At 57.4% G+C, this 457,901-nt stretch carries 435 protein-coding genes, 8 tRNA genes, 1 pseudogene and 1 riboswitch (1 of these 445 running past the window's edge); of the genes and pseudogenes, 206 read left to right on the top strand and 238 right to left on the bottom strand.

Features of this window, described 5'->3' with window-relative positions; genetic code table 11:
* From GOV87_RS02205 to pyrH, 3 genes are all read right to left on the bottom strand, one after another.
* Window positions 1–859, bottom strand: partial view of a deoxyribodipyrimidine photo-lyase gene (locus GOV87_RS02205; protein WP_171210667.1) — the 5' portion only. It extends 566 nt beyond the left edge of the window; 859 of the gene's 1,425 nt are visible here — the first part of the coding sequence; the start codon lies at window positions 857–859; the stop codon falls past the left edge of the window.
* Between the two features lie 45 nt (window positions 860–904).
* Window positions 905–2,131 carry an aminotransferase class V-fold PLP-dependent enzyme gene (locus GOV87_RS02200; RefSeq protein ID WP_171210666.1) on the bottom strand — a complete coding sequence of 409 codons (1,227 nt, stop codon included), beginning with the start codon at window positions 2,129–2,131 and terminating at the stop codon, window positions 905–907.
* Window positions 2,132–2,371: 240 nt separating this feature from the next.
* Window positions 2,372–3,124 (bottom strand): UMP kinase, encoded by a 753-nt coding sequence (gene pyrH, locus GOV87_RS02195; protein ID WP_171121215.1) that lies wholly within the window; start codon window positions 3,122–3,124, stop codon window positions 2,372–2,374.
* Between the two features lie 81 nt (window positions 3,125–3,205).
* Between pyrH and miaA the strand changes: the two genes are divergently transcribed.
* The 5 genes from miaA (at window position 3,206) to GOV87_RS02170 (ending at window position 10,940) form a co-directional block, all read left to right on the top strand.
* Window positions 3,206–4,114 carry a tRNA (adenosine(37)-N6)-dimethylallyltransferase MiaA gene (gene miaA / locus GOV87_RS02190; protein ID WP_371813450.1) on the top strand — a complete coding sequence of 303 codons (909 nt, stop codon included), beginning with the start codon at window positions 3,206–3,208 and terminating at the stop codon, window positions 4,112–4,114.
* Window positions 4,115–4,441: 327 nt separating this feature from the next.
* Window positions 4,442–6,112 carry an ABC transporter substrate-binding protein gene (locus GOV87_RS02185; protein WP_171121213.1) on the top strand — a complete coding sequence of 557 codons (1,671 nt, stop codon included), beginning with the start codon at window positions 4,442–4,444 and terminating at the stop codon, window positions 6,110–6,112.
* 122 nt (window positions 6,113–6,234) lie between these two features.
* Window positions 6,235–7,281, top strand: a complete 1,047-nt coding sequence (locus tag GOV87_RS02180) for an ABC transporter permease (RefSeq protein WP_171121212.1) — start codon at window positions 6,235–6,237, stop codon at window positions 7,279–7,281.
* Window positions 7,282–7,294: 13 nt separating this feature from the next.
* The gene (locus tag GOV87_RS02175) at window positions 7,295–8,758 is read left to right on the top strand and encodes an ABC transporter permease (RefSeq protein ID WP_171210665.1); all 1,464 of its coding nucleotides are present in this window, start codon (window positions 7,295–7,297) and stop codon (window positions 8,756–8,758) included.
* 94 nt (window positions 8,759–8,852) lie between these two features.
* Window positions 8,853–10,940 carry an ABC transporter ATP-binding protein gene (locus tag GOV87_RS02170; protein ID WP_171210664.1) on the top strand — a complete coding sequence of 696 codons (2,088 nt, stop codon included), beginning with the start codon at window positions 8,853–8,855 and terminating at the stop codon, window positions 10,938–10,940.
* A 59-nt stretch (window positions 10,941–10,999) separates the two neighbouring features.
* On the opposite strand, the gene GOV87_RS02165 is transcribed toward GOV87_RS02170, so the two are convergent.
* Window positions 11,000–11,584, bottom strand: a complete 585-nt coding sequence (locus GOV87_RS02165) for a lytic transglycosylase domain-containing protein (protein ID WP_171123046.1) — start codon at window positions 11,582–11,584, stop codon at window positions 11,000–11,002.
* 209 nt (window positions 11,585–11,793) lie between these two features.
* Between GOV87_RS02165 and ssb the strand changes: the two genes are divergently transcribed.
* Window positions 11,794–12,303: a single-stranded DNA-binding protein gene (gene ssb, locus GOV87_RS02160; protein ID WP_171123044.1), complete on the top strand. Its 510-nt coding sequence runs from the start codon at window positions 11,794–11,796 to the stop codon at window positions 12,301–12,303.
* Window positions 12,304–12,321: 18 nt separating this feature from the next.
* Window positions 12,322–13,392 (top strand): site-2 protease family protein, encoded by a 1,071-nt coding sequence (locus GOV87_RS02155; RefSeq protein ID WP_171210663.1) that lies wholly within the window; start codon window positions 12,322–12,324, stop codon window positions 13,390–13,392.
* On the opposite strand, the gene aroB is transcribed toward GOV87_RS02155, so the two are convergent.
* Together aroB and GOV87_RS02145 are read right to left on the bottom strand one after the other, a co-directional pair.
* A complete protein-coding gene (aroB, locus tag GOV87_RS02150) occupies window positions 13,393–14,505 on the bottom strand; it encodes a 3-dehydroquinate synthase (protein WP_171210662.1) in 1,113 nt (370 codons plus the stop codon).
* Window positions 14,505–15,092, bottom strand: coding sequence for a shikimate kinase (locus GOV87_RS02145; RefSeq protein WP_171210661.1), 588 nt, complete (start codon window positions 15,090–15,092; stop codon window positions 14,505–14,507). Before GOV87_RS02145 ends, aroB begins: the two co-directional genes overlap by 1 nt.
* 79 nt (window positions 15,093–15,171) lie before the next feature.
* Between GOV87_RS02145 and GOV87_RS02140 the strand changes: the two genes are divergently transcribed.
* From GOV87_RS02140 to GOV87_RS02100, 9 genes are all read left to right on the top strand, one after another.
* Window positions 15,172–15,321, top strand: coding sequence for a hypothetical protein (locus tag GOV87_RS02140; protein WP_171121204.1), 150 nt, complete (start codon window positions 15,172–15,174; stop codon window positions 15,319–15,321).
* Window positions 15,311–16,834, top strand: coding sequence for a hypothetical protein (locus tag GOV87_RS02135; protein WP_171123037.1), 1,524 nt, complete (start codon window positions 15,311–15,313; stop codon window positions 16,832–16,834). Before GOV87_RS02140 ends, GOV87_RS02135 begins: the two co-directional genes overlap by 11 nt.
* A 2-nt stretch (window positions 16,835–16,836) precedes the next feature.
* Window positions 16,837–17,790: a site-specific tyrosine recombinase XerD gene (locus GOV87_RS02130; RefSeq protein WP_171210660.1), complete on the top strand. Its 954-nt coding sequence runs from the start codon at window positions 16,837–16,839 to the stop codon at window positions 17,788–17,790.
* Between the two features lie 63 nt (window positions 17,791–17,853).
* Window positions 17,854–19,161 carry an HlyC/CorC family transporter gene (locus tag GOV87_RS02125; RefSeq protein ID WP_171210659.1) on the top strand — a complete coding sequence of 436 codons (1,308 nt, stop codon included), beginning with the start codon at window positions 17,854–17,856 and terminating at the stop codon, window positions 19,159–19,161.
* 92 nt (window positions 19,162–19,253) lie between these two features.
* On the top strand, window positions 19,254–21,671 hold the full coding sequence (locus GOV87_RS02120) for an FAD-dependent oxidoreductase (RefSeq protein ID WP_171210658.1): 2,418 nt from the start codon (window positions 19,254–19,256) through the stop codon (window positions 21,669–21,671).
* 31 nt (window positions 21,672–21,702) lie between these two features.
* On the top strand, window positions 21,703–22,302 hold the full coding sequence (locus tag GOV87_RS02115; RefSeq protein ID WP_171210657.1) for an NTP transferase domain-containing protein: 600 nt from the start codon (window positions 21,703–21,705) through the stop codon (window positions 22,300–22,302).
* Between the two features lie 751 nt (window positions 22,303–23,053).
* A complete protein-coding gene (locus tag GOV87_RS02110; protein ID WP_171210656.1) occupies window positions 23,054–24,490 on the top strand; it encodes a Do family serine endopeptidase in 1,437 nt (478 codons plus the stop codon).
* A gap of 183 nt (window positions 24,491–24,673) precedes the next feature.
* Window positions 24,674–25,354, top strand: a complete 681-nt coding sequence (locus GOV87_RS02105; protein WP_171121197.1) for a response regulator transcription factor — start codon at window positions 24,674–24,676, stop codon at window positions 25,352–25,354.
* Window positions 25,355–25,403: 49 nt separating this feature from the next.
* On the top strand, window positions 25,404–26,714 hold the full coding sequence (locus GOV87_RS02100) for a HAMP domain-containing sensor histidine kinase (RefSeq protein ID WP_254447294.1): 1,311 nt from the start codon (window positions 25,404–25,406) through the stop codon (window positions 26,712–26,714).
* On the opposite strand, the gene GOV87_RS02095 is transcribed toward GOV87_RS02100, so the two are convergent.
* The 3 genes from GOV87_RS02095 to GOV87_RS02085 are packed head-to-tail and all read right to left on the bottom strand — an operon-like array spanning window position 26,695 to window position 29,435.
* The gene (locus GOV87_RS02095; RefSeq protein ID WP_171210654.1) at window positions 26,695–27,162 is read right to left on the bottom strand and encodes a CYTH domain-containing protein; all 468 of its coding nucleotides are present in this window, start codon (window positions 27,160–27,162) and stop codon (window positions 26,695–26,697) included. The two genes, GOV87_RS02100 and GOV87_RS02095, sit on opposite strands and share 20 nt — an antisense overlap.
* Complete coding sequence (locus tag GOV87_RS02090) at window positions 27,159–27,914, bottom strand: ParA family protein (protein ID WP_171123023.1); 756 nt, start codon at window positions 27,912–27,914, stop codon at window positions 27,159–27,161. The genes GOV87_RS02095 and GOV87_RS02090 overlap by 4 nt, the downstream gene beginning before the upstream one ends.
* 3 nt (window positions 27,915–27,917) lie before the next feature.
* On the bottom strand, window positions 27,918–29,435 hold the full coding sequence (locus GOV87_RS02085; protein WP_171210653.1) for a CHAD domain-containing protein: 1,518 nt from the start codon (window positions 29,433–29,435) through the stop codon (window positions 27,918–27,920).
* Between the two features lie 322 nt (window positions 29,436–29,757).
* Here GOV87_RS02085 and GOV87_RS02080 point away from each other — a divergent pair, with 322 nt between their 5' ends.
* Window positions 29,758–30,105, top strand: a complete 348-nt coding sequence (locus tag GOV87_RS02080; RefSeq protein WP_171210652.1) for a TfoX/Sxy family protein — start codon at window positions 29,758–29,760, stop codon at window positions 30,103–30,105.
* 54 nt (window positions 30,106–30,159) lie between these two features.
* On the opposite strand, the gene ndk is transcribed toward GOV87_RS02080, so the two are convergent.
* Window positions 30,160–30,582 (bottom strand): nucleoside-diphosphate kinase, encoded by a 423-nt coding sequence (ndk, locus tag GOV87_RS02075; protein WP_170352964.1) that lies wholly within the window; start codon window positions 30,580–30,582, stop codon window positions 30,160–30,162.
* A gap of 99 nt (window positions 30,583–30,681) precedes the next feature.
* The gene (locus tag GOV87_RS02070; RefSeq protein WP_171210651.1) at window positions 30,682–31,884 is read right to left on the bottom strand and encodes a multidrug effflux MFS transporter; all 1,203 of its coding nucleotides are present in this window, start codon (window positions 31,882–31,884) and stop codon (window positions 30,682–30,684) included.
* A 109-nt stretch (window positions 31,885–31,993) separates the two neighbouring features.
* Here GOV87_RS02070 and GOV87_RS02065 point away from each other — a divergent pair, with 109 nt between their 5' ends.
* From GOV87_RS02065 to GOV87_RS02020, 10 genes are all read left to right on the top strand, one after another.
* Window positions 31,994–33,847 carry an ABC-F family ATP-binding cassette domain-containing protein gene (locus GOV87_RS02065; RefSeq protein ID WP_171123015.1) on the top strand — a complete coding sequence of 618 codons (1,854 nt, stop codon included), beginning with the start codon at window positions 31,994–31,996 and terminating at the stop codon, window positions 33,845–33,847.
* Complete coding sequence (locus GOV87_RS02060; RefSeq protein ID WP_171210650.1) at window positions 33,844–34,464, top strand: MarC family protein; 621 nt, start codon at window positions 33,844–33,846, stop codon at window positions 34,462–34,464. The genes GOV87_RS02065 and GOV87_RS02060 overlap by 4 nt, the downstream gene beginning before the upstream one ends.
* Before the next feature lie 41 nt (window positions 34,465–34,505).
* Window positions 34,506–35,087 (top strand): TIGR02281 family clan AA aspartic protease, encoded by a 582-nt coding sequence (locus GOV87_RS02055; RefSeq protein WP_171210649.1) that lies wholly within the window; start codon window positions 34,506–34,508, stop codon window positions 35,085–35,087.
* 48 nt (window positions 35,088–35,135) lie between these two features.
* Window positions 35,136–35,756 (top strand): ImuA family protein, encoded by a 621-nt coding sequence (locus GOV87_RS02050; RefSeq protein ID WP_171210648.1) that lies wholly within the window; start codon window positions 35,136–35,138, stop codon window positions 35,754–35,756.
* Window positions 35,757–35,820: 64 nt separating this feature from the next.
* Window positions 35,821–37,035 carry an MFS transporter gene (locus GOV87_RS02045; RefSeq protein WP_171210647.1) on the top strand — a complete coding sequence of 405 codons (1,215 nt, stop codon included), beginning with the start codon at window positions 35,821–35,823 and terminating at the stop codon, window positions 37,033–37,035.
* Window positions 37,032–37,628, top strand: coding sequence for a YceI family protein (locus GOV87_RS02040; protein ID WP_171210646.1), 597 nt, complete (start codon window positions 37,032–37,034; stop codon window positions 37,626–37,628). The genes GOV87_RS02045 and GOV87_RS02040 overlap by 4 nt, the downstream gene beginning before the upstream one ends.
* Before the next feature lie 70 nt (window positions 37,629–37,698).
* Window positions 37,699–38,934 carry an MFS transporter gene (locus GOV87_RS02035; protein ID WP_171121184.1) on the top strand — a complete coding sequence of 412 codons (1,236 nt, stop codon included), beginning with the start codon at window positions 37,699–37,701 and terminating at the stop codon, window positions 38,932–38,934.
* Between the two features lie 105 nt (window positions 38,935–39,039).
* Complete coding sequence (metG, locus tag GOV87_RS02030; RefSeq protein ID WP_171210645.1) at window positions 39,040–40,758, top strand: methionine--tRNA ligase; 1,719 nt, start codon at window positions 39,040–39,042, stop codon at window positions 40,756–40,758.
* 284 nt (window positions 40,759–41,042) lie between these two features.
* Window positions 41,043–42,221 (top strand): efflux RND transporter periplasmic adaptor subunit, encoded by a 1,179-nt coding sequence (locus GOV87_RS02025; protein ID WP_171123002.1) that lies wholly within the window; start codon window positions 41,043–41,045, stop codon window positions 42,219–42,221.
* Window positions 42,222–42,224: 3 nt separating this feature from the next.
* Window positions 42,225–45,362 carry an efflux RND transporter permease subunit gene (locus GOV87_RS02020; RefSeq protein ID WP_171121181.1) on the top strand — a complete coding sequence of 1,046 codons (3,138 nt, stop codon included), beginning with the start codon at window positions 42,225–42,227 and terminating at the stop codon, window positions 45,360–45,362.
* Between the two features lie 52 nt (window positions 45,363–45,414).
* Here the strand turns inward: GOV87_RS02020 and glpD are convergent, their stop codons facing one another.
* Window positions 45,415–46,998, bottom strand: a complete 1,584-nt coding sequence (glpD, locus tag GOV87_RS02015; protein ID WP_171210726.1) for a glycerol-3-phosphate dehydrogenase — start codon at window positions 46,996–46,998, stop codon at window positions 45,415–45,417.
* A gap of 205 nt (window positions 46,999–47,203) precedes the next feature.
* Here glpD and GOV87_RS02010 point away from each other — a divergent pair, with 205 nt between their 5' ends.
* From GOV87_RS02010 to GOV87_RS01985, 6 genes are all read left to right on the top strand, one after another.
* Window positions 47,204–47,965: a DeoR/GlpR family DNA-binding transcription regulator gene (locus tag GOV87_RS02010; protein ID WP_171121179.1), complete on the top strand. Its 762-nt coding sequence runs from the start codon at window positions 47,204–47,206 to the stop codon at window positions 47,963–47,965.
* 115 nt (window positions 47,966–48,080) lie between these two features.
* Window positions 48,081–48,236 carry a DUF5993 family protein gene (locus GOV87_RS02005; RefSeq protein ID WP_171121178.1) on the top strand — a complete coding sequence of 52 codons (156 nt, stop codon included), beginning with the start codon at window positions 48,081–48,083 and terminating at the stop codon, window positions 48,234–48,236.
* Between the two features lie 9 nt (window positions 48,237–48,245).
* Window positions 48,246–48,815: a disulfide bond formation protein B gene (locus GOV87_RS02000; protein WP_171210644.1), complete on the top strand. Its 570-nt coding sequence runs from the start codon at window positions 48,246–48,248 to the stop codon at window positions 48,813–48,815.
* Window positions 48,816–48,849: 34 nt separating this feature from the next.
* Window positions 48,850–49,212, top strand: coding sequence for a DUF3302 domain-containing protein (locus tag GOV87_RS01995; RefSeq protein ID WP_171210643.1), 363 nt, complete (start codon window positions 48,850–48,852; stop codon window positions 49,210–49,212).
* A gap of 20 nt (window positions 49,213–49,232) precedes the next feature.
* Complete coding sequence (locus GOV87_RS01990) at window positions 49,233–50,378, top strand: HlyD family secretion protein (RefSeq protein ID WP_171210642.1); 1,146 nt, start codon at window positions 49,233–49,235, stop codon at window positions 50,376–50,378.
* An 11-nt stretch (window positions 50,379–50,389) separates the two neighbouring features.
* Entirely contained in the window at window positions 50,390–51,952 is a 1,563-nt protein-coding gene (locus GOV87_RS01985; RefSeq protein WP_171210641.1) for an efflux transporter outer membrane subunit, read from the top strand.
* 3 nt (window positions 51,953–51,955) lie between these two features.
* Here the strand turns inward: GOV87_RS01985 and mprF are convergent, their stop codons facing one another.
* Window positions 51,956–54,565: a bifunctional lysylphosphatidylglycerol flippase/synthetase MprF gene (gene mprF / locus GOV87_RS01980; RefSeq protein WP_171210640.1), complete on the bottom strand. Its 2,610-nt coding sequence runs from the start codon at window positions 54,563–54,565 to the stop codon at window positions 51,956–51,958.
* A 100-nt stretch (window positions 54,566–54,665) separates the two neighbouring features.
* The gene (locus tag GOV87_RS01975; RefSeq protein ID WP_171121173.1) at window positions 54,666–55,094 is read right to left on the bottom strand and encodes an Lrp/AsnC family transcriptional regulator; all 429 of its coding nucleotides are present in this window, start codon (window positions 55,092–55,094) and stop codon (window positions 54,666–54,668) included.
* Between the two features lie 86 nt (window positions 55,095–55,180).
* Here GOV87_RS01975 and rocF point away from each other — a divergent pair, with 86 nt between their 5' ends.
* Both rocF and GOV87_RS01965 read left to right on the top strand, forming a co-directional pair.
* Window positions 55,181–56,101, top strand: coding sequence for an arginase (rocF, locus tag GOV87_RS01970; RefSeq protein WP_171210639.1), 921 nt, complete (start codon window positions 55,181–55,183; stop codon window positions 56,099–56,101).
* Complete coding sequence (locus GOV87_RS01965) at window positions 56,101–57,144, top strand: ornithine cyclodeaminase (RefSeq protein ID WP_171210638.1); 1,044 nt, start codon at window positions 56,101–56,103, stop codon at window positions 57,142–57,144. Before rocF ends, GOV87_RS01965 begins: the two co-directional genes overlap by 1 nt.
* 135 nt (window positions 57,145–57,279) lie before the next feature.
* Here GOV87_RS01965 and GOV87_RS01960 read toward each other — a convergent pair whose 3' ends face one another.
* The 3 genes from GOV87_RS01960 to dctP all read right to left on the bottom strand — a co-directional run bounded on the left by GOV87_RS01960 (window position 57,280) and on the right by dctP (window position 60,397).
* On the bottom strand, window positions 57,280–58,683 hold the full coding sequence (locus GOV87_RS01960; protein ID WP_171121170.1) for a TRAP transporter large permease: 1,404 nt from the start codon (window positions 58,681–58,683) through the stop codon (window positions 57,280–57,282).
* Window positions 58,684–59,316: a TRAP transporter small permease subunit gene (locus tag GOV87_RS01955; RefSeq protein WP_171210637.1), complete on the bottom strand. Its 633-nt coding sequence runs from the start codon at window positions 59,314–59,316 to the stop codon at window positions 58,684–58,686. It abuts the gene before it with no gap.
* A gap of 64 nt (window positions 59,317–59,380) precedes the next feature.
* Window positions 59,381–60,397 (bottom strand): TRAP transporter substrate-binding protein DctP, encoded by a 1,017-nt coding sequence (gene dctP, locus GOV87_RS01950; RefSeq protein WP_171123582.1) that lies wholly within the window; start codon window positions 60,395–60,397, stop codon window positions 59,381–59,383.
* A gap of 428 nt (window positions 60,398–60,825) precedes the next feature.
* Here dctP and acs point away from each other — a divergent pair, with 428 nt between their 5' ends.
* From acs to GOV87_RS01910, 8 genes are all read left to right on the top strand, one after another.
* A complete protein-coding gene (gene acs, locus GOV87_RS01945) occupies window positions 60,826–62,790 on the top strand; it encodes an acetate--CoA ligase (protein ID WP_171121167.1) in 1,965 nt (654 codons plus the stop codon).
* A gap of 7 nt (window positions 62,791–62,797) precedes the next feature.
* A complete protein-coding gene (locus GOV87_RS01940) occupies window positions 62,798–63,481 on the top strand; it encodes an adenylate kinase (RefSeq protein ID WP_171210636.1) in 684 nt (227 codons plus the stop codon).
* A 183-nt stretch (window positions 63,482–63,664) separates the two neighbouring features.
* The gene (locus GOV87_RS01935) at window positions 63,665–63,949 is read left to right on the top strand and encodes a DUF4212 domain-containing protein (RefSeq protein WP_171121165.1); all 285 of its coding nucleotides are present in this window, start codon (window positions 63,665–63,667) and stop codon (window positions 63,947–63,949) included.
* A 5-nt stretch (window positions 63,950–63,954) separates the two neighbouring features.
* Window positions 63,955–65,739 (top strand): sodium:solute symporter family protein, encoded by a 1,785-nt coding sequence (locus GOV87_RS01930; RefSeq protein WP_171121164.1) that lies wholly within the window; start codon window positions 63,955–63,957, stop codon window positions 65,737–65,739.
* A 112-nt stretch (window positions 65,740–65,851) separates the two neighbouring features.
* Window positions 65,852–67,675: a DUF294 nucleotidyltransferase-like domain-containing protein gene (locus GOV87_RS01925; protein ID WP_171210635.1), complete on the top strand. Its 1,824-nt coding sequence runs from the start codon at window positions 65,852–65,854 to the stop codon at window positions 67,673–67,675.
* 25 nt (window positions 67,676–67,700) lie between these two features.
* Window positions 67,701–68,219: a hypothetical protein gene (locus GOV87_RS01920; protein WP_171121162.1), complete on the top strand. Its 519-nt coding sequence runs from the start codon at window positions 67,701–67,703 to the stop codon at window positions 68,217–68,219.
* A gap of 1 nt (window position 68,220) precedes the next feature.
* The gene (locus tag GOV87_RS01915; protein ID WP_171210634.1) at window positions 68,221–69,633 is read left to right on the top strand and encodes a 3'-5' exonuclease; all 1,413 of its coding nucleotides are present in this window, start codon (window positions 68,221–68,223) and stop codon (window positions 69,631–69,633) included.
* 88 nt (window positions 69,634–69,721) lie between these two features.
* Window positions 69,722–70,222 carry a flavin reductase family protein gene (locus GOV87_RS01910; RefSeq protein WP_171210633.1) on the top strand — a complete coding sequence of 167 codons (501 nt, stop codon included), beginning with the start codon at window positions 69,722–69,724 and terminating at the stop codon, window positions 70,220–70,222.
* Between the two features lie 3 nt (window positions 70,223–70,225).
* Here GOV87_RS01910 and GOV87_RS01905 read toward each other — a convergent pair whose 3' ends face one another.
* Genes GOV87_RS01905 through GOV87_RS01895 form a run of 3 tightly spaced genes read right to left on the bottom strand, consistent with a single transcriptional unit; the run spans window position 70,226 to window position 72,458 of the window.
* Window positions 70,226–70,705, bottom strand: a complete 480-nt coding sequence (locus tag GOV87_RS01905; protein ID WP_171210632.1) for a DUF6505 family protein — start codon at window positions 70,703–70,705, stop codon at window positions 70,226–70,228.
* Window positions 70,705–71,400, bottom strand: coding sequence for a biotin/lipoate--protein ligase family protein (locus GOV87_RS01900; RefSeq protein ID WP_171210631.1), 696 nt, complete (start codon window positions 71,398–71,400; stop codon window positions 70,705–70,707). The genes GOV87_RS01905 and GOV87_RS01900 overlap by 1 nt, the downstream gene beginning before the upstream one ends.
* The gene (locus GOV87_RS01895; RefSeq protein ID WP_171210630.1) at window positions 71,397–72,458 is read right to left on the bottom strand and encodes an Mrp/NBP35 family ATP-binding protein; all 1,062 of its coding nucleotides are present in this window, start codon (window positions 72,456–72,458) and stop codon (window positions 71,397–71,399) included. Before GOV87_RS01895 ends, GOV87_RS01900 begins: the two co-directional genes overlap by 4 nt.
* A gap of 89 nt (window positions 72,459–72,547) precedes the next feature.
* On the opposite strand from GOV87_RS01895, the gene GOV87_RS01890 reads away from it, so the two are divergent.
* On the top strand, window positions 72,548–73,276 hold the full coding sequence (locus tag GOV87_RS01890; protein ID WP_171121157.1) for a cytochrome c: 729 nt from the start codon (window positions 72,548–72,550) through the stop codon (window positions 73,274–73,276).
* Here GOV87_RS01890 and GOV87_RS01885 read toward each other — a convergent pair.
* A complete protein-coding gene (locus tag GOV87_RS01885) occupies window positions 73,270–75,222 on the bottom strand; it encodes a 4Fe-4S binding protein (RefSeq protein ID WP_171210629.1) in 1,953 nt (650 codons plus the stop codon). The genes GOV87_RS01890 and GOV87_RS01885 overlap by 7 nt on opposite strands.
* A gap of 263 nt (window positions 75,223–75,485) precedes the next feature.
* Here GOV87_RS01885 and GOV87_RS01880 point away from each other — a divergent pair, with 263 nt between their 5' ends.
* From GOV87_RS01880 to GOV87_RS01835, 11 genes are all read left to right on the top strand, one after another.
* Entirely contained in the window at window positions 75,486–76,040 is a 555-nt protein-coding gene (locus GOV87_RS01880) for a DUF3305 domain-containing protein (RefSeq protein WP_171210628.1), read from the top strand.
* Window positions 76,037–76,621: a DUF3306 domain-containing protein gene (locus GOV87_RS01875; RefSeq protein WP_171210627.1), complete on the top strand. Its 585-nt coding sequence runs from the start codon at window positions 76,037–76,039 to the stop codon at window positions 76,619–76,621. Before GOV87_RS01880 ends, GOV87_RS01875 begins: the two co-directional genes overlap by 4 nt.
* Before the next feature lie 4 nt (window positions 76,622–76,625).
* Window positions 76,626–77,234, top strand: a complete 609-nt coding sequence (locus GOV87_RS01870; RefSeq protein ID WP_171210626.1) for a molecular chaperone — start codon at window positions 76,626–76,628, stop codon at window positions 77,232–77,234.
* Window positions 77,235–77,291: 57 nt separating this feature from the next.
* A complete protein-coding gene (locus GOV87_RS01865) occupies window positions 77,292–77,480 on the top strand; it encodes a ubiquinol-cytochrome c reductase iron-sulfur subunit N-terminal domain-containing protein (protein WP_171210625.1) in 189 nt (62 codons plus the stop codon).
* A 104-nt stretch (window positions 77,481–77,584) separates the two neighbouring features.
* On the top strand, window positions 77,585–80,479 hold the full coding sequence (locus GOV87_RS01860) for a formate dehydrogenase subunit alpha (RefSeq protein ID WP_171210624.1): 2,895 nt from the start codon (window positions 77,585–77,587) through the stop codon (window positions 80,477–80,479).
* Window positions 80,480–80,491: 12 nt separating this feature from the next.
* Window positions 80,492–81,085 (top strand): formate dehydrogenase FDH3 subunit beta, encoded by a 594-nt coding sequence (fdh3B, locus tag GOV87_RS01855; protein WP_037307340.1) that lies wholly within the window; start codon window positions 80,492–80,494, stop codon window positions 81,083–81,085.
* Window positions 81,086–81,195: 110 nt separating this feature from the next.
* Complete coding sequence (locus GOV87_RS01850; RefSeq protein ID WP_171210623.1) at window positions 81,196–81,546, top strand: putative quinol monooxygenase; 351 nt, start codon at window positions 81,196–81,198, stop codon at window positions 81,544–81,546.
* A 27-nt stretch (window positions 81,547–81,573) separates the two neighbouring features.
* Window positions 81,574–82,770: a formate dehydrogenase subunit gamma gene (locus GOV87_RS01845; RefSeq protein WP_171210622.1), complete on the top strand. Its 1,197-nt coding sequence runs from the start codon at window positions 81,574–81,576 to the stop codon at window positions 82,768–82,770.
* Window positions 82,771–84,033 (top strand): c-type cytochrome, encoded by a 1,263-nt coding sequence (locus GOV87_RS01840; protein WP_171210621.1) that lies wholly within the window; start codon window positions 82,771–82,773, stop codon window positions 84,031–84,033. It abuts the gene before it with no gap.
* A 13-nt stretch (window positions 84,034–84,046) separates the two neighbouring features.
* A complete protein-coding gene (locus GOV87_RS20525; protein WP_256367661.1) occupies window positions 84,047–84,172 on the top strand; it encodes a hypothetical protein in 126 nt (41 codons plus the stop codon).
* Entirely contained in the window at window positions 84,173–85,045 is an 873-nt protein-coding gene (locus GOV87_RS01835) for a helix-turn-helix transcriptional regulator (RefSeq protein WP_171210620.1), read from the top strand.
* A gap of 2 nt (window positions 85,046–85,047) precedes the next feature.
* Here GOV87_RS01835 and GOV87_RS01830 read toward each other — a convergent pair whose 3' ends face one another.
* From GOV87_RS01830 to GOV87_RS01790, 9 genes are all read right to left on the bottom strand, one after another.
* Window positions 85,048–85,863 (bottom strand): extracellular solute-binding protein, encoded by an 816-nt coding sequence (locus GOV87_RS01830; protein ID WP_171210619.1) that lies wholly within the window; start codon window positions 85,861–85,863, stop codon window positions 85,048–85,050.
* Window positions 85,864–85,882: 19 nt separating this feature from the next.
* Window positions 85,883–86,617 (bottom strand): ATP-binding cassette domain-containing protein, encoded by a 735-nt coding sequence (locus GOV87_RS01825; RefSeq protein ID WP_171210618.1) that lies wholly within the window; start codon window positions 86,615–86,617, stop codon window positions 85,883–85,885.
* Window positions 86,610–87,323 (bottom strand): ABC transporter permease, encoded by a 714-nt coding sequence (locus tag GOV87_RS01820; RefSeq protein WP_171210617.1) that lies wholly within the window; start codon window positions 87,321–87,323, stop codon window positions 86,610–86,612. Before GOV87_RS01820 ends, GOV87_RS01825 begins: the two co-directional genes overlap by 8 nt.
* Before the next feature lie 152 nt (window positions 87,324–87,475).
* Entirely contained in the window at window positions 87,476–88,465 is a 990-nt protein-coding gene (locus GOV87_RS01815) for an ABC transporter substrate-binding protein (RefSeq protein WP_171121144.1), read from the bottom strand.
* A 59-nt stretch (window positions 88,466–88,524) separates the two neighbouring features.
* The gene (locus GOV87_RS01810) at window positions 88,525–89,370 is read right to left on the bottom strand and encodes an ABC transporter permease (RefSeq protein ID WP_171122945.1); all 846 of its coding nucleotides are present in this window, start codon (window positions 89,368–89,370) and stop codon (window positions 88,525–88,527) included.
* Window positions 89,367–90,299: an ABC transporter permease gene (locus tag GOV87_RS01805; RefSeq protein ID WP_171210616.1), complete on the bottom strand. Its 933-nt coding sequence runs from the start codon at window positions 90,297–90,299 to the stop codon at window positions 89,367–89,369. Before GOV87_RS01805 ends, GOV87_RS01810 begins: the two co-directional genes overlap by 4 nt.
* Entirely contained in the window at window positions 90,292–91,089 is a 798-nt protein-coding gene (locus GOV87_RS01800) for an ABC transporter ATP-binding protein (protein WP_254447293.1), read from the bottom strand. Before GOV87_RS01800 ends, GOV87_RS01805 begins: the two co-directional genes overlap by 8 nt.
* 460 nt (window positions 91,090–91,549) lie before the next feature.
* Window positions 91,550–93,004: a dihydropyrimidinase gene (gene hydA / locus GOV87_RS01795; RefSeq protein WP_171210615.1), complete on the bottom strand. Its 1,455-nt coding sequence runs from the start codon at window positions 93,002–93,004 to the stop codon at window positions 91,550–91,552.
* Between the two features lie 91 nt (window positions 93,005–93,095).
* On the bottom strand, window positions 93,096–94,346 hold the full coding sequence (locus GOV87_RS01790) for a Zn-dependent hydrolase (protein WP_171210614.1): 1,251 nt from the start codon (window positions 94,344–94,346) through the stop codon (window positions 93,096–93,098).
* A 171-nt stretch (window positions 94,347–94,517) separates the two neighbouring features.
* On the opposite strand from GOV87_RS01790, the gene GOV87_RS01785 reads away from it, so the two are divergent.
* Entirely contained in the window at window positions 94,518–95,126 is a 609-nt protein-coding gene (locus tag GOV87_RS01785; RefSeq protein WP_171122934.1) for a TetR family transcriptional regulator C-terminal domain-containing protein, read from the top strand.
* Window positions 95,127–95,156: 30 nt separating this feature from the next.
* Here the strand turns inward: GOV87_RS01785 and preA are convergent, their stop codons facing one another.
* From preA to GOV87_RS01770, 3 genes are all read right to left on the bottom strand, one after another.
* Entirely contained in the window at window positions 95,157–96,461 is a 1,305-nt protein-coding gene (gene preA / locus GOV87_RS01780) for an NAD-dependent dihydropyrimidine dehydrogenase subunit PreA (RefSeq protein ID WP_171134774.1), read from the bottom strand.
* 45 nt (window positions 96,462–96,506) lie between these two features.
* Complete coding sequence (locus GOV87_RS01775) at window positions 96,507–97,841, bottom strand: NAD(P)-dependent oxidoreductase (RefSeq protein WP_171210613.1); 1,335 nt, start codon at window positions 97,839–97,841, stop codon at window positions 96,507–96,509.
* A gap of 160 nt (window positions 97,842–98,001) precedes the next feature.
* Window positions 98,002–98,634 (bottom strand): cupin domain-containing protein, encoded by a 633-nt coding sequence (locus tag GOV87_RS01770; protein WP_171210612.1) that lies wholly within the window; start codon window positions 98,632–98,634, stop codon window positions 98,002–98,004.
* Window positions 98,635–98,803: 169 nt separating this feature from the next.
* Here GOV87_RS01770 and GOV87_RS01765 point away from each other — a divergent pair, with 169 nt between their 5' ends.
* The 3 genes from GOV87_RS01765 to GOV87_RS01755 all read left to right on the top strand — a co-directional run bounded on the left by GOV87_RS01765 (window position 98,804) and on the right by GOV87_RS01755 (window position 101,878).
* Window positions 98,804–99,799 (top strand): hypothetical protein, encoded by a 996-nt coding sequence (locus GOV87_RS01765; protein ID WP_171210611.1) that lies wholly within the window; start codon window positions 98,804–98,806, stop codon window positions 99,797–99,799.
* A 72-nt stretch (window positions 99,800–99,871) separates the two neighbouring features.
* Window positions 99,872–101,164, top strand: coding sequence for an O-acetylhomoserine aminocarboxypropyltransferase/cysteine synthase family protein (locus GOV87_RS01760; RefSeq protein ID WP_171210610.1), 1,293 nt, complete (start codon window positions 99,872–99,874; stop codon window positions 101,162–101,164).
* 3 nt (window positions 101,165–101,167) lie between these two features.
* Window positions 101,168–101,878 (top strand): GNAT family N-acetyltransferase, encoded by a 711-nt coding sequence (locus GOV87_RS01755; RefSeq protein ID WP_171210609.1) that lies wholly within the window; start codon window positions 101,168–101,170, stop codon window positions 101,876–101,878.
* 2 nt (window positions 101,879–101,880) lie between these two features.
* On the opposite strand, the gene GOV87_RS01750 is transcribed toward GOV87_RS01755, so the two are convergent.
* Complete coding sequence (locus tag GOV87_RS01750) at window positions 101,881–102,576, bottom strand: SIMPL domain-containing protein (protein ID WP_171210608.1); 696 nt, start codon at window positions 102,574–102,576, stop codon at window positions 101,881–101,883.
* A 164-nt stretch (window positions 102,577–102,740) separates the two neighbouring features.
* Here GOV87_RS01750 and GOV87_RS01745 point away from each other — a divergent pair, with 164 nt between their 5' ends.
* A complete protein-coding gene (locus GOV87_RS01745) occupies window positions 102,741–104,666 on the top strand; it encodes a hypothetical protein (protein ID WP_171210607.1) in 1,926 nt (641 codons plus the stop codon).
* 55 nt (window positions 104,667–104,721) lie between these two features.
* On the opposite strand, the gene hppD is transcribed toward GOV87_RS01745, so the two are convergent.
* Window positions 104,722–105,819 carry a 4-hydroxyphenylpyruvate dioxygenase gene (gene hppD / locus GOV87_RS01740; protein WP_171210606.1) on the bottom strand — a complete coding sequence of 366 codons (1,098 nt, stop codon included), beginning with the start codon at window positions 105,817–105,819 and terminating at the stop codon, window positions 104,722–104,724.
* Window positions 105,820–105,966: 147 nt separating this feature from the next.
* Between hppD and GOV87_RS01735 the strand changes: the two genes are divergently transcribed.
* Together GOV87_RS01735 and GOV87_RS01730 are read left to right on the top strand one after the other, a co-directional pair.
* Complete coding sequence (locus tag GOV87_RS01735; RefSeq protein ID WP_171121128.1) at window positions 105,967–106,422, top strand: Lrp/AsnC family transcriptional regulator; 456 nt, start codon at window positions 105,967–105,969, stop codon at window positions 106,420–106,422.
* 19 nt (window positions 106,423–106,441) lie between these two features.
* Window positions 106,442–108,322, top strand: a complete 1,881-nt coding sequence (locus tag GOV87_RS01730; RefSeq protein ID WP_171210605.1) for a monovalent cation:proton antiporter-2 (CPA2) family protein — start codon at window positions 106,442–106,444, stop codon at window positions 108,320–108,322.
* 25 nt (window positions 108,323–108,347) lie between these two features.
* Here GOV87_RS01730 and cobT (GOV87_RS01725) read toward each other — a convergent pair whose 3' ends face one another.
* Window positions 108,348–109,361, bottom strand: coding sequence for a nicotinate-nucleotide--dimethylbenzimidazole phosphoribosyltransferase (cobT, locus tag GOV87_RS01725; RefSeq protein WP_171210604.1), 1,014 nt, complete (start codon window positions 109,359–109,361; stop codon window positions 108,348–108,350).
* Window positions 109,362–109,434: 73 nt separating this feature from the next.
* Between cobT (GOV87_RS01725) and cobS (GOV87_RS01720) the strand changes: the two genes are divergently transcribed.
* Entirely contained in the window at window positions 109,435–110,205 is a 771-nt protein-coding gene (cobS, locus tag GOV87_RS01720) for an adenosylcobinamide-GDP ribazoletransferase (protein ID WP_171210603.1), read from the top strand.
* Here cobS (GOV87_RS01720) and GOV87_RS01715 read toward each other — a convergent pair.
* The 6 genes from GOV87_RS01715 to GOV87_RS01690 form a co-directional block, all read right to left on the bottom strand.
* Window positions 110,202–110,972, bottom strand: coding sequence for an ion channel (locus GOV87_RS01715; protein WP_171210602.1), 771 nt, complete (start codon window positions 110,970–110,972; stop codon window positions 110,202–110,204). The genes cobS (GOV87_RS01720) and GOV87_RS01715 overlap by 4 nt on opposite strands.
* A gap of 114 nt (window positions 110,973–111,086) precedes the next feature.
* On the bottom strand, window positions 111,087–111,602 hold the full coding sequence (locus GOV87_RS01710; RefSeq protein WP_170348382.1) for a CarD family transcriptional regulator: 516 nt from the start codon (window positions 111,600–111,602) through the stop codon (window positions 111,087–111,089).
* Between the two features lie 283 nt (window positions 111,603–111,885).
* Window positions 111,886–112,224, bottom strand: coding sequence for a ferredoxin FdxA (gene fdxA, locus GOV87_RS01705; RefSeq protein ID WP_171121124.1), 339 nt, complete (start codon window positions 112,222–112,224; stop codon window positions 111,886–111,888).
* Between the two features lie 66 nt (window positions 112,225–112,290).
* Window positions 112,291–112,656: an RNA-binding S4 domain-containing protein gene (locus GOV87_RS01700; RefSeq protein WP_171121123.1), complete on the bottom strand. Its 366-nt coding sequence runs from the start codon at window positions 112,654–112,656 to the stop codon at window positions 112,291–112,293.
* Between the two features lie 6 nt (window positions 112,657–112,662).
* Window positions 112,663–115,476, bottom strand: coding sequence for a helicase-related protein (locus tag GOV87_RS01695; protein ID WP_171210601.1), 2,814 nt, complete (start codon window positions 115,474–115,476; stop codon window positions 112,663–112,665).
* Window positions 115,477–115,492: 16 nt separating this feature from the next.
* The gene (locus tag GOV87_RS01690) at window positions 115,493–116,101 is read right to left on the bottom strand and encodes a tetratricopeptide repeat protein (RefSeq protein WP_171121121.1); all 609 of its coding nucleotides are present in this window, start codon (window positions 116,099–116,101) and stop codon (window positions 115,493–115,495) included.
* A 31-nt stretch (window positions 116,102–116,132) separates the two neighbouring features.
* On the opposite strand from GOV87_RS01690, the gene GOV87_RS01685 reads away from it, so the two are divergent.
* From GOV87_RS01685 to GOV87_RS01675, 3 genes are all read left to right on the top strand, one after another.
* Window positions 116,133–116,423, top strand: coding sequence for an SCP2 sterol-binding domain-containing protein (locus tag GOV87_RS01685; RefSeq protein ID WP_171121120.1), 291 nt, complete (start codon window positions 116,133–116,135; stop codon window positions 116,421–116,423).
* Window positions 116,423–117,400, top strand: a complete 978-nt coding sequence (locus tag GOV87_RS01680) for an alpha/beta fold hydrolase (RefSeq protein WP_171210600.1) — start codon at window positions 116,423–116,425, stop codon at window positions 117,398–117,400. Before GOV87_RS01685 ends, GOV87_RS01680 begins: the two co-directional genes overlap by 1 nt.
* A gap of 66 nt (window positions 117,401–117,466) precedes the next feature.
* Complete coding sequence (locus GOV87_RS01675) at window positions 117,467–119,287, top strand: M3 family oligoendopeptidase (RefSeq protein WP_171210599.1); 1,821 nt, start codon at window positions 117,467–117,469, stop codon at window positions 119,285–119,287.
* Here GOV87_RS01675 and GOV87_RS01670 read toward each other — a convergent pair whose 3' ends face one another.
* From GOV87_RS01670 to GOV87_RS01660, 3 genes are read right to left on the bottom strand one after another with little or no spacing between them, the layout of a single operon-like run.
* Window positions 119,288–120,175 carry a DMT family transporter gene (locus GOV87_RS01670; protein ID WP_171210598.1) on the bottom strand — a complete coding sequence of 296 codons (888 nt, stop codon included), beginning with the start codon at window positions 120,173–120,175 and terminating at the stop codon, window positions 119,288–119,290.
* A gap of 15 nt (window positions 120,176–120,190) precedes the next feature.
* Window positions 120,191–120,460: a DksA/TraR family C4-type zinc finger protein gene (locus GOV87_RS01665; protein WP_171210597.1), complete on the bottom strand. Its 270-nt coding sequence runs from the start codon at window positions 120,458–120,460 to the stop codon at window positions 120,191–120,193.
* Between the two features lie 58 nt (window positions 120,461–120,518).
* Window positions 120,519–121,493: a Gfo/Idh/MocA family protein gene (locus tag GOV87_RS01660; protein WP_171210596.1), complete on the bottom strand. Its 975-nt coding sequence runs from the start codon at window positions 121,491–121,493 to the stop codon at window positions 120,519–120,521.
* Between the two features lie 131 nt (window positions 121,494–121,624).
* Here GOV87_RS01660 and GOV87_RS01655 point away from each other — a divergent pair, with 131 nt between their 5' ends.
* Window positions 121,625–122,806 carry a dipeptidase gene (locus GOV87_RS01655; RefSeq protein WP_171122896.1) on the top strand — a complete coding sequence of 394 codons (1,182 nt, stop codon included), beginning with the start codon at window positions 121,625–121,627 and terminating at the stop codon, window positions 122,804–122,806.
* 48 nt (window positions 122,807–122,854) lie between these two features.
* Here the strand turns inward: GOV87_RS01655 and rpoH are convergent, their stop codons facing one another.
* Complete coding sequence (gene rpoH / locus GOV87_RS01650) at window positions 122,855–123,751, bottom strand: RNA polymerase sigma factor RpoH (protein WP_170383778.1); 897 nt, start codon at window positions 123,749–123,751, stop codon at window positions 122,855–122,857.
* 146 nt (window positions 123,752–123,897) lie between these two features.
* Complete coding sequence (locus tag GOV87_RS01645) at window positions 123,898–124,932, bottom strand: RluA family pseudouridine synthase (protein ID WP_171122894.1); 1,035 nt, start codon at window positions 124,930–124,932, stop codon at window positions 123,898–123,900.
* On the opposite strand from GOV87_RS01645, the gene GOV87_RS01640 reads away from it, so the two are divergent.
* The 3 genes from GOV87_RS01640 to GOV87_RS01630 all read left to right on the top strand — a co-directional run bounded on the left by GOV87_RS01640 (window position 124,931) and on the right by GOV87_RS01630 (window position 127,987).
* A complete protein-coding gene (locus GOV87_RS01640) occupies window positions 124,931–125,233 on the top strand; it encodes a DUF6476 family protein (protein WP_171122892.1) in 303 nt (100 codons plus the stop codon). The two genes, GOV87_RS01645 and GOV87_RS01640, sit on opposite strands and share 2 nt — an antisense overlap.
* 281 nt (window positions 125,234–125,514) lie before the next feature.
* A complete protein-coding gene (locus tag GOV87_RS01635) occupies window positions 125,515–126,978 on the top strand; it encodes a glycosyltransferase family 2 protein (protein ID WP_254447292.1) in 1,464 nt (487 codons plus the stop codon).
* Window positions 126,968–127,987, top strand: coding sequence for a glycosyltransferase family 2 protein (locus GOV87_RS01630; protein WP_171122890.1), 1,020 nt, complete (start codon window positions 126,968–126,970; stop codon window positions 127,985–127,987). Before GOV87_RS01635 ends, GOV87_RS01630 begins: the two co-directional genes overlap by 11 nt.
* Before the next feature lie 108 nt (window positions 127,988–128,095).
* Here GOV87_RS01630 and GOV87_RS01625 read toward each other — a convergent pair whose 3' ends face one another.
* Both GOV87_RS01625 and GOV87_RS01620 read right to left on the bottom strand, forming a co-directional pair.
* A complete protein-coding gene (locus tag GOV87_RS01625) occupies window positions 128,096–128,893 on the bottom strand; it encodes a sulfotransferase domain-containing protein (RefSeq protein ID WP_171210595.1) in 798 nt (265 codons plus the stop codon).
* 290 nt (window positions 128,894–129,183) lie between these two features.
* Window positions 129,184–129,270, bottom strand: a tRNA-Leu gene (locus GOV87_RS01620).
* 142 nt (window positions 129,271–129,412) lie between these two features.
* On the opposite strand from GOV87_RS01620, the gene GOV87_RS01615 reads away from it, so the two are divergent.
* Window positions 129,413–130,072: a DsbA family oxidoreductase gene (locus tag GOV87_RS01615; protein WP_171210594.1), complete on the top strand. Its 660-nt coding sequence runs from the start codon at window positions 129,413–129,415 to the stop codon at window positions 130,070–130,072.
* 38 nt (window positions 130,073–130,110) lie between these two features.
* Window positions 130,111–130,767: a lipoyl(octanoyl) transferase LipB gene (lipB, locus tag GOV87_RS01610; protein WP_171210593.1), complete on the top strand. Its 657-nt coding sequence runs from the start codon at window positions 130,111–130,113 to the stop codon at window positions 130,765–130,767.
* 417 nt (window positions 130,768–131,184) lie between these two features.
* Here the strand turns inward: lipB and GOV87_RS01605 are convergent, their stop codons facing one another.
* Window positions 131,185–131,604: an HIT family protein gene (locus GOV87_RS01605; protein ID WP_171122878.1), complete on the bottom strand. Its 420-nt coding sequence runs from the start codon at window positions 131,602–131,604 to the stop codon at window positions 131,185–131,187.
* Between the two features lie 287 nt (window positions 131,605–131,891).
* Here GOV87_RS01605 and ctaD point away from each other — a divergent pair, with 287 nt between their 5' ends.
* The 3 genes from ctaD to GOV87_RS01590 all read left to right on the top strand — a co-directional run bounded on the left by ctaD (window position 131,892) and on the right by GOV87_RS01590 (window position 135,024).
* On the top strand, window positions 131,892–133,550 hold the full coding sequence (gene ctaD, locus GOV87_RS01600; RefSeq protein ID WP_171121106.1) for a cytochrome c oxidase subunit I: 1,659 nt from the start codon (window positions 131,892–131,894) through the stop codon (window positions 133,548–133,550).
* A 338-nt stretch (window positions 133,551–133,888) separates the two neighbouring features.
* Window positions 133,889–134,488 (top strand): 2-hydroxychromene-2-carboxylate isomerase, encoded by a 600-nt coding sequence (locus GOV87_RS01595; RefSeq protein WP_171210592.1) that lies wholly within the window; start codon window positions 133,889–133,891, stop codon window positions 134,486–134,488.
* Between the two features lie 44 nt (window positions 134,489–134,532).
* The gene (locus GOV87_RS01590) at window positions 134,533–135,024 is read left to right on the top strand and encodes a DUF2244 domain-containing protein (RefSeq protein WP_171210591.1); all 492 of its coding nucleotides are present in this window, start codon (window positions 134,533–134,535) and stop codon (window positions 135,022–135,024) included.
* A gap of 23 nt (window positions 135,025–135,047) precedes the next feature.
* Here GOV87_RS01590 and GOV87_RS01585 read toward each other — a convergent pair whose 3' ends face one another.
* Complete coding sequence (locus GOV87_RS01585) at window positions 135,048–135,533, bottom strand: GatB/YqeY domain-containing protein (protein ID WP_171121103.1); 486 nt, start codon at window positions 135,531–135,533, stop codon at window positions 135,048–135,050.
* 183 nt (window positions 135,534–135,716) lie between these two features.
* Here GOV87_RS01585 and carA point away from each other — a divergent pair, with 183 nt between their 5' ends.
* Complete coding sequence (gene carA / locus GOV87_RS01580) at window positions 135,717–136,883, top strand: glutamine-hydrolyzing carbamoyl-phosphate synthase small subunit (RefSeq protein WP_171210590.1); 1,167 nt, start codon at window positions 135,717–135,719, stop codon at window positions 136,881–136,883.
* Between the two features lie 80 nt (window positions 136,884–136,963).
* Window positions 136,964–138,835 (top strand): glycosyltransferase, encoded by a 1,872-nt coding sequence (locus tag GOV87_RS01575; protein ID WP_171210589.1) that lies wholly within the window; start codon window positions 136,964–136,966, stop codon window positions 138,833–138,835.
* A gap of 3 nt (window positions 138,836–138,838) precedes the next feature.
* On the opposite strand, the gene GOV87_RS01570 is transcribed toward GOV87_RS01575, so the two are convergent.
* Window positions 138,839–139,486 (bottom strand): GntR family transcriptional regulator, encoded by a 648-nt coding sequence (locus GOV87_RS01570; RefSeq protein WP_171121100.1) that lies wholly within the window; start codon window positions 139,484–139,486, stop codon window positions 138,839–138,841.
* Between the two features lie 100 nt (window positions 139,487–139,586).
* On the opposite strand from GOV87_RS01570, the gene GOV87_RS01565 reads away from it, so the two are divergent.
* The 3 genes from GOV87_RS01565 to GOV87_RS01555 all read left to right on the top strand — a co-directional run bounded on the left by GOV87_RS01565 (window position 139,587) and on the right by GOV87_RS01555 (window position 141,840).
* Entirely contained in the window at window positions 139,587–140,231 is a 645-nt protein-coding gene (locus tag GOV87_RS01565) for a pyrimidine 5'-nucleotidase (RefSeq protein ID WP_171210588.1), read from the top strand.
* 87 nt (window positions 140,232–140,318) lie between these two features.
* Window positions 140,319–140,567, top strand: a complete 249-nt coding sequence (locus GOV87_RS01560; RefSeq protein WP_171121098.1) for a hypothetical protein — start codon at window positions 140,319–140,321, stop codon at window positions 140,565–140,567.
* A 76-nt stretch (window positions 140,568–140,643) separates the two neighbouring features.
* Window positions 140,644–141,840, top strand: coding sequence for a UbiH/UbiF family hydroxylase (locus GOV87_RS01555; RefSeq protein ID WP_171210587.1), 1,197 nt, complete (start codon window positions 140,644–140,646; stop codon window positions 141,838–141,840).
* A 10-nt stretch (window positions 141,841–141,850) separates the two neighbouring features.
* Here GOV87_RS01555 and GOV87_RS01550 read toward each other — a convergent pair whose 3' ends face one another.
* On the bottom strand, window positions 141,851–142,978 hold the full coding sequence (locus GOV87_RS01550) for an aminotransferase class V-fold PLP-dependent enzyme (protein WP_171210586.1): 1,128 nt from the start codon (window positions 142,976–142,978) through the stop codon (window positions 141,851–141,853).
* A 316-nt stretch (window positions 142,979–143,294) separates the two neighbouring features.
* Between GOV87_RS01550 and GOV87_RS01545 the strand changes: the two genes are divergently transcribed.
* Window positions 143,295–143,909 carry a GntR family transcriptional regulator gene (locus GOV87_RS01545; RefSeq protein ID WP_371808559.1) on the top strand — a complete coding sequence of 205 codons (615 nt, stop codon included), beginning with the start codon at window positions 143,295–143,297 and terminating at the stop codon, window positions 143,907–143,909.
* Window position 143,910: 1 nt separating this feature from the next.
* On the opposite strand, the gene GOV87_RS01540 is transcribed toward GOV87_RS01545, so the two are convergent.
* Together GOV87_RS01540 and GOV87_RS01535 are read right to left on the bottom strand one after the other, a co-directional pair.
* A complete protein-coding gene (locus tag GOV87_RS01540; RefSeq protein WP_171122861.1) occupies window positions 143,911–144,369 on the bottom strand; it encodes an Lrp/AsnC family transcriptional regulator in 459 nt (152 codons plus the stop codon).
* Window positions 144,366–144,821 carry an Lrp/AsnC family transcriptional regulator gene (locus tag GOV87_RS01535; RefSeq protein WP_171121093.1) on the bottom strand — a complete coding sequence of 152 codons (456 nt, stop codon included), beginning with the start codon at window positions 144,819–144,821 and terminating at the stop codon, window positions 144,366–144,368. Before GOV87_RS01535 ends, GOV87_RS01540 begins: the two co-directional genes overlap by 4 nt.
* A gap of 132 nt (window positions 144,822–144,953) precedes the next feature.
* On the opposite strand from GOV87_RS01535, the gene ilvC reads away from it, so the two are divergent.
* The gene (ilvC, locus tag GOV87_RS01530; RefSeq protein WP_171121092.1) at window positions 144,954–145,976 is read left to right on the top strand and encodes a ketol-acid reductoisomerase; all 1,023 of its coding nucleotides are present in this window, start codon (window positions 144,954–144,956) and stop codon (window positions 145,974–145,976) included.
* A gap of 66 nt (window positions 145,977–146,042) precedes the next feature.
* On the top strand, window positions 146,043–146,945 hold the full coding sequence (locus GOV87_RS01525; protein ID WP_171121091.1) for a DMT family transporter: 903 nt from the start codon (window positions 146,043–146,045) through the stop codon (window positions 146,943–146,945).
* Here GOV87_RS01525 and glmM read toward each other — a convergent pair.
* The 9 genes from glmM to GOV87_RS01480 all read right to left on the bottom strand — a co-directional run bounded on the left by glmM (window position 146,942) and on the right by GOV87_RS01480 (window position 159,166).
* Complete coding sequence (glmM, locus tag GOV87_RS01520) at window positions 146,942–148,285, bottom strand: phosphoglucosamine mutase (RefSeq protein WP_171210585.1); 1,344 nt, start codon at window positions 148,283–148,285, stop codon at window positions 146,942–146,944. The genes GOV87_RS01525 and glmM overlap by 4 nt on opposite strands.
* Window positions 148,286–148,320: 35 nt before the next feature.
* On the bottom strand, window positions 148,321–149,319 hold the full coding sequence (gene folP, locus GOV87_RS01515) for a dihydropteroate synthase (RefSeq protein WP_171210584.1): 999 nt from the start codon (window positions 149,317–149,319) through the stop codon (window positions 148,321–148,323).
* Window positions 149,316–150,236, bottom strand: a complete 921-nt coding sequence (locus tag GOV87_RS01510) for a dihydroneopterin aldolase (protein ID WP_171210583.1) — start codon at window positions 150,234–150,236, stop codon at window positions 149,316–149,318. The genes folP and GOV87_RS01510 overlap by 4 nt, the downstream gene beginning before the upstream one ends.
* A gap of 102 nt (window positions 150,237–150,338) precedes the next feature.
* A complete protein-coding gene (locus GOV87_RS01505) occupies window positions 150,339–151,709 on the bottom strand; it encodes a multicopper oxidase family protein (protein WP_171210582.1) in 1,371 nt (456 codons plus the stop codon).
* 73 nt (window positions 151,710–151,782) lie between these two features.
* A complete protein-coding gene (locus GOV87_RS01500) occupies window positions 151,783–152,424 on the bottom strand; it encodes a cell wall hydrolase (protein WP_171210581.1) in 642 nt (213 codons plus the stop codon).
* A 186-nt stretch (window positions 152,425–152,610) separates the two neighbouring features.
* Entirely contained in the window at window positions 152,611–155,172 is a 2,562-nt protein-coding gene (locus GOV87_RS01495) for a pyruvate, phosphate dikinase (protein WP_171210580.1), read from the bottom strand.
* 43 nt (window positions 155,173–155,215) lie between these two features.
* Window positions 155,216–157,414, bottom strand: a complete 2,199-nt coding sequence (gene glyS, locus GOV87_RS01490; RefSeq protein ID WP_171210579.1) for a glycine--tRNA ligase subunit beta — start codon at window positions 157,412–157,414, stop codon at window positions 155,216–155,218.
* 9 nt (window positions 157,415–157,423) lie between these two features.
* Window positions 157,424–158,638, bottom strand: a complete 1,215-nt coding sequence (gene gltS, locus GOV87_RS01485) for a sodium/glutamate symporter (RefSeq protein ID WP_171122845.1) — start codon at window positions 158,636–158,638, stop codon at window positions 157,424–157,426.
* Window positions 158,639–158,644: 6 nt separating this feature from the next.
* A complete protein-coding gene (locus GOV87_RS01480) occupies window positions 158,645–159,166 on the bottom strand; it encodes a DUF6446 family protein (RefSeq protein ID WP_171210578.1) in 522 nt (173 codons plus the stop codon).
* Window positions 159,167–159,257: 91 nt separating this feature from the next.
* On the opposite strand from GOV87_RS01480, the gene GOV87_RS01475 reads away from it, so the two are divergent.
* Entirely contained in the window at window positions 159,258–159,890 is a 633-nt protein-coding gene (locus tag GOV87_RS01475) for a MarC family protein (protein WP_171210577.1), read from the top strand.
* Between the two features lie 8 nt (window positions 159,891–159,898).
* Here the strand turns inward: GOV87_RS01475 and GOV87_RS01470 are convergent, their stop codons facing one another.
* Window positions 159,899–160,828 (bottom strand): glycine--tRNA ligase subunit alpha, encoded by a 930-nt coding sequence (locus GOV87_RS01470; RefSeq protein ID WP_171210576.1) that lies wholly within the window; start codon window positions 160,826–160,828, stop codon window positions 159,899–159,901.
* 205 nt (window positions 160,829–161,033) lie between these two features.
* On the opposite strand from GOV87_RS01470, the gene GOV87_RS01465 reads away from it, so the two are divergent.
* On the top strand, window positions 161,034–162,767 hold the full coding sequence (locus GOV87_RS01465) for a serine protease (RefSeq protein WP_171210575.1): 1,734 nt from the start codon (window positions 161,034–161,036) through the stop codon (window positions 162,765–162,767).
* A 47-nt stretch (window positions 162,768–162,814) separates the two neighbouring features.
* Here the strand turns inward: GOV87_RS01465 and GOV87_RS01460 are convergent, their stop codons facing one another.
* Window positions 162,815–164,389, bottom strand: coding sequence for a thiamine pyrophosphate-binding protein (locus tag GOV87_RS01460; RefSeq protein ID WP_171210574.1), 1,575 nt, complete (start codon window positions 164,387–164,389; stop codon window positions 162,815–162,817).
* Window positions 164,389–165,837 carry a TrkH family potassium uptake protein gene (locus GOV87_RS01455; protein ID WP_171210573.1) on the bottom strand — a complete coding sequence of 483 codons (1,449 nt, stop codon included), beginning with the start codon at window positions 165,835–165,837 and terminating at the stop codon, window positions 164,389–164,391. The genes GOV87_RS01460 and GOV87_RS01455 overlap by 1 nt, the downstream gene beginning before the upstream one ends.
* On the opposite strand from GOV87_RS01455, the gene GOV87_RS20605 reads away from it, so the two are divergent.
* The gene (locus GOV87_RS20605; RefSeq protein ID WP_171210572.1) at window positions 165,836–166,375 is read left to right on the top strand and encodes a hypothetical protein; all 540 of its coding nucleotides are present in this window, start codon (window positions 165,836–165,838) and stop codon (window positions 166,373–166,375) included. The two genes, GOV87_RS01455 and GOV87_RS20605, sit on opposite strands and share 2 nt — an antisense overlap.
* 566 nt (window positions 166,376–166,941) lie before the next feature.
* On the opposite strand, the gene folE2 is transcribed toward GOV87_RS20605, so the two are convergent.
* Both folE2 and metZ read right to left on the bottom strand, forming a co-directional pair.
* Complete coding sequence (gene folE2, locus GOV87_RS01445) at window positions 166,942–168,045, bottom strand: GTP cyclohydrolase FolE2 (RefSeq protein WP_171210571.1); 1,104 nt, start codon at window positions 168,043–168,045, stop codon at window positions 166,942–166,944.
* A 172-nt stretch (window positions 168,046–168,217) separates the two neighbouring features.
* Window positions 168,218–169,408, bottom strand: coding sequence for an O-succinylhomoserine sulfhydrylase (gene metZ, locus GOV87_RS01440; protein WP_171210570.1), 1,191 nt, complete (start codon window positions 169,406–169,408; stop codon window positions 168,218–168,220).
* A gap of 65 nt (window positions 169,409–169,473) precedes the next feature.
* A riboswitch (SAM riboswitch) is annotated at window positions 169,474–169,551 on the bottom strand.
* Window positions 169,552–169,775: 224 nt separating this feature from the next.
* On the opposite strand from metZ, the gene GOV87_RS01435 reads away from it, so the two are divergent.
* On the top strand, window positions 169,776–170,465 hold the full coding sequence (locus GOV87_RS01435; protein ID WP_171210569.1) for a glutathione S-transferase N-terminal domain-containing protein: 690 nt from the start codon (window positions 169,776–169,778) through the stop codon (window positions 170,463–170,465).
* Window positions 170,466–170,503: 38 nt separating this feature from the next.
* Here GOV87_RS01435 and GOV87_RS01430 read toward each other — a convergent pair whose 3' ends face one another.
* Together GOV87_RS01430 and GOV87_RS01425 are read right to left on the bottom strand one after the other, a co-directional pair.
* Entirely contained in the window at window positions 170,504–171,268 is a 765-nt protein-coding gene (locus GOV87_RS01430; RefSeq protein ID WP_171210568.1) for a hypothetical protein, read from the bottom strand.
* Between the two features lie 215 nt (window positions 171,269–171,483).
* Window positions 171,484–171,924, bottom strand: coding sequence for an OB-fold nucleic acid binding domain-containing protein (locus GOV87_RS01425; protein WP_171210567.1), 441 nt, complete (start codon window positions 171,922–171,924; stop codon window positions 171,484–171,486).
* A gap of 127 nt (window positions 171,925–172,051) precedes the next feature.
* On the opposite strand from GOV87_RS01425, the gene GOV87_RS01420 reads away from it, so the two are divergent.
* Both GOV87_RS01420 and GOV87_RS01415 read left to right on the top strand, forming a co-directional pair.
* Entirely contained in the window at window positions 172,052–172,375 is a 324-nt protein-coding gene (locus GOV87_RS01420; protein ID WP_171121070.1) for a 2Fe-2S iron-sulfur cluster-binding protein, read from the top strand.
* Window positions 172,375–173,151 (top strand): VCBS repeat-containing protein, encoded by a 777-nt coding sequence (locus tag GOV87_RS01415; protein WP_254447291.1) that lies wholly within the window; start codon window positions 172,375–172,377, stop codon window positions 173,149–173,151. Before GOV87_RS01420 ends, GOV87_RS01415 begins: the two co-directional genes overlap by 1 nt.
* 82 nt (window positions 173,152–173,233) lie before the next feature.
* On the opposite strand, the gene purD is transcribed toward GOV87_RS01415, so the two are convergent.
* Window positions 173,234–174,496, bottom strand: coding sequence for a phosphoribosylamine--glycine ligase (gene purD, locus GOV87_RS01410; protein WP_171210566.1), 1,263 nt, complete (start codon window positions 174,494–174,496; stop codon window positions 173,234–173,236).
* A gap of 75 nt (window positions 174,497–174,571) precedes the next feature.
* Here purD and xseA point away from each other — a divergent pair, with 75 nt between their 5' ends.
* Window positions 174,572–176,065 carry an exodeoxyribonuclease VII large subunit gene (gene xseA / locus GOV87_RS01405; protein ID WP_171210565.1) on the top strand — a complete coding sequence of 498 codons (1,494 nt, stop codon included), beginning with the start codon at window positions 174,572–174,574 and terminating at the stop codon, window positions 176,063–176,065.
* Window positions 176,066–176,073: 8 nt separating this feature from the next.
* Here the strand turns inward: xseA and GOV87_RS01400 are convergent, their stop codons facing one another.
* Window positions 176,074–176,469, bottom strand: a complete 396-nt coding sequence (locus GOV87_RS01400; RefSeq protein ID WP_254429106.1) for a hypothetical protein — start codon at window positions 176,467–176,469, stop codon at window positions 176,074–176,076.
* A 136-nt stretch (window positions 176,470–176,605) separates the two neighbouring features.
* On the opposite strand from GOV87_RS01400, the gene GOV87_RS01395 reads away from it, so the two are divergent.
* The 5 genes from GOV87_RS01395 to GOV87_RS01375 all read left to right on the top strand — a co-directional run bounded on the left by GOV87_RS01395 (window position 176,606) and on the right by GOV87_RS01375 (window position 180,865).
* Window positions 176,606–177,241 carry a lysoplasmalogenase gene (locus GOV87_RS01395; RefSeq protein WP_171121064.1) on the top strand — a complete coding sequence of 212 codons (636 nt, stop codon included), beginning with the start codon at window positions 176,606–176,608 and terminating at the stop codon, window positions 177,239–177,241.
* Between the two features lie 58 nt (window positions 177,242–177,299).
* Window positions 177,300–178,442: a signal recognition particle-docking protein FtsY gene (gene ftsY / locus GOV87_RS01390; RefSeq protein WP_171210564.1), complete on the top strand. Its 1,143-nt coding sequence runs from the start codon at window positions 177,300–177,302 to the stop codon at window positions 178,440–178,442.
* Window positions 178,443–178,533: 91 nt separating this feature from the next.
* Window positions 178,534–179,436, top strand: coding sequence for an EamA family transporter (locus GOV87_RS01385; protein WP_171121060.1), 903 nt, complete (start codon window positions 178,534–178,536; stop codon window positions 179,434–179,436).
* 16 nt (window positions 179,437–179,452) lie between these two features.
* A complete protein-coding gene (locus GOV87_RS01380; RefSeq protein WP_171122810.1) occupies window positions 179,453–180,058 on the top strand; it encodes an inner membrane-spanning protein YciB in 606 nt (201 codons plus the stop codon).
* Window positions 180,059–180,196: 138 nt separating this feature from the next.
* A complete protein-coding gene (locus GOV87_RS01375) occupies window positions 180,197–180,865 on the top strand; it encodes a Crp/Fnr family transcriptional regulator (protein ID WP_171210563.1) in 669 nt (222 codons plus the stop codon).
* 215 nt (window positions 180,866–181,080) lie between these two features.
* On the opposite strand, the gene GOV87_RS01370 is transcribed toward GOV87_RS01375, so the two are convergent.
* The 6 genes from GOV87_RS01370 to rpiA form a co-directional block, all read right to left on the bottom strand.
* Window positions 181,081–182,610 carry a Do family serine endopeptidase gene (locus GOV87_RS01370; RefSeq protein WP_171210562.1) on the bottom strand — a complete coding sequence of 510 codons (1,530 nt, stop codon included), beginning with the start codon at window positions 182,608–182,610 and terminating at the stop codon, window positions 181,081–181,083.
* Between the two features lie 92 nt (window positions 182,611–182,702).
* Entirely contained in the window at window positions 182,703–182,897 is a 195-nt protein-coding gene (locus GOV87_RS01365; protein ID WP_170482677.1) for a DUF2065 domain-containing protein, read from the bottom strand.
* Window positions 182,897–183,775 (bottom strand): protease modulator HflC, encoded by an 879-nt coding sequence (gene hflC, locus GOV87_RS01360; protein ID WP_170482680.1) that lies wholly within the window; start codon window positions 183,773–183,775, stop codon window positions 182,897–182,899. Before hflC ends, GOV87_RS01365 begins: the two co-directional genes overlap by 1 nt.
* Window positions 183,775–184,920, bottom strand: coding sequence for an FtsH protease activity modulator HflK (gene hflK, locus GOV87_RS01355; RefSeq protein ID WP_171122806.1), 1,146 nt, complete (start codon window positions 184,918–184,920; stop codon window positions 183,775–183,777). Before hflK ends, hflC begins: the two co-directional genes overlap by 1 nt.
* Window positions 184,921–184,992: 72 nt before the next feature.
* The gene (gene gor, locus GOV87_RS01350; RefSeq protein WP_171210561.1) at window positions 184,993–186,351 is read right to left on the bottom strand and encodes a glutathione-disulfide reductase; all 1,359 of its coding nucleotides are present in this window, start codon (window positions 186,349–186,351) and stop codon (window positions 184,993–184,995) included.
* A gap of 133 nt (window positions 186,352–186,484) precedes the next feature.
* The gene (rpiA, locus tag GOV87_RS01345; protein ID WP_171121048.1) at window positions 186,485–187,270 is read right to left on the bottom strand and encodes a ribose-5-phosphate isomerase RpiA; all 786 of its coding nucleotides are present in this window, start codon (window positions 187,268–187,270) and stop codon (window positions 186,485–186,487) included.
* A 167-nt stretch (window positions 187,271–187,437) separates the two neighbouring features.
* Here rpiA and GOV87_RS01340 point away from each other — a divergent pair, with 167 nt between their 5' ends.
* The 4 genes from GOV87_RS01340 to GOV87_RS01325 are packed head-to-tail and all read left to right on the top strand — an operon-like array spanning window position 187,438 to window position 190,889.
* Window positions 187,438–188,139: a glutathione S-transferase family protein gene (locus GOV87_RS01340; RefSeq protein WP_171122800.1), complete on the top strand. Its 702-nt coding sequence runs from the start codon at window positions 187,438–187,440 to the stop codon at window positions 188,137–188,139.
* Window position 188,140: 1 nt separating this feature from the next.
* The gene (locus GOV87_RS01335; RefSeq protein WP_171121044.1) at window positions 188,141–189,514 is read left to right on the top strand and encodes an L-serine ammonia-lyase; all 1,374 of its coding nucleotides are present in this window, start codon (window positions 188,141–188,143) and stop codon (window positions 189,512–189,514) included.
* Window positions 189,515–189,535: 21 nt separating this feature from the next.
* Window positions 189,536–189,964, top strand: coding sequence for a GFA family protein (locus GOV87_RS01330; protein ID WP_171210560.1), 429 nt, complete (start codon window positions 189,536–189,538; stop codon window positions 189,962–189,964).
* A gap of 10 nt (window positions 189,965–189,974) precedes the next feature.
* A complete protein-coding gene (locus tag GOV87_RS01325; RefSeq protein WP_171210559.1) occupies window positions 189,975–190,889 on the top strand; it encodes a DMT family transporter in 915 nt (304 codons plus the stop codon).
* Here GOV87_RS01325 and GOV87_RS01320 read toward each other — a convergent pair.
* A complete protein-coding gene (locus tag GOV87_RS01320; protein WP_254447289.1) occupies window positions 190,834–191,520 on the bottom strand; it encodes a thiamine diphosphokinase in 687 nt (228 codons plus the stop codon). The genes GOV87_RS01325 and GOV87_RS01320 overlap by 56 nt on opposite strands.
* Before the next feature lie 144 nt (window positions 191,521–191,664).
* Between GOV87_RS01320 and GOV87_RS01315 the strand changes: the two genes are divergently transcribed.
* A complete protein-coding gene (locus GOV87_RS01315) occupies window positions 191,665–193,341 on the top strand; it encodes a hypothetical protein (protein ID WP_171210557.1) in 1,677 nt (558 codons plus the stop codon).
* 180 nt (window positions 193,342–193,521) lie between these two features.
* The gene (locus tag GOV87_RS01310) at window positions 193,522–194,085 is read left to right on the top strand and encodes a GNAT family N-acetyltransferase (RefSeq protein WP_171210556.1); all 564 of its coding nucleotides are present in this window, start codon (window positions 193,522–193,524) and stop codon (window positions 194,083–194,085) included.
* A 7-nt stretch (window positions 194,086–194,092) separates the two neighbouring features.
* Here the strand turns inward: GOV87_RS01310 and GOV87_RS01305 are convergent, their stop codons facing one another.
* The 5 genes from GOV87_RS01305 to nthA all read right to left on the bottom strand — a co-directional run bounded on the left by GOV87_RS01305 (window position 194,093) and on the right by nthA (window position 197,379).
* Entirely contained in the window at window positions 194,093–194,335 is a 243-nt protein-coding gene (locus tag GOV87_RS01305) for a DUF2842 domain-containing protein (protein WP_171121034.1), read from the bottom strand.
* On the bottom strand, window positions 194,335–195,630 hold the full coding sequence (locus tag GOV87_RS01300) for an adenylosuccinate synthase (RefSeq protein ID WP_171122790.1): 1,296 nt from the start codon (window positions 195,628–195,630) through the stop codon (window positions 194,335–194,337). Before GOV87_RS01300 ends, GOV87_RS01305 begins: the two co-directional genes overlap by 1 nt.
* A gap of 128 nt (window positions 195,631–195,758) precedes the next feature.
* Complete coding sequence (locus GOV87_RS01295) at window positions 195,759–196,094, bottom strand: nitrile hydratase accessory protein (protein ID WP_171210555.1); 336 nt, start codon at window positions 196,092–196,094, stop codon at window positions 195,759–195,761.
* Window positions 196,091–196,768 (bottom strand): nitrile hydratase subunit beta, encoded by a 678-nt coding sequence (gene nthB / locus GOV87_RS01290; RefSeq protein WP_171210554.1) that lies wholly within the window; start codon window positions 196,766–196,768, stop codon window positions 196,091–196,093. The genes GOV87_RS01295 and nthB overlap by 4 nt, the downstream gene beginning before the upstream one ends.
* Window positions 196,765–197,379 carry a nitrile hydratase subunit alpha gene (nthA, locus tag GOV87_RS01285; protein WP_171210722.1) on the bottom strand — a complete coding sequence of 205 codons (615 nt, stop codon included), beginning with the start codon at window positions 197,377–197,379 and terminating at the stop codon, window positions 196,765–196,767. The genes nthB and nthA overlap by 4 nt, the downstream gene beginning before the upstream one ends.
* Before the next feature lie 150 nt (window positions 197,380–197,529).
* Between nthA and secG the strand changes: the two genes are divergently transcribed.
* The 17 genes from secG to GOV87_RS01200 all read left to right on the top strand — a co-directional run bounded on the left by secG (window position 197,530) and on the right by GOV87_RS01200 (window position 212,177).
* A complete protein-coding gene (secG, locus tag GOV87_RS01280) occupies window positions 197,530–197,895 on the top strand; it encodes a preprotein translocase subunit SecG (protein WP_171121693.1) in 366 nt (121 codons plus the stop codon).
* A gap of 160 nt (window positions 197,896–198,055) precedes the next feature.
* Entirely contained in the window at window positions 198,056–199,699 is a 1,644-nt protein-coding gene (locus tag GOV87_RS01275) for a CTP synthase (RefSeq protein WP_171122785.1), read from the top strand.
* A gap of 103 nt (window positions 199,700–199,802) precedes the next feature.
* Window positions 199,803–200,570, top strand: coding sequence for an isocitrate lyase/phosphoenolpyruvate mutase family protein (locus tag GOV87_RS01270; RefSeq protein ID WP_171210553.1), 768 nt, complete (start codon window positions 199,803–199,805; stop codon window positions 200,568–200,570).
* 112 nt (window positions 200,571–200,682) lie between these two features.
* A complete protein-coding gene (locus GOV87_RS01265; protein ID WP_171210552.1) occupies window positions 200,683–201,132 on the top strand; it encodes a TerB family tellurite resistance protein in 450 nt (149 codons plus the stop codon).
* Between the two features lie 20 nt (window positions 201,133–201,152).
* Window positions 201,153–201,590, top strand: a complete 438-nt coding sequence (locus tag GOV87_RS01260; RefSeq protein WP_171121021.1) for a TerB family tellurite resistance protein — start codon at window positions 201,153–201,155, stop codon at window positions 201,588–201,590.
* Window positions 201,587–202,339, top strand: a complete 753-nt coding sequence (locus GOV87_RS01255) for a PhnD/SsuA/transferrin family substrate-binding protein (RefSeq protein ID WP_171210551.1) — start codon at window positions 201,587–201,589, stop codon at window positions 202,337–202,339. Before GOV87_RS01260 ends, GOV87_RS01255 begins: the two co-directional genes overlap by 4 nt.
* A 125-nt stretch (window positions 202,340–202,464) precedes the next feature.
* Window positions 202,465–203,241 carry an ABC transporter ATP-binding protein gene (locus GOV87_RS01250; protein WP_171122779.1) on the top strand — a complete coding sequence of 259 codons (777 nt, stop codon included), beginning with the start codon at window positions 202,465–202,467 and terminating at the stop codon, window positions 203,239–203,241.
* 32 nt (window positions 203,242–203,273) lie between these two features.
* Entirely contained in the window at window positions 203,274–203,987 is a 714-nt protein-coding gene (locus tag GOV87_RS01245) for a transporter substrate-binding domain-containing protein (protein WP_171122777.1), read from the top strand.
* A gap of 72 nt (window positions 203,988–204,059) precedes the next feature.
* Window positions 204,060–204,947 (top strand): ABC transporter permease subunit, encoded by an 888-nt coding sequence (locus GOV87_RS01240; RefSeq protein ID WP_171123568.1) that lies wholly within the window; start codon window positions 204,060–204,062, stop codon window positions 204,945–204,947.
* Window positions 204,944–205,750: an ABC transporter permease gene (locus GOV87_RS01235; RefSeq protein WP_171210550.1), complete on the top strand. Its 807-nt coding sequence runs from the start codon at window positions 204,944–204,946 to the stop codon at window positions 205,748–205,750. The genes GOV87_RS01240 and GOV87_RS01235 overlap by 4 nt, the downstream gene beginning before the upstream one ends.
* 360 nt (window positions 205,751–206,110) lie before the next feature.
* Complete coding sequence (locus tag GOV87_RS01230) at window positions 206,111–207,433, top strand: tyrosine-type recombinase/integrase (RefSeq protein WP_171210549.1); 1,323 nt, start codon at window positions 206,111–206,113, stop codon at window positions 207,431–207,433.
* Complete coding sequence (locus tag GOV87_RS01225) at window positions 207,430–207,870, top strand: hypothetical protein (protein WP_171210548.1); 441 nt, start codon at window positions 207,430–207,432, stop codon at window positions 207,868–207,870. Before GOV87_RS01230 ends, GOV87_RS01225 begins: the two co-directional genes overlap by 4 nt.
* Window positions 207,871–207,955: 85 nt before the next feature.
* Window positions 207,956–208,171, top strand: a complete 216-nt coding sequence (locus GOV87_RS01220; RefSeq protein ID WP_171210547.1) for a hypothetical protein — start codon at window positions 207,956–207,958, stop codon at window positions 208,169–208,171.
* Window positions 208,172–208,181: 10 nt separating this feature from the next.
* Window positions 208,182–208,550, top strand: a complete 369-nt coding sequence (locus tag GOV87_RS01215) for a hypothetical protein (protein ID WP_171210546.1) — start codon at window positions 208,182–208,184, stop codon at window positions 208,548–208,550.
* Window positions 208,551–208,681: 131 nt separating this feature from the next.
* A complete protein-coding gene (locus tag GOV87_RS01210; RefSeq protein ID WP_171210545.1) occupies window positions 208,682–209,185 on the top strand; it encodes a hypothetical protein in 504 nt (167 codons plus the stop codon).
* Window positions 209,185–210,111, top strand: coding sequence for a bifunctional DNA primase/polymerase (locus tag GOV87_RS01205; protein WP_171210544.1), 927 nt, complete (start codon window positions 209,185–209,187; stop codon window positions 210,109–210,111). The genes GOV87_RS01210 and GOV87_RS01205 overlap by 1 nt, the downstream gene beginning before the upstream one ends.
* Before the next feature lie 11 nt (window positions 210,112–210,122).
* Entirely contained in the window at window positions 210,123–212,177 is a 2,055-nt protein-coding gene (locus GOV87_RS01200) for a DUF3631 domain-containing protein (RefSeq protein ID WP_171210543.1), read from the top strand.
* A gap of 447 nt (window positions 212,178–212,624) precedes the next feature.
* On the opposite strand, the gene GOV87_RS01195 is transcribed toward GOV87_RS01200, so the two are convergent.
* The 13 genes from GOV87_RS01195 to GOV87_RS01135 form a co-directional block, all read right to left on the bottom strand.
* Window positions 212,625–213,379 (bottom strand): IS5 family transposase gene (locus tag GOV87_RS01195; RefSeq protein ID WP_371813448.1). Its coding sequence is split into 2 segments (ribosomal slippage): window positions 212,625–213,041 and window positions 213,044–213,379, totalling 753 coding nucleotides; the frame shifts between segments, so codons are not numbered across the junction.
* A 281-nt stretch (window positions 213,380–213,660) separates the two neighbouring features.
* Window positions 213,661–215,331, bottom strand: coding sequence for an amidohydrolase (locus GOV87_RS01190; RefSeq protein ID WP_170418123.1), 1,671 nt, complete (start codon window positions 215,329–215,331; stop codon window positions 213,661–213,663).
* A 29-nt stretch (window positions 215,332–215,360) separates the two neighbouring features.
* Window positions 215,361–216,581, bottom strand: a complete 1,221-nt coding sequence (locus GOV87_RS01185; protein WP_171210542.1) for a serine hydrolase — start codon at window positions 216,579–216,581, stop codon at window positions 215,361–215,363.
* Window positions 216,582–216,690: 109 nt separating this feature from the next.
* Complete coding sequence (locus GOV87_RS01180) at window positions 216,691–217,722, bottom strand: extracellular solute-binding protein (RefSeq protein WP_170418119.1); 1,032 nt, start codon at window positions 217,720–217,722, stop codon at window positions 216,691–216,693.
* Window positions 217,723–217,772: 50 nt separating this feature from the next.
* Window positions 217,773–218,603 (bottom strand): ABC transporter permease, encoded by an 831-nt coding sequence (locus GOV87_RS01175; RefSeq protein WP_170389182.1) that lies wholly within the window; start codon window positions 218,601–218,603, stop codon window positions 217,773–217,775.
* A complete protein-coding gene (locus GOV87_RS01170) occupies window positions 218,596–219,552 on the bottom strand; it encodes an ABC transporter permease (protein WP_170389181.1) in 957 nt (318 codons plus the stop codon). Before GOV87_RS01170 ends, GOV87_RS01175 begins: the two co-directional genes overlap by 8 nt.
* Window positions 219,552–220,613, bottom strand: coding sequence for an ABC transporter ATP-binding protein (locus GOV87_RS01165; protein ID WP_170418116.1), 1,062 nt, complete (start codon window positions 220,611–220,613; stop codon window positions 219,552–219,554). Before GOV87_RS01165 ends, GOV87_RS01170 begins: the two co-directional genes overlap by 1 nt.
* A gap of 114 nt (window positions 220,614–220,727) precedes the next feature.
* Window positions 220,728–221,504 (bottom strand): helix-turn-helix transcriptional regulator, encoded by a 777-nt coding sequence (locus GOV87_RS01160; protein ID WP_170645299.1) that lies wholly within the window; start codon window positions 221,502–221,504, stop codon window positions 220,728–220,730.
* Window positions 221,505–222,226: 722 nt separating this feature from the next.
* Entirely contained in the window at window positions 222,227–223,096 is an 870-nt protein-coding gene (locus GOV87_RS01155) for an ion transporter (RefSeq protein ID WP_171210541.1), read from the bottom strand.
* Between the two features lie 97 nt (window positions 223,097–223,193).
* On the bottom strand, window positions 223,194–224,384 hold the full coding sequence (locus GOV87_RS01150; RefSeq protein ID WP_170576730.1) for a low temperature requirement protein A: 1,191 nt from the start codon (window positions 224,382–224,384) through the stop codon (window positions 223,194–223,196).
* A 198-nt stretch (window positions 224,385–224,582) separates the two neighbouring features.
* A complete protein-coding gene (locus GOV87_RS01145) occupies window positions 224,583–225,236 on the bottom strand; it encodes a DsbA family oxidoreductase (protein ID WP_371813446.1) in 654 nt (217 codons plus the stop codon).
* Between the two features lie 3 nt (window positions 225,237–225,239).
* Complete coding sequence (locus GOV87_RS01140; RefSeq protein WP_170559353.1) at window positions 225,240–225,959, bottom strand: glutathione S-transferase family protein; 720 nt, start codon at window positions 225,957–225,959, stop codon at window positions 225,240–225,242.
* Window positions 225,946–226,554 (bottom strand): NAD(P)H-dependent oxidoreductase, encoded by a 609-nt coding sequence (locus GOV87_RS01135; protein ID WP_170559355.1) that lies wholly within the window; start codon window positions 226,552–226,554, stop codon window positions 225,946–225,948. Before GOV87_RS01135 ends, GOV87_RS01140 begins: the two co-directional genes overlap by 14 nt.
* Before the next feature lie 213 nt (window positions 226,555–226,767).
* Here GOV87_RS01135 and GOV87_RS01130 point away from each other — a divergent pair, with 213 nt between their 5' ends.
* Both GOV87_RS01130 and GOV87_RS01125 read left to right on the top strand, forming a co-directional pair.
* Window positions 226,768–227,049: a helix-turn-helix domain-containing protein gene (locus tag GOV87_RS01130; protein WP_254447288.1), complete on the top strand. Its 282-nt coding sequence runs from the start codon at window positions 226,768–226,770 to the stop codon at window positions 227,047–227,049.
* Between the two features lie 559 nt (window positions 227,050–227,608).
* Window positions 227,609–228,199: a ProQ/FINO family protein gene (locus GOV87_RS01125; RefSeq protein ID WP_171210540.1), complete on the top strand. Its 591-nt coding sequence runs from the start codon at window positions 227,609–227,611 to the stop codon at window positions 228,197–228,199.
* Between the two features lie 34 nt (window positions 228,200–228,233).
* Here the strand turns inward: GOV87_RS01125 and GOV87_RS01120 are convergent, their stop codons facing one another.
* From GOV87_RS01120 to GOV87_RS01110, 3 genes are all read right to left on the bottom strand, one after another.
* Complete coding sequence (locus GOV87_RS01120; RefSeq protein ID WP_171210539.1) at window positions 228,234–229,088, bottom strand: hypothetical protein; 855 nt, start codon at window positions 229,086–229,088, stop codon at window positions 228,234–228,236.
* A gap of 888 nt (window positions 229,089–229,976) precedes the next feature.
* Window positions 229,977–230,053: transfer RNA gene (locus tag GOV87_RS01115), tRNA-His, on the bottom strand.
* Window positions 230,054–230,100: 47 nt separating this feature from the next.
* A complete protein-coding gene (locus GOV87_RS01110) occupies window positions 230,101–230,583 on the bottom strand; it encodes a GNAT family N-acetyltransferase (protein ID WP_171210538.1) in 483 nt (160 codons plus the stop codon).
* Window positions 230,584–230,660: 77 nt separating this feature from the next.
* On the opposite strand from GOV87_RS01110, the gene GOV87_RS01105 reads away from it, so the two are divergent.
* Complete coding sequence (locus GOV87_RS01105) at window positions 230,661–230,849, top strand: DUF6324 family protein (protein ID WP_171122772.1); 189 nt, start codon at window positions 230,661–230,663, stop codon at window positions 230,847–230,849.
* Window positions 230,850–230,853: 4 nt separating this feature from the next.
* Here the strand turns inward: GOV87_RS01105 and GOV87_RS01100 are convergent, their stop codons facing one another.
* From GOV87_RS01100 to GOV87_RS01075, 6 genes are all read right to left on the bottom strand, one after another.
* Window positions 230,854–231,285, bottom strand: coding sequence for an MmcB family DNA repair protein (locus GOV87_RS01100; RefSeq protein WP_171122770.1), 432 nt, complete (start codon window positions 231,283–231,285; stop codon window positions 230,854–230,856).
* A gap of 258 nt (window positions 231,286–231,543) precedes the next feature.
* A complete protein-coding gene (locus GOV87_RS01095) occupies window positions 231,544–231,849 on the bottom strand; it encodes a hypothetical protein (protein WP_171121004.1) in 306 nt (101 codons plus the stop codon).
* A 59-nt stretch (window positions 231,850–231,908) separates the two neighbouring features.
* Window positions 231,909–232,391 carry a transcription antitermination factor NusB gene (nusB, locus tag GOV87_RS01090; protein ID WP_171121002.1) on the bottom strand — a complete coding sequence of 161 codons (483 nt, stop codon included), beginning with the start codon at window positions 232,389–232,391 and terminating at the stop codon, window positions 231,909–231,911.
* Entirely contained in the window at window positions 232,388–232,939 is a 552-nt protein-coding gene (locus GOV87_RS01085) for a 6,7-dimethyl-8-ribityllumazine synthase (RefSeq protein WP_171210537.1), read from the bottom strand. The genes nusB and GOV87_RS01085 overlap by 4 nt, the downstream gene beginning before the upstream one ends.
* Window positions 232,940–232,941: 2 nt before the next feature.
* On the bottom strand, window positions 232,942–234,063 hold the full coding sequence (gene ribB, locus GOV87_RS01080) for a 3,4-dihydroxy-2-butanone-4-phosphate synthase (protein WP_171210536.1): 1,122 nt from the start codon (window positions 234,061–234,063) through the stop codon (window positions 232,942–232,944).
* A 102-nt stretch (window positions 234,064–234,165) separates the two neighbouring features.
* Window positions 234,166–234,753, bottom strand: coding sequence for a riboflavin synthase (locus tag GOV87_RS01075; RefSeq protein ID WP_171210535.1), 588 nt, complete (start codon window positions 234,751–234,753; stop codon window positions 234,166–234,168).
* 140 nt (window positions 234,754–234,893) lie between these two features.
* Between GOV87_RS01075 and GOV87_RS01070 the strand changes: the two genes are divergently transcribed.
* From GOV87_RS01070 to GOV87_RS01060, 3 genes are read left to right on the top strand one after another with little or no spacing between them, the layout of a single operon-like run.
* Window positions 234,894–236,240 (top strand): capsule biosynthesis protein, encoded by a 1,347-nt coding sequence (locus GOV87_RS01070; RefSeq protein ID WP_171210534.1) that lies wholly within the window; start codon window positions 234,894–234,896, stop codon window positions 236,238–236,240.
* 31 nt (window positions 236,241–236,271) lie between these two features.
* Window positions 236,272–237,405 carry a polysaccharide biosynthesis/export family protein gene (locus tag GOV87_RS01065; RefSeq protein ID WP_171122758.1) on the top strand — a complete coding sequence of 378 codons (1,134 nt, stop codon included), beginning with the start codon at window positions 236,272–236,274 and terminating at the stop codon, window positions 237,403–237,405.
* Window positions 237,405–239,405 (top strand): capsular polysaccharide biosynthesis protein, encoded by a 2,001-nt coding sequence (locus tag GOV87_RS01060; RefSeq protein ID WP_171210533.1) that lies wholly within the window; start codon window positions 237,405–237,407, stop codon window positions 239,403–239,405. The genes GOV87_RS01065 and GOV87_RS01060 overlap by 1 nt, the downstream gene beginning before the upstream one ends.
* On the opposite strand, the gene ribD is transcribed toward GOV87_RS01060, so the two are convergent.
* The 4 genes from ribD to GOV87_RS01040 all read right to left on the bottom strand — a co-directional run bounded on the left by ribD (window position 239,402) and on the right by GOV87_RS01040 (window position 241,924).
* Window positions 239,402–240,499, bottom strand: coding sequence for a bifunctional diaminohydroxyphosphoribosylaminopyrimidine deaminase/5-amino-6-(5-phosphoribosylamino)uracil reductase RibD (gene ribD / locus GOV87_RS01055; protein ID WP_371808571.1), 1,098 nt, complete (start codon window positions 240,497–240,499; stop codon window positions 239,402–239,404). The genes GOV87_RS01060 and ribD overlap by 4 nt on opposite strands.
* Window positions 240,499–240,969 (bottom strand): transcriptional regulator NrdR, encoded by a 471-nt coding sequence (nrdR, locus tag GOV87_RS01050; RefSeq protein WP_171120987.1) that lies wholly within the window; start codon window positions 240,967–240,969, stop codon window positions 240,499–240,501. The genes ribD and nrdR overlap by 1 nt, the downstream gene beginning before the upstream one ends.
* A gap of 121 nt (window positions 240,970–241,090) precedes the next feature.
* Entirely contained in the window at window positions 241,091–241,504 is a 414-nt protein-coding gene (locus GOV87_RS01045) for a secondary thiamine-phosphate synthase enzyme YjbQ (RefSeq protein ID WP_171120985.1), read from the bottom strand.
* Between the two features lie 18 nt (window positions 241,505–241,522).
* A complete protein-coding gene (locus GOV87_RS01040; protein WP_171210532.1) occupies window positions 241,523–241,924 on the bottom strand; it encodes a hypothetical protein in 402 nt (133 codons plus the stop codon).
* 459 nt (window positions 241,925–242,383) lie between these two features.
* On the opposite strand from GOV87_RS01040, the gene GOV87_RS01035 reads away from it, so the two are divergent.
* On the top strand, window positions 242,384–243,358 hold the full coding sequence (locus GOV87_RS01035) for an AraC family transcriptional regulator (RefSeq protein WP_254428676.1): 975 nt from the start codon (window positions 242,384–242,386) through the stop codon (window positions 243,356–243,358).
* A 181-nt stretch (window positions 243,359–243,539) separates the two neighbouring features.
* Here the strand turns inward: GOV87_RS01035 and rpoD are convergent, their stop codons facing one another.
* The 4 genes from rpoD to GOV87_RS01015 all read right to left on the bottom strand — a co-directional run bounded on the left by rpoD (window position 243,540) and on the right by GOV87_RS01015 (window position 249,544).
* Complete coding sequence (gene rpoD / locus GOV87_RS01030; protein WP_171210531.1) at window positions 243,540–245,531, bottom strand: RNA polymerase sigma factor RpoD; 1,992 nt, start codon at window positions 245,529–245,531, stop codon at window positions 243,540–243,542.
* A gap of 114 nt (window positions 245,532–245,645) precedes the next feature.
* Window positions 245,646–247,592 carry a DNA primase gene (dnaG, locus tag GOV87_RS01025; RefSeq protein ID WP_171210530.1) on the bottom strand — a complete coding sequence of 649 codons (1,947 nt, stop codon included), beginning with the start codon at window positions 247,590–247,592 and terminating at the stop codon, window positions 245,646–245,648.
* 80 nt (window positions 247,593–247,672) lie between these two features.
* The gene (locus GOV87_RS01020) at window positions 247,673–247,969 is read right to left on the bottom strand and encodes a hypothetical protein (protein WP_171210529.1); all 297 of its coding nucleotides are present in this window, start codon (window positions 247,967–247,969) and stop codon (window positions 247,673–247,675) included.
* 144 nt (window positions 247,970–248,113) lie between these two features.
* Window positions 248,114–249,544: a Glu/Leu/Phe/Val dehydrogenase gene (locus GOV87_RS01015; protein WP_171122746.1), complete on the bottom strand. Its 1,431-nt coding sequence runs from the start codon at window positions 249,542–249,544 to the stop codon at window positions 248,114–248,116.
* 327 nt (window positions 249,545–249,871) lie between these two features.
* Here GOV87_RS01015 and GOV87_RS01010 point away from each other — a divergent pair, with 327 nt between their 5' ends.
* From GOV87_RS01010 to GOV87_RS01000, 3 genes are read left to right on the top strand one after another with little or no spacing between them, the layout of a single operon-like run.
* A complete protein-coding gene (locus tag GOV87_RS01010) occupies window positions 249,872–251,554 on the top strand; it encodes a TadE/TadG family type IV pilus assembly protein (RefSeq protein ID WP_171210528.1) in 1,683 nt (560 codons plus the stop codon).
* Window positions 251,551–252,081, top strand: a complete 531-nt coding sequence (locus tag GOV87_RS01005) for a TadE/TadG family type IV pilus assembly protein (protein WP_171122742.1) — start codon at window positions 251,551–251,553, stop codon at window positions 252,079–252,081. Before GOV87_RS01010 ends, GOV87_RS01005 begins: the two co-directional genes overlap by 4 nt.
* Before the next feature lie 7 nt (window positions 252,082–252,088).
* A complete protein-coding gene (locus GOV87_RS01000) occupies window positions 252,089–252,649 on the top strand; it encodes a TadE/TadG family type IV pilus assembly protein (RefSeq protein WP_171122740.1) in 561 nt (186 codons plus the stop codon).
* Between the two features lies 1 nt (window position 252,650).
* On the opposite strand, the gene GOV87_RS00995 is transcribed toward GOV87_RS01000, so the two are convergent.
* Window positions 252,651–253,121 (bottom strand): hypothetical protein, encoded by a 471-nt coding sequence (locus GOV87_RS00995; protein ID WP_171210527.1) that lies wholly within the window; start codon window positions 253,119–253,121, stop codon window positions 252,651–252,653.
* A 158-nt stretch (window positions 253,122–253,279) separates the two neighbouring features.
* On the opposite strand from GOV87_RS00995, the gene GOV87_RS00990 reads away from it, so the two are divergent.
* On the top strand, window positions 253,280–254,191 hold the full coding sequence (locus GOV87_RS00990; RefSeq protein WP_171210526.1) for a pirin family protein: 912 nt from the start codon (window positions 253,280–253,282) through the stop codon (window positions 254,189–254,191).
* Here the strand turns inward: GOV87_RS00990 and GOV87_RS00985 are convergent, their stop codons facing one another.
* Window positions 254,192–254,779 carry a TetR/AcrR family transcriptional regulator gene (locus tag GOV87_RS00985; protein ID WP_171120961.1) on the bottom strand — a complete coding sequence of 196 codons (588 nt, stop codon included), beginning with the start codon at window positions 254,777–254,779 and terminating at the stop codon, window positions 254,192–254,194.
* A gap of 97 nt (window positions 254,780–254,876) precedes the next feature.
* Between GOV87_RS00985 and GOV87_RS00980 the strand changes: the two genes are divergently transcribed.
* The 6 genes from GOV87_RS00980 to GOV87_RS00955 all read left to right on the top strand — a co-directional run bounded on the left by GOV87_RS00980 (window position 254,877) and on the right by GOV87_RS00955 (window position 259,671).
* Entirely contained in the window at window positions 254,877–255,125 is a 249-nt protein-coding gene (locus tag GOV87_RS00980; RefSeq protein ID WP_171122734.1) for a hypothetical protein, read from the top strand.
* A gap of 114 nt (window positions 255,126–255,239) precedes the next feature.
* Complete coding sequence (locus GOV87_RS00975; RefSeq protein ID WP_171120958.1) at window positions 255,240–256,526, top strand: homoserine dehydrogenase; 1,287 nt, start codon at window positions 255,240–255,242, stop codon at window positions 256,524–256,526.
* 70 nt (window positions 256,527–256,596) lie between these two features.
* Window positions 256,597–257,580, top strand: a complete 984-nt coding sequence (glpX, locus tag GOV87_RS00970; protein WP_171120956.1) for a class II fructose-bisphosphatase — start codon at window positions 256,597–256,599, stop codon at window positions 257,578–257,580.
* Window positions 257,581–257,658: 78 nt separating this feature from the next.
* On the top strand, window positions 257,659–259,401 hold the full coding sequence (gene recJ, locus GOV87_RS00965) for a single-stranded-DNA-specific exonuclease RecJ (RefSeq protein WP_171210525.1): 1,743 nt from the start codon (window positions 257,659–257,661) through the stop codon (window positions 259,399–259,401).
* Between the two features lie 98 nt (window positions 259,402–259,499).
* A tRNA-Glu gene (locus GOV87_RS00960) sits at window positions 259,500–259,574 on the top strand.
* Window positions 259,575–259,596: 22 nt separating this feature from the next.
* Window positions 259,597–259,671: transfer RNA gene (locus GOV87_RS00955), tRNA-Glu, on the top strand.
* Window positions 259,672–259,677: 6 nt separating this feature from the next.
* Here the strand turns inward: GOV87_RS00955 and GOV87_RS00950 are convergent.
* Genes GOV87_RS00950 through GOV87_RS00920 form a run of 7 tightly spaced genes read right to left on the bottom strand, consistent with a single transcriptional unit; the run spans window position 259,678 to window position 267,064 of the window.
* Window positions 259,678–261,519, bottom strand: coding sequence for a V-type ATP synthase subunit A (locus GOV87_RS00950; RefSeq protein ID WP_171210524.1), 1,842 nt, complete (start codon window positions 261,517–261,519; stop codon window positions 259,678–259,680).
* Window positions 261,516–262,208: a hypothetical protein gene (locus GOV87_RS00945; RefSeq protein ID WP_171210523.1), complete on the bottom strand. Its 693-nt coding sequence runs from the start codon at window positions 262,206–262,208 to the stop codon at window positions 261,516–261,518. Before GOV87_RS00945 ends, GOV87_RS00950 begins: the two co-directional genes overlap by 4 nt.
* A gap of 1 nt (window position 262,209) precedes the next feature.
* Window positions 262,210–262,887 carry a hypothetical protein gene (locus GOV87_RS00940; protein WP_171210522.1) on the bottom strand — a complete coding sequence of 226 codons (678 nt, stop codon included), beginning with the start codon at window positions 262,885–262,887 and terminating at the stop codon, window positions 262,210–262,212.
* A complete protein-coding gene (locus GOV87_RS00935) occupies window positions 262,887–263,330 on the bottom strand; it encodes an ATP synthase subunit C (protein ID WP_170422131.1) in 444 nt (147 codons plus the stop codon). The genes GOV87_RS00940 and GOV87_RS00935 overlap by 1 nt, the downstream gene beginning before the upstream one ends.
* Complete coding sequence (locus GOV87_RS00930; protein ID WP_171210521.1) at window positions 263,327–265,123, bottom strand: V-type ATP synthase subunit I; 1,797 nt, start codon at window positions 265,121–265,123, stop codon at window positions 263,327–263,329. Before GOV87_RS00930 ends, GOV87_RS00935 begins: the two co-directional genes overlap by 4 nt.
* Window positions 265,120–265,725: a V-type ATP synthase subunit D gene (locus tag GOV87_RS00925; RefSeq protein WP_171210520.1), complete on the bottom strand. Its 606-nt coding sequence runs from the start codon at window positions 265,723–265,725 to the stop codon at window positions 265,120–265,122. The genes GOV87_RS00930 and GOV87_RS00925 overlap by 4 nt, the downstream gene beginning before the upstream one ends.
* Window positions 265,703–267,064, bottom strand: coding sequence for a V-type ATP synthase subunit B (locus GOV87_RS00920; RefSeq protein WP_171210519.1), 1,362 nt, complete (start codon window positions 267,062–267,064; stop codon window positions 265,703–265,705). Before GOV87_RS00920 ends, GOV87_RS00925 begins: the two co-directional genes overlap by 23 nt.
* Window positions 267,065–267,380: 316 nt before the next feature.
* Between GOV87_RS00920 and GOV87_RS00915 the strand changes: the two genes are divergently transcribed.
* From GOV87_RS00915 to GOV87_RS00880, 8 genes are all read left to right on the top strand, one after another.
* Window positions 267,381–269,120 (top strand): ABC transporter substrate-binding protein, encoded by a 1,740-nt coding sequence (locus tag GOV87_RS00915; protein ID WP_171210518.1) that lies wholly within the window; start codon window positions 267,381–267,383, stop codon window positions 269,118–269,120.
* Between the two features lie 81 nt (window positions 269,121–269,201).
* Entirely contained in the window at window positions 269,202–270,251 is a 1,050-nt protein-coding gene (locus GOV87_RS00910) for an ABC transporter ATP-binding protein (protein ID WP_171120941.1), read from the top strand.
* Entirely contained in the window at window positions 270,251–271,327 is a 1,077-nt protein-coding gene (locus GOV87_RS00905) for an ABC transporter ATP-binding protein (RefSeq protein ID WP_171210517.1), read from the top strand. Before GOV87_RS00910 ends, GOV87_RS00905 begins: the two co-directional genes overlap by 1 nt.
* Window positions 271,324–272,187 (top strand): carbohydrate ABC transporter permease, encoded by an 864-nt coding sequence (locus GOV87_RS00900; protein WP_170383538.1) that lies wholly within the window; start codon window positions 271,324–271,326, stop codon window positions 272,185–272,187. The genes GOV87_RS00905 and GOV87_RS00900 overlap by 4 nt, the downstream gene beginning before the upstream one ends.
* Window positions 272,184–272,981: a carbohydrate ABC transporter permease gene (locus GOV87_RS00895; protein ID WP_170410573.1), complete on the top strand. Its 798-nt coding sequence runs from the start codon at window positions 272,184–272,186 to the stop codon at window positions 272,979–272,981. Before GOV87_RS00900 ends, GOV87_RS00895 begins: the two co-directional genes overlap by 4 nt.
* Window positions 272,982–272,989: 8 nt before the next feature.
* On the top strand, window positions 272,990–273,394 hold the full coding sequence (locus GOV87_RS00890; protein WP_171210516.1) for a DUF2160 domain-containing protein: 405 nt from the start codon (window positions 272,990–272,992) through the stop codon (window positions 273,392–273,394).
* A gap of 66 nt (window positions 273,395–273,460) precedes the next feature.
* Window positions 273,461–273,856 carry a BlaI/MecI/CopY family transcriptional regulator gene (locus GOV87_RS00885; protein WP_171120934.1) on the top strand — a complete coding sequence of 132 codons (396 nt, stop codon included), beginning with the start codon at window positions 273,461–273,463 and terminating at the stop codon, window positions 273,854–273,856.
* Window positions 273,843–274,943, top strand: coding sequence for a M56 family metallopeptidase (locus tag GOV87_RS00880; protein ID WP_171210515.1), 1,101 nt, complete (start codon window positions 273,843–273,845; stop codon window positions 274,941–274,943). Before GOV87_RS00885 ends, GOV87_RS00880 begins: the two co-directional genes overlap by 14 nt.
* A gap of 6 nt (window positions 274,944–274,949) precedes the next feature.
* Here GOV87_RS00880 and GOV87_RS00875 read toward each other — a convergent pair whose 3' ends face one another.
* The 3 genes from GOV87_RS00875 to GOV87_RS00865 form a co-directional block, all read right to left on the bottom strand.
* Window positions 274,950–276,353 (bottom strand): MATE family efflux transporter, encoded by a 1,404-nt coding sequence (locus tag GOV87_RS00875; RefSeq protein WP_254447287.1) that lies wholly within the window; start codon window positions 276,351–276,353, stop codon window positions 274,950–274,952.
* Between the two features lie 102 nt (window positions 276,354–276,455).
* Entirely contained in the window at window positions 276,456–277,952 is a 1,497-nt protein-coding gene (locus GOV87_RS00870; RefSeq protein ID WP_171210514.1) for a GMC oxidoreductase, read from the bottom strand.
* On the bottom strand, window positions 277,949–278,149 hold the full coding sequence (locus GOV87_RS00865; RefSeq protein WP_171120929.1) for a hypothetical protein: 201 nt from the start codon (window positions 278,147–278,149) through the stop codon (window positions 277,949–277,951). Before GOV87_RS00865 ends, GOV87_RS00870 begins: the two co-directional genes overlap by 4 nt.
* Window positions 278,150–278,517: 368 nt before the next feature.
* On the opposite strand from GOV87_RS00865, the gene GOV87_RS00860 reads away from it, so the two are divergent.
* Window positions 278,518–279,288 (top strand): DUF3299 domain-containing protein, encoded by a 771-nt coding sequence (locus GOV87_RS00860; RefSeq protein ID WP_254447286.1) that lies wholly within the window; start codon window positions 278,518–278,520, stop codon window positions 279,286–279,288.
* A gap of 21 nt (window positions 279,289–279,309) precedes the next feature.
* Here GOV87_RS00860 and GOV87_RS00855 read toward each other — a convergent pair whose 3' ends face one another.
* The 7 genes from GOV87_RS00855 to GOV87_RS00825 form a co-directional block, all read right to left on the bottom strand.
* Window positions 279,310–280,236 carry a 3-hydroxyacyl-CoA dehydrogenase NAD-binding domain-containing protein gene (locus tag GOV87_RS00855; RefSeq protein WP_171210512.1) on the bottom strand — a complete coding sequence of 309 codons (927 nt, stop codon included), beginning with the start codon at window positions 280,234–280,236 and terminating at the stop codon, window positions 279,310–279,312.
* Window positions 280,236–280,949 carry an SDR family NAD(P)-dependent oxidoreductase gene (locus GOV87_RS00850; protein WP_371813451.1) on the bottom strand — a complete coding sequence of 238 codons (714 nt, stop codon included), beginning with the start codon at window positions 280,947–280,949 and terminating at the stop codon, window positions 280,236–280,238. Before GOV87_RS00850 ends, GOV87_RS00855 begins: the two co-directional genes overlap by 1 nt.
* A gap of 141 nt (window positions 280,950–281,090) precedes the next feature.
* The gene (locus GOV87_RS00845) at window positions 281,091–281,882 is read right to left on the bottom strand and encodes an SDR family NAD(P)-dependent oxidoreductase (RefSeq protein WP_171210510.1); all 792 of its coding nucleotides are present in this window, start codon (window positions 281,880–281,882) and stop codon (window positions 281,091–281,093) included.
* On the bottom strand, window positions 281,879–283,414 hold the full coding sequence (betC, locus tag GOV87_RS00840) for a choline-sulfatase (protein WP_171210509.1): 1,536 nt from the start codon (window positions 283,412–283,414) through the stop codon (window positions 281,879–281,881). The genes GOV87_RS00845 and betC overlap by 4 nt, the downstream gene beginning before the upstream one ends.
* Entirely contained in the window at window positions 283,411–284,550 is a 1,140-nt protein-coding gene (locus tag GOV87_RS00835; protein ID WP_171210508.1) for an SRPBCC family protein, read from the bottom strand. Before GOV87_RS00835 ends, betC begins: the two co-directional genes overlap by 4 nt.
* Before the next feature lie 134 nt (window positions 284,551–284,684).
* Window positions 284,685–285,704 (bottom strand): GlxA family transcriptional regulator, encoded by a 1,020-nt coding sequence (locus GOV87_RS00830; protein ID WP_171210507.1) that lies wholly within the window; start codon window positions 285,702–285,704, stop codon window positions 284,685–284,687.
* A 215-nt stretch (window positions 285,705–285,919) separates the two neighbouring features.
* Window positions 285,920–287,332 carry a cell wall metabolism sensor histidine kinase WalK gene (locus GOV87_RS00825; RefSeq protein WP_171120918.1) on the bottom strand — a complete coding sequence of 471 codons (1,413 nt, stop codon included), beginning with the start codon at window positions 287,330–287,332 and terminating at the stop codon, window positions 285,920–285,922.
* Between the two features lie 296 nt (window positions 287,333–287,628).
* Between GOV87_RS00825 and GOV87_RS00820 the strand changes: the two genes are divergently transcribed.
* Entirely contained in the window at window positions 287,629–288,975 is a 1,347-nt protein-coding gene (locus GOV87_RS00820) for a cytochrome P450 (RefSeq protein ID WP_171210506.1), read from the top strand.
* A 20-nt stretch (window positions 288,976–288,995) separates the two neighbouring features.
* Here the strand turns inward: GOV87_RS00820 and GOV87_RS00815 are convergent, their stop codons facing one another.
* Entirely contained in the window at window positions 288,996–290,129 is a 1,134-nt protein-coding gene (locus GOV87_RS00815; protein ID WP_171210505.1) for a PleD family two-component system response regulator, read from the bottom strand.
* A 316-nt stretch (window positions 290,130–290,445) separates the two neighbouring features.
* Window positions 290,446–291,195, bottom strand: a complete 750-nt coding sequence (locus GOV87_RS00810; protein ID WP_254447285.1) for an acyl-homoserine-lactone synthase — start codon at window positions 291,193–291,195, stop codon at window positions 290,446–290,448.
* Window positions 291,196–291,756: 561 nt separating this feature from the next.
* Here GOV87_RS00810 and GOV87_RS00805 point away from each other — a divergent pair.
* The 5 genes from GOV87_RS00805 to GOV87_RS00785 all read left to right on the top strand — a co-directional run bounded on the left by GOV87_RS00805 (window position 291,757) and on the right by GOV87_RS00785 (window position 299,520).
* Window positions 291,757–292,698, top strand: a complete 942-nt coding sequence (locus tag GOV87_RS00805) for a PleD family two-component system response regulator (RefSeq protein ID WP_171210504.1) — start codon at window positions 291,757–291,759, stop codon at window positions 292,696–292,698.
* Window positions 292,699–292,911: 213 nt separating this feature from the next.
* Window positions 292,912–294,834 (top strand): DUF3604 domain-containing protein, encoded by a 1,923-nt coding sequence (locus GOV87_RS00800; protein WP_171120910.1) that lies wholly within the window; start codon window positions 292,912–292,914, stop codon window positions 294,832–294,834.
* Between the two features lie 101 nt (window positions 294,835–294,935).
* Complete coding sequence (locus GOV87_RS00795) at window positions 294,936–295,766, top strand: peptidylprolyl isomerase (protein WP_171210503.1); 831 nt, start codon at window positions 294,936–294,938, stop codon at window positions 295,764–295,766.
* A complete protein-coding gene (locus GOV87_RS00790) occupies window positions 295,763–296,764 on the top strand; it encodes a HupE/UreJ family protein (protein ID WP_171210502.1) in 1,002 nt (333 codons plus the stop codon). The genes GOV87_RS00795 and GOV87_RS00790 overlap by 4 nt, the downstream gene beginning before the upstream one ends.
* Before the next feature lie 113 nt (window positions 296,765–296,877).
* Window positions 296,878–299,520: an AsmA family protein gene (locus GOV87_RS00785; RefSeq protein ID WP_171210501.1), complete on the top strand. Its 2,643-nt coding sequence runs from the start codon at window positions 296,878–296,880 to the stop codon at window positions 299,518–299,520.
* A 34-nt stretch (window positions 299,521–299,554) separates the two neighbouring features.
* Here GOV87_RS00785 and GOV87_RS00780 read toward each other — a convergent pair whose 3' ends face one another.
* The 6 genes from GOV87_RS00780 to GOV87_RS00755 all read right to left on the bottom strand — a co-directional run bounded on the left by GOV87_RS00780 (window position 299,555) and on the right by GOV87_RS00755 (window position 305,808).
* On the bottom strand, window positions 299,555–300,475 hold the full coding sequence (locus tag GOV87_RS00780; protein ID WP_171210500.1) for a hypothetical protein: 921 nt from the start codon (window positions 300,473–300,475) through the stop codon (window positions 299,555–299,557).
* Between the two features lie 6 nt (window positions 300,476–300,481).
* Complete coding sequence (locus tag GOV87_RS00775; RefSeq protein ID WP_171210499.1) at window positions 300,482–301,795, bottom strand: TRAP transporter large permease; 1,314 nt, start codon at window positions 301,793–301,795, stop codon at window positions 300,482–300,484.
* Between the two features lie 4 nt (window positions 301,796–301,799).
* On the bottom strand, window positions 301,800–302,333 hold the full coding sequence (locus tag GOV87_RS00770) for a TRAP transporter small permease (protein ID WP_171120898.1): 534 nt from the start codon (window positions 302,331–302,333) through the stop codon (window positions 301,800–301,802).
* A gap of 69 nt (window positions 302,334–302,402) precedes the next feature.
* Window positions 302,403–303,377: a TRAP transporter substrate-binding protein gene (locus tag GOV87_RS00765; protein WP_171120896.1), complete on the bottom strand. Its 975-nt coding sequence runs from the start codon at window positions 303,375–303,377 to the stop codon at window positions 302,403–302,405.
* 47 nt (window positions 303,378–303,424) lie between these two features.
* On the bottom strand, window positions 303,425–304,678 hold the full coding sequence (locus GOV87_RS00760; protein ID WP_171210498.1) for an FAD-binding oxidoreductase: 1,254 nt from the start codon (window positions 304,676–304,678) through the stop codon (window positions 303,425–303,427).
* The gene (locus GOV87_RS00755; protein ID WP_171210497.1) at window positions 304,675–305,808 is read right to left on the bottom strand and encodes an enolase C-terminal domain-like protein; all 1,134 of its coding nucleotides are present in this window, start codon (window positions 305,806–305,808) and stop codon (window positions 304,675–304,677) included. The genes GOV87_RS00760 and GOV87_RS00755 overlap by 4 nt, the downstream gene beginning before the upstream one ends.
* Before the next feature lie 98 nt (window positions 305,809–305,906).
* On the opposite strand from GOV87_RS00755, the gene GOV87_RS00750 reads away from it, so the two are divergent.
* On the top strand, window positions 305,907–306,827 hold the full coding sequence (locus GOV87_RS00750; protein WP_171210496.1) for a LysR family transcriptional regulator: 921 nt from the start codon (window positions 305,907–305,909) through the stop codon (window positions 306,825–306,827).
* Here the strand turns inward: GOV87_RS00750 and GOV87_RS00745 are convergent.
* Window positions 306,788–308,482, bottom strand: a complete 1,695-nt coding sequence (locus GOV87_RS00745; protein WP_171210495.1) for a thiamine pyrophosphate-binding protein — start codon at window positions 308,480–308,482, stop codon at window positions 306,788–306,790. The two genes, GOV87_RS00750 and GOV87_RS00745, sit on opposite strands and share 40 nt — an antisense overlap.
* Window positions 308,483–308,589: 107 nt before the next feature.
* Here GOV87_RS00745 and GOV87_RS00740 point away from each other — a divergent pair, with 107 nt between their 5' ends.
* The 6 genes from GOV87_RS00740 to GOV87_RS00715 all read left to right on the top strand — a co-directional run bounded on the left by GOV87_RS00740 (window position 308,590) and on the right by GOV87_RS00715 (window position 315,761).
* Window positions 308,590–309,288 (top strand): GntR family transcriptional regulator, encoded by a 699-nt coding sequence (locus tag GOV87_RS00740; RefSeq protein WP_171210494.1) that lies wholly within the window; start codon window positions 308,590–308,592, stop codon window positions 309,286–309,288.
* A 3-nt stretch (window positions 309,289–309,291) separates the two neighbouring features.
* On the top strand, window positions 309,292–310,002 hold the full coding sequence (locus tag GOV87_RS00735) for an aspartate/glutamate racemase family protein (protein ID WP_171210493.1): 711 nt from the start codon (window positions 309,292–309,294) through the stop codon (window positions 310,000–310,002).
* A 224-nt stretch (window positions 310,003–310,226) separates the two neighbouring features.
* Window positions 310,227–312,317 (top strand): hydantoinase/oxoprolinase family protein, encoded by a 2,091-nt coding sequence (locus GOV87_RS00730; protein ID WP_171210492.1) that lies wholly within the window; start codon window positions 310,227–310,229, stop codon window positions 312,315–312,317.
* On the top strand, window positions 312,317–313,963 hold the full coding sequence (locus GOV87_RS00725) for a hydantoinase B/oxoprolinase family protein (RefSeq protein WP_171210491.1): 1,647 nt from the start codon (window positions 312,317–312,319) through the stop codon (window positions 313,961–313,963). Before GOV87_RS00730 ends, GOV87_RS00725 begins: the two co-directional genes overlap by 1 nt.
* The gene (locus GOV87_RS00720) at window positions 313,960–315,027 is read left to right on the top strand and encodes a histidinol-phosphate transaminase (RefSeq protein ID WP_171210490.1); all 1,068 of its coding nucleotides are present in this window, start codon (window positions 313,960–313,962) and stop codon (window positions 315,025–315,027) included. Before GOV87_RS00725 ends, GOV87_RS00720 begins: the two co-directional genes overlap by 4 nt.
* Entirely contained in the window at window positions 315,024–315,761 is a 738-nt protein-coding gene (locus GOV87_RS00715; RefSeq protein ID WP_171210489.1) for an Asp/Glu racemase, read from the top strand. The genes GOV87_RS00720 and GOV87_RS00715 overlap by 4 nt, the downstream gene beginning before the upstream one ends.
* 29 nt (window positions 315,762–315,790) lie before the next feature.
* Here GOV87_RS00715 and GOV87_RS00710 read toward each other — a convergent pair whose 3' ends face one another.
* Window positions 315,791–316,510: a hypothetical protein gene (locus GOV87_RS00710; RefSeq protein ID WP_171210488.1), complete on the bottom strand. Its 720-nt coding sequence runs from the start codon at window positions 316,508–316,510 to the stop codon at window positions 315,791–315,793.
* 227 nt (window positions 316,511–316,737) lie between these two features.
* Window positions 316,738–316,827: transfer RNA gene (locus GOV87_RS00705), tRNA-Ser, on the bottom strand.
* A 199-nt stretch (window positions 316,828–317,026) separates the two neighbouring features.
* Here GOV87_RS00705 and GOV87_RS00700 point away from each other — a divergent pair.
* The 8 genes from GOV87_RS00700 to GOV87_RS00665 all read left to right on the top strand — a co-directional run bounded on the left by GOV87_RS00700 (window position 317,027) and on the right by GOV87_RS00665 (window position 324,496).
* Complete coding sequence (locus tag GOV87_RS00700; protein ID WP_171210487.1) at window positions 317,027–318,190, top strand: SPOR domain-containing protein; 1,164 nt, start codon at window positions 317,027–317,029, stop codon at window positions 318,188–318,190.
* 16 nt (window positions 318,191–318,206) lie between these two features.
* Entirely contained in the window at window positions 318,207–319,382 is a 1,176-nt protein-coding gene (locus GOV87_RS00695; protein WP_171210486.1) for a D-alanyl-D-alanine carboxypeptidase family protein, read from the top strand.
* Window positions 319,379–320,005, top strand: a complete 627-nt coding sequence (gene tmk, locus GOV87_RS00690) for a dTMP kinase (RefSeq protein ID WP_171210485.1) — start codon at window positions 319,379–319,381, stop codon at window positions 320,003–320,005. Before GOV87_RS00695 ends, tmk begins: the two co-directional genes overlap by 4 nt.
* Before the next feature lie 7 nt (window positions 320,006–320,012).
* The gene (locus GOV87_RS00685; protein ID WP_171210484.1) at window positions 320,013–321,134 is read left to right on the top strand and encodes a DNA polymerase III subunit delta'; all 1,122 of its coding nucleotides are present in this window, start codon (window positions 320,013–320,015) and stop codon (window positions 321,132–321,134) included.
* Window positions 321,131–321,937 carry a TatD family hydrolase gene (locus GOV87_RS00680; RefSeq protein WP_171210483.1) on the top strand — a complete coding sequence of 269 codons (807 nt, stop codon included), beginning with the start codon at window positions 321,131–321,133 and terminating at the stop codon, window positions 321,935–321,937. Before GOV87_RS00685 ends, GOV87_RS00680 begins: the two co-directional genes overlap by 4 nt.
* A complete protein-coding gene (locus GOV87_RS00675) occupies window positions 321,934–322,731 on the top strand; it encodes an MBL fold metallo-hydrolase (protein WP_171210482.1) in 798 nt (265 codons plus the stop codon). The genes GOV87_RS00680 and GOV87_RS00675 overlap by 4 nt, the downstream gene beginning before the upstream one ends.
* 61 nt (window positions 322,732–322,792) lie before the next feature.
* A complete protein-coding gene (locus GOV87_RS00670) occupies window positions 322,793–323,725 on the top strand; it encodes an AEC family transporter (RefSeq protein ID WP_171210481.1) in 933 nt (310 codons plus the stop codon).
* A gap of 72 nt (window positions 323,726–323,797) precedes the next feature.
* Window positions 323,798–324,496, top strand: coding sequence for a CbiX/SirB N-terminal domain-containing protein (locus GOV87_RS00665; RefSeq protein WP_171210480.1), 699 nt, complete (start codon window positions 323,798–323,800; stop codon window positions 324,494–324,496).
* Window positions 324,497–324,498: 2 nt separating this feature from the next.
* On the opposite strand, the gene GOV87_RS00660 is transcribed toward GOV87_RS00665, so the two are convergent.
* From GOV87_RS00660 to GOV87_RS00640, 5 genes are all read right to left on the bottom strand, one after another.
* Window positions 324,499–325,545 carry a GGDEF domain-containing protein gene (locus GOV87_RS00660; protein ID WP_171210479.1) on the bottom strand — a complete coding sequence of 349 codons (1,047 nt, stop codon included), beginning with the start codon at window positions 325,543–325,545 and terminating at the stop codon, window positions 324,499–324,501.
* Window positions 325,545–326,129, bottom strand: a complete 585-nt coding sequence (locus tag GOV87_RS00655; RefSeq protein WP_171210478.1) for a heme NO-binding domain-containing protein — start codon at window positions 326,127–326,129, stop codon at window positions 325,545–325,547. The genes GOV87_RS00660 and GOV87_RS00655 overlap by 1 nt, the downstream gene beginning before the upstream one ends.
* 120 nt (window positions 326,130–326,249) lie before the next feature.
* A complete protein-coding gene (locus tag GOV87_RS00650) occupies window positions 326,250–327,809 on the bottom strand; it encodes a trimethylamine methyltransferase family protein (protein WP_171210477.1) in 1,560 nt (519 codons plus the stop codon).
* Between the two features lie 121 nt (window positions 327,810–327,930).
* Window positions 327,931–328,623: an HAD family hydrolase gene (locus GOV87_RS00645; protein ID WP_171210476.1), complete on the bottom strand. Its 693-nt coding sequence runs from the start codon at window positions 328,621–328,623 to the stop codon at window positions 327,931–327,933.
* 25 nt (window positions 328,624–328,648) lie between these two features.
* On the bottom strand, window positions 328,649–328,933 hold the full coding sequence (locus GOV87_RS00640) for a DUF3572 domain-containing protein (protein ID WP_171210475.1): 285 nt from the start codon (window positions 328,931–328,933) through the stop codon (window positions 328,649–328,651).
* 87 nt (window positions 328,934–329,020) lie between these two features.
* Between GOV87_RS00640 and GOV87_RS00635 the strand changes: the two genes are divergently transcribed.
* Entirely contained in the window at window positions 329,021–330,403 is a 1,383-nt protein-coding gene (locus GOV87_RS00635; protein ID WP_171210474.1) for a diguanylate cyclase, read from the top strand.
* 5 nt (window positions 330,404–330,408) lie between these two features.
* Here the strand turns inward: GOV87_RS00635 and GOV87_RS00630 are convergent, their stop codons facing one another.
* The 4 genes from GOV87_RS00630 to GOV87_RS00615 are packed head-to-tail and all read right to left on the bottom strand — an operon-like array spanning window position 330,409 to window position 332,307.
* Window positions 330,409–330,882, bottom strand: a complete 474-nt coding sequence (locus GOV87_RS00630; RefSeq protein WP_171210473.1) for a periplasmic heavy metal sensor — start codon at window positions 330,880–330,882, stop codon at window positions 330,409–330,411.
* A complete protein-coding gene (locus GOV87_RS00625; RefSeq protein ID WP_254428672.1) occupies window positions 330,879–331,226 on the bottom strand; it encodes a hypothetical protein in 348 nt (115 codons plus the stop codon). Before GOV87_RS00625 ends, GOV87_RS00630 begins: the two co-directional genes overlap by 4 nt.
* Window positions 331,219–331,833: an RNA polymerase sigma factor gene (locus tag GOV87_RS00620; protein WP_171210472.1), complete on the bottom strand. Its 615-nt coding sequence runs from the start codon at window positions 331,831–331,833 to the stop codon at window positions 331,219–331,221. Before GOV87_RS00620 ends, GOV87_RS00625 begins: the two co-directional genes overlap by 8 nt.
* A gap of 6 nt (window positions 331,834–331,839) precedes the next feature.
* On the bottom strand, window positions 331,840–332,307 hold the full coding sequence (locus tag GOV87_RS00615) for an EF-hand domain-containing protein (protein ID WP_171210471.1): 468 nt from the start codon (window positions 332,305–332,307) through the stop codon (window positions 331,840–331,842).
* Window positions 332,308–332,499: 192 nt separating this feature from the next.
* Here GOV87_RS00615 and GOV87_RS00610 point away from each other — a divergent pair, with 192 nt between their 5' ends.
* Together GOV87_RS00610 and GOV87_RS00605 are read left to right on the top strand one after the other, a co-directional pair.
* Complete coding sequence (locus GOV87_RS00610; protein WP_171210470.1) at window positions 332,500–332,898, top strand: DUF983 domain-containing protein; 399 nt, start codon at window positions 332,500–332,502, stop codon at window positions 332,896–332,898.
* A gap of 25 nt (window positions 332,899–332,923) precedes the next feature.
* Complete coding sequence (locus tag GOV87_RS00605; protein WP_171210469.1) at window positions 332,924–333,625, top strand: NUDIX hydrolase; 702 nt, start codon at window positions 332,924–332,926, stop codon at window positions 333,623–333,625.
* 7 nt (window positions 333,626–333,632) lie between these two features.
* Here GOV87_RS00605 and GOV87_RS00600 read toward each other — a convergent pair whose 3' ends face one another.
* The 30 genes from GOV87_RS00600 to GOV87_RS00460 form a co-directional block, all read right to left on the bottom strand.
* Window positions 333,633–335,300, bottom strand: coding sequence for a ribonuclease J (locus tag GOV87_RS00600; protein ID WP_171210468.1), 1,668 nt, complete (start codon window positions 335,298–335,300; stop codon window positions 333,633–333,635).
* A complete protein-coding gene (locus tag GOV87_RS00595) occupies window positions 335,297–336,076 on the bottom strand; it encodes a type III pantothenate kinase (RefSeq protein ID WP_171120805.1) in 780 nt (259 codons plus the stop codon). Before GOV87_RS00595 ends, GOV87_RS00600 begins: the two co-directional genes overlap by 4 nt.
* Before the next feature lie 11 nt (window positions 336,077–336,087).
* A complete protein-coding gene (locus tag GOV87_RS00590) occupies window positions 336,088–336,837 on the bottom strand; it encodes a biotin--[acetyl-CoA-carboxylase] ligase (protein ID WP_171210467.1) in 750 nt (249 codons plus the stop codon).
* Window positions 336,838–336,891: 54 nt separating this feature from the next.
* Window positions 336,892–338,334 carry an NADH-quinone oxidoreductase subunit NuoN gene (gene nuoN, locus GOV87_RS00585; RefSeq protein WP_171120801.1) on the bottom strand — a complete coding sequence of 481 codons (1,443 nt, stop codon included), beginning with the start codon at window positions 338,332–338,334 and terminating at the stop codon, window positions 336,892–336,894.
* 15 nt (window positions 338,335–338,349) lie between these two features.
* Complete coding sequence (locus GOV87_RS00580) at window positions 338,350–339,894, bottom strand: NADH-quinone oxidoreductase subunit M (protein ID WP_171210466.1); 1,545 nt, start codon at window positions 339,892–339,894, stop codon at window positions 338,350–338,352.
* Window positions 339,894–342,035 carry an NADH-quinone oxidoreductase subunit L gene (nuoL, locus tag GOV87_RS00575; RefSeq protein WP_171210465.1) on the bottom strand — a complete coding sequence of 714 codons (2,142 nt, stop codon included), beginning with the start codon at window positions 342,033–342,035 and terminating at the stop codon, window positions 339,894–339,896. The genes GOV87_RS00580 and nuoL overlap by 1 nt, the downstream gene beginning before the upstream one ends.
* Before the next feature lie 6 nt (window positions 342,036–342,041).
* Entirely contained in the window at window positions 342,042–342,347 is a 306-nt protein-coding gene (gene nuoK, locus GOV87_RS00570; RefSeq protein WP_050602759.1) for an NADH-quinone oxidoreductase subunit NuoK, read from the bottom strand.
* A 4-nt stretch (window positions 342,348–342,351) separates the two neighbouring features.
* Window positions 342,352–342,954: an NADH-quinone oxidoreductase subunit J gene (locus GOV87_RS00565; RefSeq protein ID WP_171120795.1), complete on the bottom strand. Its 603-nt coding sequence runs from the start codon at window positions 342,952–342,954 to the stop codon at window positions 342,352–342,354.
* Window positions 342,951–343,361 (bottom strand): carboxymuconolactone decarboxylase family protein, encoded by a 411-nt coding sequence (locus GOV87_RS00560; protein WP_171210464.1) that lies wholly within the window; start codon window positions 343,359–343,361, stop codon window positions 342,951–342,953. Before GOV87_RS00560 ends, GOV87_RS00565 begins: the two co-directional genes overlap by 4 nt.
* A complete protein-coding gene (nuoI, locus tag GOV87_RS00555; protein WP_170331439.1) occupies window positions 343,358–343,852 on the bottom strand; it encodes an NADH-quinone oxidoreductase subunit NuoI in 495 nt (164 codons plus the stop codon). Before nuoI ends, GOV87_RS00560 begins: the two co-directional genes overlap by 4 nt.
* A 1-nt stretch (window position 343,853) precedes the next feature.
* Window positions 343,854–344,891, bottom strand: coding sequence for an NADH-quinone oxidoreductase subunit NuoH (gene nuoH / locus GOV87_RS00550; RefSeq protein ID WP_171120790.1), 1,038 nt, complete (start codon window positions 344,889–344,891; stop codon window positions 343,854–343,856).
* Between the two features lie 45 nt (window positions 344,892–344,936).
* Window positions 344,937–346,958: an NADH-quinone oxidoreductase subunit NuoG gene (gene nuoG, locus GOV87_RS00545; protein ID WP_171210463.1), complete on the bottom strand. Its 2,022-nt coding sequence runs from the start codon at window positions 346,956–346,958 to the stop codon at window positions 344,937–344,939.
* 3 nt (window positions 346,959–346,961) lie between these two features.
* Window positions 346,962–347,411 (bottom strand): DUF5333 domain-containing protein, encoded by a 450-nt coding sequence (locus GOV87_RS00540; RefSeq protein WP_171210719.1) that lies wholly within the window; start codon window positions 347,409–347,411, stop codon window positions 346,962–346,964.
* A gap of 26 nt (window positions 347,412–347,437) precedes the next feature.
* Window positions 347,438–347,878, bottom strand: a complete 441-nt coding sequence (locus tag GOV87_RS00535; protein WP_371808558.1) for a hypothetical protein — start codon at window positions 347,876–347,878, stop codon at window positions 347,438–347,440.
* Entirely contained in the window at window positions 347,833–348,249 is a 417-nt protein-coding gene (locus GOV87_RS00530; protein ID WP_171120786.1) for an MAPEG family protein, read from the bottom strand. The genes GOV87_RS00535 and GOV87_RS00530 overlap by 46 nt, the downstream gene beginning before the upstream one ends.
* Window positions 348,250–348,254: 5 nt before the next feature.
* Complete coding sequence (nuoF, locus tag GOV87_RS00525) at window positions 348,255–349,553, bottom strand: NADH-quinone oxidoreductase subunit NuoF (RefSeq protein WP_171210718.1); 1,299 nt, start codon at window positions 349,551–349,553, stop codon at window positions 348,255–348,257.
* Window positions 349,554–349,565: 12 nt separating this feature from the next.
* Window positions 349,566–349,784, bottom strand: a complete 219-nt coding sequence (locus GOV87_RS00520) for a DUF5337 domain-containing protein (RefSeq protein ID WP_170784212.1) — start codon at window positions 349,782–349,784, stop codon at window positions 349,566–349,568.
* 31 nt (window positions 349,785–349,815) lie between these two features.
* Window positions 349,816–350,865, bottom strand: a complete 1,050-nt coding sequence (nuoE, locus tag GOV87_RS00515; RefSeq protein WP_171210462.1) for an NADH-quinone oxidoreductase subunit NuoE — start codon at window positions 350,863–350,865, stop codon at window positions 349,816–349,818.
* On the bottom strand, window positions 350,865–352,088 hold the full coding sequence (locus tag GOV87_RS00510; protein ID WP_171120779.1) for an NADH-quinone oxidoreductase subunit D: 1,224 nt from the start codon (window positions 352,086–352,088) through the stop codon (window positions 350,865–350,867). The genes nuoE and GOV87_RS00510 overlap by 1 nt, the downstream gene beginning before the upstream one ends.
* Entirely contained in the window at window positions 352,088–352,210 is a 123-nt protein-coding gene (locus tag GOV87_RS20520) for a hypothetical protein (protein ID WP_256369258.1), read from the bottom strand. Before GOV87_RS20520 ends, GOV87_RS00510 begins: the two co-directional genes overlap by 1 nt.
* Window position 352,211: 1 nt before the next feature.
* Complete coding sequence (locus tag GOV87_RS00505; RefSeq protein WP_171120778.1) at window positions 352,212–352,388, bottom strand: hypothetical protein; 177 nt, start codon at window positions 352,386–352,388, stop codon at window positions 352,212–352,214.
* 5 nt (window positions 352,389–352,393) lie between these two features.
* Entirely contained in the window at window positions 352,394–352,993 is a 600-nt protein-coding gene (locus GOV87_RS00500; protein WP_171120776.1) for an NADH-quinone oxidoreductase subunit C, read from the bottom strand.
* Between the two features lie 12 nt (window positions 352,994–353,005).
* Window positions 353,006–353,539 carry an NADH-quinone oxidoreductase subunit B family protein gene (locus tag GOV87_RS00495; protein WP_037307875.1) on the bottom strand — a complete coding sequence of 178 codons (534 nt, stop codon included), beginning with the start codon at window positions 353,537–353,539 and terminating at the stop codon, window positions 353,006–353,008.
* A complete protein-coding gene (locus GOV87_RS00490) occupies window positions 353,530–353,895 on the bottom strand; it encodes an NADH-quinone oxidoreductase subunit A (protein WP_050602775.1) in 366 nt (121 codons plus the stop codon). Before GOV87_RS00490 ends, GOV87_RS00495 begins: the two co-directional genes overlap by 10 nt.
* Window positions 353,896–354,082: 187 nt before the next feature.
* Complete coding sequence (locus GOV87_RS00485) at window positions 354,083–354,871, bottom strand: crotonase/enoyl-CoA hydratase family protein (protein WP_171120774.1); 789 nt, start codon at window positions 354,869–354,871, stop codon at window positions 354,083–354,085.
* An 8-nt stretch (window positions 354,872–354,879) separates the two neighbouring features.
* Window positions 354,880–355,734 carry a hydroxymethylglutaryl-CoA lyase gene (locus tag GOV87_RS00480; protein WP_171122609.1) on the bottom strand — a complete coding sequence of 285 codons (855 nt, stop codon included), beginning with the start codon at window positions 355,732–355,734 and terminating at the stop codon, window positions 354,880–354,882.
* 66 nt (window positions 355,735–355,800) lie between these two features.
* Entirely contained in the window at window positions 355,801–357,729 is a 1,929-nt protein-coding gene (locus GOV87_RS00475; RefSeq protein ID WP_171210461.1) for an acetyl/propionyl/methylcrotonyl-CoA carboxylase subunit alpha, read from the bottom strand.
* A gap of 5 nt (window positions 357,730–357,734) precedes the next feature.
* A complete protein-coding gene (locus GOV87_RS00470; RefSeq protein ID WP_171120768.1) occupies window positions 357,735–358,154 on the bottom strand; it encodes an ASCH domain-containing protein in 420 nt (139 codons plus the stop codon).
* A gap of 5 nt (window positions 358,155–358,159) precedes the next feature.
* Window positions 358,160–359,767: a carboxyl transferase domain-containing protein gene (locus GOV87_RS00465; protein WP_171210460.1), complete on the bottom strand. Its 1,608-nt coding sequence runs from the start codon at window positions 359,765–359,767 to the stop codon at window positions 358,160–358,162.
* Window positions 359,768–361,297 (bottom strand): AMP-binding protein, encoded by a 1,530-nt coding sequence (locus GOV87_RS00460; RefSeq protein WP_171210459.1) that lies wholly within the window; start codon window positions 361,295–361,297, stop codon window positions 359,768–359,770.
* A gap of 136 nt (window positions 361,298–361,433) precedes the next feature.
* Here GOV87_RS00460 and GOV87_RS00455 point away from each other — a divergent pair, with 136 nt between their 5' ends.
* Window positions 361,434–362,042, top strand: a complete 609-nt coding sequence (locus GOV87_RS00455; RefSeq protein ID WP_171210458.1) for an OmpW family protein — start codon at window positions 361,434–361,436, stop codon at window positions 362,040–362,042.
* 50 nt (window positions 362,043–362,092) lie between these two features.
* Here the strand turns inward: GOV87_RS00455 and GOV87_RS00450 are convergent, their stop codons facing one another.
* The 3 genes from GOV87_RS00450 to GOV87_RS00440 all read right to left on the bottom strand — a co-directional run bounded on the left by GOV87_RS00450 (window position 362,093) and on the right by GOV87_RS00440 (window position 365,313).
* A complete protein-coding gene (locus GOV87_RS00450) occupies window positions 362,093–363,256 on the bottom strand; it encodes an isovaleryl-CoA dehydrogenase (RefSeq protein WP_171210457.1) in 1,164 nt (387 codons plus the stop codon).
* 155 nt (window positions 363,257–363,411) lie between these two features.
* Entirely contained in the window at window positions 363,412–364,602 is a 1,191-nt protein-coding gene (locus tag GOV87_RS00445; protein ID WP_171210456.1) for a DegT/DnrJ/EryC1/StrS aminotransferase family protein, read from the bottom strand.
* 39 nt (window positions 364,603–364,641) lie between these two features.
* Window positions 364,642–365,313 carry an HAD-IA family hydrolase gene (locus GOV87_RS00440; protein WP_171210455.1) on the bottom strand — a complete coding sequence of 224 codons (672 nt, stop codon included), beginning with the start codon at window positions 365,311–365,313 and terminating at the stop codon, window positions 364,642–364,644.
* Window positions 365,314–365,447: 134 nt separating this feature from the next.
* Between GOV87_RS00440 and glmU the strand changes: the two genes are divergently transcribed.
* From glmU to GOV87_RS00425, 3 genes are read left to right on the top strand one after another with little or no spacing between them, the layout of a single operon-like run.
* Window positions 365,448–366,800, top strand: coding sequence for a bifunctional UDP-N-acetylglucosamine diphosphorylase/glucosamine-1-phosphate N-acetyltransferase GlmU (gene glmU, locus GOV87_RS00435; RefSeq protein WP_171210454.1), 1,353 nt, complete (start codon window positions 365,448–365,450; stop codon window positions 366,798–366,800).
* Window positions 366,801–366,803: 3 nt separating this feature from the next.
* Window positions 366,804–368,624 carry a glutamine--fructose-6-phosphate transaminase (isomerizing) gene (gene glmS / locus GOV87_RS00430; RefSeq protein WP_171210453.1) on the top strand — a complete coding sequence of 607 codons (1,821 nt, stop codon included), beginning with the start codon at window positions 366,804–366,806 and terminating at the stop codon, window positions 368,622–368,624.
* 6 nt (window positions 368,625–368,630) lie between these two features.
* Window positions 368,631–369,314, top strand: a complete 684-nt coding sequence (locus GOV87_RS00425) for a DNA alkylation repair protein (RefSeq protein WP_171122589.1) — start codon at window positions 368,631–368,633, stop codon at window positions 369,312–369,314.
* Here the strand turns inward: GOV87_RS00425 and GOV87_RS00420 are convergent.
* Window positions 369,302–369,724 (bottom strand): hypothetical protein, encoded by a 423-nt coding sequence (locus GOV87_RS00420; RefSeq protein ID WP_171210452.1) that lies wholly within the window; start codon window positions 369,722–369,724, stop codon window positions 369,302–369,304. The genes GOV87_RS00425 and GOV87_RS00420 overlap by 13 nt on opposite strands.
* A 90-nt stretch (window positions 369,725–369,814) precedes the next feature.
* Here GOV87_RS00420 and moaA point away from each other — a divergent pair, with 90 nt between their 5' ends.
* On the top strand, window positions 369,815–370,825 hold the full coding sequence (moaA, locus tag GOV87_RS00415; protein ID WP_171122585.1) for a GTP 3',8-cyclase MoaA: 1,011 nt from the start codon (window positions 369,815–369,817) through the stop codon (window positions 370,823–370,825).
* 1 nt (window position 370,826) lies between these two features.
* On the top strand, window positions 370,827–372,149 hold the full coding sequence (locus GOV87_RS00410; protein WP_171210451.1) for a 3-deoxy-D-manno-octulosonic acid transferase: 1,323 nt from the start codon (window positions 370,827–370,829) through the stop codon (window positions 372,147–372,149).
* 46 nt (window positions 372,150–372,195) lie between these two features.
* Here the strand turns inward: GOV87_RS00410 and GOV87_RS00405 are convergent.
* From GOV87_RS00405 to GOV87_RS00375, 7 genes and pseudogenes are all read right to left on the bottom strand, one after another.
* A pseudogene (locus GOV87_RS00405) lies at window positions 372,196–373,359 on the bottom strand (M20 aminoacylase family protein).
* Window positions 373,360–373,399: 40 nt separating this feature from the next.
* Window positions 373,400–374,542 carry an MFS transporter gene (locus GOV87_RS00400; RefSeq protein WP_371813442.1) on the bottom strand — a complete coding sequence of 381 codons (1,143 nt, stop codon included), beginning with the start codon at window positions 374,540–374,542 and terminating at the stop codon, window positions 373,400–373,402.
* A 69-nt stretch (window positions 374,543–374,611) separates the two neighbouring features.
* Window positions 374,612–375,889, bottom strand: a complete 1,278-nt coding sequence (locus GOV87_RS00395) for a DUF3422 family protein (protein WP_171210450.1) — start codon at window positions 375,887–375,889, stop codon at window positions 374,612–374,614.
* Window positions 375,890–375,997: 108 nt separating this feature from the next.
* Window positions 375,998–376,354 carry a VOC family protein gene (locus tag GOV87_RS00390; protein WP_171120739.1) on the bottom strand — a complete coding sequence of 119 codons (357 nt, stop codon included), beginning with the start codon at window positions 376,352–376,354 and terminating at the stop codon, window positions 375,998–376,000.
* A 161-nt stretch (window positions 376,355–376,515) separates the two neighbouring features.
* Window positions 376,516–377,967 carry an NAD(P)(+) transhydrogenase (Re/Si-specific) subunit beta gene (locus tag GOV87_RS00385; RefSeq protein WP_171122574.1) on the bottom strand — a complete coding sequence of 484 codons (1,452 nt, stop codon included), beginning with the start codon at window positions 377,965–377,967 and terminating at the stop codon, window positions 376,516–376,518.
* A 13-nt stretch (window positions 377,968–377,980) separates the two neighbouring features.
* Window positions 377,981–379,552 carry a Re/Si-specific NAD(P)(+) transhydrogenase subunit alpha gene (locus tag GOV87_RS00380; RefSeq protein WP_171123554.1) on the bottom strand — a complete coding sequence of 524 codons (1,572 nt, stop codon included), beginning with the start codon at window positions 379,550–379,552 and terminating at the stop codon, window positions 377,981–377,983.
* 131 nt (window positions 379,553–379,683) lie between these two features.
* Entirely contained in the window at window positions 379,684–380,133 is a 450-nt protein-coding gene (locus GOV87_RS00375; RefSeq protein ID WP_171210449.1) for an isoprenylcysteine carboxylmethyltransferase family protein, read from the bottom strand.
* Window positions 380,134–380,328: 195 nt separating this feature from the next.
* Here GOV87_RS00375 and kynU point away from each other — a divergent pair, with 195 nt between their 5' ends.
* Window positions 380,329–381,522 (top strand): kynureninase, encoded by a 1,194-nt coding sequence (gene kynU / locus GOV87_RS00370; protein ID WP_171210448.1) that lies wholly within the window; start codon window positions 380,329–380,331, stop codon window positions 381,520–381,522.
* Here the strand turns inward: kynU and GOV87_RS00365 are convergent.
* Window positions 381,515–382,108, bottom strand: coding sequence for a TetR/AcrR family transcriptional regulator (locus tag GOV87_RS00365; RefSeq protein WP_254447284.1), 594 nt, complete (start codon window positions 382,106–382,108; stop codon window positions 381,515–381,517). The genes kynU and GOV87_RS00365 overlap by 8 nt on opposite strands.
* A gap of 82 nt (window positions 382,109–382,190) precedes the next feature.
* On the opposite strand from GOV87_RS00365, the gene GOV87_RS00360 reads away from it, so the two are divergent.
* Window positions 382,191–382,655: a (2Fe-2S)-binding protein gene (locus GOV87_RS00360; protein WP_171210447.1), complete on the top strand. Its 465-nt coding sequence runs from the start codon at window positions 382,191–382,193 to the stop codon at window positions 382,653–382,655.
* Between the two features lie 3 nt (window positions 382,656–382,658).
* Window positions 382,659–384,899: a molybdopterin cofactor-binding domain-containing protein gene (locus GOV87_RS00355; RefSeq protein WP_171210446.1), complete on the top strand. Its 2,241-nt coding sequence runs from the start codon at window positions 382,659–382,661 to the stop codon at window positions 384,897–384,899.
* Window positions 384,900–384,945: 46 nt separating this feature from the next.
* Here GOV87_RS00355 and GOV87_RS00350 read toward each other — a convergent pair whose 3' ends face one another.
* The 3 genes from GOV87_RS00350 to GOV87_RS00340 all read right to left on the bottom strand — a co-directional run bounded on the left by GOV87_RS00350 (window position 384,946) and on the right by GOV87_RS00340 (window position 388,573).
* The gene (locus GOV87_RS00350) at window positions 384,946–385,725 is read right to left on the bottom strand and encodes a gamma-glutamyl-gamma-aminobutyrate hydrolase family protein (RefSeq protein WP_171210445.1); all 780 of its coding nucleotides are present in this window, start codon (window positions 385,723–385,725) and stop codon (window positions 384,946–384,948) included.
* A 204-nt stretch (window positions 385,726–385,929) separates the two neighbouring features.
* Window positions 385,930–386,355, bottom strand: coding sequence for a heme-binding protein (locus tag GOV87_RS00345; protein WP_171120723.1), 426 nt, complete (start codon window positions 386,353–386,355; stop codon window positions 385,930–385,932).
* An 82-nt stretch (window positions 386,356–386,437) separates the two neighbouring features.
* Window positions 386,438–388,573 carry a malate synthase G gene (locus tag GOV87_RS00340; RefSeq protein ID WP_171210444.1) on the bottom strand — a complete coding sequence of 712 codons (2,136 nt, stop codon included), beginning with the start codon at window positions 388,571–388,573 and terminating at the stop codon, window positions 386,438–386,440.
* 204 nt (window positions 388,574–388,777) lie between these two features.
* Here GOV87_RS00340 and pepN point away from each other — a divergent pair, with 204 nt between their 5' ends.
* The 5 genes from pepN to GOV87_RS00315 all read left to right on the top strand — a co-directional run bounded on the left by pepN (window position 388,778) and on the right by GOV87_RS00315 (window position 395,292).
* Window positions 388,778–391,330, top strand: a complete 2,553-nt coding sequence (pepN, locus tag GOV87_RS00335) for an aminopeptidase N (RefSeq protein ID WP_171210443.1) — start codon at window positions 388,778–388,780, stop codon at window positions 391,328–391,330.
* Window positions 391,327–391,755, top strand: a complete 429-nt coding sequence (locus GOV87_RS00330; RefSeq protein ID WP_171210442.1) for a hypothetical protein — start codon at window positions 391,327–391,329, stop codon at window positions 391,753–391,755. The genes pepN and GOV87_RS00330 overlap by 4 nt, the downstream gene beginning before the upstream one ends.
* Before the next feature lie 131 nt (window positions 391,756–391,886).
* The gene (locus tag GOV87_RS00325) at window positions 391,887–393,143 is read left to right on the top strand and encodes a hypothetical protein (protein WP_171210441.1); all 1,257 of its coding nucleotides are present in this window, start codon (window positions 391,887–391,889) and stop codon (window positions 393,141–393,143) included.
* 71 nt (window positions 393,144–393,214) lie between these two features.
* Entirely contained in the window at window positions 393,215–394,726 is a 1,512-nt protein-coding gene (gene gatB, locus GOV87_RS00320) for an Asp-tRNA(Asn)/Glu-tRNA(Gln) amidotransferase subunit GatB (protein ID WP_171210440.1), read from the top strand.
* 158 nt (window positions 394,727–394,884) lie between these two features.
* Window positions 394,885–395,292 carry a DUF4177 domain-containing protein gene (locus GOV87_RS00315; RefSeq protein WP_171120710.1) on the top strand — a complete coding sequence of 136 codons (408 nt, stop codon included), beginning with the start codon at window positions 394,885–394,887 and terminating at the stop codon, window positions 395,290–395,292.
* Window positions 395,293–395,304: 12 nt separating this feature from the next.
* Here the strand turns inward: GOV87_RS00315 and GOV87_RS20380 are convergent, their stop codons facing one another.
* Both GOV87_RS20380 and GOV87_RS00310 read right to left on the bottom strand, forming a co-directional pair.
* A complete protein-coding gene (locus GOV87_RS20380) occupies window positions 395,305–395,529 on the bottom strand; it encodes a GDCCVxC domain-containing (seleno)protein (RefSeq protein WP_254428668.1) in 225 nt (74 codons plus the stop codon).
* Window positions 395,530–395,560: 31 nt separating this feature from the next.
* Window positions 395,561–395,815 carry a BolA family transcriptional regulator gene (locus GOV87_RS00310; RefSeq protein WP_171210439.1) on the bottom strand — a complete coding sequence of 85 codons (255 nt, stop codon included), beginning with the start codon at window positions 395,813–395,815 and terminating at the stop codon, window positions 395,561–395,563.
* 107 nt (window positions 395,816–395,922) lie between these two features.
* Between GOV87_RS00310 and GOV87_RS00305 the strand changes: the two genes are divergently transcribed.
* Window positions 395,923–396,549, top strand: coding sequence for a J domain-containing protein (locus GOV87_RS00305; protein ID WP_171122553.1), 627 nt, complete (start codon window positions 395,923–395,925; stop codon window positions 396,547–396,549).
* A 12-nt stretch (window positions 396,550–396,561) separates the two neighbouring features.
* Here GOV87_RS00305 and GOV87_RS00300 read toward each other — a convergent pair whose 3' ends face one another.
* Window positions 396,562–397,443 (bottom strand): Hint domain-containing protein, encoded by an 882-nt coding sequence (locus GOV87_RS00300; RefSeq protein ID WP_171210438.1) that lies wholly within the window; start codon window positions 397,441–397,443, stop codon window positions 396,562–396,564.
* 493 nt (window positions 397,444–397,936) lie between these two features.
* Here GOV87_RS00300 and cobS (GOV87_RS00295) point away from each other — a divergent pair, with 493 nt between their 5' ends.
* From cobS (GOV87_RS00295) to GOV87_RS00270, 6 genes are all read left to right on the top strand, one after another.
* On the top strand, window positions 397,937–398,920 hold the full coding sequence (cobS, locus tag GOV87_RS00295) for a cobaltochelatase subunit CobS (RefSeq protein ID WP_171122549.1): 984 nt from the start codon (window positions 397,937–397,939) through the stop codon (window positions 398,918–398,920).
* Between the two features lie 7 nt (window positions 398,921–398,927).
* Window positions 398,928–400,412 (top strand): glycosyltransferase family 25 protein, encoded by a 1,485-nt coding sequence (locus GOV87_RS00290; RefSeq protein ID WP_171210437.1) that lies wholly within the window; start codon window positions 398,928–398,930, stop codon window positions 400,410–400,412.
* 274 nt (window positions 400,413–400,686) lie between these two features.
* Window positions 400,687–400,959: a hypothetical protein gene (locus GOV87_RS00285; RefSeq protein WP_171210436.1), complete on the top strand. Its 273-nt coding sequence runs from the start codon at window positions 400,687–400,689 to the stop codon at window positions 400,957–400,959.
* A 92-nt stretch (window positions 400,960–401,051) separates the two neighbouring features.
* Entirely contained in the window at window positions 401,052–402,929 is a 1,878-nt protein-coding gene (cobT, locus tag GOV87_RS00280) for a cobaltochelatase subunit CobT (RefSeq protein ID WP_171210435.1), read from the top strand.
* A gap of 54 nt (window positions 402,930–402,983) precedes the next feature.
* Complete coding sequence (locus GOV87_RS00275) at window positions 402,984–404,765, top strand: aminopeptidase P family protein (protein WP_171210434.1); 1,782 nt, start codon at window positions 402,984–402,986, stop codon at window positions 404,763–404,765.
* 60 nt (window positions 404,766–404,825) lie between these two features.
* Window positions 404,826–405,167 (top strand): DUF427 domain-containing protein, encoded by a 342-nt coding sequence (locus tag GOV87_RS00270; protein WP_171210433.1) that lies wholly within the window; start codon window positions 404,826–404,828, stop codon window positions 405,165–405,167.
* Here GOV87_RS00270 and GOV87_RS00265 read toward each other — a convergent pair.
* Both GOV87_RS00265 and GOV87_RS00260 read right to left on the bottom strand, forming a co-directional pair.
* Complete coding sequence (locus GOV87_RS00265) at window positions 405,164–406,489, bottom strand: hypothetical protein (protein ID WP_171210432.1); 1,326 nt, start codon at window positions 406,487–406,489, stop codon at window positions 405,164–405,166. The two genes, GOV87_RS00270 and GOV87_RS00265, sit on opposite strands and share 4 nt — an antisense overlap.
* Window positions 406,490–407,088: 599 nt before the next feature.
* Window positions 407,089–408,714 carry a PQQ-dependent sugar dehydrogenase gene (locus GOV87_RS00260; RefSeq protein WP_171210431.1) on the bottom strand — a complete coding sequence of 542 codons (1,626 nt, stop codon included), beginning with the start codon at window positions 408,712–408,714 and terminating at the stop codon, window positions 407,089–407,091.
* Between the two features lie 239 nt (window positions 408,715–408,953).
* Here GOV87_RS00260 and GOV87_RS00255 point away from each other — a divergent pair, with 239 nt between their 5' ends.
* Complete coding sequence (locus GOV87_RS00255; protein ID WP_171210430.1) at window positions 408,954–410,321, top strand: DUF3179 domain-containing protein; 1,368 nt, start codon at window positions 408,954–408,956, stop codon at window positions 410,319–410,321.
* On the opposite strand, the gene GOV87_RS00250 is transcribed toward GOV87_RS00255, so the two are convergent.
* The 17 genes from GOV87_RS00250 to GOV87_RS00170 form a co-directional block, all read right to left on the bottom strand.
* A complete protein-coding gene (locus GOV87_RS00250) occupies window positions 410,318–412,003 on the bottom strand; it encodes a chloride channel protein (RefSeq protein ID WP_171210429.1) in 1,686 nt (561 codons plus the stop codon). The genes GOV87_RS00255 and GOV87_RS00250 overlap by 4 nt on opposite strands.
* Window positions 412,004–412,083: 80 nt before the next feature.
* Complete coding sequence (gene recN, locus GOV87_RS00245; protein WP_171210428.1) at window positions 412,084–413,733, bottom strand: DNA repair protein RecN; 1,650 nt, start codon at window positions 413,731–413,733, stop codon at window positions 412,084–412,086.
* Between the two features lie 35 nt (window positions 413,734–413,768).
* Window positions 413,769–414,611: an outer membrane protein assembly factor BamD gene (locus GOV87_RS00240; RefSeq protein ID WP_171210427.1), complete on the bottom strand. Its 843-nt coding sequence runs from the start codon at window positions 414,609–414,611 to the stop codon at window positions 413,769–413,771.
* A 127-nt stretch (window positions 414,612–414,738) separates the two neighbouring features.
* The gene (gene lpxC / locus GOV87_RS00235) at window positions 414,739–415,659 is read right to left on the bottom strand and encodes a UDP-3-O-acyl-N-acetylglucosamine deacetylase (RefSeq protein WP_171210426.1); all 921 of its coding nucleotides are present in this window, start codon (window positions 415,657–415,659) and stop codon (window positions 414,739–414,741) included.
* Between the two features lie 213 nt (window positions 415,660–415,872).
* Window positions 415,873–417,495, bottom strand: coding sequence for a cell division protein FtsZ (gene ftsZ / locus GOV87_RS00230; protein WP_171210425.1), 1,623 nt, complete (start codon window positions 417,493–417,495; stop codon window positions 415,873–415,875).
* A gap of 48 nt (window positions 417,496–417,543) precedes the next feature.
* On the bottom strand, window positions 417,544–417,741 hold the full coding sequence (locus tag GOV87_RS00225) for a hypothetical protein (RefSeq protein ID WP_171210424.1): 198 nt from the start codon (window positions 417,739–417,741) through the stop codon (window positions 417,544–417,546).
* A gap of 101 nt (window positions 417,742–417,842) precedes the next feature.
* Window positions 417,843–418,256: a hypothetical protein gene (locus GOV87_RS00220; protein WP_171210423.1), complete on the bottom strand. Its 414-nt coding sequence runs from the start codon at window positions 418,254–418,256 to the stop codon at window positions 417,843–417,845.
* On the bottom strand, window positions 418,243–419,577 hold the full coding sequence (gene ftsA / locus GOV87_RS00215; protein WP_171210715.1) for a cell division protein FtsA: 1,335 nt from the start codon (window positions 419,575–419,577) through the stop codon (window positions 418,243–418,245). The genes GOV87_RS00220 and ftsA overlap by 14 nt, the downstream gene beginning before the upstream one ends.
* 8 nt (window positions 419,578–419,585) lie before the next feature.
* Complete coding sequence (locus tag GOV87_RS00210; RefSeq protein WP_171210422.1) at window positions 419,586–420,587, bottom strand: cell division protein FtsQ/DivIB; 1,002 nt, start codon at window positions 420,585–420,587, stop codon at window positions 419,586–419,588.
* Window positions 420,575–421,498, bottom strand: coding sequence for a D-alanine--D-alanine ligase (locus GOV87_RS00205; protein WP_171210421.1), 924 nt, complete (start codon window positions 421,496–421,498; stop codon window positions 420,575–420,577). Before GOV87_RS00205 ends, GOV87_RS00210 begins: the two co-directional genes overlap by 13 nt.
* A gap of 101 nt (window positions 421,499–421,599) precedes the next feature.
* Window positions 421,600–422,526, bottom strand: a complete 927-nt coding sequence (gene murB / locus GOV87_RS00200) for a UDP-N-acetylmuramate dehydrogenase (protein ID WP_171122509.1) — start codon at window positions 422,524–422,526, stop codon at window positions 421,600–421,602.
* A gap of 45 nt (window positions 422,527–422,571) precedes the next feature.
* Window positions 422,572–422,826 carry a DUF2484 family protein gene (locus GOV87_RS00195; RefSeq protein ID WP_171120664.1) on the bottom strand — a complete coding sequence of 85 codons (255 nt, stop codon included), beginning with the start codon at window positions 422,824–422,826 and terminating at the stop codon, window positions 422,572–422,574.
* Window positions 422,823–423,071 (bottom strand): DUF2484 family protein, encoded by a 249-nt coding sequence (locus tag GOV87_RS00190; protein ID WP_171210420.1) that lies wholly within the window; start codon window positions 423,069–423,071, stop codon window positions 422,823–422,825. The genes GOV87_RS00195 and GOV87_RS00190 overlap by 4 nt, the downstream gene beginning before the upstream one ends.
* A 74-nt stretch (window positions 423,072–423,145) precedes the next feature.
* Entirely contained in the window at window positions 423,146–424,555 is a 1,410-nt protein-coding gene (gene murC, locus GOV87_RS00185; protein ID WP_171122504.1) for a UDP-N-acetylmuramate--L-alanine ligase, read from the bottom strand.
* Window positions 424,552–425,649, bottom strand: coding sequence for a UDP-N-acetylglucosamine--N-acetylmuramyl-(pentapeptide) pyrophosphoryl-undecaprenol N-acetylglucosamine transferase (locus GOV87_RS00180; protein ID WP_171210419.1), 1,098 nt, complete (start codon window positions 425,647–425,649; stop codon window positions 424,552–424,554). The genes murC and GOV87_RS00180 overlap by 4 nt, the downstream gene beginning before the upstream one ends.
* Window positions 425,649–426,812, bottom strand: a complete 1,164-nt coding sequence (gene ftsW / locus GOV87_RS00175) for a putative lipid II flippase FtsW (RefSeq protein ID WP_171210418.1) — start codon at window positions 426,810–426,812, stop codon at window positions 425,649–425,651. The genes GOV87_RS00180 and ftsW overlap by 1 nt, the downstream gene beginning before the upstream one ends.
* 173 nt (window positions 426,813–426,985) lie before the next feature.
* Window positions 426,986–427,384: a rhodanese-like domain-containing protein gene (locus GOV87_RS00170; protein ID WP_171210417.1), complete on the bottom strand. Its 399-nt coding sequence runs from the start codon at window positions 427,382–427,384 to the stop codon at window positions 426,986–426,988.
* Between the two features lie 139 nt (window positions 427,385–427,523).
* Here GOV87_RS00170 and GOV87_RS00165 point away from each other — a divergent pair, with 139 nt between their 5' ends.
* On the top strand, window positions 427,524–428,702 hold the full coding sequence (locus GOV87_RS00165) for an NAD(P)/FAD-dependent oxidoreductase (protein WP_171210416.1): 1,179 nt from the start codon (window positions 427,524–427,526) through the stop codon (window positions 428,700–428,702).
* Here GOV87_RS00165 and GOV87_RS00160 read toward each other — a convergent pair.
* The 9 genes from GOV87_RS00160 to mraZ form a co-directional block, all read right to left on the bottom strand.
* Complete coding sequence (locus GOV87_RS00160) at window positions 428,699–429,073, bottom strand: glycine zipper family protein (protein WP_254428667.1); 375 nt, start codon at window positions 429,071–429,073, stop codon at window positions 428,699–428,701. The two genes, GOV87_RS00165 and GOV87_RS00160, sit on opposite strands and share 4 nt — an antisense overlap.
* 105 nt (window positions 429,074–429,178) lie before the next feature.
* The gene (gene murD, locus GOV87_RS00155) at window positions 429,179–430,579 is read right to left on the bottom strand and encodes a UDP-N-acetylmuramoyl-L-alanine--D-glutamate ligase (RefSeq protein ID WP_171210415.1); all 1,401 of its coding nucleotides are present in this window, start codon (window positions 430,577–430,579) and stop codon (window positions 429,179–429,181) included.
* A 150-nt stretch (window positions 430,580–430,729) separates the two neighbouring features.
* The gene (mraY, locus tag GOV87_RS00150; RefSeq protein WP_171120644.1) at window positions 430,730–431,812 is read right to left on the bottom strand and encodes a phospho-N-acetylmuramoyl-pentapeptide-transferase; all 1,083 of its coding nucleotides are present in this window, start codon (window positions 431,810–431,812) and stop codon (window positions 430,730–430,732) included.
* 24 nt (window positions 431,813–431,836) lie between these two features.
* Window positions 431,837–433,231, bottom strand: a complete 1,395-nt coding sequence (gene murF / locus GOV87_RS00145; protein ID WP_171210414.1) for a UDP-N-acetylmuramoyl-tripeptide--D-alanyl-D-alanine ligase — start codon at window positions 433,229–433,231, stop codon at window positions 431,837–431,839.
* Complete coding sequence (locus tag GOV87_RS00140) at window positions 433,228–434,709, bottom strand: UDP-N-acetylmuramoyl-L-alanyl-D-glutamate--2,6-diaminopimelate ligase (protein WP_171210413.1); 1,482 nt, start codon at window positions 434,707–434,709, stop codon at window positions 433,228–433,230. Before GOV87_RS00140 ends, murF begins: the two co-directional genes overlap by 4 nt.
* 22 nt (window positions 434,710–434,731) lie before the next feature.
* Window positions 434,732–436,519: a penicillin-binding protein 2 gene (locus tag GOV87_RS00135; protein WP_171210412.1), complete on the bottom strand. Its 1,788-nt coding sequence runs from the start codon at window positions 436,517–436,519 to the stop codon at window positions 434,732–434,734.
* Entirely contained in the window at window positions 436,516–436,884 is a 369-nt protein-coding gene (locus GOV87_RS00130) for a cell division protein FtsL (RefSeq protein WP_171120635.1), read from the bottom strand. Before GOV87_RS00130 ends, GOV87_RS00135 begins: the two co-directional genes overlap by 4 nt.
* Window positions 436,881–437,873: a 16S rRNA (cytosine(1402)-N(4))-methyltransferase RsmH gene (gene rsmH, locus GOV87_RS00125; protein ID WP_171210411.1), complete on the bottom strand. Its 993-nt coding sequence runs from the start codon at window positions 437,871–437,873 to the stop codon at window positions 436,881–436,883. Before rsmH ends, GOV87_RS00130 begins: the two co-directional genes overlap by 4 nt.
* 4 nt (window positions 437,874–437,877) lie before the next feature.
* Entirely contained in the window at window positions 437,878–438,381 is a 504-nt protein-coding gene (mraZ, locus tag GOV87_RS00120) for a division/cell wall cluster transcriptional repressor MraZ (protein WP_170384396.1), read from the bottom strand.
* Between the two features lie 913 nt (window positions 438,382–439,294).
* Here mraZ and GOV87_RS00115 point away from each other — a divergent pair.
* Window positions 439,295–439,519 carry a DUF1127 domain-containing protein gene (locus tag GOV87_RS00115; protein ID WP_171210410.1) on the top strand — a complete coding sequence of 75 codons (225 nt, stop codon included), beginning with the start codon at window positions 439,295–439,297 and terminating at the stop codon, window positions 439,517–439,519.
* 524 nt (window positions 439,520–440,043) lie between these two features.
* Here GOV87_RS00115 and GOV87_RS00110 read toward each other — a convergent pair.
* Window positions 440,044–442,437: an ATP-dependent helicase gene (locus GOV87_RS00110; RefSeq protein WP_171210409.1), complete on the bottom strand. Its 2,394-nt coding sequence runs from the start codon at window positions 442,435–442,437 to the stop codon at window positions 440,044–440,046.
* Window positions 442,438–442,683: 246 nt separating this feature from the next.
* Here GOV87_RS00110 and GOV87_RS00105 point away from each other — a divergent pair, with 246 nt between their 5' ends.
* From GOV87_RS00105 to GOV87_RS00075, 7 genes are all read left to right on the top strand, one after another.
* On the top strand, window positions 442,684–443,820 hold the full coding sequence (locus tag GOV87_RS00105; protein ID WP_171210408.1) for an alpha-hydroxy acid oxidase: 1,137 nt from the start codon (window positions 442,684–442,686) through the stop codon (window positions 443,818–443,820).
* 146 nt (window positions 443,821–443,966) lie between these two features.
* The gene (locus tag GOV87_RS00100; protein WP_171210407.1) at window positions 443,967–447,404 is read left to right on the top strand and encodes a pyruvate carboxylase; all 3,438 of its coding nucleotides are present in this window, start codon (window positions 443,967–443,969) and stop codon (window positions 447,402–447,404) included.
* A gap of 77 nt (window positions 447,405–447,481) precedes the next feature.
* Window positions 447,482–447,865, top strand: a complete 384-nt coding sequence (locus GOV87_RS00095; protein WP_171120624.1) for an MAPEG family protein — start codon at window positions 447,482–447,484, stop codon at window positions 447,863–447,865.
* A gap of 332 nt (window positions 447,866–448,197) precedes the next feature.
* Window positions 448,198–448,272 (top strand) — tRNA-Gly (locus tag GOV87_RS00090).
* Between the two features lie 37 nt (window positions 448,273–448,309).
* Window positions 448,310–448,384: transfer RNA gene (locus tag GOV87_RS00085), tRNA-Gly, on the top strand.
* Window positions 448,385–448,468: 84 nt separating this feature from the next.
* Window positions 448,469–449,335 carry a GNAT family N-acetyltransferase gene (locus tag GOV87_RS00080; RefSeq protein ID WP_171210406.1) on the top strand — a complete coding sequence of 289 codons (867 nt, stop codon included), beginning with the start codon at window positions 448,469–448,471 and terminating at the stop codon, window positions 449,333–449,335.
* A gap of 56 nt (window positions 449,336–449,391) precedes the next feature.
* Window positions 449,392–449,994: a hypothetical protein gene (locus GOV87_RS00075; protein WP_171210405.1), complete on the top strand. Its 603-nt coding sequence runs from the start codon at window positions 449,392–449,394 to the stop codon at window positions 449,992–449,994.
* A gap of 1 nt (window position 449,995) precedes the next feature.
* Here the strand turns inward: GOV87_RS00075 and GOV87_RS00070 are convergent, their stop codons facing one another.
* Entirely contained in the window at window positions 449,996–450,235 is a 240-nt protein-coding gene (locus GOV87_RS00070) for an Lrp/AsnC family transcriptional regulator (protein ID WP_050602861.1), read from the bottom strand.
* Window positions 450,236–450,390: 155 nt separating this feature from the next.
* Here GOV87_RS00070 and hisB point away from each other — a divergent pair, with 155 nt between their 5' ends.
* Window positions 450,391–450,978: an imidazoleglycerol-phosphate dehydratase HisB gene (gene hisB, locus GOV87_RS00065; protein ID WP_171120619.1), complete on the top strand. Its 588-nt coding sequence runs from the start codon at window positions 450,391–450,393 to the stop codon at window positions 450,976–450,978.
* Window positions 450,979–451,617 (top strand): imidazole glycerol phosphate synthase subunit HisH, encoded by a 639-nt coding sequence (hisH, locus tag GOV87_RS00060; RefSeq protein WP_171210404.1) that lies wholly within the window; start codon window positions 450,979–450,981, stop codon window positions 451,615–451,617.
* Window positions 451,618–451,621: 4 nt separating this feature from the next.
* On the opposite strand, the gene GOV87_RS00055 is transcribed toward hisH, so the two are convergent.
* Window positions 451,622–452,023: a DUF2147 domain-containing protein gene (locus tag GOV87_RS00055; RefSeq protein ID WP_171120614.1), complete on the bottom strand. Its 402-nt coding sequence runs from the start codon at window positions 452,021–452,023 to the stop codon at window positions 451,622–451,624.
* Window positions 452,024–452,157: 134 nt separating this feature from the next.
* On the opposite strand from GOV87_RS00055, the gene hisA reads away from it, so the two are divergent.
* The gene (gene hisA / locus GOV87_RS00050; protein ID WP_171120610.1) at window positions 452,158–452,877 is read left to right on the top strand and encodes a 1-(5-phosphoribosyl)-5-[(5-phosphoribosylamino)methylideneamino]imidazole-4-carboxamide isomerase; all 720 of its coding nucleotides are present in this window, start codon (window positions 452,158–452,160) and stop codon (window positions 452,875–452,877) included.
* Window position 452,878: 1 nt separating this feature from the next.
* Here hisA and GOV87_RS00045 read toward each other — a convergent pair whose 3' ends face one another.
* Window positions 452,879–453,325, bottom strand: a complete 447-nt coding sequence (locus tag GOV87_RS00045) for a DUF302 domain-containing protein (RefSeq protein ID WP_254447283.1) — start codon at window positions 453,323–453,325, stop codon at window positions 452,879–452,881.
* A 118-nt stretch (window positions 453,326–453,443) separates the two neighbouring features.
* On the opposite strand from GOV87_RS00045, the gene hisF reads away from it, so the two are divergent.
* From hisF to GOV87_RS00030, 3 genes are read left to right on the top strand one after another with little or no spacing between them, the layout of a single operon-like run.
* On the top strand, window positions 453,444–454,205 hold the full coding sequence (hisF, locus tag GOV87_RS00040; RefSeq protein ID WP_170384425.1) for an imidazole glycerol phosphate synthase subunit HisF: 762 nt from the start codon (window positions 453,444–453,446) through the stop codon (window positions 454,203–454,205).
* Window positions 454,202–454,519 carry a phosphoribosyl-ATP diphosphatase gene (locus tag GOV87_RS00035; RefSeq protein ID WP_171120606.1) on the top strand — a complete coding sequence of 106 codons (318 nt, stop codon included), beginning with the start codon at window positions 454,202–454,204 and terminating at the stop codon, window positions 454,517–454,519. The genes hisF and GOV87_RS00035 overlap by 4 nt, the downstream gene beginning before the upstream one ends.
* 60 nt (window positions 454,520–454,579) lie before the next feature.
* A complete protein-coding gene (locus GOV87_RS00030) occupies window positions 454,580–455,146 on the top strand; it encodes a hypothetical protein (protein WP_171210403.1) in 567 nt (188 codons plus the stop codon).
* Window positions 455,147–455,150: 4 nt separating this feature from the next.
* Here GOV87_RS00030 and GOV87_RS00025 read toward each other — a convergent pair whose 3' ends face one another.
* The 4 genes from GOV87_RS00025 to rlmB all read right to left on the bottom strand — a co-directional run bounded on the left by GOV87_RS00025 (window position 455,151) and on the right by rlmB (window position 457,447).
* Window positions 455,151–455,621, bottom strand: coding sequence for a CoA-binding protein (locus GOV87_RS00025; RefSeq protein WP_171210402.1), 471 nt, complete (start codon window positions 455,619–455,621; stop codon window positions 455,151–455,153).
* Between the two features lie 199 nt (window positions 455,622–455,820).
* Window positions 455,821–456,270 carry a YHS domain-containing (seleno)protein gene (locus GOV87_RS00020; RefSeq protein WP_254428665.1) on the bottom strand — a complete coding sequence of 150 codons (450 nt, stop codon included), beginning with the start codon at window positions 456,268–456,270 and terminating at the stop codon, window positions 455,821–455,823.
* 108 nt (window positions 456,271–456,378) lie between these two features.
* Window positions 456,379–456,693 (bottom strand): hypothetical protein, encoded by a 315-nt coding sequence (locus GOV87_RS00015; RefSeq protein WP_171210713.1) that lies wholly within the window; start codon window positions 456,691–456,693, stop codon window positions 456,379–456,381.
* Window positions 456,674–457,447, bottom strand: a complete 774-nt coding sequence (gene rlmB / locus GOV87_RS00010) for a 23S rRNA (guanosine(2251)-2'-O)-methyltransferase RlmB (protein ID WP_171120598.1) — start codon at window positions 457,445–457,447, stop codon at window positions 456,674–456,676. Before rlmB ends, GOV87_RS00015 begins: the two co-directional genes overlap by 20 nt.
* Before the next feature lie 116 nt (window positions 457,448–457,563).
* Between rlmB and GOV87_RS00005 the strand changes: the two genes are divergently transcribed.
* A tRNA-Tyr gene (locus tag GOV87_RS00005) sits at window positions 457,564–457,647 on the top strand.
* The last annotated feature ends 254 nt before the right edge of the window (window positions 457,648–457,901 follow it).

The raw sequence follows: 457,901 nt of genomic DNA, 5'->3' as shown, positions 1-457,901 counted from the left end.
GGAACATCAGGTGGTAAGCGAACTCTCTCCACACAAGCTGGCGCAAGAAGGCATCGGTCCCTGACACTCCAGTCATCGCCGCGTTTTGAACGGCGTGCCAAACGGAGCGCGGGCTTATTTCCCCCAAAGACAGATATTCAGACAGATTGGACGTTGCATCACGATCCAGCCGATCCCTGTTTTCAGAATAATGCGCAATCCGGTCCAGAAAGCCTTGAAGCGCTTCGAACGCTGCGGCTTCGCCTGCCTGCACATAAGGGGCCACGATTGTCGCCCCACGGTTCATACCTTGGGCCAAATTCCACTCTGACAGATCGTCTGAATCCGGCCAACTCTGCGGACCCCGCAACGTTGCAGGCGCAGGTTCAGGCGGCGCGACGTCCCGAACCCGTACTGCCCGCCACATTGGTGTGAAAACGCGGAACGGCTGACCCGCTTTGGTCGCAACGGTCCAAGGCTCGAACAGCAGATGACCGGTGAAAGACTTTGCCTCGATGCCCTGCTCTGACAATCGCGACTTTACATCCGAGTCCCGAGTAATTGCATCGGGATCATATGCCCTCGTCCAGTGTACGGCTGTTGCCCTTGTCTGCGCGATAATATCTTGCAGAACCGCAAGAGCGCGCCCGCGACGCAGAACCAAACGACTGCCCAAATTGTTCAGCGCTCGCGCCAGCGTATCTACGCCCAATCCCAAACGCCATTTGGGTGCAGCCCCGAGTGCTTCGGCTTGGTCGTCCAGAATAAATAAGGGAATAACGGGCCGTCCCGAGGCGACCGCAGCCGTCAGCGCGGGATGGTCCGACAGGCGCAAATCCCGTCGGAACCAAACAATAATCGGTGGCCGCTCGTTTTCCATTTTTGCCCTGTTTTCTTCGATCTACGAAACAGGGCTGAAAGTGGATCACAAAACAGCGTCAAGTGCATTCAATAATTGATCAATTTCCTGTTGAGAGGTGTAGTGCGTAAAGCTGACGCGCAGCACGCCTTGGGTTAGATCAACCCCCATCGCCTTCAATGGCCGCACTGCATAGAAGTCGCCCCCGCCTGCCATGATACCGTATTTCACGAGATCAGCCGCCACCGACTCTGCGTTGCGCGTAAGAGCCAGTGCCACCGTCGGCGCGCGCCGAGTGGCATCGGAGGTTCCGATCAGCCGAACGGCATTCCGATCCTTGACTGCGTCCAGAACCGGCTGAAGCAAGGCCACTTCCTGCCCGCGCATAAGGTCATGTACAAAGGCACCGCGTTCAGTGGCGTCGCCATCCGGCCCGTTGTGATGGTCACACAGAAGGTCGACATAATCCGCCATACCTGCGCTCGCCGCGATTTGCGCATGGTCGGGGCCAGCGGGTGTAAATCGTTTATACAGCACATCCGCGTTGAAATAATGCGCCTGATTGGGCAGCAGTTCTCCGAGAGATTTCCGGATCACCATGCAGCCCTGATGCGGTCCATAGGTTTTGTAGGCGGAAAACAGGTAAATATCCGGCCCAAGGTCTCCGACATTCGGAAACCCGTGCGGCGCGTATGAAACACCGTCGACGCAAACAAAAGCGCCCGCCGCATGTGCGATGGCCGTGATTTCGGTGACAGGGTTGATCTCACCGATCACGTTCGAACAGTGGGGGAAACAAACCAGACGCACCTTTTCATCCAGCAAGTGTTCAAGATCGTGCGGGTTCAGCGACCCGGTCTCGGGGTCGATCTGCCATTCGCGGACCTCAATGCCTTCATCCGCAAGCCGCCGCCAAGGACCTGAATTCGCCTCGTGATCCTGATTGGTCACGACAATGGCGTCGCCCGGCTTCATCCACTGGCGAAATGCCTGTGCCAGAACATAGGTGTTTTGAGTGGTCGACGGGCCAAAACTGAGTTCATCAGTTTCAACGCCCAGTATGGTCGCCATCCGGCTTCGGGCCTCGTCCATTTCTTCCCCCGCCAATCGGCTGGCTTCATAGGGACCATAAGGTTGAACCTTGCGTTGGGTATAATATCGGCTCAGCCTGTCGAGAACCGGTTTGCAGGTGTAAGAACCGCCTGCATTCTCAAAAAACGCCTGCCCCTGCAGGCCAGGTTCGGAAAACGCCGGAAACTGTGACCGAACAAAGTTGATATCCAGAGTGCTCATGGCACGGGCCTCCTTGATCATGCACTTAAATCCATGAGGAGCCCGCGCATGATTTCGGTCCCCTCGAAAATCATGGCAGGTCTTCCAGCCCAGCCTGTGCTTTGGAAACACCGGCAGCCCTTGCGGATCACAAGGACGGGGCCAAATTGCCCAGAACACCGTTAATCGTCAAGCGGGCCCTCCTTCACGACAAAAAAAGCCGGGCGTTTAGACCCGGCTTTGCAACGTGAATTGGATAAATTAGCCCTGAACCTTGGTGTAGGTCCCCTCGCCCGCAAGAATACCGCGAAAGCCGCCCGGCTCATCCAAACCAAAAACGATCAGCGGCAAGTTGTTATCCCGTGCAAGCGCGATGGCCGATGCATCCATAACCCGCAGTCGCTTGGCCAGTACATCGTCATAGGTCACCGTGTCATAGCGCACGGCATCTGAGTGTTCTTTGGGGTCTTTGTCATACACGCCATCGACACCGTTTTTGCCCATGAAGATCGCCTCGCACGCCATTTCGTTGGCGCGTAGCGTCGCGGCGGTGTCGGTGGTGAAATAAGGGTTTCCGGTTCCGGCCGCAAAAATACAAACCCGCTTTTTCTCAAGGTGACGCACGGCGCGGCGGCGGATGTAGGGCTCACAGACCTCATCCATCCGAATGGCCGAGATAACGCGGGTAAATACGCCGACTTCTTCCAAGGCGGACTGCATCCCAAGCGCGTTCATCACGGTCGCTAGCATTCCCATATAATCAGCGGTAGTGCGTTCCATCCCCTGTGCCGAACCGCTTAGGCCGCGGAAAATGTTGCCGCCGCCAATGACCATGCAGATTTCGACGCCTAGATCGTGAACCGATTTCACCTCTTGCGCGATACGCTGAACGGTCGGTGGATGCAGGCCAAAGCCTTGATCCCCCATCAGTGCCTCGCCGGATATTTTCAGCATCACGCGCTTGTACTTTGTTTTCGGGGGTTCAACTGTGTTGGTTGTCGGGGAATGGCTCATGTTGCGCTCCGGGCTGGCACGGGTTTAATTCCGGCGCAAAATGAAGCAAAACCTCGGCAGGTTCAATGCGGATGGTAAGGAATGAGGCGTGCCGGGATGACCAATGGCAAAACTCTGCAGACCCTGGGTCGCCTGCCCAAGATTCCGGATGGTGTTCCGGTACTGATCGCAGGCCCGACGGCGTCTGGAAAATCCGCCCTTGCGTTAGAGATCGCCGAACAGTTCGGCGGCGTCATCGTCAATGCGGATGCCAGTCAGGTATATGACTGCTGGCGCGTTATCTCGGCCCGTCCCTCAGTCGAAGAGGAGGCGCGCGCACCGCACGTGTTATACGGCCATGTCGCATTCGATCAGGACTATTCAACGGGTCACTGGCTGCGTGACGTCAAACCGATATTGGCGGGCGGTCAACGCCCGATCGTCGTAGGTGGGACCGGGTTGTATTTCTCGGCCCTCACCGAAGGTATGGCAGATATTCCAGCCACGCCCGCCGATGTGCGGGCCGAGGCGGACAGGCTGGACTTGTCCACTCTTATGGATGGTGTCGACGCAGAAACTTTGGCGGGCATCGACACGCAAAACCGTGCCCGTGTTCAACGTGCCTGGGAAGTGCAGCGGTCCACAGGCCGAAGCCTGCGCGACTGGCAGGCCGACACCCCGCCCCCGATACTACGGCTACACGACACCGTACCCATCGTCTTTGACGTGGACAAACAATGGCTTCTGGACAGGATAACGCGGCGTTTTGACATGATGCTGGACACTGGCGCGCTTGAGGAAGTGGAAGCGATGCGCGACAAGTACGATCCCACGCTTCCAGCCTGTAAAGCCATCGGCGTACCCGAGCTTATGGCCTACCTTGAAGGTCATATGTCGTTGCAGGATGCCCGTAAGCGCGCAACTATCTCGACCCGGCAGTTTGCCAAGCGGCAGCGGACGTGGTTTCGCGCAAGAATGAAAAACTGGAATCGGGTAGATTTCTCAAAGTGATACCTTATGCAGGCTGAACTCCAAGATCTGCGTTTCCAACGGCCCCTCAAATTTCCCCGAATCTCCGCTGCTGACGCAGCCAAAGAGGTACAACGGCGCACGTTAACCGGACATTGTTGCTTACAAACTCTGGCCACCGATGTCGCTTTTGTACCTCGAATGACGATTTCGAACATTGACCTGATTTAAATTCTGGTGCCGAATGTCCCCATGGGGGTGTTCAAATTCCGAAAAACAAGAACCCGAGAACCTGCTGCCCGACGTGTTCGGGTCTGAGCTGTTCGAAACTCTATCAATAAAAATACTATGTCACAGGGAGAGACATAAATGGAAAACCAAACAATCACCGGAGCACCGATGCACTGGGCGGCAGAAATGCATGCGCAAGAGTATCGGGACGGTAAACTTAGTCGGCGCGAATTCATGGCGCGCGCAACTGCATTGGGTGTCGCCGTTCCAGCCGCTTATGGCATGATCGGCCTGCAGTCACCTGCGGCAGCCCAAGAACCCCAGCGTGGCGGCACCATTCGCTATCAGATGGAAGTGCGCGCCCTGAAAGACCCGCGCACCTATGACTGGACCCAGATTGCCACCTTTACCGCAGGCTGGCTGGAATATCTGGTCGAATACAACAATGACGGCTCGTTCAAGCCCATGCTGCTGGAAAGCTGGGAAGCAAACGATGACGCAACCGAATACACCCTGAATGTCCGCAAGGGTGTCAAGTGGAATAACGGTGACGACTTCACCGCCGAAGACGTTGCGCGCAACATCGAAGGCTGGTGTGATGCAGGGCTCGAGGGTAACTCGATGGCGTCACGCATGGCATCGCTTGTAGATGAGAGCACCCAGAAAGCCGCAGACGGGGCCATCACTGTTGTCGACACTCATACCGTTAAGCTGAAATGCAGCGCCCCGGACATCACGATCATTCCGGGCATGGCCGACTATCCGGCGGCTATCGTGCACAGCAGCTTTGACGCAAATAACATGCTGGCCAACCCTGTCGGCACGGGCTTCATGATCCCAGAAAGCCACGAAGTTGGCGTCAAAGGTGTTCTTGTACGCAACGAAGAATTCGAATGGTGGGGCTATGAGGCCGGCAAAGGCGGCTACATCGACCGGATCGAGTTCATCGACTACGGCACCGACCCTGCGGCATTCCTGGCTGCTTATGAGGCCGAAGAGATCGACATGAACTGGGAGTCGGTCGGCGAGTTTGTCGATATCTTTGACAGCATCGGTCTTGTGCGTTCGGAAATCCCGTCGGGCTTTACCATCGTCATTCGCCCCAACCAGTTGGCCGAGGATGAGAACGGCAACAAGATCTATGGCGACAAGCGTGTCCGTCAGGCTCTGGCCATGGCGGTCGATAACGAAGTCTGTCTGGAACTTGGGATGTCAGGTTACGGCATTCCCGCCGACAACTGCCACGTTGGCCCGATGCACCCCGAGCACGACTCGGCTGTAACCCGCATCCCGTATGATCCTGCAGCGGCGAAAGCCCTGATGGACGAAGCGGGCATGGGCGACTTTGAGCATGAAGTTCAGTCCATTGACGATGACTGGCGTCGCAACACCACAGCGGCCGTCGTCGCGCAGCTTAACGACGCGGGCATCAAAGCCAAGCATACGATCCTGCCCGGCTCGACCTTCTGGAACGACTGGACCAAGTACCCCTACTCGTCGACCAACTGGAACCACCGTCCACTCGGCACGCAGGTTCTGGCTTTGGCTTACAAGTCCGGGGTGGCCTGGAACGAGTCCGGCTTTGCCAATGACGAGTTCGATACGCTGCTGGCCGAGGCAAACTCGATCGCGGATGTCGACCAGCGCCGCGAAGTGATGGCCAAGCTGCAAGCGATCATGATCGACGAAGGCGTCGTCATCCAGCCATACTGGAGGACCGCAATGCGCCACCACCGTGACAACATGGTGGGCGTCGAAAAGCACATCGCGGATCTGCCGCAGCTGTATAAGTTCGGCATCGTTTCCTAAGCCAAAAAAACACAAGGCCGCGCCTACCGGGGGCGGCCTTTTCGTCCTGACCACGGCGACCAGAAAAACAGCGATGCGTGCGGTAAAACCACCGACACGCTAGCCTACCAACAGGGGCTACCATGGGACTTTTCATACTAAGGCGCGTCGGCATTATGCTGTTGACCGCACTGTGCCTTACCTTCCTGGTCTTCTTTCTGACCAACCTCTACCCGAACCTTGAAAAGCTTGCGAAAACGCAGGGCAATTTCAGGATGTCGGACGAGCAAGTCGAAAGCTTTCTGGAAAAAGGCGGATACCTTCAGCCAACGCCCATAAAGTACGGCGAATGGCTGGGTGTTTTGCCTTCTTACAGACACACGAATGAAGACGGCACGGTGCAAGGCAGATGTATCCTGCCCGGCAAAACAGCCGAAGAATCTCCGAATTTCTGCGGGATTTTGCAGGGGTATTGGGGATATTCGACGGTCTTCAAGGAAGAAGTCTCAACTGTTGTTGGTAACCGGCTTGCGCTTACGGGACGTCTGATGTTCTGGGTCATGCTGTTGATGGTTCCATCCGCTTTGATCCTTGGAATTCTGGCGGGCATGAAAGAAGGGTCAGCCACCGACCGGACCCTTTCTACCTTTGCGATCACCACCACGGCAACGCCGGAATATGTGTCTGGTGTTATCTTCATCGCGATCTTCACCTCGTCTGCCGTCGGGCTGAAATGGTTCAAAGGGACCGCCACGCAAGCGATGGAAAATCCAACGTTCGAGAACTTTTTCCTGCCGGTGTTGACCATTGCCCTATACGGGATGGGTTACATTGCCCGCATGACCCGCGCCTCGATGACCGAGGTGATGACGGCGCAATACATCCGAACCGCGCGCCTGAAAGGTGTCTCGTTCCCGAACATCGTTATGAAACACGCACTGCGTAACGCGCTTATCGCGCCGTTCACCGTCATCATGCTGCAGTTCCCATGGCTGCTGAATGGCGTGGTAATCGTCGAGACCCTGTTCAACTACAAGGGCTTTGGCTGGGCGCTGGTGCAGGCGGCGGGGAATAACGACATCCAGCTCTTGCTGGCGATATCGGTCGTGTCGGTCTTTGTGGTGCTGGTGACGCAGCTGATCTCGGATATCGGCTATGTCTACCTCAACCCGCGCATCCGCATTTCGTAAGGAGGGATAGATCATGGAACCACTTACCTGGACCGGCTCTATCGCCTTCCTGAACCCGTTACTGGCCATAGCCTTGGCGCTGATGGTTATTTCGATCTTGGCCTGGATACTGGCCAGCATCATCCTGCCGGAACCCCAGATGACCGTGAACCCAGATGGGACGCTGACGTCTGGATCGGGTGTGAGAAACCTCATTCAAACCGTGCTGCGCTTTAGCTTTCTGGCAAGCGTCGGGCTGGGCGTTGCCTATATCGTTCTGGGCGTCCTCATGGGAACAAGCGCCGGTATCATCGGGGCCATGGCCCAACAATTCCTGCCTGTCTGGTTGTCGCTGGTCCTTCTCTACGCCATGTCGATTGCATTCAAACGTAAGCTGGGTCTGTACGGCAAACTGTTTGACAGCCCGATTGGTATGATCGGCTTTGGGCTTGTGATGTTCTGGGTGTTTACCGGCATCTTTGGCGCGCTTGACCTGATCGTGACACACGACCCGCTCTCGCAGGTTTCGGGGATGAAAAACAAAGTACCCGGGACACCTCTGCCCAGCATAGAAGACGGGGAGTACGCCTGGTATCTGCTAGGGGGCGACAATCTTGCCCGGGACGTGTTCAGCCGTATGGTCAAAGGGGCGTGGATCGTTGTTCAGATTGCCCCGCTGGCAACGATGTTTGCCTTCATGGTCGGGATCACGCTGGGCCTGCCTGCCGGTTACTACGGTGGTCGTCTGGACACACTGCTGTCGTTCCTGGCGAACCTGATTCTGGCCTTCCCGGTGATCCTGCTGTTCTACCTGCTTGTGACGCCCGAGATCGTGGCAACAGGTGTGCCGAACTATATGGCCGCTATCCTGTTCATCTTCCCGATCATCTTCCTTAGTGTGCTTCTGAACTCGCGCTATTACACAAGGCCGACGTTCCGCACACCGCTATTGATTGGTGTTCTGGGTGTTGCGCTGTGGCTGTATCTGTCGCTGATCTCAACGAATGGCTACATCGTAAACACGGACAACTACAGCATTTGGGGACTGCCCACCTATCTGGACCTTTTTGATGTGCCCGGAGGGATTTTAGTCGTCTTTGTGTCGGTGGTTTTTGTAAACTCACCAACCGTGTTCCGTATCGTGCGCGGTTTGGCGATGGACATCAAAACCCGCGACTATGTCGCTGCGGCTCAGACACGCGGTGAAGGGCCGTGGTATATCATGCTATGGGAAATCCTGCCCAACGCGCGGGGTCCGCTGATCGTCGATTTCTGTCTGCGGATTGGTTATACCACCATCCTTTTGGGGACATTGGGTTTCTTTGGGCTGGGATTGCCGCCGGAAAGCCCGGATTGGGGATCAACGATCAACGAAGGGCGTAAGCTGTTGTCGATCTATCTGCACCCCGCCCTGCCGCCTGCCTTGGCCCTGTTGTCTTTGGTTCTGGGACTGAACCTGTTGGCGGATGGTTTGCGCGAAGAAAGTCTGAAGGACTGATTGTGATCGAAGGCCGGGGGCTTTGCCCCCGGACCCACAGGATATTTTTAGCCAGATGAAGGGGATCCCCTGACTCTCGCGAGGAGTAAGCAAGATGAACAAACTGGCGGATTATGACGGGCCAATTCTTGAGATCGACAAGCTGTCGATTTCGTTTTTTACCCGTTTGCGGGAAATTCCGGCCGTTATGGATTTTTCGGTCAGCGTCCAGCCCGGGGAGGCTGTCGGACTGGTCGGTGAATCCGGCTGTGGCAAGTCCACTGTCGCGCTGGGGGTCATGCAGGACCTTGGCAAGAACGGGCGCATTGTCGGCGGTACCATCAAGTTCAAAGGGCGCGATCTAGCCGAGATGACGTCGGACGAGCTACGCGATATTCGCGGCAATGAGATCGCGATGATCTATCAGGAGCCGATGGCATCGCTGAACCCGGCTATGAAGATTGGCAAGCAGTTAATGGAAGTGCCGATGATCCATGAAGGCGTCGGTGCGGAAGAAGCCTATGCGCGCGCTCTGGAGGTGGTTACAGATGTACGCCTGCCTGACCCTGAGCGGATGCTGAACTCATTCCCACATCAGTTGTCGGGGGGGCAGCAGCAGCGGATTGTGATCGCTATGGCGCTGATGTCGAAGCCCGCGCTTTTGATACTGGACGAGCCGACAACGGCGCTGGATGTGACGGTCGAGGCTGCCGTGGTCGAGCTGGTCAAGGACTTGGGCAAGAAATACGGCACTTCGATGCTGTTCATCTCGCACAATCTGGGGCTGGTGCTAGAGACCTGCGACCGGCTTTGCGTGATGTATTCCGGTGAGGCTGTTGAGCGTGGTTCGATCCATGACGTGTTCGACGAAATGCAGCACCCTTACACGCAGGCGCTGTTCCGCTCGATCCCCCTGCCTGGGGCTGACAAGAACGCGCGGCCTCTGGTGGCAATTCCGGGGAACTTTCCTTTGCCGCACGAACGCCCGCCGGGGTGTAATTTCGGGCCGCGTTGTGACTATTTCGAGGAAGGCCGGTGTGACGCGCAGAACATTCTGATGGAGGCGGTGCCGGGCAACGACCGCCACCATACGCGGTGCCTGAAATTCAAGGAAATCGACTGGAACGCACCGATCACTGTGTCTGAGCAGAAGGAAAAAGCGGAAATCGGCCGTACTGTTCTGAAGATGGACAACCTCAAGAAATACTATGAGGTGGCCGCAAATGCCCTATTCGGTGGCGGTGAAAAGAAAGTTGTAAAGGCCAATGAAACCCTGAGTTTTGAGGCTCATGAGTCTGAGACCTTGGCCATCGTGGGTGAGTCTGGCTGTGGCAAATCCACATTTGCCAAGGTTCTGATGGGGCTGGAAACAGCGACCGATGGTCAGATTTTGCTGGATAACCGCAACATCGAAGCTGTGCCGATCGAGGAGCGCGACGCCAAGACCGTGGGTGAAGTGCAAATGGTATTCCAGAACCCGTTTGACACGCTGAACCCATCCATGACCGTCGGCCGTCAGATCATTCGGGCGCTGGAGATCTTCGGCCTTGGGAACTCTGAGGCTGAACGCAAAAAGCGGATGCTGGAGCTTTTGGACCTGGTGAAGCTTCCACGCGCCTTTGCCGATCGAATGCCGCGGCAATTGTCAGGTGGGCAGAAGCAGCGTGTCGGTATCGCCCGCGCCTTTGCCGGAGACGCGCGGATCGTGGTTGCGGACGAACCGGTCTCAGCGCTGGATGTATCGGTGCAGGCAGCGGTCACGGATCTGCTGATGGAGATTCAACGAGAACACAAAACCACGCTTTTGTTCATCAGCCATGACCTGTCTATTGTGCGATACCTGAGTGACCGAGTGATGGTGATGTATCTGGGTCATGTGGTCGAGTTGGGGACGACGGACCAGGTGTTCTCACCTCCGTATCACCCATATACCGAGGCCTTACTGAGTGCTGTTCCAATTGCTGATACGTCGATCGAAAAACAGCATATCGTTCTTGAAGGCGACATTCCGTCCGCAATGAGCCCGCCACCCGGCTGCCCTTTCCAGACGCGTTGCCGCTGGAAATCCGAGGTGCCGGACGGACGGTGTGAGCATGACGTGCCGCCCGTCAAAGCCCTTGCCGACGGCCATCAGATAAAATGCCATTTGGCTGATGATATTTTGGCGCGGATGGAGCCCGTCATCAAAATTGCGGCGGAATAAACGATCATAGCGAAAGAACCGGTCGTCGTGCCGGGTCTTTTGTCCCCGGATCGTTTGAATTACCCGCCCCAGATGACCTTTACGTAGTTCTGGGTTTCTTTGTACGGCGGAACACCGCCGTGCTTTTCAACCGCCTTTGGCCCCGCGTTATAAGCCGCCAAAGCCAAGCGCCACGATTTGAACTTGCGGTACTGCCACGACAGGTAACGCGCACCACCTTCCAGGTTCTGTTTGGGATCATGCGGATTCACACCCAAAAGCTGCGCAGTACCGGGCATCAACTGCGCAAGACCCAGCGCGCCCTTGTGCGATACGGCATGGGGGTTCCAGCCACTTTCCTGCTGAACAAGTCGAAGAAATAGATCTTCAGGCACATTGTGCTTGCGGGCCGCTTGGCGTGCCAAGGACAAGTATTGGCCGCGGTACTTACCGTTATAGCGCTTGTTGAACGTCCCCGAAGCTGTTTTTCGCTTGGGCTTCAGCCGTTCGGAATCGCGATACTGGGTTGCCGCACGGGTATCCAATATCTTGGCCTGTTTGAGAAAAATGTCCTTGCGACTTTTGGTAGACAATGTCTGAGCCGCAGCCGGAACTGAAACCAGCGCAAGGCAAAACCCTAAAAACCAACCAACCAGAAAACGCATTAATGCCAATCCCGCTCGTCCACGAACCCGACCGAGTATAGATATTTCAGTAAAAAATGAAAGCTTGGTAAAAATTTTCTGAGTGATTTGCTGCTCGGTGCGGTCTTCATCAACTATGTTTTAACCGCGCCGCAGGCCGTATAGGGTCGGCAGCAGAACACAAGCGCCAGATTCGGGCGCGATCCAGTCAGACAAGAACGAGGACATACATGGCGGGTTCAGTAAACAAGGTCATTCTGGTCGGAAATCTGGGCGCAGACCCCGAGGTCCGGTCGTTTCAGAACGGCGGCAAGGTGTGCAACCTGCGCCTTGCCACGTCGGAAACGTGGAAGGACCGCAACACCGGCGAACGGCGTGACCGGACACAGTGGCACTCGGTCGCGATCTTTTCAGAACCTCTGGCCCGCATTGCTGAACAGTATCTGCGCAAAGGCAGCAAGGTTTATATCGAAGGCCAGTTGGAAACACGCAAATGGCAGGACCAGTCCGGCCAAGACCGATATACGACAGAAGTTGTTTTGCGCCCCTATCGCGGCGAACTGACATTGCTGGATAGTCGTGGCGACGGCGGCGGACAGTCCGGCGGTTACGGCGGAGGCCAGTCTGGCGGCTATGGCGGCGGTCAGGCAGGCGGCGGTTACGGCGACCCCTACGGCGCGCCCTCTGGATCTCCTGCCCCTGCATCCGGTGGAATCGACGACGACGAGATTCCGTTCTAAGCAAAACGGAGATTGGTGATGACATGGTCCTTCTCACTCGGCCGATTATTTGGGTCGGAACTGAGGGTCCATGTCACCTTTTTCCTATTGCTGGCCTGGGTTGGGTTCGCGGCCTATTCCAGCGGCGGTGTATCGGCGGCCGTCCAAAACCTGATCTTCGTACTCGCCCTGTTTGCCTGTGTAGTGGCGCATGAATTCGGCCATGCGCTGATGGCTCGGCGTTACGGGATCAAGACCCCTGACATTACCCTTTTGCCAATTGGCGGGCTGGCTCGGCTGGAACGAATGCCGGAGAAGCCAATGCAGGAAGTCTGGGTCGCCCTTGCGGGCCCTGCGGTAAACATCGTCATCTGGATCATTCTGATTGCGTTCGGGGCCGGAATGCCTTGGGAAACGATGACGCAAATCGACAGCACGGCCCCCGGCCTTTTGAACCGGTTGGCCTATGTCAATCTGCTGTTGGCCGCCTTCAACATGATACCGGCCTTTCCAATGGACGGCGGACGGGTCTTTCGCGCCTTGCTTTGCCTTAAAATGGATCGCGTCAAGGCAACGCGGGTCGCGGCGCTTGCCGGACAAGCGGTCGCTGTGGGCTTTGGCTTTCTTGGTCTCAGCACGGGCAATCCACTGCTGGTTCTGATCGCTGTGTTTGTCTTCGTTGCAGCCAACGCAGAGAGTCAGGACGTGGCCATGCGATCTGTCGCGCGGCGGGTTATGGCGCGCGATGCGATGATCACCGAATACCAATCGCTGTCGCCGTCAGACACTCTGGCGACGGCCGCCCAAGCCGTTATTCATACCACACAGCATGAATTCCCAGTGTTGGACGCAGACGGAACGCTAAAGGGATTCGTGACCCGCAACCGCCTGTTTGCGGCTCTGGCTGCGGAAACTCCGCGATCAGACCTCGCCACTTCCATAATGGAAGCCGATATTCCGCAGGTAGAACTCACCAGCGGGTTGGAGACAGTTCTGGAACGTCTGCACAAAGGCGCGCCAGCCATAGCGGTTTGTACCAAGGCCGGTCACATGGTGGGCTACATTACGCGCGAAAACATCGGTGAGTTGATGGTCGTCCGGGGACGCTGATCAAGCGGCGGCCAGAGCGTCCTCGAGCACCGAAAAGACAGCTTCGCGCGGGACATCCGACGTTACGAATGCCTGACCGATTCCTCGCGCCAGAATGAAGCGCAACTGCCCGTCGATAACCTTTTTGTCCTGCGCCATCAGATCGACCAATGCCTCTGCCCCCGGAAGATCGCCCGGAATGTCGGCAAGGTCCGTCTTCATTCCCATCTGACGCAGGTGCGCGCGAACGCGGCTGGGGTCTTCTTGCGCGCACAAACCAAGGCGCGACGACAGCTCAAACGCAAGCGCGCAGCCAATGGCTACACCCTCGCCATGCAGCAAGCGGTCCGAATAGCCGGTTGCGGCCTCCAACGCATGACAGAAGGTGTGGCCAAGGTTCAGCAACGCGCGATCGCCCTGTTCGGTTTCATCGCGCGCGACGATATCGGCCTTCATCTGAACCGATCGCGTCACGGCCCGGACGCGCGCTGCCATGTCGCCGCCCGATACATCGGTGCCGTTGGCCTCGAGCCACTCAAAGAACGCGGCATCGCCCAGCAGACCGTATTTTACGACCTCACCATAGCCTGACAGAAAATCCCTCTGGGTCATTGTACCCAATACCGAGGTATCAGCCAGAACCAGCGAGGGTTGGTGAAAAGCCCCAATCAGGTTTTTCCCCTGTGGCGCGTTGATCCCGGTTTTTCCCCCAACCGAACTGTCCACTTGTGCCAGCAAAGAGGTCGGGATTTGCACGAACCGAACGCCGCGCCGCAAAACGGCGGCGGCAAAGCCTGCAAGATCGCCAATGACGCCGCCCCCAAGGGCCACGACAACATCGCGGCGTTCGACTTTTTCGGCTAGCAGCCATTCGACCGCGCGCTCAAAATGCTGCCAGCTTTTGGTGGCTTCTCCGGCAGGTAGAGCCCGCGCCGACATCTCAATTCCTGCGGTGGCAAGACCTTCGCGCAGCGCATCCAGATGCAAAGCTGCTACGTTTTCGTCCGTCAGAACCGCAACTTTGGGACGGTTGAGCAAAGGTGCGATCATCTTCCCCGACTGGCCCAGCAAATCAGGCCCGATCTCTACATCGTAGGATCGCTCACCCAGCTCTACATGTACGGTTTGGTGCATTAATTCCGTTCCAAAACATCCGGGCGCGTCATCAAGGCATCGACGACCCTGTCCACCATAGTTTCTATCGACGTCTCTCCGTCAGAAGTCACCGAGAGGTCGGCTTGCGAATAGACCGGCACACGTTCCTCATACAAGGCGCGCAACGTCGCATGAGGATCCGCTGTGCGCAGCAAGGGCCGCGTATCCTTGTGCTTGACCCGATTCCACAGCACGTTCAAATCGGCCTTTAACCAGACAGAAACCCCGCGATCGGTAATCATCTGGCGATTCTGACTGGCCAAAAACGCCCCGCCGCCGGTGGACAAAACACCTTTTTCTTCGTCCAGAAGCCGCCCAATGACCTGACTTTCCTTCGCGCGAAAAAACGGCTCACCGTCGCGTTCAAAGATTTCCGGGATAGTCATATTGGCCGCCGATTCGATCTCGGCATCGCTATCGAGGAACGGAACACCAAGCCTTGCAGCCAAAGCACGGCCAACGGCTGTTTTACCAGCCCCCATCATACCTACCAAAACCACTGTTTTATGCAGTATGAAGCTGTGATCGTGTTCGGACGTCACGGTGTTATGCTTAATTTCGCTCATTTCACCGTGAATGACGTGATCTTAAGAAAAATGCCAGTTATAACTTGGACAAAACACAAAATTGAGGCAGCGTTGAGCAATGGGTCGTCTGATCAAGTTCCTGATATATCTGGTTTGCCTGTGTTTCATCGGGCTGGTGGGCTACGCCTATCTAGGCCCTCTCTTCGGCGTGGATTTTTCCTCCCCGCAGCAAGAGATACGAGAACCGGTAATCCTGAATGTCGAATAAGGCCGCAGTTGCTGCGCTGTTTCTCGCCACTTCGGTCCACGCGCAGCAGGAACCACTTTCTGTTATTGAGTGGCTGAGCGAGCCACCCGAAAACCTGCCGGGTACTGTCTTGCTGGAACCCCCGGTTACGCAAACAGGTCTCGGACCCGAGGTCGAGGTCACGCGTCTGGAGGCGCTGTCGCAACCCTTGGGTCTTGTTTCATCGAACGTAACTGGCCTGCCCATCGGTCTTTGGCAGAACAGCGAAACGGATCGTCTGGCAGAACTGATCGCCCGAGTCCCGGTCAAGTACAACCCGGCCATGCAACGCCTGCTGTTTACCTTGCTGTTGTCCGAGGCGCGCGCGCCGTCCGGACCCGAGGCCGAAGAAACACTATTGCTGGCACGTCTGGACAGGCTGATGCAGCTAGGGGCGGCTGATCCGGCGCAATCTCTCGTTCAGCTTGCCGGCCCGACCAACAGCCGCGAGCGTTTCAAACGCTGGTTCGACGCGACCTTGCTGACCGGTGACGAAGACCGAAGCTGCACCGCATTGATTGCCCAGCCCCACTTGTCACAGGACTATGCCGCGCAGATTTTCTGCAAAGCCCGCCGGGGGGATTGGCCCTCTGCTGCGCTCACCCTGGAAGCCGCGCACGCGCTAGAGGTCTTGTCCCCCGAGGATCTTGATGTCCTTGACCGGTTTCTCAGCCCGGAACTGTTCGAAGACGCAGAATACTTGCCGCAGCCGGAAAACCCTGATCCGCTGAGCTTCCGCCTGTACGAAGCCATTGGCGAGCGTTTACCCTCTGCCCCTCTGCCCCGGGTCTTTGCGAACGCCGATCTGCGCGACGTTGCAGGCTGGAAGGCACAGATCGAAGCGGCTGAGCGTCTGACTCGTGTGGGCGCCCTGACACCGAACCAATTACTTGGGCTCTATACGGAACGATCCCCGGCGGCCTCAGGTGCCGTGTGGGACAGGGTCACAGCGGTTCAACAATTTGAAACCGCGTTGAACTCGGGCGACCCGACCGCCATCACAGAGGCATTGCCCATCGTATGGGAGCAAATGCGCAGCGTCGGGCTAGAGGTGCCATTTTCGGAACTGTTCGCAGGTCAGTTGTCTCACGTCACATTGGACGACCCGGCGGTCGAGCAATTGCGGTGGCGGATTATGCTGTTGTCTGACCTTTACGAAACTGCGGCCCTTTCCGCCCCCGATCAGTCAGAGGAAAGTCAGTTTCTGGCGGCGCTGGCGCAAGGTGATCCCGGGCGCGCCCCGTCCCCCTCTCCGTTGGCGGATGCGGTGGCAGAAGGGTTTGCATGGGCCGCGCCAGTGCCTTCGGACATCAATGCCCTGCTGTCCAATGACCAGTTGGGCGAAGCGATCCTTGAGACGATGGAGCTTTTCGCGCATGGCTCGCGCGGGAACCTTGTTGATCTGACGGCGGCTATTGCCACGTTGCGCCGCGTGGGTCTTGAGGACACCGCGCGACGCGCTGCACTGAACCTGTTGATCCTGCAGGGCACCTGATCATGACCGCCCCCGCCACTCAGGAGCTTTGGATTTCCACGTTTCTACAGGCACAAGCGGCCGAATTAGGTGCAGCCACGAATACGCTGCTGGCATATGGCAGGGATCTGAAGGACTTTGCCGAATGGTTGGATCGGCGAAAAACCGGTTTTCCAAAAGCAAGCCGCGACCAGATCGAGAGCTACCTGATCTACTGTGACGCGCAGGGGCTTTCACAATCCACCCGTGCGCGCAGGCTTTCAGCTATCAAACAGATTTACCGATTTGCGTTTGAAGAAGGCTGGCGTGAGGCCAACCCCGCAATTCAGATCAAAGGACCGGGCCGTCAAAAGCGCCTGCCAAAAACGCTGGACGTGCCCGAAGTCGACCGGTTGTTGCAAGCAGCGCGCGAAACCGGGCGTACCAAGGAAGATCGTGTGCGCAACACCTGCCTGATGGAACTGCTATACGCCACCGGAATGCGCGTGACCGAACTGGTTTCTTTGCCTGTGTCATCGGCACGGGGCGATCCACGCATGCTGCTGGTTCTTGGCAAGGGCGGCAAAGAGCGGATGGTCCCGTTGTCTCCACCCGCACGAGAGGCGCTTGCCGCGTGGTTGAGTGTGCGGGATGAGACCGAGGATCAAAAAGTTTCAGATGGCGCTCAGCGCTCAAAATTCCTGTTTCCCTCGCGTGGTAAATCCGGGCATCTGACGCGGCATATGTTCTTTCAACTGATCAAGGACCTTGCGGTTCAAGGGGGCGTTTCGCCCGAAAAAGTCACGCCACACACGTTGCGCCATGCCTTTGCAACACATTTGCTGGCCAACGGCGCAGATTTGCGTTCGATCCAGACCTTACTTGGCCACGCTGATGTTGCGACCACGGAAATTTACACGCATGTACTAGACGAACGGCTTGCCGAACTGGTGTACGAGCATCACCCGCTTGCCAAAGACCCCGTCGACAAGGGCTAACCCCTTGATCTGCAGGGGCAGCGCCCCCATAACCATTGCAGCAACACGAACAACCAAGGACCGATGGAACCCTCTTCTTCTCTGATCGACGGCGCATTCTGGTTTACGACCGGCGCCATTCTGTTTTTGCTCGTCCTTTCGGGCTTTTTCTCGGGTTCTGAAACAGCGTTGACCGCCTCGTCGCGCGGCAAGCTACGGGCGCAGGCCGACAAAGGGTCACGCGGGGCGCAAAAGGCGCTGGACATCACCGATGACAACGAACGCCTGATCGGCTCGGTCCTGCTGGGCAACAATTTGGTGAACATCCTCGCGGCGTCTTTGGCCACCGCTTTGTTCACGCGTCTCTTTGGGGAAAGCGGCGTCGCTTTGGCGACACTGGTCATGACCCTTCTGGTTCTGATCTTTGCCGAAGTTCTGCCCAAGACCTACGCCATCACCAACGCAGAAAAAGCGGCCTCGGCCGTGGCCCCATTGATCAGCGTAGTGGTGACCGTGTTTTCCCCGGTCGTTTCCGCGGTGCGCTTGCTGGTGCGCGGCGTTTTGCGCCTGTTTGGGGTGCAGATCGACCCCGACAGTAACATCCTTGCGGTACGAGAAGAGATCGCAGGCGCGCTGCAACTGGGCCATTCCGAAGGGGTTGTTGAAAAAGAAGATCGCGACCGCATTCTGGGTGCTTTGGATCTGGGTGATCGAACGGTGGAAGAAATCATGCTTCACCGCTCGAACATTGAAATGATCGATGCAGAGGATACGCCCGAGATTATCCTACAGCAGTGCCTGAAAAGCCCCCATACCCGCCTGCCCGTTTTCCGGGATGAACCCGAAAACATCGTGGGTGTCGTTCATGCCAAGGACCTGTTCCGCGCCATGTATGCGCATGCAGGCAGCAGCGAAGGGGATGCAAACCGGCTGAAAGAGTTTGATATCTCGAAGGTTGCCAACGACCCGTATTTCGTCCCGGAAACAACGACTTTGGACGACCAGATGCGAGAATTCCTGCGGATGCACAGCCATTTTGCGCTGGTCGTGGATGAATATGGTTCTCTGCGCGGTCTGATCACACTGGAAGATATCCTTGAAGAAATCGTGGGTGAAATTGCCGACGAATTCGATCTTGAAGAGGACGTCCCCGTTACGCGAACCGAGGACGGTCAGTTTTTGGTCGAAGGAGCGATGACAATCCGCGACGTGAACCGTGCGATGGAATGGTCCCTGCCCGACGAAGAAGCCAACACCGTCGCAGGTCTGGTTATTCACGAGGCGCAGATGATCCCGGTAACGGGCCAGGTTTTCTCGTTCCACGGCTTCCGCTTCGAAGTCACGGCGCGCGAGGGCAACCGGATAACCGAGTTGAAAATACGCCCTCTCTGACGCGCGACCAGCGACACAGCATGTCGGGAACGGAACAGTAAACCCAAGCCTGCGCTTGCAGGCTCGGGCCGAAACCGGATGGAGGCAGCAACGTGAAGACGACAACGCAGGTGGCAGTCATTGGGGGTGGTGTTGTCGGGTGCTCTGTCCTGTACCACCTGACCAAACTCGGCTGGTCGGACGTGATGCTGCTGGAGCGGTCCGAACTGACCAGCGGCTCCACATGGCATGCGGCAGGCGGTTTTCACACGCTCAACGGCGACACCAACATGGCCGCCCTGCAAGGCTATACCATCCGTCTTTACAAGGAACTGGAGGAGATCACCGGCATGTCCTGCGGCCTGCATCATGTGGGCGGTGTTACGCTGGCCGACAATCAGGATCGGTTCGACATGCTGCTGGCCGAGCGTGCCAAGCACCGCTTTATGGGCCTTGAGACCGAAATTGTGGGCCCCGAAGAGATCAAGAAAATTGCGCCTATCACCAACACGGATGGGATAATCGGCGCGCTTTATGATCCGCTGGATGGCCACTTGGACCCGTCCGGCACAACTCATGCCTATGCCAAGGCTGCCCGCATGGGCGGTGCAACCATCGAAACACATTGCATGGTGCATGAAACGCTTCAACGGCGGGACGGAACTTGGGATGTCGTCACCGACAAAGGCACGATTCATGCCGAACATGTGGTCAATGCCGGTGGTCTTTGGGCGCGCGAGGTCGGCGCCATGGCAGGTGTGTATTTCCCGCTACACCCGATGGAGCATCAGTATTTGGTCACCGACTCGATTCCTCAGATCGAAGCCATCATTGATGCAGGGGGTGAACACCCGCATGTGATGGACCCCGCAGGCGAAAGCTATCTGCGGCAGGAAGGTCGGGGCTTGTGCATTGGGTTTTATGAACAACCCTGCAAACCTTGGGCCGTCGATGGGACCCCGTGGGAGTTTGGGCACGAACTCCTGCCGGACGACTTTGACAAGATCACCGACAGTATCGAATTCGCCTATCGCCGCTTTCCTGTTCTGGCCGAGGCCGGTGTGAAATCTGTGATCCATGGGCCGTTTACCTTTGCGCCAGACGGCAACCCTTTGGTCGGACCTGTGCCGGGTCTGCGGAATTACTGGTCGGCCTGCGGTGTGATGGCCGGGTTCAGTCAGGGCGGTGGCGTTGGACTGACGCTGGCCCAATGGATGATCGAAGGCGAACCCGAACGCGATGTCTTTGCCATGGACGTGGCACGTTTCGGCGACTGGATCGGCCCCGGCTACACTCGCCCCAAGGTGATCGAAAACTACCAGAAGCGTTTCAGCGTCGCCTACCCGAACGAGGAACTACCCGCCGCCCGCCCGAACCGAACGACGCCGATGTACGACATCTTCAGTGATCTGGGCGCGGTCTGGGGCCAGCAATACGGGCTGGAGGTGCCCAACTATTTCGCCCAAGGCGATGAGCCGGACTATGAAACCCCCTCGTTCCGACGCTCGGATGCATTCTCGGCGACGAGCCGCGAGGTCAACGCTGTCCGCAACGGCGTCGGTATCAACGAGGTGCACAACTTCGGCAAATACCGCATCTCTGGCGCCAATGCGCGGGCATGGTTGGATCGGATCATGGCGGGGCGAATTCCACAACCGGGACGATTGTCACTGACCCCCATGCTGTCGTCTAAGGGCAAGTTGATTGGCGACTTCACCATATCCTGCCTTGGCGACGAAGAATTTCAGCTCACCGCCTCTTATGGCAGCCAAGCGTTCCACATGAGGTGGTTCCTGCAAAATCAAACCGACGGCGTGATCATCGAAAACGTCAGCGATCGTTTGAACGGGTTTCAGATCGCCGGTCCCAAGGCCGCCGACGTGTTATCAGCCTGCACGCGAGACGACGTCGCAACCCTCCGCTTTCTGGATGTGCGGCGCATGACAATCGGTATGACGGACTGCATCGTTCAACGGGTCAGTTATACCGGCGACTTGGGGTTTGAAATCTATTGCGATCCCATGGCGCAGAGGCAACTCTGGTGGACTTTGTGGCAGGCTGGGCAGCCTCATGGCATGGTGCCCTTTGGGATGCGCGCCATGATGAGCCTGCGTCTGGACAAGTTCTTTGGGTCCTGGATGCGCGAATACTCACCAGATTACACCGCAGCAGAAACAGGGCTGGACCGCTTCATTGCGTTTTCGAAAAACGTTGACTTCATCGGCCGTGCGGCGACCGAATTGGAACGTGCCGAAGGCCCGGCACGCCGACTTGTGGCCTTTGAAGTTGACGCGGACGACACAGATGTAAACGCATATGAGCCGATCTGGCTGAGTGGCCAGGTCGTCGGATTCTGTACATCTGGCGGATATTCGCACTATGCCAGAAAATCGGTGGCGATGGGGTTCCTGCCAGTCGAAGAAATCAGCGACGGGCTTGAGGTCGAGATCGAAATTCTCGGCCAGTTGAGGAAGGCTCGCGTGATTTCGGAACCACTATTTGACGCGGATGGCGCACGCATGCGGGGATGACATACGTCCCCGGCAGCGGCATTCTAGCCACATGATTCCGTTACCCATTATCCTTTTGGCCGCCGGACTGTCACGTCGTATGGGTGGCAAGGACAAGCTATTGCAAGCTGTTGACCGTATGCCTTTGTTGCGTCGCTCACTCGAAACGGCGCTGCAGGCCGGGCCGACCATCGTCGCCCTTCCTCCAAAGCCGCACCCGCGTTACGACGTGATCAAAGGTCTGGACGCGCAGATGGTAGAAATTCCAGATGCTGTCGAAGGAATGAATGCCAGCCTGCGCGGAGCGATGCGGCACGTCCCACCTGAAGCCACCGCCGTCATGGTATTGTTGGCAGACTTACCCGATATCACGCCCGGTGACCTGAAAGCAGTGATCGACACGGTTCAACACCATCCGGACCACCTGGTTTGGCGCGGCGCGACGGCTAACGGAAAACCCGGCCATCCGGTTGTTTTCCACCGATCACTATTTGATGACCTTGCAAGACTGACGGGCGATGAAGGCGCACAGGCCGTTGTCCGGGCACATGCTGACCGCGTGTGCCTTGTTCCCCTACCGGATCAAAACGCGTTGTTGGACTTGGACACCCCGGAAGACTGGGATGCGTGGCACCAAAAAAGAAACGTCTGAAAAGAACACGGCCCGGTCTTTTCAGACCGGGCCGGTGCCCAAAACAGGACTACCACTTTTCATCAATCCTGAAAGCGCGGCCATTTGTGCCATGTAGCACGCTGGCTATTCCGCCGCTGAACCTAAACAAGACCCCCTCGTTAACATGCCGCTCAGCGCTTCCAGTGACTGTGACGGCCGTTGGCACCCCCTAGTGCCTTCGGCTCCCCTCGCTTGGGCCTGATCATCGTCACCCATCGCGCCGGATCAGACAACGGGAAACTGGAAAGAACGGTAAATTTTCGACGTATCAGAATGGTTTTTGCGCAACATCCTGCCGAAGAAAAAACAATCATTGAGGGAACCGGAATTTGTGCTAATGGCGCTAAAATCGCCATTATGAGCGCTCTTATTCAACTAAAGACCAGTCACTTTTAGGCTTGTTGAAGCCAGTAAAGACTAAACCCCATACCTGGTCACAACCAAAACACGAGCGATTGCCAAAGGATCTGTGGATCCGTTCCTTTGTTAACCAAACTGTTTCAATTCAGCCCTTTTCAGGCATTGCCCGCATGTGCGTCAACAATCCAGTGATTCGAGCCGTTGATTCGCCTGGGCGCACGAAGTCTTACCGCCCAACCCGCGTATAAGACGGGCCCAATGTGGCGAAATTAAGATTTCTTAATCTTTCAAACAGGAAACACAAAGACTGATACGTCATCTGCTGATTTAACGCGCGGCCGCAACCGCGTGATACAAACAGGAGACCAATATGAGCATCCGTAAATCCTCTCTTCTTACGCCACGCACGTCCAATTGGGTGGGTGTCACCGCACTGAGCACCGCTCTGCTTGCGACGACTGCCTTGCCCTCGAAAGCGGACGAAGCACTGGCCGATCTGGTTGAGAGCGTGTCACCATCCGTCGTGACAATTATCGCTGAACAGGACGCCACCGCGGTTCCGGCCAGAGGACAGGACTTTGATTTGGAAGGCCACCCGTTCGGTGAATTTTTCAAGCGGTTTGGTACGCCAGAAGGGTTCAACGCCCCGCAACGCGGCCCGGCACAAGGTCTGGGATCAGGTTTTGTTCTGGATGAGGCAGGATACATCGTCACCAATCACCACGTTGTCGACAACGCGTCCAACGTCACCGTTCGCCTGAGCGACGATCGCACCTTTGACGCCGAGGTTGTCGGGACCGACCCGCTGACGGACATCGCAGTTCTGAAGATCGACGCGGGTGAGTCCCTTCAGGCCGTTGAGTTGGGCGACAGCGACGTGATCCGCGTGGGCGAAGACGTTGTGGCAATCGGCAATCCCTTCGGCCTGAGCTCGACCGTGACAACGGGCATCGTTTCGGCCAAGGGTCGTAACATTTCTCAAGGACCATATGCCGAGTTCATCCAGACCGATGCGGCAATTAACAAGGGCAATTCAGGCGGACCGCTCTTCAACATGGAAGGCGAAGTTGTCGGCGTGAACTCGGCTATTTATTCGCCCAGCGGCGGGTCTGTTGGCCTGGGCTTTGCGGTAACCTCGAACATCGTGGAACATATCGCAGCCGACCTGCGTGATGACGGTCAGGTCAGCCGTGGCTGGTTGGGTGTTTCGATCCAGAATGTCAGCCCTGAAATTGCCGCAGCGATGGGAATTGATGCCTCAAAAGGTGCTCTGGTCTCCGAAGTGGTCGATGGAAGCCCGGCCCAGGGAATCCTGGAACAGGGCGACGTCATTCTGACCTTCAACAATGAATCCGTCGACTCCAGCAGCGACCTGCCCTTGTTGGTCGGCACGACGAAGGTGGGGACTGACAGCACTTTGACAGTTCTGCGCGACGGCAAGGAACAACAGCTTGAGCTAACCATCGGCCAGCATCAAAGCGCCTCGGCAGACATCGACAAATCCGTTGATGAATCCATCTCGGGGACCGCATTGGGTGTAACCGTCGCACCGCTGACCGATACGACCCGTGCCGAGATGGGAGTGGGTGAAAATGTCAACGGCGTCGTCGTGACCGACCTTACGCCCGAAAGCCCGGCGGCCAAGGCTGGCCTGCAACGCGGCGACGTGATCGTGAAACTTGGCGGGCAGGAAACCGTTTCGCCGGATGCGCTGAAGGCCGCGCTGGACAGCGAAAAGACCGATCCTGCGCTGGTTTTGATCAATCGTGGCGGCAACCAGATTTTCGTCGCGGTTGAAATCGCCTGATCAGACACCCGCGCGCGCCACGTGATGGGGAATATCTGGCGTGCGCCTCCCCGGCGGATTGAATTGTCCGCTATCTGCCGGGACTGCCGGGTGCGCAACGACGCGCCCGGCACGTTCTTTCCCTAAAACCAGTGCTTTACCCGAAATTTTGTGTTTAAATACCGGTAGAAAGGAGTTCGGACCATGAGCCGTCGCCTGCTGATCGTTGAAGACGATGAAGACACCCGCGAGTTCATCGCCAAAGGGTTTGGCGAAGAGGGCTATGTGGTCGAACAGGCCGCTGATGGCCGTGAAGGTCTGTATCATGCCACCGACGGCGGGTTTGACGCCATTGTGCTGGACCGGATGCTGCCGGGGCTGGACGGGTTGTCGCTGATCCGATCCCTTCGGGCTGCGGGTCTGAAGACCCCCGTCCTGATGCTCACCGCGATGAGCGCAGTTGATGAGCGGGTTAAGGGGCTGCGCTCGGGCGCGGATGACTACCTTGTAAAACCGTTCTCTTTCCAAGAGCTGCACGCGCGGATCGAAGCGTTGTTGCGGCGCCCTCAGGAGGCCGAAGAAAACGCGACCTTGACCTGCCGCGACCTTGAGATGGACCTGCTGACCCGCAAGGTCACGCGCGACGGGCACGAGGTTTCGCTGACCCCGCGAGAGTTCCAGATCCTTGAGTATTTTCTGCGCAGAAAGAACCGCGTGGTGTCGCGCACGATGCTGCTTGAGGGTGTCTGGGATTACCACTTCGACCCGAATACGAACGTGGTTGACGTTCATATCTCAAAACTGCGGCGTCAGTTGGATGAAGGTGGCGGACCGCCTTTGATTGAAACCGTCCGGGGTGCCGGCTACATGATCTCTGATGGATAACCTTCAACTTTCCTTCAATAATTCCCGAACGAGATTGGTTTTCGCCAGCATGGTCCTCAGCACCTTGCTGACAGCGACGGTCCTGGCTTTGGTCTATGTCACGGCCAACCGCAGTATCGAAGGTGAAACACGATCGGTTGTATCCGCCGAACTGACCGGGTTGGCCGATGAATACGAAAGGCGCGGCCTTATAGGTCTGTTGACGGCCATCGAACGCCGCTTGCCCTCAGCGTCCGAGAGGGATGCGCTGTACCTGTTAACCGATCGCTTTGGCGCGAAGCTTGCAGGCAATCTCAAACAATGGCCTGCGGACGTCACCGCCGGCAGCGGATGGGTCGATCTTGAGCTTCGGCGCGCCGACAATGATGAACTGGTCCCCATTTCCGCCGCCTCGATCCGCTTACCGGGTGGTGAACGTCTGCTGGTCGGACGGGACGCCCTGGCGCGGCAGCAGTTTGACAGGGTTCTGTTACGCTCGGTTGGCATAGCACTGGCGATTGCCCTTGCGCTCAGTGTCTTAACAGGGTGGTTGTTTACACGACTGGTGTTCTCTCGCCTGTCAGACATAGCCAGCACCGCCGAGAATATCGTATCCGGAGACTTGTCCCGGCGTATGCCCCTACGCGGGACAGGTGATGAGTTTGATCAGGTGGCCCGCACGCTCAACACCATGCTGGACAAAAACGAGGAACTGATCAGCAATCTGCGCACGACCTCAAACTCGATCGCGCACGACCTCAGATCCCCTCTGTCGCGCCTGCGCCAGAGAATTGAAACCCTGTCCGACCCAAGCAAAACTGATCTGGACCGCGAGATTGATGTGGCACGGGCCACAGCGGAAATTGATCATGTTCTCAGAGTGCTGGGCCAGCTTACTGACATCTCGCGTGCCGAGGCTGGTGTGGGACGCGAGCAATTTGAAACTGTCGACCTGCAACAACTGGTTGGCGATGTTGTTGAACTTTATGAACCCGTGGCCTCGGATCAAGGAGTTCAGATCACCGTCAATGGAACGGCAAACCCAATTCAGGGTCACCGACCTTTGCTGTCGCAGGCCCTGTCAAACCTGCTGGAAAATGCAATGCGCTATGCGCCTGAAGATACATCCATCGACATAACAATTTCCGCGGATGGCCCGTTCACGTGCATGAGTGTCCGCGATCACGGCGCCGGCGTTCCAGACGAAGACCTGCCCCGCCTTCAAGTGCCGTTCGTCACGCTGGATCCCGCACGTACCGAACGAAACGCGGGGCTTGGGTTGGCACTGGTTGCCGCGATCTCGCACATGCATGGCGGTGCTTTCATGGCCTCAAACAGCAACCCCGGCCTGCAAGCGACCATCAAGCTGGGACGCCATTAGTCGCCATTGTCTTATTCTTGTACCGGTTGTCCGACGTCACGTCTGCGCCGAACCAATCCGGGGGCGTAAAGGCCACCGCCTCGGCCTCAGTCGAAAACTCGACCTCGACAAGTTGCAGTGGGGCAAGGTCCCCTTGAAACACATCCAGTTCAAACACACGCCCACCCGAGAGACTGCCGGTATACCGCTCTTTCTCGACCCGGCGTCCTGCGGTTTCAGGCCAAAAGGTTTCGAACTGCTCGGCTGAAATTTCCGCCTCACGCTCGACCCGAACCATCGCGCCACCGCCCTTGAGGGTCAGGTAGTAGTGATCGTTCTTCTGCCGAAGGCGCAATTCGGCCGAATCGTTAGGAGATGTCAGATAGCCCTGCCGCACGATGGCCTTATCCGCACGGCTTAAATCCGGCAGGTCAGCCACAAGGAATTTGCGTTCGATTTCGGTACTCATTTGTCTGAAACCACTCCGTTTTCCAACTCATCATAAAGCGCGCGATACGCGGCACTGGCCGCGCTGCGTCCCGCATAGACGCTGACGGGCGCCCTATTCTGCCCCATCCGCTCGACATCCGCGGCAAACGGGACCGACGCCTGCAAGAACCGTTTTCGATACAGTTTTCGCATCACCATCATCGTTTCCACATGCAACGTCTTTCGGCGTTGGACCATCGAAAAGAAGGCGCGTAATTTTTTCTTTGGCAGCCCCTTCTGATCAAAGAAATTCACCAGTTGGTCGAAGGTCCGTTCGGACAGTGTCGTCGGTATGACGGGTACAACAATCTGGTCTGCGGCTTTGAATATGTTCTCGGACAAGGTCGAAAAATTCGGCGGGCAGTCCAAAACGATCACGTCATAGTCGCTGCCTGCCGCAACCAGAGCTTTCTTCAACCGCGATCTCTTGTTGCGCATCCGAGACAGAAACACATCAAAGTCGCGAAAGGTCATATTCGCCGGCAGAACGTCCAGCCCTTCGAAATCGCTGGCACGGATAGATTTGGTAAAACGCTCTACATCCTCGAAAAAACGGGCATCCGTCAGTTTCTTTGAAGGTTTGACACGCAGATAAAATCCTGACGCCCCTTGCGGATCGAGATCACACAGAAGAACAGTTTTCCCTGCCTTCGCATAGGCATAGGCCAGATTGACCGCAGTCGCAGTTTTTCCAACGCCGCCCTTGTTGCTGTAACAGGCTATGATCTTCAATCCCTAGTCCTCCTTGTGGTGAAACAGACTGCGAAACAGGTGTCGGATGTTCGGGCCGTCGAAATGCTGAAAATTGGCAATGACGCGCGCTCGCTCTGATTTCTGCCGCCGATACAGCATGGCAACCAACCCGCCGACAGACATAGCAAGTTGAGCGTTTGCACGATTTTGAGAGTTACTTTGCAGTGCAACAAATTCCAAAAGCGCCTCTTGCTGGACCGAGCAGTCATTGAACAATCCAAGGTTATCTTGCAGCTTTTTCAACGGCTTGATGATTGTTTTGAAATCCCCTGCGTCGAACAAAGGCCCAAAGAACTCCATCAGATATCGCAGCTTCTTGCAGTCGATCCGTAAATCATGAACCAATTCGTCTGGGGTTTCGGGGGTGATCTGCCGCGCCAGTTTGCAAACCTTTCTGTAGCGTTTCCAAATCAGGGCGCAGGCATACCCATAGGCTCCTCGACTTGCGTTGGGTCCGGGCTCAAGGTTTCCAACATCTGAAAAGAGTGCGGTCAGATCATTCAACTGACGATCATATTCAGCAGATTTGAACCGTCGCGAAAGAGTGCCAAGGGCTTGCAAACGCTCTTTTTCAAACTGCGCGAACATGGCCTCGGCGCCTAAGTGAAGGCCGGAGGGTAATAATTTGAAATATCTATCTTTATCCAGCAAATACACATCAAGATCACGAACCCGTCCCGTCGGGGCCATCAACTCTGAGAACGCGTGTTTCAGCTCGATTGTCTGCTCAGTTGAAAACACACCTTTAAACAGGCTCAACACCGACCTGACACGACGCAGGGACACTCGGTAATCATGCAGATACTCGGTGTCGATATCTGCAATTACACCTGCCTCATTTTGGCGCGCTACGGCTAGGAAAGTTCGAATGATGTCCGTTGCCACCTCGATGGACGGCTCTTCCTTGCTCAATGTGATATCCGGTTTTGCGCGGTACGGAACCGCGTCTGGAAAGAGCGTCCCGAACAAAGCGTCTGCTCCGTTTGTCTTCGCTGCCAGTCCTTTCAACCTTGTGCAAACGGCGCTGAATGCACTGTCGTATCCTTTCAGCCGCTGAACGAACACGATACTTATTTTACCAACCTCAGAGTCCAAGGCATATACGCATCCACGGACCTGAGTTTTTTGTAGGCCATCCAGAACCGAAAACTCGTGAACTCGGAGCGTTCCTGTTCCAATGCTGGTCAACGCGCGTAATTTGGGAAAGCCCTGCAAAGCCGACTTTACGGCTCCGTCTGGAAGATCTTGAACAAACGCGCCGTTCCCCCGGGCGTTCTGCGCCAATACCTCACCACTGAATTGAAAAAGCAACAGCGACCCGGACGTTTCAACCAAGGCGTCTCCGGACATCCTGATTGACTGATCAAAGCAGTCCAGTATCTGAAATTTCTGAGCGGCCTTTGCGGGCTCAACCCGCAAGCAAAGTTTCTTTAGCGGCTTCGCAAGCAAAGAAGGTTCAAACCCGCCATGAATAACGAACAAAGCGTCCGCCCTTGTCATAGCGTGCGCTCCTTCCGTGGCGCTGCAAGGTGCTCGCTCACAAGGACTTCCACGAAGTTCTGCGCGCTTTCACCTTCTTCAATCGCGCGAAGCTTGAGTGGGTTCCCATCCAGCGGCAAAGATTTTTTCTTTTTGCCTTGGCTTCGTTCTTTGCGGATTCCTTGTTCTTGGACATCGGCACCTCGCTTGACAGGATGTTGTCATGCAATCGCATACGTCTGTCAAAAGCAAGCCTGCCAAACCTCACCTGATCTGGCTGACCTTACATACGCGGTCGGAACAAGTGGATGACAGCAGCAACTGGCATCGCTAAGACGCATGTATGACTGACCCGGTTTCATCCATCCGCAACCTTGGCCCCGCGTTTGAACAGGCCTGCGCGCGTGCGGGCATACACTCGGCTCAGGACCTGCGCGAGATGGGTGCAGATGCTGCGTATACCAAGTTGCTACAGTCCGGATCACGCCCGCATTTCATCGGCTATTACGTGCTGGTTATGGGGCTGCAGGGTCGCCCTTGGAACGATTGCAAGGGTGATGAGAAAAAGGCGCTGCGCAAACGGTTTGACGCAATCAAAGCAAGTGTCGGAACAGCGCCTGAGGCGCAAATGATTTCCGACCTTGATGCGATCGGCGTGCGGGTGTCACCGGACGATTTGAAACCCGCATAGAAAAAGCCGCCCTCAAGTTTTGAGGACGGCTTTTCAACTTGTTCCGGCAACGATTTAGCCGACCAGTTCAATGCCCGAGAAGAAGTAAGCGATCTCAACCGCTGCAGTTTCAGGTGCGTCCGAACCGTGGACCGAGTTTTCGCCAACCGATTCAGCAAACTCGGCACGGATGGTGCCGGCGGCCGCGTCTGCGGGATTGGTTGCGCCCATGACTTCACGGTTCTTTGCAATGGCGCCTTCGCCTTCCAGAACCTGAACAACGACCGGAGCCGACGACATGAATTCGCACAGTTCATCATAGAAAGGACGCTCGGCATGGACTTCGTAGAACTTGCCAGCCTGTTCTTTGGTCATGTGGATGCGCTTTTGCGCGACGATGCGCAGGCCCGCGTCTTCGAACTTGGCGTTGATCTTGCCAGTCAGGTTGCGGCGGGTTGCATCGGGTTTGATGATCGAGAATGTGCGTTCCAGTGCCATGTCGGCCTCTCCTTCGTGTTTGGCGCGCTGCGCCGAAATCCATCGCGCGCCGCCTAGCACGGTATTTGACCCAAGAAAAGCGTTATGATGACCTGACCGTCAGATCGCGTCGGGCAACGGCTCTACCCGGTCGACCCAGCGCACGTACAAAATGGCCAACAGCCCTGCAAAACTGCACGCGCTCATCATGCCCAGCACCAGGTAAGGACCGTTTTCGGGGCTGACCAGCGCCCCGGTCATTGATGTCAGCACCGCCCCTAAAGCGACAATCATCGCGCCAGATAAACCCGCCGCGCTGCCCGCCAGTTTCGGCCGAACCGACATTACTCCGGCTGATGCATTTGCGTTGGTCAAACCGTTCCCAAAGCCAACACAAATCGCCGATCCGAAGAAGACCCAGACAGACCCCAAGTCTGCCAAGAATAACAGCAGTCCGCAGAATGGACCGGTCGATGCCACGACCCGCCCGATCAGGATCATCGTCGTTAGGCGTGTTCGGGCCGCGATCCGCCCGGTGATGAAATTCCCCACCATGAATCCGCCCGTGATAATACCAATGCCCAGCCCCAACGACGCCGGGCTAAGGTCGAACCAAGCGGCGGCCACAAGGGGCGCTCCGGTGATAAAGGTAAAGAACCCACCGATCGAAAATGCCGCGCACAAAGCGTATCCCCAGAATCGGCGGGCCCGAAACAGATGCGGGTATTCGCGCAGTTGGGCCGCAAACGTTGCTGATGGGGTGCTGTTCGTCTCGCCCATATCCAGCCAAAGCAGCGCAAACATCCCTGCCCCCAGCATGGTGTACAATGTGAATCCGGCCTTCCAACCGAACAGCATATCCAAGGCCCCACCCAGCATCGGACCCAGCATTGGCGCCAAGGCCATCGCCATGGCGACGTATCCCAGTTTGCTGGCAGCTTCATTCGGGGCGTATCTGTCACGGATCGACGCGCTTGATAAAACCGGGCCAGCAACCACGGCCGCCTGCAGCAATCGAAAACCCAGAAAGACCCAGATCGACTCGGCCAAAACGCACCCCAGCGAGGCGATTGCGAATATCCCTAACCCGATCAACATTATAGGTCGGCGCCCGAACCGGTCCGACAAGGGGCCCACGATAAGTTGCAATATCGCTGAAACCGCCAGGTAACCGGCGACCGAGAAGTTAACCAGTGCGTAGTCGACCTGAAAATCCTCGGCCATGCGTGCCAGTGACGGCAGGAACATGTTTAGCGACAGCACCGACAGTGCCGTCGCAAAGATCAAGGTGACCAAGGAAGGGGGCGTCTGGGCCGCTCGCATGGGTCAAGAAACCGTCTGAAATCCAATCGGACCAGCGCTATCACATCGTGTCCGGGAAGAACATGCCAAGCCGCTGGCGGCGGCAACACGGCTCTGCTAAGAGCGGCTCATGTTACGGATCGAAGACATCAACTATGCCGTCGAAGGCCGCCCCCTGTTCGATGGGGCCAGTGCGACAATTCCCGATGGACACAAGGTGGGCCTTGTGGGGCGCAATGGCACCGGCAAGACCACCCTTTTCCGCCTGATCCGAGGGGAACTTGCGCTGGAATCGGGCAATATCGTACTGCCGAAACGCGCGCGGATCGGTGGCGTGGCGCAAGAGGTGCCCTCGTCCGATGTCTCACTGATCAACACGGTGCTAGCCGCCGATACCGAACGCAGCGCCTTGATGGCCGAGGCCGACAGTGCCACAGACCCCTCGCGCATTGCCGAGATTCAGACCCGTCTGGCCGATATCGACGCATGGTCGGCCGAGGCGCGCGCGGCCTCCATCCTCAAAGGTCTGGGGTTTGATGATGAGGATCAACTGAAACCCTGCTCGGATTTCTCGGGCGGCTGGCGGATGCGCGTCGCTCTGGCGGCGGTGTTGTTTTCTCAACCCGATCTGTTGCTGCTGGACGAACCGACCAACTATCTGGACCTTGAAGGTGCGCTGTGGCTGGAAAGCTATCTGGCCAAATACCCGCATACGGTCATCATCATCAGCCACGACCGCGGACTGTTGAACCGCGCGGTGGGCTCGATCCTGCATCTGGAAGACCGCAAGCTGACCTATTACGCGGTGCCTTACGATAAATTCGCCGAACGCCGCGCGGAACGCATTGCGCAGGCGGAATCGGAAAACGCCAAGGCCAAGGCCCGCATCGCCCATCTTCAAAGTTTCGTGGACCGGTTCCGCGCCAAGGCCACCAAGGCCGTGCAAGCCCAGTCGCGCCTGAAAATGATCGAACGCATCCAACTGGTCTCGACCCCGCAAGAGGCCGCCCTGCGCGCGTTCTCTTTCCCCGAGCCAGAAGAACTGTCGCCCCCGATCATCCATCTTGAAGGCGGGATCACAGGCTATGGCGACACAGAGGTGCTGCGCCGTTTGAACCTGCGCATTGATCAGGATGACCGCATCGCCCTGCTGGGCAAGAACGGTCAGGGTAAATCGACCCTGTCCAAGCTGCTGTCCGATCGCCTGCCCCTGATGGCGGGCAAGATGACCCGCAGTTCCAAGCTGCGCATCGGCTATTTCGCGCAGCATCAGGTGGATGAACTGTATGTGGACGAAACCCCTCTGGACCATCTGCGCCGTTTGCGCCCGGATGAGGCACCGGGCAAATGGCGATCCCGTCTGGCCGGTTTTGGGCTGAACGCCGATCAGGCAGAAACGCAGGTCGGTCGTCTGTCAGGCGGTCAGAAAGCCCGTCTGTCGCTGCTGATCGCGACAATCGACGCGCCGCATATGCTGATCCTTGATGAACCGACCAACCACTTGGATATCGAAAGTCGCGAGGCGCTGGTCGAGGCGCTGACCGCCTATTCCGGCGCAGTGGTTCTGGTCAGTCACGACATGCATCTTCTGTCACTGGTGGCGGATCGGCTGTGGCTGGTTTCGGAAGGGACGGTCAAGCCGTTCGAGGGTGATCTGGAGGCATATCGTGCCATGCTGCTGGCCCGTGACAAACCGGTGAAGGAAAAGCCAGCAATCGCCAAGCCCAAACGCCCGTCACGTGACACCATGCTGGCCCTGCGTGCCGATCTGCGCAAATGCGAGGACCGGATTGAAAAGCTGACAGACATGCATGAAAAGCTGTCCGCGAAACTGGCGGACCCGGCGCTGTATGAAGATGACCGGATCAGCGATCTGGAATCGTGGAACCGCAAATTCGCTGAGGTGGTCGAAGCCATGCAAAAAGCCGAAGCGTTGTGGGTCGCAGCCGCCGAACGCCTGGAACAAGCAGAGGGCGCGGCATGATTGATCTGGCCTTTTTCGTAACCGCATTCACCACCCTGTTCGTGGTCATCGACCCATTCGGCACCACGCCCATCTTCGTTGCGCTAACGCAGGACATGGACGCCGCAACCCGTCGCAAAACTGCGATCCGCAGTTGCCTGACCGCCGTCTTCATCCTGATTGCCTTCGCCGCCTTTGGCGAGGCCGTGCTGGGCTTTGTCGGCATCTCAATGCCCGCCTTCCGCGTGGCGGGTGGAGCGCTGCTGTTCCTGACCGCGCTCGATATGCTGTTTGACCGCCGCACCAAACGGCGCGAGGACCGGGCCGAAGAGGAAGAACACCCCGACCCGTCGGTCTTTCCACTGGCCATTCCCCTGATCGCTGGGCCGGGGTCGATTGCAACGATCATTCTGCTGGCCGGTCAACACCCCGGCGTTCTGGGAATTGTCGAGGCTTGTGTGGTCATGTTGGCCGTTATGGCCGTTGTTTTCGCCTTTTTTCTGTCTGGGGGCGTTATCGCGCGCATTCTGGGCAAGACCGGCCTGAACGTCCTGACACGCCTGCTGGGAATGCTGCTGGCCGCCCTGTCCGTACAGTTCATTCTGGACGGCCTCAAAGCCTTTGGATTTGCGTCCTGACTCCCCATGTATCACTCAAGCTCATGGTTTAAGGTGAAAGTATGGATGGCGACAGCATAGCTCGCATTGCGTATCTGGGACTGCTTGGCGCGGCTGTCGTGGCCTGGTTTATTTCGCAGAACAGGCAGACGCTGAACAAGACGCTGCAACAGGCGATGGCCTGGGTGTTCATTTTTATCGGCGTGATTGCCGTTGTGGGTCTGTGGGAAGACATTCGCACGACCGTCGGCCCTGCCCCGCAGATGACTGTGACGGACGAAACGATCGAAGTCCCCCGCGCCCATGATGGCCACTATTATTTGCCCGTTGTGGTGAACGGAGAGCCGATTACCTTCCTTGTCGACACCGGTGCCAGTCAGATTGTGCTGAGCGCACAGGACGCCTCCCGCGTTGGTATTGATCCCGATCAGTTGAACTATTTCGGCCGCGCGGCCACTGCGAACGGTGAGGTCCGGACAGCACCCGTTCGGCTTGAAACCTTTACAGTTGGTCCGATCACCGACCAGAATGTCTCGGCCTGGATCAATGAGGGTGAGCTGCACAAGTCCCTTCTGGGGATGGACTACCTGCACAGGTTCTCGAACATTCAGTTTGCCGACGGTAGAATGATTTTGTCCCGCTGAGGGCATTTCCAAATTGAGAACAAAATGAGAACATGCTAGATTGAAAGCATGTCTACTCATCTTCTTGGCCGCAAACCCGCGCGTGAAGCGCCGGGCATAAATCTTGATCCGCAAGTCGCCCTGCAACTGGGTCGCGTGCACGAAGCCTGCGGCCCCGCCCGGCGCAGCTTTGCCATGTGGCTGGCGGGTCAGGCGCAGGGACCGGTGCTGTGGATTTCCCCCGCGTGGGAGCTCGGTCAACTAAACCCCGACGGGATGATGCCCTTTGCGGATCCGGCCCGGTTCATCTTTGTCCACCCGACCCGTGCCGAAGACGTACTGTGGTGCCTTGAAGAGGCGCTGCGCAGCGGGGCCATTCCGCTGGTGATCGGTGACCTGCCCGGTGCCCCCGGCCTGACACCCGTGCGCCGGATGCATCTGGCCGCCGAACAGGGTGGCGCGATGGGGCGGGCTCCGCTGGGGTTGCTGCTGACCCCCGGCGATGGCGGTGCGCAGGGCGTCGAAACGCGCTGGCATATGGCAGCCGATCATGCGGGGGAAGTCCGCCGCTGGACCCTGACCCGCAGCCGTGCCCGCGCCCTGCCCCCGGTCAGTTGGCACGCCACTCAGACCAAACCGCGCGCGGGGCTGAACCTGCGCCAGATGAAAACCGAAGACGCCCGCGTGTGACACTGGCGGAAGATCACGCAAGATGTGACTAGCCAAAACCAAACCTGCGCCCTAGCGTGCCGGGATGAGCCACGCGATCCACGACAGCCGCTATTCCTGGCTTCGCCTCTTGATCACGCTCGCCATTGCGACGGTGGCGAATGTAGGCATGTGGGCCGTGATCGTGGTGATGCCCGCAATCGAGGCGCAGTTCGACGCTGGCCGGGCCGAGGCATCGTTCCCGTATGTCCTGTCCATGATCGGCTTTGCGCTGGGCAACATGTGGCTGGGCCAACTGGTGGATCGGCTGGGTGTGACCAAGGCGCTGATCGGGGCCGCGGCACTGAGCGCAATCAGCTACCTGCTTGCAACTTGGGCACCGAACATGGCGCTACTGTCTGCGGCTCATCTGTTGCTGGGTCTGGGAACCTCGATCGGATTTGGTCCGCTGATCGCCGATATCTCGCACTGGTTCATGAAGCGGCGCGGCATCGCCGTGGCGCTGGTGGCCAGCGGGAACTATCTATCTGGCGCAATCTGGCCGACCCTGCTGTCTGGCATTCTGGCGCGCGAGGGATGGCAGCAGGTCTATCTGACATTGGCGATTATCACACTGGTCGTCGTGATCCCCCTGTCCCTGCTACTGCGCCGTCAGGTTCCGGTCGAAGCCCATCAAACCGCAGCCGCAAACGCGCAAATCAACGCGCGTAGTGTCGGCATATCCCCACGAACACTGCAGTACATTCTGGGTCTAGCCGGGATCGGCTGTTGCGTGGCGATGTCGATGCCACAGGTTCATATCGTTTCGTACTGCGTGGGGCTGGGTTATGGCCCTGCTGTCGGGGCCGAAATGCTGTCTCTGATGCTTCTTGGCGGTGTGGTCAGCCGGGTTGTCTCGGGGATGGTCGCGGATAAGCTGGGCGGTCTGTACACATTGCTGATCGGCTCGGTCCTGCAATGCATCGCCCTGTTCCTGTTCCTTCCGTATGACGGGATGGTTTCCCTGTATGTCATCAGCCTTATGTTCGGGCTGGCGCAAGGTGGGATCGTACCCAGCTATGCTTTGGTCGTGCGCGAATACATGCCTCCGCAAGAGGCCGGAGCGCGGGTCGGCTTTGTCATGATGATGACAATCATGGGCATGGCCCTAGGCGGGTGGATGTCCGGGTGGATTTACGACTTTACCGGAAACTACCAACTGGCATTTATCAACGGCATTCTCTGGAATGGTCTGAACATCGTCATTCTTTTGACCCTGCTCAACCGATCACGCCCGCGCAGGCAAGAGGTACCCGCATGACCGTACTGTCACGGCGTACCTTACTGGCCGGGCTTGTCACCCTACCGATGGTCCGCCCTGCACTGGCCGCGCTACAGCCTTACGAACTGCTGCAGGACGGAACATCAGTTGACTTTACCTTTGCGCTATCTGGCATCACACAATCCGGCACGATGCCGATCCAAAGCGCCGATATTCAGATCGACCTTCGCGACCTGCCAAACAGCCGCGTTGCAGTCGTCCTGAGCGTTGCCGAAGCACGCACCAAAGTCCCTTTTGCCCGCAAACCGATGCTAAGCGAAAGCGTTCTGGACGCCGGCGCCTTCCCGACCATCCAATTCGAGTCGACCAGCATTCTGTTAGGCGAAGGCGGGCGTATCTCTCGCGGGGCGATGGTTATCGGTGATCTGACTTTGCGCGGCGTTACCCGCCCTATCGCGCTCCAGGCGAACCTGTTTCGGGAACGCGGCAGCGCCACCGACAATCTTGATGATCTTTCAATCAACTTGACCGGAGCACTAAACAGGCACGACTTCGGCGCGTCCGGTTATGCTGATCTGGTGCAGGATACAGTCGGGCTGGACATTCAGGCCCGCATCAAACGCATCGGATAGGTGAAAAACGACGTGACAAAGTCGATAAGCTGCGCGCGTCCCGCTCAGGATGCGCCAATCTGAGGCCATTATGCGCACCATCATTTCTTTTGCCGCCCTGTTCCTCTCGGTCATACTGTTGCAGCTATCAACAGGTGGCGTCGGCCCGCTGGATGCCATCTCGGGCCTGACGCTTGAGTTCACGACCGAGCAGATCGGTCTTTTGGGCTCGGCGCATTTCATCGGGTTCTTTATCGGTTGCTGGTGGGCGCCGCGCCTGATGGGAAGCGTGGGTCACTCGCGCGCTTTTGCGGTCTGTACTGCCTTGGGTGCAATGGGTCTGTTGGGGCATACGTTGACGGAAAATCCGTATGTTTGGGCGGTGCTTCGTATCGCATCGGGCACATGCGTCGCTGGGTGTTACACTGTGATCGAGGCTTGGCTTAACGCCAAGGTAACCAACGAAACACGCGGGCGCGCGATGGGCACTTACCGGATCGCGGATATGGGCGCGTCCTTATGTGCCCAGTTGATCATCGCCGTTTTGCCGCCTGCCTCTTATGTCTCGTACAATCTGTTGGCGATATTGTGTTGCGCGTCCCTGTTGCCCTTGACCCTGACACGGGCAAGCCAGCCGAAAACCCCTGACGCGCCGCGATTGCGACCCAAGCTTGCCTGGCGCAGCTCCCCCTTGGCGGTGGCGGGCGTGATCGTGGCTGCGTTAAGCTCGGCATCGTTTCGGATGGTCGGGCCGGTTTACGGGCAAGAAGTTGGCTTGGACGTAGATCAGATCGCTTTCTTCCTAGCGTCCTTTGTCTTGGGTGGGGCGCTGGCACAGTATCCTTTGGGCTGGCTGGCGGACAAATATGACCGCCGCTGGGTGTTGATCTGGCTGTCGGTCGCCGCTGTACTAAGCTGTGGTGTGACCATGGCAGCTAGCGGTGCCGGGACGTTCGGCGTGATGCTGGCCGCAGGACTATTTGGCCTGACAACCTTTCCGATCTTTTCGGTCTCGTCCGCCCACGCCAACGACTTTGCCACAACTGAACAGCGGGTCGAACTCTCTGCTGCATTGATGTTCTGGTACGCGCTCGGGGCGATCGCCTCACCATTCATCTCATCAACTCTGATTCAGCAATTCGGACCGGGTGCGCTGTTTGCATTTGTGGCGGTTGGTCATGTCGGGCTGATCGTCTTTGGTCTGGCCCGGATGCAATCGCGCCCAACACCAGAAGAGCGCACGAATTATGTCTATGCACCGCGCACCTCTTTCACAATCGGGCGGCTACTGAAGAAGTCACGGGAAGAGCATAAGTCCGGCCCCTGAACTCTGGATTTTCACGTCCAAACTGGCAGGTAAGCAAAAGCTGGGGTTTTGCTGGCCGGTCACATCATGTAGACGGGCGCGCAGACAGTTACGTGGAAGCACAAAATGGCTCGGATTCTCATCACCTCGGCGATCCCTTACATCAACGGGATCAAGCACCTCGGCAACCTGATCGGCTCACAATTGCCCGCCGATCTGTACGCACGCTATCAGCGTGGCCGCGGGAATGAGGTCATGTTCCTGTGTGCCACCGATGAGCACGGTACTCCGGCGGAACTGGCCGCCGCCAAGGCGGGCAAGCCAGTAGGAGAGTATTGTGCCGAGATGCACGGCGTGCAGGCCGATATCGCCGACCGGTTTGGCCTAAGCTTCGATCACTTTGGCCGGTCCTCCAGCGACCAGAACAAGCACCTGACGCAGCATTTCGCGGGCAAGCTGGACGATGCGGGCCTGATCCGCGAGGTCAGCGAGAAACAGGTCTATTCCAACGCTGATGGTCGTTTCTTGCCCGACCGCTATATCGAGGGCACCTGCCCCAATTGCGGGTACGACCGTGCCCGTGGGGATCAGTGCGAGAACTGTACCAAACAGTTAGACCCCACTGACCTGATTGAGCCACGCAGCGCGATCAGTGGCTCGACCGATCTTGAGGTGCGCGAGACCAAGCACCTGTATCTGCGTCAATCCGCGATGAAGGATCAACTAGATGCGTGGATCGACAGCAAAACCGACTGGCCGATCCTGACCACTTCGATTGCCAAGAAATGGCTGCATGACGGCGACGGGTTGCAGGATCGTGGCATCACCCGCGATCTGGACTGGGGTGTTCCGGTCAAAAAAGGCGATAAGGACTGGCCCGGCATGGAGGGCAAGGTTTTCTATGTCTGGTTCGACGCGCCCATCGAATATATCGCCTGCGCCAAGGAATGGGCCGATGCCAGCGGCAAACCGGATTCCGAATGGGAACGCTGGTGGCGCACCGACAAAGGCGCGGATGATGTTCGTTATGTGCAGTTCATGGGCAAGGACAACGTGCCCTTCCATACGCTCAGTTTCCCTGCCACCATTCTGGGTTCGGGCGAGCCGTGGAAGATGGTCGATCACCTGAAATCCTTCAACTACCTGAACTATGACGGCGGCCAGTTCTCGACCTCTCAGGGCCGTGGCGTGTTCATGGATCAGGCGCTGGACATCCTGCCTGCCGATTTCTGGCGCTGGTGGCTGCTAAGCCATGCGCCCGAAAGCAGCGATAGTGAGTTCACGTGGGAGAATTTCCAGCAATCGGTGAACAAGGATTTGGCCGACGTGTTGGGTAACTTTGTCAGCCGGATCACCAAGTTCTGCCGTTCGAAATTCGGTGAAGCGGTTCCCGAAGGCGGCGCATTTGGCGAGCGTGAACAAGAACTTATCGCGGAACTTACCCGGCGCGTCCGCGCCTATGAAGAGTTCATGGAGGCGATGGAAGTTCGCAAATCGGCACAGGAGCTGCGCGCGATCTGGGTGGCGGGCAACGAGTATCTTCAATCTGCAGCCCCTTGGTCGACCTTCAAGGAAGACCCCGAACAGGCCGCTGCGCAGGTCCGCTTGGGTCTGAACCTGATCCGCCTTTACGCGGTCCTGAGCGCGCCGTTCATCCCCGAAACCTCGGCCAAGATGCTGAGCGCGATGAACACGCTGGACACAAGCTGGCCTGACGACGTGGCCGAGGCGCTGAACGCATTACAAGCGGGGCATGAATTTTCTGTTCCCGACGTTCTGTTCGCCAAAATCACCGACGAACAGCGCGAAGATTGGCAAACCCGTTTTGCCGGTACACGCGACTAAAGCCACGCGACAGCATTGAACACGAAGGGGGCATTTTGCCCCCTTTTTGTTGTCAGGTTCGTGCTCAGACTCGTCCTTTAACCTGCCCGGCGCGCGATCTTTCGCGCAAGCGCGCTCGTAACCCCGTACGCTACCGCAAGAAATTCCGCCAGCGATCCGGCGGAAACGCGTCAACATGCTTGAGAAAAAAAAACAAAACCGCCATCCTGCCTAAAAGTTCACTCGACTCGGATCGCGGCCGGCAATCCGGGTTGCGTACAGTTTAATTTAATGAGGCAATTGCCATGTCCCTTGCATCGACTTTGTTGAAACTTGGCCAAAGCAAAGCGGAACCCAGTTTTCTGAGGCACGCCGTGGCTTTGACCGTAATCGGACTGGCACATCCTGCCATTGCTCAGGATCAGGGCGACGCAGCGCCGCCCAAAGTGTCCATCGCCGCGGCCTACACGCAGGAAATCACCGAGGAAGCCGCGTTCATCGGACGGGCCGAGGCGCTGAATAAAGCCGATATCGTTGCACGCGTTAGCGGGTTTCTGGAATCTCAGAACGTGGAAGATGGGGCTCTGGTGAAACAGGGCGATCTGTTGTTCACCATTGAACCCGATCTGTATCAGGCGACACTAGACGCCCGTAACGCCGATCTCGACCGGGCCGAAGCCAATCTGGAGCTTGCCAAGGTCGAGCTGACAAGAAAGCAAGAGCTATATGAGCGGGATGCCACGCCGGAATCGGAACGCGACATTGCGCGGGCCAATGAGTTGGTTGCCGAAGCTGAGGTCAAAGCCTCGAAAGCTGCTATTCAACAGGCCCAACTGGACCTGAGCTATACTGAAATCCACGCACCCTTTGACGGTCGAATTGGCCGCGTCGGAATAAGCGTTGGGGATGTGGTTGGTCCGACCAATCCACCCTTGGTCAATATCGTCAGCGAAGCGCCGATTTACGTGAATTTTTCGGTAAACGAAAAGCAATTTACCTCGGTTTTGGAAACTGTTGGCGAAAATCCTGCGTCCCTTGCAGAAAGCGACAAAAGCCCGAATGTTCACATCGACCTTCCGAATGGAACGAAACTGGATGAGACTGGCAAGATCGTGTTCGTCGACAACCGGATCGACCCATTGACCGGCGCGATTTCGATGCGGGCCGAGTTTGCGAATGCCAAACGGCTGATCGTCGATGGGGCATTTTTGAACGTCAGGATCGAAGCCCTGCAACCCACGCTCGAAGTGCTGATCCCGCAAGCCGCGCTGCAACGTGATCAACGGGGTGAGTTCGTTCTGGTCGTCAACGATCAGCAAATGGTCGAACAGCGCTATATCACGACTGGCAACAACGAAGGCACCGCCGTGATCGTCAAGGACGGGTTGCGTGAAGGAGAAAGCGTCATCGTCGAGGGCCTGCAACGGGTCCGCCCCGGCGTCGCGGTCGACGCTGTCGTGGCGTCTGAGCAGCCGGGAGAATAACCCATGTTCTCAGCCCTGTTCATCAGCCGGCCAAAGCTGGCCCTTGTTATTTCGCTTGTCCTCACAATTATGGGCGCCATTGGCTATATGGTCCTGCCGGTCGCCCAGTTCCCCGACATCACGCCCCCAGTGGTCAGTGTGACGACAACCTACACCGGGGCCAATGCCGAGACTGTTGAAAATACCGTAGCCGCCCCGATCGAGGCGCAGGTAAACGGCGTGGACGACATGATTTACATGACGTCGACCTCCTCGGACAACGGAAGCTATTCGCTGAATATTACCTTCGAAGTCGGAACCGACCCGGATATCGCCTCCGTGAACGTGCAAAACCGCGTTGCGCAGGCCATGTCGTCGCTGCCGGCCGAGGTGACATCATCGGGGGTGGTTACGCAAAAAGCGTCGACGAACATGCTGTTGCTGGTCACGCTGACTTCGCCCGAAGGTACATATGACAGCGTGTTCCTGTCGAACTATGCCTCTATCAATCTGAAAGACGCGCTGGCACGGGTTCAGGGGGTTGGTAAGGCCGATGTTCTGACCAATCTGGAATACGCTATGCGGATCTGGATGGACCCGGATCAGATGGCTGCGCTGTCTATCACACCCGGCGATGTGATCAGCGCCATCCGCGAACAAAACGTCGAGGTGTCTGCGGGTTCGATCGGCGCCCCGCCGGTACCGAAGGGACAGACATTCCAATATACGATCAAAACCAAGGGTCGACTAACATCGGCGGAAGAGTTTGGTGACATTGTCATTCGGACCGGGGAAGCGGGCTCGATCGTCCGCGTCAAAGATATCGCTCGGGTCGAGTTGGGGGCTGAATACTACGCCGCCTCAGGTTATTTCCAAAGCGTCCCCGCGACCGTTATCGGCATTTATCAGGCCCCCGGCGCGAACGCACTTGCCGTATCCGAGCGGGTTGAGGCGGAACTGCAGCGCCTGTCCCGCTCGTTCCCGACGGATGTGGAATATCAGGTTCCGTTCAACACCACCGACTTTGTAGAGCAATCTCTGAAGGACGTTGTCTCAACCTTGATCCTGACCTTCATTCTGGTGATCTCGGTCGTGTTCGTGTTTCTGGGCAGTTGGCGCGCAACTATTATTCCTGCCGTTGCGATCCCTGTCTCGCTGATCGGGACCTTCGCGTTTCTGCTGGCCTTTGGAATGTCGCTAAATACGATCTCATTGTTCGCCTTGGTGCTTGCGATCGGGATTGTGGTCGACGACGCCATTGTTGTCGTGGAAAACGTAGAACGCATTATCGCGGATGAGGGGTTGCCCCCGGCAGAAGCGACCCGCAAGGCCATGGGGCAAATCACCGGGCCGGTGATTGCAACCACGCTGGTTCTGCTGGCGGTGTTTGTACCTGTGACCTTCATGCCCGGAATTTCAGGGCGGCTGTACTCTCAGTTCGCCGTGACGATTTCGACGGCTGTGGTCATCTCATCGATCAACGCCCTTACGTTGTCGCCGGCTTTGTGCGGACTTGTTCTGCGCGCCCGCTCTGGCCCGCCCAAGGGGTTGCTGGCCCTGTTCGAAAAGTTCATTGGCACGGTTCGGTCCGGCTATGTCGCGATCGTGCGCAAGCTGCTGATCCTGCCGGTCATCGCCTTGGGGATCGTTGTTGCCCTTGCGATGGGAACAGGAACAATCATGTCAAAAACTTCGAGCGGCTTTATCCCGCTTGAAGACAACGGCTACCTGTTCGTTGACATCCAGTTGCCCGACGCCGCAACGCTTGAACGCACCGAGGCGGTCTCGAGCCGCGTGGACGACCAAATTCGCCAAATCCCGGGCGTCGCAAGCACGGTTCTGATCAATGGCTTCTCGCTGCTGAATGGAACGATTACCAACGGTGCCGCAATCTTTGTGAACCTGGACAACTGGGATGAGCGTCAGGAAGACGACCTGAGCGCCAATGCGATTTTGGGCAAGGTACTTGCCATCGCAAATGGCGAATCCGCAGCCTCGATCGTGGCCTTCAACCCACCGCCTATTCAAGGTTTGGGCATGTCGGCGGGCGTCGAGATGGAAGTCCAGCAAACCGGCGGCGGCTCACCTCAGGATCTGGCATCTGCCGTGGGCTCTTTTGTGTACTCAGCCAACCAACGGCCCGAGATCGCACAGGCCTACACCACCTTCCGGGCAAACGTGCCTCAATTGTTTGTTGATCTGGACCGTGAGAAAGCCAAGACGCTGCAAGTGTCGGTGGCCGAAGTCTTCCAGACCATGCAGGCGCAATTGGGGTCGTATTACGTGAATGACTTCAACCTGTTTGGGCGGGTCTACCGCGTGATGATCCAGGCCGACGGAAGCTATCGCGATAACGTCGAGGATATTTCGAACCTCTATGTGCGCTCCACCAAGGGCGAGATGGTGCCGCTTGGAACACTGGTTGATGTTGAGAACGTGCTTGGGCCGGTTCTGCTGAAACGCCACAACCTGTTCCGGTCTGCGACAGTTACGGCGGTTCCTGCCGCAGGGCTATCAACCGGGGACGCAATCAATACGATGACCGAAGAGTCCGCGACTGCCCTGCCCCCTGGATATGCCTTCGAATGGACCGGCACAGCGCAGCAACAGCTTGCGTCTGGCGGGTTGGTCATCGTGATCTTGGGACTGGCAATTCTGTTTGGGTATCTGTTTCTTGTCGGGCAATACGAAAGCTGGACGCTGCCGGTCTCTATCCTGTTATCCGTGGTGGTTGCTCTGTTCGGGGCCGTTGCTGCGGTGGCTATCGTGGGCAGCGACATCAACCTGTATACGCAGATTGGGATGATCATGCTTGTGGGGCTTGCATCCAAGAACGGTATTCTGATCGTTGAATTCGCGATGGAACAGCGCGCAAACGGTCTGCCGATCAAAGAAGCCGCAGCCGAAGCTGCGTTTCAGCGCTTCCGCGCGGTCATGATGACCGCCCTGTCTTTCCTGCTGGGTGTTGTGCCCCTTTTGGCCGCAAACGGAGCGGGTGCAGCCAGTCAGAAGGCAATCGGTGTCGCGGTGTTTGGCGGGATGCTGGCAGCGACATTGGTCGGGGTGATTGTTGTTCCGGTCCTCTACGCGCTGCTGCAAGGGTTGCGAGAGTGGCTGAAAGGCACCAAGAACGATCCCGGGCCGTCTGAAAAAACAGCCTGAACATTGAAAAAGGGCCCCGCTGAAACAGCGGGGCTTTTTAGAGTGTAGAGGATCATAAAGCTGATCTTTGCCGCTTGTCCAACCATCGCCCGATCTGGTCGATTTGGTCCGTGGTCAGCTTCAACCCAAGCTTATTGCGCCGCCACACAACGTCTTCGGCGGTTCTTGCGTATTCTTTATCGGCCAGCCACTCCAGCTCGCGCTCGGTCAGTGTCGCACCAAACTCTTGGCCTAAGTCACTGGCGCTTTTGGCGTCTGCAAGAATGCCCCGAGCATCGGTGCCATAAGCGCGAACCAGCCGCTCTGCCCACTCCCTTTTCAGGAAGGAATAATCGGCTTCCAACCCGGCAATCAGTTCCTGCACACCGTCAACCGGAAAGTCACCGCCGGGAAGTGCGACGCCAGCCGTCCAAGGGCCCGGCAGGTGCGGAAAATGCTCAGCAACCTTTTCAAGCGCGCTTTCGGCCAAGCGGCGATAGGTGGTGATCTTTCCACCAAACACATTCAATACTGGCGCACCACCCTGCGCATCCACCTTCAACGTATAGTCCCGCGTGGCGGCCGTGGCGCTGCTGGCCCCGTCATCATAAAGCGGGCGCACGCCGGAATAAGTCCAAACGACGTCGTCCCGCGTAACAGGCGTTTTGAAATATTTCGACGCAAAGGCGCACAAATAATCCTGCTCGGCCTCGGTGCATACCGGCGGCTCAGAGGGGTTCGGATGATCCTGATCTGTGGTGCCAATCAGGGTAAATTCACGCTCGTAAGGGATAGCGAAGATGATGCGACCATCTTCGCCCTGAAAGAAATAGCACTTATCATGGTCGAACAATTTGCGGGTCACGATATGGCTGCCGCGAACCAGCCGCACGCCCTCGCGCGAGTTCACACGGATTTTGGTCTGGATGATGTCGCCAACCCATGGACCTCCAGCGTTGATCAGCATCTTCGCCTGTATCATCCGAGTGTCGCCGCTGATTTCGTCGAGGATTGTGACATTCCACAGGTCATCTACCCGTTCGGCCGACATCACTTTGGTCCGAACCAAAATCTGCGCACCGCGGGCCTCGGCATCGCGGGCGTTCAGGACGACCAACCGCGAGTCTTCGATCCAACAATCCGAATACTCGTAAGCCGTTTCAAATCTGTCCTGAAGAGGGCCGCCTTCTGCCGCTGTCCGAAGATTCAACGAGGTCGTGCCCGGAAGAATTTTCCGCCCGCCAAGGTGGTCATACATGAACAGGCCCAAGCGGATCAGCCACGCCGGTCGCCTTCCGCGCATCCACGGCATGACAGTACTTAGCAAGCGTGACGTCGGCGTATCCGATTCAAACCGCATATCCTCGTGATAGGGCAGCACAAATCGCATCGGCCAGCTAATGTGCGGCATGGCTCGCAACAGGGTTTCGCGCTCGACCAATGCTTCGCGGACCAGCCGGAATTCAAAATACTCAAGATACCGCAAGCCGCCATGAAACAGCTTGGTCGAGGCCGAAGATGTAGCCGAAGCCAGATCGTTCATCTCGGCCAACACAACAGACAATCCACGCCCTGCCGCATCCCTGGCGATACCACATCCGTTGATCCCCCCACCGATGATAAAAAGATCGGTAACCTCTTCGCTGCGCCCAGCCATATCCAGTCGATTCCCCTTGCCGGCATATTCGCCGCCATTAACCCGGCAGACGCTCGGCTCGTCAACGTTGATTTTCGTTTTTGTTCGCATTTGACACGCCAAACGCCATAAATAACTGTAAAACAGAATGCAAATCCTACTCCAATCCCTTGCATTTTCACCAAAAGCGAACAAAAACGAATACGCCATACAGTTGGAGATGCCCGTGTCACTTTCATTCCGCCAGTCTGACATCCTGAAAATTGCCAAGCAGGACGGGCGCGTCATGGTTGAGGAACTGGCCGAAACCTTCAATGTCACCGTGCAAACCATTCGCAGAGACCTGTCAGAGCTTGCAGATATGGGAAAGCTGGACCGCGTGCATGGCGGGGCTGTGTTGCGGTCAGGTGTTTCGAACATTGGGTATGAAGACCGCCGTGCGCTGAATGCGGATACAAAGACCCGCATCGCGCAAACCTGCGCAAAAGACATCCCTGATGGCGCATCCCTTTTCATGAACATCGGCACCTCGACCGAAGCGGTTGCGCGCCAATTGCTGAACCATAAGGACCTGATGGTTGTGACGAACAACATGAACGTTGCGAATATCCTTGTCGAAAACACGGATTGCGAGATCGTGGTCGCCGGGGGCGTCCTGCGTAGGTCAGATGGGGGCTTGGTCGGAAACCTGACGATATCGACAATTGAACAGTTCAAATTCGACTATGCGGTGATTGGGTGTTCCGCCCTTGATGCAGAAGGCGATCTGCTGGATTTTGACTTTCAGGAAGTTCGGGTCAGCCAGACAATCATCGCCCAAGCAAGACAGACATTGCTGGTAGCGGACCATTCCAAGTTCCAAAGAACCGCTCCGGCAAGGATAGCTTCACTCGCTGAGGTTGATGTTTTCTATACAGATTTACCGGTGACTGGTGATCTTCAGCACAAGTGTGCGGAATGGCAGACACGGCTGAATATAGGTCAGTAAGGCGCTGCATTCCCGTATTTGGGGCTTATTTTAAAACCCGTTCTTGTCAGGTGCGACTTAGCCTGACACTATCACAACATATCGCAATCGTTGCACGGCAGGGAGGGTCCGGGCCATGATCGCGCTTTTGTTTGCGTTGCTTACTGCCACCATGGGGCTGAATTACTTTCGATTGACCACAGCGGCCAATGTGCTGTTTTTCATCACCCTTGCGATGAGTGTCTACTGGTTCAAGTTCCATGCAACCAGCCAATTGACGATTCAACTATAGGGGGCTGCGATGACACCTGATCTGTCCCGAAACCTGAACGCCCTTGGCACTCTGGCCGTCAGTCTGGTTTTGCTTCTGGCCTACATCTATCAGTTAACCCTCTACGAACTACCCTGCCCCCTTTGCTTGTTGCAACGCGTTGGCTTTGTCGCCGTTGGGGTTGGGCTGGGTTTGAACCTTTTGTACGGCGCGCGGCCCAGACATTATGCGCTGATGCTGATTGCCGCGCTCTTTGGTATCAGCGTTTCGGTCAGGCAAATCCTGCTGCATATCGTGCCGGGTACGGGGCATTATGGCTCACCCGTACTGGGTTACCACTACTACACTTGGGCGGCGATCTGCTTTTTCCTGATCTTGCTGGGAACTGCCATCATGCTGATGTTCGACCGGCAATATACTGACGACACATCCGATCAGCCTCGGTTCGGTGGCAGCACATTGGCGAAGGCTGCATTCTTCATAATGCTGGGCTTGGCCGCCTTGAACGCAATCTCGACCCTGCTGGAATGCGGCCCCGGCATCTGCGCTGACCCGCCGACGGACTACAAACTGATTGACGAACTGGGGACCAACAACTGAGGATGGGTCAACCGTCCCTCAAGGAGGCACGAGCATGGGACTATTGGGGCAGCCGCTGGGCTACTATGACTACCTGACATTTATTGCACTGATATTGCTGCTTGCTGCGGTTATGGGATTGTTCCTGTTCCTGATGGGGCTGCCCGGCCGTATCGCGATCAAGCGAAACCATCCTCATGCCGAGGCGGTCAAGATCATGGGCTGGATGGGGTTCTTGGCGATCGTGCCTTGGGTTCACGCCTTTATCTGGGCCTTCCACGATGGAACAACCGTCGATATTCGCCGTATGCCAGACGATGAACGGGACGCCGTGCGCAAAGAAATCAAGCGGTTGGGCGGAACACTGACCGACGAATACCGCGATCCGCTTGACCCTGACGAGACGCAGAAAAGCTAAGCCAAAGGAACTGAAACACCATGTTTGTCGCCCTCGGCATTACGCTTTTCTACATCATTTTCGTCTGGTTCATTTTCTTCAAAATGCAATGGCTGCGCTTCAACATCGCCTGGGGCATCGTGTCCTTTTGGGTGGGCGCACACCTGCTGCTGATCTTCCTTGTTGCTTTGCGGTTCTTTCAACCGTTTTCCATCGACAGCCATGTTGTCCGCTCGACCATCCAGATCGTCCCCCGCCTGACCGAGCCGACGATCCTGACGGAGGTTTTGGTTGAACCCAACACCGAGGTCAAAAAAGGGGACCCGCTTTATCGTTTCGATGACACCGTATTCTCTTTAGAGGTCAAGGAAGCCAACGCGCAACTGGTTGCCGCGCAGCAAAACGCGAAGATCCTTGAACAGGACGTCATCGTTGCCGCAGAAGCCGTCGAACGCGCGAACGCCAAGCTTGCCTATTCGCTGACGCAACAAACGCGGTACGAAAACCTTGTTCCCGCAGGCGGCGCACGACAGGATGAGTTGGATCGCTGGAACGAACAAGTCACCGAAGACCAGGCGTCGATCAAAGAGGCCGAAGCGAACCTTGAAAAGGCGGAACTTGCTCTGAATTCTCAGATCGACGGGGTGAATACCGGCATCCTGCAAGCGCAGGCACAGTTGGAAAAGGCCGAGTACTTCCTTGAGAACACCACGATATACGCCCCTGAAGACGGGATGATCGTGTCGCAACAGGCGCGCCCCGGTCTTGTTGTCGGGGATATTCGTTTAGGTGCGATCGCCAGCTTTGTGACCAAGGATAACCCCTATCTTCTTGCGACTTATCGTCAGCAGAACCTCAAATTTGTTGAGCCCGGTCAAGAGGTCGAGGTCGCGTTGGATCTGTATCCGGGCGAAATCCTTACCGGCAAGGTCGAGGCGATCTGGTGGGCCACACGCCAAGGTCAATACCTGCCATCCGGCCGCCTGCCGGGTTTTGAACTGCCCAAATTGCCGGGTCGCATTGCGGTGCAGATCACGGTCGATCTTCCCGACGGCCACACTTTGCCTGCCGGTGGGCACGCAGCCGTGGCGATCTACACAGGCCAGGGCAAAAGCTTTGAGTTCCTGCGACGCATCAATATCCGGCTTTATTCCTTCGCCAACTTCATCCGACCACTGGACATCTGAGGACGCACGCCATGAACCGGGCCAACTTCCGCAGCAGGATCATCGGTACAGCTCTAAGCGCAGCTTTGCTTGTGGCGTGCACACCAGTTGGCCCCGATTTCGTGCGGCCGAACTCTCCGGTCGTGAAGGAATGGATCGAGGTGAACAGCCCCAGCACAGGGCCCAGTGGCTTGACCTCGCGCAGCGCCCCCGTGGTCCGCTGGTGGGAGACATTCAACGACCCCACCTTGAACAAGCTGATCGCAGAAGCCTATGCCCAGAACCTTGACCTGCAAGTGGCAGGTGCCCGCGTTTTGCAGGCCCGCGCGCAGTTGGGTATCGCGTTTGGCGAGCTTTATCCGCAATCACAGGCTATCGGCGGCTCTATCGAACGGCGCCAAATCAGCGAAAATCTCGGGCCGATTTCGGACATCAACCGGATCATCCCTTTGGATACCGAATTTTCGACCTCGCAAGTCGGCTTTGATGCACAATGGGAGCTGGATGTCTGGGGCGCGCAACGGCGGGGTGTGCAGGCAGCACGATCTAACCTTGCGCTTCAGGTCGCCAACTATGACGACGCCTTAGTTACTTTGACAGGCGATGTCGCCGCGCTTTACGTCAACATCCGAGCGTTGCAAGAGTCGCTCTCTGTCGCACGTGAGAACATTCAGTTGCAGCAGGAAAGCGCGAACCTGACCGAACTCCGGTTCAAGAACGGCGTCACGACTGAGCTGGATGTTCAGGAGTCTCAAGCGCTGCTGAATAACACCATGGCTCTGGTCCCCGCAATCGAAAGCGACTTGCAGCAAACAAAGAACGCGCTGGCGGTGCTGCTGGGTGCGACCCCGTCACGAATGTCCGGCCTGTTGGGAAGTTCTGGCCGCATTCCATCCGCTCGTTCCAATGTATCTGTTGGCGTTCCGGCAGAGCTTTTGCGGCGCCGCCCGGACGTGCGTGCGGCTGAATTGGCCGCAGCTACGCAATCGGCGCAAGTTGGGATTGCTCTCGCGGACCTTTACCCACAGTTTATCCTGTCGGGTTCTATCGGAATGCAGGCTTCGGGCGGCCGCGATTTGTTTTCGGCGGCCAGCACGACCGGGCTTGCCAATGCCGGGGTGGTCTGGAACGTCCTGAACTATGGCCGGATCAAGAACAACGTCCGCGCGCAGGACGCAGCCTATCAAGCCCTTATCGCAAACTATCAGAACACTGTCCTGACGGCCTATTCCGAAGTTGAAAGCGCGATGGTCGCCTATACTCAGTCCCGCAAGCAGGTTGGCTTTTATGAAAACAGCGTCGCTGCCTCACGCAAGGCGGCTGAGATTGCGGTGGATCAGTACCGCGATGGGGCTGCCAGCTATTCCCGCATTCTGAACACGCAAACCGCGCTGTTGCAGTCGCAGGCGAATTTGATCGAAGCCAGACAGCAGGTCTCCAGCAATCTGGTCGCAGTCTACAAGGGGCTGGGCGGAGGTTGGCAAATTCGTCAGAATCAGGAATTCCTGCCCGAGACCGTGTTGGCAGAAATGGCATACCGCACGGATTGGGGCGACCTGCTACAGGAAGCGCCCACCGGGGTCAGCTTGAATTGATCGCTATTTCGTCAGGCCCCTCAACCCGCCTGAGATAAGGATGTTCACCTCATACAATATTCGGGGGGCCGCCAGACCGCCGGGGCTGGCCAGATAGTTCGGGCTCCAGTCCGGATCGAACTTCTGCTTGAAGGATCGAAGCCCCTCAAAGTGATAAAACTGTTCACCATGTTCGTAAACGAACCCGCCAATGCGATTCCAGATCGATGCAAGCTGACGGTTTTCGATCCCTGAAAATGGCGCGGCACCCAGCGAAAACCATTGGAACCCCTGCTCTGCCCCCCACGACATCATCTCGGCAAACAGGGCGTCCATGACAAAGCTGGGACTGTCGGGTTCATACCGCATCAGGTCCAGTGACAGTTCAGATTTGTGACCACCCTGAAACAGATTGGCAAACGCAATGATTTCGCCTGTCGCCCCGTTACGCAGAACCGCATGGTCAAAATATGAAAGGTATTCGTCGTCAAACCAACCGAGGGCGAACCCCTTTTCTTCACCTGCTTTTTGCGCGAGCCAATCATCGGAAATCTTCCGCAACTCGGGCAGAACCGGTGCAAGCTGCTCTTTAGGGATGATTTCGAACACATACCCCTCCCGCTCGGCCCGGTTTTTGGCCTGACGGAAGCGTTTGCGCGACTTTCCGTCCAAGGAAAAGTCATTCAGCGGCACACGCGCGACCTCACCGATTTTCAGAATCGACAGACCCAGATCAAGAAAGGTCGGCAGGTATTTGGTCGAAACACTGTAGAACGCACAAAGCTTGCCCTCACGATCCGCCATTTCACGAAGTTGCCAGATCAGTTGCTGGCCGGCGGTCTCATCACCGACAGGCTCGCCCTTGCTGATCAGGGCATTGCCGGTATCGGCGTAGGCCAGAAAAGCGTTTTCCTCGGGCGACATCAAAAACTGCTTGTCGCCAGTCAATGAGATTTGCGCCTCGGTATCTTCGCTTTCCATCGCCAGACGTTCGACCGCTTTGGGGATCTCGGTGCGAACTGGTGGTGGAATCTCCCTTCCAAACAGCGTGTTCACGGCAACCACGCCCAAAATAACCGCCACAATCAGGCTGGAGCGCAGGAAACGCGAGGCGTCACCGTTCCACGCGAACTCCCACCATAGGGAATTTTGATATTCCACGTGGGAATAGGCGAACAAACCGATCCAGAAAATGACCGCCAGCAGGGCAATCACACTGACAAGCCAAGGTATATTCAACCTGAAAATCGACGCACCGCTGACGCGATAGAACGCGCCCCGGAACATGGCAAGCAAGCCGATTGTACCCAGCATACTAATTGCTTCATGCGTATCCAGGCCCTTAGTCAGTGACGCAAAAAAGCCGACAACCATCAGCAGCATAGCCACGATCCAAGCACGATAGAGTTTTCGGAACAGCCCGCGCGAGACAAGGATCAACAGAACGCCAACCGCGCTTCCTGCAAGGTGCGACGCCTCGACAAAAGATAAAGGCAGGAAATCCCGCAGGACCCCAAGGTTTTGGCTGCTGGTCGGAAGCGCCCCAGAGACAAGCAGGATCACCCCGGCAACGGCTGACACACCCGCAGCGACCATCGGCACGATGGGGCGTAGGACGCGGTAAACCCACGTGGCGGCTCCGCCAATTCTGCGACGATGCGTCAAGGCAGACGCGACCGCGATTGAAAGGCTAGCGATAGCGAATGGCAGGAACGTATAAACCAACCGGTACAGCAACAAGGCAGCAATGACGTCCGAGCGGCCCGAGGCCCCCAGCCCTGCGATCAGCGTTGCCTCAAACGCGCCAATCCCGCCCGGAGCGTGGCTTAGAATACCGACCGCGATGGCGCCAATGTACACAGCAAAAAAGAACGGAAAACCGATGCCCAGATCATCTGGCATCAGGACATATAGCGTCATGGACGCTCCGAACAGGTCACCAATGGCTGCGAGGGTCAGCAATCCGGCCAGTTTCCCACCGGGTAGATTGAACCCCAGCCCCCCATAAGCCAGCCTGCGGCCGCCTTTTGCCAGCCAGATCAACAACGTCGCAAGGCCGATAAGAAGACCGATACCTATGACAGTTTCGACGGTTTCGTTGATCGGCAGTATCTTGGAAATTCCGTCAGGATGAAGGGTCAACAGGCAGCCCAGCAACAAGACCATACCTGACCAGAACGCTATCCACGATGTAGCGATAACACCCGCGACCCGCCCAAGGTCCAGTCCAAGTGAGGCATAAATGCGGTACCTGATCGCCGTTCCCGTGATGTAGGAAAAGCCCAAACAGTTCGACACGGCATAGCCACACGCCCCCGCCATCCCCGCGACGGGCAAGGGAACTTCACCATCCGCCACGCTTTGAACTGCAAAAACGTCGTACATGGACAGGGAAACAAAGCTGAATGCCGTCCAGCAGACGGCAAAGAACATCAGCTTCCAAGACGTATTTGCCACGTCTGTCTGAACGTCTGACCATTTCACATGCGACGACAACTCATGCAAAACGACCAGCGCGATCAATGTGACCAACACCGGAATTGCGATACGGACCAGAGGTCGCTCAAGAAAACCTGTCGCACGTTCGGCCCAGCGAACCGCCCACAGTTCTTCGCCTGTGTCCTGCGTCGTCATAATGTTCCCCTGCTCTCAGGCCCGATTATGGTCACTCGTGCGTATCACTACGCCGGGAAACTGTTGCACAATTTCATTGAACGTCAAAGCACTACGGGCGTCAGACGCGCCCCTTGCGGGTCGAGAGCAGCAGATTGGTCTCAGAACGGGTGATCCCTTCCATCCGCCGAATTTGAAAGAGGATCTCATCCAATTCGGCCAAGGTTTCGGTCCCGATTTCCGCAATCAGATCCCAGCTTCCATTGGTCGAATGCACGGCTCGAACCTGCGGCAAAGCCGCGATCCGCGACATGGTCCGTTCGGTGCCACGGCCTTCGATCTCAAGCGTCATCAAGCCGCGAACCGGGCTTTGCGCCACATCTTGCCGGGTCAGCACGGTAAACCCTACGATTTCGCCCGACTGCTTGAGGCGCTGCAAGCGGTTGCGCACTGTCGCGCGCGTTACTCCCAGCGTTTCGGCAAGCTCTGACAACGACGCGCGGGCATCGCGGTGCAAAGCACTGAGCAATCGACCATCCAAATCGTCCATAACTACTTCTCACTTTGTATTGACAGATATCTTTTTGAACACTTTGCAGTCTATTCGCAACCCGCAACGAGTGGTTAGATAGTAATATGGATACAGGAAACGTAATATTGGTCGGCGCTCCGATGGATGCGGGTAAACGCCGGCAAGGTTGTCGAATGGGTCCTGACGCTTATCGAGTGGCAGGATTGGAGCAGGCTCTGGCAAACTTGGGACATACGGTTCAGGACGTCGGTGACATTCGTGCAGACGACACTGACATACCGCCGCATGATCACCTGTTTGCCCTGCCGGAATGCGTGGGCTGGACGCACGCGCTAAGTCGCGTCGCCCAAGAAACCGCGGCAAAGGGACTGCCTATCTTTATGGGCGGCGACCACGCTTTGTCGATGGGCACGGTCAAAGGCATGTCTGAATATGCCAACGGAATTGACCGGCCCCTGTTTGTGCTCTGGTTGGATGCGCATAGCGACTTCCACACGCCCGGCAGCACCGACAGCGGAAACCTGCACGGCACACCTGTCGCCTATTTCACCGGGCAGCCGGGTTTTGATGGCTTTCCGGCGGTAACGATCCCAGTTCCAACCGATCGCGTTGGCATGATCGGTCTGCGTTCTGTTGACCCAGCCGAGCGGCAAAGGCTTGAACAAGACAACGCGATGCTGGCCGACATGCGCAGCATCGACGAGCATGGAATCAAAGCCCCTCTGATGGCATTCCTTGACAGGGTACGGGCAGCAAACGGAATCCTGCATGTTTCGCTCGATGTGGATTTCCTCGACCCCTCGATCGCACCAGCCGTCGGCACGACCGTTCCCGGCGGCGCAACCGAACGCGAAGCGCATCTGGTTATGGAGCTTCTACACGAAAGCGGGCTTGTGTGCTCATTGGACCTGGTTGAGCTGAACCCCTTTCTGGATGAACGCGGTAGAACCGCAAAACTGATGGTCGATCTGGCCGCCTCTTTGCTGGGGCGTCGAATCTTTGACCGCCCGACCCGGAGTTTTTGATGACACAACCTTCTGACAAGGCACTGGTGCCATTTGTTTCTGTCGACAACATGATGCGATTGGTACACCACATCGGCGTCGAGCGCATGATCACGCAGATCGCGACCCAGATTGAAGCCGACTTCAAGCGGTGGGAAAGTTTCGACAAAACACCGCGCATACCTGCACACTCACCGCATGGCGTTATCGAGCTAATGCCAACGTCAGACGGTGAAGCCTACGGATTCAAATACGTCAACGGTCATCCCAAAAACACGTCAGAAGGGCTGCAAACCGTCACGGCCTTTGGTCTGCTGGCCGACGTGTATACCGGCTATCCCACATTGCTGACCGAGATGACCCTTTTGACGGCATTGCGAACCGCAGCGACCTCTGCGCTTGTGGGCAGCTATCTGGCTCCGAAATCGGCCACATCGATGGCTATGATCGGCAATGGCGCGCAGTCAGAGTTCCAATGCCTGGCCTTCAAGGCAATGTGCGGAATTGATACGGTGCGCTTGTATGACACCGATCCAAATGCAACTCAGAAATGCGCCTCGAACCTCGAGGCATCTGGCCTGACGGTCGTTTGCTGCAAAACGCCTGAAGACGCCATTGAGGGTGCTCAGATCATCACCACCTGCACCGCCGACAAGAAATACGCAACAATTCTGACCGATAACATGGTCGGGCCCGGCGTTCACATCAATGCCATCGGCGGCGACTGCCCCGGCAAAACCGAGTTGCACCGGGATATCCTGCTAAGGTCAGAGATTTTCGTCGAATATCCTGAACAAACCCGCATTGAAGGTGAAATTCAGGCGCTTGATCAGGATCACCCCGTTACCGAAATGTGGCAGGTAATAACAGGGCAAGCGCCGGGTCGGCGCGACGACCGGCAAATCACACTGTTCGACAGCGTCGGTTTTGCAATCGAGGATTTCTCGGCCCTACGCTACATCAAAACCGCAATCGACGGGACGAATTTCTACGAGCCGCTCGATATGCTGGCTGACCCTGACGATCCGCGCGACCTTTACGGAATGCTTATGCGAGCAGGTTGATTTGGGGGCTCTGCCCCCGCCACCCTGCGGGCGTCTCCCCCGGGATATTTAGAGCCAAATGAAGTGCGGAATCCGTTCTTCATCTGGCCAAAAATATCCCGGAGCGCGAGGCAGAGCCTCGCAAAATACAAGTTGCTAACTGGCAAGCGACGGAAGATAGAGAACAATGCCCGGGAACGCGACAAGCAATGCGATAGTGACCGCGTCTGCGACAAAGAAGGGGGTCACCCCTTTGAATACGTCCTGAACACTCAGGTCTGGGCGTACACCTGCAACAACAAAGCAATTCAAACCGATCGGTGGTGTGATCAGGCAGAACTCGGCCATCTTGACCACAAGGATTCCAAACCAGATGGCACACATCGGCCCGGACATGCCAAAAGCACTATCCGCTGCGCTGACAGTCTCGCCCCCGTTCAGCGCCATGACCGCCGGGTAAACAACCGGCAAGGTCAGCAAGAGCATCCCGATGGCATCCATGAACATCCCCAGCACCGCATAGGCGAGCAAGATACAAATCAGGATCAGCATCGGGGACATTTCCAACCCGGTGATCCAATCCGAGAAAGCGCCCGGCAAGTCGGCAAATCCCAAAAAACGCACGTAGATCAGAACGCCCCAGATGATCGAAAAGATCATCGCCGTCAGTTTAGCAGTCTCAAGCAGTGCAGATTTTAACTCGGTCCAGCGCATCCCGTGGAAAAGAGCGAAGCAGAACACGATAAATGCGCCGATTGCTCCGCCTTCGGTCGGTGTGCCCCATGCTTTTTCACCAAATGGGTTATAGACGAAACAGATGATTATCAGGATCACGGCCACGATCGGAAATGCACCCGGCAGCGCGGCAAAACGCTGTTTCCATGTAAAGCCGGTGACCGGTGGGCCAACGGACTTGAACACAACCGCAATCCCCACGATCAGCAATCCATAGACCACGGCCGAGAACGCGCCCGGAATGAAACCGGCCAACAGGAGCTTTCCAACGTCCTGTTCAACGATAATGGCATAGATCACAAGGATCGCAGAGGGTGGGATCAATGACGCCAAAGTTCCGCCAGCCGCAACCACACCCGCGGCGAACTGCTTGTTGTACCCGACCTTCAGCATCTCGGGGATCGCGATGCGTGCGAATACTGCTGACGTCGCAACCGAGGCGCCGGATACAGCCGCGAAGCCCGCCGTCGCGAATACGGTCGATACGGCCAACCCTCCCGGCACCCAGGCGACCCAACGCTTGGCCGCCTCAAACAATGCGCGGGTCAGGCCTGCATAGTAAGCAAGGTACCCGATCAGGATGAAAGTCGGGATCAGGCTAAGGGTGTGGGCTGCGACTTTGGAATGCGGCACCTGCCCCGCCGTTTTGACGGCAACCGTCAGAGCCTTGCCGAACCGGTCCGGGTCGTAACCGAACTTGGCCCAGAAAATCCAGACCAACCCCACCAACCCGGCCAGACCAGCAGCAAAGGCCACGCGCATACCTGTGACGACCAATACAAGCAGGCCACCGGTGACCCAGAGCCCGATGTCAATACTGTCCATCTACTCGTCCTGCCCCTCAAATTGCTCGGCTTCGGCTGCGGCTTGCGCGGCGGCATCCTGAATCAAGGGCACGGCCACGGGGTTTTCCAACCCAAGAATAAAGGCCCGCCCATATCCCCAGATTTGCAGGACCAAACGCACACACAGCACGGAAAACGCGACGGGTGCCAACAGTTTTGCAGGCCAAAGCGGGATACCAATGTCGATCGAGCTGTCGCGGCTCCACAATGGCGCGCCGAAATCGAACGAGCGGTCGAAATGGGACCAGCTTCCCCAGACGAGGGCCAGCATCAGCACAAGGATCAGAATGACCGAGATCAGTTCGAACAGCCACAACGCCCGCCCATGCAGGCGAGAGATCACGATGTCCATACGTATATGTCCCCCGTCACGCTGAACGAAAGACACGCCAAGAAACGCAATCAGTGGCATGGCCTGTTCGATCCAGTCCACATAGCCGGGTAAAGGCGCGTTGAATGCGTTGCGTCCGCTGACTGACACAACCGCAAGAACCATCAGGCCAAAGACAGCGAGGCCGCTTATCAGGGCAAGAAACCGCTCTATCCTAAGCAGATGGTGATCAAGCCGGCTGAGGCGACTGCCATCTTCCAGCACCGTGGCCTGTCCTGCCATTCCGGTGATCCCCTTGTTTCTTATTGGTATCCGGGTGCCCTGCCAGGCACCCGGAACATGCAGATCAGTTTCCGCTGCGCTGCTGTTGCAACGTGGTTTGAACCAGATCATACAAGTCCTGTGCAGGCAGACCCTGCGCAGACATGTCAGCAATCCACTGTTCACGGATCGGATCGGCGGCCTTTGTGCGGAATTCTTCGATCACCGCATCGTCGATCATGACCTTTTCAACGCCCTTTTCGGACAAAACGCCGTCCCACTGCTCCAACAGCCCGCCATAGTTGGCAAGGTAGTGTTCAATCGCCTCGTCGATCGAACTGTTGAGCGCTTCACGGTGCTCGGCCGGCAGTGCCTCATACGCGTCGATGTTTACAACAACGGGGCAGTTAACAGTGCCGGGGTTCAGGTTTGCGGTCCACCAGTCTGCTTCGTTAATGGTTCCAAAGGACAGGTGTGCGTGCTGGGCAAATGCAACAGTGTCAACAACACCTGATTCCATTGCATTGAACGCCTCGGTCGCGGGAACCGATGTCGGTACGCCGCCAACGGCCTCGAATGCCTGTCCCAGACCGCCCGTCGCACGTACCCGCATTCCATCGAAATCCGCCAAGGTTGCGCGCGGATCGCCTGTGCCAACAAGGTTATACTGCGGCATCGGCGAGGTCATGATGATGCGCGCGTTCCACTGGGCCATCTCATCCTGGACTGCTGGATGGTCGTAAACGGCATGGCTGACGGCCACTTCTTCGTCCAACGTGTTTACGCCAAGGAACGGCAGCTCCAGAACCGTGATCGCCCGGTTCTTGTCGCGGTGATACCCAGCGCAGAACTGAGCCATTTCAAAGGCTCCTATCTCGATCCCATCCAGGTTTTCACGTGGCTTGGACAAACCGCCATAGCTGACATTGATCGTAAATTCACCGCCTGTCTTTTCGCTGACCAGCTCGGCCAGCTTCTCAACATGCTCGGTAAAGGCGCGGCGCTTGCCCCAAACCGAGGCGCTCCATTCGGTTGCTGCGGCTTCGGACACGAAAGCAACGGTCAAAGCGGCGACGGCGGCACCGCTCAACATCTTATTCATCATGATTTCTCCCTTTGTTGCGCCTCCTACCGGGGCGCTTGGGGACAAAGCTAGCGCCAACATTTCAACGTGCCAACCCCCGGCACACAGTACATCCTCTTGATCCTCGAATCTGTTGGGCGCTAACAACCAAAAGATGATTTCTAATACCTATTGCCTATGGTTCAGATGTCAGCTTTTACACGTCAATTCAATTACAACTAATCATCTGTTTTTGAAATATTTTTAGAAAAAATTTTTAAATTCATTTTCTATTTTCCAAGATACACAGAAATTTATTTACAAACTAATCCTTAGTTTTCTGTAATTTATTCCCTTGCTTTCAGTTCTCCGTATTATTCGGTACCGGGAGGATGCGGGTCGACATTGCCAAATCAGCAGGCAAAATCGGGCCCGTAAAATTCAGTCCTAGAGGGAGGAGCCTCAGAATGACAACCGCTGCCCAGGCAGATGCCAATGTTTATCCGCCATCCGCAGAAACCGTTGCGCGTGCACATGTCGATGCTGACAAATATTCCGAAATGTACGCAGCCTCCGTCAACGATCCCGACGCCTTTTGGGGCGAGCAGGGAAAGCGTATCGATTGGATCAAACCATTCACCCAGGTCAAGGATGTCAGCTATGATTTCGGCTCGGTCGGAATCAACTGGTTTGCTGATGGCACGCTGAACGTTTCAGCCAACTGTCTGGATCGCCATCTTGAAACACGCGGCGATCAGACAGCGATCATCTGGGAGCCGGATGATCCAAATGACGCGGCCCAGCATATCACCTATTCGGAACTGCACCGTCGCACCTGCCGGATGGCAAATATCCTCGAGTCGATGGGTGTGCGCAAAGGCGACCGCGTGGTGATCTATCTGCCGATGGTCCCCGAAGCAGCCTATGCGATGCTGGCTTGTGCGCGGATCGGCGCGATCCATTCTATTGTGTTTGCAGGTTTCTCGCCGGACGCTCTGGCGGCGCGGATCAATGGCTGCGATGCGAAGGTTGTCATCACAGCAGACGAAGCGCCGCGCGGAGGCCGCAAGACCCCGCTGAAATCCAACGCCGATGCGGCGCTGCTGCACTGCAAGGACACTGTTAAATGCCTTGTGGTCAAGCGCACCAACGGCCAGACCACGTGGATCAGCGGCCGCGACTTTGACTACAACGAAATGGCGCTTGAGGCGGATGACTATTGCGCCCCGGCGGAAATGAATGCCGAAGACCCGCTGTTCATCCTCTATACCTCTGGTTCGACAGGTCAGCCCAAGGGAGTTGTACACACCACTGGCGGCTACATCGTTTATGCATCGCTGACCCACGAAGTGACGTTCGATTACCACGACGGCGACATCTATTGGTGTACAGCGGATGTGGGCTGGGTTACCGGCCACAGCTATATCGTCTATGGCCCACTGGCCAACGGTGCGACTACACTGATGTTCGAAGGCGTCCCGACCTATCCCGATGCAGGCCGCTTTTGGGAGGTTTGCGCCAAGCACAAGGTAAACCAATTCTACACCGCCCCTACCGCGATCCGCGCGCTGATGGGTCAGGGCAAAGAGTTTGTTGAAAAGCACGACCTCAGCGACCTGCGCCTTCTGGGCACGGTGGGTGAACCGATCAACCCAGAAGCGTGGAACTGGTACAATGACGTGGTCGGCCAGGGTAAATGCCCGATCGTCGATACGTGGTGGCAGACTGAAACTGGCGGTCACATGATGACCCCCCTGCCCGGCGCACATGCGACCAAGCCCGGCTCGGCGATGAAGCCCTTCTTTGGTGTGCAGCCCGTGGTTCTGGACCCGCAGTCGGGTGTCGAGATCCAAGGCAACGGGGTCGAGGGTGTGTTGTGCATCAAGGACAGTTGGCCCGGGCAAATGCGCACCATCTGGGGCGATCATGAGCGGTTCGAAAAGACCTATTTCTCGGACTACAAAGGCTATTACTTCACCGGTGACGGCTGCCGTCGTGACGAGGGTGGCGATTACTGGATCACCGGACGTGTTGACGACGTAATCAACGTCTCGGGGCACCGCATGGGCACCGCCGAGGTGGAAAGCGCGCTGGTTGCCCACGCTGCCGTGGCTGAAGCCGCTGTGGTCGGGTATCCCCATGAAATCAAGGGTCAGGGCATCTATTGCTATGTCACTCTGATGAATGATCGTGAGCCTTCGGATGATCTGCTGAAAGAACTGCGCACTTGGGTACGGACCGAGATCGGACCGATTGCTTCGCCGGACGTGATCCAGTGGGCGCCAGGTCTGCCAAAAACTCGTTCGGGTAAAATCATGCGCCGTATCCTACGCAAGATCGCCGAGAATGACTTTGGCTCGCTCGGTGACACCTCGACGCTGGCTGATCCGTCGGTGGTTGAAGACCTGATCGAAAACCGCGCAAATAAGTGAGGATGTGATGGACGCTGCCACGATCACCACACCCGCTGTTCTGATCCTTCTCGGCCCTCCGGGTGCCGGGAAGGGAACGCAGGCCCGGATGCTGGAAGACAAGTTCGGACTGGTTCAACTGAGCACTGGCGACCTGCTGCGCGCAGCGGTCGCTGCGGGAACAGAGGCAGGCAAAACCGCCAAAGCCGTCATGGAAGCTGGCGAGTTGGTTAGTGACGATATTGTCATCGCAATCCTGCGCGACCGTCTGGCCGAGCCGGACTGCGGCAAGGGTGTCATCCTTGACGGCTTCCCGCGCACGACAGTTCAGGCGCAGGCACTGGATACGTTGCTGTCCGAAACCAGCCAGAGGATCAACGCCGCAATCAGCCTTGAGGTTGAAGATGCGGAAATGGTCACGCGTATATCGGGCCGTTACACCTGTGCAATGTGTGGTGAAGGGTATCACGACACGTTCAAAATCCCGGCGACCGACGGGAAATGCGACAAGTGTGGCAGTTCCGAATTCAAACGTCGCGCAGATGATAACGCCGAAACCGTCGCCTCGCGCCTTGCGGCCTACCACGCGCAAACTGCGCCTCTGATCACGTATTACCAAGACCATGGCGTTCTGAAAAGACTGAACGCCATGGGCAATATCGACGACATCGCAAGCCAGCTTGAGAAAGTTGTCAGCAGCGCGATGAACTAAGGGAATGCAGCCCGCCCTGAATAAGGGCTGAATTCCTAAACGGATACTTCATCGGACCCGCCTTGGCGGACCGGAGAGGTTTTGCCTGATGCCAACCGGCCTTGGGCGTATCGGAAAGCGGCCCCAAGCACCGGTGGATTGGGCAAAGGGTCGCAACAGGAGGAAGCGAAGGAGGACCCCGCGATGGCGGATCAATCAACAAACTCCGCGCAGACTGCCGAGGCCGACAAGGGCTATTGGCAGGCCAATCTGCGTCTCATCTACATCAGCCTCGTGATCTGGGCGCTGGTGTCTTTTGGATTCGGCATTCTGCTGCGTCCGCTGCTATCGGGTATTTCCGTGGGCGGCACCGATCTGGGCTTTTGGTTTGCCCAGCAGGGATCAATCCTGGTCTTTCTGGTGCTGATCTTCAACTACGCCTGGCGCATGAACAAACTGGACGCCGAATACGGCGTTGAGGAGGAATAAGTCCCATGGACCAGTTTACCATCAACCTCCTGTTTGTCGGCGCATCCTTCGCGCTGTACATCGGCATCGCGATCTGGGCCCGTGCGGGTTCTACATCGGAATTCTACGCTGCTGGTCGCGGCGTTCACCCGGTTACCAACGGTATGGCGACAGCGGCGGACTGGATGTCTGCGGCCTCGTTCATTTCGATGGCGGGCCTGATTGCCTTTACCGGCTATGACAACTCGACCTACCTGATGGGGTGGACGGGCGGGTATGTGCTGCTGGCCCTGCTGCTGGCGCCCTATCTGCGCAAGTTCGGCAAGTTCACGGTGTCCGAATTCATCGGCGACCGGTTCTACAGCCAGACCGCCCGTATCGTTGCTGTGATCTGTCTGATCGTCGCATCGGTGACCTACGTGATCGGTCAGATGACCGGCGTTGGCGTTGCCTTTGGCCGTTTCCTTGAGGTCAGCAACACCGCCGGTCTGCTGATCGGTGCCTGTGTGGTGTTCGCCTATGCGGTGTTTGGCGGCATGAAAGGTGTGACCTATACGCAGGTCGCTCAGTACTGCGTGCTGATCACGGCCTATACTATCCCGGCGATCTTTATCTCGTTGCAACTGACCGGCACACCTGTTCCGGCGCTGGGTCTGTTTGGCGATACCGCCAGCGGTGAACCGCTTCTGGCCAAACTGGACGCCATCGTGACCGAGCTGGGTTTCAACGAATACACCACCCACCATTCGGACACTCTGAACATGGTGCTGTTTACGCTGTCGCTGATGATCGGTACCGCCGGTCTGCCGCACGTCATCATGCGCTTTTTCACCGTTCCCAAGGTGTCTGACGCACGCTGGTCCGCCGGTTGGGCACTGGTGTTCATCGCGCTGCTGTACCTGACTGCGCCCGCAGTTGGTGCCATGGCCCGCCTGAACATCACCGACATGATGTGGCCCAATGGTGGCATCGAAGGTGGCGCCGTTTCGGTCGAACAGATCGACAATGACGCACGCTATGACTGGATGCAGACATGGCAGAAAACCGGCCTGCTGGACTGGGAAGACAAGAACGGCGACGGCAAGATCCAGTACTACAACGACGCAAATGCCGACATGCAGGCACTTGCCGAGGAAAAAGGCTGGGTCGGAAACGAGCTGACCAAGTTCAACCGTGACATCCTGGTTCTGGCAAACCCCGAGATCGCAAACCTGCCAAGCTGGGTTATCGGTCTGGTTGCTGCCGGTGGTCTTGCGGCCGCTCTGTCAACCGCTGCGGGCCTGCTGCTGGCGATCTCGTCGGCGGTGTCCCACGACCTGATCAAAGGTGCGATCAACCCGCAGATCTCGGAAAAAGGAGAGCTTCTGTCGGCACGGATCGCAATGGCTGTTGCCATCGCGGTTGCAACCTATCTGGGTCTGAATCCTCCGGGGTTTGCGGCACAGACGGTGGCGCTGGCCTTCGGTCTGGCGGCGGCCTCGATCTTCCCGGCGCTGATGATGGGGATCTTCTCGACCCGCATCAACAATGTCGGCGCGGTCGCGGGTATGCTGGCCGGTCTGGTTGTGACCCTGATCTACATCTTTCTGCACAAGGGCTGGCTGTTCATTCCGGGCACCAACTCGTTCACAGATGCTGATCCGCTGCTGGGTCCGATCAAGTCGACCTCGTTCGGTGCGATCGGTGCCATGGTCAACTTTGCCGTCGCCTACTTTGTAGCAGGCGCGACCAAAGAGACCCCGGAAGAGATCAAAGATATGGTCGAAAGCATCCGCATTCCCCGTGGCGCGGGCGCAGCTCAGGATCACTGAGCCATGATGCGGCCCCAAGGCCTCTTGCCAAAGGCTGCATCTTTCGACTGACTACTCCCGCCCGGCACACCACCGGGCGGGATTTTTCAACCCCGAAACCGCGGAGTATCCGATGCCCCTGTCCCATGACGAGATCACTCGGTTTCTGAAATCCGTACATCCTTATGACGCCCTGCCAGCGGATGTTCTGGACTCGGTGGCCCGTCAGATCGAAGTCTGGGAAGTCGAGGAGGGTTACCCGGTATACGAGCTGGGCCACACCCTGCCCGGCGTCTTTGTGATCTACGAAGGACAGGTGGAAATAAAGGATGGGAATGACGCGGTCGTATCTCATCTGGGATTGCGAAACTCCTTTGGCGAACGAGGCCTTTTAAAGGGTGGAAAGGCCGCGACGAAGGCCAAGGCGCATACGCCCTCGGTGCTGCTGGTTTTGCCACCCGATCTGGTGCGTGATCTGATCGACGGGCATCCGGTCGTATCCAAATTCTTCAATCGAACCCGCGACACCCGGTCTGGCCCTCAGAGTTTGGCGACAAGCGCCATAGACGTTTTGATGGCGCATAACCCGGCCACCTGCCCGCCTACCACAACAGTGCGCGAGGCGGCGAAGATGATGCGCGACAAACACATCTCATCGCTCTGCGTGACCGAAGGCGAGGCGCTGCTTGGAATCGTAACGCTGCGCGATATCTCGGGTAAATTCGTGGCCGATGGGCTGGCGAACGACACACCTGTGTCGGGCATCATGACGGCTGATCCGATTACGTTGTTACCCTCGGACATTGGATCAGATGTTCTGCACATCATGATGGAGCGCGGGATTGGCCATATCCCGATCTCGGAAGGTGGGCGGCTTGTCGGCATCGTAACGCAGACCGACCTGACCCACTATCAGGCGGTGAATTCCGCCGAACTTGTCCGCCGGATCGCTTCGGCGCAGACGGCGCAGCAAATGGCAGCGGTGACCGAGGAAATCCCGCAGCTTTTAGTGCAATTGGTCGCCGCCGGAAACCGGCATGAGATCGTGACACGCCTGATCACGGACATCGCGGATACGGCAACCCGCAGGTTGCTGACACTGGCCGAAGCAGAACTTGGCGCGCCGCCCGTCCCTTACCTGTGGTTGGCCTGTGGATCGCAGGGTCGACAGGAACAGACGGGTGTATCGGATCAGGACAACTGCCTGATGCTGGATGACGACGTCACGGATGACGATATGGCCTATTTCGCGGCTCTGGCCAAATTCGTCTCGGACGGGCTGGACACCTGCGGGTATTTCTATTGCCCCGGCGACATGATGGCGACGAACCCGCGCTGGTGTCAGCCGGTGCGTGTATGGCGCGACTATTTCAAAGGCTGGATTGCCAAACCCAACCCCGAGGCACAGATGCTGGCCTCGGTCATGTTCGACCTGCGTCCGATCGGTGGCGCGTTTAAATTGTTTGATGACCTGCAAACCGACACGCTTGCCGCGGCCAAAGCAAACTCGATTTTTGTCGCGCACATGATCTCGAATTCACTGAAACACACCCCGCCGCTAGGACTGCTGCGCGGCTTCGCGACAATTAGATCAGGTGAGCATCGCAACACGCTGGATCTAAAGCATAATGGCGTTGTTCCAGTTGTGGATTTGGCGCGCATCTACAGCCTGCAGGGGGAACTGCCCGAGGCCAATACACGCGCCCGGCTCAAGGCCGCAGCCAGCGCCGGCATCCTCAGCGACTCCGGCGCGCGTGACTTGTTGGACGCTTACGATCTGATTGCCGAAACCCGGTTAGAGCACCAGGTTCGACTTGTGAAAGGCGAAAAGGCACCGGACAATTTCCTGCCCCCCTCTGACTTGTCGGACTTTGAGCGAAGCCATCTGCGCGACGCCTTCGTTGTGGTAAAAACGATGCAATCCGCGGTAGGGCATGGAAAAGGAATGCTCGGCTGAACCAGCCGGAATTGGGAGAGAATGGATGTTCCTGGAATTGATCGCCACAATCTTTGTCGGCATCGCCTGTGCGGGCGTCGTGATGCTGGTGAACAAGCTGGTCAAAGGGCGTCTGCCCAAATGGATAGCCCCTGTCGCCGCTGGGCTGGGCATGATCGTGGCGACGATCAGCAGCGAATATTCGTGGTACGACCGCACGTCTGACACCCTGCCCGAAGGCATGGAGGTCATCCAACAAGTTGAAAGTCGTGCCTTCTATCGCCCGTGGACGTATGCGGTGCCTTATGTGGAACGCTTTGCGGCAATCGACACCGCCTCGGTCCGCAGCAACGAACAAGTGCCGGATCAACGGCTGGTTGATATCTATTTCTTTGGCCGCTGGTCCCCTGTCTCGAAACTTCCGGTCGCGGTCGACTGCGCTCAGAATCTGCGGGCCAATCTGGCAGACGGCGCGGAATTCAGCGCGGACGGCCAGTTGCTGAACGCTGACTGGATCAAGGGGGAAACCAACGACCCGATCATCGAGGCCACCTGCGGAGTGTAACATGCTGATCCGGCTAAGCCTGCGCCTGCGCATTTTCCTGTTTTTCTGCCTGCTGGCTGTTGGTGGCCTGGCGGTTAGTTCGACCGCGCTGTGGGTCAGTTATCAGCGCATCGCTGACCCAGAACTTATCAATGCGTTTGTCTTTGCGGAAATCCTCATGGCGTTCGGATTTGTCGCTCTGATCGTCGCGGTTTGGCTGTTGTTCGACGACAACGTCGCAAAACCGATTGAGCGGCTCTCGGCTGAACTGCGTGCCCGGGCCCATGCGGGGGTCAGCACCGACATGGACGTTCAGGCCGCAAGGTATCTTGGGGATCTGGCCCCGGCCGCCGCCGGGTTGGCAGGTCAGTTGTCGGAAAAAACCATGGGTGTCGCCGAAGCTGTCGCTGCCGAAACCGCTCATCTGGCTGCTGAAAAGCAAAGGCTGACCGCCCTTCTGACCGAAATTCCGGTTGCCATGGTTCTGGCAAGTCCGACGCATAAGATCGTTCTGTACGACGGACAGGCCGCGCAAGTTCTGGCGCAAATCGCCCACCCCCGCTTGAATTCGTCGCTGTTTGAATACCTGAAGCCGCGCCCGTTGGAAGACGCCTATGCTGCCTTGGCAAAAACAGGGCGGGAAGTCATCTGCGACCTTACGAGTATCGACGGAACGCAAACATTTTCTGCCCGGATGAAACCCCTGGGGGATGCGCCGGGATATATGTTGATCCTCGAAGACAGCGCGGCCAACATTTCGCCCGAGGCAGCCCGACCACTTGTGTATGATTTTGACCTTTTGAACTCTGACACTGACACCGAGTTTGACTCCAAGGCGTTGCGGGACTTGTGTTTTGTCGTATTCGATACCGAAACCACGGGGCTTTTGCCGCATAAGGATGAGATCGTTCAGATCGGAGCAGTCCGGGTTGTGAATGGGCGCATCGTTGCAGGTGAAAACCTTGATATACTGGTGAACCCCGGCATACCCATCCCGCCGGCTTCGACCAAAGTGCACAAGATCAATGACCGGATGGTCCAAGACTCGCCGGACATCACGGAAGCCGGGCGCGTGCTCCACCAATTTGCGCACGACGCGGTCATCGTCGCGCACAACGCGCCGTTTGACATGGCGTTCCTGCGACGGCACGCGAAACGGATGGATGTGGATTGGAACCACCCGATACTTGATACAGTTCTTTTGTCGGCCGTGCTGTTCGGTGCCAGCGACAAACACACGCTGGATGCTTTGTGCGACAGGCTAGACATCACCATCCCGGTTGAACTGCGCCATACGGCACTAGGTGATGCGGTGGCGACGGCTGAAGCCCTCGTCAAAATGCTGCCGATGCTACAGGCGCGCGGGATGAACACGTTTGGGGCGGTGATCGAAGCAACGCGTCAGCACGGTCGACTGCTGGAAGACCTGAACTGAGCGGGAAAAATACGCCGCAGACTCAGCTTTTCGTGGACAATCCCCACATGCCGTGGCACCTGATGCGCGGCCACGGATTGAGCGGAAGATGACGGAAAACACCTTTACACCAACGACAGACCAAAGCGCCGCGTTCCGCGAGGCCTTGGGGTGCTTTGGCACAGGTGTAACCGTTGTAACCACCAATACGGCACAGGGGCCGCGCGCAATCACGGTGAATTCGTTCTCATCCGTGTCTTTGGACCCGCCTCTCGTGTTGTGGTGTCTGGCCAAGGACTCGAACAGATACGATGCGTTCAAGGATTGTCGGCACTATTCCATTCACGTGATGGCCGAGGAACAACAGGAACAGGCCGTGAAATTCGCGCGGAATGGGGAAGATTTCTCGCACGCGGATTGGGTTTCTGATCATATCGGCCGCCCGCAACTGGAAAATTGTCTGGCGCGGTTCGACTGTCACCTGCACGCCTGTCACGAAGCGGGGGATCACCTGATCCTTGTGGGTCAGGTCGAAAAAGTCATGTATCGCACTGGTAAAGGCCTGATCTTCAAACGCGGTCAATTTGGCGGTTTCGCCGACCTGCTTTAGGCGTCAGTCGTCAAGCGAGCCGTGAACGGCCAATGCTTCAAGCTGCGTTTCTTGTGGCGTGATTATCCGGTACGCCTCATGAACACCTGTATCTGACAATTCACGGGCAACCGTCAGCAACGTATTGGGCGCGTGTTCTTCGCACAGTTCGTTCATGTGCGTGATTTCAGACCGCGCGACGTCCAACGCCGCATCGACGGATGGTGCCCCGTAAAGGTGAACGAAGTGTTCAGCAAGGTTCCGGGTGATCTGATCAATCTCGGCCTGTTCAATTTGCGTGACGGCAACAAAAGTCACACGACCAAAGGTTTCCAGCCCCAACCACCCATTTGCAAAAGCCTGCCGTGCCTTGCCTTCAAGATCGCCCTCGCCCCAGTTTGAAAACTCGAACCCGCCGGAAATGCACCACTCACCCGTTCGGGCCGGAGAGTGGAACACATTCAAGTCGCTTTCATCGAAATGGATGGCTCGGGCCAGTTTCATCATCCGTTCTCCAATAACTCCGTCAGCGGCACCAGGTGTGTGTCTGACCCATCTCGGATCAGCATACCGAATCTTTCATCCGTTCCCAGAAAAACGCCCTTATCGCCATAAGGCTCACCAACCCCACGCAATAGACCCATCCATTCAGCATGGAGCGACGCGTTACCGTCCTCTTGCCAGCGGTTGAGCCATGTCAGCGTGTGGCGCGACCAGCTTTCGACCAACTGGGGCGCCGTGACTTCGGCACACCCTTCGTCATAAAGTGCTGTTATATCTGGGTTTTCGCCCGGCGCGTCGCTGGTTTGCAGCAAGGCCAGTTCCCAACCAACAATCAACCAATCCGGCTCGTCATCCGGCGCGTTAGTTGATGCCGCGACGTGAAACACACCGCACGTGGCGCCGTTCACGCGGATCGGTCCGTCCCAATCCAGATGTACCGCGACCTCGGGCGGGGCCAAGGCACCCAGCGCATTCTGGAATCCCACCGAACAAAGCGGCAGCATAGCCATTGCATCCTGCAAGGAAACTTCGGGCGCAAAGACAATGGCAACCCGCAGGCGGTCGGCCTGGATGTTGTAGACCACCGTTCCCGCATCACATCCCAGCGCGGCCATGGCCTGAGCACGCTGGAACGGGTCCTCTCCGCCCTGAACCGGGTGACCCGTCAGCAATGGGGGAAAGACCGGTTCGCTCATGCGTTGCCCTTGGCAATCAGGTCGCGGGCAATCTTGCGGAATGCCTCGGCCTGAGGGCTGTCGGGTTTACTGACCACGATGGGGGCTCCACCATCCGCCGCGACCCGAATGTCCAGGTGCAAGGGAATTTCCCCCAACAACGGAACACCCAGCGACTCGGCTTCGGAGGCAACGCCACCGTGACCGAACACGTGTTCCTCATGCCCGCAGTTCGAACAGATATGAGTGGACATATTCTCAATCATCCCGACGATCGGTGTCTTGAGTTGGTTGAACATGTCGATCCCCTTTCGGGCGTCGATCAGGGCAACATCCTGCGGAGTCGACACAACGATCGCCCCATCCACCTTGAACTTCTGGCTCAGCGTTAGCTGGACATCACCGGTACCCGGCGGCAAGTCGACGATCAGTACGTCAAGCGCACCCCACTGCACCTGGTTCATCATCTGTTGCAGTGCGCCCATCAGCATCGGCCCGCGCCAAACAACCGCCTGACCTTCGTTCGTCATCAATCCCATCGACATCATGGTGACGCCGTGATTGCGCAGCGGCAGGATCGTCTTTCCATCTGGGCTGGCAGGACGACCAGAAACACCCAGCATCCGGGGTTGCGACGGGCCATACACATCAGCATCCAACAGGCCAACACGCCGCCCTTCCGCTGCAAGTGCGCAGGCTAAGTTTGCGGAAACAGTAGATTTACCGACGCCCCCCTTGCCCGACGCCACGGCAATGATCCGGTCAACACCCGGCACAGCTTGCGGTCCGGTCTGCGACGGTTTGGGCTTGGGCTTAAGATCGGGCGGTGCCTTGTCCGAATGCGCGGTCATAAGCGCCGAAACCTTGGCAACCCCGTCCACCATCTGCGCGGCCTGTTCCGCAGCAGCACGAACCGGCTCCATCCGCTCGGCCTGTTTCGGGTCGATTTCCAGAACAAATCTGACGCTATCGCCTTCGACATTCAGTGCACGTACAACACCCGCGCTGACGATATCCTGCCCGGAAACAGGATCCGTGATCTTCTTCAGGTTCGCCAGAACCGCGTCACGCACGCTCATGCCGAAAACCCACTTAGTTGACCTACCATGTGTCTTTGTCTCTTTCTGTTTATTTGACGCATCCGGGGCGGTGCCCTTAGGCTGCTGCCATGCGCCGTGTCCTTTTGTGCCTGAGCCTGACGCTCTCCGCTACCCCCTCTTGGTCGCAAGAGGCGTTGGGACTTGCTGCCCCCACAGAGGTTACAGACTCTGGTCTGTTGCAACATATCCTTCCGCGCTTTTCTCTCAAGACCGGGATACGCGTTATTACGGATGACACGGGCGTTCTTGTTCTGGAGGCGGAACCGCCGGGCGATCCTGTCTTTGCCCGGAACGGCGTAATTTACCACTTGCGTATCCAAGATGACGCCAAACACGAAAGGTTCCGTGACTGGCTGCTTTCGGATATCGGAAAACGCACCGTGGAAGGGTTCAGCCCCAACAGCGGCCCGCCGTTTTCTGCCAGCTTTGAGGTCGCCGCCGTTCAGCAGGAAACCGTAATCGACGGCAATGCAGCATTGGGCGAAGAACTGTCGATGACTCATTGCGGGCGGTGCCATGTGATCGGCCCCAGGAACCGAATGAACGGTCTGGGCTCTACCCCATCTTTTGCGGTGCTGCGCGCGATGCCTGACTGGTCTGAACGGTTTGAGGCGTTTTTCGCCCTTAACCCCCATCCGGCCTTCACGCAAATTGAAGGGCTGACTGCTCCGTTCGATCCTGAACGCCCGTCCCCCATCCATCCTGTCGAAATGACGCTGGATGACTTGGAGGCTATTTTGGCTTTCGTATCCGTCATAAAAGCCGCCGATCTTGGCGCGCCGCTTCAGCTTCAGTGATCCTTTCTTTTTGAAAAATAGTCGTCGGTGGTGACGACCTTTGGCTTCGGATTGGACTGGAAGGGGTTGTCCGTCTGCTGAAACTGCGCGTTCACGCGGCAGTTGTCGCACATCTGGATCATCCGCGCCTTGTCCGAGGTTGCGAACATCGGGTGCGTGCCCGACAGTTTTTCCATGATACGCTCGACTGTCGATTTGACCCCGAACAGCGCCCCGCATTCGACACAGGCGAAGGGTTCTTCCTCATTCAACACCTGCTGAGACAGGGCCGCATCGCTGAGGTCCAGTTGCGGAACAAGCGTTATCGCATTCTCGGGGCAGATCGTTTTGCACATTCCGCATTGCAGACAGGCGTCCTGCTGAAAGTTCAACTGCGGCTTGTCCGGGTTGTCGATCAATGCTCCGGATGGGCACAACGACACGCAACTCAGGCACAAGGTACAGGCGTCGGTGTTGACCGCAACGGCACCATAGGGCGCGCCTTCGGGCAATGGCAACGGTGCCTCAGCTTGTGGATTGAGGGCCTGAGCTGACAACCGCGCAATCTGCCGTCGGTTGCCAAGCGGCAGAACCGGATGAGCCAGCGGAGCCGGGGCGTTTTGTTCGTACAACGAATCGCACAGCGCATCCGGGTCTGCCTCGTCAATCAAACCAAGCGCGCCAATTCCGGCAATCGCCTGCGCCAGTTCAAGCTCACGATCCAATGCGTCCCGTTCCGTTGTCGGCGCAAGCACGACATCAACCCGTGCAAATCCGTGTGCCAGGGCAGCCAGCATTTCGGCATGACCAAAACCGGAAATCACAGCCAACTCGATCGGAATTACATCTGACGGCAGACCCCTGCCGAAACGAGCGGCAAGCCGGATCATTTCCGCCCCATGTGAATCGTGGACCAGCAGCCGAGGGGCCTGCCCTCCGGCCCGGCGATAAGTCCGCGCAAGGATATGCATCCGCGACAGCAAGGCCGATACAGGCGGGTCTTCATACGTGATTGCGGTCGATGGGCAGAGTGCTGCGCACGCTCCGCATCCCGCGCAAATCATCGGGTCAATTGCCACATGCTCACCTGCCGGATTGATTGCGCCGGTCGGGCAGATGTCCAGGCAATTCGTACACCCGACCTGCTCGGCCCGGGAATGTGCGCAAAGGCTTTCCTCAACCCGAACGTAAAGAGGTTTCTCAAACGTGCCAACCAATTGCGCGGCGTCGAACATCATCCGTTCGACGGCGACAGCATCCTTAGGGTCCGCACTCAGATACCCCTCACGTTTGGCGGGGGCCTGCACAAACGGGGTCCCGCCCGTAAGGTCCAATACGATGTCGCAGGACGATTTAGCCTTATCGCGCGGCTCGCTCCAGGCAAAGGCACCTCGCCCACCGGGTTCAAGTTGCTGCAAGGCGTCCATCGACAGGGTGAACCCGCCCAATGCCCCATTCAGCGATTTGATGCGCCCCCGCACAACGTCGTAGGCGCGCGACATTGGTTCGGCGTCGTCCGTCACCAAAACTGTGACGGCTAGCGCGGTTGCCAACCGCTCGGCCACGTCAAAAGCGACAGCTCCGGGTCCGATAATAAAACAGGTCCCTTCGCTGAAAACATCCATACTTGGCGTTATGGGCTGGGGCAACAAAGCCTCGGCCGCAAGGGCGGCCATCTTGGGCGCTGCATCTTTCCCTTGCTCGGACCAGCCTGCACGATCCCGCAGGTCGACGAACCCCGGCGCATCCAATTCCAATTCTTCCGCTAGCGCACGAAATACGTCCTGCTCCTGCCCGCAGGCGATAAGTGTGTCGCCTTCTTGCATTAACGCAGCCGCCGCTTCGATCTCACGGGTACATAGGGCGGTGTGAACCTTTGAGCACGCCACATCACAGGCCGACGCCAGCTTTTCGGCGTCAATGGATTGAGACCCCGCGCAGTCACAAAGAAGTATTTTGGTGCTCATATCCCCTCCCCGGACGTCGCGCCTTTTCTCAGCACAGTAGGCTGTATTCCCAAACTGGCAATGTAAACCCCACCTCAAAAACGGTTGGGTGCAGGTTTATGATCCCATTCAAGCCTTAAAACCAAGGCATCCCACGGGTTCCTCGCAAACTTGCGATCACGGTCTACGACTAAGGTCGTAGATGTCGGGCTTGGCACAGAGCTATTTTGTGTACCATAGTGGACCGAGGGGAAGGCAGGGGAGAGCCTTCCGGGGAGGATTAAGTGGCGAAGGCCGCAAGCCAGATCGAAATGCCAATTGGCGTCGTCGTGCGCAAAACACCCGGTGTAACCCGCTGGGCCAAATGGAACTGGCGCGCCGTTGCCGTTCTGCCCGGTGCGGGACCGGCTGATTGGCTTGAAATGCGACGCGAAGGTGAGGCCATTGAGTACCATGCCGCCACGTTGCCGCTGACCCTCTGGGCAGATGAAACCGAAGCCTACATGGTGAACCTTTCGGACGGGCAACCGTCGGTCTATCTGGTTTTGCGTGACGCGCTGGATGGCAAGCGCCCGATGGACGCGGTTCTGGTCACCGCATCCCCGTTCGAGGGGCAGGACTATGCGGATACCGGAGAAGAGATAGTAGAGAAGATTCCGATGACCGAAGGATTGATTGCCTGGGTTCGGGATTTTGCGTTGGAACATCACCGCGATGAGGTCTTCGTCAAACGCAAGCGAGACAAAAAACGCACTGATCTGGTCGAAGATGGCAAGGGCGATGCACGCATTCGACAAACCTCGGATGTCTACCGTGCCCCGCGGAGGATTCTACAGTGACCGAAGCGCGCGATTTCTGGTCCCGCCGCAAGGCTGCTGTTCAGGCCGAAGCCGATGCCGAACTGTTGACTGCCGAGGAACAGGCAATTTCTGCGCAAAAGGCCGAACTGGAAGAAAAGACAGACGCCGAAATTCTTGCCGAGTTCAATCTGCCCGATCCCGATCAATTGCAGGCCGGGGATGACGTCTCGGGCTTTATGGCCAAAGCTGTGCCTGACCGCCTGCGTCGCCGTGCGCTGCGTCGGCTGTGGCGGCTGAACCCGGTTCTGGCCAATGTCGACGGGCTTGTTGACTATGGCGAGGATTACACAGACGCGGCCTGTGTCATCGAAAATCTGCAGACCGCTTATCAGGTCGGTAAGGGAATGCTGGCTCATGTCGAAGCATTGGCCGCCCAAGCCGAGGCTGACGAGAGCAAGGCTGACGAGGCCGAGGCTGAAGAACCTCAGATCGACTTGCAAGAAACCGACGCGCCGGATGCAGAGCCAGTATTGATGGTAACTGAGATAGAACTTGATGAGCCGGACGAGGTCGAACTGGCCCCTGCCCCGCGCCGTATGAAATTTGAATTCGAAGGATGACCGAATGACCGCAAATGAAGCGCAACAGATGGATGTCTCGGCCGAGGATCGCCTGCGCGCGGATTTCTATAATTTTCTGGGTCTGCTTTTGGCCGGCCCACCGGATCAGATGCTGCTGGATCAGGTGGTTGACCTCAGCGGGGATGACACAGATCTGGGTCAGGCCGTTCAGGCAATGGCACGGGTGGCAAAGGTCACCAAGCCCGCAGCGGCCGAGCGCGAGTTCAACGCATTGTTCATCGGTTTGGGACGCGGAGAGTTGCTGCCTTATGCAAGTTACTACCTGACTGGTTTCCTGAACGAAAAACCTTTGGCCCAGCTTCGCAATGACATGGCCGCGCGTGGGATAACCCGCGCGCAGAACGTGTTTGAACCAGAAGACAACATCGCCTCGTTGATGGAGATGATGGCGGGCATGATCGTCGGGCGTTTCGGCCCGCCTGCTACGTTGGACGACCAGAAAGCGTTCTGGAACAAGCACATTGGCCCCTGGGCCACGCATTTCTATTCAGATTTGGAAGGCGCCGAGAACTCGGTTCTTTATGCCTCGGTCGGTACTGCCGGTCGGGTCTTTATGGAGATCGAGCGCGAAGCCTTCCGAATGTCGGCGTAACCCGCCGCTCGCCGGTGCCCGATGGGCATCAAACCGCAATTGGGACAGGAGGAGCCCATGAGCAAGACCAAGGAAGAAGGCGCAACACGCCGCGACTTCCTCAAACTGGCCGGAACCGCAGCGCCCGCTGCCGTAGCCGCCGCCAGCCTGACCGGGAAAGCCGAAGCAGCCGAGCTGCCGACGGACGAAGCCCGGATGCAGGACACAGCGCACACACGCGCCTATCTCGACAGCGCCCGGTTCTAAGCCGGACGACGTCACACCCGACTGACGGTTGCGATTGGCCCTGACGTCGGCACCAACAGTACCAAGCCAGCCATGGCTTACATGGCCAGCAAGGGAGGAAAGAAATGCTTAGGAAAAAGACCAACGGGGTTGCGAGACGCCCCCAGCGGACAAGTATCCTGTCCCAGGTCGGCGAGAAAACCGTCGATCGCCGCGCATTCCTGCGTGGCTCGGGCCTGACGATCGGCGGCCTTGCCGCGATCAGCGCCACGGGTGGAACCGTGACGCCAGCCAGTGCCCAGACAGCGGCCAACACTGCCGTTGAGAATATCAAATCCGTCTGCACTCACTGCTCGGTCGGTTGTACCGTCGTTGCCGAAGTGCAAAACGGTGTATGGGTCGGGCAGGAACCCGGCTGGGACAGCCCGTTCAACCTGGGTGCACACTGCGCCAAGGGGGCCTCGGTCCGCGAGCACGCCCATGGCGAGCGCCGCCTGAAATACCCGATGAAAAAGGAAGGCGGAGAGTGGAAGCGCATCAGCTGGGAACAGGCGATCGACGAGATCGGCGACGGCATGATGAACATCCGTCAGGAATCCGGTCCGGACAGCGTGTACTGGCTGGGGTCCGCGAAACATAATAACGAACAGGCCTATCTGTTCCGCAAGTTCGCTGCCTACTGGGGCACGAACAACGTGGACCATCAGGCCCGTATCTGCCACTCGACCACTGTTGCGGGCGTTGCGAACACATGGGGCTACGGCGCCATGACCAATTCGTATAACGACATGCACAACAGCCGGGCCATCTTTATCATCGGTGGTAACCCGGCCGAGGCGCACCCCGTCTCGCTGCTGCATATCCTGCGCGCGAAAGAGCAGAACAATGCACCCCTGATCGTCTGCGACCCGCGTTTCACGCGCACCGCGGCCCATGCGGATGAATATGTCCGCTTCCGCCCCGGCACCGACGTCGCTCTGGTCTGGGGTATCCTGTGGCATATCTTCGACAACGGTTGGGAGGACAAAGAGTTCATCCGCACCCGTGTCTGGGGCATGGACCAGATCCGTGAGGAAGTTGCCAAGTGGAACCCGGATGAGGTTGAGCGCGTCACCGGCACGCCCGGCTCTCAGCTACGCCGCGTCGCACGGACCATGGTGAACAACCGTCCCGGCACCGTTGTGTGGTGTATGGGCGGCACACAGCACACCAACGGCAACAACAACACCCGCGCCTACTGTGTTCTTCAGCTTGCGCTGGGCAACATGGGTACCTCGGGTGGTGGCACCAACATCTTCCGTGGCCATGACAACGTGCAGGGCGCGACGGACCTTGGTGTTCTGTCCCACACCCTGCCCGGCTATTACGGCCTGTCCGCAGGGGCATGGGGCCATTGGAGCCGTGTCTGGGGTGAAGATCTGGATTGGCTGAAAGGTCAGTTCGCCACGATCAAGGACAAGGAAGGCAAGGACAAGCCGCTCATGAATGAGCGCGGCATCCCGGTTTCCCGCTGGATCGACGGTGTTCTGGAAGATCCGGCCAACATGGATCAGGACAACAACGTCCGTGCCATGGTTCTGTGGGGCCACGCGCCCAACTCGCAGACCCGCATGACGGAAATGAAGACGGCGATGGAAAAGCTGGATATGCTGGTCGTAATCGACCCGTATCCCACCGTTTCCGCCGTGCTGCATGACCGCACCGACGGTGTCTACCTGTTGCCCGCCTGTACGCAGTTCGAAACACGTGGTTCGGCCACGGCATCGAACCGGTCGCTACAGTGGCGCGACAAAGTGGTTGATCCGCTGTTCGAAAGTTTGCCGGACGAGGTCATCATGGCCAAGTTCGCCAACAAGTTCGGCTGGGCGGACCGTTTCTTCCGCAATATCGAGATGGAAGACCCGGAAACGCCGAATGTTGAAAGCATCACGCGTGAGTTCAACTCGGGTCTTTGGACCATCGGTTACACCGGTCAGTCGCCGGAACGTCTGAAAAGCCATATGGCTAACCAGCACACGTTCGACAGAACCACGCTGCAAGCCATTGGTGGACCCAACGACGGCGAGTACTACGGCCTTCCGTGGCCCTGCTGGGGCACACCGGAGATGGGTCATACGGGGACACCGAACCTCTATGACATGTCCAAGCCGGTGGCCGAAGGCGGCCTGACCTTCCGCGCCCGTTTCGGTGTAGAGCGGGATGGTGACAACCTGCTGGCCGAAGGGGTCTATAGCGTTGGATCGGAAATTCAGGATGGATATCCCGAATTCACGATGCAGATGCTGATGGATCTTGGCTGGGACGGCGACCTCACCGCCGAGGAACGCGCGGCAATCGACGCCGTTGCGGGACCAGAGACCAACTGGAAAACTGACCTGTCTGGCGGTATCCAGCGGGTTGCGATCAAGCATGGCTGTGCGCCCTTCGGGAACGCCAAAGCCCGCGCGGTCGTCTGGACCTTCCCGGATCCGATCCCACTGCATCGCGAACCGCTGTATACGAACCGGCGCGATCTGGTCGAAGACTATCCGACCTACGAGGACCGTCAGGCCTATCGTCTGCCTACCCTTTACGCTTCGATTCAGAAGAACGACTTTTCAAAGGATTATCCGATGATCCTGACGTCTGGTCGTCTGGTCGAATATGAAGGCGGCGGTGATGAGACACGGTCAAACCCGTGGCTGGCTGAACTGCAGCAGGACATGTTCGTCGAGATCAACCCCCGGGATGCCAACAACCTTGGTATCCGTGATGGGCAACAGGTCTGGGTCGAAGGTCCCGAAGGCGGAAAGGTCAAGGTGATGGCGATGCTGACCAACAGGGTCGGTGCCGGTGTGGCCTTCATGCCGTTCCACTTTGGCGGCCATTTCCAGGGGGATGATCTGCGGTCGAAATACCCCGCAGGTGCAGACCCCTATGTCTTGGGCGAAAGTTCAAACACCGCCCAGACCTATGGCTACGATTCAGTGACCCAGATGCAGGAGTCCAAGTGTACTCTCTGCAAGATCTGGGCAGCGTAAGGAGGAAAACGAATGGCTAGAGCAAAGTTTCTCTGCGACGCTGAACGCTGCATCGAGTGCAACGCCTGTGTCACCGCGTGTAAGAACGAACACGAGGTGCCATGGGGCATCAACCGCCGCAGGGTGGTAACGATCAATGACGGCAACCCAGGCGAACGCTCGATCTCGGTGGCCTGTATGCATTGCTCGGATGCGCCTTGCATGGCGGTGTGCCCGGTCGACTGCTTCTATCAGAACGAAGAAGGTGTCGTCCTGCACTCCAAAGACCTGTGCATTGGCTGCGGCTATTGCTTCTACGCGTGCCCGTTTGGCGCGCCGCAATATCCGCAGGCGGGCAACTTCGGATCGCGCGGCAAGATGGACAAATGTACCTTCTGTGCCGGCGGCCCCGAGGAAACGCACTCGACCGCAGAGTTCGCCAAATATGGTCGCAACCGGATTGCCGAGGGCAAACTGCCCATCTGCGCCGAGATGTGCTCCACCAAGGCCCTGCTTGCCGGTGACGGTGACGTGGTCTCGGCCATCTACCGCGAGCGCGTTGTTGCGCGCGGGTTTGGCTCGGGCGCGTGGGGTTGGGGCACCGCCTACGACCAGAAAGACGGCTAAGGCCTTAAAACAAAACGATAGTCCCCGCGTCACGTCGGGGGCTATCGCACTATTATGCGCGGCATCCACCGATTGGTTCCGCCGTACGACTTGACCGTGACGGAGTTGAAATGACCGAAGATATCTACTGGCTGCTGAAGCTGGATCTGAACCCCGAAAAACAATCTGATTTCGAGGCACTGATGGCCGAGATGGTGGCGGCCACCCTTCAGGAAACCGGCGCCAAAAGCTATGAATGGCACCAGAGCGGCAATGCGATCCATATCTATGAGCGTTACGCCAGCTCTGACGATGCCCTGATCCATATGCAGAATTTCGGCGCCAACTTCGCCGAGCGGTTCATGTCCCTACTGACACCCGTGCAACTTGAAGTCTACGGACCTGCGAAAGATGACCTGCGTGCGGCCCTATCCCCGGTTGGCGCGGTCTTTCACCAACAGATCGGCGGGTTCGACCGCTAAGTCATTAACCCACAGGAGGGTGTCCAAATGCGCCTGATCTACTTCCTGCTTGTTTCGATATTCCTAACAGGGGTCGCTTGGGCGCAGGACACTTCCGAAGCTCAGGAGCCCGAACGCGCCTCGACCGGCGGGGCAACCACGCTAGAGGACATCCTTGCCAGACAGCGCGGCGAAAAGGTCGATAACTCGTACCGGTCCGAAAACACCGGTCAAGGAAATGCCGAGGGCCTTTTGGGCCAGCTTGGCACGCGGGGCGTTGCGTCCGACAGCGATGTATATCGCGCGCTGCGCTATGGGTCGGCCGATGTCACAGTATCCTCGAAGGGACCCGCCGCCAGTGTCCTTATTCAGGACGGAGGCATGTGGTGGCTGAACTTTCGCACCGGCCCCCTGCGCGAATATGGTAGCTATATCATTGCTGGCATGGCCGCGATCATTCTGCTGTTCTTCCTGATCCGTGGAAAAATCCGCATCGACGGAGAAAAAACGGGTCGCACCGTTCTTCGGTTCAATGGGTTCGAGCGCTTTGGCCACTGGCTGTTTGCCGGGTCGTTTCTGATCCTTGGGATTACCGGGCTGCTGACGCTTTATGGTCGAGATTTTCTGATGCCTATTTTTGGCAAGGAAGGATTTGCGACGATCGCACAGGGGTGCAAATGGCTTCACAACAACCTTGCCTGGGCCTTTATGATCGGGCTGGTGATTGTCACTATCAACTGGATTTCGCACAACATCCCGAACCGCGTCGATCTGAAATGGCTGGCCGCAGGCGGAGGGCTTTTCACCAAGGGATCACACCCACCCGCCAAGAAGTTTAACGCGGGTCAAAAGATTATCTTCTGGTCCTGTATCCTGTTGGGAATTTCGATCAGCCTCTCGGGTCTGTCCCTGCTCTTCCCGTTTGAGATGCCGCTATTTGCCAAGACCTTCTCGGTTGCCAATGCAACGGGCTTGCCCCAACTGCTGGGTCTGGACCTGCCGACGCAGATGTCCCCGCAAGAAGAGATGCAATATGCGCAGGTATGGCACGTGATGGTTGCGTATATCTTCATCGCCATAATCATCGCACATATCTACCTTGGGTCTGTCGGTATGGAAGGCGCGTTTGACGCCATGGGCACCGGAGAGGTCGAAGAACAATGGGCGCGGGAACACCACTCTCTGTGGCTGGAAGAGGTGCAGGAAAAAGAGGCAGAAAAAGCAGCGGCCTCACCTGCGGAATAAATGCGCGCTCTGGCCTTTGCACTGGTATTGCTTCCCCTGCCCGCCTGGGCGGAGTTCTTTACGCTCAAGGGTCACGGCGGCCCGATCATGGGCATAGCCACGGCACCTGACGGGCGTATCGCAACGGCAAGTTTCGACAATTCCGTGGGTCTTTGGTCTGACCAGACTCCCGAATGGCTGGAAGGACACGAAGCGGCGGTAAATTCCGTCGTGTTCAACGGTACATCCATTTACTCCGCCGGGGATGACTTCACACTCAGACGCTGGCCCGGCGGCGAAGTATTGGGGCGACATCAAGGCAAGATCGTCAGTATCGCGGCCTCAAAAACCCATGTTGCAACGGCAAGCTGGGACGGCACGATAGGCGTTTGGCCGGTGGACGGGTCAGCCCCCGTGGTGCTTGGCCCGACCGGAAGTGGTGTGAATACAGTGGTGTTTTCGCCTGACGGATCGAAACTATATTCCGCAGGAATGGATGGCGCGCTACTGGTGTGGGACCTGAGCACAGGTCAGGAAACCTTGCGTTTGGTAGAGCATGGTTTCGGCATCAACGAGCTGATTCTGAACTCTCAGGACAATTGGATCGCATATGGGGCCGTTGACGGCGTTACCCGCATCCGGGACCTGACAACCGGGGAAGAACAGGATTTTACCCTGGATCGACGCCCGATCCTCGCCCTGGCCCTCAGCCCAGACCGGAGCCTTTTGGCGGTGGGTGACGGAGAAGGCTATATCATGGTCATCGACACAGTCGAATGGCGCATTGCACAGGATTTTCGCGCCACCCTGCGCGGACCGGTCTGGGCCTTGGCCTTTTCAGCAGATGGCCGCAATATCCACGCCGGAGGCATTGATGAGGCCATGTATAGCTGGCCGGTTTCAGATCTTGGCGATCAGGAAAAGATGGCGTCTTCCGAACCCAGCTTTCTGAAAAACCCAAACGAAATGGGCAATGGTGAACGCCAATTCGCCCGCAAATGCTCGATCTGCCACAGCCTGACACCCGATGGTCAGCGGCGCGCCGGACCGACGTTGCACGGTGTCTTCGGCCGCAAGGCAGGTACGCTGCCGGGATATTTCTACTCGGAGACGCTGCAAGACTCTGATATCGTTTGGAATAGCGAAACGATAAATGCTCTTTTCGACGAAGGGCCTGACCACTACATTCCGGGGTCAAAGATGCCGATGCAGCGGATCACGCAACCCAGCGACAGGACAGACCTTATCGCTTTCTTGCGTCGTGCCACGGCGCCCGAAAACTGAGCCGGAGGAGAACATGAAAGCCTTTCTTGCCGCCGTCGCCGCGATGGTCGTGATTACCGTGGCAGCCCCGTACGCTTTGGGCCAGCTTGGTTTCAGTGCCGCAGACGCCGGGACCGGCTCATCCGTGCGATTGGACTAGATGCCCGAATACCTGACCACGAAAGAGCTGGCTGACCTGCTGCGCATTGGCGAGCGTAAAGCCTATGACCTTGCCTCTTCGGGCGAAGTGCCTTGTGTGCGCGCGATGGGAAAGCTGTTGTTTCCACGAGCCGAGGTTATCGCCTGGTTGAACGCGTCACGGACTGGCCCGCAGGTGGCTGAACCGCCCCTGCCCCCGATTGTCGCGGGCAGCCATGATCCATTGCTGGATTGGGCCTTGCGTGAAAGCGGTTCTGGCCTTGCGACATATTACGATGGCTCGTTCGACGGTTTGAACCGGCTCCGGGACCGAACCGCGCAGGCCGCAGCCCTCCACATTCACGAAGATGACGGGTTCAACGAAGGCGCTTTGCGGGATCAGTTGGGTGAAGCCCCCGTCGTCTTATACGAGATAGCAAGGCGGCAACGCGGATTGCTTCTTGCCCCCGGTGTCACTGGAATTTCAGAGTTCGGTGACCTGAAAGGCCGACATGTCATTTTAAGGCAGGACAGCGCGGCCAGCCAAAGGTTGTTTGACACTCAGCTCGCCACCCTCGGGTTGACGCGCGATGATCTGGACACCCTTCCAACCTGTGCCCGAACCGAAGAAGAGTTGGCCATCGCCCTGCATGACGGTAAGGCCGAAGCGGGTTTTGGCCTTGGTGCATTGGCCGGCCTTTACGATCTTGAGTTCGTGCCGACCCACAGTGAACGGCTGGACCTTGCCATCTGGCGGCGCGCCTATTTTGATGAGCCTATGCTCAAGCTCCTCAGCTTTGTTCAATCCGACAGGTTTGCCACACGCGCTGCTGAGTTTGGTGGATATGACCTGTCAGGGCTGGGCTCGATCCACCATAACGGGGCCAGCGGCTGATTTTACTGCGCGTTCGGGAAGAATAGCTGCTGACCGTCTAGTTTGTAGGACTCGATCGCAGCCTGCCCGTCAGGACCGATCAACCAGTCAATGAACCGCTGCCCTGCGGCAGCCCGAACGCCTGGATGCTTTTCAGGGTTAACCAGAATAACTCCGTACTGGTTGAACAAGCGCGGGTCGCCCTCGACCAGAATATCAAGGTTTCCCTTGTTCCCGAATGACTGCCACGTCGCGCGGTCCGTCAGGGCGTAGGCCCCCATTCCGCTGGCGACATTAAGCGTCGCACCCATACCGGACCCCGTTTCGCGGTACCAAGTGCCTGACGCCTCGGTCGGGTCAATCCCTGCTGCCGCCCAATGATCTAGTTCTGCCTTGTGCGTCCCGCTGTCGTCCCCACGCGAGGCGAACGGAGCCTCCGCCCGTGATACAGCCGTCAAAGCCGCGGCGATATCTGTCCCGCCTTTGACTTTTGCAGGATCTGATTTTGGCCCGACGAGGACAAAGTCGTTATACATCACGTCAAACCGCTCGACCCCCCAACCGTCGGCCACGAACTTCTGCTCGGCCGGCTTTGCATGGACCAACAAAACATCACCATCCCCGTTGATCGCATTGCGTATCGCCTGCCCCGTACCTACGGCAACAACCCTGACGTCGATCCCGGTTTCTGCCTCATACCCCGGTAGGATATAATCCAGCAGACCCGAATTCTGCGTCGAGGTTGTTGATTGCACCACGATAAAAGGTGCTTCGGCCACGGCTGCCGTAACTGTCAGGCCGAGCGTTACCAATGCTGCCCGAACGAATTTCCGGATCATTCTGATCTCCGCTAATTGATTATGTTACCAACCCACCGGCAAGATAACGGCGCGATGCATCGCTTTCCGGTGCATCCAGTACTTGTTTGGCGGCCCCATGTTCAACCACGCACCCGCCTTGCATCATCACGATATCAGCGGCCAAGCGGCGCGCCTGTCCAATATCGTGGGTGACCATGACGATCCGCACCCCCCGGTTCGAGGCCCGCTGGATCATTCTTTCGATCGTTTGTGTGGCACTGGGGTCCAGTGCGCTGGTTGGTTCGTCAAGGAACAAGGTTTCAGGGTCCAACGCCAGCGCACGCAGGATAGCAAGGCGCTGTGCCTCGCCCCCAGATAACGATCTTGCAGACTGGCGCGCCTTGCCTTCAAGCCCACCCTCGCCCAGCAATTCCTCGATCCGGGCTTTGCGGATACGGCGTGGAACGCCTTGTCGCTTCAAAACAAAATCTAGATTGGCCGCAACGGATCGCCGCAACAAAACGGGTTGTTGAAATACCATCGCCTGCCGAGCTTTGTGTTCCAGACCAAGTGGCGCTCCGTCCTGTTCGACCTGCCCGCGATCTGGTGCAATCAGCCCATGCAGGCACCGCAAAAGCAGGCTTTTCCCCGATCCGTTCGGGCCAAGGATCAAAGTTGGCCCCGGGCCATCCAAAGACAGACGCGGCACCGTCAACAGAGCCTTACCGTTGCGCGCTATCTCAAGATTGCGAACGGACAGACGCCGGACTATCTCGGGGGTCAGATCACGCATGGCGCAGCCCCTCTTGCTCGGCACGCAGGCTTAGCGTGCTGACTATCGCATTCACGGCCACAGCTATTCCGATCAGGATCGCGCCCAAGGCCAGCGCCAGCGCAAGATTGCCCTTGGATGTCTCAAGCGCGATGGTCGTGGTCATCACCCGCGTCACATGGTTGATATTTCCGCCGACAATGATGACCGCGCCCACTTCGGCAATCGCGCGTCCAAAACCGGCCAGTAGCGCAGTTATCAAAGCCAGCCTTGCGTCCCACAAAAGTACCGGGACCGAGGCCAGACGCGACACCCCAAGCGACCGCAACTGTTCCGAGTATTCTTCGGCCAGCATTTCGATCACTTGCCGGGTCAGCGCAGCGACGATGGGTGTGACCAAAACCACCTGAGCGATGATCATCGCCGTCGGCGTATAAAGCAGCTCCAACACGCCCAACGGTCCCGATCGTGACAGCATCAGATAAACCAAAAGGCCAACAACAACCGGAGGGAACCCCATCAAAGCGTTCATGACTATGATCAGAACCCTTCGTCCCGGAAACCGTGCAACGGCCAGCGCCGCCCCAACCGGCATCCCGATCAACGCTGAAATCAGCACCGCAAAAACCGAAACCTTAAGGGAAAGCAACACAATCGCCCAAAGCTCTGAATCGCCTTCAAGGATCAGAGATATCGCTGCGCTGAATTCTGATGCAAAACCTTGCATATTCTCCCTTTGATTGTGAAATGCTCGCTAAACGCCACTAATTTCAGGATAATACTAGGCCATTTTCGGCTTAAGTACACGCACATTTACGACACTGAAAAAAGAAACGCGGCCCCGAGTGGGACCGCGTAGTGTTGGTATAATGAACAAGTTCAGTTCAAGGCTGCATCGGTAATTTGATGGGTCCAGGCACCATCAGGCTGCTTGGTGATCACCGGGTCTGAACCACCTGCCAGCAGCGTGCCAACAGTCCGCTCAAAATCCGCCGGATCCAGCGCGCCATTCGAACCTGCGGTCAGCTTGGCAATCTCGCCCATCATGCGCTTTTGATGTTCTTCGGTCTGAGCGCCCGTCGCATCATTTTCCAAAACGATATCCGCTGCTTCATCCGGGTTTTCTTCGGCGTATTTCCAACCCTTCATCGAGGCGCGTACGAACCGCTCCATCTTATCGACGAATGCATCATCACTAAGGTTCTCTTCCAGAACATACAGACCGTCTTCCAGCGTCGCGACGCCCTGATCTTCGTATTTGAAGGTCACGAGCTCATCGGGGCTGACGCCTGCATCAATGACCTGCCAGTATTCATTGTAGGTCATAGTGCTGATGCAATCGGCTTGACGCTGCAACAGCGGGTCAACGTTAAAGCCCTGCTTCAGAACTTCGACACCGGATTCGCTCTTGCCGCCTGTGTCGATACCAAGCTGGCTCATCCAGCTCATGAACGGGAATTCATTGCCAAAGAACCAGACGCCCAGCGTGCGGTTCTTAAGATCTTCGGGCGAGGAAATTCCTGCGTCCTTCCAGCAGGTCAACATCATGCCCGAGCTTTTGAACGGCTGCGCAATGTTCACCAGCGGCAAACCCTTTTCCCGTGCAGCAAGCGCCGCAGGCATCCATTCAACGGTTACATCCGCACCGCCGCCCGCAATCACCTGAGTGGGCGCGATGTCGGGACCACCAGGCAAGATTGTGACGTCCAGCCCTTCTTCCTCGTAGAACCCTTTGTCCTTGGCCACGTAGTATCCCGCGAACTGAGCTTGCGTGACCCACTTCAATTGCAGTGTCACTTCGTCCGCTGCCAGTGCAGCACTGGCTGCCAAACTAAAGGCGGCAACCGCCCCGCTAAGTAGCTTCTTCATCTTCATGTCTCCTAGTTGCTGTTGATGCCCCGTTTTCGGGGTCTGTTAAGGTTTTGTTGTTATCCTCGTTGCGACGGATGCCAGAACGTCACAGCCTTTTCGATCATCGCCATCAAGCCATAGAACGCTGTTCCGGCCAATGCCGCGACCACGATTTCTGCCCAGACCATATCCAGCGAAAGCTGACCGACACTGGTCGAAATCCGAAAGCCCATTCCCAATGTTGGCGAGCCAAAAAACTCGGCCACGATAGCACCGATCAAAGCAAGGGTCGTCGAGATTTTCAAGCCATTGAAAATAAACGGCATTGCGGCAGGCAGGCGCAGCTTGAGGAAACTCTGCCAATAGGTTGCGGCATAGGTCTCCATCAGATCGCGCTGCATGGCAGTCGCCTCGCGCAGCCCTGCGACCGTGTTTACCAGCATTGGGAAGAACACCATGACAACGACAACCGCCGCCTTGGACTGCCAATCGAACCCGAACCACATGACCAGAATGGGCGCCGTCCCTACAATCGGCAGGGCTGCCACGAAGTTCCCCACAGGCAGCAGCCCCAGGCGAAGAAAGTCCCAGCGATCCACCGCGATTGCCGTCAGGAAGGCCGCGCCGCACCCAATAATATACCCGCTCAAGGCCCCCTTGATGATGGTCTGCACAAAGTCAGCCCACAGGATGGGCAAACTGTCGGCAAACCGCACGGCGATGACCGACGGGGCCGGCAGAATGACCAATGGCACCTCAAGCCCGCGGACGACCAGTTCCCAAATCCCGATAATCGTCAGGCCAAAGATCAACGGTGCAAGGAACCGAACCATTCGCGTATCCGCATAAGGCCCGCTGGCGAGGCGACTGTTTAGCCACCAGCCAAACAGCCACAGCAGGATTGCACACAAAACCAACATCATTGCGCTATCCCCATCCGCTTTAGAACCGTCCGTTCGATCAGCCCAAGCGAACCGACAAGACAGGCCGCCAATATCGCGGCAGCAAACAGCGCCGACCAGATTTGCACCGTCTGACCATAGTAGCTGCCGGCGAGCAGACGCGCTCCCAGCCCGGCGACAGCACCGGTCGGCAGTTCTCCGACAATGGCCCCGACCAGCGAGGCAGCGATACCTATCTTCAATGAGGTGAACAGGTACGGCATCGACGCAGGCAGGCGCAGTTTCCAGAACCCTTGCGACCGACTGGCGTTATAGGTGCGCAACAGGTCAAGCTGCATCGCATCGGGGCTTCGTAGACCTTTGACCATACCCACGACGACCGGGAAGAAACTCAGATAAGCCGAAATGACGGCCTTGGGGATAATCCCCTGAATGCCTACGGAATACAGAACCACAATGATCATCGGGGCCAAAGCGATGATCGGGATCGTCTGGCTGACGATGGCCCAAGGCATCACCGACATATCCATAACGCGGCTATGCACAATTCCGACCGCCAGCAAAATGCCCAAACCTGTCCCAATCGCAAAGCCCAGAACCGTCGCGCTGAGCGTCACCCAGCCGTGATAGATCAGCGACCGTTTCGAGGTAATCTTCTTCAGAACCGTCGTCTCCCACATCTCAATCGCAACTTGATGCGGTGCGGGCAGACGGGGGCGATCCTGTTCCCATGTTGCGGGAATGGCAAAGCTGTTGTTTAGCACCAGACCCAGCTCGGACATATCCCGGCGATCCTTGGCCGAAGGCGGCTGCACTTCGGCACCTGCGCGTTCCTGCTCGGTCAGAACCCCTTTGATATTCATCGGAACACACGCCGCATACCAGAAGGCCACGATCACGGCGAGGACAGTAAGAACCGCCCAGAACGCTTTGAAACCAGAACTATTCATCCGAGTGCCCCGCCCGCAGCCCTTCACGCACGCGATGGGCAACTTCGATGAATTCCGGCGTGTCGCGGATGTCCAGAGGCCGCTCTTTGGGCAGAGGGCTGTCGATCACATCCGTAATCCGACCCGGCCGGGGGCTCATGACCACAATCTTGGTGCTGAGATAGACCGCCTCGGGGATCGAGTGCGTCACGAACCCGATAGTCTTTTCCGTCCGTGCCCACAGCGCCAGAAGCTGTTCATTCAGGTGGTCGCGCACGATCTCATCCAGCGCGCCAAAGGGTTCGTCCATCAGAAGGATATCAGCATCAAAGGCCAATGCCCGCGCGATACTGGCCCGCTGCTGCATCCCACCTGACAACTGCCATGGAAACTTCCCACCAAACCCTTCAAGGTCAACGAGTTCCAAGACCTTCTTGACGCGATCCTCTTGCTCGGCTGAGGAATAGCCCATGATCTCAAGCGGCAGTTTGATGTTCTTGGAGATGGTCCGCCACGGATACAGCCCAGCGGCCTGAAACACATAGCCATAGGCCCGGTTCCGCCGCGCCTCATCCGGGGTCATGCCATTGACGGTCAACGTCCCGGCTGTCGGCGTCTCAAGCGCCGCGATGCAACGCAGGAAGGTGGTCTTGCCACAGCCCGAGGGGCCGATAAAGCTGACGAAGTCGCCCTTTTCGATCGTCAGGTTCACGTCCTTCAGCGCGTGAACCGGACCGTCATTGGTTTGAAACGTGAGGTCGAGTTTGGTGGCTTCGACAACAGCGGACATATTGGTTTGTTCTTTAGGCATTGTTACTCAGAGTTAGGAAGTACGACCCTAGCTGCGATCATCGCGGCTGGGACTCCAAAGATAAGCAGGAAGACATTCTGAAAGGGCTGACTTGCAAGGGCAAAGACCCAAAATAGTGCACTTGTCATCCCCCAGGAGAATACAGCCACAGATGCAGCGGCAACCAGTGTGGGTCCGTGACGACCGATTGGGAGACTGGTGGAGACGTGACGCATAGTCACAAAAACGACGCAACCTGGAAACAACGCACACAACAGTATCGAGCCCCAGATTGGCCACCCAAGCAACAAAGTTATCGTCAACATCGACAAGAGACTGGGGCCCAAGTTCACTATACCGATTTCAGGTAGAGCCAACATTACACCCAATACCAAAAAAGCAAGCACAGCGATCACCGTGGCTAGAGTCGCGAACGTGATAAACTGCATTGGAGTTGGACAATCCAAGCTTCGCGTCAACCTTAAACCCCCGTCGCCGGGATGCCCGTCCGTTCAACGGGCCGCGGGGCCGTCAATTCCTTCCAAGTGCTGAGCGCCCGGTTCACATGCCCGTTCGGCTCACGCGCGACGAACTCACCATGACCCTCCTGCGTACGGATTTCCCCGTCATGCACTGCCACCTGCCCGCGTGTCAGGGTAAAGCGTGGCAGGCCCTTGACCTCTTTGCCCTCAAACACGTTGTAGTCGATCGAGGACTGCTGCGTCTCGGCGCTGATCGTCTTGGTTTTTTCGGGATCCCAAACAACGATATCCGCATCCGCGCCCACAAGAATGGCGCCCTTTTTAGGATAGCAATTCAATATCTTGGCAATGTTGGTTGAAGTAACAGCCACAAATTCATTCGGGGTCAGACGCCCGGTGTTTACGCCATAGGTCCACAGCATCGGCATCCGATCTTCCAACCCGCCGGTCCCGTTGGGGATCTTGGTGAAATCACCCACGCCATATCGTTTCTGATCGGTCGTAAAGGCGCAATGGTCCGTGGCCACCACGCTCAGCGTTCCAGAATGCAGCCCGTTCCACAAGCTGTCCTGATGCTGCTTGTTGCGGAACGGAGGGCTCATGACCCGGCGCGCGGCATGATCCCAATCTTGGTGGAAATACTCGCTCTCATCCAAGGTCAGGTGCTGGATCAAAGGCTCCCCCCAAACCCGCTTGCCCTGCATCTTGGCCCGGCGAATGGCCTCATGCGCCTCTTCACACGAGGTATGGACCACATACAAAGGTACCCCCGCCATATCTGCAATCATGATGGCACGGTTCGTCGCCTCCCCCTCAACCTGCGGAGGGCGGGAATAAGCGTGCGCTTCCGGCCCGGTATTACCCTCGGCCAGCAGCTTGGCGCTGAGCTCAGCGACCACATCGCCATTCTCGGCATGAACCATCGCAATCCCGCCCAGTTCGGCCAGACGCTTGAACGAGGCGAACAGCTCATCGTCATTCACCATCAGCGCGCCCTTATAGGCCATGAAATGCTTGAAAGTGTTGATCCCCCGCGTCTCGATCACGGTCTTGATGTCATCAAACACCTGCTCGCCCCACCAGGTGACGGCCATGTGGAACGAATAATCACAATTCGCGCGCGTAGACTTATTGTCCCAGCGTTTCAATGCATCCAGCAGGCTTTCGCCCGGATTAGGCAGCGCGAAATCTACCACCATCGTGGTGCCCCCGGCCAAAGCCGCCCGCGTCCCGCTTTCGAAGTCATCGCTGGAATAGGTGCCCATGAACGGCATCTCCAGATGCGTATGCGGATCAATCCCGCCCGGCATCACATAACATCCGGTCGCATCCAGTTCCTTGTCACCCTTCAGATCCATCCCGATTTCAGTGATCACGCCATCTTCGACCATCACATCCGCCTTATAGGACAAATCCGCGGTCACGACGGTCCCGTTCTTGATAACAGTGCTCATTTTGATCTCCCTGTTGCGGTCTGCGCCGCTTGCTTCATCTGGCTAAAAATATCCCGGGGGAGTCGCCCTCGGGCGACGGGGGCAGCGCCCCCTATTCCACGATTTCCGCTGTCTCGACGACCGCATGAAACAGAACATCCGCCCCGGCAGCCGCCCAGTCCTTGCTGATCTCTTCAGCCTCGTTGTGGCTCAACCCATCCACACAGGGGCACATCACCATGGCCGTCGGCGCCACCCGATTGATCCAACACGCATCATGCCCCGCCCCCGAGATGATATCCGTATGCGAATAGCCCAGCCGTTCGGCCGCATCCCGCACCGCCGCGACGCAACTGTCGTCAAACTTCACCGGGTCAAACCCACCAACCTTTTCGAACTCAATCTCAAGGCCCATCTCTTCCACAATGTCCTCAGCCGCAACCCGAAGGCGCGCCTCCATATCTTTGATCACTTCCAGTTCAGGTGACCGGAAATCAACCGTAAACACAACCTTGCCGGGGATCACATTGCGAGAGTTCGGGAAGACATCGATATGCCCCGCCGCCCCAACCGCATGAGGTGCATGGGACCACGCAATCTCATCTACTTTTTCAAGAATTCGCGCCATGGCGAGGCCAGCATTCTTGCGCATCGGCATCGGGGTCGAGCCAGTATGCGCGTCCTTTCCGGTGACTGTGATTTGCGTCCAGCTTAGGCCCTGACCATGGGTAACGACACCGATGTCTTTTCCTTCGGCTTCGAGAATCGGACCTTGCTCGATGTGCAGCTCAAAGAAGGCGTGCATCTTGCGCGCTCCGACCTCTTCATCCCCGCGCCAACCGATCCGCTGCAATTCGTCGCCGAACTTCTTGCCCTCGGCATCCTCGCGATCATAGGCCCAGTCCTGCGTGTGCATCCCTGCGAACACGCCTGAGGACAACATCGCAGGTGCATAGCGCGTGCCCTCTTCATTTGTCCAATTGGTCGCGACGATCGGGTGCTTGGTCTTGATCCCCAGATCATTCAGAGTGCGGATAATCTCCAGCCCGCCCAGAACTCCCAAGACACCATCGTATTTTCCGCCCGTAGGCTGCGTGTCCAAATGCGAGCCGACATAGACTGGCAAGGCTTCGGGGTCCGTCCCCTCGCGACGCGCGAACATGTTGCCCATCTGGTCCAGCCCCATCGAACAGCCCGCGTCCTCGCACCATTTTTGGAACAGCGCGCGGCCTTCGGCATCCTCATCCGTCAGCGTTTGACGGTTGTTCCCGCCCGCCACACCGGGGCCAATCTTGGCCATCTCCATCAGGCTGTCCCACAACCTGTCGCCATTGATCCTGAGGTTCTGCGCCGGAGCTGCCATCTTGTTTTTCCCTGTTGCTTGCGATTTGGCTCGCTTTTGGTGTCTTGATTTGACCATCTGGTCAAACTCACGCTATCACGGGTTCGAGATCAGTCAAGAAATTGCAGGACTCAGCCAGATTTTTTGCCCTATTCAGCACCCGCCTGCCGGAAAAAGAGACACCCTGAAAACATGCCTGAAGACCGCGCCCCGACCAGAATTCAGAAAAAGAACCGCGCCGCAATTCTCGACGCCGCACTTAATGTGTTCTCAGCCCATGGATTCCGTGGCGCAACGGTTGACCAGATTGCCGCCGAAGCCGGACTAAGCAAGCCCAACCTGCTGTATTATTTCCCATCGAAAGAAGCGATTCACACCGCGCTGTTGTCTGGCCTTCTGGAAACATGGCTGGCCCCTTTGCACGATCTTGATGCACAAGGCGACCCGATGGAAGAAATCCTGGCGTATATCCAACGCAAGCTAGAGATGAGCCGCGATCTGCCCCGTGAAAGCCGTCTGTTTGCAAATGAACTGGTACAGGGCGCGCCGCGCATTCACGATTCGCTGTCCAATGACCTAAAGGCCCTGGTCGATGAAAAAACCGCGATATTGTCCGATTGGATGGATCAGGGAAGGATTGCGCGACTGCACCCCTATCACCTGATTTTCTCCATCTGGGCGCTGACCCAACACTATGCGGATTTTGACGTTCAGGTTCGGGCGATCCTAGGGGATGAAGACCCATATGAAGGGGCCGAGCCGTTCGTTGATACGCTCTATCGTAAGCTACTGACGCCATAAAAAGGGGCCAGCGCTGGCCCCTTTCTTTGCTTACTCAGCTGCTTTTGCCATGGGATTGTTCGGGTGCGTCGTCCAGTTGGCATAGTCTGGCTGAACCTCGCGTCCTGTACGTGGGTCAACCTCTCCGGCCGTCATCGGCACCATCGAGATACAGCCGTCAACCGGGCAGACATCCACGCAAAGATTACAGGCGACACATTCGTCATCCATGACCTCAAACACGCGGTCATCGGACATGGAAATCGCCTGATGACTGGTGTCTTCGCAAGCCGCATAGCACCGGCCACACTTGATGCACTGGTCCTGATCAATTTTGGCCTTCGCCACGTAGTTCAGGTTCAGATACTGCCAATCTGTGACATTCGGAACGGCAAGACCAACAATTTCCGAAACGTCCTTATAGCCCTTTTCGTCCATCCATTTGGACAGGCCAGCGGTCAACTCGTCGATGATCTTGAAGCCATAGGTCATCGCCGCCGTACAAACCTGAACGGTGCCACATCCCAACGCCATGAACTCTGCCGCGTCGCGCCACGTGGTCACGCCGCCGATGCCGGAAATCGGCAAGCCGTGCGTCGCTTGCGACCGCGAAATCTCGGACACCATTGACAGCGCAATCGGTTTCACCGCAGGGCCGCAATACCCGCCATGGCTGCCCTTGCCATCAATCGAAGGCTCGGGGCTGAACGTATCCAGATTGACGCTGGTGATCGAGTTAATCGTGTTGATCAGCGACACCGCGTCGGCACCGCCGTTCTTTGCGGCCTCGGCAGGTTTGCGAATGTCTGTGATGTTCGGCGTCAGCTTCACGATGACCGGGCGATCATAGTACTTTTTGCACCAACGCGTGACCATCTCGATATATTCCGGTACCTGCCCCACGGCGGAACCCATGCCGCGTTCACTCATCCCGTGCGGACAGCCAAAGTTCAGCTCAATCCCGTCTGCGCCGGTTTCCGCCACGCGCGGCAGGATGGCTTTCCAGGCTTCTTCCTCGCACGGCACCATGATCGAAGCGATCAGCGCACGGTCCGGGTAATCCGATTTAACCCGCGCCATTTCTTCAAGGTTCACTTCCAACGGGCGGTCCGTGATCAACTCGATGTTGTTCAGGCCCAAAAGCCGCCGATCGGCACCATAGATCGCGCCATAGCGCGGCCCGTTCACGTTCACGACCGGAGGCCCCTCGGCCCCGAGCGTTTTCCAGACCACGCCACCCCATCCGGCCTCGAAAGCGCGGCGGACGTTGTATTCCTTGTCGGTCGGCGGCGCCGAGGCCAACCAATACGGGTTCGGGCTTTCAATACCCAGAAAGTTTGTTTTTAAATCAGCCATCTATCCGGCCTCCCTGATGCAGTTCTGCATCTTTATCTGTGGGTTTCACGCAGTAAGGCTTGCGTGGATATCCATTGCGGCATCGCGGCCCTCGGCCACGGCAGTCACGGTCAGGTCTTCGCCACCAGCAGCGCAGTCGCCCCCGGCCCAGACACCTGCGATCGAAGTACGCCCGGCCCCAGTTACAGCAATCTTGTTGCCGTCCAGTTCCAAGCCTTCCGGCGCGCCTTCCAATGTCTGACCAATCGCCTTGAGTACCTGATCAGCAGGAACGCGGACCATCTCACCCGTGCCGGTCAGTTGACCGTCATGGCTGGCAGTATACTCCAGTTCGATCTCAGCGGCTGCCCCGTTTCCGTGCACGGCCACAGGCTGCACGTTGGTCATGATTTTGACCCCATGCGAAGCAGCCAAGTCCTGTTCGTATCGGCTGGCCCCCATCGCATCACGGCCGCGCCGATAAGCAATGGTGACATGCTCGGCCCCTAGCAACTTGGACTTCACCGCTGCATCCACGGCCGTCATTCCGCCACCGATGACCACGACATTCCTACCGACCGGCAAATCCGCCAAGTCACCGGCCTGCCGTACATCAGCAATAAAGTCGACTGCGGCCCGCACACCGTCCTTGTCGACACCACCCGCGCGCAGGGCGTTCACCCCGGCCAAACCGATTGACAAAAAGACAGCGTCATAATTTGCAGACAGACCTTCTAGCGAAACTCCCTCGCCCAGAACCGAACCGGTCTCGATGGTGATCCCGCCGATTCCAAGCAGCCAATCCACTTCGGCCTGCGCGAAATCGTTGGTCGATTTGTAGGCCGCGATTCCGTATTCGTTCAATCCGCCCGGCTTGGGTTTGCTTTCGTGAATGACAACGTCATGACCCAGCATGGCCAAACGATGCGCACAGGCCAGACCCGCAGGTCCAGCCCCCACAACGGCCACTGTCTTGCCGGTAGGTGCAGCACGCTCAAACGGGTGCGCACCATCGGCCATCACGCTATCTGTCGCATAACGCTGCAAACGTCCGATTTCCACTGGCGAGCCTTCTGCGGTTTCGCGCACGCAGGCTTCTTCACACAGCGTTTCGGTCGGGCAAACGCGGGCGCACATTCCACCAAGGATATTCTGCGCCAGAATAGTTTCACCCGCCGCTTCGGGTTGTCCGGCCTGAATCTGTCGCATGAACAGCGGTATGTCGATGTCTGTGGGACAAGCCGTCACACACGGCGCGTCATAGCAAAAATAGCACCGATCAGCAGCCACGGCAGCCTCATGCGGGGCCAATGGCGGATGCAGATCCGTGAAATTCGAGGTCAGCTCATCGCTGGAAAGTCGCCCGGAAACTATGCCGGGGACCATCTGGCCCTGTGCCATCGCTCTACTCCCTGTAGATATGTTCGTTATGATCTCAGCTTGCCACAATCTGATTTTTTATCAATTGGTAAAATTTGCCAATTGGTCAAAAAATGAAAAAACCGGGCCAAAAAGCCCGGCTTCACCGTTCTAATGCCTGTTTTTAAAGCAATCGCGGAATTCAGATCATCTGGTTCAGGTGGCCGGACTTCATCCAAACACGTGCGCCAGATGGCCCGGCTTGCGCGCTAGACTTCTCTCCGGGTGGTAGCCTGAGCCAGTCCCAGACCGCAAAATCCTCGGACGATTCCTGCACCGAGCCTTCGATTATGAACAGCTCAAGCCCTCCGGCAGCGTCCAATTCCACCGTTTCGCCGGGGCCTAACGTCAGAACCCGCACGTCCTCTTGCGCGTCTTTGAAGAGTTGCATGTTGCCCTCTCCGTTGATTGAACGCCGCACTTGGGTCCGGTCCTCGGGGTCGAATTGGTGCAGCTTGACCAATATCGTCGCTCCTTCCTTTGCCGAAGGCGTATGGGACGATGTCGGCGGGTTCCGCACGTAACTGCCCACAGGGAAGTCACCCGTTTCATCCTGAAAGACGCCATCCAGAACAAGGTATTCCTCACCCCCATCATGGGTATGCGCGGCAAACGCGCTGCCCGGTGCAAACCGAACAATCGTCGTCGCGCGAGCGACCTCTTCGCCGATCCGATCAAGCATTTTCCGTTCAACTCCAGCAGCCGGTGACGCGACCCATTCGATTTCGTCGAAATGAACTGCCACGCGCTTGGTGAAATCTGCGTTGACCCTCATGAGTCTTCTCCTGTTTCGTCCCGTGTCCAATAGATGGGCGTGCTGCCGCCAATTTCAAATTTCCCATTTCCGGTGCCGCGTGAACTCTGGTTTTGACGAGCCTTGCTGCGTACAGTACGTGCAACACAAATAATGCGCCAATGAGCGGCCAAATTCCGAAAGTCCCTCGATGCAGGCCAAGACCCCAAAGTTCAACGTCGTAATCGTCGGACAGAACAACCGCCTAAAGTACGAGGCGCTTTTGTTTGCCGCTTCGTTGCGGCACAGCTCACCGGATTTTGCGGGCAGATTATTCGTTGCCTCACCCAATTCCGGGCCGCGTTGGCCCCAAGACCCCGGGCTACAAAACGAGGATGTACTTAAGGCTTTGAAGCAGTTGGACGCCGAGGTTTTGCCATTCGACAACCTCGTATTTGGTGAAAGCTATCCCAACGGCAACAAGATTGAAGCCTTGCTCGCGCTGCCTGAGGGTGAGCCGTTTGTGTTTTTTGACAGCGACACGCTGATCACCGGGGATCTGAACAGCGTCGCATTCGATTTTGATCGTCCAAGCGCCTCGCAAAAAGTCGAGGGGACATGGCCCCGCCCAACACTGTATGGACCCGGCTTTGATGGCATTTGGGGCGCATTGTACCGCCGGTTCGGACTGGATTTTGACAGCTCTTTGGACAGATCGCAGCCGCACGACTACTGGCGGCGGTATCTGTATTTCAATGCCGGTTTTTTCTATTACCGCTGTCCCAAAGAGTTCGGGGAACGCTATCTGGAATATGCCCGCACCATCCGGGACGAAGACATCCCCGAAATGGCCGGGCAAACGCTGACCCCTTGGTTGGATCAAATCGCACTTCCCCTTGTCATCCATTCGCTTGGCGGAGGGCGTGACACCCTGCCCCAAGGTCTGCTGGATGGATCGGTGAGCTGCCATTACCGCCTGTTTCCACTGCTATACGCACGCGAGAGTGACCATGTGGTCGAGGTGTTAGAAACCGTCGTTGCACCGAACAAGATCAAGAAAGTGCTCAAGGGGTATGAGCCGATCAGAAAGCTGGTGATCCAGCGCAAAGGGCATAAGATCCGTCAGATGTTCGACCGCGACAACCTGCCCCAACGCGAACAAGTCATTCGCAACAGGATCAAAACTAGCGGCCTTTGGATGCGTTGACTGGGTTGTTGTGCGCAAGCGCCCAATCGCCTAGAGAGTCAGCAACACACATTCCAGAGGGAGAGCTCAACGATGTCAGACGGTCCAACCTACGGCTTTGACACGCTTCAAATTCACGCTGGTGCGCGCCCTGATCCGGCAACGGGGGCGCGTCAGACCCCGATTTACCAGACAACGGCGTACGTCTTTCGTGACGCAGACCATGCGGCCGCCTTGTTCAACCTGCAGGAAGTCGGCTTTATCTACTCTCGCCTGACCAACCCAACCGTGGCCGTTCTGCAGGAGCGTATCGCCACGCTGGAAGGTGGTGTGGGCGCTGTCTGCTGTTCTTCGGGCCACGCGGCGCAGATCATGGCGTTGTTCCCGTTGATGACTCCGGGCTGCAATATCGTTGCTTCGACGCGCCTTTATGGAGGGACCGTTACGCAGTTCAGCCAAACCATCAAACGCTTTGGCTGGTCCGCCACATTTGTAGATACGGATGACGTAGACGCGGTGAAGGCCGCCATCGACGACAACACCCGAGCGATATTCTGCGAATCCATCGCCAACCCAGGCGGATACGTCACCGATATCCGTGCGCTGGCAGATGTCGCCGACGATGCGGGCATTCCTCTGATCGTCGACAACACCTCGGCCACCCCATACCTGTGCCGCCCGATTGAGCATGGCGCGACTCTGGTGGTGCATTCGACCACCAAATACCTGACCGGCAACGGCACCGTAACGGGCGGCTGCGTCGTGGATTCGGGCAAATTCGACTGGTCGGCGAATGACAAATTCCCCTCGCTCGGCCAGCCTGAACCCGCCTATCACGGCCTGAAGTTCCACGAGACGTTCGGCCCGTTGGCATTCACCTTCCATGGCATCGCCATCGGTCTGCGCGATCTTGGCATGACGATGAATCCGCAAGCTGCCCACTATACGTTGATGGGGATAGAGACCCTGTCGCTGCGGATGGAGCGCCATGTCGAGAACGCTCAGAAAATCGCGGCCTGGCTCGAAGCGGATGACCGGGTGGAATACGTGACCTATGCAGGGCTGCCCTCGTCGCCTTACAACGACCGGGTCAAGGCGCAGTACAAGAAGGGCGCTGGCGCGCTGTTCACCTTTGCTGTCAAAGGTGGGTATGACGCCTGCGTCAAGCTGGTGAATGCGTTGGAAATCTTTAGCCATGTGGCCAACCTGGGCGATGCACGGTCACTGATCATCCACTCGGCCTCGACCACCCACCGCCAGTTGACCCCCGAACAGCAAGAGGCCGCAGGTGCCGGCCCCGGCGTTGTGCGCGTATCCATCGGGATCGAAGACGCCGGCGATCTGATCGCTGACCTGGATCAGGCACTGGCAAAAGCGTCGGCCTAAATCATGGTCGAGCACGTAACGAACGACTTGGGCCAACCCATCGGATTGCCGGTTTCGGGCGAGTTTCCACGCCCGACTCCGCCCTACACGCCGATGGAGGGGCGCTATTGTTCGGTCGTGCCACTGGACGTGAACCGGCATGCGCCCGGATTATACCGGGCGTTTGCCAACGATACTGACGGACGGAACTGGACCTACCTGCCCTACGGTCCGTTCAAGGCCGAAGAAGACTTTGAAGTTTGGGCGCGTGCATCGTGTGTGGACGCTGATCCGATGTTTCACACGGTACTGGATCACGAGGGCACCCCGGTTGGGATGACCTCGTTCCTTCGAATCGACCCCGCTGCGGGCGTCATCGAGGTTGGGCACATCCACTTTTCGCCGCTATTGCAGCGTAAACCGCCTTCTACCGAGACAATGTTCCTGATGATGCGCCGCGTGTTCGATGAGCTGGGCTACCGGCGCTATGAATGGAAATGCGACGCACTGAATGCCCCGTCACGCAGCGCGGCCGAACGTCTGGGATTCACATTCGAAGGGGTTTTCCGGCAGGCCGCGCATTACAAGGGCCGCAACCGGGATACGGCTTGGTATTCCATACTCGACACTGAATGGCCCCGCGTCCGTTCCGCGTTCGAAGCATGGCTGTCGCCCGACAATTTCGACCAAACGGGCCAGCAACGCCAATCGCTGCAAGCCCACGCCAAAAGCTAGGGTTACTGTGAAATTCCGAACTCCATCGAAACGGTGACAGAGATCGAGATTTCCCCGCCTGCGACTGGCACTCCACCGGAATCCGCCATGTTGAACTCGCGCATTTGCGCGGCAGGCCGGACGCTCGCCACCTGCTCATTGATCGTTTGGACCGGACCCAGCGTCAGGTTCGCAGCTTGTGCCAATTGTTCAGCCTTGGCGGTCGCTTCGGCTACGGCCTTGGCGCGCGCTTCGGCCTCAACGGGTTTCGGGTCTTTGACACCGAAACTGAGGCCGCCGAAGTCATTAGCCCCGTCCTGAATAACAGCGTCCATGAGCGATCCAAGCTGCGAAAGGTCCTGAACACGTATGATCACCCGGTTCGAGGCGACAAATCCCGTGATCTCTGCCTTTTCTCCGGCCTGGTTGCCGCGCCCGGACCACACAGGCGACAAAGAGATATCTCGGGTCTGGATATCCTGCGCTTCTACTCCCAGTTCCTCCAACCTGCTGAGGATCTGAGATACAGCGTCCGACGTGGCCTGCATCGCGGTTGACGCTTGCGCATCCTCATTCGTGACACCCAGATTGATCGTCGCCATATCCGGGGCCGTCTGAACGGTGCCAGCGGCGGCGACTGAGATGCGACGTTCTTCCGCATGTGCCATTCCCGCAGTGGTCATGGCCAGCACGGCGGCCAGAAAAGCAAGGTTCTTCAAGGTCTTCCCTCCAAATTCATTTATACTAAGATGGGGTGGCAACGGTCTGCCGAACAAGGGGAAGGATTGGCTTTTTCTTTCCCTCGGCGGGATCCTGCTTTAATGTCAGTCTGCGGACGAGACATCGACCGCGTTGATGATGACAATTGTGGTTCCTCCGGAATATGAAACCTGCCTTTGCGCTGTCTTTTTCTTCTGCCGGGATTTCTTTGCACCACTTCGCGGACGATGAGTGGTTCTGCGTTGGCGAAGTTTCCTTGGATGTGGAAGACCTGAGCGCGCAGATCGAAGACCTGCGCAACAAGGGTTTCGCGCTGGAAAACGACCTGAGTTGTAGGCTGATCCTTCCAACTGATCAGGTCCGGTTCCTTTCTGTCGAAACCGATGCGTCCGATCCTGCCGGGACGGAGCAACGGGTTCGCAACGCTTTGTCCGAGGCAACGCCCTATGAACTGGACGAATTGGCGTTCGACACCGTCAGCAGCGGCTCAACCACTTATATCGCCGCGGTCACCAAGCAGACCCTGAAAGAGGCGCAGACATTTGCTGCCGATCACGGGTTCATCCCGGTAGAATCTACAACACAAGTGGACGATCAGGACTATCCGGCCGACCCCCTGTTTTCCTTGGCAGACCAACCGATTGCGCAACCTGCCGCCCCCATCACCCCAGAGGAGCCTGACGGCCCTGCGGTTCACGCGATAGCCGCATCTTCGACCCCGGCTGAGTTCCGCTCGGCCCCGTCGCAAGCGACCGCTGGTCAAGGTTCTACTGCAGGAATGAAACTGCCCCAAGGCCTTGCGATTCCATTGGCAGCAGCGGCGGTGATCGCGGTGGTTTTGATCGGTTGGGGCGTTTTCGGCTCTGATGGCGATGTGCCTTTGGATACGGAACTTGCCGACGTACAGGAAGAACCGGTTGAACCTGTGCAGTTGCCTTTGCAAACCGAAGCTTTGGACGTCGAAGAATCGGAAACGGCAAGCGTCACCCTACCGGAACCCAAGGCGCCGCCAGCAGATGAAGACTTGGCGGGTGAGATTTCCCCAACCGACGCCGCGATCCTTGAGGCGTTGAACGAGACACCAACAGACGCCGCAATTCTTGAGGCGCTAAAGATCGCCCCGACTGTCGTTGAAGATGTCGCAAAAGATCCCGAGCCAGAGCCCGTACAGGTACATGCCAGTGCACGGATCGTCGTCCCCGCCCTCCTGCCTGAGCCCGAACCCGCCGTACCTGAGACGGTCTATCTTACGTCAATCGACAAATCCGATCTTTCGCGGGATGCGATCGCCTTGCCGGAGGTCGACAGCTTTGACACAGACACCCCGTTTGAGCAGGTCGCCGACCCGACCAAGCCCGGCACGCGTTTCGATCTGGACGACCGGGGGCTTGTTGCGGCCACAGTGGACGGCACACTGAATCCCGATGGCATCGTGGTCTATTTAGGGCGCCCAGCGAAGGTGCCGCCAGACGTTCCGGTTCGCTTTGAACAAGAACCCATCGTCGAAGAACTGACCTCGCGTTTGGCAGAGTTACGCCCGAAACCCCGGCCCAGTGACTTGATTGAGCGCTTCGAGCGTCAGCGATTGGGTGGACGAACGCGCGAAGAACTGGCCAGCGTCAGGCCCAAGCTGCGCCCCAAATCTGTTCAAGAGCGGCCACAGGTTGATCACACGCCAACGGCGCTGGCGGTGGTGCGCGTACCGCGCCCCAAACCGCGCCCGGCAGGGCTTATTCAAAGACAGGAAACGAATACGGCCCGGTTGGGGTCAGCCGCAGCAGTTCCACAAAATAACGATGAGGCGGGTTCTTTCCAGGCACGGGCCGTTGCTCCGAAAATTCCGTCTTCTGCATCGGTTGCCCGTCAGGCGACAATCGACAATGCAATCAACCTGCGCAAACTTAATCTGATTGGCGTCTACGGGTCCCCAGCGAACCGCCGCGCGCTGGTGCGGCTTCCCAGTGGCCGCTACAAAAAGCTGAAGGTCGGGGATCGGCTGGATGGCGGAAATGTGGTCGCCATTAGTGACAGCGAGTTACGCTATCAAAAACGCGGTCAGAACGTGACCCTTCGAATGCCACGAAGCTGACGAAAAGGCTCAGAGGCTGAGTCGCACCCTCTAAGCCTTACGTTAGCCAGTCCTTTTAAGCCGCGGAAATCTCGCCGCTTTCGATCTGCTCACGCTCGATGGATTCGAACAGGGCCTGGAAATTACCTTCGCCAAATCCATCGTCACCTTTGCGTTGAATGAACTCGAAGAAGATCGGACCGATGACGGTCTTTGAGAATATCTGAAGCAGAATGCGGGTCTCGCCCCCATCCAGAACACCTTCTCCGTCGATGAGAATTCCGTGTTTCATCATCTGGTCCAGCGGCTCTTCGTGGTCGGCGACCCGATCCGTAGACATCTTGTAATAGGCTTCGTTCGGACCGGGCATGAATTTCAATCCCTTTTCCGCAATAGCGTCGGTTGAGGCGTAGATATCTTCGCTGCCCACGGCGATATGCTGAATGCCTTCACCCTTGTACTTTTTCAGGTACGACACGATCTGGCCCGTTTCGCCACGATCTTCATTGATCGGGATGCGAATGCGTCCACAGGGCGACGTCAATGCGCGGCTGAAAAGGCCCGTGAACTTGCCCTGAATGTCAAAGAAACGAATTTCGCGGAAGTTAAACAGATCACCGTAGAACTTGAACCATTTGTCCATGTTGCCCTTGTAGACATTGTGCGTCAGGTGATCGAGGTAATAAAACCCGTCACCGCGCGGCTTTGATTGCTTGGTCCAGGTGAATTCTTCGTTATAGGGCGAGGTATCGTAATACTGATCAATAAAATAGATCAGCGACCCACCAATCCCCTTGATTGCAGGGACGTTCATTGTCTTGTCTTCGGCGTCATAAGGCTCTGCCCCTTTGGACACAGCGTGCTCATACGCTTTTTGGGCGTCCACTACCCGCCACCCCATCGAAGGGGCGCAGGGGCCGTGCTCGGCCACAAATTTCGCGGCAAAGCTATCTTCGTCTGCGTTCAGAATGTATGTCACATCCCCCTGTTGCCAGAGTTCAACCGCCGGTTTGTCCTTGTGATACCCAACCAGTTCGAACCCCATCTTGGCAAACAGGTCGCGCAGTTCCTGAGGATCGGGGTGAGCAAACTCAACAAACTCGAACCCGTCGGTTCCGGCGGGGTTTTCAGAGCTGATGACAGATTTCGGGGCGTTGTGCGGGAAAGGACCCATGGCGCGTCTCCGTAAATAACAGGAATTTCTTTGCTGATTCCAAAATACGCCTTATCCAATGCTTTTTCTGCGCATTGTTTTCGTGTAACCTAATATAGAACGCGCGATTTGCGCATGGTTTACGAATATTTTAGAGAATTTTCGCATATGCTGGACTCCACCGACACACGCCTTTTGTCCGAGCTGCAGAAGAATGCGCATTTGACTGCGCATCAGTTGGGGGAAATGTTGAACCTGTCGCCTAGTCAGGCAGGGCGGCGACGGCAAAGGCTTGAGGCTGAAGGCTATATCACAGGCTATGCTGCCCGGCTGGATCCGCTGAAATTGGGACTACAGGTTCAAGGCTTCATACAGGTTCATCTGGGCACCCACGGCCCCGAGCAATCCGAAAGCTTTTCCCGCATGGTCGACACCCGCCCAGAGATCACCAGCGCGTGGACGATGACTGGAGAAGCGGATTATTTGCTCCATGTTTATTGCGACGATCTTTCTGCCCTGAACCGCTTGCTTCACCAGGTGATACTGCCGCATCCTGCAGTAGCCAGAGTGCAAAGCCAGATTGTGATGGACCAGCTCAAGCGCGACGCGCCGCTGCCCACCTGACCCGAACGAAAGGACCAAAATGGACGACTTCCTTTATCAGGCGACAATCTATCTGGCCGCCGCGGTGATTGCCGTGCCTTTGTCGGCCCGTCTGGGTTTGGGATCTGTTCTTGGATATCTGGCAGCCGGGATTGTGATCGGCCCCATGTTCGGCCTTGTCGGGGCTGAAACAGAAAGCCTGCAGCATGTCGCTGAATTCGGCGTCGTTATGATGCTGTTCCTGATCGGGCTAGAGCTTGAGCCGCGCGCCCTTTGGGATATGCGGGACAGGCTGTTGGGCTTGGGTGGTCTGCAAGTCCTGCTATCGACGGCTGTGATCGCGGGTGTTGCTATTTATGCAAACCATCCGTGGTCTGTTGCCCTGGCCGTTGGATTGACCTTGTCTTTGTCTTCAACGGCGATCGTCTTGCAAACCCTTTCGGAAAAAGGGTTGATGCAAACGAACGGGGGGCGCGCCACCTTTTCCGTGCTTTTGACGCAGGATATCGCGGTTATCCCAATTCTGGCGTTGCTGCCGCTTTTGGCCATGCCTGCCATGCCTCATTTCGAAGATGACGGCTCTATCGACCGTGGGGTGAAGGACCTTCACGATACCGCGCATCACAGCTTGTCGTTGGTTGAAGGGCTACCGGGTTGGGCCGTGACGCTTGTCACCATCGGCGCGGTTGCATTTGTCATTCTTGCCGGGATTTACCTGACGCGCCCCTTGTTCCGCTTTATCCACGCAACCCGTCTGCGCGAAATGTATACGGCGCTTGCCCTTATGATCGTAGTCGGCATTTCCTTCCTGATGGCCCTTGTGGGCCTGTCCCCTGCCCTTGGTGCGTTTCTGGCCGGCGTGGTTCTCGCCAGCTCAGAATTCCGTCACGAGATGGAAAGCGATCTGGAGCCGTTCAAAGGCCTGTTTCTTGGCCTGTTCTTCATCACGGTCGGCGCCGGAATTGATATCGGCTATTTCTTCAATGACCCGTTTGATCTGATCGGGTTGGCCTTGCTGGTCATCCTGGCCAAAGGGATCATTCTGTATCTGGTTGGTCGCGCATTTAAGCTGCGGGGACGTGATCACTGGCTGTTCACCTTAGGTCTGGCACAAGCTGGTGAGTTTGGCTTTGTTCTTCTGGCCTTTTCGACCCAGCAGAACGTGATCCCCCCGGACCTGTCGCAAAAACTGTTGATGATCATCGCGTTGACGATGCTGATCACACCGCTTTTGTTCATCATCTTCGACCTGCTCTCGCGGCGTATCGGCGAAGGAACACCAACCCCTGAACCGGATGAGATCGACGAGAAAGGCCCAGTGATCATTGCAGGCATCGGTCGCTTTGGTCAGATCGTAAACCGTTTGGTGCGCGCCAGCGGTTTTAAGACGATCGTTTTGGATCACGACATCGAAACGATCCAGCTTATGCGCCGCTTCGGGGTCAAGGGGTTCCTAGGCGACCCCACCCGACCCGAACTTTTGCGGGCCGCGGGGCTTGAGAAAGCTGCGGTTCTGGTTGCGGCGATGGACGATCCAAAGACGGTCACCCGTCTTGTCAGTTTTGCACGCCGCCAGCGCCCCGACCTGCACATCGTCGCGCGCGCGCATGATCGTACCCATGTTTATGAGCTGTACCAGGCCGGCGCGGACGATATCGTGCGCGAGATGTTCGACGGATCACTACGTGCGGGCCGGTATGTCCTCGAAAATATCGGACTTAGTGAGTACGAGGCAGCCCACGCTGAACAGACCTTTTATCACCACGACAGGATGTCCGTCCGCGAGCTTGCTGAACTTTGGGTTCCCGGAATGCCGACGGCTGAAAACAAGAAATACATCGAACGCGCACAGCAACTGGAAAAAGACCTTGAGACCGAGTTGCTGGAGCTTTCCGAAAAACACGCGAAAAAGTCCGCCTGATCCGTCATGGATCAGGCTGCATTGATTACCCGTCCGACACGCCTGCCTCGGCAAATGTCGCCATTCCGGAATGGCAGGCCACGGCGCTTTTCAGGATATTGATGGCCAGCGCTCCTCCGGAGCCTTCACCAAGACGCAGGCCAAGGTTCAAGAGCGGCTCTTTACCCAACTTTGCCAAAACGGCCCCATGCGCGCCTTCGGCACTTTGATGGCCTGCTACGGTGTGGTCCAACGCGCCTTTGACCGTCTCAGCCAAACAAGCTGCGGCAGCAGAACAGATGAACCCATCCAAGATGACAGGAATGCGCAATGCACGGGCGGCAGCGATCGCTCCGGCCATGGCCGCGATTTCCCGTCCCCCAAGTCGGCGCAGAATTTCCAGACCATCGCCCGTGCCTGCATGCAAGGTCACACCCTCGGCAACGACCCGTGTCTTGTTTGCAAGACCCGCATCGTCAACGCCCGTTCCACGCCCAGTCCAATCGGCCGCCTCGCCGCCGAACAACGCACACGCAATCGCAGCCGCCGGGGTGGTATTTCCTATCCCCATCTCGCCAACAACCAAAAGGTCAGCATTGGGGTTCACCGAGCTCCACCCGGTTTGCAACGCCTGCAGCAACTCATCTTCCGACAGGGCTGGTCCGGTTGTGAAATCCGTTGTCGGGACATCCAGATTCAGCGCGTGTACGTCCATGGTGGCACCAGCGGCCTTGGCCAATTGGTTGATCGCCGCTCCGCCATGCTCAAAATTCGCAACCATCTGAACGGTCACTTCAGGCGGAAAAGCTGATACACCCTGCGCAGTGACCCCATGATTGCCAGCAAAAACGATGACCTGAGGCGCGGTTATCTGAGGGCGCGCATCTTGACGCCATCCGGCATACCAGATCGCCAGATCTTCCAGCCGCCCCAACGCTCCCGGTGGTTTTGTCAATTGACCGTTTCGTTCAGCCGCACCTTGCGCGGCATCATCGTCAGGACCGGGGGCCCCGCTCAGAGCTTGACGAAAGGAATTCAGATCGGTCAGTTCGGGCAGCATTCAAAGCCTCGTTGCATCAGAGTGGTCCTGCGTGTTTAACCAAAGCGATCAATCCGGCAAGACCCAGAAAGGCATGGGAGTGCAAAAAACCGACACCAACCTCGTTTCCAGATGGGATATTCCTGTGGCGCTGGTTCTTTTGACACGCCTACCGCTTCCGCGACTGCCTGAACACGTTTTTGAACGCCAGGCAGATGCGGCCTGGGCCTTCCCTGTTGTTGGGCTGGTCGTCGGCCTACTTGCCAGCGCTATCGGGTGGGCCAGCGTTGCAGTAAACCTTCCGCCCTTGGCCAGCGCAATACTCGTCATTGCCGTTCTGGTACTGTGCACGGGTGCCATGCACGAAGATGGGCTTGCGGACACGGTAGATGGGTTTTGGGGAGGGTTTACCCCCGAACGACGGCTTGAAATCATGAAAGACAGCCAAATAGGAACCTATGGCGTCCTGGCTCTGTTGATATCGCAAGGCCTGCGCGTCGTTTTGATAGCGGCGCTGCTGTCCCAGGGTGGCTTGTCGGGCATCTTAGCCGCATGCATCGTTTCCCGCGCAGCGATGCCGGTTTTGATGGCCTCACTTCCAAATGCACGGCGCGCGGGCCTAAGCCACTCGGTCGGGGCACCCAGTGCTGGTTCAGTCGCATTGGGCGCGTTGGTTGCACTGGTATGTGCGATGGTTTTGGTAGGTGCCCCAGCAATGGCCGCGATACTGGTTATTGCCATATGCCTGTTTGTTATCGCCGTTGTCGCAAAAGCCAAGATCAGAGGCCAAACCGGAGATGTTCTGGGCGCAACGCAACAAGTGTCCGAAATCGCATTCCTGCTGGTTCTGGTCGTAGCGTCCTAAGAAACGCCTCCGGTTTCGATTTTCAGAACTTCGCCGCAATGCTTGCAATGCACTGCGTCGGGATCATGGCGAAACAGACCACAGCTTGGGCACTTGTGGCGCACTTTCTGCGGCATAAAGATCGCTTGCGCCAATCGAACAAACAGCGCGACGCCAACAACCATAATGAACACTGAAAACAGCTTCCCCCCCGGTGTCGCCAAGGTGATGTCACCAAAACCGGTGGTCGTCAGCGTTGCCATCGTAAAATACAGCGCGTCGATATAGGCAGTCTGACTCTCCTCGGGGATAAAAAAGACCAGAACAGCGGTTGAGGTCACGAACACGAACACCAACAGGTTAATGGCCGCTATCACGGCGTCTTCGTGGGTTCGGAAGAACTCAACATCACGGCGCAAATCTCTGAGCAGGTGATAGGAGTGAATCAATCGCAACGCGCGCAGAATACGCAGGAACGCCAGATTGCCGGAAACGAATGGATCCAGCATCAACGAAATGATCACGACCAGATCAGCAAGAGTGTAGACCTTGAAGAAAAGTTTCCACCGATCCTTTGATATCCAAAGCCGCGCCGAGAAATCGCACAGGATCAACAGACCGATGAACATGCTTAGAACCGTCAGCCCCGGCCCGTGCGGAACATGGGCCGTAGCGACAAAGAACACGATCGTCACAAGATCAAACAGGATCAGCCCATAGCGGAACCAGACGGAAATCGGATCGCGCCCGATATAGAGATACTTGAGGGTCTGCTTTACCTTGGCCATGTACCCGCCTCTGTTTACAGGGAAATTACCCGCAATCAGGCAATTCACCAAGCGCTTGGGCACGAAAAAGGCCGCCCTGTTATCAGAGCGGCCTTGAATCGACATTCTGCGAGGTCAGGCGGCGGCTGCGCGCGAGGTCAGAACCTCATCCACTTGTTTGGCGGCAGACACTTCGCCGGCGCCGGAAACAGCGGCAACTTCACGGGTCAGACGTTCCAACGCGGCTTCGTAAAGCTGACGCTCGGAATAGCTCTGCTCACGCTGGTCGTCTGTGCGGTGCAGGTCACGAACCACCTCGGCGATCGAGATCAGATCGCCCGAATTGATTTTTTGTTCGTATTCCTGCGCACGACGCGACCACATGGCCCGCTTTACCTTGGCCTTACCCTTTAGGGTCTTCATCGCCTGACTGATCACATCGGGCGAACTCAGCGAGCGCAGACCGGATTCGGTGACCTTGTTGGTTGGGACCCGCAGGGTCATTTTGTCTTTTTCAAACGAGATGACGAACAGCTCAAGCGAGTATCCCGCGACTTCCTGTTCTTCGATCGAGATGATCTGACCCACGCCATGGGCAGGGTAAACAACGTAATCGTTCGGGCGGAACTCAAGCTTTTTCGACTTAGACATACAGGTTCATCCTTGTTTCCAGAGCGAAGGACAGACAAAACAACACACCAGCCCGCGCCATCTTCGGCCCGGTCAGGCGGTGTATTTGTCAATAAATCAGAACTCCAAAGCGCACATACTTACGGAGCACATCCCCAACTCAGTCATCATTCAGCTTTCGAGTATATCACAAAACTGAGACATACGAAAGCAGCACAGTTCAGGTGCCTTACAAAACTATTTGTGTCCAATAGCTTAGGCGGCATTTCCGATATTGACTGGCCGGTTGATAAAAACGAATCGGTTAGCCGCCCTCACCCGGAGCTTCAGAGAAATACTTCTCCATCTTACCTTCTTCGCCGTCACGTTCTTCGGCCTCGGGCAGCGGGTCCTTCTTGGTTACGATCACCGGCCACATTTCCGAGTATTTCCGGTTGAACTCGACCCATTGATCCATCCCCGGCTCGGTATCGGGACGGATGGCGTCTGCAGGGCATTCGGGTTCACACACGCCGCAGTCGATGCATTCATCGGGATGAATGACCAACGTGTTCTCACCTTCATAGAAACAATCCACCGGGCATACCTCGACACAGTCGGTGTATTTGCAGCCAATGCAGTTTTCAGTGACAACGTAGGTCATGGTCGGATTCCCGTTTGCGCTTTGGGCGTCTAGCTAAATCAGTCTGGCGTCAGCTTCAAGATAGGATCAGCTATCTTGAGTGCGAGAAAGATCAAGAGCACGCCGATCTTTCTTGGTTGGACGACCTTTTCCCTCGAACCCGGGATTTCGTGGCGGTGTGTCCTGTTTTTCGGTCAAATCAACATAAAGCGTTTGAGCTTCGGTCGCAGGCCCGCGACGATCACCCAGCTTTTCCACGCGGACAACCCGAACGATGCGGCCCTGCGGGAAGGTTAATACATCACCGGTGCCGATGGCTGTCGCCGGTTTCAGCACCCGGTTGCCGTTCACGCGCACATGGCCGCCGCTGACCTGTTTGGCAGACAGGCTGCGGGTCTTGAAGAACCGCGCCTGCCACAACCATTTGTCGATCCGCAGCTTGCTCTCGGACATCCGCGCTTAGTTGCCGTCCTTCAGCCCCATCAGCGCAGCGGCGAAGGGATTGTCGGGATCAATGGCTTTTTCTTTCTTGGGCGGACGGGCCGAGAAAGACTTCGCGCCCTGCGGCTTGCCACCCTTCTTGCCGTGTGGCTTTCCACGACCGTCCTGAGGTTTCCCACGCGGCTTGCCCTTACCCTGCCCCTGTTCACGGCGCGGGCCACGGTTCGGCTGGCGCTGACGGCCCCATGTGAAGGTATAGAAGACCTCAACCTCGGGCTCTTCGCTTGCGGGTTCTGCGGCCGGGGCCTCGGCTGTCGCCTCGGTGCTTTCGGTGGCCTCGGCTGGCACCTCGGCGGATACAGTTGCATTATCTGTCGCGACTGCATCTGCCGGGGTTTCTTCGGCGGCAGGTTGCTCGGGCGCATCTACCACAGGTTGTTCCACAGACGTGATTTTGATCTTTTCACGCTCGCCACGCTCGGCCTTATAGCCCAAGCCCTGCATCAGGTCGGCGAATTGTTCCAACGTCATGCCGGTGATCGACAGCATGTCGGGCTTGGCTTCGAACCCGCCACGGCTGTCCTCAGACCGCAGCATATCGGCCAGACGCTCCAGCATGTCGATACGGATCGAACGCTCACCCGCGTCGCGGTAGCCGCACATGGTGTCATAGCCCTGCGGCGCATCCTTGGCGACGGGGACCGTAACCAGACCCGGAGGCGGCGCTTCGGGGAATTCCTGCAGACCACCCGACAGTGCCCACAACACCAGACGCAGGCGCGTCGGCGCGGGTTTCAGCAGCAGTGGCATGAAGATGGTGAACTGACCAAAACGGATGCCGTGCTTGCGCAGCGCACCGCGAGCGTCCTGATCCAGATCCTTGACCTCTTGCGCGACCTGCGCGCGGGGCAGCACGCCCAAAGCTTCGACCATGCGGAAGGCAAAGCCTTTGGCCAGACCGGACAATTCCTCGTCCCGCGACAGGTTCAGCAGCGGCTCGAACAGCGCGGCAACCTTACGGTCGATGAAGTGTTGCAGACGGCGCTGCACCTTCTGTTCAACGTCAGGGCCTGCGGCTTCGTCCACGAAGACTTCAACCATGGGCTTGAGTGGCTCAGCCCCGGCGACCAACTTGCCGACAGCATATTCGCCCCACATCAGGCCACCTTGTTCGGTGAAATCAATTTCGGTATCGGGCGCGTTGTAGAAACGGTCGGCACGCAGATGGAATTGCGGCGCGAGAGCCTGCAAGGAAGCCGATTTCAAGGCTTTCGCCTCGGTCCCCTGCGCGGCTTTGTCCGGAATGAACCGGAACCCTTCCAGACGACCGACGAATTCGCCTTCGACGGTCACTTCACCCTTGTCATTTACTTCGGCCAAAAGGGCCTCCTTCTGTTTGAGCCGCCGCAGCAAAACGGATGTGCGCCGGTCCACAAATCGTTGGGTCAGACGGTCATGCAAAGCGTCCGACAGCCTGTCTTCTACAGTGCGCGTTTCCTCACGCCAATGGGATTCGTCACGCACCCATCCGTTTCGTTGCGCAACATATGTCCAGGTGCGAATATATGCCAGCCGTTTGGACAGTGCATCAATATCTCCGTCTGTCCGGTCAATCCGGCGGATTTGCCGCGCCATAAAGTCATCAGGGATCGACTGACGCTCATGCAGATAGCCGTAGATCACCTCGAGCAGGCTGGCATGTTCGGCATGGCTGATACCGCGAAAATCGGGGATTCGGCAGACATCCCACAGCAGACGGATGGATTGCGGATCGCTGGCGCGGGCCATGACCTCAGTCACTTGTGACAGCGATTTCAGCACGTTCAGGTCGTCGGCGGGGCGCGCCTTGAGCAGGTTTTCATTGTCCGGGCCAACCTCAAGCGATGTGATCAGCGCCTCGATCGAGCCAAACCGCAGGGCGGCATTCCGCCAGTTCAGCTTTTTCATCGGCGTAAAGCGGCTGTCCATGATCGCCTGCGCTACACCTTCATCCAGCGGAGGGGCCTCGCCCGTGACGCCGAATGTGCCGTCCGACATGCCACGCCCTGCCCGGCCAGCGATCTGTGCCAGTTCGTTGGGGGCCAAGGGTCGCATCCGCCGACCGTCAAACTTGGTCAGCGAGGAAAACGCCACATGATTTACATCCAGATTCAGCCCCATGCCGATGGCATCGGTGGCGACCAGATAATCGACCTCGCCATTCTGATAGAGGTCCACCTGCGCATTCCGCGTGCGCGGGCTAAGCGCGCCCATGACGACCGCCGCCCCACCCTTTTGACGGCGCAGAAGTTCCGCAATGGCATAAACACTATCGACCGAGAACCCGACGATGGCGCTACGCGGAGGCATCCGGCTGATCTTTTTCGACCCGGCATAAACAAGCTGAGACATGCGTTCGCGCCGCACAAACTGCGCCTCGGGGACCAACGCCGCGATGGGGCCGCGCATTGTGTCCGAGCCCAGAAAAAGCGTTTCGCTTGTGCCGCGCGACCGCAACAGGCGATCGGTGAAGACATGGCCGCGCTCGGGGTCGGTGCAGAGCTGGATTTCGTCGATGGCCACAAAATCAGCGCCCATGCCCTCGGGCATCGCTTCGACGGTGCAGACCCAATACTGGGTGCGCGGGGGCACAATGCGTTCCTCACCCGTGACCAGCGCCACGACAGACGGCCCGCGAATGGCAACGATCTTGTCATAGACCTCGCGTGCTAGCAGGCGTAGCGGCAGACCGATCACACCTGTCCGGTGACCCAGCATCCGCTCGATCGCGTAATGGGTTTTACCTGTGTTCGTCGGGCCAAGTACGGCCACAATTCGGGATGACCCGCTCACTCTTGCCCCCTGCCCCTTAGAGGGCCGAGCCCTCGACCTGAGGCTTCAGTCGATTCACGGCATTGGTTACTTCTTCGTGATGGGGATGTATAGCCAGCGCGCGTTCATAAGCCGCAAGCGCCTTATCAGGCTGACCGACAATCTCGAAAATCAAACCCAAGCCGTAAATCGCCTCGTAATTGTTGGGATTTAAAGTCAGGGCCTGCTCCAGATCGGCCGCAGCCATTCCAAAACGCTCGATCCCGAAAAACGCCGAGGCACGGACATGCCAGCCCTCTGCGAACTCGGGCGCGTGGTCGGTCAAAGCCGTCAAGTGATCAATTGCTGCCTTTGTGTCACCGTCATCCAATGCCTCACGCCCGCGTTCCAGCAACAGGTCCGCCGATGCAGACCCGGACAAAGCCCACAGCGCCTTAAGCTGCCGGTCTAACCCCAGCGCCTGTTCCGGCGTCGACTGCGCCAGTTGTTCAAGCAATTCGGTTTCGTCCCGGGAATCGGCGGTCTGAGCGACACAAGGAATGGAAAACGTGACTAGCATTGCGGTTGCCGCAACGATACCTTTGAGATTTGTGTAATTAGTGCCCATAACAACGTTCAGTGTAGCGTAGCGCAGAAGGATGTCCATTCCTCGCGCTCAAATCAAAGTGAGGAGAATCATGAGCGACACTCTGGAGAAAGCCGCAGCAGCGCTGAACGAAAAACTGGACGGCAGCGGTTTTGGCGCATCGGCCAAATTTGCCATCGAAGGTCTTGGTTCGATTGTTCTGGACGGCAGCGGTGCACGCGTTGGCGATGAAGAAACCGACGTCACCATGAGCGCGGATGTCGACACGTTCGAACAAATTCTCAGCGGTGAGCTGAACCCGACCGGCGCGTTCATGGCCGGCAAACTCAGCGTTGATGGCGACATGAGTATCGCCATGCAGCTGGCATCGGCTCTGGCCTGATGAAAATGTCGCCGGCCCCTTTGTTTGAAGACGTGGCCGGCGCACCCTCCGGCGGAGTGGCGCACTGGTTGGACACCGAATATGGCGTGCGCATTCGCGCCGCCCACTGGTCGCCCAAAGACGAAGCCCGCGGAACGGTAATGATATTCCCGGGGCGAACAGAATATATCGAAAAATATGGCGAAGCTGCATCCGAATTTGTGGGCCGTGGCTATGCCGTTCTTTCGGTTGACTGGCGTGGTCAGGGGCTGGCGGATCGCCTGCTGGATGACAATCGTGTTGGACATGTCGACAAATTCACCGATTACCAACAAGACGTAAGGGCCGTTCTTGATCTGGCGCAGCGTCAGAACCTGCCAAAACCCTGGTATGTCATCGGCCACTCGATGGGCGGTGCAATCGGTTTGCGGGCGGTACTGGAAAACGACTGCTTTGCCGCCTGCGCCTTTACCGGGCCGATGTGGGGGATTTTCTTTACGCCACTGATGAAACCTCTTGGCCGGTTGACGGCTTATTGGGGACCTCGGTTTGGCCTTGGTGAAAAGACGCCCCCGACCACGTCGCTGGAAAGCTATGTTCTGTCCCAACCCTTTGACGGCAATGTACTGACCCGCGATCCCGACATGTACAAGATGATGCAGGATCAACTGGTCGCGCATCCTGAGCTGACCTTGGGCGCGCCGTCGACCATCTGGCTGCGCGAGGCGCTGGATGAGTGTTCGTGGCTGATGGCGCAGACCGCCCCTTCCACCCCTTGCTTGACCTTCCTTGGCTCGCATGAGCAGATCGTCGACCGCAAGGCGATCCGTGCGCGTATGGCGAATTGGCCAAATGGAACTCTGGTCGAAATTCCAGACGGTGAACACGAAGTGATGATGGAAGCGCCGGATGTCCGCGGCCCCGTATTTGACCAGCTTGCAGCCCATTTCGGCGCAGCCAGCACCGACCCTGAGGCAAAAGCGGCCCTGTCGAGCTAAGACCCTGCTTGTGATCCTTGAGCGTCGCGCCTAGATGTTTGCAAATGCAGATTTTCGAGGTGATCCATGCGCGACCTTCCCTTTCCCGTCCGTGACGCAAATGCAATCGGAGGAGCCGACAATCTTGGCGACCTGCCGGAATGGGACCTGACGGACCTTTACAGCTCTGAGGACGCGCCTGAACTGGCTGCCGATCTGGAATGGCTGGAAGGGGAATGTACTTCTTTCGCCGCCGATTACGAAGGTAAGCTGGCTGATTTGGATGCCGACGGCCTGCTGCAATGCGTTCTGCGCAACGAAAAGATCAACGCGATAGCCGGACGGATCATGTCCTTTGCCGGGCTTCGCTATTACCAACTGACCACGGATGCCGAGCGCGCAAAATTCCTGTCGGACATGCAGGAAAAGATCACGATCTTCACCACCCCGCTGGTCTTCTTCACATTGGAAATCAACCGCATCGACGACGAAGTGCTGAAGACGCATTTCGCGGAGAATGCTGATCTTGCCCGGTATGAGCCCGTATTCCGCCGTATCCGCGCGATGAAACCCTATCAACTGTCTGATGAACTGGAAAAGTTTTTGCATGACCTCGGTGTGGTTGGCGACGCATGGGAACGTCTTTTCGACGAAACCATCGCCGGACTGACCTTTACGGTCGACGGCGAAGAACTGAACATCGAAGGCACATTGAATTTCTTGACCGAGCAAGACCGCAACAAGCGCGAAGCAGCAGCGCGAGAGCTGGCCTCGGTCTTTCAGGACAACATCAAGACCTTTGCCCGCGTTCACAACACGCAGGCCAAGGAAAAAGAAATCTTGGACCGCTGGCGTAACATGCCGACCGCCCAAACCGGTCGCCATCTATCAAACGATGTCGAGCCTGAGGTGGTAGAGGCGCTGCGCGAGGCGGTTGTGGCCGCTTATCCCAAGCTGAGCCATCGCTATTACGAGCTAAAACGCAAATGGCTGGGGCTGGACGTCATGCAGGTCTGGGACCGCAACGCACCGCTGCCGATGGAAGACACGCGTGTCGTAGGCTGGGACGAGGCCGAGAAAACGGTGATGGACGCCTATAATGCATTCGATCCCCGCATGGGTGAGATCGCGGCCCCCTTCTTTTCTAAGGGCTGGATCGACGCGGCGGTGAAACCGGGCAAGGCGCCCGGTGCGTTTGCACATCCGACCGTGACTGACGTGCACCCCTATGTGATGCTGAACTATCTGGGTAAACCTCGCGATGTGATGACGCTTGCGCATGAGCTGGGCCATGGCGTTCATCAGGTACTGGCTGCAGATCAAGGTGAGATGTTGTCTTCGACCCCGCTGACTCTGGCCGAGACAGCGTCGGTGTTTGGCGAAATGCTGACCTTCCGCAAGATGCTGGATCAGGCCGATACGCCGGAACAGCGCAAGGTGCTGCTGGCCGGAAAAGTCGAGGACATGATCAACACGGTCGTCCGCCAAATCGCATTTTATGACTTTGAATGCAAACTCCACGCAGCCCGCCGCGAAGGTGAGCTGACGCCCGTCGACATCAACGCCCTTTGGATGAGCGTTCAGGCCGAAAGCCTTGGGCCCGCATTCGAGTTCATGGAAGGGTACGAGACCTTCTGGGCCTATATTCCGCACTTCGTCCACTCGCCCTTCTACGTTTACGCCTATGCGTTTGGCGATGGATTGGTCAACGCGCTCTACTCGGTTTACGAAAGCGGATCAGAAGGGTTCGAGGACAAGTACTTTGAAATGCTGCGCGCAGGTGGGTCAAAGCATCATAAAGACTTGCTGGCCCCTTTCGGGCTGGACGCGAGCGATCCAAAGTTCTGGGACAAAGGGCTAAGCATGATCTCGGGCTTCATCGACGAACTGGAAGCGATGGAAGACTGATCACGTCTGTTTCTTGGTCGTCAAAAAGACGGCGATCACAATCAGTACAGCACCTGTGGCCGCGATTGGCGTGATCGCGGCCCCCAAGAATATCGCCGCATTGATGAATGTGAACACGACCGAGGCCGCGAACATGAGTGTCGCGGTCAGAGTAGAGACACGCGTAGCAGCCTCGTACCACAGATAATATGCCAACGCCGTCGGCAAAACACCAAGAAGGATCAGGAACACAAGGTCTGTTGCCGTCGGCACCTGCATGGACAGTGCCGCGAATGGTAGCAACAGCAGTCCCGAGCACAAGAATATCCCGAATAGAAAATTCAAACGCTCGCCAGTGGATTTCGAGTTTCGCATTGCCCGGCTGCTTGCGATCAGGAATACAGCCCAACTCAGGCCCGCGCCGATTTCAAGAATATCGCCGAACAACGGTTCGCCAACGCCCTGAAAATCTTGAAAAACGGTCAGAAACACGCCCAAAATCGCGAGGCCCGTCGCCAGAACATCGGTTCGGGTAACGGGTGTTTCGGCGAAAAAGTACAAAAATACCAACACGAAGAACGGTGCCGTGTTCTCGAGCACCATGGCATTTGCCGCCCCGGTATGTTCCAGGCCTATGTGAAAGAGGATGTAGTTGATAACGGTGGACAAGACAGCAAGCTGAAAATAGCGATCGCGCCATCGGACTGACACCGGAACGTTCAAAACACGCAGCAGGCCATAGATCGCCAGCGCAGCAATAAACAGACGTGATACGGCGATCTGCATTCCACCAAGATCGTTGGTCAGAAACCGAACGATGACACTATGCGTGCCCCACAGGAACGCCGCCATAAACCCCAAAACCAGCCCGTTTTGCCATATCGATTGCTGGGTGCGGATGTCGGACAAGCGGTACCTCCGGCGTTATTTAAGCTGGCTGTCTTTCGACCCGCGCCGATTGATCCCAACGCGCGACTTGTAGGTCCCGTCGCGGTCTTGCTGACAATCCAGACACAGTTTCACGCCTGGAATGGCGGCCCGCCGCTTTTCAGGGATCGGTTCTTCGCACTCAGCGCAATGGGTCAGGCTTTGCCCCACAGGGCGCTTTTGGGCCTGCATGCGGGCAAGCTCGTCTGAAATTGACGCCTCGATCTGTTCACCCACCGCGCCATCGCGCGCCCAGCCGCCAGCCATTTGCACTCTCCTCATCCGGTACCCGTCAGGTTAGTCCAGTTGCGCGGCGGCGTGCAAGTCAGAGGGGTTCCGCGCCCTCGAAAACGCGGTCGATAACCTCTTGCGTGCCGCGCGAGAATTCAAGTGAGCATGGGTAATCTACACCGTCACGGACCGATCGGCAGAACGCTTCGACCTGCAGCTTGTAGTGATCGTCGCCGGGAAAACGCGTGACCTGCACTTCCAGACCGGGGCGATGCAATTCCACGCGCGCCTCGCCGAAAACCCGCGCGTTGAACGGTGCCGTAAGGCGGATTACACCCCCTTCGCCGTGAAACACCATTTCCTGATGCGGATGCATTCGGATGGAGACATAGCTGGAATAGCTGAAATCTGGGAACTGCGCACGAATTTCGGTAAAGGCATCAATGCCGTCTTCCCAGCGGATTGCGGACTGCACCGAAACGGGTTCCTGCCCCGTTGCAAACCGGGCACTTCCGATTACGTAGACGCCGATATCGCGAAGGCCACCGCCGCCAGTCTCAGCCCGATTTCGGATGTTTCCGGTGTCGGTGCGATTGTCGAAACTGAATGCGCCGGTCACATGCGCCAGCTTCCCAATCGCTCCGTCCGCAATAAGATTGCGCGTGAACTGCCACTGGGGGTGGTGCACGATCATATACGCTTCGGCCGCGAGCAGCCCAGTTTGGTCACGTTTCGCAATCAACGCATCGAATTCAGCGGCCTGCATCGTCATCGGCTTTTCGCACAATACGTGCTTGCCAGCCTCGAGCGCCTTCAGGCTCCATTCCACGTGCAGATGATTGGGCAGCGGGATATAGACGGCCTCGATGTTCGGATCCCCCAACGTCGCCTCATAGTCGTCATAGACTTTCAGATCAGGGCAAAACGCCTGAAACGGCTGGGCTTTATCTGCGCTGGACGTGGCAAGCCCGGCTAAACGCGAACCATTTGCCGCATGGATCGCCGGAGCCATATAGCGACGCGCGAAATTGGCAGCGCCCAAAACGCCCCATTGAACAGGTTTTTGCATGTGTCTCCTCCCAATCCAGTCTCAGCCGGCCCGTGCCGCCGTGACCTCTTTATCAACCAGTGGACGTTAAGTCAGGCTTTTCTCGGCAGGCATTCTCCGTAACCTAGCGCCAACAACGAGAGGGAGAGCAAATGCGCAGGTTTTTCAAATGGGTTGGTATCCTGATCGCCGTCACGGTGGTTATCGGGGCGTTGGTTTTCTTCGTGTTTCTACCACCTTACATCGAAGCGGAACGCAACAATGTTATTGCGCACGCCCCCTACGATGTGACGAATGATGCCGCCGCCTTGCACGAAACCCTCATCGTCGGTGATCTTCACGCCGACCCATTGCTGTGGAGCCGGGACCTGACTGAGCGTGGTACACGCGGACAGGTCGATATCCCGCGCCTGATCGAAGGAAACGTGGCCCTGCAGGTTTTCACCGCTGTAACGAAATCCCCGGCGGGCCAGAACTATGAAGCCAATTCCGCGGAGTCGTTTGACAACATCACCCTTCTGGCCGTCGGTCAGTTATGGCCGCTGCGTACATGGGGCAGTCTGAAGGAACGCGCGATATATCAGGCAGAAAAGCTCCACCAGTTCGAGGCCGCGTCCAATGGCCAGCTTAAAGTCGTTAAGACACGCGGTGATCTGGAACAGGTGCTTGAAGCGCGCGCCGCGGGCAAGCCAATCGTAGGCGGAATTCTGGGCATCGAAGGTAGTCATCCACTGGAAGGTGATTTGGCCAATCTCAATGACATTTTTGACGCCGGGCATCGGGTGTTCGGGCTTCACCACTTTTTCGACAACGAACTGGGTGCATCGCTTCACGGGCAGGCAAATACCGGACTGTCAGATTTCGGACGTGAGGTCGTAGCAGAGTTGGCAGCGATGCCAGTTGTGATCGACCTTGCGCATTCCAGCCCGCAGGTCGCGCGGGACGTGATCGCAATGACAGACGTCCCCCTGATCGTCAGCCACGGTGGGTTGCATGGGTTCTGCCCCGTCAAACGGAACTACCCTGACGATCTGATGCTGGATATTGCCGAAACCGGGGGCGTCATCGGCATGGGATATTGGGCGGACGTCACCTGTGGGGACATCACGCCAACCGGTATCGCCAAGATGATCAAGGCCGCCGTTGAAACGGTTGGCGAAGACCATGTTTCGCTTGGGTCAGATTATGACGGTTCGGTCGAGACCGCGTTTGACACATCCGAACTGGCGGCTCTGACCTCTGCCCTACTTTACGAAGGGTTGACCGAGGATCAAATCCGCAAGGTGATGGGCGGAAACATGGTGCGCGTGTTCAGGCAACAGCTTGCCCAGTAACAAAAAAAGCCCGCCAACTTCGGCGGGCTTTTCCAGAATTAGGGTGGCTTAAACCGTTCCCAACATTCCCTTTTCACGCGCGAGATCACGCATCTTTTTCTGCAGCTTTTCAAACGCGCGCACCTCAATCTGACGAATGCGCTCACGGCTGACATTGTACTGCGTGCTCAACTCTTCCAGCGTGACGGCCTGATCCATCAGACGGCGCTGAGTCAGAATGTCCTTCTCGCGGTCATTCAGAACCTCCAAAGCAGCAGCCAGCAGCTCGCGCCGTGCGTCCAATTCATCACGCGCCTCATAGTCACCAGCTTGGTCGGCATCTTCGTCCTCAAGCCAGTCCTGCCACTGCATGGTGCCTTCGCCTTCGGACCCAACCGTCGCGTTGAGCGAAGCATCGCCACCGGACATCCGGCGGTTCATGCTGATCACTTCCTCTTCGGTCACGCCCAGATCGTTGGCGATCTGTGTCACGTTTTCGGGACGCAAGTCGCCCTCTTCCAACGCGCCGATACGGGCTTTGGCCTTGCGCAGGTTAAAGAACAGCTTTTTCTGCGCCGAAGTCGTACCCAACTTCACCAGCGACCACGACCGCAGGATATACTCCTGAATCGAGGCACGAATCCACCACATCGCATAGGTCGCCAGGCGAAAGCCCTTTTCAGGGTCAAACCGTTTCACGGCTTGCATCAGACCCACATTAGCCTCAGAGATCACCTCGGCCTGAGGCAATCCATAGCCGCGATAGCCCATGGCGATCTTGGCCGCCAATCGCAGGTGCGATGTGACCATTTTATGCGCAGATTCAGTATCTTGCTCCTCCACCCAACGTTTGGCGAGCATGTATTCTTCTTCCGGCTCCAGCAGGGGAAATTTGCGAATTTCCTGCATATAGCGGTTCAGTCCGCCTTCCGGCGTCGGCGCGGGGAGATTTGCGTAATTTGCCATGTTTCATGTCCCTCCGACAGATGTTTAGCTCGTTAACATAGGATATGGGAGGTCATCCCGATCCATTCAAGAGGTACCTTTAACAGTTTGGAATTAACGATCTATAAAGGAAAGATAAGAACGCGTTACTCACAATGGTTTGCACATTATGACAGTGGCGCGCGAAGCCGATCAATCAGATTCTCCATGTCTTTGGGAAGATTTGCCTCAAACCGCAAAGATTCGCCTGTGACCGGGTGCTCAAAACCCAAAACAGCCGCGTGCAGGGCCTGTCTGGGAAAGGCGCGCACCGCCTCGGCAGTTGCGGGATCAAAGGCTTTGACGGCCAGCTTTCGCTTGCCTCCATAGACCGGATCACCGACCAAACCGTGCCCCACATGCGCCATATGGACTCGGATTTGATGCGTGCGCCCCGTTTCCAGCCAGCATTCGATCAGGGCCAACCCAGCAGGAGCGCCAAAAGTCTCAACGACCCGCGCCCGCGTAACCGCGTGCCTGCCACCATGAAACAGAACGGCCTGCCTTTGACGATCCGTCTTGTGGCGGGCCAGTTGCGTGGTCAGACGCATGACATTGCCGGGCTCAAAACTGACCCCTTTGACCCCACGCAATCTGGGGTCGTTCGCATCCGGCACCCCGTAACAGATAGCACGGTAATACCTCTCGACCGTATGCGCCTCAAACTGGGCGGCTAAACCGTGATGCGCTGCGTCTGATTTAGCGACGACCAACAAACCACTGGTTTCTTTATCAATTCTATGGACGATGCCGGGGCGCTTCACACCACCGACGCCGGACAAATCCGATCCGCAATGATGCAGCAGCGCGTTTACCAGCGTCCCGTTCGGAGACCCCGGCGCTGGATGAACCACCATCCCCGCCGGTTTATTGATAACGATCAAGTCATCGTCTTCAAACACGACATCCAAGGGAATTTCTTCGGGTCCGATATGGCTATCCTCGGCTTCTGCGACGGTTATCTTGACCGTGGCCCCTTCTGTGACCTTGGCCTTAGGATCCGTGACCTGAGAACCGTCAACCAGAACAGCGCCGCTTTCGATCAGACGCCCCAACCGGGTACGCGAAAGGTTTTCCTCGGCTGGCACATCACGCGAAAGCGCCTTATCAAGGCGTGACGGCGGATCAGCCGCGATGTGAAATTCAATCTGGCGAGTGCCCATGACTGTCCCTTCCGAACCCCAAGAACCGCTGGAAACGCCGCAGATCAGATTGTTGCGGCGAATGGTCATGCTGCTGACCGCGGTGATGATTGGCGGCGTTCTAGTGACATTCGCCCTGATTGTCATCCGGCTATCGGACCGAACCCCCACTCTGCCCGACCAGATTGAACTGCCGGGCGGCGCAAAGGCACAGGCTGTGACGATTGGCAACAATTGGTACGCGGTCGTGACCGATGACAATCGTATTTTGATATTTGACAAAACAACCGGAAAGCTGCGCAGCGAAGTTCAGGTCGAGTAACGCTTTGGAAGGACAGGCTGTGTTTGATTTGGTCTGGTTGCGTCTGATCGAACCATTATGACAACCTCAAGGCAGAGTGCCCCGCAGTTTGCGCCATCAGGCTTCCATCAAAAGGTTCAAAAATACCCGCTTTCGCCAGATTGTGGAATTTAACTTGAGCATTGAATTTGCTACTGAATGTCCGTGAACATCACTATGCGCGAAAAACCTCGAACCGCTTGGATCGGGAAAGACCCTCGTAAGAACTGTTTATCGCCGGAACCGATAGGCATGGAGAAATAATGCCCAAACACCGTTTCACGATCATGTCCATGATGAAGGATGAAGGTCATTCGTTGGTGGAATGGGTCGCCTATCACAAGCACATAGGTTTCGATAATATTGTCGTTTACACAAACGACTGCACCGACGGCACAGACGACATGCTGATCCGTCTGCAAGAGCTGGGATGGGTGCAACACTTCCGCAACGACGTACCCGAGGGGCGCAAACCGCAGCCAAATGCCCTTGCGCTTGGAACCAGAAATCCGGAAGTGACCGACAGCGAATGGATTCTGACGATGGACGCGGACGAATTCCTTTCCATCAAAGTTGGGCGCGGCTGGATCACAGACCTTGTGGAAAACATTGACCCCAAGGCAGATGGGATTGCCATTACCTGGCGCTTTTTCGGATCGAATGACCTGACGCGATGGGACCCAGGGTTGGCAATCGAATCTTACACCCGATCCGCGCCGGATAGGTTTCCAAAAGGCTGGGGGGTGAAAACCCTCTTCAAGCCATATCGGGACATGAAACTTGGCATCCACCGACCGCACATAAAGAAAGCCAAGAAACTTCCCGCCAACGCCAAACTGCTGTTGGACCAGTTCTGGTTAAACGGATCAGGCGATCCCATGCCGCACGAGTTTTCTTTGTCAGGCTGGCGCTCTACGAAACCGACCTTGGGGTATGACTTGGTCGAGATGAACCACTATGCGGTCAAGTCATACGAGTCATATTTGCTCAGGCGCATTCGGGGCAATGTGAACAACAAACCAGACAAGTATAACGCCGCCTATTTCGCGCTTTTTGATCGAAACGAGTCCGAAGCCACCAACGTGAAGCGTCATATTCGCGCGACCAAGCGAAAAATCGAAGCGATCCTGGCCGACCCGATAATGCGGGAACTGCAGGACAAAGCAATCCACCACCATGAGAACCGCGTTCGACAACTGCGCGCCACCGAAGAATATGAAGGATGGCTGGAAGAGTTGAAGACAGCGGGTCAGGTTCCGCTGAATAAGCTTGACGAAGTTCTCTTTGTTCAACACTTGCCAAAAGAATGGCAGTTGAAGGTCAAGGAGCTGCAGGCACAAGGAGTATCCGACAGCGAGATTGCCAAAATGATCGCTCAGACTCAGACGGCGAAAAAAGGTCAAACGCGCCGCGAGTTGCTTGAACTTTCCGGCAAGACCCCGGCAAACGACCTTGAAGGCGACGAACCGGGGGCCGACAACCGAATGGATGACGAAAACGTCCCGGACAATCCATTTATGAACACTGAGGCTGCCGCAGGTTTGGGTGTACCATTGTCCAAGGACCGCACCCTTAAAATGGCGTTGGCTGCTCAAGCGTCAGATGAGGCCGACAACCGCGTTTCTGACGTGGTAGGTAAAGCCCAATCCGTGAAACACGCAGTTGGCAGATACAGTGCCAAGGGGGCATTGAAACGACCGACCAACGGGGATGAGGATGAAAACTGAAGACACCCCCCCGAACGCAGGCCGCAAGCTGTTGCTTTCTACGGTAAAAAACGAAGGAATATACCTGCTGGAATGGCTGGCCTATCACAAATCAATTGGCATTGACGATTTCTGCATCTTTTCCAACGACTGCAGCGATGGCACCAATCTAATGCTCAACCGCCTTGATCAATTGGGGGTGGTCCGTCACTTTGATAACCCCATCGGCCCGAGGATGGACCCGCAGCGCGCTGCCTACTCACGAGCGAACCGAATGGACTGGGTGCGGGATGCCGATTGGGTGCTCATACTTGACGCAGATGAATTCCTTAACGTCCACGTAGGCGATCGCAGCTTAGATGCACTGATCGACAATTGTGGCGCGCCAGACGCGATATCCGTTAACTGGCGCCTTATGGGGTCATGTGGGCTGGAACATTGGGACCCAGAGGCCCTAGTCACGGAACGCTTCACGCGCGGATCAACTTTCGAGGCCCCTGAAAACGGTTTGGTCTGGGGTTTCAAAACGCTATTCCGCCCTTCAACGTTCGACTATTTCGGAGTGCACCGCCCCCGCTTTTTCAAACACCGCGAGATCGAGCCAGACATGGCGCGTTGGACAAACGCGGACGGAAAGCCAATGGGCGGGAATATTCTTCAAAAAGGATGGCGCGGCAACAGAGACAACGTCACAGGCAAAACTGCACAAGTAAATCACTATGCGGTCAAAAGCCGGGAAGAGTTTTTGCTCAAGCGGTTACGTGGAACTGCCAATTCAAAAAACAAAGACCGCATCGACATGGAGTATTTTGGGAAATACGACATCAACACAAGCCATGACGATTCAATCGACACCTCAGCCATTCGTTCAATTATGTCTGATTGGCTGAAAGATGGCGATCTGGCGGCTCTGCTTCGATCCTGCCACGACTGCGCGCGACGTGTTCTGGATTATCAACTTGAGGCGCCCGAGTTTCGAGAGTTTGTGGATTCTGGGTATTTTCCGAAACCGGAAGCTGAAACTTCATGAAGCATGGGTCGTTGCATCTTTGATGCAAGCCAAAGTCACGGCGCATTTGAATCCGACCGATTGCGGCGCGACACACCGAGCCACGCTATTCCGGTTTTTCGACGGCAATTATGCGAAGATTTGACTGCTTGGCGGGCAGGTCTTCACCCAATCCGAGTTACTTTCATAGCCAAGCTTCCTCAGAGCACCACCATAGCGCGCTTCATATACCTCGGCGACTTCACGTGGCAGTTTGCTTTGCCACTGCGCTTTAGCCCCTGACCCGATATGCAACGAAATCCGTTCCGCTCGGTCAGTTTTCTTTTTCAAGCCCCCAAACAAAGAGTGCTTCCAATAGGACCGCACGGCTTTGTCGATATCCAATCCTTCAATGTCAAAATTTCTAAGGATTTTTCGGAACAAATCACACGTCGAGTCTTCGATCAAATCCTCGTACTTCACGTCTATCGCGTTCTCATGACCATATGGCCAAGCCATCATTTCGGTCAGAGTTTGATGGTGCTTGTTTTCCATTTCAAACATGAGCTTGTCGAGCTCATTTGGCAGGCTTGAAATATACTCTTTGTAAGTCTTGCCATCCCATTCAGCTCTTGCCTCTCGCAGAAACTTCTCATTGCCGGTCGGCGCTATCTGGTGATAGCGGGTGCCGGACAGCAGCACATCACGCGGGTCTCGGATAACGTGCAGAAATCTGGCGTGACCCAGCTCCAGGAGCTCTCTGGGAAATTTAGACGACCAATTCACAATAATCTGTGGCCCTGTCTCAGCCGCGTCAGCAAGTCTTTTCGCTCTGTAGCACTGCATAAATGGGATGGATTGATCTTGATGGATTTCACGAAAAACCTTTCGCATCCAAATCGTGCCAGTCTTGTGATGTGTACCGACGCACAAAAATCTAGGCTTCATCGCAGAAAGTTCTCTTGAGTTGATGTTCTGAACACGTCAATTCGCTGTTGCGTTGAGCCCAGCGCCTGACACGGCATTTCCTGGAAATTGTGTTCAGATACCAAAAGCATTTAAGGCACTAATAAAAAAGACGAGTGACCGCCTCAACCAATTCGTCATGCACGGCGTGCTTAATGGTGCCCTATGAACAATCAGCGCTATTCACTGCGCGAAAAGGATGACAAAATAACGACTTATGACAGCCTAGTCACGCATGGCATGAAAACCTATGAAAACCTGGAGGATTGTACTGGTGCGGTCGAGAAGACTCGAACTTCCACGGGTGTTACCCCACAGCGACCTCAACGCTGCGCGTCTACCAATTCCGCCACGACCGCACTGTATGTGACTTGGTAGAGGCGCGTATAGACGGTGCGGAACGGGATGTGAAGAGGCAAAAAACAAGCCGGATTGAATTCCTTTTCGACCTTCATATCTGTATCACAGATTTCACTTTGCCACCTGATCCGGAGATGCATCATGACTTCAACAGACACGCGCCCGATCATCCAGATCGACATTGTCTCGGATGTGGTATGCCCTTGGTGTATTGTCGGCTTCCGGCAGCTTGATCTGGCACTGCAGCAAGAGGGGGTGCTTGCCCAACTCCGATGGCACCCGTTTGAATTGAACCCTGCTATGGGGGCCGACGGGCAAAACCTGCGCGAGCACATGGCTGAGAAATACGGGTCTACGGCCGAGCAAAGTCAGCAGGCGCGTGATCGGTTGACGCAGATCGGCGCAGAGTTGGGTTTCTTATTTAATTTCAACGAAGAGTCCCGAATCTACAATACCTTTGCCGCACACCAGCTTTTGGACTGGGCCGAAGCCCAAGGGCGTCAACACCCGCTAAAGATGGCTCTGTTTCAGGCATATTTCACCGACCAAAAGGATGTTTCCGATCCCAAAGTCCTTCTCGACGCTGTTGAAGCCGTCGGATTGGACAGGGTCGCCGGACAGCAGGTCCTTTCCTCTGGTGCCCACGTGCAACCAGTGCGACAGAAGCAGGAATTCTGGACAAGTCGCGGCATCTCGGGCGTGCCTTCGATGGTGTTTGGCGGCAAGTACCTTGTGACAGGGGCGCAGGGCCAAGATACCTATGCGCAAATCCTTAGGCGCTGTTTGGCAGAGGCGGCGTAACCCCTTTTCCTGCCTGATACCGCGCGGTAAGAGACCTCATGGAATGGAAAATAACTGACGGCTTGACCGACTATGACGATGCCGTGGCCTTTATGGAGGCGCGGGTAACGGCAATTGCGGCCGGTGAAGCAGATGAATGCGTCTGGCTGCTCGAGCACCCCCCGCTCTATACCGCAGGAACATCCGCCCGGATCGAAGACCTGACCGATCCTGATCGGTTTCCCGTTTACGAAAGCAAGCGCGGCGGTGAGTACACGTATCATGGCCCCGGCCAGCGAGTTGCCTATGTCATGCTTGACCTGAACAAACGCGGGAAAGACGTCCGGCGCTTTGTAAAACAGCTAGAAGCCTGGGTGATCGCGTCACTTGCGGAATTCAATGTCAAAGGTGAAATCCGGGATGGTCGCGTCGGTGTTTGGGTGCGCCGGGATGACAAGCCTTTGACAGCTTCGGGCGCCCCGGTCGAGGACAAGGTGGCAGCGATTGGCTTGCGACTACGCAAATGGATCAGCTTTCACGGAATCTCGATCAACGTGGAACCTGATCTTGATCATTTCTCAGGGATCGTGCCATGCGGGATTTCCAAACATGGTGTAACGTCTTTGGTCGACTTGGGACTGCCTGTCACGATGGCAGACATGGATGCCGCACTACAGAAAACCTTTTCCCAAATATTCGAAACGATAAGGGCCTGACGTCATAAACCGAATCGTTTCGCGACTCCAATTGATTAACAATCCACACCCCAGCTTGCGCTCTGTTTCCAAAGCGCGCCCAAAACTCGCGCAAAAGCCGAGTGAATCATGACAATTGTCTGTCCAACCCCACTCAAATGAATACAGGCCCGAGATTTACGGTTAGACTGATTTCACCGTTCTAGAGTGAGTGGTGTGTTAAACCGGTAATCGTGGGATTTCTGCGAAAACGGAAAAGTTTTTTTTACGAGTCTGCCGTTCCGACCCCAAATCGGAACGGCAATTCATTTCTGGGGCATCCACCCTCCGGACTTCGCGCATCCGGCTTTCCCAAACTTTCTCACTTTGGCCGAAGCCGCATCAACTGCCCAAGGCCCGCAAGAAGTTCCGACTACCCGGTGATCAAGTGCGTGACGTTCAGCCAACAGCAGTTCTGATTTTTTCGGCGTGCTCCGCGATCAGGTCGAAATCCCCCATTGTTCCGGGCGCACGCAAAGCAACATCTTCGTGGCGAGGAAGAACGTGGAAATGCAGATGGAACACCTCCTGCCCTCCGGCCGTTTCGTTGAATTGCTGGATCGTTACTCCGTCAGCGTCAAAGGCCTTCACCACCGCCTTGGCCAGTTTCTGAACAGTGGCCATCACTGATGCCAGTTGCTGCGGAGATGCATCCAGCATATTGCGGCACGGCGTTTTGGGTATCACCAACAGGTGACCGTCCGATCGGGGCATAATGTCCATGAACGCAAGTGTATCGTCATCCTCGTAAACGCGGTTCGCGGGGATCTCCCCCTTCAGGATCTTGGCAAAGATGTTTTCTGGATCGTAAGCGGTCATGTCAAATCTCCGATTTCGGCGTTACGCCCAGTTCTGCGTTTCGTCCGCACCAGGGTCAAGCGAAGAAACCTCTGTAACGCGCAGCGCTTGAATTTTGGCAACCGATACCCAACTGAAAGGTGAATTTAGCCGACAATGCACGTTTCGGGCCCCTGCCCGCGACAATTAATCTTGATCCAGATCAAACTCGACCATTGAAGGCGTCCTCTTCGCATTCTAAAACCAGCAGGAATCCCGCGCGCCGGAGAGGTCCGGCTGCGCGGTAGAATTGTAACAGGAGGCACCTAATGGCAGACGCAGCCATTCATGGTCACGATCATGAAGACCAGCGTGGGTTCTTTACCCGCTGGTTCATGTCGACCAACCACAAGGACATCGGGATTCTGTACCTGATCTTCTCGGCGCTGGCCGGGTTTATCTCGGTGGCGATGACCGTCTATATGCGGCTCGAACTGATGCACCCCGGTGTGCAGTACATGTGCCTCGAAGGGTTCATGGCCGACCCATGTACCCCCAATGGACACCTGTGGAATGTGATGATCACATATCACGGCGTTCTGATGATGTTCTTCGTTGTCATCCCTGCCCTGTTTGGCGGATTTGGCAACTATTTCATGCCGTTGCAGATCGGCGCGCCGGATATGGCGTTCCCGCGGATGAACAACCTGTCCTTCTGGCTGTATGTCGCTGGTACCTCGCTGGGTGTGGCCTCGTTGCTGAGCCCCGGTGGCAATGACCAGCTCGGTTCAGGCGTTGGCTGGGTGCTTTACCCGCCGCTGTCCACGACCGAAGGCGGCATGTCCATGGACCTTGCGATCTTTGCCGTGCACGTATCGGGCGCCTCCTCGATCCTCGGCGCGATCAACATGATCACCACGTTCCTGAACATGCGTGCCCCGGGCATGACCCTGTTCAAGGTGCCGCTGTTCAGTTGGTCGATCTTCATCACCTCGTGGCTGATTCTTCTGTCGCTGCCGGTTCTGGCAGGCGCGATCACCATGCTGCTGATGGACCGCAACTTTGGCTTCACCTTCTTTGATCCAGCCGGTGGCGGTGACCCGATCCTGTATCAGCACATCCTGTGGTTCTTCGGCCACCCGGAAGTGTACATCGTTATCCTGCCCGGATTCGGCATCATCAGCCACGTGATCGCCACCTTCTCGCGCAAGCCGATCTTCGGTTACCTGCCGATGGTCTGGGCGATCATTGCGATCGGTGTTCTGGGCTTTGTCGTCTGGGCGCACCACATGTACACCGTTGGCATGTCGCTGCGTCAGCAGGCCTACTTTATGCTGGCAACGATGGTCATCGCGGTTCCAACCGGCGTTAAGGTCTTCTCATGGATTGCAACCATGTGGGGCGGCTCGATTGAGTTCAAGACGCCGATGCTGTTCGCCTTCGGCTTCCTATTCCTGTTCACCGTTGGCGGTGTGACCGGTGTTGTTCTTTCTCAGGCCGGTATCGACCGTGCTTATCACGACACCTACTACGTCGTGGCGCACTTCCACTACGTGATGAGCCTGGGCGCCGTCTTTGCGATCTTCGCGGGCGTATACTTCTACTTCTCGAAGATGACGGGTCGCCAGTACTCGGAATTCTGGGGCAAGGTTCACTTCTGGCTGTTCTTCATCGGCGCCAACCTGACATTCTTCCCGCAGCACTTCCTGGGCCGTCAGGGGATGCCGCGTCGGTATATCGACTACCCCGAGGCATTCGCTCAGTGGAACTTTGTCTCGTCGATTGGTGCGTTCATCTCGTTCGCTTCGTTCCTGCTGTTCTTCGGCATCGTGATCTACGCCCTGCTGCGCGGCGCAAAAGAAACACGCCCGAACCCGTGGAACGAATACGCAGACACGCTGGAATGGACCCTGCCCACCCCGCCGCCCGAACACACGTTCGAGCAGCTTCCAAAGCAGGAAGACTGGGACAAAGGCCACGCGCACTGATCCCTTCCATTAAGAAACAAATAGAGCCCCGCCTCGTGCGGGGCTTTTTCATTACCCGTCGGTAACGCGCGTTGGACAGATGCTCCGAGACTCCCAAAAAGATCGCAATTTGAAGTTCATGATGTTTCAGAAGATTGGCGGACCTTCACATCAGTCCACCATGTGCAAAACGTTGCTATCGACATGCGTAAGGCAATCGGTGAGCGAGGTCATGCCCATGGGACGCATGAATGGCACCCTGCACTGGCCCTTTTGGAAAATCGCCAAACGGCAGAGATCGAAAAAATCCAAAAATTAGGCTATTATGGAAACTGAAACTCTGAGATCGGGGTGATCTAATGCCCGAAATTGATTTTTGGTATTCCATTGGCAGTACGTACAGCTTCCTGACGATCATGCGCTTGGACGACTGGTGCGCTGAGAATGATGTCGCAGTTGCGTGGCGCCCTTTCAATGTCCGAAGCGTCATGTCCGAACAGAAGAACATCCCATTTGCTGGTAAGCCTGTTAAGTCGGCGTATATGTGGCGCGATATCGAGCGGCGAGCTGCCAAGTATCATATCCACGCCCGTCTGCCTGCGCCCTATCCAATTTCTGACCTCGAACTTGCCAATCAGGTCGCCTTGATGGGAATACAGGATGGATGGGGCAAGAGCTTTACACAAAACCTCTACCGGATCTGGTTCGAAGACGGCATCGAAGCTGGCAGCGAGGCGGCAATTTCCGAGGCTCTTTTACGGTGCCAGCAAGACCCTCGTCTGACTCTGGCACGTGCCCGCAGCCCTCATGCGGTTTCAGCACTGGAATTCGAAACTGACCGCGCCTCCCGTCTTGGCGTATTCGGCGCGCCCAGCCTTGTCGTGCGGGGCGAGGTTTTCTGGGGCGACGACCGGCTGGACGACGCCTTGTCATGGTCGCGCGTAGGTCACGTTGTGTGATCATTTGGCGTCGACTTTGCATTGCAAGACGTTATTTTTTGACCATGCCCTACCGATGGAATCAAACCTCTGGATCGAATCTGGAACTGCGCCTGTGGCCGCATAACTCACTGCCGCCAAAATGGGCTATGCGTGTTGTTCTGGCGGTCTTTTTGTTCGGTCTCATCCCCATGATGGCAGTTCTGGGTTCCGTGCTGTTATGGGGTTTGCTGCCATTCCTGCTGCTGACAGTGGTCGGATTGTGGTTGGCGATACAGTCGAACTATCGTTCCCGCAGCGTTTTTGAGGTATTCACTCTGACAGGTACGCAGGCCCGGCTTGTCCATCACCATCCCGGCCGAGGGTCACAGGAATGGACCTGCAACCGATACTGGGCGCGCCCTGAGATGCACAAGCATGGCGGCCCCGTACCCAACTATGTCACGCTGAAGGGCGACGGGCGCGAAGTGGAAATCGGGTCTTTCCTGACCGAAGAAGAACGGATCGCCCTGTATGACGATCTGACAGAGAAACTGCGCGACCCGGTCGCGCAGTAACGTCGTGTTTGAGGCGAAAGCGGTCAGCAGCCGCCGCTTGCAGCCGCGCAGAGCTGATCTTTGACCATCGGTCCCACTTTGCCGAAATCCATTTGGCCAGTGTAGCGCGACTTCAGCTCGCCCATCACTTTGCCCATATCCCGAATCGAACCAGCGCCTGTTGACGAGATTGCCGTCTGGATGGCCTGAGAGACCTCATCTTCATCCAGTTGTTTGGGCAAAAATTCCTCGATAACTTCGACTTCGCGAAGCTCACGCTCGGCAAGGTCCAACCGCCCGCCCTCTTCATAGGCGCGCGCGCTTTCCTTGCGCTGTTTGGTCATTTTGCCAAGGATTTCAAGAACCTCGGCATCGCCGCAGCCCTTCGCCTCTTCGTTGTCAGAGGCACGTGACGCAATGTCACGATCCTTGATCGCGGCATTAATCAGCCGCAGCGTCGACAGACGCTCGGCCTCCTTATCTTTCATTGCCTGCTTCAGGGCTGAGTTCACCCTTGATCGCATATCCATATGATCTGTCCATCCCCATGGAAAAGGAACCACGACCATATCTAAACAAAAAGCGTGATACAACAGGGAAGAAATATGGCTAACCTATTGATTTTTAACAATAGCACAAAACTTGAACAGACTTGACCCAAGCGCCCAAGCCCCTTAGGTATGCGCCGATTTACCCTGCAAGAGAGTCGCCCCATGTCGCAGAACGCCCCGACCAAGCCCACCGCATGTCTGGCATTGGCCGACGGAACATTGTTCTACGGGATGGGCTTTGGCGCCACCGGACAGACCGTGGCCGAACTGTGCTTTAACACCGCCATGACCGGCTATCAGGAAATCATGACGGACCCGTCCTATGCCGGTCAGATTGTCACCTTCACCTTCCCCCATATCGGCAATGTCGGGGTGAACCCCGAAGATGACGAAACCGCTGACCCTGTTGCAGCCGGGATGGTGGTCAAATGGAACCCGACCGAGCCATCAAACTGGCGCGCGGCGGAAGAACTGAAAACCTGGCTGGCCCGTCGCGGACGTATTGCTATTGGCGGCGTGGACACCCGCCGCCTGACCCGCGCGATCCGTCAGCAGGGAGCGCCGCATGTCGCGCTGGCTCATAACCCTGAGGGGAATTTCGATATCGAGGCTCTGGTGGCGGCCGCACGCGGGTTTGCCGGACTGGAAGGCATGGATCTGGCAAAGGAAGTGACCTGCGCCCAGAGCTATCGGTGGGACGAGATGCGTTGGGCCTGGCCCGATGGCTACGCCCGTCAGGACGCCCCTGTGCACAAGGTTGTGGCCCTGGACTTCGGTGCCAAGCGCAACATCCTGCGCTGCCTTGCCACCGCAGGATGCGACGTTACAGTTTTGCCGGCCACGGCAACAGCAGCCGAAGTGCTTGCGCACGAACCCGACGGGGTGTTCCTGTCGAACGGTCCGGGCGATCCTGCGGCGACCGGCGAATACGCCGTGCCGATGATCAAAGAGGTGCTAGAAACCACCGACCTGCCCGTCTTTGGAATCTGCCTCGGTCATCAGATGCTGGCCTTGGCGCTGGGTGGTCAGACCGTCAAGATGAACCACGGCCACCACGGAGCAAACCACCCCGTCAAGGACTTGGATACTGGCAAGGTCGAGATTACCTCGATGAACCACGGATTTGCTGTCGACGCGCAATCACTGCCCGAAGGTGTCGTGGAAACCCATCGCTCGCTGTTTGACGGGTCGAACTGCGGTATTCGTATGAAAGATCGCCCTGTTTACTCGGTGCAATACCACCCCGAAGCATCACCTGGTCCACAGGACAGTTTCTACCTGTTCGAGCGGTTCGCCGAGGCGATGGCGAACCAAAAAGCAAAGGTATAAGGGCTGCTTTAGTTAGAATTAACCCGCTGTTAACCTTAATATAACAACCCTGACACCGGTTTTACGTGTCAGGGTTTTTTATGGTTGAACTGAACCTGCAACACTTTGCGCAGGCGGCGCCTATTCCTGTGCAGGTCAGAAAACCTTTGGGCATCTGCCTGCTTGAGAGTGGCCTGATTACTCAGGCGCAGTTGGACAAAGCGCTGGATCTCAGATCCCGGCAGGATGTGCCACTGGGCGAGATTCTTGTGGCCGAAGGCTGGGTCAACCGCCGCGACGTGATGAACGCGCTTGCTGACCAAAACCATCTTCAATTTGCTGATCTGATCGCATCCCCGCCTTCTCTTGAGCTTTGCCAGATAAAACCCGTTCGCTTCTGGCTTGAACATAACGCGATCCCTTGGAAACAGGTGGGCCCATTCCTTTTGGTGGCGACTGCCAAGCCGGATTGCTTTGAAACAGTTCGAGCGCACTTGGACAAAGTCGGCCTTACTGTCCTGCCCGTCCTTGCGGCGACAGATGATATCGACGGCACGATTGCCGCTACGTTTTCGCCCCAACTGGCAGCGGATGCCGAGACCCGAGTGGATGCAAAGCATAGCTGTCGATCCTGGGCACGTCGCGCACGGATTAAACCACTTGCAGCCCTGATCGCTGTGGTGGCGATTTTCGCAGCGTTACCAAAAATCGGACTGATGTTCTTCGTGACACTCGCGGTCTGCTCACTGATCTTGTTTTTTGCACTACGGTTAAGCGGCTTGCTGAGTTTTCTGCACCAGAGGTTTCAGACCCCCAAAAGCGCCCCGAAACCCTTGCCGCAGCCCCTTCCCCGTGTGTCGATCATGGTGCCTCTGTACAAGGAAGAAGAAATAGCAGACGCCCTGATACGACGGTTGCAACGCCTGACATATCCCAAGGCCTTATTGGACGTCATTTTGGTTCTTGAGGCATCCGACGATGTCACACGCGCGGCGCTTGCGCATGTCGACCTGCCGTCTTGGATCAGGTCCGTCGAAGTTCCGGCATCAAGCGGGCTGACAACGAAACCCCGGGCAATGAACTATGCACTCGATTTTTGCAGGGGCGACATTCTGGGTGTCTGGGACGCCGAGGATGCTCCACAGCCCGATCAGATCGAACGTGTGGTCACGCATTTCGCGAATGCAGACGATAGCGTCGTCTGTCTGCAAGGGGGACTGGACTATTACAACCCGCGCACCAACTGGAGGTCGCGCTGTTTTACAATCGAATACAATAGCTGGTTCCGCATTCTGTTGCAGGGTATCGCGCGCTTGGGTCTTGTGGTTCCGCTGGGCGGGACAACCTTCTTTTTCCGCCGGGAAAAGCTTTTGGAATTGGGCGGATGGGACGCCCACAATGTCACTGAAGACGCGGATCTGGGTGTGCGGCTAAGCCGCGCGGGTTACAGAACCGAGATGGTCGACACCACCACCTTTGAAGAGGCTAATTTCCGCGCTTGGCCTTGGGTAAAACAGCGTTCGCGCTGGCTTAAGGGTTTCATGGTCACCTATCTCGTTCACATGCGTGACCCCGTCCAGCTTTGGAACGACCTCGGGGCCTTGAAGTTTCTAGGCTTTCAAGCGTTCTTTCTTGGAACGGTAGGGCAATTTCTGTTGGCACCCGCTCTTTGGGTGTTCTGGCTGACTGCGCTGGGGATGCTTAACCCGATGGAGGCACTGCTGCCGCGTTGGGCGCTGTTTTCGTTATTTGCCCTCTTCCTTGCCGCAGAACTCACAAACCTTTTCGCCGGAGTCCTGTCGGTCTGGGCGCGGGAAAGAAGGTTTCTTGTACCTTGGGTGCCAACTATGCCCTTGTACTTTCCGCTTGGGGTTGTCGCAGCTTACAAAGCGTTGTGGGAATTGATCGGAAACCCATTCTTCTGGGACAAAACCCAACACGGGCAAGCCTGCGAAGAGATTCAGCCAGAATAAACGTCAGTTTTCGCGGCGCACTGCATCCTGTTTCAGACGCGTCATGAAGGCGACGGAAATATGCTCTTTGAGCGCGCGGGCGGCAGCGGCTTCGTCACGGGCGGCGATGGCCTCGACAATGCCTTTATGTTCGCTTTGGGCGATCTCGCCCCGGCCCTGCACCGCCAAAGAAGTGGTTGCCATCAAAGCCATCGTTCGATGCACCAGATCCAATTGCTGAACCAGATAGCGGTTGTGCGAAGCCAGATGGATCTGCTCGTGGAAACGGCGGTTGGCACGGGACAAAGCGGTCGGGTCATCGACCAATGCATCGTCGGCGGCAACCATATCCTGAAGCACCTTGATCTCTTCTTCGGTCGCGTGTTTCGCCGCCAGACTTGCGGCCAATCCCTCTAGTTCACGACGCACCACATACAGCTCGGCCATCTGGTTATGATCCAGCGAGGCCACGATCAGCGACCGCCCGTCCCGCTCTAGCAGAGACTGGGTCTCAAGTCTCTGCAACGCTTCGCGAATGGGGGTGCGCGATACGCCGAACCGCTCGGCCAGTTCGCTCTCGACCAGTCGGTCTCCGGGTTTGTAGACGCCCACGTCAATCGCTTCGAGTATCAGGCTGTAGGCGTCCTTGTTGGACTGTTTGGACTGGGGCATGGGATGGTTCGTCTCCTCGTTCGGACCTGTGTATCCGCCTCAGACCCCCGCAATCAAGTCCGGCATTGAAAACCGAGACATAGCGGCCTAAACCCAAGCCATGGTCAAACCTGCATTTGCTCACGTCACCCAATGGGTGTTCGACCTCGATAACACGCTTTATCCGCCGCACATGCGCCTGTTCGATCAGATCGAGGTGCTGATGACGGACTACGTGGTTCAGGCCATCGGCGTCGACCGGGCCGAGGCGGATCGGCTTAGGTCGCATTACTGGCGCGAATACGGCACCACTCTGGCCGGGCTGATGGCCGAGCACGACCTTGACCCGGACCCATATCTTCATGCCGTTCATCAGGTCGACATGAGCCATATGGACCCGGACGCCGATCTGGCCGATCACATCCGCGCCCTGCCGGGCCGCCGGATCGTCTATACGAACGGCAGCGCGCCTTATGCCGAGCGCGTATTGCAGGCGCGTGGCCTGAGCGGATTGTTCGATGCGATTTACGGCATCGAGCACGCAGAGTATCGCCCAAAGCCGCAGAAAGCCGCGTTCGAAGCAATCTTTGAGCGCGACGGAATTGACGCAGAAAAAGCCGCGATGTTCGAAGATGACCCGCGCAATCTGGCTGCCCCGCACGCGATGGGAATGCGGACGGTTCACGTCGCACCCAAACCGCATGAGGCCGATCATATCCACCATCATACCGACGACCTAACGTCATTTCTGTCCCGCCTGCGGTAGGCTGTCACACTACGACTTTCCGCGTATTTCGCAGACGCAGCATCGTCCCTATATGCGCCTCAGCGACGAATAGAAACGGAGACACCCATGACCGCGATCGAGGCCCCTCGGCGTCTGCCAATCTGGCAGCGCCTGTTGTTTGCAATTCCCCTGTTTGGCTGGATGGCCAAGGACGTTGCCCATGGCGAGGCCGAGGATTGGGGCTATGCCGCCCTTGCGATCTTCAGCATGTGGGGCTGTTCGACCCTGTTGTTCGGGCTGCCGGGCCTTTATATCCCCGCCGTGATGATGGTGCCGGTGATGTTCCTGATCCTTTTGCTGATTACCCGAGGTTAAGACACGGGACAGGATGTCACTTGGCACGCGCCTTGGAACCGCACTAGGGTCTGCCCAAGATACGGAGACCAAGGCCATGACTGAAAGCTGTGACATCCTGATTTCTGGTGGCGGGATTGCCGGTTTGACTGCTGCGGCAGCCTTTGGGACAGCCGGGTTTGATGTCGTGTGCGTCGACCCTGCTCCACCTGTTACCGAACGCGATGTCGACGGCTCGGACATGCGGACCACGGCGTTTTTGCAACCAGCACGCGGGTTGCTTGAACAGTGTGGGCTGTGGGAAAAGCTGGCCCCGCATGCCGCCCCTCTTCAGATCATGCGTATCGTGGATGCAGGCGGCGACGTGCCTGAACCACGTGTGGTGCGGGACTTTGACGCCGCCGACATTTCGGATCAACCCTTTGGCTGGAACCTGCCGAACTGGTTGCTTCGGCGCGAAATGGTGAACCGTCTGGCTGAACTTCCGAATGTCGATTTCCGCCCGGGGACCGGAACCGCCAGCCTGTTCACCCGAACCGCCTACGCCCGCGTCGGACTGAGTGATGGCAGCCGTGTTTCTTGCAAACTTGTTGTGGCTGCCGATGGGCGCGATTCCCCGATGCGCGAAGCTGCTGGAATTTCTGTGCAAACAACGCGCTACGGGCAAAAGGCGCTGGCCTTTGCAGTAACGCACCCAATCCCACACGACAATGTCTCGACCGAGATTCACCGGTCCGGTGGCCCATTCACTCTGGTCCCTCTACCGGACTGGCAGGGTCAGCCTTCTTCCGCGGTTGTGTGGATGGAACGTGGACCGCGCGCGGTCGAGTTGCTGAACACCGAGCCGCAAGCGTTTGAGGCCGCCATGACCGAACGCTCTTGCGGGTTGTTCGGCCCGCTGAAACTTGCCTCGCAGCGAACCATCTGGCCGATCGTCAGCCAGTCGGCTGAACGTCTGTCCGGGGAACGGATCGCATTGATGGCCGAGGCTGCGCATGTCGTTCCGCCCATTGGCGCGCAGGGTCTGAATATGTCACTGGGTGATCTTCGCAGCCTGCTGGACCTTGCCGCTGAACGGCCCGAGGGCCTTGGTGACGTGCAAATGCTGGATGCCTATCACAAAGCCCGACACAGCGAGATCGCGATGAGGGTCAAAGGCATCGACCTTCTTAATCGCGCCTCGATGATCGAAACGCGGGCGTTGCGTGATGCTCGGGCGATGGGGCTGAACGCCCTCTATTCGCTGCCGACGGTGCGAAAGACACTGATGCAGATGGGCCTTGGCGTTCGGTGAATGCCGACGCTCAAAGAACCTGATCCAAGACGCGTTTCAACCGTGCGATGGTCCTGTCTACGTCATACAACTTATCCAGTCCGAACAGACCCAGCCGGAATGTGCTGAACCCTTCCGGTTCATCGCATTGAAGGGGCACACCAGCCGCGATCTGCATGCCCAGAGCGGCGAATTTCTTGCCGTTTTGCACGTCCGGGTCCGACGTATAGCTTACCACCACCCCGGGAGCGCCAAAGCCATCTGCCGCGACAGAGATCACGCCCTTTTCCTTCAACATCGCGCGGACACCGTCACCCAGCGCCCATTGCGCGTGGCGTAGCTTGTCAAACCCATAGTCGCGGGTTTCAACCATCGTGTCACGAAAGGCGCGCAAAGCATCCGTCGGCATCGTCGCGTGATACGCATGGCCACCGTTTTCGTATGCCACCATAATCTGACGCCATTTTTTCAAGTCTATCGCAAAGCTGTCTGAGGTGGTTTCTTCCAACCGCGCCTCTGCGCGCTCGGACAACATGACCAAACCGGCGCAGGGCGACGCGCTCCACCCTTTCTGAGGGGCCGAGATCAGAACATCGACACCTGTGGCCTTCATGTCGACCCACGCGCATCCCGACGCGATGCAATCCAGAACCATCAGCGCACCAACCTCATGAGCGGCTCTAGCCATTTTTGTCACGTAGTCGTCGGGCAGAATGACACCCGCCGACGTTTCCACGTGCGGGGCGAACACCACATCCGGGCGCTGATCTTGTATGGTCGCAACGACATCTTCGATTGGAGCTGGTTCGAAAGGCGAAGGGCTGGAGTTCCCGACCTGCCGCGCCTTGAGCACCGTTGTCGAGGCCGTCAGACCGCCGGTTTCTATGATCTGGCTCCAACGATAAGAGAACCATCCGTTGCGAACGACCAGAACATTTCGATTCCGGGCAAACTGACGCGCGACGGATTCCATGCCATAGGTGCCGCCTCCGGGGATAACCGCGACGCCGTCCGCGTTGTAGACGTCTTTCAGCATCGCCGAAATGTCCCGCATGACCTGCTGAAACTGTACCGACATGTGATTCAGAGAACGGTCCGTAAAGACGACCGAAAATTCTTCAAGCCCATTTGGGTCAACGGTATCCAATAGTGCTGGCATGACACGTCCTTTCACTTTGCATTGACGGCCCCGAATACGGGCACTTGGTGGCAAGTGATACCTGCCGAACGCAATTGACGTCAGGGAAGCCCATAAGTTCAATAGAAAACTTGATTTTTTGGCGAAAAACACCCCAAAATGTGACGCCAAACAGTGTCAACGCCCCTTTACACCGATGCGTGTTTCTGACCAGATACACTCACTTTATGGAAGAAAGGTAATTCGGGTCGTGACGGCGCAAAAACGGATCAGTTTTCAAGTTGTTCGGGACGAGGTTAAAAGGCGAATCGAAACTCGAATTTGGCCACAGGGATCCTTGCTGCCGACGGAAACGCAACTCGCTGAAGAGTTCAATTGCGCGCGCGCAACCGTGAACCGGGCCTTGCGTGAATTGGCCGAACAAGGCTTTGTCGAGCGAAAGCGTAAAAGCGGTACGCGCGTCAAAAAAGAGCCCAGCAAACATGCAAAGTTGGAATTTTCGCTGGCACGTCAGTCGGTTGAAAGCCAAAACTCTACCTACCGGTATTCCCTGGTCGAACGGAACGTGGTTGCAAGTCCGGGTTGGCTTGCATCACAGCTTAGCGTTTCGCCGGACGTGCGGGTGCTGCACGTGATTTGTATGCATTACGCCGACAATCGCCCCTTCCAACTGGAAGAACGCTGGATCAACATAGATGCCGTCCCAGAAGTTGAGCACGCCGATCTGAACGCACATGGCCCGCATGAGTGGCTGTTGAATGCAGCACCTTTCACCGAGGCCGAGGTCGCATTCTGCGCGGTGTCTGCGGATGGTCGTCTGGCTGAATTCATGGGGACTACAGCCGGGGCATCCATGATTCAACTTGAACGCACCACATGGAAGAACGGTCAGCCCATGACCTTTGCGCGGATGACCCATCATCCGGGATACCGCATCCGCACAAAATACTGATTTAGCCGATTGGTCCGGGCAATCGCTCTTCGCTGAGAAGAACATTGGCCTCGACATCTCCGGCTCCGGGCAAGGTCATGATCCGCCGTCGCAGGACACGCTCAAAGTCAGCAAGGTCGCGTGCAACGACCCGCAACCGATAGTCATACAGCCCTAGTACGTGCTCGACGGTTTGCACTTCGGGGATTGCGCTGACGGCGCGTTCAAAGTCCTCAAGGCTCACCTGCCCTTTGCGGGCCAGTTTGACGCCAAGAAAGACCGTCACGCCAAAACCCAAAGCTTCGGCGTTCAAACGCAAGCGGCGACCCTTTATCACCCCTGCATCTTCCAGTCGCCGAATACGGCGCCAGGTAGCGGGTTGCGACAGTCCCAACTTGCGCCCCAATGCCCCTGCGCTTTGCGATGCCTCCTGCACCAAAGCGCGCAGGATATTGCGGTCGATCTCATCCAACTCGATCATACTGGAAGAGCCACTTCGCTTTTGACGCGCGCGATGTGCATCAGGGCCTCGATATCCGCGATATGCGGCAGAGTAAGAATCTGATCCCGATAGAGTTTCTGATAGTGGGACATATCCCGCGCCAATATCGACAACCGAACATCCACACGGCCCAGAAAGGTTTGAATCTCTATCACCTCGGGCACCTGACGGGCGGCCGCTGTAAACTCGTCAAACGCGCGGGGTTGCGTTTTATCCAGCGTGACCCGAAGCGATACCTCTACGGCATACCCCAGCGCGGCCCAGTCGATGATGGCCTCCTGCCCTTCGATCACGCCGGCTTCCTGCATCTTTTCAATGCGACGCCAACACAGGCTTGCGCTGATACGACTGCGCTCGGCCAGTTCCGCGGTCGACAATGTGGGATCAGATTGAAAATGGCGCAGGATTCGCCGATCGACGTCATCGAGCATGATTTTTTCCAATTGTGGCAATTTAGAGAATAATTTCTCACAATCCATACAGAATAACAAGGAAAACGCTATCGCCATCCCGAAAGATCGCAAGTAGAACCGTCGCCAAGTTAAACAGAAAGGACCAGCGACATGCGCGTCTATTACGATCGCGATTGCGACATCAACCTGATCAAAGACAAGAAAGTGGCCATCCTGGGCTATGGCAGCCAAGGCCACGCCCACGCACTGAACCTGCGTGACTCGGGCGCAAAGAACCTCGTCGTTGCGCTGCGCGAAGGCTCGGCCTCGGCCAAGAAAGCCGAAGCCGAAGGTCTGACCGTGATGGGCATCGCCGAAGCAGCCGCATGGTGTGACCTGATCATGTTCACCATGCCCGATGAACTGCAGGCCGAAACCTACAAGAAATATGTGCATGACAACATCAAGCCCGGCTCGGCCATTGCCTTTGCCCACGGCCTGAACGTCCACTTCGGCCTGATTGAGCCGAAAGAAGGCGTCGACGTCATCATGATGGCCCCCAAAGGTCCCGGCCACACCGTTCGTGGCGAATATGTCAAAGGCGGCGGCGTACCCTGTCTAGTTGCCGTCGATAAGGACGAAACCGGCAAGGCGCTGGAAATTGGCCTGTCGTATTGCTCGGCCATCGGTGGCGGCCGCTCGGGCATCATCGAAACCAACTTCCGTGAAGAATGCGAAACCGACCTGTTCGGTGAGCAGGCTGTTCTGTGCGGCGGTCTGGTCGAACTGATCCGCTGCGGCTTTGAAACGCTGGTCGAGGCAGGTTACGCGCCTGAAATGGCCTATTTCGAGTGTCTGCACGAAGTGAAGCTGATCGTGGACCTGATCTATGAAGGCGGCATCGCCAACATGGACTACTCGATCTCGAACACGGCTGAGTACGGCCAGTACGTCACCGGCCCGCGTATCCTGAAATACGACGAGACCAAAGCGCGCATGAAAGAGGTTCTGAACGACATTCAGCAGGGTAAATTCGTTCGTGACTTCATGCTGGAAAACGCCGTTGGCCAGCCGACCATCAAAGCGTCGCGCCGTGCCAATGACGAGCACATGATCGAGGAAACCGGTGCCAAGCTGCGCGCCATGATGCCCTGGATCTCGGCTGGTAAAATGGTCGACAAAGAAAAGAACTGATCCTTTTGGGATAGTGCGAAAGGGCGGCCCACGGGTCGCCCTTTTTGTCCGGGCCGGAGGGCGTAAATGGTCAATCAACCCACATCCCGCGACTGGAGCGGTGTATTCTCTCTGGGCCTGATCTGGGGCGGCACATTCATGGTCGTCGCCATGGCGCTTGAAGGGTACGGACCGATCACAGTCGCGACCGCGCGCACCACTTTGGGTGCGGTGACGTTGCTGGGGCTTATGGCCGTCACAAAACGTCGGATGCCGGGATTTTCTGCGGCACTGTGGTGGTCGATTGTGATCATCGGCATCCTGTCCTCGGCCCTACCCTTCCTGTTGTTGAGCTGGGGGCAGCAATTTGTACCATCGGCTTTTGCAGGTCTGTCGATGGCCGCAATTCCACTGATGGTTCTGCCGCTGGCGCATTTCTTCTCGGATGAGCCTCTGAATGCGCGCCGCCTTGTGGGCGTATGTCTTGGATTTTCCGGCGCGCTGGTGCTGATCGGACCGGGATTGGCGCAGATCGGGCAAGGCACGGAACCTCTGGCCCAACTGGCCTGCGTCAGCGCCGCTCTGTGCTACGCCTGCGCATCCATCTTCACACGACGGTGCCCACCGATTGACCCCGTGGTTCTGGCCGCCCTGACCCTGTTGGTTGGCGCGATCATCTTGCTTCCCATCATGTTGATGACCGAAGGGTTGCCGGCATGGGAAGGTACTCGACCAAGCCTAGCCATTATTGCACTTGGCCTCGTGCCAACGGCGCTTGCCACATTGCTGCGCGTTTCGATCATCCGCAGCGCAGGATCGGTTTTTCTGACGCTGGTGAATTACCAGGTCCCAATCTGGTCAATGGTTTTTGGCGCATGGATTTTGTCCGAAGCGTTGCCACTTCGGTTCTTCGTCGCCCTTGCCATGATCCTGACCGGCTTGGCGATCAGCCAATGGTTTAGCCTGCGCAGGATGCTGTTCGGTTATTAACCGGAAACAGCCTCGACTTCGGCCACGATACCGTCGACGACCTGACCCAACAAGGCATCGTCCTCGCATTCTGCCATGACACGGATCAGCGGCTCGGTCCCGGACTTGCGGATAAGAAGACGCCCCTGCCCGTTCAAACGCGCCTCGGCATCCGCGATTGCGGCCTGAACGCTTGCGGATTCCAACGGCGTTTGACCGTCTGCATAACGCACGTTCTTCAACAACTGTGGCACGGTTTCGAACTGCGCCGAAAGCTCGGACGCCTTGCGGCCAGAATGGACCATCTCGGCCAGGAAATGCAGCCCCGCCATAAGACCATCGCCGGTCGTCGCGAAATCGCTCATGACGATGTGGCCGGATTGCTCGCCACCCAGATTGAACCCGCCTTCACGCATCCGCTCAACCACATAACGGTCGCCGACCGCCGTTCGCTCCAGCCGCAGCCCCTGAGCGATGAGATACCGCTCCAACCCAAGGTTTGACATGACCGTAGCAACCAAAGCGCCGCCATTAAGCCTGTCGGCCTTGGCCCACGAGGTTGCCAGCAAGGCCATCAACTGATCGCCGTCGGCCACTTGTCCGTGTTCGTCGATCATGACGACGCGATCCGCATCACCGTCAAGGCAAATCCCAACGTCTGCACCATGCGCCACAACCGTTTCTGCGGCCAGTTGCGGCTTGGTTGAACCACAGTTCAAATTGATGTTCTTGCCGTTGGGCGCAACGCCAACGGGAACAACCTCGGCCCCCAGTTCCCAAAGAACCTCGGGCGCGGTCCGGTGCGCGGCACCGTTTGCACAGTCCACCACGACCTTCAACCCGTCCAGTCGTAAATCGCGGGACAATGACGACTTGATACGCTCACCATAGCGGAAACGCGCATCGTCAACCCTCCGCGCACGCCCGATATTCTGCGCTTGGGCTGGGCGCACACCTTCTTCGATTAGTTTCTCAATCTCGATCTCGGCCTGATCGGACAGCTTGTACCCGTCAGGACCAAAGAACTTAATTCCGTTATCTTCTGCCGGATTGTGACTGGCTGAGATCATGACCCCCAAATCAGCACGCATTGACCGGGTCATCAGACCCACCGCCGGAGTCGGCACCGGCCCAAGCAAAAGCACGTTCATACCTGTCGACGTCAAACCGGCCGTCAAAGCACTTTCCAGCATATAGCCTGACAGACGCGTATCCTTACCGATTACCACCCGGTGTGCTCCGGATTGACTACGGCGGAAATACCGCCCAACCGCCGCACCGATGAGAAGGGCCATCTCAGCCGTTATCGGATGCGTGTTCGCGGTGCCCCGCACCCCGTCGGTTCCGAACAGCTTGCGCATAGATGTCACTCCGTAAATTCTTGCCTGTAGACGGCTTACCGGACGGCAGCCCAAAGACGCAAGGCTTGAGCCGTCTCAGCTACGTCATGTACCCGCAGGATCTGCACCCCTTGTGCCAGACCTGCCAACCCGACTGCAATCGACCCCGGCGCACGGGCATCCTTGCGCGTCTCTTTGCCGATCTGGCCGATAAAGCCCTTGCGCGATACACCCAATAGAATCGGACAGCCCAACCCGTGAAACAGGCTGAGGTTCTGGAGCAGAGTCAGGTTATGGGCCTCGGATTTGCCAAAGCCAATCCCCGGATCGACCAGGACCTTGCTGCGGTCCAGCCCCAGCCGCTCCAGATAATTCACTTGGCCGTCTAGAAAATCATACACATCCAGCAGAACGTCATCATAAGTGGGATTGTCCTGCATCGTGGCCGGATCACCCTGCATATGCATAATGCAGACCGGCGCACCAACCTCGGCACAAAACGGCGCCAGTTGCGGATCAAAAGTGAAGCCCGAGACATCATTGATCAGCCCCGCGCCCGCCTTCCACGCGGCCTTTGCAACCGAAGATTTGCGCGTATCTATGGAAATGAGCGCATTCGTTTCAGCCCGAATTGCCCTGATCAGCGGTTCGGTCCGCGCGATTTCTTCGGCTTCAGGCACAAAAGAGGCACCGGGCCGTGTGGATTCACCGCCGATATCCAGAATGCTTGCATCATGGTCAACCATAGCCCGCGCAGCCGCCTGTGCCGCATGGACCGAGTTGTGAAGCCCACCGTCCGAAAAACTGTCGGGCGTGGCGTTCAAGATACCCATGATCTGAGGGCGGTCCATCGCCAGACCAGCAACCGGCTGGCGTGGTCTCGTCAAGCGATCCAAGTCCTGATCCGGTACTTCGCCTACCGGAAGAACCACAGGGGCATCCACGCGGCTAAGCCGCTCTACGTGAGAAAACCAAAGCTGCTGCCCAGCCAAGGCTACTGCCCCATCGGGACGAGCCGGGCCATGCTGAACCAAAGGGCGGTAGTATTCTGTCACAGTCGCGCCTGATCCACGGGTACTGCACGCAACGGGGTTTTCGGCGCTTCGGGCAAGCCCCCACCGATCACCATCATCTCGCTGGCCTCAAAAGTCGCGGCGAACCATGCGGCCAATGCAACTGCATCAGAAGGAGCAGCAGACGGTCCATCCACCGCGTCTAGAACAATCTTGGACGGTGCCCATACGCAAATCTGGCCGTTCTTCATCGCCCAATCCAGTTCCGTTCGGGTCGACACAACGACACAGCGATGATCCCGCGCAGCCAGCACCCAAGCATTTTGTTCGATGGCCAGCAGGTCAATCCGACGCTGTGTCATCGCGTGCCCTGTTTGCGGAACCGCCATATCTGCGGCCCCGACACACAGGATCAGCGGGCGTTTTCGGTTTTCCAACTGATCAATCCAACCGGTCAGATTGTCGGACGCAATGGCCTCGTTCGACAAGAATACCAGCCGGGGGTGCGGACGCTCTTCCTCGACCAGATCATGATGGGCCATATCCCGACCACGCACGATCTCAACGCCTAAGGCACCTGGGCCGCGATCCAATTTTTCTATTCTTACAAAAGCCCTTACAGCCTGAGGCTCAAGCAAAATCCGTTCCGCAATCCGGTCGGCCAGTGTTTCCAGCAGGTTTAGACGCTCGGCGGCCAGTTCATATGCGATTGCTTCTGTCACCCGGTCATAGGACAAAATCCGGTCAACATCATCGTCGATAGGATCGGTCAGCGGGCGCACTTCAACAACTATGTTAAAGCAGATGCGCTGCGTCGTACCGCGCTCCGCCTGAAATGCGCCGATCTCAACTTCGACAATATGGTCGCGCAGAGAAATGCGATCCAACGGCCCCAGAGTGGCAGTTGCCTCGGACCGCTCAGAGGGGTGCGCAAAGGCAAGACGGATTTCGGAACTCATGCAGCGAACCTTTTCGGGCTTTTGGGACGGGCTTACCCAAATTAAACGATGCAGGCGCGTATAACACCGCAACAAACGCCTTTCTAGTCGTCGAATGCGGCGTCAGGTGACGCGGAACCAGCTCATCATACCCGAAGCAGCATGTCCCAGCATATGACAATGCAACAGCCAGTCGCCCGGATTATCCGCCACAAGTGCGATTTGACGGGTTTGCCCACGCTCAACCAAAACAGTATCGCGCCAAGGGCCCAAGGTCCCGTCCTGAAGGATCAGGCGAAAATGGTGACCGTGTAAGTGCATCGCGTGTGGAAACGCAGTCTCGTTGACGAACTCGATCCTATGGGTCGTCCCCTTTTGGACATCCAAAAACGGCTCTGCCGGTCGCTCGGCATTGCCGTTCAATGCCCAAAACCGCCCGAGCTGGGCCAGTTCCTGCCCCGAAAGCTCTGTCTCTCCGATCCTTGCCGTGTCCAGCCAACGCATCGCGCCTCCCTGCATCTCCATTCGATGCAGAGGAGTATCCTCAACCAAGACCTCAGGCATTTGGTTCGGGGCCAATGGCGTAATTCCGGCTCGAGCAGGTTTCGACGGACCGGAAACGCCGAACCGAACCAGCCCATAGCTACCGTCCCTTTCAAAACTCACGAGGTTCGCAGTACCAAAAGGTTCCGCCCGGACATCCACGATCAGGTCTACCCTTTGCGCCGGTGCCAGGGGAAATCTGTCGCTGACCTCTAGCGGACCCTCTAAGGGCATACCGTCAAGTGCAACGATCCAACCGGTCAGGCCATCCAGCCCAAGATCAAATATCCTGGCATTGGACGCGTTAATCAGTCGTAAACGCAACCTCTCGCCGCCGCCCACCGAATAGGCAGGATCAAACCGCCCATTGACGGAAACAAGGTTTCCCAGCCGTCCCGCATGGCTCAGGTCATGACCATTCCCAAAATCGTCCATGATTTGCGCGGTTTCAGGGTCCAGTCGCCAATCATCCAACATCAATGTCAGATCGCGATCGACATCCGGCGCGACCGCTTCTTCAACGATCAGCGGCCCGTAAAGCCCCCGCGCAACCTGCTCCATCGAGCGATTATGCGCGTGATACCAATATGTTCCGGCATCGGGGACCTTGAAATCATAGTCAAAGGAAGATCCCGGTTGAACGACATCCTGAGTCAGCCCAGGTACACCGTCCATTGCGTTGTCGATGCGAATCCCGTGCCAATGCACGGTTGTCGGCTGCGGCAGAGTGTTCGACAATCTTCGTTGGACGCGCGCACCCTGAGACACCCGGATTTCCGAACCGGGCACCTGACCGCCATAGGTCCAGACGCGCGTCTTAGAAAACCCTTCCGGGGCAATCTGTTGCACAGCTTCCTGAGCCACAAGCGCAGGGTATGAAGCCCACCCAAAGCTGGGCAAAACGACCGCCGCAGCAGTCGTTTGCATGAATTGTCTGCGGTTCAATGTCATTACGGGCCTCCCGGCCCGCAACATAAGTCAAAAAACATCCCGCGCCAGCAAGCTTCCAGCGCGGGTGCGTCAGTTAGTTGCTCGCCGTCCGATAGTTGTGACGGTAGAAAATGTGCACGCCAATGCGTGCCGTTTCCTTGTACACACGCGACCAGGACGGGCGAACCGCAGTGGTGTGGTAATGCGTGGCACCTTCGGTCATTTCACCGACTACACCATCAATGGCCGCCCGCGCGACTTTCGACACACGCTCGTAGGCCTTCTTCTCGTGGATCACTTCCTTGCGTCCATCACAGGTGTAAGTGAACTGGCATTGGTACTTTTTGCCTGTCCCCTGCTTGATCACACCGCACAGCGAATCCGGAAACCGGCTGCTTTTGACACGGTTCAGAATAACTTCGGCCACGGCAAACTGGCCGCGAACGCTTTCGCCACGGGCCTCAAAGTACAGCGCCTCGGCCAAACACTTGAAGTGTTCATCCCCCGCAGCCGCAGGCTGTTCGTCCAGCCATGACTTCGAGTAAGACATTTTTTGTGGTTCAACCGTTTTTCGCGGTTTGAACAAACTCAGATATTCACGGAAATTCTGACCGGGCAATTCGCTCCGCGTCACAAGTTCACGCTTGGCAGTATCAGTGGTTTCCCTCTCAGCGACGGAAACACTCGGCAGCACGGTTGCTGCCAATGTGGCAACAGCCAGTATGTATCGTAGCATCAGATAACCTCGCACAGGCACATTCCGCGCCAAACCCTCCCCCGGCGGGCGCGACGAGGCTCATACCGAATTGAAACGGAAACGTCCAGTTTTCGCGGAAAAGCAAGTGGAAAATCGCCGTAACGTCAAAAATGATCGACGACGGCGTGCTTTGTTTCCTACTAATCCTAGCGGAAAGGGTAAGTGTCAACCCCCAAGTCTGGACGAAATCGCTAATTGCGCGGCAGCCAGCCGAGCGACCGGCACGCGGAACGGTGAACAGGACACATAATCGAATCCGAGCTCTCGGCAGATGGCAATTGATTCGGGATTGCCCCCGTGCTCGCCGCAGACGGACAAAGTCACGTCCGGCTGGGCCTGTCTGCCGCGCTCTGCCCCCAATCTTAGCAGCTCGCCCACACCGTCCGGATCAAGCACGTGGAACGGGTCTTCGGCGAAAACACCCTGCCGAACGTAAGCCGACATAAAGCGCCCCGCGTCATCTCGGGAAAGCCCATAGGTCATCTGGGTCAGGTCGTTCGTCCCAAAGCTGAGAAACGAAGTCTGTGGCGCGATCTCATCCGCTCGCAGACATGCACGCGGTGTTTCGACCATGACCCCTAGACGGTACTCGAACTCCTGCCCCTGTTCGGATGCAACCGAGGCTGCGACGGAATCGATACGGGATTTCACAAGCTCGACCTCACGCTTGGCCGAAACCAGCGGGATCATCACCTCGGGCACAACGGGTGCACCGTTCTTGCTGGCCTCAAGCGTTGCCTCGAAAATCGCTCGCGCCTGCATGTCATAGATTTCGGGAACAGTGACACCCAGCCGAACCCCGCGCAGCCCCAGCATCGGGTTATACTCGGTCATGGCGGCGACGCGGCGCTCGACATCCGACACCGGAAGGTCCAGCGCCTCGGCCAGCTCGCGTTGACCGCTGCGCGTGGTGGGCAGAAACTCGTGCAGAGGCGGATCGAACAGTCGGATACAAACGGGCTGACCTTCCATGATCCGGAAAAGCTGCACGAAATCGTCGCGCTGCATCGGCAATAGCCGTTCCAGCACCGCCTCTCGGCCCGACGAGGTTTGCGCAAAGATCATCTCGCGCATCACGATCAGGCGGCCGGGATCAAAGAACATATGCTCGGTCCGGCACAGGCCGATCCCCTGCGCCAGAAAGTTTCGCGCAGTTTGCGCGTCGGCGGGTGTATCGGCGTTGGCACGGATGGCGATGTCGCGTTCGGCATCGGCCCAGCCCATTAGCGTTTGGAAACAGTCATCCAGCGCGGCTTCCAGCATCGCGGGCTGCCCGGCAAGAACCTGACCGGAGGTCCCATCAATGGTCAGCGTATCGCCAGTCTGGAACACACGCCCGTCAGAAGCCGTCAGCAGTTTCATTTTCGTCTGAAACCGCATCTCGGACGCGCCGACGATACAGGGCAGGCCCAGACCGCGCCCGATAACGGCTGCGTGGCTGGTCATCCCGCCCTTCTCGGTCAAGACCGCGACGGCCGCATGCATCCCGCGTACGTCTTCAGGCGCGGTTTCGCGGCGGACCAGAATACACGGCTCGCCCCGGGCTGCGCTGGCCTGCGCTTCGGCGGCGGTGAATACTATTTTTCCTGTGGCTGCGCCGGGGCTGGCTGCGATGCCAGTGGCCAGCACATCCCGGCGCGTTTCGGGATGAACCTGACGGTGCAACAGTTCGTTCAGAGAATGCGGATCAACCCGCATGACGGCCTCTTGCGGTGGGATGATACCATCCTCGGCCAGCCGCACGGCAATCCGCATAGAAGCCCTTGCGCTGCGCTGAACGCGAACGCCATCCAGAATATGGACGTGGCCGTTTTCAATGACAAACTCGACCTGCATCTCTTCTCGCAATTTAATGCGCATCAGGGCAGCGTGCGCCTTAAGTTCGGCAAAAGCCTCGGGCGCGACGTCTTCCAAAGACGTCCCGCGCGGGTCCTTTTCCAAATACAGTGCGGAAACGCCTTCGCCCAATGCATCGCGGCCCTGGCTCTGACTAAGGTACCGGCCAGTCAATTGCGGCATTCCGGTCGTGGGATCAACCAGTTGCAGCACACCCGACCCACATTCACCCTGCCCGACACCGGGGATCATTTCCTGAATGACCAGACCCAGCCCGGCATCCGCAGGGGCACCCTTGGCCTGCCGCAACAGGCGCGCGGACGTCCCGTCCCAAGCCCGCGCCATCGAGCGGAGAACGGCAACCAGTTGCTCTCCTCTATCCTGGGGAAAGGCTTCGTCCGTTTCATCTTCGTAGGCGCGAAGCGATAGCTTCAGACCTTCGCGGCCGTCAGAGTCGATATCGTCAAATACGTCGGCATCCAAACGTGCGACATGGACGGCAAAGCTTTGGACAAAACGCAGGTAAAGCGCCGCCGCAGCTTCGACACCCATTGAATCGGACAGGTCCACATAGCGCGCGTCATTCATCCCGATATTCAGGATAGCGCCAGGCCCGCCCCAGTCAGGATCCTCAGAGCTTGGGCGGACACATAGCAACGCAGCCTGATCAAACTGTTCAAGAATTGCGTCAATGTCAGGAACCTGACCACTTGCGATCTTTTGCACGGCATCAAAGGACAAAGCCACCGTGCGTGGCACAGGCAAGTCCAGACGAACAAGGCGTTGCAGACATTTCGCCCGGCCACCATGAGATGTGGTCGCAACGGGCGCTGTCGGAGTAATAAGCGTGGTATGCGGGTTATTCTGCACTGCGGCACCTTTTGGTTTCACCGCAGCATAAGCCCCTGCACCAGTGGCGCAAGGGCGATCTGGCTTAACCTTCGATCTTGCTGAGGTCAGCCACGCGCGCACAAACCTGCCGGATCTGACTGAGCAGGTTCAGGCGGTTGCGGCGCAGGATATCGTTGTCGGTGTTAACCTGAACATCCTCGAAAAACGCATCCACCGGACCACGCAGGGCGGCCATAGCGGTCATGGCGGTGGGGAAATCCTCGGCCTTTTGCGCCGCCTCGATCTGCCCCTGCGCGTGATCCAGTGCCGCAAACAACGCCTTTTCGCTGTCGGTTTCCGCGAATTTCACGTCCGCACCGTACGAGTATTCGACACCGTCCTTTTCCTCGGCCTGAGTCAGAATGTTGTTGGCGCGTTTGAACCCCTGCACAAGGTTTTCGCCATCCTCGGTCGCGATCACCGCATTCAGCGCGCGGGCGCGTTTGACCAACAGGTTGAGGTCATCATTGCCGTCCATCGCGATACAGGCGTCGATGATGTCGTGTCGGATGCCCTCATCGCGCAGGAACACTTTGAGGCGGTCATGGAAGAAAGACAACAGGTCTGCAGGGGCATTGGTAACAATTGCGGTCGCTGCTTCGACCTGATGGGCCAGCCCGTGAACCTCTTGCGCGGCGGCCTCGGCATCCTCGGCCTTGGCTTGTTTCGCCTTGGCCTCAAGCAAGGCAGCCTGCCATTCGGGCAGCTTCAGCAATTTGCCAAGCGCCCCTGCAAAAGTATCATTCAACGACAGGCGCAGATCGTTGGTCAGGATCAACCGGATCACCCCAAGCGCTGCTCGGCGCAGGGCAAACGGGTCTTTTGATCCGGTGGGCTTTTCGTCAATCGCCCAGAACCCGGTCAACGTGTCCAGCTTATCGGCCAGAGCGACCGCCACGGAAACCGGCGCGGTCGGCACATCATCGGACGGGCCAAGCGGAGAATAATGTTCCTGACTCGCCTGCCCCACCTCTGCTGGCAGATCAGCGGCATCGGAATAGTAGCGGCCCATCAGGCCTTGCAATTCGGGAAATTCGAACACCATCTCGGATGACAGATCGGCCTTGCACGCCTGCGCGGCCATCATCGCCAGCGCGGGTGTTGCACCTGTTGCTCCGGCCAGTTCATGCGCCAGCGCGGCGATGCGCTGAACCCGTTCACCCTGCGAGCCCAACTGCGCGTGGAACGTGACAGCATCCAGCTTTTCGACCCACGGTTCAAATCCGTCGGATTTGACGATGCGCAGGTCATTCTCCCAGAAGAATTTCGCGTCAGCCAAACGGGCCGACAGCACCTTTTGGTTCCCCGCCAGTATGGTCGCGCCATTGTCAGCAGTTTCGCGGTTGGCTACGGTGATGAACTGTTCGATCCGGCCAGTCTTGGGGTTCTTCACGGAAAAGAATTTCTGATGCTCTTTCATCGAGGTCTGCAATACCTCGGGCGGCAGGTCGAGGAATTCGTCGTCGATCTTGCCCATCAGCACCACGGGCCATTCGACCAGCCCCGAGACCTCGGCCAGCAGGCCCTTATCCTCGACCACTTCCAAACCAGCAGCAAACGCCATGTTTTGCGCGTCGTTCCAGATATGCTCGGCCCGGTCCGCAGGGTTCAGGACGACGAACGCGCGTTTCAGCTTGGCGGCATAATCGTCAAACGACGAAACCGCGAAACAATCCGGCGCCATGAAACGATGACCGGCCGTTGTGTCACCGGATTTGATCCCCTCGACCTCTAACGGGACAACTGTTGTGCCCGCTTCATCGCTGAGAATGCAAAGGATCGAGTGCAGCGGGCGCACCCAGCGTAATGGTCCACTGCCCCAGCGCATCGACTTGGGCCACGGGAAATTGCGAATGGTGGTTTCAAGCACTTCGGCCACGATCTCGGCCGCAGGGCGACCGGCTTTTTCGATGGTGGCGAAATAGACTGCGCCTTTGGGGGTTTCGCGCTCTTCCAACTGATCGCGGGTCAAACCTGCACCACGCAAAAAGCCCTCAATCGCCTTGTCCGGGGCGCCCACTTTAGGCCCCTTGCGTTCTTCATGAATGGTGGGGCTTTCCGCTAGCAAGCCCTCGATTGCCAGCGTCAAACGGCGCGGCGTGGTCAGGGCGGCGGCCCCGGCATAGGTCAAACCGGCCTCGACCAGACCGTCGGTGATCCGCTTTTTCAGGTCCTCACCGGCGCGGGTCTGCATACGCGCGGGGATCTCTTCAGAGAACAGTTCGATCAGCAGGTCGGGCATTGTCAGTCCTTAAAAATTGACGATCGTCTGGATGACGATTGCATTGGCGATATCCACAAAGAAGGCGGATACAAGGGGCAGCACGATAAAGGCAATAGGCGATGGACCATATCTCTTGGTCACTGCGGTCATATTGGCAATAGCGGTAGGTGTCGCACCCAAGGCGAACCCTCCGAACCCGGCGGCCAGAACTGCGGCGCGGTAGTTGCTGCCCATCACCGGGAACAGCACCCAGATTACGAACATCACCGCAAACAACGTCTGCGCGGCCATGATCACGACAATGGCCATTCCAAGTTCAGCGATAGTCCACAGTTGCAAGCTCATCAACGACATGGCCAAAAACGCGCCCAGCGAGAATTCCGAGATCAGAGCCAGTGACGGTGTCCGCGACACGGGAGGCGCGTTGGGGGCCAGGGCCGTGCGGATATTTGCGATGACGATCCCCATGATCAGGCAGGGCACGAACAGAGGCAGCCTCAGCCCCGCCGCCTCAATGACCCCATTCAGCATATATCCAAAGATGATCGCCAAATTCAGATACAGCAGAACGCGCATGATGGTCAGGTGGTCGATCTTAGCCTCGGCCTCGGTGGCGTCCTCAGGCAGGCCGACCGTATGCTCTTCGTTTGGGCGGTCAGGCGTCAGGTTCTTGCCTTCAACCAAAAAGCGGGCAATCGGCCCGCCAACCACCGCCGCCAGTACAAGACCCAGAGTCGCCACGGCGACCCCCAATTCGGTGGCGCCGCTTAGACCGGTGACCGCGCCGACCTCAGGCGCCCAGGCGATCGCAGTTCCATGACCACCGATCAGGGCAGCCGAGCCGAACAGAACCCCTGCCTGTGCCGGATAGCCGAACGCCACCGCGCCTGCCGCTCCAACCACATTCTGAGCGACAATCGTAACTAACGTCAAAATAAGAAGCAGAAACAGAGGTTTGCCGCCAGAAATCAAATCGGACAGCCGAGCGTTCAGCCCGATCCCTGCGAAGAACACGATCAACAGGAAATCGCGGGCAGACAGATCGAAACTCAGCTCAAGGCCGGTGATGAGATACAAAAACAGCAGAGTGAACGAGGCAAGCAAACCGCCCGTGACCGGCTCGGGTATGTTGAACTGACGCAGCAACGCGAAGCGCGCGTTGATCTCGGCCCCGATCAGGTAAACCGCGATGCCAAGCGTCGCGGTAAGAAAATTAGGAACGTGCAGCGCGGCGTCGTTCATGGGGCCTCAACTCTCCGGTCGGGGTGGGCATTCCTCACCCACTACCGTTCCGTCATAGGCTTTCTCACCGCAATTATTTAGCGCGTGCCAGACAAAACCATTGCCATCTTCTGTAATGGCGACAATGCGATCAACGCCGTAGTGGATGTTTTTGACCCCTACAAACGCGCGGGCCTGCCCCGATTTCAAAGCATCTGCGATGGCTACCGCATCATAGCATTCGAACCAGCTTGGGGCCGTCAACGGCTCGGGGCTTTCGGCAGGCAAGAAGGCTGACAAAGTCGAAGCGTTTTCTTCTGTCTCAAAACAGGCCCGATACCGGATCGGCGAGCTGTCGGCGTCAATCGCTTGAAAAGCGGTGTGTTCAAGGGGAATGGACGTTTCACCATCCGCGGACAAAAGAACGACATCCTGATCCGAACCGGGTTCGACCGAATAATAGAACCCATAGACCTGTAAGTAGTACATGGCCGCACCAGCGATGCCAGCCGACACAAGCAACAAAATAGCAAGCAGTTTTCCGGTCATAGTTTCCACATCCCGATCACGCGGCCTCTTTCAAACTTGCGAAAAATGCGACAGGTTTCAATCCAGTACAGGTTGAGTTGAGGCACACGGAATGGACCCCACCCTTGCCGCCGGTTTTTTCGGCGCGTTGTTCGCAATCATGAACCCCATCACCAACCTGCCCGTCTTCCTGAGCGTGACAGATGGCCTGTCGCCCGCCGATCAGAGAAAGGTCGCGACCAAGACCGCACTTTATTGCCTGATGCTGGGTGGAGCGTTTGCCGCTGTTGGCAACAAAACCCTTGGTCTTTTCGGCATCAGCGTGGACGACCTGCGTGTCGCGGGCGGGTTGGTTGTTCTCATGATTGGACTGAACATGCTGAACGGGAACGAAAGCACCTCTCATCACGGGACGGAAGGAGAAAAACAATCCTACCCCAAGCCCGAAACCGTAGCTTTCTATCCGTTGGCCTTCCCCATTCTTGTTGGGCCCGGCACGATCACGACGCTGATCCTGTATGCGCACCACGTTTCCAATCCAGTTGACGCCATGATCTACTCGGGCGTTTTTCTGGCGGTGCTGTTCTTGCTGTTCATCACCTTCTGGAACGCATCGGCATTGGCCAAGCGGCTGTCTGCAAACGCCCGCGTCATCATGAGCCGTTTCATGGGCATGATCCTGTCGGCCATCGCAATCGGGATGATTGCAGACGGCCTGAAGGTTCTGTTGCCCGGTTTGGCGTGATCGAGGCATCAGGCCTCGAACCCGGCGGCCTCAGTCATCACAAAGGCGTCGGCGCATTGCTTGGCCAACGCCCGAACACGACCGATATAAGCCTGCCGCTCAGTGACCGAGATCACCCCCCGCGCGTCCAGCAGATTGAAAATGTGGCTGGCCTTGATGCATTGATCATAAGCCGGATGCGCCATCACGATCCGCTTGCCGGTTTTCGGGTCGTCATGTTCCTGCGCCAAAATAGTGGCGCACTCGGCCTCGGCCTCTTCGAAATGCCGCAGCAGAACCTCAGTATTGGCCACGTCAAAATTCCAGCGGGCGTATTCCTCTTCGGTCTGCTTGAAGATATCACCGTATTTCAATGGGCTGGGGGATTGGGGATCGTTGAACGGCATGTCCATAACATGATCGATGCCCAGCACATACATGGCCAGACGCTCAAGGCCATAGGTCAGCTCGCCTGAAACAGGCGCGCAGTCATGGCCGCCGACCTGCTGGAAATAGGTGAACTGGCTGACTTCCATACCGTCACACCAGACTTCCCAGCCCAGCCCCCACGCGCCAAGGGTGGGGCTTTCCCAGTCATCCTCGACAAAACGGATGTCATGCAGATCCATGTCGATCCCGATCGCCGCAAGCGACCCCAGATACAGCTCTTGCAGGTCCGGCGGGCTGGGTTTGATCAACACCTGATACTGATAATAGTGCTGCAGCCGGTTCGGGTTTTCACCGTATCGCCCGTCTGAGGGGCGACGCGAGGGCTGCACATAGGCGGCTGCCCAAGCCTTTGACCCCAATGCGCGCAACGTGGTCGCCGGGTGGAACGTACCTGCGCCAACTTCCATGTCGTAGGCCTGTAGAATGGCACACCCTTTCGAGGCCCAATAGGTTTGTAGCCGCAGGATTATCTCCTGAAAAGAACGAGGTGCGCTGGACTGTTCGGTCATGACTTTCCATTTGGGCGGATTTGCGCCCGGTTCCGATGGGTTTTGCCCTTACTATGCAAGGGGCCAATGGGCGTCAACGTCCCAGTGCACCTTGGCTGTCACTGGACCGCCACACTGGAAATTCCCCGTAATCGGGGCATAGCGTTCAATGGTGTAAATCGCTTAGTCTGACCCAAAGATAAAACACTGCGGACACGGGCAGACAATGACACGCATATTCACTGCAATTCTGTTTCTATTCTTCTTTGGCGTGCGCGCCGTATTTGCGCAGCAAGACGCTGGCGTGTGGGTTCAGGTCGAGGCACAGCCCTCACTTCGTGAGGCGCAGGAACGGGCGCAGGCTTACGCCAACGTATTGCCAGACGTCAACGGATTTCGCCTCAACTCTGGCTGGTATGCCATTGTAATCGGACCATATTTGCAAAACGACGCCGAGCAGGTCCTGAGGGTTTACCGCGCTGAGGGCCAAATCCCCGCTGACAGCTACATCGCGTTCTCAAACTCATTGGAGCAGCAGTTCTGGCCCGTCGGAGTCAACATTCTGGACCGAGGGGTCGTAACGCCACCTGTCGAGCCTGCGGCCGAGCAGCCCGTGACAGGACTTACGCCCCAAGTTTCAGATGAAAGCCGCGCGCAAGCCCTTCAGAGCGAGCGTCTTTTGACCGCACAGGAACGTAAAGACCTGCAGACGGCGCTTCAGGCCGCCGGGTTCTATAACTCGACAATCGACGGCGCGTTCGGTCCGGGCACACGCCGGTCGATGGGCGATTGGCAACGATTCAATGGATTTGAGGCTACAGGCGTTCTGACCACCGCCCAAAGGCAGGCACTGATGGATGCCTACAATGCGCCGCTGATCAGTGTAGGCATGGCACGCCATACCGACCCGCAGGCCGGGATAAATATGGACATGCCACTGAGCGTGGTTGAATTCGAGCGGTACGAGGCACCGTTCGCTCATTTCAACGGCACCTCAAGTCTGGACGCCAAAGCCCTGCTGATCAGTCAGGACGGCGGCAAGGACACGCTGCGCGCGCTCTACGAAGTTATGCAATCGCTTGAGATCATCCCCTTGGAGGGCCCAAGACAGTTGCGCGCAGACAGCTTTATGATCGAAGGGCGCGGAAACGACATCGTGTCCTATACACAAGCACAATTGAAAGACGGCGCAATCAAAGGCTTTACCCTTGTCTGGCCCGACGGGGACGAGGCGCGCCGCGCCCGCGTTCTAGCCGCGATGAAAGCCAGCTTCACGACAACTGATGCCGTTCTGGACGCCGGTGCAGGGGCGAACACAGATCAGCGCGTCGACCTTGTATCTGGTTTGCAGGTGCGCAAACCGCGTCTTTCACGCTCGGGGTTCTTCGCGGATTCCAGCGGTACGGTTCTTACCGTTTCCGAGGCAGCCGACACTTGCGCACGCGTGACACTGGACGATGAGCAAGAGTTGCAGGTTGCCTGGACCGACGCGGATTTAGGTGTCTCTGTCCTGCGGCCCAAAAACAATCTTGCGCCGATCAGCATTGCGGAATTCAACTCTGACACGCCCAGAATTCAATCCGAAGTGGCGGTTTCGGGGTTCTCTTACGAGGGGGCATTGGGTGCTCCGACACTGACATACGGCCAAGTGGCAGACATTCGCGGCCTGAACGGTGAAGAAGGTGTGAAACGCCTGGCATTGGCCGCCCTACCCGGCGACGCGGGCGGTCCGGTTTTTGACGATAGTGGCCAAGTGGTTGGCATGTTGCTGCCAACACCGTCAGACGGGCGCACCCTGCCCGCCTCGGTCAGTTTGGCAGCGTCAGCGGCACGTCTGAACGAGATTTTGGATAAGGCTGGCGTATCGGGGCAGTCCGGGCAGGCCACGGCACAGGTTACCCCGAATGAACTGAATCGCCGGGCCACGGGAATGACGGTATTGGTTCACTGTTGGGACTAACCAAGAGCCCAGTAAACCAAAGCGCCGCTCATTCGAGCGGCGTTTTTTTAGACAATATCCGGAGTGACCCGGATCAGCGTCGGGACCGGAGCGTCGAGTGCTGCCCGCACAGTCTTTTGCATTTCATCCAAACTGGATGGTTCTGCCGACAACGCACCAAATGCCTCGGCCAGTTTGCAAAAGTCGGGATTGTGCGCAACGACAGCATTGGGCGCAATCTGGCCACGGACCATGCTGTCCTCAATCTCTTTTAGCTTACCGTTATCCCACAGGATTATGGGCAATGAGAGCCCCAATTCAACCGCAACGCCCAGCTCCATCATCGTGTAGTGAAAACCATAGTCGCCCGCGATGACGGCTGTCGGCTTTCCGCGGCGGGCCACGGCTCCACCGATTCCCGCAGGCAGCGCATACCCAAGGGTGCCGAACCCCGTGGGGTGATGCCAGAGATAGGGATAGGCCATATCCCAAACCTCTTTCGCGACATAGGCGAACTGGGTCATGTCTGAATAAATCATCGTATCAGCCGGCAACGCGTCGCGCAGTGCGTCGATCACGGGCACAACACCCGGACGCACGGCGTCGACTTCGGCCTTCCAACGGGCCCGGGCCTCGGCCACCTCTTCCTTCGCCCAACCGGTCGCGGGTTTCACATGGTCAATGGAGGCCCACAAAGCATGGGCGAAACTCTCACCATCCATTTGAAGTTTGACCGCAGCGCGATGGTGATCCGACAGCACTTTGGGATCCAGATCCACGCGGACAAGGCTTGCCGTGTTGCCCAATTCGTTACGCCACAAGTCAACTTCGCCCAGTTCTGCGCCCACCGCGACGACCAGATCGGCCGACGCGATCACCTCGGCACTGCCCGGCCGCGACAAGTGGGCCCCAAAATCCAACGCATAATTCAGACCGGCCATGCCCCGACCTGCAAAAGTCGAAAAACAAGCGGCCCCCAATTGCGTCAGTATCTGACGCCAAAGGTTCGACCGCGTGCCTCCACCCAAAATGAACAATGGCCGCCGCGCAATGTTGAGCATTGACAGAACCGGGGCAACATCCGGCGGCTTGACGCTCGTCCTGAGCCCGAATTGGTTTGGAAATGGCGCGGCATCAGCCTCAGCCTCAAGCTGGGCAATCGGCACCTGAATATGTTTGGGACGCGGACGGGCCAGTGCAAACTCTTCAAACGCGCGCTCCACCAAACCATAAGCGGCCTGCGCGGTGTTGGCCTGACACGACCAGTCAGCCACGGCCTCAGCCGCGGCGCGCTGATCCTTCATCTGGTGCAACTGACCGCTCGCATCCTGCGTTTCATCCAGACAGGACGAGATGACCAGCATCGGGACTGAATCCGAATAGCCCTGCCCCATCGGAGTCATGATGTTGCACAGGCCCGGCCCGGTTATCACATAGGCCACGCCGGGTTTGCCTGTCGCGCGGGCGTAACCGTCCGCCATAAAGCCCGCACCCTGTTCGTGCCGCGCCAATACGTGCGTTATGCCCGCCTCTTCGATACCGCGATACATCTCTTGGTTATGGACGCCCGGAATACCAAAGATCACATCCACACCACGCTCTTTCAGCATATGCGATATCTGCGCACCAAGCGGTCGTTTCATCAGCTTCTCCAGAATTGAACGGTGAACAGGGCATACACGGCCAGCAATTCGAGCCGACCCACCAGCATACCGATCGAAAGCAGCCACTTTGCCGTATCGCTTAGCCCTGCAAAATTACCAGCCGGGCCGATCTGTTCCCCCAGCCCCGGCCCCACATTGGCCAAGGCCGTCGCCGCCCCGGACACCGCCGTGATAAAGTCCAGCCCGGTCAAGGCCAATGCCCAGGCCAGAATACCCATCGAAAGGACGAAAAACATGAAAAAGCTCATGACAGAAGTCAGCACGTCCGTTCCGATGGGGCGCCCATCGTAAAGCGGCATAAAGACCCCATGCGGCGATCGAATGCGCCTGATCTGGGTTTTGATCGAGGCGAACAACAATTGATAGCGGAAAACCTTGATGGAGCATGCGGTTGATCCCGCGCACCCGCCGATCAGGCCAATCAGGAAGAAGACCATCACTGGGAAGCTTCCCCAGGTCATGTAGTTCACACTGGCGTACCCGGTGCCCGAGATGATCGAGGTGATATTAAACAGGGATTGCCGAAACGCCTGCTCCCAGTGATGCGGGAAGACCCACAGCAAAAACACCGTCATGACCAGCACCAGCACAATGATGGTGATCAGGAACGTCCGTATTTGGCTATCCTGCCAAAGGGACCGCGTATTGCCATTTGCAAGCTGCACGTACCGCACAAAAGGAAGCGCGGCGAGGATCATGAAAATTGCCGCAGCGTACTCGGTCGGCCCGGAAAACGCTGCGAACGAGTCGTCATAGTTCGAGAACCCGCCCGTCGCGATCGTCGTCATCGCATGCACCAAAGCGTCGAAAAAGCTCATGCCAAAGCCCGCGTAGACCAGAACGCAGACGAAGGTCAGAAACACGTAGATCAGAGAAATCTGCCCGGCAATCTCCTGCGCACGCGGCAGGATTTTCCCCATGGTTTCAAACCCTTCAGAGCGGAAGATCTGCATCCCTCCGACACGGAGTTCGGGTAGGAACACCATCGCCACAACGATGATCCCGATACCCCCAAGCCACTGGAGCACACCACGCCACAGCAGCAACCCCTGAGGAAGGTCATCCAACCCCGAAATAACGGTAGAACCGGTCGTTGTCAGACCTGACATCGCCTCGAAATAGGCGTCAACAAAGCGCAGCTCAGTCTCACCGAACAGAAACGGAATGGCACCAAAGAAGGGCAGAGCAACCCAAACTCCGGTGGTCAGCAAAAAGGTCTGTCGAATTGTCAGACCTTCCCCGACCCCGTTCGAACAGCTCATTGCCAGAACCACCCCGGTCAGGACAGTGATGACGCCGCTTTCAAAGAAAACGTGCCATTCGCCGCGCCCCTCGATCAGGTCCGCAATCAACGGCAAAATCATGGTCGCCCCAAGAATGGCGACCAAGAGGCCAATCACATATCCAACCGGGCGCATATCCGTCATGAGGCGCAGCGTTGGCGTGCCTGCACGACGGTGTCAAGCAATAGTCCGGTTTTACTTGGTCGTTTTGCCGGTCGGCACTGGCATTGCCGGAGGTTTGGACGGGGCACGCGTTCGCCGCACAGGGGCCGCAGGCTTTTCCGCTTCGGCCTTCTGCGCAACAGTTTTTACAACCACTTTGCTTGGCGCTGCCGGTTTTGCAGCCGCAGGTTTCGCGGCAGCCGGTTTTGCGGTGGCTGTTTTGGTAGCCGCAGGTTTGCTGGCCGCCGGTTTTGCAGCCACAGGCTTAACAGTCACAGGTTTCGCGGGTGCAGGTTTGCTGACCTTAGGTTTCGGGGCAACCGGTGCAGCCGCCACCTTGGGCGCGGGCTTTGCAACAGCGGGTTTGGCCTGGGCAGTCTTAGCGACGGGTTTACGCGCTGCAGGCGCTTTCGGCGCAGCAGGCTTTGCGACTGTTGTCCGACCAGCGCGCGCCGCAGGTTTCGCATCAGGTTTGGCCGCAACACTTGCTGGTTTAGCTTTAGCCGCCGCTTTGGGTTGAGATGATTCGGCCTTGGGTTTTGCAACTGTCTTCGCAGCCACAGCGGGCTTTTCTTTCACAGTCGGCGCGGCCTTGCGCGCCGTTTTCCGCACGGTTGGCTTTGCCTTTGGCTTGGCTTTTGGCTTGGGTGTAACCGGCTCAGGTGCAGACGAAGACGTGTGCAACGCATGCACCGAGACAAACGGCAACTCCAATGCCGATTGCGTCAAAATTTGCATTATTTTCATTTGGTTGCTAATCGCATAGCCCGCCATCTTGATGGCGGCAGCCTGAAATTCCAATGGCTGGATAATCGGGTTCATACGTAGTCTCTCCTCTGAAAACAACCCAGCCAGCCGAAGAGTAATAAGCCCTGCCCGCCGCGAAGTTTCGGGCGGAAAGCGATGTCGCGCAGTTTCAGGCGTCGCACGTCTCAGCTTCCTTCAGGAGTGGCCCGTACCGCCAAGAAACGGCCCTGCCACGGCTGCATTCCACATGAGCCTACTTCAAAGATTATGCTGTTGCAGCATTTTTCGCTGCGATGCGGCAAAAACATGCCGCAAGGTCAATACTGAGACCTTAAAACCTCACCCGACGTGAAACAGAGTTGAAAACAGCTTTGGGTCCAGGCTGGCTGACACAAATGTCGGCCCTTCCGTCAGGACAGACACTGCGTCATGGCTGTGCAGGCTTTCTTGATGGCTGGCGATAACGCGGAAATCACCCACGTGATGGTCCGCCAGCAACTCGGCGCAGAATAGCCGCGCGGCATCTTCGACAAAAATCGGGTTCGCCGCATTAAGCTCGGCAAAGGCCTGTTCGTCCTCGCGCTTGACCATGACCTGCGTCTCCGTGGGCACCGCGCGGCGGCACAACGCAATCAGATCTTCGAACCACAGGCAATCTGCATCACAGTCCACCACAACGGAAATACGCGCAACCGAGCGCTGCGAATGTGGTGTTGCCAATTGGCCGCGCGTGGACCGCGCGTGTTCGCTCAGTTCCAGCGAACAGGGACAGGTCGAGGAATACACATAGTCCAGATGCATGATCTTCTGGCGCACGCCGTTCTGTTCGACCAGTTCCAGCGCGATATCGTAGTACTGATAGCCCTCAAGTCCCGAACGCAGGCTTTTCACCTTGTCAGGATAGGAAAACCGCATCTGTATCCGCGCGTCAAAGCTGTCCAGATCGGTCATGTAATCGCTCAACGCAGCCTCCATGACCTCAAAACTGAATGTCCGCTCGGCATGTCTGTAAAAAGACCGCATGATCCGGGACATGTTGATGCCCTTTTTCTCGGCATCCAGACTGACCGTGCCGGTGACCGAGGTCTCAAGCGTCAGATCATCGCCCTGTTTACGTTGGAACCGGATCGGCAGGCGGAAGTTCGAGATGCCAACGTGCTGAATCTGCTGCTTTGCCCCACGGATCAGGCTGGACGGTCCGTTTTGAAGATCGGGCAGCGTGGAGCGATAGGCTGCGTCAACCTCGAACCCTTCGGGATACTCGCGCGACAGCGAGGGATAGTTAACCGGCACCAGCCCCGGAACAAGGCGCGCGATTGCGGGATCAAGCTGGCTGATCTCGGCCTCGGTCGCGGTCTGGGCCCATTTGCGCAGCGTCTTCAGCGCTGCTGCGGCTTCGTCATTGTTTGGGGCTTCGTCAATGTCACGGGGATGCACGTTCATCGATCGGGTTTCCTTGGGGTTGGTCGCCGGACTATATACAGCTTTGGCGTGTTTACCAATTATTCTCTATACGTCGGAAAACACAGTCCGGATCGAATTTCGGTGCGGGAAAAGCAATTTACCACCCCGCACACTAACCTTTGACAGAACCCTATCAGGTCTGGACGCTTCCTTATTGCTGAGAAGCGGCCAATGCCTGCCTGATATCGGCAAGCAGGTCGCCTGCGTCCTCAAGCCCAACCGAAAAACGGATCAGGCCCGGTGTGATCCCCAATTCATCCTTCTGCGTGTCACTCAGGCGCTGATGGGTCGTCGTAGCCGGATGGGTTGCAATCGACTTTGCATCCCCAAGATTGTTTGAGATCACCGGAATCGTCATCGCGTTGAGGAAGGCAAATGCAGCCTCTTTTCCACCCTTGATGTCCAATGACAGAACCGTGCCGCCCTTGCCGCCTAGTTGAGACTGAACCAAAGCGTTCTGCCCGTGTGTCTTCAGGCCGGGATACAATATGCGTTCCAGCGCGGCATCCCCCTCTAACGCCTCGGCAATGATCTGGGCAGACTCGGCCTGCGCGTTGACCCGCAAGGTCATCGTTTCCAGACCTTTCAACATCACCCACGCGTTGAACGGGCTAAGCGCCCCCCCGGTGTGTTTGAGATACGGCTCGATAGTTCCGCGAATGAAATCCTTGGTGCTTATGATGACGCCGCCAAGCGCCCGCCCCTGCCCGTCAATGTGCTTTGTTGCAGAATAAACCACCACATCCGCACCTTGCTGGATCGCACGCGAGAAGACCGGAGTCGAAAAAACGTTGTCGACAATCACGGTCGCGCCGACAGCATGGGCGAGTTTGGCAACAGCCGAAATGTCGATCACTTCGAGCGTCGGGTTCGACATGGACTCGAAAAACACGGCTTTAGTATCCGGGCGGATCGCCGCTTGCCACGCGTCCAGATCGGTGCCGTCTACAAACGTCACCTCGACCCCATAGCGGGTCAGGATGTTTTCAAGGATATACAGGCAAGAACCAAACAAAGCCTTGGCCGAAACTACATGGTCGCCCGCTTTCAGCATCGAGGTCAAAGCAGCATTCACCGCCGCCATACCAGACGCGGTGGCAAAGGCGTCCTCGCCCCCTTCCAACGCCGCGATGCGCTGTTCGAACATAGACACGGTCGGGTTTCCGTAGCGGGCATAAATGAACTCATCCGGGCCGGCTTCGATGAACCGTGCCTCGGCCTGTTCAGCGTTTTCGTAAACAAAGCCCTGCGTCAGAAAGATCGCCTCGGACACTTCGTTATATTGGCTGCGACGAATGCCGCCGTGGACGGCTTGGGTGCGTTTGTTCCAGCTCTCGCTCATCTCATTCCTCTCGGCCCTTGTCTGGCAAGGGCATCAAAAAAACCCCAGACGCGGTCAAGCGAAAGGGGCCTTTCATCCTGACCTTTTAGCGGTGTTGTTTAGCGTGGCCCGCAATCCGGTAACAAATCGCCACGTATTACCTTGCGCATACGCCTCAGTTGTCAGCGCGTCAACCCTGACCGGTGCAACGTCGCGGGTCCGCTTCGCCCCGCTCACCCAAGCGCCATAGCGCCCAGGCAAAACGGTGCCACAATATCTTGTGCTGGGCATACCGCCGCTGGTCACGGCTTTTTGCCTTATCTCAGTCACAACAGCTATTGCCCTTCGGTCAGAAAGCCCCATGATCCTCTCAACCTGAGGAGACATCATGATCGACTTGTATTTCTGGCCCACGCCAAATGGTTGGAAGGCCTCCATCGCGCTGGAAGAGATGGAGTTGCCCTACACTACTCATCTGATCAACATCGGTAAGGGCGACCAGTTCGACCCCGAGTTTCTGAAGATCGCTCCGAACAACCGAATGCCTGCAATCGTCGACCCGGACGGACCGGAGGGACAGCCGATATCGGTTTTTGAAAGCGGCGCGATCCTGATGTATCTGGCCCGCAAGACCGGCCGGTTCTATGGCACGACGGAGAGAGATCGTGTGGCGGTTGAAGAATGGTTGATGTGGCAAATGGGCGGCGTCGGACCGATGGCGGGTCAGGCGCATCACTTCCTTAAATACGCCCCCCAATTGGACCCTCCACAGGACCTGCCCTACGCGAAGGATCGGTATCGCGCTGAGGTTGGCCGCTTGTACGGTGTGCTCGATCGTCGACTGGCTGAAAACGAATACGTTGCAGGCGATTTCTACTCGATCGCCGATATGTCGATCTGGGGCTGGGCCAGCCTGTGGGAAGGCCAGCGGCAGGTGCTGGAAGACAAACCTCATTTCACCCGCTGGCTGGAAACCGTCAGCGCCCGCCCCGGCGTTCAGGCCGGGCGGGCGTTACACGCCGAGCTGCGAGGAGATCACCGAGACAAGCAATCGCAGGGGGTTTTGTTCAAGCGGTGAGGCTGGCAGATTTTTGAACCGCGCCCGACTTGAAACTGCTAATATTGTGGTCGGTGATCACCGGCGTCGGACTCACCACCGCCGAAATGCCGCGCCAGATCGTTAATCGGGCTGCGATACGGCAAATCCCTGATGCAGACTGAGTCCAACCCTTGAGATTGCCTAAGGTGTGACAGCAGGTGATCTGAGCCAAAGTCCTCGATCCAGAACCCAATGGACTCAAACAGGTTGGATTCGCTTTTCTGTGTGATGGTTGAACAGAGCGACCGGCCCTTTCTCTGCTCTACGCGCAGTTCCTGAAGGTCGTACCTGATATCACCTTCGATATCGTATCCGTACATAATAAGCTGAAAGCACGCACCCTGCTCTTGGATTCGTGTGCGCGTTGTCATGATTTCCGTGGTCGGCAAATATGTCGCGGGGTCAAACGTGTTCATCTCGAAGGAAGTGGTGAAAAAACCGTCGGCGTCTGCTGGCCCGGTGGCATGAAATCCGTCATCCGCATCCGGTTTCGCCTTCAGGATTTCAAATGCCGCATCGGCAGACAAGGGAACCGACACGCGGGACTTGTCACGTATGGATCGGGATGGGATCGCGATCAGGACAAACATTGACATGTACAGGCCCAACCACAGAAATATGCCACCGAAAACGACAATGAATATCGTCCACAATACCGCCATGACGCCTTGGTCTCTGGGCATATATGCCGGCAGTGTTTCCAGCAGCGGCAGGAACATGAGCAGCAACCCCAACACTGTCGCCGCGCAAATCGTATCCCACCAGACGCGTGGATACACCATGATCAAACTCAGAATAGCGGTCGTGCACGCCAAGGCGACCCCTGCCTTTATGATCGGGTTCGCAATTAAATCCGCAGACCCAAACAGAGATATCCCAGCAAACCATCCTAAGAACGGGAGTGCCAAGCTGACGACAATCAGCCGTCTCAATCGAAAAATGCGGTATAAATATTTGTTTTTCATATTTCTTTTTCCAATAGTTGAATTGATGCCTATCATTCAACTAGGGCGGCAATATGACCGAAGTCGGATTTCAGCGTTTTGCACGGGTTTTCCGTCGCGCCCGCATACTCCCCCCGCACCAACACATCCAGCATTTCCGAGATATCTTCGATCTCTTCCGCGATCACATGGGTCACCGAATGCGCACGCTGCATACGCCCCGTGACCCGCAACAACCGCCCCGAGATCACGGCGCGGCGAAAGCGTTCATAGATCGCACGCCAGACCACCACGTTCACGATACCGGTCTCATCCTCAAGCGTCAGAAAGATCACCCCCTTGGCCGTCCCCGGCCTCTGCCGCAGGATCACCAACCCGGCAACGGCCACCCGCGCGCCTTCGGGTGGGTCGTCCAGCCGCTTGGCTGGCAGACAGGCAGGTGGGCGCGGCCAGTCTCGGTTTGAAACCGTAGGGCGAACAGGGGCAACAAGCATAAGAACAAAAATAGAACATACAGCCAGAAAGTCCAGACATAGCGCGCCAAGTCGCAAATGAGGCTGGTCAGACCTAAATGCCTTCACTAAGGAAGAATTCGACAATCGAAAAAGGAAGACGCACGCAATGGCAAAGATCACCTATGTCGAGCATGGCGGTACCGAGCATACTGTCGAGGTCGCCAACGGACTGACCGTCATGGAAGGGGCCCGCGACAACAACATCCCCGGCATCGAGGCCGATTGCGGCGGCGCCTGCGCCTGCTCGACCTGCCACGTCTATGTCCATCCCGACTGGGTCGAGAAAGTTCCCGCCAAGGATGACATGGAAGAGGACATGCTGGACTTTGCCTTTGAACCCGACCCTGCCCGCTCGCGCCTGACCTGCCAGATCAAGGTCACGGATGAGCTGGACGGTCTGGTCGTTCAGATGCCGGAAAAACAGATCTAATGCAGTCCAAAGCGCCGCGCCTGCCCGCTCGCCTGTGGCAACGCGGGACCCGCGGCGCGCTGCTGGCGTTTGGGTTATGGTTTTCCGGAGTTGGCTTCGCCACCGCCGCCGACACTGTAACTGCCGCACGGTACACCGAACCCACCACACGCTATGCCCATGGCGTTTTGGGGGACGATATCGAATATGGTGCACTGGAAATCACCGTTGAAAGCACCGACCCCAAGGAACGGTCGAACGAACAGTCGGTACTAACGATCCGACTGCCGCAGGACCGGGTGTTCGAGGACCTCGCCCCTCGATTGTCAGACGTTGACCTTGATGGAACAAACGAGGTCATCGTCGTTGAAACCAGCGTGCACGAGGGCGCTCAACTCGCAATCTACAACGCACAGGGCGAAAAGATCGCAGCCACCCCCCATATCGGCACTCGCAACCGCTGGCTTGCCCCTGCAGGGATTTGGGATCTGGACAATGACGGCCAAATCGAAATCGCCTATGTAGATCGCCCGCACTTGGTCAAAACCCTGCGCATCTGGCGCTACTCGGACGGCAAACTTACTGAAATCGCTACTCTTCCCGGCCTGACTAATCACCGTATCGGAGATGCATTTATCGCTGGCGGTCTAGTCTATTGCACGACAGGTCCCGAACTGATCTTGGCCAGCGCCGACTGGTCCCGCATCATCAGTGTCACCTTTAGAAACGGCTGGATAAAAACCGATCTCGGTCCGCTCAAAGACCGCAAGACCCTTACCCAAACCCCGAACTGCTGATCCGCCCTTCATCTGGCTATAAATATCCCGGGGAGCCGCCATTGGCGCAAGAATTCAAGACGGGCGCAGCCCGGCAATTGGATTACAACGCGCGCCAGCCGATATCGCGGCGGAAAAATCCGCCGGGCCAGTCTATCCCGTCCACCATCGCATAGGCCCGGTCACGCGCGTCCTGCAAAGTCTCCCCCCGTGCAGTCACGTTCAGCACACGACCGCCCACCGCCAGAATTTGACCATCCTCAGCTTTGGTTCCCGCGTGGAAAACCATGTTCTTACTGTCTTCGGGAAGTGCGCCCAAATCTCTGATAACACTTCCCTTTTCATAAGTTCCCGGATACCCGTTCGCCGCCATCACAACGGTGATCGCATGGTCATCCGCCCAGTTCACGCGCGCCTCTGCCAAGCGCCCCTCGGCCGCGGCATGCATAAGGTCCATCACCTGCCCGCCCAGACGCATCATCAGCACCTGGCACTCCGGGTCGCCAAAGCGCACGTTGTATTCCACCAGCCTCGGCTGTCCGTCCTTGATCATGAGACCGGCATAAAGCACGCCCTGAAACGGCGCGCCACGACGCTTCATCTCATCCATGGTCGGGCGCACGATTTCATCCATTGCGCGTGCCTCAATCTCGGCGCTTAGAACCGGTGCCGGAGAATACGCCCCCATTCCGCCGGTATTCAGGCCGGTATCGCCTTCGCCGACGCGTTTGTGGTCCTGCGCTGTGCCGACTGACAGGATGTTTTCACCGTCACATAGCACAAACAAAGAGGCCTCCTCGCCCTCCATAAACTCCTCGATCACCACCTCGGCGCCGGCCCCGCCAAACGCGCCGCCGAACATATCGTCGATCGCCTCCAGCGCGGTTTCTTCGTCCATTGCAACGATCACCCCCTTACCGGCGGCCAAACCATCGGCCTTGACTACAATCGGCGCACCCTGTTCGCGAATATAGGCTTTGGCGGGGTCAGCTTCGGTAAACCGTGCATAAGCCGCAGTCGGAGCACCGGCGGCATCACAGATTTCCTTGGTAAAGCTCTTGGAGGCTTCCAACCGGGCTGCTTCTGCCGACGGACCAAAGACCAGAACGCCTGCCTCTCGCAACCGATCTGCAACCCCGGCTGCCAAAGGCGCCTCGGGGCCGACAATCACGAAATCAATCGCGTTTTCCTCGGCAAAGCTGACCACTGCGCCGCCATTCTCGATATCAAGCGCCGCGCACTCGGCGATCTGCGCGATTCCGGCATTTCCCGGCGCGACGATCAGCCGATCACATTTGGGGTTCTGCATCACTGCCCAGGCCAGGCTGTGCTCCCGCCCACCACTGCCGAGAATGAGGATATTCATGACTGCTCTCCGATCTGCTTGGCCTCGCCTTCCGCGCGTTCTAAGCTGGGCAGGCATTTGACACAAGGCGCTGAAATGTCCGACCTGCTTGACGACCCCATTCCCGGCCAAAACACCCCCGAATACAGCGTTTCGGACATTTCAGGAGAGGTTAAGCGCACGCTTGAAGGCGCGTTTGGCCGAATCCGTGTGCGCGGCGAGGTCGGACGCGTGTTCAAAGCGCGCTCGGGCCATCTGTATTACGACATCAAGGATGACCGAAACGTGCTGGCGTGCAACACATGGAAGGGCCAGATCTCGGGCTTGTCCGTGGTGCCGGAAGAAGGGCTTGAGGTTGTTGTAACCGGTCGCCTCACAGCTTTCGGTGCACAATCCAAGTACAACCTGAATGTCGATGAGGTCGCGGTCGCCGGACAAGGTGCCCTGATGGCGCTGCTGGAAAAACGCAAGAAACAGCTTGAGGCCGAAGGGCTATTCGCGCCAGAGTGCAAGAAGGTTCTGCCCTACCTGCCGCAGATCATCGGCGTTGCGACATCCCCATCAGGCGCTGTGATCCGCGATATCCTACACCGTCTGCGCGACCGGTTTCCGCGCAAGGTGCTGATCTGGCCGGTGGCCGTACAGGGATCAAACTGCGCACCCGAAGTGGCGAACGCCATTCAGGGATTCAACCGAATGACCCCCGGAGGCGCCCTGCCGCGCCCCGATCTGATCATTGTCGCCCGTGGCGGTGGGTCGATCGAAGACCTGTGGGGCTTTAACGAAGAAATCGTCGCGCGCGCCGCCGCCGCCTCGGATATTCCACTGATTTCGGCCGTGGGGCACGAAACAGATACAACACTGATCGACTTCGTTTCTGACCGACGCGCACCCACGCCGACGGCCGCAGCGGAACTGGCGGTTCCCGTTCGTATGGAACTGTTGGCCTGGACCGGAGAACAAAGCGCGCGTCTTTCCCGTTCGGCCACAGACGCGGTTCAACGCCGCGCCCAGCGTTTGCGCGATCTGTCCCGGGCCTTGCCACGACCGGATACCTTGTTGAACATTCCACGCCAACGTATTGATCTTGTTGCAGATAGACTGGCACCCGCGCTTGACCGAAGTGTTCAGAACCGGCGTTTGCGTGTCGTTGAGATCTCTGCACATCTGCGTCCGGCCACGCTGCGCAATCTGGTGGCGGCGCGGCAAGAGGCCGTTCGCAACCTGTCTTCCCGGCTGTCCCTGCGGCCAATCCAGCGCGAGATCGAAGCGCAGCGAAATAACGTCACCCGACTGGCGGAACGCCTGAGCGGCGCGCAGACCGCACGTCTCGACCGGATGCGCCAGAATCTTGAGGCGACGGACCGTCTGCGCGAAACACTCAGCTACAAAGCGACGTTAGAAAGGGGCTACGCAGTGGTGCGCGCAGAAGGTCAGGTCCTGACGACCAAAGAACAGGCTGGAAAGCACGCCTCCTTCGAGATCGAGTTCGCGGACGGTGTGCTAAGTACAGGTCAGGCAAACCCGTCACGTCCATCGCAGAAGAAAACGCCATCAAAGGATACTCCGGACCAGGGATCGCTATTTTAAGGGGCGCGCTAAACGCCGACGTCGGGGCCGTGGCAGACCATTTCCTCGTCGATCTCATCGGCTTCATATAGTTCGGTTCTGTCCGGGTTCCCTTCAAACTGAGCGATCAAGCCGCTCCCCGATTCTGTGAACAACCAGCATTGCGGGTCCAGACGATCCTCGTACAGGAAACATATCTGGCCGCTTTGCTCGTACCAAACACCTTCCTTGCAGTCTCCATCCAAAAAAGACCATATAACTCTGCGGTTTGGCAAGTAACGTTCAACCCCGTAAACCTGCCCCTGAAACCCGTAGAACAGAGTTTTCCCGCGTGTGTATGCATCAAATTCCGATCCCGAAAGACCAGGCTCCGCGCCCACAGCCGGGCCGGACATTACCATCAGAATCGCGATAGACCTCAGCATATGATCATCTTCGCAGATGTGGTGCAGCAACGCCAACTCTGCGCGCAACGAACGACTTACCCAACGTAACAGGTTGAGGTAATGCCGAGTTCCCGGCGACGCTGTTCAAAAAACCATATTACGGGAGAGCCGCCAAATGACCGCCCTGTTTCTGATCGCCGCAGCCTGCGCGCTTGCGTATTTGCCGATGTCACCGAAACCCGCAAGTTGGCCGAGGTCAGTCCTAAAGACGCTGTCGGTTGCCATACTTGCGCTTATCGCAGCCCGACAGGGCGCGCCACTGTTGCTGACCACAGCTCTGGCTCTCTGCGCGGTCGGCGACGCATTACTGTCTCGGGACTCCGACGCCACATTCATGGCCGGCATCGGTGCTTTTGCTGCCGGACACTTGGCCTATATCGCTTTGTTTCTGTCCCATCCGTCCAGCGAAACAGCGCTTATCTTCGACAGGCCCGGCTTCTTCTGGTCGCTGATTATATTAGGCATCGTTGCCGTAACCTTGCTCGCCCCCCGCGCCGGAGAGTTAAAGGTGCCCGTTCTTGGATATATCCCGATTATCCTCGGTATGGGTCTTACCGTTTTGGCAGTGCCCGACATCGGCCCTTTGCGTTGGGCGTTGCCCGCAGCGTTGGCCTTTATCGCGTCCGACCTGATCCTAGCGACGGAAAAGTTCCTGCTGCCCCAAAATCATCCAAGCCTCCGCCTCACGCCTTACATGGTGTGGATATTGTACTGGGGCGCTCAGGCCGGGTTGCTGATTGCCTTTCTGTGACCCTTTGCAACTGGTTCAAATCCGCATTAGGTGAGAGGAACATCTGCGGAGACCAAAAATGGCGTTTTTCTCAAAGCTCAAGGACAAGCTGTTCAAATCCTCGTCCCGACTCGAACAGGGGTTGGACGCCATCATCGAAGATGGCGGCGAAGAAACAACAGCCCCTGACCCTGTCATCCCCGAGCCAGAGCCGCAGCCAGAACCCGTACCTGAAGTTCCGCAGCCACAGCCTCAACCGCAGCCTGTTGAAACCCCTGAACCAGTTCCAGCAGACCCAATGCCAGCCCCCCCGCCACCAGAGGCCGCACCGTCCAAAGGTGTTCTGGCGCGGATGTTCAGCCGAAACGAGGCAAAAACCGTTATTCGCCGCACGCTTGACGACGACATGCTGGAACAACTCGAAGAGCTGTTGATCGCCTCGGACATGGGTGTAGACACCGCATTGCGCGTCACCTCCAACATGGCCGAAGGGCGTTTGGGCCGCAAACTTTCAACACAGGAAATCAAACAGCTACTGGCACAGGAAGTTTCCCGCGTGATGGAGCCTGTCGCCAAACCGCTGCCGATCTACCCCAAGCGCCCCCAGGTGGTGCTTGTGGTCGGCGTGAACGGATCCGGAAAGACCACAACAATCGGCAAACTCGCAAGCCAGTTCAAAGCTGCAGGTAAAAAGGTCGTAATTGCCGCGGGCGACACATTCCGAGCTGCGGCGGTCGAACAACTTCAGGTCTGGGGAGACCGCGCAGGCGTGCCCGTCCTTACAGCGCCCGAAGGATCCGACCCCGCCTCTCTCGCATTTGATGCCCTCACGCGCGCGCAAGAGGACGGAGCAGACCTGCTGATGATCGACACCGCTGGCCGCCTGCAAAACCGCGCCGACCTGATGGAAGAGCTCGCCAAAATCGTCCGCGTCATCCGCAAGGTCGACGAAACCGCTCCGCATAACACCCTTTTGGTGCTGGACGCGACCACCGGACAAAATGCACTCAGTCAGGTCGAGACATTTCGCAAGCTGGCCGATGTCTCGGGCCTTGTGATGACCAAACTGGATGGCACGGCCAAAGGCGGCGTTCTGGTGGCGCTCGCGGACAAATTTGGCCTACCGATCCACGCGATCGGCGTTGGGGAGCAGATCGACGACCTCGCCCCCTTTGACCCGGAAGATTTCGCCGCCGCCCTCACCGGCCTTGACCAAAGCTGATCCTCCGCTTCATCTGGCTAAAAATATCCTCGGGGGGTGTTGGGGGGCAGACAGCCCCCCACCCTCTCCTCCCAACGCAAAGATCTGACACTTGAGCGACTGGCTGATCTCACTCGAAGGCACCGAAGCAGGCCATCAGCTCGCGCTGGGATTGGCATTGATGGCGGCGTTCCTTCACGCGGCTTTCGGAGCATTGCAGAAGGGTCGTCACGATCCCTGGCTGTCCCGCGGAGCAATCGACGCTTGTTACTGCCTGATGGCCGCGCCCTTTGCCTTTTTCGTCGTGCCGTGGCCAGAGCCCTACATGTGGCCCATCTTCGCCGTCGTGTGGCTGATTCACATCGTCTACAAAACGCTACAGGCTATGGCCTATACCAAAGGCTCATACACTGTCGTTTACCCGGTCGTCCGTGGAACCGGCCCCTTGTTCACCGTTATCGGCGCCTACCTGCTGTTCGGGGAGACTTTTACCGGCATCCAATGGCTGGGTGTCGCGGTTTTGCTGGCCGGCATATTCGGACTGGCGGCCTACAACTTCCGCTTTCTCGAAACCAACCGCGAAACGCTTGGGATCGCCCTGGCGCTGGCAATCGCCACCGGATTGTTCGTAGCGCTTTACACAACCTATGACGCTTATGGCATACGCGCGACCGCCGACCCTTTCACCTTTTTGGCCTGGTTCTTCATGATCGACGGCGCCACCATGCCCATTTACGCCTTCCTGAGATGGCGTGCGATGGTCAACCGGCCCGCGATCGGCCCCTTGATGCTGCGCGGTTTGGCTGGCGGCATCATTGCCCCGCTGTCCTTTGGCTCTATCATGCTGGCAACGCGATTGGACAAAGTTGGCGAGGCTGCCGTTCTGCGCGAAACCTCGACCGTCTTTGCTGCCCTGATCGGCTGGCTGATTCTGAAAGAAACCGTTGGGCCAAGGCGGATCGCTTTGATGGCATTGATTGCGTTGGGCGCCGTAATAGTTGAAATGGGCGGGTAAACAGCAGGAAACTGACATGACAGGCAAGAAAGAAATCAATCCATTTCTAAAACAGGTGCTGGAACTTGGCCCTCCGCTGGCCTTTTTCTTCATCTACCTACGCTTGCGGGATGACAGTTTCGAGCTTGCCGGAACTGAATATTCCGGGTTCATCGTCGCGACCATCATCTTCGTGCCCCTGATGCTGTCTGCAATGGCCGTGCTATGGTACCTGACCGGGAAACTCAGCCGGATGCAGATATTCACCGCGTTCATGGTCATTTTCTTCGGCGGCCTGACAGCCTGGTTCAATGACGAACGGTTTTTCAAGATGAAAACCACGCTGGTCTACGGGTTCTTTTCGATCATCCTTGGCATCGGATTGCTGCAGGGTAAATCCTATCTCGCCTATGTTCTCGATGAAATGCTTCCCATGCGCAACGAGGGCTGGATGATCCTCACGCGCCGACTGTGCGGGTGTTTTGCAGTTCTAGCCGTGGCCAACGAATTGGTCTGGCGCACGATGTCCACCGACCTTTGGGTCAAGATCGAAACGTTCGGGTTTCCTATCGCGTTGATGGTCTTTCTCATGCTTCAGTTCAGCATGCTACAAAGCTATATGGACGACCCCGATCATCAGTAAACCGGGTGGTCGAACCGGTCCTGTGGAGCGCCAACGCACAGCCAACTTTCGGAATTCGCATAAAATCCTTGGCTTAACGTCATAGCTGTGGAAAGTTGTGGGACCACTCACCATTGGCAGCCGGAGCACCACATCCACATGACGGCCATCCCAAACAGCGGCTTTTTGGCCGAGGCGTCTGACAGGCTCAGGGCCATGCTTTCTGCCCAGGCGACAGAAATTTCGCTTGAACAGGGTGAGACCCTGTTTGAACAAGGTGACGAAGGTGACTCACTTTACGCCCTCACTGAGGGCACATTGGAAGTGTCCTTTCTGGCCATGAGTGGTCGAAAACTGTCATTGAGCCTGATGAAGCCGGGCGAAATCTTCGGTGAAATCGCCCTGTTCGACAACGGACCGCGCACCGCCACGATTGCGGCTGCTGAACCGTCCCGTGTTCTACGCATCCGGCGCAGCGACGTAATGAACCAAATCCGTCAGCATCCCGATCTTGCGGTCGATTTGATCCGCCTTGCGGGATTGCGTATGCGTTGGATGGGGTCGCAAATGAATGAGCAGGTCTTTCTGCCAATGCCCATCCGTTTGGCGCGTAAGCTGCTGCACCTGTCCGGCCTTCAGGACGACCCTGCCAAACGGATCACCCTGTCGCAGAGCGAACTGGCCGAGTTCGTTGGCGCGACACGGGAAGCCGTATCCAAAACAATCTCGACCTGGAAGCGCGATAACGTGGTCGAGGCATCACGCGGCGGTCTGATGATCCATGACTTCGAAGCCCTGCGCGAATTGGCGGAATCCGATCTGATCTGATCCGTTGTGACCTGCTTCACATACGACCGGCTGCGTTAAGACTATCTTCGTAATTGTTACCGTAGGAGGTCAGAGAATCATCCCCGATATCTGTCCACTGACCTCTCCCTGTATCAGAGCCACGCGCCTTCCCCGGCGTGTGGCTCACTTCTTTGCAGAACAGAAAAAAGGCCGGAGCAAACGCCCCGGCCCATTCATTCAAGTAGACCCGAATTTCACTCTTCCAAGCTTAGAGCCACAAATCGCGGGTCACCGCCACGGCGCACCAAAAGCAGCAGGGATTTCCGCCCAGCCTCTCGCGCTTCGTCCATCCGTGCTTCCAGATCTTCGACCGAAGTGACCTTTTGCTGGCCAGCTTCGGTAATGAGGTCACCCGAGCGCAATCCCTTTGCGTAGGCCTCCGAGGCTTCGTCAACCTGAGTTACAACCAAACCTTCGGCGTTTTCATCCAAGCCCATGTCGGTACGCAACTCATCCGTCAAAGGCGAGATCGTAAGACCCAGTATGTCGGCATTTTCCTCAACTGGCGCTTCTGACGTTTCTTCCTCGCCGCCCTCAGACCGCTCAGCGTCTTCACGCCGTCCGAGTGTCACCAGAACAGTCTGCGTTCCACCATCCCGGTGTACGACCACGCGAACCGACTTGCCCACTGTGGTTTCGCCAACCTGACGGACAAGGCCGCGCGTGTCTTCGACCTCGACACCATCAAAGCTGAGGATGACGTCCCCGGCCAGCAATCCGGCGTCCTTTGCCGGTCCGTCCGGCACGTCGCTGATCAAAGCGCCGCCCGGTTTATCCAGCCCCATGGCTTCGGCCATATCCTCGGTGACGTCCTGAATGCGGACACCCAACCAGCCGCGGCGGGTCTCACCGAACTCACGCAGTTGGTCCACAACCTTAACGACAACATTCGATGCCATCGAAAACCCAATCCCGATCGAACCACCATTGGGCGACAGGATGGCCGTATTCACACCGATCACTTCGCCGTCCATGTTGAACAACGGCCCGCCCGAGTTACCTCGGTTAATCGCCGCATCGGTCTGAATGTAGTCGTCATAAGATCCGCTCAGCGCACGGTTGCGGGCCGATACGATCCCGGCTGAGACCGAAAATCCCTGACCCAACGGATTGCCCATCGCGATCACCCAATCGCCTACGCGGGCCACGTCGCTATCGCCAAATTTGACATATTGCAGCGGCCCCGTCGCCTCGACCTTGAGCAGCGCAATATCGGTTTTTTCGTCCGCGCCAATTACCTTGGCAGGCAATTCCTTCTTGGGCTGTCCGTCACCCGGAAAGAATTCGATCAGAATCTCATCCGCTTCGGCGATCACGTGGTTGTTGGTGACGATGTAACCATCCTCTGAGATCACGAACCCCGACCCAAGCGCATTACTGCGTCGCGGGGCGTTCTCGCCATTATTGCCCCGGTCCTGAAACTCGCGGAAAAAATCTTCGAAGGGCGACCCTTCGGGAACGATGCCCTGCGGCCCGGTCTGATTTTCGATCAGGGTCGAGGTTGTGATGTTCACCACCGCCGGGCTGATCTTTTCGGCCAACGGCGCAAGGCTTTCCCCGCGCGCAAATGCTGCCGATGTCTGCGCCAGGATTATCAACATCCCCGCAAATGCCAGCCACATCAGCCGCAAAAAACCAACCCTGTCGTCCGCTCGGACGGAAATACTGCGCGCTTGTGCCTGCACTTGGGTACTCCTTGTCGTCAATTCTGCGGGATCGCGCATGAACGCCTCCCTCTTGGCAACCAATGTAGTCGGTTTAATCAGGCCCGCAACTGAGGATCGCGGGGAAATCACCTGCAATTGAAACCACGGCACTAAAACCCGACCTGATACGCGCCCCAAAGCAGGATAAAGCCGCTGACCACGCAAAGCAGCCCCGCCAGTCGTCGCGCCTGTTCAGGCAGCGATCGTAATGCTTCTAGCATCCGTTCAATAAGCGAAGGGGCCAGCGCATAGGCCAGCCCCTCGACAATCAGTACCAGCCCGAGGGCCAGAAGGATCATACCCATTACTGGGATGCCTGCCCTGTTGGTGACTTCAGATAGTTAAAGAACTCTGAATCCGGGCTCAGAACCATCGAACTGTTGCTGCCGCCCAACGCGCGCTCATAAGCGGACAGAGACCGATAGAATTCAAAGAACTCTGGGTCTTTGCCAAATGCTTCGGCGAAGATCGCGTTACGTTCAGCGTCAGCTTCACCGCGGATGATCTCTGCCTCGCGGTTGGCGTCCGAGACCAGTTCGACCACGGTACGGTCAGCTTGCGCGCGCACACGCTGCGCCGCCTCGTTACCACGGGCGCGTTCGTCCGTCGCTTCACGCTCACGCTCGGCCTTCATCCGGTCGAATGTCGCCTCAAGGTTGGCCTGCGGCAGATCGGTCGCCTTCAGACGCACGTCGATTACGTTCACGCCCAGCGCACGGGCTTCAGCAATCGCACTATTGCGGATACGCAGCATCAGCGCGGCACGGTCCGAGCTCAGGATATCGCGGGACGACACCGAACCCAGAACCTCACGCGTTTCGGCGCGCAGGATACGGTCCAGACGATCTTCGGCGACCGGAATGCCGCCGACACCAACGGCTTGACGGAACTGTTCCAGATCGGAAATCCGGTAGCGGGCAAAGGCATCAACGACCAGACGACGATCATCCAGAGGCGTGACCTCCAGCGGTTGCACGTCGATCGAAAGGATGCGGTCGTCATAGCGGACAACGTCCTGAATCAACGGGATTTTGAACGCCAGCCCGGGTTCTTCTTTGACGGCGACCACGCGACCGAACTGAAGTACCAGCGCGCGTTCACGTTCATCCACGATGAAAATCGAAGACAGACCAACAACGCCAATGATCACCAAGGCAATGAGGATAAGGGGTGATTTACGCATCAGTTGCTCTCCTCAGCCTGATTGCGGCGCAACTCATTGAGCGGCAGGTAAGGCACGACGCCCTGCCCCTGACCGGTCGAGTTTTCGTCCAGAATGATCTTGTCCACGTCGCCAAGCACCTGTTCCATCCGTTCCAGATACAGACGCTTGCGCGTCACGTCCGGAGCTTTGGAATATTCCTCCAGAACCGCGCTAAAGCGGCTGGCTTCACCTTGTGCGCTGTTGATCTGCTGCGCGCGATAGGCTTCGGCCTCTTCCAGAACCTGTGCGGCTTCACCACGTGCTTCCGCAAGAACACGGTTGGCATAGGCGTCGGCCACGTTCTGCAGACGGTCACGTTCCTGCGCGGCGGCCTGAACGTCACGGAAGGCGGCGATCACGTCCTGCGGCGGGTCGGCCTTGTCAAAGTTGACGCGGATGATGTTCACGCCCGAATCGTAGCTGTCCATCGTTGTCTGAATCAGTTCCTGCAGGCGTTCGGCAATGACACCACGGTCACGGTTCAGGATCGGTGCCAACTCGCTTTGCGCAATAATTTCGCGCATGGCCGATTCCGACACGGCGCGGATCGTCTGGCGCGGGTCACGCAGGTTAAAGAGGAACCTGGCCGGGTCGCTGATGTTCCAGACGACCTGATAGTCGATGTCGACCACGTTTTCATCGCCGGTCAGCATCAGGCCATCATCGCTTCCGCGCGTACCGCCCATATCTTCGGTTTGTTCGCGCGTTACCGGGATAACCTCAGCCGTAACAAAGGGCCAAGGCGCAAAGTTCAGACCCGGATTACCAACAGCCGAAAACTCACCCAGAAATAGTTCAACCGACTGTTCTTCGGGTTTGACGGTATAAAAACTGGCCGCACCCCAAAGAACCGCCGCAACGACCACGCCGATCAAAACGGTTCCCTTGGTGAAAATGGGACCGCCCCCGCCAGAGCCCTGCCCGTTTCCGCCCCGGCCTGAACCACCGCGACCGCCCATAAGGACGCGCAGTTGTTCCTGACCTTTTTTCATCAATTCGTCGATCTCGGGGATCTGCGGGCCGTCGCCTTCGGGCGGGCGTTGCCCGTTCCCGTTGTTACCCCGATTTCCTCCGCCACCCGAAGAGCCTCCGCCCCCCCAGGGGCCGCCGCTGTTGCCCGCCATATGTATAAATTCCCTTGTGTTGGACCGTGTGATCACGGGTTCCCTTGTAACTTGTGTGCGCGCAGTTGCAAATCAAGCAGTGCGTACAGGTTGCCGCATTGTCACCAGCTCTTCTGCCATGACCGGGTGAACGGCGACGGTGCGGTCGAAATCTTCTTTGGTGGCGCCCATTTTAACGGCGATACCTGCAAGCTGGATCATCTCGCCCGCGCCCGGTGCCACGATATGACAGCCCAGCACCTTACGGGTTTCCTGACTGACGATCAGCTTCATCAAAACCCGCTGCGTTCCACCTGCAAAAGCCTTCTGCATGGGTTTGAACGACGTGGCATAAACCTCGATTGGCTCCTGTGCGGCAGCCTCTTCTTCACTTAGGCCGACGGTTCCCATTTCAGGTTGTGTGAAGATCGCCGTTGGGATCAGCTCATGATCTACCGGGGTCGGATTGCCCCGGAAGACCGTTTCAACAAACGCCATGCCTTCGCGAATCGCTACCGGCGTCAGGTTCACCCGGTCAGTCACATCCCCAATGGCATAGATCGAGGGCACAGCGGTCTGGCTGTATTCATCAACGACGATTTCACCCTTGCGTCCGCGCGCAACGCCCAGCGCTTCAAGTCCAAGATCGTCGGCATTTGGGGCACGGCCCGTTGCGTACATGACCACGTCGAACCGGTCCTCGGTACCGTCAGTGGCTTTCACACGGATCTGCTCGCCCTCTTTGGTCATCTCAAGCACGTTGGTCCCCAAACGGACGTCGATGCCGTTCTGGCGCATTTCTTCGCAGATCAGGCCACGGGCTTCTTCGTCAAAGCCCCGTAGGATTTGCGCACCCCGATAAAACTGAGTGGTCTTCACGCCCAACCCGTTCATGATCCCGGCAAATTCACTGGCGATATAGCCGCCTCCGACAATCAGGATGCTTTCGGGCAGCTTCTCCAGATGGAAAATCTCGTTCGATGTGATCGCCAGGTCCGACCCCGGAAACTCCGGCACAACCGGGCGGCCACCGGTGGCGATCAGGATATGCTTGGCGGTCTTGCGAGTTCCGTCCGCCAACTCGACAGTATGCGGATCAACTACATGAGCGCGCAGGTCAAAGCTTTCGACGCCGTTGTTCTTCAGGATATTGCGATAAATACCTTCGAGCCGGTCAAGTTCGGCAACCAGCTTGCCGTGAAAGGTGTTCCAGTTGAATGCACCGGGCTGAATGTCCCAGCCATACGCCTGCGCGTCTTCGACCGTGCCCGAGAATTCGCTGGCAAACACCATCAGTTTCTTGGGCACGCATCCCCGGATGACACATGTACCGCCATAACGGTCTTCTTCTGCAAGTGCGACTTTTGCCCCGGTTTCCCCGGCTGCAACGCGCGCCGCGCGGACCCCGCCCGAGCCTCCGCCGATGACAAACAGATCATAGTCAAAGCTCATCCTGAGTTCCCTTGTTCTTTCAAGCCAAAATTCGTTGAGTATCTGGGGTCGATTACCAAACTGCCAACCCTTGATGTTTCAGAAAGTTCGCTGAGCTATTCGCGTTCGCGCAAAGTCCAGCTTCACCACCTTGTTAATCCGCAAGATCCGCGAACAGGTTTTCTCCGCCTTCAGTGGGCTGATCCACTTCGGTTGTCCCTTCGTTGATATCGCGCACTTCGACACGGCCATCCCCATAACCGATCACGATCTGGTCACAGATATCCACGAACAATCCGTTCTCAACCACACCGGGGACCTGGTTCAAGACCAATGCCAACTGCCGCACATTCCCAATACGCTGAAGGTGCAGATCCAGAATGTGGTTGCCTTCGTCAGTCACATACGGTGCTTGCCCGATCATGCGCAACGCGGTCGAGGTGCCCAACACATCCATCGTATCCAGCACTTCTTCGATCAAAGTGCGTGTTGTCTGCCAGCCGAATGGAATGACTTCGATCGGCAGGGGAAACGCGCCCAACGTTTCAACCTCTTTGCCGGCATCTGCGATCACGACCATCTGATCACTGGCTGTGGCGACGATCTTTTCCTGCAGCAGCGCTCCGCCACCGCCTTTGATGAGGTTCAGTTCGCCGTCAAACTCATCCGCGCCATCAATGGTGATATCCAACCATCCAGCCTGATCCAGAGAGACAACGTCAATCCCGACCTCACGGGCCAGTTGCGCCGTGCGGGTCGAAGTTGGCACACCCTTGATCTTCAGGTCTTCTTGCTGCGCCCGTTCCCCCAAACGCCGCACCATCCAGTCGGCAGTCGACCCGGTGCCAAGCCCGACGCGCATTCCGTCCTGCACCATGTCAGCCGCGCGGCGCGCGGCGACATATTTGGCTTTGTCGATGGGTGACAACTCTCCGATCATCGCCGTAAATCCTTATTTTGCTGCCGGACTTATACGGAATGCCTGCGGCAACTGCGAGAGCGAATAAAACATTTCGCAATGCTTGCGCGGCTGAAAACTACGCGTTTCCGATTGGAAACGTCGCAATCGAAGGTTTCGCCTTCTGCGCAGCGGTGTACACAAGCGTTATGAACGCGCGCTACCGTCTGCACTATGCCCCCGACAACGCCTCGCTGGTGATCCGGCTGGCGATGGAAGAGATGGGCCTGCCCTACGATACGGCTCTGGTCGATCGCAGTCAGAATGCACAAGACGGTGCGGCCTATCGCGCGCTGAACCCCAACGGTCTGATTCCGGTGCTCGAAACCCCTCAGGGCCCGATTTTTGAAACGGCCGCGATTTTGCTTTGGCTGGCCGACACCCATTCACAACTTGCACCTGCACCGCACAGCCCCGACCGGGCCGCGTTCTTGAAGTGGCTGTTCTTTGCATCGAACACTCTACACGCTGACCTGCGCATCCTTTTTTATGCAGAAAAATACATTGAGGCGACGCAGACCGATCCTTTGCGCGCAGGAATACGCCAGAGATTGCGCCAGCACCTTCAGGTTCTGGAAGCCACAGCAGAGCAAACCCCGAACTGGCTGCACCCCGAGAAACCCTCGGTTCTAACGTATTACCTCGCTTGCCAGATGCGGTGGATGGCCCTCTACCCGATGCAGTCCGACCGCAGTTGGTATCAGGTGCACGATACACCGCGCCTGCGGGACGTGCTTATGCACCTGGAAACCCGCCCTGCGACCCGCGCGGTTATCAAAGCAGAAGGGTTGGGGGTTACACCGTTTACTTCTCCGACTTATGCTAACCCTCCAGAAGGCTCCGCTACCTGATATGTTCCTGTCTGTCTTCGATATGTTCAAAGTGGGCATTGGCCCATCCTCGTCGCACACAATGGGTCCGATGGTGGCCGCGGCACGTTTTCTGGACCTTATGCGCGATTCTCCGTTCGAATTTGCGGGCCTGCGCGGCTCGCTGCACGGCTCTCTTGCTTTTACAGGTGTTGGGCACGCCACGGACCGCGCGACGATACTGGGGCTGGCTGGATTTGTTCCCGATACTTACGACAATGAAAAAGCCGAAGCCGCGCTGCTGGCCATCAAAGAGAGCCACAGCGTTACCCCCGATGGTTTGCCGACGCTGCATTTCGACCCCAAGGCGGATTTGGTCTTTGATTACGATCACACCCTACCGGGCCACGCCAACGGCATGATCCTGATGGCCACGGACGCACAAGGCGACGTAATCCTGCGGCAGGTCTACTATTCGATCGGGGGCGGGTTTGTCCTGACCGAAGAAGAACTGGCCGCAGGCAAAGCCACCGACGAAGGCGCCCCCGTCCCCTTTCCGTTCAAATCGGCGGTCGAAATGCTGGACATGGCCAAGGCCAGCGGCAAAAACATCGCCGAGATGAAGCGCGCCAACGAAATCGCGCGCGGTTGTGCCGACAGTTTTGCCAAAGGCTCGGCCCGTCTGTGGCAAGTCATGAACGACTGTATCGAGCGCGGCCTGCACACCGATGGCATTCTGCCCGGTGGCCTGAGCGTGCGCCGCCGCGCTAAGGGTATCCACGACGCGCTTCAGGCTGAACGAGGGATGAACCTGAATGCCCCGCACACCATCAACGATTGGATGAGCGTTTACGCCATGGCCGTAAACGAGGAAAACGCCGCGGGTGGTCAGGTCGTAACAGCGCCAACAAACGGCGCTGCCGGGGTTCTGCCTGCGGTCCTGCGCTATTACCTCGATCACGTGCCCGGTGCTTCGGAAACGCATATTGAGGATTTCTTGCTGACTGCGGCTGCCATTGGCGGGCTGGTCAAGTTCAACGCGTCGATCTCGGGTGCCGAAGCTGGGTGTCAGGCCGAGGTTGGCAGCGCTTCGGCAATGGCTGCGGCGGGGCTGTGCGCTGTGATGGGTGGCACGCCTGAGCAAGTGGAAAACGCGGCTGAAATTGCGTTGGAGCACCACTTGGGCATGACCTGTGACCCGGTCGCGGGGCTGGTTCAGGTTCCCTGTATCGAGCGCAACGGGTTGGGCGCAATCAAAGCAGTTTCCGCAGCGTCTTTAGCGTTGCGCGGTGATGGTCGTCACTTTGTCCCCTTGGACGCAGTCATCGAAACCATGCGCCAAACCGGGCATGACATGCACGAAAAGTACAAGGAAACGTCGTTGGGTGGTCTGGCCGTGAACGTGCCCAATTGTTGAGCCCCGAGTCGGAGGAGCCTTATGCACGGACACTGCCTATGTGGTTCTATAACTTTTGAGGTCGATCCCCCGGCCCTGTCCTGCGTGACCTGCCACTGCGACAGTTGCCGACGGCAATGCGCCGCACCTATGACAACATATTTCGGGGTGCGCGACGGCCAGTGGCGCTGGACGGGCAAGGAACCAAAGACCTTTACGTCTTCGCCCGGCGTTGAACGCAGTTTCTGCCCGGAATGCGGCACGCCGATCTCGTTTCGGTCTCAGGCGATGTCGGGCATCCTGCATCTTTACGTCGCGACGCTGGACAATCCCGACGCTTTGCAGCCGACGCTGCATGCAGCCCACGAAGAAAAGCTGGAATGGCTTAGGCTGAATGACGATCTGCCGGTCTGCATTGGGCCGGACTACACCCAAGTACAGCCCTTGCCCGAATACCCCCATTCAACTTAGCGTCGCGGGCATGACACAGGATCGCCCCGTCTTCGGCATCGTCTTGATGCTTGGGTTTTGCGTGCTCGCCCCCTTGGGCGACGCGATGGCCAAGCTTTTGGGTGAGACAACGCCCGTTGCGATGCTTGTCTTCGTCCGTTTCGCGGTGCAGGCGATGGTCCTGATCCCGCTGGTTGCTTTGACGGGACGACATTGGCGGATGCGGGGGCGCGTACTGCGCCTGACGGCCATTCGAACGATTTTGCACATTCTCGGTATCAGCGCGATGTTCAGCGCCCTGCAATATCTGCCGTTGGCCGACGCGGTGGCCATCGCCTTTGTCATGCCCTTCATCATGCTGTTGCTGGGCCGTTACGTGCTGGGCGAAGAAGTCGGCCTGAGGCTCCTTGTGGCCTGCGCCGTAGGTTTCGCGGGGACACTGATGGTTATCCAGCCAAGCTTCATTCAGGTCGGAGCGGCTGCCCTTCTGCCCCTGGTCGTCGCCATCGTCTTTGCACTGTTCATGCTGGTCACGCGACAAATAGCGAAAGAGGCCGACCCGATTGCCCTTCAAGCTGTTTCGGGTGCGATGGCCACCATCATCATGTTGCCCGTCCTGATCGCTGGAACCGCGACGGAGGTCTGGCACCTTTCGCTGGTCGTCCCAACTGAAGGCACCCATTTCCTGTTCTTGGCGATAGGCCTGCTTGGGACCGTCGCGCATCTGTTTATGACGTGGTCACTGCGCTATGCGCCCTCGGCGACGCTGGCCCCGATGCAGTACCTTGAGATACCAGTCGCCACCCTGTTCGGCTGGCTGGTCTTTTTGGACCTGCCCAACGGCATGGCCGCGATCGGTATTACGATCACCGTTCTGGCCGGCCTCTATGTCATTCTGCGCGAACGGGCCAGCGCCCGATCTGCCCCGACTGAAACGCCTGCATAACCGTATCCAAAGCCGTCCTTGGGACCATTACCAACAACCCCGGCGTGTCCATGGTTAGCGTAACCTCAGATATTGCCCGGTTCGATGTCCCGACCACTCCGTCAGGTTCCAGAACCAGCGTGTCGATCGGCCATTCCAATCCCGTACTCCGCCCCGTTACCTGCTGAAATGGAAACAATGAGACGACGTCACCCGGCGCAAGCGCAAGCCTGATGTTTGGCGGTGCGTGAAACACGACCTCATGCTCCCCCAACAGGACGCAGAGCCGATCCTGCCGCCTGACCAACCCGTTAAGCACGGCCAATTGGTGATCCAACCGCCCGCCGAGAAACCCGACCCCCAGGATCAGCGGCGCGTCTAGGCTGCGCAATGCCTTGTCAAAGTCCGTGCTGTCTTGTTCACGAATTGGAAACAGACGGTCGGATGGAATCTGCGCTTTGTGGGATGCCTCCAACGAATCGAAATCACCGATCACGGCCTCGGGGATATGTCCGGCCTCAAGCACCGGTATCGCTCCGCCATCGGCAGCTACGACCCTACCTGCGCGAATCAGCGCGATTTCCAGATCGCGGGGCCCAATTTGCCCGCCTCCGACCAGCACAATTGGCTCGTCAGAGCGCACAATTGGCATATTTTTTCTAAGATTGATCATTTTTCCCGGTTTTGGACACATTCAGACCACAAAATGATAGGTTTATAAGCAAAGTTTCGAACCAATAGGGGTGCCCGGACCTGGGCAGGTTGGTTCAGGTAGTTTGTAAAGGACGTGCGTCTGATGGTACAGAATAACAAGGTTTTAACCGTTTCCTACGGAACCTTCTCATGCACTTTGGAAGGCTTTGACGATTCCTTCGAAACGATGAAGGCCATCGCCGAGTACTTTCGCGACCTTGCTGCGGAAGACCGGTACTTTGGGTCAGAACCTCCCCAGCCCGACGCCGAGATGTTGGCCCGCATCGCGCAGCGCGACGCATCCACACGCGTGGAAGCCCGCCAGAACGAAAGCGGCCTGTTGCTGCGTGCAACCGAAGTTGCGGCAGCGCCTTCCGAACCTGCAACGCCAGTAGAGCAAGCGCCGAGCGCGGCAGAGCCGGAACAAGCCCCCGCTGTTTTCTTTGATGACGCGGAAGCGGTTGAAAACGCCCCTGCCCCGGCCGCTGACAGCATAGCCGCCAAGCTGCAGCGCATCCGTGCCGTCGTATCCCATACCGACGAGAATTCGGTCATTTACGCTGAGGACGAAGAAACGACGCTGATGAGAGAGGCCGCTGGCCCCTCGGATGCCGTCGCTGCCGCCTTTGAAGCCGGTTCGTTGAGCGCGGCAGACCTGCAGGAAGACGTCCCGGCAGAAGATGTTGCCCAAGCCGACGCAGCGCCGTTCAAAGCAGAGGACACCGCACCAATTGCCGAAGACGACCAGATGCCCACGGCCGAGGCGGCTCCCGAAGCCGTGGAACCGGTTGCTGAACTGGACGAGCTTGCCGAAGAATACGATCCGTCCATTGAGGCGGTGATTGAAGCCGTCGAAGATCTGGACGAAACCTCGGTGCTGCCCACCGAGGACGTGATCGAGGAAGAGATTGCCGAGACTGAAATCCAGCTTTCGGATGACGAACAGGACAAAGACGAAGAGATCCTCAATATCCTCAGCGAGGATGCCTCGGACAACGACGATGTCGAATTTGATGAGGCCGCTGCCGAAGAAGGTGTTCTGAGCGCGCAGGACGAAGAAAACCTCCTTAGCGAAATCTCTGAGGTTGAGGCGTTTCTTGCCAATCGTGCGAACGAACCCGCAGCCGATTCAGCGGCATCAGACCAGGACTTGACGCGCCTGATGGACAAAGCCGGTGTTCAGATGGACGATCCGGCGAACACACAGCGCGAGACCTATTCTCACCTCCGCGCGGCTGTAGCTGCAACCGAAGCAGAGCGCAAAGAACAGCCCGAGGCAGACGATGAGGAAGAAGAATATCGCAACCTGACATCGTCCGTGGTCAACCCTCGCCGCCCCGAGGTTCAGGTGACCAGCATGCGCCCGCAATCGAATACGCTGGCTCCGTTGAAGCTGGTGGCAGAACAACGCATTGACACTCACGACGAAGATGCCGGCCCCGTTACGCCCCGCCGTGTAAAGTCCGAGGATGAAGATCAGGCGAGCGAGGAAGGTGGATTTGCATCCTTCGCGCAAGAGCAAGGTGCGCAGTCCCTGCCCGATCTGCTTGAGGCCGCAGCGGCCTACCTGTCGTTCATCGAAGGTCAGGAGCAATTCTCGCGCCCGCAGTTGATGAATAAGATTCGCTCACTCAAGCAAGATGAGTTCAACCGCGAAGAAAGCCTGCGGTCCTTCGGTCAGTTGCTGCGCGACGGCAAGATCGAGAAAGCAGGCGGCGGACGATTTGCAGCGTCAAACCAGATTGGCTTTCGCCCGAATGACGAACGCGCCGCTGGCTGACCATATACAAGCTTGAAATCAAGGGGCCGGTGCAATGCACCGACCTTTTCTTTTGCCTATTCAAACTGATACCTCCGCGCCCGATTGTGACGAAACGTCCTTTTTGCTGCACTGCAGAATAATGGTAACCTGTCGCCATCTAATTTGATGCCCACAATTCGTTAAAACAGGAGTCGTGCCATGTATGAACTCCCAATACGGCGCCTTCGAATATACGACAAACCGAAAATAGTAAGCCATTACAGAAACTTAAACGAAGACACGCTGACCTCTCGGTTTGGCGTCCCTGTCAGACCGGAATTCGTGCAAAACTATCTGGACGAAATATTTGACAATGCCGCGCTTGTTTTCGGGGCCTTTCCAGATTCCTGCCTGCGAGGTGTTGGCGAGCTTCGGACTGTACCCGATAGCCAGAATTTCGTGGCGGAAGTTGCGATGACAGTCGAAGCATCTTGGCAAGACCGCGGTATCGGCGACGCCCTACTCTCTCGGATCATTGCAGCCGCGCGAAACCGAGGCATTCGCGAGGTTCATATGCTGTGCCTGGCGACGAACCAGAAAATGCGCCGTCTGGCGGCAAAACACAAAGCTGAATTGAAGCTTGTCACCGGACAGGTCGAGGCCACACTGACCACACCATGGCCAAGCCCGTTCAGCCTCGCCGAAGAAATTTCGGGCGAGTATCACGCCTTAGCGCGCGCAATCCTGACTTGGCCATTACCCGAGCACGGAAACAGGCAGTAAAGACCGCCTATTCCGATGGCTGATCCGGATCTTCTTTGCCGACGCCCTTAAACACGAACTTAAACGGCAAAGCCCACAAGACGCCAAGCACGACATAGACCAGCAGTTCCAACCAGATCGGCGGTCGGTCGAGCCAATTCACAATTGTCACCACCGCCACGATATAGGCCGGCAGACCAACCAGGAGCAACACCATCGACCAACGACGGCGTGCCTTATAGCTGAGTCCTGGTTTCTGATCGGTGCCCATCAATCTGCAAACGGGTCAGTCACCAGAATGGTGTCGTCCCGCTCCGGGCTTGTCGACAACAGGGCAACCGGGCATTCGATCAGTTCTTCGACCCGGCGCACATATTTGATGGCGTTGGCAGGCAGGTCTGCCCAACTGCGGGCGCCCTCGGTGGATTCGCTCCAACCCGGCATTTCTTCATAGATCGGTTTACAGCGGGCCTGCTGATCTGCGGCGGTCGGCAAGTAATCCAGTCGTTCGCCGTCCAGATCATAACCCACGCAGATTTTCAGCGTCTCAAACCCGTCAAGCACATCCAGCTTGGTCAGCGAGATGCCGTTCACACCGCTGGTGGCACAGGTCTGCCGAACAAGGCAGGCATCGAACCACCCGCAGCGGCGTTTGCGTCCCGTCACCGTTCCAAATTCATGACCCCGAGTGCCCAGACGGTGGCCGTCCTCGTCATCCAACTCGGTCGGGAAAGGTCCCTCACCGACGCGGGTGGTATAGGCTTTGACGATACCCAGAACAAAATCCACAGACCCCGGCCCAATGCCTACGCCCGTTGCGGCCTGCCCTGCGATCACGTTCGAAGACGTCACGAAAGGATAGGTGCCAAAATCAATATCCAGCAGCGCCCCCTGCGCCCCTTCAAACAGAATGCGTTTCCCTGCCTTGCGCTTTTCATTCAGCACTTTCCAGACCGGAGCAGCAAAAGGTAGGATTTCCGAGGCGATCTTTTTCAACTGAGCGATCAGCGCGTCACGATCCACTGCTTCGATCCCCAGACCTTTGCGCAACGGATCATGGTGTTGCAGCGCCCGATCAACCCGTGCCTCAAGCGTTGCCTCATCAGCCAGATCAGCAACGCGCACCGAGCGGCGCCCAACCTTATCCTCATAAGCCGGGCCGATGCCGCGCCCTGTGGTACCGATCTTGGTACCCTTGCTTGCCGCTTCCTCCCGCGCTCGGTCCAGCTCACCATGGATGGGCAAGATCAAAGGCGTGTTTTCGGCAATCATCAGCGTTTCCGGAGTAATCTCGACCCCCTGTTTGCGGATCGAGGCAATTTCGTTCACCAGATGCCAAGGATCCAGAACAACACCGTTGCCGATCACGCTCAGCTTGCCGCCACGCACGACGCCGGAAGGCAGCGCGTTCAGCTTGTAAACTTCACCATCGATGACCAGCGTGTGCCCGGCATTATGCCCACCCTGAAAACGCGCGATGACATCTGCCCGCTCACTGAGCCAGTCGACGATCTTGCCTTTTCCTTCGTCACCCCACTGGGCGCCGACAACAACCACATTGGCCATATCCGGTCCTTTTGCGCTGAGATATCAAACTCGGCTCGTATAACGAGGAGAAAGCGGCAGGGAAACCGGTAATTCGCCGCAGACCATAACCGCGCTGCGCGCGATGCCTCCGGCGGGGGCAGAGCCCCCTAATCGGCACTCAATTCAACAGGGCTGCCATGGGGTGTGGTCAAATACGCTTTTTCCCATGCCGCTGATACATCGTCGATATCGCCGGCACTGGTTTCACCACCATCCGCCAGAAGCGTTTCCAGTGTCTCAAGCCAAGCGCGAAAATAATCCTCGCCGCCATCGAGTTCCTTCTTCAACCCGTGACGCTTCAACGTAGCAGAAAATCGTGTCGCCCATTCCGGCCAATCGAATCGCCCCGCTTCGTTCAGCGCAACTGTCACGGCAAAGACTTGAGTGTGCCATGGTTCGGCAAATACCGGCTCGGGAGCTGTATGCGCGATGCAATCGGTCATGATGGCTCCAGATAACTTTGCCAGAGGTCTAGTACGACCTCGTCCTTGGGATTTTCGGGCGTTGCCCAAAGTTCCGATGCGGCGAAAACCACTGCATAAAGCGGCTCGGGCGATTCTCCGAGGCCGTGCGCGTTTGAGTCCGGTAAGACATGGCTGCCGTGAACACGCAGAACCCGCCCCTCGGCTCCAGCGGCGTAGGCTGGCAATCGTGTGTGACCGCCATCCACCAACCGATTGGAAGCAGGGTGAACTGTCCGAACGTTCTGGCCGATTTCATATTGCACGGGCACGTTGGACGGTCGATCCGCGGGACCACCTTTGGATAGCGCGGCACTAACGGCTTCAGCTTTGAGCGTCCTTGATGCCAGAGGATGCGGCCCCTCTTGTTCCGCCCCTCTCAAGTCGGCCAATGTCAGAACACCTTGCTCGACCAACAAGTCAGCCAAGGCAGATATCCATTTTTCGTAATAGGAAAACCGCGTGTAATCCTTCGGCGATAAGCGCTCACGCGCATGGCGCGAAATGTCGATGTTCCACTGGCCTAGAAAGCCTGCTGCCAGAGTTACGGCCAATGCGCGACCATGCCACTCCTGGGGAAATACCGGCGCACCGTCGGCATCGGGGACTACTGGGCCATCGCCAAACCGCCCCCCCATGTCGTGAACCCGTGTCATGAGGGCACCTTGGGCAAACCGGTTCCAATCATGCTGTCGCGTGTTACCAGGGCAGCCAGAGCGTCTTCGTCAAGTGACGCAGTGCCCTTGGGCCGCATTGGTAAAACCAGATAGCGGATCTCGGCGGTCGAGTCCCAAACCCGAACGGCAGTTTCGGATGGCAGCGTCACGCCGAACTCGGTCAGTACTTTACGCGGTTCCCGAACGGCACGCGCGCGATATGCGTCGGACTTGTACCACCCCGGGGGGATACCGAGCAGCGGCCACGGGTAACAACTGCACAAGGTGCAAACTACCATATTATGTTGGGCAGGCGTATTCTCGACCACTACAATGTGTTCGCCCTGCCGCCCATAAAATCCAAGATCAGCAACAACCGGGGTCGCATCCTCAAGCAAAGCGCGTTTGAATTCCGGGTCCGTCCACGCCTTTGCGACGGCACGTGCACCATTCTGAGGGCCTATCTTGTTTTGGTAGGTGTCGATAATCTCATCCAAAGCCGCGGGGTCAACCAGCCCCTTGCGAGTCAGAATCGTCTCGAGCGCCTTGACGCGCAAGGCAGGTTCGGGTGGCAAAAGGGCGTGCGGGTGGTCGTGATCATCATGGGGCATGGCCGCAGGTTGCGCCACGATCCGCCGATCTGTCCAGTCCCTTTGCCGTGATAAGACACATCATTGATCCTGATGGAAACTCGTGACTTGCCCCCGGAACCAAACTTGCATAAGTACCACGCGATACACGCCACGCTGTACAGGACCACCATGGAAAACGTCGTTCTCATCATCCATCTTCTTCTGGCTCTGGGCCTGATCGCCGTCGTCCTGATGCAGCGGTCCGAAGGCGGTGGTCTTGGCATGGGTGGCGGCGGTGGCGGCGCCGTTAGCGGCCGCGCGGCTGCAACTGCGTTGGGCAAGGTCACATGGATTCTGGCGGCGTGCTTTATCGTCACGTCGATCACGCTGACGATTCTGGCGGCTCAGAAATCCTCGGGCAGCTCGGTTATCGACCGGTTGGGCGTTCCCGCCCCGGCTGCGACTGAAGAAAGCGCACCGGCGGTACCGTCGGCGGACGATCTTCTGCCTCCGGTACAGGGCGACAACGCGCCGCTGATCCCGCAGGCCGACTGATCCACAAAACCTAGAAACCTGACAGAGAACTGCAACAGCATCTTGCGGTTCTCTTGCGCTTTGGGCGCGAATCCTTTATGTATGGAGTCCCGTGATGCAACGGTTTTTCGGAACCGTCGGGCAGCTGATTTTGACGTCTCACGGGAGCTAGCCGAACAACATGGCGCGTTTTATTTTCATCACCGGTGGTGTGGTTTCGTCCTTGGGCAAAGGGTTGGCCTCGGCAGCTTTGGGTGCCTTGTTGCAGGCACGCGGATACTCGGTCCGGCTGCGCAAGCTGGACCCCTATCTGAACGTCGACCCCGGCACTATGTCTCCGTTTGAACATGGTGAGGTGTTCGTCACCGATGACGGGGCCGAAACCGATCTGGACCTTGGCCACTATGAGCGTTTCACCGGAGTCGCCGCGCGCAAGACCGACTCGGTCAGCTCGGGGCGGATCTATTCGAATGTGCTCGAGAAAGAGCGCCGCGGCGACTATCTGGGTAAGACCATTCAGGTGATCCCGCACGTCACCAACGAAATCAAAGATTTCATTGCCATTGGCGAGGATGAGGTTGATTTCATGCTGTGTGAGATCGGCGGCACCGTTGGCGATATCGAGGGCCTGCCCTTTTTCGAAGCCATCCGTCAGTTTAGCCAGGACAAGCCGCGCGGCCAGTGCCTGTTCATGCACCTGACGCTGCTGCCCTACATCAAGGCCTCGGGCGAGTTGAAAACCAAGCCAACCCAGCATTCGGTCAAAGAGCTGCGCTCGATCGGTCTGGCCCCTGACATTCTGGTTTGCCGGTCGGAAGGTCCTATCCCAAAGAAAGAACGTGAAAAGCTGGCCCTGTTCTGCAACGTGCGCCCTGACAGCGTGATCGCGGCGCAGGACCTTAGCACGATCTACGACGCGCCGCTGGCCTATCACAAGGAAGGTCTGGATCAGGCGGTTCTGGATGCGTTCCAGATCAGCCCTGCCCCGAAACCCGATCTGGCGAAATGGGAAGACGTCAGTGATCGAATCCACAACGCCGAAGGCGAGGTAAAGGTTGCCATCGTCGGTAAATACACCCAACTGGAAGACGCCTATAAGTCGATTGCCGAGGCGCTGACTCATGGTGGCATGGCCAACCGCGTCAAGGTCAAGGTCGAGTGGGTTGACGCCGAGGTGTTCGATACAGAAGACGCCGCGCCCCATCTGGAAGGATTCCACGCCATCCTTGTCCCCGGCGGCTTTGGCGAGCGCGGTACGGAAGGCAAGATCAAAGCCGCGCAATACGCGCGCGAGCACAAGGTTCCCTATCTGGGTATCTGTCTTGGCATGCAGATGGCGGTTATCGAAGCAGCCCGGAACGCGGCTGGCATCAAAGAGGCGGGTTCCGAAGAGTTCGACCACGAAGCCGGCAAAAAGCGTTTTGAACCTGTGGTCTATCACCTGAAGGAATGGGTTCAGGGCAACCACAAGGTCGAACGCAAGGTCGGCGACGACAAAGGCGGCACCATGCGTCTGGGCGCATATGATGCGGTTCTGGCCGATGGCTCGAAAGTGGCCGAGGTCTACGGCGGCACCAACATCGAAGAACGCCACCGCCACCGCTATGAGGTCGATATCAAATACCGCGAGCAATTGGAAAAGGCCGGGCTTAAATTCTCGGGCATGTCTCCTGACGGACGTCTGCCGGAAATCGTCGAATGGTCGGACCATCCGTGGTTCATCGGTGTTCAGTATCACCCTGAACTGAAGTCGAAGCCGTTTGACCCGCATCCGTTGTTCCGCGAGTTTGTGCGCGCGGCCAAGGATACCTCTCGTCTGGTCTGACCTTCACAGGATCACTGCCTTGTGACAGCCGATGCGAAAAATTCTGTACGCATCGGCTGTTTGCGCCTTTAACTGTCGTCACAACAACGACAGGAGACCGGCCATGACAGATCAGATCACACGCGCAGAAACCTTTGCCGCCCTGCATAAGAAGGGCGACCCGGTTATTCTGTACAATATCTGGGACGCTGGCAGCGCCGGTGCTGTACGCGATGCCGGGGCCAAGGCGATTGCCACGGGTAGCGCCCCGGTCGCGATGGCGCAGGGGTATGGGGATGGTGAGAACATTCCCATGGAGGCCGCGCTGGACAATGCCCGTCGCATTGTGTCGGCCGTCAATCTTCCTGTGACACTGGATTTCGAAGGGGCTTACGCATCGGACGTGCTTGGCGTGGCCGCAAGTGTCGAACGTGCCTTGGAAACCGGGGTGATCGGTTTCAACTTCGAGGATCAGATCGTCGGCACGAAAGAGTTGTATGACATCGAGACTCAGGAAGCGCGGGTACGGGCAATGCGCGAGGGCTGTGATGCCGCCGGGATTCCCGCCTTTATCAACGCGCGCACAGATATTTTCCTCAAGGCCAGGCCCGATACACATAGCGATGACATGTTGGACGATGCAATCGCACGCGCCAAAGCCTATGCCGAAGCAGGGGCCAGCGGCTTTTTTGCGCCGGGACTGAAGGATGAGGTGCTTATCGCGCGGTTATGCGAATCGACCGAATTGCCTGTAAACATCATCGCCCTGCCCGGAACACCGGACACTGCAACATTGGCATCACTGGGCGTGGCGCGTATCAGTTATGGCCCCGTGCCCTACAAACAGATGTTGGGATGGCTGCAAGAACAGGCGACAAAGGCTCTGAACTAAACTTCAGGGCCTTATGGCCCGCTGAAACCCACACAGCGGGATTTTGACGATTCCAGTCCATGACATGTAGTCCGTGCTTGGCGGGCTACAAAATATGGAATATTCTAAAATTATGTTGAAGAAGTTATTTCAGGCGTTTCGCCCGCCACAGCATACGAATCTGCCCGACCCGGACGCTGAATTGGCGTTGGGTGCGTTGATGGTGCGCGTGGCGCAGGCGGATCGCGACTATAAGCTGGAAGAAATCAGCCTGATTGATCGGATACTTGCCCGTCTGTACCAGCACAACGCGATTGAGGCCGCCAAGGTCCGCGCCACTTGCGAAAAACTGCACGCGGCGGCCCCCGAGACAGACACGTTCGGCAAACTGATCCGCGAAACCACGGACCTGCACGAGAGACTGGCCGCCCTAGACGCCCTGTGGGAGGTCGTTCTGGCCGACGGCAATTCCGACGAAGGCGAGATGAAGATCGTCGAGGAAGCCCGTATTGCGATGGGCCTCAGCTTCAACGACAGCCAAGCTGCACGCGGCCGCGTGCAAAGGCGCTTGGAAGAAACCTAGTCGGCCTCTATATCTTTCGCATGTTCAGTGAATTCCTGTCCCGGCTTACTCAGCCTCAGCCCGACCCGCTTGCCGATGACGATGCGCGATTGGCGTTGACCGCCCTATTGGTCCGCATTGCTCGGTCAGACAACGACTATGCCGACAGCGAGATGGCGCGGATCGACCGTATTTCCGCCGAACGCTATGGCCTGTCCCCGTTCGAAGCGGCCGCCCTGCGCGCACGCGCCGAAGATCTTGAGGCCGAAGCCCCGGACACCGTCCGCTTTACCCGCGCGATCAAGGAAGCCGTCCAATATGAAGATCGGCTTGCCGTGGTTCAGGCAATGTGGTCGGTTGCGCTGGCCGATGGGCACCGCACGGGAGAGGAAGATTCCCTTTTGCGACTGGTGGTCAGCTTGTTGGGGGTCAGCGATGTCGACTCGGCCCTGGCGCGGCAAAAGGCAGCCAAGGCGTGATCGCTGCGTTGGGCATGTATGACATGCCCGCTGTTCGATCCGCGAATGATCGTTTCTGGCTTTTGATTCGTGAAAACCTTGGCTTCGGCCCCGCCAGCCTGACACGAGACGAAGATGCATGGAGCATCTGGCAGAGTCCCGACCTTCTCTTTGCCCAGACGTGCGGGATGCCCTACCGAACCCGATTGCACGGCAATGTGCAACTGGTTGGAACACCGGATTACGGGCTGCCGGGATGTCCACCGGGGCATTATCGTTCGGTCTTTGTTGCCCGGCAGGATGACCCCCGTGGGTTGAAACAGCTTGCAGGCGGGACATTTGCCTATAACGAGGCGCTTTCGCAGTCCGGCTGGGCCGCTCCTATGGTTCACCTTGCCAAAGACGCCCAGTTTCCGTCTGAATTGCTTATGACTGGCGGTCACGCGTATTCAGCCCAAGCGGTTGCGGATGGTCGCGCCGACTATGCCTGTCTGGATGCCGTCACTTGGGCGTTGTTGAAGAAACACTCAGACTTGGGAACAGCATTGCGCCCTGTTGAAGAAACATCCCCGACACCCGCCCTTCCCTTCATCACGGCCATCGGGCAAGACGCAGCCGCCATCGCACGGGCGACTCAAAAGGCGATAACCGAATTGTCTGATCAGGACGCAGAACTGCTGCTTCTGCGGGACCTTATCTACATCCCGGCGGATGACTATCTGGCTGTTCCCAATCCATCGCAAGCGGCTGCCGAGTTGCTCAATCCCTGACCGATTTGGCCAGAACGTCTGGTCATTTTGACAGTTTCTGAGCGGTAACGCATCATTTGCGCATTGCATTGCTCAAAAATTTAAGCCCTAGTACCGCACCAACACCAATAACACTCAGGGCTCCCGTGACAGATTCCACTCCGGTCATCGAGATCAAAAACCTACACAAGAGTTTCGGCAATCTAGAAGTGCTGAAAGGGGTGGATATTACGGCCAGACGCGGTGATGTGGTGTCTTTGATCGGGTCGTCCGGGTCTGGTAAATCCACGCTTCTACGCTGTTGCAACCTGCTGGAAGACAGTCAGCAGGGGGAAATTCTGTTCAAGGGCGAACCCGTCCGTTGGGCAGGCCAAGGTCAACACCGTCGTCCCGCCGACGCAAAACAGGTTCTGCGTATCCGCACCAACCTGTCGATGGTATTTCAGCAATTCAACCTGTGGGCCCACATGACAATCCTGCAAAACGTCATGGAAGCCCCGGTCACCGTGTTGGGCCGTGACAAGGCCGAAGTTGAGGACAGCGCGCGGAAATATCTGGAAAAAGTCGGTATCGGCGACAAGTGCGACGTATATCCGGCGCAACTTTCAGGCGGTCAGCAACAACGTGCCGCGATTGCGCGCGGACTGTGCATGGAGCCCGAGGCGCTGCTGTTTGACGAACCGACCTCGGCGCTGGACCCTGAGTTGGAGCAGGAAGTCATCAAGGTTATCAAGGATCTGGCCGCTGAAGGCCGCACCATGATCATCGTGACCCATGATATGAAAATGGCGGCCGATATCTCAAGCCACGTAGTGTTCCTGCATCAAGGGCTGATCGAGGAAGAGGGCCTACCGGAAGACATCTTCACCACCCCTGAATCCGCACGGCTTCAGGGCTTTCTATCCGCCACCAAGGCGGCATAAACTCAGGACAGAACTAAACTGGGGAGTTACCAATGAAAAACCTGATTCTGACCACAGCAGCGCTGGCGCTTGGCGCGGGCATGGCCATGGCGGACACGATCCGTCTGGGCACTGAAGGTGCTTATGCACCGTGGAACTTCGTAAACGACGCGGGCGAGATCGACGGGTTCGAGCGCGAACTGGGCGACGAGCTGTGCAAGCGCGCCAGCCTGGATTGCGAATGGGTCAAGAACGACTGGGATTCGATCATCCCGAACCTGGTCTCGGGCAACTATGATGCCATCATCGCCGGCATGTCGATCACCGATGAGCGGGACGAAGTCATCGACTTCACCCAGAATTACACCCCGCCAGATCCGTCGGCTTATGTTGCCATGTCCGATGGTGTTGATCTGGAAGGCGGCGTCGTCGCGGCCCAAACAGGCACCATTCAGGCTGGCTACATTGCTGATTCCGGCGCAACTCTGGTGGAGTTTGCAAGCCCCGAAGAAACCATCGCAGCCGTCCGCAATGGCGAAGCTGATGCGGTTTTGGCTGACAAATCATTCCTGGTGCCCTTCACCGAAGACGGCTCGGGCATGGTCTTTGTCGGTGACGAAGTCCCGCTGGGCGGTGGCGTCGGCATGGGCATCCGCGAGTCCGACGGTGAGCTGAAAGAGAAGTTCAACGCCGCCATCCAGTCCATGAAGGACGATGGCAGCCTGAACGAGCTGATCACCAAGTGGGAAGTGTCCTCGACCTTCTAAATTGCTAATTGCGGCGCGCCTGACAACCGGGCGCGCCGCATTCTGAGCCTTTGCCAGTCAAAGAGGCCCGCCATTTTCTCGTTCTGCACTGATCCCGAAACGCTCGGCACTGTCCGTTGGTTCTCTTGCTATTTGACCAACGGCGTTCATTGGCTGTTTTACCTGTCCTTCTTCAAGGTTTTGCTGCTGCTGGCCATTACCGCGCCCGTAGCCTTGGGATTCGGCTTTCTGGGGGCCATGGCTGCCCGGTCGCATATCCTGCCGCTCACGTGGTTGGGAAAGGGATATATCGCGATCGTGCGCGGCGTGCCGGACATCGCATTTTTCATGTTTTTCGTAATCGCGCTGGATCAGGCGTTTGAATGGACGCGGCACAAGATACTGTGTCCTGAATGGACGGACCCAATCCGGCAGGGCAATGATTTTATCGTCTGTCAGTCGGCGAAATTGCCGCTGGGCACAGCCCCCGAATGGGTGCACGAAACCTATGGCTTCTTTCTGGCCGTGATCACCTTTTCCATCGTGTTCGGGGCTTTCGCCGCCAACGTCCTGTTTGGCGGGATGCGCGCGGTTCCCCATGCGCAATTGGAAACGGCGGCGGCTTATGGGATGACACACCGCCAGACCTTCTGGCGTATCCTTGTGCCCCAGATGTGGGTGTATGCCCTGCCCGGCCTGTCGAACCTATGGATGGTGCTGATCAAAGCTACGCCGTTGTTGTTCCTGCTGGGTATCGAAGACATCGTTTATTGGGCGCGCGAACTGGGCGCGTTCAAGAACCCGAAATTCACGCAATACCCGCATGGCGACTGGCGCATGTGGTATTTCCTTGCCCTGCTGGTGTTCTACCTGGGCATGACCCGAGTTTCTGAAATTGGTCTTGAACGGCTGATGCGCCGCCTGTCCCACGGTCAGGCCACATCAGGCGGAGAGCTGCTGCGCAAGGAGACCACCGCATGAGCTGTATCCAGACCATTCAGGACTATGGCCTGCGCTCAATCGGTATTGGCGAGCGGGCCATTCCCAAGGCTGATTTCACCCTGTGCGAACAGTTCACCCTGATCGGTTCAGGCATGATCTGGAACATCTATTTCGGAATCATGGCGCTGGTCACGGGGTTCTTTCTGGCCACGGCACTGGCACTGGGCAAAGCGTCAACCAAATTATGGCTGCGTAAACCATCGGAATGGTTCATCTTTCTGTTCCGGGGCTCGCCGCTGTTCATCCAGTTCTTCTTTGCCTATTTCTTCTTCTTGTCTCTCAAGCAGAGCTTTCCGCTCCTTGATGCGCTGACCTCGGCCTGGCTGGGTGCGCTGATCGTGCTTTTTTTCAACACGGCCGCCTATTCGGGCGAGATCTTCTATGGCGCGCTGCGCTCGATCCCCAAGGGCGATATCGAGGCTGCTGACGCCTATGGCATGACGGGTTGGTCCCGGTTCCGTCGCATCATCTGGCCCACCATGCTGCGGCTGGCGTGGCCCGCCTATACAAATGAAGCGATCTTTCTGTTTCACGCCACCACACTGGTCTTCTTCTCGGCGTTTCCGGTCTGGCAGCAACGAGGCGATGCGCTGTATTACGCAGGGTATTTTGCAGACAAGACCTTCAACCCCTTCATTCCCTACCCAATTCTGGCCTTCTACTTCATCCTGCTGACACTTGTGGTCATCTGGGCGTTCGGGCTGGTCAACAAGCGCCTGAACCGGCACCTGCCTGCCGCCAAGCGCAGCAAAATGAAGCTGAGGCTGAACCTGGCGCGCTGATTTTCGGCGCGCTACTTCATTTTCAATGCAAGAATGAACGGCCTAGCCTGCGGTGTCACCAATCTCTGATCAGGGAGAAGTGGTACCGCCTCCCTGGCTTGAACAGGGGACCTCTGGATCCACAATCCAGAGATAACAGTGGCACCCGGTACTATATCACGTAAAAATCTGTGTATTTTCAGTCAATTAGGGCTAAATGACTTTCCTGTCGTTTCCCATAGTTTCCTCTTGTGCCGTTCCCTAGTTGTCCTATATACCCGTCAGAGGGCCAAAGAAGTCCAGAGGTCCGACCCTAAACGCAAACGCCCAGCGCTGTAACGCCGGGCGATCACTTGCCACAACGATGATTGGAGCATCGATATGACCAGTAATGTAATACCTTTGTCCACTGCGCAGGACAACACGCCTAAGGCTAAAGACGCCAACAGGTTCAAATTCACTAAAACCGCGCTTGCTGACGCCATTGCCGCTGCACCAGCAGGGGGCATTGTCGTTTTTCGCGATGAAGAAATGACAGGTTTGATTCTTCGTCGCCAGAGGCGTGACTGGATTCTTGCAATTGAGCGCAGAATCAACGGCCGCATATTCCGGCATTCGTTAGGAGACTACACCAGCGCAACCGACCTGCGCCGGATCAGGGCAGAAGCATCTGACATTATGTCCGCTGTCCGCAATGGCACCTTCCAGACCAAAGCGCAGAAGAAAGCCCAAGCTGTAAAGAAAGGCAAAGTCGCCAAACTCGACGCCATGACCATGGGGGAAGCATTGGCAGACTTTATCGAAAAGAACCCGCAGGTCCGGGCATCGACAATCGAAACCTATGCCCATGGTGTCGCGCGGCTTGAGAAGCTGGAACGTAAACCCGGCGATCCAGATATCGTTCCCTTTGTCATTGCCCGGTCGCGCAAATTGATTGCCGATCTGACCTTGGACGATACCCGCCAGATGTATGACCGGATGGTCGAGACCCATGCCATCGGCACAGCGAACCAGACGATCCGGTCGATCAGGGCGATCTGGCGGTTCTGGTCAGAGGAACATCCAAGTGGTGCGCCCCTGCCAGACGATCCCATCAAAGGCATGACCACGCGCAAAGGCAGGATTAAGCGTAGTGAGGCACGGTCCGGTGCTATCCCCGCAGATCGCCGCAAATCATGGTTCGACGCGGCACAGGCCGAGGCCACCAAACGCGGTTTCGCCGGTGGGACGGTCCGGGCGGTGTTGTTGTTGTTCCTGACGGGATTGCGCCGCGATGAGGCCTTAGCTCTGCATTGGGATGAGGTCGATCTGGAAGCCGGAACAATTACTATTCCCGAAGAGCGCATGAAAAATGGCCGGTTGTTGTCCCGCCCGATCACCGCTGAAATGCGCAAGGTTCTGGACGCCCAGCGCCAGTTCACTGGCGGGAAAGGCTGGGTGTTTCCAGCATCGCGCGGCACGGGTCATCTGACGGATACACGAAAGACGCTCTGGGCGGTTAATAAGATCGCCGATGTCACGATCACAAATCATGATTTGCGCAGAACCTACATCGGCACGGCTGAGACCGCATCGGTGCCATCAACCGCAATCAAGCTGTTGGTCGGTCACGCGCTGGTCGATGTGACCGAACAATATGCGGCGTCGATGCGGCCTGACCTGCCCAAACACGCTGACACCATCGAAGCGGCGCTATTGGCATGACGGTCCGGTTCTTCACCTATCGCGGCAAAGACTATGAAGTCCGGGCGCAGTGGGACCAGCACGGTGATCCGACCGTGCCCCTCTGCACCCTGATCGAAGATGGCTGGCGCTATGCCAAGGATGACCCGTCCTTAATTTCGATGATCCTGATGTATGGGACCGAAAGGCAATCTGAGGCACCGCTTGCTGCGGCTGGATCGCCAGTGGACAGGATGCTGGCCTATGCGGTTGCCGAGGGTTGGCTTATCCCCCTGCCCGATGGCGGCGAATACCAGTTCAGATCGCTGTTCAAACGGGACGAACTGGCAAAGCGCTTGGCCGAGTATGACCCTGCCGAAATGTCGCAGCACGACAAGGCACGGGCACTGGATAAAAGGCTGCGGAAAACTGGTATCCGGATTGATTGGCCGGGGCGTCGAAGACCAATGGCGGAATGAGCCACTCAGGACACTCATCGGGTCACTGACAAGGCAAATTACCTGCTGTTAGCTCCTGTGCAGACGACTGCACAGGAGTTTTTTCATGTCCGACAATACTGAAACCGCAACACCAGAGATCATTGGCGATGGATTGATGACCACTGCCGAGAAAGCCAAGCAATTGGGTGTTAGCGCGTCGTTCCTGCACAAGGATCGGCTCAAGCCGCAGCCGCTTGTGCCCTTCATCAAATATGGGCGCATCGTCCGCTATTTCGCTGACAATCAGGTCCGGGGCGCGAACACGCCCAGCGCGGCTTGAGGTGACAGTTATGGGCACAATGACATTGCACGATCTACCGTGGTTTCTGCAGGGGGGTTTCGGTGGTTTACTGCCTTGGTTCCCGGCGGATGGCGGAAAGACGAAGGATGTAGAAGAAGCCGGGTTTTACGCAGAGCAAGTGCTGGATCGACAGCGCAACACCCATGCGCCCGAGCTTATGACCGATAACGAAGTGCTGGATTATATGAACCGGCACAGGCTGAGTTCCCCCTTCCCCCACGACCAGCAATGGTTGCTAAAGCAAAGGCGCAAGGCCGGTGGCCCACCGGTCTATTGCTGGCAAGAGGATGCCACGGCTTTGACGTGCCGTTGGGCGCTGGAAATCTGGCTGCGTAAAAACCGCCAGCCCCGAGGTTAGAACATCACCAAAAGAAACGGCTCGTGGCGGTGGTTAGCGCCGACGAGCCAGTCATTTTTCCCAAACAATCAATCTTGATGTCCCGGACACTATCACGGGGCACGGGATTGTCAAAAAACGGAGGGCATCCCGTGCCAAGACAATTTCCAAAAGCAGCCCGCAAACAGAACACCAAACTGAACTTGGCTAGGCTGGCCAAGCGCAAGATCGTTCTGCCCAAGAACGTGTATGACCTGAAGATCACAGGCATCCAGTTAGACCCAAATGAGATGACCGGAAACGTGTTCATCGAACTGCAGGTGGAAAATAGCAAAGGCGAGCCCGTTGCATTAGATAGGTTGTGGATCGACGGCCCGAAAGCCTACACCTCCGAGTTCGCAGCGCGGAATGTCGATCTGCTCAGGCAGTTGGGTGAAACCTGCAGCGCCCTTGACGATGAGGGCCAGCTAGATTTGCCCGCACTGGTCGGCAAAACATTCAGCGCGGAACTCGTTGCCGTGCGTAATTTCGATGACTGGCCATGCAACGCGATTCGAGGTGTAGGCCAAGCGCGTGGTGACCAAGCGCAGGAACCTGCCCCGGCACCGGCACCGGCCAAGACGGATGAAACCCCAAATACCAATCCGTTTTCCTGATGGCAGAGTTCAGTAAACATGCGCTGTCACTTCATTGTGGCGGATGGCGACCAATCCCAATTCGATATCGGTCAAAGGCCCCGTCGATTACTGGGTGGCAATGGTTGAACGTGTCGCCCTGGCGGGACAAAGACCTGACCCAGGCACTGCTGGTTCACGCCCATTGCGGCGTAGCAACTGCCGTGTCGAAGGACATGCTGGTGGTCGATCTGGATGCCGATGATCCAGACTTGGCAACTACTTTGCGGGGCAAGGCCGAGGAAGTGTTTGGCCGGTCCCCATTGCGACGGACTGGCCGACCGCCACGGGTCAGCATGTTCTACCGCGCTGCTGATGATCTGAACTTGGGCAAGGTTGTCTTGCCTCAAGTCGAACTGTTCAACGGCAGTGGATATTGCATCCTTGCTGGCATCCATCCTGACACTGGCAGGGGTTATCGGTGGGAGTTTGCAAAGCCTTGGCAAACCCATTTGAGACATAGGTCTGTGCCGGTTGTGACAAAGGCGCAGGTTGAAGCCTTCAGGCAATGGGTTGAGGCCAATGTCGAGGGCAAACCGGGCCAGCGGGTCGCAACTGGTGATGGCACCGGCAATGTCATGCGGGACACCCTGCAACAGTACATCCGCGCAGCATTCACCCCTGAATTAGGCGTTGAAAATTTCCTTGGGGCCGAATGCTTCGAAGGGCAAAGGCACAATTCTGTTTTTGCCGCTGCTGTGTGGGCCAAAGGGCAAAACATGGCCGAGGAAGACTTTCTGGATTTAGTGTTGCGCTGGGCGGCTGATGCACCGCCGGTGGATGAGATACTGACGGTGTTCAACAGTGTGACGCCTGCGGCCCAGCGCAAATTATCAAAACCGTTCGTGCCACTGAAATTGACTGCCCGGTCATTGGCACTGGCGAACAATCCAAACAATCGAAAATGATGAGGGACACGATGCAGGAACTGCACGATTTGATGAAGGCCACGGGCCTGAGCAACAAAGAAGTCGGGGAGATCGTCGGCAAAAGCGGCAAGGCCATTCAGCGTCTAAAAGCTGGCACAGGCAATGCGACATTGCCGTGGGTGTCTGACCTGATGGTTCAGCTTCGGGCGATGGCGGCTAATATTGAAGGTGGCGAATCCGAACACGATTCGGAACACGATTCGGATCACGATTCGGAACATGAATCGGAACCACCAGAGGCCGAAGTCGATGACGTGATAGAGGCCGAGGTCATGGACAGTGATGACGCCGCTCCTGAGGCCGATCCGGTTGAATTTGAGGTGCCAGAATATGAAGCGCCTGAGGGTCTTTCCCGTGGCCGTGCATCGGATCATGTCGTGGCATGGGCCAAGGGTGTCGTGGATGATATGGAGGCCGCCGGGGCGTATTCCGCAGGTTATGTCGGGGATCTGTTCACACAACTGATCGAAGCGCAGGTTTACGGTCTTGAGAAAGAACAGATCATCGAAGATTTGGCTGGCCGTAAAGTCGGCAAAGGCCGGAAAGCACGGGCCGCATTTGGCGGCAAACGCGCCCTGAATGAAGTCTGGGCACAGATAACCCGCGAAGTAGAAACACGGCCATCTGCGGGGCCGGTTAACGCAGAGCCGGTAGATATCTTCGCCCCAGATTTCGCCGCTGCCGAGGAAGAGGAAGAACTGAAGGCACTGGTCGAGGCCGGGGTTCGCAAAGTGTCAGGATTGGAACTGATCGACCACCTGATGCACGAGGTCAAAACCTACGTGTATGGCGACACGTTCCACATGAAACTGGCGGTCTTGTACGCATTGACGACCCACATGCACGAGACTTGGAGCCGGTGCCCGTACTTGTTGATCACCGCGCCAACCCGCGAAAGCGGCAAGTCCATCCTGACCGAGATCATCGGATACATGACCCGTGGCAGGTTCTTGGTCGGCGGGTCGATGCGACCCACGATTATCTATCGCAAGGCGCTGAACAGCGCGTGTCGCTTTACTATGATCGTCCATGAGGCCAACCAGGTTCTGGGTCCGAAAGCTGACCCGAACTTGGTCGGGTTGATGAACGCAGGCTATGTCAAAGCCGAAGCCGTCTATCACCTGATCGAACCGACCCCTGACGGAAACCATAGCATCACGGAAGTGCCCATCTATGTGCCGCGCATATTCAATGGCAGAGGCAAGGAAATGCCTGACGATACCTTGTCCCGGTGCTTGGTTGTTTCGCTGACCCGGATGCCGCAGGGCACGGCGCTCCGCCGATACCGAACCAAGGACAGTGATCGTCTCCGGGCCGAACTTCCGCCCTTGGTCCGCCGCTGGATGCTGGAGAACAAAGCGGCCATCGCGCTGGGCGACGAACCTCAGGAACCTGTCGGGATCAAGTCTCCGCGCAATGAGGACAATGTGGTCTCCATATTGCAGGTTGCAGAACATATCGGCCCCGCATTCGCAGATGAAATCCGCAGCGGACTTACGGGCTTCTTCGCGGCACAGGAAGACGATGAAGAGAAAGACCTAGGTCTCGCCCTGCTGGCCGATCTGCGCCAGCTTTTCCTGAAGACAATCCCCAAGCTGCTGGCTGATGGTGCGGTTGCCGATAGCGCCGCCAAGAACGCGATATTGAGCGACGTCACATACCACCTGCACAACGACGACACTTTGGGCGGTCCTTGGAACAAGATGCCCTTCTCGAACGGCCCGATCACAAAGTACACGCTTGGCAAACTCATCAAAGGTTTCGGCGTGAAGCAAAAGGCATATCGAGTCGGCAAAGGATCGGCACCGCAGAAGGGGTATCTGTGGCGCGATATCCAGCCCGTGTTCGACAAGTATCTGCCGCCGGTCCATGAGGACGAGGCACTGCTGGAACGGCTGGCTGTTGAAGTCCGGCCCGAGTTCTCCGTGTCCCGCGAATACGCCGAGCGGAAGCTTTCTGAAATCCGCAGTGCGCGGGGGGACGAAGCACCGGATAATGCGGTTTTGGAAGAGGTCGAGCGCGTGTCCACCAAGGAGCCTATTTGAGATGAAAGAGGGGTTACAGCCAGCAAAGTGTCCGTGTCCGTGTCCGGGTGTCCGTGTGTGTGTAAAATATACCCCCACACACCTGCTAGATAGGAGGTTACAGGGTTACAAGGTTACAGAAATTCCTCAAACCCCTTATTTTATTGGGTTTGAGGGGTGTAACCCCGAAGGCCGGAAAAAAGCTGTAACCTCCACTTGGCCCAGTTTTGGGGGACAAGGAGGACAAAGCTGTAACCTTGCAACCCCGTAACCTCCAGTTTTCGCGTGGATGGGGGTAAGTTTTACACACGCATTTTTACCCGGACATGGACACGTAAAACGGACACGAGTGCCGGGGGATCGAAGCACCGGGCTGACCCCTCTAAGACCCAAAGAACCGGCCGGGTTCGTGTGTAAAATTATCGGCACTGCGTATGTGAAGGTTACTAAGGTTACTAGGGTCAGGACTCATAACCAAAATATGACGCTCGCGGCGATGCAGATTGCCGACAGGAACAGTTCACCACATCGGTCATAGCGGGTCGCGATGCGACGCCAGTCTTTTAGTCGAGCAAACAAGTTCTCGACCCGGTGCCGCTTGCGATACAGTTTGGTATCATGATCGGCAGGGTTTCGTCGTCCTCGGCGCGGCGGAATACACGCATTGATGCCGCGCTCGGCCAGTGCCTCCCGGAACCAGTCTGCGTCATACCCCTTGTCCCCTAAAAGCACCTTGGCCTGTGGCAAGCTGCCCAGCAAAGCCAACGCACCTTTGGCGTCACTCATCTGCCCGGCTGACAGGAGGAACGTCAGCGGTCTTCCCCGGCCGTCACAAACCGTGTGCAACTTGCTGTTCAGGCCGCCTTTGGTTCGACCGATGGCCCTCGGGCGAGTCCCCCTTTTGAGAGGCTTGCCGCCGTTCGGTGCGCTTTCAGGTGGGTGCTGTCGATCATGATGGTTTCGCCGTCCGGTCCCGGTTGTGCCAGTTCCCGGAAGATACGAGCGAAGACACCAAGTCGGGACCACCTGACAAACCGATTGTAAAGTGTCTTGTGCGGCCCATACTCAGCCGGAGCATCTCGCCAGCGCAGGCCATTGCGAATGACGTGGATAATACCACTGAGAACCTTACGGTCGTCGGAACGCGCCACCCCGCGCGGTTTGGGGAACAGGTGCTGGATGCGTTTCAGGTGCTGTAGGTCGAGCCAGAACAAGTGCGACATAGACAATCCTCCTGCCGCCCTTGAATCACGACGGTGTTGCGGATGGAATCGGCCAATGCAATGGCCGCTCAGAACGGCGAACCGGTCATCCGACGAAAAGCCTCAGATGACCGAGTCGAGCCCAAAGGCGACTTCGGCAATGACCGCAACATCCGTCGAAAAGGGCGGGAAGCGGTCATTCGCTGCGCTCGAGGCCAAGGTCTGCTTTGCTGCGCAATGCCGACAATCGTCGCGGCCTGAAAGAAGTTCTCTAAGCACTGATACAATCGATGCTTAGCATTTCAAGCTGTATGCGAAACGGCGCCTCCACAAACGGTCACAGCAATGCGCGCATTTGCTAATTGGTTTTCCTCAATCGAAAACAGGTCCTGTTCGAGAATGGCAATGTCGGCCAGATATCCCGACTTCAGACGGCCCTTTTGATCCTCGTTGAACTCCAGCCACGCATTGTCATGCGAATAAGCGGAAAGCGTGGCCATAAGGCTTTGACGGTTGTCCTGCCAGGGCGATGGCAGCTCATTGCAGTTTACCGCTCCGGCAATCGTCATCATTGTGTCGACGGGAACGACTGGCCAATCCGTCGAGAAGCAAATCTTGGCGCCACTCTCGCGTATTTTGTTCCACGCGAACGCAAAAGGGATTTGCTCGGTTGTCAGAATGTCTCCGGCCGAATAGGGAGAAAACAGTCCTCCTGCGGGTGAATGCAATGGTTGAAGAGAGGCAACGACGTCGAGGGCTGCCAGACGGGGCAGATCCAAGGGGTCTATCACCTCGATATGCTCGATCCGGTGTCTGGAATCCCGTGCGCCGTTGGCACTGCGCGCTGCCTCGTAACCGTCCAGCGTGCGCCGAACGGCACCGTCGCCAATTGCGTGCGTGCTGAGTTGCAACCCCATTGCATCAGCGCGAATGCAGGCTTCGTTAAAGTGTTCGGCACTGAATACAGCATCGCCGAGGCTTTCCGGCTTGCCCGGATAAGGCGCGAGCATCAGTGCTGTGTAGCTGTCCAGCACGCCATCCATGAACATCTTTACGCGCCCTGACCAAACCATATCCGACGCAAAGCGTCGGCGCATTTCATCGGCCTCTTCCAAACGATCCAGAGGGTCGGTGTTCTTGAGGTGCATGGGCACCTGAACACGGATCGGAAGGCGCCCCTCGGCCTCAAGTTCACTCAGCAGCTCAAGTTGATAGAAGTTGCCGTCCATATTATGCAACCCCGTGATCCCGTGGGAAGCGCAGTGCTTCAGACCACGCAGTATGACTTCCTTATCAAAGGCGCGTTCCTCTGGTGTTGCGGGTGGCACGGGGTCCGCTCCTGTAACATACCCCAGAAGATCGCGCCCTCCCAGTCGCGACAGGCGCAGGACAGGGCCAAAAGCACCGGTTTCGTTCAGTTGACCTTGTGCGGTACCATCCCCAGCCATCACGATTTCCGAACCGGGGGGAACGAGGCCGCCGTGAAGAATGCCCGCCTTTTCCAAGGCAATTGTGTTTGCCCAGACGGTGTGGTGGTCAGCCGACATTAACGCAACCGGGCGCTCAGACAGGATGCGATCCAGATCTTGCCGTGTCGTTGTGACGCCGGGGCCAAGAATTTCGTAGTCGGCGGCGACCCCCATAAGCAAAGGTTCGTCGGGGTGCTCGGCCGCAAAGGCTCGCAATGCGTTTGTCAGAACATCCGAGCCCGTCGTTTCGCGCAGGTCCAACATGCCCAACTCGGCCGCTCCACCGAAAAGGTGGACATGGCTATCAATAAAGCCAGGCATGACGGTGCCGCCCGCAGCGTCGATGATTTTGGTTCCATTCCCAGCCAGAGTACGGATGTCGTCGGTGTTTCCAACAGCCACAATTATGCCGCCCTGAATTGCCAGGGCCGAAGCCTTCGGCGTGGCGTCGTCAAAGGTCAGGAGAGAACCGTTGAGGATGATCAGATCAGGTTTTGGCGACATGCGGCCTCTTGTGTCTGTGATGGTTTGAACTATTCAAGTGCGCGAATGATTGCCTCGCAGGCACGCACGGCATCGTGGCTAAAGGACTGGATCAGATAGTCGGGCCAGCTGGAAAGCTTGACGATAACCACGTCCGCGGTCAGGTCAATGAAGATCAGTTGACCAAAAACTCCGCGCGCCATGAACACGCCGCGCCTCGGGTCATGAACCCACCAGAACCTTCGGTATGCCCCTTGAGGGGACAGCACGTCATACGGGTCACCGTGCTTTGAAGGGTCCGATCCCGAACAAATCCCTGAAACCCAGCTTTCCGGCACCACTTGTCGGTCACCAACCTTGCCACCATCAGCCATCATGCGGCCAAAGCGGGCATAGTCCCGAAGAGTTGCGTTGAACCCGCCGTCAGCGAGTGCTGTCTTGGCTTCGTCTACGGTAAAAAAACCCGAATGCACGCAGCCAATCTTTTGCCAGATCCGGTTGGACAAGAGCGAAGCAACGTCTTCGCCGCTCACACGTTCCAAGGCCCAGGCGATGACATCCGTCTCAATCGAGCGGTAAGAAAACGCCTGCCCATGGGGTCTTTCCCGGGGCAAAGTTAGAATAACATCCCGAATGGTAGGTTTGATTTCTCCCTTGCGAACCGGGCGCCAGCCCGACGCCACATCAACGCGTGTCATGTCACTATCTGGAAAGCCATAATCCTCGGTAAAGCGCACGCCGGATTGCATATCGAGCGCCTGATCCACAGTGCATCCGGCATAGCCGGTCCCAACAAGCTCCGGTACGATATTGTCAAGCGGCTCCGAGAGGTCCAACTTGCCTTCACCGTGAAGCACACCGGCCAGAGAGCCGATCAGGGATTTGGAGACAGATTGCCCCAAATGTGCGGTGTCCGGAGTAAAGTCGTTGGCATATATCTCGGTTAAAAGCCGGTTACCTTTCAACACTAGGAAGCCATCCGTGTAGCTCTCAGTCAGCCAGTTCCCGACCGATAGTTGGCGGTCATCAAAGGTCTGAAACTCCGTATCCAGCAGGTCACGAGGCGCCTGTATCAGTTCTCGGGTACTTGGGCCCGGACGAACATCGACCGTGGGAAACAGACTACGCATGTTCTGGAAGGTCCAGCGGTTGAAAGGGGCGAGGTCCCAGTTCTCGAGAGACGGACGTTTCTCAGGCGGGGGCGGGAAACCCTGCATGATGCCGATCTCACGCGCTGTTTTGGGCCTGGTGCCGGATTTGCTGTTTTGCATTTTCCATGCTCCCGCAAGGCGACCCAAACAGGGGCCGCAGTCAGGTTAAAAAAACTTTGGAAGGGGTCGGCCCGACCAGAGATGGGCCGACCACAGGTGACTTTTAAGTTTATTGCTTAAGGCGGGTCCAAACCTTGTTGTACAGGTCCACAACGTCTTGGTCGCAAGGCTTCACAAAGTCGGGTACCGGTGCCCCTGCAGGCATCACGATTTCAGGCGCGTCGAGCATCTCGGCATCCATGAATGCCTCGGAACCTTTGATCCCGTTGGCATAACGCGCAAAGTTCGAGGTCATTGCAGCGTTTTCCGGGTCCATCATGAAGTTCACGAAGAGCTTTGCGTTTTCCATGTTGGGCGCGTCGGCAAGAACCGCGACGTTATCCATCCATCCGGTGAACCCCTCCTTTGGATAGGCGTACTGCAATGTCGGGCGATCCGCCCGGGCGCGCATGGCCGCGCCGTTCCAGCTTTGCGACAGGTCCACATCTTTCGACGTCAGCTTTTCGATCACCGCATAGTCCATGGTGCGCCAGTCACCCTTGGCATTTTCGAGCAGTGCCATCAGCTCTTTCATCTGATCGGGATTGGAGTTGCAGCGCGGATAGCCTAGGTAGCGCAGGCCGGCGTTGATCACATCATTCATGTCATTCAGCATGTTGATACGGCCCTTAAGCTCTTCGGGCGTATCGAAGATCAGGCCAAGCGTGTCTATGTCACCGCTGTAGACCGCGCTGTCGACCGTAAAGCTGGTCGTACCCCACTGATATGGGACCGAATACTTGCGACCCGGATCCCAGTATACATCGACCCAGTTCGGGTCCATGTTCTTGAAGTTGTCCATTTCGGAAGCGTTGATCTCGGCCAGTAAGCTTTCGCCTACCATGATCGCGATCATGTAGTCGCCAGGAACAACAACATCATAGCCGGTGTTGCCCTCTTTGACCTTGGCCAGCATGGTTTCATTGCTGTCATAGCTGTCCAGCGTGACCTCAATATCGTATTGGGCTTCGAATTTCTCGATCATCTCTGGGTTGGTGTAGTTCCCCCAGTTAAAAATGTTCAGTTTGCCTTCGGCATGCGCTCCTGCCGCGCTGAACGCCAGGGCCGAGATGGCTGCGGATTTGAGAAGAGTGTTTTTCATTTTGTCCTCCGTTGAGATTGATGGCGTCCCGCAGCAGCGCGGGCTTCTTGTTATTTTCGTTTGCGTTGCAGAAAGAAGGTCAGGGCGACCATGGCTATGGTTACTCCGATCAGGATGGTCGAAACGGCGTTGACCTCTGGCGTTACGCCGCGACGGATTTGGCCCAGAATATAGATGGGCAAGGTGGTTTCACCCGGTCCGGCCACCAGAAGCGTGATGATGACGTCGTCAAGAGAGACTACAAAGGCCAGCATCGCCCCCGCCATAACACCGGGCATCAAAAGAGGCAGCGTCACATAGCGGAATGTCTGCCAGGGCGTCGCGTACAAATCGGCGGCGGCTGCTTCGTAAGTCACGGACAAATCTGACAAACGTGCGCGGATCGGCATGTAAGCAAAGGGCACGCAGAAAACTGTGTGGGCGAGGATCAGCCAGCCGATCCCGGTAACACCCGTAAGCTGGCGCAGGATCGAAAAGAAGGCCAGCGTCGCAATCGCCGTGACGATCTCGGGGATCATCAGGGGCTGGTTTATGAGCGCAATAGCCGCAGAACGGCCGCGATAAAAATCGCCACGCGTTGTCGCCAGTGCAGCCATTGTGGCAATGATGGTGGAAAACACGGTCGCGGTGAGAGCGACCTGTACCGAGATCATTGCCGACCGTCGGATGTCATCGTTTTCCAAGGCCGCCGCGTACCAGCGCAAGCTGAACTCGGTCCAGCGCACAACAGAACGGTTATCGTTGAACGAGAACACGACCAGGACGGCAATCGGTGCGTAGAGGAACAACAGAACCAGCCAGGACACGCCGGTGAACAGGGGTTGCCGGCGTAGTTCGCGCGCGTCTGTCGACGGCCGGAAGAGCGACGACAGTTTAGCCATGTCCACTCTCCTTCGAAGCACCTGCCCGCAAGCTGACAAGAAGTGCGATTAACACGACTGCCATCAGGATCAGTGCAGCAGCGGCGCCAAAGGGCCAGTTGCGGCCCGAACCGAACTGCAGGGCAATCAGGTTGCCGATCATCAGTTTCTTACCACCGCCGAGCAGTTCCGGCGTGATGTAGGCCCCAAGCGCCGGGATCAGCACTAGAACGCAGCCAGCGACAATGCCCGGACGGGTAATCGGTATAATGATGTGGCGGAACACCTGCGTGCGTGTGGCATAGAGATCATGCCCTGCCTCAAGCAGTGAAAAGTCGAACTTCTCCAGCGAGGCATAGATCGGAAGGATCATGAAAGGCAGGTAGCTGTAGACCAGCCCGGCCAGTACCGCGCCATCAGTGTACAACATCTCTATCGGCTCGCTGATCAGGCCGATGTTCATCAGCGTCAGGTTCACAAAACCCTCGTCCCGTACGATCAGAAGCATTGAGTACGTACGGATCAACAGGTTTGTCCAAAACGGCAGAGTGATGGCGAACAGCCAAAAATTGCGTTGTTCCTGCGGACGGGCCGCAATAAAGTAAGCAACAGGAAACCCAAGGAGCAGGGTTCCAATCATAGTGGTGATGGCAAGACCAAAGGAACGCCCGAAGATCTGAAGATAGGCGCTGTTAAAGGTCAGCGTGTCATCAAAAATATCCCGCTCGAACAGGAACTGCACATAGGCGTCGTAAGAGAACGTCCATTCAACGCCGCCATAGGTCCCGGGTTCAAGGAACGAGTAAACCAGGGCGATAGAGAGCGGGAACAGTCCAAAGATACCGATAATCCCGAGCGCCGGGGCCAGCAGGAAAAGCCGCGTTCTGCGCCTTTGACGCGCGCGCTCGGCCTGCGCCGCAAGCAATTTCGACGCGGCGTCCGGCTGCGGGATATGTGCAACACCGGCCATCAGTCTTCCAGCACATGCAGCATGGAGGTGTCACATTCGAGCCCGACGCGCGATCCGACGGGGCGCGGAGTGAAAACCTGGACGTGAACACTGACACCATCTTCCAGCCGCACAAGCATTTGCGACCCGGCCCCGAAATAGGTGCTGTCCACGACCTCGCCACGTAAGAGCGCTGTTTCGGCACTCTCTTCGACCACACGGATCGTTTCGGGGCGCAGAGCGACATGTACGGGGCCCGGTTCGAGCAAGGTGCTGGCAGTGTGAATCGTGAGTGGTTTGCCTTCGCCAAACCGGATTTTTGCCGCGTCTCCGTCAAAGCCAAGCAACGTAGCGTTTACGATGTTGGTGTCCCCGATAAAATCCGCGACGAATCTGCTTTTTGGGGCTGTGTATATCTCTTCCGGTGTGCCGACCTGACGTACCGAGCCTGCCGACATCACAGCGATCCGGTCCGACATCGCCAGTGCTTCCCCCTGGTCATGCGTGACAAAAACAAACGTAATGCCTGTCTCATGCTGCAGTCGCTTCAACTCGCTCTGCATTCCTTTGCGAAGTTTCAGGTCCAGAGCAGAAAGGGGTTCGTCCAGCAGCAGAACCTTTGGGCGCGGCGCCAGTGCGCGCGCCAAAGCCACGCGCTGCTGCTGCCCGCCTGACAATTGATCAACCCGGCGAGTTGCAAACTCGCCCAGCTGCACCAGGTCCAGCATCTCGGTGATGGTGCTGTCGATCTCGGCTTTCGGCCTTTTCAGCATCTCAAGGCCAAACCCGACATTGCGGGCCACACTCATGTGCGGAAACAGGGCGTAATTCTGAAACACCGTGTTCACGGGCCGATTGTTGGGTGCCAGATGGCCAATCGACTCACCGTCCAGCGCTATTTCGCCTTCGCTTGGAAGCTCGAACCCGGCGATCAGCCGCAGTAGTGTCGTCTTGCCACAACCTGACGGGCCCAAAAGCGTGAAAAAGCTTCCTGCGGGAATGGTCAGCGACACGTCCCCCAGAGCCGTCACGGCCGCCTGACCTTCGCCAAAACGTTTTGTCACATTCTTTACGTCGATCATGGTCTGATCCGGACACCCGAACTTGTTGATATGTAGAATCAGCTTAGAGCCGGGAGACTTACCCTGTGAATACCTCCAAAGGGCGGTGTGATTTGTACCCCCAAAGGGGTACGACTAATCGTTTGCCGAATGCAGAAACATTGAAAACAGGGCAGACTGGGAAGATATGTGCAACTTTCTATAGATGTTCTTGCGATGCACTTTGATCGTCGCCGGGGAAACATCCAGCAAAAGCGCAATGGACCGCGTCGAGTGCCCGCGCAAAAGGAACTGCACGACCTCGATCTCCCGATGTGTCAAACCTTTGCAAACCTTGTCGATGACCCCGTCGAAATCGACCTCGCTCTCGTCGAGTCGGCCTGCCGAGGGGTTGCGATGGAAGTGCTGCTCGCAAAGCGCCGATATGATCGGATGCAAGTCAGTCAACCGTTCGACATCCCGCCGCGTGAACCGAGTTTTTCCCTCGGAAGGACCGAGAGAAAGAAACAATGTGCCATTTGCTATTGCTACGAACACCCCGATCTCGTCCGTCAGAAACAGGGATTTGTAGTAGATCCGAAAGTAGTCGGAATTGGCAAACCTGTCCGGTGTAACGTCTCTTAATACCATCACTGGTTCGTGGCGTTCACCAATGAAACGAACAACAAATGGGTCCAGCAGCCAGGCGCGATCAAGCCATCGGTCGACAACAACCGAGCGACGTTCCGAACGCACATTGTCATAGACATGTTCGGGCGCTTTTCCCGGGTTCAAAAGGCTGACAAACGCGCCCTTGAACGAAGTTGCCTCGCGCATGAGGTTCAACAACTCCGGCATAAAACTGGACGTGCCTACAGCCCTGATCGCCCCGGCGACGTTTTCCGCGTAAGTTGGCTTTTCGGACTTTCCCAAGTATCCCACCTGGCTAAAGGGCGTTTCCTGCCCAATGTGGCTAGCCGGATTTAACTTGGCAACCTTTTCGCGCAGCTATCAGCCGGGAGGGGCGTATTTTCGCACAGACTTGCTGAATCAAAGCTCAAAACCTATTCCGATACAAGATTTCAAATGTTGGAGAAGCGGAAAAAAATGACTTTAAACTATTTCTCTTTAAAGGCTTAACCTAATGATTAGCCGTCCTCTGGCCATCTTGCGCCAGTTCTGAGGAACTCTTGTTCGCCGCAAAGCATCGTGTTGCGGCTGAAACCAGTATGCTCGACGGAACCGTGAACTAAAATCCTAGTATGTCTAATCCGAGATTACCGACTGTGCCAGCATACCCGACCAGAGAGGCTTTTTTCCTGTCGCTGGAGACGAACGCTCCACTATCAAAAGCTCACTTTGTGTTCGAAGCTGCCTTTCGCTGTCAATTGCAAAAAAGACTGCTTTGGGCCGCTTGCTGCTTATGTCGCTCTCCGGCTAAGAGGCAGCTTCGTCCGCATCTCGGTCGTAGCCTGGTTTTTCGCCACCGTCCGCTCCTGCGCGAAGCAGCCGGTCATGATCGGGGTTTCGAAAATTTCACCCCGAACGTCGGCTAAGCGCAAATAACCAGTCACCTGAGAAAAACGGTCAGGTGACCGAGTCGAGCCCGGTGCGGACGCCCGACCCAAGTCAATTGAAGGTGTTTCGCAGAAAAGTCAGTCTTCATAAACAGGCTTGGTTTTTTGGGTCGTCGGTTGGCCACAGGTGGGGCAGCGATCGACCTGCGGCACCGTTTCGGCATGCACGCGATTTCGTATGTGGTCAGCAGCGCGGCGCGACAGGCCCAATTGCTTGCGAACGGCGTCAATAACGGCCTCGTCCGCCTCACAGATATCGCCGTCTTCTAGGGCTTTTCGAAATTCACGCTCTAGGCTTGCGCGTCGGCGGTGCAACTGGTCATTTAGACCGCTTGCGATGATCCCTGCAGGCAATGCGGCCATACCTATGCCGATCACCGTGATCGCTGCTCCGAAGACCTTCCCCGCGACCGTGACCGGGGTCACGTCGCCATAGCCAACGGTCGTAAGTGTCGCCATAGCCCACCACATTGCCGCCGGGATTGAGCCGAACGCATCTGGTTGCACCTCATGCTCTGCCAGCCAAGCACCGCTTGCGGCAAATATCAGCATCACCATCAAGATAAAGAAACCGGCGAAAAAAGCGCCAGCCTCTTCTTCAAATACAGCGAGAAGCATGCCGAGCGCAGGCGAGTACCGAGTGAGTTTGAGTAGCCGCAACATACGGAAAGTTCGAAGCAGTCGCAGGTCAACCGGAAAGATCAGGTAAAGCAGCGCAGGCAGCACAGCCAGTAAGTCGATGATCGCGATCGGAGACACAGCCCAGGAGGCGCGCGTTTTATAGCTTGGGTTCTCGGTCGAGACCCAAAGTCTGGCAACGTATTCGACCACGAACACGAACAAGGAAAGGCCTTCGAACAGGTTAAGCGCGAAACCCCAACGAGCATAGATGGAAGCGACCGTCTCAAGGATAACTGCAGCTACGTTCAGCGTGATCAGTGCGATCAAAGCTATTTCCAACAACCAAGGGCCTGTGGCTGCCCGGTCTGGGCGCTCCAGCCACCAATAGACCCTCTGCCTCAAATAGCTTGAATCTGTCACAACCTCACTCATCTCGGAACTTCATCCATGCGCGCGTCAAAGGTATCGCGATCTGTGATAGCAAAGCTGTCCCCCAGATCAGGTTACCAACCAATGAAGGAACATGTGGGACGATATAGAAACAGGCAATTGCCAGAACGATCCCAAACACTCGGATATCCCAGCGCCCGAAGTCTGAGGCCAAGCGGTGCTCAATGACGTTCTGAAGCACCCAAAGCATGGCTATGTAACCTGCAAGACCAAAACAGCCAATGGCTGCATATTCGGTTGGGTAAGGTTCCCAAAACCCGACCTTGACCTCCGCTGCAAGTGCCACGCCAACCATGACTCCGCACAACATCAGTACCAGATGCGCAAGCCACCAGATTACTAATGTCGACACTTTTTTGTCTTTTGGTTTGGCATTACCGACAAAGTCGAAATAAATCCAACACATCACAAACATCGAAACGCCGCCGATAACAAAGTTGACCAGAACGTCAGGCGAAACTTTATAGATTCCCTTCTCTGACAGAGTGACGACCAGTTTGAAGAACCCTTCGCCTAAAACGATCAGTGTCAAAAGGGCAAACCGCTCGGCCATGTGGCCAAGGCGTGGGACGAAGCGCTCAAAGCGCAGAACAGTGACGCCGGGGATCATGTACATCGCCTGCGTGGCAACCATCGCGGCCGCAAACACCCAATACGCAAGTGGTGCGGGAAGAAACGCCGTGATGGCAAAGATCACTGCAAAGACCGAGAAGTTGCGGATCTGCGCCGTCGACATCGACTCGCCTGATGAATTGGCCCGCCTGGCGCGATAATACAACGCCGCGATCATGCCCCGGTTTGCGGCAAAACCCAACGCAAAGAAAACCCAGCCTTTGCCGTCGATGGCCGGGATCGCCGCGGCCATAAACATCACCGTGCAGATCATCACGGCCATGACCAGGCGATGCCAGAAATCAGTACTGACGTAGATCGAGTTGAAAATACTGAGCTCACCCCACGCGTACCAGAGCGTGATGAAGACTCCGGCGAACACAAGAAACCCATGCAGATCGAGGTGATGTGACAGATAGTTGCCCAGCAAGAATATCGTCACGACATGGATCAGGTCATAGAACAACTCGGCCCAGTGGACATGGTCATGCGCGTGGTCGAGGTCTTGATGATGTTGCGGCTTTCGCCACATGGGGTGGTCATGCAGTGCCATAAATTGGAAACTCTTGAAAGTTGGCAGACTGTAGTGGCCGGCATGCGGCCACTTTGATTGAGTTGCTATTTAAAGACGAAGGTTGTCGTGGAGACCAAGACCTTGCAACCCCCGTAACGGTTGTTAAGCGAGGGCATGCCGGACGACATCAATCTAATCGCGCGGCAATCACGCAACTCGGGCCTGTACTCACCGGCCTCACGCGGCCCTGTTATCTTGCAGATGTATCAGGATGCGGGCGTAGTTTTCTTCGCCTTGCGCACCAGTTACAAGGTGACGTTGGTCGAACACCATTGCCGGAACACCTTGAACGCCTTGGCGGATCCAGAACTCCTCTTTCTGGCGCACGCCGTCGGCCCGTTCTCCGCTTTGCAACATGGCCAGCGCATTGGCGCGGTTCAGCCCGATGCCAGCGGCCGCGTCGGCGAGAACCTGCATGTCCGAGACATCCTCGCGGTGCGTAAAGAAGGCCGCAAAAAGGGCCTGCTTCATCTCGTGGCCTTTGCCCTGCTCTGTGGCCCAGTTGATCAACTGATGCGCGCGGAAGGTGTTATACATCCGCATGTCATCGGCGTAGTTGAACGTGAACCCAAGTGCTGCGCCCATCTCGGTGAGGCGGGCACGCGCCTTGATCGATCCTTCCAATGTGGTCCCGTATTTTGCCGCCAGGTGTTCGCGCAGGTTCTCCCCACCCTCGGCCATCTGCGGATTCAACTCGAATGGATGCCAATAGATATCCAGTTTGGTCTGGGTGTCGCGCGCGGCTTTGGCAAGTTGGTGGTAGCCGATCACACACCAAGGGCAAACAACGTCTGACACGATATCGACGCGAATGGGCAGAGCAGCTTGCACGGTTCAGGTTCCTTTCACATCGCTGGAAAAGCGCGACGCGTTTTCCTTGGCAAAGGCGCTGGCATCTGCGTTGGCATCCCAGAATTGGGGGTTGGCCTTTGGGATGGTCAACGCACGCTGCACGGCCGGCCGGGCATCAATGCGGTCGAACCAAGCATTCAGATGCGACAGGTCCGACACATCTACCCTTGCCCAGACATATGCACGAGCCCACGGGTACAGCATCATATCGGCAATGGTGTATTCGTCTGCAGCGATCCATTCGCGCCCGTCCAGACGCGAGTTCATCACCTCCATCAAGCGGCGGCTTTCATCCACGTAGCGGCGGATTGAGAACGGCTCTTCATGGCCATTGGGCGCGGCGATGTGCTGGAAATACATCGCCTGTCCCATCATCGGTCCTACGTGACCAACCTGAAACAGCATCCATTGCATGACCTCGGACCGTTTGACCGGGTCCGATGGCAGAAATTTTCCGTATTTTTCGGCCAGATACCACAGGATCGCGCCGGATTCGAAAATCGCGCGCCCTTCCGAACGGTCTTCGATGGTCGGGATCTTTCCGTTCGGGTTCAGCGCCAGATAATCCGGCGCTTTTTGTTCCTGTTTGGAAAAGTTGATGTGAGTCAGGTCGTAGGGGATCCCTGCCTCTTCCAAAAAGATAACTGGCTTGTAGCCGTTCATCGTGCCGGCGGTATAAAGATGGATATCAGGCTGGGACATGTTCAACCTCGGCAAATGTGGTTTTCAGATGCTTGTCAAATCGAGCGAAATCGGCGTCGATTTCCGGGTTCTTCATAACATCGAACGCAGCAAAGGTCGGCAGGGGCTGCATGGCAAGGAATTTTGCGTTCAGATGCATCGGCGTCAGCAAGTCGTCGACGCTGCCACCGGCAAAGAACGGCTCGGATTCATTGTTAAACGCTTCTTTCGGGGCGTTGAACGTCACTGAAAGCATGTAAGTCTTATCGCTCAGCGCGCCTCCCATCCCATAATTGGCCTTCGGTGCTTCTGCCGTCCGACCGTCACCGGTACTTAGCCGTCCATCCATTCCAGCGGTGTAAACTTCATCCATGTATTTCTTGAAAACCCACGGAACTCCCATCCAATTCACCGGAAACTGCATGATGACTGTGTCGGCCCATAGGTGCGCCTCAACCTCAGCATTCGCGTCATAGCCTTCGGCGACAGTTGCCACGCGTACCTCGTGACCCATTGCGGTCAGCATGTCGCGCGCGCGCTCTGTTAGGCTGGCGTTCAACTGTCCGGGGGCGAAGTCGTAGGGCTGCGTACCGTTCACGATCAGGATTTTGCTCATGTCCATATCCTATTTGTGTAATCTTGAACCCTTGACTTTCTTGGGGCTCAGAGAGCATTTGATGGTACAGGTGTTGAAAATCAACTAGTATACTTTTGGTAACCTAGCTATCTGGGCGAAAGGACGACGATGCGGGCACGAATTGATGAGGATGCAAAGGGGCGCCGGAAGGTCACGGAGGCCTGTCTGGAGCCATGTGCAATCGAACGCGGTATGCGGATCATCGGCGGAAAATGGACTGGGTCTATCTTATGGCACCTCAAAGATGGTCCTGTGCGTTTCAACGATCTGTCGCGCATGATCGGCGGGGCAAGCAAGAAGATGATCACCGAGCGATTGCGTCAGCTTGAGGAGCAGGGCCTGGTGCGTCGGCAGGTTATGGATACGTCACCTGTTTCAGTGCAATACTCGGTGACCGAGTTTGGTCAGACTGCTCTTTGTTTTCTTGATGAACTTCGAAAGTGGAGCGAAGAGCTGCCTAACGGCTTACAATGATGACTTTAGTCAGTGTTCAATGATCTGAAGGCTGGGGTTTTTCTGACTGCGTACCGAACGAGGTTTCCACAAATTTGCGGATGAAGTGACAAGGTTACTTGCAACAGTAGTCCAAGAGTTTGCTTTTTCGAAGAAAGTAGTGCGAACAAATTTCTGCCGGCCGCTCAGTGCCATTTGAACCGACAGGTGACGTAACAGCTGTCCCGCAGGAAACTAGGTTTATTGAACTAGGTTCTGGTATCCACAGCGAACGGCTGCTTTGGCGGCCGCACCGCGGCAGCGGCTTTGCCAAGTAAGCGGCAGCAAAGACCGGTCGATATGCATTGCGATTTCCGCTTTGTCCGCACTGTGGTCCTTGCCCCGTTTTCGGCCAACGTCCGCTGTTTAGAGAAGCGGTCGTTCGTTTATAGGTCCTGACCCTAGGTTACTACTCCTCTCCCCTCTCCCCTCAAACGCCTTGTTTTACTGGCTTTTCCGTCCATCCAAATCTGGGGTGCCTGTAACCCCGTAACCTGACCCTCAATTCTCTAATATCACCTGCAAGAAAGGGACCAATCCCATGAACAAGGCACGAGCAACCGCCTTTGCCGAACAACTGCAAGCGGCGATCAAAACGGCACCGGCTGCCACACCCAATGCCGGGGCAAACCAAACTGAAAATCAACCAAAGCGACGGACTGGAACACTGTCCTTGAAGCTGGCACCTGAACAGCAAAAGGCGAAGGCGGATGCCGTCAGACCCAAGGGTCCAGGCGCAACTGCCAAGCCCAAGCCCAAGCCCAAATACACGGCGGATGAATGGAAGAGGCTTTGCGCCCGGAACAAGCGAGATATCGCATTCCTCGCCCGGAAGTATCCAAAGCTGTTTAGCAAAGGGCTTGTAAAACCGATGAAGGTTGGGGTTCACACCGACATCCTAAAGGACCTGCCTGATGGGCATGAATTGACGCCGGAACGGTTAAAGACGGCGTTGGGGTTCCACATCCGCAGCTTCGACTATTTAACTGCGATGGTTGCTGATGGTGCCCAGCGCCATGGCCTTGAAGGCAATGTCGTCGAACCTGTGGATCCAGATCATCAACAGGACGCCCAGCGCAAGTTAAAGCGGCTTCAACGGAAGATGGATGGTTGGAAAAAGGCCGGTGGTTAACCGTCTGGTGCAAGGGGCCGGTGATGGCGTTGTGTCAGAACCTTTCGTCATCGTCATCGTCATCACGCGCACTGCCGATGTATTCAGGTCGTCGGCAGTACGCAGGCCATTCCTGTTCCGCCTGCGCTAATTCGGTGTCCGTCAGGCCGAGATACTGCGCACACATCGAAGACATTCCACCATACTGAACCTCCTGCGGCTTTAGCACGGCAATCGTTGCAATCGCCGCCGCTGCGTCCGTTTTGTATTCGCGCAATCTCGCAAGCGGCGCATAGATCTGGCCCCGTGCCATAACGGTGCTTGCTGGCAGTTGCCCAGCACTCTTTACCAATTGAGCCGCCAATTCGATCACGCCCCGGTCAGGGTTATTCTTGGCATCTTTCGGGTGGTATCGCGTGTCTTTGTTCGCCTGCCGCTTCAACCATCTTGCATGGGCAACCTGCCACTTCTTCGTGCCCTGCAGCTTTGGGTTCGACAAGATTTCGTCGTCGCGTTTGGCCAATGCTCGACCGCCGCCGTGCAAGATGCAATGATCAACGCCTTTGATGGCGAGGCGGCGGCATCTTTTACCGGACGATTTAGCGATTGCCTTGCATGTTTTTTCTACAGGCCAGGTTTCGCCACCATTCTTGGCAATCCTGATTTTCGTAAGTTCCCGCATCCGCTCTGCATCAGCACCGCGACCTTTCTTCTTCGGCTGTTCAGTGGTTGGTGCTGTTGCACCCTGCTCCGCCGCTGCAAAAAGCTGTTCAGCATGAGCATGGTCTTTCGGTGCAACCATATTGCCGTTCGCGTCTGGGATGACGCCGCACTGGCGATGGATATCTCGCGGGTGTGCCCCAGCTTGCAGTAGTAATTCGGCCCTTTTGGCGTCGAAATGCGCAGTCATGTAAGCCTTCCTTCACTGTTCGAATAGCCTGTGCGCGGCACCCGCCCAAGACAGGTCAACAATAGCGACTTATTTCAAATTGAGCCATTTTTAGCGACTTTCCGTTTTCGCCCCGGCGGAACGTACAGACTTAGAGGTGGTTCGAGGCGTGGGCTACAGACTTAGGCGATCCGAACTGGCACCGGGCGTACCGACTATGAACCCGATCTCTCTGGTCGAATTCACCGCCCAATCACCCGTTTTATCGGCACGAGCTAAGCGAGAGGCGCGATTTCGCCGGCAAAACAAGGCGATCTGAACTGGATTTAGGGGCTTTGCGGCACCAACCAAAAGTAACTGCACCGGCCCAAGGGCAGTTCGGATGGCTGTTCATACTGTGCTAAAAGTCCGAGATTTATAAATTTTCTGTGTTTGGGTCGCTAGTGCCACCAGCGCGCTGGCGGGTGCAACCGGGAGGGTGCCCCGCTGGGGCCGAATGGGATTTTCGAGCAGTGCCGTTCGCGCTGGGCGAATGGAACTGTAGCAATGCCTTCAGCTACAAAAGCCCTTTGTTAAAAACACTCTGCCTTCCACAAACACCCCCCGGTGTGGGATATGCCGGGGTCCGGTGTCCGTATGGACAGAAGACAGTCCGGGGACAGCGCAGAACTGGATGGACTCGGCTTTGTTGGTTTTGTCTGGCGGTGTTGGTCGATGTGCATCGGCAAAAACCACGGTCAGTCCCAATGCACACCCAACGGCAGCCCCTGCCCCGGCACAGCTAAAATCGGCTGAAACTGGCGATCCTGCTGAAAATGCCGGGTTCTATAATCGTCCCGTAGCCCAGCGCAATGTGCCCGGACCACTGGATGCTTTTGGTTCTATATGCCTGATTTATATGAGGATTTTTGGTACCGCCTCCCTGGCTTGAACAGGGGACCTCTGGATCCACAATCCAGCGCTCTAACCAACTGAGCTAAGGCGGCACTCGTGAGGGGCGATTTACCGAACGCGCCCGGGGAATGCAAGAGGATTAAAGCCGAATTTTCCAGCTTTGTTCGACAAGATCGACACCGAAGGAATGGACCGGTTTGCTGCCAGTCAAATGCCAGCCTGTCGCCTTGTAAAGCGCGCAGGCGGCGCGGTGACTTTCGTGCGTCCACAATGACATCTGAGCGAACCCGACAGTGCGTGCGTGGTCCATACATGTGTACAACAGTCGTTTGCCCAGCCCCATTCCCCGCGCCTCTGGTACAAGAAAAAACAGGCGCAGCTTTGCGGTGCTATCGTCCAGTCTGACGCAGAAAATACTGCCTAAACGCTGACCTTCTTGTTCGGCAATCCAGCCTCGCTCAAACTCGGGGTCATGGGTCGCTACGAAATCCTCAAGAATCCGTTGAACCAGCGGTGCGAAGGTTTCGTCGAATCCTTCATCACGCTCGTAGAGGGTCCCGTGCTGTTCAACCAGCCACGGCACGTCCAAAGCGCAAAAGGGTCTTATCTTTGCATTGTTCATAATGCATCTGACCGCATCAGCGTCTTGATTCTCAAGCCTTTGCGCGATAGCACGAATGCTCATCTCCGGAGGCTAATATGGGCATCAACACCGAACGTGACATTCAGGCCAACCTGCAAATCGGCCCGACCGATCAGGGCATGGTGCGCCTGTTCATCGAAGCCGACGGTCTGGAAGTCCCGATGGATTTTGACCCCGAAGAAGCCGAAGAGATTGCGGATGAAATCCGAGCCGCCGCGCAAGCCGCACGCGCGGTAAAAGGTTGATCTTTCAAAGCCTTGGATCGCGAAGCGCGTGCAGTCTACGTGCCGCGTCCGTTGCAAATTTCTGTATCATTTTCTTGCGTCGCGCCGGGGCCAGCTTGTCTTCGGGCGCCATGCGCACAATCTCGGCATCATAGGCGTCAGCAATAATAAGGCCGGTTTCCTGAGGCAGCAGGTCTGTTGGAAAATCAGTATCCACGGCCCAGAAAAACCGATCACACCATTCAAGATAGCCCTGCCATTTGGCATCCGACTGATAATCCGCGCGGCTGGACTTGCACTCCACCACCCAAAGCTCACCCTTGGGGCCCAGCCCCATGACATCCACACGCAACCCGCGCACGGGCACAAACTCTTCAACAGAAACAAATCCATGCGCGCTGAGATGGCGCGCGACACCGCGTGCAAGCTTCTGTCCTGGCTGCAAGTCCAATACCATCCGGGGAATGTGAACAATTAGAGAACAAAAATCAACCCGCCTCCCCTTGCTTATCCAGTCAGCAACACCTAGTTAGACCCTTGGCGGGTTCTGCCCTTCTTGTGATTGGTAGCATTCTGGTGGCCTTAAGCAATTCCGAGGGGGCTGGCTCTGTTCAGGTCCTGGCCTGATTACCTGGCGCCCACCTGTACATACAGGTCCTCGGGAATCACACCGCACGGTTGACTGGCGGTCCCGCCACATTTTTCCAAGCTTAGCTTATTTCCCCGCAGGGGCGTCCCGACGAACGACAGCAGGCTCAAAGCTGTGCACAACCGGCGAGCCACGGCGCGGGCCACCGGGTTTTTCAGCCATGCTCATGATCTTGTAAGCGAATTGCACACCGGCAAAAACGATGCCGTTCATGAACCAGATCATCAACAGCGCAATCAGTCCTATATCCGACCCAGTGATGAGGCTGCGCAGGTTGGCCACGTTAAACGCCAGCAAGACACCGACAAACACTGCCGAGATCGCGAAACCCCAGGCAACCTGAGTAATATACAGACGGATCAGTTTGGGCATTGCGGGCCTCCTTGCGCTCCGACGTTCAGCCTAGCGCATATGGGCCCTGCGTAAAGGCGTCAGAACGCCTCGGGCTGGGCCTCGCGCGCCATGTGGTCCAGAACTGCGTTGACGAACTTCGGCTCTTTCCCTTCGGGGAAAAACGCCCGTGCCACGTCGACGAATTCAGTGATGACCACCTTGGGCGGCGTGTCGCTTTGGGTCAGCTCGGCGCCTGCGGCGCGGAACGCAGCGCGCAGGGTCGGGTCGATGCGCGCGATAGGCCATTTGGCAACCAGCGCGCGGTCTGTCATCTGGTCGATCGGTGCCTGATAGTTCACGGCGTCTTCGACCAGTTTACGGAACAGGCGGATATCGCCGTCCAGCATTTCCTCACCCTCATAGACGGCGCCAAACCGGTGATCCAGAAACTCATTCACAACCTGTTCGGTCGTCTGGCCTGACTGCTCCATCTGGAACAACGCCTGCACGGCATAAAGCCGGGCGGCGGATTTCATCAGGCGTTTCTGGTTGGCCGGTTTCGGCGCGTCTGTCTGGGTCATGCTGTCGTGGGTCCGTTGCTGTCGCCCGCCACAAGGATGGACTCGGACGGCGGCTTGAAGCCCACGCCCTTTTTGGAAGAGCCCCACTTAAGGCTGAGCGCGATCAGATGCAAGGCCGCAGCGGCTGCTCCGCCGCCTTTATTCATCTTTTCTGGATTGGCACGGACCTCGGCCTGTTCGTCATTCTCGACGGTCAGGATGCCGTTGCCGATCAGCAGACCCTGAAGGCCCATCAACTGAATGGCACGGCTGGAATCGTTGCAGACCGTTTCATAGTGCGTGGTCTCGCCACGAATGACACAGCCCAGCGCAACATAGCCGTCATAGTTACACTGACGGTCTGCCATGGCGATGGTTGTCGGGATTTCCAGCGCGCCGGGAACCTCGACCACGTCGCAGGTACCGCCTGCGGCCTCGATCTCAGCCTTGGCACCTGCGACCATATTGTCGGCGATAGCGCGATAAAACGGGGCCACCACCAGCAGCAGCTTCACCGGTTTGTCGAAGGTCGGGGTCGGCAGGACGCCGTGTTTATCTTGTTCAGCCACGATCAGTCTTCCTTGAGGATGGAGCGGGTGCCGACGATGGACAGGCCAAACGCGTCGAGCCCCAGATATACGGTTTCGGGCGAGTCAGTCAGCAGCACCAGTTCCTGAATGCCCATCTTGGACAGGATTTGCGCGCCCAGACCGGTTTGCTTGATGGTGCGCGGGCCTTCGTCCTCGGCGGCATAAAGCGAATTGCGCGGCTGGCGGAACAGGCAGACCACGCCGCGGCCTTCTTCGGCTATCTTCTCCATCGCGCGCGGCAATTCGCGCGAGGATTTGGGTCCAAGGCCCAGAATGTCGGGCGCTTCATGCAAAGCGTGAGTGCGGGTCAGAACCGGCTCAGGTGTAGTCACGTCACCTTTGACGATGACGACGTGTTCGATGCCATGGGTCTGATCAGTGAAAATCCGCATCTCCCATTCGCCACCATATTCCGAGGTGACGGTTTCCCGCGAGGCCTCGACCACCAAATTGTCATTGCGCGAGCGGTAAGTGATCAGATCGCTGATCGTGCCGATTTTCATGTCGTGGGTTTTGGCGAACTCCACCAGATCGGGCAGCCGCGCCATGGTGCCATCGGGTTTCATGATCTCGCAGATCACGCCCGAGGGATTCAGCCCGGCCAGGCGCGAGATATCCACTGCGGCCTCGGTATGGCCTGCGCGCACCAGCACCCCACCCCGCTTGGCGCGCAGGGGGAAGACATGGCCAGGGGTGGCGATGGCCGCCATGGTGTTCTGTTCGTTGATCGCGGTCGCCACGGTCAGCGCGCGGTCAGCGGCGGAAATCCCGGTCGACACACCTTCGCGCGCCTCGATCGATACGGTGAACGCTGTTTCATGACGCGACGAGTTGTTGACCGCCATCATCGGCAGGCCCAATGCGTCCACACGTTCGGCCGTCATCGGCAGGCAGATCAATCCCCGCCCATGGGTGGCCATGAAGTTGATCGCCTCGGCATCCGCGAACTCGGCGGCGATAACCAGATCGCCCTCGTTCTCGCGGTCTTCGTGGTCGACCAGAATATACATCCGGCCTTTGCGCGCCTCTTCGATGATCTCTTCGATCGGGCTGATCGCGTCGCGCAATTGCGCCTCGACGGGTCCGGGGGTTTCAAAGCTCATTGGGCAGCCTTTCGCTGAGCAAGTTTGCACGGGTGGATAGACCACCACGCGCGCAAAGGCCAGTCTGCAAACGCCCCGAACCGGCCAGAACGCGGCGTCTGGTCAGGACATTTCGGCCAGACGCGCGACATAGCGGGCCAGAGTGTCAATCTCGAGGTTCACTTTGTCACCGACAGAAACGCCGCCCCAAGTCGTCACTTCCTTGGTGTGCGGGATGAAGTTGATGCCAAAATCACAGCCTGCCACGTCATTGACTGTGAGGGACGTTCCATTCAGAGCGACCGAGCCCTTGGGCGCTATGAAACGCGCCAAGTCCTTAGGCGCACGCAGAGTTACACGGGTGCTGTCGCCCTCGTCTTCCACCGCGACAACTTCGGCCACACCGTCGACATGACCGGATACAATGTGCCCGCCCAGTTCATCCCCGACTTTCAGAGCACGCTCCAGGTTTACACGCTTGCCAACCTGCCAACTATCCAAGTTGGTTTTCGACACGGTTTCAGCGCTGATCTGGACATCGTACCAGTCATCACCCAACGCGATTACAGTCAGACAAACACCGTCGCTAGCAATCGAGGCGCCGATATCAATGCCGGCTGTATCATAGGCCGTTTTAATCCGCGCCCGCAGATCGCCCTGCTGGTCCAACTCGGTAACAGTGCCAACATCTGTAACGATCCCGGTAAACATTGCTTTAACCCTCAGCTTCTAACCTGTGACCAGTTTTCCAAGCCGAGGTAAGCGTAACCGACTGTAGGGGCAAGCCCCGCCTTGCCGTGATAGACACAAATAGGCATAATTTCCGCACCAAAATGAAACGAGCAGTACCAATGCCACCACTCAATTCCGGCGCCGATGGCGGCGTGTTCCTGTTCCTACAGGGGCCACATGGGCCGTTCTTCAGCGCTTTGGGTCGCGCGCTGTGCGGAACCGGGGCCAAGGTCTGGCGCGTGGGTTTCAATGCCGGGGATGAGGTGTTCTGGTTCGACCGGAGCAGCTTCGTTCCCTTCCTCGACCCTACCGACACATGGCCTGAGCGGTTTTGCAACCTCGTCGAAACCCTGAGCGTCACCGATATCGTGTTGTACGGAGACACCCGGCCCGTCCACGCCCAAGCGGTCGAAATCGCGCGCACCCGCGGCATCACCGTGCATGTGTTCGAAGAGGGATATCTTCGCCCATGGTGGATCACTTATGAGCGTTCGGGTTCCAACGGCAATTCGCGTCTGATGACACTGAATGTCAGGCAGATGGAGCGGGCGCTGGATCGCTCTGACGCGCCGAAGCCGCCGCCTCCGTCGCATTGGGGTGATATGCGGCAGCACATTTTCTATGGCGCGCTCTACCATTGGTTCCTTTTGTTTCTGAACCATCGTTACAGCAACTTCCGACGGCACCGAGAGTTACCGGTCTCAAAAGAATTCCGCTTGTACTTTAAACGGTTGATGCTAATGCCGTTTCACAGGGTTCAGCGGCGATGGGCCACGGCGCGAGCACGCAGAAGTGGATTGCCGTATCATCTGGTCCTGCTTCAGTTGGGGCATGACAGTTCGGTTCAGACTCATTCGGATTACACCTGCATGTCCGACTTTCTCGAACATGCAATCCAAGGTTTTGCAGAAGGCGCACCCCGGCATCACCAGCTTGTCGTAAAAGAGCATCCGCTGGAAAACCATCGCGAACCCTTGCGACGCAAAACCCGCTTTTTTGCCAAGAAATACGGGATCGCGGATCGGGTCCATTATGTTCCGGGCGGAAAATTGGCGAAACTGCTGGATGATGCGAATTCCGCAGTTACGATCAACTCGACAGCAGGTCAGCAAGTTTTGTGGCGTGGCATCTCTATTCGCACCTTCGGCACATCGGTCTATGACAAACCGGATTTCGTGTCAGAACAGCCTATTGCAGAGTTCTTTGCGCGCCCTGATCCGCCCGACCACGACGCCTATCAGGTATATCGGGACTTTCTTTTGAAAACCTGCCAAGTGCCGGGCGGTTTCTATTCCAGACACGGTCGGCGCCAGTTGCTGCGCCGCGTCACAGACATGATGCTCAGCCCGCACGATCCTTACCATTCGGTCCTTGATGTGACAGAGACTCAGACGCCACAGTTAAGAATAGTGGAAGGAAACGAACAGGTTGATGCTGGAAGTTGCGAGAAGAAACAGATAGCGTAACGCAAACAAAAAAGACTGAGGATATTCGGCAGTGCAGAGCTTTCCAATCCAATGGATACGGGGGGTTTCCCTTGTGGCCGCGCTTGGCCTTCTGGCGGCGTGTCAACTTCCAAAGTCCGGCCCCAGCAAGAACCAGATTCTGGCCGGGTCCGTCGAAAACGGTGGCAACGCCTTCGTTGTAGAAGTCGATGATCGTGTCGCGCAGGCCACGTCCGCGATTCCACAATTTGGCTTTCCCGCCTCGTTTCAAAGCGCGCAGAGCTTGGCCGCCGACACAGTGCGACCGGGTGACGTGTTGGGACTGACCGTATGGGAAAACGTCGATGACGGCCTGTTGACGGGGCCAACCGGGGCCGCAACTGCGTTGAACGAGGTTCAGGTAGACAGCGACGGGTTTATCTTTGTGCCCTACGCGGGGCGCGTCCGTGCAGCCGGGAACACCCCGGAACAGTTGCGCATGCAGATCACCCAAGAGCTCAAGGATCAAACGCCCGATCCACAGGTCGAAGTCCGTCGTATTGCCGGTGACGGATCAACCGTCTCGCTCACAGGTACCATCGGGGCACCGGGTATCTATCCGATTGAACGCCCGACGCGCACCCTGACGGGCATGCTGTCCCAAGCTGGTGGTGTTGCTGTCGGGTCGGATATTGCACTGGTGACGCTTATTCGCGGCAACGAACGGGGCACGGTGTGGTACGAGGACCTGTTTAGCAACCCTCGGATGGATGTGGCCTTGCGCGGCGGCGACCGTATTCTGGTTGAGGCTGACGCGCGGTCTTATATCGCATTGGGTGCCACTGGAGGACAGTCGCGTGTTGCCTTTGACAGTCAGGACCTGTCCGCGCTTGAAGCGCTTGCTCAGGTTGGCGGCTTGCAGTCCTTGTCTTCGGACCCAACAGGCATTTTCGTTCTGCGGCGAGAGCGGCAGGACATCGCACGCACAGTTATGGGGCGAGCGGATTTGCAAGGGGATCAACGTATGATCTACCTGCTGAACCTGACTGCCCCGAACGGGCTTTTCGTGGCCAGAGACTTTGTCATTCGCGACGACGACACGATCTATGTGACCGAGGCGCCCTACTCCCAGTGGAGTAAGTCAATTTCCCTTATCGCGGGCGGGCTGACACCCTTCGCGAACGTCGCCACGCTTACGGGCGGCTGATGTATTCCCAAGCGTCGGCCGGGGCGGATCGCACCCGATTGTTTGTGTACAATGGCGGTTTTCTGACCGGGCGACGTATACGCCGAATTCTGACGCTTGCCAGGTATGACATCCGACTAGGCCTTCCCAAGGACGGCGATGTTGTCGGCATTTGGGGCAACAGCCCAACGGCCCATCGCGGCCTAAACATAGCCGAGAAGCATAACGCGCCCCTTCTCAGGGTCGAGGATGCCTTTATACGATCGCTGCATCCTGGGCGAAGTGGCGAGGCGCCGCTGGGCCTGCTGTTGGATCAAACCGGGTTGCACTTCGATCCGGCCCAACCGTCGGATATTGAAACGCTTCTGAGCACGCACCCGCTGGACGATACCGCCCTGCTGAACAGGGCGCGCGGCGGGATCGCCCGTATGAAAGAGCTCAACATCAGCAAGTATTCCGCGTTTGATACGGCCCTTTCGCCACCCGACCCTGGATATGTTTTGGTCGTGGATCAGGCGCGCGACGACGCGTCCGTCACCGCCAGCAAAGGCGACGCTGCCCGGTTCCGTGAGATGCTTGTCATGGCGCAGGAAGAGAACCCGGGCGCACGCGTTTTGATTAAGGCCCACCCTGAAACGATCGAAGGGCATCGCGCCGGGTATTATTCTGAACAGGACTTGTCCGACCGGGTCACACTCTTTGACGCACCACTCAGCCCCTGGACGCTGCTGGAAGGTGCCGTCGGCGTTTATACCCTGTCGTCCCAGTTGGGGTTCGAAGCCATCCTCGCCGGGCACAAACCCCGCATTTTTGGCGAGCCGTTCTATGCCGGTTGGGGATTGACGCAGGACGAACATTTTTTTCCCCGCAGGCAGCGCACCTTGACCCGCGCGCAGTTGTTTGCGGCTGCGATGGTTCTGTACCCAAAGTGGTATGATCCGTTTCAGGATCAATTGTGCGAGTTGGAAACGGTTCTCGACATTCTTGAGGCGCAAACGTGCGCCTGGCGGCAGGATCACCAAGGTTGGACAGCCTCGGGTATGCGGCTGTGGAAGCGCAAACACCTGCAACAGATGTTCGGGCGCGAAAAGAAAATGCGGTTCACGACCGAGATTCCTGAAAATCCGGACCGGCCGCACATGGTGTGGGGCAATCACGCACGCGATGCCGGGCATGTCACGCGGGTCGAAGATGGATTTCTCCGGTCCCGAGGGCTTGGCGCGCGTCTTGTGCCACCCCTGTCTCTGGCAACCGACGACATCGGAATCTACTACGACCCTACCCGTCCGAGCCAGCTTGAGGAGATGATCGCCCGGCGGGAAACCCTGCGTCCCGATCAGCAAATCCGAGCTGAAAAGCTTATCTCGCGCATCGTGTCTGCGAACCTCAGCAAGTACAATACGGGTGGGTCATGCCCGAAACTGCCCGAGGGTCACCGGATACTCGTCCCCGGTCAGGTAGAGGATGATGCGTCAATCCTTTTGGGCACCAACAACGTGCGGACAAATCTTGAACTATTGCGAACGACGCGCGAGGCGAACCCAGACGCCGTCATCATCTACAAGCCTCACCCGGATGTCGAAGCTAAACTGCGCGAAGGCGAGATTGACACGGCAGGTCTTGCTGACGTCGTTGCAGTGAACTCAGACCCCGCACTGTTGCTTACCCAAGTGCAAGAAGTCTGGACCATGACGTCGCTGCTGGGATTTGAGGCACTTTTGCGCAGTGTCAGCGTTACGACGCTTGGCGGGCCTTTCTATGCCGGTTGGGGACTGACCGAAGATCTGGGGTCCGTTCCTGCAAGACGCGGAGCGCGCCCATCATTGTTGGGTTTGGTGCACGCGTCTTTGATTGACTATCCACGCTATCTGGACCCCGTAACTGGCCAACCCTGCCCCGTTGAAGTCGCCCTACAACGTTTGGTGGACGGTTATGGGGCGACAGGTGGCGCGTCTGTTCGACTGCTGTCCAAACTACAGGGCGTTTTTGCCACGCACGCGCATTTCTGGCGCAGAGGTTAGCGGAAAGATCGCGTCCATCGGTGCAGCACATCCGGCCCAACGGCCCGCACCTCCAACAATTCGAACCGAGGTGCGGTGTCCAAAGTCTCTAGCCCCAGTGAACCAATTGCCGACAAGCCTTCTGCACCGATTGTCAGGCCAGCACTGAATCCGACCAACTCATCGACAAGGTCTTCGGCAAGTAGTGACGCCGCAAGCGCAGACCCTCCTTCGCAGAAGACACGGGTCAGACCGGCCTGCCCCAACTGCTGCAAAAGGTCCGTGGCATCAATCTGGTGATCATTCAACGCGCAAGGGATCAGCGTCGCGCCAAGCCCTTCCCACGCACGTGCACGTTCGGGGTCCGGCGACGGGCCGTGGCACAGCCACAGCGGGATTTGAGCGGCGGTTCTGGCAAGTTGACCGATCAGCGGAATGTCCAGATGGCGCGAGACAACGACCCTGACAGGCTGGTTGCCTATTCCAAGATCGCGGACATTCAGCGACGGGTCATCTGCCCGCGCGGTTCCTGCCCCGACCATCACCGCATCATGCCGGGCGCGCATCGCATGAACCACACGTCTTGCCTTGGGGCCGGTTATCCACTGGCTGTGACCGCTTGAGGTCGCGATCCGGCCATCAAAACTGCTGGCCAGTTTGAGCGTCACAAAAGGCCGCCCCTGTTCGGTTTTCAAAAAGAACCCCGCATGATCCCGCGCCGCTTGATCGGCAAGAACCCCGGTCGTCACCTCAATTCCCGCATCACGAAGCATCGCAAAGCCCTGCCCGGCCACGCGCGGATCGCTGTCCTCGATCGCGGAGACAACGCGTGAAACACCCGCCGCGATCAGAGCTTCGGCGCAGGGCGGCGTCTTTCCGTGATGAGAACATGGCTCCAGAGACACATATGCTGTCGCTCCGCGCGCTGCATCTCCGGCTTGACTCAGAGCTTCGGTTTCGGCGTGGGGCCGTCCGCCCGGTTGCGTCCAGCCACGTCCAACGATCCGACCGTCGCGCACGACAACGCAACCAACAGCCGGGTTTGGCCAACACGTTCCTTGACCGCGCTGACCCAAGGACAGGGCCAACGCCATATATCGCTTATCTGTTTCGATCACTCGTCTGACGAAGGCTGCGGCGGTCGCAATTCGTGGACGAACTCCTCAAAGTCATCGGCCGCCTGGAAATTCTTGTACACGCTGGCAAAGCGAACATAAGCCACCGTATCAATCCGCGCCAGAGCCTCCATCACGATCTCGCCGATCTTGCTAGAGGGGATATCGGTTTCACCCATGCTTTCCAGACGGCGCACAATGCCAGAGATCATCTGGTCAATGCGATCCGGCTCAATCGGGCGTTTCTGCATCGAAATGCGGATCGAACGTTCCAGCTTGTCACGATCGAAATCTTCGCGCTTGCCGTTGGTCTTGATTACAACCAAGTCGCGCAACTGTACACGCTCATACGTCGTGAACCGTCCGCCACACGCCGGGCAGAAGCGACGTCTGCGGATCGCAACGTGATCCTCAGCCGGACGTGAATCTTTGACCTGAGTGTCGATATTTCCGCAAAACGGGCAGCGCATCCGCCGTCTCCTCGTCCCTTTGTCCACCTCTTTTTGTAAGCGCTACGGCTTACTTATCCACAACTATAGGGCAGCCGCTAGGGTTTGGGTAGTCGGAATTTATCACCGCAAGATAAAGGGTTCAGGCAAAATGCGCAGCGACCCTTCTATTGTGTGCCATCGCACGATGCTCAAACAGGTAAACGCCCTGCCACGTTCCCAGCATCGGCTGCCCGTTCGTTACCGGAATGCTGAGGGAAACCGGTAAAAGAGCAGCCTTGATGTGCGCGGGCATATCGTCGGGCCCTTCGTAGGTATGACGCAGGTAGGACATCGACGGATGATCTGATGGCGGTACAAGCCTTTCAAAGAAGGCTTTTAGGTCCGTCTGAACCTCGGGGTCTGCGTTTTCCTGTATCACAAGCGAACAAGACGTGTGCCGCACAAACAATGTAAGCAAACCGTCACCTGAGACCGAGCTAAGCCAGTTGCGCAGGTCCAAGGTGAATTCATACAACCCCGGCCCTTTCGTCGAAATAATAAACTCGGTCTGCATTTAGTGGTTCACTTAACCTCAGTTCAAGAAAGGACGGACATTACAACGCCCATTGGCACCCTGAACTGACATGCTTTCGCCGGGGTTGAAACCCGAAGTTATGAAACTGCCTTGCTTGGGCACCCCACCCGCAGGCGGTTGGGTCGAGAACTGGACGGCTGTACGGCGGCCCGTTGCCTCGCTGGGCCCATAGCCACGCACGACATAGATGCGATCCTGCCAGCCAGCGCCCAGAGTTCGACGCGCAAAATCCGCAGCCGCGCACCAATATCCATCAACATCCCTGCGTGAGCGCGGGATCACTTCAAAAACCGAGTTGTTCAGCGCAACTGTCTGAAATCCGTTCCGCGCCGCTGAGGCAGAAGCTGGTGTACTCAGCAAGACCGCAGCGGTCACTGCAGTGGTGATAAACTTTTTCATAATCATACTCTTTCCTGTTACGAGGTGAATTTTGAAATAGTGTACATTCATAGCGAGCAAGACCGGTTCACAATCAATTCAGGCGCGCCCAAAATTCACGTGAGCGCGCGTTAGAATGGTATCAAGTTGCACGCGTTCTTTACAGGGCTTCGCCCCGAAAGCGCCAAAGTACACTGGATAATTGGCAGGTCACGTGTCGGGGAGCCTCTGGTCGTCTGCGCGACAATTTGGCTGGGCTCTGACCTTCATCCCCATAAAGGTACGGACCCGACAACGCGCGGTTATTAGATGGATCGCCAACACAGGTCTTGCTGAATCCTGCCAACCTTTTACGATTTACAGTCAGTTGAAAGACAGTTCACACGAGAACCCCAGCAGGTAAACTGGTGGAAATCACAATGTATGCGCTAAAATCACATTATGGACGTTGATATTGCTCGCCTTCAATTGTTGACCAGAATGCTTGAAGATCAAGCGAACGATCCGGCTATTGTGGATCAGGTTCTGGAAAAAAGTGGCCTAACTCGCGACGACCAGACATCAGCAACCTATAGCGCCCAAAAAGAGGCGCTTTTTGTGCGGTTCGCCTGCGATGTGCTGGCTGACGCTACATTTGCGGCCAGGGCCGGCCTACAGTTCAAATCGTCATCAAGCCTGACGGCATATATAAGTAAATACTCCCGCGATCTGAAGCAGGTACTGGAAAACGCGTCCCGGTTTCACGGTCTCATTGACCCTGCCCTAATGTTCAGCCTGAGGGTTGCAGGAAATTTCGCCGCGATTGAGGCTGAATGGAAAGATGCAAGTTATGCCCGTTATCATCGGCGAACCGAGTTTCTTTTGTTCGCGGGTCTTGCCCGCCTGCGGGACCTGACGCAATCAAACTTCTTTCCTATTGAAATTCGCTTTCAGCACGAAGTTGGGAGCAGCAGAAACAAATACCAAAGGTTGGCGGGTTTTCCCGTGTTGTTTGGGGCTGAGAGGGTGGAAATCGTTCTGGCTCTGTCTTCGCTGGATCTTCCGGTTCCAACCTACGACCCAAAACTGCGCGAACATCTGCTGGAATATGGTGACCGTGTCATCGCCGAAAAGCGGCAACCGAAACAAAAGCTGCGCGCTCAGGTCGAAGGGCTGATCACCCGCTCATTGCCCGGCGCGATCATTCAATCCGAAGACGCCGCCGCAAATTTGGGGCTAAGTACCCGGACCTTTGCCCGTAGGCTCAAGGAAGAAGGCACAAGCTATCGCGAAATCGTCGAGGACTTGAGATGTGATTTGGCCCAGACCTTTATCACCAACGGAATGCCTCTGTCCGAGATTGCGTTCTCGTTGGGGTATGCCGATCAACCTGCGTTTTCGACCGCATTCAAAAGATGGACAGGGCAAGCCCCCAGTGCGTTTCGAAGCAGGCTGGATGTGTCGACCAAAGCCTGAGACCGGGGGTCATTGGCGCAAACGCCTCGCCCCGGCCCGTCCCAAGAGTGGACAAGCGCGATATAGAAACCCCGCGCCCCTATGACTTGTGAGTTCTCGCCAATTTGAGGTTTGAACAAGACTTCGTGTTTATGGCGGATGCCCAAAGAAAAAGGCGCCTGATGTCAGGCGCCTTTTTTGATCACTGGTCCAGGAACGACCGCAGTTTACGCGATCGGCTGGGATGTTTCAGTTTCCGCAGGGCTTTCGCTTCGATCTGACGGATACGTTCGCGGGTCACGCTGAACTGCTGGCCCACCTCTTCCAGCGTGTGATCGGTATTCATGCCGATGCCAAAACGCATCCGTAGAACCCGTTCCTCACGCGGCGTGAGCGAGGCCAGAACGCGCGTTGTGGTTTCCTTGAGGTTTTCCTGAATGGCGCTGTCCAGCGGCAGCACGGCATTCTTGTCCTCGATGAAATCGCCCAGCTGGCTGTCTTCCTCGTCGCCAATCGGCGTTTCCAGAGAGATCGGCTCTTTGGCGATTTTCATCACCTTGCGAACCTTCTCCAGCGGCATCTGCAGCTTTTCCGCCAATTCTTCCGGCGTCGGCTCGCGGCCGATTTCGTGCAGCATCTGGCGGCCGGTCCGAACCAGCTTGTTGATCGTTTCGATCATGTGCACCGGAATACGGATGGTGCGCGCCTGATCCGCGATGCTCCGCGTGATCGCCTGACGAATCCACCAGGTCGCATAGGTCGAGAATTTATAGCCGCGACGGTATTCAAACTTATCCACCGCCTTCATCAGGCCGATGTTACCTTCCTGAATAAGATCAAGGAATTGCAGGCCGCGGTTCGTGTACTTTTTGGCAATCGAGATCACCAGACGCAGGTTGGCTTCGACCATTTCCTTCTTGGCCTGCCGCGCCTCTTTCTCGCCCTTCTGAACCTGCTGCACGATGCGGCGGAATTCCGGGATATCCAGACCAACGTATTGCCCGACCTGAGCCATATCATTGCGCAGTTCTTCAACCTTGGCGGTCGAGCGTTCGATGAACATCTGCCAGCCCCGACCCGGTTTTTCGGCCATATCCGACAGCCAGTTCGGGTCCAGCTCGCGGCCACGATAGGCGTCGATGAATTCCCGACGGTTGATCCGCGCCTGATCCGCCAGTTTCACCATCGCGCTGTCCAGAGACATGACCCGACGGTTGATACCATATAGCTGGTCGATCAGAGCTTCGATCCGGTTGTTATGCAGGTGAAGACCATTCACCAGCTCAACAATCTCGGCCCGCAGTTTCTGATAGGTTTCTTCGTCCTTTTCGCTGAACGAACCGTCTTCGTTCAGGGTGGCCGAAATCCGGCTGTCCTGCATTTCAGACAGCATCGAGAAGTCGGTCGAGATCCGCTCCAGTGTCGTCAGAACCTGTTCTTTCAACGCGGCTTCCATCGCGGCCAGCGACATGTTGGCCTGATCGTCGTCGTCATCATCATCGTCATTGTTCAGCGGGTTGCCGTCGGCATCCAGTTCGGGGCCGGTATTCTCTTTCGCGGGCTTGGCAGCCTGCACGTTCGAGGTATCGACCACCGGTTCTTCGACATCGCCGTCTTCGTCCATCTGGTTGCCGAAGGTGGCCTCCAGATCAATGACGTCGCGCAGCAGAATGTCTTCGGACAGCAATTCGTCATGCCAGATGGTGATCGCCTGGAAGGTCAGAGGACTTTCGCACAGGCCGGCGATCATGGTGTTGCGGCCGGCCTCGATCCGCTTGGCGATGGCGATCTCACCCTCGCGGCTCAGCAGTTCAACCGAGCCCATCTCGCGAAGGTACATGCGCACCGGATCGTCGGTGCGGTCCAGCTTCTCGGTTGCTGCCCCTGACAGGGCAACTTCGCGGTTGCTTTCGGTCGTGGTGAGTTCGGTCGAGCCTTTGTTTTCTTCTTCTTCGGCCTCTTCATCCTCGATGATGTTGATGCCCATCTCGGACAGCATCGACATCACGTCCTCGATCTGTTCCGAACTGACCTGATCCGGCGGCAGCACCTGATTAAGCTGGTCGTAGGTGATGTAACCTTTCTCGCGGGCCTCGGCGATCATCTTCTTGACCTGGGCCTGGCTCATGTCCAGCGAGATTTCCTGTTCCTGCTCGTCGGATTTGCGGTCTTCGTTGGTATCCTTGGCGGCCATTCAATGCTCCTGCAGGGATGGGTGATTCGTCTGAGCCGAATCATTAGCGCGTAGAAGTGATTCGGCCACCCGTTTACCCGTTTTTCTTTTCCAGTGCCTTACGAAAACACCACTTTACCGGCGTTTTCGCTCAAAATTGATTCCGGACATGATTGCCTCGAACGCGTCTTTCTCGTCGCGGTTGATTCGCGCGCCATTGTCGGCCACGTCGAAAATCGCCCTGTCTTCGTTCTGACTGCGGCTTGTGCGGTTTCGCTCTTCGGCGGCCTGAGCCAGCCGATATGTCAGCGCCTCATCCGGCAGTTCAGACAGTTCCTCCTCGGCTTCGGCAATCTCTGCGTCCAACCCCCTGAGAGCTTTGATTTTTGCGAGTTCCTCGGCCAGTGTCATCTCGGCCTTTTCAACGTCGCCCGGTTTGAACACACAGGGGATCACTGCGACATGGCGAAGGCGCAGGAGGTTTTCAAGGGCGTCCGGCCCCAAAGTTTCGGCAATGTGGTCTTTCAGGTTTTCGGGATCATCAATAGCATGGCGCAAGATCGCGCCGCGCAGGGCGGCATGATCAGGGTCACGACACTCCATCTCTTCCAATTGATGTTCAAACTGCACCACGACCTGCGGGTTCAGCGCCGCGATCGCCAAGATCGCACCTTCGCGCAGTTGGATTTCCGCGCCCTCTGACGAAGCAAGGAACGAAGCGCGCGCACCCGGTGTCGCCGCCGGTTTGGGCTGCCACTTGCCGCGCGGTTGCCAAGGGCGATTCTGCGACTGGCGCTGTGGGCGGAATAGCTGCCAGCGCAAATCCTTGATTTCCTGCCCGTAATGCGACCGGATCGACGGGTCGCGGATCAGCTTGATCTTGTCGCGCAGCACCTTGTCCAGCGCAGCCTTGCGCTCGGGGCTGTCGAACACTTTACCCTCGGTTTCGCGCTGCCACAGCAGTTTGACCATGGGGATTGCGCCCTCCAACACCGATTGCACAGCCCCCGGCCCTTCGGCACGCAGCAAGTCATCAGGATCTTTGCCCTCGGGCATCAGGGCAAAGCGCAGGGATTTGCCAGCCTCAAGCAACGGCAGCGCCAGATCAACCGCGCGCATCGCGGCGCGCAGACCGGCTGTATCGCCATCCAGTGCAATGATCGGCTCGTCCGATATCCGCCACAGCAATTGCAACTGATGTTCGGTAATCGCCGTGCCCAAAGGCGCAACGGACGCGCCGAACCCAGCCTCGGCCAGCGCAATCACGTCCATATACCCTTCGGCAACGATCAGAGGTTGCCCCTTACCCGCAGTCTGCCGCGCGGGACCGTGGTTATAGAGATTGCGCCCCTTGTCGAACAGCTCAGTCTCGGGCGAGTTCAGGTACTTGGCGTTGTCATTTGGGTCCATCGCCCGGCCGCCAAAAGCGATGCAGCGCCCGCGCGGGTCGCGGATCGGGTACATAATCCGATTTCGGAACGTGTCGTAAGGTTTTTTGCCCTTGTTCGACGGCTTCGCCAGACCTGCCCCAAGGATCAAGTCCTCGGTGACGTTCTTACCCGTCAAATGGTCCCACAACGCCTGCCATCCATCGGGGGCAAAGCCGATCTCCCACCGGTCCAACGCCTGCGCATCTAGCCCCCTGCCGGTCAGATAGTCGCGCGCAGCACTCCCTGCACCGGTCTTAAGCTGCAGGCGGAAGAACTGCACAGCCTGCTCCATCACCTCGGCCAGTTGGGCACGGCGGTCCTGCTTTTCCTGCGCCTTGGGGTCACGCTGTGGCATCGGCATCCCGGCCTCGCGTGCCAGAATCTCAACCGCTTCGATGAACGAGACATTCTCGGTGTCTTTCACAAAGCTGATCGCGTCGCCTTTGGCGTGACAACCAAAGCAGTAATAGAACCCCTTTTGATCATCCACATGGAACGAGGCCGTCTTTTCAAGGTGAAACGGGCAAGGCGCCCACATGTCACCCTTGCCCTGATTGGACTTGCGTTGATCCCACATGACCTTGCGCCCAACGACCTGAGACAGGCTAAGGCGCGTGCGCAGTTCATCAAGAAATCCGGGGGGCAACGACATGGGTCAAACCTGACAGAAATGAAAACGCGCGCCAAGGGGATGACGCGCGTTTGTCCACAGCGAATTACTGAACTTGTGGATTATTGCTGCAAACACAGCTCCAGCCATGCGGCAGCAAGGTCCTTTTTCCGGATATCGCGCATCTTTTGCTCATAGACCCACGGTGTGATCAGCGGAATTGCGGCATTGTAATTGTCCGGCCAAGTCGGGGCTGATGCAGCAACGGCATCCGGCACGTCCCGCTCTTTCACCTTATCAAGCCGCGCTTTCTGAATCGCTTCGACGACGTCGGCCTGATATTGGCAGTCTTGTTTCTTGGCTTCCTGCGCAGCCAAAGGCGTGGCCGCAAGAAAGGCAATCATTGCTATTCGCAACACGGTTGTCTCCCGGATTTGATTCCTTCTGGGCAGCTTACCCGCCACTGGGCATCCCCGCCATTGCCCATTTGCACCTGCCCGGAGTACTTTCCGAAAACATAAGGGCGGCCGAACATTTAATCGACCGCCCGGATTTCATATGCGTCAGAGACCTTTGGCGCGATAACTTTTCGCCACACGGTCCACGGCCACGATATAGGCTGCTGTCCGCAGATCCTCGACATCGTCGCGGTTGTGCCAGACTTCACGCATGGACTGGTAGGCGATACGCATCGTGTCATCCAGGCCCGAGCGTACAAGCTCCAATTCGTCGGCGCCCTTCAAATACTTGGACTTAAAGTCCGGTGACATCGACCAGGCATCCCCCAGATAGCGATCCAACCGCTCAAGCTCACTTACAATCAGCTCGTGGCGGGCTTCTTCCTGCCGGCGCTGCATTCGGCCAAACCGGATGTGGCTGAGGTTCTTTACCCACTCAAAATAAGAAACGGTCACACCGCCCGCATTGGCGTACATGTCGGGGATGATAACCGTGCCTTTCTTGCGTAGAACCTCGTCCGCGCCCGCAGTCACCGGACCATTTGCGGCCTCGATGATCAGTGGGGCTTTGATGCGATCGGCATTGGTCAGGTTGATGACACCTTCCAAGGCGGCGGGAATCAGGATGTCGCACTCGGCCTCAAGAACCGCCGCACCGTCTGCCGAATGGGTCGCATCGGGATAGTCGCTTACGCCGCCGTGTTTGACGATCCACTGCCGAACCGATTCAACATCAATTCCGTCCGGGTTATAAAGTGCTCCGTCCCACTCGATGATACCGACAATACGGCTGCCATCCTCCTCGCTCAGGAACTTGGCGGCGTGGTAGCCCACGTTGCCCAGCCCCTGTACGACAATGCTCTTCCCATCCAGCTTTCCGGACAGGTTTGCCTTTTGGACGTCCTCGGGATGCCGGAAAAATTCGCGCAGCGCATATTGGATACCCCGGCCCGTGGCCTCGACCCGCCCGGCGATCCCCCCAGCGTTCAGGGGTTTGCCAGTCACACAGGCGCGCGCATTGATATCGGTGGTGTTCATACGGGCGTATTGATCCGCCATCCACGCCATCTCACGCTCACCCGTGCCCATATCCGGCGCCGGGACGTTCTGCGAAGGGTTGATGAGATCACGCTTGGCCAACTCATATGCGAACCGGCGCGTGATCTGCTCCAACTCGTGTTCCTCATACTGCCGAGGATCAATGCACAATCCCCCCTTGGACCCGCCAAAGGGTGTTTCGACCAAAGCGCACTTATAGGTCATCAGGGCCGCCAGTGCTTCAACCTCATCCTGGTTTACGGCCAACGCAAAGCGGATACCGCCCTTCACCGGCTCCATATGTTCTGAATGAACAGAACGGTACCCTGTGAACGTGTGAATATCGCCCCGTAGCCGCACACCAAATCGCACGGTATAGGTGGCGTTACAGACCCGGATCTTTTCCTCTAGCCCCGGAGGGAGGTCCATCAGGGACGCCGCCCTGTTGAACATCAAATCAACACTCTCTCGAAAGCTGGGTTCGTTTGTGGCCGTCATTTAATCCTCCGTGCCAAAGAGCGATCTACGCTCTGACTTTTTGTCGCACCCCTTGCGTAAACGATCAATATTTAAGCAAAAATAAAATTCAAAAACCTCACACTTTTTTACCGAACCGCGGTGAGTCGCAGTCTTTTCGATCATCGCCCGGAATTGTCCCCAAACAGAATACAGAGCGGCGCGAACTCTGTGAATTATCCGCCATTCGACAGGAAAAGGGCCTAATCTAAGGTTTTTTCGCCCAATTCCCGCCACGTTTCCCAGCTAATTTTCTGGCGTTAACTTTTCCTTAGCAGGGCCAAGCCACTGCTCAGCGAGGTCAGCACTATGATTAAGAACGCTATTATCAGCGGATTTGGAAAATTTGGAAAAAAGAGTGCACCGGTCCGCGATTTCGCTGAACGCGAAGACGGGACGTTCACGATTTTCGTACTATTGGGTTTCTTGGTTATCTTCGCCACAACGGGGATGGGCGTCGATTTGATGAACTATGAGCGTGACCGCGCGAATTTGCAGTCAACGCTGGATCGCGCCGTGCTGGCTGCGGCCGACCTTGATCAGAAACTGCCCCCGAAAGAGGTTGTTGCTTCCTATTTGGAAAAAGCCGGATTGGAAGGCAAACTTGTCGGCGAACCCGTCGTGATTGAAGGATTGGGATCAAGAACCGTTTCGGCCACCGCCGAAACCGTCGTCAAAACGCATTTCATGAGCTTTTCGGGGGTCAACTCACTGACCGCACGCGCCGCGAGCACTGCGGAAGAATCAGTGGGTGCTGTCGAAATCTCGCTGGTCCTCGACATGTCGGGTTCGATGGACAACCCGTCGGCCGAAGCCGGCAAAACCAAGATCGAAGTTCTGCGGGATGCCGCGAAAGAATTCGTTACGCTGATGCTTTCGAAGCAAGACGCGACAGAAGTTTCCATGTCGATTGTTCCTTACGCGACACAGGTAAATGCGGGCGAGGATATTCTGAGCAAGTTCAGCAATGTCACCTCTGAACACAGCTATTCGCACTGCGTGAACTTTTCGTCGACCCAATTTGACGACCCGTCAATGGATCCGACTTCGGCTTTCCAGCGCACCGCGCATTTTGACCCGTTCCGCTACACCAATGGCGCAGAGCAATTCCCAAGATATCCTGTGTGCCCAACCCGCGTCGGCAGTGAAATTACGGCCGTCACAGACGATATCGACGTACTTCACAACCGAATTGATGCCCTGACCGCGAAAGGCAACACGTCAATCGACGTTGGAATGAAGTGGGGATCCGCAATGTTGGACCCAAAATTCAAGGGCATTATCAAAAGCTTGTCGACCGAAGGCGCGGTTCCTGTGAAATTCGACGACCGTCCGTTGCGCTATGAGGATGATGTTCTGAAAGTTATCATCGTCATGACCGACGGTAAGAACACGACGCAGTATATGCTGAATTCAAATTACCGCAGCGGCAATTCGAATGTCTGGTTCAACCCCGAATACGACCGGGGCGATGGTAAGTTAGGTGAATACAGTGTTCGCTATTCGACCAATCCGGATCGCTGGGTCTGGATGCAGCACACAGATGCGGCGGGCTATTATGTCACGGCAACGCATCCGTTTGGCAATCCGCCCGACGAAAACGCTTCGAACGAAGAAGTCGGCACATCTGTGCGCCTGACCTATCCTGAACTCTTCAACCTTGCTTCGACCTGGTGGAATGCCAAGAACAACTATTACTGGCAGAACAACCACGAGAGTAACTGGCACTATAACATTCGCTCATCGGTGGGTGCGACAACCAAGAACACGCGCACCAGCAACATCTGCGGCGCTGCCAAAGACATGGGCGTGATCGTTTACGGTATCGCGTTCGAAGCACCGGACGAAGGCCTGACGACCATCAAGAACTGTGCGAGTTCGGACAGTCATGTCTACAAAGTCGACGAATTCGATGATCCAGAAGGTATTTCGCTGGGAGACGCCTTTGTCTCCATCGCTTCGTCGATCAAAAAACTGAGGCTGACACAATGAGCATGAAAGCCCTGGCAAAACTCCTGAAATTCCGAAAATCAGAGTCCGGCTCTGTGACGGTAGAGTTCGTGTTGATTTTCCCCGCGTTCCTGTTTTTCATCCTGAGCGCGGTGGAGTATTCGCTTGTCACCCTGCAGCAGGCGATGCTGGAGCGCGCGGTCGATCAGTCCGTTCGGGACATTCGCCTGGGCACAGGCTCAAACTTGACCCACGATCAGATCAAGGACTCGATCTGCAACAAGGCGATTATGGTCAGAGAGTGCGGGAAGAACCTGCGGCTCGAGATGATCATCCAAAACGCGTTTGTTGGCGTCGACCTGCCCCCTGCCCCGGATTGCACTGACAATTCCGAAGAAGTGAAGCCCGTGCGTCAATTCAAACAAGGCCAGTCCAACGAACTGATGATCCTGCGCGCATGCGCAAAAGTTGATCCGGTGTTCCCGACCTCTGCGATGGGTCGTGCGCTTTCGGACGAAACTGGCCAGATCGCGTTGACCGCGACCACAGCATTTGTTCAGGAGCCTTGATAGACCCATGTCCTTTCTGTCCAAGTTCAAAAAACTCTTCAGCCGCACCGCGCGTGACGAAAGCGGTCTGCTGACCGTCGAAGCTGTTTTGATATTCCCCATGCTGGTCTGGACTGTGACGGGGGCCTTTACTTTTTTCGACGGGTTCCGTCAAAGCGCGGCCAACCTGAAGGCGGCCTATACAATCGGCGACCTCATCTCGCGGGAAACTCAAACAGTTACGGACACATATGTGGATTCTCTGTATGAGTTGATGCTGCGCATGGTCAACAATGGCTCGGAAATGAAGCTGCGGGTCACGCTCATTGTTTTTGATGAAGTGGATGATCGCCACTACGTCCGGTGGTCAACCGAACGTGGGTACAATCAAGTCTGGACCGACGGGAACATCAAGGACATGCGGGATAGCCTGCCCCCGATGCCCGATCAGGACACGTTGATTATCGTCGAAACAGCCAACAACTATGAACCTGTTTTTGGGTCCGGTTGGATTTCTGACGATTATACGTTCCGCAACTTTGTGTTCACCCGCCCCCGTTTCACAAACGAGATCGCGGCTGACGTCTGATTTATGCTCTGTCTGCGATCATCGCAGACAGCATCTCGGACATGAACTTGGTTTCTGCAGCGGCAGTCATTCCTCCGATACCGACACGACGCCCAAGTCGCCACCACAGACCCGGTGCCCAAACGTTCTTTTCCTTGGAATTTGTCCGCACAAGAAAACCGTTTGATGGTTTGAACGCAAAGACCCCTCGGTCAACGGCCTCGACATCCTGAACGCGCGCAATGATGCGCCCTGTTCCGGTGCGCAGCTCGGTCTGTGTCAGCTCAATCCAATCTTCGGTCGCATTCCACATGCGATACGCCAGCCAAAACGCAGCAGCGCCCACAGCGATCAGGAACACCTGCCAATGGGGTTCGGGCGGCGCGGCCAAGGCCACGTACAGAACCATGGCACCGACCACGGCCAACATACCAACCCCAAGCCACCGCCTGGGGGTCGACGCTTTTACTGTGGCCAGAACTTCCTGCTGCATGTCCATCCCCTGCATGATTTCGACTGGGTTTAGCGGCTTTCCGCGGTGAAAGACAGAGGCGGATTTATTACTAATTTTTGCACACAGCACGTGCCCAATCGCAAATTGACGCACATTGCGCACAGACTACATGATCGACCAAGTAACAGGAGGCCGCAATGTCGCTACGACCCACTTTGGAAATCAGGAAATCCGTCCCGACGATTGAGGGCGCAGGCGTCAAGTTGCATCGTGCCTTTGGATTTCAGGACCCGTCCGAACTTGACCCGTTTCTTCTGTTTGACGATTTTCGCAACGAACACCCGCGGGATTATCAGGCTGGCTTCCCGTGGCACCCACATCGCGGGATAGAAACGATCACATATGTCTTGTCGGGAACAGTCGAGCATTCGGACTCTCTTGGAAATACCGGAACGCTGGGCGCAGGCGATGTGCAATGGATGACCGCAGGCTCGGGGATCCTTCACCAAGAGATGCCAAAAGGGAACGCTGCGGGTCAGATGCACGGGTTTCAACTTTGGGGAAACTTGCCGTCCGGCCAGAAAATGACGGCTCCGCGGTATCAGGATGTAGAAAGCAAGGACATCCCAGAGATCACGGATGACGATGGCACGACGGTCCGCGTCATCGTCGGCGAATTCTGGGGAAAGACAGGTCCCGTAGACGGTATCGCCGCCGATCCGCAGTATCTTGACATTCATATCCCGGCCGGTGTGAAAAAGACGTTTCGTATCGACACCTACCGCAGGGCGTTTGCCTATGTTTTTCAGGGGCAAGCGGCATTTGCGGATGCGTCTCAACCCACCGGGGTTCTGCTTGAAAAGGAAATCGCGGGGCAAGAGGTCAATATCCGCGATATGTCAGGCGACCGAACTTTGGTTCGTTTCGGAACCGGCGACGAGATCACGGTTCAGGCAGGTCCTGAGGGTGTGCGATTTCTGCTGATTTCCGGTGCACCGATAGACGAACCAGTTGCATGGCACGGCCCGATTGTCATGAACACACGGTCCGAGCTTGAGCAGGCATTCCGGGAATTGCGCAACGGCACCTTCATCCGGCCCGCGCATTGATCAGGCGGTCACGGATCGCCGGACCATATCCCAATAGACCTGCTCGACTTCATCCAGCGAAAGGCGTCCGCCTGCGCGATACCACGTCATCACGCCGTTCAACATGGCAATGACGGCCAAGGTCGCCATCTTGGTGTCGGCGACCAAGAAGGCCCCTACCTCTTGCCCATCCTTTAGGATTTGTTCGAGCGAGTCTTCGTAAGCCCGGCGTAACGCCTCGATTTCACCGAAATTTTCGGGGGTCAGGTTGCGCAGCTCCATATAGGCAATGAATACCTCATCCGGACGCTCAAGATGGAACCGGATATGGAAACCGACAAACTGGCGCAGCGCCTCAAGGGCGGTCGCTGGCCTTTCAAGCTTTGCGTAGGTCGACAGAAGATCCTGCATGTGATCGTTCATCAGGCGATACAGAAGGCTCTGCTTGTCCGGCGTGTAATTATAAAGCGCGCCAGCCTGCACGCCGACGTCTGCCGCGATCTGGCGCATGGAAACTGCGGCATAGCCCTGCTGCGCGAACAGGCGCAAAGCCGCCTTTCGGATGCGGGGGCCGGTAATATCGGAATGGGAACCTTGTGTGCGTGCCATGCCCCAACCGTATATGAACGGATGTTCAGATAGAACCCCGCTTGAATGCCCACGGTAAAAAGTGCATCACGGGGGCAATGGTATTCGAAAGAGCAGTATGAAACCCCTGCCCCTGCTGATCCTGACCCTTTGCTGTGCGGCCTGTGCCGACTTTCCTGAGTTGGAAGGCAGCGAACCAGCCAGCCTGAAATCAGCGCGCTATCCAAAACTGATCCCCCTACAAGAAAACCTTGGCCCTACGATCGACCCGATCAGCGAGGCATCCGAGGTAGAGGAAGAGCTTGAGACACGGCGCAAAGAGCTGCAGAAAAAGGCGGATCAGCTACAAAGCGAACAAATCAACTGACCAAGTGATTGCTGCGGCTCACCACGCATTGCACCCCTTCGCCGAACCCGCTAAGGCAGCGTTGAACGGGGCAACCCGGCATTAAAGAATTACGAGCGGAAAGGAACCCACGGGATGACACAGGCGCTGCGGCTTGGAATTGCGGGCTTGGGAACTGTCGGCGTGGGCGTCGTCAAGATCGTGCGCCGTCATGCGGACCTGTTGCAGGCGCGGACAGGCCGCCCTGTGGAAATCGTGGCAGTATCCGCGCGGGATGCGAGCAAGGACCGTGGCGTCAACCTGTCTGACTATGCTTGGGAAACCGACCCAGTCGCTTTGGCCAAACGCGATGATATCGACGTATTTGTCGAATTGATGGGCGGTGAGAATGGTCCCGCCAAAGCCTCGGTCGAAGCGGCGCTGACAAGTGGCAAGGACGTCGTCACCGCAAATAAGGCGCTGCTGGCAATCCACGGTCAGGAATTGGCGGAAAAGGCCGAGGCCGCTGGCCGCGTCATTCGTTTCGAAGCCGCCGTCGCAGGCGGTATTCCCGTCATCAAGTCCCTGACCGAAGGGCTTGCAGGCAACGAGATTACCCGCGTGATGGGGGTGATGAACGGCACCTGTAACTATATCCTGACGCGAATGCAGTCGCAGGAACTTGGCTATAACGCTCTGTTCGAGGAATGCGCGCAGTTGGGATATCTTGAGGCCGACCCAAATCTAGACGTCGGCGGAATCGACGCCGCACACAAGCTGGCCCTGCTGTCCTCAATCGCTTTTGGCACCAAGCCGAATTTCGACGGGATCGAGATCGAAGGCATCCAGCAAATCAGCCTCGATGACATTCATCAGGCGGATGATATGGGATACCGGATCAAGCTGCTGGGCGTCGCACAACGAACCGCGCGCGGGCTGGAACAGCGGATGCAGCCCTGTCTGGTTCCCAGCGGTTCACCTTTGGGACAGCTCGAAGGCGGAACGAACATGGTCGTGATCGAAGGCGACGCAGTGGAACAGGTTGTTCTGCGCGGCCCCGGCGCAGGCGAAGGGCCCACGGCCAGCGCTGTGATGGGTGATGTCTGCGATCTGGCACGCGGACTGCAAATTCCGACGTTTGGGCGCCCAGCTACATCGCTTCAGGATGCAGCCCCGGCGATCACGGGCCTGCCTGCCCCCTATTATCTGCGTCTTGCGTTGTTCGACAAACCCGGCGCGCTGGCTAAAGTTGCCGCTATTCTGGGCGATGCAGGTGTGTCGATCGATCGGATGCGCCAATACGGGCATTCCGAAAGCACCGCGCCGGTTTTGATCGTTACGCACAAAACAACGCGTGCCACGCTCGACGTTGCGCTGGATGGCTTCCGCGAGACAGACGTTGTTGCCGGAGAGCCTGTCGCCCTGCGGATCGAAGAGGTTTGACCCTTGCGGCCTGCCCAAAACGCAGGCTATGCCCAAAACAACGCCGATACTGAGTTAAGGATACTGAAAAATGAGTGCTGCCAAGATTGATTTCAACGACCGCCTGCTGTCACTGGGCCTAGCGCGGGTGGCAGAACAGGCCGCACTCGCGTCGGCATCTCTGGTGGGTCGCGGGGACGAAAAGGCTGCGGATCAGGCTGCTGTGAACGCCATGCGTGAACAGTTGAACCTGCTGGACATCGCAGGTGTCGTTGTCATTGGTGAGGGCGAGCGTGACGAAGCACCAATGTTGTATATCGGTGAAGAGGTTGGCACCGGCAACGGCCCCGGCGTTGATATCGCGCTGGACCCGCTGGAAGGCACCACGCTAACCGCCAAGGACATGCCCAACGCGCTGACTGTAATCGCAATGGGTCCGCGCGGTTCGATGCTGCATGCTCCTGACGTCTACATGGACAAGCTTGCCGTTGGCCCGGGCTTCCCCGAGGGTGTCGTCAGCCTGGACATGAGCCCGCGTGAACGGGTTGAAGCGTTGGCCAAGGCCAAGGGGTGTGAACCCGCCGATATCACCGTCTGTATTCTTGAGCGCCCCCGGCACGAGGCCATGATCGCCGAGGTGCGCGAGACCGGCGCGTCCATCCGTCTGATCACCGATGGTGACGTTGCGGGCGTGATGCACTGTGCCGAAAGCGAAGTGACCGGCATCGACATGTATATGGGTCAAGGCGGCGCGCCCGAGGGTGTGCTGGCTGCGGCTGCCTTGAAATGCATGGGTGGTCAGATTTTTGGCCGCCTGCTGTTCCGCAACGATGACGAGCGCGGACGTGCGGCCAAGGCGGGTATCACCGATCTGGACCGTGTCTATGCGCGGGATGAGATGGTGACAGCGGACGTCATCTTTGCCGCGACTGGCGTGACCGGAGGATCGCTGTTGCCGCGCATCAAACGCGAGCCAGGCTGGGTTGAGACCACCACCCTGCTGATGCGGTCGAAAACCGGGTCGGTTCGGCGCATGTCCTACCGCACGCCAATGTGGTCGCACGACAACGCGTAACCGCGTGCGCAAGTCGATCCATACAATAACAAAGGCCGGGTCCGCGAGGGTCCGGCCTTGGCATATCAGGGGCAGGTCATGAGCTTTTTAGGGGTTGAACAGTCTTTGTCCGGGCGGCGCTGGGTCGGCCCTTCGGCAGATGTGGAACGCGCGACCGAGATGCTGGTGCAACAAGCGGGCCTGCCGCGTGCGGTCTGTCAGGTTTTGGCCCGGCGTGGTGTTCCGGCGATGGAGGCCCCCGGATTTCTGGACCCCAAGCTGAAAGAATTATTGCCCGATCCCCGCGCGATGAAAGACATGGAAGCCGCCGCGACCCGGTTTCTGGCGGCGGTACGCGCCAAGCAGCGGATTGCCGTCTTTGCCGATTACGACGTGGATGGCGGCAGCTCGGCCGCTTTGTTGCTGGTCTGGCTGCGGCAGATGGGGCTTCAGGCAACGCTCTATGTCCCCGACCGGATTGATGAAGGCTACGGCCCCAACGTACCTGCCATGCAGGACCTGGCCGCCCGTCACGACCTGATCATCTGCGTCGATTGCGGCACCCTCAGCCATGAACCGATAGCGGCTGCCAAGGGTGCGGATGTGATCGTTCTGGATCACCATTTGGGGGGCGAGACCCTGCCTGATTGCGCGGCAGTCGTGAACCCGAACCGGCAGGATGAAAGCGGCGATCTTGGCTATCTTTGTGCGGCGGGCGTAGTGTTCCTGATGCTGGTCGAAGCGGGGAGGCAACTGCGCGAGGCCGGGGTAACGGGGCCTGACCTGATCTCACTGTTGGATCTGGTGGCGCTGGCGACGGTTGCCGATGTGGCTCCTCTGATCGGGGCGAACCGGGCGCTGGTACGGCAGGGGTTGAAGGTGATGGCCCAGCGGCAGCGGCCCGGTCTGGTGGCCCTGTCGGATGTGGCACGGATGGATTCGGCCCCCAACAGCTATCACTTGGGGTTCCTGCTTGGCCCGCGCGTAAACGCGGGCGGGCGGATTGGTCAGGCCGATCTGGGCGCGCGTCTACTTAGCACCGAGTCGCCGCACGAGGCTGAAGCGCTGTCGCAGAGGCTTGATGAACTGAACACCGAGCGCCGCGATATCGAAAACGCCGTGCGCGCGGCCGCCATGGAACAGGCCGAAGTACGCGGGCTGGACGCACCCTTGGTCTGGGCAGCAGGTGAGGGCTGGCATCCGGGCGTCGTCGGCATCGTCGCCTCTCGCCTGAAAGAGGCCGCGAACCGCCCTGCCATCGTGATCGGCTTTGACGGGGATGAGGGCAAAGGCTCGGGCCGTTCTGTCTCGGGCGTTGATCTGGGTGCGTCGATTCAGCGACTGGCTGCCGAGGGGCTGCTGGTCAAAGGCGGCGGGCACAAAATGGCCGCCGGTCTGACCGTGATGCGCGATCAGTTGGAACCGGCCATGGCGCGGCTGTCTGAACTTCTGGCCAAACAAGGCGCGGGCGACAGCGGCCCGGCGGACCTGAAACTGGACGGCACATTGATGCCGGGCGCAGCCACAGTGGACCTTATCGAACAGATCGAAAAGGCAGGTCCATTTGGGGCAAGTGCCCCTGCCCCACGGTATGCCCTGCCTGATCTACAAGTGCGCTTTGCCAAACGAGTGGGCGAATCTCATCTGAAACTTTCACTGTCCGACGGCGTAGGCGCCGGGCTGGACGCCATCGCGTTCGGAGCGTTCGACGGGCCGATGGGCGAAAAGCTGTCCAACCATGGCGGCGCGCGGTTCCATTTCGCCGGCAGGCTTGAGGTCAACACATGGGGCGGACGGCAATCTGTGCAGCTTCGGCTGGAGGATGCAGCCGAGGCCAATTAGGTCAGCACCCCGCCCCGCCAAAAAACTTTCACATCCCTGCATTTTTCGGCTTGCGGGGGTGATAGGTAAACCGTAAAAGGCGCTCCACAAGCTAACGTGGCCCGTTCGTCTATCGGTTAGGACGCCAGGTTTTCAACCTGGAAAGAGGGGTTCGATTCCCCTACGGGCTACCACTTTTGCTTGTATCGCCTAAATGGCCCGTTCGTCTATCGGTTAGGACGCCAGGTTTTCAACCTGGAAAGAGGGGTTCGATTCCCCTACGGGCTACCATTTCCCTTACACTCCGAATTTTTCGCGACACAGATCTTCTATCTGAGCCCAAGTCGATTTGAATTCCGGCGTGTTTTCAGCCGCATAGTGGAAGTTCTTCATCAATCCCGTCAGCTGCGTAAAGACCTGTCGAACCTCGGCTTTATTGGCGAATTCGGCGGTGGATTGTGTCACGCCGTAGACCAGCTTGAAAGTCATCTTCTGCCTATCAAGCGGTACGGTCGCATCCACTTTATCGAACGCATCTTGTTGCAGATAGACCATGTCCACGAACAGGGCCTTTTGCTGGGTGACGAAATCCTCGATCGTGACGCCCTCTTCGCCTGTCACCTGCATCATCTGGTCGACCTGTTCGCCCTTTTCGATCAACGCCAGAAGATCACGAACCTTGCTGGTCCAACCCGCCTCAGCGTTCTTGTCATACCAGTCGGACAACTGGTCCAGATAGCGCGACCAACTGAGCATCGGATCGACCGCAGGGTAAAACCGCTTATAGGCACGTTCGGAAGACAGACCGAGGAAACATTTAACCGTCGACAAGGTCGATTGCGTGACCGGTTCGTCAAAGTTGCCCCCGGCAGGTGAGACCGTTCCAATCAGGGTCAGGCTGCCCAGCGCGCCGTCATTAGTTTTCAATGCGCCCGCGCGTTCGTACAACCCTTTGATCGAGCTTTCCAAATAGGCCGGAAACCCTTCCTCTCCGGGGATTTCTTCCAACTTGCCCGAGGTCTCTCGCATGGCCTGCGCCCAGCGGCTTGTGCTGTCGGCGATCAGCAGAACATCGTACCCCATCTGGCGATAGTACTCGCCCAGCGTGATGCCGGTGAAAATCGACGCCTCACGCGCCGCAACGGGCATCGAGGACGTGTTGCAGATTATGATCGTCCGGTCCATGAGGCTACCACCCGAGGTCGGGTCAGTCATCTTTGGAAATTCGCTAATGGTTTCAACCACCTCGCCCGCGCGCTCTCCACAGGCGACGACGATGACGATGTCTACCTTGGCGTTTCGCGCGATCAGGTTCTGCAACACTGTCTTGCCCGCACCAAACGGCCCCGGAATACAGGCTGTTCCACCCCGGGCAATGGGAAAGAACGTGTCGATCAGGCGCTGAGATGTCAGGACCGGTTCGGTTGGATAAAGCCTTTCGGACAGCGCGCGTTTCAGAACCCCTTCGGGCAATGGACGTCGCACCGGCCATTTCTGTGAAAGGGTCAGAGTATGCTCTCCGCCCTGTTCGTCCTCAAGCCGCGCCACGATATCGTGGATCGTAGCCGCGCCCTTCTGGACCCAGACAACCTTATAGTCGCCCACCCAATTGAACGGCAGCATGATTTTGTGTTCGAACCTGCCCTCGGGCACCGTTCCGATACTGTCCCCTGATCGAACACTATCACCAACTTTGACGGACGGTGAAAACGACCACTTTGCCTGATCGTCCAACGGGGCCACATCCGCACCGCGCGGCAGGAAAGTGCCAAACTCAGCCGCGACTTTCGGCAAAGGGGACTGCAGACCGTCAAACACCTGACCCAACAATCCCGGCCCAAGTTCGACCGACAGCAACTGCCCCGATTGCTCCACCGGATCGCCCACCGCAACGCCATCCGTGCTTTCATAGACCTGTACGTCCGCTGTTTTCCCACGCACACGCAGAACTTCGGCCTTCAGGCGTTCCTGTCGACCTCCGGGGCCGAGGCGAGTCGGCAAAATAAACACCACCTCGTTTTTGATCAACTGCCCGGGGCGACCTTCTGCGTCCGGTTTTGCTTCGATCTGAACCAGCCCCTCCTGGACCGAGACAACACGGGCGGTGGCTGTTTGGATAGCGGGGGTTGGGGCGGTCATGCGTAAGCTCCCTCAAAGTCGATATCAGCGACGTCGGCCATGGCCTGTTGCGCCAGTTTTTCAAATCGTGTTGCCGCCTCCTGCGCGCTGCTTTGCGCCCAACGGTCAAAAATATTCCAGATCAGCACATAGATCGCCACGGCCTCAAAATCGAAAAGATGTCGTGCGACGTGGCGCTTTAACTGCCTGTGACTAATCGACAAAAGCAGCCTTTCCAGCCCCAGTGGATCGTTGGATTCCAGCAATTGACGCGCGTCTTTGATCCAAGGCATTGCCGCATCCAACCCGAAACCGGGGTCATTCCAATGGGCAGGGATATGGCGGCTCCATCGTCCAAACCCCAAAGGCGTCGCAGGCGGTGGTTCCCCTCGATGCCGAAGTCGCAACGCGGCAACTACGGTGCGCAAGTCCATCCGTTCGATAAGCAACTTTTTCAATGTCGGTTGCGGGATGTTATCCAGTGCCTTCCTGCAGCGCGCAATCGCTTGATCGTCCGTGACATCCATGTCGTAATCGTTCCAGTTCAGGGCGTGCTCCAACACGCGCAGAACCCGGGCATCTTCGGGTGCCAGCGCCTTCAACCGTCGATCCAGCCGCAGTCGCGACAGAGGCGGCTGCTTGGCCACAAACAACCGCTCCGAGCCCGGCAAACTGCTGATCAGCGCGATATAGGCGTCCGGGTCCGACATGTCAGCGGATCACGCCTTCCAGCACGGCGCGGAATCTGGGTTGCAGATGCTCCATCAACAGCGAGGCCACGGCTTTGTCGGTGAGGTCCAGAACAACGCCCTGCTCCTCGGCCTGAATGCGAATGCCATCCTGGGTATCGTCTGACGCGTGCAGCTCGACTTGTTCCCGCAGCATTTCGGCGGTCAAACCCAGCACATACTTGGTCAATTTACCAGACTGGATATCGTCGGCGTTCTGCTTGATATCTTCCTGAGTGGCCACTTTCGCGGGCAGGACCACCTGCACTTTACCATCCAGCTTGGCACCTGCTGCGGCCCGCCCAACAACCTCAAGGATCATCTGTTTCAGCATCTCGGGATTAGCCATTTCCTTGGTGACAAGGCGCTCGACATCCTTGCGGAAACGGTCGGTCAGGCCAGCTTTCATCGTCAAAACGGCATCGCGCATCGCGGTATTCAGCGCCTCTTCTCCAGCCGCGCGGTAATTGTCCGAGTCGGCGCGGGCTTTCTTCTGATGCGCCTCAGCCTCGTGCTTGGCATCTGCAAGGATCTTGGCGGCCTCAGCCTTGGCCTCGGCGCGTAGCTTCTCGGCCTCGGCCTGACCTGCGGCAACGCCGTCATTTCGCAGCTTGTCGATCAGGGCATCAACACCATGAGAAATCATTCCATCCTGTACCATCAGCTAATCCCCGCGCTGATGACCAAGGCAAATACGAAGGCGAAAACGCCAAACCCTTCGATGATCGCCGCCGGAGCAAGCGCCAAGCCGAAGATTTCTGGTTTCTCTTTTGTTGCATTGATCGCCGCGGCGCAGGCCCGTCCTTGCCAGATGCCGCAGTACATCAGCGCAATGCCCGATAGGATGCCGATCCCGAACAACCCGCCCGCATTTTCGGGCGTCACATCGCGGTTCAGGGTAAACATGATGACAATCCCGTAGATCACCATCGTTGACGGAAATGCCGAGACACCGACGAACCGACCATAGCCGCCTTCGGTTTCAGTCATCGCGCCGATGCTGGCCTGCCCAGCGATTGCGCACCCAATGGCACTTGCCGCCGCGCCCAACGCCATTGGCGCGTAAATACCCAGCCAACCCAATGTCAATACAAGCTCATTCATTCCTGTACCTCCTTGCGGGCGAACGGGCGAAAGACGATGCCTTCATCCGGCAGACCCCATTTAAAGAATTCGATATAATTGAGACGCAAACCGTGAACGACACCGCTCATCATCGCGAGGGCGAAGTTCAGAATATGACCGACGATCAGGATCAACAGCCCGAACAAAATGCCCGGCCCCTTCATCGCCTGCATCACCGAAACCGCCAAATCATTGAACGTGATCGCAAGCGACGCCGAGGCCAGACCCAGCGCAAACAGACGCATATAGCTCAGCACATCGCCAAATGCCCCCATCGCACCAGCAAGGCTTTGTAGCCCATCTATCAGCCGCCACAGCCAGTCGATTGGTTTACGCACCACCCGCTCGCTTGAAAACAGGACAATGGCAAGAACACCCGCAGCCAATACAATCGAGCCCGGCAGCATCGTCCCACCCTTCATATAGCTGAGCCACAGAATAAACCCGCCAATCAAGGCTCCGATCCAGCCAAGGTTTGCAACGGCCCTCCGCTGCCCCCACGCCGCGCGCGCGGCCAAAGCATTGGCCAACACCAGATGCAATACGCCAACCACGATCGAGATCATCATCATCGCACCAAAGTTGTTGAGGTCCAGTATCTTGAGCTTGGCCCAAACCGTGCCGTCGGCTGGTGATGCACCAAAATAGCTGCCGACCAGCACACCGTAGATGATCGTAGCGCTGGAAATCATCACTCCATATCGGCGCCAAGACCTTTCGCGCGGCGTTTTTCCCATGCGTTTCCAGAATGCCAAAAGACCCAGCAGTATGACTGCTCCGTAACCTGCATCCGCCACGATCATGGCAAAGAAAAACGCGAATGACGCGGCGACGATGATACTCGGGTCCCAGTCCTTGTACCCCGGCACCTGATAGAACAACGCAAGATCAACGGCCGCGCTTCGGTCCTCCGGTTGCTCCAGCAGAGTCGGTGGATTGTCATCCGGCCCCGGTTCTTCAATCAGAACAGCGGCATCTTTGGATTTGGCCATGTCCAGAACCGCTTCGATACGGTCCTCGGGCACCCAGCCCTGCAAGGCGAACATCGCCTCTGCGTCGCGGACCTTCTGGGTCGCATGAGCCAGTTCTGCGGCGCTTTCTGCTGCCGACAAGTTACGGCGCATCAGGGTCAGATAACGTGTTTGGGCAACCCGTTCAGCCTCCAACGCCTCAATCGCGATCTCGGCTTCTTCCAGTTGCGCTTCCAATTCGTGAATCGGCAAAGAACCGGTATGCGTACGCGGCACCGGCAGGATATCATCGCCCGGATCATCGGGCGCGATCAGAACGGCGTAAATGTACCGATGGTCCTCCTGCAAAATCGCCCAGGGCAGATTGATGTTTGACAATGCATCGCGATGTTTCAGGGGAAGCTGATAGAACCATAGCCGATTACCCGCCAGCACATCGGTCGGCGGAAAATCCAGGTCCCCCCAAGGGCGAACCTGCGCGATCCGGTCGGCCAGAAAATCCCGGCGATCCGTCATATCGCGGGTGCGCTGCATCAGGTCCAACACGTCACGCACGAACTGATCCATATCGAACACCGGATCACGCTGTATCTGTCGGCGCGGCTCTGGCACATCCGTCAAAAAGCGCAGCGCCTTATACGCATTGCGCGCGCCGCGCTCGCTGATCTTTTCCGGCTCGGATGGCGGAGGCGCAAGCGGCAGCACATGCATACAGCCTAGCTCCTGCAACGCCTCCAGCGTATCGCCCTTCCGCGCGGCAGGTCCGACGAGGGACAGTTTCTTCAGCCGCGCAACGCTCATGTCAGCGCCTCCTGCGCATGTTTACGCTTAGAGATTTTCGAGCGCACAACCGATTGAATCTGCTCATCGCTCAGGTAGATGCGGATTTTCTTGATATTGGCCTTGGCGCGTGGGATCAGAACCTTTTCGAACAGGTTCACCCGCTGCGTAATCGTGGCCACGGCCTTGTCAAAGATGCGCACCCGTTCTTCGGCGACTTTGACGCGCAACCGCGCCTCAATCATGTCATGCAACAGGCCGGCAGCGGCATCGACCCAATGCGGTTTCGCCAACACCGAATAGGGCCGCACAGCAACTTCGATCCGGTCTAGGTCGGGCATCTTGACGCCGACCACGTTGACCTCTTTCAACCTATAATCCTTCAGCTCAACAAGCCCGTCCAGATCGACCCCTTGCTGCGCCAACATCGGCAGTTTTTCCCCGACCTGCTGCGCCAGATTATGCACCTCTTGCTGCAAGCGTTGGACGTCTTCGCGGGCTTTGGCACGTTCCGCCATCAACTGCTGGCGTTTGAGGTCCAGCGACGGCAGGAACCGCTCATAGCTTTTCAGCTGGGTCTGCTGGCGGGCCAGCGACGATTTATTCAGCTGCAACCGCGCCATCGACATCCTTTGGGTAATACTTGTCGACCAAGGCCTGCTTCATCAGCAACTGATCAGGCTGGAAACACTCGGCCAGCGTCTTCCACCCCAGATTCAGCGCGTCCTCAAGCGGGATCGAGACGTTGATATCCATGAACCGCTTGCGAAACAGCGCGCCGAATTTCAGCAATTGGTGATCGTAATCCGACAGATCAAACGCCATCGCCTGTTTCTGCGCGGCGTCTCGGCTTTCGGAATAGAACCGGATCATCGTATTCATGATCTGCCCGTGATCCTCGCGCGTGGTCTTGCCGATCACGTTCTGCTTGAGGCGCGACAGGCTGCCAAACGGATCAATCACCCCCGAATGCAGGTAAAACTGCCCCTCAGTGATATAGCCCGTGTTATCTGGCACCGGATGGGTTACGTCATTGCCGGGCATTGTCGTCACGGTCAGCACCGTGACCGAGCCGCCCTTGGCGTAATCACACGCTTTCTCATACCGCCGCGCGAGTTGGGAATAGAGATCTCCCATATAACCGCGCTGCGACGGCACGCGTTCCTGACTGATCCCCACCTCTTTCATTGCATCGGCATAGGCGGTCATGTCGGTCAGTAGCACCAATACTCGCTTACCTTCCTCGACCGCGAATTTCTCGGCCACCGCCAGCGCCATATCGGGCACCAACAGCCGTTCCACCAGCGGGTCCATCGCCTGATTGACGAACATCACCGTGCGGGAAAACACGCCCGCATCCTCGAACGAGGTCCGGAATGTGTGGTAATCGTCAAAGATCAGCCCCAACCCGCCAAAGACCACGATATCGGCATCAGCCTGAATACCGATCCGACTGAGGAACGCATTGAACGGCTCGCCCGAGACCGAAAAGATCGGGATTTTCTGGCTTTCGACTAGTGTGTTGAACACGTCGATCATCGGCACGTCGGTGCGGATCATCTTGTTGGGCACAGCCCGCTCCGAGGGGTTCACCGTTGGCCCACCAATGTCGATCCGCGGCTCGGAGGACAGGTCCGGCCCACCGTCGATCGCCACCCCTGCCCCGTCAAAGACGCGGCCCAGAATGTTGGCCGAATAGGGCGTCTGCATCGGGTGGCCCAGAAAGGTCGCGGTTGCCTCGGTCGAGATACCCTTGGTGCCGGAAAACACCTGTAGGGTCACAACATCGCGGTCGATGAAAATCGCCTGCGCCAGCGTCTTGTGCCCGTCCACCGTTTCGATCACGGCCAGGTCGTTGAACCGAACCGCCGCATCGGCTTCGCCGTCCAGCGGGACCCTGACCTTGATCGTGTCCCCGACAATTTCCAGAACACGAGTGTACTTCAAAAGACTTTGGGACATCGTCGAACCTCAGTCGTCTAAAAGAAATAGCGATTTCTCTGGACAAGATATCCGCTCGAAACCAGCGAAATCACGATCAGCTTACAAAGAATCAAGGACTTGGCAAGGAAAGATAAACCTGAGGACGGAATGAAGCGCGCTTTAATCCGCGGCCTCCTCAGATTGCGCAAGAACGATGCGTTTCCAATGTAAAACAATTACTTAACGAGAAACTATGCCATTTACTAAAAAATTAGTTTGACAGCTAAGCGCGAAATCGCTGATGCTGTTCGTCATCCGGTCAATACCGGAACTCATAATCTTTGGGAGGAGACAGATGCGGAGACATCTACTTTCCGCAGTGGCGGCGGCTGCCGTCATTGCGGGGCACGGCCCTGCTTGGGCTGACGAAGCCGCAGCACAACGTTGGATTGATGACGAATTCCAGCCATCAACGCTGTCGAAAGACGAGCAGATGGGTGAGATGAAGTGGTTCATCGAAGCTGCACAGCCCTATGCCGGCATGGAAATCAACGTCCTGTCAGAGGGTATCCCAACCCATTCCTATGAATCCGAGGTTCTGACCAAGGCGTTCGAGGAAATCACCGGCATCAAGGTCAACCACCAGATCCTCGGTGAGGGTGAGGTGGTTCAGGCTGTTCAAACTCAGATGCAAACCGGACGTAACCTGTATGACGGCTATGTCAACGACAGTGATCTGATCGGCACCCACTCGCGTCTGCAACTGGCCTATCCGCTGACAGACATGATGGAAGGCGACTGGGCGGCGACAACTTCGCCGACACTGGATCTGGATGACTTCATGGGCATTCAGTTCACCACCGGTCCCGATGGTAAGTTGTACCAATTGCCTGACCAGCAGTTCGCCAACCTTTACTGGTTCCGCAAGGACTGGTTCGACGACGAAGCAAACAAGGCGGCCTTCAAAGAAAAGTACGGCTACGACCTGGGCGTTCCGGTCAACTGGTCGGCATACGAAGACATCGCCGAATTCTTCACCAACGACGTGAAAGAAGTCGACGGCGTCGCGATCTATGGCCACATGGATTACGGCAAGCGTGCGCCTGACCTTGGCTGGCGTATGACCGACGCATGGCTGTCAATGGCCGGTGCCGGTGACGTGGGCGAGCCTAACGGTGTTCCGGTCGACGAATGGGGCATCCGCATGGAAGCGGGCACTTGTAATCCTGTTGGTGCGTCCGTTTCGCGCGGTGGTGCTGCAAACGGCCCGGCTGCGGTCTATGCGATCCGCAAGTGGGACGAATGGCTGCGGAACTATGCGCCTCCGGGTGCGGCGTCTTATGACTTCTACCAGTCGTTGCCCGCGCTCAGCCAAGGCAACGTGGCACAGCAGATCTTCTGGTACACCGCATTTACCGCCGACATGGTGAAGCCGAAATCCGAAGGCAACAACACCGTGGATGACGAGGGCACGCCGTTGTGGCGGATGGCCCCCAGCCCGCATGGCCCCTATTGGGAAGACGGCCAGAAGGTTGGCTATCAGGACGTGGGGTCGTGGACCTTCCTGAAATCGACCCCCGAAGATCGTGCTCAGGCGGCTTGGCTTTACGCTCAGTTCGTGACGTCGAAGACTGTTGATGTGAAGAAGTCCCATGTGGGTCTGACCTTCATCCGCGACAGCTCGGTCAACCACGAGTCGTTCACCGAACGTGCACCCAAGCTGGGTGGTCTGGTCGAGTTCTACCGCTCGCCTGACCGTGTGGCATGGTCGCCGACCGGCATCAACGTGCCGGACTATCCGAAGCTGGCCCAAATCTGGTGGCAGCAGATCGGTGATGTGAACTCGGGCGCGTTCACTCCGCAAGAGGCGATGGACCGTCTGGCCGAGGAAATGGACATCACCATGGCCCGGATGCAGGCTGCGGATGAAAGCGCCGGTGTCTACGGCGGCTGTGGTCCGCGTCTGAACGAACCGCAAGATCCTGCCTTCTGGTTGGAGAAAGCCGGTTCGCCAAAGGCCAAGTTGGAAAACGAAAAGCCGCAAGGCCAGACTGTCAACTATGACGAGCTGGTGGCGCGCTGGCAGGCCAACTAAGCCAATGAAACCGGGGATGCCGTGCGCGGCATCCCCACACCAAGACCAGTGCACCGCACTGAAGGACCGGAACCCACGGACATGATCGAACTTCAAGACGCCACCAAACGGGTTGGCAACGTCATCCACATCAAGCCCACAAACCTGACGCTTCAGACCGGCCATTTCAATGTGCTGTTGGGCGCGACGGGATCAGGCAAGACCTCTCTGATCAAGATGATGGCCGGGCTGGACCCGATCGCCTCTGGCAAAGTGCTGATGGACGGGCAGAACGTGACCCGGCTGAACACGCAAAAACGGCAGATCAGCCTCGTCCACCAGTTCTTCGTGAACTACCCGCATATGACTGTATTCGACAACATCGCGTCGCCGCTGCGCGTGGCGGGCATGGCGAAATCCGAGATCGAGGGCCGCGTGGAAGAGGCAGCCGATCTGCTGCAACTGCGCCCTATGTTGCACCGCCGCCCGCATGAGCTGTCGGGCGGCCAGCAGCAACGTACTGCGCTGGCCCGCGCAATTGCCAAGGAAAGCCGCGCGGTGTTTCTGGACGAACCGCTGGCCAACCTCGACTACAAATTGCGCGAAGAACTGCGCGAGCAGTTGCCCGATCTGTTCGCCGGGCGCGGGGCCGTGGTGGTCTATGCGACCTCAGAACCCGAAGAGGCGTTGCTGCTGGGCGGCTACACCGCCCTGATGGAAGATGGACGTGTGACGCAGTTCGGCCCGACCGCAGATATTTATCGCAACCCCGAAAACATCGCGGCTGCGCGCGTCTTTTCAGACCCGCCGATCAACGTGGCGCGCATCACCGTATCAGGCACGCAGGCGCAGCTTGCAGGCGGTGGAGGCTGGGCAGTCTCGGACATGGCCGATGGCGAATACATGGTCGCCGTCCGCCCGCACCGGGTGACCCCATTCCGCACATCTGACATCGATGTAGAACTGACGGGCCGCGTGATCGTGACCGAGCTTTCGGGCTCGGATTCCAGTGCGCATTTCCAACATGGGGACGACGCCTGGGTGTCATTGGCGGCAGGTGTGCACCCTTATCAGGTTGGCGAAGACCATAGTTTCTACATGAATCCAGCGCATTGCCGGTACTTCAGCCAAGACGGAAAAAGGGTTGTCTAATGGCTCAGATCAAGCTTTCAAACCTTAGGCACAGCTATATGCCGGCCCCGAAAGGTCCCGAGGACTATGCACTGAAGGAAATCGACGTGACGTGGCGCGATGGCGGGGCCTATGCGCTGTTGGGTCCGTCGGGTTGCGGCAAGTCAACTCTGCTGAACATCATCTCGGGCCTGCTGACCCCATCCGAGGGGCAGATCCTGTTCGATGGTCAGGACGTGACCGCCCTGCCCCCTGATCAGCGCAACATTGCGCAGGTGTTCCAGTTTCCGGTGATCTACGACACGATGACCGTGGGCGAAAACCTGGCCTTTCCGCTGAAGAACCGGGGAGTCGATCCTGCAACCATCAAGCGCCGCGTCGATGAGATTGCCGAGATGCTGGACGTCACGGACATGCTGAACACCCGCGCCAGCGGCCTGAGTCCGGACAACAAGCAAAAGATCTCGATGGGGCGCGGGCTGGTCCGTGATGACGTGAACGCGGTGATGTTCGACGAACCGCTGACCGTTATTGACCCGCACCTGAAGTGGAAACTTCGGTCCAAGCTGAAAGAGCTGCACCAGCGCGTCAAAGCGACGATGATCTACGTGACCCACGACCAGACCGAGGCGCTGACCTTTGCCGACGAAGTGGTGGTGATGCAGGAAGGCGAAGTTGTGCAGATCGGCACGCCGGTTGAACTGTTCGAGCGGCCTCAGCATACGTTTGTGGGTCATTTTATCGGCTCGCCCGGTATGAATGTTCTGCCCTGCGAGGCCAAAGGCGACCGTGCCGTTTTCGAGGGTCATGAGGTGATGCTGGAAGGCCCCACTCACGGTGACGGAGGTCGCACCGATCTGGGCATTCGCCCCGAGTATGTGGGTTTTGGCGACACCGGTATCCCGGCCCATGTAACCAAGGTGGCTGATATCGGCCGCCACTACGTGGTCAGCGCCATGGTCGGCAATACGGCCCTCAAGGCGGTGACGGAACACAGTGTGCCCGAGCCGGGATCAGAGGTCTTTCTGCAATTCAAACCAGAACAATCCCGCGTCTACCGCGACGGCTGGATCGCAACCGAGGAGCGGTCGCAATGAGAACGGAAAACCAAAAAGCATGGTTCTTTGTCCTGCCCGTGCTGGCACTGGTCGCATTCAACGCGCTGGTGCCGATGATGACGGTAGTCAACTATTCGGTGCAGGAAACCTTTGGTAACAACCAGTTCTTCTGGGAAGGGCTGGGCTGGTTCGAACAAATCCTGCGTTCGGACCGGTTCCAAGCGGCCCTCGGTCGGCAGTTCCTCTTTACCTTCCTGATCCTGCTGATCGAGGTGCCCTTGGGCATCATCGTGGCCCTGTCTATGCCCCGCAAAGGGTTCTGGGTGCCGGTCTGTCTGGTGCTGATGGCCCTGCCGATGCTGATCCCGTGGAACGTGGTTGGCTCGATGTGGAACATCTTCACCCTGCCGAAAATCGGCCTGATGGGATATTTCCTGAATGACGTTCTAGGCATCAACTATGACATGACGCAACAGCCCCTGTCGGCCTGGATCACGGTTATCGTCATGGATGTCTGGCACTGGACTTCGCTGGTGGTGTTGCTGTGTTATGCGGGTCTTGTGTCGATCCCGGATGCCTATTACCAAGCCGCCAAGATCGACGGAGCCAGCCCGTGGTCGGTGTTCCGCTATATCCAGCTTCCCAAGATGAAAACCGTTCTGACCATCGCCGTCCTGCTGCGCTTTATGGACAGTTTCAACATCTATACCGAGCCCTTCGTTTTGACTGGAGGCGGCCCCGGCAATTCGACCACCTTGCTGTCGATCGACCTTGTGAAGATCGCGTTGGGACAGTTCGACCTTGGCCCTGCAGCCGCGATGAGCCTGATCTATTTCGCCATCACGCTGCTGGTCTCATGGCTCTTCTACACTCTGATGACAAAGGATGACGCGCAATGAAGAAGCGGTCCCTTATCCCGATCCTGTATATCGCGTTCCTGATGCTGCCGATCTATTGGCTAGTGGCGATGTCCTTCAAGACCACGAACGAGATCCTGTCGGGCTTTTCCCTGTTTCCACAGACCTTTACGCTGGACAATTACATCACGATCTTTACGGATCCGACGTGGTACTGGGGATACATCAACTCAATCACCTATGTGACCCTTAACACAGTACTTTCGGTCTGCGTTGCCCTGCCCGCGGCCTATGCGTTCTCGCGCTATCGGTTCCTGGGTGACAAGCAATTGTTCTTCTGGCTGTTGACCAACCGCATGGCTCCGGCAGCCGTGTTCGCGCTGCCATTCTTTCAGCTTTATTCGTCGATCCACCTGTTCGACACCTATCTGGCTGTGGCGCTGGCGCATACGCTGTTTAACGTGCCACTGGCGGTGTGGATTCTGGAAGGTTTCATGCGCGGCATCCCCAAGGAACTGGACGAAACCGCCTATGTCGATGGCTATTCCTTCCCGCGTTTCTTCGTGACGATCTTTCTGCCCAACATCAAAGCGGGCGTGGGTGTGGCGGCGTTCTTCTGCTTCATGTTCTCGTGGGTCGAGATGCTGTTGGCCAAGACGCTTACGGCGGTTGAGGCCAAACCCATCGCCGCTGTGATGACCCGCACCGCCTCCAGCGCTGGGTATGAACTTGGCCTGCTGGCAGCCGCCGGGACGCTCACCATTATCCCCGGCGCCATCGTCATCTGGTTTGTCCGCAACTACATCGCGCGCGGGTTCGCGATGGGCCGTGTGTGAGGTTCGATATGCGTAAACTACTACTTACCCTCCCCTTCCTGCCTTCAACGGCCTTCGCCCAAGCCAAAGCCGGTTGGGGCAATGTCGGACAAGAAGAAGAGAAAGGTTTTTCCTGGACGGATCCCCTTTGGCCCGATTTTTGGATGGCATGGACGCCGGCCACACTGGCCGTATTTGTTGGCATCTTCTCAGCTATTGCTTTGATCGGTGTCCTCGAAGCCACCAAGTACCGCGACGGGATCGAACGGCGCGGCGTTCTGGGCCTGACGACCACACTGGGCGATCGTCTGTTCATCACCCTATTAGGATCGGCCTACATCTTTCTTGCCTGGCTGGGGTTCGTGGGACAGCCCGTCTGGACACCGCTGTTCCTGTCAATCGGCTGGGGTATTTTCGTCTTCTGGAAAGTTTGAGCTTTGCGAAACAGCGAAAGGATGCTTGTCTGTCAGGCATACTAAAAAATGCGACACGAAAGACCGATGCGAAAGAAAAAAACAACAAACCTGCTGACCGAAGTAGAGCTCGAGTTCATGAATGAGCTTTGGGCACTTGGTCAGGGCTCGGTCCGTGACGTGCTTGATCGTCTGCCTGCTGAACGCAATCTCGCTTATACATCCGGCGCCACCATCCTGCGTATTCTCGACGAGAAAGGCTTTGTCGAAAGCCGCAAGGACGGAAAGACGCTGATCTATACGCCGCTACTGGAGAAAGACAGGTATCAGGCCCGGTCGCTGCAGAACCTGTCGCGAACTTTGTTCGACGACACACCTGCCACGCTGGTCGCGCGTCTGGTGGACGACGCCGGCCTTAGCGAAGCCGATCTAGAGGAAATTCGGGCATTGGTAGAAAGGAGACTGCAAAATGACGGCGGTTAAACCGGTTCTCGATGCCTATCTCGAACTGAACCTTGTACTTGTTCTGGCAGCATTTGTTTGGTTGGCGGTCAGAGCTGCCCTTGCAAAGACGCCTTTGCAACATGGGTTTGTAATCCAGCTTCGTGCGCTTAAGGCGCTGTGCCTGTGCGTTGTTCTCAGTCCTGCGCTTGCCCTTGGCGTTTTCGCACTGGCCGCTCAGACATCGGCCCGCGGTGTTGTCGCGATCGGCGATATCGCTGTCGCCGCTTATCTGCGAGGCGATATTGCCATGCCAGCCACTCAGTTTGAGGCGCTGCTCAACACACGTCAGCGCTGGGGCGATCTGGTCTTCTCGGGCGAGTATCCGGTTGTGTCTGCTGTGATTGTCCTTCTTGCAATCATATCGGTGGGGTACGCGGTTCGGATTGCGTATGACGCTTTGGCGATACGCAACACGATCAACAGCAGCTATCTATGGCGGCGTTCTGCCAAGGTAGATATCCGGCTATCTGATCGCATCGCCGTACCTTTTGCGGTGCGCGGTCTGCGCCGACGCCATGTAGTCTTGCCCAGCCATCTTCTTGATACCCCGCGCGAATTGCGCTTTGCGCTGGCACATGAGTTGCAGCACGTGCGCGCCGGAGATGTTGAGTGGGAACTGGGTTTTGAATTGATGCGCCCGCTCCTGTTCTGGAACCCGGCCTATGTTGTTTTGAAATACCAGTTTGACCGGCTCCGCGAACTTGCTTGCGACCAATCCGTTGTTGCCCGCAGGGGTATCAATGCGCGTGACTATACAACCTGTCTATTGGACTATTGCGCCAGAACCGTTGTTCAAGGAAGCCCACGCGTCTTGAACGTAGCCTTGGTAACGGGAGGCAAGGCAAAACGAGTGCTGCGTCAACGGGTAATCGCCTTGGCCGAAGCACCCTCGGTTCAATCTTCCATGCCGCTTCTGTTTCTCGGCCTGACAATCGCGTTTGCGATGGTGCTTGGATTGGCCGCAGCCTCGGTGCGTCAGGCAGATGATTGGAGCCACGACCGCATCATGCTGTCCACTGTGGTGAACCTTGAAAGGTTGGAAGCGCGCAGCAGTCAGACCGACTGACCTTGCCTACCAACCGCGCCGTCCAAATAGAGCCTGAAGCCGTTTTTGTCCCGAAAACGGGTCAACTGGCTGAGGTTCCTTCAATCGCGACACGACGCGGCGGACTAGAACGATACAGATCGCCGCGAATATGACGCCCCCCATTGCCTGCCCGATCAAAACGCCGGGCGCGCCTGCGATATAGGCACCAGCCACGGCGAATGGCCAGGTTCCCAAAGTGTGTCGCCCCCAGTTGACCCAGGTCGAATACACGGGGTGACCCAAATTGTTAAAGCTGGCATTGGAGACAAAAATCACCCCATTGAAGAATGACGCAAGCGCCAGAGGCCCGCAGAAAAGATAGATCAAGACCCGCGTTTCCCCCTGCGCGCGGAACAAGTCCGCGATAGGTGCGCGTAGGAAATACAGCGTTGCGGCCATGAGGCAGACATAGACGGCCGTAAACTTGACCCCGGACCAAAAGGCTTCTTTTACGCGGTCGTGTTGTCCGGCTCCGAAATTCTGCCCTACGATCGGCCCGATTGCCCCTGACAGGGCAAAGATGACCGAGAATGCAACAGGTATCAGCCGTCCGATCACGGCCATACCAGCAACGGCATCTGTGCCGAATTGGGCGATTTCACGGATGACGATTGCATTTCCCACCGGGGTTGCCACATTCGTCAAAACAGCAGGAACAGCAATTGCCCGTACCGAGCGGAAATCGCCAAGAACCTGTTGGAACGACGGGCGCGCAAACGCGCGGTGCACACGCACGGCGGGCCTGATCGCAGCGATCAACATGCAAAGGCGTGCGATCACTGACGCAATGGCCGCACCGTCCAGACCGAGCCCCACAGCGAAAATCAGGATCGGGTCCAGGACAGCGTTTGTGATCCCACCATAAATCGTCGCCATCATCGAACGCCGGGCGTCCCCGTTCGCGCGCAGAACGGCCATGCCAGCCATCGCCATGGCCATGACCCACATGGTCGGCAAAATGATCGACACGTAGCGCGCCGCCAGACGCAGCACCTCACCTTCTGCCCCCAAAGCAGACAGAAGAAAGCGTATGTTAATCATCACGATGGCGGACACGATTAAACCAAACAATATGCCCAGAATAGCAACACTGGTCGCGAACTGCCTTGCACGTTCGGGCCGCCCAGCACCCAGTTCTCGCGCCACCAGCGCACCTGCGGCGATCGAAAGACCGACATTAACGGAATTTGTAAAAAACAGCAGAGTGCCAGCGTATCCCACGGCCGCGGCCAGCGCGTCATTGCCCAGCATCGAAATGAAGACCATGTCCACAAAGTCGACGGCAAATATTGCCATCAACCCGATACTAGTGGTCAGCGACATCCGTGTGACGTGCCGCATCAGGCTGCCTGTCAGAAAAACAGCCTTGCCCGACGATCCTGAAAGCATGTGCTCGATGTCCCCCCCGCTTGCGACTGCAATTTGCCAGCGGACACCGCGATTAAGCAACCGTTTATTAGGGCCATCCGGTCTTTTGCGGTCTGCGGCACCCTAGGCGGTTGGATCAGCCAAATGCTCGGCCAGACGTAGTGAAAGCTGAACAATCGTGAAGGTCGGGTTTGCATGCCCACAAGTTGGGAAAACCCCTGACCCCGCAACATAAAGGTTGGGCGCACCATGCACCTTGCAATTGGCGTCGACCACGCCGGTTTCAGATGTCAAAGACATACGCGCGCCGCCCATATGATGACTGGAATAGTCAAGTGGCAACTGTTCCAGCGGCTCACGATTCCAAAGGAACGGATCGACGCGCATTCGACCCAGCCCGCTGCGGATCAGGAACTTGGCAGCTTCGGCTGTGGAACCGCGCAGGGTTTCGATATCTTTCTCGGTCAAACGCAGGTCCAGCCCGACGATACCCAAGCCAAACCTATCCCGATTTTCGGTCAGCACAATTCGGCTTGCGGGATTGGGCTGCTGTTCCCCCATCACAAAGGACGTCCCGGTGAAGAAGTAGTCCTCTTCGAATTGCAGGCTCTTGATAAACTCGGCGTCGCCGATTGCTTTTTCTCTGATCGGCAGAGGGTTGAGACGTTGCAGCCGCACTGCAGAATTCAGCCATCCATTCTTGAGCATGTGATCGTGACTGGGGCTCAGCAAAAGTTCGGGCCGGGACCGGCGCAACAGGCGTTCAAGCTCCCACGTGGGTGAGTGCGAATAGAGCCGCTTGGTAATAAAGTAGGTGTCGTTGTCGATAATCGGGTGTTCCATGAAACACCGCCCGACCATATCGTTCTGGTTGCCAAAGCGATTTTCGTGACCCGCATTCAGGTGCAGCAACATGCGGCTGGTTTCGATGCCGCCCAATGCCAACACAAACCGGTCAGCCGTGGCCACGCCCTGCCCATCTTCATAATTGCGAACCTGCGCCTGGGTGATACGGCCTGTATCACCATCGACCGCAAACCCCACGACATTGGCGTTCAGGACCAGATCAATATTCGGAGTGTTCTTCAATCTGTCTTGAAAAGAGACACCAAAACGAACGGGGTCTTCATTTCGAACATCATGAAACTGGCGGTCGGAACTGAAACGCTGTTCAACGACCTCCAGATTTCCAAGGTCATCAACGGGCTTTCGAATATCCGCGCTGAAGCGACCGGTTTGCAGAAGGTTTGCCGCCTCTTCCTGATAGGGCACCAGATCTTCAAAGCGGATTGGCCAGCCACTTAGCGGAACATCATCGCGCGGCAGGAAATCAGAACGGTCCAACAATAGGCACACCCCGCCCCAATGACCCGTGCTTCCACCCAAGGCCCGAAGGCGCGGGGCGGACAGGGGGTAGTATTCCAACCCCAGATTTTCCCCTTCGTACAGGTCCTGAGATTCCCAGGTCACTTCCCTATCGCCAGCTTCAAGCAAAAGAACACGTTGCCCGGATTCTGCCAGTTTGAAGGCAAGCGTCATTCCTGCAGGCCCGGCTCCCACGATGCAGCAATCGTAGCGGTCATCCAATGCGGGAATGTCGCCTCGTGCGTCGAGGATCATGACACCTCTCCACCGTCGAGATCGCTTTCGTCCAGCAACCAGCCATCGACTAGGACAGGTTTGGGGTCTGCAACAGGTGGAAGAGGGTTGTCCTTAATCCGCAGGAAACCAACCCGTGTGATCGGCGGTATCAAAACAATGGCGGCCAGCACACCAAAAACGTGCCGCCGCTTAACAGTTCGTTTCTGTGAAGCCATCGGTAACCACAATACTCTTACAAACAACAAATACGCGAACGGCCAAAACCAGCCAGAGCAACAGTAAGCTCGGTAATTATACTTTCTTTGAGTGGGTTTTGGCAAAACCTAAAAATTTACCTCGATTTAGGACGGCCTTTGCGAAAACCAGGCGGGAAACGGCACGCGCGAAACTAAAGCGAAGTCGCAGTTAAGGCGGCGATTTATACTCAGGCCGACCAATATGCGGGTGAGTGAACGACACTTTGGATGGGCGCTCGCGGGATCAAAAGATTGTTTTGACCTTGGGTGGTGAAATTATCCGCCTTCTCCAGGCTCAAAGTGACCTATATTATGTGTGGCGAAAGCAAGAAATGCGGGAAAAGTCGTTGTTGTTGAAGAAATGGGCTCAAGGTTTGGCTGTCGCGAGTGTCGCGCTATCACTTCATGCGAGTGGTGCGTCGGCTGGTGTTTCGGTTGACTGGGCGGACCTGCCCGACCCGATCGCCCAAGTCTTTGAAGACCCCTACAGCGACCTGAGCCCCGAAGAATTCGATGATGTGCTGTTTGTCGTCCGACTGCGCGGCAGGCTACAACAGGATAACGGAACCAGAGACGAACGTCAGAACTGGCAAGAGATGCTGGACGAAACCGAAGCTGCCTTGGCCGCAGGCGGCATCGACATCGACAGGTTGCTTGACCAGCGTCACGTCGTCATGGAGCGTCGGGAAAAAGCAGCGAACGCGGGAAATCCGGTATTTGATGGCAAAAACATAACCGTTGCGGGATTTGCAATCCCGGCGCCGCCCGACGCAGAAGGTCGCCAGATTGCGTATCTGGTCCCCCAACGGGGAATGTGCAGCCACATGCCCCCTCCTCCGCCGAACCAGATGATCCGGGTCAGGCTGAACAGTGATTGGACACCTGCCTATTTTCACGAACCTGTCCGTTTGACGGGTCAGTTGAACATTGATCCGACCGACCACCAGATGGTCGTCGTGGACGGTCTTATGCCAATGCGAGCGACGTTCATGCTGGATGCTGATCGGGTTGAAACGCTGAAAAGCCGCGAGGATCGTTTAGAGTGGAGCGACAGCGCAGCCGACAAACTCCGCGCGGCTGGCCGTCGCAAGACCGGTGGGCAGACGACGGCTGACTAGGTCCGGGATAAGGGCCGTGCTTTATCGCAACCCTGATACGGACTTTTGCACGGAAACGATAAGCGCATCGCGTTTTCTGGAAAGTTCAGCAGGCGTCTGCCCCTGTGACGCCGCCTGAACTCCCTCGGTCATTTGCCGTTTCACATCATCCGTCAAATGGACCTGACCCAGATCATCCCACCATCGGTTGAACGTGTCTGAGAAGTGGTCGCAGAACGCTTCCAGACCACCCTCTCCTGCCCCGAGATTGAACAACATGGTCGGCCCCATTGCCGCCCATCTCAGACCCGGTCCAGCCCAGACCGCCTTATCGACATCCTCAACCGACGCAACGCCAGAGACAACAAGGTGAATGGCCTCGCGCCAGAGTGCAGCCTGCAGGCGGTTGGCCACATGCCCCGGCACCTCTTTGTTCACTCGGATCGTCGTTTTGCCGAGGCTTTCGTAAAATCCCTGCGCAGCATGGACAACGCCCGAAGCCGTCTTGTCGTTTCCCTGCACTTCAACCAGCGGAATCAAATGCGGCGGATTGAACGGGTGCCCCAAGACAAAGCGTGAGGGGTCCGCCCATCCGGTTTGCATCTGTCCCAGCGTCAAGCCGGAAGCAGAGCTTGCGACGATTGCATCCTCCTCTAACGCAGGTTCGATCAAGTGGAAGGTTGCGTGCTTGATGTCGAGCCGCTCAGGTACATTTTCCTGCACAAAACCAGCACCTTCCACGGCCTGCGTCGCATGGTGACAAAAGGTGATCGCGTCCGGGTTTCCGTTTCGAATAAGACCAAGTTCCTCCATAGACGGCCAGACGTCCGCTATATAGCTGCGCACCTTTCCTTCAGCTTGCGGATCAGGGTCGAACATCGCAACGGACCGCCCCGAAGCCAGGAACAATGCGGCCCAACTTGCGCCAATAACACCGCCGCCAAGACAGGCCGTATGCTGAATATCCATCAAAACAATCCTGGATTTAGGGGCGAAGCCGCAGTCATGCCACCGTCAACAGTGAACAACTGACCAGTCGCGAAACCTGCCTCGTCCGAAGCCAGCCAGACCGCCATGTTTGCAATATCCTGTGGCTTGCCGAACCTTCGAACAGCGTGCCGCGCCAGCGCGTCGCGACGCGCAGCGTCGGGGTCATTCGCCAGATCAAACCCGGCGTCCAACATGCCTGTTTCAATCCAGCCGGGGCAAATCGCATTGCAGCGCAGCCTCGGCCCGTGATCGACTGCGATTGATCGGGTGAGCCCATGCACAAAGGCCTTGGATGCGTTGTACAAGGCCATCGAGGGATCCGCGACCATTCCTGATATCGAACCGATGTTGATGATCGAGCCGCCCTCTGCCATTCGGGGGATAATCGCGCGGCAGAGGTTGAATACGCCTTTACAATTCGTTCCAACCACCGCGTCCCAATCTGCTTCCGAGCTGTCGACCACATTCTTTTCAACCTGCACACCTGCGTTGTTCACAAGGATGCTCAGGTCTTTGATCGAGGTTGCCAGATCGTCCACGGCAGAAGCGTCTGTGACATCAAGCGATATCCAGACGATGTCGTCCTTCAACCCGTTCGGTCTTGACCCACGGCCGCATGTCGTCACTGACGCGCCTTCACGTGCGAAAGCGTCAACAATTCCGCGGCCAATTCCCTGCCGCCCACCAGTCACGAATGCTGTTTTTCCTGCTAACCGCGTCACTGCACGACCCTCATACGTTGAACCAATGTGCAGGTTTGCTGCGCATCGACGGACCTATCGCGGCCCGATCCCGCTTCACCGATGCTTCCACGGCATGAGTGAGTAGCGTGCTCATAGCTTCATCTGCTGAACCTGCGCGCTCAGCCCTCCGTCCAGAACCCAAAGTTGTCCACTGGCGTAGCGTGCCTCGTCCGAGGCCAGCCAGTTGACCAGATTGGCGATATCTTCGGGCGTTCCGTAAGTGCGCATGGGGTGCACGTCCCGAACGGCCTGTTGCAACTGGTCGATAGACTGACCGCCCCCGCCAGAGCCTTCGCCTGCAAAGAAACTTTGCAGCATCGGGGTATCAACATAACCCGGGCAAATGGCGTTGACACGAATTCCCTCGGGTCCGTGATCGCAGGCCATCGCCTTTGTCAGCGCATGTACAGCACCCTTGGTTGCGCAATATGCGGCAAGACCGGGATCAGCAATAAATCCGTCATAACTGCCGAAATTGATGATCGAAGCGGTTGTCCCTTGTGCCGCCTCTCGCAACAGCGGCATCGCGTGTTTGGCAGTTAGGAAAGTTCCTGTCACATTCACAGCGAACGAAAGGTTCCACTCCTCCAGCGTCGTTTGCTCGATGGTCTTTTCGATCTCGATTCCAGCCGCATTTACAAGCACATCAAGCCGCCCCGCTTCGCGCCCGACTTGCGCCATTGCTGCAACCGCGTCGGCCTCTTGCGTGACGTCCAGTTTAACGAAGATGCTGCCATCGTCATCGTGGGCAGCAAGCGACCCCTCTGGCGTTAAGTCGGCGGCATAGACCCGCGCACCCTCCCGCAGGAACCGGGCCACGATCGCCCGCCCGATTCCACCGCGCCCGCCTGTGACCAGTGCGGTTTTCCCCTTCAGCATCATTCAGAGTTCTCCTTCAACGGCGGATACCGGTATCGTTTTGCGGCCACTGTCCAGTCCATGTGATTGCGCACGTATTCCTGCGAGGCATCGCGTGGCGGATTGTAATCCCACGTCTCGCCTGCTCCTGCCTCCATCGCCGCATGAAGGGCACGGCGAGATTTCTGCGTGGCGATCACATCGGCGCGCAGTCTCTCGCTGTCCCAACGCTCTACGACCTCTGCAGCAAATTGCTTGGCAACAGACGCATAAGCAGGATCAGCGGCCAGGTTGGTCTTTTCGTGCGGTTCCAACGCCAGATCATAAAGCTGCGGTGGATCCGGGTCGCAATGAATGTATTTCAGCGCCCCTCTGCGGATCATGAAAACCGGGTATGGTGTCATCTCGGCGCAGTACTCGCCGATAGCTTCGTCCACCGGGTCATACTCTCCACGCGCAAGGGGCAATAACGAACGGCCGTCTATGGGCTCTCCGAAGATATCTGCTGTACCACCCGCGAAATCGACAAAGGTTGGTAGCAGATCGACCAGAGAACAGGCGTTGCCAGCCACACCTTGAACCACACCCGGCCCGGCCATGATCAACGGCACGCGGGCCGAGTGTTCAAAGAAGTTCATCTTATACCACAGGCCACGTTCCCCCAACATGTCGCCGTGATCCGCTGTGACGACAACCAGCGTATTGTCCAGTTCACCAATATCCTTCAGCGCACGCACCATTGCCCCGACCTTGCTGTCGAAATAGCTGACATTCGCCAGATACGCTCGGCGCGCCCTTTGAATTTCCTCTTGGGTCAGAGGGATATAGCTTGCCTCGATCCCATCCATTACGCGGCGCGAGAACGGGTCCTGCTCGTCCGGAGTAAGCGTAAAATCCGGCATCGGCACATCTGCAGCGGAATACAAATTCCACCACTCTGGCTTTGCGACATAGGGGTCATGCGGATGTATGAAACTGGCCACCAGACAAAAGGGCGCGTCATCCCCGCCTGCGCGCTCTCGCCCGCGGTCAATCAGCCAGCGGCGGGCTGCGAACTCAACCTCGTCGTCGTAATCCGTCTGGAAGGTGGCTATTGCCTCGCCACTTTCCTTGACGGTCTGCATGTTGTGATACCACTTGTCGATCCGCTCGTCCGGTGCTTCCCAGTCCGGCGTCCAGGCAAAATCGGCCGGGTAGATGTCGGTCGTGACCCGATCCTGAAAGCCGTGCTTCTGGTCCGGTCCGACAAAATGCATTTTTCCAGACAGACACGTCCTGTATCCCAGCGACATAAGGTAATGCGCAAACGTCGGGACCGAGGCGCGAAACTCGCTGGCGTTATCATAGGCCGCGATCCGGCTGATCAGTTGCCCGGACATGAAGGCAAAACGCGACGGAGCACACAGCGGTGAGTTGCAATAGGCCGCATCAAACCGCATCCCGCGCTGCGCCAGAGCATCAATATGCGGGGTTTTCACAGTTGGATGCCCGTAGGCTCCGCAAAAATGGGGTGCCAACTGATCAGCCATGATCACAACAATGTTGGGCCTGTTCACGGCGCGGCCTTCGCATAAGCATCCAGCACCAAACCGTGAAAGTGGTGAACGGCATGTTCCGACTTGCCCGATCCGCTGGGGTCGTGAACGATACGACCCTGCGTGAAGGCCGGAGTGCTCATCCCGCGTTGGACGCTTTCAACGATATCGATGTCTTCGCGTTGCAGAACCTCATCCAGATAGCGGATCGCCTCTAGCTCGGCCTCGTCAGGCTCGGGTGTTTCCAAATAGAAATCATAAGTCTCCAGCGTCCGGTCCGGGCCCACCGGAATGATATTCAGCACGATCATCGAAGACCGCCCCGGATACCGCATCAGGCAGGTCGTGGGCCACAGCCACCAAACCGCATGCGTTCGCACGGTTGCGTTGGACACGTCATACGCGGTGTTGCTGTTTTTACCGGCTTCGGCCATGTGGCTGGAGTAAATGCCGTAGGTTGTCACCTTGTAGGTGTCCATATCGACCAGATCGCAGAAATCCTTGTGGGCCGTTGGGCAGTGGTAACATTCCAGAAAATTGTCGACGACATTCTTCCAGTTCGACTTGATGTCATAGGTCAGCCGGTGCCCAAAGGTTAGGTCTTCGATATCCGGTGCCCAGTGGCGTATCTCGGTCTGCAAGTCGCCCGAAACTTCGGTCAGCGGACGCGCGTCATTGTCGAGGTTCACAAACACGAAGCCTGCGAATTCCTCGACCTGAACCTGATCCAGACAGATGTCCGACGTGTTAAACCCCGTCAGGTTTTCGGTTTCCGGCGCACGGACAAGCTGTCCGTCCAGCTTGTAAACCCACGCATGGTACGGGCACATGATCCGAGTGGTCTCGCCCTCGCCAGACAACAGGTGATGCGCGCGATGTTTGCACACGTTGTAGAATGCGCGAAGCGTACCCTCTCGGTCACGGACAATGGCAATCGGGCGGTTTGCAATCTCAACTGTCACAAAAGACCCCGGCGCCCGCAGCTTTTCGACATGGCACACCCATTGCCATGTTTTGGCGAGGATTTCGTTCAGGTCCACTTGGTGCCATGCCGGATCAACATAGGCTTCTGCCTTCAAGGAACTGGTGTTCAAGGGGTCAGGGCTGAAGCCATCTGAAATTCGCGCAAACTGGGTTTTCGAGGGAAGCTCGCTCATCGGTCACTCCGCTTATTTTGGCCAGGTCTTGACTGGGTGTTGGATAGTAGAAGTTATTTTCTGCCGAAAAACTCTAATATTCTAAACTTTTCTGGCCACAAAATTGATATTTCAAGACATCAACCGATGCCCGATCACCCCGCCTGAGGCTTGCGATGCATAGGCCAGGCGCGAAACTCAAAGGGAACGCGGCCTTCGATCCGATCCTGACTGGGGGGCAGCCCAAACCTTTGCTTGTACGACCGGCTGAAATGCACTTGGCTGGCAAATCCCGAAGCCATCGCAACTTCGGCGATCGGCATGTCCGTTTGGGTGACCAGCCCACGCGCGCGGTCCAGACGAATGTCCCTATAATACAAGGCAGGTGTTTTCTTTATGTAGGTTGAGAATAACCGGTCAAGCTGACGCTGCGAAAGGCCCGCCGCCCTGCTGATTTCTGGAACCGGTAGGGGCTCTTCAAGGTTGGCTTCCATCACCTGAATCGCCGTTCTCAGCTTGGCCGGGACAGTCGTCCCCAATGGCTCGTTTGTCTTCGGCTGCTGCATGTCTGAGGGACCGCGCAATCTGTCGTGGAAAATATACCGCGCGGCAGCGTTCGCCAAGGCGCTGCCATGGATGCCCTGCAGAACTTGCAGCCCCAAATCAACCGCGGCAGTTCCCCCGCAACAGGTAATACGGTTGCCATCCAGCACAAACAGGTTTTCGACCACCTCAACGTCCGGAAACAACTCCTGAAAAGCGTCGATATGCTCATAATGCACTGTTGCCTTCTTTCCGTTTAACAACCCCGCCTGCGCCAGAATGAAGGCACCCGTATCCAGCGCCCCCAATGTCGTGCCATTGCGCGCCCACTGTCGCAGAGCTTTTGCGATATGTGCTGTCACGTGTTTTTCCGGCGTCCAACTGGACGAGATGATGACAACGTCATAGCCCTTGGTTGCGACTTGATCCAACGCCACCGTGTCGATCCCGCTGCCGTTACTGGAAACACAGTAACCACCTGTTTCCGAGGCAAATTCCCACTTGAAATACGGCTTTCCATCCAAGTAGTTGGCGGCCCGAAAAGGATCAATGAAACCCATTGTTGCAGCCAAATTGAAACTTGGCGCTACAACAACCAGCAACCGAGTTTCCGTCCCTTGAGACTTTGCCATATGACCACCTCTTGCAAGCAGGGCTCAGACCGCCAGAAGAAAGGTTTTGGCTGGCTCGCGCAAGAGACACGCCAATGCAGCAAGGTCAGCGGCTTTGGCCTTGTTCGCTACGAGGCGCACAGGTCGGCTTCGTCCGTGGCAACGGTTTGGGTAGGCTCGGCAAGCCGCTAACTAAACCGTCGACAAAGTGCCGCGTGGGTCGCGGAGAAGCCTCATCAAGCGGCGTCGGGCTTTCTTGAAAACGCGCGACTTGCGCCCCTTTTCCCGTCAACAATCGGGAATTCTACGAAAAACTCAGTCCCCACACCTACGGTACTGTAATAGTCGATCGTTCCGCCGAACTGTTCCACGATTTCCTTGGAAATGTTCATCCCAAGCCCGGTGCCTCCGGCGTGGCGCTCATCGGACGAGTCAATTTGAGAGAAGCGATCAAAGACCTTGTCCCGGCTACCTTCGGGAATGCCCACACCTTGGTCTTTCACGAACAACCGCACCCGTGGTCCGATCTTCTTGAACCCGACTGTCACAGTTCCGCCCTCGAACGAAAACTTGGCCGCGTTAGAGATCATGTTGGTCAGAACCTGAATAAGGCGGGATGCATCGCCCTTGATCAACAGGTCCTGCTGTTCAGGTGCGTCCTCGACAAGTTCCACGTCATGCGCGCTGGCAAAGCCAAGGTTGCAGGCAATCGCCTCTTGAACCAGCGGGGCGACCTCAATCATCGTCTGGCGCATGACCATTTCGCCGGCTTCCATCTTTTGAATGTCCAGAACGTCGTTAATAAGGGACGCCAAACGCTCGCTGTTTTTGCTCGCCAAGGCGATCAGGTTTTGCATGTTTTCCGGCACCTCGCCCATGACCCCGGAGTTTATCAGGTCCAGCGAGCCTTTTATCGAGGTCAGAGGAGTTCTCAATTCATGGCTCACAGTCGAGATGAACTGAGTTTTTGCGATGTAAGCTGCCTTGGTGCGCTCATGTTCCTCTTTCAGTTTTTCAAGCTGTTCGAGGTTTTTGCGGTAGAGCTTGAGAAAGACCAACGAGCAGTCGATCAAAAAGTACATCACGAAAACGACTGTGAAGAAGTGCAGCCACAAATCCGAAGACAAGTCAGGTTGTTCAACCCAGATATCCCGAACCACGATGACCATGAACGAAACACCGTACATGGCCAGTCGCACGATCATCGCCCACACAAACTGGTGGTTGTTCATCGCGGCAAACAGGGCAGCGGCAAAAAGGAAAAACAAAGGGGTGAAGTGGCCGCCGGTAGGCTGCTCAAGCGCCACCGAAACAGCGTACAAGCATATCGCGGTGGAACTGAGGATTGTATTCAACAAAATCCAGGCGACCATCACCGCGATTGCGCCGCGTTCATCCGGGTTTAGGCGCGCAACCCGTTTTGCCAGGTACAGGTCCTGCGCTTCGCAGATCAGGATTGTTCCATAAAACAGCAGGGCGTTGAGAGGGTCGAAGAAAAAGCCCGTAAGTATCGTGGTCGCCAGAAAAATCGCTTGCCGCTGCCACAGCAGCGCAAAGCTCATGGCGGTATAGTCTTTGATATTTTGCAGCAGCTTGTCGTCGGGCTCACCCGAGTCCCGAACCTGTTGCGATGCGTCGATTGCCGTCATCCCGGTGTCTTCATTTCTTTGCCTCTCAGGATGTCTGTACCGGCACAATGAGGACGTAGTTGGTCGGAATTTAGTTCACAGTTTGGCAATACTCCCGAACCTTATTAAGAATTGTCCCGCCTAGTTGAACGTTGCACAATTGCATACGTCTTGAATTGTTTCCCCCAATTAGGCCAATCAATCTCGTCTAAGATCACTAACTCATTGCTTTTTTGAACTTTCTCCACGTAAATATTCCCAATAACCGGCGAAAAGCGAAAAGGGACCGCGTTTTGACCACAATTGGGAAACGTCAGATGGAACAGTTCGACGTGACGCCGGTTTCAGCGAAGCTCGCTGAAAAGCCGGTAACGTTGCTTCAGTTCGCGCGATCCGCTGGTCGGAACATGTTAGAAGTCATTCCGGCCGAAACGCTTCGTCAGACCTATGTGCGTGGGCCTCTGAACATCCACTACATTTGCGACCCGGAAATGGTCACCGAACTGCTTGTCGGAGGCGGCCGTTATTTCCCAAAGGCAAAGTTCACAAAGGACATTATCGGATCCGCGGTCGGCAACGGCCTGATCCTGTCGGAAGGCGAAAAGTGGCGCAAACAAAGACACCGTTATTCTCCGCTTTTTGCAGCCAGAAACCTGCCTGTTTTGTCCCGCCACTTTGCCGAGACCGGGTATGAAGTTGCCGAGTCTCTTGCCGAAAATGAGGGGCCGGTCGACGTTTCGCAGATCGCGCCCGCTTCTACGCTGACAAACATTTCACGGGTCATCTTCTCGGGGAACGAAGAAGTCAGCTCCGAGCAAATTCGCGTCGGGCTTATCGCCTATTTCAACTATATTTCATACCTGTCCTTGTTCGATTTGATGGGGCTTCCGAAATGGCTTCCTCGCAAGAAATGGCTTAGCAGTAAGGCTCCGGTCACGGACATGCGCGATCTGGCTCGGCATGTTATTGAACTGCGCCGGTCGGAAAACCGCGAAGAACCAGAAGACTTCCTCGACCTGATGATTGATGCGTTGAAGGAAGACTTTGAGGATGCCGAGACAACCGTCGACAACCTGCTGACCTTTGTTGTCGCTGGCCACGAAACCTCGGCCAATGCCTTGGCGTGGGGATACTACCTGCTGGCACTGAACCCAGAGATGCAAACCCGTATCCGGCACGAAATTCGGACAGTATGTCCCGAAGGCAAGCTTGAGTTTTCTCATCTGGAGCATTTGCCGCTGCTTCGGGCCCACATCAAGGAAACCCTGCGCCTTTACCCGTCTGCGGCCTTCTTCGCCCGTGACGCCTCCGAGGCCATTCAGGTCAAAGATGTCAAAATTGAAGAAGGGGATGCGCTTTTCTTCCCAGTTTATTCGCTGCATCGGAATGAAGTGTTGTGGGAAGATCCCGCGCAATACCGCCCCGAGCGATTTATGGGAACTCCACCACCCCGCGGCCAGTATATTCCATTCGGAGCCGGACCCAGAATTTGCATTGGCGCGCAGTACGCTGAAACCGAGATCATGATTTTGATGGCTTCAGTCCTGAGGCGGATACATTTTTCGCTGTCAGATGTCGAAATGCCGGAACCTGTTCTCACATTTACAATGCGGACCAGCGGTCCATTGATCTTGAACGCGGAAGAAGTCCCCGCAGGGTCCTGATGGAAACAAGGGTGGCGAGACTATTTACCCGCCAGATAGGATTCGTTTCCGTACATCTCGCGCAAAACCGTGTCGAAAAGTCTTTTTTTAGATTTTTCTTTGCGCCCTACTCGGACTTCGCATCTTTGTTGGGGCTCGACTTCGGTCCCCTTTCGAAGAGCCTTTTCGCGACCGTCAACTTTTTCGATAGCATTATTCATTGCAGCAAACGCACCTGTCTTGGAAATTGAACGCATTGAAACCGGCGGGCTCATCACAGCCCTCATATAGCCAGAGGCACCCCGTCGACCGAGTGTGTCACTGAAAACATGATTGAGTTGGTCTTCCTTGGGCAACCCGGCCGCCCGATCCCGCCCATGAACAACCACAAGGAAGGCGCCGCCTCCCCTGTAGGAAAACACGGCCTCAGAGTTCCCGGTTGTCAGTTCGATACTACGGCCCAGATCGGCCATCGTGCGCCGGAAGCCTCCGAAATCGTTCAGATCAAAGCGGAACTCTGCATCCTGAAGTTTGATAGCGGTCACCCAGGATTCAAAAAGACGGCCTCTTGAAAGTTGTTCGATGTAGTTGTCGAACTCGACATATTTCAAGCAGCGTTCAAGCCCATCTATGGTAAGCGGGTCCTCGAAGCTGAATTGCTGATTATGGTCCAGTTCTTCGCGGAGATTTTTCACCGACGCAGATGTCCTGCGCGCCTTGATCCTCTCCTGCATCAACAAGTGGGCCGCGTGCATTCGACTGCGCAACTCAAAGAAATCAAAAGGCTTGCTGACATAATCAAACGCACCCTGCAAAAACGCGTCTTCCACGTATTTGCGGCCACTCATTGCGGTCAGCATGATGGCCGGGGTTTCCGCGTGTTCCGGGATTTGTCGAATGCGGCGCAACAATTCGATGCCGTTTGTTTCGGGCATCTGAATATCAAGCAGGAAACAATCAAACGGTGTCTCAGACGACTCTATGGCCTGCAACGCTTCGCTGGCTGAACCCGCGACCGAGATTTCATAGTTTTCGAATTCAGCCAGTGCCGCCTGCAGCAACTCCAAAATGCTCGGCTCGTCGTCGACGGCAAGCACTCTTAGTGTTCTTTTCTGCAGCGCGCGGGTTTCCAGCTTACGCTGGAATTGTTCTTTTCCCGGGTTCGTATGTTTCATGACTGGTGAACCGCATTTGACCTCATTAACGCCCTTAGCCTAGGCAGTGAGTGGGACGAAACAGCGGCAAAAAGCCCGGAAAAGCCCCTAAATGTTGTTCATTTCTTGACGTTATTTTGTCGGGCAACGGGCAGATTTCGACAATCCCGTGCCCCGATCGTATTTTTTACAATTTAAATCAAATGGTTAATTCAAGTCCAAAACGCGCTTCTGCGCGCGCATGCCAAACGGCTTGACCTTACTGCGTATTCTATCAGATCCGGGCGCCGTCGAAAAGCGCCAGAATTCACTCTTGTTATCGAGAAATCGCGGCGGATCAGTCTGAATCGTTCTTAATATTAAACAGCACGGATTGGCTGTAGCTTCCCTCGATCGCAAACTTGGCACCAACGGGTGCGGCCCCTACGCCCAAACGCCGCGACCAACGCGCCCAGATGGACGGCACAATTCCCAGTATCCGTGATGCACCGCCTTTTTCGGCGTTCACCGTCATCTGATAAAACAGTTCGTGCTGTACGGCCATCCTGCGTGCTGACGGAACACTGTCAGCGATGAAGAAGCGCGACGCCTCCCAAACTTTCGGATTTACTGGAGCCTCAAAAAACAGAACGTCTGTAGGCATTCCCGGAAGGATGCCTTTCTGCGCGTCCCGCAGCATATAAGTGTACATGCCACAGCGCGCCGAAGTCGGCAGCAACCGCACCCCGCCAATCACCTCGCCAAATTCGTGCAGGATCACCCAGCGGCAGGCTGGGGTATCGTATTGATCGAACTCCATCCCATCGACTTCGCCGATCTGCCACTTCAGCCGGTCTATGAAGATTGCCTTTCGGGTCTCAAGGTACTTTGCAAGCAGAGTGCCGTGCTCGTGCATATTGCGGAAGTTCAACGTGGTTGCACGAATGCTGCCGAGCTTGCCTTGACGCTCGGACAATCCACGCTTGAGCGCGAACATCTTCTGCCGCGCCGAGACTTTCGGCCCAGCCGGAATATCATTGGCAGGTTCAAGGTCCGGCAGAAGTTGCGACGCCGGGTATGCCTGCTCGTACCTGAGTGGTCGGTCCATATTTTACTCTTAATTTTGCCACACTTATGCCAAGAAGCTGAACGGCAAGTCTATATATTAGTGGCGCTCTCCTTATGATTGTATAGCATGTGTGACCAAATCTCCTCCCATACCTTGGGTTGAGCAAACGCAAGATACCTATATGTATATTTGCTTGACCATTTTACGCTCTAGGCATGGGCTTTAAGGGCATGATCACTCTCGCAAGAGGTTGACTTACCTCCGCTTTTCTTTGCGGTCGCCAAACTCAGCCAGAATTTCAGGAAACATTAAGGAACGCGTAATAGTCGCGGACTACAACTGAGCATCGTACACAACTTGGAATGCCTGGTTTGGGTACGGTCAAGTCTACCAATAGCGCCCTACGGCCTATTTCACCCGTGCCAAGATGCAACGCGAAAAAATGTAAGGTGGGACACATGCGCGCCCTTCAAGTGTCAATGTTTTGCCGCTTTTGTCCGACAGGCTGACCAAACCTAAATAATCCACTCGCCAACCGATCTTTGCCTGACGTCTGCAATGCCCAAAGGTCGGTTCGGTGGCAAAACCTGGTGAATAGTTATGCGGATACTTGCTGTAGACGACGACCCAAGCATTCTGGAGCTGCTAATCTGCGTTCTGGGAGCGTTCGGCTACGAAGATGTTGTGACGGCAAACAGCGGTCACGAAGCAATTCGAATTTTGTCAGAAACCGATCAGCCGTTCGACTGCCTGCTGCTTGACGTGCAAATGCCCGAGATGAATGGCATTACGTTGTGCGAAGAAGCGCGCAAGTTGCCCGATTACAAGTTTACGCCGATCATCATGGTAACTGCCATGGTGCAAAAGCAATATATCGACGAGGCTTTCGAGGTTGGCGCAACAGATTATGTGACCAAACCCTTCGAGTTTGCCGATCTGAAGCAACGGCTATCTGATGCATACAGGCTGGCGGCGGAACGACGCGCAGCGATTGAAGTGATGGAAGCCGATGTTTACGCGAATAACGACTCGGAAGTTAATCCTAATTTCAGCCTGACCGACCCGCTCTATTTTGGAGATCTGACAGGTTGCATTGGATTGGCCGAGTTCGAAAACTACGTTGTTCAACTGGCGACAATGCACTCCAGAACCTCCAAGATCGTGGCCGTAAAAGTCGCAGATGTAGAAGAGATTTTTGCGTCAAGCCCGTCCAGCGAATTCCGGGAATTCCTGGCTTCGGCAGGATCGTTGCTTTTGTCCGTCACACAGGAAGGGCGCAACTTTGCGACCTATTGGGGCAACGGGGTATTCCTGCTTATCCATGACAAGAAAAAGGGTATGGGCGCTCAACAATTGACGCACCGACTGTCCCAGATTCCGGCAGGTGAACTTGCAGGTGTGCATTCACCGACCAACTTCTCGTTCCATGTTGGAGACGACGTTTCTTTGCTGGCCCACTCCAAGATGGAGGCGCTGTTCCTGATCGACAAAGCCGTGGAATTGGCCGATATTCCGCAAGGCCCGATTGCACGGTTCGGCTAAGCCTAATACACGATCTGAATTTAGGTGCGTTCAGGACAACTGAGCGCACCTTTTTTGTTCGCAGGATACGCCGCAGTTGCGCGGTTCTGGTTTCACCCCTCCTACCGGCGCGCCCAAACAAAAATTCATTCGGATATATTAGAAAAATAGAATATCCTTAGGAGACGGCTGAATCGCCTGTCTTTTTTCGACTTTTTTACTGGGGGGATTTCGATGGTCAGACTGCGTTCGTGTTTGGTGGCTTTTATTTCGCTGCCCACCATTACTTTTGCTGACGCTGTTCCAAGCAAGCAAGCCGCCGAAGGCACGTTTGCGGAACGCCCCTTTTCACCTTACGCCAATCGCACGTTCCCCGAGCGCCCCTTGTGGGGGGATACGCACCTTCACACCGGGCTGTCGTTGGATGCTGGCGCATTCGGGAATACCTTGCTGCCCGACGAAGCCTGGCGGTTTGCAAAAGGTGAACAAGTCATTTCATCCACAGGCCAGCCCGTTCGGTTGGCGCGGCCCCTGGATTGGATGGTTCTGACGGATCATACCGATCTGATGGGGTTTGCACCTGACCTGCAAGCCGGGAAACCCGGTGTTCTGTCCGATCCGAAAGGACTGGAGTGGTACGAGGGGTACAAGGCAGGTGGCGAGAACGCGGCCAAGGCTGCTTTTGACATCATTACGAATTTTTCGCAGATGACCCTGCCGGAAATCCTGCTTGAATCCTACAGCCCCGGCGCGGATGCCTTTGCGTTCACCTGGGAACAGATCGTTTTGGCGGCCGAACGTCATAATGATCCGGGCAAGTTCACTGCGTTCATCGGCTTTGAATGGACCTCGGTTCCGAAAGGGTTCAACCTGCACCGGAACGTCATGCTGCGCGATGGTCCAATTCGTGCGCTGCAGATGGTTCCACCGGTCACGCAGCCGCCCTATGGGGATACCGATCCCAAGGCCTTGTACGCCTGGCTGGAAGAGTATCAGGAAAAAACCGGTGGGCGGGCCGTTGCCTTTGCCCATAACGGAAACCTGTCCAATGGCTGGATGTTCCCGACCGAAGACACCTACCACGGCGGAAAAGTGGACGAAGAATATGTTCAAAACCGCGCAAAGTGGGAGCCGCATTACGAAGTCACGCAAATCAAGGGCGACGGCGAGGCTCACCCCTATCTCAGCCCCGATGATCCGTTTGCCGATTACGAAAACTGGGATGTTGGCAATCTGGATATAACCGAACTCAAGACCGAGGACATGCTGGCCGGTGAATACGCGCGCGAGGCGTTGAAACGCGGCTTGGCGCTTGAGGAAAAGTTCGGAGTGAACCCCTACAAATTCGGCATGGGCGGCGCCACGGACAGCCACACCTCACTGGCGACCGCGGAAGAGGAAAACTACTTTGGCAAGTCGGTAAGTGCTGAACCTTCGGCAACGCGCGTTCTGCATCCCTTTGTGGAAAGTGAACTGGGCGCATTCGAAGGACACACGCTTGTCGCGTCCGGGTACACTGCGGTTTGGGCGTCCGATAACACCCGCGCGGCGATCTTTGACGCCTTCAAACGCCGGGAGACCTATGCCACGACCGGGCCGCGCATCGGCCTGCGCTTTTTCGGTGGCTGGGATTTTCAGGACGACGACCTACTGACGCGGCTGGTCGCGGATGTCGGTTATACCAAAGGTGTGCCCATGGGCAGCGACTTGCGCCCGCGTGAGGGCGATGGCGCGCCATCTTTCCTGATTGGCGCTCTGCGCGACCCCATTGGTGCAAATCTGGACCGGGTACAGGTCGTAAAGGGCTGGCTGGATGCTGAAGGTGAGCTTCAGGAGAAAGTGTTCAATGTCGCCTGGTCCGGCGATCGCGCGTTGGATGCGAATGGCCAGTTGCCTGAGGTTGGCAATACAGTCGATCTCGATACCGCAAGCTGGAGCAATACGATCGGGACATCTGAACTTCTGACCGTGTGGACCGACCCTGAGTTCGATCCGAGCCAAAGAGCATTCTACTATGTTCGAGTGTTGGAAATCCCGACACCACGCTGGGTTCTGTATGACAAATTGCGCTTTGGAATTGATCTGCCAGAAGAAGCCCAGTTGGTTCATCAGGAACGCGCTTATTCCTCGCCAATATGGTACACCCCCAGCGAGTGATGCGCGGGCTTAAGTCGTCAACTAATCAACACTATTAAGTCACCGGAAACAGAGCCGCTGGTCAGTAATGACCACGGCCCTCCGCTTCCGAGAAAGAGCCCATGCGTGTATTGAAAGACCCCTTGCTCCACTTCCTCTTGATCGGGTGCGGAATATTTGGATGGTTCTTCCTTGTTGCCCCGGACGGTGAAGTTGCCCCTCCAGCAGAAACGATAATTGTCGACCAGGATGATGTGGATTTGCTGGTTGCACGTTTTACCGACAGTTGGAAACGGCCACCGACGGACACCGAACGACAGGCGTTGATTGAAGCTCTGATCCGTGAAGAAGTCCTTGTTCGCGAAGCGCGCAAACTTGGGTTAGACCGTGGCGATCAGGTAATCCGGGCGCGGCTGGCGCAGAAGATGGATTTTCTGACAGATGCAATCGCGTCCTCGGTAGAGCCGGAAACCGACGTTCTGCAAGCGTACCTGGAGCAGAACGCGGAACGCTTCACCACACCTCGGTTAATTGCATTTGATCAGGTGTTTCTGGGTGAAGCGCCGACGCCTGCTGACATGGACTCCGCGCTAGCAAGGCTAAGAGCCGGCGAAGACTGGACCGGCGTCGGGGCGCGCACACTGCTGCCGTTGTCCCTGCCTTTATCTGCCGCACGCTCAGTCAATGCGGCGTTCGGATACGGGTTCTCTGGCGCCGTAAACCAATTGAAGCTCGGTGAGTGGGAAGGCCCCATTCAGTCGGGTTATGGTCTTCATCTGGTTCGGATCACCGACACGCAACCCTCCAAATTGCCCGAACTGGAGGATATCCATGATGCGGTTTTGCTTGAATGGCGGCGGGACACGGGTGAAGAATTGGCGCAGGCCCAGTTCGAGGACTTAGCCGCGACCTATCAGATCGTCACTCCGGAAACCGAAAAGGCGCAAGAATGAAGGCTGCGCTGTTTGTGTTGTTGACCGTTTGGGTCGCACTTTCGGGGGCGCCGGCGCAGGCACATGCGCTGGACCCGGGCTATCTGGAGCTGAGGCAATTGGCTCAGAACACTTGGCAAGTGTTGTGGCGAAAACCTGATGTGACAGGCCGCCCCATGACGATTGATGCGGTTTTGCCAGAGTCCTGCTCGCCCGCGCGTGGGCCTGAACCGACCTCGGACGGCGTTGCATGGGTATCGGTGTGGGTCGCTGAATGCGAAACCGGCCTTGGGGGAAATTCAGTTAAAATTGATGGGCTGGAAACACAAAGAAATGACGTGCTTTTGCGGCTTCAACCCCTTGATGCACCAACAACAACTCTCAGGTTCACGCCTGACACCGTAGAACTGGAAATTCCCCGACAACCTACGACGTTGGCCGTCTTAACAAGCTATTTTCGCCTTGGTTTCGAACACATTCTGGAGGGTTGGGATCACCTGCTATTCGTTTTTGCCCTGTTCCTTCTGGTGCGTGGCAAGTGGCGTCTGGTCGGCGCGGTGACAGCGTTTACGGTTGCCCATTCGATCACTCTGGCTTTGGCAACTCTGGGCGTGCTGAACGTCCCCGGCCCGCCTGTGGAAGCAGTAATCGCCCTGTCGATCGTTTTCCTCGCACTGGAAATCCTGCGCCGAAAGGACGGGCATTTGCGGTTGTCGGAACAGTACCCGTGGATCGTTTGCTTTTGCTTCGGGCTGCTGCACGGCTTGGGCTTTGCCGGGGCATTGGCCGAAATCGGCATCCCCCCTCAAGACGTTTTCGCCGCCTTGCTTTCTTTCAATCTGGGTGTTGAAGCTGGTCAGCTTTTGTTTATTGCGACCCTGTCAGCGGTTCTGATGGCATGGCATTTCATGACACCCTCTGGATCGGGGCGGCTTGCGACTTATTCCATGCCGATCGCAGGCTACGCGATCGGGTGCGTGTCGATATATTGGTTGGTTGAACGTGTTAGCGGGTTTTGATGCTAAGGTGGATGCAATGAATCGGTTAACGAAGAACCGATAATACTTGATCTGAAAGACGCACCGCCAACCAAGCAACAGTGGACGCAAGAATGAATTGAGAGGGGCATATAGTGCGAGTTTTGCTAAAAGGCGCGCTGATAATTGGCGTAATTATCCTTTTCGTCGTTGCCGCCGCATGGCTGTTTCTATCATCCCCGTTTCTGTCGACCCCGCGCACCGCCATGGCCCAACAGGTTCTGACCAACAAGCTGGGTCAGCAACTGGTTATCAACGAAAACATAAGTGTTGGGCTTGGCTCGCAATTGTCGGTCACAGCCACCGGCATTGTGATGCCTTCTGCGTCGCTGGAGGGTACCGACCTTGCCAAGATAGATACTCTCAGGTTTTCGGTTGCCGCTGCGGATCTTGTGAAGGGAAAACTGTCGATTAGCAATTTGATGGTGGACGGAATTCACCTAAACCTGATTGCAACAGAAAACGGTAAGACAAGCTGGTCAACCGGTCAAAAGACAGACGACGCAAGCGGCCCAATGCCAACGACGAATGCTGTTTCAGAGATTTTTGCAGACCGTGAACTTAGCCTAACCAACATCACGGTCCTGTATCAAAGTGCGCAAAATGGTCTCGATTTCGATCTACGCCTGCCGGAACTGACATTGGCGTCTAGCGACGGGGTCGCGGTCGCCTCGGCCAACGGGCACGGCACATTGAATGGGCAGGCATTTGACCTAAGTGCCCAATTCCCTGACCAAGACCCTTTTCAGGTAACGGCCAAGTTCGATCAGGTTTCACTTGCCGCGACCGAGGTTCAAGCCAAAGCGGGCTTGGCGATTGCTACCACTTCGACGATTGATGAACTTGGACAACTTCTCGATATTCTAAAGCTGAACCGTGTTCTTGAAGGTTCTGGAAGTGCGGAAGCGGTATTGAAGGTCTCTGAGGGCGTGTCACGTCTGGACGACCTTAACATACAGGCACAATTGGAAGGCGGGCAGAGCCTGGAGCTCACCGGTCAGATCGGTGAGCTTGGCAATCCGAAAGATGTGTCCCTGACGACCCGGATTCGGTTGTACCCAGAAGGGGCCGAGCCCGCGCCGGCTGCATCGCGCTATGACCTGAAACTGATTTCGGTGGACATGGTCATGGACAGCGTCCCCGGTGAAATACCGCAGCGGCAGATGGTCATTGAAACCAATGGTTTCACACTGGACACATCGGGCGAAGGCCCGCCCCCAGTTAAATTCTCGGAAGTGTCCAGAACGCCGGATGGAAAACTGCGAGTTGGCAATGTGAACCTGCGGATCGGTGACCCCGCGAACCCGTTTGTCATTCTCAACGGATCGGTAGGGGACGCGTTGCAGTTGCAGGAGGTCTTAGGCGAAGGAATACTTGAAATTCCGGCAAGCAGTTTGATTTCCCCCGAACTATTGGGCGAAGATGATCAACTTGGAAAGTTCTCCGGCGCGTTTTCCCTGACCGGCAATATCAAACAGCTCTCGCTCTCGGACTTGAACGGAAGCACAAGTGACACGGATGTCTGGTCTCTGGACGTTCATGGTTCTGTCGAGAACGTTCTTAAGTTCGAAAACCTGGACCTTGGCATCGAAATCGACGTCCCATCCGGTGCCGACCTTTTGCAGGCATTGTCGCTAGAGCCCGTAGATACCGGACATACAGGATTTTCGATCGACCTTCATAGCGATGGTACGGATTGGAACGCACAGGCAGATGTCACTGTGGCCGATTCCGGCCTGACCTTTTCAGCCACTCTGGACGACGCGACCTCGGACCCTGTCCTCAAGGGGTTAATCGAAAGCGACCTGATCCGTATTGACCAGATCCGCAGCATCGTTCTGGCGACCGCTCAGTTACGCAAACTGGGTGTGGCCGACGAGGATACCACAGCAGAAACAGACGCACATGCGGAACCCGGCGCCCTAAGGGACGTAACGCTGAAACCGATTGGGCGCTCTATCCTTCTGTCTGGAATGAATATGGATGTTGATATCGACTTGCGTCACATCGAAGGCTCGGACGGTATCAGCACTTTGCAAAGCGAACTGACCCTGAACGAAAGCGAACTGAAAGCGGGGCCGTTGAAGTTTGAATATGGTGGCGCCCATTTCGACGTCAGTGGCCGTATGGACTTGTCGGGCGAAGATCACCGGCTGAACCTTAAAGGTCAGGCTGGGGGGTGGCGGCTGAACGACATTCTGCACAACCTGAATTTCAAGAAAGGCGCCAGCGGAACTATTTACGCGGATTTCGACGTCACCGGCGGGATCGACTCGGCCAAACATTTCGTCAAATCCATGAGCGGTAACGCTACCGTTTCCATGCGCGACGGGTCGATTGAAACCCAGCTATTGGATCTTGCGGGCCTTGGGTTGCTACCTTGGGTCTTTTCAAAGGAAAAGCAGAAGGTTGCGCCAATCGTGTGTTTACGCGCACCGCTGGCTATTGCAAACGGCAATATCTCGACCAAACAAACCACCTTGGAGACCGATCAGGTTCAGGTCGTTGTTTTTGGTGCAGTGGATATGAACAACAAGGCATTGGACCTTAACCTGCAACCTCGCAAAATCGGTGATCCCCTGTCCCGCAGCCCGTGGCCAGTGACGGCGACCGGTCCGCTGGCAAAACCAAACATTAAGGTCAAGGACGGGCCGAAGCGCCTGAAACGGTCAGACGGGGCCGATCAGATGCCCGCCAAGCGCAAACTTTGCGTGCCCGATATCTTGCAGTTGCAGTAATTTGGTGGACTGAGGGTCCTTGACCCCAGCAAGACTATCCTGCGCGATATAGCCGTCGCATGACGGTCGGCGTCAGATACATCGGAATTTGATACGCGCCGATGAACACCATCAACGGCGCGGTAACCTCCGGAGGCAGCGCCACAAAGAAGATGGCAATATTCCGGTTGCCTGCAATCAAGGCCATGGCCGTTCTTTTAGCCGCGGACAGCCTGTTGCGTGTCAGGACATATGTCACCGCCTGAGCGCCAAAATTTGCGCAACACGCGAAAGCGATCCAAAACAAAGCAGTACCGGGCCGGTCCAACATTGTGCTGCTGACCGAAGGCATTAACCCCACGACGAAAACGGCCAATGTGATCGTGCCCAACCCTTCAAGGTTCATCAGTATTCCTTGCGATGGGGATTTTAGCACTGTTCGATGCAGAGCTATCGCCGCAAATGTCGCAGCGAAAATCGTCACGAACAACTTTAGCACGGCCTGCAACACCGTATGAAAATCACCAATCTCGGGCATCAGCCAAAAGATGGGAAACACGGTCAGCGGTAAAACGGCAGTCCCGGCCACAAGCAAACGCATCGCGTGTTCCGCCGGGTACCCCATCATCAGGCACAGATTGGGGCTGCCTGCGATGGATGGCGCTGCGGTCATGATAAGCAAAGCCAAAAGCACGGGCTCCGCGTTCCAACCAAACAGAAAGCCAACAGCAAGCACAGCCAACGGAATGGTGAATTGAAAACCCAACACAGTCCCGGATACAAGCCGCCAGTCGCCCATCGAGCCCAGAATGGACGACGGCTCCATCCTCAGGACGGTCACAAACAACAGTAGAACCACCAGTGGGGGCAGCATCGGGCGCATCGGTTCGGCCAGTCCCGGCAGCAGCAACCCACCAACCAGTCCAGCCACTAGAACAAGCGGGCCGTTGCGCGCGGCCCAATGCAAGGGGTTCAAGACGGACTACCCACCGGGGCTCTGACGTAGGTTGTCCGGAAGCCATGTGGCCAGTTCCGGGAACCAGATCAACACGAAGACCATCAAGACCATGATCAGGAACATCGGGATCGCGGCGCGGGCAATATAGCCCATCTCATGATTGGTCATGCCCTGCATGACGAACAGGTTGAAACCGATCGGAGGGGTGATCTGCGCCATCTCAACCACAACAACGATGAATATTCCGAACCAGATCAGATCGATACCGGCCTCCCTGATCATCGGCTCCACAACGGCCATGGTCAGAACGACCGACGAGATGCCATCAAGGAAACAACCCAGAATGATGTAAAAGACCAAAAGCACCATGAGCAGCTCAAACCGTGTCAGCTCCCACCCTGCGATCAGGTCGGCCAAACCACGTGGCAATCCCGTAAAGCCCATCGACAGTGACAGAAAGGCCGCCCCCGCAAGGATTAACGCAATCATGGCACTTGTGCGGGTTGCTCCCATCAGGCTTTCCGTAAAGGTCTTCCAGTTCAGTGACCCCTGCCCCGCCGCAAGCAGAAGCCCCCCGATCACCCCAAACGCTGCAGCTTCGGTGGCAGTTGCATAGCCCAAATACATTGAGCCAATCACAACCATGATCAGTAGGATCACAGGCAACAAAAACCGAGAGTTCCTGATTTTCTCGGAAAAACTAAGCTTGCCCTCGTCGTTCGGATTCCAATCCTTGCCCAGCTTTGAATAGATCGCGACATAGCCCATGAACATGGCGGCCAGAACCAGACCCGGAAGGATGCCAGCGAAGAACAGCTTGGTAATGGATTCATTTATCGTCACGCCGTAGACGATCAGGGTCAGGGATGGCGGGATCATCAAGCCAAGCGTCGCCGCCCCCGTCAGGGTGCCGATGATCATGCGCTCGGGGTAGTTGCGTTTGCGTAGCTCGGGAATGGACATCTTGCCCACGGTCGTCAGGGTCGCAGCAGACGATCCAGACACCGCAGCAAACACGGTACAGCCTACGATGTTCGTGTGTACCAACCCGCCGGGCAGCGGGGCCATCCAAGGCGAAAGCCCCTTGAACATGTCTTCAGATAATCGCGTTCGATAGAGGATTTCCCCCATCCAAATAAACATGGGCAACGCGGTCAAAGTCCACGAGGACGAAGCTGACCAGACCGTAGTGATCATCACATCGCCGACCGGCCGTGTGGTAAACAGTTCCATCCCCACCCAAGCCACGCCCATCAGGGCAAGACCAACCCATACACCCGTGCCGAGCAATGTGAACAGAACGAAAAGAAAAAGAATGATGACTGAGATATTTTCCATGCCGTCACTCCCCGTGGCTCTGATCTGCGAGATCACGGGTGATACGGTGATCACCTTTCACGACGACATGGATCAGGTGATCCGTCAGGGCGATTGCAAGGATTACCGCCCCGATCAGCATGGATGACTGGGGGATCCAAAGGGCGGTCTTGTCCTGCCCCTGACTGACGTCGTTGAATTTCCAACTCCAGTAAACAAACCGATAGGCATACCAGCAAAAGTACCACATCACGGCAGCACCGACGGCAAAGCACCAGATCTCCAGCACCCTGCGGACACCATTGGGAACGGCGTTCAACAGGATCGACACGCGAATATGGCTACCCCGGTTCAATGCGTTCGCAAAGGCCAGAAAGGACGCCGCAGCCATGGCATATCCGGCATAGTCAGGGGCACCGGGAAAAACCTCGCCTGTCCAGCGGGCCAGCATCTGCACCACAATCAGCAACAAGATGGCGATCAGGCTCAGCGCGGCCAGAACGCCTGCGGCCTGATAAATGAAATCCAATACGGACCGAAGCCCTCGCAATGCTGCCATACCGTCCCCGCGATGTTATGATTGGTCAGACAAAGGGCGGCAGGATACCCCGCCACCCGTTTGAGGGATTTATTGCGACTGGAACGCGTCGACGATGGCCTTGCCTTCGTCCCCTGCCGCCTCGAGCCACTCGTTTGTCATGGTCACACCGATCTCTTTCAACTCGTTGACCATCTGCTCAGAGGCCGGACCAACGGTCATACCACCATCGCGCAAGCCTTGAAGGGTGAAACCAGTATATTCCTTGGCACGCCAGTTACCGGCATATTCCGCCAGCTCCGCGCAGGCCTTGATGACATTCTTGTTGGCGTCAGACACACCACCCCAGACATCTGAGTTGACCATCACATAGTTGCGCGGCAACCAGGCATCCACCTCGTAGAAATAGTTCAGGCTTTCCCATACCTTACGGTCATACCCGGTGGACCCCGACGACACCATCGAGTCGGCCACGCCGGTTGCAAAAGCCTGGCTGATTTCTGCCGCTTCGATCGTGACTGGCAGCATCCCGGTCAGCTCTGCAAGGCGTGAGGTCGCGTTGTTGTAGGAACGGAACTTGATGCCTTCCATATCCGCGACCGAGTTCACCTCGTTCTTGAAATAGAGACCCTGCGGCGGCCATGGAACTGCGTAAAGCAGCGTCAGGTTCTGCTCTGCCAGCAGGTTCTCAATGGACGGCTTGGCCGCTTCCCAAAGTTTTGCGCTGTCATCGAATGACGTCGCAAGGAAGGGGATCGAGTCAAAACCAAACAGCGCATTTTCGTTCTGGTGCCCCGACAACAGGCGTTCCCCGATTGGCGCCTGTCCGGTCTGAATTGCACGTTTGATATCCGCGCCCTTGAACAAGGACCCCGACGGATGGGTTACGATTTCAATCTCACCGCCGGTTCCGGTGGTAACGCACTTAGCAAACTCGGCCCCCGTAGCGGAATGGAAGTTGGAAGCAGAATATGCCATGGGCATATCCCATTTTTCCGCCACGGCCGGAGCGACCGAAGCAGCTGTCAAAGCGGTTGCCGCCAAAAGACTTGTCAGTTTCTTCATCGTATTCTCCCTATTGAATATCGAACCGCCGGTGTTTCTCACCGACATTATTGTGTTGCATAGCGTGAGGGCGCGTAGACGCTCACGTCTGTGTTCGGAGTTCTGTCCGCGATCATCTGGGCCAACAGACGCCCGGTTTTCGGCCCACCCGTCAAACCGATGTGATGGTGCCCAAAGCCAAGATAGGCGCCTTTGATATTAGGTACTTCGCCGATGATCGGGATCGAATCCGCCGGGGCGGGTCTGTGCCCCATCCATTCAACTTCCTCCTTCCATGTTACACCCGGAAAGGCAGCTCGGGCGTTTTTCTTCAGCAATTCGAACGGCGCGCGTGACGGCGCCGCATCCAGCCCTCCGAATTCGACGATACCGGCCAAACGAATTCGCCCATCCATCGGAGTGGCCACAAACTTGCCCGAAGCCACCATCACCGGGCTACGCGGCATCGCAGAAGGCTCTATCAATTCAAGATGATAGCCGCGTTCGCTTTCCAAAGGAACAGAAACCCCAAGACGCGCGGCCAGAGGGCCCGACCAAACACCCGCAGTGATCAGGGCTGTATCACAGGCGATGGTCTCACCACCTGCCCGCACACCAACCACCCGACCGTTTTCATAAGCGATGTCTTCGACAGTGGCGCGAATAATGTGACCGCCCAGCGCTTCGACATGTGCCGCAAGGTCTTTCACATAACGCCCCGGATCAGTGATGTGGCCGTGATCTGAAAGCTTTGCAGCAAATCCGATCTCCTGACCAAAGACAGGGTCATAGGCGCGAAATGCCTCGCCCTCCAGCTCCTGCCATTTGAACCCGTACTTTCGACGTATCGCCCACCCAAACGCGTCACTTTCGAACTGCGCCCGGTTTTCATAAAGAAACAGATAGTCGGACGGCACGATCCACTTTTCGGCCCCCGTCCCTTTGGCAAGGGCTTCGTGGTCATTCAAACTGTCCCCCACGATCGGGGTCAGTGCAGCCGCAATACGTTCCACATCATTTGCATTCGCGTGTTTGAGATATTGGGACAGCCACGGCAGAAGCTTGGGCAAGTACCCCCATTTCATGAACAACGGCTGAGAGGGGCTAAACAGCATTTTCGGAGCTTTTCGAAGCAACCCTGGAACGGTCACCGGCACGATTGAGCAAGAAGCCAACACTCCGCCATTGCCGTATGAGGTGCCTTCGCCCGGACCCGCCTTGTCAATCAAGATCACCCGGTGCCCATCGCGCTGAAGCCAGATTGCAGAGGACACGCCGACAATACCGGCCCCGATGATCGCGATGGTTTTTGCGTCGTTCATGCTGCCACCGCCTTGGTTATTGCATAGTGGTTCAGTTTTCCGATGTCAGGACACCCGCCCAGCCCCGGACCAACGGGAACGATCACGTTGCCGTCGGCCACGCGGAAAGGATCTTGCAGAATGTCTTCTGCAAGGAAGTATGAAGACTGATAAAACTCGCAGCCCAGAGTTATCTCGGGCGTTGCCGCAATCATGTGAGTGCCCGCAAGGTGGGCCAACCCTGCTTCGAACATGTCGCCGCCATACGCGCTCAACCCATGGGCTGCGGCGATACGCGCAGTTGTCTGGGCGCGGTGTAGCCCACCGGATTTCATGATTTTCACCGAAACGCCGTCGCATATGTTTTCGCGCGCGGCGCGCTCCATATCTTCAGGACCAAAAACGCTTTCATCTGCAAGCAGGGGCACATCAATCATCTGCCTTAAACGGGCCATCATGCCAAAGTGATGCGCCCGCACGGGTTGCTCGATGAAATCCGGTGCAAATTGCGCGACGTCCCGCACCCGTGCAGCGGCATCCGTAATTTCAAGCCCCTGATTATAGTCCACTCTGACAGACATATCCGGGTAGTTCTGCGCCAGATATTCCAGCCGCATGATGTCAAAGGCATGATCCTTGAACCCCGTCTTCAGCTTAACGATCCGAACGCCGTCGTCCTGCAGCCGATCCAGCAGTTCCTTGTCCTGCGCGAATTCAGGGTTGGCGATTGAACAGCTCAGCGGAATGGTATCGCGGCACTTTCCACCCAACAATGCCCACACCGGCACGCCACTGATCCGACCAGCCAAGTCAAGCAGCGCACTGTCCAACGCGGCCTTTGCTTCGGTGCAATGTGCGACGACGCGGGACGCCTGTTCCGTGATGGCGGCCCGGTCGGCAATGCACGAGCCAATCACCAGCGGCCGGATATACCGGTCCAAAGCCGCATAGGTGGCCTCGGGCGTTCCTGTGAACACTGACCAGGGCGAGGCCTCGCCGAATCCATGACAGCCGTCCTCACACGTCAGGCGCAAGACGACAACTTCGCAACTTCCTTCAACAGTGCCAATTCCATGATCACGGCGGGACGTGACCGGCAACTCCAGATGCCACAGGTCATACCCAACAATTTTCTGAAACAGGTCGCCCATGCCGCATCCCCTTGATGAGCAGAAGCCTGCCTTGACCTGTATATCATTTCAAATACTATGTTTTCGCAATTCCATCAGAAAAAATGATAGGGTGAACCATGTCTCTGCGCTTTCGCCAATTGCAAGCTTTTCACGCCATCATGGAAACCGGAACCGTCACTGGCGCGGCGTCTGTGCTGGGCATTTCGCAGCCGGGCATCAGCAATCTTCTGGCCCAGCTTGAGCGCGAGGCCAGACTGCCGCTGTTTGAACGCAGCAAAGGTCGATTGTTACCAACGCCCGAGGCCGAGTTGCTGTACCGAGAGGTCGATACCGTCGTGCGCGGTCTGGACCACGTCGCCCAAGCGGTCTCTGACCTGCAAAACAAGCATCCCGGCCAGCTTCAGATCGCGGCCCCTCATCTGTTGTCCTTCGGCTTTATCCCGCGCGAGGTCGCCCGCTTTGCCAAAACTCGGCCAAACCTGTCCGTCAGTTTTCAATCGCAATATTCGTCTAAAATACAGGAATGGGTGACCTCGGGCCTGTTCGAGATCGGGGTTGTCGAGATGCCAATTCTTCACGACACGCTGAACTATCAGGTGTTCCACTTCGAAACTCTGGCGACGTTTCCCGAAGACAGCCCACTGGCCGTCCACGATGTCCTGACGCCTGCGTTGCTGGAGAACGAGCCTTTCATTGTCATGGGGCCGGAACATCAAACGCACCGGCGCACTAGGGATGCGTTTCAAACGCAGGGGCGCACGTGGCGAACACAAATCCACACGCACCTGTCCGAGAACTTACTGAGCTTCGTCAAACAAGGCATGGGCGTTGCCCTGATTGATCCCTTTACAGTGAATTTCGATGAAGAGACCGGCTATCAGACGCGCCCCTTCCGGCCGGCCGTGATGCTGGATCTAGCGATCATAACGGCCAAGGGTCGCCCCCTCTCAACTGTTGCGCAGGACTTTCTGGCCCAACTCACAGCGTCAATTGCGACTTACGCCAGCCATTCGGACACCGGCGCGGCGGCCTCGTGAAGGGGTTGGGAATGGATATCCACCAAGGTTGGCCCGTCATGTTCCACAGCCATCGCCAACACCCTGCGCAGGTCGGCCGGGTCTTTCACAGTCCACGACTTGACCCCAAAGGCCGAAGCAACCGCGGCATGGTCGGTGCGATCAAAGTCGACGTTGTAGTACCGCTGCCCGAACCCGGCATCCTGACCCGCCTTGATCCACCCAAAGACCGAGTTTGAGAACACGATCGAAGTGATCGGCATTTTGTGCCGTACCATCGTTTCAAACTCTCCGCACGTGAACCCGAAAGAGCCATCCCCCATGACGGCCAGCGTTTTGACGGACGGCCTGCCGACATGCGCCCCCATCGCGGCCCCTAACGAATATCCCAAGGCACCATGCGCCCGGTTCGTGATGAAGTGGCGCCCGGCGCTTTGCCACCGGTAGTGTGCACTGAAATAGGGGCAAGGGGTCCCGGGGTCTGCGACAATCGTGGCATCGTCATCAAGAACATCCATGAGCGCTGCCATGACGGCCTCGGGGCGGATCGGGGCTTCACGGCTTGCCGCTAGCGGGGCAAAGGCGGCGGTTTTGGCAGCCCAGGCGGCCTTGGCCTTGGCTGCACCGCCTTGGCCGGGCAGATCATCATTTCCCTCCAGCGCGTCCGCCAGCGCTTCCAGCGCCTGCCGCGCGTCGGCGCAGATCGCCACCTCAGCCTGATAGTTCGCGCCGATCACCATCGGGTCGCTGTCGATGTGGATGATCGTTGCGTTTCGGGCCGGGCTTCTCCAGCGTTCGGTCGTAACCGACCCTGCGCGGCAACCGATAAACAGAACCACGTCCGCCTGATCTACAACCGCCCGAGTCGCTGGCACGCCTCCGTTTGATCCCACGACGCCCAGCGCCAAAGGCTCGGTCTCGGCCAGCGCGCCCTGACCTGAAACCGTTGTGGCCACAGGCATATCCAAAGCCTTTGCCACCCGGCGCAGCGCATCGCTGGCCCCCGACAGAACAGGCCCGCCCCCGCAAACGGCCACTGCCGATTTTGCCTTAGCCAAGACTTCCGCGGCCGCGTCTATCGCGTCAGGATCAGGCCCCACCCGTTCAGCCGGATAACTGCGATGCCGCGCGTCCGCCCAGATTTCAGATTCGTCCACCGAGGCCTTTTGAACATCAAAGGGCAAAGCAAGATGTGCCGCACCGGGCGTTCCAGTCGTCATAGCCCGGAACGCCGCCCGCATCATTGCAGGCAACCGCGAGGCATCGTCGATCGAGGCATTCCACTTCGCCAGCGGCTTAAACAAAGCTGTCTGGTCCAATTCTGTCAGCGGGTATTTCCCCCGGCTGGTTGTCGCGACATCAGAGGTGATCGCCAGAATCGGCACCGAGCTTTCGTTGGCCTCGACCACACCCGGCAGTATATAGGTCGCCCCACCGCCCGATGGCCCCTCGCAAATACCGGGTTTGCCCGTAACGCGGGCATAACCGTCAGCCATATATGCCGCGTGTCGTTCGTCGCGGGTTAAGATGTGCTGAATGCCGTGATCCATCCGCGCCAACGCATCATAAAACGGCAGGGTCGTGTCCCCACACAAACCAAACATGTGAGTCACGCCATGGGCTTCAAGCATTCTTACCATCGCCTCAGCCCCTGTCAGGTAGTTCACGCCCGTCATATTTGCCCCCATCAAGAATTGAATACATAACTGTATACAGTATTGCATATTGAATTCAAGATCGACCTGTGGCACCCCTGAAAAGAAGCAGAGGAAGGCAATATTTGATGGCGGGTCCACGAGTCGATGACATTTACGATCAGGTAAAGGCGATGGCGGTGTCATTTCGCCTGCGTCCGGGTGACCGCCTGAACGAAGTCGCACTCTCCAAAGAACTCGGCGTAAGCCGGACCCCCCTGCGCGAGGCGCTGAACCGTCTGGTCGCCGAACGCCTATTCGACTTTCGCCCCGGTCAGGGGTTCTTTTGCAGACCCTTGGATGCCCAGAGCGTGTACGACCTGTTCGAACTGCGCCAGATCATAGAAGTGGCCGCAGTACGTGCGGCTTGCGCCAAGGCAACGGATCAAGAGCTGAAGGCGCTTGAACAGGAACTGTACGACACAGGCATCGACATAACTGGCCTGACGGTCGAAGAAGCCGTAGCGCGCGACGAGGTATTCCATATCGGAATCGCGCGGTTGTCGGGCAATCGCGAATTGCTGCAAACCCTCAGCCGGATCAATGACCGTATCCGGTATATCCGGTGGGTTTCGATGACTGCGGACCGCATTCATCGCTCGAAAGATCAGCACAAGGGTGTAATGAACGCCATGCTTGAGCGAAACACGGACGAGGCCGAGCGGATAATGGGGGCCCATATCTCCAGGCGGATGGATCAGGTACAGGACGCAGTACGTCAGGGAATTTCCAGCATCTATATGGAGGGGCCCGACGAAATCGCGACCCGCATCATTGAGGAGGCTTGAGGCATGATCGTGCAAGGTGGAAAATCCATTTACGGTGCCTCGGTGGGCATTCTTATGCTGGATGCGCAGTTTCCACGAATTCCCGGAGATATGGGAAACGCGCTGACATGGCCCTTTCCCGTGCTCTACCGAATAGTGCGTGATGCGTCACCGGACCGAGTTGTTCGCCAAAAGGCCGAAGGCATGTTGGGCGCGTTCGTCGATGCGGCTCTGGATCTGGTCAAGGACGGGGCTGACGGCATTACCACAAATTGCGGCTTTCTTTCGGTCTTTCAAAAGGAACTGTCCGAAGCCATTCCCATCCCCGTCGCGACATCATCTTTGATGCAAGTGGAAATGGTAAACCGCACCCTTCCAGCGGGCAAACGTGCGGGCATCCTGACGATTTCAGCGTCCACCCTGACGGATGAACATCTGTCTGGCGCTCAAGTTCCACTGGGTACTCCAATCGGAACTACTGAGGGGGGTGACGAATTCACACGCGCAATTCTTGGCAATGAGCTGACGATGGATGTGGACAAGGCCCGTGCGGATAACATCGCCGCTGCGTTATCCCTGAAGGTAGAGAACCCTGACTTGGGAGCGATCGTTCTGGAATGCACCAACATGTGTCCCTATGCGGCTGACATTCAAAAGGCTACGAACCTTCCGGTGTTTTCGATGGTTACCTTCGTCAATTGGTTTCAGGCCGGGCTCAACCCGCCGCATTATTGATGCCTCCCGAAAACTACGCGTTTTGATGTCGCTTACATGCAATAACGTCGCATTTCCACTAGTATGGCACCGCCTGCGCCTACAAACTTACGGTATGCGTATGGCCTGTATTTCTCATCCGATGAACCGTCGCGCGACGGGTTGTGATCTGGTGGTTGCCGCCTGAGCCAAGGGCTTTGTGCCCTTTGCGACGGACTGCGATTACTCTGACTTCGGACTACAGAATGACCCCTGATGCACTGCGCCTCGCCATTGATATTGGCGGCACTTTTACCGACACGGTTCTATTCTCGGGTGAGGACACAATCCTTGCATCCACCAAGACGCTGACCACTCACCAAAACCCCGCTGGCGGCGCGATGGAGGGCGCGAGGCGGGTTATCGAGCTATCTGAACGCTCATTATCCGACATCTCCGGCTTCATTCATGGAACAACTTTGGCCACCAATGCCCTGATCGAACGGCGCGGGGCCACGGTTGCAACGATCACGACAGAAGGCTTCCGCGATATCCTCGAAATCGCTTACGAGCGGAGATATGCGCAATACGATATCAACCTGGAAAAGCCCGACCTGCTGGTGCCCCGGGAACGGGCGTTTACGGTGCGTGAACGTATGTCGGTAGACGGTGAAGTTTTGATCGCGCTGGAGCAGTCCGCAATCGACGCAGTGCTGGAAGAGATCGACGCAAGCGGTGTGGGCGCCGTCGCCATCTGCCTTATGCACGCTTACGCCAACCCTGCGCACGAACGGCAGTTGCAATCAGCTCTGGCCCAAGAACGCCCCGAACTGGCCATCTCAATCTCGTCCGAGGTCAGCCCCGAGGCGCGTGAGTTTGATCGCCTCTGCACCACGGTTGCAAACGCCTATATCCAGCCTTTGATGCAGGCATACCTGACGCGTTTCGCGGATCGGTTCCGTGACGAAGGTCTTGCCTGCCCGATCCTGATGATGACGGCCGGTGGCGGAATGTGCACCCTAAACACCGCGGCGCAATTTCCCATCCGTCTTGTCGAATCCGGCCCGGCCGGGGGCGCCATTTTGGCCGCCCGGATCGCCGCACGCGCGGGTCTGGATCAGGTTCTGTCCTTTGACATGGGCGGAACAACGGCCAAGCTCTGCCTGATCGACAACGCGCGCCCGCAGACCTCGCGTCAGTTCGAAATCGCGCGTGCGGCCCGGTTCATCAAGGGCTCAGGCATGCCTGTGCGAATTCCCGTGATCGAAATGATCGAAATCGGAGCGGGCGGCGGCTCGATCGCCGGGGTAGATCGGTTGGGGCGATTGACGGTTGGGCCGAAATCGGCTGGCTCGGAACCCGGCCCCGTCGCGTTCCTACGCGGCGGCACAGAGCCAACGGTCACAGATAGCGATATCGCACTGGGCTACATCACCCCCGAAACCTTTGCCGAAGGGCACATCGCGATTGACCTTAAGGCTGCGAAACATGCTTTGGATCGCGTGATCGGGACCAAGCTCGGTCTTAACGCAACCGGTACCGCAGATGGTGTCAGTCGCATCGTCGACGAAAGCATGGCCAGCGCCGGACGCATGCACGCCGTCGAAAGCGGCAAGGAACTGGGCACCCGAACTATGATCGCGTTTGGCGGCAATGGTCCCCTGCACGCAACACGGGTTGCCCGGTCCGCCGGGGTCAACCAGATCGTGATCCCACCAAACCCTGGTGTCGGCTCGGCTGTTGGTTTTCTTTACGCGCCTGTCAGTTTTGAGATTGTGCGGTCTCGTTACTCTTTGTTGGAAAGCATCGAAGTTAACGCAATCAACACGCTCTTCGACGCAATGATTTCCGAAGCAAAACAGGTGGTATCCCAAGGCGCAGGCGATGCGCCAACTCAAACGTGGCGTACCGCGTTCATGCGCTACAGCGGTCAGGGCCACGAGATCGAAATCCCCCTGCCCGACCGCGACCTTTGCACCACAGACATTGCGCCCCTTACCCATGCGTTTGAAGAGGAATACCGCAAGCAATTCTCGCGCCTAGTGCCGGGAATGCAGATAGAAATCCTGAATTGGTCGGTGCGCGTGGCGACTTTCGGGAGCGAAGCGCCCACCTTGGCGGATGCGCCGATATCTCGTCCAGCAATGCCGTCACAGACGCGCCCCATCACCTGCGACCTGACCGGACAAACCGTACAGGCCGCATTGATCGCCCGCCCCGACCTGCGCGCGGGCGACTATGTCCCCGGACCCGCGCTGATTACCGAGCCACAGACAACCACATTGGTCTCTTCTGACTTCGCAGCCCGTGTGGACGCGATCGGGAACCTTGTCCTTACCCGGAAAGGAACAGAATGATGACCCTCTCTCCCGCCCGACTTCAAGTTATGTGGAACCGTCTTCTGGCGGTTGTTGAAGAACAGGGGCAAACCCTGATCAGGGCGGCCTTTAGCCCGATCGTGCGCGAGTGCGGGGACATATCGGCCGGTATATTTGATGCGAATGGGCGCATGCTGGCGCAGGCCGTCACCGGCACGCCCGGACATATCAATACAATGGCCGAAGCGGTTCAGCACCTTCGCGCGGCCTTCCCCGTTCAAGACATGAAACCGGGTGACATCTATATGACCAACGACCCCTGGCTGGCCTCGGGGCATTTGAACGACTTTCTTCTGATGATGCCGGCCTTCCGGAACGGACAGGTCGTTGGCTTTACCTCATGCACCTCTCACCTGGTCGATTTGGGCGGGCTTGGAATGGGGCCAGAGGGGTCCGATATCTATGACGAGGGTTTGTTGATCCCGCCTTGCAAACTGGTCGATCAAGGCGCGCCAAACGCTCTGCTTCTTGACATAATCCGCGCCAATTCCCGTGAACCCGTCGCGAATGAGGGCGACATTTACGCACTAATTGCCTGTTGCGAGTCTGGGGTCGACCGTCTGCTATCCATGATGGAGGAATTCAACCTCGACGATCTGGAAACGCTGGGCGCCTATATCATCGACACGTCGCGCCGTGGCACCCAAGCTGCAATCTCCGAAGTGCCTGATGGTGTCTATAAAAACGTCCTGAAAATGGATGGGTATGAGAATGAACTGGAACTTCACGCCACGCTGACCGTCCATCAGGACAGGATGCATGTGGATTTCGCTGGCACCTCTGGATGTTCGCGCAAAGGGATCAACGTGCCGCTGAATTATGCCACGGCCTATACCGTATTTGCGCTGCGCTGCATCGTTGGGTCGGACATACCGAACAACGCAGGATCACTAGAGCCCTTCACCGTTGATGGGCCGAAAGGGTGCATCCTGAACGCCCAAAGGCCCGTTCCCGTCGCCATGCGGCATACTCTTGGTCAGGTGACACCTGACTTGGTACTGGGATGCTTGCATCAAGCCTTGCCTGATCAAGTCCCGGCAGAGGGCGCAAGCTGCATGTTTGACCTGCCCATGCGTCACGCGCCCGAAGTGGCCCGCGACGGTGGACGGGAGTTTGCGATCGAACCGGTACATAATGGTGGAACTGGCGCGCGGCCTCATTCGGATGGTTTATCAGCCACGGCCTACCCGTCCGGCGTTTTTGGCAGTCAGGTTGAAATCACCGAAAGCGTCGCGCCCGTGACGATTTGGCGGCGCGAGCTTAGGCCGGATTCCGGCGGCGCGGGGCAATATCGCGGCGGGCTGGGTCAGCGCATAGAAATGACATCGTCCAATGGCGCGCCTTTTGTGGTGTTCCTATCGGTTGAACGGCTGAAATTCCCCGCCCTTGGCAGGATGGGTGGTGGTGCCGGAAGCCCCGGCCGCATTCGCCTTCGGGACTCTACCGGGGACATTCCGGGCAAAGGTGAGCTGCGCGTTGAACCGAGCGATTACCTGATCTTTGAAACGCCCGGCGGCGGCGGGTTCGGAGATCCAAAGCTGCGCGATCCCCTTTCCCTCGACCTCGATTTAAAACGTGGTTTGGTGACCGCGGAAGGGGCAAAAGCCTATGGAGATGACACATGATCCGCCCGAACGCTTATGTCGCTAACATGGCGGCCTATGCCCTTGCCGATCTGGGCGGGGCGCAGACAATCTCGATGGCGCAGAATGAAAGCGCGTTTCCCGCCAGCCCCGCCGCGATGCGTGCAGGCCAAGCTGCGGCGTCTGACCTGACGCTTTACCCTGACCCCGAGTGGACAGAATTACGCACAGCGATCTCGACCGTGCACCACCTGGACCCATCGCGCATCTTATGCGGAGCCGGTTCAATGGAGCTGATAGGTTGCCTGATCCGCGCATACGCCGGACTCGGCGATCAGGTTCTGGGCGCGCAGTACGGGTATGCTTTCGTGGCGTCGGCAACCGCACAAGCGCAGGCGGACTATCGGACGGCACCCGAGGTTGGCCTGACCGTATCAGTTGACGAAGTTCTTGCCGGGGTAACGCCTGCGACACGCATTGTTTTCATTAGCAATCCAGGCAACCCGACTGGAACGCTTATCCCGAACTCCGACATACTTAGACTGCGCACCGCCCTACCGGACGATGTGCTTTTGGTGGTCGATCAAGCCTATGCCGAGTTTTCGGATATAGCCAATAACCCTGCGGACATCTTCGCGCTGGTGGACCGAGGTGATACCGTCATAACCCGGACATTTTCCAAAGCCTATGGCGTGGCCAGCGCCCGTGTCGGATGGGGATATTTCCCTCTGCCCATCGCCGCTGAGTTGCGGAAACTTCTCAACCCAAACAACATATCGTCAGCATCACAAGCTGCAGCCGCCGCTGCTATGCGCGACCAATCCCACATGCGCGATGTGGTCAGCCAAACGGCACGCCTTCGCGACCAATTTGCGCTGGATTGCCGCACCCTTGGGCTGACCGTGCCGGTCAGCCACACGAATTTTGTCTTGCTCCGCTTTGGTTCCACACATGACGCTCAAAAAGCCGACGCCGCATTACGAACCGAAAACCTACTGATGCGCGGAATGGCAGGCTATGGCTTGCCGGACTGTCTGCGCGCAACAATTTGCGCTCCAGCGATTATGGACAAGGCCCTGAACGTGTTGAAAGGAGTATTGGCATGACCGAGACGCGAACCGCAGCCAAGATCGGCGTGCTCGTCCCTTACACGAACACCAATCTTGAACCCGATATGCAGATGTTGCGTCCGCCGAATACCACAGTTCATTTCCAACGCATGGGTGGCTATGACGTGGATGAGATTCCGGGGGCTGAACAGATGGCAGGTTTGGGTGCCTCGGATATCAGCCATGATCTACGGATGATCGCGGGCGTTCGGCCAGATATTGTGCTGTACGGCTGCACGTCAGCCACCCTGACGCATGGTCCTGTATTCGATACAGAACTCGCAGGTCAGATAAAGACACAATCAGGTGCAGACTCTCTAACAGCCGCGGGGTCATTGATCGCTGGGATCAAAGCTCTGGGCGCAACAAAGGTTGGGTTTTCCTCGCCTTATCTTTGTGAGATCAACACACAGGCCATGGATTTTTTGTCTCAGAACGGGATTGAGACCGTGTGTTGCGCAGATATAGGGCGCGAATTGGGAAATTACGGACAAGGCGAACTGACCCCAGATGAGGTGTTTGACCTAGCCTGCCAAGCAGACCATCCGGATGCGCAGGCAATCGTTCTGAGTTGCACTGACATGCGCGCGGTCGAGGTCATCGACAGAGTTGAGGCGTATCTTGGAAAGCCAGTGATCACCTCCAATCAAGCAATGGTCTTTTGCATGATCCAAAGGTTGAAACTTGACCGCCACGCCGCATTACCGGGCCGCTTGTTCGAACACATTTGAGCCATTCTACCCAGCGGGCGGGAGGCATCCTATGCCGAGGCCGGGTTGTCGTCGTTTTGTAAAAAGGAAATCTGCCGCAAAAGGGCATATCCGAAGATTACCATTCCAAGCATCTCAAAGGATTCTTCAATCGTCGCCAGTAAGAAAAACCTCCAGCCGCGGTCGTCATTGTAGAAATCCACCCAACCGCCCAAAGTTTCGATCATCAACGCACCAAACAGGTAAGTGGCGCCAGCAAGTGCCATCAGACTGGCGACTGCTTTTGGCAGGCGCATGAGAAAGGGCAAATAGAACCCAGCCACAACAAGTGCGACAAAAGCCCCGATCGGCGTCCAGGAAAAATGCCAAAGCGGGCTTTCGGGCAGGATGGAGCGCATGGGCTGCGTAAACTTCTCATGCACCTGGGCCGCTTCGTCATATCCCATCAGAAACAAGACCACAGCAAGGATCAACCAATAGATCGAGTCGCGATCCTTTTGCGTTCGTTTAATCAAAAAAACATACGTTAACAGGCCAAAGTTCGAGACGAGCAGAAAGTAGTTGTAAATCGTTGGAACGCTTTGCTCGACATCGTGATTAAAACGCCAGGCGAAGAACTTAAGAACCCGGTTGTCCGTGCTCTCAAGGATCAGAATCGAGATCATCGAGAGGGCAAATAAACAAACAATAATCAACGAATTGATACGAAAGTACTTAGAACGAACCGACGCGCTCTGGCCAAGAGGAACGACAAATTCTTCTCCCGGCATTTTGGGCCTCCTGCACTCGTTAACACAATAGCTGACCACGCCTCGGCGCTGTCACAAAAATGAAATAATACATCGTTTTAACCCGACGTTTACTTCAAGTAAACAAGGCCACGGTCCGCCAACCCGCAGAACGACGATATGCGGCAAAGGGCTGAGTCCCTGAAAACCCAAACAAAATGTTGGCCGCATCGGGACTATAGGAAAAAGCTGAGGCTTGGGTGGATGAGTGGCGGGGAGACAGGGATTCGAACCCTGGGAACGCTCTCACGTTCAACGGTTTTCAAGACCGCCGCATTCGACCACTCTGCCACCTCCCCGCGTGACGCTGGGTCTAAGGCGAACCGAAACCGGTGGCAAGACCAAATAGGGAAATCTTGCCGAAGCGGTTGCAGTGGCCTTTCCATGACACCTTGTGCAGGTTATGATCTAATCGAAAGACCGTAACAGGCCGGCAATTCAGAACCGGCAATCGGCGGGGCTCGGGAAACGAGGCCCCTTCAGGCAAGGGATGACAAAATGAATCGAGCGACCCAGAGACGCGCAAAACCGCGAGCGTTGGCGGTTCTGGCCGTGCTTTCCGCAACCCTCGCAGGTTGTGATGAGACACTTTCCCCTGACAACGCGTCATCCGAAGCGGCCACAGAAAGCCTTCAGGATGACAACAAGGTCGAACTGTTCCCGGACGCCACCGGAAATCCCCGCGACGATGTCGAAGCGCCCGAGGTCTTCGAAGTTACCGAGGCTGGATTGTGGGATGGGCGCCCATCGTTGGGTGGAGTTTGGGTGGCTCACCCGGACGTCACACAGCCCGAACGGGTGCGGATCAAGAACGCCAGCAACAACAAGACCGTAACCGGCGCGCTGTTCCGTCGGGAAAGAAACCTGCCGGGGCCGGCCTTGCAGCTTTCTTCGGCCGCTGCTGCGGAATTGGGCATTCTGGCAGGGTCCCCGACCAAGGTTCAGGTCGTTGCGCTGCGCCGTAAACCTGCGGAACCCCTGAAACCCGAGCCTGAAGATACTCCGACGGACGCGGGCGAAGACGCCCCTGCACCACAGGATGACGATACTCAGTCCGCATCCGTAGACACGGCAGAGGACGGCGCAGAAAAGCCCGCAAAGCGGAAATGGTGGCAAAAGAAAGAAACCGCCGCAGTCGCGGCTGGTGCTGCAGGCGCAGCTGCGGTCGCGGCCACAGACACAGCCAAGGAAGCCGCAGAGGAAACAATTGAAGCTGCCGCCGAAGCCGCGCCAACCGCGACACTGAGCGATCCAGAGGTGACCCCGCCCAGCGATCAACCTGCAAAGCGAAAATGGTGGCAGAAGAAACCTGCAGACGAAATCACGGAAACGCCGCTTGATCCGATTGCAGGCGCCGCGGCCGCGATCGACGCCTCGGAACCTACACCTGCAAGTGCGGCAAGCCAGCCGGAACAGTCTTCTGGCCTATTGTCCAAACCTTATGTTCAGGTCGGGACATTCGGCGTTGAAGCCAACGCCAAAAGCGCCGCTGACAAGATACGCCGCAACGGGCTGCCTGCCGAAGTGCGCGAGCTAGCAACCGACGATGATTCTGTCTGGAGGGTTCTTGTAGGCCCCGCCTCAACCCGTGGAGAGCGCACCGCCCTTCAAAGCGACGTAAAGGACCTAGGCTTCTCGGATGCCTTCCTGGTCAAGAACTGAAACAAGGGAGGCCCTGATGCTGACCTCATTGCGATCTTCTGTTTTGTCCCTGGGGCTGGCGCTGTTTGCCCTGCCTGCCCAGGCCTTCGATACAACGGCCCGCGCAGCATATGTGATGGACCAGACAACAGGCACGGTACTGCTGTCCAAAGACGCAGATCAGCCGCTGCCACCGGCGTCGATGTCGAAACTGATGACCTTGTATGTCGCGTTCGAAGCACTGCGGGATGGCCGCCTGACGCTGGACGAAGAACTGCCCGTTTCGGAACACGCGATGAGTTATGGCGGCTCGACCATGTTCCTAAATACGCAGGACCGGGTCCGGGTCGAGGATTTGTTGCGGGGCATAATCGTGTTGTCCGGCAATGACGCCTGCGTGGTGATTGCCGAGGCACTCAGCCCGGATGGAACCGAAGCCGGGTTCGCACGCTATATGACGCAGCGCGCCGAGCAGATGGGGATGAACAGCTCGAACTTCGCCAACTCAAACGGCTGGCCTGCGGCTGGGCACATGATGTCCGTGCATGATCTGGCGGTTCTTGCGGACCGACTGATCACCGATTTCCCCGAATACTATCCCCTGTTCGCCGAGGAAGAGTTTGAATTTGACGGTCGCGCGCCGTCGAACTCGCGCAACCGCAATCCCCTGCTCAAACTGGGAATTGGGGCAGACGGGTTAAAGACCGGCCACACGCAAGAAGCGGGATACGGCCTTGTCGGTTCAGCCAAACAGGGCGACCGCAGGGTGATCTTTGTCCTGTCCGGTCTCGACAGCACTGCCCGCCGCGCAGAGGAGGCTGAGGCCGTGGTTAACTGGTCGTTTCGCAATTTTGTCGAGAGGACAATTGCCAACTCCGAAGCGCCGATAGCCGAAGCCAAAGTCTGGATGGGTGCGGAAAAGACGGTTGGATTGGTTCCCGATGGTGATCTGACTATTCTTCTTCCGGTTTTGGGCGACAAGGATGTAAAGGCCGAAGTGGTCTATGATGGGCCCGTCGATGCATCGAGTGAGCCGATCAAAAAGGGTCAGAAGCTGGCCGAACTGGTCATCAAGCCCGAGGGTCTGCCGGAAATTCGCCGCCCTCTGGTGGCAGCTAATGATGTTGCGACCGGCGGGTTTGTTGTTCGGATGATGACCGTAGGCAGCATCGTGTTAACTGACGTTATCGGCAATCCGTTGGACGCCCTGTGACAAGCACCGGGTTGTTCCTAACCTTCGAAGGTATTGACGGATCGGGTAAGTCATCGCAAGCACGCTTGCTGGCCGATCACCTGCGCGGCATGGGTCACGACGTTGTCCTGACCCGCGAACCCGGCGGGTCTGCCGGGGCTGAAGAAATCCGCAGGCTTGTTCTTGAGGGCGACCCCGATCGGTGGTCCGCTGAAACGGAAATTTTGCTGTTCACCGCTGCGCGCCGCGACCACTTGGAACGTACGATCGAACCCGCTTTGGCCGCTGGCAAAGTGGTGATATGTGATCGCTTTGCCGACAGCACCCGCATGTATCAGGGCCTTTCTCGCGGTGACCTGCGCGGATTGGTGGATCAGTTGCACAATCTGATGATTGGTCGTGAACCTGATCTGACCCTTCTGATCGACATGGACCCCCAGACCGGTCTGAACCGGGCAAAGGGGCGTCACGGAACAGAAGAAAGGTTCGAAGATTTCGGCCTTGACCTGCAACTCAAGATGAGAGCCGGATTTCTTGCCCTTGCCGATGAGTTTTCTGAACGATTTCGCGTGATCGACGGCAATCGGGACATGGACAGTGTCGCCAGCGATGTGACAGATATCGTTAAGCAGGCTTTGCGGTAAACTATTGATGAGCGACGAAACCCCGCCCCCGGATCAGGCACCCGGTGCCCCACACCCGCGCGAAACCCGGCAGCTTTTCGGGCAGGCCGAGGCCGAAAACGCCTTTCTGACGGCCTACAACTCGGAACGACTGCACCATGGTTGGTTGCTGACCGGCCCTCGCGGAGTGGGGAAATCGACCTTGGCGTGGCGCATCGCACGGTTCTTGCTGGCGACACCTCCAGCCGAAGAGGATGGCCTTTTCGGAGCGCCCCCACAACCTGAAACGCTGGATATTGACGAGGATCACCCGGTCTCTCATCGCATTCTGGCCGGGGCTGAGCCTGGACTTGCCTCGGTCACCCGGTCCGAGAACGACCGCGGCAGGATGCGAAACGAAATCGTGGTCGAAGATATCCGTAAGCTGGGCAAGTTCTTCAGACTTTCTTCAGCCGACGGTGGGCGGCGCGTTGTCATCGTGGACTCTGCGGATGAGATGAATGTCAGCGCAGCCAATGCCCTTCTGAAAATGCTCGAAGAGCCCCCTGCCCGCACCACGCTTTTGTTGGTCTCGCACCAACCATCGCGGCTGTTGCCTACAATCCGGTCGCGGTGCCGAACGCTCAGGCTGTCACCGCTGGGCACCGAAGATATGATGACGGCTTTGGCACAAACCGGGGCCGAGCCGCCAAGCAACCCGGATCATCTGGCCGCTCTCGCCGCTGGTTCTGTGGGCAGTGCCGTTCGCCTGATCAACTTGAGTGGCCTGGACATTTACGCAGAACTCATCGCCATTTTGGGCACGATTCCAAGAATGGACCGTCAGCGTGCCTTGGCCTTGGCCGAGGCCGCAGCCCAACGCGGCGCGGCCGAGCGTTTTGAGCTGTTGCTGACTTTGATAGACATTGCTTTGTCTCGGCTTGCCCTGACGGGTGCAACTGGTGCCCCCCCTATGCCAGAGGCCGCGCCGGGCGAGGCGGAAGTCCTGTCACGCCTGTCCGCGTCCCCACATATGGCGCGTCAATGGGCGGATACCGCAGCCCTGATCACGGCCCGCACGCGACATGGTCAAGCGGTGAACCTTGACCCTGCCGCGCTGGTCCTAGATACGGTGTTCAAGATACAGGAAACCGCCGGTCAGAGCACATGAGCGATACGCCCCAAATCACAGATAGCCATTGTCATCTGGACTTCCCTGATTTCGATGGCCAGTTGGACGAAATCGTGGCCCGCGCAGCCGAAGCAGGCGTGACGCGGATGGTCACAATCTGTACCCGTTTGCGCAATGAACCCACCATCCGCGCGATCGCAGAAGCACATGCTCCGGTCTTTTTCGCCGCTGGTACGCACCCTATGAGCGCCGCGGATGAACCGATAGCTACCGTTGATGAACTGGTGCGACTGTCCCGGCACCCCAAATTCGTGGGCATTGGGGAGACCGGGCTGGACTATCACTACACCGCTGACAGTGCCGAAATACAAAAGCAATCTCTGCGTATCCACATCGAAGCCGCGCAGCGAACAGGCTTGCCGCTGATCATCCACGCCCGCGCGGCTGACGATGATATGGCGAGGATTCTAAGCGAAGAATATCGCAACGCGCCCTATTCCTGCGTGATGCACTGCTTCTCATCATCGGCGGAACTGGCCAAGGCCGCATTGGATCTGGGATTTTACCTTTCCATGTCCGGCATCGCTGCATTCCCCAAAAGCCAGGACCTTCGGGACATATTCGCCAGCGCCCCGGTCGATCGCATCCTTGTCGAGACCGATGCGCCTTATCTGGCGCCACCCCCATTCCGCGGCAAGCGTAACGAACCGGCTTATACGGCCCATACCGCCCGAAAAGGGGCTGAAGTTTTCGGGATGGGGTACCCGGAATTCGCGGCACAGACGCAAGCAAATTTTGACCGGCTGTTCACAAAGGCCGCAACTTACAAGGCGGCTGCATGACGGAACTGCGCTGTACGATCCTTGGCTGCGGGTCTTCTGGCGGCGTCCCGCGACTGGGCGGTCACTGGGGCGCATGTGACCCCGACAATCCGCGCAACATCCGTCGCCGCTGCTCGATGCTGGTTGAACGCGACGGACCCAAAGGGACGACTTCGGTTCTGATCGACACGACCCCCGATATGCGCAGTCAGTTGCTGGATACAGGCACGGGCCGTCTGGACGGAGTGGTCTACACCCATTCCCACGCTGACCACGTGCACGGCATCGACGACCTACGCATGATCGTTTTCAACATGCGCGAGCGTGTTCCCGTCTGGGCTGACGGAGATACTCAGAACGATCTGCTGGGTCGCTTCGGATATGCCTTTATTCAGCCCGAAAATTCGCCGTACCCGCCCATTCTCGACCTGAAAACCATTGATGGCCCGTTCGAGGTTACAGGCCCCGGCGGTCCGATCCCCTTTCATCCGTTCAAAGTGAACCATGGGTCGATTGACGCTTCAGGCTTTCGAATGGGCAATCTTGTCTACCTGCCCGACGTAGCCGAGATTTACGACGATGCGTGGACAATGTTGGAAGGGCTGGACTGTCTCGTTATCGACGCATTGCGCCGGTCTCCGCATCCTACCCACGCACATCTGGAAAAAACGCTGGGCTGGATTGAAAAGTTGCAACCCAAGAAGGCCGTCCTAACCAACATGCATATCGACCTGGATTATGCCACAGTCGATGCGGAAACTGCGGATCACATCGCACCAGCCTATGACGGCATGGTGATACATCAGGCGCTGTAAGGCCCTGACGACTTGCTCTGCCATATCCTCGCCCCGGTTGGCGACCCCGGTGGAGCCTTAGATGCTGCAATCCCTGATCAACGTTATCCTTCCGGTATTTCTGGTTATCGGGGCTGGCTATGCGTCGACCCGACTTGGGTATTTCAAAGAGGTCCATGTCGACGGGCTGATGAAGTTCACCCAAGGATTTGCGATCCCATGCCTGCTGTTTCTTGCTATTTCCAATCTTGACCTCAGCGCCAGTTTCGATCCGCGCCTGCTGGCCAGTTTCTATACAGCGGCGGCACTGTGTTTCTGCGCCGGGTTGTTCGGCGCGCGGCTGATGTTCAACAGGGATTGGGAAGACTGTGTCGCCATCGGATTTTGCTGTCTATTTTCGAATTCAGTTCTACTGGGCCTGCCAATTACCGAGCGCGCATATGGCCCCGAAAACCTGACCGGAAACTACGCGATTATCGCGTTTCACTCGCCTTTTTGCTATTGCGTGGGCATCACGGTGATGGAGTTCATCCGCAATCGTGGGCACGGTGGCACTCGTATGGTGCGCTCGGTTCTATCGGCGATGTTCCGAAACGCTCTGATCTTAGGGATCGCGTTGGGCTTTGCCGTCAACCTGTCCGGGATCCAGGTTCCTGCCGTTGTGGATGAAGCCCTTGGCCTTGTGACCCGCGCCGCCCTTCCAGGGGCGCTGTTCGCGTTGGGCGGGGTTCTGGTCAAGTACAAGCCCGAAGGCGACCTCCGCACGATTGCCTTTGTGTGCGGCGTGTCGCTGATGCTGCACCCCAGTCTTGTCTGGCTATTCGGCTCCACCGTCGGTTTACCACAGGACTTGTTTCGATCGGGCGTTCTGAACGCGGCAATGGCGCCCGGGTTCAATGCCTACATCTTTGCCAACATGTATGGGCGGGCCAAAAGAGTCGCCGCGTCGTCGGTTTTGGTTGGAACCGGGGCGTCTATACTTACGGTCTGGTTCTGGCTCATGTTGTTGGGCTAACTCTATCCAAATGCATGTTGACTTTGCCCCGGTACAACACACCTTTCGATAACTCAAAACGGGAAGGCCCTCATGCCCTACGCCCTTATCGTCGCTCATGGTCAGCCCTCTGATCCAGATCCCGCTGAAGCCGCGCTTGCCCGATACGCGACCGAGGTAAACGGGATGTGCGACGGCGTTACGGTGACGTCAGCGACTTTGGCGGCACCCGGCGCGCTTGAGGTGAAACTACAGGACTTGCCCGATGACACAGTGGTTTTTCCACTGTTCATGGCGAAAGGGTGGTTTGTCACAAGCGCCCTGCCCAAACGTCTTGGGGCACAGCCGCTGCGCGTTCTTGACCCTTTAGGTACCGACGCCATCCTGCCTTCGCTGATTGCAGACACACTAGGCGACGCGGTTACGGATTTAAAATGGGTGTCCTCAACCACCGATATCGTATTGGCCGCGCATGGCTCTGGGCGCAGCCGCAACCCGTCCAAAGTTGCCCGAGATTTCGCCAAGAAGCTCGAGGAATTGACAGATTTTCGCTCAATCCGGGTCGGGTTTGTGGAAGAACCACCCTCCATCTCCGAGGCCGCGCAGGGCACAGGGGCAAAGGCCCTCTGCCTGCCATTTTTTGCCTGTACCGGGGGCCACGTTCTGGAAGACGTCCCGCAGGAGTTGGATCGCGCTGCGTTCAAGGGCCGGGTTTTGCCCGTTGTCGGCGAACTTCCCCGCGTGAAGCGTCAGATTGCCAACGTACTTTCGCAAGCCTTCGGGGGCACCTAGCACTATTGCCCAGAGATACCGGACCGCGGCTGTGGGGAACCCTGCAATTTTGGGGGATCGGTTATCGAACCTGCTGGTGGTGAGAAAAAGCTATAGCGGGATCTGCCAGATCGTTTAGCGTCATACAGAGCTTGATCAGCAGCCTTAAGGATTTCTGCAGCCTTCAAGCTACTGAATTGGGTCGACAAGGCTATGCCAACGCTAGCAGATACCCTGCAGGTTTCGCTTTCGAATACCGTCGGTTGCCTCAGCCTGTCTATCAAACGGCCCGCAATTGAGGACAACACTCCCTCGTCAGTCAAGCCTTTGATAATTATAACAAACTCATCTCCGCCGACGCGCGCGACCATATCGTCACTGCGGGTTTCTTCCTCCATGATGCGCGCTGCCTGCTGCAGAACAAAATCACCTGCCGCGTGCCCAAGTCGGTCGTTCACGGACTTGAAGAAATCCAGATCCAGATGCATCAACGCAAATGGTGCATTGCCCGACGCCATGTGACCCAGAAGAACGTCCATAGCCCTTCGGTTCTTCAAACCGGTAAGCATATCCGTAAAGGCCTGTTCCTCAGCCGCAAGCATGGCACCTTGCAAGCGCAGGTTCAGGGAACGTGATGCTTCCATCGCGGCTGACTTGGCTTCGACCAAGTACAGCAGTTCAATTGCAAGATCGGTTCCCGAGAAATCAGCACTGGTCAGGGCATAATCACGCACGGCATCCAGAATCGAAATTCCAAAGGACAGATTGATGATCGCGCCCTTGTTCCCCGGCAGCGGTGCAACCAACCCCTTTAACGCGGTGCGTGGTTCGTCCCGTAGTTTTAGGTGCAGTTTGGCACCTGCCAGCGACAACAATGCAGCAGTCGTGGTGATTGAGCGTGGGCGAACCAATTCGAACAGGTCCAAAAAGCCTTGGCCTTGCATGGGCTGCTCGGGGCGGAGCTTTTGCAAAGTGGGCCCAACGCTTGTGAATTGTCCCTGTTCGTCAACAAGCACAAACATGGGGCACAATAGTCCAAGCAAAGAAGAAAGATCCGATGCTTCCATCATCAACCGCGCGCCCCCAGATCGAATTGTCGCCCCTCGGCAAACGCGCTTTCGATCAGAACAATTGAAATAACCTCAACCTCTCCCTCGGTCCCTGCATGGGACAGCATCGCCAAGGCACCATAGTCGTCGGCGATGGCACGCAAGACCCCGACCATAACGCTCGAATACCCTTTCAAGCCGGGATAGCAGTAGAGTTGGAACTCCGCAGGCGACACCTCTCTCAACTCGAGCACAGGCAAGGTCAGATCGCTGACCGCCAAACGAACGCGGTCAGATAAATCATCGAGCGAGTGCAGGAATTCGACATAAGTTTCGCCCCCAAACCGCAGAAGACGGCGCAACCCTTCCATTTTGGGATGCGAGACCAGATAGGTGCCAAGGTCTTCAAGCAGTTCCCCGCGCGGCCGCTTTAGCTTCGCGCATAAAATGTCCAGAACACTCAGGGTCATTTCGTCATCGTAGACCAGCATGGCCTCAAACTCGGAAAATCCCAGTTCAGCCGCCTCGGTCACGTTTATCCAGCACGATTGTCCGTAGGTCTCGCAAACAAATGACTGTACCGCCCGATTAATCAGACCATGCATGAGATGCCCCAAAGTGGTTACATGCGTAGTCTGCTCCGAGAAACCTTAACAAAAAGCCAAGATGGCCAGCCCGATAGGTAGAATTCAGCCTAGTCTCAATGTGAAAAGGCCCGCCTCTGCCTAGAAATCTGTTGGCGCGCCGCCTTCAGCCTTACGGCGCGAAACGAACTCGGCAAGTTCTTCCCGAATCCCGTCGTCAATCGCCGGCGGCTCAAAACTGGTGATAATCTCTTTGAACTTGTGATGGGCGCGCTCGGCCGTCCAGACACCACCAGCGACGTTCCATCCTTCATAATTCTTCCAGTCACTCAGGAAGGGTTGATAAAATGCTGTGGTGTAGCGGTCCTGTGTATGCTGAATGCCAAAGAAATGGCCGTCATTTCCGACTGCTTTTATTGCCTCCAATGCGATTTCATCAGGTCCCGTCGCCGTGATCTCGGGCTGCATATACCTTTGAATTTGCTGCAAGACCTCGCAATCCATAATAAACTTTTCGGGGCTGGCGATCAGCCCGCCCTCCAGCCAGCCAGCGGCGTGGTAAACCATGTTCGTCCCCGATTGCACGGCAGCCCACAAAGAGTTCGACGTCTCCCAAACAGACTGACCGTCAGGCACGTTTGCAGCGCACACACCCGAGGACCGCATGGGCAAGCCATAGTACCGGGCCATCTGCCCTGTCATCTGGGTGGAGCGCATGTATTCCGGTGTTCCAAACGCAGGCGCACCGGACTTCATGTCGACATTCGAGGTAAACGTGCCGATGACGCAGGGAATGCTCGGCCGCACGTATTGAAACAGGGCAATCGCGCACAGCGCCTCGGCCAAAGACTGTGCTACGGCCCCGGCCATCGTTACGGGCGCCATGGCGCCAGCCAATGTAAACGGAGTGACAACAATCGCCTGACCGCGCCGGGCCAGCCGCAGGCATCCGTCAATCATCGGATGATCATGCTTCAATGGTGAGGTCGAGTTTATGTTGGTGTACATCCGAGGCTCGGCCTCGAATTCCTCATGGGTCAGGCCTCCTGCGATGCGGACCATCTCCATGACATCCTCAACCCGTTCCTTGCCCAGCGAATAGGCGTGCATGGCTTTGTCCGTCAGGGTCAGCTTGTCATACAACACGTCCAGATGCCGAACACTGGCGTGGATATCGACCGGTTCCACCGGGTATCCCCCGGCAAAGTGAATGCAGTTGAAATACTGAGTCAGCTTCAGCAAATTCCGGCACATTTCGCGGTTGCCCGGAACCTTGGTTCCAATCTCCATGTCCCAGTAATTTGGCGGAGAGGATACGTTCCCGAACAGCATATTCCTGCCCCCGATTTCGATCTTACGATCGGGGTTGCGCGGCGTGATCGAGAAGGATGACGGCGCTTTTCCCACCATCTCCATCACAAAATCCCGCCCCATTCGGACGTTATCGCCGTCAATTGTACACCCGGCTTCACGCAGAATGCCGATAGCTTCTTCGTTGTAGAATTCGACCCCTATCTCTTCGAGGATACGCATTGCGCCTTCGTGGATCGCTTCGATCCCGGCAGCATCCAAAGGTTCGGTGGGGTTGTCGATATTGACAGGTGGATTCCACGGCATCTGATCAATCACGGCGGTGCCTCTGCGCTCGGCTGCACCTGCACGTCCACCGCTGCGGCGTCTGCGCGTTTTTGTGTCGGCCATTGGACCCTCCCGAAACTGGCGTTGCTTTAAGCAAGCCCCGAAGTCGGAAGGCTAGCCGCTCTGTCCGCGACAAGCTATGTCGGTTTCAACACTCAGATCGGCGATTTTGACCCGACTTCGTTCAGTCCTTGGCCAGCCAGCCCGGGATATGCCCGATATTGGGCAATACAACATCCGCAAATGGTGCCAGTATCTCGGCCGGGGCCAATCCGGTCAGAACTCCGATTGTGGTCATACCCGCAGCGCGCCCGGCCTGTAGATCGTGCAGACTGTCGCCAACCATCGCGACCCGCTCGGGGGCGACATCGACATGTGCAGCAAAGGCCAAAAGCTGTCCCGGCCCGGGCTTGTATCCGTGTCCACTGTCGTATCCTGCGACAAAATCGAAATGTTCTCTTATCCCGGCCGAAGCCAAATGCTCGAGCGCGGGCATCTCACCGTCGTTCGTTGCCACACCCAGTTTTAACCCCGCATCGCGCAACCCGTTCAGAAAAGGCGCCAAGGGAACAGCAGGGGCCTGTGGCGCTGAGGCGGATTCTACGTTCAGCAAGTCAATCAGCTCTTCGTGTTCCATGTCGGGTAGATGCGGAACCAGGACGTCTGCCACCTCTTCCACGGTTCCGGCGATCACAATGCTGTCTTCGGAATAGGTCACGGATTCCAGATCAAACCCGATGATGCGGCCCAATTCCGCCGCGCGCTGATTGTCTCCATCCGCCAAACGCAGCAACACGTTGCGCCCAAAAGCACCCCACGTATTCGCAAAATCAAACAGAGTGCCGTCCTTGTCGAACAAAATCGCATCAATGGGCATTACGTGCTCCCGCAGGGAAAAAGCTTCAGGTCCAGTGCATGTCCGCGCCGCCAGACAGAACTGCGCGGGCTTGACCGGGCAGTTCGTAAGGCACAGAATTGGCGTCACAAAAGGACATCACCCACGAATCGTCAAGCACAAGAAAATCAAGTACCGACCCAAGGAAATCCGGATCCTCTGCCCGGTCTTTTAGATCCTGAACGGACGCCCCGGTTGACCCAAGAAAAACCGGCAGCAATTCCTCGTTCCCAACGAGCCAACCCAGCACGTTCAAGGCCAAAGTTTCAGCGGATTGGGCAGATATTACCATTAAATTGCCCCGGATCAGATATTGGAAAGGGTTTGTTAACCAGACTCATAAACACTTTGGCAACGCATGCAATCAACGGTGACACAAATGTCGGTTCAGGGAACCATCCTTGTCCTAGACGGGACCTCGACCAATCGCATCATGCTGAAGGTTCAGCTGACGGCGGCCTGGTATCACGTTGTGCAGGCCGAAAAGCTGGACGGTCTGGCCGGGCTGTTGCGGCGCACACGCCCGGACCTTGTGCTGACCGCGCAATCCCTGCCGGATGGCACGGCGGCAGAAGTCAAGAAACTAGTGGCAGCCGATCCAGACCTTGCCGATGTGCCAGTGGCGGCAATTGCTGCCCAGAACGACAAGGCGGCCAGACTGAAAGCGCTTACGGATGGGCTGGATGATGTCATTGCCCCACCTTTCAAGGACTCTCTCTTGCTTGCCCGGGTCCGTAGCCTTTTGCGTTCACGCGCCGAGACTCAGGAACTCAGAATAGGCAGTGGGTCGCAACCGATAGGGTTTGCCGAACCCGCAACGGGTTTCACGCCAGCACAAAAGCCTGCCCGGGTTGCGGTTCTGACACAATCCACCAAGACAAGCGCGCTGTGGCACAAGGCACTGTCCGGGAAAACGCGGCACGCGCTGGCCACGCATACCTGTTCGAATTTGCAGGGGCTTTTGTCAGGCCCTCTGCCCGATGCAATTGTCATTGAAATCAACCCAAAGGCCCTAAGCACCCTAGCCGACTTGCGATCAAGGGTCGGTACAAGGCGAACGGTTCTGATTGGCGTTCTGCCTCAGGACGGCGCGCAGCTTGCCGCCGACGCGCTTGATCGCGGGGTGGATGCGATTTGCCAGAGCGGATTTTGCGCCGACGAAGTTGCGTTGCGACTTGAAAATCAAATCGCCCGGAAATCCCGATTGGATCAGATGCGTGCATCGCTGTATCGCGGGGTCGCCGAATCCTGGATCGACCCCCTGACCGGACTTCACAATCGCCGGTATGCCATGCACGCCATGGATCAAATTGCGCGCAGGTCATCCCAAGCCAACAAGGGTTTTGCGGTGATGCTGGCGGATTTGGATCATTTCAAATCGATCAATGACCGTTACGGTCACGTCGCTGGTGACTTTGTGCTGACCGAAGCGGGCAAACGTTTGGAACGCGCGATTGGATCAGCCGGTTTCGTCGCGCGCATCGGCGGAGAGGAATTTCTGATTGGCCTGCCGGAAACAACACAATCTGGCGCCCTTTCCATCGCCCGAACCTTGTGTGACTGCATCCGTCAGTCCCCGTTTTCACCCCCGGACAATCGGAAATTGGTACAGGTCACAATCAGTATCGGACTTATCGCGACAAAACCTCAAAAGTCCTCTGTTGCGCCGTTGGATGGCTTGATCCGGTCAGCGGATTCCGCCCTGTACGCTGCAAAGAAAGCAGGCAGAAATCAGGTGCGGGTCAGACAATGTGCTGCCTGAAACCATTAGTCCTTTTTCTTGCGGCCATGCGGTCCGCGACGAACGACCTCTTCCAGACGATCAGCATAAATCAGACGCTCGTCGCTGGTCATCGACGTGACGCGGTCAAGCCACTGCTCTTGTAAAGCAACTTGCAGATCGGCCATGGACTGCGCCTGTCGGGACAACAGCGTCTGAACGGCCACAGGATCAAAGGGATCGTCGCGCAATGCCTCATTCAGCGTTGCGAAATCCCTGGAGCGGCTGCTTGACCCTTTTCTGTGCCGATCCGACAGATCACCCCGCAAAGCCTTCCGATCATCCTTCGGCAACGCGCGATAAAGAGCAGAGCCAAACCCGGGCGGGGCCTTGGCGTGATCGTTGCCTTTGACCCGCAGAACGGTTCCGACAGCCATCCCAACAATCAAAAGATTGAGCGCAAGGGACACGGCCAACAGGATCGGCATCCACCGACGCTTGGGTTGTGGACTATCGCTCATTCGGTGTCCTCCAGAAATGATGTATCGAGGTCGGCGAGAACAAAGCTCGTTTCCTGCCCATAAATGTAGGTGGCGGGGTCCGGCAAAAAGCCCGGAGCGGCAAAGCCGATCCACACACCCGCTGCACTGGCCGCGACCAGCCCCCCCATGCCCTGCCAGCCTCCGACGCCATCAACAATCCGCGTCCAAAGCGAACGAGCGGGTTTGCCTGCGGGCGTCTTCTGACCCAAACGCACTTCTTCGGCGTCTGTCAGGATGCGTACTGCAAGTGTATCCGGCAGCTCCGGTCGGTTCTGACGGGCTTGCGTAAATAACTGATCCAGTTGCTTTTCGTCTTCAGTCATCGTCATACCCCAATTCACCACGCCTATCGGACAGAATGGCCACCAAGCTCCGTTTTCCGCGCGCGGTCAGGCTCTCGACCGCTTCTACAGAAATACCCATGATCCCGGCAATCTCGGGGTTGGGCAATTCCTCTATGTGCCGCAAAACAACGGCTTGTCGCTGTCGCTCGGGCAGTTGTGACAAGGCCACCTGAAGCGCATCCTTACGGGCTTTGTCCTGCATACGCTCGGCAACACTGGCCTGACCATCTTCTGGCTCTGGAACATCGGCCAGACGGTCAGGTTTTTGCTTGCGCAGGCGATCCACACACAGGTTCATCGTTACGCGATACAGCCATGTTGAAACCTTTGCCTGCCCCGAAACCCAATCCGGGGCCATCTTCCAAAGGCGCATCATTGCCTCTTGCGTGATATCTTCCGCCTCTGCCTGTGATCCCAGCATCCGAAGGGCAACCGAAAAACTTCGCGGTCCAAGCCGGTCGGTCAGAACGCGCGCGGCCGCTGCGTCGCCACGGGCGAACTGACCCAACAGGGCATCATCGCTGAGCGTGTTCGCGGTGCAGGCCGCACCACGAACATCCTGCAGTGAAGAGGTCAGATCCTGCATTCCGCATCAGCTATCGTCAGAACCACCCTTGTCGCGTTTCTTGTGGTGCCGACCCATCTTGTTTTTTGCATCCGCAAATTCCTGTTCCGAAATCACACCGCTATTGTCCGCGTCTATACGGTCAAACATCTTGTCAGCGCGGCGCGGTTTGGGCAACTCATCCTCGCTCAGAAAGCCATCCTGATTGGCATCGTGCCGCTCAAACATCTTCGAGACACGTTCGTTCACCTTCTTCTGGCTGGCCTCCTGCATCTCTTCGACGCTGAGTTGACCATCTCCGTTGGCATCCGCATCCAGGAACCGCTGGCTTCGATGGGCCTGCATTTCCTCCGGCGTAACCTGCCCGTCATTGTTCGCGTCCAATTCCTCAAACGTCACAGGTTCGTGACCGCGCTGACCTGCCGCCAGAACCGAGGTGCCTGTAATCGCGACAGCCGAGAGAACAATCGCCGGGATAAACTTCGCGCTTTTCATATCGGTTTTCCTTTGTTTGTGCGGCGTCGTTGCCGCTGCTCACATAGGTTCAAACGCCGCTGCGCGTGGGTTCCGTCGCAGAATTTCAAAAAAAAACATCACTCCCTTTAAGGACACAAAGCGACGCACCCCCCTTTTCTACACGTCAAAACATGCGCAATATCCCACAAATCGGAACGCGCGAGTATCATGATGACAGATCAAACGATCGATACCACGGCTCAGGAAGACCGGCCCACTTGGCCGGCTTTGGCCAAGGGTTTTCGTCGCCGTTGCCCAAAATGCGGTGAAGGAAAGCTGTTGCACGACTATCTGAAGGTGAACCACACTTGCTCGTCCTGCGGGCAAGAACTGTTTCACCACAGGGCGGATGACGGCCCGGCTTACCTGACGATTCTGCTGGTCGGGCATCTACTGGCACCGGCGCTGCATGTCTCATACGTGCATTGGCGGCCCGAGCCTTTGACGATGTTCCTGATATTCGCGATTGGATGCACGGCATTGTCCCTGTTCCTGTTGCCGCGTTTGAAAGGTGCTGTTGTCGCCTATCAATGGGCGCGCCGTATGCATGGGTTTGAAAAATCGCAATGACCCCGACGATACAGGTGTTCAAAGTATGACAGTTGACAAAACTGCGATCCGCGACGCGGCGACGGTCATCGTTCTGCGCGACCGTATGACAAATCCGTCAATCCTGATGGGACAACGCGGAGCCAAAGCTGCGTTCATGCCCAACAAATTCGTGTTCCCCGGTGGCGCGGTCGACAAAGAAGATGCCGAGATCCCTCTGGCCTCTGACATGCCAACCCTGTGTCAGGACCGTCTGGCAGAAAGGTCCGAGCCGAACCTGCAAAACGCGCTCGCCGCCGCTGCAATTCGTGAATTGTGGGAGGAAACCGGGCTGGTTCTGGGCCACCCCGAAGCTTGGCCTACGCCTGCCCCAGTGGATTGGACCGGTTTCGCTGAACTGGGCTATCGCCCGGCCGCCGAGGCGTTGCAGTTCGTGTTCCGCGCTGTGACCCCTCCTGGGCGTCCCCGCCGGTTTGATGCGCGGTTTTTCCTTGTCGATGCTTCAGCAATTCAAGGAAATTTGGATGACTTCAGCCGCGCGTCTGACGAGCTGTCCCATCTGCAATGGGTTCCCTTGGAACGCGCGCGCGAGTTCGATCTTCCCTTCATAACCGAAGTTGTCCTGGCCGAAATCACGGCGCGGGTGACAGACACCGCGCCGCCGACATCGGTCCCCTTCCTGCTGAATCGGGAAGAGGAAAGCCTATTTCTAAAGCTCAAAGGTTATCCGATGCCCGAAAGCGACTGACCGTCGCTTACTTCATCCTGCTGATAACAGTGGTGACTTCGGGCTTTTTGCCGATCTCTGCCTTGGCCGTCTGACGTACAATTCGACGCATTGCCTCTTCCAGCTTGTCGTCGTCGCGCAGAGTCTTGGCATCGGCGCGCATGAGGAGCTGGTTCAGATCTTCTTCAAGAACCTCAACCAAGGCAGCACGAGAGGTTCCCAACTCAGGCAATCCCATCGTATCGCACCATGGCTCGCCCAGCGGTTCATCTTCTTCGTCCAGAATGACCGTAACAGTCACATGACCGTTCAGCGCCATTCGAATTCGGTCGCGCACAACGCCATCCAAAGCGCCGACTTTGACGGTGCCGTCCAGATAAGTCCGGCCCGTTTCGACATAATCCACCACATTTGGCGCATTGCCGGTCAGGTCCAGCATAGTGCCGTTCACGGCCAAAACACCTGTCCGACCGCCCGCTTCGGCAAGTTTCACGTGCTCTCGCAGGTGACGATGCTCACCATGCATCGGAATGACGAATTGCGGGTCAATCAGCGCATGCACTTTCTCAAGGTCTGGCCGGTTCGCGTGGCCCGAAACGTGATACAGGCCCGAACTGTCGTCCACGACATCCACGCCTTTTTCGCTGAGCTGATTGATGATGAAGATCACACCCCGCTCGTTCCCCGGAATTGTCTTGGACGAAAACAGGAACAGATCGCCCTCTTTCAACTCCAGTCCGCGGTATTTTCCACGCGCCAGTTGCGCGCTTGCGGCGCGGCGTTCACCCTGACTGCCCGTAACAATCAGCATCAGGTTTTGGCGCGGCACATCCACCGCCTCTTCCGCGCTGATCACTTTCGGAAAGTCCGACAGAATTCCGGTTTCGGTTGCAGCTTCGATCATGCGACGCATCGCCCGGCCAAGCAAAACGACCGAGCGCCCAGCCTTTTGCCCCGCCTCTGCGAGCGTCTTCACCCGGGCGACATTCGACGCGAAGGTCGTTGCCACAACCATGCTGCTGGCACTTTCTACCAGTCTAGTAATTTCAGGTCCGACCTCGGATTCCGATCGACCGTCATGAGGGGAAAACACGTTGGTGCTGTCGCACACCAATGCCTTAACGCCGGGCTTGGCGACTTCGGCCCAAAGGTCGGGGTCGAAAGGTTCACCTACAACCGGATTGGCGTCCAGCTTGAAGTCGCCGGAATGTACGATCCGCCCCTCGGGCGTATCAATGACCAGCGCCGCGCTTTCGGGGATCGAGTGTGAGACCGGCAAGAACGCGACCTTGAAAGGGCCCACCGATACATGCTCGGGCCAGGCGGAAACCGTTCGCACGGCGTCTTCTGGGTGGCCATGCTCGTCCATCTTGCGGCGCGCAATATTCGCGGTAAAGGCGCGGGCATAGATCGGTGCGCCCAAAGCCTCATAACAATGCGCAACCGCGCCGACATGGTCTTCGTGGGCATGGGTAACAAACACTGCATCCAAACGATCCGCTTGTTCCTGCAGCCACGAGATATCGGCGTGGATCAGATCGATGCCCGGCGTTGTGTCCATATCGGGGAACGTCACCCCAAGGTCGACGAGGATCAGACGCTCCTGCCCCGGCTTCCCATAGCCGTAGACATAGGCATTCATGCCGATTTCGCCTGCACCGCCCAGCGGCAGATAGATCAGTCGTTCACTGCTCATGTTGAGCCATTTTCCTTGTTATAGCGATGGATTACAGTCAGGCCGTGCATCGTCAGGTCATCCTCGATCGCGTCAAACCCAACGTCGGCCTGATCGAACAACGGAGCAAGTCCACCGGTCCCAACGACCTTCATCGGCATTCCGTATTCCGCTTTGATGCGGGCAATCAACCCTTCGATCAATCCCGAATAGCCCCAATACACGCCGGATTGAATACAGCCAACCGTATTCGTACCAATCACCTTGTCAGGACGGGTAATGTCGATGTGCGGCAACGCAGCCGCGCCCTGATGCAACGCCTCAAGGCTCAGGTTGACGCCCGGCGCAATGATCCCACCGACATATGCTCCATCCGAGGCGACCACATCAAAATTCGTGGCTGTTCCGAAATCAACGACGACGACATCGCCGCCGTGACGGTCAAACGCGCCGACCGCATTGGCTAGCCGGTCAGGTCCGGGAATGGTGCCTTCGTCAATTCGTGGGGCAACGGGCAGCAGGCATTCGGGTTTACCAACCACCAGCGGCCTGCAGCCAAAGAACCTGTCTGCGAATATGCGCAGGTTGAACACCACGCGCGGCACGGTTGAGGCGATAACCACGTCTGTAATGTCCGCCTCAATACCATAGTGTTTCACTAGCGTGGAATACCATGTGAAATAGGCATCCGCCGTCCGAGAGTGGTGCGTTGACGTGCGCAAGGTGCACAGAAAGGTTTCCCCGTCCCAGATCGAAAACACCGTATTCGTATTGCCGCAGTCAATTGCCAGAAGCATTTGAGCCTCCTTCAGAAAAACACATCCGCCGCCGGAATGCTGACGCGGCCTTTGGCGGTGTTTAGGACAAGGTTGCCACCCGCGTCCACTGTTTCAAAGGTCCCAACCGACTCGGACGTTGCGGTACGGGCGGTTATCACCTCACCCAACCGGGCCGCACGGTCCAACCAGGCCGTCCTGATCGGCTCAAACCCATAGGTCACAAACTGCGTCTCGTATTTCGAATACGCAGCAGCCAGTTCCGTCAAAAAGTCTTCTGGCGTGACGTCGACACCCATTTCTGACAGTAAGGAAACCGGACGCACCGCACCTGGTTCAACCGCATGCGGGAGGGGCGCTTCGGACAGGTTCACGCCGATCCCAATAGCCAGATGCGAGACACCGTGCCCGTGGCCAGTGCTTTCCAGCAGGATCCCCGCCAATTTCCCGCCGTTCAGTAACACGTCATTCGGCCACTTCAGGGAAAAACCACTCGCGCGCCCGGTGACGGCGACACAGGCATCAAATAGTGCAAGCGCCGCCACGAAGCTGCGTAACGCCGCCTGTTCCGGGTTTCCTTCGGGGCGCAAAAGTAGGGTCGCCGCCAGGTTTCCCTTGGGGTTGGCCCAGGCCCTGCCCCGTCGCCCTCGGGCCGCTGTTTGGTGGTGCGCCAGAATCCAGACTGGCCCCTGCGCGGTTGGAGCGATCCGGGCCGCCTCATTCAGCGTGCTGTCGACCTCCTGCAGAATATGCAGGCCATATCCTTGCGGCCATTGGGTCATTGTAAAAAGGCCCGGTCTGCTGACCGAGCCCTCCAAAAACGTGTGATGCGCATCTTAGTTGACAAGAGTTGCCGCCGCAGCCGCAGCCGCGCCTTCGATGCCAAACTGATATACGACCCCGACCAGCATCAGCGCCGCCGACCCCATCAGAGCAGTCCACAACACGGGCGAAGAGTGGGTTTCGACCGGTTCATCATTCTCGGCCCCGAAATACATGTAGAAAACGATCCGCAGATAGTAGAACGCCCCAATAACCGAAGCGATGGCAGAAACGATCACCAAACCGGTCAACCCGGCGCTGACGCCAGCCTGCCAGACGCCGAACTTGGCGAAGAATCCCAGCATCGGGGGCACGCCTGCAAGGCTGAACATCAGGATCAAAACAGCAAGCGCCTTACCCGGATCACGCTTTGCAAACTGACGTAAAGCGTCGATATCGGTGACGGGTTTGCCGTCACGCTCCATCATCAGGATAAAGGCGAAGGTGCCGATATTCATGGTCACATAGATCGCCAGATACATCAGCATCGCCTTGATGCCCAATTCCGTACCCGCAGCAAGACCAATCAGAGCATAGCCCATATGGGCAATCGACGAAAACGCCATCAGTCGCTTGATGTCGCGCTGACCAATGGCCGCAACTGCGCCCAACAACATCGACAGGACCGAGAGCAGGACGATCACCTGCTGCCAATCCTTGACCACTCCGCCAAAGGCATCATGCAGCAGACGCGCAAACAGCGCCATCGCTGCCACTTTTGGTGCCGTAGCAAAGAATGCGGTGATCGGCGTGGGTGAGCCTTCGTAGACGTCCGGCGTCCACATGTGGAACGGAACCGCCGAGACCTTGAACGCTAGACCCGAGATCAGGAAGATCAGGCCGAACAGCAGCCCAACCGAAACATCTCCGTGGTGTACCGTCTGGATAATGCCCGAGAACAGCGTGGTCCCGGTAAAGCCATAAACCAGCGACGCACCGTACAGCAGCAGTCCCGAGCTGAGCGCACCAAGAACGAAATACTTCAGGCCGGCCTCCGTGGATTTCGCACTGTCACGGCGCAGGGCGGCCACGACATAAAGTGACAGGGATTGCAGCTCTAGCCCCATGTAAAGGGACATCAGGTCGCCTGCGCTGACCATCATCATCATGCCCACTGCGGCCAGAGCGACCAGCAACGGGTATTCGAACCTGAGCAAGCCGCGCCGCGCCATATAATCCTGGCTCATCAAAAGAACGGCAGCAGCAGAGAGAAGGATCGCAACCTTGGCAAAGCGCGCGAACCCGTCGTCCACGAACATACCGTTGAAGGCGACATTGGTGCCATCACCGTTCGTCGCGATCCAAATCGCGAGCAAGGCCATCAAACCAGCGGTAGACCACACCAAAACGGGTGCCAGCCCATCCTTTGATGTATAGACCGCCCCTATCAGCGCCAGCATCGCATATACGGCCAGAATTATTTCCGGCAGGATTATCGTCAGATCAGCCTGGATCATGTCTCCAAAGCCCCCTTAATGCGAAGCGGCTGTCTGGGTCACGGCCTCTGCCGCGGCCAGAGCCGTGTCATAGTTCGAAATCAATGCCGCGGTCGAGTTGCCGATCACATCGGTCACGAGCGACGGGTAAACGCCCAACAGGATCGTCATCACGATCAGCGGCGCAAAGATCAGCCGCTCGCGCGAGCTCATGTCTGTCATCGCCTTCAGGCTTTCCTTGATCAGATCGCCAAAGACCACCCGACGGTAAAGCCACAGCGCATACCCGGCCGAGAAAATCACGCCGGTCGCAGCCACAGCCGTCACCCATGTGTTCACTTGGAACGCGCCCATCAGGGTCAGGAATTCGCCGATAAAGCCCGAGGTGCCCGGCAAGCCGACATTAGCCATGGTGAACAGCATGAAGACCAGCGCATAGGCGGGCATCCGGATCACCAGACCTCCGTACGCGTCGATATCACGGGTGTGCATCCGGTCGTAGATCACGCCGACGCAGAGGAACAGCGCCGCCGAGATGAAGCCGTGGCTGATCATCTGGAAGATCGCGCCATCAATGCCCTGCTGGTTCGCCGCAAAGATGCCCATGGTCACAAAACCCATATGCGCGACCGAGGAATAGGCGATCAGCTTTTTCATATCCTCCTGAACCAGCGCCACCAGCGAGGTGTAGACAACCGCAATCGCTGACATCCACAGCACCAGATCGGTCATCACCGCCGAACCCACTGGGAACATCGGCAAGCTGAACCGCAAGAAGCCATAGCCGCCCATCTTCAGCAAGATCGCCGCCAGCACCACCGAGCCCGCCGTCGGGGCCTGAACGTGTGCGTCTGGCAACCACGTATGAACCGGCCACATCGGCATCTTCACCGCAAAGGATGCGAAGAATGCCAGGAACATCAGCGTCTGCATTCCGCCAACGATGTAGACGCCCAGCACGCTGAACCCCTCAGACGAGAACTGATGGCTCATCAGCGCCTCGATATCCGTGGTGCCCGCATCCGCATACATCGCAACCATCGCAACCAGCATCAGCACCGAACCGAGGAAGGTATAGAGGAAGAACTTGAAGCTTGCATAAATCCGGTTCGAACCGCCCCAGATACCGATGATCAGGAACATTGGGATCAGGCCTGCCTCGAAGAACAGGTAGAACAGCACCAGATCCAGCGCCATGAACACGCCCAGCATCAGCGTTTCCAGCAGCAGGAAGGCGATCATGTATTCCTTGACCCGGTCTGTCACGTTCCAGCTGGCCAGAATGGTCAGCGGCATGATGAAGGTGGTCAGCAGCACAAACAGAACGCTGATCCCATCCACGCCCATCTTGTACTTCAGGCCCAGCAGCCACTCACCCTCTTCCACCATCTGAAAGCCGGTGTTGGATGGGTCAAAGCCTGTATAGATGCCGATGGAAACAAGGAACGTCACCGTGGTCGCCACCAACGCAACCCATTTCGCGTTGCGCTGCGCGGCATCGTCATCGCCGTGCAGAAACAGGGCCAGAATGCCTGCCGCCACAGCGGGGATGAAGGTAACGATCGAGAGGATATTATCCATTAGTGTGCGCCTCCGCCGATCGACATCCAGGTGACAAGGGCTGCGATACCCAAGACCATCCAGAAGGCGTAAGTAAAGATGTAGCCCGTCTGCGCCTTGCCTGCGAGGCGGGTGAAGAAGGGAACAACGCCCATGGCAATCCCGTTCAGGAAACCGTCAATGGTGTTGCCATCGCCGCGTTTCCACAGGAACCGGCCGATCGCCACGGTGGGTTTGACGAAGATCGCATCGTAGATCTCATCAAAGTACCATTTGTTCAGCAGGAACAGGTACAGCGGGCGCTGGTTCTGCGCCAGACGTCCCGGCAGGGACGGGTTCACGATGTAGAACCAATAGGCCACAACAAAACCCAGCAGCATGGCCACAAAAGGCGATACCTTGACCCATTTCGGAGCAGCATGCGCGTCGTCCAGCACATGATTGTCCGGTGCCATATACAGCGCGCCCTCGCCCGGCTCTCCCGCGAAGACGTAGTGGTGATCGCCGTGGGCGTCCTTTTCACCATGACCGTCATCTGCATGCGCATCGCCGTGACCATCGTCGGCGTGGCTTTCATCGCCATGCGTGTCGGCTCTGCTGTGATCGCCAGCCTCGGCATGTTCCGACGCCTCAGCCACCGGGATGCCATAGAACTTGCCGACCTTGTCCGCGTGACCGAAGAAGTTGCCGTACCAGATCATGCCCGCAAAGACCGCACCCAGAGACAACACGCCCAAAGGCACCAGCATGACCATCGGGCTTTCATGCGCGTGATCATGTGTATGCTGATCGCCGCGTGGTTTGCCGTAAAAGGTCAGGAAAATCAGACGCCAGCTATAGAAGGATGTGAACGCAGCGGCGACCACCAGCAGCCAGAACCCATAGGCCGAACCGCCTGCATAAGCGCTCTCGATGATGGCATCCTTGGACAGAAAACCTGCAAATCCGAAGGTCGTCAGCGGAATGCCGACCCCCGTAATGGCAAGCGTCCCGATCATCATCGCCCAGAACGTATAGGGGATCTTTTTGCGCAGCCCGCCATACTCGGTCATCTCTTGTTCATGATGCATGGCGTGGATCACCGAGCCCGCACCAAGGAACAACAGTGCCTTGAAGAACGCGTGCGTGAACAGGTGGAACATCGCCGCTGAATACATGCCCACGCCTGCGGCCACGAACATGTACCCAAGCTGAGAGCAGGTCGAATAAGCGATGACGCGCTTGATATCGGTCTGCACCAGACCCACAGTCGCGGCAAAGAACGCAGTCGTCGCGCCCAGCACTGTGATGAACCCGGTCGCACCCGGCGCGAACTCCATCAGCGGCGACATGCGGCAAACCAGGAACACGCCCGCCGTCACCATTGTCGCTGCGTGGATCAGGGCCGAAACAGGCGTCGGGCCTTCCATCGCGTCCGGCAACCATGTGTGCAGGATCAGCTGCGCCGATTTACCCATCGCACCGATGAACAGCAGGACGCAGATCACTTCAACCGCAGTCCATTCGCCCCACAAGAAGTGTAGTTTTTCTTCGGCCAAAGCCGGGGCCGAGGCGAAAATGTCCGAAAAGTTGATGCTGTCGGTAAGAAAGAACAGCGCGAAAATCCCCAGCGCAAAACCAAAGTCCCCCACACGGTTCACAATGAACGCTTTCATCGCCGCCGCATTGGCACTTGGTTTGCGGTAATAGAACCCGATCAGCAGGTAGGACGCGACGCCCACGCCTTCCCAACCGAAGAACATCTGCACCAAATTATCCGCCGTCACCAGCATCAGCATGGCAAAGGTAAAGAAGGACAGATAGGCGAAGAAACGCGGCTTATAGCTCTCGCCCTCGCGCCATTGCGGGTCGTGATCCATGTAGCCGAAGGAATACAGGTGCACCAGCGCCGAAACAGTCGTCACCACGATCAGCATGATCGCGGTCAGCCGGTCCAAACGAATGGCCCAGCTTGTCGACAGCGATCCGCTCTCGATCCAGCGCATGATCTCGATCTGTTGAGTGACGCCGTCGAACGAGAAGAACACGATCCACGACAGCAGACAGGCCAGAAATAGAAGGCCCGTCGCGGTCCACATCGCGGCTTTCTCACCGATGAACCTCCAGCCGAACCCGCAGATCAGCGCGCCCACCAGCGGGGCAAAAAGGATGGTGGTTTCCATGTTCCCTTACCCCTTCATCATATTGACGTCTTCAACCGCGATCGAGCCACGGTTGCGGAAGAAACAGACCAGAATGGCCAGTCCAATCGCCGCCTCAGCCGCCGCAACGGTCAGGACAAACAGCGTAAACACCTGCCCGACCAGATCGCCGAGGAAGCTCGAAAACGCCACGAGGTTGATATTCACCGCCAGCAGCATCAGTTCGATGCTCATCAGCAGGATGATGACGTTCTTGCGGTTCAGGAAGAGACCGAAGATGCCGATGACGAACAGCGTCGCCGCGACCGTAAGATAGTGTTCGAGTCCGATCATCGTCTTATAGCCCCTGCCCCGGTTTCACGTCCTTCAACTCCATCGCCTTGGCCGGGTCGCGCATCATCTGGCTGATGATGTCCTGACGCTTGATGTCCTGACGGTGGCGCAGGGTCAGCACGATGGCGCCGATCATGGCGACCAGCAGGATCAGGCCCGCAAGTTGGAACAAAAGGAAGTATTGATCGTAAAGAATGACACCCAGCGCCTCGGTATTGTGGCGGTCGGTTGGGACTGGCTGCGCCAGATTGGCCGCCGCCCCTTGCGCGCTGTCCCATGCGCCGAAGGCCATGACGAACTGCATCAAGATGACCAGACCGATCAGCAGCGCCAGCGGCATATAGCGCGCCATTTCGGCCTTAAGCTCAGCAAAGTCCACGTCCAGCATCATCACCACGAACAGGAACAGCACCGCGACCGCACCGACATAGACGATGATCAGCAGCATCGCCACGAACTCGGCCCCCAGCAGAACGAATAGCCCAGCCGCAGACAGAAAGGACAGGATCAGCCACAGCACCGAGTGCACCGGCTGGCGGCTGATCACCGTGAACAGCCCGCCGGTGACAGCGCTGATGGCAAACAGGTAAAAGGCAAAGACGGTCATTGATCCTCATCCTTGTTGTCGCCCATGGCCTCTTGCGCCAGATCCAGCGCACGGGTCATGGCCGGGATGCCGGCAATGACCGACATCTGACCGATCGTTTCCACGATCTCTTGTTTCTTCGCACCCGCCTCGAGCGCATGGCGCACAGTCTGGCGCACGGCTGAATCCGCCTGAGCGCCCTGACAGGTCAACCCGGCCAGCGTGAGTAAAAGGCGGGTCTTAGCGTCCAGCCCGTCGGTGTTGACCGTGTTGCCGAACATCATCTCCATGACCTCTTTGGGCATGGTCGGCCACAGCGCCTCGAACCCTTTCGGTGAGAAATTCTCCATCGCCGGGTTCATCGCCTTGGCCATGTCCTGAGCCTGCTTCATCATTAGCTCAAAGGGATTTGTCGGACTGTCTGTCATCGGTACGGCGCGTCCATTTCGAGGTTGCGAGCGATCTCGGCTTCCCAACGTTCACCGTTGTCGAGCAGTTTTTCCTTGTCATAAAACAGCTCTTCGCGGGTTTCCGTCGCGAATTCGAAGTTCGGACCTTCGACAATGGCATCGACCGGACAGGCCTCTTGGCAGAAGCCGCAATAGATGCACTTGGTCATGTCGATGTCATACCGCGTGGTGCGGCGACTGCCGTCCTCGCGCGGTTCGGCGTCGATAGTGATCGCTTGCGCGGGGCAGACCGCCTCACACAGTTTGCAGGCGATGCAACGTTCCTCGCCATTGGGATACCGACGCAGGGCGTGCTCGCCGCGGAACCGAGGCGACAGAGGACCTTTTTCGTGCGGGTAGTTCACGGTGGCCTTGGGGGCGAAGAAATACTTCAGCCCCAGCTTCATGCCGACCCAGAAGTCTTGCAGCAGGAAATACTTGGCAGCGCGGGTATAGTCGATTTGTGTCATATCAGCCTCCTACGCTCCAACGGGCGAACGCACCCCAGAACCAGTCGAACTTTGCAGCGAAGGCCACGAACACCACCCAGACCAGCGAGAAGGGCAGAAACACTTTCCAACCCAACCGCATCAACTGGTCATAGCGGTAGCGGGGTGTGATTGCCTTGACCATTGCAAACAGGAAGAAGAAGAACGCCATTTTGGCGACCATCCACAGCACTCCATCGGGCAGACCCGGAATGGGTGACAGCCAACCACCGAAGAACAGCAGCGAGATCAGCGCGCACATCAGGAAGATGGCGATGTATTCCCCAGCCATGAACAGCAGGAAGGGCGTGGCCGAGTATTCGACCTGATAGCCTGCCACCAGTTCCGATTCCGCCTCGGGCAGGTCAAACGGCGGTCGGTTGGTTTCAGCCAGCGCCGAGATGAAAAACAGGAAGACCATCGGGAAATGCGGCAGCCAGTACCAGCTAAAGAAGCCAAACCGACCGTCCTGTGCCTCTACGATGTGTCCAAAATTCATCGACCCGGTCGAGATGATCACACCGATGATGATCAAGCCCAGCGAAACCTCATACGAGATCATCTGCGCCGCAGACCGCAGCGACCCAAGGAACGGATACTTTGAGTTCGACGCCCAACCGCCCATAATCACGCCATAAACCTCCAACGAGGATACGGCAAAGACATAGAGGATCGCGACGTTCAGATCTGACAGCACCCAGCCATCGTTGAACGGGATCACCGCCCAAGCAATCATCGCCAGAACAAAGGATGTCAGCGGCGCCAGCATAAAGACCGTGCGGTCCGCACCCGCCGGGATAACGACCTCTTTCACCACGTATTTCAGTGCGTCCGCCACGGATTGCAGCAGGCCGTAGACGCCAACGACGTTGGGGCCCCTACGCATCTGGACGGCGGCCCAGATCTTGCGGTCGCCATAAACAAGGAACAACAGCGAAATCATCACAAAGGCGACGACGGCCAGCACCTGCGCCAGAATGATGAGGGCGATGCCGCCGGGGGTGTTAAAGAAATCAGCCATTGGTCCTCACACCGTGGGTCGTCAGGGAAGTGTCAGCGGGTCGGATCATTCTGCGGCCATCCTGTCAGTCTTGAGGGCTTGCGCCTGCGCCGACAGCTCGGCCATCAACTGCGAGGCCCGTGCAATCGGGTTGGTCAGGTAGAAATCCTTGACCGCGGGGCGGAAGCTGGCCTTGCCCAGTGGCCCGGCCTCAAGTGGTTGAATTTCATTTTCAATCACTTCGTCAATGCGCGCCAGATGTGGCACCGCTTCGATCAGGGCCGTGCGCAATTGCGCCAGCGAGTCAAATGGCAGCGCAGCACCCAATTCGGCTGAAAGCGCGCGTAGAACGGCCCAGTTCTCTTTCGCCTCTCCGGGTGCGAACCCGGCCCGCATCGCCAGTTGCGGACGGCCTTCGGTGTTCACGAACAACCCGTTTTCCTCGGTATAGGCCGCGCCTGGCAGGATCACATCGGCGCGGTGCGCGCCCCGGTCACCATGGCTGCCCTGATAGATGACAAAAGCGCCTTCGCCGATCTCGACTTCATCCGCACCAAGGTTATAGATAACGTCCGCCGCATTTACGGCGTCCATCCCTGCATCGTTCGTCGCGTCTACATCCAAGGCGCCCACACGCGCGGCGGCGGTATGCAGGATGATCAGCCCGCTTTCGGTATTGGCGGCAATGGCTTGCGCGGCGGCCAGAACGGCGGCCCCGTCAGCCTCCTGCAGGGCACCTTGCCCGACGATAACCAGCGACGGCTTGCCCTTGATCTCATCATCACCGCCCATATCGACGACCTTTTGCAGCGCCGCCCGGTCATCGCCCAAGTGGTGATAGGGATAGGTCAAATCTGCAGCAGGCCCAACCAAAGCAATATCAGCCCCCTGCGCCCATGCCTTGCGAATACGTGCGTTCAGAACCGGAGCTTCGTCCCGCGGGTTGGTGCCGATCAGCAGGATACGCTCGGCCGTGTCGATATCTTCGATGGCGGCAGTCCCGGCATAGGCCCCACGGTTGCCCGCTGGCAGCTTGGCCCCGTCGGTGCGGCATTCGACAACACCGCCCTGCCCCTCGATCATCTGTTTCAGCGCAAACGCAGCCTCAACTGGGGCCAGATCACCAACGATCCCAGCCGGTTTTTCGGCCCCTTTCAGCGCTTGCGCCGCTTTGGCCAACGCCTCGGGCCACGAGGCCGGGCGGAGCTTGCCATTCTCGCGCACATAAGGCTTGTCCAGCCGCTGGCGGCGCAGGCCGTCCCAAACAAAGCGCGTCTTGTCGCTGATCCATTCCTCGTTCACACCGTCGTGGTTGCGCGGCAAGAAGCGCATCACTTCACGCCCCTTGGTATCCACGCGAATGTTGGATCCCAGCGCGTCCATAACATCAACGCTCTCGGTCTTGGTCAGCTCCCACGGACGGGCGGTAAAGGCATAGGGCTTGGATGTCAGCGCCCCAACCGGGCACAGATCGATGATGTTGCCCTGTAAGTTCGATTGCAGCGTTTCATTCAGGTACGAGGTGATCTCGGCATCTTCGCCACGCCCGGTCTGCCCCATCTGAGTGATCCCGGCGACCTCGGTCGTGAAGCGCACACAACGGGTGCAACTGATGCACCGGGTCATCGCGGTGCCGACCAGCGGCCCCAGATCCAGATCATCCACAGCGCGCTTGGCTTCTTTAAAGCGCGACCCCGACACTCCATAGGCCATCGCCTGATCCTGAAGGTCACATTCGCCCCCTTGATCGCAGATTGGGCAGTCCAGCGGGTGATTGATCAGCAGAAACTCCATCACCCCTTCGCGGGCCTTCTTGACCATGGGCGAGTTTGTTTTGACCACGGGCGGCTGGCCTTCCGGACCCGGACGTAGATCACGCACCTGCATCGCGCAGGAGGCGGCGGGTTTCGGCGGCCCGCCCACGACTTCGACCAGACACATCCGGCAGTTCCCGGCGATCGACAAACGTTCGTGATAGCAGAAACGCGGCACCTCGACCCCGGCCTGCTCACAAGCCTGGATCAGGGTCATCGCTCCATCGACTTCGATTTCCTGCCCGTCGATATTGATCTTGCGGAGGTCAGACATGGTCTAGTTCGCCCTCAAATACACGCCGATGGCGCTGTTTCTTTCGATTTCCTTCTGCCCCAATGCGCAGAAAGTTTTGGGGTTGTCATACGAGACACCGTTCTGCGCCAGGTATGCTTCGCCTTTTGAGCGCATCCTGTCTTTCTCAGAATCGGATTCCACATAGGCCCGGATTTCCTTGTCCGAGTACCCCAGCTTGTTTGCTTTCGACCGCAAATCCCACATCACGCCAATCGCCTTCAAACGACGCCCACTGATCGAAGGGCAAACCTCTGAAATCTCGTTCGCTACCGCGATATAGTACAACTCGTTGTCGATCTCTTTGACATCTCGCAAAGGCGGCTTGGCGTCAGCCGGCACCGGCGACGCAAACACACATATCGCGGCAATCAACGTCACCGCGCCCAATACGGACCCTCGCAGATTTGCCGGCCCCCGGCATTCAGCGCGCATAGCTGCGTGATATGCGAAACTGCGTGTCATGGACGAAGGCATTTTCCTGCGAAAGTCAGTTTGTCGTCGGTGATCCGCAGGTTTTGCGGTTCGGTATCCGGTCCGACCTTCCAGTCAATTCGCGAAGACCCGTATTTTGCGATACAAAACTTGGTACCTTCGTACCGTCCCGCCTCGCGCGCTCCGTCCAATGAAGCTGAAACACCGTTCACCACGACCGTGAAATCTGTTGGCGCTGTTTTTTTGTCCACGACTTTCGCTTTAGCGCGGAAGTATTGACCGTCAAAAACCACGCGGTCCGAGGATGGGGTCACCAAACCACAAGACGCGACAAGCGCAGCCGCGGCACAGACCACCAATGCCCGACCACAGGTTTTCATCCGGCGCGTTTTTCCGGTGACATGATGAACAGCGCTTAACATCAGAACGCGGCCACCATTGCCATAATCCCCATGATGAACATGCACGCCCATCCCAGAACATAAAGAACGCTCCGCAAGCCTGTGTTAGGTTTGCCAATTCCCTGAATGTGAATGACCAGCATCACCAATCGCGCCAAAAGCGCGACCGAGGCCAGCAGATTTACCCAGAACGGGCTTACCGCCATCAGTATGGCCGCAATTGTCACAGCCGCATATGCCGGAAGGGTCTCAGTTCCGTTCAGATACGCTCGGTTCAGTCGATAGGTTTTGTCGGCATAGTCCTGCTCGGGCGTGGAACCCGGAGCCAAGCCTTTTCCTTGCTTTGCCAAAGCCGTGAATGGGGCAAGTAACAACACAACCAGGGTGAAGATCATCAGCGAAACGATCGCATGGCCATATTCTGCAAATACTTCCATAGGTTCTACTCCGCAGCCATTGCACCAAGGCGACCAGACTTCTGGGCCTTGATACGGTCTTCGATTTCGTCCCGGAAATTGCGGATCAGGCCCTGGATGGGCCAAGCCGCAGCATCGCCAAGCGCGCAGATCGTGTGCCCTTCGACCTGTTTGGTCACGTCAAACAGCATGTCGATCTCTTCCAGTTCGGCCTCACCGCGCACCAGTCGATCCATCACGCGCATCATCCAACCGGTGCCTTCACGGCATGGCGTACACTGGCCGCAACTTTCGTGCTTGTAGAATTTCGACAGCCGCCAGATTGCCTTGATGATATCGGTGGATTTATCCATCACAATCACCGCCGCCGTTCCCAGGCCCGAGCCCAAATCGTTGCGCAGATAGTCGAAATCCATGATCGCATCGCGCATGTTTTCACCGCGCACGCAAGGAACGGACGAGCCACCGGGGATCACCGCCAGCAGATTGTCCCAACCGCCGCGAATACCGCCACAATGGGTCTCGATCAGTTCCTCGAACGAAATCGACATCGCCTCTTCGACCACACATGGGTTATTCACATGGCCCGAGATCGCAAACAGCTTGGTGCCCGCATTGTTCTGACGACCAAAGCCTGCGAACCAATCCGCGCCCCGGCGCAGAATGGTGGGCACAACGGCAATGGATTCCACGTTATTCACCGTTGTCGGGCAACCATACAGCCCCGCACCCGCAGGGAACGGGGGTTTCATCCGCGGCATGCCCTTCTTGCCCTCAAGGCTTTCGATCAGGGCGGTTTCTTCGCCGCAGATATACGCACCCGCGCCGTGATGCAGGAACAGATCAAAATCCCAGCCCGAACCGGCGGCGTTCTTGCCCAACAAGCCAGCGTCATAGGCTTCGTCAATCGCAGCCTGTAGCTCCTCACGCTCGCGGATATATTCGCCGCGCAGGTAGATATAGCAGGTATGCGCATTCATCGCGAAGGACGCGATCAGGCAACCTTCGATCAATGTATGCGGATCATGGCGCATGATCTCGCGGTCCTTGCAGGTGCCCGGCTCGGATTCGTCCGCGTTCACAACAAGATAGGCCGGGCGACCGTCGCTTTCCTTGGGCATGAACGACCATTTCAGACCAGTGGGAAAGCCCGCACCGCCACGACCGCGCAGGCCGGAATCCTTCATCGTCTGGATGATCCAGTCGCGGCCCTTTTCGATCAGGCCAGCGGTGCCGTCCCAATGCCCGCGCGCCTGTGCGCCACGCAATGTGCGCTCGTGCATCCCGTAGATGTTGGTAAAGATCCGGTCCTGATCCTTCAGCATCATGTATTACCTTCAGCTGTCCTGACGCATGCGCCAGAGTTGAAAAATGTTGACGCCCGCATAGATGAATCCTGCCAGAGCGGCAAAATCAAAAAGCAACGCATAGCGGCCCGGCAGTCCCAACTGCGGACCAACAAAAGACATGACAAGCCACAGCACCATCGTCGCGGCGATGACGATGCCGATATGGCGGCCCTTTCGGGCTATGGCCTGTTCCTTGTCCTTGTCCATCTCATCCCGATGCCCCGGGTGGGCACCTATCTTAATCCTCGTTCCCCGCGGCAAGGCTGGTTGCCTGCTCGACCCAGCCGTCGCGTTCGATCCGGCCCTTGAACTTCAGCTGCGTATCCACCCAGGCAATATTCCCGGCCGTCCAGCTTGAGATCTGGTCGTAGTGATAGATCCCCAGATCGTTCAGCTTTTCTTCCAGCTTCGGCCCAACGCCCTTCAGCACTTTCAGATCATCCGCCTTACCGTCGCGCGCCTTCGTCAGCGTTTCGGGCTTGTCTTCCGTAGCTTCCTGGGCCTGCTTCGCCGCCGGTTTGCCAACCTCACGCTCTTTCGGAGGTTTAGGAGCTGCCTTGGTCGCCGCCGCCTTACCATCCTTACCCAACCACGGGGTCAGGATCGGAACCTCGGTCCCGTCGATGCGTTTGACCGTGTCGCCCAGATCAACAGCCAATTCGACACTCGCATTATGCTCGGGCTTGTCCGTTGCATACTCGGTCAGGCTGCTCAAACCTTTCAGCGGTTCCGCGGCATAACGACCGTTCTGTGGACCTGGCACCGGCACCTTGCCCGCGGCCAAATCGTCAATGATCTTGCCAAAGCTTTCGGCCGTCAGATCTTCATAATAGTCCTTGCCGATCTGCACCATCGGCGCGTTCGCGCAGGATCCGAGGCATTCAACCTCTTCCCAACTCAACTTACCATCAGCGGACAATTCATGCGGCTTGGCAGCAATCTTTTCCTTGCACACCGCGATCAGATCTTCGGCCCCGCAGATTAAACATGAGGTCGTGCCGCACACTTGGATATGCGCAACTGTTCCAACGGGTTGCAACTGAAACATGAAATAGAATGAGGCGACCTCAAGCACGCGGATATAGGCCATACCCAACATGTCGGCGACGGATTCGATCGCCGGACGGGACAGCCAACCCTCTTGCTCTTGCGCGCGCCACAACAGCGGAATAACCGCACTGGCCTGACGACCCTCGGGGTACTTGGTGATCTGCGCTTCGGCCCACTGCTGGTTAGCAGCGGTGAAGGCAAAGCTTTCGGGTTGTTCGGGATGAAGACGGCGGAGCATTAGCGGTCAATCTCTCCAAATACGACGTCCATGGTTCCGATAATCGCGGCGACGTCGGCCAGTTGGTGACCCTTGGCGACGTGATCCATGGCTTGCAGGTGCAGGAAACCCGGCGCGCGCAGTTTGGCGCGATAGGGTTTGTTGGTGCCATCGGCGACGAGATAGACACCGAACTCGCCCTTAGGGGCTTCGACGGCGGCATAGACCTCGCCCGCGGGGACATGGAAGCCTTCGGTGTACAGCTTGAAGTGATGGATCAGGCTTTCCATCGAGGTCTTCATGTCCGAGCGTTTCGGCGGGGTGATTTTGCCGCGGGCCAGAACGTCGCCCGGGCACTCGCGGATCTTGGCGATGGCCTGACGGATGATGTGCAGCGACTGGCGCATCTCTTCCATCCGAACCAGATAGCGGTCATAGCAATCACCATTCTTGCCGACGGGGATTTGGAACTCAAACTCGTCATAGCATTCATAGGGCTGCGCGCGGCGCAAATCCCAAGCCAGACCCGATCCGCGCACCATTACGCCGGAGAAGCCGTATTTCTGGATGTCATCTTCGGTCACGATGCCAATATCGGCGTTACGCTGTTTGAAGATGCGGTTTTCGGTCAGCAGACCGTCAATATCGTCCAGAACGGCGGGGAATTCGTGGCTCCACGCCTCGATATCGTCCAGCAGTTCTGGCGGCAGGTCCTGATGCACACCACCGGGGCGGAAATAGGCGGCGTGGAGGCGCGCACCACAGGCACGCTCATAGAACACCATCAGCTTTTCGCGTTCCTCGAACCCCCACAGCGGTGGAGTCAGGGCGCCAACATCCATCGCCTGCGTCGTCACGTTCAGCAGGTGGTTCAGGATGCGTCCGATCTCAGAATACAGAACCCGGATCAGCGAACCCCGGCGCGGTACCTCGACCCCGGTCAGTTTCTCAATCGCCAGACACCAGGCATGTTCCTGATTCATTGGCGCGACATAATCCAGACGATCAAAATACGGCAGATTCTGCAGATACGTCCGGCTTTCCATCAGCTTTTCGGTACCACGGTGCAGCAGACCGATATGCGGGTCGCAACGCTCAACAATCTCGCCGTCCAGCTCGAGCACAAGACGAAGAACCCCATGCGCCGCAGGGTGTTGCGGGCCGAAGTTAATGTTGAAATTGCGGATCTTCTGTTCTCCGCTCAGCGCGTCCGTGCTGCCGTCATCGTATCTTGAGCCGTCCATCAACGCCCTCGTTTCTTCTTCGCTTCGGCCCGAACCCGGACCTTTTCGGCCTCGGCCGCCTTCGCTGCGGCCCCTGCAAGCAGCACACCCAGCACGCCTAGAATAATCAGTTCGCCTGTCATATCAGCGTCGCTCCATCTCTTGCAGCTTCAGCGCCATCATCCACAGCAGGACAATCACGACCGGAGAAATGATGCACGCAAACGCCCAGTTCTTGTTGATCCCGAAATGCGGTAGCAGCTTTATCATTGGCACAACCGTCGCCACCACCAGAACAATCCAGATCAGGAACTCAAACATGGCGGCTACTCCTGCTTCTCATCCCCTGGCAGAATATAATTCGCACCTTCCCAGGGGCTCATGAAGTCAAACTGCCGGTACTCCTGCACCAGGCTGACCGGTTCATAAACGACACGCTTCTGCGCCTCGTCGTACCGCACTTCGGTATAGCCGGTGGTGGGAAAATCCTTGCGCAGCGGATAGCCGCGGAAACCATAATCCGTCAGAATGCGCCGCAAGTCCGGGTGTCCCGAGAACAGAATGCCGAACATGTCGAACACCTCTCGCTCGAACCAGTTGGCCGAGGGGTGAACATCTGCGATCGAGGGCACCATGTCTTCCTCACGAATGGAAACCCGCAAGCGAATGCGCTGGTTCTGATACATCGACAAGAAGTGATAGACCACGTCGAACCGCTTGGCGCGTTCGGGGTAATCGACGCCCGTAATGTCTACAAGGGTCGAGAACTTGCAATTCTGATCAGACCGCAGGAATTCTACGAACTCCACAAGGCTCGACGGCGCGACATCGACGTTCAATTCGTCATGGGTCACATCCCAGGACAGAACGCAATCAGCCCGTTTAAGCTCCAACTGCGCGCCGAGTTCTTTGAGTGCTTCGCTCATCTTCCCTCTCCCTCAGCGCACGATGGTTCCGGTGCGGCGGATCTTCCGTTGCAACTGCATCAGACCATAAAGCAGAGCCTCGGCGGTCGGAGGGCAGCCGGGGACGTAGATATCCACCGGAACGATACGATCACAGCCCCGCACAACAGAGTAGGAATAGTGATAGTACCCACCCCCATTCGCGCAAGACCCCATCGAGATCACATAGCGTGGCTCGGGCATCTGGTCATAAACCTTGCGCAACGCCGGGGCCATCTTGTTGGTCAGGGTTCCGGCAACAATCATCACGTCGGACTGACGCGGAGAGGCGCGCGGCGCGATGCCAAACCGTTCCGCATCATAGCGCGGCATCGAGGTGTGCATCATCTCAACCGCGCAGCAGGCCAGACCAAAGGTCATCCAGTGCAAAGACCCGGTGCGAGCCCAGTTGATGATGTCCTCGGTCGAGGTCAGCAGAAATCCTTTGTCCTGCAATTCAGCATTCAGGGCCTGGGTTGCAACTTCCTTGTCGACGCCTGCGGTATTTGCACCCGTCATCACTCCCATTCCAGGGCCCCTTTCTTCCATTCATAGGCAAAGCCAATGGTCAGAACGCCCAGAAACACCATCATGGACCAGAACCCAACATCGCTGATGTCTTTGAAACCGACGGCCCAGGGGAATAGGAAAGCAATTTCCAGATCGAAGATGATGAAGAGAATCGAAACCAGATAGAACCGAACGTCGAACTTCATCCGCGCATCATCAAAGGCGTTGAAGCCACATTCATATGCGCTGACCTTTTCAGGGTCTGGATTGCGGACGGCCAGAACCACAGCAGCCAGAATCAGAACGATTCCAAGGCCAACGGCAACGGCCAGAAACACCAGAATCGGGAGGTACTCCCGCAACAGGTCTTCCACGTAAAGCTCCTTTCCTGTGCAGCGCTCGCAGCGACGCACCGTCAATTGGCGTGTTGACTGGACATTCTCTATCCCTGCGTGATCAGAGGGTCAACCGAACAGAAGCGCGCAGGCACCTAATATTCCGTTTCCCTCGTGGGATATTGAGTATGTTGGTTATGTTTGCGCGATAAGTGACTGTTGGAATTCAGACCTTGCTGTTCCAAACAGGTTTTCTTTTGGCAAAAAACGCGCCGATTCCTTCTTGCGCTTCTTCAGTTTCCCAACGATCCACCAGCGCCCGGATCGTCCCGTCGATCACAGTATTGTCAATCGTCGGTCCCAGCATTCGCACCAAAGCTTTGGCCGAGGCCACGGCCCCCGGCGCGCAGGACAGGTATGGCTCGACCTCGGCCTCGACCGCCCCGGCCAGATCATCGGCATTGACCGCGCGGGCAAGCAATCCCAGTTCCACAGCCTCGGACGCTTCAAAAAGACGTGCCGACATGAAAACGCGCCGCGCCCGCGCCTCGCCCATGCGTGCAACAACATAGGGACCAATGGTCGCCGGGATCAGGCCCAATCTCGTTTCTGTCAGGCCCATTTTCACTGACTGAACACCAATTGCCACGTCACAAACTGCGGCCATTCCAACGCCCCCTCCAAAAGCGTTGCCCTGAACGGCGCCGATCAACGGTTTCGGCATCGTGTTCAAAGCCTGCAACATTTCGGCCAGCTTACGCGCTTCAACAAAGCGCGTTTCGGGGTCGGCGGCCATTTGATCCTGCATCCAGCTTAGATCGCCTCCGGCGCAGAAGCTTTTGCCCGCGCCTGTCAGGACAACCACCCGCACCGCGTCGTCCTGTCCCAACTGTCCTGCGGCCTGTGTCAGTTCCGATATCATCTGCGCTGACATCGCATTGTGTTTTTCCGGACGGTTCAGCGTCAGCGTCGCGACGCCGCGCGGGTCCACTGCGATTGAAATGGTGTCGAACATGGCCTTACTTATTCCCCTCGCATGGCGCGCGCCATCTGCGCGGCCTGGTCCACGATCTCGGGGGCGATGCCGGTTTCATATCCCAGCCGATGTAAGTGCGACACAACCGTTTCGGTCGCCACATTCCCGGCCGCGCCAGGGGCGTATGGACACCCCCCCAAACCGCCAACCGCGGAATCGAACGTGCGCACCCCCAAAGCGAGGGCCGCGTCTATATTGTCGATCGCCCGTCCGTTGGTGTCGTGAAAATGACCCGCCAGTCTGGTGACGGGCACCCGCTTTTGCACCGCCAAAAGCATATGCGCGACAGTATCAGGCGTGCCCTGCCCGACCGTATCCCCCAGAGACACTTCGTAACAGCCCAGCGCAAACAGCGTATCCGCGACTTCAGCAACTTTTTCAGGGTCTGTCGGGCCATCATAGGGACAGTCCGTCACGCAAGAGACATACCCCCGCACGGGAAGGTCAATATGCCGAGCAGCCTCTAGAATTGGGGTAAACCGCTCGATGGATTCCGCAATCGAGGCGTTGATGTTGGCCTTAGAAAACCCCTCGGAGGCTGAGGCGAAAACAGCAATCTCATCCGCCTTGGCCGCAAGCGCGTCGTCATACCCGCGCATGTTCGGTGTCAGCGCGGCATAGCGCACACCATCGGCACGGGAAATCCCAGCCAGCACTTCGGCACTGCCCGCCATCTGTGGCACCCACTTGGGCGAGACGAAGCTGGCCACCTCGATCCGGTTGAAGCCGGCCCGGCTCAGACAATCGACCAACGCGACCTTTTCGGCCACCGGGATTTCCCGCTTTTCATTCTGCAGACCGTCGCGCGGCCCCACTTCGAAGATTTCAACCCGATCACCCATGGCTGCGCCCCTCCCTTATTGCCGCTATGAACCCGACCTTGCCACGTTGACCCCGCGCAGGACAGGTCATTCCTCCTCCAACCGGACCAGAGCGGCACCGGCTTCGACCTGCCCCCCGGCTTCGGCGAGCACTTCGGCAACGACGCCATCGCGTGCTGCCAACAAGGAATGCTCCATCTTCATGGCTTCCAGAACGGCCAGTCGATCGCCTTCCTGCACCGTTTGCCCCACTGTCGCGAACATGGCTTTTACCAATCCCGGCATCGGTGCCTCGATCACGTTGGTGTCGCCAACGGCACTAGCGTCGCGGTCCAGAGGATCGACGATATCGAACGATTGCCCATAGTTTTCGAAAACAGTGACCCTCGACCCTGCCACAGCTACGCGCGGCATGGGCTTGCCACCCACGATCCATTTCCCGGCCTTTCGTTCGGCCAGAACCGAGTCGTCCCCCACCCGCCAAAGCTGTCGGTCCGGCCCTTCAACCTGAACATCCAGATCAATCACGTCTTCGGCCTTCAGTTGGGCCGCCCGATGCAGGGGTGCCCAAAGAGAGAACCCACATTCTTCGTTCGTATCCACCAGCCCCAACGCCGTCATCGCCGCCGAAACACAGGTAGACGCCGTAACTGGGACGGGCCTGATGAGCGCGTCCAAGTCCCGCCCGATCAGTCCTGTATCCACATCCCCCACCGCAAAACCGGTATGCCGTGTCAAAGCCCCCAGAAACCCGAGGTTTGTAACTGTCCCGGCAACTTCGGTACGCGACAACGCCCGATGCAGTTGCTCCAACGCAATCTGGCGTGTTGGCCCGTGCACGATGACCTTGGCGATCATCGGATCGTACCAAGGGCTGATCGTATCGCCCGCCCGAACGCCGCTATCTGCCCGGCAAGCCGTCGGGAACTGCAAATGGGTCAGCTTGCCCGTCGCAGGCAAAAACCCTTTGGGCACATCTTCGGCGTAAAGACGCGCCTCAAACGCGTGGCCGGTGATCGACAGTTCATTTTGTTTCTTTGGCAGCGTCTCGCCCGAGGCAACCCGCAATTGCCATTCGACCAGATCTACGCCCGTAATGGCCTCGGTCACAGGGTGTTCGACCTGCAAGCGTGTGTTCATTTCCATAAACCAGAACCGATCCGGTCGCAGCCCTTCCGAGGCATCGACGATAAATTCAACCGTGCCTGCACCCTTATAGCCAATCGCCTCGGCCGCCCTGACACCCGCCTGCCCCATCGCCTCGCGCATTTCGGGCGTCATACCGGGCGCAGGCGCTTCCTCGATCACTTTTTGATGTCGCCGTTGCAGGGAGCAATCGCGTTCGAACAGATGCACGGCGTGTGTGCCATCTCCGAAAACCTGCACTTCGATATGGCGCGGTTTGGCGACGAACTTCTCGACCAGCACGGCATCGTTACCAAAGGCTGTACGCGCCTCGCCACGTGCGCTGTCCAAGGCCGACGCAAATTCCTCGGGCTGCTCAACCAGCCGCATCCCCTTGCCGCCACCTCCGGCAACAGCCTTGATCAGCACCGGATAGCCGATGGTTTCCGCCGCACCGGCCAAATGGTCGGGGTCCTGATTGTCACCGTGATAGCCGGGCACAACCGGCACGCCCGCCTGCTCCATCAAAACCTTGGCCGCATCCTTGAGACCCATCTTGCGGATCGCATCCGCAGAAGGCCCGATAAACGTCAACCCAGCGGCTTCGACCGAATCCACGAAATCCGGATTCTCGGACAAAAACCCATATCCGGGATGGATCGCCTGCGCGCCGGTGTCCAGCGCTGCCTGAATGATCACGTCGCCCTTCAAATAGCTCTCAGCCGGTGCCGCACCGCCGATATGCACGGCCTCATCTGCCATCTGCACATGCTTGGCCGAGGCATCCACATCGGAATATATCGCAACGCAGGTCACACCCAACTTCTGAGCGGTTTCCATCACGCGGCAAGCAATCTCACCCCGGTTGGCAATCAGGATTTTGCTGAACATATTTCTTACTCCTCCGACGCCAAATCTTCGATCAGCCGAAACCGTTCGCAGAGCAATTCCATCTCTGGGTCAAATCCACCGTTGCGCTCAAAGTATCGACTGTGATCCTCCCGCCATCCTTCAAGCGTTTCGTTCTCGCCCTCGGCCAAGGCAAACGCTTCGGTCATGTCACAGAACCGGCTGACCGTAACCTCAAGCGTCTCGATCACCAAAGCTGGACGACCATCCCACTCCAGAGCAATATCGCGCCGCCCGACCACTGGGGTCTCTGCGCTGCCTTCGGGATAGTCACGCAACGCGCCACAGGTTGCTGTTTTCCGCCCTGCACGAACCAACCCCAACAGTTCAGCGCTCATCGACGCGCTGTCACCGAACTTGAAGGTTTGCGCGCCGGGATAACGAGTCAAAACGTCCTTTAAGGTCATGATGATCACATCCTGAACACGCCAAAACGTGTCTCTTCGATCGGGGCGTTCAAGGCGGCGCTTAGCGACAGGGCCAGCACATCGCGCGATTTGCGCGGGTCGATGATGCCGTCATCCCAAAGCCGCGCCGAAGCATAAAGCGGGTGCGACTGCTCCTCGAACATATCCAGCGTCGGGCGCTTGAATTCGGCTTCTTCCTCGGCCGACCACGTGCCGCCCTGCCGCTCGATCCCGTCGCGTTTCACGGTGGCCAGAACACCTGCCGCCTGCTCACCCCCCATCACCGAGATGCGCGAGTTCGGCCAGGTCCACAGGAACCGAGGCTGATAGGCGCGACCCGCCATGCCGTAGTTTCCCGCGCCGAACGAGCCGCCCACCAGCATCGTGATCTTGGGCACCGAGGTCGTCGCCACAGCCGTCACCATCTTGGCCCCGTGGCGTGCAATCCCCTCGTTTTCATATTTCCGACCGACCATGAACCCGGTGATGTTCTGCAAGAACACAAGCGGCGTTTTGCGCTGCGAACACAGTTCGACAAAATGCGCCCCCTTCTGTGCGGCTTCGGAAAACAGCACGCCATTATTGGCGATGATCCCAACCGGGCAGCCTTTGACATGAGCAAAGCCCGTCACCAGCGTTTCCCCGAACCGAGGCTTGAACTCATCGAAGCGCGACCCGTCGACCAGACGCGCAATCACTTCTCGGATATCATAAGGTGTACGCAGGTCGGCGGGGACGACACCCAGAATTTCCTCAGGATCATAAGCCGGGTCTTCCGGTGCCTCGAACCGTAGGCCAGGCTTCAGTCCGGCACCGCCTAACGACCCCACTGCCCGCCGCGCCAAAGCCAATGCGTGCGCGTCATCTTCGGCCAGATAATCCGCCACACCGGACAGGCGCGTATGCACATCGCCGCCGCCCAAGTCTTCGGCGCTGACCACCTCGCCCGTGGCGGCCTTGACCAGAGGCGGTCCGGCCAGAAAGATCGTCCCCTGTTCCTTGACGATAATCGTCACATCCGACATCGCGGGCACATAGGCCCCACCCGCCGTGCATGACCCCATCACAACCGCGATCTGAGCAATGCCCTTGGCGCTCATCCGCGCCTGATTATAGAAAATACGGCCAAAATGGTCTCGGTCGGGAAAGACCTCATCCTGATTGGGCAGGTTCGCACCTCCGCTATCGACCAAATAGATGCAGGGCAGATGGTTTTCCTCGGCAATCTCCTGCGCCCTCAGGTGTTTTTTGACCGACATCGGATAGTATGTACCGCCCTTCACAGTGGCATCGTTGCACACCACCATGACCTCGCGCCCCTGCACCCGGCCAATCCCCGCGATCACCCCGGCACAAGGCGCGGCGTCACCATACATCCCATGCGCCGCCGTCGCGCCGATCTCCAGAAACGGAGACCCTGCGTCCAGCAAATTCGCCACCCTGCGCCGAGGCAGCATCTTGCCCCGAGACATATGCCGCGCGCGGGATTTTTCACCGCCGCCCATGCGGGCCGCTTCGGCGGCTTCGGAGATCTGTGCCAGCGCGTCCAGATGAGCGCTGCGGTTTGCCTTGAAACCCTCAGAGGCGGGCATGGCTTTGGATGTGAGTTTCATTTACGTTGTCTCCAATTCCAACTTCGCACGACGCTTCAATTCCTTCCGGATCACCTTCCCCGTCACCGTCATCGGCAATTCCTCCAGAAACGCCACCTCGCGCGGGTAGGAATATTGCGCCAGACGGGCCTTTACCCACTCCTGCAACTCCGTGCCCGTCGTCTCAGCCCCCGGTTTCAACACCACATACGCCTTGACAATCTCGGTCCGCAGCGGGTCGGGTTTGCCGACCACGCCCACGGTCGCCACCGCAGGGTGAGTCAGCAGGCAATCCTCGATTTCGGCGGGGCCGATGCGGTATCCGGCAGAGGTGATCACGTCGTCATCTCGCCCCACGAACCGCAGATAGTCGCCCTCCCATACGCCGCGATCACCGGTGATCAGCCAGTCACCCCGGAATTTCTGCGCAGTCTCCTCGGGCCGGTTCCAGTACTCCAGCAACATCGAGGCCGAGCCGCGCCGGATGGCCACGTCGCCCTCTTCATCCGTCGAGTTGCCAACCTCGTCGATCACCGCCACCTCATGCCCGGGGACCGGTTTGCCGATACAGCCGGGCCGCACCGGGAAATCTTCGGCGCAGGACGACACGACCATGTTACATTCGGTCTGGCCGTAGAATTCGTTGATCGTCAGGCCGAATGCCTGCTGCCCCCAGGCCAGCATCTCGGCCCCCAGCGGCTCGCCGCCCGACGCGACCGAGCGTAGGCCGGGGACGGCCTGACTTGCCGCTTTCAGCATCCGCAACGCGGTGGGGGGAAAGAACACGTTGCGCACTCCGCCGCGCGCGATCACGTCAGCGCAGACTTCTGGGGTAAACTTCTCAAGCCGCGCGGCGACCACCGGGATGCCCAGCGCCAGACCGGGCATCAGCACATCGAACAACCCGCCAATCCATGCCCAGTCGGCAGGGGTCCAAAGGCAATCGCCGTCGCGTAGGTGATTGTGGCTTATGGATACGCCCGGCAGATGCCCCGTCAGAACCCGGTGCCCGTGCAGCGCCCCCTTGGGGCTTCCGGTTGTGCCCGAGGTATAGATCAGCACGGCGGGATCCTCGGGGCCCGTATCAGCAAAGGAAACCGGGTCATCCGAAGGTACAATCCGGTCAACCCGCACCGAGTGTGCCAAAGCGCCCAACAGTTCCTCGCCTTCTGCATCCGTCAAAACTATCTGCGCACCTGCATCCCGAACCCTTGAGGCCAGCGCATCATGTTTGAATAGCTTAAATAGCGGAACCGAGATCGCGCCGATTTTCCAGATCGCCAAATGCGCTGCGGCGCACCATGGCGATTGGCTGAGAAGTACACCCACCCGGTCGCCTCGTTGCACAGATATCAGAAGATGGCGTGCGATACCGTCCGCCATTCGCTGCAAGCGGTCAAAGGTGACGTCGTCCTGCGTACCCCCGGTCAGGTCGCGAATAGCCACGCGATCACCCGGTTGCGACAGACATTGCCGCGCCATGTTCCATCGGTCGGGAATCACCCAGCCACCACCGGGCTGCAATCCGGGTATGCGCCTAGCGGGACACATCGCCGAAACCCTTTGTTTTCATGACATTTCTTTGGCGATGGGCGCGTTGGCCAATCACACGAACTTGATACAGATCAGAGTTGGCAGCGGACCGTTCGTGCAAAACGCCAGCATCAACAAACCTAAAGGCAGTAAAATGACCAACAAACTCGCCGCTCTGACCCTCTCCACCGCGCTTGTCGCACTGGCTGTCCCGGCTTTCGCCCAATCTCAGGGTGATTGGACCGTCGGACTTGGTGTGGGCTATCTCGACCCGAAATCCGACAACGGCACGCTGAGCAATGGCGCCAGCGTCGAGGTTGACTCGGACACGCGCCCGATCTTCACGGTAGAATACTTCGTTCGTGACAACCTTGGCATCGAATTGCTGGCTGCAACGCCCTTCAGCCATGACATTACCCTGGCTGGCAGCATCGACGGCGGGACCGTCAAGCACTTGCCGCCTACACTGTCGCTGAACTATCACTTCCCGACCAACAGCGCGTGGAAGCCTTACGTTGGCGCTGGTATCAACTATACCGTCTTCTTTGACGAAAGCTCGGCTCTGGGCGATCTGGAACTGGATGACTCGGTTGGTGTCTCTCTGCAGGCTGGTCTGGATTACATGGTCACCGAAAAAGGCGCCGTGCGTCTGAACGTGCGCTGGTTCGACATCGACTCTGATGTCAGCCTCGACGGAAACGACCTCGGTACTGCCGAGATTGATCCGTGGCTGGTCGGCGTTTCCTACGTCCATCGCTTCTGATCCTTCGAAGAAACGCCCCGCAGTTCCCTCGTCTGCGGGGCGCTTTTCCATCACTCCATCCCGCTCATCAGTTCCCGGCCGATCAGCATCCGGCGGATTTCACTGGTGCCCGCGCCAATCTCCATCAGCTTGGCATCGCGGAAAATCCGGCTGACAGGAGAATCCGACAGAAACCCGGCCCCGCCCATTGCCTGCACCGCCTGATGCGCCTGCGTCATCGCCGCCTCGGACGCGTAAAGGCAGCACGCCGCCGCATCCTGACGCGTAACATCCCCTCGATCACACGCCTTGGCCACTTCGTACACATAGGCGCGGGCTGAATTCATCGCCGTATACATATCCGCGATCTTTCCCTGCATAAGCTGGAAGCTACCGATGGGTTTCCCGAATTGCTTACGCTCGGCCAGATAGGGCATGATCTCATCCAGACAGGCGGCCATGATGCCGATACCGATTCCGGCAAGCACCACACGCTCATAGTCCAGGCCAGACATTAGAACCGCGACACCCTTCCCTTCTTCGCCAAGCACATTTTCAAACGGCACTTCGACGTCTTCAAAGACCAGCTCGGCCGTATTCGACCCGCGCATCCCCAACTTGTCGAAATGGGGTGAGGTGGAAAAGCCGGTCATCTCTTTCTCGATCAGAAAGGCGGTTATCCCACGCGACCCGGCCTCTGGGTCAGTCTTGGCGTAAACGACCAGAGTATCCGCGTCCGGTCCGTTGGTGATCCAGTATTTGCTGCCGTTCAGACGGTAGTGATCATTGCGCTTCTCGGCCCGCAACTTCATCGACACCACGTCGGACCCTGCCGACGCCTCGGACATCGCCAGTGCTCCCACATGTTCACCCGAAATCAGGCGCGGCAGGTATTTCGCCTTTTGTTCATCCGTTCCATTCAACTTGATCTGATTGACGCACAGGTTCGAGTGGGCGCCATAAGACAGTGATACCGAAGCCGAAGCCCGGGCAACCTCTTCGACGGCGACGGTATGGGCCAGATACGACATGCCCACCCCGCCAAATTCTTCGGGCACCGTTATGCCCAACATCCCCAAATCGCCCATTTCCTTCCAAAGCTCATTGGGAAACGCGTTCGAGGCATCAATCTCGGCGGCCATCGGCTTGACCCGCTCCTGCGCCCAGCGGTGAACCATTTCACGCAGGGCATTCACATCCTCGCCCAGATCAAACTGCATGGTAGCCGCGAACATATGCGATCTCCTCCCTCGCATTAATGAACAGTTGTTCAATAAGTATCAGCGAATCTTTTCCGGGTCAACGACGGCCACGCAGAAACACACCACCGACCCGTCAGGGGTGGTGATGTCAAAGCATCAAGCGTGCGCTTTCAGCGCACTCCTTTGGATTACGATTGGTAGACCGCCCCGACCTCGGCCCGGATGATCCGCGCGATCAGTCGGCAATCATCCATAGAGAATGTCAGCGGCACGCGCATGTCCATGATCCCGGCCAGCACCCGGTCACTGGCGGGCAAAGGCGCGCTGTCGGCGTAGCGCCAGCTATCATAGCGCGAGGTAAACCCGGTAGGCTCGGCCCCGCCGAACCACTTCAACTCGACCCCGCGCGTAGCACAGCGGCGGATCACTTCGGCAATACGCTCGGATGACCAGTCCAACAGCAGGAACTGAATGGACGAGCCCACATAGGTCTCACCCTCGGGCCGCTCGACAATCGTCAAGCCGGGAGTTCCGCGCAGCCCCTTTTCAATCTCGGCATAACGCTCATTCCAACGCGCGACCTGTCTATCCAGATCCCGCAGCTGAGGCCGCAGGATCGCCGCCCGCAGATTATCCATCCGACCCGAAACATTGGGCGTGGTGTACTTGATCCGCTCAAAAACCTCAGGTCCCGGCGCGGCCAGATGGCGTTCGTACAGCATATAGGATCCCGACAGCATCGTGGCCTTGGCCGCCAACTCCTCATCATCTGTGATCAGCAAGCCGCCCTCGCCCGAGTTCACGTGCTTGTAGGTCTGGCAAGAATAACACCCGATGGCCCCCTGCCGCCCCGACAGTTGCCCGCGCCACGCGGCACCCATCGTATGCGCGCAATCCTCGATCACGGTCACACCCGCGGCGTCGCACAACTGCATCAGCCGATCCATGTCACACAGATGCCCGCGCATGTGGCTCAGCATCAGCACCCGCGCCTGATCCAGCTTGACCTCAAGATCGTCCAGATCAATCACCAGCCCCTCAGTCACGCCCACAAACACGGGCTTTGCCCCGACCGAGGCAATCGACCCCGGCACAGGGGCCAGCGTGAAGGCATTGGTCAGAACCGGATCACCGGGCTGCACACCCACTGCACGCAATGCGGTCGCCAGCGCATAGCCGCCCGACGACACGGCCAGACAGTATTTCGCCCCCATCTGCGCGGCAAATTCCTGCTCCAGCAAAGCAGTTTCGCCCAGCTCTCCGGGCGTCACGTTATAGCGATGCAACCGCCCGTGACGCAGAACCGCCAATGCGGCCTCGATCGCTTCGTCGGGGATGGGTTCCTGTTGCGTGAAACTGCCAGTGAATGTCTCGGTCATACGCCCGTTCTGAGGCCGCGAGTGCGCAGCGTCAAGGGCTTACGCCACCGCTCCGATAAGGCTGGTCACAACCTCGGGCAGATCATCGAAGTGATGCAGCAACGCTTCGGGCTCAAGCGCGGCCATATCCGCGCCCGACGGACCAAACGTCACCAACACCGAAGGAACCCCAGCGGCGCGCGCTGTATTGCGGTCAGTATCGGAATCTCCGATCAGCACACAAAGATCGGGATGCCCCCCTGCCCGCCGCGCGGCCTCGCGCAGAGGTTCGGGATCGGGCTTACGAACCGGCAGGGTGTCGGCCCCCACCAATGATGCGAACTGCTCCCGCACGCCCATCTGGGTCAGCAACTGATCGGCAAGAGCTTCAGGCTTGTTCGTGCAAATCCCCACGCCGTACCCCGCGACCTTCAATGCCTCAACCGCATCAATTGCACCTGGGTAGAAATGCGTATGGGTATCAATGGCCTGCGCATATGCGTCCAGCAGCATTGGATAATATACCTGAATCGCCTGTTCATCATAAGCCCCGACACGCTTCAATCCGTGCGTCAGCATCATCCGGCCACCCCGCAGCGCGACCGCAGCATCCTGCCCGTGAACCAGAACATCCCCGTGCCCCATATGGCGGAAACAGTGGTTCGCGGCTTCAAGCAAATCACCCGAGGTATCGGCCAATGTCCCGTCCAGATCGAAGATAACCGTTCGCATCGCGCCTCCTGCTTCGGCGGTTTTTCGCCGTATCCTGTTGCAAACGGCAATCTTGTTTGATGGCTGAACCGCTTGCGCCTTTGCCCTCAGCGGATAAAACGGACCGCAACAAAACACAAAGAGAAAACGATTTCATGAGCACCGCCCTTGTCATCCTTGCCGCAGGTAAAGGCACCAGGATGAATTCGGACATCCCCAAGGTCCTTCATCCAATTGCCCAGACACCGATGCTGGTTCACACCATGCGCGCCGGATCGGTTCTATCGCCCGAGCGCACCGTGATCGTCACCGGGCACGGGTCCGAGGCTGTGGCGAAAGTGGCGACCGCCGAAGACGAAACAGCCCGGATCGCGGAGCAGACCGAACAGTTGGGCACCGCTCATGCCGTCGCTCAGGCACGCGCTGCGCTGGAGGGGTTTAAGGGCGACGTGGTGGTTTTGTATGGCGACACTCCGTTCCTTCAACCCGAGACACTGGAACGGATGATCGAGGCGCGCGCGCAAAACGATCTGGTTATCCTCGGGTTCGAAGCCGCCGATCCCGCGCGCTATGGTCGCTTGGTCATGAACGAAGATCATCTTGAGCGGATTGTCGAATTCAAGGATGCTTCAGATGAGGAACGCGCGATAACCTTCTGTAATTCAGGTCTTTTGGCGTGCGACACAGAGGTGTTGTTCTCCCTGATCGACGCGGTGGGTAACGGCAATGCGGCCGAGGAATACTACCTGACCGACGTCGTGGAAATCGCCCGCAGCCGTGACCTGAAAGTCACCGCAATTGCCTGCGACGAGGCCGAGACGCTGGGGGTCAACTCGCGCGCTGATCTTGCCGCTGCCGACGCTGTATTCCAAACCCGCGCGCGGTCAGAACTGCTGGGCCTTGGCGTGACTTTGATGGCCCCTGAGACCGTTTATCTTGCCGCTGACACGATCATCGGACGCGACACGGTTATCGAACCGAATGTGGTATTCGGCCCCGGCGTCACGGTCGAAAGCGGTGCGACGATCCGGGCGTTTTCGCATCTTGAGGGCTGTCACGTTAGCCGAGGCTCTGTCATCGGCCCCTATGCCCGCCTGCGCCCCGGCGCGGAACTGGCCGAGAACACACGCATCGGGAATTTCGTCGAAATCAAGAATGCCGAGATCGCCGAAGGCGCGAAGGTCAATCACCTTAGCTATATCGGGGATGCCTCCGTTGGCGCGGATTCGAATATCGGGGCGGGTACGATCACCTGTAATTATGACGGGGTGATGAAGCACAAGACCACGATAGGTGAAAATGTCTTCATCGGATCGAACACCATGCTTGTTGCACCCGTGACCGTGGGCGACGGAGCCATGACAGCGACCGGCACCGTGGTCACGCGCGACGTCGAGCCCGACGCTCTGGCTGTGGCGCGCGCCAAGCAGGACAACAAACCCGGCTATGCGCGCAAATTGTTTGAGATGCTCAAGGCGAAGAAGGCTCGCCGCGATAAAGGAGCCTGACCTATGTGTGGAATTGTAGGCGTTCTGGGGCAGCACGAAGTCGCCCCCATTCTGGTTGAGGCGTTGAAACGTCTGGAATATCGCGGCTATGACAGCGCCGGGATTGCAACGGTGAACGGCGGTGACCTGGGGCGTCGCCGGGCCGTGGGAAAGCTGGTGAACCTCAGCGATCTGCTGGTGCATGATCCCCTGCCCGGCAAATCCGGCATCGGCCATACACGCTGGGCCACCCATGGCGCACCTTCTGTGACGAACGCGCATCCGCATCAGGCGGGTCCAGTGGCCGTGGTGCATAATGGCATCGTCGAAAACTATCGCGATCTGCGTACAGAGCTGGCCGAACATGGCGTAGGCTTCATGACCGAAACCGACACCGAAACTGTCGCGCTGATGGCCGAGCACTACCTGTCAACGGGGCTTTCCCCGGTTGAGGCGGCCTTTAAAACAATCGACCGGTTGGAAGGCGCATTTGCTCTGGCATTTCTGTTTGAAGGGCAAGAGGACCTGATCATCGCCGCGCGCAAGGGATCGCCGCTGGCGATCGGGCATGGGGATGATGAGATGTTCGTCGGTTCGGACGCCATTGCGCTGGCACCGCTGACGGACCGCATCACCTATCTTGAAGAAGGCGACCGGGCGGTGCTGACCCGTACCACGTTGGAAATTCGTAACGAAGCGGGCGATCTCGTCAACCGTGACGTTCGCCAGATCAAGCTGGACACTGCGCGTACTGACAAAGGCGGGCACAAGCACTATATGGCCAAGGAAATTGCAGAACAGCCAGTGGTCGTGGCCGAAGCAATCCGTTCATATTTGCCCACCGGCGGTGATGAGGTTGCCCTGCCCGCAGAACTGGACTTTACCAAGCTCGACCGTTTGACGATGGTTGCGTGCGGCACCGCCTTTTATGCCTGTTTGACCGCCAAGTACTGGTTCGAGAAACTGGCCGAAATGCCGGTTGAGGTCGATATCGCCAGTGAATTCCGGTACCGGGAACCTCCGATCAGTGACCGGACCGCGGCGCTGTTCGTTAGTCAGTCCGGTGAAACGGCCGATACGTTGGCGGCCCTAAGGTACTGTGAAGGCAAGGCGGACAAGATCGTTTCGGTGGTCAATGTCCCCGAAAGCTCAATCGCGCGCGAAAGCGACGTGGCACTGCCCATTCATGCCGGGGTCGAGATCGGAGTGGCCTCGACCAAGGCCTTTACATGCCAATTGAGCGTGTTGCTGATGCTTGCACTAAAAGCCGCCTCGGATCGCGGGACGTTGACGGCAGAAGAACTGGCCGACCACGCCGCCGCATTGCGCGGCTTGCCTGCGGTGCTCAACGTCGCGTTAGAGCAGAACGACGCGATCCGCGCGTCTGCCCAACGACTGTCCGAGGCACGGGACGTTTTGTTTTTGGGGCGCGGCCTGATGTATCCGCTGGCCATGGAAGGCGCACTAAAGCTAAAGGAAATCAGCTATATACACGCCGAAGGTTACGCGTCTGGCGAGCTGAAACACGGCCCAATCGCCCTGATCGACAAACATATGCCGGTGGTTGTGATGGCACCGCGTGACGCGGTTTTCGACAAAACCATATCGAACATGCAAGAAGTGATGGCACGCAAAGGCAAGGTCATTCTGATATCAGATGGCGACGGGATCGCCGAGGCTGAGGACGGCGTCTGGAGCACGATCCGCATGCCACTTGTTCACGAAAGCCTCGCCCCGATCCTCTATTCGGTTCCTGCGCAGTTGCTGGCGTATCACACGGCTGTCGCCAAGGGCACAGACGTGGACCAGCCACGCAATCTGGCGAAATCTGTTACTGTGGAGTAGCGATCCGTGGACGCCTATCTGGATCAGATCAAAGAACATGCCGATCCCGAGCGCGCCACGCAGATGGCGGCCTATCACAAGGCCGCCCGTCCTTATTTAGGGGTCGCAAACCCTATCTTGAACGACCTGACAAAAGCGTGGCGGCGAGACCTTGACGTGGCCTCTCGGGTCCAATTGGCCGATGACCTGTGGCAGACAAACATTCATGAGGCACGCTTAGCCGCCGCCAAATTGCTGACACAGGCGCGCATTCGGCCGGATGATGCGGCTTGGGAAGTACTGCAAAGCTGGTTGCCGGATTTCGATGCCTGGGCCGTTGCGGACCACGCGTGCATGGCCATGCAAAAGCGGCTGTCAGCCGACCCAGAAAGGCTGGATCAGGTCGGAGGCTGGACATCCTCAGACCACATGTGGACACGTCGCGCGGCATTGGTGGCAACCCTACCATGGACCAAGCAAAACCACCCCAAGCCGGATGATCTGGACCGCCGGGATCGTATTTTGACCTGGGCCGCAGGATATGTCCCCGACCGTGATTGGTTTATCCAGAAGGCCATCGCATGGTGGTTGCGCGAGCTTTCCAAGCACGACCCATCCCGTGTTGTCGCGTTCCTACAAACATATGGGGATGCAATGAAACCCTTTGCGCGCAAAGAGGCCGGAAAGTACCTGAAGGATCAGTTTGAGTAGACCTCAAGCTCGACCAATTCATCGAAAGGCAGCAGCAATGCCCGCATCGCGTCCAACGACAAACGGCTGCCCCCGCCTTCCGGCCCAGAAGCAGGCACCAGCGTAATGTAGGCCTGAGCGCCAGTTCTTGGAACGACCACCCGCCCGGTGAATTCGGTGTCGACCAGCGGTGTTTCCAACCAGCGCCCCGGTGTTGTGGGGTCACCAAGACTGGCCACAGTGGTTTTCGGACCAACCCAACTTGGGGCAGCCACAGCAACAGGTTCGGGGTCAGCTACGTCAGCGACTTCTACTGCTTCGGGCTCGGCTTGAGCCTTCTCACCGTCGCCGCCAAAGACGCGATCTGTCGTGGACCGGACGATGTCGCATCCCGCAACAACTGCAAACAAAACAATAAATGCAATCCTCATACTGGTAATCTACCGTTCCAACGGCCTCTGATCTAGACCAAAGCACAGTTCGCCCTTGTCGCAGCGGGGTCACCGCTTTACCTATGGTGCATGACTGCTGCTCCACTAATCGACCCGTTTGCCCGTGCAATCACCTACTTGCGTGTTTCCGTCACGGACCGCTGCGACTTTCGCTGTGTTTATTGTATGTCCGAAGACATGAAGTTCCTGCCCAAAAAGGACCTTCTGACTTTGGAAGAACTGGACCGGATGTGTTCGACCTTCATCAACATGGGCGTCGAAAAGCTGCGCATCACAGGGGGTGAACCTTTGGTGCGCCGGAACATCATGGCGTTCTTCAACGCGATGACACGCCATCTGGAAAGCGGGGCGCTTAAGGAGCTGACCCTTACAACCAACGGATCGCAACTTCATCGTTTCGCAGACGACCTCTACGCAGCCGGCGTGCGCCGCGTGAATATCTCGCTGGATACGCTGGACGAGGACAAATTCGCCCAGATCACACGCTGGGGACGCCTTAAACAGGTCTTAAAAGGCATTGACGCAGCTCAGAAAGCCGGGCTGCGCATCAAGATCAATGCCGTTGCCCTGAAGGGTTTCAACGAAGAGGAACTTCCCCAAATCACGCGGTGGTGCGCCGAGCGTGACATGGATCTAACCTGGATCGAAGTCATGCCCATGGGTGATATCGGCAATGAAGACCGCCTTGATCAGTACTGGTCGCTGAAGGACGTGCGCAAAGAGTATGAAAACCACTACACAGTCTCTGATTTGGCCGAGCGCACGGGCGGACCGGCGCGCTATGTACGGCTAGAGGAAACCGGACAGAAAATCGGGTTCATTACACCGCTGTCCCACAATTTCTGCGAAAGCTGCAACCGTGTACGCCTGACCTGCACCGGTGAATTGTATATGTGCCTTGGTCAGGAAGACATGGCCGACTTGCGCAGCTCACTTCGGGATCATCCCAACACCGAAGAGCCGCTGGAACACGCGATCCGCGCGGCCATCAATCTGAAACCCAAGGGCCACGATTTCGACTATTCCCGCCAGTCCGTCGACGGAAAGATGAGCCGTCACATGAGTCACACAGGCGGCTGACATGCCCGATCATTCAGAACGGCCGACGCTGCTATACACCCTGTATTGCGGCCTGACCGGCGTTGCCGCGCCAATCGTTTGGCAGACGGTTCGAAAGAAACTACAGGCCGCTGATGTCCCGGTTGAGCGTCAACACGAACGGCTGGGCCATGCAAGCCTGCCGCGACCAAATGGCCAACTGATCTGGTTTCATGCGGCAAGCGTCGGCGAAACCCTGTCCGTCATCACCCTGATCAAACGCCTGGGTCAGCGCTTGCCCCAGGCCGAGTTCCTCATAACGTCCGGCACACCGACCTCAGCCGCGTTGATCGCAAAGCGGATGCCCCCGCGCACGCGCCACCAATTCCCACCGCTTGACACGTCCGGACCCGTTCAGCGCTTCCTGACCCATTGGCGACCGGACGCTGGTATTTTCGTCGAAAGCGAAATCTGGCCCCGGCTCATCGTTGAAAGTGCAGATCGCAAGATCCCGCTGGCCTTACTGAACGCCCGCCTCTCAGACAAATCTGTCGAGGGATGGAAAAAGCGACCAGCAACCGCACGTTTCATTCTGGATAAGTTCAGTCTGTTCCTGACCCAAAATGACAAGGCGGCCGAAAACTTGCGCCAAATGGGAGCTGCACCCGAACGGGTTCAATCAGGCACCAACCTCAAGGCTATGTCCGACCCCCTGCCTGTTGACCAGAACACAGTATCGCAAATCCAAAACCAGATTTCAGGCCGCCCCGTGTGGATCGCCAGTTCCACCCATCAGGGCGAGGAAGACGCCGTTCTTGCCGCACATGCACAGTTGCTCAAACAACGCCCCGACTTGCTATTGCTTCTGATCCCCCGCCACCCGGAACGCCGGGACGAAGTTCACGCCCTTATCAAACAAACCGGACTAACGGCCGCGTTTCGGTCCTCTGACCAAGCAATCACGGACACAACACAAATCTACGTGGCAGACACTTTAGGGGAAACCGGCACGTGGTACGCAATCTGCCCCATCGTGTTCCTTGGCGGCTCATTGAAGGAAATCGGAGGACACAATCCCTTCGAACCCGCACAAGCCGGCGCTGCAGTCATCACCGGGCCCGGCTATTACAATTTCGCTGAAACATTCGCGCCCCTGATCGAAACCGGAGGTGCGGTGGAAATAAACTCTGCCCTGCAACTGGCAGCTATCGTTGACAAATGGCTATCTGACCCAAGCGCACTGAATTCAGCACGGGCAGCCTCGAAATCCTGCGTCAATACGCAGAAATCGGCCCTGAATGATGTCGTCGAAACCCTATGTACCAGGCTTGATCTACGGCATCAGGATCCCTCTTCATCTGGCTAAAAATATCCCGGGGGTTTGGGGGCAGCGCCCCCACCCACGCTGCCATTCACGCAGCGGGCATTCGCTGTTCAACAATCTCTGCCCACCAACTGCAACCGGCAGGAATCGCCTCATCGTTGAAATTGTATTCCGGGTGATGCACAGCCGCTGAATCGCCGTTTCCAACCAGAATATAAGCCCCCGGTCGCTCCTCCAGCATAAAGGCAAAGTCCTCGCCCCCCATGACCAACGGTGCCTCAGCGCACTCACCGGCCACGGATCGCGCGACATTCGCTGCAAAATCAGTTTGTTCATCGCTGTTCACCATCACGGGATAGCCGCGGTAATACGTTACTTCTGCCGCTCCGCCGAATGTGGCGGCAACCCCGTTGCAAATTTCACCGATCCGCTTTTCAGCCAGCCCCCTCATCGCTTCGCTCATCGTGCGCACCGTACCTTTTAACCTGACCGTCTGCGGGATCACGTTGAAAGCTGTCGAAGACGTTTCAAAAGACGTGACCGACACGACAATCTGATCAATGGGATCAGCATTGCGCGACGCAATGGTTTGCAAGGCCATGACCGCTTGCGCGGCAAGGACAGTCGTATCGACTGTTTCATGTGGCTTGGCCGCGTGGCCCCCTTTACCTTCGAATATGATATCAAACTGGTCGGTCGCTGCAAAAAAGGCACCCGGGCGTATGGCAAAGCTTCCGACCGGACGTCCGGGCCAGTTATGCATCCCATAAACTTCCTGAATGCCCCAGCGGTCCATCATCCCGTCTTCGCACATCTCACGACCACCACCGCCGCCCTCTTCGGCGGGCTGAAAGATGATAACGACAGTGCCATCAAAATTTCGCGTCTCCGAGAGGTATTTCGCCGCCCCCAACAGCATCGCCGTATGACCGTCGTGCCCGCAGGCATGCATGGCGCCCTCGGTCTTGGACGCCTAGTTCAGCCCCGTCGCCTCATGAATCGGCAGCGCGTCCATATCAGCCCGCAATCCGATCACCTTGCCCTTTGTATCGACCTTGCCTTTGATGATGCCCACGACACCCGTGCGCCCGATCCCGGTCACGACCTCGTCACAGCCAAATTCCCTCAGCTTTTCCGCGACCAAAGCACTGGTGCGATGGGTTTCGAACAGAATTTCGGGATTCTGGTGGATATCACGCCGCCACTCGGTGATTTCGTTTTGCAGTTCCGCGAACCGGTTCTTTATCGGCATGTCAACCTCCCGTATTGTTCTTGTTCCCTGCTCTTGGCGGTCAATCCAGCGCAGCAGGTCGTAACGCACCGGACAAGATAACTATCATGATTGCAAGCGGAAGCAGGGCCATAAACGCCAACCGCAATGTAAGCATCTCTGCCAAAAACCCAATAAGCGGAGGCCCAATCAACAACCCGCCATATCCCAATGTGGCCACGCTTGCGATGGCTTGGCCGGGCGGGACATATGGATCGTTGGCCGCTCGGCTGAACGCTAAGGGCATAATGACTGCATAACCGATGCCCATCAGTGCAAAGCCTGCCAGCGCCAATTGGGGCTGCACCGCCGAAACGACGCCCAGAACACCCAATGCCGCGCACACGCCACCAAATCTGGCCGTCGCAACAGGCCCAAACCGGGCGATGACAACGCCTCCGGCCAACCGAAAGGCGACCATGGTGACTGAGAATACAGCGTACCCCAAGGCCGCGATACTCTCGGCTGCGCCCGTCACGTCCCGCAGGAAAATCGCGCTCCAGTCTGCAACCGCGCCCTCGCCCAATGCACCGCACAAGGCTGTGAATCCGACAAGGATCAGTGCCCCGGATGGCAGGGCAAAAACCGCCCCGCCGGGCGAAGCCGCCCTGCGCGACGTCCAGCGCACCCAAGACAAAACCAGCGCCAAACCAACCACGACGCCGCCCGCCAGAAGAAAGTGCTGCATTACAGTCATACCAAGCTGCACGGCACCGTACCCACTCAGCGCACCCAGCCCGGCCCCAAGGCTCCACATCGCGTGAAACGAAGACATGACGGGCTTGTCATAGGCTTGTTCAACTTCAGCAGCCCATGCGTTCATCGCGACGTCCATCGACCCGTGAAACGCCCCGAATATGAATAAAAAGGCCGCCAGCGCCCAAAAACTACCGGCAACAGCCAACAGAACCAGCGAAAGCGTGTAGAGAACCGCGATGACTCGCGTGATGGACACCGCCCCAAACTTATCCGTCAAACGACCGGTTATAGGAAAGGAATAAACGGCCCCAGCCGCCATGAACAGCAAGCCAAGGCCCAAAGCCTCGTGCGTCAGGTCTAGCCTGTCCCTTACCGCGGGGATACGGGACGCCCATATGCCAAACAACGCACCATTCAGGATGAACATGGCGGCTACAGCCCGCCATGCGGCTACGATTCCAATCACCGGTCTACCCTCAGCTCTCCGCCTGCCTCGGTCAGTACTACAGACAAGACACTGAATGGCAAACGAGGTTTACTCCAACCGCCTGCGAATTTGCCGGATCGCGAACCAAACGGTCAGCACAACTGGGATCGTGACAATCGCCGTCAGCATACCTTTGCTTATCCCGGCCTTGGTCAAAGGATACAAAAGGTAGCTGACCAACGAGACCGCATAATAGCTGATGGCAACCACCGACAACCCCTCGACCGTGTGCTGCAAACGCAGGGCCAGATCAGCGCGACGGTCCATACTTTCCAACAGCGCTTGATTCTGCGCACTGCGTTCCACATCCACCCGGGTCCGCAACAGCTCTCCTGCGCGGATGGCCCGATCCGACAGGGCCTGCAAGCGCCGCTCAGTCGACTTCACGGTGCGGATCGCGGGGTCATAGCGCCGCATCATGAAATCGGCAAAGCTCTGACGACCCTCAAACCTCTGCTCGCGCAACACCTCGATGCGTTGATTGACGATGGCTTCATATGCGCCCGTTGCACCGAACCGAAACGAACACCGGGCAGACAATGTCTCCAGCTCAATCGACGTGGCAAGCAGGTCCGGCAAAAGCTCGTCAGGATGGGCCGAATTGTCGGTCATCTGCCCCATCAAATTGGTAAGTTGCGCGTCCAACTCACCAATCCGGGGCGTCAATTGCTTGACGCGGGCAAAACCCAGCATCGACATCGCCTTGTATGTTTCGATCTCGCACAGGCGCTGAATGATCCGCCCCGTCCTACGCCGCCCGGTGCCTTTGTTCACAAACAGCGCAAAGCGCATATGTCCAGCCGGATCAATCCGGAAGTCGCTCGCGCATATGGCCGCATCATCCAATACTCTAGCCACAGCAAGACTTTCCGGTTCGAACCAATCGGCCAAGGCGTCCTTGGCCGCCGCATCGCTTTCCAGGTCCACCACCCGCGTCATGGCCGAGGTAACACGCTGACCCGGACTTGCCATCAACCAGTCCTGTGGAAACACCTCAAAATCGGCAGGATTGAAGGCACGGTCGCTGACATTCTGCGTGATCGCAGTATAAGTCACAAACTCGGTATGCTGCTCCCATTTGAGCCAATGACGGCCAATCTGACCCGCATAATGGGTGGCCTCAGGCTGCGGATGCGGCGCGCCATGGCGATCCAGCAGATTGATCAAATGCACCATATCTTCGTGCCGATCCCGCCCGACAGCTTCAGTAGTTTTCTTTATGGCCAGAAACACCACCGTGCAGGGCGTCGATGCCACCGGAAATGGGCGCGCATGCAGTTCGTTGGCCAGCGCATAGCGCAGCGGATGATCATCGATAGGCGTCATTCTGGGCTCCGGGTCTGACCAGCGCACTATACGACACCTCAAAAATACATCAATTCTCTTTTTATTTCATATGCTTACAAGGATACAACGGTATACAAATCCGCTATCTCATTGATTTGGTTGCCACAGCTCGATCGGGTTGCCCTCGGGGTCGTGAAGTCTGGCGAATTTTCCGACCTCGCTGTCCCATTCGGCCCGAGTCTCCACAGGGATTCCAGCGACCTCAAGCTGCGCGATCATCGCGCCCAAATCGTCCACTCGAAAATTTATCATCCATTGCTGTTCGGTGCGCCCGAAATAATCCGTATCCTGCGCGAATGGCGCAAAGACCGTATACCCGGCACTCTGTTTCCAAGGCAGCGGGTTGAGCTGGTTCACACCAAGATGCTCTTCATACCACCGTCCAAGCGCCTCCGGATCACGAGCGCGAAAGAACACGCCGCCTATGCCATTTACTTTCTGCAAAACCTACCCATTCGCGAATACCTTCTCCCCAAAGATACCACATCTCGCCCGCTTCATCTGGCCAGAAATATCCTGGGGTGTGGGGGGCAAAGCCCCCCATCATTCACCAAAAAGAAAAGGGCGCCCATCGGCGCCCTTTCCAATCTACCTATAAGGATAGATCAGTCGATCATCGGCAGCAGCTTGTCCAACGAAGCCTTCGCGTCGCCATAAAACATGCGCGTGTTCTCTTTGAAGAACAGCGGATTTTCGATGCCCGAATAGCCAGTTCCCTGACCACGTTTGGACACAAACACCTGCTTGGCCTTCCAGCATTCCAGAACCGGCATCCCGGCAATCGGGCTGTTGGGGTCTTCCTGCGCCGCAGGGTTCACGATGTCGTTCGAGCCGATTACGATGGCCACATCCGTTTCCGGGAAGTCCTCGTTGATCTCATCCATTTCCAGAACGATGTCATAAGGCACCTTCGCCTCGGCCAGCAGCACGTTCATGTGACCCGGCAATCGACCCGCAACGGGGTGGATCGCAAAACGCACCTCTTTGCCCTTGGCACGCAGCTTGCGGACCAGTTCGGAAACCGACTGCTGTGCCTGCGCAACCGCCATACCATAACCTGGAATGATGATCACACTGTCAGCGTCATTCAAAGCAGCGGCCACGCCATCGGCGTCAATCGCCACCTGCTCGCCCTCAACTTCCATCTGCGGGCCCGAGGTGCCGCCAAAGCCGCCCAGGATCACGCTGACAAAGTGCCGGTTCATCGCCTTACACATGATGTAGGACAGGATCGCACCCGACGATCCGACCAGCGCACCGACCACGATCAGCAGGTCGTTGCCAAGGCTGAAACCAATCGCTGCCGCAGCCCAACCCGAATACGAGTTTAGCATCGACACAACCACCGGCATATCCGCACCACCAATACCCATGATCAGGTGATAGCCGATGAACAGCGCCGCCAGCGTCATCAGGATCAGCGGGAACAGACCACCCGACGCGGTGTACCAGATCAGACAGATCAGCGAGAGACCCGCCGCCGCCGCGTTCAGCGCATGACCGCCAGGCAGCTTGGTCGCCGCAGATGTCACTTTGCCCGCCAGCTTGCCATAAGCCACGACAGAACCGGTAAAGGTGATCGCACCGATGAAGATACCCAGGAACAGTTCCACATGCAGGATGGTTAGTTCCGCCGCCGTTTTCTTGGCGATCAGCTTGGCAAATGCGCCCAGATCGGACAGGTCCGCCTCTTTCGCGCTGTCAGCAATCGCCATGACCTGCGCAACGTTGCCGATCTCAAAATGCGCGTTGAAACCAACGAACACAGCCGCCAGACCCACCAGCGAGTGCATCGCGGCCACAAGCTGCGGCATCTCGGTCATCTGCACGCGTTTGGCCACGTAGGAACCAATCAGACCGCCACCTGCGATCAGCAACAGCGACAGCAGCCACAGGCCGGAACCCGGACCAACCAGCGTGGCGAAAACCGCCAGCGCCATACCGACAATGCCGTACCAGACAGCGCGTTTGGCGCTTTCCTGGTTCGACAACCCGCCCAGAGACAGGATGAAAAGGACAGCCGCGACAACATAAGCGGCAGTGGTGAAGCCAATCATCTACCCGGCCTCCTTAAGATTTCTGGAACATGGCGAGCATGCGCCGGGTGACAAGAAAGCCGCCGAAGATGTTGATCCCGGCCATAAAGACAGACAACGCCGCCAGCAGAATGACCAGGAACGAACCCGACCCGATCTGCATAAGCGCCCCAACGATAATGATCGACGAGATCGCGTTCGTGATCGCCATCAGCGGGGTGTGCAAGCTGTGTGCCACGCCCCAGATAACCTGGAAGCCCACGAACACGGCCAGCACAAACACGATAAAGTGCTGCATGAAGCTGGCCGGAGCGACCAGACCAACCAGCAGCATCAGCGCGCCGCCGACACCCAGCAGGGTGAACTGCTGTTTGGTCTGCGCCTTGAACGCCGCAATCTCCTGCGCCTTCTTCTCTTCCGGGGTCAGTTCTTTGACCTCGGGCTTTTTCTGCGCCGCGATGGCCTGCACTTTCGGCGGTGGCGGCGGGAAGGTGATCTCACCCTCAAACGTTACGGTCGAGCCGCGGATCACGTCGTCTTCCATGTCGTGATTGATCTGACCGTCCTTCTCGGGCGTCAGGTCCGACATCATGTGACGGATATTGGTCGCATAAAGCGACGAAGACTGCGCCGCCATCCGGCTGGGGAAGTCGGTATAGCCGATGATCGTCACGCCATTGTCGGTCACGATCTTCTCATCCGCGACGGTCAGCTTACAGTTGCCGCCCTTTTCCGCCGCAAGGTCAACGATAACCGAACCCGGCTTCATGCTTTCGACCATATCTTTGGTCCAAAGCTCGGGCGCTTCGCGGTTCGGGATCAGCGCGGTGGTGATCACGATGTCCATTTCAGGGGCCAGTTCACGGAACTTGGCAAGCTGCGCGTTGCGGAATTCTTCGGACTGGACCGACGCATAGCCGCCGGTGGCTGCGCCATCCTGCTGCTGCTCTTCAAAGTCCAGATAAACGAACTCGGCACCCATGGATTCGACCTGCTCGGCCACTTCGGGGCGCACGTCGAACGCATAGGTGATCGCACCCAGCGAGGTCGACGTGCCGATCGCGGCCAGACCGGCCACACCGGCACCAACGATCAGCACCTTCGCAGGCGGGACTTTACCCGCAGCTGTGACCTGACCGGTGAAGAAACGGCCAAAGTTGTTGCCGGCCTCGATCACGGCACGGTAACCCGCGATGTTCGCCATCGAGGACAGTGCATCCATCTTCTGCGCACGCGAAATACGCGGAACCATTTCCATGGCGATCACGTTCGCGCCCTTGGACTTGGCCAGTTCCATCCCTTCTTCATTGCCCGCCGGGTTGAAGAACGAAATCAAGGTCTTGCCCTTGGTCAGGCGCTTCAGCTCAGTTTCATTCGGCTGACGTACCTTGGCAACAATATCCGCCGCCTTCCATAGGGCCGCAGCGGTTTTGACAATCTCAACGCCTGCGGCTTCATAGGCTGCATCCGAGAATCCAGCCGCAGCACCCGCACCGGTTTCAATGGCACAGTCATAGCCCAGTTTTTGAAGCTGAACGGCTGAGTCCGGAGTCATCGCGACCCGGTTTTCACCGTCCATAATCTCTTTTGGTGTTCCTATCTTCACCGGCATTATCCCCCTAATTTTCACTCACATTGAGCGGGTGGTCGGTATTGTTCATCAAGCATCCATGTATCCTGCGCAATATTATTTCGCAAGCGCAGCAATATTAACGTGGTGTCATTTTACGTGAGTCCTCAGATCCATCGGCGCGTGCTACGCTCGTATCGCGCGAAGTCTGCGCGGAACGTTCTGCGCATTCTATCTTCTTCGGGCAGAATAAAACGCCGTTCCAGCAGCCAGACAAAAACAGGTATCAGTGCCAGCGATAAAACTGCATCAAAGCGCAGAAGCAGCCCCGTCAGAATCAGAACGTCACCCAAGTAGATCGGATTGCGGCTGCGTTTGAAAATACCGCTTTGAATCAACGAACTGGGCGTTTCATGCGGGATAACTGTTGTCCGGTGTTTGCGGAACTCGGTAATGGCAAGCAGGATAAGGATAAGCCCGCCTCCGATCAGAATGCCGCTCAGCAAATCCGTAAAGCCACCGTCCAGCGACAATCCCATCGACAGGTATCGGGCCTGTAGCCACGCCAGAACCGCGCAGCCCAACAACCAGACCGGAGGTATGTCAATTTTGCGCATGGTTAAGTAACTTTCTGCTCGGTAGCGAGGCTAAATGTCGCTTTTGCATGATGATCTATCGCTTTCCGACAGGAATCGCAAAATCGCAGAAAGTCGCAGGAAATTTATCTCACCTTTCACCCTCACCGACGCCGATAGACAGACAAGGTCGGATGGGCTAGCCCTTGGTCGACACACAAAGACGAAGGCCCGCCAATGACTGACTTCAAAGCAACCAAGGTTATGTTCGACCTGCCGGATGGCGTGGTGTATCTGGACGGCAATTCGCTGGGCCCCGTACCCAAGGCAGCGACGTCGCGAGTTGCTGAGATGATGACCGAAGAATGGGGTAAGATGCTGATCACCGGCTGGAACAAGGCCGGATGGATGGGGTTTCCGATCGGATTGGGCGATCGCATCGGCCGACTGATCGGAGCAGAGCCCGGCAGCGTTGTAACCGGCGACACATTGTCGATCAAAGTCTATCAGGCAGTGGCATCGGCGCTGGAACTGTGCCCGGATCGCAAGGTCGTGCTGTCGGACAAAGGCAACTTCCCATCCGACCTTTATATGGTGGACGGGCTGCTGCGCTCTTTGGGGCCGGACTATGAATTGCGCGTTGTCGCACCCGAGGATGTGGCTGCGAACATCACCGAGGACGTGGCCGTTTTGATGCTGACCGAAGTCGATTACCGGTCGGGCCGGATGCACGACATGAAGGCGCTGACGGAACTTGCACACGCCAACGGAACCATCACGGTCTGGGATCTGGCCCACTCTGCCGGGGCAATTCCTGTGGACTTGTCTGGCTGCAATGCCGACTTTGCGGTGGGATGCACCTACAAATACCTCAATGGCGGCCCGGGAGCGCCTGCGTTCATCTACGTTGCACCACGCCTGACTGACCGTGTTCGCCCAGCGCTGTCAGGCTGGCTTGGGCATGAGGCCCCCTTTTCCTTCGATCTCGATTATCGCCCTGGCAGCGGGATCGAGAGAATGCGGGTAGGCACCCCTCCGATCATCCAGATGACCGCCCTGTCCGCTGCAATGGATATCTGGGACATGGCTGACATGGCAGACGTGCGCGCCAAGTCCATCGCGCTGACTGAATTGTTTATCAACCGGGTCGAAGCCACCTGCCCCGAGCTGCGCCTTGCCAGTCCGCGCGACGCAAAGCAGCGCGGCAGCCAGGTCTCATTCCGCTTTGAAGAAGGCTATGCGGCTATGCAGGCGCTCATCGCCCGCGGAGTTATCGGAGATTTTCGTGCGCCCGACATCATGCGGTTCGGATTTACGCCGTTATTTATCGACGAGCAGGATGTTGAACGCGCGGTGGACATTCTGGCCGATATTATGGCGAACCGGTTGTGGGACACCCCGGAATACAAGAAACGCCAGCGGGTTACCTGAGCGCAAGCCCAGCTCCGACAATCGTGGCAAAGTTCAAGTTCATGCGGTCGAACTGCTGGTAATCCGTGGCGGCGATCTTGTTACCGCGCAGAGCAGCGCCAATCATTCTGGCCGTTTCTCGCGGGCTGTCGAACAGGCGTATCCGCCCGTTTTCCACCTCGCGTTCAAGCCAGTTCGCGTAAAGCTCCAGCAACCGCGCCTCGCCTTGCGTGACAATGTCAGATGCCATGGAAATACCCGCGTCCAGCAGTTCGAGCCCATGTGCTGAAGACATGATCTCTGCCATCCCGTCCGTCTGAACGCGGATCGCGTTTCCGAAAACCTGTGACACCGGACCGTCCGCATTCAGCGCCTTGGCAACGGCTGCTTTCTTTTCCTCGTAGTGCAGCTCTGTCAGTTTTCGCAGAATGGCTTCTTTGTTCTCGAAGTACAGGTACAAAGCTGGGCGCGACATCCCCGCACCTTTTGCTATGTCATCCATCGAGGTCTTCTTGAATCCATAGGTCGAAAAGACCCGCAGAGCGGATTCAAGGATAGCCCGGGTTTTTTCGTCGAGCGCAAAGTCTCTCATGTGAACCTTTGACATTTTTTGTTTCATTTGTCAGTTGACTGACTGACATCTCGTATTAAATATGTCAGCACGTCAGCAAAGCCAAGAGGGGAACACCATGGCGACCAATTTGAACGTTAACGGTACGTCGTATCAGGTGGATTTGCCTGACGATGTTCCCCTGCTTTGGGTTCTGAGGGATGAGGTCGGCCTGACCGGTACCAAATTTGGCTGCGGTGTTGCCGCCTGTGGAGCCTGTACTGTCCATATCGACGGCGAGGCCGTGCGGTCCTGTCAGGTAGCGTTGTCTGATGTCTGGGGCGACGTAACAACCATCGAAGGTCTCGGCACTCCGGACTCGATGGCCAAGATCCAGCAAGCCTGGGTCGACCATCAGGTTGCGCAATGCGGTTACTGCCAATCGGGTCAGATCATGCAAGCGGCGGCCTTGCTGGCCGAGAACCCCTCTCCGACAGATGCTGACATCGACGACGCGATGCAGGGCAACCTGTGTCGTTGTGGAACCTATCCACGCATCCGGGCCGCAATCCACGATGCGGCTTCCAAGTTGAAGGAGGCGTGAGCAATGGCATCTGTTGGTAAAATCTTTCGCCGAACATTCCTGATCGGTTCGGCAGCTATCGTCGGCGGCGTTGCATTTGGTGCGTATTACGTTACCCGCCCAGTAGCGAACCCGCTGAAGCCGACAAAAGGTGAAACCGCACTCAGCCCGTTTATCCTGATTGACCAGCAGGGCGTGACCTTGTTCGCCCCACGCGCCGAGATGGGACAGGGCGTGATGACCACCTGGGCTGCCCTGATCGCAGAAGAACTGGACGTCGAGATGGACGATATCCGCGTTCTGCATGGTCCTGCTGCGGCAGCCTACTATAACTCTGCTCTGGTTGGCGAAGGTCTGCCGAACAAGGGATATGACATCTCCGACTTCCAGCACAATCTGGGTGAAGCCCTTGGTATCCTCGGCAAAACCCTCAGCTTGCAAGTCACCGGCGGCTCGACCTCGATGAAAGACGGATTTGAGCGTATGCGCGAGGCGGGAGCAACCGCGCGGGAAACATTGAAACAAGCGGCGGCGGACCGGTTGGGCGTTGACCGTGCGCAGTTGAAAACCGAAGCGGGCGTGGTGATCGCACCGGATGGCACACGCATCCCCTATACGGAACTGGCCGAAGCCGCAGGCCGGATCGACCCGCCTCATGCGGAACTGCGCGATCCGTCGGACTGGCGTCTGCTGGGGCAGAATCTGCCGCGCGTGGATATCGTAGGTAAATCCACCGGCACCGCCGAGTTCGGCATAGACGTGCGCCCCGAAGGTCTGAAATTCGCTTCGGTTCGGATGAATCCCAAGCTGGGCGGCGAGATGAACGGCTTTGATGCCAGCGCGGCCCAGTCCATGCCCGGCGTTGAAAAAGTCGTGGATCTGGGCAATGGAGTGGCGGTTGTCGCCACCAACACATGGCTGGCTATTCAGGCGGTCGAGGCGATCGACGTTGATTGGGCTGACGCCCCCTACCCGTCCGAGACCGAAGACCTGTTCACCACCATCGCCCAGGCGTTTGACGACGCGCCAAACTCAACCATGCGGGACGATGGCGATGTGGACGTGTTGCCCGACGGCGCGACCGAGATCACCGCCGAATACCGCGTGCCCTATCTGGCGCATTCCACGATGGAGCCGATGAACGCCACCGCGCTGTTCACCGGCACCAAGCTGGACCTGTGGTGCGGTAATCAGGCCCCGACCCTGTTGCTGATCCGCGCCGCAAACACCGCCAATCTGGACAAGGATGCCGTCGAAATTCACACCACCTATCTGGGCGGCGGCTTTGGGCGGCGCGGAGAGTTGGACTTTGCCGAGATTGCCACCAAGGTCGCGATGGCCATGCCCAACGTTCCGGTCCAGACCACCTGGAGCCGCGAAGAAGATATGCGCCACGATTTCTATCGCCCCGGCGCGCTGGCGCGGATGCGGGGTGCGGTCAAGGATGGTACAGCGGTCCTGATCGACGGCAAGGTTGCGGCCCAATCCTGCACCCAGCAGGCCGTCGAGCGGTATACCGGTATGCCGGGCGGCGGCCCCGACAAGGTGCTGGTCGAAGGTCTGTTCAACCAACCTTATGCGGTGCCGAATTATCGCATCAGCGGTCACATTGCCGATCTGGACGTGCCGGTGGGGTTCTGGCGCTCGGTCGGCAACAGCCACAACGGTTTCTTCCACGAGACGTTCATGGATGAGATGGCCCATGCCGCAGGACGTGACCCGCTGGAGTTTCGTCTGGAACTGGCCAAGGGCGAACACGCGCCCAGCGCAGGTGTTCTGCAGGCCGTCAAGGACATGTCCGGCTGGACCGGCCAGACCCCCGATGGCGTCGGGCGCGGCGTTGCGATGACCTACAGCTTTGGGACACCGGTCGCACAAGTGATCGAAGTTGTTGACGAAGATGGCACCATCCGCATCGCTAAGGCGTGGATCGCCTGTGACGTCGGCCTCGCGCTTGACCCTGGCACAGTCAAGGCACAGATGGTCGGCGGCATGATCTATGGACTGTCGGCGGCGGTAACGGGCGAGATTACTTTCTCGGACGGTGAAGTCGAACAGTACAACTTCCCCGACTATGACGCCCTGCGGATGCACAACGCTCCGCTCACCGAAATTCGGGTTCTTGAAACCAACCCGCGTCTGGGTGGTGTTGGTGAACCTGGAACACCTCCGTCCATGCCAGCTTTGGGAAATGCGCTTTTTGACCTGACAGGTGAACGCGCGCGGACGCTACCCCTGATCAATCAGTTCAATCTGCTGGTTTGATCGCGTTGCGCCGGTCTGGTTCTTCCCTCCCGGACCGGCGCACGAATTATGCGCTCTGCTGGATGAGCCTCGCGCCGGACCCTTCAGACCACGTGTGAACGGCTGCTCCGAACGCTTTGAACAATGGGCGCGACACGGGATCGTTTTCAGCATCCCATTCTGGGTGCCATTGGACCGACAGGGTGAAGCCCGGCGCATCCTTGACATAGATCGCCTCTGGCGTCCCATCCGGCGCATGGCCTTCAATCACGATCCTATGTCCCACGGTTTTGATACCCTGCCCATGCAGCGTGTTTGTCATCACCTCACAAGCGCCCATAAGCCGATGGAACACACCACCTTCGGACAGGGTCACGATATGGCGCAGCGCGAATTTTTCTTCCAGCGTTCCATCGGGCGGCATACGGTGGTTCATCCGACCTGGCAGTTCGCGGATTTCCGGATACAACGTCCCGCCCATTGCGACGTTGACCTCTTGGAACCCTCTGCAGATACCAAAGAACGGCTGCCCTCGCTCGACGCAGGCCCGCACCAGCGGCAGGGTGATCGCGTCACGCGCACGGTCAAATTCACCATGCGCTTCGGTCTCGGGCTCACCGTATTCTTCCGGGTGAACGTTGGGCCGACCACCCGTCAATAGAAAGCCGTCGCACACCTCAAGCAATTCTTCGACCGAGACATAGCGCGGATCAGCCGGGATCAGCAGCGGCAGACAACCCGACACGTTCGCCACGGCTTCAGAATTCATCGTCCCGCCCGCATGGGTCGGGTATTCATCGTTCATAAGGTAAGAGTTGCCGATGATACCGACGACGGGCCGAGACATTCCGCTTTCCTAATCTGTTGCGCGTTTCACGAAAGCTATCCCCAGGGTCAAAAGCGTGCAATAGCACACCCCCTGTGTATCAGCGCAAGTACATGTTCACCCCTGCACATTAGGGCACCTGTTACGGCACTTGCCCATTTTGGCGTCGTTCCGCGAATTCCGCAGATCAAAGAGCATCTGCTGCTCGCGGAATATTTCAACCAATCAGACTTCGCCGACCAGACCAGCGGCCTCTATCCCGGCCATCGCCGCAACCGCATCGTTGTCCGAGGTATCGCCGGTCACACCAACGGCCCCAATCACAGCGCCCTTCTTGTCGCGCAGCAACACGCCGCCCGGAACCGGGACGACCTGCCCGCCATACACTCCGTTCACGGCGGCCATGAAATAAGCCTGCGCCTCGGCCCGCGCCATCTGCGCCGTGCCCGCCATGCCCAGCATGACCGAGCCATAGGCCTTGCCCTGCGCAATCGCAAAGCGGCCTGGCGCGGCACCATCTTCGCGTTCAAACGCAATCACATGCCCGCCGGCATCCAGAACTACAACCGAAAGCGGTTTCAATTCCAACTCACGACCCTTTTCCAAAGCTTTGCGCACAATGGTGCGCGCCTTACGCAATGTAACAACCAACCCTGATCCCTTTCATCTGGCTAAAAATATCCTCGGGGGAGCGCGAGGGGGCAGACAGCCCCCTCGTTCCCATTCTATCCACTCAACCCAAGCTGGCTTTCAGCTCCAAACGGCGGGCGTGCAGGACCGGCTCGGTATAGCCCGAGGGCTGCACCCGACCTTTGAAAACCAGATCACAGGCCGCTTGAAACGCAATACCGTCAAAATCAGGAGCCATCGGGCGGTAGCTTGGGTCGCCCTCATTCTGACGATCCACCACGGCGGCCATCTTCTGCATCGCGGCCATCACCTGCTCCTCGCTGACCACATCATGATGCAGCCAGTTGGCCAGCGCCTGCGATGAAATCCGGCAAGTCGCGCGGTCTTCCATCAGGCCGATATCGTTGATGTCCGGCACTTTCGAACAGCCCACACCCTGATCGACCCAGCGCACCACATAACCAAGAATGCCCTGTGCGTTGTTCTCGACCTCACGCGTAATTTCATCATCGCTTAGGTTACGCCCGCCCAACAGCGGAACCGTCAGCAGATCATCCAGCGTGCCGCGCGCTCCACCGGCGGCAAGCTCATCCTGACGGGCCAGAACATCGACCTTATGGTAATGCGTGGCGTGCAGGGTTGCGGCGGTCGGTGACGGCACCCAAGCGCAGGTTGCGCCGGATTTCGGGTGGCCGATCTTCTGATCCAACATGTCCCCCATCCGGTCGGGCATCGCCCACATACCCTTGCCGATCTGCGCCTTGCCCTTCAGGCCGCAGGCCAGACCGATATCGACATTGCGATCCTCATAAGACGCAATCCACGGTGTCGCTTTCATATCGCCTTTGGGCAACATCGGGCCTGCCTCGATCGAGGTGTGAATCTCATCCCCCGTGCGGTCCAGAAAGCCGGTGTTGATAAAGGCCACACGCGATTTCGCAGCACGGATACATTCCCGCAAGTTGGCCGAGGTGCGACGCTCCTCATCCATGATGCCCAGTTTCACGGTGTTGCGCGGCAGGCCAAGGATGTCTTCAACCATATCGAAAATCTCAACCGCAAAGGCCACTTCGGCAGGGCCGTGCATCTTTGGCTTGACCACATAGACCGACCCCTTGACCGAGTTTCCGCCCTCACGCTGCAGGTCATGCATCGCAATCAGCGTGGTGCAGAGCGCGTCCATCAGGCCCTCGCCAATCTCATTGCCATCACCGTCCAGAACGGCCGGATTGGTCATCAGGTGGCCCACATTGCGGATCAGCATCAGCGAGCGGCCTTTCAACACGGCCTGTTCGCCGCCTGCGGTGGTATAGGTCAGGTCATCAGCCAGCTTCCGAGTGAAGGTGGTGCCGCCCTTGGTTACCTCTTCGGCCAGATCACCCTTCATCAGACCCAGCCAGTTGCCATAGGCCACGACCTTGTCCTCGGCATCCACACAGGCGACCGAGTCCTCGCAGTCCATAATCGTGGACAGCGCCGATTCCAGATGAACGTCAGCAATTCCAGCCGGATCAGCCGCGCCAATATTACTAGAGGCATCGACGACGATTTTCACATGCAGCCCGTTATTCTTCAGCAGTACGAAATCGGGCTTCTCAGCCTCACCACCAAAGCCAACAAATGCCGAAGCGTCAGCCAGCGCGGGTACCAGCGCACCGCCTTCGACGCGCAGATCGGACACATCGGCCCACGACCCTACGGTCAGCGGCACAGCATCATCCAAAAAGCTTTTGGCCCACGCGATTACACGGGCGCCGCGCGCTTCGTCATACCCTCCAGCGGCGGGCAGATCACCCATCGCGTCGGTTCCATACAGCGCATCGTACAGGCTGCCCCAACGTGCATTGGCGGCGTTCAGCGCAAAGCGGGCATTGGTGATTGGCACAACCAGTTGCGGGCCGGGAATGGTGGCAATCTCAGGGTCGACATTGGCGGTTTTGATTTGAAATTCTTCGCCTTCTTCGACCAGATAACCGATCTCACGCAAGAAGGCTTGATAGGCGTCGGCGTCATGATCCTGACCTTTGCGGTCCACGTGCCATGCGTCGATCCGGCCCTGAAGCTCTTCTCGTTTGGCAAGAAAGGCACGGTTTTTCGGTCCCAACTGGGCTACCATCCGCGACAGACCATCCCAGAACGTATCGGCGGATACACCGGTTCCCGGCAGGGCCTTGCCCTCGATGAATTCGGCCAGAACCGTATCGACCTGAAGTCCGCTGCGTGCCTGTCTGCTGCTCATTTGGTGTCTCTCCGCCATTGTGCGCCATTGTATGCAGCCTGCATTTAGGACGATTGTTTCCGATAGGCAACTTTCGACGTCACATTTAAACCCTTCGGCGTTGCACGAAGCTGCTTCAAATACGAGAAGGCAATGAAGCCGCTGTTGCAGCCCATCGCCTCAGACCATAACGTCGCGCCAGTTATCAAATGATGCGAGGTCCCGATGCGCGACGCTGCCCCCCAAACGATCTACCTGAAAGACTACACGCCGTTCGGCTACATCGTGGATAGCGTGCATCTGACCTTTGATCTGGCCGCACACGCCACCCGCGTCACCTCGCGCATTGCGTTCCGCCCCAACCCTGAGGCGACGGACCGCACATTCTTTTTGCACGGCGAAGACCTGACCCTGATCCGCGCGTCCATTGACGGCATCGATGTCACGCCCGAGGTGACCGACAAGGGTCTGACCGCCCCTGCCCCCGATGCACCCTTTGTTTGGGAGGCTGAGGTTGAGATCGACCCCGGCAACAACACCGCGCTTGAGGGGCTGTATATGTCGAACGGCATGTACTGCACCCAGTGCGAGGCCGAAGGGTTCCGCAAGATCACCTACTACCCCGACCGTCCCGATGTGATGTCCACCTTTACCGTGCGCATCAACGGCGATCTTCCGGTGTTACTGTCCAACGGCAACCCAAGCGGCAAAGGCGAAGGCTGGGCCGAATGGACCGACCCATGGCCTAAACCCGCCTATTTGTTCGCGCTCGTCGCGGGCGATCTGATCGCGCATCCCGGCCGATTCACCACCATGTCGGGCCGGGACGTCGAACTGAACCTCTGGGTACGTCCCGGCGACGAAGGTAAATGCGCTTTTGGTATGGAAGCGCTGAAAAAATCTATGAAATGGGATGAAGACGTCTATGGCCGGGAATACGATCTGGACGTGTTCAACATCGTGGCCGTCGACGATTTCAACATGGGCGCGATGGAGAACAAGGGGCTGAACATCTTCAACTCTTCCGCCGTTCTGGCCAGCCCCGAGACCTCAACCGACATGAATTTCGAACGGATCGAGGCGATCATTGCCCATGAGTATTTCCACAATTGGACTGGCAACCGCATCACCTGCCGCGACTGGTTCCAACTGTGCCTGAAAGAGGGGCTGACCGTGTTCCGCGATGCGCAGTTCACCTCAGACATGCGATCAGCCCCGGTGAAACGCATCCACGACGCCATTGACCTGCGCGCACGGCAATTCCCCGAGGACAACGGGCCTTTGTCCCACCCGGTTCGACCCGAAAGCTTTCAGGAAATCAACAACTTCTACACCGCCACCGTCTATGAAAAAGGCGCCGAAGTCATCGGGATGCTAAAACGGCTGGTCGGGGATAAGGCGTACGCGAAGGCGCTGGACTTGTATTTTGATCGCCACGACGGTCAGGCCTGCACCATCGAAGACTGGATCAAAGTGTTCGAGGATACGACGGGCCGTGATCTGTCACAGTTCAAACGCTGGTACAGCCAATCCGGCACCCCCCGCGTGACCGTGGCCGAGGATTGGGCAGACGGCACCTATACTTTGACCCTGTCGCAACGCACCGAACCGACCCCGGGGCAGGATGAGAAACTGCCGCAGGTGATCCCGGTGGCCGTGGGCCTGCTGAGCCCCAACGGGGATGAGGTCCGCGCGACCGAGGTGCTGGAACTGACAGAGGCCAGCCAGAGCTTTACCTTCACAGGGCTGGCCGCCAAACCGACGGCTTCGATCCTGCGGGATTTCTCGGCCCCGGTCATTCTTGAACAGAATCAGAGCAATACCGAACGCGCCTTCCTGCTGGCCCATGACACGGACCCGTTCAACCGCTGGCAGGCCGGGCGTTCGTTGGCCGAAGACACTCTGTTGGCGATGATCCAAGCCGGCGCGTCGCCTGATGCCGACTATCTTGACGGGCTGCTGGCCGTGCTGCGCGATCGTGATCTTGACCCGGCCTATCGTGCACTGATGCTGGGCCTGCCGACACAATCGGAACTGGCGGCAGCTCTGCACGAACGCGGTTTAACACCTGATCCAATGGCGATCTGGACCGCAGTAGAAACCCTGCGGCAGGTCTCGGCGCAACACGTGCAGGACTTGCTACCGCGCCTGCACAGCGAAACCATGATTGATGCGCCCTTTAGTCCTGACGCCGATCAATCAGGCAAGCGTGCGCTGGGTGGGGCGGCACTGGCGCTGACCACGCGATTGGATGGCGGAGCCAAGGCCGCTGTCAGCTATGAGACCGCTGACAACATGACCCTGAAACTTTCCGCCCTATCCTGCCTACTGCGCGCTGGCAAAGGTGAGGCTGAATTGACCACCTTCTACGATCAGTGGAAGCACGATCGGCTTGTGGTGGACAAATGGTTCGGCCTACAGGTCGCGATGGCCGCACCTGAATCCGCTGCGGATTCAGCACGCAAACTGACTGAGCATCCAGATTTCAACTGGAAAAACCCAAACCGATTCCGCGCGGTCATGGGGTCTTTGGCGATGAATCACGCTGGCTTCCACCGCGAAGACGGCGCTGGGTATGCGTTGCTGGCCGACTGGTTGATCAAGCTGGATCCGGTCAACCCGCAAACCACCGCAAGGATGTGCTCGGCCTTTCAGACTTGGAAACGCTATGACGCGGGCCGTCAGGACCTGATCCGCACGCACCTGAGGCGCATTGCCGATACAGCGGACTTGTCGCGTGATACGACCGAAATGGTCTCGCGTATTCTGGGCGCATGACACCGTTCACTTATACACGTCATAACCGAACACCCCGAACGGTCGTGATTCTGATCCTTGTGTATGCGGCGTTGATTTCGCTGGTGATCCTGTTTGACGCCGTCTGGTGGCTGATTGGGTTGCTGGCGCTTCCAACGCTGCCGGCCCTTTGGGACGTTGTACGGGATACCAGCGCGGGCCTGTCGCTTGATCAGAACAAGCTGAATTGGTTCACCGGCAATCGAACAGCCGAGGTGAAATTGTCGGAAATTGACTATGTCCGCTTTGACACCCGCTGGGATTTTTCCGTGCGCGTTTCGTTGATTACGATCTCGGGAAAACGAATTCGGCTGCCGGATGAGTCGATCCCCCCACACGCAGAGTTTGAGTCCATCTTTGAGCGGGCCGGGATCCGAGTGGAGCGGCATCACTTCAGTGTATTCTGACGGCAATGCCGGGAAAAAAGTCTCACTGTTCACCAAAACGACACAAATACCCCCCCAAATCTTGAATTTGATGCAAATTCCAGAGAAGCTTGGTTCCTAAGTTACCAGTTTTTACAGTTCCGAGTTTCACTATGTTCCGGTTGTTTCGCACCTCTTCATCCAACGCACAGGCTTCTTCTCTGCCGATGCCGTCCGACTTGGCGCTTTCGCCTGAGGTCGCTGCGGCAATGCCTGATCAGGGGCAGTTGAATATCCCTGTAGCAGAGCTTCAGGCCGAGGATCTGGTGGGTCGCAAGACGATCGAAGCCGGGCGTCATCTGGCGCGTCAGGGCCGCTGGTCCGAGCTGTCGCGGCAAATGCGGGCCGCGGACGAGGCTCGGGAGTCTGCGCCTGACGGTATGCCGATTGCAGACCTTCTGGCGTTTGGTGCCCGCGCCGACGTTGTTCTGGCGGTTGAGCACGCGCTTTCTGATTGGAAAGCGCTGTCTGATTATGACGTGCTGTGTGGCATTTCCGAACTGGAAGACGAAATGCGAGAGCACGAAGGCGATCCGATGATCGCACTGGTTGTTGCACTTGCACATATTGATTTGGCCTGGGCATGGCGCGGGACCTCCGTAGACGCGAAATTGCCGCCCTTGCACCAATCGCGCTGCGCTGCACATTTCGACCGGGCGGCAGCAATCCTTCCGAAATGCCGCGAGGCCGCACCCGAAAGCCCGCTTGTTGCTGCGGCCGACTGCGCTCTGCTGGCCGGGCAACGTAAGTCGAACATCCGGGTGGCCGACAAATACGAGCGTCTGATTACTCTGGACCCGCACAATCAGCGTCACATGCGTGCTATGGGCACCCACCTGCTGCCGCGTTGGTTCGGCAGCTATGAAAAGCTTGAGGTTCAGGCCCTTCGCAACGCCGCACGGACACACGAAATCTGGGGTGCTGGCGGATATACCTGGGCGCAGTTCGACGCGATTGCCCTTGATCCAGAGGCATGTGCCCGGCTGGACGTGGAATATTTCCTGGAAGGGCTGCGTGACATCCTGCGTCAACGCCCCGATCAGGAAACCGTCAACATGTTGGCCGCTTATTGCGCCATCACCATTCAGAACGGGCTTGGCCTGAACGAAAAAGCCGATGAAGTACGCGCGCAAATTCATGAGGCTGCGAACTGGCTGATCCGTGACCACATGACCGAGCTGCATCCGCTGATCTGGGCGCATGCTGCGAATGGGTTCAACAACTCGGTCCGCATCAACTCGCCCGAGAGGTTTGCGGCGCGTGGTCACCGCGATGCCCTGCGTGCGATTGGCGATTTGTTCCGTGAAGAATTGCGCAGCGGCATGGACGTCACCTTTACGCCTTCGGGTCTGCACCTGTCAGGTCACTGATTCCCCCTTGCTCCTTTGGCGCAGCGCGCCTAATACGCAGGCTTAGACTTCTGCGGAAATAGAGGCGCTCCATGCTCGACCTGACATACGAAATGCCCAAAATCAAAACCATTGCCGGGGCCAAGCACGATTGGGAACTGGTCATCGGGATGGAGGTGCACGCTCAGGTCTCATCCAACGCCAAGCTGTTTTCTGGTGCATCGACCCAATTCGGGGCCGAGCCGAATTCGAACGTGGCCTTTGTGGACGCCGCGATGCCGGGGATGCTGCCGGTCATCAACGAATACTGCGTTGAACAAGCGGTGCGCACCGGGCTGGGCCTGAAGGCGGATATCAACCTGAAATCGGCCTTTGACCGCAAGAACTATTTCTACCCCGACCTGCCGCAGGGCTATCAGATCTCCCAGCTTTACCACCCCATCGTGGGCGAAGGTGAAGTACTGGTGGAAATGGGCGACGGCACCGCGCGCATGGTTCGGATCGAGCGCATCCATATGGAACAGGACGCGGGTAAATCCATCCACGACATGGACCCGCATATGTCCTTTGTCGACCTGAACCGGACCGGCGTCTGCCTGATGGAGATTGTCAGCCGCCCCGACATCCGTGGCCCTGAAGAAGCCGCCGCCTATATCGCCAAGCTGCGCCAGATCATGCGGTATCTGGGCACCTGTGATGGCAACATGCAGAACGGCAACCTGCGGGCGGACGTCAACGTGTCGATCTGTTTGCCGGGTGCGTATGAGAAATATCAGGAAACACAGGATTTCTCGCATCTGGGCACACGGTGCGAAATCAAGAACATGAACTCGATGCGCTTTATTCAACAGGCCATTGAGGTTGAAGCCCGCCGTCAGATCGCCATTGTCGAAGGTGGTGGTGAGGTCGAGCAGGAAACCCGCCTGTACGACCCGGACAAGGGCGAGACACGCTCGATGCGATCCAAGGAAGAAGCGCATGATTACCGCTATTTCCCCGACCCCGACCTGCTGCCGCTTGAGATCGAGCAGGCGTGGGTGGACGACATTGCTGCCAAACTGCCCGAACTGCCCGACGCCAAGAAAGCGCGCTTTATCGAGGTGTTTGGCCTGACGGATTACGACGCCTCGGTCCTGACTGCCGAGGTGGAAAGCGCCTCCTATTTCGAAGAAGTCGCCAAGGGCCGCAACGGCAAACTGGCCGCAAACTGGGTGATCAACGAACTGTTCGGCCGGTTGAAGAAAGAAGACCACGATATCACCGATAGCCCCGTGTCTCCGGCACAGTTGGGTGGGATCATCGACCTTATTTCCTCGGATGCCATCTCAGGCAAGATCGCCAAGGACCTGTTCGAGATCGTCTATACCGAAGGCGGCGACCCCGCGCAGATCGTGGAAGAGCGCGGCATGAAGCAGGTCACCGACACCGGCGCGATTGAGGCTGCGTTGGACGAGATCGTCGCCGCCAACCCTGCGCAGGTCGAAAAGGCCAAGGTGAACCCCAAGTTGGCAGGCTGGTTCGTGGGTCAGGTGATGAAAGCCACCGGCGGCAAGGCCAACCCCAAGGCTGTGAACGAGCTGGTGAGCAAGAAACTGGGCGGCTAAGTCATCGAAAATTAGTGCAAGGGCGGCAAGGGGCATCCCCTCTGCCGCCTTTCTTTTGCGCTGTGGCGTGGCAACACACGCTGCGGACTGCGCGAAGATGACTTTCCCAATAGCCTCAACATGCTAGATTGCCGGGAACGAACAGGTAGGAAGAACCGATGCCGCGCTACGAATACAAAGTTGTCGCCGCCCCGCAAAAAGGCGGCAAAGCGAAAGGGGCCAAGACCGCCGAAGACCGGTTTGCCGTCTCGATTGAACAGGTGCTGAACCAGATGGGTCAGGACGGCTGGGAATACCAGCGCGCGGAATTACTGCCCAGCGAAGAGCGTTCGGGCCTGACCAGTTCTACCGTGAACTGGCGCAATGTTTTGGTCTTTCGGCGCGAAATTGAAGTGAACTTTGTCTCAACCCGTGGCCCAAGCGAAACGCCCGAGGGTGTACCGCTGGCGCAGCCCTTGCCCGGACCCGAGGCCGTTGTTGCCCCAGCCCCAATTGCCGAAGAGGTGAAAGAACCCCCACTGTCGCTGAAAGGGGCAGAAGCACCCGAGCAACAAGATAAACCCTAGCCAAGTTCGAACTTATCCGCAGCACGCCTGCCCCGCCTGAATCGGCGGGCATGGCACTGTCGCGTAGGAGCAATAGACACAGCAATCACCTTCCAGCGGCTTCAGGATTTCACGACACGATTTGCATTCGTAAAACCACTGGCACGCGTCTGTTGGCATAGTTTCCGTTTCGGCATGTCCGCAAGCGGGACAAGTCAAAGTCGACTCGAGAATTATGGTTGTCTCTGTGTCTTCCATCTCCCCCTCCTCAATAAACGAGTTGGCGCATTTACTCCCCAATATCCAGCGCCAGCGCGTGAATACGTGGCACGATATCGCCGAGCGCTTTATGCACAGCCCTGTGACGCGCGACGCGTGATTGCCCCTTGAAAGCGGCCGCGCGGATACGGACGTTGAAATGGCTCTCGCCGCCCTCTTGATACCCCGAATGCCCACGATGGCTTTCGCTGTCGTCAACTACCTCAAGCTCATGCGGATCAAAGGCAACTTGCAGGCAGGTTCGAATTTCGTCGGTCACAGTCATTTTTACGCCTAGCGGTAAAAATTTTACCGCCCCCCTCTTCTACTTTCGGCTGCTTAGACTAAACTGCTGCCTCCGAGTCGAGAAGACGCGTTCTTAAGGATCACAGCATGACGAAATCAGACCCTTTCGGATTCGATATGTCCGTCTCCAACGCCAAGAAAAAGAACCCGCGCGGGCGCCGGGGGATGTCGGGCGCGTCTGAGACATCGGTGCGAATCTGCGACCATGAAGGCTGTGAAGAGGCGGGCAAATTCCGCGCGCCCAAAGCGCCGGATGTACTGGATGATTTCTTCTGGTTCTGCCAGCAACACGTGCGCGAATATAACCAGAAGTGGAACTTCTTCGACGGCACGACCGAGGCCGAACTGAACGCGCAGCGGTCGAAGGACAAAGTGTGGGAACGTGAAACCAAGCCCATGGGTGACCCCGAAGCCCGTGCATGGGCGCGTTTGGGCATAGAAGACCCGCATCAGGTTCTGGGCGCAAACGCCACCAAGAACCCTGGCCGTACTTCCGGCGGCGGTGGCCGCCGTCTACCCCCCACTGAACGCCGCGCGATTGAGATTCTGGAAGCCAATGACAGTTGGACCAAAGCCGAGGTGCGTAAGGCTTACAAAAAACTGATCAAAGTACTGCACCCGGATATGAACGGCGGCGACCGGTCCCAGGAAGAACAACTGCAAGAAGTCGTCTGGGCCTGGGATCAGATCAAGGACAGCCGGAATTTTAAGTAATTCGGCACATCGCTAAAACAAACCTTGCAATGCGTTGGCTTCGGCCCGCTTGAGGCAACGCAGCCGCGTTTTTAGCATTGATCTGGTACCTTCCAGTTCGGGAAATAACGCAAGCAATTCGGCGACGTCCTCGCGCTGAAAGGACTTTAGCGCGCGATCCCCCAGATACAGGCTTTCGCTGTGCAAACCGTGGGAAGTCAGTATAGCGTGTTCCTCGCAGGCGATGTGATAGTACGTCACCGGCTTATCTGCTTGCACTTGATGAACCGTATCTCCGTTGACCAGATGAATAGCGGCGCAAAATACGCTCTCTTCACCAAACAGCAATTCGGCCCGCCACCCCTCGAGAACGATCCGATGCTGGGGTGACACATATAGATCCCGGTTGGGCAATCCCGCACCCAACGCGTCCCGTTGGATCCGCACTGGCCGGTACTTTGGCTGTATACGCAAGGTCTGCGCAGTAAGGGTTCGCTGACCGATCCAGACAATGGGTAGAGATTGTCCCCCTGCCCCGCGAACCCATTCCCCAATTTTCAGGTCTTCTACCGGGCGTGGACCCCGATCTGTCTCGATTAATGTTCCCGCCACAAAGCATGGCGGGTCCGTTGGGTCGAGATCGCCCTCATCAATCTTCCAGTTTCCGGTTTGCATTGGGCCAGTCGGATCATCGGTATCCCAGGCATAGATATTGCCGCCAACTTGGATAAATTCACCGGATTCCCCTGTGCCCCGATAGTTCCCTTGACCAAGATAGGTATAGGGCTGAAAGGTCGTTCCCCCATCAAACGAAATTGTCTGGCCATCAATGATCGCGGTCTGGGTCGAGTTGCGAACGATATAGTCTCCACCACCGGTGGTCCCGACATTATGAAGGAGCACGTCAAATGGCATGGACCGCGCCCCTGCCCCTACAAGGTATCAAAACAGTCCGACCACCGCCCGACATGACGCAGCGATCAAAAGAGGCTTTGATCTTGGAACCCATGACCAACACTCTGCACTCATACAAAAAACACCATGTATTATCACCTTAATTGTCAATTAACGCAAATCAAAGGCGCGCAGGCGACTATTCGGGTGATTGCCGCAGAGCCATCCGATAACTGCCAAAACGTCCCGACAGACGACCGATGACCGGCTCAGAATGAATGGTTGGGAAACATGTCAAACTCGCCCTGGGCTGGTGAAGCGACACAGCCCCAAAGGCCCTCAGCGACATTTCTCAGTGACGAAAAATACACGACTTTCAGGCCAGCATCGAAGAAACACCTGCCTGCGCCACCGCACAGGCGGCTTTCCCTTGCCCTTGCTCTCAATATGTTGCACCACACACAGTGTCGAAGGCCCCTCGTGAGGCTGCGGTATCAGGATAAGGACGACAGGCATGGATTGGCCGATTGACGCAAACGCAAAACCATCAGAAGAGATTTCGGTTCGCGAAGTCTTCGGCATCGACACCGACATGCAGGTCAAACGCTTCTACGAAGTGACCGAGCGGGTGCCCGAGATTGATCCGACCTATAAGTTCGACCCTGATACCACGCTGGCGATTTTGGCAGGATTTACCCACAACCGCCGGGTGATGATTCAAGGCTATCACGGCACGGGTAAGTCGACGCATATTGAACAGGTTGCCGCACGTCTGAACTGGCCCGCCGTGCGCGTTAACCTCGACAGCCACATCAGCCGGATCGACCTGATCGGCAAAGACGCGATCAAACTGCGCGACGGCGTTCAAATCACCGAATTCAGCGAAGGTATTCTGCCTTGGGCCCTGCGCAATCCGGTTGCGATCGTGTTCGACGAATACGACGCCGGGCGCGCGGACGTGATGTTCGTGCTGCAGCGCGTGCTGGAAGCCAACGGCAGCCTGACCCTGTTGGATCAGAACGAAATCCTGACGCCGCACCGGTATTTCCGCATGTTCGCAACCGCCAACACCGTTGGCCTGGGCGACACGACGGGTCTGTACCACGGCACCCAGCAGATCAACCAGGCGCAAATGGACCGCTGGTCTCTGGTCGCAACGCTGAACTACCTCAGCCATGACGCCGAAACGATGATCGTTCTGTCCAAGGCCCCTCATTATAACACGGCGGAAGGACGCAAGATCGTTAGCCAGATGGTCACTGTTGCAGACCTGACACGAACCGCCTTCATGAATGGCGATCTGTCCACAGTCATGAGCCCCCGAACGGTCATCAACTGGGCGCAAAACGCCGAGATTTTCCGCAATGTCGGCTACGCGTTCCGCCTGTCTTTCCTGAACAAATGTGATGAACTTGAACGTCAGACGGTTGCCGAGTTCTACCAGCGCTGCTTTGACGAAGAACTGCCTGAAAGCGCGGCAAACGCCTCATTGGGATAAGTCGTAAATGCTGTTCGGATCTGACCCGCGTCCGTCCACCGGGCTCGGTGTCTTTGAGGGCATTATCGACCGGATCATGGTCCTGAGCCTTCCCGAGGCTCAGGAACGTCGTGATCGTATCCCTTCTCATCTGGCAGAGTACGGGATCACTGCATTTGAATGGCATGACGCTTTTACGCCGGACCATCCAGCCGTTCAATCGCTCTATGAAGAACAACGCATAGCGACGTTCCCGCCGTGTTTTCGGTGCGGGATGAACGATTGCGATTGCCCTAACAACGTGCTGATTCCTCAGCAGGTCGCAAACTTTGCCAGTCACTTGGACATATGGCGGCTTACCAGTCAGCAGGACGGTCGGGTCCTCGTGATGGAAGATGATATTGTGCTCCACCCTTGGACGTCGCGTGTATTGCGAAAGCTCTGGCACGGGATCGAGCGTGGAAACATCGACTTCACCCCAAGATCAACAATGATGTTGCGACTTGGGTGGGCATTGTCCAAGGATCATGGTCGTTTCAAGCGGTTCCGCACAAATCACAAGGTCAGAATGTCGAACCCGTGCTATGCGCTCACTTCGGGGTTTGCCGCAAAGCTCATTGATCGCTTCGACCGTGTGGACACAACGTCGGATTTGTTTTTGCATGGCGAGGTTGCGACGCCCGAGGATTCTCTCACGATTTTCCCGCCTGTTGCTTCGGATTTGTCCTGGTCCGAAGGCGCAACGGATTCCTACATTCACCCCAAGAAAAACCGCTTGGAATACCTGAAGAAACACAATCGGGGCACTGAACTTGCCGAGTTTGAGCGTCGGTTGAAGCACCATGTTCAGCATGTATATCAACGACCAATTTTATGCGTAGGTCATCCTCGAACCGGAACTGGTTTCGTGGCCGAACTGTGTACCAAGTCCGGCTTGGATGTCGGTCACGAAGCTGACGGTAAGGACGGCATTAGTTCGTGGATGTTTGCGGTGGACGCGGCGGAAAACCCTTGGGCCGCTGACCCGGCCGCCCAAACGCGCAAAGCCCTAAAGTGGCAATTCATGATCCAGACGGTTCGGGATCCGGCCACGGCCATTCCCTCGATTATTCGCGAAAACGCACATGCCCCTGCATCATACGAGTTTCGCCGGACCCACATTCTTGCGGAAACAGGGATTGATCTGAACGGTTTTGAGACTGATATCGAACGGGCTATCGCGTCGCTTTGCTTGTGGGCGTCCATCATTCGTGGGCAGAACCCGGACTTTGTATTCCGAATTGAAACCGACTCTGAGGCCCTGATCGACTTTCTTCAGGACAAAGGTTTCAAGGTTCACAAGGACAATCTGGATATCGGCCCTGTAAACGCCGAGAAGCTGTATAAGGGCAAGCATCACGAAAAACCTCAGATCGACGCAGAACAGTGGGAAGTGATCGGACCACAAGCCCGGGCGCTTCTGAATGAATACTGTGAGGAATACGGCTACAACTCCCCCGTGGGAGCAACCTAGTCAAATTTTCCGCCTTATCGGGCCCCGATTTAGCGATCACATTGGTTAAAACCATATATCAATGTTGTGTTTTGATCACGTAGCGCGATGTATTTTGTATAATTAAAGTATATACAATCAATATCCATGCTACATTCACCACATGTCATGTTTCAGATTTATTTTAATCGTGGTCACGATTGCAGTTACGTTTCCCTCGCCGGTTGCGGCCCTCCCTTCCAAGCCCACTGACCGGGCAGAGTTGTTTGCCGTATGTTCAGGACGGCTCGAAGCATTGGCTGCGCGACAAAAGGCCCGCTTGGGTAGCAAAGCGAATTCGGCAGAGATCCTTCGCGTTCAATTTGACCAGATGCTCGAAGCGGTGTTGCCTTGGGCACTGTCCGAAGGCGTTGAGGAGCATCAGCCCAAACGCTGGCGTGTGCGTGGCTGGGTTGAGGTCGCGTATCTATTGGCCGATATGGACTACAGCTTTGATGCCCGGATCGCCGCTGGGGCTGAACTCCAATTGGAGCACCGGATATCCGAGTGCCGCGCCGTCCTGTTGTAACCCTGTTTGCATGAAAACAGGGCTGGCCCTATGGTCAAGACCCCGGAATGGTTCTAGGTTGCCGGGACAGAACACAACCGGACCTGCCGCCGATGAGCAAACCAATCGATAACCCCGCTGATCCGTTCAAGAAAGCTTTGGCCGAAGCCACGAAAGTGATGGCCGATGATCCCGAGCTGAACGTCTCATACACGGTCGATCCGTCGGGCATGTCGGGTGAATCTATGCGCCTGCCGCAAGTCAGCCGCCGCATGACTCGCGAAGAGGTTCTGCTGGCGCGCGGAACCGCCGATGCACTGGCGCTGCAACGCAAATACCACGACGATGCAACGCACGCACGCTATGCCCCTCCGGGAGATATGGCGCGCGATCTGTACGAAGCGATGGAGACCGCCCGGTGCGAGGCGATGGGCGCACGGGACATGCCCGGCACCGCGTCCAATATCGACGTCAAAATTGAACACGAAGCTATCCGCCGTGGGTATGACCAGTGCAAACAACCTGCTGATGCGCCTTTGGCCGTTGCGGCAGGTTATCTGATCCGACATCTGGCGACTGGTCGTGACCTGCCCCAGGCAGCAGATAACATCATGAACCTTTGGCGCGGATTCATCGAAGAACAAGCTGGGGGAACGCTTGAAAGCCTCGATGATATTCTCTCGGATCAGGCAGAGTTTGCAAAGTTTGCCCGTCAGATGATCAAGGATCTGGGATACGGCGACCAATTGGGGGATGACCCTGACGAGCTGGACGAAGAACAGGAAGATCAGGCCGAGGACGACGCAGAAGAACAGCCCGATCCTGATAGCACCGGCCAGGACGATCAGGATGAACAAGAAGCCGATGCCACCCCTGAGCAATCTCAGGAAGAGCAGCAGGACCAATCTCAGGCCCAGGTCTCGATGGACGAAATGGCCGACGACGAGATGGGCGAAGAGGCAGAGATGCCCGAAGGCGAGGCCCCGCTAGAGCCGCCCGCCCCGCCTCCGGCCTCTGAGGCGGACCCTGATTACAAAGTCTACCTGAACACCTTTGACGAAGAGATCGAGGCCGAGGATTTGGCCGAACCCGCCGAGTTGGAACGGCTGCGCGCCTATCTCGATCAACAGCTTGAACCGCTGAAGGGCGCGGTCAGCCGTCTGGCCAACAAACTGCAACGCCGCCTGCAGGCGCAGCAGAACCGATCGTGGGAATTCGACCGTGAGGAAGGCATTTTGGATGCTGGACGTCTGGCACGTGTCATCGCGAACCCGACAACTCCGCTCAGTTTCAAAATCGAGAAGGATACCGAGTTCCGCGACACCGTCGTGACGCTTTTATTGGATAATTCCGGGTCGATGCGCGGGCGACCGATCTCGATCGCAGCGATATGCGCTGATGTTCTGGCGCGGACGCTGGAACGCTGCAATGTTAAGGTCGAAATTCTGGGCTTCACCACCCGCGCCTGGAAGGGTGGTCAGGCACGCGAGGCGTGGCTGAACGATGGTCGCCCCCAGCAACCCGGGCGGCTGAACGACCTTCGCCATATTATTTACAAGGGCGCGGATGCTCCGTGGCGTCGCGCACGCCCCAACCTTGGCCTGATGATGAAAGAAGGTCTGCTGAAGGAAAACATCGACGGCGAGGCGCTGGAATGGGCGCATCGTCGGATGATGGCCCGGCGTGAACAGCGCAAGATCTTGATGGTGATTTCCGATGGTGCGCCAGTCGATGACTCAACTCTCAGCGTTAACCCTGCAAATTATCTGGAAAAACACCTGCGCGACGTGATCGCAATGGTTGAGAAGCGCAAGATGGTCGAACTGCTTGCTATCGGGATCGGCCATGACGTGACGCGTTATTACGACCGCGCGGTTACAATTACGGACGTCGAACAACTGGCCGGAGCAATGACCGAGCAATTGGCAGCACTGTTTGACAGCGACCCAAGGGCGCGCGCCAGGGTCATGGGGATGAGGAAAGTAGGCTAACGCGCCTAATCCTAAAACTAAACGGAGTGCACTCCGATCTGAATGAGGTGAGACATGTTTCAATCCTTTGCCGTGACCGCACGTCCGGAACAAGGCCCACCGCGCTTGGCTGCGCTGCGGACGGAGCTAGCGCAAGCGGGGTTGGATGGTTTCCTGATCCCGCGCGCGGACGCGCATCAGGGAGAATATGTCGCCCCACGGGACGAGCGTCTGGCGTGGTTGACCGGATTTACCGGATCAGCCGGATTTTGTGTTGCCTTGTCAGACATCGCAGGCGTGTTTGTTGACGGACGCTACCGTACTCAGGTCAAGGCACAGGTCGCGTCCGACTTCACCCCGGTGCCTTGGCCCGAAGTCGGCCTGAGTGCGTGGTTGAAGGAACAACTGCCGAACGGGGGAAAAGTTGGCTTTGACCCTTGGTTGCACGCCGCCGGGCAGATCTCAGCCGCCCAGAAAGAGTTGTCCGGCAGTGGTATCGAACTGATGCGCAGCGATAACCTCGTCGACCGTGTTTGGAACGACCAACCGGAGCCGCCATTAAATCCCGTCAAGGCTCACCCTCTGGAATTCGCTGGAGAAACCGCAGAAAGCAAAATCACACGCTTGGCCACGGGCCTGCGCGATGCAGGATGTTCGGCCGCTGTGATTACCCTGCCGGACTCGATCATGTGGCTGTTGAACATTCGCGGCTCAGATATCGGCTACAATCCTGTGGCACACGGATTCGCGATTCTACATGCCGATGGGCTGGTGGATCTGTTCATGGCCAAGGAAAAACTGGTCATTCCTCTGGGTGACAGGGTGAATATCCACGAACCGAACGCGTTCTTGGACAGCCTCGCTGCGCTTGATGGCAAGGTACAGGTCGATCTGGGCACGTTGCCACAAGCCGTAGCGGATATCTTGTCAGATCGGATGATTGACGGCGGCGACCCGTGCGCCCTGCCCAAGGCCTGCAAGAACCTGGCCGAAATCGCTGGCAGCGCCGAAGCGCACTTGCGCGACGCCGTAGCGGTTGTCGAAACCCTGTGCTGGCTGGATGCACAGACCCCCGGCACAGTGACCGAGACCCAAGTCGTTACCCGGCTGGAAGAAAACCGACGCAGGGACAACGCCCTGCAGGACATCTCGTTCGACACGATCGCCGGAACCGGCCCCAACGGTGCGATCATGCACTATCGCGTGACCGAAGAAACCGACAGCTTGCTAAAAGACGGACACATACTGGTTCTGGACAGCGGCGGCCAGTATTTGGATGGTACGACAGATATCACCCGGACCATCGCCGTCGGAGAGGTCGGCGAAGAGGAAAAAACCTGCTTCACCCGCGTGTTGAAGGGCATGATTAACATGTCCATGTTGCGCTGGCCCGTTGGTTTGGCAGGGCGCGACATTGAATGCATTGCGCGCGCGCCGCTCTGGGCGGCGGGGCAGGATTTCAATCACGGGGTCGGCCACGGGGTCGGCGCTTATCTAAGCGTTCACGAAGGCCCCCAGCGTCTGTCGCGTGTCAGTTCTGTCCCGCTCCAACCCGGTATGATCCTGTCGAACGAACCTGGCTACTACCGCGAGGGCGCTTTCGGAATCCGGATCGAAAATCTGGTGGCTGTGCAAGAGGCGCCCGCCCTGCCCGGTGGTGATGCCGAACGCGCGATGCTGAACTGGCGTACTCTGACTTTTGTCCCGATTGACCAACGGTTGATTGTGGTCGAGATGCTTACCACTGACGAACGCGATTGGCTGAACGCCTATCACCGCGACGTTGCGGAAAAAATCAGGCCTAGGCTGGGCGCAGAGGCGCAGCTGTGGTTGGATGCCGCAACCGGGCCGGTCTGACACCGGACTGTTACAAACACCGGGCAGAGGAGAAGCCCAGAACAAAGGGATGGAATACGTATGACCAAGATCACAATCCGTAAAGCACCGGGGAAATGGAGCGTCCGGTCCGGAGGCGCTGTCCTTGGTGAAAGCACAAATGCGCTGGAGCTTTTGGAAGGCGATCTTGACCCTGTAATCTACTTCCCTCGCTCAGACATTGCCATGGCGTTTCTGGATCGCACCAAAAAACGCACGCATTGCCCGCACAAGGGCGATGCCACGCATTTTTCGATTGTGAACAAATCCTCTGTCACTGAAAACGCAGCAAGGAGCTACGAAGACCCAATCCCATCAGCCGTCGAAATCAAGGGCTACGTTGCCTTTTACAAGATCGAGTCGGTCAAGGTCGAACAGATCTAGATCGCCTCTTTCACCGCCGCGACAGCCGCCATGTCATGACGGACACGCCCAAACGCCTGCGCCATTGAGGTCAACGTATGCGGAGGGCAACCAATCTCAGGCAGGCAGGATGCGTCGATCACACGGACCTTCCCGTCGAAAGCAGATCGCACGACCTGATCCACGGGCTCATGACGCTGCCCAAGGGTCAGCCTGTGATAGTGAAACCCTTGACCGGGGTCAGTGATGCCCAATGCGCTTCGCACGCCATGAGAGGCGAGCCAGTCGAGAAGATGCTGCAAGTATTCGTCCATATCTGGTTTCGGCGTCTGTATCGCCTCTATCCGGTCCTGGCCCGGTAAATGGTGGAACTGAACCAGCGTTTTCGGTGTCCAAATCCGCACTGGCTGGACAAAATCAATAATGCGTCCAATGCGTCGACCACGGAAGTGAGGCCCCAGACCAAACCTAGTCGTTAGCATACTCAGCGGGGCTTGGGACACCGTGTAGACTGAGGCAAACAGCTTACAAAGCCCGTCTTGTTTCCACTTGAGCGTCAGCGCGTTGAAATTCCCTCGGTTCGTATAGCTGCGGGGCGACCCAAGTATACGGGCGAGCCTGAGGCAATTGATCGTGTAAGGTGCATGATCACGAAATCTGATCTCGGTCGCTGCCCTTAGGCTACGTGCCAGCAAAGTTGCCGTGCCAAGAACACCGGCAGCCAGAAACACGCGACGAGCCTTAATCCGGGTACCGTCGTCAAGCTCTAACCGAACAAGTTCCTGTTCGGTTTCTATACGCTGTACGCGGCCGTTGCGGATTTCGACATCCGGCATTTCACGCAGGCGCTTTTCCACCGCATTTGCCATAGCGCGCAATCCAGACCCGGGCTCGTCCTTGGTTCCCGTCAGAAGACGCGGTGCGCTTTTTTCAAATCCGTTTTCCAGTTTCTGCCGACGAACGCCGCCAACCACTTCAAAATCGGATTGTACTGCGTCGCACGCTTCGCGGTAAGCCCGCCAGTTTTCAAGGAATCGTCCCTGTCCCCAAGGGTCATCCCTGTAATAGACCTGAAGCTGTTTTCCCCAATAATTGGCCAAACCACCAATTTCTGCGGCAACAAACATTGGAGGGGCATCTCCGGACACTGCCGTTCGTTCGGCCAAATAGGCGGGCTCGCGCCGTTCATAAGCAACCGAAACTATTTTGGCCGGCCCCCCCTCAAAGGGTTTGGACGTCGCGCCCGTAACAACAACCAACGATCCGGAAAAACCCTTCATCGCGGTCAGGGCGGCATAACCAGCAGGGCCAGCGCCGATCAATGCGGCATCAAAAACGCGCATGCAAAGACCCTTTTCTACACGAAACCGGATTTAGAATTCGCTTTCCGCCCCGGCAATTCATCGGAACACGGGCGTGAACCAAAGGGTACTCTGCGCATCTGAAAGGTTCAGAGCGGAGTATTCGGAACTTCCACAGGCAATAGATGGCCCAAATTCTGCCAAGCGGCCGCAAAAGCGCCGGACACCATGCGCGCGCAGAGGCAGTAGTGTAATTTGATGAACACAAAGCGAGACGCAGTAAAAACATAATAAGTTGCCCCCAAATCTCATGAGCCTTGGTGCAAGTTCGTATATTTGTCGTCTAGTCGTTTGAAATTACGTGTATTCGTAGTGTCGGATACCCGGTTTAGAAGAACGAATACCAATTGAACTCAATAAATTATCCGGGCCAACTTTGCCGATACTAGCTGAAAATTACTGTTTGAATCAAGAAAACAAGCCATTCCAAGGGGCGTCGAACATGTTCCACAACGGGTTCGGTGCGTTCTTAAGCACGCAAGAAAGCCCAAAGCCCAACTTTGCGGCGATTGCTGTTTCCAAGCAAAAATCCGTGCTGCTTCAGACGCGCCCGAGTCCTTCTTTCACACAAAAATCAGAGGTTATTCAGCCTGCTCGCGCAGAGAAATCAGGATATCCACCAAGGCGTTAATTACTTCTGGGTCGTCCAGCGCCGGGTCAGGCATCGAGGTGTCCTGGGCCACAGATTGCGGATTGTCCAGAAATGCTACCAACTGCTCGCGCGTCCACTCTCCTCCGACCGACGAAAGCGACTGCGAATAGTCAAAATCTGTGAGACCCGCGATCTTTCTGCCGTAGACCTCGCCCAATGACGGGGCGCTTGCGCTAGGAAGTACGCCAAAACCGTGACATTCGGCGCAACCGTCCAATGCGGTTTCGACTGCGCCGGCGGTTCTGTTCGACAAACCAAGATCGCCAATTTTGGCAACAGCGAACTGGTAGCTTGGATCAAACTCTCCAACCGTCAGATGCAGCACCTTTTTCTGGTCGGTCCAAAGTGCGATCGTGTCTCCATGCTGATGGACATAGCGGATGCGAAAGCCAAGCGGAATGCGCTCGGCGAACAGGATGCCTTCGCCGTTCGTGCGAATGCGGAACAGGCTGTTTCCGGCCAAGGACCCCGCCAGCATGTCACCGTCCCACGCCGGATGGAAATCGTCCACTGGCGCTAATGAGCTTACGGCGACCGAGGGCAACCACGAATAGGCTGGAAGCTGGAATTCCGGGTGGCGTCCGTAATCAAGCGTATCCGGCAAAGGCAACTTATTGTACCGCGTACCCAGCGAAACCTGCGGCCACCCGTAATCTGACCCCTCACGAATAAGGTTCAACTCATCCCCTCCGCGACGGCCATGCTCGACCGTCCACAATCGGCCATCGGCATCAAACGCGATCCCCTGCATGTTCGAGTGACCCTGACTGAGAACGCGGTGCTCACCTGTTGCCGTATCGACGGCAAGTACCTTGCCGTACATCTGGTCAGGATCCTGCGACAGCGCCACCGGCGAATAGGTTCCGTCCATCGCATAGTCGCCAGCGGCCAGATACAATGTTCCATCATCGTCGACACGGAACCGACCGCCTGCCATATGGCCCTGAATCGCGCGCCCGTCCGGGTTGGGCGCAAGACAGGGATCCGTTGCGTATAGAATGGTCCAGTCATCCGAACTGATTGAAACCGCATCGGCAGAGGTGCCGTTCAGCGGAGCAGTGGACAAGGTCGTTCGATAGCAATTGTCGGCTTCTACCCACTCGGTGAATGAGACAATCAGCTTACCGTCGACGACGTCTACGTCGTTATAGCGAAAGTAAAAATGCGCAAAGTTGTAATCCGGGTTGGCCTCTTCGAAATCAAGCATGGTCTCCCACCCGTTGGGCGGCGGCGCAATATCAAGCGTCACGGCTTCGTCGCCGCTGACTTCGAAAAACCCGCCTTCATGGGTCATGACGATCAAGTCTTTTCCCAAACTGGTCAACGCACCACCGCTGCCCGCACGGTCCACGGGGACGTCCAGTTCTTTCATGTTGAGGGCGGTGAAAATGGTTTCGACTTGCGCAACACGATCCCCAGACCAGATCGGAGCGGAATGAGTTATCCCAACATGACTTGTGCGCAGTTGGTGGACTTCCCACATCATCAGGCCCAGCGAACCTGCCAACGTCACCGTGATAACGGGGCTACTCAACAGTCGTTTCACAATGCTCATTGCCTGACCTCAACCAAGTTTTTTTGTTATCCGCCATTACTGCGGGTGCTGCTCGGGCTCATAGAAACCGGAAACTTCAACAGTATCAACCCGGCTTGCCAATTCCCGCGAACGATTGCGGTCAATAGACTTCAACCACGCCCCAAATCGAACAAACTTCACGCGTTCCTCACGCGCCTGTTCAATGCAAGTGAACCGATTTGCGGGCAAAATGGCACAACACACCATCGGAGGACGCCATGTCGATCACCCGCCGCAGTTTCGTCGGAGCATTTGGGGCCGGGCTTGCCCTGCCCACAGCGTTGTGGTCACAATCCGATCCTGTTTTGCAGGCGGTGCGTTCCACCCTGTATGGCAGCAACTCCGAGTTTGCCGAAGGTATGTCTTATCTGGTCGCCCGTGGAAATCCGGATGTCGTCCCTGCCCTGCTGACCGCGATGCGGTACGGGCGGCAGCGAAGCAACGAGATCACCGGCGTGATGCGCGATCTTACGGGCGAGACTATCGGAACCGATTGGTTCGATTGGATGCTGTGGCAAGAGAACAACCCGCAACTGACCCCACATCCGTCGCTGATCCCATTCAAGCGCGAGGTGCTATTGGGAATCGATCCGAATTTCGACGATTTTCTGCGCCCTGAATACCTTCAGCCCGAGAAGATGAAAATCCGGCTGGAAGAGATCACTTGGGGTGGGGTTCACAAGGATGGTATCCCATCTCTGGATAATCCGACACTGGTGCCGGTGTCTCGGGCGGAATACCTGAAAGACAGCGATCTGGTTTTCGGGGTCTCGATCAACGGAGACACACGCGCCTATCCGTTACGGATTATGGGCTGGCACGAAATGTTCAATGAAGTCATCGGCGGCGTACCTGTCGCGCTGGCCTATTGTACGCTGTGTGGTTCTGGAATTCTATTTGATACGCAAGTGGCCGGGCGGAGCAAGCCTCTGGTCTTTGGCTCATCAGGTTTTCTATACCGCTCGAACAAGCTGATGTTCGACCGCGAGACACACTCGTTATGGAACCAGTACACCGGCAAACCGGTTGTTGGCCCCTTGGTCAGCAGCGGGATTGAACTGAAGCAGCGACCAGTTGTGATCACCACATGGCAAAGCTGGAAAACCTCGCACCCGGACACCAAGGTTCTGTCCCTCAAAACCGGGCACCGCAGAAACTATGGATCGGGCGTAGTCTATCGCGATTACTTCGCATCGCCCGAGTTGATGTTCCCGGCGCTGGTCGATCAATCCAGACATCAGCAGAAGGACTATGTGTTCGCCATTCGTCAATTTGGCGCGGCGCGGGCCTGGCCTTTGTACGCGTTCAGCAAGACCCGCGTGATCAATGACGCAATCGACAACAAGGCGCTGGTTTTGGTCGGAAACCCAGACAAGCGCGCGGTCCGGGCCTACGAGAGGAAGTCAAACCAATTCACGGCGTCTGACAGCGGTTTGGTTGATCAGGCGGGCCGGAAATGGACAATGACCGAAGAGGCCTTGATCGGGCCTGACGGCACCCGGTTGCCACGCGTCGCGGGACATATCTCGTACTGGTTTGCGTGGGACAACTATCTGGGGGACGCCGCGACTGTGTATCCCGGTTAAGAATGTTCCTCGGCCGCCGTCGCCGCCAAAGCCCGATTATAGGCTTTGAGCGCGTCAATGTGATACAGGGCACCAACAGGGTTTTCGCAGCCGTCCTCATCCACCACGACGACCGGAATGCACGGGATGTCCACCCGGTCGAAGTAAGGCATCGCGGCCTCTAACGTGGCGCTGGCCTGAACGCACAGGCCTTGTTCTATCAGCTCCTGTGCTTCGTCCTTGGTGATTGACCGTGGATCACCGATCGGGCGCATCACTGATCCGGCGCGGAGCATCGCCAACAGATAAGCCTGCGGGCCAGCGGCCAGGTGGACATCGCGGCGCTCAAGCTGTGTCAGGAAGAACGATCTGTCGACTAAGCGCGAGGCCAGCGCGGTCGACATGGACACCGAAACCATTACGGCCAGACCGATTTGCCAGTCTCCGGTCAGTTCAAAAACAATCATCGTGGTCGATATCGGCGCACCCAGCACCGCGGCGGCAACGGCCCCCATCCCCGCAAACGCATAGAGAGTATGCGTGCCAGATACATCCGGCAGTAGACCCGTCGCGACAAGGCCGAAGGCCAACCCGGTCAACGCGCCGATCATCAGCGAAGGCGAGAACACCCCGCCCCCCATCCGTCCGCCCATCGTAATGGCCAACGCAACGGTTTTGACCACGGCAAAGACAATAGCAGCGGAAAGCACCAAATCTCCGGTCAAGGCACGGACCGTGGTTTCGTATCCAACCCCGATGATGTGCGGGAACCAGATCGCCAGAAGCCCCAGCATCGCGCCCGACACGGCTGGCCGCAACCAACGCGGCAGGGACAATCGGGCCTGAATGTGGTTGCCGAAGTCCTCGGCGAAAAAGATTGATCGCATCAGCAGCAGGGAAACCAGCCCGCAGATCAGGCCAAGGATCAGAAATGCGGGTAACTCGACATAGAATTGCAGCGAGCCGGGCGTTTCCAGAACGAACTCGGTGACGTCGCCATATTCCAACCTGTTGATCACCGTGCCCGCGACCGACGCGATGACGATCGGCGCAAATGCATGCACCGCAAAATGCCGCAAGACGACCTCGAGCGCGAAAAGCGCACCCGCGATCGGAGAATTGAAGCTGGCCGATACTGCGGCCGCAACCGCACATCCCAACAGGTCGCGCCCGGTAATGCCGTCGGCGTTAATACGGTCGCTGACCCATGTCGAGATGACACCGGCCATGTGCACCACCGGACCTTCGCGGCCCGTCGATCCGCCCGTACTTAGTGTAATCAGGGACGCGAACAAGGACGCGATCCCGGCCTTGCGTTCAACCCGGCCATCCGTAAGCGCCGCACCCTCAATCACGTCGGCGACGGAACGAACGCGCCCGTCATCGGTGAATCTGTGCAGGATGATGCCAACAACCAGACCGCCAATGATGGGCGTGATCAGGATCACGAACCACGGCAGCTTTTCCGCATGGCTATGCAGCAGCAGGATGTCTTCGGTGTCATAGACATAGGCCTGAAGTGACCGGATTGCCTTGCGAAATCCCAGCGCCATGAAGCCAGCCGCGATCCCGATGGCCAAAGCAATGAACCAGAACTGAATTTGGCTGGGGCCCCGACGCCGCATCACCCGCCACGCATCCTTCATCGCGGCCAGAGCCTGATTGAGCTGGTTGCGCAAAACGGTACGGGTCGACTGAGTCATGTGCCCTCGGGGATCAATTCATATGCCTTACTAAGCCACGGTGGGCACATATAAAAGGCGGATCGCGCGGGTGTGAGCAGCTATGCGTCCAACAAGGCACGGGCGGCGGCGCGTGCTTCGTCAGTTATGGTATCGCCGGCAACCATTCGGGCGATTTCGTCCACCCTGTCAGGATCAGCCAGCGGGATCACCGTCGAAAGCGTCTGACCGTCCGTGACATGTTTCTGAACCCGCCAGTGATGCGCGGCTCGGGCGGCAACCTGCGGTGAATGCGTCACCACAAGAACCTGCCCGCCATGCGCCAAAGACGCCAGTCGACGGCCAACAGCATCTGCCGTGGCACCGCCCACACCCCGATCAATCTCATCAAAGATCATGGTGTGCGCACTGTCTTCCCCGGTCAGGCACACCTTGAGTGCCAGCAGAAATCGGCTGAGTTCCCCGCCGGACGCGATCTTGTTCAGCGGACCGGACGGGGCGCCCGGGTTGGTGGCAACCGTGAAGGCAACCACGTCAATACCTTCGGGGCCGGGGTCACCTGGGGTCACTTCGGTCCGAAACACCGCACGCTCCATTTTCAACGGTGCCAGTTCTGCCATTACGGCTGCGTCCAACTCGACGGCAGCCTTTTGCCGAGCGGCGCTCAGAGCCGAAGCAGCAGCGTCATAGCGCTCCTGCGCGGCCGCAACCGCAGCGCGCTGATCGGCCAGATCTGCATCCCCTGCTTCCAGCCGGTTCAAACGATCGCGCAAAGTCTCGGCAAAGCTACTCAGATCATCGGGGGCAACGTCGTGTTTTCGGGCCAGCGCGCGAATAGCAAAAAGACGCTCTTCGGTCAGCTCCAAGTCGGCCGGGTTGAACTCCAGCGCGTCAAGACAGGCACTGACACCGTCTTGTGCCTCACCCAGTTCGATCAAGGCACGGCCCAACGCGGCAATCGGTTCCTCCAACTGCCCACCAGCATTATCGGATACACCTTCCAGCCAACGCACGGCGTCAGACATCGCGCCCTCTGCGCCGTCGCCGCCCAGCAAATCAAAAGCGCGGGCAACGTCGTCACGGATGCGCTCGGCACCCTGCATCAATCGACGACGTGCATCCAGATCAGCATCTTCGCCCGGTTGCGGGTTCAACTGATCAAGTTCGGCTACCGAATGGCGCAGAAACTCTTCTTCGGCGCGCATCGCTGTCAAAGCAGCCTCGGTCTGGGCAAGAGCTTTGCGGGCGCGCGACACTTCAGACCACGCGGTGCGAACGTCGGCAAGCTGCTCACCAGCGCCCGAATAGCTGTCCAGCATGGCCCTGTGACCGCGCGGATTCAACAATCCGCGATCATCATGCTGACCATGCAGCTCCACCAGAGTCTCAGATAGCGACCGCAGCACCTCGCCCGAGCAGCGCCGGTCATTGACCCAGGCTGTCTTGCGCCCTTCGGCTGTGTTTACGCGGCGCAGGATCAATTCCTCTCCGGCTGGCAATCCGGCCTCCGCCAAGATTGCATGGGCCGGATGGTCCGGGGACAGTTCAAATTCGGCCACAACCTCGCCCTGAACAGCGCCCTGACGCACCAGTTCGGCCCGACCCCGCCACCCCAGAACGAAGCCGAGCGAATCCAGCAGGATTGACTTGCCTGCCCCTGTCTCGCCGGTCAACGCGTTCAAACCCGGTTGAAACGTCAGTTCCAACCGGTCGATGATCAGCATGTCGCGGATATCGAGGGCGCGCAGCATCGGGTCTTAGCGTCCCACGCCTTTGGTCATGGCGATTACAACCACTCACCCTTGATCGTCTGGCGATAGATCTGGCTGAGCCAATTATTTCCTCGGCTCTTCAGGTCCAGCCCACGCGAGGTCAACAGCTTGTAGCCCGCGTCGTACCACTCGGACGACTGATAGTTGTATCCCAAAATCGCACCGGCCGACTGCGCTTCGTCCACCAGACCCAGCGACAGATAGGCTTCGATCAAACGATACAGCGCCTCGGCGGTGTGCGACGTGGTCTGGAAATCCTCAACCACAACACGGAACCGGTTGATGGCTGCGGAATAATGATCTTGGCGCAAGTAATACCGGCCAATCTCCATTTCCTTTCCGGCCAGATGGTCAAAAGCCAGATCGAATTTCAACACCGCCGACGTTGCGTATTCACTGTCGGGGTAAACTTCGATGACCGTGCGCAAGGACTGAAGCGCCTGAAATGTCAGGCCCTGATCACGCCCGACCTCGTCAATCTGATCATAATAGCTCAGCGCAAGCAGGTACTGGGCATAGGCCGCATCTTCATCCGTGGGGTAAAAGTCGATATACCGCTGCGCCGCCGCCCGGCTTTCTTCATAGTTCTTGTCCGAATGGTATGAGAACGCCTGCATGATCAGCGCGCGTTTGGCCCAATCGGAATAAGGATACAGACGTTCAACTTCCGAGAAGTACCACGCCGCATCATCCGAACGATTCTGCGACAGCTCGTATTCGCCGCGCGTGAAAATCTGTTCCGGAGTGAACCCTTCCAGGTTCTGATCGCGGTCTGCGCCTTGTCTGCCGCAAGCCGTCAAAACTGCTGCCAGAAGAATCGCCGCTGCGAATCTGACTGCCGCTTTGGTGCCAACCATTCCGCCTATCCTTGTCGTCTTGATTATTGGGGCAAACCCCGGATTTGGCCTTGGTTTAGCACATATAATTGCGGGGCAAAACGCCTTAGTAAGCCCTCTGGCGCAATTGTCGACAGAGTTGATCCAATCAGGCGACTTCGGGGATTTCGTCCCACACAAGGCCTTGCCCCGGCAGACGCGCGGCCTGTTCGGGCGTGCAAAGGATCGGACGAACGGCCCCCGGCGTTTCAAACAGTTTGCGCAGCAAGGTGTTTGTCATCGCATGGCCCGACTTGTCGCCTGTGAAATGACCCAGGATCGGCCCTCCTGCCAAATAAAGGTCACCCAGAGCGTCCAGCATCTTGTGACGGACGGCTTCATCAGCGTGGCGAAGTCCGCCGGGGGTCAACACTTCGTCCCCCTGAACAACCACGGCGTTTTCCAATGTTCCGCCAAGCGCAAGACCGTTCTCGCGCATTTCTTCTACGTCTGTGCGGCGGCAGAACGTACGGCAATCGCTCAGCTCGCGCGCAAAGGATCCGTTACGCATATCCAAAGTCTTGGTCTGACTGCCAATCGCTGCGTCTTCGAAATCTATGTGGAAGTCGATGATCAGGCCATCGGCGGGCGCGATTGAGGCGCTTGCCCCTTCGCGGGTCGCTGTTACGGGCTTGAGCACTTCGTAGGCCAGAACCGGGCTCGCCTGCCGACGCACGCCTTTGGTCATGATGCCGCGCACGAAGTCGATCGACGATCCGTCCATGATCGGAACTTCGGGGCCGTCAATCTCGATCAGAGCGTTATGAACACCGCACCCGGCCAAAGCTGCCATGATATGTTCGATGGTCGACACCGACACACCCGCGTCGTTCACTAGACGGGTACATAGCGGAGTGCGTTCCACCACGTCGTAGATCGCCGGGATCAGCGCGTTGCCCAGTTCAATATCCGACCGCTTGAACCAGATGCCGTGACCGGCGGCCGCTGGCTTCAGGACCATCGTCGCTGGTTTGCCGCTGTGCAGCCCGACGCCTGTAAACGTGATCGGAGTTTTGAGCGTATGTTGCAAAGTGAACCTCGGTGAGTGGTGTCCGGCCCATCCCGGCCGTGTTGGACATTCAGTTAAGGAACACGGGCAAAAGGCTCAACTCACTCTTTGTAACTGAATGAAACATGTATGTAACAGATCGGCAAAAGACTGCTTATACCCACCTAAGGCACTGTATTTAAATTAAAAAGGGCCGCCAAGTGGCGACCCCTAAAACGTATATTGTTACCGCGATCAGTTCGCTTGACGCCGCAGAAATGCCGGAATTTCGATGCGATCCTGTTCGGGATCGGCCTCATCCTGTGCTGGTGCCGTAGCGTCAGATTGGCGCATAACCGGCTGTTGGCGCGGTGGTTGCGCCGGTGTATCGGCCGCGTGACCGGTCATCCGGTCGATCAAACGGTTGAAGCCAAACCGGGGACGATCAGCCTCAGTATGGGCCGTCGGCTGAGGTGCGGACTGCGGTGCCGTCGGGCGCGGCGCTGGGTGGCCACGCTCGGACGCCGGAACGTTCTGAACTGCGGCTTGCAGGCGCTGCAGGGCCTCGGGCGACGGGGTGCCCGCCGCTGGTTGAGGCTGAGGCGCGACATAGTTTTCCGGAGCAGGTTCAACCGGCTCGGGAGTCGGTTCGAACTCAGCGACCTGCGGCTGATAGGCCGGAGGGGGCAGGCCATCATCGTCTTGTTCAGCACGCGGCTGGTACTGTGGTTCCGCCGGTTCCTCGGTCGTTTCAAACAAAGACGGTTCGCGGTTCACTTCGGGCTGAGGCTCAGGGACGACCTCTTCCGCTGCGACGGGGGTCTCTTCTTGCAGCGGTTCTTCTGCCGAAACTGTGCGTGTCAGTGGGGCTGACATCGAACGACGAGCAACGGGGACGTCATCGTGCTTTTCACTGGCGTCAATACCGGTTGCGACAACCGAAACGCGCATGCCGCCTTCCATCGCGGTATCCAGGGTCGAACCAACGATGATGTTCGCCTCGGGGTCCACTTCCTCGCGGATGCGGTTGGCGGCTTCATCCAATTCGAACAGGGTCAGGTCGTGCGAACCGGTGATATTGATCAGCACGCCCTTGGCACCCTTGAGGCTGATTTCGTCCAGCAGCGGGTTGGCGATTGCTTTCTCGGCCGCCTGAACCGCGCGATCTTCGCCGGTCGCCTCGCCCGTACCCATCATCGCCTTGCCCATCTCGTCCATCACGGCGCGGACGTCGGCAAAGTCGAGGTTGATCAGACCCGGACGCACCATCAGGTCGGTCACGCCCTTCACGCCCTGATACAGAACGTCATCGGCCATCGAGAACGCCTCGGTAAACGTGGTCTTTTCATTGGCCAAACGGAACAGGTTCTGGTTCGGAATGATGATCAGCGTGTCAACGACCTTTTGCAGCGCCTCAACACCGTCTTCGGCCTGACGCATCCGCTTGGCCCCTTCGAACTGGAAGGGTTTGGTTACCACGCCAACAGTCAGAACGCCCAACTCACGCGCAGCCTGAGCGATGATCGGAGCAGCGCCTGTACCGGTTCCACCGCCCATGCCGGCGGTGATGAAACACATATGTGCGCCCGCCAGATGATCGACGATCTGTTCGATGCTTTCCTCTGCAGCCGCAGCCCCAACGGTAGGCCGCGCGCCAGCGCCCAGACCCTCGGTCACTTTGACGCCCAATTGCACCCGCGCCGAGGAATGGCTTTGCTGAAGTGCTTGTGCGTCGGTATTGGCGACCACGAAATCCACGCCATCCAACTGTTTTTCAATCATGTTATTGACAGCGTTACCGCCTGCGCCACCAACGCCAAATACAGTAATCCGAGGCTTCAGTTCGTCGTGCCCGGGCATCGAAAGATTCAATGTCATGCTCTGTCCGCCTGTTTATATGATCCGCCAAAGCGGTGTTTTTCTTACCTATCCTTCAACAATCCTACCGACCGAAACGCCAAAGGTCACGCCAAAAATCGCCAGAATCCACAAAATATGGAGGAAATAAGGCGGATCACCGCCGTATTTTGCATTGATTGCCAGATGTTGCGGATTGAACTCAAAGCACCACAAAAAATGCGACCGGCACACCGCAATTGACGGGCGCGTCACCTGAAAATCCATCATCTTCTGTGTGCGGAAAACTGCTCAGGTCCTGCCGCGGGGCCTCTGACGGGCCCTGTGGATATTTTGCGGGATTTCAACGGCGTCCGCAACACATTTCTTTAGCCAATTGGGGCACTTGGACAGTTCAGACCGTCTTCGGAAATATCACGAACTTCTTGGATTTCAGTATAGGCGAATGTGGCCAGACGAACCATCAGCCGATCCTCGTGCGCAAAGGGCCACCAGCAAACCGGAATGCCGTCGACATCATCGTCATAGAGAAAGCAGATCTGCCCGTCAGGAGTTGTAATCTGACCATAGACACAACCCCTGCCCTCCATTCGCCAAACCGAGAGAGTCGGGCTGAGGAATTCTTCGGTCCCCACCAGATCGCCGCTCGGGTAGTCGTGGAACTTGACGGTTTTGCCCTCGACCGCGCTTAGAAACGCCTCAGGCGTGATGCGAGTCTGGGCCGATGGGGTAGTGGGAATCGCAGCGACAAGCGCCGCGATCAGGACCTTACCAATTGTCACGGAACCAGCGCACTGCGCGCTTGAAAGGGCGCGCCGCATAGGTATCGACCGGGATTTCAAAGTCCCACCATTCATCCTGCGGATGCGCCGCGAACAGGCTAAGGCCCACCGCCGACGAAAATCCCGGCCCGGTTGCCGATTGCGGCAACCCATGAACGCGAAGGGGGCGCCCCAAGCGGACGCGCTGACCCAGAATACGGGTCGCAAGCCCATCCAGGCCCATGATCTGGCTACCACCGCCCGTTAGCACAATCTGCTGACTGGGCATGTGTTCGAACCCCGCAGCATCCAGACGAATGCGGACCTCTTCCAGGATCTCTTCCACACGAGGACGCATGATCCCGATCAATTCGGCCCGGCTTACGGTCCGGCGATCGTGCTCCCAGTCGCCGGTATCGCCACCGATGTCGATCAGGTCACGATCATCTGCGCCTGTCGCATGAACCCCCCCATTGAATGTTTTGATACGTTCAGCCACATGCGCGGGAACACCCAGCCCCATCGAGATATCCGAGGTCACGTGATCACCGCCCATACGCACGCAATCGGCGTAGATCATGTGTTTCTTCATGAAGATCGACACGCTGGTCGTGCCACCGCCCATGTCAATACAGGCCGCGCCCAGTTCCTGCTCGTCCTCGACCAAGGCCGAAACACCCGACACATAGGCCGAGTTCGCGATCCCGGCGAGCTCTAGATCACAACGCTTGATACAGCGCACGATGTTCTGGATTGCAACGGCGTCAACGGTGAGCATGTGCATGTCAACGGCCAGCGATTGCCCCATCTGACCGCGTGGGTCGATCAGGCCAGAGCGGTTGTCCAAAGCAAAGTTCACCGGCTGCGCATGCAGCACTTCGCGCCCCGTACCGTAATCGGGAACGTCGCAGGCATTCAGAACGCGACCAACCTCGGCCTCAGTCACGACCTGCCCTTCCAGATCAACCTGAGCGTCCAAACCGTAAGATCGGGGATTGGCCCCCGAAAAACATGCGATCACGTGATCCACGCGGATATCGGCCATCTTCTGCGCTGTTTGCAGCGCCGTCCGAATGGCGCGCTCAGTTTCCTGCATGGCCGTGACTTCGCCAAACTGCACGCCACGAGACCGGGTCGTTGCAGCACCAATCACGCGAAAGCCGGACTGACCGGCGAGCGATCCGATCCCGCTGTCTTCGTTCAGGCGACCGGCGCCGTCAAACCGAAGCACAAGGCAGGCAATCTTTGAGCTGCCGACATCCAGAATGGCAACCACACCGCGCTGCATTGCCTGTCTGCGCATTTGCCGCATGGCCCGTTGAGACTGATAAAGGTCGGTCATCATAATCGTTACTGCCCGCTACTTACATCTACTTTTGTATTCCACCAGTCTTCGCTGGCAGCTTTGGTCATTCGGATGGTTGGTCGCTGACCCAGGCGCATGTCGACCACGGCCACGTCGCGTTCCAGCAGATCCTGAACTTCGTTTACGGCCAGCACGCGCTCCAACGCCCGGACGGGGCGTTCTGTCGGCAGCATGATGCGCTGACCCCGATCCAGCACCAGATCCCAGCGGCGTTCGCCTATACGCACAAGCCCGCGCACCCGGTTGCCAAGGCTGCGCGCAGTCGCCAACAGTTCCAACGCTTGCGGCACATGGGCATCGGCACCCTTGCCCGCGATCAAAGGCAGGCCGGAATGGTCCTTGCGCGAGACAATTCGCTCGACATGCGCGCCGGTGTCATCCAGCAGCTCGATACCGCCCCGCGTACGCCAGACGACAACAGGCTGGCGCTCGACAACATCCACCTGAAGGATTCCACCCGGACGAACGCGCACGGTCGCCGATTTGACAGGGTCCAGCCCCGTGATCGTATCGCGGATCTGATCGGCATCCAGATCCCAAGAACTGATCGGGAAATCCAACGGCACCACTGCACGGATATCATCCGCCAGACCGGGGCCTGCCCCGTCGATCGCCATCAGGTTGACCATGAATTCGGGGCGTTGCTGGATAGAAGTCTTGATATCGTTGGCATAAGCCACCAATGCGTCGCGCCGCTCTGCCGCGCTGAAATAGAGGCCAACAGCCGCGCAGATCGCAAAAATCGGCAACCCAACCTTCAGGCCACGCCGCACACCCGGTGTCAGCATCCAGCGCTGTATCCGGTAGCTGAGGCGTGACGGCGCGGGGTCAAAGCGACGGGACTTGCGGCCAAACAGCTTTGCGCCTTGCAAACGCAGTTTCGGCTCAACATCGTGATGTTCGCCCGACGCGAAATCCGCATCCGGCCCCGACAACGGTTTTGACCGGAGTATGACAGGTGCGCGAGTGGCTCTTAACGGTCGCATGAGGCATCCTCCACCATCCAAGCGCAAAGCTGTCCGAACATCATACCGCAATGTTCTGCCTGCTCGGGCACCAAAGATGTTGGCGTCATGCCCGGTTGCGTGTTGGTCTCGAGCAGGAACAACCCATCCGCGCCCATGCTGTCATCCCAGCGATAGTCGGTACGGCTTACGCCCCGGCAACCCAAAGCATTGTGGGCCTTAATTGCGTATTCCATGCAAAGTTGGAAAATGTTTTGCGGAATATCAGCAGGCAGTACGTGCCACGAACCGCCCGGCTTATACTTGGCGTCATAGTCGTACCAGCCGCCATCCGTCATGATTTCGGTCACTGTAAGGGCGCGATCCCCCACCACCGTCACCGTCAATTCACGCCCGGCCACGTATTTCTCGACCATGACATGTTCGGGCATATCATCCGACAGTTTCGGCGGTCCGTTGGACCCTTCGTGAACGATGTAGATCCCTACGCTGGACCCTTCGTTATTGGGCTTGGCCACGTAGGGCGGCTCCATCACGTGAACTTCGACAACCTCGACCTTGGGCACGATCACGCTGGGTACGATAGGCAGACCCTCGGTCTGGTAAATTTCCTTGCTGCGCTGTTTGTCCATCGCCAAAGCCGAGGCCAGCACGCCGGAATGCGTATAGGGTATCCGCATCCATTCCAGCAGTCCCTGCACGCAGCCATCCTCACCCCAGCGGCCATGCAGGGCGTTGAAAACAACATCTGGCTTGATGTCCAAAAGGCGCGCGTAAAGGTCGGGACCCGCGTCCAGCTCGACCACTTCAAAGCCTTCTCCCCTGAGGGCGGCTGCGCATTCGCGCCCGCTGCTGAGTGACACCTCGCGTTCTGCCGAGGGGCCGCCCATCAATACCGCCACTTTGGGGTGTGTCCTGCTCGACTTACCCACTTAGCGCCTCAATGTCCCCGGACCTTATCTGGTGGTCCGTATACGTTTATACCCTTGATCCGTCGCCTGAATTTGCCTGTTTTGGTCTGACGGTTGGGGTCTTAATCTGTCTGCGGATCACCGACCCGCATGATTTCCCACTCTAGCGTGATGCCGCTTGTTTCGTAAACCTTTTTTCGCACCTCTTCACCCAGACCTTCAAGGTCGGCGGCGGTTGCGGTGCCAGTATTGATCATGAAATTCGAATGCTTGGGACTCATCTGCGCGCCGCCTCTGGCCGCGCCGCGCATTCCCGCATCGTCAATCACCTTCCACGCCTTCAGATCATGCACATCATCGGCTTGGCCGGTCGAGGAATACCCCGCCGGATTGCGAAAAGTGGACCCCGCGCTGCGGTCTTTGGTGGGCTGGGTTTCGTCGCGTTTCTTAAGTTGCGCGGTCATGCGATCATGCAAGACCTGCGGATCAGCGGAAGGCCCCTCAAACGTCGCCGAGATCAGCACCGCACCTTCGGGCAGGTCCGACTGGCGATAGCTAAAGTTCAGCTCGTCAGGGGTCAGGTCCACAACGTCGCCCTGACGGGTCACGATAGTCGCATTGCGCAGGACATCCGCCGTGTAGCTGCCATAACACCCCGCGTTCATCCGCACAGCACCACCGATAGACCCGGGAATGGTGCGCAGGAACGTTAGATCAACCCCCGCATCCGCCGCTTTGCGCGCAACATGCGCATCCAGCGCAGCAGCCCCTGCCGTTACTCGGTTGCCTTCGACGCCAATGCCATTGAAGCCCCGCCCCAAACGGATCACAACCGCCCTCAGCCCCCCGTCGCGCACAATGAGGTTAGAGCCGACACCCATCGGAAAAACCGCCATGTCTCCGGGAAGCCGCCGCAGGAAATCCCGCAGGTCCTCCAAATCGGCTGGTTGGAACAGATAGTCCGCCGGCCCGCCGACGCGCAGCCATGTCAGATCATTCAAAGGTCGGTTTTCAGAGAGTTTGCCGCGTGGCGTGGGAAGAGCTGTCATGCCTGCTAATTCGCGGATTTGAACCTGCAACGCAAGCTGTATTGGTCAGAGCGTCGCGCCAAGTACTTTGCGCACCCACCGCCCCAGATAGATCACCGGCCAGCGCAACACGGACATTCCCGCCGCCAGAACGACCAAGCCAATCCAGGGACCATTTTGCAAAGTCACATAGCCAAGGATCGGAATGCCAACAGCAATCAGAACATAAGCCCTGGTCCAGTGGTTGTCTTTGCTTGGGATCATCGCCAGCACATTCGCAGCGATCCCCCACATGAAAGCAAGAGCAAGAGACAAGTTCACTCTTCTACCTCCTGCCCTGTCCAACGGTGCCAGTAATGACGGATGGGATTGCGGAACATTGACGCAAAGGCAGCAAATGCCAGCACTGAAAAGAACCAGCCGAAATCATGGCCTAACCAGACGATCAGTGCAGGTGCCGCCACGAACAGAACAACGCCGGGTGGAAATTGCAGACGCATCGGCAGCATGGCCACGACGGTCGAGGCCACCACCCACAATCCTGCAAATACCACTGAATAAACCATTCGCCCCTCCAAGGACGCTTTCTGGCGAGTCCGACCACGCTCTTTAAGGTTGCGCGTCGGCAGAGTCCATTACCTTATCCAGCCTGCTTGCGCAGCAACCGTTCCGGCAAACCATTGGCCCATGCGCTGATCGTACCGGCCCCCAGACAGACGACCATGTCGCCCGGACGGGCCTGTTCGCGGACCAGCCGTTCCAGATCGTTTTCATCCAGCAGCGCGCGGGCATGGCGGTGGCCGTGGCGGATCAGGCCCTGCACCAAATCATCGCGGGATGCCCCCTCGATCGGATCTTCTCCGGCGGCAAAGATTTCGGCAATGGCGACCACGTCGGCGTCATTGAAACAGGTGCAGAAATCATCAAACAGGTTTGACAGGCGTGAATACCGATGCGGTTGATGCACTGCGATTACGCGGCCTTCGGAAGCCTGACGTGCAGCTTTTAGTACGGCGGCGATTTCAACCGGGTGGTGGCCGTAATCGTCGATAATGGTGACACCGTCGACTTCCCCCACCTTGGTGAAACGGCGATTGACGCCGCCGAAATTGGCCAAAGCCTCGCGGATTTCCGCGGTTTTCATACCCAGATGGCGGGCAACGGCCACGGCGGACAGAGCGTTCGAGACATTGTGGTCGCCCGGCATCGGCAGCGTGCAGCCTTCGATCACCGTGTCTTCATATTGCAGATGAACATCAAAATGCGCGACGCCGCCCTTATAGGTCAGGTTCACCGCCCGCACATCGGCCTGCGCGTTAAACCCATAAGTGCGCACGCGGCGGTCGGTGATACGACCCACCAGCGTCTGCACCTCGGCATGATCCGTGCAACAGACCGCCAGCCCATAGAAAGGCAGGTTCGAGACGAACTCATAGAACCCATCGCGAAGTTTATCGAAATCGCCCCAATGCTCCATATGTTCGGGGTCGATATTGGTGACGATGGCAATGGTCGCGGGCAGACGGTTGAACGAGCCATCCGATTCGTCGGCTTCGACCACCATCCATTCGCCCTGCCCCATCCGCGCGTTGCTGCCATAGGCGTGAATGATGCCGCCATTGATCACGGTGGGGTCGAAATCTCCGGCGACCATGAGTTCAGCCATCATGGTGGTGGTGGTTGTTTTGCCATGGGTTCCGGCGATGGCAATGTTGGACTTCAGGCGCATCAGCTCCGCCAGCATGTCGGCACGGCGCACCACCGGCAGGCCCTGCGCACGGGCACCGTCCAATTCGGGATTCCCCGCCTTGATCGCAGTAGACACCACCACAACGGCCGCATTTTCAAGGTTTTCGGCGCGCTGGCCCACGAAAATCTCGGCCCCCAAACCGGCCAGACGGTCAGTGATCTTGGACGCTTTCAGGTCCGAGCCCTGCACACGGTAGCCCAGGTTCAGCAGAACCTCGGCAATCCCCGACATCCCAATCCCGCCGATCCCGACAAAGTGGATCGATCCTACGTCTTGCGGCAGTTTAGTTGCTGGATTCATGTGGTCTCCTTCTGCGCCAACTGTTCGACGAGGTGCACCAGACGCTCGGTCGCATCGGGCGCGCCGGTCGAGAGGGCGGCGTGGGCCATCTTTTGCGCGGCTTCGGGGTTTGTCAGAACTGCGGTGATTTGCTCGCTCAACGCAGCAACGTCAAGCAGGTTTTCTGGGATCATGATCGCGCCACCGGCCTGCACCAACCCGCGAGCATTGGCGGTTTGGTGATCTCCGGCAGCAGCGGCAAAAGGGATCAGGATCGAAGGCCGCCCGATTACCGAGATATCGGCAACGCTGGAGGCACCCGAGCGGCTTATGACAAGTTGCGCATCGGACATGCGTCGCGGGACGTCATCGAAGAATGGCAAGACTTCGGCGCGAATTCCGTTATCGGCATAAAACGCGGCGACACGTTCGCCATCCTCATCCCGCGCCTGATGCGCCACGCGGATATGGGCCCGCAGGGCTTCGGGCAATGCCGCGATCGCACCGGGCACAACGTCGCTGAGAATACGTGCCCCCTGCGAGCCGCCCATAACAAGCACAGACATCGGGTAGTCGCCGGGGGGGATGTACCCCGACGCTGCACGCTCTAACACGGCGGCGCGGACCGGGTTGCCGGTGTGGACCCCCTTCGCGCCGTCTGGCAGGTCCGTGGGCCACACACCGCAAGCCACCTGCGCCACGCGCTTGGCAAACAACTGGTTCACGCGGCCCAGCACACCGTTCTGTTCGTGGATCATGCGCGGGATTTTCAGCAACGTTGCCGCCCCCAACGCAGGGATTGAGGGGTATCCACCAAAGCCGACAACCACGTCAGGTCGGTCGCGCATCATCTGCATTGCCATGCTGGTCACGCCGCCCGCGATCTTTGGGCCCACCATCGCTTTGGCGGCCAAACCGCCCCGCGCGAAAGTGGCGGAACTGGCCTCGACAATCTCGGTCGAATGAGGAAAGCCACCGGTATAACGCGCACCGCGCGCATCAGTTGACAAACGGACGCGCCAGCCTTTGTGCAGCATTGCCTCGGCCAGCGCCTGTGCCGGGAACATGTGACCCCCGGTGCCGCCCGCCGCAATCAGAAGATAAGGTGCTGTCATCAACCTCGTCCGCGCAGTATGTCGCCCAGTTCGCCCTGTGGCCGGGTGCGGGTAAAGGCCAGCAACATGCCAACCGCAATTCCACCCGCAATCAGCGAGGAACCACCATAGCTGACGAACGGCAATGTCATGCCCTTGGCGGGCAGCAGACGCACGGCCACCCCCATGTTGATCATCGCCTGAACGCCGAACATGCAGGCCAGACCTGTCCCTGCCAGACGGATGAACATGTCGCGCTCGCGCATCAGCCGCAGCAACGAGCGCACGACGATCAGCGCATAAAGCGCGATGATGATCAGGACCAGAACCAAGCCATATTCCTCGGCTGCGACGGCGATGATGAAATCCGTATGCGCATCGGGCAGCGACCATTTCACCTGCCCCTCGCCCACGCCAACGCCGAACAGCCCGCCCTCGCGGATGGCATTGGTGGCATAGCCCAGCTGAGTGGTCGGATCGACCTCTTGGTTCAGGAACCCGTCAATGCGGCGGGCAAAATGTTCGGAATTCGAATAGGCCAGCATCCCGCCCAGCACCACGGCCCCCGCCATGCCCACCAGCAGCAGCATCGGCGCACCGGCCACGAAATACATCACGCCCCAGCCAAACAGGATCAGGCACGCCTGCCCGAAATCCGGTTGCAACACCAGCATCGCCACAATCGCCATGCACAGCGCAAAAGACCACAACCGCCCCGGAGGGCCGTTGATCTCTTGCGACGCGGCCAGCAACCATGCGGCGACGACGATGAAACCGGGTTTCAAAAACTCGGATGGTTGCAGCGAGGCAAAGCCCAGCGAATACCAGCGCACCGCGCCCTTGCCGAAATCGGTGCCGAAAACCGGCAGAAAGGCCAGCGCGACAAACGCGCCCAGAAAGCCCAGCACTGCCAAGCGGCGCACCAGCGTCGGCGACATCATCGAGGTCAGCAGCATCGCAATCAGCGCCAGCCCGCCAAACAGCGCCTGCCGTTCGACATAATGAAACGGATCGAATCCGTTGCGCCCTGCCAGCGGCGGCGACGAGGCCAGCCCCAGCAACAAGCCGATGACAAACAGGATCAGAACGCAGGACATGGTCCAGCGATCAATCGTGCGCCACCACTTTGGAAGAATCGGTTCCCCGCGCGTGTCCCGGACCGCGCCATACACCATCTCAGTCATGAGATACCGCCACTCTCTGCCTCGTTCACGTCCCGTTTTCGGGATCTGATTGAGAGTCTATCCCGGTTTTTGCCTTTGGGCCAGTAAAATGAGGGGTTTGAGCAAAAACAAACCGCCGTCAGCAAAGTCCCACCGGGACGGGGGTTTGCGGAATGATGTTCGCCTAAATCTGACTACTCAACTTCTTCAACCGGTGCACCGGACTTGGCCCAAGCGGTAAACCCACCTTCGATATGAACAACCGGCTTTAGCCCCATCTCCATCGCGATTTTGACACTAAGCGCCGACCGCCACGCGCTGGCGCAATAGAACACGTAGGTCTTGTCCTGATCAAAGACGTCCTTGTGATATGGGCTTTCGGGGTCGATCCAAAACTCGAGCATCCCTCTGGGGCATGAGAATGCTCCGGGGATCTTGCCAGACCGTTTTAATTCGCGAAAGTCGCGCAAGTCGATCAGAACGTGGTCGTCACTGTCTAGCATGGCTTGGGCCTGCTCAACCGAAACCGACGAAACAACGGCATTCGCTTCGGCCAGCAGTGCCTTGATTCCCTTTGTTATTGTCTGGGGCATATTGGACCTTTCCTGAATACGTCACGCATCGGTGCAGAGAATACCCGACAGCTCATAGCATCAAAGAAAGGGCCGCGACAAACATGGCATGCACCAAGTCCCCCTTGCCATCCCAGGTAATCCGCGCCATGCGCAACACATGGACTTTGACACGATCATCCTTGGTGCCGGGGCAGCCGGTATGATGTGCGCCGCCCATTGCGGTGGGCGCGTATTAGCGATCGACCATGCGAAGGCCGCGGGTGAGAAAATCCGTATCTCGGGCGGCGGGCGCTGCAACTTTACGAACATGTACGCAGGTCCTGGCAACTTCCTGTCGCAGAACCCGCATTTTTGCAAATCCGCATTGGCCCGGTACACCCAGTGGGATTTCATCGATCTGGTCGGGCGGCACATGATTTCGTGGCACGAGAAAACGCTAGGGCAGTTGTTCTGCGACGGTTCCTCAAAACAGATCATTCAGATGCTGATGGATGAGATGGCGAATGCAGGGGCCGAATTGTGGGTCCGGGCCGAGTTGAGGGACCTTCGCAAGACGGAAAGCGGGTTCGCCCTTGACGTCGATCGCGAAGGACAGCGCGTTTCCCTGACCTGCGCCAATCTGGTGCTGGCCACGGGCGGCAAGTCGATCCCCAAAATGGGTGCGACCGGGCTGGCCTATGACATCGCGCGACAATTCGGGTTGGGCATTACTGATACAAGGGCGGCGCTGGTGCCATTCACGTTTTCGGACGCAAAATTCAAAGAGCTTTCAGGCGTTTCCCTGCCTGCCCGACTGTCGAACACGCGCACCAGCTTTGACGAAGCGCTGCTGTTCACCCATCGCGGCCTCAGCGGACCGTCTGTCCTGCAACTGTCCTCTTACTGGCGCGAGGGCGAAGACATCAGCGTCAATCTGATCCCTGATCTCGCTCTGTTTGACGTGCTGCGCGATCAGCGGCAGGCCGGAGGGCGCAAAGCTCTGACCACCGAACTGGCCCGACACCTGCCCAGTCGTCTGGTGGAATTCCTCAGCCGCATCATCCCCATGCAAGGCAATCTGGCCGACCAATCCGATGCCGCTCTGATTGAACTGGTCAAAGCCCTATCAAACTGGCAACTGACCCCATCTGGCACCGAGGGCTACCGCACCGCCGAGGTCACGTTGGGTGGGATCGACACCGACGACCTTTCGTCCAGAACGATGGAGGCCAGGGATGTCCCCGGCCTCTATGCGATTGGCGAAGCAGTGGATGTCACAGGCTGGCTGGGCGGATACAACTTCCAGTGGGCGTGGTCATCGGGCCACGCCGCCGGAACTGCGATCGCGGACCGTTAACCTACGACGTTATACCCACGTCCGCGCATACAGTTGCGCACGATCACTTCCTGATTTTGAGTATTATTAATCGCGCTCGCACCCGCACCTACCAGCGCACCCGCTACGGCGGCACGTCCTAGATCGCTGGCGCTGTCGTCAATGATCGCCTTGGTGCCGGCAGCACCCGCCGCGCCGATGGCAGCAGCGCCAGCCGTCCGGCTATCCACTGTCGGCTGAGACCGTGCAAGCGCCTGACACTGGGCCAGATCCGCGTTGTAGTTTGGCCCAACCGGTCCATCGACGACCGGCTGGTAATTGGCACCGACATTGGAGCAGGCTCCAACCACCAAAATAGCGGGCAGGATCAAAGAGAATTTACGGTATGGCATAATCATAACCTCACGTTGAATTTGAAGGCAGGCAAAACCAATAATCTTGGCGCGTCAAGCTGATAGCAACTCAGCTTCGCTCAACCGGCGATCAATTGCAAACCTCTATTCTGACAGCCTCTGCCGAACCTGCGCCTCAAAGTCTTCTCCGCGTCGCTCGAAACTGTCGTATTGGTCGAAACTAGCCGCCGCTGGGGCCAATAGCACAGTTTCACCCGGCTGGGCGTCCGACATGGCCTGCGCTACGGCCTCGGCCATCGTCGTGCAAACCAGCGTTTCCGCGTCAAGCTGCATGGCAAACCCGGCCGCCTCGCGCCCGATCACATAGGCTTTGATGACTCTGTCCGATGCTGCGTTCAATGCCGACAATCCGCCCTCTTTCTCTAGCCCACCGCAAATCCAGCGGATTTTTCCAAATGCGTTCAGCGCCTTCAGAGCACTGTCCACGTTGGTGGCCTTGGAGTCGTTCACAAAAGTAACGCCATCTGCTTCGGCGATGATCTGGCTGCGGTGCGGCAGGCCGGGATAGCTGTGCAGTGCGTCCTCGATCACGCGGGGGGCTAAGCCCAACGCACGACAGGCTGCGTATGCCGCACATGCGTTCTGGTGGTTATGGGAACCGGGCAGTCCCTTGATCCCACGCATGTCAATCGACCCGGCCTGCCGACCTTTGCGATATTCCGACAAAAACCCCTTGCGCGCGAAGACCTGCCATCCGGGGCCCGTCAATTTGCGTGCGACCGATACGCGGATCACCCGGTCGTCAGAGGGCCCCTCGGCAAGCTGACCGGCCAAAAACGCTCCTTCTTTTTCGTCGATGCCGATCACAGCGCGGTCTGGTCCGCCTTCGGCAAACAACCGGCGCTTGGCCGCAAAATACCCGCCCATCCCGCCGTGGCGATCTAGATGATCCGGTGAAAGATTGGTGAACACCGCTACATCCGGCGTCAAAGCGCGGGCAAGTTCTGTCTGATAGCTGCTCAGTTCCAGCACCACGACAGAGCCATCCCCGCCCGGCTCAATATCCAGAACACCCCGCCCGATGTTCCCCGCCAACTGAGCCTCTCGCCCCGCTTCGGTAAGGATATGATGGATCAAAGCGGCCGTGGTCGATTTACCGTTCGACCCCGTAACCGCAATCACGCGCGGAGGCATATCGTAGTTGTTCCATTCCGCACCCGCGAAAGAGCGGAAGAACAGCCCGATGTCGTTGTCTACCGGCACGCCCGCATCCAATGCAGCGGCCACCACAGGGTTCGGGTCAGGATAAAGATGCGGAATACCCGGCGAGACGATCAGCGTGGCGATGTCGTCAAACGCGCCATGGCGCAAAAGGTCGGCGCAGGCAAAACCTTCGCCTTCCACCGTCTCGCGGGCCGCTGGGTTGTCATCCCAACAGACCGGCTCTGCGCCGCCAGCCCTTAATGCGCGTGCGGCGGCCAGCCCTGACCGACCAAGTCCCAGAACCGCAACTTTATGTCCTGAAAACCCTTTGACCGGGATCATGCTGCCCACCCTTTTTTGACTTTGGCTTGGGCGCCACCCTGCGCAGAAGACCCCCTCATTGGCAAGGGGATAGACAGGCTCGCGCGCCAGCGCGAGCCGGGCCCAACAGGTGGCAGGTGGACCGAAGGTCCGCCGAACCTGGCGGGAGGGCTACCGGACCTTCAGCGTCGCTAGACCAATCATCGCCAGGATCAGGGAAATGATCCAGAACCGGATCACGATCGTCGGTTCCGCCCACCCCTTTTTCTCATAGTGATGGTGGATCGGCGCCATCAGGAATACGCGGCGACCGGTGCGTTTGAAGTACAGGACCTGAATGATCACGCTCAGTGCCTCGACGACGAACAGACCGCCGACAACGGCCAGTACCAATTCGTGCTTGGTGGCAACTGCGATTGCACCCAGCGCGCCCCCTAAGGCCAGTGACCCGGTATCACCCATGAACACGGCGGCAGGCGGCGCATTATACCAAAGAAACCCAAGCCCTGCGCCGAAAAGCGCCGAGGTAAAGATAAAGATTTCACCCGTTCCCGGCACATAGTGCACGTCCAGATATTCGGTAAAGTCGACCCGGCCTACCGCATACGCGATGATCCCCAGCGTCGATGCCGCGATCATTGCAGGCATGATCGCAAGCCCGTCCAACCCGTCGGTCAGGTTCACGGCATTCGCCGCACCCACAATCACGATAATCGAGAACGGAATGTAGAATATCCCCAGATTGACCAGCGTGTCCTTGAAAACCGGCACGGCAAGCTGGTTCTGCAAAGCCTCGGGATGGTGCAAAGTCGCCCATAGCGAAGCCAGAACCGCAATAATGATCCCCAGAGCAAGCCTCATTTTACCCGAAACGCCCTTAGTGTTCTGCTTGGACACCTTGGCGTAATCGTCGGCAAAACCAATGGCTGCGTAAGCCAAAGTTACGAACAGCACCATCCAGACATAGGGGTTGTCCCACCGCGCCCAGACCAGAGTAGACGTCACAAGCGCCCCGACTATCAGCAGGCCGCCCATGGTTGGCGTTCCGGCCTTTGAGAAATGCCCCTCGGGACCGTCATCCCGGATCGGCTGACCCTTGCCCTGCTTGCGGCGCAACACATTGATCAGCGGTTTTCCAAACAGGAACCCAAAGATCAACGCAGTCATAAAGGCCCCACCTGCACGGAACGTGATGTACCGAAAGAGGTTAAAGAAATCCCCCCCGTCCGACAGGCCGGTCAACCAATAAAGCATCTTAAAACCTTTCTCGTGCGGCGATCATGGGTCAGGCGCGCTCCCTTGCCCCACTTTCCGCAAACCGTCAACAATCTGCGCCAAAGCCATGCTCAGAGAGCCTTTGGCCAATACGGTATCACCGGCTCGGATCAGCTCTGGCAAACGCGCGACCATTTCAGTGCTGGTTTCAAACCAGAGGCCGCGTTTTTCGTCCGGCAAAGCGTCGTGAAGCGTCTTCATCAGTGGGCCGATACAATGAACACGATCAACACGTTGCATGGCATCCACGTGGGCCATATTGGCGTGCATTTCGGCTTCTTGTGCGCCCAACTCTTTCATATCGCCCAAGAACGCGATCCTACGGTCACCCTGCGACGCGGCCAGCACATCCAGCGCGGCCTCCATCGAGGTCGGGTTGGCGTTATAACTGTCGTCCAGCAATTCGACCTGACCGCCCGCAATCAGCGCAATCTGCTCTCGCACCCCGCGCCCCTTGACCGGAGACCACCGGGCCAACCCAGTAATCGCGTCGTCCAGTTCAACGCCCATCTCTACACAGGCGGCCAATGCCCCCAGCGCGTTCATCGCAAAATGCGTGCCGGCAGATTGTACGTCAAACTTGAATGGGACATCGCCCACGGTCGCCGACGCATGTACCGAATCCGAGGCCTGCGTGACATCTTTCAGCACATAATCCACAGCGGATCGCCCGAACTCTACGACCCCAGCCCCGTTTTCCATTGCACACTCGCGTAGAATTTCTGCGTGTTCCACATCCGCGTTGACGATCGCCGCGCCACCTTTGGTCAGACCTTCGAAAATCGCAGCCTTTTCATGGGCGATTCCGGCAACGGACTCGAACGCCTCTAGGTGGACAGCCGCCACGGTCGTTACCAATGCCACGTGCGGGCGGGCCTGCCGCGCCAAGGGCGCGATCTCTCCGGGGTGGTTCATGCCAATCTCGATTACCGCGTAGTCGGTGTCGCGCGGCATCCGGGCCAATGTCAGAGGAACACCCCAATGATTGTTGTAGCTGGCAACGCTGGCATGTGTTTTTCCCTGCGCTTCCAAGATAGTAGACAGCATTTCCTTGGTCGAGGTTTTCCCGACGCTGCCCGTAACGCCCATCACCCGCGCATCCGTGCGCGCACGCGCGGCCTGCCCCAGCGCCTCCAACCCTGCCTGAACGTCGTCCACGATCAGCAGCGGCGCATCTTCGGGCACACCTTCGGGCACACGGGACACAAGCGCTGCACCTGCCCCTTTTTCCAATGCCTGCGCAACGAACTCATGCCCGTCGCGCGCCGCTGTCAACGCTACGAAAAGATCGCCGGGCTGCAGCGTTCGCGTGTCAATGGACACGCCGTTTGCTGTCCAATCCGCTGTAGCACGCCCACCGGTTGCTTCGGCGGCTTCGGATGCGGTCCACAAAGTCATGCGACCCTCCCGTCAAGTGCGGCGACGCTTATGCTGGCCTGTTCTACATCGTCAAATGGCAGCACCTGATCGCCAACAATCTGGCCTGTTTCATGCCCTTTGCCTGCAATCAGCAGCGCGTCGCCGGGTTGCAAGGCATCGACACCGCGGAGAATGGCCTCGGCCCTGTCTCCGACTTCGGTTGCACCCGGTGCCCCTTGCATCACGGCCTCGCGGATCACTGCGGGGTCTTCGCTGCGCGGGTTGTCATCCGTTACAAATACCACATCGGCGTTGTTCGCCGCGGCCTTGCCCATCAAAGGGCGCTTTCCCGCATCCCGATCGCCACCCGCGCCAACGATTGCAATCAGCCGACCCATGACATGCGGGCGCATCGCCTTGAGCGCAGTCGCAACCGCATCCGGCGTGTGGGCGTAGTCCACGAACACCGCCGCCCCATTCTCTCGCGTTGCAGCCAGTTGCATTCGTCCACGCACGGTTGTCAGGTGCGGCAAGGTTTCAAAAACGCGCTCGGGATCATCTCCGCCCGCGATCACAAGCCCGCAGGCCAAAAGGACATTCTCGGCCTGAAATCCCCCAATCAGGTTCAGGCGCGTTTGAAAGACCTTTCCTTTCCACGAAAAGCGCAGGTCCTGACCCGTGGCATCGAAACGCTGGTTCATCAGACACAGGTCTGCATCACCCAAACCAACGGTCAGCACATCCTGCCCCCGGTCTTCGGCGATCTTGCGGACTTGCAGCCCTTTGGGGTCGCTCATGTTGATAACGACGGTTCCGTCCTGCGGCAGAACGCGATCGAACAGACCGGCCTTGGCCGCAAAATAGGCCTCAAACGTTTCGTGGTAGTCCAGATGGTCCTGCGTGAAGTTTGAAAAGCCCGCCGCAGTCAGGTTCACCCCGTCCAGGCGCCGTTGTTCCAAACCGTGCGACGACGCCTCCATCGCGGCATGGGTCACACCGTTTTCTGCCGCTTCTGCGAGACAACGGTGCAGGGTTATAGGCTCTGGCGTGGTATGGGCCAGAGGCGCGGTCCAGGCACCTTCGACACCGGTTGTGCCAAGATTGACCGCGGCGTGGCCCAGCTCCATCCAGATCTGACGTACAAAGGTCGCGACCGACGTCTTGCCGTTTGTCCCGGTCACGGCAACGATAGTCTGCGGTTGAGAGCCAAACCAAAGCGCCGCACATCCCGCCAGCGCCTGACGAGGGTCTTCAACGACGACCAGCGCCGCATCCGAGCCCGACAACTCATCCGCCGCGATCACAGCGCCCTCGGCATCCGTCAGGATGGCCGCAGCGCCCATCCGCAGGGCGAACTGGATAAACTCGCCCCCGTGAACCCGCGTTCCGGGAAGGGCTGCGAACAAGTAGCCGTCCTTGACCTCTCGACTATCGACGGCCAACCCGGTTATTTCCGGGTTTGCGCCACCTCGGGCGGTCAGGGCCAGTTGGCTGAGTTTCTTTGTCCTTGTGCCCATCGCCCACCTCTTGCCGGACAGTCTAATTTGAGGTCAGCGTTATAGCAGCGCGCGCCTCAGGCTCAAGCCGGGGACGCAAGCCCAGCAAGGGCGCGACACGACCAATCAATTCGGCCGCCACGGGCACCGCTGTCCAGCCCGCCGTCCGGCGCTTTTCGCCGTAGGCAACGATGGACGGCTCGTCCAGCGTGACGATCAGAACGTATTTGGGATCATAGGCCGGAAAGATCGTCGCGAACGTCGCGATGACCTTGTCGTCATAGTAACCGCCGCGTGGCTTCGGCTTGTCGGCTGTGCCGGTTTTACCTGCGACATCATACCCCGCCACGTCCCCGAAACTGGCCGTCCCGTCCGTGACCACCTTGCGCAACATCTTTTGCGCCTGAAGCGCGGCACCATGTGACAGCACACGGGGACCATACTGAGGGCCGTTCTTACGCAACACCGTTGGACTGACGTAGTGCCCGCCATTGGCGATCGCCGCGTAACCGGCTGCCAGATGCATTGGGCTGGTCGACAGCCCATGACCATAGGAAATGGTAACGGTACTCAGCTCGCCCCACTTCTTGGGCTTGAGGGGCTCGCCACCCGCGGCTTCGACAATCTCAAACGGTGTGGGTTCGAACATGCCGAGCGCGCGCAAGAACTCCTTTTGACGCTGCGCGCCGATCTGCAACGCCAGCCGCCCGGTCCCCCGGTTCGAGCTGTGAACAATCACATCCGCGACGCTGATCTTGCCATAGTTCTTGCCGTTGAACTCACCAATTGGAAAGCGTCCGATCCGCATAGGCCCAGACGTGTCGATGATTGTCTCAGAATTCACCAGCCCCAGTTGCACCGCCTGCGCGGCCGTGAAGATCTTGAAAACCGATCCCAGCTCGTACACGCCCTGCACATAGCGGTTGAACAAGGGGCTGTCAGACGGATCAAACCCCGAGGTCGGCGGGCGCGGACGGTCGTTTGGGTCAAATGACGGCAACGACGCCGCCGAGATCACTTCACCCGTATGCGCGTTCATCAAAACGGCCGAGGCACCCTTGGCGTTCATGATATTCATGCCGCCATACAGAACCTGCTCGACCGCAGCCTGAATGGTCAGGTCCAATGACAGTTGCAGCGGCTTGTTCCCATTGGCCGGGTTGCGCAGATAGTCATCAAACTGTTTCTCGACCCCGGCAACACCGATCACCTCGGCTGCGCTGACGCCTTCACGCCCGAATCCCGATCCGCCAAGAATATGCGCGGCCAGCTTGCCGTTAGGGTACAGCCGCATCTCACGCGGGCCGAACAGGATGCCGGGATCACCGATGTCGTGAACGGCTTGTTTCTGTTCCGGCGAGATACGCTTTTTGATCCACAGGAACTTGCGGTCGCCGGTGAAATCCTTGACCAGACGTTCTTTTTCCAGATCAGGGAAAATCGCGACCAACTGATCAGCGACGGCCACCGGGTCGATCATCAGGGGCGGCTGGGCATAGACCGAATAGGTGTCCAGATTGGTTGCCAGAATACGCCCCTCGCGGTCGACGATATTGGCCCGCTGCATGGCAATCGCGGCACCGGGGGCGCTGGCCAGCGGCTCTTGCGCCTCGGATGTTGCCAGCATCCCCATGCGAAACCCAACCACTGCAAAGGCACAGAAAAAGAACAGGCCAAGCACCAGAAGCCGCCCTTCTGCACGGGCGCGGGCGTGATCCTTCATGTCTTCGTGGCGCTTCCTGATATTTTCACGTTCGATGGCCTTGGGGTTTTCCCCCCGCGCGCGTGCATCAAGGATACGGGCCAGAGGTCGGAGGGGCGTGCGCGTCATGGGATCTGCACCTCGCCCAAAGCCTGAATGTTAGTCAGCGACTGCAGCTCAAACGGGTCTACGATCGGCAAGTCAGGGTCTTCTGCATATGCAATCTGGTCAGCGCGCCCGAACTGCTCGGCACGAAGGGGTAGCAAACCCAGACGTTCAAAATTCAGATCGGCCAGTTCGCGCAGTCGATCAGGGCGATTAAGATACGCCCATTCCGCGTTCAAAACCGCAAGCCGGACCTGAGCCACGCCAATCTCGCGCTGCAACTTCTGCGTTTCCTTAACGACCTGCTGGGTGCGATAGTTCTCTTGATACGCCCAAAGCGCCAATCCGAACACGGCCAAGGCAGTCAACGCATACAAAACACTTTTCATTTTGCCCTTCCCCCAGGTTGCGGCATCCCAATGGCGCGGGCATCAATTTCCCCCGCCGGTGCCTCGGTCCGCACAGCGACACGCAGCTTGGCCGAGCGCGCGCGCGGATTTTCCTGTAATTCCTGTTCATCCGGTCCAACAGCCTTGCGCGTCTTAAGCGTAAACTGAGGCTGGTCCTGCTCCACCTCAGGCGCATAGCGGTTTGCACGCCCGGTCTTGCCAGCACGCGACTGAAAGAACCGTTTGACCATGCGGTCCTCGATAGAATGGAATGTAACAACGGCCAGTTGCCCGCCCAGCTTCAAAGCACGTTCCGCAGCCATAAGCCCTTGGAAAAGCTCTTCATATTCCGCGTTCACCGCGATCCGCAGGCCCTGAAAGCTGCGTGTCGCCGGATGCGATTGACCCGGCTTCGAACGCGGGAGGCAGGATTCGATAATCTCAGCTAGCCGCAGTGTTGTGGTAATCGGTGCCTCGGCCCGCGCCTTCACAATCGCCTTGGCAATCCGGCGGCTAGCGCGTTCCTCGCCAAAATGGAAAAGGATGTCGGCCAGTTGCGCCTCGGTCGCTGTGTTGACCAAATCGGCAGCACTCTCGCCTTCCTGACTCATCCGCATATCCAGCGGACCGTCTTTCATGAAGGAAAAACCACGCTCCGCCTGATCCAACTGCATGGACGAGACCCCAAGGTCCAACACCACCCCATCCAGATTCTGTGCGTATTCATCCATGCGAGAGAACACACCCTGCTGCATCACCAGTCGGTCACCGTATCCACCCACCCAATCAGCGGCCATCTCAAATGCCAGCGGATCACGGTCCACACCGATAACCTTCTCGGCCCCGGCTTCCAGCAAGCCGCGCGTGTACCCTCCCGCTCCAAAGGTGCCGTCGAGCCAGGTGCCCGAGACAGGCGCCACGGTCGCAAGCAACGGACGCAGAAGGACAGGGATGTGGGGTTTTTCGGTGGGGGTTTCAGCGCCGGCCATGCCGTTACGCATCCCCGGTGCCGTCTAGGAACTCCAGAGGGTCAAAGTCCCCTGGCTGTTCGTCCAACCATTCTTCGGCCGAAGCCAGTTCTTCCGATTCATATGTTTCGGGCTTCCAAATCTGGAACGTGTCCCCGGCGGCAATAAAGAACGCCTCGCCCTCAAGTCCGATCTTGTTGCGCAACTTAGCAGGCAACACCAGACGACCTGTCTCATCCACCGTGGTCGGGAAAGACTGACCGTGGAACATGCGTTGCAGCAGTTTCCGCTGCATCGAACCACGCGGCAGCGCGTCGATCTTGTCATCAACCTCGTCGATCGCCCGCATCGTATAGCATTCAAGAAACTTCCGGCGGTGATCGCCGTAGACAATAACAAGCTCTGGATTATCGCCGGGCTGCCAATTGGGGTCACAGGATTCAAGCACACGGCGAAAAGAGGCCGGGATCGAGACCCTGCCCTTCGTGTCCACCTTATGGTGGCTTTCACCTCTAAACCTGCGCGCCAAGACGACTGTCCCTTTCGCTTGCGCCCCACCTAAAATTCACGTTCCCCCCGGATGAAAAACGGCGGGTTGATCTGCTGCCACTGATCAACCCGCCGCATTGACCCGCTGAGCGGGAAGTCCAGCTGCGCGCGCCACCTGGGGGGATGTCTGCTCGCCCGCGCGCCGGATCTCTTGAGTGATGAAAGCGAGATGCCTGTATGAAACCTGAATTTTATTGGTTCGGGGTCGTTTGGTGCCCCATGTGCCTCGTCCTCATCGGATGCATAAGGGATGACATGGGAATTCATGGAAATCAATAGGAATATTCGCCCACTCATGACTGAAGACCCATCCTAATAAGGCCGCAACCAAAAGGAAAGACCACTAATTGCACCACAAATTGTCTGTTTGCAGAAAATATACACCATATATAGTTGAGTTCACGCTGACCCAATTTATCCCATGATTTCCCAAAAATTTTTAAATTTTTGTGATTCCCAGCCCAACCACACGGCAACACCGCACAAAATTAGTCGAATCACCCAGCCTCAGTCATGGCTGCACCACCTAAATTCAACTGCAGCCCACGGCGCGGCCCACGAATTCCCATAGCTCTAAATTTCTCGCAGCCCGCGCCTCAACTCTCAAGACGGGATTTACAATATGCACAAATTTCGGAATATGCCGCCCATTCAAGGGGCAAACCCATGCACCCTGAAATCGCGCCGAGGCGATGCCCCTCATGCGCAAGCGGCCAAAAGTCATATTTTAAAGGCACTTTCACCGCAAGGTTTACAACTTGTTGATATCCATGCGTTTGCTGCATAGCAGCAATGACTACGTAGGCTATTGTGCAGGCGCAGCATTTGCCTATTTTTGTAACCAAGCAAGCGCTGGAACACTCCGGCGACAACATACAAACCGGGTTACGCACATGGCTGTAGCAACACATCATACTGCGCTGAAGAACGCGCCCGCAACCGGCTTGGCTTCGTTGATCGAGGCCGCAAAGGCCCGGTACGCGCGTCACCGCGTCTATCGTCAGACCGTAAATGAACTGTCTGAACTTTCGAACCGCGAACTGACCGATCTGGGCCTGCACCGCTCGATGATCCGCCGGCTGGCACTTCAGGCCGCAGAAGAATTCGCCGCGCGTTAATCGCGGCACGACATAACCGAGATCAGGTCCTTCCTCCTCCCTTTAGGACCTGTATTACAGCAGCGGCATCTCTCCTCCTCCCTGATGCCGCTGCACTAAATACCGGCCCAACCTGCCGGAAACCGACACACCGGGTACTCCTCCTCCCTTTCCCGGTGTTGAAAGCGCGCGGCGACGTCTCTCCTCCTCCCTGACGTCGCCGCGTCTTACAGATACCGGGATCAGACCCGGAGACGGATACATCGGGGCTCTCCTCCTCCCTGCCCTGATGTTGAAAGAGCGCGACGACACCTCTCCTCCTCCCTGGTGTCGTCGCGACTTACACATACCGGGATCAAACCCGGGTTCGGATACATCGGGACTCTCCTCCTCCCTGTCTCGATGTTGCAAAGAACGGCGGTTTCCTCTCCTCCTCCCTGGAAACCGCCGTTTTTCTTTGCCCAAAAACAAAAAAGGGGACGCAAACGCCCCCTGCTTCTTCTGTTCAAAATACTTCGGAGCGCGAGGCAGAGCCTCGCAAAAACTCAGAACGGCACGTCATCCTTGGCAGATAAGAAACGCGAGACGACCTTCTTCACCCCGGCCTTGTCGAAATCGACTTCGACCTTGTCACCCTCAATTCCGATCACCGCGCCATAGCCGAACTTCTGGTGAAACACCCGTTCACCCAAGGTGAAACTGGCCACCGCTGTCGCATCAATCACAGTGTTCCGGCTTTCGCGGGGCTGAGACGTCCCATATTGCCCCTGACGCGCCTGCATCCTTTTCCAGCCCGGGGAATTATAGACATTCGCTTCGGCTGCTCGGCTTTCGATGCTGGCCGTAACCTGCCCCCCACCGTAAAGACCCGGAGGCGTCAGAACTTCCACGTGATCTTCCGGCAATTCATCAATGAATCGCGAAGGCATGGAGTTCTGCCATTGCCCGAACACCCGCCGATTTGCAGCAAAGGAAATCGTGCAAACTTCTTCGGCGCGGGTAATTCCCACATAGGCCAAGCGCCGCTCTTCCTCGAGCCCCTTGATACCGGATTCGTCCATTGACCGCTGTGACGGGAACAAGCCATCCTCCCAGCCCGGCAGGAACACGGCTGGAAACTCCAACCCCTTGGCCGCATGCAGCGTCATGATCGAGACCTTGGCGCCGTCGCTGTCCTGCTCGTTATCCATAACCAGACTGACATGTTCCAAGAATCCTTGCAGATTCTCGAAATTGTCCAACTGATTGACCAGTTCCTTGAGGTTTTCCAACCGCCCCGGTGCCTCGGGCGTCTTTTCATTCTGCCAATGGGCCGTATAGCCGGATTCATCCAGAATGATCTGCGCCAGTTCGATATGCGATACTTCAGGCTCACCAAAACGAAGGGGTGCGCCGTTGTCGATGACCGTATCATCCTCGACCTCAATCCTCGGGCCGCGCGTCATCGCGTTCCAGCGCGCCAGCCCCTCGATTAACTCGCGCAGCGCCTTGCCACCTTTACCCTTAATTAGCCCATTGTCGACCGCAATCCGCGCGCCATCGACCAGCGAAACACCGTGTTCACGCGCGGTCATTTGGATCGTCTGCTGCGCCTTGTCGCCCAAACCTCGTTTCGGCGTGTTCACAATTCGCTCAAACGCCAGATCGTCGCCGGGGCTGACCACCAGCCGGAAATAGGCCATGGCATCGCGAATCTCCATCCGCTCATAGAACCGAGGGCCACCGATCACCTTATAGGGCAGGCCAATGGTCAGAAACCGATCCTCGAAGGCGCGCATCTGGTGCGAGGCACGGACAAGGATGGCGATCTCATCCAGATTCATAGGACGAATTCCGCGCGTTCCACCCTGCAAGGCGTCGATTTCCTCACCGATCCAACGGGCCTCTTCCTCGCCATCCCAGTGGCCGATCAGATTGACCTTGTGGCCGTCTTCGGCATCCGTCCACAGCTCTTTACCCAGACGGTTTTCATTGCCGCGAATGACGTTCGAAGCTGCGGCCAGAATATGCGGGGTCGAGCGGTAATTCTGTTCCAGCCGCACCACGAACGCGCCTGGGAAATCCTTTTCGAACCGAAGGATGTTGCCCACCTCGGCCCCGCGCCAGCCATAGATCGACTGGTCATCATCGCCCACGCAACAGATATTCTTATGCGCCCCGGCCAACAGCCGCAGCCACAGGTATTGGGCGACGTTGGTATCCTGATACTCGTCCACCAGAATGTACCGGAACCAGCGTTGATATTGCTCAAGAACATCCGCGTGGGTCTGAAAAATCGTGACCATGTGCAACAGGAGGTCACCGAAATCGACCGCGTTCAGCTCGCGTAGGCGGGTTTGGTATTGGGCATACAGCGCAATACCTTTGTTGTTATACGCCCCCGCATCTGCAGCGGGCACCTTATCGGGTGTCAGAGCACGGTTCTTCCAATCGTCGATAATCCCCGCCAGCATTCGCGCGGGCCAGCGTTTGTCATCAATATTGGCCGCTTGGATTAGTTGCTTGAGCAGCCGTAGCTGATCATCCGTATCCAGAATGGTGAAATTCGATTTCAGATCGACCAGTTCCGCGTGACGGCGCAGCAGCTTGACGCAGATCGAGTGAAACGTCCCCAGCCACGGCATCCCCTCGGCGGGTTGTCCTAGCAGGCGGCCCACACGTTCTTTCATCTCGCGCGCGGCCTTATTGGTGAAAGTGACCGACAAAATTTCGTTGGGTCGCGCGCGTCCAGTACTGAGCAGATGGGCTATCCGCGCCGTCAGCGCCTTGGTTTTACCTGTCCCGGCACCAGCCAACATCAGCACAGGACCATCCAACCGCTCGACAGCTTCACGCTGCGCTGGATTCAATTCGTCCAGATAAGGCATAGGCCGCGCGGCCATGGCCCGCGCAGACAGCGATGCGCCTTCGAAGGCGTCCATTTCGTCGAAACTGCTCATATCCTCAAACTACGCTGGTTACGCCGCGAGGGAAAGAGTTTGTTCACGCCTTGTTCACAAGACATTCCGCATTGACTTCACACCAATTCTACTCGGATTGGTATGGTGGTCCGACAGAACATTGGCCTTCTTTCAACGCTTGTGTCCGATGTTTACCGTCAGATTTACGGGTGCCAGAAAGTGAAACCAAACGCGCCAAAAGGGTAATGTCCTTGCCGAATCGCGCCTTAGGTCTGATCAATCCATATGGACCTACACAGCAGCTATCCCGGAATTGCCGACCTAAAACGCCGCGCCCAACGCAGGATACCACATTTCGTGTGGGAGTATCTGGATAGCGGAACCGGGTCCGAGGCAACTTTGCAACGCAACAGGGTCTCACTGGATCGCATGGGGTTTCTGCCGTCGATCCTGCATGGCCCGTTGGAGTTTGACACACAGCGTCGATTTTTGGGTCAAACCTATCCATTGCCGTTTGGAGTCGCACCGATCGGCATGGCGGGGTTGATCTGGCCCGACGCCGAGGGGTTGTTAGCCCGGGCGGCAGCGACGGCTGGCCTGCCCTTTACCCTGTCAAACGTCGCCACGCAAAGCCCCGAGGATGTGGCCCCTCATCTGGGACAGAATGCGTGGTTTCAGCTTTACCCGCCAAAAGACCCCGACATTCGCCGGGACTTGCTGGATCGAGTAAAACAGGCGGGATTTTCGACACTGGTAATGACTGCTGATGTTCCCGTTGCGTCACGACGCGAACGCCAGACGCGGTCTGGCCTGACCAACCCACCTAAACTGACCCCGCGCTTGCTGATGCAGATTGCGCAGCGTCCGGCATGGGCAATGGCAATGGCACGTAGTGGCCCGCCAAGGATGCGGACACTGGACAAATACACCGACAACTCCAGCAACCTGCCCCCGACGGCGCATGTCGGGTATCTGCTCAGAACATCGCCGGATATGGAGTATGTGCACTGGCTGCGCGATGCATGGGATGGCAATCTGATCGTCAAAGGCGTGATGCGGGCCGAGGACGCAGAGCCCCTCAAGAAGGCCGGCGTTGACGCGATCTGGATTTCGAATCACGGGGGGCGGCAGTTTGATGGAGCACCATCCAGTATTGAGGCCCTGCCAGCGATCCGGGCGGCGACCGACCTTCCCCTTATCTTCGACAGCGGGGTTGAAAGCGGGCTGGACATACTGCGTGCGCTGGCACTTGGGGCTGATTTTGTCATGCTGGGCCGTGGCTTCATGTACGGTTTGGCCGCATTAGGTCAGAATGGACCAGCGCATGTGATCGACATTTTGCGGCAGGATCTACAGGCGAATATGGGCCAACTGGGCGCCGAAAATCTGGGGCAGATCCCACCTAGCCTAACACTGGATTGATGCCGCAGCGCAGCGCGTGTAATAAGATAGCGCTAACAGAAGGCGTTTGCGAGCGTTAACATGCCGGTTCTACCCAGAACGACTGATATACGTGCGCGTATTGTCCGCCTATCAACACGGCCAAAGAAGTAGGACCGGGAACTGACATGACCGACTTTAACAAGATCCTGATCGCCAATCGCGGCGAGATTGCCATTCGCGTGATGCGCGCAGCCAACGAGATGGGCAAACGCACCGTCGCTGTCTTCGCCGAAGAAGACAAGCTGGGCTTGCATCGTTTCAAGGCGGATGAGGCATATCGCATCGGTGAAGGGATGGGCCCGGTTGCAGCATATCTCAGCATTGATGAGATCATTCGCGTCGCCAAGGAATGCGGTGCTGATGCGATCCATCCCGGTTACGGCCTGTTGTCGGAAAATCCCGATTTCGTGGATGCCTGTGTGCAAAACGGCATCACCTTCATCGGCCCCAAGGCCGAAACAATGCGCGCCCTTGGTGACAAGGCCAGTGCCAGGCGCGTTGCGATTGAGGCAGGCGTGCCGGTCATCCCGGCGACCGAGGTTCTAGGTGACGACATGGATGCGATCCGTGCTGAGGCCGCCGAGATCGGCTATCCCTTGATGCTGAAAGCATCTTGGGGCGGCGGCGGACGCGGGATGCGCCCCATCGAATCCGAGGATGAGCTGGAAGAAAAAGTTCTGGAAGGCCGCCGCGAGGCCGAAGCCGCCTTTGGCAATGGCGAAGGCTATCTGGAAAAGATGATCACCCGCGCCCGCCATGTCGAAGTGCAGATTCTGGGCGACAAGCATGGTGAGATTTACCACCTCTATGAACGCGACTGCTCGGTGCAGCGCCGCAACCAGAAGGTTGTGGAACGCGCCCCTGCCCCGTATCTTTCCGACGAACAGCGTGCAGAGATCTGTGAGTTGGGCCGCAAGATCTGCGCCCATGTGAACTACGAATGCGCGGGCACGGTCGAATTCCTGATGGATATGGAAACCGGCAAGTTCTACTTCATCGAAGTGAACCCCCGCGTACAGGTCGAACACACCGTCACCGAGGAAGTCACCGGTATCGACATCGTGCAGGCGCAGATTCTGATCGCCGAGGGGAAGACTCTGGCCGAGGCCACCGGAGCGGCCAGCCAGTCGGATGTGCATCTGAACGGCCACGCGCTGCAGACCCGCGTCACCACCGAGGACCCGCAGAACAACTTCATCCCCGATTATGGCCGCATCACTGCTTATCGCTCGGCCACCGGGATGGGCATCCGTCTGGATGGAGGCACGGCCTACGCAGGTGGGGTGATCACGCGGTATTACGACTCGTTGCTGACCAAGGTGACGGCCAAGGCCCCCACGCCGCAGGCCGCAATAGCGCGGATGGACCGCGCCCTGCGCGAATTCCGTATTCGCGGCGTCAGCACCAATATCGACTTTGTTATCAACCTGCTGAAACACCCGACCTTCCTGTCGAACGAATACACCACTAAATTCATCGACACGACGCCCGACTTGTTCAGCTTTCAGCGCCGCCGCGACCGGGGCACCAAGGTTCTGACCTATATCGCGGACATCACCGTGAACGGGCATCCCGAAACCAAGGACCGCCCCGAACCCCGCGCCGATCTGAAAGAGGCTAAGCCCCCCGCACTGAAGGCCGAGCCGCAGATGGGCACGCGCAACCTGCTTGAACAAAAAGGTCCGCACGCTGTGGCCGACTGGATGAAGGCCCAGCGGCAGTTGCTGATCACCGACACGACCATGCGCGACGGGCATCAGTCACTGTTGGCCACCCGGATGCGGTCGATCGACATGATCAAGGTCGCTCCGACTTATGCGGCGAACCTGCCGCAACTGTTCAGCGTAGAATGCTGGGGCGGTGCGACGTTCGACGTGGCTTATCGGTTCCTTCAGGAATGCCCGTGGCAACGACTGCGCGACCTGCGCGAGGCGATGCCGAACCTGATGACCCAGATGCTGCTGCGTGGCGCGAACGGGGTTGGGTATACCAACTATCCCGACAATGTGGTGCAGGAGTTTGTCCGGCAAGCATCGCAGAACATCGACGTGTTCCGTGTGTTCGACTCGCTCAACTGGGTCGAGAATATGCGAGTAGCTATGGATGCAGTCGTCGAGAACGGCAAAATCTGTGAAGGCACCGTTTGCTATACCGGCGATATTCTGGACCCCGATCGTGCCAAGTATGACCTGAAATATTATGTCGGCATGGCGAAAGAGCTGCGCGACGCGGGCGCGCATGTGCTGGGACTGAAGGATATGGCGGGGCTGATGAAGCCAGCCTCGGCCAAGATTCTGATCCGCGCGCTGAAAGAAGAAGTTGGGCTGCCGATCCATTTCCACACCCACGACACCGCAGGTATCGCCAGCGCCACCATTCTGGCGGCATCCGAGGCGGGCGTGGACGCAGTGGATTGCGCCATGGACAGCTTCAGCGGCAACACCTCTCAGGCGACGTTGGGCACCGTGGTCGAGGCCCTTCGCCACACCGATCGCGACACCGGGCTGGACATCAAGGCGATCCGCGAGATCAGCGATTACTTCGAGGCCGTGCGCGGCCAGTACGCGGCCTTCGAATCCGGCCTTCAGGCCCCGGCGTCTGAAGTGTATTTGCACGAAATGCCCGGCGGTCAGTTTACCAACCTCAAGGCGCAAGCACGGTCTTTGGGACTGGAGGAACGCTGGCACGAGGTCGCGCAGATGTACGCGGACGTGAACCAGATGTTCGGTGATATCGTGAAAGTGACGCCCTCGTCCAAGGTGGTGGGTGACATGGCGCTGATGATGGTCAGCCAGGGCCTGACTCGCGATGCCGTGGAAAGCGCGGATACGGATGTGGCATTCCCCGACTCGGTCGTCGATATGATGCGCGGCAATCTGGGCCAGCCTCCGGGCGGGTTCCCCGATACGATCATCAAGAAGGTGCTGAAGGATGAGGCACCCAACACCGAACGCCCCGGCAAGGACGTGCCCGCCGTCGATCTTGAGGCCACCCGCGCCGAGTTGTCCAAACAGTTGGAAGGTAAAGAGGTCGATGATGAGGACCTGAACGGGTACCTGATGTATCCCAAGGTGTTCCTCGACTATATGGGCCGCCACCGGGTCTATGGTCCGGTCCGGACCCTTCCCACGCGCACCTTCTTCTATGGCATGGACCCCGGCGAAGAGATCACGGCCGAAATCGACCCCGGAAAGACGCTGGAAATCCGCTGTCAGGCGATCGGTGAGACTGACGAAAATGGTGAGGTCAAAGTGTTCTTTGAACTCAACGGCCAACCCCGTGTGATCCGGGTTCCTAACCGTCTGGTGACGTCATCCACACAGGCCCGACCCAAGGCCGAGGCGGGCAATCCCAACCATATCGGCGCGCCAATGCCGGGGGTTGTTGCGACCGTAGCCGTATCCGCCGGTCAAGAGGTCGAAGAAGGTGATCTGTTGCTAACCATCGAAGCTATGAAGATGGAAACCGGCATCCATGCCGAACGTGACGCGGTGGTCAAGGCCACTCATGTCCAGCCCGGTGGCCAGATTGACGCAAAGGACCTGCTGGTCGAACTGGAGTGAACGCTCTAGTTTCATGATCAAGTGACGGGCCGCTCGGACAACCGGGCGGCCTTTTTCGTAAGTTAAGGAAGGAAACCATGTTGTCCATTACACCGATCTACGCCGCTTTGCTGGCAATCGTTTATGTCTTTCTCAGCGGATGGGTCATCAATACGCGCCGGACACAGAAGATTTCCTACGGCGACTCTGGTGACGACAGTATGCTCAAGTCCATTCGCACGCATTCCAACTTTGCGGAATACGCGCCGTTTGCCTTGTTGCTGATCGCGATGGTCGAGCTTCAGGGTGCCGGGGGCGTATTGGTGAACATTCTGGGCCTTGGCCTACTGACGGGCAGGGTGTTCCACGCCTATGGGTTCGGCAAAACACCGCAGATCGTCATTCTGCGTCAGATGGGCATGATTCTGACATTCGCTGTTTTGCTGATTGCTGCTGTCGCCAACCTTGTTCTAGCGCTTTGAGTTGTTCTCCGGCTGAAACGCCGAAAGGCGTTCAGCCTGTCAGAGGTTTGGACACTATCGTATGGGCCGACGTCCAGACCTGAGTTGGCTCGACGCTCTGCTCTGCTGGAATATGCGATAAGATCGCGGCAATTGTCATTAAAATGGCCAATGCCGTGATTTTGTATCTTTCTTTGGGTTTCACCTGTCACCTCCGTCGTTTTTTGCAACTCTCTGAACCTTCAACGCATTCACAGAAGAGTTCCGTCGCCAAAAAAGAAATTTTCCAAGAGATGCGTTTTTCCGCTTGCAGCCCCGCTTGGGAATTTATACATCCCTCCTCACTCAACGGCGCGGGCGTAGCTCAGGGGTAGAGCATAACCTTGCCAAGGTTAGGGTCGGGCGTTCGAATCGCCTCGCCCGCTCCATTGAGAGGTCTTTAGGACCGACACATATGTATCTGATGCGGGCGTAGCTCAGGGGTAGAGCATAACCTTGCCAAGGTTAGGGTCGGGCGTTCGAATCGCCTCGCCCGCTCCAGATACGATTGTTTCCTAAACTTTTCTGGTTTCCTGCCGAATGTTGCGCCATTGTATTGGCATTAACGATTGCAGGATTTTAACGATGTCAGATTATTCTATCCGGCCCCTTTCGGCCGTAGAGTTGCAGTATGCCGTCGATTGGGCAGGCAGCGAAGGATGGAACCCGGGCTTGCGCGATGCGGAATGTTTCCGCTCCACTGACCCGGAAGGGTTCTTGGGCGGGTTCCTTGATGGGGACATGATCGCCTCGGTTTCAGCGGTGAACTACGATGACGCGTTTGCCTTCCTGGGTTTTTACATCGTGCGCCCCGAGTTTCGTCACCACGGTCACGGGCTAGAGATCGCGCAGCATGCTCTAGCGCATTGCGAGGGGCGCAATATGGGGCTGGATGGCGTGGTCGAGCAGCAGGACAACTACCGAAAGTCAGGCTTTTCCTTTGCCTATAACAATTATCGGTTCGGCGGGACCATCGGTGAAGTCCTACCGGAACTTGGTCAGGTGCTGGGTAACGGCGTTGCACCACTGGAATCTGCCACAAACGCGCTGCGCGCCTATGATCGTAAATTGTTCCCTGCCCCGCGCGACGCGTTCCTGCAAAGCTGGCTGGGCGCATCGGATCATATTTCACGCGTTTATTCCGAGAACGGTCAGATAAAGGGCTATGCCACCCTGCGCCCCTGCCGATCGGGTTACAAAGTTGGTCCACTTTTTGCGGATGAGGTTGGCATCGCGCAGGCACTTTTGGCCAGCTTACTGGCCGCTGTAGCCCAAGATCATCACGATCACGACGTCTTTGTCGACATGCCACAACCCAACGATGCCGCGTTTGCAATGGCCAGACAGTTAGGGTTGACCAAAGTCTTCGAAACCGCCCGGATGTATTCCGATCACGAACCGGAAATTGACCTCAACCGAATCTTCGGAGTGACCACGTTCGAACTTGGCTAACGCCAGGTTTCGAAACCCCGCTTCGACGTCCAACCTTATGCGCAGGGACTTTATGCATGCTGGGAGAACACCAAAAACGGCTGTTGCAGGACATGTTCGAGAACCTGCCGGGGATCAGCTTTTTGATCCTGTCCCGTGCCACTGACGATTTGCGCCTGGCCGGGTGGGTCGGAACCGTGCTCGCGACCCTTGTGTGCCTGGCGTATGTCAAACGGGTTCTGCGCGCACATCCCATCTTGTTGGGGATCAATATTTTCATGGTGGTCATAACACCTTTGATCGAAATTCTGGTGCTGTCCGGCAGCCGGAACGCAGCTGATCTATTGATCGGCAATATCGACTCACTTGTGCTGGGCAGTGTTTTCGTAACGGGCGTTGTGTTGACCCTGTTCACAGCCAAAGGCTTTCTGACCTATGACGCAAAAAGCGCCAAGCAAATGCGCATCCATTCCACGGCAATGTTGGCGCTGTGCGTCGCCGGGATTGTCTGGTCCGCAGCCATGGGACAGAACTACCTGATAACGCTGGCGGTTCCGCTCATGGTGCTTTTTGGATGTCAGCGCTTCCTGCGTGCGGGCGCAACAGACCGTCAATCGCGCAGGGGCGTTTTGTTAAGCGGGACCATACCGATAGACCCGCCCGCCGAGACGGTCGCCTGATCTAGAACGCCTTGAATGTCATCGTAGTCAGCGACCTTTCTATATTCGGTATCACCAGCAGATGTTCGTTGATGAAATGCCCGACATCTTCGGTCTCGGGGATATAGAGCTTTAGCAGCAGGTCGTATTCGCCGCTGGTCGAATACAGCTCGGAATGGATTTCGCGCAGGGCGATTTCCTCGGCCACCTTGTATGTTGTGCCGGGTTTACAACGGATTTGGATGAAGACGCAGGTGGACATGGGCCGGGCCTTGGTTGTTCAGGTTGCGTGCAGGCTGGCACGGGCCGCGCCGGGGTGCAATCCCCTGCAACAGTTTGGCGGGAATGACAGATGCGGTCTAGAATGTGCTGCCCCTCCGCGTCTATAAGCGCGGCTGTAGCAAAAGGAATTCGCCCATGCGCAGCGCAAAGATCAGCCGTCAGACCGCCGAGACCGAAATCTCGGTCGAGGTCAATCTGGACGGCACCGGCCAGTATGACAACCAGACAGGCGTCGGGTTCTTCGATCACATGCTGGACCAGCTTGCGCGCCATTCGCTGATCGACATGACGATCCGCGCCAAGGGTGATTACCACATCGACGACCACCACACCGTCGAGGATACGGGGATTGCGCTGGGTCAGGCGCTGACGCAGGCGTTGGGTGACAAGAAGGGCATCCGCCGGTATGGCGAATGCCACCTGCCTATGGATGATGCGCAGGTACGCTGCGCGCTGGACCTGTCTGGCCGTCCGTTCCTGATCTGGAATGTCGACCTGCCCACGCCCAAGATCGGCACGTTCGACACCGAATTAGTGCGTGAGTTCTTTCAGGCGCTGGCCACCCATGGCGGCATCACACTGCATATCGACCAATTGCACGGGTTCAACAGCCACCACATTGCCGAGGCAGCGTTCAAGGCGGTCGCGCGCGCGTTGCGTCTGGCGGTTGAAACCGACCCGCGCAAGGCCGATGCGATTCCGTCCACCAAGGGCGCGCTGTAAATGCTGACAGCCATTATCGACTATGAGAGCGGCAATCTGCACTCGGCAGAGAAGGCGTTTCAACGCATGGCGCGTGAGTTGAATGCGGGCGAGGTGGTTGTGACCTCGGACGCAGACGTCGTTGCGCGCGCGGATCGTCTGGTTCTGCCGGGCGACGGCGCGTTTCCCGCCTGCGCTGCCGAGTTGCGGGGCCACAAAGGTATCTATGACGCCATGGTCGAGGCGGTTGAGCAAAAGGGGCGACCGTTTCTGGGTATCTGCGTCGGGATGCAGCTGATGGCGTCAAAAGGCCATGAATACAACGAGACTGACGGTCTGAACTGGGTTGCCGGGGACGTCGTGCGCATCGCTCCTTCTGACAGCGCGCTAAAGGTGCCGCATATGGGCTGGAATAATCTGGTTCTCGAATGTGATCACCCGGTCTTTGACGGGGTGAAGTCGGGCGACCATACCTATTTCGTCCACTCCTACCATTTTCGCGTCACCGATCCGGCGCAACGGCTGGCCTATGTGGATTATGGTCAGGAAGTCACGGCCGTGATCGGCCGCGACACGATGATTGGTATGCAATTTCATCCCGAAAAAAGCCAGGATGTGGGCCTGCGTATGATCGGGAATTTCCTTACCTGGGCCCCCTGAGCCCTTATTGAACGCGGGTCCAGGTCTGACCACGGCAGACCAGACCACCCGCGACACAACCCTTGACGGTCAGCGCATTCTGGCTGTCCAGCGTCATCTTCGAGTTATAGGTCTTGTCCCGGTCCGGCGCCCAGATCTTGCCGTTGTCATAAGCGCCGTTGCCCTCGGGCTCCATGTCCCAGATGATCTTTTTGCCCAGGTTCTCATAGGAAAGTTGCTGATTGCCGTTGCCATCAAACGCGGTGTCGATGGTACCGCAGATCGCACTGCCGCACGGTGCAATCGTCACGTGCAGATAGCCGCCTTCGTCGCCGGGTTCGGTCTTCCACAGACCGTCAACTGGGTCAGCCGATGCAACCGTGGAAAAAACGCACAGGGCTGCCGCTGCAATGATTGAATGTTTCATGATGTTCTCCCTTAGATGGCGGTACTGTGTCGCGCAGCAACCGAACCGGCAAGATTAACCCCACGTCGCGTTGCATCCCCTATCCAGCTTGTGCGATATCCAGCGCGTACAACTCTGATATAGGGCCGCCCAAAATGATCCTCTACCCCGCTATCGACCTCAAAGACGGCCAGGCCGTGCGCCTGCTGCGCGGTGAAATGGACAAGGCAACCGTATTCAACGAAGACCCTGCGGCGCAGGCCAAAGCCTTCGTTGATGCCGGTTGTGACTGGCTGCATCTGGTTGATCTGAACGGTGCCTTCGCGGGCGAGCCTGTCAATGCTGCACCGGTCGAGGCGATTCTGGCGGCCTGCAACGTACCCGCACAACTGGGCGGCGGCATCCGCGACATGGCCACCATCGAAACTTGGATCAACAAAGGACTGGCGCGGGTTATTCTGGGCACTGTGGCAGTTGAGAACCCTGACCTGGTGCGCGAGGCGGCGCGTGAATTCCCCGGCAAGGTCGCCGTGGGCATCGATGCCCGCAACGGCATGGTTGCCACCAAAGGCTGGGCCGAAGAAACGGACGTGCAAGTAACCGATCTTGCCCGCAGCTTCGAGGACGCGGGCGTTGCGGCCATCATCTATACTGACATCAACCGCGACGGAGCCATGCAGGGCCCCAATATCGAGGCAACTGCCGACCTTGCCCGGGCCGTGTCAATTCCAGTGATCGCGTCAGGCGGCGTCAGCTCTTTGGACGATCTGATCGCTCTGCGTGATTGCGGCGTGGAACTGGACGGCGCGATTTCAGGGCGCGCACTTTACGACGGCGCGATTGATCTGGCCGAAGCCATCCGCGCCCTGAACTAGGTTACTGCGCGGCCGCAGCAGTCAACTTGGCCAATGCGCCGCGCATTTTGTCGATCACCGGCGAATTCTCGACCTCGTCCAACTCGTCCATTGTCTCTTTGGGGTCTTCATAGGCCAGCCAAACCTGACCATCAGCGTCTTGATAGGCCTGAACCTTCAATGGCAGGAACAGGCCGGCCCTCGGGTCGATCTGCATCGCGGGTGTGCCCAACGCAGGATTGCCAAAGATCAGGACCTGATTGGCGGGGATCGGGGTACCAACTTTTTCGGCACCGGCTGCATGGTCGACCCGGGCGAATACGGTTGCGCCCGCATTGCCAACGGCTGCCTCGAGCGCATCCAGTGCTTCAGCGACAGATTTGTCTGTAGGGATTTTGATAATATCGTCAGCCATAGCGGACAGAGTACCTCCGAAAATCAGAAACGTTGCCAGTATCAGTTTGTGCATATCGGAATTCCTTTATTGAATTTCACCCCAGTTTTCACAGCTTTGCGCCGTGCGGCAATCACAAGTCTGGCATCGGCGGGGCTTTGCCGTTAGAGGTGCCCGCTATAGAGGATACCACATGCTAAAAACCCGCATCATTCCCTGTCTGGATGTCGCCGATGGCCGTGTGGTCAAGGGCGTCAATTTTGTTGGCCTGCGTGATGCGGGCGATCCGGTAGAGTCGGCAAAAGCTTATGACGCGGCCGGAGCCGATGAGATCTGTTTTCTCGATATCCACGCCACCCATGAAAACCGAGGCACCATGTTCGATGTGGTCCAACGGACTGCCGAACAGTGCTTTGTGCCTCTGACCGTGGGCGGCGGTGTGCGCACCAAAGAAGACGTGCGCGCCCTACTGCTGGCCGGTGCTGACAAGGTCAGCTTCAATTCGGCGGCTGTGGCGAACCCGGATGTGATCGCGGAATCGGCGGATCAGTTTGGCAGCCAGTGCATCGTCTGCGCGATCGACGCCAAAACCGTCAGCCCCGGAAAATGGGAGATATTCACCCATGGCGGGCGCAAGCCCACAGGTATCGACGCAGTTGAATTCGCGAAAACCGTGGTCGCCAAGGGTGCCGGGGAAATCCTGCTAACTTCGATGGATCGCGACGGCACGAAAGCTGGGTTCAACCTGCCTCTGACCCGCGCCATTTCCGACGCCGTAGACGTTCCGGTTATCGCTTCTGGTGGTGTTGGCAATCTCGACCATCTGGTAGAAGGCGTGACCGAAGGCGGCGCAAGCGCTGTTCTTGCCGCCTCGATCTTTCATTTCGGCGAGTACACAATCCGCGAGGCCAAAGAGCATATGGCCGCCGCAGGCATTCCGATGAGGCTGACATGAGCATCCTGCAAGATCTGGCCGCAACCATTGAGGCCCGCAAAAAGACTGACCCAGACAGCAGTTGGACCGCCAAGCTGCTGGCCAAAGGCCCGGAAAAATGCGCCGAGAAGTTCGGGGAAGAGGCCGTCGAGGCGATTATCGAGGCTGTCAAAGGCGATCAGGCAAAACTGACGTCTGAGGCTGCGGATGTGTTGTATCATCTTCTCGTAATGCTGGCCGCGCGTGACGTCGCTTTGGACGATGTGTTGGATGAGCTGGCGCGGCGTCAGGGCGTCAGCGGCCTGGAAGAAAAGGCAGCGCGACCAAAGGGGTGACGCCTGCCCTCGCAATCTCGTAATGTGGTTCGGCAAGGTTCACGGATTGAAGGCGCGGATATGATCAAAGCTTTGGCGTTTGTATTTGCGCTTGGAATACTGGGTGCCTGTTCAGTCGCACCGCAGTCAACCGGAGACGAGGTTCAGCGGCTTGCGGCCGAAATTCGCAGCCTTGGCCCGGATATCGACCCCGAAGAAGCAGAGCGCGCGGCGCGCATCGCTTATTCCTATACCGCGCAGTTAGCACAGGAATACGAAATCACCGATCCCCCACTGATTCACAACGCCAAGGTCAACAAGGGTTTGCGCCCCCGGGGGTTGTGCTGGCATTGGGCCGAAGACATCGAACGGCGGCTGGATCAGGAAGGCTTCCAAACGCTGGAGATGCATCGCGCCATCGCCAATGCAGATAACCCGTTCCGCATCGACCACAGTACCGCCATCATCAGCCGCAAAGGGGAAACTATGTATGATGGTGTCGTACTGGATCCCTGGCGGTACGGTGGCACCTTATTCTGGTCTCCGCTGCCGGAAGATACGAAATACAAGTGGGTGCCGCGCGAAATCGTTCTGGAAAAGCGACGGCTAGAGCAAGTCGCGCGACTGAAGCCCCTGCCTGGCACCTGAACATTCAAAGCTTGGACGATATGACCCCGGTCGCGAAGCCGCCCATGCGCAGTTCTCCGAAAAGGCGTTGATATTCGATTTTCGGGCAACGATTCATCACAACATCAACACCGCGTGCTTCGGCTACGGCGGCGGCTTTGTCATTTTCCACGCCAATCTGCATCCAGATTGTGCGTAGACCAGGAAATGCCCCAAGCGCCTCATCAACGATTGGCGGAACTGCTTCTGAGCGCCGGAAAATATCCACCATATCCACCTGCTCTGGAATATCAGACAGCGAAGCCCGCACTGTTTGACCAAACAGCTGCTTGCCTGCATGGCCCGGATTCACGGGAATAACGGTGTACCCCTTAAGCGACAGATAACGCGCCACATAGTAACTTGGCCGCACCGGATTTATCGAAACACCGACAACGGCAATCGACTTGGTTCGCTGGAGGATGTCTTTCAGAAACGCATCAGAGTATTCGGTCATGCGCCCACCCTATTCGGACGATACAGAATAAAAAAGCGCCCAGGTAAAAACCTGAGCGCAAGTTGTTGGAACGAGGGACAGTGAAATGACCCGCGGCAGTTCCGTTCCGCGGTCACTGTGACATTTAGGCATAAGTTGAGAGAAAAAAAGAGGGGGTGCGCAATTTTGTGATGACAGATCACAAAAAGCGGAAACCCGCCTATTGCTCGTACAGCGCGGTGGGCCAATGTGCTTCGGCCATGCGGATGTATTCTGCAGTGTCGGTGTTCCATACTTGCTCGATCCCGGGTGAGTGCGTCAGGTACAGCCGTCCGTCAATCACTGTCCAAAGCTTCGGGTCTGTACTCACCAACTCTCCCATCGCCATGGCATACGCGCAGTATCCGCCGAACTGGGGCGCATAGGCCCTTGGGTTCATCTCGAAAGCATCGCGATTCTCGGCCGAGGCAAAGTGCCATTCGGCACCTTTCCACTTTACCGAAAATTCAGGAAGCCCAAGGCGCGGGGTGTCTTCGGTGAAATACGAAACCGCATCATATCCGGCCATAACTGCCCCGTCCGTCTGATAAAAGACGGGCATGTCCTGGGCAAACGCCGCCGGAGCAAACAGGGTGGCGGCCATCGCGCCAAGTAGGAAACGTCGGTTCATAATCACCAAGTCATGGTTTGAGGTTCAGTGTATCAATTTGCAATTTTTTGACACATCCGAAACCCCCATTAACGAGTTTGTGATCGCCTGAGATGCGAATACGTCCCCTCAATCAAAGATATCTTCAACCACGTCCCAGGCTTCATCCAGAACGCGCGAAAACAAACCCTTCTTCCTCTTTTTCTTCTTGCTCTTGTACGGGTGCTGGGTTTTCGCGGCATTGCGAACCGGCTTGCTGTCCGAAAGTTTGCGCTTGGGCACCATTTTCAGGTCGTGCAGAGGCGCGCCGCAGCTTGAACAACTTAGCTCATGACGCTGCTTTCCCTTTAGAACCAGCGCCGCGCGGGTTCCACAGTAGCAGCAGGTGGCGATTTTTGAGGGCGTGAAAATGGTGCTCTCCTGTTTATCTGTGCCTTGAGGCATATAGGGCAATCGCAGCCGCATTTGAGACGTTCAAGGACCCGAACCCACCCGCTGCGTCGATTTTCACCAGATGATCAACGGTTTCCTTGGTCTTCTGGCGCAAACCCGGCCCTTCGGCGCCAAGCACCAACGCCACCGGGTGATCCAGTTTGCCGTCCAAAGTGGCCTCGATCGTAAGGTCCGCTTCGCCGTCCAGCCCCAGCACCAAAAAGCCCATACCCTGCAACTCGACTATTGCGTCGGCCAGATTGCGAACACGAAGGTACGGCTGCCTTTCCAGCGCCCCACTTGCAGTTTTTGCCAATGCCCCCGTTTCCGGTGCCGAATGATGGCGCGTTCCGATAACCGCGCTGGCCCCCAGCACTTCGGCCGAGCGTAGAATCGCCCCGACGTTGTGCGGGTCTGTCACGCGGTCCAGTAGGATCACGCGCGGATGTTCACGCCCGATACAGTTCTCGGCCAGCCCCCCCCAGTCCAAGGGCTTCACTTCCAATGCCGCGCCCTGATGCACAGACCCCGGATCAATCGGGGCGGTGAATTTGCGTGGATCGACCATCTCGGGCTCAATCCCTGCAAACTCAATGGCTTCGGTCAGCTTGTCCCGCGCATTTCGGGTCACAATCAAGCGCAGCTTCTGCCTGTCCGGGTTCATTAGGGCGTCGCGCACAGCGTGCAAACCAAACAGCCAGACGGTTTCCGACGCCGCAGCTTTGCGCGCCTGTTCCTTTTCAACGACCCACTTGGGTTTCTTCATTTCTTGGGCCTCCGGGCCGGGAAATCGGTTTCCTGCGCCAAAGCGATATTTTCCTGTTGACGCTCCTTTAAGGCGCTAGTAATCACGCCTCCACGTCAGGTGCAACGCCTGACAGTGGGCGACAGGCCGCAAGGTGTGGCAGGGGACTGTAACTCCCTCGCGGAGACGCACGCCTGGTTCGATTCCAGGGTCGCCCACCACTTCCAATCCACCAATAAAATATAGCTCATTTGCATGCCTTTCGGTGTTTGCGGTGGTTACACCGTGTTCCCATCATTTCCACACCAATGCCCTTGAATGCGCGTCGACGACTTCCTCAGTCTGGACAAAGTCTGGAAAAGTATTATGTTCATTTTAGTGACCCAGGGTGCTGTAACACCCTGAGTCGTCCACCCGTCCTGAGCCTCCCCAACTGAACGGGTCCACCGTTATGTTCAGGAAACGGAGGACTAAG

It is taken from the genome of Ruegeria sp. HKCCA5426 (assembly GCF_013034585.1).
Taxonomy (GTDB): Bacteria; Pseudomonadota; Alphaproteobacteria; order Rhodobacterales; family Rhodobacteraceae; genus Ruegeria.
The sequence above is the reverse complement of the archived record's forward strand: the minus strand, read 5'-3'. Positions and strand labels throughout refer to the sequence as shown.

Bases quoted from the DNA above. Each gene is read 5' to 3' on its own strand.
- GOV87_RS00240 (WP_171210427.1), bottom strand. From the start codon at position 414,611: ATGGTTGGCACCAAAGCGGCAGTCAGATTCGCAGCGGCGATTCTTCTG.
- ilvC (WP_171121092.1), top strand. From the start codon at position 144,954: ATGCGCGTCTATTACGATCGCGATTGCGACATCAACCTGATCAAAGAC.
- GOV87_RS00890 (WP_171210516.1), top strand. From the start codon at position 272,990: ATGCGTAAACTACTACTTACCCTCCCCTTCCTGCCTTCAACGGCCTTC.
- glmU (WP_171210454.1), top strand. From the start codon at position 365,448: ATGAGCACCGCCCTTGTCATCCTTGCCGCAGGTAAAGGCACCAGGATG.
- GOV87_RS01770 (WP_171210612.1), bottom strand. From the start codon at position 98,634: ATGAGGGTCAACGCAGATTTCACCAAGCGCGTGGCAGTTCATTTCGAC.
- GOV87_RS00070 (WP_050602861.1), bottom strand. From the start codon at position 450,235: ATGTCCACCTGCGTCTTCATCCAAATCCGTTGTAAACCCGGCACAACA.
- murC (WP_171122504.1), bottom strand. From the start codon at position 424,555: ATGAATCCAGCAACTAAACTGCCGCAAGACGTAGGATCGATCCACTTT.
- GOV87_RS01460 (WP_171210574.1), bottom strand. From the start codon at position 164,389: ATGAAACGACCGCTTGGTGCGCAGATATCGCATATGCTGAAAGAGCGT.
- GOV87_RS01335 (WP_171121044.1), top strand. From the start codon at position 188,141: ATGTTCCTGTCTGTCTTCGATATGTTCAAAGTGGGCATTGGCCCATCC.
- GOV87_RS01995 (WP_171210643.1), top strand. From the start codon at position 48,850: ATGGGACTATTGGGGCAGCCGCTGGGCTACTATGACTACCTGACATTT.
- GOV87_RS01365 (WP_170482677.1), bottom strand. From the start codon at position 182,897: ATGGGTATGATCCTTCTGGCCCTCGGGCTGGTACTGATTGTCGAGGGG.
- cobS (WP_171122549.1), top strand. From the start codon at position 397,937: ATGGATTGGCCGATTGACGCAAACGCAAAACCATCAGAAGAGATTTCG.
- GOV87_RS00710 (WP_171210488.1), bottom strand. From the start codon at position 316,510: ATGCCGGGAGAAGAATTTGTCGTTCCTCTTGGCCAGAGCGCGTCGGTT.
- GOV87_RS01455 (WP_171210573.1), bottom strand. From the start codon at position 165,837: ATGACGGATATGCGCCCGGTTGGATATGTGATTGGCCTCTTGGTCGCC.
- GOV87_RS00725 (WP_171210491.1), top strand. From the start codon at position 312,317: ATGACCCTCTCTCCCGCCCGACTTCAAGTTATGTGGAACCGTCTTCTG.
- GOV87_RS01765 (WP_171210611.1), top strand. From the start codon at position 98,804: ATGCAGGCCAAGACCCCAAAGTTCAACGTCGTAATCGTCGGACAGAAC.
- GOV87_RS01005 (WP_171122742.1), top strand. From the start codon at position 251,551: ATGAGCATGAAAGCCCTGGCAAAACTCCTGAAATTCCGAAAATCAGAG.
- GOV87_RS01835 (WP_171210620.1), top strand. From the start codon at position 84,173: ATGCCCGAATACCTGACCACGAAAGAGCTGGCTGACCTGCTGCGCATT.
- GOV87_RS01430 (WP_171210568.1), bottom strand. From the start codon at position 171,268: ATGGTGTATCCACGCGTCTGGTGGGATACGATTTGCGCGGCGACAGTG.
- GOV87_RS01575 (WP_171210589.1), top strand. From the start codon at position 136,964: ATGGTTGAACTGAACCTGCAACACTTTGCGCAGGCGGCGCCTATTCCT.
- GOV87_RS02170 (WP_171210664.1), top strand. From the start codon at position 8,853: ATGAACAAACTGGCGGATTATGACGGGCCAATTCTTGAGATCGACAAG.
- GOV87_RS01635 (WP_254447292.1), top strand. From the start codon at position 125,515: ATGCCCAAACACCGTTTCACGATCATGTCCATGATGAAGGATGAAGGT.
- GOV87_RS00410 (WP_171210451.1), top strand. From the start codon at position 370,827: ATGCCCGATCATTCAGAACGGCCGACGCTGCTATACACCCTGTATTGC.
- hydA (WP_171210615.1), bottom strand. From the start codon at position 93,004: ATGAGCACTGTTATCAAGAACGGGACCGTCGTGACCGCGGATTTGTCC.
- GOV87_RS00985 (WP_171120961.1), bottom strand. From the start codon at position 254,779: ATGGCACGCACACAAGGTTCCCATTCCGATATTACCGGCCCCCGCATC.
- GOV87_RS01870 (WP_171210626.1), top strand. From the start codon at position 76,626: ATGACCGCAAATGAAGCGCAACAGATGGATGTCTCGGCCGAGGATCGC.
- GOV87_RS00975 (WP_171120958.1), top strand. From the start codon at position 255,240: ATGACACAGGCGCTGCGGCTTGGAATTGCGGGCTTGGGAACTGTCGGC.
- GOV87_RS01960 (WP_171121170.1), bottom strand. From the start codon at position 58,683: ATGGACAGTATTGACATCGGGCTCTGGGTCACCGGTGGCCTGCTTGTA.
- GOV87_RS01685 (WP_171121120.1), top strand. From the start codon at position 116,133: ATGAGCGACACTCTGGAGAAAGCCGCAGCAGCGCTGAACGAAAAACTG.
- GOV87_RS01100 (WP_171122770.1), bottom strand. From the start codon at position 231,285: ATGGTATTGGACTTGCAGCCAGGACAGAAGCTTGCACGCGGTGTCGCG.
- GOV87_RS20605 (WP_171210572.1), top strand. From the start codon at position 165,836: ATGAGGCGCAGCGTTGGCGTGCCTGCACGACGGTGTCAAGCAATAGTC.
- GOV87_RS00520 (WP_170784212.1), bottom strand. From the start codon at position 349,784: ATGGACAAGGACAAGGAACAGGCCATAGCCCGAAAGGGCCGCCATATC.
- GOV87_RS00865 (WP_171120929.1), bottom strand. From the start codon at position 278,149: ATGGCTTCACAGAAACGAACTGTTAAGCGGCGGCACGTTTTTGGTGTG.
- metG (WP_171210645.1), top strand. From the start codon at position 39,040: ATGGCTCGGATTCTCATCACCTCGGCGATCCCTTACATCAACGGGATC.
- GOV87_RS00665 (WP_171210480.1), top strand. From the start codon at position 323,798: ATGCCCTACGCCCTTATCGTCGCTCATGGTCAGCCCTCTGATCCAGAT.
- GOV87_RS00560 (WP_171210464.1), bottom strand. From the start codon at position 343,361: ATGACAGACAGTCCGACAAATCCCTTTGAGCTAATGATGAAGCAGGCT.
- GOV87_RS01570 (WP_171121100.1), bottom strand. From the start codon at position 139,486: ATGCCCCAGTCCAAACAGTCCAACAAGGACGCCTACAGCCTGATACTC.
- GOV87_RS01340 (WP_171122800.1), top strand. From the start codon at position 187,438: ATGAACGCGCGCTACCGTCTGCACTATGCCCCCGACAACGCCTCGCTG.
- GOV87_RS00700 (WP_171210487.1), top strand. From the start codon at position 317,027: ATGAATCGAGCGACCCAGAGACGCGCAAAACCGCGAGCGTTGGCGGTT.
- kynU (WP_171210448.1), top strand. From the start codon at position 380,329: ATGACTGACTTCAAAGCAACCAAGGTTATGTTCGACCTGCCGGATGGC.
- GOV87_RS00440 (WP_171210455.1), bottom strand. From the start codon at position 365,313: ATGCGAACGGTTATCTTCGATCTGGACGGGACATTGGCCGATACCTCG.
- GOV87_RS02185 (WP_171121213.1), top strand. From the start codon at position 4,442: ATGGAAAACCAAACAATCACCGGAGCACCGATGCACTGGGCGGCAGAA.
- GOV87_RS00325 (WP_171210441.1), top strand. From the start codon at position 391,887: ATGTTCCGGTTGTTTCGCACCTCTTCATCCAACGCACAGGCTTCTTCT.
- GOV87_RS00290 (WP_171210437.1), top strand. From the start codon at position 398,928: ATGCTGTTCGGATCTGACCCGCGTCCGTCCACCGGGCTCGGTGTCTTT.
- GOV87_RS00110 (WP_171210409.1), bottom strand. From the start codon at position 442,437: ATGAGCAGTTTCGACGAAATGGACGCCTTCGAAGGCGCATCGCTGTCT.
- GOV87_RS01585 (WP_171121103.1), bottom strand. From the start codon at position 135,533: ATGGATATGCGATCAAGGGTGAACTCAGCCCTGAAGCAGGCAATGAAA.
- rlmB (WP_171120598.1), bottom strand. From the start codon at position 457,447: ATGAAGAAACCCAAGTGGGTCGTTGAAAAGGAACAGGCGCGCAAAGCT.
- GOV87_RS00730 (WP_171210492.1), top strand. From the start codon at position 310,227: ATGACCCCTGATGCACTGCGCCTCGCCATTGATATTGGCGGCACTTTT.
- GOV87_RS01900 (WP_171210631.1), bottom strand. From the start codon at position 71,400: ATGAGCGAACCGGTCTTTCCCCCATTGCTGACGGGTCACCCGGTTCAG.
- nuoI (WP_170331439.1), bottom strand. From the start codon at position 343,852: ATGACACAAATCGACTATACCCGCGCTGCCAAGTATTTCCTGCTGCAA.
- GOV87_RS00770 (WP_171120898.1), bottom strand. From the start codon at position 302,333: ATGGCAGCATTGCGAGGGCTTCGGTCCGTATTGGATTTCATTTATCAG.
- GOV87_RS00685 (WP_171210484.1), top strand. From the start codon at position 320,013: ATGAGCGACGAAACCCCGCCCCCGGATCAGGCACCCGGTGCCCCACAC.
- GOV87_RS00625 (WP_254428672.1), bottom strand. From the start codon at position 331,226: ATGACTGAAGACGAAAAGCAACTGGATCAGTTATTTACGCAAGCCCGT.
- GOV87_RS01840 (WP_171210621.1), top strand. From the start codon at position 82,771: ATGCGCGCTCTGGCCTTTGCACTGGTATTGCTTCCCCTGCCCGCCTGG.
- GOV87_RS00130 (WP_171120635.1), bottom strand. From the start codon at position 436,884: ATGAAAAGTGTTTTGTATGCGTTGACTGCCTTGGCCGTGTTCGGATTG.
- GOV87_RS01965 (WP_171210638.1), top strand. From the start codon at position 56,101: ATGACACAACCTTCTGACAAGGCACTGGTGCCATTTGTTTCTGTCGAC.
- folE2 (WP_171210571.1), bottom strand. From the start codon at position 168,045: ATGAACGTGCATCCCCGTGACATTGACGAAGCCCCAAACAATGACGAA.
- miaA (WP_371813450.1), top strand. From the start codon at position 3,206: ATGAGGCGTGCCGGGATGACCAATGGCAAAACTCTGCAGACCCTGGGT.
- GOV87_RS00880 (WP_171210515.1), top strand. From the start codon at position 273,843: ATGACGGCGGTTAAACCGGTTCTCGATGCCTATCTCGAACTGAACCTT.
- GOV87_RS01060 (WP_171210533.1), top strand. From the start codon at position 237,405: ATGTATTCCCAAGCGTCGGCCGGGGCGGATCGCACCCGATTGTTTGTG.
- GOV87_RS00270 (WP_171210433.1), top strand. From the start codon at position 404,826: ATGACCAAGATCACAATCCGTAAAGCACCGGGGAAATGGAGCGTCCGG.
- GOV87_RS01425 (WP_171210567.1), bottom strand. From the start codon at position 171,924: ATGCTTGTTGCCCCTGTTCGCCCTACGGTTTCAAACCGAGACTGGCCG.
- GOV87_RS00580 (WP_171210466.1), bottom strand. From the start codon at position 339,894: ATGGATAATATCCTCTCGATCGTTACCTTCATCCCCGCTGTGGCGGCA.
- GOV87_RS00630 (WP_171210473.1), bottom strand. From the start codon at position 330,882: ATGAGCGATAGTCCACAACCCAAGCGTCGGTGGATGCCGATCCTGTTG.
- GOV87_RS00610 (WP_171210470.1), top strand. From the start codon at position 332,500: ATGACAGATCAAACGATCGATACCACGGCTCAGGAAGACCGGCCCACT.
- GOV87_RS02035 (WP_171121184.1), top strand. From the start codon at position 37,699: ATGCGCACCATCATTTCTTTTGCCGCCCTGTTCCTCTCGGTCATACTG.
- GOV87_RS01665 (WP_171210597.1), bottom strand. From the start codon at position 120,460: ATGGCTGGCGGCTGGGCGCGCGATGGCGCGGTGGGTGAACAGATCGAG.
- hisB (WP_171120619.1), top strand. From the start codon at position 450,391: ATGCGCAGCGCAAAGATCAGCCGTCAGACCGCCGAGACCGAAATCTCG.
- GOV87_RS01330 (WP_171210560.1), top strand. From the start codon at position 189,536: ATGCACGGACACTGCCTATGTGGTTCTATAACTTTTGAGGTCGATCCC.
- GOV87_RS00905 (WP_171210517.1), top strand. From the start codon at position 270,251: ATGGCTCAGATCAAGCTTTCAAACCTTAGGCACAGCTATATGCCGGCC.
- nusB (WP_171121002.1), bottom strand. From the start codon at position 232,391: ATGACCCAGACAGACGCGCCGAAACCGGCCAACCAGAAACGCCTGATG.
- GOV87_RS00135 (WP_171210412.1), bottom strand. From the start codon at position 436,519: ATGACGCGCACGCCCCTCCGACCTCTGGCCCGTATCCTTGATGCACGC.
- GOV87_RS01435 (WP_171210569.1), top strand. From the start codon at position 169,776: ATGATCGACTTGTATTTCTGGCCCACGCCAAATGGTTGGAAGGCCTCC.
- GOV87_RS00950 (WP_171210524.1), bottom strand. From the start codon at position 261,519: ATGACCGCCCCAACCCCCGCTATCCAAACAGCCACCGCCCGTGTTGTC.
- GOV87_RS00565 (WP_171120795.1), bottom strand. From the start codon at position 342,954: ATGACCGTCTTTGCCTTTTACCTGTTTGCCATCAGCGCTGTCACCGGC.
- GOV87_RS00225 (WP_171210424.1), bottom strand. From the start codon at position 417,741: ATGGATTTTCAGGTGACGCGCCCGTCAATTGCGGTGTGCCGGTCGCAT.
- rpoD (WP_171210531.1), bottom strand. From the start codon at position 245,531: ATGGCCGCCAAGGATACCAACGAAGACCGCAAATCCGACGAGCAGGAA.
- mraY (WP_171120644.1), bottom strand. From the start codon at position 431,812: ATGCTTTATTGGTTGACCGGCCTGTCGGACGGGGGGGATTTCTTTAAC.
- GOV87_RS00640 (WP_171210475.1), bottom strand. From the start codon at position 328,933: ATGGTAATATCTGCCCAATCCGCTGAAACTTTGGCCTTGAACGTGCTG.
- GOV87_RS01415 (WP_254447291.1), top strand. From the start codon at position 172,375: ATGCAGTCCAAAGCGCCGCGCCTGCCCGCTCGCCTGTGGCAACGCGGG.
- GOV87_RS00480 (WP_171122609.1), bottom strand. From the start codon at position 355,734: ATGGGTGATCGGGTTGAAATCTTCGAAGTGGGGCCGCGCGACGGTCTG.
- GOV87_RS00360 (WP_171210447.1), top strand. From the start codon at position 382,191: ATGGCGACCAATTTGAACGTTAACGGTACGTCGTATCAGGTGGATTTG.
- hisF (WP_170384425.1), top strand. From the start codon at position 453,444: ATGCTAAAAACCCGCATCATTCCCTGTCTGGATGTCGCCGATGGCCGT.
- GOV87_RS01555 (WP_171210587.1), top strand. From the start codon at position 140,644: ATGACTGAAAGCTGTGACATCCTGATTTCTGGTGGCGGGATTGCCGGT.
- GOV87_RS01510 (WP_171210583.1), bottom strand. From the start codon at position 150,236: ATGAGTTCCGAAATCCGTCTTGCCTTTGCGCACCCCTCTGAGCGGTCC.
- GOV87_RS00775 (WP_171210499.1), bottom strand. From the start codon at position 301,795: ATGGAAAATATCTCAGTCATCATTCTTTTTCTTTTCGTTCTGTTCACA.
- GOV87_RS02070 (WP_171210651.1), bottom strand. From the start codon at position 31,884: ATGCGAGCGGCCCAGACGCCCCCTTCCTTGGTCACCTTGATCTTTGCG.
- GOV87_RS01395 (WP_171121064.1), top strand. From the start codon at position 176,606: ATGACCGCCCTGTTTCTGATCGCCGCAGCCTGCGCGCTTGCGTATTTG.
- GOV87_RS01715 (WP_171210602.1), bottom strand. From the start codon at position 110,972: ATGGCCAAGGTAAAGCAGACCCTCAAGTATCTCTATATCGGGCGCGAT.
- GOV87_RS01010 (WP_171210528.1), top strand. From the start codon at position 249,872: ATGATTAAGAACGCTATTATCAGCGGATTTGGAAAATTTGGAAAAAAG.
- GOV87_RS01785 (WP_171122934.1), top strand. From the start codon at position 94,518: ATGCCTGAAGACCGCGCCCCGACCAGAATTCAGAAAAAGAACCGCGCC.
- GOV87_RS01865 (WP_171210625.1), top strand. From the start codon at position 77,292: ATGAGCAAGACCAAGGAAGAAGGCGCAACACGCCGCGACTTCCTCAAA.
- metZ (WP_171210570.1), bottom strand. From the start codon at position 169,408: ATGAGCGAGAGCTGGAACAAACGCACCCAAGCCGTCCACGGCGGCATT.
- GOV87_RS01370 (WP_171210562.1), bottom strand. From the start codon at position 182,610: ATGCGCGATCCCGCAGAATTGACGACAAGGAGTACCCAAGTGCAGGCA.
- GOV87_RS00210 (WP_171210422.1), bottom strand. From the start codon at position 420,587: ATGCGACCGTTAAGAGCCACTCGCGCACCTGTCATACTCCGGTCAAAA.
- GOV87_RS00695 (WP_171210486.1), top strand. From the start codon at position 318,207: ATGCTGACCTCATTGCGATCTTCTGTTTTGTCCCTGGGGCTGGCGCTG.
- GOV87_RS20520 (WP_256369258.1), bottom strand. From the start codon at position 352,210: ATGACAGGCGAACTGATTATTCTAGGCGTGCTGGGTGTGCTGCTTGCA.
- GOV87_RS00170 (WP_171210417.1), bottom strand. From the start codon at position 427,384: ATGCCCCAGACAATAACAAAGGGAATCAAGGCACTGCTGGCCGAAGCG.
- GOV87_RS00835 (WP_171210508.1), bottom strand. From the start codon at position 284,550: ATGAGCGAGCTTCCCTCGAAAACCCAGTTTGCGCGAATTTCAGATGGC.
- ftsY (WP_171210564.1), top strand. From the start codon at position 177,300: ATGGCGTTTTTCTCAAAGCTCAAGGACAAGCTGTTCAAATCCTCGTCC.
- ctaD (WP_171121106.1), top strand. From the start codon at position 131,892: ATGGCAGACGCAGCCATTCATGGTCACGATCATGAAGACCAGCGTGGG.
- GOV87_RS00745 (WP_171210495.1), bottom strand. From the start codon at position 308,482: ATGACGGGCGTGAACTACCTGACAGGGGCTGAGGCGATGGTAAGAATG.
- GOV87_RS00375 (WP_171210449.1), bottom strand. From the start codon at position 380,133: ATGCGCAAAATTGACATACCTCCGGTCTGGTTGTTGGGCTGCGCGGTT.
- nuoH (WP_171120790.1), bottom strand. From the start codon at position 344,891: ATGGCTGATTTCTTTAACACCCCCGGCGGCATCGCCCTCATCATTCTG.
- GOV87_RS01105 (WP_171122772.1), top strand. From the start codon at position 230,661: ATGGGCATCAACACCGAACGTGACATTCAGGCCAACCTGCAAATCGGC.
- GOV87_RS00095 (WP_171120624.1), top strand. From the start codon at position 447,482: ATGTTGTCCATTACACCGATCTACGCCGCTTTGCTGGCAATCGTTTAT.
- GOV87_RS00075 (WP_171210405.1), top strand. From the start codon at position 449,392: ATGCTGGGAGAACACCAAAAACGGCTGTTGCAGGACATGTTCGAGAAC.
- GOV87_RS02165 (WP_171123046.1), bottom strand. From the start codon at position 11,584: ATGCGTTTTCTGGTTGGTTGGTTTTTAGGGTTTTGCCTTGCGCTGGTT.
- GOV87_RS01560 (WP_171121098.1), top strand. From the start codon at position 140,319: ATGACCGCGATCGAGGCCCCTCGGCGTCTGCCAATCTGGCAGCGCCTG.
- GOV87_RS00165 (WP_171210416.1), top strand. From the start codon at position 427,524: ATGGACTTTGACACGATCATCCTTGGTGCCGGGGCAGCCGGTATGATG.
- GOV87_RS00815 (WP_171210505.1), bottom strand. From the start codon at position 290,129: ATGAAACATACGAACCCGGGAAAAGAACAATTCCAGCGTAAGCTGGAA.
- ssb (WP_171123044.1), top strand. From the start codon at position 11,794: ATGGCGGGTTCAGTAAACAAGGTCATTCTGGTCGGAAATCTGGGCGCA.
- GOV87_RS01190 (WP_170418123.1), bottom strand. From the start codon at position 215,331: ATGTCGCCAAAACCTGATCTGATCATCCTCAACGGTTCTCTCCTGACC.
- mprF (WP_171210640.1), bottom strand. From the start codon at position 54,565: ATGACGACGCAGGACACAGGCGAAGAACTGTGGGCGGTTCGCTGGGCC.
- GOV87_RS01375 (WP_171210563.1), top strand. From the start codon at position 180,197: ATGACGGCCATCCCAAACAGCGGCTTTTTGGCCGAGGCGTCTGACAGG.
- GOV87_RS01540 (WP_171122861.1), bottom strand. From the start codon at position 144,369: ATGATCGAGTTGGATGAGATCGACCGCAATATCCTGCGCGCTTTGGTG.
- GOV87_RS01820 (WP_171210617.1), bottom strand. From the start codon at position 87,323: ATGCAAGGTTTTGCATCAGAATTCAGCGCAGCGATATCTCTGATCCTT.
- pyrH (WP_171121215.1), bottom strand. From the start codon at position 3,124: ATGAGCCATTCCCCGACAACCAACACAGTTGAACCCCCGAAAACAAAG.
- hflK (WP_171122806.1), bottom strand. From the start codon at position 184,920: ATGGCGGGCAACAGCGGCGGCCCCTGGGGGGGCGGAGGCTCTTCGGGT.
- GOV87_RS00105 (WP_171210408.1), top strand. From the start codon at position 442,684: ATGGACCTACACAGCAGCTATCCCGGAATTGCCGACCTAAAACGCCGC.
- GOV87_RS01760 (WP_171210610.1), top strand. From the start codon at position 99,872: ATGTCAGACGGTCCAACCTACGGCTTTGACACGCTTCAAATTCACGCT.
- GOV87_RS00795 (WP_171210503.1), top strand. From the start codon at position 294,936: ATGCGTGTATTGAAAGACCCCTTGCTCCACTTCCTCTTGATCGGGTGC.
- GOV87_RS00330 (WP_171210442.1), top strand. From the start codon at position 391,327: ATGACACCGTTCACTTATACACGTCATAACCGAACACCCCGAACGGTC.
- GOV87_RS02130 (WP_171210660.1), top strand. From the start codon at position 16,837: ATGACCGCCCCCGCCACTCAGGAGCTTTGGATTTCCACGTTTCTACAG.
- GOV87_RS00035 (WP_171120606.1), top strand. From the start codon at position 454,202: ATGAGCATCCTGCAAGATCTGGCCGCAACCATTGAGGCCCGCAAAAAG.
- GOV87_RS00995 (WP_171210527.1), bottom strand. From the start codon at position 253,121: ATGCAGCAGGAAGTTCTGGCCACAGTAAAAGCGTCGACCCCCAGGCGG.
- GOV87_RS00025 (WP_171210402.1), bottom strand. From the start codon at position 455,621: ATGACCGAATACTCTGATGCGTTTCTGAAAGACATCCTCCAGCGAACC.
- GOV87_RS00530 (WP_171120786.1), bottom strand. From the start codon at position 348,249: ATGGAAGTATTTGCAGAATATGGCCATGCGATCGTTTCGCTGATGATC.
- GOV87_RS01915 (WP_171210634.1), top strand. From the start codon at position 68,221: ATGCTGATCCGGCTAAGCCTGCGCCTGCGCATTTTCCTGTTTTTCTGC.
- GOV87_RS00750 (WP_171210496.1), top strand. From the start codon at position 305,907: ATGTCTCTGCGCTTTCGCCAATTGCAAGCTTTTCACGCCATCATGGAA.
- GOV87_RS00855 (WP_171210512.1), bottom strand. From the start codon at position 280,236: ATGGATATTCAGCATACGGCCTGTCTTGGCGGCGGTGTTATTGGCGCA.
- nuoL (WP_171210465.1), bottom strand. From the start codon at position 342,035: ATGGAAACCACCATCCTTTTTGCCCCGCTGGTGGGCGCGCTGATCTGC.
- pepN (WP_171210443.1), top strand. From the start codon at position 388,778: ATGCGCGACGCTGCCCCCCAAACGATCTACCTGAAAGACTACACGCCG.
- GOV87_RS01400 (WP_254429106.1), bottom strand. From the start codon at position 176,469: ATGCTGAGGTCTATCGCGATTCTGATGGTAATGTCCGGCCCGGCTGTG.
- GOV87_RS00720 (WP_171210490.1), top strand. From the start codon at position 313,960: ATGATCCGCCCGAACGCTTATGTCGCTAACATGGCGGCCTATGCCCTT.
- gatB (WP_171210440.1), top strand. From the start codon at position 393,215: ATGCTCGACCTGACATACGAAATGCCCAAAATCAAAACCATTGCCGGG.
- dnaG (WP_171210530.1), bottom strand. From the start codon at position 247,592: ATGTCGTTGCCCCCCGGATTTCTTGATGAACTGCGCACGCGCCTTAGC.
- GOV87_RS01920 (WP_171121162.1), top strand. From the start codon at position 67,701: ATGTTCCTGGAATTGATCGCCACAATCTTTGTCGGCATCGCCTGTGCG.
- GOV87_RS01815 (WP_171121144.1), bottom strand. From the start codon at position 88,465: ATGAAGAAGCTACTTAGCGGGGCGGTTGCCGCCTTTAGTTTGGCAGCC.
- GOV87_RS00365 (WP_254447284.1), bottom strand. From the start codon at position 382,108: ATGTCAAAGGTTCACATGAGAGACTTTGCGCTCGACGAAAAAACCCGG.
- GOV87_RS01275 (WP_171122785.1), top strand. From the start codon at position 198,056: ATGGCGCGTTTTATTTTCATCACCGGTGGTGTGGTTTCGTCCTTGGGC.
- GOV87_RS00305 (WP_171122553.1), top strand. From the start codon at position 395,923: ATGACGAAATCAGACCCTTTCGGATTCGATATGTCCGTCTCCAACGCC.
- GOV87_RS02080 (WP_171210652.1), top strand. From the start codon at position 29,758: ATGACTGACCCGGTTTCATCCATCCGCAACCTTGGCCCCGCGTTTGAA.
- GOV87_RS00740 (WP_171210494.1), top strand. From the start codon at position 308,590: ATGGCGGGTCCACGAGTCGATGACATTTACGATCAGGTAAAGGCGATG.
- GOV87_RS00385 (WP_171122574.1), bottom strand. From the start codon at position 377,967: ATGATTGGCTTCACCACTGCCGCTTATGTTGTCGCGGCTGTCCTTTTC.
- GOV87_RS01000 (WP_171122740.1), top strand. From the start codon at position 252,089: ATGTCCTTTCTGTCCAAGTTCAAAAAACTCTTCAGCCGCACCGCGCGT.
- GOV87_RS00470 (WP_171120768.1), bottom strand. From the start codon at position 358,154: ATGACCTTAAAGGACGTTTTGACTCGTTATCCCGGCGCGCAAACCTTC.
- GOV87_RS00340 (WP_171210444.1), bottom strand. From the start codon at position 388,573: ATGAGCAGCAGACAGGCACGCAGCGGACTTCAGGTCGATACGGTTCTG.
- GOV87_RS01185 (WP_171210542.1), bottom strand. From the start codon at position 216,581: ATGCAAAACAGCAAATCCGGCACCAGGCCCAAAACAGCGCGTGAGATC.
- GOV87_RS00765 (WP_171120896.1), bottom strand. From the start codon at position 303,377: ATGAAGAAACTGACAAGTCTTTTGGCGGCAACCGCTTTGACAGCTGCT.
- hisH (WP_171210404.1), top strand. From the start codon at position 450,979: ATGCTGACAGCCATTATCGACTATGAGAGCGGCAATCTGCACTCGGCA.
- GOV87_RS01640 (WP_171122892.1), top strand. From the start codon at position 124,931: ATGACTGTCCCTTCCGAACCCCAAGAACCGCTGGAAACGCCGCAGATC.
- GOV87_RS02155 (WP_171210663.1), top strand. From the start codon at position 12,322: ATGACATGGTCCTTCTCACTCGGCCGATTATTTGGGTCGGAACTGAGG.
- GOV87_RS01465 (WP_171210575.1), top strand. From the start codon at position 161,034: ATGACACGCATATTCACTGCAATTCTGTTTCTATTCTTCTTTGGCGTG.
- GOV87_RS01925 (WP_171210635.1), top strand. From the start codon at position 65,852: ATGCCCCTGTCCCATGACGAGATCACTCGGTTTCTGAAATCCGTACAT.
- xseA (WP_171210565.1), top strand. From the start codon at position 174,572: ATGTCCGACCTGCTTGACGACCCCATTCCCGGCCAAAACACCCCCGAA.
- GOV87_RS00620 (WP_171210472.1), bottom strand. From the start codon at position 331,833: ATGCAGGATCTGACCTCTTCACTGCAGGATGTTCGTGGTGCGGCCTGC.
- GOV87_RS01225 (WP_171210548.1), top strand. From the start codon at position 207,430: ATGACGGTCCGGTTCTTCACCTATCGCGGCAAAGACTATGAAGTCCGG.
- GOV87_RS00475 (WP_171210461.1), bottom strand. From the start codon at position 357,729: ATGTTCAGCAAAATCCTGATTGCCAACCGGGGTGAGATTGCTTGCCGC.
- GOV87_RS00500 (WP_171120776.1), bottom strand. From the start codon at position 352,993: ATGAGCGAAGCACTCAAAGAACTCGGCGCGCAGTTGGAGCTTAAACGG.
- fdxA (WP_171121124.1), bottom strand. From the start codon at position 112,224: ATGACCTACGTTGTCACTGAAAACTGCATTGGCTGCAAATACACCGAC.
- GOV87_RS02125 (WP_171210659.1), top strand. From the start codon at position 17,854: ATGGAACCCTCTTCTTCTCTGATCGACGGCGCATTCTGGTTTACGACC.
- GOV87_RS01130 (WP_254447288.1), top strand. From the start codon at position 226,768: ATGCGGATCATCGGCGGAAAATGGACTGGGTCTATCTTATGGCACCTC.
- glpD (WP_171210726.1), bottom strand. From the start codon at position 46,998: ATGGCTGGGCGCAGCGAAGAGGTTACCGATCTTTTTATCATCGGTGGG.
- GOV87_RS20525 (WP_256367661.1), top strand. From the start codon at position 84,047: ATGAAAGCCTTTCTTGCCGCCGTCGCCGCGATGGTCGTGATTACCGTG.
- GOV87_RS01040 (WP_171210532.1), bottom strand. From the start codon at position 241,924: ATGAAAAAGTTTATCACCACTGCAGTGACCGCTGCGGTCTTGCTGAGT.
- GOV87_RS00980 (WP_171122734.1), top strand. From the start codon at position 254,877: ATGAAACCCCTGCCCCTGCTGATCCTGACCCTTTGCTGTGCGGCCTGT.
- hflC (WP_170482680.1), bottom strand. From the start codon at position 183,775: ATGCGTAAATCACCCCTTATCCTCATTGCCTTGGTGATCATTGGCGTT.
- GOV87_RS01825 (WP_171210618.1), bottom strand. From the start codon at position 86,617: ATGCGTGATCTGACCCCCGAGATAGTCCGGCGTCTGTCCGTTCGCAAT.
- GOV87_RS01645 (WP_171122894.1), bottom strand. From the start codon at position 124,932: ATGGGCACTCGCCAGATTGAATTTCACATCGCGGCTGATCCGCCGTCA.
- GOV87_RS01475 (WP_171210577.1), top strand. From the start codon at position 159,258: ATGGACCCCACCCTTGCCGCCGGTTTTTTCGGCGCGTTGTTCGCAATC.
- GOV87_RS00310 (WP_171210439.1), bottom strand. From the start codon at position 395,815: ATGACTGTGACCGACGAAATTCGAACCTGCCTGCAAGTTGCCTTTGAT.
- GOV87_RS00315 (WP_171120710.1), top strand. From the start codon at position 394,885: ATGCCGCGCTACGAATACAAAGTTGTCGCCGCCCCGCAAAAAGGCGGC.
- GOV87_RS01615 (WP_171210594.1), top strand. From the start codon at position 129,413: ATGACTTCAACAGACACGCGCCCGATCATCCAGATCGACATTGTCTCG.
- GOV87_RS01420 (WP_171121070.1), top strand. From the start codon at position 172,052: ATGGCAAAGATCACCTATGTCGAGCATGGCGGTACCGAGCATACTGTC.
- GOV87_RS01910 (WP_171210633.1), top strand. From the start codon at position 69,722: ATGACGGAAAACACCTTTACACCAACGACAGACCAAAGCGCCGCGTTC.
- GOV87_RS01175 (WP_170389182.1), bottom strand. From the start codon at position 218,603: ATGGCTAAACTGTCGTCGCTCTTCCGGCCGTCGACAGACGCGCGCGAA.
- GOV87_RS00020 (WP_254428665.1), bottom strand. From the start codon at position 456,270: ATGAACCGACGTTTCCTACTTGGCGCGATGGCCGCCACCCTGTTTGCT.
- GOV87_RS00900 (WP_170383538.1), top strand. From the start codon at position 271,324: ATGAGAACGGAAAACCAAAAAGCATGGTTCTTTGTCCTGCCCGTGCTG.
- rsmH (WP_171210411.1), bottom strand. From the start codon at position 437,873: ATGGCCGGCGCTGAAACCCCCACCGAAAAACCCCACATCCCTGTCCTT.
- GOV87_RS00115 (WP_171210410.1), top strand. From the start codon at position 439,295: ATGGCTGTAGCAACACATCATACTGCGCTGAAGAACGCGCCCGCAACC.
- GOV87_RS00180 (WP_171210419.1), bottom strand. From the start codon at position 425,649: ATGACAGCACCTTATCTTCTGATTGCGGCGGGCGGCACCGGGGGTCAC.
- ftsW (WP_171210418.1), bottom strand. From the start codon at position 426,812: ATGACTGAGATGGTGTATGGCGCGGTCCGGGACACGCGCGGGGAACCG.
- GOV87_RS00510 (WP_171120779.1), bottom strand. From the start codon at position 352,088: ATGGACGGCTCAAGATACGATGACGGCAGCACGGACGCGCTGAGCGGA.
- GOV87_RS00445 (WP_171210456.1), bottom strand. From the start codon at position 364,602: ATGACCGAGACATTCACTGGCAGTTTCACGCAACAGGAACCCATCCCC.
- GOV87_RS01710 (WP_170348382.1), bottom strand. From the start codon at position 111,602: ATGTCTAAGTCGAAAAAGCTTGAGTTCCGCCCGAACGATTACGTTGTT.
- ribB (WP_171210536.1), bottom strand. From the start codon at position 234,063: ATGAGCTTTGAAACCCCCGGACCCGTCGAGGCGCAATTGCGCGACGCG.
- GOV87_RS02115 (WP_171210657.1), top strand. From the start codon at position 21,703: ATGATTCCGTTACCCATTATCCTTTTGGCCGCCGGACTGTCACGTCGT.
- GOV87_RS01550 (WP_171210586.1), bottom strand. From the start codon at position 142,978: ATGCCAGCACTATTGGATACCGTTGACCCAAATGGGCTTGAAGAATTT.
- GOV87_RS00140 (WP_171210413.1), bottom strand. From the start codon at position 434,709: ATGGGCACAAGGACAAAGAAACTCAGCCAACTGGCCCTGACCGCCCGA.
- GOV87_RS00895 (WP_170410573.1), top strand. From the start codon at position 272,184: ATGAAGAAGCGGTCCCTTATCCCGATCCTGTATATCGCGTTCCTGATG.
- GOV87_RS01215 (WP_171210546.1), top strand. From the start codon at position 208,182: ATGGGCACAATGACATTGCACGATCTACCGTGGTTTCTGCAGGGGGGT.
- GOV87_RS01245 (WP_171122777.1), top strand. From the start codon at position 203,274: ATGAAAAACCTGATTCTGACCACAGCAGCGCTGGCGCTTGGCGCGGGC.
- GOV87_RS01300 (WP_171122790.1), bottom strand. From the start codon at position 195,630: ATGGCCAATGTGGTTGTTGTCGGCGCCCAGTGGGGTGACGAAGGAAAA.
- GOV87_RS01800 (WP_254447293.1), bottom strand. From the start codon at position 91,089: ATGCCTAAAGAACAAACCAATATGTCCGCTGTTGTCGAAGCCACCAAA.
- GOV87_RS02025 (WP_171123002.1), top strand. From the start codon at position 41,043: ATGTCCCTTGCATCGACTTTGTTGAAACTTGGCCAAAGCAAAGCGGAA.
- GOV87_RS01260 (WP_171121021.1), top strand. From the start codon at position 201,153: ATGTTCAGTGAATTCCTGTCCCGGCTTACTCAGCCTCAGCCCGACCCG.
- GOV87_RS01675 (WP_171210599.1), top strand. From the start codon at position 117,467: ATGCGCGACCTTCCCTTTCCCGTCCGTGACGCAAATGCAATCGGAGGA.
- GOV87_RS01320 (WP_254447289.1), bottom strand. From the start codon at position 191,520: ATGCCAATTGTGCGCTCTGACGAGCCAATTGTGCTGGTCGGAGGCGGG.
- GOV87_RS02140 (WP_171121204.1), top strand. From the start codon at position 15,172: ATGGGTCGTCTGATCAAGTTCCTGATATATCTGGTTTGCCTGTGTTTC.
- GOV87_RS00300 (WP_171210438.1), bottom strand. From the start codon at position 397,443: ATGCCATTTGACGTGCTCCTTCATAATGTCGGGACCACCGGTGGTGGA.
- moaA (WP_171122585.1), top strand. From the start codon at position 369,815: ATGACTGCTGCTCCACTAATCGACCCGTTTGCCCGTGCAATCACCTAC.
- GOV87_RS01310 (WP_171210556.1), top strand. From the start codon at position 193,522: ATGTATGAACTCCCAATACGGCGCCTTCGAATATACGACAAACCGAAA.
- GOV87_RS00990 (WP_171210526.1), top strand. From the start codon at position 253,280: ATGTCGCTACGACCCACTTTGGAAATCAGGAAATCCGTCCCGACGATT.
- GOV87_RS00160 (WP_254428667.1), bottom strand. From the start codon at position 429,073: ATGCCATACCGTAAATTCTCTTTGATCCTGCCCGCTATTTTGGTGGTT.
- GOV87_RS01790 (WP_171210614.1), bottom strand. From the start codon at position 94,346: ATGGCAGCTCCGGCGCAGAACCTCAGGATCAATGGCGACAGGTTGTGG.
- GOV87_RS00080 (WP_171210406.1), top strand. From the start codon at position 448,469: ATGTCAGATTATTCTATCCGGCCCCTTTCGGCCGTAGAGTTGCAGTAT.
- GOV87_RS00935 (WP_170422131.1), bottom strand. From the start codon at position 263,330: ATGAATGAGCTTGTATTGACATTGGGTTGGCTGGGTATTTACGCGCCA.
- GOV87_RS02020 (WP_171121181.1), top strand. From the start codon at position 42,225: ATGTTCTCAGCCCTGTTCATCAGCCGGCCAAAGCTGGCCCTTGTTATT.
- GOV87_RS01955 (WP_171210637.1), bottom strand. From the start codon at position 59,316: ATGGCAGGACAGGCCACGGTGCTGGAAGATGGCAGTCGCCTCAGCCGG.
- GOV87_RS00015 (WP_171210713.1), bottom strand. From the start codon at position 456,693: ATGCCTCAAGGCACAGATAAACAGGAGAGCACCATTTTCACGCCCTCA.
- GOV87_RS01470 (WP_171210576.1), bottom strand. From the start codon at position 160,828: ATGACCGAACAGTCCAGCGCACCTCGTTCTTTTCAGGAGATAATCCTG.
- GOV87_RS00875 (WP_254447287.1), bottom strand. From the start codon at position 276,353: ATGCTTTCAGGATCGTCGGGCAAGGCTGTTTTTCTGACAGGCAGCCTG.
- nuoE (WP_171210462.1), bottom strand. From the start codon at position 350,865: ATGCTCCGCCGTCTTCATCCCGAACAACCCGAAAGCTTTGCCTTCACC.
- nuoN (WP_171120801.1), bottom strand. From the start codon at position 338,334: ATGATCCAGGCTGATCTGACGATAATCCTGCCGGAAATAATTCTGGCC.
- nuoG (WP_171210463.1), bottom strand. From the start codon at position 346,958: ATGTCTGACCTCCGCAAGATCAATATCGACGGGCAGGAAATCGAAGTC.
- GOV87_RS02105 (WP_171121197.1), top strand. From the start codon at position 24,674: ATGAGCCGTCGCCTGCTGATCGTTGAAGACGATGAAGACACCCGCGAG.
- GOV87_RS00915 (WP_171210518.1), top strand. From the start codon at position 267,381: ATGCGGAGACATCTACTTTCCGCAGTGGCGGCGGCTGCCGTCATTGCG.
- GOV87_RS00455 (WP_171210458.1), top strand. From the start codon at position 361,434: ATGACCAACAAACTCGCCGCTCTGACCCTCTCCACCGCGCTTGTCGCA.
- GOV87_RS01200 (WP_171210543.1), top strand. From the start codon at position 210,123: ATGCAGGAACTGCACGATTTGATGAAGGCCACGGGCCTGAGCAACAAA.
- GOV87_RS00055 (WP_171120614.1), bottom strand. From the start codon at position 452,023: ATGAAACATTCAATCATTGCAGCGGCAGCCCTGTGCGTTTTTTCCACG.
- GOV87_RS01590 (WP_171210591.1), top strand. From the start codon at position 134,533: ATGCCCTACCGATGGAATCAAACCTCTGGATCGAATCTGGAACTGCGC.
- cobS (WP_171210603.1), top strand. From the start codon at position 109,435: ATGGGAGTGCAAAAAACCGACACCAACCTCGTTTCCAGATGGGATATT.
- GOV87_RS00460 (WP_171210459.1), bottom strand. From the start codon at position 361,297: ATGTGTCCCGCTAGGCGCATACCCGGATTGCAGCCCGGTGGTGGCTGG.
- GOV87_RS01230 (WP_171210549.1), top strand. From the start codon at position 206,111: ATGACCAGTAATGTAATACCTTTGTCCACTGCGCAGGACAACACGCCT.
- GOV87_RS01095 (WP_171121004.1), bottom strand. From the start codon at position 231,849: ATGCCCAAACTGATCCGTCTGTATATTACTCAGGTTGCCTGGGGTTTC.
- GOV87_RS00595 (WP_171120805.1), bottom strand. From the start codon at position 336,076: ATGCTTCTGGCAATTGACTGCGGCAATACGAATACGGTGTTTTCGATC.
- GOV87_RS01730 (WP_171210605.1), top strand. From the start codon at position 106,442: ATGGACGACTTCCTTTATCAGGCGACAATCTATCTGGCCGCCGCGGTG.
- GOV87_RS02060 (WP_171210650.1), top strand. From the start codon at position 33,844: ATGATTGATCTGGCCTTTTTCGTAACCGCATTCACCACCCTGTTCGTG.
- GOV87_RS00675 (WP_171210482.1), top strand. From the start codon at position 321,934: ATGACGGAACTGCGCTGTACGATCCTTGGCTGCGGGTCTTCTGGCGGC.
- GOV87_RS01805 (WP_171210616.1), bottom strand. From the start codon at position 90,299: ATGAATAGTTCTGGTTTCAAAGCGTTCTGGGCGGTTCTTACTGTCCTC.
- GOV87_RS01885 (WP_171210629.1), bottom strand. From the start codon at position 75,222: ATGAGCACCAAAATACTTCTTTGTGACTGCGCGGGGTCTCAATCCATT.
- GOV87_RS00355 (WP_171210446.1), top strand. From the start codon at position 382,659: ATGGCATCTGTTGGTAAAATCTTTCGCCGAACATTCCTGATCGGTTCG.
- cobT (WP_171210435.1), top strand. From the start codon at position 401,052: ATGAGCAAACCAATCGATAACCCCGCTGATCCGTTCAAGAAAGCTTTG.
- GOV87_RS02180 (WP_171121212.1), top strand. From the start codon at position 6,235: ATGGGACTTTTCATACTAAGGCGCGTCGGCATTATGCTGTTGACCGCA.
- GOV87_RS01135 (WP_170559355.1), bottom strand. From the start codon at position 226,554: ATGAGCAAAATCCTGATCGTGAACGGTACGCAGCCCTACGACTTCGCC.
- murF (WP_171210414.1), bottom strand. From the start codon at position 433,231: ATGACTTTGTGGACCGCATCCGAAGCCGCCGAAGCAACCGGTGGGCGT.
- GOV87_RS00100 (WP_171210407.1), top strand. From the start codon at position 443,967: ATGACCGACTTTAACAAGATCCTGATCGCCAATCGCGGCGAGATTGCC.
- GOV87_RS00590 (WP_171210467.1), bottom strand. From the start codon at position 336,837: ATGACCCAATGGCCGCAAGGATATGGCCTGCATATTCTGCAGGAGGTC.
- GOV87_RS01265 (WP_171210552.1), top strand. From the start codon at position 200,683: ATGTTGAAGAAGTTATTTCAGGCGTTTCGCCCGCCACAGCATACGAAT.
- GOV87_RS02065 (WP_171123015.1), top strand. From the start codon at position 31,994: ATGTTACGGATCGAAGACATCAACTATGCCGTCGAAGGCCGCCCCCTG.
- GOV87_RS02110 (WP_171210656.1), top strand. From the start codon at position 23,054: ATGAGCATCCGTAAATCCTCTCTTCTTACGCCACGCACGTCCAATTGG.
- GOV87_RS00450 (WP_171210457.1), bottom strand. From the start codon at position 363,256: ATGTTCGCGGCTACCATGCAGTTTGATCTGGGCGAGGATGTGAATGCC.
- secG (WP_171121693.1), top strand. From the start codon at position 197,530: ATGGAAAACGTCGTTCTCATCATCCATCTTCTTCTGGCTCTGGGCCTG.
- GOV87_RS02095 (WP_171210654.1), bottom strand. From the start codon at position 27,162: ATGAGTACCGAAATCGAACGCAAATTCCTTGTGGCTGACCTGCCGGAT.
- GOV87_RS01120 (WP_171210539.1), bottom strand. From the start codon at position 229,088: ATGACTGCGCATTTCGACGCCAAAAGGGCCGAATTACTACTGCAAGCT.
- lipB (WP_171210593.1), top strand. From the start codon at position 130,111: ATGGAATGGAAAATAACTGACGGCTTGACCGACTATGACGATGCCGTG.
- GOV87_RS00540 (WP_171210719.1), bottom strand. From the start codon at position 347,411: ATGCGCGCTGAATGCCGGGGGCCGGCAAATCTGCGAGGGTCCGTATTG.
- GOV87_RS00930 (WP_171210521.1), bottom strand. From the start codon at position 265,123: ATGAGCGTTGCGCGGCTGAAGAAACTGTCCCTCGTCGGACCTGCCGCG.
- GOV87_RS02085 (WP_171210653.1), bottom strand. From the start codon at position 29,435: ATGACAAGGGCGGACGCTTTGTTCGTTATTCATGGCGGGTTTGAACCT.
- GOV87_RS00615 (WP_171210471.1), bottom strand. From the start codon at position 332,307: ATGAAAAGCGCGAAGTTTATCCCGGCGATTGTTCTCTCGGCTGTCGCG.
- GOV87_RS01985 (WP_171210641.1), top strand. From the start codon at position 50,390: ATGAACCGGGCCAACTTCCGCAGCAGGATCATCGGTACAGCTCTAAGC.
- ftsA (WP_171210715.1), bottom strand. From the start codon at position 419,577: ATGACCGACCTTTATCAGTCTCAACGGGCCATGCGGCAAATGCGCAGA.
- acs (WP_171121167.1), top strand. From the start codon at position 60,826: ATGACAACCGCTGCCCAGGCAGATGCCAATGTTTATCCGCCATCCGCA.
- gltS (WP_171122845.1), bottom strand. From the start codon at position 158,638: ATGAACGACGCCGCGCTGCACGTTCCTAATTTTCTTACCGCGACGCTT.
- GOV87_RS01605 (WP_171122878.1), bottom strand. From the start codon at position 131,604: ATGACCGCTTACGATCCAGAAAACATCTTTGCCAAGATCCTGAAGGGG.
- GOV87_RS00420 (WP_171210452.1), bottom strand. From the start codon at position 369,724: ATGAGGATTGCATTTATTGTTTTGTTTGCAGTTGTTGCGGGATGCGAC.
- GOV87_RS02005 (WP_171121178.1), top strand. From the start codon at position 48,081: ATGATCGCGCTTTTGTTTGCGTTGCTTACTGCCACCATGGGGCTGAAT.
- GOV87_RS01975 (WP_171121173.1), bottom strand. From the start codon at position 55,094: ATGGACGATTTGGATGGTCGATTGCTCAGTGCTTTGCACCGCGATGCC.
- GOV87_RS01775 (WP_171210613.1), bottom strand. From the start codon at position 97,841: ATGGCACAGGGCCAGATGGTCCCCGGCATAGTTTCCGGGCGACTTTCC.
- hisA (WP_171120610.1), top strand. From the start codon at position 452,158: ATGATCCTCTACCCCGCTATCGACCTCAAAGACGGCCAGGCCGTGCGC.
- GOV87_RS01075 (WP_171210535.1), bottom strand. From the start codon at position 234,753: ATGTTTACCGGGATCGTTACAGATGTTGGCACTGTTACCGAGTTGGAC.
- cobT (WP_171210604.1), bottom strand. From the start codon at position 109,361: ATGCTGCCCGAACTGACCGATCTGAATTCCTTTCGTCAAGCTCTGAGC.
- ndk (WP_170352964.1), bottom strand. From the start codon at position 30,582: ATGGCACTGGAACGCACATTCTCGATCATCAAACCCGATGCAACCCGC.
- GOV87_RS01305 (WP_171121034.1), bottom strand. From the start codon at position 194,335: ATGGGCACCGATCAGAAACCAGGACTCAGCTATAAGGCACGCCGTCGT.
- GOV87_RS00800 (WP_171120910.1), top strand. From the start codon at position 292,912: ATGGTCAGACTGCGTTCGTGTTTGGTGGCTTTTATTTCGCTGCCCACC.
- GOV87_RS02055 (WP_171210649.1), top strand. From the start codon at position 34,506: ATGGATGGCGACAGCATAGCTCGCATTGCGTATCTGGGACTGCTTGGC.
- fdh3B (WP_037307340.1), top strand. From the start codon at position 80,492: ATGGCTAGAGCAAAGTTTCTCTGCGACGCTGAACGCTGCATCGAGTGC.
- ftsZ (WP_171210425.1), bottom strand. From the start codon at position 417,495: ATGACATTGAATCTTTCGATGCCCGGGCACGACGAACTGAAGCCTCGG.
- GOV87_RS01125 (WP_171210540.1), top strand. From the start codon at position 227,609: ATGAACAAGGCACGAGCAACCGCCTTTGCCGAACAACTGCAAGCGGCG.
- GOV87_RS00190 (WP_171210420.1), bottom strand. From the start codon at position 423,071: ATGGTTTATTCAGTGGTATTTGCAGGATTGTGGGTGGTGGCCTCGACC.
- GOV87_RS01525 (WP_171121091.1), top strand. From the start codon at position 146,043: ATGGTCAATCAACCCACATCCCGCGACTGGAGCGGTGTATTCTCTCTG.
- GOV87_RS00805 (WP_171210504.1), top strand. From the start codon at position 291,757: ATGCGGATACTTGCTGTAGACGACGACCCAAGCATTCTGGAGCTGCTA.
- GOV87_RS01035 (WP_254428676.1), top strand. From the start codon at position 242,384: ATGCTTGAAGATCAAGCGAACGATCCGGCTATTGTGGATCAGGTTCTG.
- nrdR (WP_171120987.1), bottom strand. From the start codon at position 240,969: ATGCGCTGCCCGTTTTGCGGAAATATCGACACTCAGGTCAAAGATTCA.
- GOV87_RS01745 (WP_171210607.1), top strand. From the start codon at position 102,741: ATGAAACCTGCCTTTGCGCTGTCTTTTTCTTCTGCCGGGATTTCTTTG.
- GOV87_RS00790 (WP_171210502.1), top strand. From the start codon at position 295,763: ATGAAGGCTGCGCTGTTTGTGTTGTTGACCGTTTGGGTCGCACTTTCG.
- rpiA (WP_171121048.1), bottom strand. From the start codon at position 187,270: ATGATCGGAGAGTTGTCACCCATCGACAAAGCCAAATATGTCGCCGCG.
- GOV87_RS01140 (WP_170559353.1), bottom strand. From the start codon at position 225,959: ATGTCCCAGCCTGATATCCATCTTTATACCGCCGGCACGATGAACGGC.
- GOV87_RS00650 (WP_171210477.1), bottom strand. From the start codon at position 327,809: ATGGCCGACACAAAAACGCGCAGACGCCGCAGCGGTGGACGTGCAGGT.
- GOV87_RS01535 (WP_171121093.1), bottom strand. From the start codon at position 144,821: ATGCTCGATGACGTCGATCGGCGAATCCTGCGCCATTTTCAATCTGAT.
- GOV87_RS00265 (WP_171210432.1), bottom strand. From the start codon at position 406,489: ATGCGCGTTTTTGATGCCGCATTGATCGGCGCTGGCCCTGCTGGTTAT.
- preA (WP_171134774.1), bottom strand. From the start codon at position 96,461: ATGGCTGATTTAAAAACAAACTTTCTGGGTATTGAAAGCCCGAACCCG.
- GOV87_RS01220 (WP_171210547.1), top strand. From the start codon at position 207,956: ATGTCCGACAATACTGAAACCGCAACACCAGAGATCATTGGCGATGGA.
- GOV87_RS00925 (WP_171210520.1), bottom strand. From the start codon at position 265,725: ATGGCGCGGTTGCAGCTGAATAAATCGTCGCTGGCCCGCCAGCAGACC.
- GOV87_RS01735 (WP_171121128.1), top strand. From the start codon at position 105,967: ATGCTGGACTCCACCGACACACGCCTTTTGTCCGAGCTGCAGAAGAAT.
- GOV87_RS00945 (WP_171210523.1), bottom strand. From the start codon at position 262,208: ATGTCGGACCCGGACGCCTATATCGCGCTGATCAGCAGTTTGCCGGGC.
- GOV87_RS00870 (WP_171210514.1), bottom strand. From the start codon at position 277,952: ATGATCCTCGACGCACGAGGCGACATTCCCGCATTGGATGACCGCTAC.
- GOV87_RS01270 (WP_171210553.1), top strand. From the start codon at position 199,803: ATGACAGATCAGATCACACGCGCAGAAACCTTTGCCGCCCTGCATAAG.
- GOV87_RS00605 (WP_171210469.1), top strand. From the start codon at position 332,924: ATGACAGTTGACAAAACTGCGATCCGCGACGCGGCGACGGTCATCGTT.
- GOV87_RS01170 (WP_170389181.1), bottom strand. From the start codon at position 219,552: ATGGCCGGTGTTGCACATATCCCGCAGCCGGACGCCGCGTCGAAATTG.
- recJ (WP_171210525.1), top strand. From the start codon at position 257,659: ATGAGCTTTTTAGGGGTTGAACAGTCTTTGTCCGGGCGGCGCTGGGTC.
- GOV87_RS02135 (WP_171123037.1), top strand. From the start codon at position 15,311: ATGTCGAATAAGGCCGCAGTTGCTGCGCTGTTTCTCGCCACTTCGGTC.
- GOV87_RS01205 (WP_171210544.1), top strand. From the start codon at position 209,185: ATGGCAGAGTTCAGTAAACATGCGCTGTCACTTCATTGTGGCGGATGG.
- GOV87_RS01295 (WP_171210555.1), bottom strand. From the start codon at position 196,094: ATGACCGATTGCATCGCGCATACAGCTCCCGAGCCGGTATTTGCCGAA.
- GOV87_RS00655 (WP_171210478.1), bottom strand. From the start codon at position 326,129: ATGCATGGTCTGATTAATCGGGCGGTACAGTCATTTGTTTGCGAGACC.
- GOV87_RS01565 (WP_171210588.1), top strand. From the start codon at position 139,587: ATGGTCAAACCTGCATTTGCTCACGTCACCCAATGGGTGTTCGACCTC.
- GOV87_RS00260 (WP_171210431.1), bottom strand. From the start codon at position 408,714: ATGAGCATTGTGAAACGACTGTTGAGTAGCCCCGTTATCACGGTGACG.
- nthB (WP_171210554.1), bottom strand. From the start codon at position 196,768: ATGACACGGGTTCACGACATGGGGGGGCGGTTTGGCGATGGCCCAGTA.
- GOV87_RS00810 (WP_254447285.1), bottom strand. From the start codon at position 291,195: ATGGACCGACCACTCAGGTACGAGCAGGCATACCCGGCGTCGCAACTT.
- GOV87_RS00600 (WP_171210468.1), bottom strand. From the start codon at position 335,300: ATGAGCAGTGAACGACTGATCTATCTGCCGCTGGGCGGTGCAGGCGAA.
- GOV87_RS02000 (WP_171210644.1), top strand. From the start codon at position 48,246: ATGACACCTGATCTGTCCCGAAACCTGAACGCCCTTGGCACTCTGGCC.
- GOV87_RS01625 (WP_171210595.1), bottom strand. From the start codon at position 128,893: ATGAAGCCTAGATTTTTGTGCGTCGGTACACATCACAAGACTGGCACG.
- GOV87_RS02040 (WP_171210646.1), top strand. From the start codon at position 37,032: ATGACCGTACTGTCACGGCGTACCTTACTGGCCGGGCTTGTCACCCTA.
- GOV87_RS00885 (WP_171120934.1), top strand. From the start codon at position 273,461: ATGCGAAAGAAAAAAACAACAAACCTGCTGACCGAAGTAGAGCTCGAG.
- GOV87_RS00395 (WP_171210450.1), bottom strand. From the start codon at position 375,889: ATGACGCCTATCGATGATCATCCGCTGCGCTATGCGCTGGCCAACGAA.
- GOV87_RS01990 (WP_171210642.1), top strand. From the start codon at position 49,233: ATGTTTGTCGCCCTCGGCATTACGCTTTTCTACATCATTTTCGTCTGG.
- GOV87_RS01380 (WP_171122810.1), top strand. From the start codon at position 179,453: ATGACAGGCAAGAAAGAAATCAATCCATTTCTAAAACAGGTGCTGGAA.
- GOV87_RS00275 (WP_171210434.1), top strand. From the start codon at position 402,984: ATGTTTCAATCCTTTGCCGTGACCGCACGTCCGGAACAAGGCCCACCG.
- GOV87_RS00045 (WP_254447283.1), bottom strand. From the start codon at position 453,325: ATGCACAAACTGATACTGGCAACGTTTCTGATTTTCGGAGGTACTCTG.
- glyS (WP_171210579.1), bottom strand. From the start codon at position 157,414: ATGCCCGACCTGCTGATCGAACTGTTCTCTGAAGAGATCCCCGCGCGT.
- GOV87_RS01180 (WP_170418119.1), bottom strand. From the start codon at position 217,722: ATGAAAAACACTCTTCTCAAATCCGCAGCCATCTCGGCCCTGGCGTTC.
- dctP (WP_171123582.1), bottom strand. From the start codon at position 60,397: ATGAATAAGATGTTGAGCGGTGCCGCCGTCGCCGCTTTGACCGTTGCT.
- GOV87_RS00825 (WP_171120918.1), bottom strand. From the start codon at position 287,332: ATGACGGCAATCGACGCATCGCAACAGGTTCGGGACTCGGGTGAGCCC.
- GOV87_RS01810 (WP_171122945.1), bottom strand. From the start codon at position 89,370: ATGATGTTGGTTTTGTGTGCAATCCTGCTGTGGCTGTTTGGCTGGTGG.
- gor (WP_171210561.1), bottom strand. From the start codon at position 186,351: ATGAGCTTTGACTATGATCTGTTTGTCATCGGCGGAGGCTCGGGCGGG.
- GOV87_RS01940 (WP_171210636.1), top strand. From the start codon at position 62,798: ATGGACGCTGCCACGATCACCACACCCGCTGTTCTGATCCTTCTCGGC.
- GOV87_RS00735 (WP_171210493.1), top strand. From the start codon at position 309,292: ATGATCGTGCAAGGTGGAAAATCCATTTACGGTGCCTCGGTGGGCATT.
- rpoH (WP_170383778.1), bottom strand. From the start codon at position 123,751: ATGGCAAATTACGCAAATCTCCCCGCGCCGACGCCGGAAGGCGGACTG.
- GOV87_RS01045 (WP_171120985.1), bottom strand. From the start codon at position 241,504: ATGCAGACCGAGTTTATTATTTCGACGAAAGGGCCGGGGTTGTATGAA.
- GOV87_RS00660 (WP_171210479.1), bottom strand. From the start codon at position 325,545: ATGATGGAAGCATCGGATCTTTCTTCTTTGCTTGGACTATTGTGCCCC.
- GOV87_RS00250 (WP_171210429.1), bottom strand. From the start codon at position 412,003: ATGACTCAGTCGACCCGTACCGTTTTGCGCAACCAGCTCAATCAGGCT.
- GOV87_RS01655 (WP_171122896.1), top strand. From the start codon at position 121,625: ATGCGCAGGTTTTTCAAATGGGTTGGTATCCTGATCGCCGTCACGGTG.
- murB (WP_171122509.1), bottom strand. From the start codon at position 422,526: ATGACAGCTCTTCCCACGCCACGCGGCAAACTCTCTGAAAACCGACCT.
- GOV87_RS00920 (WP_171210519.1), bottom strand. From the start codon at position 267,064: ATGTCCCAAAGTCTTTTGAAGTACACTCGTGTTCTGGAAATTGTCGGG.
- GOV87_RS01905 (WP_171210632.1), bottom strand. From the start codon at position 70,705: ATGAAACTGGCCCGAGCCATCCATTTCGATGAAAGCGACTTGAATGTG.
- glmS (WP_171210453.1), top strand. From the start codon at position 366,804: ATGTGTGGAATTGTAGGCGTTCTGGGGCAGCACGAAGTCGCCCCCATT.
- GOV87_RS01165 (WP_170418116.1), bottom strand. From the start codon at position 220,613: ATGATCGACGTAAAGAATGTGACAAAACGTTTTGGCGAAGGTCAGGCG.
- GOV87_RS01505 (WP_171210582.1), bottom strand. From the start codon at position 151,709: ATGACATTGAACCGCAGACAATTCATGCAAACGACTGCTGCGGCGGTC.
- glpX (WP_171120956.1), top strand. From the start codon at position 256,597: ATGAGTGCTGCCAAGATTGATTTCAACGACCGCCTGCTGTCACTGGGC.
- GOV87_RS01480 (WP_171210578.1), bottom strand. From the start codon at position 159,166: ATGACCGGAAAACTGCTTGCTATTTTGTTGCTTGTGTCGGCTGGCATC.
- GOV87_RS01830 (WP_171210619.1), bottom strand. From the start codon at position 85,863: ATGATCCGGAAATTCGTTCGGGCAGCATTGGTAACGCTCGGCCTGACA.
- GOV87_RS00505 (WP_171120778.1), bottom strand. From the start codon at position 352,388: ATGTTTGAGTTCCTGATCTGGATTGTTCTGGTGGTGGCGACGGTTGTG.
- GOV87_RS00635 (WP_171210474.1), top strand. From the start codon at position 329,021: ATGTCGGTTCAGGGAACCATCCTTGTCCTAGACGGGACCTCGACCAAT.
- purD (WP_171210566.1), bottom strand. From the start codon at position 174,496: ATGAATATCCTCATTCTCGGCAGTGGTGGGCGGGAGCACAGCCTGGCC.
- GOV87_RS01630 (WP_171122890.1), top strand. From the start codon at position 126,968: ATGAAAACTGAAGACACCCCCCCGAACGCAGGCCGCAAGCTGTTGCTT.
- GOV87_RS02145 (WP_171210661.1), bottom strand. From the start codon at position 15,092: ATGAGCGAAATTAAGCATAACACCGTGACGTCCGAACACGATCACAGC.
- GOV87_RS01015 (WP_171122746.1), bottom strand. From the start codon at position 249,544: ATGACGGCCACAAACGAACCCAGCTTTCGAGAGAGTGTTGATTTGATG.
- GOV87_RS01755 (WP_171210609.1), top strand. From the start codon at position 101,168: ATGGTCGAGCACGTAACGAACGACTTGGGCCAACCCATCGGATTGCCG.
- carA (WP_171210590.1), top strand. From the start codon at position 135,717: ATGTCGCAGAACGCCCCGACCAAGCCCACCGCATGTCTGGCATTGGCC.
- GOV87_RS01690 (WP_171121121.1), bottom strand. From the start codon at position 116,101: ATGGACATCCTTCTGCGCTACGCTACACTGAACGTTGTTATGGGCACT.
- GOV87_RS01150 (WP_170576730.1), bottom strand. From the start codon at position 224,384: ATGGCACTGCATGACCACCCCATGTGGCGAAAGCCGCAACATCATCAA.
- nuoK (WP_050602759.1), bottom strand. From the start codon at position 342,347: ATGATCGGACTCGAACACTATCTTACGGTCGCGGCGACGCTGTTCGTC.
- GOV87_RS01500 (WP_171210581.1), bottom strand. From the start codon at position 152,424: ATGCTACGATACATACTGGCTGTTGCCACATTGGCAGCAACCGTGCTG.
- GOV87_RS00645 (WP_171210476.1), bottom strand. From the start codon at position 328,623: ATGCCCATTGATGCGATTTTGTTCGACAAGGACGGCACTCTGTTTGAT.
- GOV87_RS01860 (WP_171210624.1), top strand. From the start codon at position 77,585: ATGCTTAGGAAAAAGACCAACGGGGTTGCGAGACGCCCCCAGCGGACA.
- nuoF (WP_171210718.1), bottom strand. From the start codon at position 349,553: ATGCTGAAGGATCAGGACCGGATCTTTACCAACATCTACGGGATGCAC.
- GOV87_RS00485 (WP_171120774.1), bottom strand. From the start codon at position 354,871: ATGTTCGACACCATTTCAATCGCAGTGGACCCGCGCGGCGTCGCGACG.
- GOV87_RS00670 (WP_171210481.1), top strand. From the start codon at position 322,793: ATGCTGCAATCCCTGATCAACGTTATCCTTCCGGTATTTCTGGTTATC.
- GOV87_RS00845 (WP_171210510.1), bottom strand. From the start codon at position 281,882: ATGATGCTGAAGGGGAAAACCGCACTGGTCACAGGCGGGCGCGGTGGA.
- GOV87_RS00350 (WP_171210445.1), bottom strand. From the start codon at position 385,725: ATGTCTCGGCCCGTCGTCGGTATCATCGGCAACTCTTACCTTATGAAC.
- GOV87_RS00465 (WP_171210460.1), bottom strand. From the start codon at position 359,767: ATGAAACTCACATCCAAAGCCATGCCCGCCTCTGAGGGTTTCAAGGCA.
- GOV87_RS01110 (WP_171210538.1), bottom strand. From the start codon at position 230,583: ATGAACAATGCAAAGATAAGACCCTTTTGCGCTTTGGACGTGCCGTGG.
- GOV87_RS00495 (WP_037307875.1), bottom strand. From the start codon at position 353,539: ATGGGAGTGATGACGGGTGCAAATACCGCAGGCGTCGACAAGGAAGTT.
- aroB (WP_171210662.1), bottom strand. From the start codon at position 14,505: ATGCACCAAACCGTACATGTAGAGCTGGGTGAGCGATCCTACGATGTA.
- murD (WP_171210415.1), bottom strand. From the start codon at position 430,579: ATGATCCCGGTCAAAGGGTTTTCAGGACATAAAGTTGCGGTTCTGGGA.
- GOV87_RS01315 (WP_171210557.1), top strand. From the start codon at position 191,665: ATGGTACAGAATAACAAGGTTTTAACCGTTTCCTACGGAACCTTCTCA.
- GOV87_RS01700 (WP_171121123.1), bottom strand. From the start codon at position 112,656: ATGTCCGAGAGCAAGCTGCGGATCGACAAATGGTTGTGGCAGGCGCGG.
- GOV87_RS00255 (WP_171210430.1), top strand. From the start codon at position 408,954: ATGTCGATCACCCGCCGCAGTTTCGTCGGAGCATTTGGGGCCGGGCTT.
- GOV87_RS20380 (WP_254428668.1), bottom strand. From the start codon at position 395,529: ATGGAAGACACAGAGACAACCATAATTCTCGAGTCGACTTTGACTTGT.
- hppD (WP_171210606.1), bottom strand. From the start codon at position 105,819: ATGGGTCCTTTCCCGCACAACGCCCCGAAATCTGTCATCAGCTCTGAA.
- GOV87_RS01660 (WP_171210596.1), bottom strand. From the start codon at position 121,493: ATGCAAAAACCTGTTCAATGGGGCGTTTTGGGCGCTGCCAATTTCGCG.
- nthA (WP_171210722.1), bottom strand. From the start codon at position 197,379: ATGCCCCATGATGATCACGACCACCCGCACGCCCTTTTGCCACCCGAA.
- GOV87_RS01235 (WP_171210550.1), top strand. From the start codon at position 204,944: ATGAGCTGTATCCAGACCATTCAGGACTATGGCCTGCGCTCAATCGGT.
- GOV87_RS00715 (WP_171210489.1), top strand. From the start codon at position 315,024: ATGACCGAGACGCGAACCGCAGCCAAGATCGGCGTGCTCGTCCCTTAC.
- GOV87_RS01595 (WP_171210592.1), top strand. From the start codon at position 133,889: ATGCCCGAAATTGATTTTTGGTATTCCATTGGCAGTACGTACAGCTTC.
- GOV87_RS00030 (WP_171210403.1), top strand. From the start codon at position 454,580: ATGATCAAAGCTTTGGCGTTTGTATTTGCGCTTGGAATACTGGGTGCC.
- GOV87_RS02100 (WP_254447294.1), top strand. From the start codon at position 25,404: ATGGTCCTCAGCACCTTGCTGACAGCGACGGTCCTGGCTTTGGTCTAT.
- GOV87_RS01890 (WP_171121157.1), top strand. From the start codon at position 72,548: ATGCGCCGTGTCCTTTTGTGCCTGAGCCTGACGCTCTCCGCTACCCCC.
- GOV87_RS00910 (WP_171120941.1), top strand. From the start codon at position 269,202: ATGATCGAACTTCAAGACGCCACCAAACGGGTTGGCAACGTCATCCAC.
- GOV87_RS00820 (WP_171210506.1), top strand. From the start codon at position 287,629: ATGGAACAGTTCGACGTGACGCCGGTTTCAGCGAAGCTCGCTGAAAAG.
- GOV87_RS02175 (WP_171210665.1), top strand. From the start codon at position 7,295: ATGGAACCACTTACCTGGACCGGCTCTATCGCCTTCCTGAACCCGTTA.
- recN (WP_171210428.1), bottom strand. From the start codon at position 413,733: ATGCTGCGCGCCCTCGATATCCGCGACATGCTGATCATCGACCGGTTG.
- GOV87_RS01895 (WP_171210630.1), bottom strand. From the start codon at position 72,458: ATGAGCGTGCGTGACGCGGTTCTGGCGAACCTGAAGAAGATCACGGAT.
- GOV87_RS01930 (WP_171121164.1), top strand. From the start codon at position 63,955: ATGGACCAGTTTACCATCAACCTCCTGTTTGTCGGCGCATCCTTCGCG.
- GOV87_RS01850 (WP_171210623.1), top strand. From the start codon at position 81,196: ATGACCGAAGATATCTACTGGCTGCTGAAGCTGGATCTGAACCCCGAA.
- GOV87_RS01680 (WP_171210600.1), top strand. From the start codon at position 116,423: ATGAAAATGTCGCCGGCCCCTTTGTTTGAAGACGTGGCCGGCGCACCC.
- rocF (WP_171210639.1), top strand. From the start codon at position 55,181: ATGGATACAGGAAACGTAATATTGGTCGGCGCTCCGATGGATGCGGGT.
- GOV87_RS02200 (WP_171210666.1), bottom strand. From the start codon at position 2,131: ATGAGCACTCTGGATATCAACTTTGTTCGGTCACAGTTTCCGGCGTTT.
- GOV87_RS01325 (WP_171210559.1), top strand. From the start codon at position 189,975: ATGACACAGGATCGCCCCGTCTTCGGCATCGTCTTGATGCTTGGGTTT.
- GOV87_RS00760 (WP_171210498.1), bottom strand. From the start codon at position 304,678: ATGAACGACGCAAAAACCATCGCGATCATCGGGGCCGGTATTGTCGGC.
- GOV87_RS02050 (WP_171210648.1), top strand. From the start codon at position 35,136: ATGTCTACTCATCTTCTTGGCCGCAAACCCGCGCGTGAAGCGCCGGGC.
- GOV87_RS01935 (WP_171121165.1), top strand. From the start codon at position 63,665: ATGGCGGATCAATCAACAAACTCCGCGCAGACTGCCGAGGCCGACAAG.
- GOV87_RS00830 (WP_171210507.1), bottom strand. From the start codon at position 285,704: ATGGCAAAGTCTCAAGGGACGGAAACTCGGTTGCTGGTTGTTGTAGCG.
- GOV87_RS00940 (WP_171210522.1), bottom strand. From the start codon at position 262,887: ATGGTACAGGATGGAATGATTTCTCATGGTGTTGATGCCCTGATCGAC.
- GOV87_RS00755 (WP_171210497.1), bottom strand. From the start codon at position 305,808: ATGGGCGACCTGTTTCAGAAAATTGTTGGGTATGACCTGTGGCATCTG.
- GOV87_RS01070 (WP_171210534.1), top strand. From the start codon at position 234,894: ATGCCACCACTCAATTCCGGCGCCGATGGCGGCGTGTTCCTGTTCCTA.
- GOV87_RS01845 (WP_171210622.1), top strand. From the start codon at position 81,574: ATGCGCCTGATCTACTTCCTGCTTGTTTCGATATTCCTAACAGGGGTC.
- GOV87_RS00680 (WP_171210483.1), top strand. From the start codon at position 321,131: ATGAGCGATACGCCCCAAATCACAGATAGCCATTGTCATCTGGACTTC.
- GOV87_RS02045 (WP_171210647.1), top strand. From the start codon at position 35,821: ATGAGCCACGCGATCCACGACAGCCGCTATTCCTGGCTTCGCCTCTTG.
- glmM (WP_171210585.1), bottom strand. From the start codon at position 148,285: ATGCGCAAGCTGTTCGGAACCGACGGGGTGCGGGGCACCGCGAACACG.